Below are 461,373 nucleotides of genomic sequence, written 5' to 3' on the forward strand. Positions count from 1 at the left end.
GTATTTAGCCCACGTATTTCTGGTGTGTTGACTCAAGGAACTTCTAACTTCCGTGCGTCTTTACAAACAGGTTTCCGTATTCCTACAACACAGGATCAATACATTAACTTGTTAACTCCATCTGCTCGTTTATTAGGTGGTTTAGCGGTAGTTCAAGATCGTTACAAATTGTCAGGTAATTCATACACGTTACAGTCGATTTTAGCTAACCAAACAGATCCTACGAAGTGGGTAACTTACAAGGCTAAGGCTTGGAAGCCAGAACAAGTTCAAACAGTTGAATTTGGTTACAAAGGAATGATCACTCCACAAATGTTTGTTGATTTCTATGCTTACCAATCTAACTTCACGAACTTCTCAGCAGGTCAAGTGGTAGCGCAACCTAGCACGACTTTGGCAGGTTCATTAAACTACTTCTCATTCCCATCTAACGTAGATAACGAAGTAGTGACTAACGGTTGGGGCTTAGGCATCGACTATGATTTAGGAAATCGTTGGGCATTAGGAACAAACGTTTCTTACAATGCAGTAAAAGACAACGGTGGATTAGCTGATTACCAATTAGGTTTCAACACACCGAACTACCGTACAAACGTTTCTTTAGGAAACCGTAACATCGGTAATTCAGGTTGGGGCTTCAATGCGACTTGGAGATACCAAGATCAATTTGTTTGGCAATCATCATTCGTGAACCAAGTAGTGAATCAACAACAATTGTCTATGATTCCTGCGTTCTCGACATTCGATATGCAAGTAAGCAAGAAAGTATCTGAGATTAAGTCAATCATCAAAGTAGGTGGTACGAACTTAGGCGGAGTTGCTTATACAACAGGATGGGGTAACCCATTAATCGGAAGCATGTACTATGTGAGCATCACTTTCGACGAATTGTTGAACAAATAAGATTTTTTGAAATTATGTTGAGGCTGCCCCTAAAAGGGCAGCCTCTTTTTTTGTACCTTTGTGGATCGATCGATTCCCAAACTATGGCTTCAAAAGCGTCTGATTCTACCGGATTTTCCCACATTCAAGTGCTGGGTGCACGCGAGCACAATTTGAAGAATATTGACGTTTCCATTCCGCGCAATCAGCTCGTGGTGGTGACGGGTATTTCGGGGTCGGGCAAATCGTCTTTGGCGTTTGATACGATTTATGCAGAGGGCCAAAGAAGGTACATGGAATCGTTCTCCGCCTATGCCCGTTCTTTTCTAGGAAACATGGAACGTCCGGATGTAGACAAGATCGAAGGCCTTTCGCCGGTGATCTCTATCGAACAAAAGACCACCTCTAAAAACCCGCGTTCTACGGTAGGAACTACCACGGAAATCTACGATTTCTTGCGTCTGTTGTACGCCCGCGCAGGAGAGGCGTTTTCTTACCTTTCGGGGGAGAAGATGGTCAAGCAATCAGTGGACCAAATCATCGAAACCTTATTAACCCAATTCAACAAAGGCAAAGTCGTTTTACTTGCGCCCGTAGTCAAAGGTCGTAAAGGACATTACCGCGAATTATTCGTTCAAATCGCGAAGTGGGGATATACGAAGGTGCGTATCGATGGTGAAATCATGGACATCGAGCCTAAGATGCAGGTCGATCGTTTTAAAGTACACGATATCGAAATAGTGGTGGATCGTTTAGTGGTGGCAGAAGACGAACGCTTGCGTTTATCCCAAAGCCTACAAACCGCGATGAACCAAGGCAAAGGGCAAGTCTACGTCCTAGATGCCAAGGATAAATTACATTACTTCTCCCAGACCTTAATGGATCCGGCGACCGGTTTGTCCTACGATGAACCCGCACCGAATACCTTCTCTTTTAACAGTCCGTATGGCGCCTGCCCTTGTTGCAATGGCTTGGGGGTAGTAGAAGAGATTACGGAAGACTCTGTCATTCCAGATCGTTCCTTAAGCATTATCCGCGGAGCTATTGCTCCGATTGGGGAATACCGGGAGCTTTGGATATTCAAGCAATTAGAGGTGCTATTGAAGCCCTTTAAAGTGGGTCTATCTACTCCCATCGCTAAATTCCCAGCGGAGGCCGTGGAATTAATGTTGTATGGTTCGGACGCGCCGGTTGCGGTGCCGTCTAAGAAATACGAAGGAACGGAGTGGAATACGAAATACGATGGTATCGTAAACTTCTTGAAACGCCAACAAGAGTCAGGTTCTGAAAAGACCCAAGACTGGTTGAAGGATTTTATGATCATCAAAAAATGCCCGGATTGTGATGGGTATCGCTTGAAAAAAGAATCCTTGCATTTCCGGATCGCGGACAAGCACATCGGGCAATTAGCTCAAATGGATATCAACGAACTGGAGGCTTGGTTCGCTGATGTAGAAACGCGGATGAGCGAGCGCCAGCAACAAATCGGGGTAGAGGTCTTGAAAGAGATCAGAAAACGCGTAGGTTTTTTAACCCAAATCGGCCTTACCTATTTGACACTCGATCGCCCTATGAAAAGTCTTTCTGGTGGAGAGGCGCAGCGTATTCGTTTAGCGACTCAGATAGGGACTCAACTCGTGGGTGTCTTGTACATCATGGATGAGCCAAGTATCGGTTTGCACCAGCGCGATAATGAGAAGTTAATACAAGCTTTAAAAGATTTAAGGGACTTAGGAAATTCGGTCTTAGTCGTGGAACACGACAAGGATATGATGCTGGAGTCTGATTATATTTTAGACATCGGTCCGGGCGCGGGTCGCCACGGCGGAAATGTGGTGGGTTCCGGTACACCAGCCGAGTTCTTGAAATTGAAGACGCCTACGGCGGCTTATTTGAATGGTGCGCTGGAGATTGCGGTGCCAGCTGTTCGTCGCAAAGGCAATGGTCTGAGTATCGAGTTGAAAGGGGCGACCGGGAATAATTTGAAGAACGTGTCGGTGAAGTTCCCGTTAGGGACTTTGACGGTTGTGACCGGGGTTTCAGGATCCGGTAAATCGACCTTGATTCACGATACCTTGGTGTTGAAATTGAAGCAGCATTTCGATCGTACGAAGCGGGATGCGATGCCGTATAAGTCGATTGTTGGTTTGGAAAATATCGATAAGGTAATCGAAGTGGACCAAAGTCCGATTGGCCGCACGCCTCGTTCTAATCCTGCTACCTATACGAATATGTACAGTGATATTCGTACGCTCTATTGCGAATTACCGGAATCAAAAATCCGTGGATACAAGGCTGGACGATTTAGTTTCAATGTGAAAGGCGGCCGTTGTGAAGGTTGTGAGGGAGGGGGTCGCAAGAAGATTGAGATGGAGTTCTTGCCTGATGTATTAGTGGAATGCGAAACGTGTAAGGGAAAGCGTTTTAACCGCGAGACTCTAGAAGTACGCTTTAAAGGTAAATCGATCTCAGATGTGTTAGATATGACGGTGGAGCAGGCTTTGGAATTCTTCGAAAACCAACCGCGTATCTTCCGCCGCGTGCAGACTTTGGCTGAAGTTGGTTTAGGTTATATCACCTTAGGGCAACATGCGACCACCCTTTCTGGGGGTGAGGCACAACGCGTAAAACTGGCAGAAGAACTTTCGAAAAAGGATACAGGTAAGACGCTTTATGTCTTAGATGAACCTACGACGGGCTTGCACTTTCAAGATGTGCGTCTATTATTAGATGTATTACAGCAACTAGTGGATAAGGGGAATACGGTCTTGATTATCGAACACAATATGGACGTCATCAAGGTGGCCGATTACCTAATCGATATGGGTCCTGAGGGCGGAAACGCAGGAGGACAATTAATAGCCAGCGGAACGCCAGAGCAGATTGCTAAAGAAAAAAATAGTCACACGGGACGCTTTTTGAAAAAGGAATTATCGTAGAAATTTTAGTACATTTATGTACTTTCTACATCAACGATGAACTATTTGCCTCAGATACTATTTATCACCCTTTTAGGGGGAATGTCTTACCTGATTTTTCAGCGTTTTTCGCTCATCATACAGACGATTCGCCTAGCTCGTCCAGTGGAATTATCGGACCATCCGTCTGAACGTTTTAAACGTATGGCGCTTTTGGCTTTCGGTCAAAAGAAAATGTTCAATAAGCCCCTTGTCGGCTTCTTTCACTTCCTGATTTACATCGGATTTGTACTCATTAATATCGAGATTCTCGAAATTATCTTAGATGGTATTTTAGGTACTCATCGCCTTTTTGCGCCGTTTATAGGCTCACTCTACCCCGGATTGATGAACTTTTTCGAGATCCTGGCGGGGGGAGTTTTCGTGGCCTGTGTGTTCTTTTTTCTGCGTCGTGGGGTATTTCGCACCAGTCGTTTACAAGCCTCTAATCACAAAGAGTTAGCTGGTTTTCCGGTAAAGGATGCTTATCAAATACTTCTCATTGAGGTTATTTTAATGCTGGCCTTGTGGACGATGAATGGAGCGGATGCCGTGTTACAAACGCGTGGGGTGGAGCATTATCAAACGGTGGGATCCTTTGTGATTTCGGGACAGTTAGTGGGCATTTTCTCTGCCTTATCTACGGAGGCTCTCCAGGTTTTAGAACGCGCCGCTTGGTGGTTTCATATCGTAGGGATTTTATCATTTGCCTTATATGTGACTTATTCAAAGCACTTACATATCTTTTTTGCATTCCCATCTGCCTATTTTTCGAGTCTAGAATCCTCTGCAAAGATGTCAGAGATGCCTGCGGTGACGCACGAGGTGAAGTTGATGTTAGGGCAACCGGTGGAGGAGCAGCCTGCAACGAATGCAAAGTTTGGTGCCAAAGACGTAATGGATTTAACTTGGAAGAACGCTTTAGATGCCTATTCTTGTACGGAATGTGGCCGTTGCACGGAGCAATGTCCGGCGAACCAAACCGGTCGAGCCTTGTCACCACGCAAAATGATGATGGATACCCGGGATCGATTAGAGGAAGTGGGTGGTATTTTAAAAGCGAATAAAGGAGCTTTTGTGGACGATGGTAAATCATTATTTGATCGAATCTCTGCCGAAGAGTTACGCGCTTGTACGTCTTGCCAGGCCTGCGTGGAAGCTTGTCCGATGGAGCTTTCTCCCTTAAATATTATCTTAGAAATGCGTCGCTTCCAGATTATGGAGCTTTCGGATGCACCGGGGGCATGGAATGCGATGTTTGCTAATGTGGAGACGAACCAAAGTCCGTGGAAATTTAACCCTGCCGATCGTTTGAATTGGGCAAAAGAATAAGCTATGAAAAAAATATTGGTTGTTATAATACTATTAATAGGCGCCTATTTCGTAGGCCCTAAACCAGAGGCGCCGGTACTCACGCCTAGCGCGAGCTGGACAGATGTTCCGGATTCAGTCAATCAAATCGATTGCTACATTGCATTTAAAGAATCGAAGATGGTGCTAAAGCCAGGGAATGAGGCGCGCATTGTTTGGGCGGATTCAGCTCAGCCTAAAAAGACTAAAATTGTCTTTATGTATGTGCACGGTTTCTCTGCATCACCTATGGAAGGAGATCCTTTGCATCGTGAGGTGGCGAAGAAATTCGGAGCGAACTTATTGTTAGCCCGCGTGGCGGGTCACGGGGTGCCAGACTCGGATTCTACTTACGCTACCGTGACAGCAGATGAATATTACCAAAGTGTCGAAAACTACTATGCGATCGCGAAGAAATTAGGGGACGAAGTGGTGGTTTTGGGGACATCCTTCGGTGGCGCGATGTCGCTCGTTTTAGCGGCTAATCATCCAGAAATTAAAGCCTTGATGCTCTATGGGCCTTGCATTGCGATCAAAGATCCCAATGCGACTTTATTAGATAATCCGTGGGGCTTGCAAATGGCCCATTTGATTACGGGTAGTGATTACCGGGATATTCCCGTGATGGCGCCACGACATGCGGAGAATTGGAGTTTGCATTATCGTCTGGAAGGTGTGGTGGCAGTGCAAAATTTCCTGACTCACGCGATGAATAAAGAAGTCTTTGAAAAGGTGAAGATGCCTGTCTTTTTAGGCTATTATTACAAGGATGAAGAACACCAAGACAACGTGGTGTCAGTAGATGCGATGAAAGTGATGTTCGAACAATTAGGTACGCCAGCTAGTTTAAAAAAGTCAGAAGCTTTTCCTAATTCAGGGAACCACGTCATTACGTCGAACCTGCTGGGTAAATTAACGGATAAACCAATTGCGTCGTCGGAGGCTTTCTTGCGCGATGTGGTTAAACTAAACTAAGATGGGTCCTACTTTGATTTTATACGCGGTACCTTTTTTCCTGTTTACCGTTCTTTTAGAATCCTATATCGTCTACAAGATGCATCGCGATTACGTGGAGGCAAAGGATTCGATGACGTCGATCGGTTTGGGTTTAGGGAATTTAGGCATTGGATTTGTGACGAAGGCGATCACATTTGGTGCTTCATTTTATGTCTACAATAATTGGAAATTGTTTGATTTAGGCCAAACCTGGCCCGTTTGGGTGCTCGCTTTTTTTGGGGAGGATTTAACGTATTATTGGGTACACCGCATCTCGCACGAGATCCGTTTTTATTGGGCTTCCCACATGGTGCACCATTCGTCGCCTAAGTACAATTTAGCCGCGGCCTTGCGCCAAACCTGGACGGGTAATCTTTCAGGTGGTTTTGTCTTTTGGCTTTGGTTGCCTTTAATCGGGGTGCATCCATTTATCGTGATGTTTTTCCAGCAAACGAGTTTATTATACCAATACTGGATTCATACGGAATTGATTAACAAGATGCCGCGCTGGTTTGAATATATTTTGAATACCCCGTCACACCATCGGGTTCACCATGGAACAGATTTAGATTATTTAGATACGAATTATGCGGGGGTATTGATCATTTGGGATCGGATGTTTGGTTCTTTTGTGAGCGAAAATCAACGACCACAATATGGTTTAACGAAGCAGATTGAGAGCTATAATCCGGCTAAGATTGCATTTTACGAATGGGTTCAAATCGTCAAAGACGTAGCCAACGCAAAAAGTATGAAAGCGGTGTTTGGGTATATTTTTGGGCCTCCGGGCTGGAGTGAAGATGGAAGTCGATTAACGGTTACGCAAATGCGCGAGCAACAAAAGAAATAATGGAGACGATTAAAACGATGGCTGAATTCGCCGCAGCGGGGGAGCAGCCGGAATTTCTTTTTTGGGTAGGTTGTGCGGGGTCTTTTGATGACCGTCACAAGAAAGTGACCCGGGCCTTTGCGGAGATTTTGCAAAAGGTAGGCATCAGCTTTGCCGTTCTAGGCACGGAAGAATCGTGTACTGGGGATCCAGCTCGTCGCGCAGGGAATGAATTTTTATTTCAAATGCAGGCCATGTCTAACATCGAGGTGTTGAACCTCTATGCCGTAAAGAAAATCGTGACGGCTTGCCCGCATTGTTTTAATACCTTGAAAAACGAATACCCAGTCCTAGGTGGGAATTATGAAGTGATTCACCACAGCCAGCTTTTGGCAGAATTAATCGGCTCAGGTAAAATTAAAGCTTCTGACGGTTCTTCCTTAGAGCAAGTGGCCTACCACGATTCTTGTTATTTAGGCAGAGGAAATGGGGTCTATGAAGCGCCACGCGAGATAATTTCCGGATTAAAAAAGGAACTAATCGAGCTGAAAAGTTGTAGAACAAAAGGACTTTGCTGTGGAGCGGGTGGCGCACAAGTATTCAAAGAGCCGGAAACGGGCAGCGAGGACGTGCAAGTGAAAAGAGTCCAAGAAATGGTCGATTCTGGTGTCAGCAAAGTGGCCTTAGCGTGCCCATTCTGCATGGTGATGGTCCAAGACGGCCTGAATAAAGTAGGAAAAGAAAAACACATCCAAGTAGTAGATTTAGCTGAGTTAGTGCAGCAATCCATGTAATATATGTATTTACCCATTGAACAAATGCCTGATCATTCCCGCGTATGGGTTTATCAGGCGAACCGACCTTTTACTGCGTCAGAGACCCAAGCCATTCAGGACTATTTAGCTCCCGCCTTAACCCAATGGGCGGCGCACGGAGCTGGACTGAACGCTTCTTTCGAGATTCGCTTTCAACAAGTGATTGTCATCGCGGTGGATGAAACGGTGAATGCAGCTTCTGGCTGTTCTATCGATGCGTCCACGCGTTGGTTCAAGGAGATGGGAGCAAACTTAGGAATCGACTTCTTTGATCGCAGCACCGCTGTGGTAGAAGGCGAAGAACTTACGTTGATTCCGTTGACAGCGTTGAAAAACAATCCACTACTGACGCCATCCACGCATATTATTCCACTCCAAACGGAATCATTAGGCGCTTACCGCGCGGGTTGGCTACAACAAGCAAACACCACTTGGTTACAACGTTATTTCGCATAAGATGGCAGAGGATCTAGTAAAAATCGAGGGGACGAGAGCAGAAAAATACGCCTCTTTATATCCCCAAATTCAATCACTCCTAGCCGGAGAAACAGACAAATACGCAAACTTAGCCAATATCGCGGCGGCGGTACACGAGGTATTCGGCTTTTTCTGGGTGGGATTCTACTTAACGAAAGAAAATCAATTAGTCTTAGGGCCATTTCAGGGTCCAGTGGCTTGTACCCGTATTCCATTCCACAAGGGAGTTTGCGGCCATGCGTATACCACAAAAGAAACAGTTTTAGTGCCGGATGTAGAAGCATTTCCAGGACACATTGCCTGTGCTTCTGCTTCGAAGTCAGAGATTGTTTTGCCTGCCATCGTAAATGGCGAAGTCGTCCTCGTATTTGATCTGGATTCAAATCAATTAGCGGACTTCTCTGAAGTGGATCAGCAAGGTCTAGAAAAAATTATTGAACTAATTGAGGAGTCTTGGACTTCTTGGGTCTAGGCTAATCTAGCAATCACCGTTTCTCCACCTACGGGTTTGTCGTCGATGTTTACACAGATCTCTGCGTCTAATGGCAAGTATATATCGATGCGGCTACCGAATTTAATAAAGCCAAACTCCGTTCCTTGAACAACTGCATCCCCTTCTTTCGCATACCAACAAATACGTTTTGCTAAAGCACCTGCAATCTGGCGGAATAAGATTTCTGTACCGTTTTCGTGCTTTACTACGTAGGTAGTGCGCTCGTTTTCGGTGCTAGATTTCGGGTGCCAAGCTACCAGGAATTTACCTGGGTGGTATTTGAAATAAGATACAATGCCCGAAATCGGGTTGAAGTTTACGTGTACGTTGATGGGCGACATAAAGATCGAAACCTGGCGACGTGGACCTTTGAAATATTCTGTTTCGACCGTTTCCTCGATCACCACTACCTTGCCGTCTGCTGGCGCGATGATGTTTTTAGGGTCAAGCACTGTTTGTCGCTTAGGAACACGGAAAAACTGTAGGATAATCAAATAAAACAAGGAGGTGATTACTACGATACTCTCTCTCAAATAAACATTTTCAGGGAAGAAATACGCAAACAGGCCATTAATACCTAATACGATGAGTAATGATGTAAGTAATAGGGTCCGTCCTTCTCTATGTAATGTCATGCGTTGAATGCTAAATAACCTTGTTAATTTACAAAATTAGTTATTTTTGGGGACGCAACCACAATTATATGCTAAAAAAAGCGAGTCTGTTACTTCTGTTTGTTCTCCTAATCGGCTTTACAGCGCAGGCTCAGTTTATTAAATGGCAAGAGGAAAATGCGTCGAGTTTTTTGCGACTGAATGTCAATTCCCACGAAATTTCGCGTTTCCGACCAGAACATGGCTGGAAGCTTTTAGATACCTTACAGACGATTGATGTTGATTTTAGGGATATTAACCCGACATCGGAAGGTGTTAATGAATTCCAAATAAATAAAGGCAATACCTATTACTTAACGATTCATTGTACTGGTCAGGTTTATGAATTGAATAAGTCTACCTGGACGTTAAAGCGCTTGGATCAAACATTTTTCCGTGGTGCGAATTGCAAGAATAGTATGTTCATGCGGGGGGATGAATTGTACTCTTTTGGTGGTTATGGGTTTTATAGGACGACAAATATATTGACCAAATACGATTTTATTGGACGTGAATGGTTGTCTATCGCGGCAGAAGGCGATGTTCCTAGTTCAATTTTTGATGGATTATTTGGTTATTCAGTAAAGAAGGATCGATTTTATGTGCTGAGTACCGTAACCATAAATGATACAGAGCAAAAAAATGCCTTTAATCGAGATTTTGGCATGTATGAATTTGATTTCTTTACTAAAAAATTCACGCGCATAGGAGAGGTTAAGTTGCAAGAAGTACGTGATTATCTGATGACTAAAGCGGTGAAGCACTACTTATTTACCGGGAGGTATTTTATTATTCCTGATAAACCCAATGCAGAATATGCCTATGATACGATGCTGTTGATCGATATAGAGGATAATTTCAAAGTCTACCAATGGACTAATCCACACCGGGTGTATTTAAATTCCCATGGTGGAGATGAAACCGAAAATTACATGCATGTGAAGGGCGATAGCATCTTGTGGGCGAGCCCGATTGAGCGAAAAATGAATAATGAAATGGACTTTTCTCATTTGCTCATTAGTCAAGTGCTGCGCGAATCTTCCTATATAGGGACGTTGGATGAAAGTCCTTGGTATGAAAAGTTTTCGGTCGCCTTGATCTCAATCGTATCCTTGTTGTTTCTTTTGTTAGGCATACAATTCTATCGTCGCTACCAACGTAATAAACTAAAGAAATCGATTCGCTTTATGCTAGGGGCAAACGAACGATTGTTCTTGGATTTCTTGCTTTTGAACTACGAGCAAGGATTTGTCAATGGCCATCAGATTATTGCCTTCTTTGGCAAACACAAAAGTTCTCCAGAATCGCAGCGTCAGTTTAGAGCGAAATTGATAGAGAATTTCACTAAAACGCTTGGATTACTTTTTGTAGATCAAGAAATTTTGGATGTACAACTCGATGAGCGGGATCAACGGATGTTTACCTACCGTCTGCAGCCCGGAATCTACCAAAGGCTGAAATCGCTCTAGTCCTTAAAGATGATGATGGGATCCGTTTCGATGGTATTGCTTTTATTGAAAGCATTGTCTCGGATGAAAATTTTAAACTTCAACGTGTCATTTTTCGCCGTAAACTGCGGGCTGTAGCCTTTATAGAAAGCGTACACGAATTGGGTAGAATAATCAATGCTACCTTCAATGGGCCCAGATTTTTGATTCGGTTTGAAGTTAAAATTCATCAAACCGCCCAGCGCCGGTGTAAAGGTAATAGGAATAAAGACGCCATTCTTTTGCAACATGACCGCCACTTCGAAATTGCGAAAATCCTTATATTTTACATCTGATTTTAATTGAGCTTCCGTTAGCCCTAGGTCCCCTTCGGCATCTTGAAAGTTAATGCTCATAATGACGGAATCGATTTTCGCCGTTCCCCCAAAACCGTCGTTACTCGTTTTCGTGATCTTTTGAATCGACTTAAATGAAATTGCAGGCGTTGAGCTAAAGCTGGGTTCTTGTACACAAGCACCCAAACCTAATAATACGACCGCTACAATTCCGATTAATTTCCGCATTGATTCATTCAATTTTCAACAGTAAAGTTAATGATTTGCGTTAATTTTGCGCTACATCAGTAAAAATCAAATGGATCAAACGATCGCACAGGAAAGGGAGAGTTTAAAAAGTCGGGTCTTGCACATGCAGGCAGCTGATTTTGATGAGCTTGCTTTGGATGTGTTTCGTTTTCAGTCCGCGAATAATCCGCTCTATCAGCAATATGTTCAGCTTTCTGGTATTTTGCCAGAGAAGATAGATCATTGGACTCAGATTCCCTTTTTACCCATTGAGCTATTTAAAAATCACCAGGTATTAACAGGGTCACAACCCGTTTTATTCTCTTTTGAAAGTTCCGGAACAACTGGTCAAATCCCCTCCAAACACCCTGTTTGCGATCCCGGATTCTACCAAGAAATTTCCAAAATTGCCTTTGAACGGGAATATGGCTCACTCGGTGAGTATCATATTTTTGCCTTATTGCCGTCTTATTTAGAGCGCTCTACTTCCTCGTTGGTCTTTATGATGGATCATTTCATCAAAGCATCGGGGTCTGAATTGTCTGGTTTTTATTTGAATCAGTACGAGGAGCTGGTGCAAGCTTTGCGGAAAGCTTTAGCGACGGATAAGAAAGTGTGGCTGATGGGTGTGACTTTTGGTTTGTTGGATTTAGTGGATTCAGGGATTGATTTGTCTTTTTTACGAGAGCACAAGGATCGTTTGATTGTGATGGAGACGGGCGGAATGAAAGGTCGCCGCGAAGAGTGGATTCGGGATAAGGTGCATGCCTATTTACAAGAAAAGATGGGACTGGATTCGATCGCTTCTGAATACGGAATGACGGAGTTATTTTCGCAGGGCTATGCGAAATCTCAGGGTATTTTTACCCCAGCTTATACGATGCGGGTTTGTTTGCGGGAGGTGGGCGATCCGTTTGCTTTAGTGACGCAGCCGCATAAAACGGGGGGGATTAAAGTGGCTGATTTAGGCAATATAGATTCCTGTTCCTTCATCGAAACAAGGGATTTAGGCTCCTTAGAAGACGATGGTATTCAATTTAAAGTATTAGGCCGCTTCGATAATTCCGAAATGCGCGGTTGCAGCCTAATGGTCTCAGGGATGGGGAACTAGCCACGATGAGCCGTCTTCGTAGAATTCATTTTTCCAAATAGGCACTTCCTTTTTCAAGGTATCAATCAACCATTCGCAGGCCTTGAAGGCTTCTGCTCGGTGCACCGAAGTCACTCCGATCAATACGGCAATATCTCCGATTTCCAATGGACCCATTCTGTGGACTAAAGCTATTCGCTCGATGGGCCATTTTTCAGCCGCTTGATCACACAACAATTCGATCTGTTTCAAGGCCATGGGAGGGTAGGCCTCCATCGTCAATGCTTTGACCTCTTTTCCTTGATTCTTATTTCTAATGGTTCCTATAAACAGACAAATGCCACCTGCCACCGGATCCTGCAAGAATTGGTAGTAAGGGTCGATCGAAATCGCCTCAGCGCTCAAGTCGATTTTGTGGATCATTTTCTACTGTAGGTCAAATAACTGTATTGGTAGGTGTTTTTCTCGTCGGTCACCCCGCGTTCTTTTTCGGTGACAGTCCATTGATCTGCCGGAATCTCTGGGAAAAAGGCGTCTCCCTCAAAAATATCGTGCAGTTGAGTGACCAAAATTTGATCCGCTACCGCTAGAGAAAGGGCATAAATTTCTGCACCTCCCACGATGAAAATATCTTCACGACTGAGTGATTTTGCCTTCAAGATGGCCTCTTCGATGGAAGTCGTGCAGATAACGCCCTCGATTTGTAAGCCAGGTGTGCGCGAAATAACAATTGTAGTTCGATTAGGAAGCGGTTTGCCGATGGAGTCATAGGTTTTGCGTCCCATGATAATCACGTGACCCGTGGTTAAGGCCTTGAATCTTTTCAGATCCGCCGGCAAATGCCAAATCAGTTCATTGTTTTTTCCAATGACCCGGTTTTCATCAAAAGCAACGAGTATTTTTATCACGATTTCTACAATTTGTTGTCAAAAATAAGGGAATTTTTGGGTTCTGCCGAACCTTAACGAAAGTCTATTTTTTATTTTGCAAATCGACCTTAAAACGCTAACTTTGCACAATTTTGGAGCTTAACCAAGCAGCCCAAAAAACACATATCCATTCAGAATTTAATTTATACCCCCTGTGCCTAAAGATTCTTCGATTAAATCCGTCCTAATTATTGGTTCTGGTCCTATTGTGATCGGTCAAGCTTGTGAATTCGACTACTCTGGTTCTCAAGCCGCTCGTTCCCTGAGGGAAGAAGGCATCGAGGTGATCTTGATTAACTCGAATCCAGCGACGATTATGACCGATCCGATGAACGCGGATCACGTGTATTTGAAGCCTTTAGAGAAAGCATCGATTATTCACATTTTAGAAAATCACAAAATTGATGCCGTTTTACCTACCATGGGAGGTCAAACAGCCTTGAACTTAGCGATTGATTGTGATGCGGCTGGAATTTGGGCCAAATACGGTGTGCGCATCATCGGGGTGGATATCAAAGCCATCGAAACGACGGAAGATCGCGAGAAATTCCGTTTGAAGATGTTAGAAATCGGGGTGGGTGTGTGTAAAGGACGTACGGCTCGTTCGTTCCTGGAAGGAAAAGAGATTGCACAAGAAACGGGATTTCCGTTGGTTATTCGCCCATCGTTTACCTTAGGAGGAACGGGTGGTGGTTTCGTGCACGATCCTAAAGATTTTGATGCAGCCTTGAACAAAGGTTTGCATGCTTCTCCTACGCACGAAGTGTTAGTGGAGCAATCCATCATGGGTTGGCAAGAATATGAATTAGAACTTTTACGCGATAATTTAGGCAACGTGATCATTATCTGTTCGATCGAAAACTTCGATCCGATGGGTATTCACACAGGTGATTCAATCACCGTAGCGCCAGCGATGACGCTTCCTGACACGATCTACCAACGCATGCGCGATATGGCCATCAAGATGATGAACGCTATCGGTCAGTTTGCGGGTGGATGTAATGTTCAGTTCTCGTTGAATCCGGAAACAGATGAAATTATCGCAATTGAGATTAACCCACGGGTGTCTCGCTCTTCGGCTTTGGCCTCTAAAGCAACGGGATATCCGATTGCCAAGATCGCTGCGAAAATGGCGATTGGTTATAATTTAGATGAATTAACGAATGCGATCACGGGTACAACATCTGCTTATTTCGAGCCGGCATTAGACTATGTGATTGTGAAAGTGCCACGTTGGAATTTTGACAAATTCAAAGGGGCAGATCGCACCCTTGGATTGCAAATGAAATCCGTAGGTGAAACGATGGGTATCGGCCGTAATTTCCAAGAAGCCTTACAAAAAGCGTGTCAATCGCTAGAGATCAAGCGTAACGGTATGGGTGCGGATGGAAAAGAATTACGCGATCAAGATGCAATTATGCATTCGCTTGCGAATCCATCTTGGAACCGTTTATTCCATATCTATGATGCCTTCAAAATGGGCATTTCGTTCAAAACGATTCAGCAATTAACGAAGATCAACAAATGGTTCTTGAACCAAATCGAAGATCTAGTGCGTGTGGAAAAGGAGATGGAGAAATACTCGATCCACAATATCCCTACGATTTTATTAGAGGAAGCGAAGCACAAAGGTTTCGCAGATCGACAAATCGCTCATACACTTCGTTGTTTAGAATCTGAAGTATACGACAAGCGTAACGCGGTAGGCATCAAGCGTATCTACAAATGCGTGGATACCTGTGCGGCAGAATTTGAAGCAAAGACTCCGTACTATTATTCGACTTTCGGTCAAGAAGGAGCATCGGCTGTGTTAGATAACGAATCAGTGTCTTCAGGACGTAAAAAAGTAGTCGTTTTAGGTTCAGGCCCTAATCGTATTGGTCAAGGAATTGAGTTTGACTACTCCTGTGTGCACGGCGTTTTAGCCGCGAAAGAAGCGGGTTACGAGACGATTATGATCAACTCGAATCCAGAGACGGTTTCGACGGACTTTGACATTGCTGATAAATTATACTTTGAACCGGTATTCTGGGAGCACGTATACGATATTATTCAACACGAAAAGCCAGAAGGTGTTATTGTGCAATTAGGAGGCCAAACAGCCTTGAAATTAGCTGAGAAGCTTTCGAAATACGGTATCAAGATCTTAGGAACTTCGTTTGAAGCCTTGGATTTAGCGGAAGATCGCGGTGCGTTCTCAAGCTTGTTGAAAGATTTAGATATTCCATACCCTAAGTTCGGAGTATGTGAAGATGCGGACAATGCGGTGGCATTAGGTCGCGAGTTAGGATACCCATTATTAGTTCGTCCATCGTATGTATTAGGTGGTCAATCGATGAAAATTGTCATCAACGAACAAGAATTAGAGCAACACGTGGTGGATATCTTACGTGATATTCCAGGAAATAAAATTTTATTAGATCACTTCTTAGAGAATGCGATCGAAGCAGAGGCAGATGCGATCTGCGACGGTGAGGATGTATACATCATCGGAATGATGGAGCACATCGAGCCAGCGGGGATTCACTCAGGAGATTCTCACTCGGTCTTGCCTCCATTCGATTTATCGGAGAATGTGATGAAGCAAATCGAAGATCACACGCGTAAAATTGCGGTGGCGTTGAAGACCAAAGGTCTATTAAATATCCAGTTCGCCGTGAAAGACGAAGTGGTGTACATCATCGAAGCGAACCCTCGTGCTTCTCGTACCGTTCCATTCATTTGCAAGGCTTACCAAGAGCCTTACGTGAACTACGCAACGAAAGTAATGTTAGGGGACAAGAAAGTGAAAGATTTCAATTTCAAGCCGGTGAAAAAAGGATTTGCTATCAAAATTCCGGTATTCTCTTTCTCTAAATTCCCGAACGTAAACATGGAATTAGGGCCAGAAATGAAGTCAACAGGTGAGGCAATCTATTTCATCGATGATTTGAAAGACGATTTCTTCCGCAAAGTTTATGGTGAAAGAAACTTATATCTAAGTAGATAAAATGTTAAAACTTATTGCGATCATCTTGGTTATGGTGTATGTGGTGATGCCCTTACTTCGTTTTTTGATGAAAGGCTACGTCATTACACAGGTGCACAAGAAGATGTCAGAGCAAGAAATTCGCTCGAAGCAGGCTGCTTCGAAAGCGCGAAAAGAAGGCAGCATTGATGTGGACTTTGTGCCACCTAAGACGAAAACTAAAACCGATGACGTAGGGGGTGATTATGTTCCCTACGAGGAAATCAAGGATTGAAATGATTAGAGGAATACTGGTTTATTTCTTGCTGGTTTTTTGTTTGTTAACGAAAGATGGCCTTTCTTTAGCACTTGATGTGTTGTGTGAAAAGAGTTCTATTTCAGTAGAGATGTCATTCGAGGATTCTTTGGAAGAAGATGGATCGGATGATTTTTTTGCTAGTGAAGATTTTGGCCTACAACTAAACCAAAATCACAACGATAGTTTAGCTGATAGATCCATTCATGATCACTACAGCCAATCCGCCCTTAATGTGCTCTTAGAGCAAGTGAGTCCCCCTCCCCGCATAGCGTAATACGCGTGCCTTATTGAAACAAAATCATAAAATCTTCTTGTAACGTATGCCTAAACAGCATACAACTGAACGGTATGAAAATATACGCCTATGCGTCTATGTTTGTCTATCTCGTTTTTGTCGGAATGGCTCAAACTAAGCACTATAAAAACCAGATAAACAGGACTTTAAAAGAGAGTGTTAAAATCGAAAAACGCGTGGAAGTTAAGGAACAGACATCGCCTTTTCAAACCCCTAAATACCAAATTAATAAACCCAACATTGACTGGGTGGATACTTTTAAAACGAAACCGTCTTCCTACAAACAACATAAAGGAAGACCAAACTAAGTAGATATGAGAAAATACGTTGTTGGATTACTGCTTTTAACCGCCTGTACGGCTAAAAAAGAGGACTTTGTCGAGGTGCAAACGCTTGAAGTTTCCTCCCCCATTTCATTAGATACGATGATTCATCAAGAATTTGTGGCGGACATTCATGCCGTCCAAAATGTAGAGATTCGCGCCCGAGTGAAGGGTTATTTAGACCGAATTTTAGTGGATGAGGGTAAGCAAGTAAAGGGCGGACAGGTGATGTTTACCATCAATAGCCAGGAATATGTCGCTGATTTAGCCCGGGCGAAAGCCGTATTAAGTCAAGCGTCAGCCGAATTAAAAGCGGAGGAATTAACCCTTGTCAATACGCGCTTACTGGTAGATAAAAATGTGATTTCTAAAAACCAGCTAGCCATTTCACTGGCGAAAGTAGATGGTTTAAAGGCGAAACGCGAAGAGGCTTTAGCCCATGTTCGGGCGGCCGTATTAAAAGTGGAGCACTCGAATATACGGGCTCCTTTTGATGGAATTGTAGACCGATTACCATTCAAGCGCGGAAGTTTAGTGGACGAAGGAACTTTGTTAACAACACTATCAGATAATAGAAACGTGTATGCTTATTTCAATGTATCGGAACAGGAATACCTAGCCTTTAGTGAACAAGATGGGGTGAATAAATCTGCCAGCGTGGATCTCGTTTTAGCCAATGGGGAAACCTATCCGCAAAAGGGTGTGGTGGAAACGATTGAAGGAGAATTTGATAAGAACACGGGAAATATTGCGTTCCGTGCACGCTTTGTAAACCCAGATAAGCTACTTCGACACGGGGCCTCAGGCAAGGTGCAATTGCCTAAAAAAGTGTCTGGCTATTGGGCGATTCCCCAAAAATCCGTTTTTGAGATTCAAGAAAAAAGTTATGTGTTTGTGAAAGACGCTTCTGGTACGGTCAAGATGAAAAGCATTGTGCCGGACTTACGCATTCCTCATTTCTATTTAGTTAAAAATGGATTTTCAGCGAAAGACACCGTCTTGATTGAAGGGATTCAGCTGGTGAAACAAGGTCAGAAAATCAAGTCGACCTTCAAGCCTATGCGTCAATTATTAACGGATTATAAAGCCTTGTAATATGGTACAACAATTCATTACCCGACCGGTATTGTCGATCGTTGTATCGATCTTTATCGTGATTTTAGGGGTCATTGCTATGAAGCAATTGCCCATTACGCAATTCCCTGATATCGTTCCTCCGGCTGTAACGGTGACCACGAAATATACCGGTGCAAATGCAGAGGTTTGTGCCAAAGCCGTAGTGACGCCGCTCGAGCGGGCTATCAACGGGGTAGCCGGAATGACCTATATGACATCTGTTTCAGGAAACGACGGAACCAGTATTATTCAAGTGTATTTTGAGGTAGGAACGGATCCCGATGTGGCCGCAGTGAACGTCCAAACCCGTGTTCAAACCGTGTTAGATGAGTTACCGGAAGAGGTGATTAAAGCCGGGGTAATTACAGAGAAAGAGGTAAACAGTATGTTGCTCTATGTAAACCTCTTGAGTGAGGATTCTGATATCGACGAGAAGTTCATCTACAATTTTGCGGATATCAACGTGCTCCCTGAGTTAAAGCGTATTGACGGAGTCGGTTTTGCGGATATCATGGGACAAAGAGAATATGCGATGCGTATTTGGTTACATCCAGATCGCTTGTTTGCCTATAAACTCTCTGCGGAAGATGTCATTCAGGCTTTGCGCAATCAAAACGTGGAGGCAGCTCCAGGAAAAATAGGGGAAAGTTCAGGAAAGCATCCGCAAGCATTGCAGTATGTGATGCGTTATACGGGAAAGTTTACCCAGGTAGCCGAGTATGAAAACTTAGTGATCAAGGCCACCGAGACAGGTCAGATATTGCGATTAAAAGATGTAGCAGATGTGGAATTTGGGTCATTGGATTACGATGTGCTTTCCAAAGAAAATGGCCGACCGTCCGCTGCGATTTTATTAAAGCAACGACCAGGTTCGAATGCCGCGGAGGTGATTGAGAATGTAAAGAAACGCTTAGCGGAATTGAAAACGACAACCTTTCCTCCGGGCATGGGTTTCACGATTTCCTATGATGTTTCCCGTTTCTTAGACGCTTCGATTCACGAGGTGATTAAGACTTTATTGGAAGCTTTTTTATTAGTAGCCCTTGTGGTATTTATTTTCTTACAAGATTGGCGCGCGACTTTAGTTCCGATTATTGCGGTGCCGGTTTCTTTAGTAGGAACGTTCATGTTTATGTTAGCCTTTGGCTTCTCCATCAACCTATTGACCCTTTTCTCTTTGGTTTTAGCCATCGGTATTGTGGTTGATAATGCGATTGTGGTCGTGGAGGCGGTTCATGCCAAAATGGAGGAGAAAGATATGCCCGTTCTCGCCGCAACGCAGGAGGCAATGCACGAGATTTCAGGCGCAATTTTAGCGATTACGCTCGTGATGGGTGCGGTGTTTGTGCCGGTGGCATTCCTTTCCGGACCTATTGGTGTTTTCTTCCGGCAGTTCTCGGTCACGATGGCCATTTCGATTGCCTTATCCGGCTTAACTGCTTTAACTTTGACTCCGGCGCTATGCGTATTGTTATTGAAAAAGCCAGAGCACAATCAAAACAACGTACTTGGGAAATTCTTCCATGCCTTCAATCACCGCTACGATCAAATCGCTCAAAAATACCTCCTATGGGTGGGAGCTTTGATCAGTAAACGATTGGTCATGTGGTTGATTTTGTTGGGATCAGTAGTGGGAACCGTCGTTCTATCGGGGATTGTTCCCAGTGGATTTATTCCTTCAGAGGATCAAGGAACCCTTTATGTAAACGCAACAACACCCGCCGGAGCTACTTTAGAGCGGACGGAAAGTGTGATGGATCAGGTATTTAAATCCATCAAAGGAGTAGATGCGATTGAGTCCTTTTCTACTTTAGCCGGATTTAGTTTATTGACCGATGGATCAGGTGCCTCGTATGGTACGGGTATTATTACGTTGAAGCCTTGGGAGGAACGCACCGAAACAGTGGATGAATTAACGGAGATTATTCGAAAAAAGACAAACGGAATTAAGGACGCAAGTATCCAGTTTTTTCCTCCGCCGGCCGTTCCTGGTTTCGGTAATGCTTCAGGTTTTGAGTTTAGAATTCAAGATCGCAGTGGCTCCGGGGATCTACAAAAGTTAGCCGCGGTCTCGAATGATTTTGCCAAAAAACTCAACGAAACTCCAGAGATTCAAAACACCTTCTCCAGTTTCGACCCTAGTTTCCCGCAGTATATGTTAGAAGTGGATCAGGAGGCTGCTGCCCAAAAAGGGGTGAATGTTCTCCCCGCCATGGATAATCTGCAAACGCTGCTGGGTAGTTTCTATGCGACGAACTTCATTCGCTTTGGTCAAATGTACAAAGTGATGGTCCAAGTGGATCCGCGTTACCGCGCGCATCCGGATGATGTGCTGAAGTTTTATGCGAAAAACAAAGCGGGCGAAATGGTCCCTTATTCTTCTTTCGTGAAGATGAAGCGCGTATATGGCCCAGAGCAATTCACCCGCTACAACATGTTTACCTCAGCGATGGTGAACGGCGAACCGGCACCTGGATTTAGCTCGGGAGCTGTGTTGGATATTATTCGGGCAGAGGCCATGAAAAGCTTACCGCGCGGCTATACGCTGGAGTGGTCGGGGATGACGCGTGAGGAGGATTTGGCAGGAAATCAGGCTATTTTCATTTTCGCCATTTGCCTACTATTCGTTTATTTATTGCTAGCCGCACAATACGAATCCTTCCTATTGCCGTTCCCTGTTTTACTTTTCTTACCCATGGGTGCGATGGGAACTTATGCGTTCCTGTATCTATTTGGCCTACAAAATAACATCTACGCACAAGTAGCGCTGGTGATGTTAATCGGTTTACTAGGTAAGAACGCCATCCTGATTGTGGAGTTTGCGATTGCCAAACAGAAGGAAGGCGCTTCCATTATTGAGGCCGCGAAAGAGGGGGCCTTCTCTCGCTTGCGTCCCATTTTAATGACCTCCTTTGCTTTTGTGGCCGGATTAATTCCGTTGATGATTGCCTCAGGTGCAGGTGCCATTGGAAACCGGACGATTGGAACCGCATCCGCTGGGGGGATGATTTTAGGTACGGTAGGAGGTTTATTGGTCATTCCGGGATTGTATGTGGTGTTCGCATCCCTCTCGGCTAAATTGTCTAAAAATGAAAAATAGGATATATATCGTCGGTTTATGGCTGGCATTAGCTTCGTGCACGAATGGACTCATGCGTGAGCAGCGTAAGATAAATGCAGAATTAGAGACGTATCGAAGCACTGATTCGCAAACGTCTGTGTCAGATGTACAGGAATGTTGGAAGCGAGATACGCTGTTAGTTCAGTTGATTGATTCCGTTTTAGTTCGCAGCAATGACATTAAAATGGGCTTTTTGCAGGTGGCGATGGCGAAGTCAGAATTTGGCTATCAAAGAGGTCTGCGCAAACCGACTGTCAGCGGATTGATTCAGCCTAGTTTGAGGCGTTTTGGAAAATATACGATGGATGGCGTGGGGAATTACGATACGCAGTTCTCTACCAATATTACCCGGGATCAGATTATTCCAGAGCACTTGCCAGATCTGCAAATAGGCGTGCAAACGGCTTGGGAGTTAGATATTTGGGGTAAGTTAGCCAAACGAAAAAAGGCCAGTGCCCTCCGTTATTTAGCCACCGAGTCGGGTCAGCAATGGCTGATTACTTCGCTAGTCGCAGAAGTGGCTGGTGCTTATGGTCAGTTAATTGCCTTAGATAAAGAGCTCGATATTCTTAAAAATAATATTGAAATCCAGCGTAAAGCCTTCGAATTAGTCCAAGTGCAGAAAGAAGCGGGTGCGGTGAATGAGTCCGCGGTGCAACAACTAGAAGCACAGTGGTTAAATTCGCGGGCTCAGGAAGGAGATGTGTTGCAGCAAATCACAAGCTTGGAGAATGAAATTCGCCTGTTGTTAAATAAACCGAATACCCCCATTCATCGCTCTAAATTCCCTTTCCAATGTGCGCTGGATAGCAGTCTATTTGCCCATATACAAATAGATCAGCTAGAGCGCAGACCAGACATCAAACAAGCTAAATTGAATTTGATGGCGGCGTTTGAGACGAAGGAAAGTGCTTCTTTGGCCTTAAAACCTTCGATTGTATTATCGGGGATTTTAGGGGTACAAGGATTTCAGCCGGCTTATTTATTTCAATTACCTGCTTCGATGGCCTATCAATTGTTAGGCGGAATTACGACGCCTTGGTTAAATCGCTCGGCGATAACGGCAGAGATGCTGCGATCTGAATCCCAATGGAAATGGCAAGATATTGCCTATCAAAATGCGCTAGTGAAAGGCTATTTAGAATGGGATACGCAAGTTCGGTCTTTGGCCTATTTACAAAAACAGCAGCAGCTAAAACAACGGGAGGTGCTCTTAACGAAAGGGGCCATCAATACGGTGGGTACGCTCTTTTTAACCGCAAATGCGAGCTATTTAGAGGTGTTAACAGCACAACAAAATGCCTTGCGCTCGGAGTTAGAGCTCTTGGAAATTTCTCGAAATCAATGGATGCGGGCCATTAATCTATACCGCGTGTTAGGAGGAGGCTGGTAAAACGATTGATTCGATCACCTTAGGGAAATCCCGGTGCTCTAATACCTGGCCTTTTTTAGCGACATCTTCTGGAGTATCACTCGGTAAAACGGGGAACGAACTCTGGAAGATGGTCGCACCTTCATCATAATGCTCATTCACATAGTGAATGGTAATCCCTGATTCTTTTTCACCTGCAGCCACCACCGCCTCGTGTACAAAATGGCCATACATACCTTTCCCGCCAAATTTAGGCAACAAGGCCGGGTGAATATTCACGATTCTTTGTGGGAATGCCTTCACGAAATCACTCGGAATTAGCCACAAGAAGCCGGCTAATATGATCCAATCCGTCCGTAAAGATTGAACTTCTTTTAACACCGTTCCGTTCTTATAGGATTCTCTGTCAAAAACGCGACATGGTACGCCTAATCGCTCCGCTCGCTGAATAATCCCCGCTGTAGGGTTATTGCAGTAAATATGGGTGATGCGAACCTGATCGGATCCATTGAAATGTTCGATGATTTTTTGGGCATTAGAACCCGAACCAGAAGCAAATAAGACGAGATTTTTCAAAGGTTATCGATTGTTTAGGACAAATTTACATTCTTTCAGCTAAATTTAAGGTATGAAAATAGGGATCGTTTGTTATCCGACGTATGGCGGAAGTGGTGTGGTGGCGACCGAATTAGGTAAAGCTTTGGCCTTAGCGGGTCACCAGGTGCACTTTATCACCTACACGCAACCCCCTCGTCTGGATATTTTTTCTGAAAATATCTTCTACCACGAAGTTTCCGTAGCGTCCTATCCTTTATTCGAATACCTTCCTTATGAGTCTGCTTTGGCTAGTAAAATGGTCGATGTGACGATTAACGAGAAATTGGATTTAATCCACGTTCATTATGCGATTCCGCATGCTTCGGCTGCCTATTTAGCTAAGCAAATTCTGAAATACAAAGGTATTCACGTACCGGTTATCACCACTTTGCACGGAACAGATATCACCTTGGTGGGGCGTGATCCGTCTTTTGAGCCAGTGGTTACGTTTTCGATTAACGAGTCAGATGGGGTAACGGCGGTGTCTGAGAGTTTAAAGAATGACACTTACGATGAATTTGAAATATTAAGTAACATCGAAGTGATACCTAATTTCATCGATTTACAGCGTTTCCAAAAACGCCCTCACGAGCACTTCAAAAAGTCCCTTTGTCCTAATGGAGAAAAGCTTTTGATGCATACTTCGAACTTTAGAAAAGTAAAGCGTATCGAAGACATCGTGCGTGTTTTTGCCTTAGTTCGCAAGAAGATTCCTTCTAAATTAGTCCTGATTGGCGACGGTCCAGAACGCTCAGGTATCGAAGCACTTTGCCGTGAGTTAGAAGTCCAATGCGATGTGCGTTTCTTAGGAAAGATGGATGGGATTGAGGAGGCCTTGTCTTTGGCTGATCTGTTTTTGCTAACTTCTGAAAAAGAGAGTTTTGGATTGGCAGCTTTAGAGGCTATGGCCTGTGAGGTGCCTGTCATTTCATCGAATGCGGGTGGTATTCCAGAAGTGAATATCCACGGTGTAACGGGTTATGTGAGTGAGATAGGCGATGTGAAAGACATGGCGGCGAATGCCATTAAGATGCTATCTGATCCTATTTTGCACGACCAGATGAAGGCGAATGCCTTAGCTCGGGCGAGGGAATTTGATATCGTTAAAATTCTTCCTCTGTATGAGCGCTATTATGAGAGAATTACTTCGAAGAGCTGGAAATTTCCTAAACAAAACGATTAACCTGACTGCTATCCGAGCAGTTTTCGAGGAGCGACATCATTGATTTTCCGCTTGCAGGATCTTCAAATAAAGGTGCTATTTCTGCCAAAGGCGTCAAGATAAACTTGCGTTGCGCAATCCGAGGATGTGGGATGCTTAAATCGGATTCAGCAATGATGACATCGCCGTAATACAAAATATCAAGGTCGAGTGTTCGCGGTCCCCAGCGTTCTTTGCGTTCTCTACCAAACTCCCGTTCGATTTCGAGTAATTCCGTTAAACAAGCTTCTGGTTTTAGCACGGTGCTGACAAGTATTACTTGGTTTAGGAAGTCAGATTGCTGGATGGGACCCCAGGCTTCGGTTTGGTAAATGGAAGAGTAAACCGAAATTTTTCCTATTTTTTTTTCAATAAGCGGGTAGGCTCCCTCGAAAATTTCCCGGGTATTTCCTAGATTGCCGCCTAAAGAGAGGAAGAGATGCTGAGTCATTCCCTAAAATTACGAAAAAAGCGCAATGCAATGAGTTATACCGCAGATGATTTACAGCCTGGGATGCTTTTACTGGCGGAGCCTTTTTTAGAGGATCCATCCTTTCACCGCTCGGTGATCTTGCTTTGTGAGCATACAACGGCGCATTCGTTTGGGCTAGTCTTGAATAATAAGCAAGAAATTGTGTTTGATTCTTTTGTGGATGAAAAGGTGCTGGAGGACGTGCCCCTTTTTTCTGGCGGTCCGGTGGATCCCACCATTATGCAGTTTGTGCACCGCAGACCTGATTTAATTCCCGATGGCGTCTTGATAGGGCCGGGTATTTATTGGTCAGGAAGTTTCGAAGTCGCTATTGACAAGGTGGTGGCGGGGGAGATCGGATTCGATGAAATCAAATTCTTTATTGGGTATTCGGGTTGGGGAGCTGGGCAGCTGGAGCGCGAGGTACGTTCGAATGCTTGGATTCTACATCCGGGGAATGATAAATTAGTATTTGATGAACCTCACGAGCGTTTGTGGAGGAAGATTTTGCATGCCAAAGGAGGGGATTTCAGAGTCCTTTCCACTTATCCAGACGACCCTAATTTGAATTAAGAGATGCGCGCCCAGTTAGTCGTGTCTTTGCGCTGGGTTCTGACTTGCTCTCTAATCATCGCGTATTCGGATTTTTCGAGGTTCGGATCTTCTTCTAAGATTTTTTGGGCTGTTTCCCGGGCTACTTTAAGGATTTCACCATCTTTCGCGAGGTCTGCGATCATGAGATCGATGGCGCCACTTTGACGCGTTCCCGTGATGTCGCCCGGACCGCGCAATTGCAAATCCACTTCGGCGATTTCGAACCCGTTATTGGTTTTCACCATGGTTTCGATGCGTTTCTTGGTGTCTGCGCTGATTTTGAAACCAGTCATTAGGATGCAATAACTTTGTTCCGCTCCTCGACCTACGCGACCTCTGAGCTGGTGTAATTGCGATAAACCAAATCTTTCTGCACTTTCAATCACCATAATGGAGGCATTAGGCACGTTTACGCCTACCTCGATCACGGTGGTGGCAACCATAATTTTGGTCCCATTCTTCACGAAGCGAGCCATCTCGATGTCCTTATCAGCGGGTTTCATTTTACCATGTAAGATCCCCAAAGGTACCTCTGGGAAAGCCCGTGAAATACTTTCGTAGCCATCCATCAAGTCCTTGAAGTCCATTTTCTCGGATTCTTCAATTAAAGGATAGACAATATAGATTTGCCGGCCTTTGCTGAGTTCGCTTTGGATGAAAGCAAAGACTTGCAATCGATGCGTATCGTAGCGGTGGGTCGTCTGAATCGGTTTGCGGCCTACGGGTAATTCGTTAATTATCGAAATATCTAAATCTCCATAAAGCGTCATCGCTAAAGTCCTCGGAATCGGCGTCGCCGTCATGACTAAAATGTGCGGATGGAACGTTTTGTTTTTGTCCCAAAGCTTCGCCCGCTGCGCTACCCCGAACCGGTGTTGCTCATCGATGATGCACATTCCCAAATTCTTGAACTGCACGGAATCCTCGAATAAAGCGTGCGTACCCACTAAAATCTGTAATTTCCCAGACTGCAAATCTTCGTGTAAACCCACGCGGTCTTTCTTCTTGACGGAGCCGGTCAGCTTCGCAATCGTGATGCCTAATAAATCCGCAAATTGCTTTAAACCTTGGTAATGTTGATCCGCTAAAATCTCCGTAGGTGCCATCAAACAGGCCTGCGTTCCATTGTCAATGGCTAACAGCATCGAAATAAAAGCCACAATCGTTTTTCCTGACCCCACATCCCCCTGTAAAAGTCGATTCATTTGCTTCCCTGACCGCATATCCGCGAAAATCTCCCGAATCACCTGCTTCTGGGCATTGGTTAATTCGAAGGGTAGATGGTCTTGGTAAAATTTGGTTAATAGCGCCGCGGAAGAAAAAACCTGTCCCGGGAAAGCAACTTTACGAATCAAATTCTGCTTGATCAAGCGTAACTGATTATAAAATAACTCCTCGAATTTCAGGCGGCGCCGGGCTTGGTGAAGCCACGTTTCGCTTTGGGGTAAATGAATATGGTATAAAGCCTCCTGCTTGGAAATTAACTTAAACTGAGAGGTAACATCCCCCGGCAAAGTCTCCCGAATGTAAGGAAAAGCAATTTCTAATAAGTTTTTTTGCAGTGTGGCAATCGCCTTGCTGTCGATGTATTTCTTGCGTAATTTTTCCGTCAAAGGATAAACCGGCTGAAAATACTTGCCCGAGGCTTGTTCTCCTTTGTAGACCTCCATTTCTGGGTGGGTCATCTGAATCGTGCCATTGAAACTAGTAGGCTTGCCATAAAACAGGTAGTCTACTCCGGTATTTAGGGATTTTTCCAGCCATTTCACCCCTTGAAACCAAACGATTTCGATGCACCCCGTTGCATCGCACACTTGTGCAACAATGCGTTGACGGTGTCCTGCGCCTATTTTTTCTTTGAAACGAATCCGGCCCACAAACTGCGCATGGTCCATTTCGTCTGTGATGGAGGCGATGGGATGAACCACGGTGCGGTCCTCGTAACGGAAGGGGAAGTATTGAATCAGGTCACCGTAGGTGAACATCCCTAGCTCGGTCTGAAGCAGCGTTAGCTTCGCTGGGGTCATCCCGCGGAGTTTGGCTAAATCAGTATCGAAAAAAGGTACAAGCGACATGCACGAAAAATTTTGTGAATTTAGGTATATTTACAGAACGATTGCGAAAATTACCCCAAACATGAAGAGTTTTTTAGACCAAGAATTTGAATCCGACGGCTTTGTGCTCAGCAATGTCGAAGATTTATTTAATTGGGCGAGGGCGAGTTCGCTTTGGCCGATGAGTTTTGGTTTAGCGTGTTGCGCAATCGAAATGATGCAAGCCTTTGCTTCTGGGTATGATTTAGACCGTTTTGGGGTGTTTCCGCGGCCTTCCCCGCGTCAATCCGACGTTATGATTGTTGCTGGAACCGTAACTTTTAAAATGGCAGATCGCATCCGTCGTCTCTATGAACAAATGCCAGAACCGCGATACGTTATTTCGATGGGTTCTTGTGCGAATTGTGGCGGTCCCTATTGGGAACATGGCTACCATGTGGTGAAAGGAGTGGACAAAATTATTCCGGTAGACGTGTATGTTCCCGGATGCCCACCGCGTCCTGAAGCACTTTTAGGAGGTATCATTAAGTTACAACAAAAGATAAGTCAGGAGACCCTTGTGGCTCCTACACGCATATTAGAAGCCTTAAACAAATAGGATGGAACTGGCAGCAATTCAAGCATTTTTGCAAGCAGAATTTGGTTTTGAATCCCAGTGGGAGGAGGAATTAAGTCGATTGACTTTGCCTGCGGAGCAGATTTTGCCGGTTTGCGATTTTCTCTGGAAAAACCCAGCCACCTATTTTGATTCCCTTTCTTGTATCACGGCCATCGATCAAGGGCCTGAGGCAGGCAAAATGGAAGTTATTTATACGCTTTATTCAATCCCGAATCATCTTACGTTGCATTTGCGAGTGATTTTAGATCGGGAAAAGCCTATGGTTTCTTCTGTTTCTTCTGTCTGGAGAACAGCAGATTGGCATGAGCGAGAAGCCTTTGATTTCTTTGGCATTCAATTTACCAATCATCCTGATTTACGCAGAATATTGCTTCCAGAAGACTGGGAGGGGCATCCATTGCGCAAAGATTATGTAGAGCAAACGAAATACCACGGTATTCAAGTGAAATACGATCGATGAAAATAGCCGGCTTTACCTTTATTCGGAATGCGGTGAAGAACGATTATGCCATCGTAGAAGCCATTACGTCTATTTTACCCATCTGCGACGAGTTCGTGGTGGCAGTAGGGAAGTCGGAGGATGAGACTTTGGCCTTAATTCAATCAATTCCGTCGGATAAAATCAAAATCGTGGAGACGGTTTGGGATGATTCTAAACGAGAAGGCGGCGCCACGTTTGCTTTAGAAACGGATAAAGCGCTTCAGGCAATTTCCAAAGACATTGATTGGGCTTTCTATATCCAAGGCGACGAATGTGTGCACGAAGTGGATTTGCCCGTGGTGAAAGCAGCGATGGAGGCGAATTTGGCTGATTCAAACGTAGAAGGTTTACTCTTTCATTACCGACATTTTTACGGGTCCTATGGCCATGTGGCAGTGTCACGACGCTGGTATAGAAGAGAAATCAGAGTGGTAAAAATGCATCCGGGTGTTCATTCTTATAAGGATGCGCAGGGTTTTCGAAAAGACGGCAAAAAGCTGAAGGTGAAATTAATTCCGGCTCATATTAACCATTACGGCTGGGTAAAACCGCCCGAAGGCCTGAACAATAAGGTGCGGAACTTCACGCAATTCTACCACGATGACGCTTGGTTAGCCGAAAATGTGCCGGCAGATTACCAGTTTGATTACGGTAATGCGGAACGTTTGTTTCGATTTGAAGGCACGCATCCAGCCGTGATGGCGGGCCGAGTGGCACGTTCAAACTGGCCATTCTATTTTGATCCAATTGAATTAGAGAAGAAAATGACCTTGCGCCGCAAGATTTTGCAGAAGATCGAAGACCTCACGGGGTACCGCGTGGGTGAATACAAAAATTACCGCCTGCTATAATGGAAGAGTCAATTCAATTTTTCCCGGCATCTCAGGCGCCTAAAAACCCCTATTTCTCCATCCTCATTCCGAGCTGGAATAATTTGGCCTATTTGCAATTATGCATCGCGGCCATCCGAAAACACTCAACGACTTCCTTTGAAATCATCTTGCACTTAAATGAGGCCAAAGACGGTTCCAAAGAATGGGTGGAATCACAACCAGATATCGCTTTTTCGTATAGCCCGATCAACGTGGGCGTTTGCTATGCCATGAACGCGATGGTCAAGCTTGCACGCGCGGATTACTTCTTGTATTTGAACGACGATATGTATGTGCTGCCTAATTGGGATGGGTATCTGAAAGAGGAAATTGAACTCATCGGGCACAAGGAATTCTTTTTATCGGCCACGGCCATCGAGCCGAAAGCCCAAAGCGCTTGTTCTATTCAGGCCGATTACGGTCGCTCGCTAGCCACTTTCGAGGAAGCGAGATTACTTGAAACCTATGAATCTTTACCTTTTGCAGACTGGCAAGGTGCGACTTGGCCGCCTAATGTGGTGCACCGGTCGCTATGGGATAAAGTGGGAGGCTATTCGAATGAATTTACGCCGGGAATGTATTCAGATCCCGATTTTTCTATGAAATGCTGGCAGGCGGGCGTTCGCTTGTTCAAGGGGATTTCGCGGAGTAGAGTCTACCATTTTGGGTCCATTTCCGTGAAGCGTGTGAAGCAGAACAAGGGTTACTACCAGTTTATTAGAAAGTGGGGGATGACCTCGTCGACTTTGTCGAAATATTACCTGCGTCGTGGGGATACATTCGATGGGCCTTTAGTGCAACGCCCGATTCCGGTTGTAGTACATTTGAAAAATCTGTACTACCGATTAAGTCTCCCGTTTAGAAAATAGCTTTTAGTAAATTGAAATTATGAGTTTGAAGCTGTAAAGGAAACTGCCTAATTCAGATTTTCCTTTATAGGCTAACATTGCTCGGTGGTGTTTTGCGACGGTGAGAAATCTACGTATACGTGCCGCGATTGTAGTTGACGCAAAATCCAGTGCTAGTGTGAGCAAAATTTTCCGTTCCACGCCCTCTGGGCAGCGATCAGCTAGTAAATTAAGGCGTTTTACAATCCGTGCATTCCGTTCCTCTCGCGTAGTATAGTTCTTCTTCCCTTTGCTTAAATCAGCCCCCATCGTGTTGCTGCTGTGTTGGCGGTAATTCACTAAGGTTTGCGGAAAATAGGCAACGCCGTTTAGGGCCGCTCCCGCAAATCCGAGGATATAATCGTGTCCCACATAATCAGGAAAAGGCAAGGCGATGTCGATGATTTCGCGCTTAAATAGCATTGCGTGTCCCATCGCTTTGGTGCCAAAAACATAGTGCAAAGCTGTTGGATAATCGCACAAATAATTTCTATCGGAGAATTTTCTAGTAACAGTGCCTGTAGCATCGGTTAAAGCAGAATCCGCATAAATCAACGAATGAGAACCAATGGCACTCGCCAACAAACTGATTTTTTCCGGCATCCACACATCGTCCTGATCCGCTAGTGCGATCATTTCGCCTTTTGCGGACCTGATTCCGGTTTCGAAAGTGGCTAATAAGCCTTGGTTTATAGGGTTTGCGACTAATTGAATGCGCTCGTCTTGCGAGGCGTAGAGTCGCAATATCTCTAAAGAAGAATCCGATGAGGCATCGTCCACGAACACAAATTCCAAGGATGGATAGCTTTGAGCTAACAAGCTGTCCACTTGTTCCCGGAGGTATTTTTCCCCGTTATAGGTGGCCATCACAATGGAAATTAAGGGCGACATTCGGATATTGTTTCTGAAAATTGTCGTAATTTGACCAAAATTTCGATAAAAAGCCGCATTGAAAACATATTTTCGCTTATTAAGCTACGCCGTTTCGATCCGCAAGTATGTATTTCCATACTTCGGGTTTTCCTTGCTAGCGAGTTTATTCGGCATTCTTAATTTTACCTTGCTGATCCCCTTGTTGAATGTCTTGTTCAACCAATCAGCTCCGGAGAACATTCAGATTTACCGAGTTTTACCCGCTTTTTCGCTAACGCCATCCTATTTCTCATTCTTGTTTAACCACTATTTCTATGGTGCTTTGGAGAATTTTGGACGGATTGGGGCGCTGAAATATGCTTGTGGGGCCATCATGGTTTCAGTTATTTTATCGAATTTCTTTCGGTATTTTTCCCAAAGAGTCCTCAAAACAGTCGAAGCAGACACGATTGCTTCGTTGCGTCAAGCGGTTTTTGAGCGGGCGATTCGCCTAGATCTTAGTTATTTCACAGAGCAGAAAAAGGGTAACCTGATGTCTCGTTTAACCACGGACGTGCAGGAAGTCGAAAATAGTATCGGCCGCGCCTTCACGGCAACTTTTAAAGAGATTTTTACGCTGGTTTTATTCTTCGTTTTTCTGGCGAGTATGTCAGTGAAACTAACTTTGTTTTCGTTGATCATCTTGCCGCTTTCAGGCTCCGTGATTGCGACGATTACAAGACGTTTACGCCGCGCCGCAGGGGAGGTGCAACAGCATTTGAGTGGAATTATCAGTTTACTGGATGAGACATTCGGAGCGATGCGGGTGGTGAAAGCCTTTCGGGCTGAGAAAATGATGGATGCGCGTTTCCAAGCGGGAAATGATCGCTATCGCAATTCCTTATTGAAGATGGTTTTTCGCCAAGAGTTAACATCCCCCACCTCAGAGAGTTTAGGGGTTTTAGTCGTGACGGGTATCTTATTATACGGAGGTAGTTTAGTCATTAGTGGTGAAGGAGAATTGTCCGCATCGACGTTTATTGCCTTTATCGCGACTTTTTCGCAGGTGATGCGTCCGGCGAAAGCCATTGCGGATGCGTTCAGTGGCATTCAGCGTGGGGTTGCTTCGGCAGATCGCATTATTGAAATTTTGGATACGGAATCTGAAATCGTAGCGGAGGAGCCGATTACGAGAGTAGAAGAATTTACAGATAGAATCAGCTTCCAGAAAGTTGGATTTGAATATGTGAAAGGGCGTTCCGTTTTGAAAGAAGTAAGTTTCGATATTCCCAAAGGAAAGACCATTGCGCTGGTGGGTGCTTCCGGCGGAGGGAAGTCTACGCTGGCGGATTTATTACCGCGTTTTTACGATCCATCGTCAGGTATCATTACCTTGGATGGAATCCCTTTGAAAAACATCCCTTTGGACGACTTAAGAGGCTTGATGGGAATTGTGACCCAGGAATCGGTCTTGTTCAATGATACGATATTTAATAACATCGCCTTCGGGACGGAGGCTACTTTAGCTGAGGTTCAAGCGGCGGCGAAGATTGCGAATGCACACGATTTTATTTCGGCAAATCCGGAAGGTTACGAAACAGTAATTGGTGATAGAGGCTCTAAATTATCTGGGGGCCAAAGACAGCGCATCTCCATTGCCCGCGCCGTTCTCAAAAATCCTCCTATCTTGATTCTAGATGAGGCCACCAGTGCCTTAGACAATGAATCTGAGAAGTTAGTTCAAGAGGCTTTGAGTCATTTGATGGAGAATCGCACGGTTTTAGTCATTGCGCACCGTTTGTCTACGATTCAACACGCTGACCAAATTTTAGTCGTTCAACAAGGCGAAATCATCGAACGTGGGACTCACGAAGAATTGATGAAGATCGCGAAAGGGGCCTACGCGGTTTTGGCACAAGGTATATCAGCCTAATTATTGCAAATTTTATTAGCATATCCGTCTGCAAAAAAGTAATTTTGCACTCGATTTTATATACAAATATTCGTTTCTAAATACCATGTCACAAGCACAATTAGCCCAAAGAATTCAAGCATTAGAAGAATCCTCTACTTTAGGGATGACGAAAAAAGCGCGCGAATTAGCAGCTCAAGGTCACAAAGTAATCAGTCTTTCCGTAGGAGAGCCAGATTTTAAAACACCAGCTCATATCTGTGAGGCAGCGAAAAAGGCAATTGATGACGGTTTTCATGGGTATTCGCCAGTTGCGGGTTATCCAGACTTGCGTATGGCGATCGCTAATAAATTAAAGCGTGATAATAACCTAGAGTGGGGTTCTGAAAATATCGTGGTTAGTACTGGCGCAAAACACTCTTTAGCAAACGCGATTGCAGCTTTAATTAACCCAGGCGACGAAGTGATCATCTTCTCTCCATATTGGGTTTCTTACTCCGAGATGGTGAAATTAGCGGAAGGAACTTCGGTAATTGTTCAAGGTGCTTTTGAAAATAACTTCAAAGTAACACCGGAACAATTCGAAGCTGCCATCACACCTAAAACGAAAATGGTGATGTTCGCATCTCCTAACAATCCAACAGGATCGGTTTACACAGAATCAGAATTACGTGATATCGCAAACGTGGTAGCGCGTCATGAAAATATTTACGTCCTAGCTGATGAAATTTACGAATACATCAACTTTACCCAAGGGGGTCACTTCTCGATCGGATCTATTCCGGAAATCAAGGAACGCGTGATCACGGTGAACGGTGTGGCGAAAGGTCACGCGATGACAGGTTGGAGAATTGGATTTATCGCGGCGGCTAAATGGATCGCAGATGGTATCGAAAAGCTTCAAGGTCAAGTGACTTCAGGTACAAATTCAATCGCTCAAAAAGCGGCAGTAGTAGCCTTTAACGGTAGCTTAGACCACGCTTACGAAATGAAAGCGGCATACGATCGCCGTCGTAAGTTAGTAGTAGAAAAATTACGTGAAATCCCAGGTTTCAAGGTAAATATGCCTGATGGCGCATTCTATGCGTTCCCAGATATTTCTTACTATTTCGGAAAAACAGATGGAACAACGGTAATCAATGATTCAGACGATTTCTGTTCTTGGTTATTAGCGGATGCTTTTGTCGCTACGGTAGCGGGTTCTGGTTTCGGAGCACCCGATTGTATGCGTATTTCCACAGCAGCCGCAGACGAACAATTAGTGGAAGCTTGCGATCGCATTAAAGCTGCCGTTGCTAAATTAAAATAAGATGGGAATCGCGTCCATTATTGTCTTTATTTTAGGGTATTTAGCTATTACATTGGAGCACCCCTTAAAGATTAATAAAACGGCTACAGCCTTAGTTACAGGTGTACTTGTTTGGACAATTTATGCGATTTCTACCGGGGATGCCTCCGAATTAGGTCATCACTTAGCGTCTACTTCGGAGATATTATTCTTCTTGCTAGGTGCGATGACGCTAGTGGAATTAGTCGATGCCCACCAGGGTTTTTACTTCGTCTCTCGATTGATAAAAACTGATAAGGTGATTAAACTGCTATGGATAGTGGGTTTGATCACCTTTTTTATGTCTGCCGTTTTAGACAATTTGACCACGGCGATCGTGATGGTCACCTTGCTACGTAAGTTGATCAGCAATAAAGAAACCCGGAGGTATTTCGTGGGTATTGTTGTGATCGCGGCTAATGCAGGTGGTGCTTGGTCGCCTATCGGTGATGTGACGACGACGATGTTATGGATAGGAGGTCAAGTTTCGGCTACCGGCATTATTCAAAGTTTATTGTTGCCTTCTTTGGTTGCTTTACTTGTGCCATTAGCTGTCGCTTCTTATGTCTTGAAAAACCAAGCAATTGGTCAATCAGCAGCGTCGGTAACCTTGAGTTCGACAGAAGAACGCGATGGAAAAATCATGCTTTTCGCTGGCGCAGGTTCTTTGATTGGTGTTCCAATCTTCAAAACCTTGACACACTTGCCGCCTTATATGGGGATTTTATTGGCCCTAGGTTTGGTATGGATTTTATCCGAAATCTTGCATTCTGAGAAAGATGAGGAGGCGAAGAAACATTTAAGTGTGGGCTATGCCTTGACCAAAATAGATACTTCCAGTATTCTCTTTTTCCTAGGAATTCTATTAGCAATTGGCGGTTTAGAGTCTTTTGGTTACTTGCACGCGCTCTCAGATCAATTAGCGCACGCATTAGGTAACCAAAACTTAATCGTCACCATCATTGGTTTAGCGTCTGCTGTCGTAGATAATGTGCCATTAGTGGCAGCTACGATGGGAATGTATTCGCTGACTGATTTTCCCATGGATCACGAGATGTGGGAATACCTCGCCTTCTGTGCTGGAACAGGTGGCAGTATCCTAATTATTGGATCTGCAGCTGGAGTGGCAGTAATGGGAATGGAGAAAATCGAATTCGGCTGGTACCTAAAAAAAATAGGCTTTCTGGCCTTGCTAGGTTATTTCGCTGGGGCCGGTTTGTATCTGCTATTACACTAAAATCCAATCGACATACTAGCACCATAATACGCTGGTGCCACTTGAGGAGTCAAAGTAAAACGATTCAGTTTTTGCCACTGATGACGAACTTTCGGGTATAAAATATAGGCCAATTCTGCCGAAGCGATTCCAATCGCAGACCCCATCAATACATCCGTAACCCAATGTTTATTATTTGCGATGCGTAATGCTCCAGTAGCCGTAGCTAAGGTATAGCCCGCTATGACAAATTCAGGATGGGAATCACGGTACTCATGCGCTAAAATAGTTGCCCCAAAAAACGCAGTCGCCGTATGTCCGGATGGATAGGTATTTTCGGTGCCATCTGGTCGCGCTTCCGTGATGGCAGCCTTTAGTCCTTGCGTTGCTGCCACATAGATTCCGGTACCTACGATAAATACTCCTGCTTGATCAAAAGCCTCTTCCTTACTCTTAAATTCAGCTATATTTAAGCCCACATACATCGCTGCAGGCCCATATTGAATATAGTCATCTAACGGAGTGACATGACCCTGACCGACGATTTTCGTTTGAATTTGCTTCGCAAAAGGATTATAAGTTAATCCACTAGCTATCCCTAGCGCTAAGGGCGTTTTCCACTTTTTAAAAGAGGGTTTCTCTGCTTGCACAGAAAAGGTAATCAAGCAAATTAGGGCGATGATTCTCATTATTTTTCAGCTAAAAGGCTTTGGATCGTATGTTCAAAATCGGAGATCCAATCGGCATAATATTTTCCTGTTCCGGGACCCGAGAATCCGGTGTGAATTTCTCTCACGATGCCTTTTTTGTCAATGATGAAGGTAGTAGGATAGCCGTTCATTTTACTCAGCATAGGTAAAACTTTCTCGATTGTTTTATCCTCTGCCGTTCCCGCAAAAAGAAGTGGGTAGGTGATGCCGATTTTCTTTTGGAAATTATTGATTTTAGGCCCTGCAACCGCGATGTCAGCTGAATTCTCAAAAGCAATGCCTATAACTTCCACGCCTTTGTCTTTGTATTTTGTATAGAAGGGGGCTAAATAACGAGATTCATCCAGGCAGTTCGGACACCAGGAGCCCATTAATTCGATTACTACCACCTTGTTTTTAAAACGCTCATCTTGTAAGCTAATTTGTTCGCCTGAGGTAGTGGGTAATTTAAAATCGATACGGTCGAACCCCGGTTTCAAAAAGCTTAGTTTCTTTAGATCTGGCAAGGCAGCCGCGGGGTCTAATTTCCCATCAACCGTCCTAACTCCACTCAATCCAGAAGTAAATCGTCCCGTAAATTGTGAGCCATTTACTTTTGCTCGCAACATGTTAACCCCACTTCCATCGAAATAGCTTAGAAATAAACTATCCCCGCTCACATTTCCTTGTAAAAAACGGTAGTCGCCAGATGTCCGAAGGAAGGTGCCGGTCACTTTGTTGCCTTTTTGTTCAAAAACGCCTACACCTGGGCTGTGGTTTGTCGCATCACTATAAAAATCTGACATCCACTTTCCACTGACATTCACGGTAGCTGGTAGTAGGTTCAAAAAGCGGTCTTCAGAACTCGCTAGAGCTGAAACGGGTAGTCGATACGCCGTTTTTCCATTTCTTTTTTTAACGAAGTAGCCCTTCATTTCGGTCGTTTTTGTCACTTGGAAAACGAGCTCAGCTTCGTATAGGTCAAAAGGGACGACTAATGAATCCGCTCTAAAATAGGATTCCCCTAACGTAGATTTCTCTGCGCCATTAATGAGTTTAATATCTAAATTCCCTGCTTTTGAACCAGGATTTATTTCAAATTGAATGGGTAATTCGCCCCCATGAGTGCTGAGAGATGCTCGCCAAATTCCAGCAACAGGCACTTGTGCAAGACTCAATAATGGGGCAAATAACAAGGCAAATAAGGTCTTTTTCATGAGGAAATTCGCTAGGCGTTTGAACAAAGATACGGGTTCGAAACTTGTCACAAAAAAAAGCGTGACAATTTCCTAATTTGGTGGCGTAGGCGAGGGATAATTTGTATTTTTGTTTTCATCCAAAATTATGCCAGAAAACACCTACCATACCTCCGTCATGTTGCACGAATGCATCGATGGTTTACGCATTGATCCTGCGGGAACGTATGTGGATGTGACCTTTGGGGGAGGCGGACATTCGAAGGCGATTTTAGACAAGCTAGGTCCAGAAGGAAGATTATTCTCCTTTGATCAGGATCCAGATGCTTGGGAGCAGGCAGAGAAGATCGATGATGAGCGTTTAACGCTAATTACAGCTAATTTTCGCTACTTAGAGAAGTATTTGCGCTTGCATCGCGTGAAGCAGGTGGATGGGATTTTGGCGGATTTTGGGGTCTCTTCTTTTCAATTAGATGCGCCGGAACGTGGTTTCTCTATTCGATTTGATGGTCCATTAGACATGCGAATGGGTCCATCTGCTTCGATGACAGCGGCGGAATTATTAAATAGTTATTCGGCTGAAGAATTGCAGCGCATTTTAGGGATGTATGGGGAGGTTAAGAATGCCCGGACTTTGGCCCAGGCAATCATTCAGGTCCGTACCCGAAAAGCCTTAGAAACTACGCAAGAATTTAAAGAAATTTTGAAAAAATTAGCTCCTAAACACCGGGAGTTTAAATACTTCGCACAAGTCTTTCAAGCGATTCGAATTGAGGTGAATCAAGAGTTAGCTGTTATAGAGGAATTTTTAGCACAAGCCCCGTCGATTTTGAAGCCAGAAGGAAGGCTAGTGATTATGTCCTTTCATTCGTTAGAAGATCGCCTAGTAAAGAATTTTATTAAGGCAGGAAATGTGCAGGGGAAAGAGGATAAAGATTTGTTTGGGGTAGTGCATCGCCCGCTCGAGTCTGTGATTCGTAAGCCGATTACGGCCTCAGAAGAAGAATTGAAATTGAACCCGCGCTCCCGTAGTGCGAAATTAAGAATAGCGTCTAAATTATAATATGGCAACACCCATCGAACCGACAGAAGCAGGTCCTAAGCGAATCTCTTCGCCCAAGAAGGAAGGGATTTTCGATTCCATTTTCAATATCGATTATTTCACGGGAGGCGAATTGCCGGTGATGTGGGTAAAGCGCATCGCCTTTGTGGCTTTTTTGACCCTTATCAATATTTATTATTCGATGCTGGCTGACGGTAAGTTGCACCAAATTCAGAAAGAAAAAAGTGCTTTAGAGGAAGATCGCGCTGATTATACGACACAAAAAGCGGAATATATGAAGGTGAGCAAGCAAACGAATTTGGAAGAGACATTAAAGCGTTATCAAATCGGGGTGAGTACGCTTCCACCCACTAAAATCATCATTCAAGTCAATAAAGAGCAATAATGGCGAAGGAGAAAAGACCTAATATTCGGGGCTTAATTACGAGACGTTTTTACACGTTTTTTATCATCATTTTGGCTGTATTCTTGTACCTACTGTTCAGTTTGTATAAAGTAGTGGTGCTGAAAGGGCCTAAGTTTCGTTCAGAAGCGATGGCGACTTATGTGAAAAAACGGAAGATCGAAGCTACGCGTGGTAATATCTATTCGGATGATGGAAGTTTGCTTTCTACCACTTTACCTAAATACCGCTTAGGGATGGATCCCTCTGTTTTAACGGGGAATGCGAAGGCAGATGAATTCTATAAACAACATATTGATGGCTTAGCGGCGGCGTTATCTAACTTCTTTAAGGATCGCACGGCGGAAGAATACAAGGAGAAGATTGCGGCAGCCAGACGCAGTGGTCGGACCTATTTGCTATTGAATAATCGCTTGTTAGACTTCCAAGAAAAGAAAAAAGTATTGAGTTTCCCTTTGTTTAAGGATGCTAAAACGTCGAATCAATCGGGAGTCGTTTTTGATAAGATTAATGTGCGTTATGCACCTTTTGGCCAAATGGCTTATCGTACTGTGGGGTATTTGAAGGATCTACGAGATAAGGGACGTGTGGGTATTGAGAATAGTTTTGATAAAGAGTTGCGCGGAGAGTTTGGAGAGGGGATGTATGAGAAAATGGATAATAATACCTGGCGTCCGGAGCCGGGCGATGAGCCTAAGTTACCGGTAGCAGGGGTGGATTTGCACTCGACTTTGGACATTAATATTCAAGAGATTGTGGAATCTGCTCTACTAAATGGGATGAAAATCTTTAAAGGTAATTATGCGGTGGCGATTGTAATGGAGACCAAAACGGGTAAAATTAAAGCCTTGTCGAACATTGCGGCTAATCCACTTTCGCCCACAGGCTATTCAGAAACCTATAATTACGCTTTACTAGAGGCGCGTGATCCAGGTTCCGTTTTTAAATTGCCTTCGATTATGGCGGTGTTGGAAGAGAAAAACTATCCATTGACGAAGATGGTCAATACCGGTGACGGTAAGTTTCGTCTTTACAATGGCGTGATGTCAGATTCTCATCCACTAGGGACCATATCTTTAGAGCAAGTGATTGAAAGCTCTTCCAATGTGGGAACGATGAAATTAGTTCAGGAGGCTTTTGGGACAACGAATAACGAGAAGTTTTACAATTATTTGAAGAAATACCATTTAATTGAATCGCTCGATTTTCAATTAAAACCGAGTAGAAAACCGGTCTTCCCGGTGCCTTCTAAATGGGATGGATTACAATTATTATGGTCGTCTGTAGGATATTCGACGCAGTATACGCCTTTGCAAATTTTGGCTTTCTACAACGCTATCGCGAATAATGGTTACTGGATACAGCCCATTATTGTAAGTAAGGCAACGCGTGGGGATGAAGTGGTGACGGATTATATGGCTTCACAGGTGCGTGATTCGAAGCCATTGTGCTCACCAGAGACTTTACAGAAACTGAAAATTATGTTAGAGGGGGTAGTGACCAAAGGAACCGCGAATAACATCAAAGGTTCTGTCTATGGTATTGCCGGCAAAACGGGTACAGCCCAACGTACCGTAACGGGGGCTAAAGGCTACCGTAAGGGAAATTATTACACGACTTTTGCGGGTTATTTCCCTGTCAAAAATCCAAAATACACCATGATTATTGCGGTTGATGAACCGAAAGGTAGCGCTGAAGGCACCTATGCCCGTCAGGTTACCGCTCCGGTGTTTAAAGAAATTTCGGATCGCATCTATTTGCGCGATATGAAATTACAGCAAACGCTGCGTGGTTATTTACCTGATTCATTGAATAAAAACAAGTTAGCACATACTATTCACCCAGCAGATCAAAATATTTTATTCTCTCATTTAGGATTGCCTAAAGTGGAAGAAAACGGGCAGTGGTTGAATTTTAATTTAGAGAAGAAGACGGTTAGAAATCAGGCCATTACAATGGCTCCTAAAACAGTTCCTAATGTAGTAGGCATGAATTTGCGTGATGCCTTATTTGCATTAGAAAATAAAGGATTAAAAGTGCGGGCGAATGGTTTTGGGACGGTGACGAACCAATCGATTCCGGCTGGATCAGCTGCTGCAAAAAATAGTTTAGTCTTCATTCAATTGCATTAAGATGGCACAAATTACCTTATTTCCAGAAACGGATATTCAGCATTTGTGCTTTGACTCTCGTAAGGCAGACGCAGGTTCGGTCTTTTTTGCCATACCTGGAACGCAGGTAGATGGGCATTCGTTTTTGTCGCAAGTATATGCCCAAGGTTGTAAGCACTGGGTGGTAGAAAAGGTTCCGACTGAACTTCCAGCCGATGTGACTTGTGTCCAGGTGCCAGATTCGAATCAAGCTTTAGCGGAGGCTGCGGCAGAATTTTATGGCCATCCTTCCAAGAAACTGAAATTAGTGGGGATAACAGGTACTAATGGGAAAACAACCACGGTAACCCTGCTATTTGAATTGTTCAAGCGCCTGGGTCATCGCTGCGGATTGATTTCGACGGTAGTGAATAAGATTGAAGATAAAATTATTCCTTCGACCCATACCACCCCTGACGCGTTGAGCTTGAATGCCTTGTTAGCCGATATGGTTGCGGCGGGTTGCAGTCACGCTTTTATGGAGGTGAGTTCCCATGCGGTGGTACAAAAGCGCATTCACGCGGTCCAATTTTCCGGTGCTATTTTCTCAAATATAACCCGTGATCACTTGGACTTTCATGAGACATTTGATGAATACATTAAGGCCAAAAAAGGTTTCTTCGACGCCCTTCCCTCATCTGCTTTCGCGTTAACAAACGTGGATGACAAACGCGGAATGGTGATGTTGCAGAACACGGCGGCAAAGAAATACGGCTTCGGCTTATTGAATGCGGCAGACTTTAAGGCGAAGATTATTAGCAACGGCGTAGGCGGTTTGCAATTAGAGATTGATCACCAGCAAGTACATGCGCAATTGATTGGTACTTTCAATGCCTACAATTTGTTGGGAATATACGCAGCGGCGCTTTTATTAGGCGAGGAATCACATGAAGTATTAGTGCAGATTTCGGCCCTCAAAACGGCTCCGGGTCGATTCGAGCAATTAGCTGGATCCAATAACAAGATGGGAATCGTGGATTATGCGCACACGCCGGATGCTTTGGAAAATGTGCTAAAGACGATTCAAACGATTCGAGATAAATCACAACGCATTATTACAGTAGTGGGCTGTGGTGGAAATCGAGATACAGGGAAACGCCCGATAATGGCTGAATTAGCGGCTAAATACAGTGATTCCGTGGTATTGACTTCGGATAATCCACGCAAGGAAGATCCGGAATTGATTTTGGATCAAATGGAAGCTGGAGTCCCGGCTGAATTAAAATCCAAAGTACATCGCGTTTCGGATCGCAAAGAAGGCATTTTTTATGCGGTAAGGGAATTAGCTGCTGCGGGAGACATTATTTTAGTGGCAGGAAAAGGCCATGAAAATTACCAAGAAATACAAGGCGTTAAACACGACTTTGACGATAAATTAGTGCTAGGGGAGGCATTTAGCTAAGTTTGAATTCCCCTCGATTTTTTGCAATTTTATAAATTAAATCCCATTTAGATGCTTTATTACCTCTTCGAATACTTAGACAAGACCTTGAATATTCCGGGAGCCGGCGTGTTTCAATACATTACGTTCCGTGCATTTGCGGCAATCATTACGTCTTTAGGTATTGCAGCGATTTGGGGTAAGTCGGTGATCTACCGTTTGCAAAGACTGCAAATTGGAGAGGAAATTCGAGATTTAGGTTTAGAAGGCCAAATGGCGAAAAAAGGCACTCCTACCATGGGAGGCTTTATTATTTTGTTGTCATTATTGATCCCTACCCTACTTTTTTCGAAGGTGACGAACGTGTACATTGTTCTATTAGTCACTTCGGCTATTTGGTTAGGCGCGGTGGGTTTTGCAGATGATTACATCAAAGTATTCAAGAAAAACAAAGAAGGTTTATCGGGTAAATTTAAGGTGGTTGGCCAAATCGGCCTTGGAATCATCGTGGGTCTGACGATGTATTTTAACCAGCATATAAAAGTGCGTGAATTTGCGGCGGACGGAACCTTTGTGGATCATAAATCGCTTTTGACGACGGTTCCTTTCATGAAGGATAACCAGTTCGATTACAATATGCTATTGCCTAGCTTCATTCCAGACGAATATGTATGGGTCGTATACGTGTTAGTCGTGATTTTCATTATTACGGCGGTGTCTAACGGAGCCAATATCACAGATGGAATTGATGGCTTAGCGGCAGGAACGTCGGTGATTATCGGTATTGCTTTGGCCATCTTAGCTTATGTATCTGGTAACAAGGTGATTTCCCAATATTTGAATGTAATGTTTATTCCAAATTCTGGAGAGCTCGCCGTCTTTTGTGCGGCCTTCGTAGGAGCTTGTATTGGTTTCCTTTGGTATAACGCGTATCCGGCTCAGGTATTTATGGGCGATACAGGTAGTTTAATGCTAGGTGGAGTTATCGCTACTTTAGCAATTGTGATCCGCAAGGAGATGCTGATTCCCGTTTTATGTGGCATTTTCTTAATCGAGAATTTATCCGTCATCATTCAGGTGGCCTATTTTAAATATACGAAACGCAAGTATGGGGAGGGGCGCCGCGTCTTTTTGATGTCGCCTTTGCATCACCATTTTCAAAAGAAAAATTACCATGAATCGAAGATTGTTATTCGTTTCTTAATCGTGGGAATCATCTTAGCCGTTTTATCATTAGTCACTTTAAAATTGCGTTAATCGCAAACCTGTTTTGAGTCAAATTACTTTATTTCCACGTTCGTCGTCTTTTTCAGAAATTATCCCTTTGCCTGCTTCTAAATCAGAGAGCAATCGGGCTTTAGTGATCAATGCTTTAGCCAATGGAACGATTGATAATCTTTCCAATCTAGCGGAGGCGCGTGATACGCAAACCATGATTCGCTTGTTATCGGAGAATGGTCCGGAGGCTGATGTGTTAGACGCGGGAACAACGATGCGTTTTTTGACTGCTTATTATGCGGTAACAGGTGCGACAAAAAAAATGACGGGAACACCTCGCATGTGCGAGCGGCCGATTGGAATTTTAGTAGATGCATTACGCACCTTGGGGGCAGATATCACCTATTTGAACCAAGAGGGTTATCCTCCAATGCAATTAAATGGTTTTTCATTCCAAGGGAATAAAGAAATTTCCATCCGTGGCGATGTAAGTTCGCAGTTTATTTCTGCGATTTTGATGGTCGCTCCTCTATTACCAGAAGGATTAAAATTGCAAATCACGGGTGCGTTAGGGTCTAAGCCATATATCGAGATGACCTTGGCGCAGATGAAGCATTTTGGGATTCAGGCGAATACGGATTGGTCCAAAGGAAGCATTGAGATCCCTGCCCAAAAATACACATTACAGCCTTTCGCTGTAGAGTCCGATTGGTCCGGAGCCAGCTATTGGTATTCCATGGTGGCTTTGTCCCCATTTGAAGATAGTTCATTGGAGCTGTTAGGCCTAAAAGAAGATTCTTTGCAAGGCGATTCGGCAATTAAGGCTATTATGGAGCCGTTAGGGGTGAAAAGTACCTATACGGGTCGTGGTTATTTATTGACCAAAATCCCAGCGCAAACTTCCCTCGCCTGGGACTTCACTGATTGCCCAGATTTGGCACAAACCATTTGTGTTGTAGCTGCTGTTCAGCACATTCCATTGACTCTTACGGGGTTGGAATCCTTAAAAGTGAAGGAAACAGATCGAGTGTTAGCTCTGCAGAATGAATTAAAGAAATTAGGGGCGAGTTTAGTGGAGAAAGAAGCGAATCACCTGTACGAAGTGACGGGGAATTTTTCGGCTGTTGCTGCTATCGAGCCTATCGAAACCTATGACGATCACCGGATGGCGATGGCCTTTGCGCCAGTGGCCATGCAAAAAGAAATTACCTTATTAGATCCTTCGGTCGTGAATAAAAGCTACCCTAGTTTCTGGAAACACGTTTCAACCTTATTAACCTCTTCACTATGAAAAAAGTATTAACGCTCGGCTTAAGCCTATTGGCTTTCGCTGGTTTTGCCCAAAAAACCATTTTACATTGTGGCTCACTCATCGACGTGAAAACGCAAACGGTCTTAAAAAACCGTTCGATTGTGGTGGAAGGAAAGAAAATTGTGGCTGTTTCGGAAGGATTTTTGAGCCCGGCGAAAGGCGATGTGGTCATTAATTTAAAAGATAGAACGGTGATGCCGGGATTGATCGATTCACACGTACACTTGGAGTCGGAAACGAATCCAGGGGCGTATTTAGATCGCTTTGTGAAAAACCCAGGGGATGTAGCTTACCAAGCTTTAGGCTATGCGAAGAAGAATTTAATGGCTGGATTTACGACGGTCCGTGATTTAGGCGGCACCCATGTGGTGATCAGTCTGCGCAATGCGATCAATAAAGGTGTGGTGGAAGGTCCACGCATTTTTACGGCAGGTGTTACGATAGGGACAACCGGTGGACATGCGGATGATACGAACGGGATTAATGAAGCCTTTAAAAAGGATTTAGGTCCTGAAGATGGGGTCGTAAATGGCGTTGCGGATGCGGCGAAAGCAGTGCGTCAACGTTATAAAGAAGGTTCAGATTTGATTAAAATTACGGCTACGGGCGGTGTTTTAAGTTATGCCAAAGATGGTTCAGGTGCTCAATTCACCGATGAAGAAGTGCGTGCCATCGTTCAAACAGCGAAAGACTATGGTTTTAAAGTGGCTGCTCATGCACACGGTAAAGAAGGAATGAAGCGTGCCGTTTTGGGTGGCGTTTCTTCGATCGAACACGGAACCTATATGGATGAAGAGGTGATGGAATTGATGAAAAAGATGGGAACCTATTACGTACCTACTGTTATTGCGGGTCGTTCTGTAGCGGATTCCTCTAAAATCCCGAACTATTACCCAGAAATGGTAGCTAAGAAAGCAGCTGCGATTGGGCCAATCATTCAAGGAACTTTTGGCAAAGCGTATAAGGCAGGGGTGAAGATTGCCTTTGGTACGGATGCTGGAGTTTTTGGTCACGGAAAAAATGGCAACGAATTCATCTTAATGAATGAAGCTGGAATGCCTGTTTTAGAAGCCATTAAATCAGCGACAGTTAATGCAGCAGATTTACTAGGCCAAAGCGACTTGATCGGATCTATTGAAGTAGGAAAGGCAGCAGATATTATTGCCGTTCCTGGAGATCCAGTTGCTGACGTTAAATTGATGACGAAGGTGAACTTTGTGATGAAAGACGGAAAGGTCTACAAAAACTAGAAATGACTACATAAAAAAGGGTCGGCTCGCATCTGCAAGTCGACCCTTTTTTTATGTTTAAAGTTCTAGCGTAAAGCTGGAACTTGTTTTTTCAATGCTTCAAATGCTCCGAAGAACAATCCTGAGAATAGGAATTGACTTGCAATCGTATTCTTTAAGAAAGGAATACCTGCCGCGTAGCAGTTTACTAATCCTGCGAAATCTCTTGTATACGTATGGTCTGGTGAAACAAATGAATTGAAATTTGAAATAAGGAAGAATCCAATTACAGCTACCACATTCGTACCTACAAAACGAGAGGCGCTTGCGGTTGCGTTTTGGCCTAATAAAGCGATTAAAGCGAAGGTAAGCATATGATAGCCATCAAATCCAAAAGAGAAACCTGGGAAAAAGGCGTCATATAAAGTGTTGTTTAAGATCAAATTCGATCCCCAAACCGCTAATAAAGTCCAAGCCACTGCTTGTTTGCGATTTTGCAAATAGGCGCCTACAAAAAGTGCCATAGAAGCTATTGGAGAGAAGTTAGCCCAACCTGGTCCGGCTAAAATCAACAAACGACTTGCGATGGCAAGTAAGATAAAAGCGATAATCGTGGTATTTCTTTTTGTCATGATCTAAAATCGGATTCCCACAAGAATATTTTTTCTCGAGGTCTAAATAATTTCCAAAGGTAAAACAAAAGCCGTAATTTTACCCATTGAATTCGAATTTATGTCTAAATCACTTCCCAAAATCGGATTATTAGGTGGCGGCCAGCTAGGGCGAATGCTGTTACAAGCAGCGATTGACTTAGACTTGCAGATTGCTTGCCTTGATCCTGATCCAGAAGCCTCTTGTCACACCTTGACGACCCAGTTTACGCAAGGGTCATTCCAGGATTATGATACGGTGTACAACTTTGGGAAACAATTCGATTTAATCAGCATCGAAATTGAGCACGTGAACATCGAAGCGCTGGAGCAATTAGAAGCAGAGGGAATTAAAGTCTATCCGCAACCTCATCTGCTTCGCATGATTCAGGATAAGCGCATTCAAAAGACCTTTTTCCAAACTCACGGCTTCCCAACCGCTGATTTCAGATTAATCGAATCCTCCGCAGAAATTGTAGCAAATGAAGATTTCTTGCCAGCTTTTAACAAGTTAGGTAAAGGTGGCTACGATGGGAAAGGCGTACAATATATAGGTACAGCGGCAGATGCCTCTAAAGGTTTTGACGCACCGGGTTTATTAGAAAAGGCGATTGATTTCGATAAGGAATTAGCTGTCATTGTGGCGCGTAATCCGCAAGGAGAAATAAAAGCGTTTCCAGCGGTGGAGATGGTCTTTCATCCGGTTCAAAACCTAGTCGAATTCCTCGTTTCTCCGGCTGCTATTTCTACTGAAATTGAGAAGGTAGCAAAAGAAATAGCCGTAAGTTTAATTGATAAAATGGGATTAGTGGGTGTTTTAGCGGTAGAGATGTTTTTGACCAAAGACGGTAAAATCCTCATCAACGAAGTCGCCCCTAGACCACACAATTCTGGTCACCAAACCATCCGCGCAAACGATACGTCGCAATACGAACAGCATTTAAGAGCAATTGCAGGCTTGCCTCTAGGAGATACGAAAGCGCATTCCTTCTCGGGAATGTTGAACTTATTAGGAGCAGATGGCTTTACAGGGCCAGCGAAATACGAAGGTTTGGATACCATATTAGGGATATCCGGCGTTCATCCTTTTTTATACGGAAAGAAAATCACGAAGCCTTTTCGCAAGATGGGGCACATCACTTTGCTGGGAGAAACCCGCGAAGAGATTGAACAAAAAGCAGAACAAGTAAAACAAAGCATACGCGTTATCGCATAAATAGCTAGCTATGGTAGGAATTATAATGGGCAGTAGCTCGGATCTTGGAGTAATGCAAGAGGCCATTCAGGTTTGCAAGGATTTTGGAGTGGCTTACGAAGTGGATATCGTATCGGCACACCGTACCCCAGTCAAAATGATGAATTATGCACAGCAAGCAAAGTCTCGCGGCATTCAGGTTATCATCGCAGGGGCAGGTGGAGCAGCGCATTTGCCAGGAATGGTGGCTTCGGCGACTATTTTACCGGTGATTGGCGTTCCCGTAAAGTCATCGAATTCAATGGATGGTTGGGATTCAGTCTTGTCTATTTTACAGATGCCTAATGGGGTTCCCGTTGCGACGGTTGCCCTAAATGCAGCTAAAAATGCAGGTTTGTTAGCGATTCAGATGCTTGCGATTTCAGATGCCGCTTTGGCCACTAAATACACAGCCTACAAAGCGGAATTAGAAGATAAAGTGGCAGAAATGAGCCAAGAAACAAAAGCTAAATTTTCGAAATAATGAGTGAGAACGAAGAAAGCAGCAAATTGCCCGTCATCACCTTGGGCATTCTTTTATTGACTTTAGTTGGCTTAATCGCTGTAGGATTTGAGCACTTTGTCAGTCCTGATAAGGATGAATTAATCAAAGCTGAAAAATTTGTGGAGCCAGAGGAAGAGGTATTGCCAGAGGCGTCTCAAGTAGTGATTGATTCTACGCAAGATCCAGCAGATTCATTGATCGTTCCCAAGGATTCTATAATCAGTAAGTCTGATGAAGAACAATTAGCGGAACAAAAGAAAGAGGCAGAGGCGGAAGTAGTTCCTGAAGTAGCTACACCTGCCGGAAAATCACATGCCATTACGGTCGAAAAAGGGGAGACCTTTTCGGCTGTCGCTCGTAAGTTTGGCTTAAAAGTAGATCAATTAAAAGCTTTAAATCCAGGGGTAAATCCGGATGGTATTAAAAGCGGTTCGACAAAATTGAACGTAAAGATTCAAGCGATTCATACGGTGGGACCTGGCGATATTATGCGCAAAGTAGCGGAAAAATATGGCGTCAGTAAACAGGCGATCATGGATGCGAATCACAAGAAAGATGATATTACGCTTCGAGGCGAAGTACTTATCATTCCCTTGAAAAAATGATTTTAATTGGTTTAATCCCACTTTTGTGGCTCTTTTTTAGTTTTGGTGATGAAGATGCGAAGCCTCGTATTTGTGAGCCTACTAAACTTGAATCGCTCGATTGGGAAGAGTTTAAGTGGTTATATAAACAGCAGGATTCTACTTTTTCTGGTGATTCTGTTGCTCATTATATCTTCATACGCATTAATCCAGATGGTTCTCGCGAAACGCGTGAAGTTACAACATTGCATCAACCCTGGACAGAATTATTGGCTTCAGAAATTGATTCCTTTGAAATAAAGAGGGATAGTTTAATCAAGCGCATTCACCCACCTTACCGTCTAAAATATACCTCGACTACTCGAAACAAGAAGCAGCAATTAGCCTTGCAGAAGAAGGGCTTTTCCAAAGCCTTTATCTCTTTTCATAACTTCGGTTTAGCCGCGGATGGTGCGATCTACCGCAAAGGTAGATACCTAAAAAGGGGGATGATCTATGATCAGTACGGGTACAAAGCGAAAGAAATTGGCATGTATTGGGGTGGTGATTTTGTCGGTTTCCCTGATCCGGGCCATATTCAGGCATTTTTGAATTCGGCGAGTTTGATTCAGAAATATCCTGAGGTTGCTTTGGAATACGAACCTTTTAAAAATGCCTACGAACGTAATTATTTCAAAAAGGTGGATTTAGGCCGAGAAGAGTTAGTGGAGGATTCCCGTGATTTATTAACGGAATTAAATAAGTTGCGTGAAAATAAACCTTGTGCTTGCTCTCAAGCGATTCCTTTTCCTGCGTCTGCTTCGGATCTCCAGTTGAAACCGTATACCATTACCGTATTAGCCAACCTACGAGAAGATTATATTTTCATACAAAAAGGCTCCTATGGCTATTTTTATTCAACGGGTCGTTGGAAACTTGACTAGAAATTGAAATTATATCCGCGTAAAAAGTCCTCGATTTTCAATCGCTTTTTACCCTCCATTTGCCATTCCAGAATATTGATGTAGCCATCTTTGCAGCCTACGCGTAAAAACGTTTTTTGATCCGTATCCCAAACACCCTCTCCTAAATCAGGTATGATTTCTGGGTGAAATTCTACCCCAATTAACTTGCAATTTTTACCTTGAAATTCCGTGTGAGCTCCTGGGAAAGGATGCATTCCACGCACTAAATTCACGATATCGCTTCCAGTACGCGTCCAATGTACCTCACCGGTACTGCGTTGTAATTTAGGGGCTGATTTTAGCGCTGCGATTTCTTGTTGTGGAGTGGGGTGAATATCTCCGGATTCGATTGCCTTAGCTGTTTTGACCACTAATGCACCACCCTTATTCATTAAGCGTTCGTAAAGTTCGCCTGTCGTATCAGTTTCGGAAATCGCTTCTGTTTCTTGGAACAATAAGTCCCCCGTGTCGATTTCGTGTTGTAAAAAGAAGGTTGTAATGCCCGTTTCAGTTTCCCCGTTAATCACTGCCCAGTGAATGGGCGCTGCTCCGCGGTACTGTGGAAGTAAGGAGGCGTGTAAATTAAACGTGCCCATGGGCGGCATATTCCAAACCGCTTCTGGTAGCATTCGGAAGGCTACAATAATCTGTAGATCTGCTTTATATGAGGCTAATTCTTCTAGGAACGCAGGTTCTTTCAGTTTAGCAGGTTGCAGAACAGGAAGATTAACAGATTCTGCGTACACTTTAACAGGTGAGGACTGAATCTGTTGTCCACGGCCAGCGGGCTTGTCAGGTGCAGTCACCACGGCGACCACGTCCATTTTAGCTTCGACTAAGGCTTGTAAACTCGCCACTGCAAACTCCGGGGTTCCAAAAAATATAATCCGCATCCTTGATCTTGATTGTTTGTGGAATCCGTCTGAATTTTTATTATCTTTGTCGTCTACAAAACAACCCTTACGTGCTGTTAGAAAAACAAAAACTTTAGTTACGAATCCGAAACAAAACTACAAATAAATTAGGTAGAACGGTCGGAGGCCGTTCTATTTTGTTTTTAAGCACTGAGGTAAAACCCTAAAAAGAGTATGGCAAAGTTTCAATATTACACGGCAGAGGCGCTAGATAAATTAAAAGCGGAATTACATTATTTGAAGATTACAGGTCGTTCAGATATGGCCAAACAAATCGCAGAAGCGCGCGATAAAGGCGATTTAAGTGAGAACGCAGAGTACGATGCGGCGAAAGATGCACAAGGTTTATTGGAATTGAAGATCTCTAAAATGGAGGAAATTATTTCAGTAGCACGTGTTTTGGATGAATCTACAATCGACTTATCGGTCGTATCTATCTATTCAATCGTTCAAATTAAGAACACAAAAAACGGCGCCACTTTCACTTATACCATCGTTTCAGAAGAAGAGGCAGACTTGAAAGCGGGAAAAATCTCAGTTTCGTCTCCGTTTGGAAAAGGTTTATTAGGTAAGAAAGTAGGTGACTTAGCAGAAATCACAGCTCCAGCTGGAAAGCTAGAATTTGAGATTATGTCCTTAACCCGCTAGTGACGAGGACCATAGATCGCAGAACCCACTCGAACTAAGGTAGCCCCTAGTTCAGCGGCGATCAAATAATCACCAGACATACCCATGGACAATTCAGTCCATTCTACAAGACCGGTCGAAACAGCGGTTTTGTTGTTTTTAAGCTGTTGGAAAAAATCCGCCAGGCTCTTGAATTCGCGTCGAATCTGCTTCTCATCTGCCGTGAAACTCGCCATCCCCATTAAACCCACTATGCGGATGTGTTTCATCTCTGCAAAAGAGGCATCTGCTAACAAGGCTTCGGCTTCCTTGAAATCTAATCCAAACTTACTCTCCTCGGTCGCAATGAAAATTTGCAAGAGGCAGTTGATGATGCGGTTATTTTTCGCCCCTTGCTTATTGATTTCCTTCAATATATTCAGCGAATCTACGGAGTGAATCAGGTGTACGAACGGTGCGATATACTTTACTTTGTTCGTCTGTAAGTGTCCTATTTGATGCCAAAGAATGTCCCCAGGCAACACCGCCTGCTTTTCGACCATCTCTTGCACCCGGTTTTCCCCAAATTCAATTGCCCCTGCCGCATAGGTTTCTTTCAATTCCTCGATGCTTCTAGTCTTAGTTACCACAATAAGTCGAGCGGCGCTGTCGTTTAATTGCTTGTTAATCAAGGAAATTTGTTCTGCGATGGCCATAGGGCGGAAAGGCTAAATTTTGTTTGGACTAAAAAATAATATTAAAATTAATTTATTATTTTTGATTCAAGAGTAAAAGATTAAATAAAGCAAATAAATGGAATCGGATAATTCGAGGGAAAACGAAAGTGGATTGAAGCGTCGAGTGACCTGGTTAACGCTATTGGTTTTCTTTTTGATCGCCTATATTGTAGTAGACAAGTTTGGGTTGCTTGATCGATTCTTTCAGCCTTCTCAAGCAGAATTTGTGGAAAATGCACAAGTGAAGCTAGATTCAGTCGCGGAGCAATTGAATTTACGTTTGGTCCAAATCAAAAAACTAGGCGGTAAGGTAAATGAACTAGAAAAGGCAAAAGCCCAAATCTTAGGCGATCAAAAGCATTTGAGTGATATCGATCCAGCAGAATTCCAAAAGAAATTAAGCTACTATTTACATCTATTAGGCCAGAAGGATGCGGAAATTAAAAAATTAAAGAAAGAGAACGTCGTTCTAATTCTACGAAACGATTCCCTAAGCCGCGAAGCCCAGATTCTAAAAGTAGGATTGGTTAACATCCAAAAGGCGCTTGAGGATTCGAGCAAAACCTTTGGCCTAAAGGAAAGAGAACTAAGTGAAAAGTCCCGCGTACTTGAAATTCGAAATAAGGAATTAACCGAAAAGGTAAGCGCTGCCGCGGCCTTACGTGCTGAAGGGGTGAATGTATATGCCATTTCTTCGCGAGGGAAAGAATCTTCAGTAAATAACCAAAAGGCGCGCAAAGTCGATAAAATTCGCGTGATGTTCCATTTGCAGGAAAATACGCTTGCTAATAAAGAGATCAAAACGGTGTTCCTACGTATCATTGAACCTACAGGGACAACGATTTCGGATTATAATTTAGGCTCCGGCACCTTTGATTTCAAAGGTCGCGAACTAACATTCACCAGTCGCCAGCGTATTTTCTATGAAAACAACCACCAATCGGTGGAGTTTATCTATTCTAGACCAAATGGTTTTAAAGCAGGCAAGCACGAAATTGAGCTTTATGCGGAGGGCTATTTGATCGGGCTAGGAACCTTCGAAGTGCGCTAATCCTAAAATTTTGTTGTTAACGTTTTGATTGTGAAGGAATATTCGTACCTTTGCAGTCCAAATTTTTACCAGTTTTTAAACAACAATTTTTTTATGGAATTAAAAAACTATGAGACGGTGTTCATTTTAACTCCCGTTTTGTCTGAACAACAGACAAAGGACACTGTTGAGAAATTCAAGAATCTGTTGGTAGAAAACGGTGCGCAAATCGTTCATGAAGACGCTTGGGGCTTACGTAAGTTAGCTTACCCGATTCAGAACAAGCACACTGGATACTATCAAATTTTCGAATTTGCAGCAGCTCCTACTTTAGTCGCTAAATTAGAATTAGAATACAAGCGTGATGAGCGCGTTATTCGTTTCTTAACCCTAGCGGTAGATAAGCACGCATTAGCTTATAACGAAAAAAAGAGAAAAGGATTAGTAGGTAGAAAACCAGAAAAAACAGAAGCATAATATGACACTAGTTAACGAACCTGTAGATAAGAACGGAAACCGCAAGAAGTATTGCCGTTTCAAGAAATCTGGTATTCAATACATCGATTTCAAAAACCCTGATTATTTATTGAAGTTAGTGAATGAGCAAGGTAAAATTTTACCTCGTCGTATCACAGGAACTTCTTTGAAATTCCAACGCCGTGTGGCACAAGCTATCAAGCGTGCTCGTCACTTGGCTTTGATGCCTTACGTGGCTGACGGTTTAAAATAGTACCTTATCCAATAAACATTTGATTGTAAACATAAGATGGAAATTATATTAAAAACAGATATTGCTGGATTAGGTTACAAAAACGATATCGTTGCAGTGAAAGCTGGTTACGGTCGTAATTACTTAATTCCACAAGGTTTCGCTATCATGGCGACTCCGTCTAACCGCAAGGTTGTAGCGGAAAACATCAAGCAAGCTGCTCACAAAGTGGAGAAAGTTCGTCAAGATGCATTCGATTTAGCTACAGCTATCGGTGAAATGACATTAACTATTCCTGCGAAGACAGGTGATAGCGGAAAAATCTTTGGTCGCGTGACTAGCCTTCAAATTTCAGAAATGTTGAAAGAAAAAGGTTTCGATATCGATCGTAAGAAGATTTCATTCGATACAGAAGTGAAGACTATTGGCGATTACGCTGCTACGCTTGACTTACACAAAGAAGTAAAACACAAGATTACTTTCTCTGTGGTTTCAGAATAGTATTTGAAACAAAACGATAAGAAGGAATCGCGCTGAGCAATCGGCGCGATTTTTTTTGGGCCCAAGCCCCCAAAAAACAGTGGACAGTGGACAGTAGTCAGTAAACAGTAGTCTGTTGTCAGTAGACAGAAATAGGTATAGGGTAAAATAAAAAGAGTCAGGACCTAGTTCTGACTCTTTTTACTTACTGACTACTGGTTACTAGCTACTGAATACTAGCGTCAGTTTTTGCGAAGCGAAAACTACGCTAACGCAGCCTTCAAATTCGTATCTAAAGCCTCTAAGAACTCTTCTGTGTATAAGTAGTGCTCTCCGTGAGTGACTTTGTTACCGTGAATACAAACCGCTAAGTCTTTAGTCATTTTACCTGACTCCACTGTCGCAACACATACTTTTTCCAATGTTTGGCAGAAATTAATCAAAGCCGCATTGTTATCTAATTTACCACGGAACTCTAAACCACGTGTCCAAGCGAAGATAGATGCGATTGGATTCGTAGAAGTAGGCTTTCCAGCTTGGTGATCGCGGTAGTGACGAGTCACCGTTCCGTGAGCCGCTTCCGCTTCCATTACTTTTCCGTCTGGCGTAATTAATACAGACGTCATTAAACCTAATGAACCGAAACCTTGCGCAACGGTATCAGACTGAACGTCTCCATCATAGTTTTTACAAGCCCAAACAAAGTTACCATTCCACTTTAACGCAGATGCAACCATGTCATCAATCAAACGGTGCTCATAAACGATACCTGCAGCATCGAATTTTGCTTTGTAATCTGCTTGGTAGATTTCTTCGAAGATATCTTTGAAACGACCATCGTATTTCTTCAAGATTGTATTCTTAGTCGATAAATACAAAGGCCAGCCTTTGCTCAATGCCATGTTAAAGCAAGAGTGTGCAAAACCTTTGATCGATTCATCCGTATTGTACATGGTCATTGCAACGCCATCTCCTTTGAAGTTGTATACTTCGAACGTTTGAGCTGCACCACCATCTTCTGGTTGGAATGTAACCGTTAATTTACCTTTTCCTTTGGTTACGAAGTCAGTTGCACGGTATTGATCACCGAACGCGTGACGACCGATCATAATAGGAGCAGTCCAGTTAGGAACTAAACGAGGAACGTTAGCACAAACGATTGGCTCACGGAAAACAGTACCATCTAGGATGTTACGAATCGTTCCGTTAGGTGATTTCCACATTTGCTTCAAATCAAATTCAGCTACACGAGCCTCATCTGGAGTGATGGTAGCACATTTGATACCTACACCGTATTTTTTGATTGCCTCAGCTGCTTCGATGGTTACTTGGTCATTCGTCTCATCGCGGTATTCTACGCCTAAATCATAGTATTTAATGTCTAGATCTAAATAAGGCAAGATTAATTTATCCTTGATGAATTTCCAGATAATTCGAGTCATCTCATCGCCGTCTAATTCAACGACTGGGTTGGCAACTTTAATTTTTTCCATTTTTGTTATATCAATATTTTGATAGGTTGTGTTAATCTTGCAAAGGTAAAGACTAAATCTTTTTTCCTCCATTATTTTGGGGTATTTTTGTCAAAATAGTGGATATTTTTTCTTGCCAAATAGGCACGGAAAGTTCAAGCTCTTTATTTGATTAAAATTTGCCTGAAAAAGCGTAAATTGCAGTCCTTTTTTTAGATACTATGTTTGAGAATTTAAGTTCGAAGTTGACCACTGCTATGCGTACCCTGAAAGGGAACGGTAGAATTACGGATATTAACGTTGCTGCAACGGTGAAGGAAATTCGCCGCGCCTTAATGGATGCGGACGTTAACTATAAGGTAGCGAAAGAAATCACGGATCGAATTAAGGATCAGGCGATGGGCCAAAAAATCCTCATTGCCGTAGAGCCTGGTCAATTATTGATTAAAATTGTTCACGAAGAATTAACCCAGTTAATGGGTGGCCAAAAGCAGGACATTAACCTAAAAGGTGATCCGTCAGTCGTTTTGATTGCTGGTTTACAAGGTTCTGGTAAGACGACTTTCTCAGGTAAATTAGCTCAATACATAAAAAAAGGGGGACGCAATGTACTATTAGTAGCCTGCGATATTTACCGTCCAGCGGCGATTGACCAATTGAAAGTATTGGGAGAGCAGGTAGGGGTGGAAGTTTACGCTGAGCCTGAAAATAAGAATGCAGTAAGCATCGCGGAGAACGCTTTGTCTTATGCCCGTAAGATGGGTAAAAAAGTAGTCATCGTCGATACGGCGGGTCGTTTAGCGGTGGATGAGGCGATGATGAACGAGATCGCAGCTGTCAAGGAGGCGATTAAACCGACGGAGATTTTATTCGTTGTGGATTCGATGACGGGTCAAGATGCGGTGAATACGGCGAAGACCTTTAATGATCGATTAAATTTTGATGGCGTTGTCTTAACGAAATTAGATGGGGATTCTCGCGGTGGTGCGGCCCTCTCTATCCGTCAAATTGTTGATAAACCGATTAAATTCATTTCTACAGGGGAGAAAATGGAGGCCTTGGATCAGTTCTATCCTGATCGTATGGCGAACCGTATCCTAGGAATGGGTGACGTGTTGTCTTTAGTGGAGCGTGCGCAGCAGGCTTTTGACGAAGATGAAGCAGCTCGATTAAATAAGAAGATACGCCAAAACAACTTTACGTTTGAGGATTTCTACGCACAACTACAACAAATCAAGAAGATGGGTAACATCAAGGATTTGATGGGTATGGTGCCGGGAATGAGTCAGGCAGTGAAAGATGTGGATATTTCCAATGATTCCTTCAAGCCGATTGAAGCGATTATCAGTTCGATGACTCCGAAGGAGCGTCAGAATCCAGATATTTTGAACCCATCCCGCAAGAATCGTATTGTAGCAGGTTCAGGAACATCGATTCAAGAGGTGAATAACCTGTTGAAACAGTTCGAAGACATGCGCAAAATGATGAAGATGATGAACAAGGTTCAAGATGGAAAGATGAAGATGCCTAATTTAGGAGGCATGTTCAAGCGCTAATTATTTTCGAATTAGCGCTCCTATTTCCTTCTCGAATCCTTTCATTAAGCGATCCATCGTGGACTCAATCACCTTATCTGTTAAGGTTTGAGACTCATCCTGTAGCGTAAAGCTCACGGAATAGGCCTTCTTGCCTTCGCCTAGGTTTTTACCCTCGTAGACGTCGAATATCGATACGTTTTTCAGTAAATTCTTCTCGTATTGCTCTGCTAGTTTGCGAATCGCTTGGTAGCTAACCGTTTTGTCGACGACAAGTGATAAGTCACGACGCACCTCTGGGAATTTAGAAATTTCTTGGTAGACGAAGTCTGCCTTTTCTTGCTTCACCCAGTAATCCCAGTCGAAATCAGCGAAGAAAACGTCTTGTTTTACCTCCCATTTGCTGGCTAAATTCGGGTGAATCATCCCTACTTCTAGACAAGCTTTCTTATTGATGGAAATGCGCAACCCAAAGGCAAAAACACTCGAATTCTCGATCGTATCGGTCTCGAACTCTGTTACACCTAATGAGCGCATTAACTCAATACTGACTTGGTATAAGTGGTGTAACGCGGTTTTAGTAGGTGCGCTTGACCAGGTTTCTCCGGCCCATAAACCCGTCGTAAATAAAGCTAAATGTTTCTTTTCGATGTATTTAGCGCCTTTTTTATGGTAGGTTTTGCCAAATTCAAAGACTTTCAAATCTTTTTGGCGGCGGTTAATATTGTGTGCTAATACCTCTAATCCGGCGAATGACATGTGCTGTCTCATGACGCCTAGATCTTCGGAAAGACGATTTAGAATCTCTACCGTTTCGAATGATAAATCTTTCGCGATCGATGCGTGCGCATCGGCTTTCGTCAATGAGTTGGTAATGATTTCCTGGAAGCCTTTGGCCGTCAAAATCTGTGAGATATTCAACTGCACGCGCTCTTTGTCTAACAAAGGGAATTCCGAAATAAAATTCGCGCTTAAATGATCCGATAACGGGATGTTGTCCAAACCGTGGATGCGCAAAATTTCCTCGATAATATCAGCCTCTCTGGTCACATCGACGCGGTAAGCTGGAGAGATCGCAACGAAATCGTCGCCTTTATCGGCTTCGATTTTGAAATCTAACAATGTCAAAATTTCCTTGATTCGCTCAGCCGCTAATTCAATGCCGATGTATTGTTGTACGCGGCGAACGCTGACAGGAATGCTTACTAATTCAACCTGAGTAGGGTAATAATCAATCGGTTCTGAAGTTATTTTTCCGCCGGCTACTTCTTGAATTAATTGGGCTGCATATTCTAATGCGAATAATTTGGCCTGAATATCCGTGCCACGCTCGAAACGGAAGGAAGCATCGGTTTTAAGTCCGTGAATTTGGCTTGCTTTACGAATTCGCTCTGGTTTAAAGTGAGCGACTTCTAAAAATACACGTGTGGTACTGTCTTTAATGCCTGAATCTTCTCCACCCATCACGCCGGCCATGCCGATAGCCGCTGAAGCATCACAGATCATTAATTCTTCGCCCGTTAATTTGCGTTCAATTCCGTCTAAGGTTTTGAAGACGGTTCCAGCTGGTAAAGAATCAACGATTAATTTACCGCCTTTAATCTCATTCCAATCGTACGCATGCATCGGTTGGCCTAATCCATGGCAAATAAAATTCGTGATATCCACCACGTTATTAATGGGACGTAAACCGATAGCCGCTAAACGCTCCTGTAACCAAGCTGGAGAAGGGGCTACTTGAATACCATCGATCGTGATGCCACAGAAGCGGTCACAACCGGAGTCTTTTACCTCAACCGTGATGGGATGTGCGTTACTTTCGATCACCAAAGCAGGTGATGGCAATTGAATCGGAAGGCCTGTTACGGCACGAATATCACGAGCTACGCCCCAGTGAGAGGCAGCGTCCGCGCGGTTTGGTGTTAACCCGATTTCTAAAACTAAATCTCCTGCGATGTCAAAAAAGGATGCGGCCGGTGTTCCGTTAGGCACCTGAGTGTCCAACACTAAAATACCATCGTGTGAGGTTCCAATTCCAATTTCATCTTCTGCACAAATCATTCCTTCGGAAGGCTGTCCGTAGACTTTGCGCTTCTCAATTTTGAATAATTCTTTGCCTTCTTTGTCGTATAACTGGGTGCCAGGAGTGGCGACGATCACTTTTTGGCCAGCTGCTACATTCGCAGCGCCACAAACAATGGTAAATATTTCGTCCAAACCTGCGTCTACCGTCGTCAGGCTTAAGGTCTTCTCTTTCACTTCGAATTTTTCGCAGGTTAAAACTTCACCTACTACGAAACCTTTCAATCCACCAGGAATCTTATCATGAGGCTCAATACCTTCCACTTCAAGTCCGGTGTTTGTTAATAAAACGTCTAATTCTTCTGGGCTGCCTTGTGCAGGAAGCTTCGAAATATCAATAAAATCGCGTAACCAATTAAGGGAAATTTTCATCTGTCTAATTAACGAGTAAGCTTCATTTTGTAATCCACGGAAACTTTTCCTCTCGTGATATCACTTAACTTATTTTTGATGAGGCGTTTTTTCACTGGATTCAAATGATCTGTGAATAAAATACCTTCGATATGATCGTATTCATGTTGGATAATGCGAGCTGCTAAGCTTTCGAATACATCCGTTCTTTCTTCGCCTTGCTCAGTCCAATAGTGAATTTTCACGTATTCTGGGCGATAAACTTCGCCGCGAATACCTGGGATTGAAAGACATCCTTCCTCGAATCCCCATTCGTCGCCTGTTTCTTCCAAAATAGTCGGATTCACAAACACTTTCTTAAATCCAATTAATGACTCATCCACATCCTCGTCTTTTTCTCCCTCATTCATGGGACGGCCGTCCACCACAAACAACCGAATGTCCATGCCGATCTGAGGCGCAGCTAAACCAACGCCGCTAGCCGCATACATGGTCTCAAACATATCTTCCGATAATTTGATTAAATCGATGCTCCCTAATTCAATAGGGGATGCGACTTTTCTTAAAACAGGGTCCCCGTAGGGTATAATTGGATAAATCATGTCTATTAGCGCAATGCAAACAACAAATTTAGCAGAATTTATCCTTTGTTTTTCGTAATTTGCAGGGATTTTTAACCTAAGTAAGATTTAATAAAAAGATTATGAATAGAAACTTCTTTAAGGCACATCCTTGGCATGGCGTTCAAATAGGTGACCAAATGCCTGAATTAGTGACCGCGTTTATTGAAATTGTTCCTACGGACACAGTAAAATACGAGATTGACAAGCAAACGGGATATTTAAAGATTGACCGCCCGCAGAAATTCTCGAACATTGTTCCGGCTTTATATGGCTTTTTGCCGCAAACCTATTGTTCTGACGGTATCGCGGAATTAGCGCGTAAGTATTCTGGTAAGGATATTGAAAGAGGGGATGGCGATCCATTGGATATTTTAGTGCTTTCAGAGCGTGCGATTACGCACGGAGATATTTTATGTCAGGCGATTCCGATTGGGGGAATTCGCATGATTGATAAGGGTGAGGCGGATGATAAAATCATTGCGGTGTTAAAGGATGATCCGATTTATGGCAAATGGAAAGACATTGCGGATGCGCCTAAAGATATTGTGGAGCGCTTGAGACATTATTTCTGGACGTACAAAATGTTGCCAGGAGAAACTACCTCAAATGCGGTAGATATTGATGATATTTATGGTCGCGAGGTGGCGTTTGAAGTAATTCGCCAGGCGCGCGAGGATTACCGTAAAAACTTTGGTTAGTAAACCTTAATATAAATAAGCTATGTGGCAATTTGTCAAGTATTCGTTAGCGACTGTTGTAGGACTTTTTCTTTTTGCAATCGTCTCTTTATTGCTTTTGGCTGGTGTAGGTGCCGCCATCGGTAGTTCAGATGAGGTGTATGATTTGAAAGATAACTCCGTTTTAAAACTGGATTTGAATCGCCCGATTGTAGAAAATGCGACGCCGGAGGATAATCCATTTGCGGCACTTACGGATTTGTATTTTGCACCGCCAGAAAATTTGGGATTAATTCAGGTTTTGTCAGCGTTAGAGCGCGCGAAAGTAGATCCTAAAATCAAGGGTATTTATTTAGATGCTAGTTTTCCGATCGCAGGATATGCTCAGCTTTCCGAGATTCGGGAGGCGATTCAGAAGTTCCAAAAGTCTGGCAAATTCGTCTATGCTTATGCGAATTCATATACAGAAAAGGGCTATTACATTTCATCTGTGGCGGATAAGACCTATTTAAATCCAAATGGTTTATTGGATTTTAACGGTATTAGTGTTCAATATACGTTTTACAAGAAAGCGTTAGACAAATTAGAAATAGAACCTTTAGTGTTCCGAGTAGGTACCTATAAGTCAGCGGTTGAGCCATTTATTCGGGAGGACATGAGCGAAGAAAATAAGGCACAGACATCCTCATTCTTACAATCAATTAACACGTATGTGTTTGATAAAATTGCTCGTTCTAAAAATATCCCGGTACGTAAATTAGATCAAATTGCTGATAGTTTACAGGCTTTTGAACCTTCTAATGCAGAGAAATTAGGAATGGTGAAGCAAGGATATTGGGATGAGTTTGAGGCTTTATTAAAGAAAGCCTCTGGCGAGAAAGAGAAAGTGATTTATGTGTCGGTGAATAATTATTTGAAGGCAAAAAATCCGATTGATGAGGTTGAAGGAAAGGATCGAATTGCGGTTTTAGTGGCCGAGGGAGAGATTTCTGGAACGAGAGCTTCAGAGGGAAATATTGGCTCAGATGATTTCGTAAAAGAATTGAAGAAATTACGTGAGAGTAAATCAGTCAAAGCGATCGTGCTTCGCATTGATTCTCCAGGAGGATCTTCTTTAGCGTCTGATATCATGTGGCGCGAGATTGAATTGACTAAGAAGGTAAAACCGATTATCTCGTCTATGTCGAATTATGCAGCTTCTGGCGGCTATTACATGGCAATGGGAACGGATGTGATTGTGGCACAACCTACGACAATTACAGGTTCGATTGGAATCTTTGCGGCCTGGTTTAATGTGGATAATTTCTTGAAAAATACCTTAGGTATCACGCAGGATCACGTGAATACGCATGCAAATTCGAATTTTATGAATTCGGCTGGGGCCTTAACCGATTTCCAAAAGTCAGTTGTCCAAAATTCGGTGAACAAGGGCTATCTGTCGTTTACCACCAAAGCTGCGGCGGGTCGTAAGATGACCCTACAGCGTTTACAATCGTTAGCGGGTGGACGTGTTTGGACGGGTGCACAAGCAAAGCAAGTGGGCTTAGTGGATGAATTAGGTGGTTTGGATAAGGCAATTGAAATTGCGGCTGCTAAGGTGAAATTAAAGCCGGGTACCTATAAGGTGTCGGTCTATCCGAAGGCAAAATCATTCGTAGACGAGTTATTGAATTCAGCGACTTCTGAAACATCGCTTTCAGAGCGTTTGCTAGCTAAAAATATCCCTTGGGCTTCGTCTGTTTTAGAGGTGAACCGTTGGAAAAAGAGAGAAGGCTTCTTAGCAATGATGCCTTATTTAATGGAATTTGAATAGAAATAAAGCTTATATGGTACGTAATAATTGGACTCGTGAAGAGGTAGAAAAAATATACAACCAACCCTTTTTGGATTTGGTCTATCAAGCTGCGACAGTACACCGCGAGAATTTTGATCCGAATGAGGTACAAATCTCGACCTTGCTTTCCATCAAAACGGGTGGTTGCCCAGAGGATTGTTCTTATTGTTCGCAGGCAGCTCGCTACCACACGAACGTGAAAGTGCAAAAATTACTTCCTTACGAGGAGGTTATTCAGGCAGCTAATCGTGCGAAAGATAGCGGAAGTTCTCGCTTCTGCATGGGAGCGGCTTGGCGCGAAGTGCGTGATAACAAGGACTTTGACCGGGTGCTAGACATGGTAAAAGGAGTGAACTCGCTAGGGATGGAAGTTTGCTGTACGTTAGGGATGTTATCTGAAGAGCAAGCGCAGAAATTAAAGGATGCGGGTCTTTATGCCTACAACCACAATATCGATACGAGTGAGGAATATTACGATGATGTTATCTCAACGCGTACCTACGATGATCGTTTAGAGACGCTAGGAAACGTACGTAAAGCAAAATTATCAGTTTGTTCAGGTGGAATCATCGGTATGGGCGAAAGTGCCGGAGATCGCATCGGAATGCTTTTGACGCTAGCGAATTTACCTGAGCACCCTGAATCAGTTCCGGTAAACAATCTAGTTCCAGTAGAGGGAACACCTTTTGAGAATCAAAAGACGGCGTCTGTTTGGGATTTAGTCCGTGTTATCGCCACAGCTAGAATCATGATGCCTAAATCAGCTGTTCGTTTGTCAGCGGGTCGTTTAGAATTGAACTATGAAGGCCAAGCGTTCTGCTTTATGGCAGGTGCGAATTCGATTTTCTCTGGTGATGTCTTATTAACGACGCCTAATCCCGATACGAAATCAGATGCGGAATTATTCCAAATCTTGAGCATCAAGCCGAAGGAAGCCTTCAAAGATGCACGTAAATCAGGGATTGAATTTAATCAGATTCCCAGTGCGCAAGGCTTAGAGCACAAGCACTAGTTTTGCAAACCTAACTGAAGCGCTATTTCGAAAGAGGTAGCGCTTTTTTTATAGGCTTTTCTGCATCCGGTAATGTTGGATTTCTCCGAACAACAGATAGGATTCCGCAACGATCGAATACCCAATCGCCTGGTAAAAGGCTACCGCATTTTCCCTTGCTTCTAATACGATTTCGGTCCAGCCTTTTTGCTTTGCTTTTTCTTCTAAATAAGCCATAATGGCTTTCCCGATTCCCTTGCCCTGAGCTTCGGTAGCTGTTGCGACACAACGCACCTGGCCTTGCTTTTCAGCGGACTCATGCATACGCGCAACTCCCAGAACTTCTTCGTTTTCCACTGCGATGGCATGAATAGCTTTGTCCTCATCTGCCAAAACTTCTGAACCTAAAGGTTGGTTCCAAGGCTCTCTTAATACGCTAAACCGCAAGGCGTAATAGGCTTTCCAGTCAGAGTCGGTTTGGGGGGATTTTATTTCTAGCATGGTTTGTAAAAAAAATGGCGCCACCCGCAGGGTGGCGCCATAAATATACTCGATTTCGATCCTATTTTGCAAAGTTCACGGCGCGCATTTCGCGAATCACCGTTACTTTGATTTGACCAGGATATTGCATCTCTTTCTCGATTTTCTGAGAAATGTCAAATGATAAGTTCGACGCTTTTTCGTCACTTACGTTCTCTGAATCGACCATGATACGAAGCTCACGACCCGCTTGGATCGCATAGCACTTCTGAACACCATCGAATGAGGTAGCTAATGTTTCTAAATCACGAAGACGTTTCATGTACGACTCCATCATCTCGCGACGTGCACCTGGACGTGAACCAGAAATCGCATCACACACCTGAATGATAGGAGAGATCATAGAAGTCATCTCACATTCATCGTGGTGAGCTCCAATCGCATTACATACCTCTGGATGCTCTTTGTATTTCTGAGCCAGTTCCATTCCTAGCAATGCGTGAGGAAGTTCTGGCTCTTCATGCCAAACTTTTCCAATATCATGCAATAGACCTGCACGCTTCGCTAGTTTCGCATTCAATCCTAATTCAGCCGCCATCGTTGCACAAAGCTTCGCGACTTCGCGCGAGTGTTGCAATAGGTTTTGGCCATAAGATGAACGGAAACGCATACGTCCCACCATCTTAATTAATTCTGGGTGTAAGCCGTGAATCCCTAGATCAATTACGGTTTTTTCTCCGATTTCGATGATCTCATCGTCGATGTTCTTACGGGTCTTATTCACAACCTCCTCAATACGAGCTGGGTGGATACGACCATCTTGTACCAAACGGTGCAAAGACAAACGAGCAATCTCACGACGAACTGGATCGAAACCTGAAATAATGATCGCTTCTGGCGTATCATCTACGATGAATTCCACACCTGTTGCCGCTTCAAGCGCACGAATGTTACGACCTTCACGACCAATGATTTTACCCTTGATATCGTCTGATTCAATATTGAAAACAGATACGCAGTTTTCAATCGCATTTTCAGCTGCCGTACGTTGAATTGTTTCAATCACGACTTTCTTCGCTTCTTTCGTAGCTGTTAATTTCGCTTCTTCGATCGCTTGTTTCACTAAAGAACTCGCTTTCGATTCTGCCTCAGCCTTCAAGGCATCCATAATTTGTTGGCGCGCTTCGTCAGCAGAAAGACCTGCAATTTTCTCTAATTGGCTGATCTGGTTCGCCAGCATTGCCTCCGCTTCTTCGCGTTTCTTTTCTACGTCTTCTAGCTTCTTGCGGAAGTTCTCTTCCTTCGCTTGAACGCTTTGTTTCGCGGAATGTAGTTCTTGTTCTGCGGTGCGTTGTTGCTCCGCTTGTTGCGCTAATACGCGCTCTTTTTCGCGTAGTTTTTGCTCGTTTTCTAACAGAATTCCTTTTTTGTTTTGGGACTCTTCTTCGAACTCAGCGCGAAGACGTAGGAAGTTTTCCTTCGCTTCTAGCATACGGTCTTTCTTGATGTTTTCTGCAGTGATTTCTGCATTTTTTAGGATGTCTTCCGCTTTGCGTTGAGCATCCCCTTCGATGTTTTTATTTACCTTTGAGTAGAATACTTTTCCGGCAAATAACCCTCCAGCCGCAGCAATTAGAGGGATAATAAAGGTTAATATCGTGGACATATAGAACGAATGTGTGTTTATACATTAGTCCCCGGAAAAATCGAAAGAAAAGGAAAATTATACTGTGAACTCAGCCGCAAGAGATAACAATTCATTGTTTTCTTCCAAAACGTCGTCCTGGAGTGAATTGTGTTCTGCGTCAAATTTCAAACCACACATGGCTAAATCGAGTGCCACCATCGCCATCACGGCTGCGGGATCTGAACTATTTGTTTCTCGTTCGTAATAACGAACCAGTTTGTTCACTAATGATGCTGCATTTCGTACGTAAGCCTCCTCACTTGGACTAACCTTTAAGGCGATACTTTGTATGCCTACCAGTAGATTACAAGGGATTTTAGGATTCATGGATTGCGTAATTGGTCAATGCAATGATCTATTTTTGTAATATATTCTTCTAACTTTTGTTTCAACTCAGCGGTGGGAACTGCTGTGTTATCTGTACTAGCTACAATTTTAGCGAAATTATCTGATTTTTTAAAGTTTTTCTCCAATTCTTTTAGCCGTCTTTGAGTTTTAACAAGTTCCTCTGATTTCAGGGCTAGCTTTTGCTGGAGATCTTCGAGTTCAGCCTGTTTTTGGACCAATGTGCCTTGAAATTCGTGTAAACGCGCCACCATCCCGCTGATCTTCAGCTTGAGGTTCAGGTATTGCATTTTTAATTCACTTTTCATTTCAGGGCTAAGCTAGGTTTTCCGTTTCTCCAGGAGAATTCTTTGATTAATATAATGGCCAAAATACAAATAAATCCGATGTTCTGACTGATGAATAACGGAATTTGTAAACTGGCTAAGATAGAACCTGACTGAATAGCAATTACTCCTAAACTGATGTATACAATGGCGGCCATCCAGCGGTAGGGTGCTGGGTCGAATTTTTGGCCCCCTACATAACACAATAAAGTCATCACGATGGCTGAAGTTAAGAAAGAATAGGCACAAGCCATATAGCCATAGATGGGGATAAAAATGACATTCCCGATCAGCGTAACGGCTAGACCAGTGACCGTAATGATTGTTCCCATATAGGTTCTATTCGTCTTTTTAAACCAAACAGACTGCGTGTAATACACTCCTAAAAACAAGTTCGCTAACAAAAGAACAGGCACCACTCTAATGCCCTCCCAATAGATGGATTGACGCAAAAATAGTCCCTGAATCCAGAATAAATTTGAACTCACACCTACCCATAAAATCAAGCAAACTATCACAAACCAATGGCTCACGAGTGCTAAATTAGACTGTGAGTTTTCCGCTGATTTAGAGCCTAAGAAGAATGGCTCTGCTGCGTACTTAAAAGCTTGGATCGCTAAACTCATGAACACAGAAAGTTTGTAGCAATTGCCATAAATCCCCAAGGCGTCTTCCGAACTTCTACCCGGATAAAATCCTGCTGGTAAAAACTCCTCCAGTAATAAACGGTCAAACATTAAATTAAACATCGCCGCTAAACTCATGAACATGATGGGGTAGGAGTAGACCCACAATTTCTTCATTTCGGCGCCATCCCAAGTCCATTTGAAATCCGCAAAAGAGGAGCGTAACCAATAAAAGAGACTAGCGTTTGCGAGCAAATTAGCCAGAAAAATATAGCCGGCTCCGATGCTAGGGAAATAGAGATTCTGTAAAAAAGCAGGTCCCCAATGACCTTCATGCATGGGTTTTAACAGAGCCAAAAAGAAGAGATTTAACCCCACATTAATCAGGATGGAAACGATTTTTGCCTTGACAAATAATTGAATTTTACGTTCCAGTCTTAAACGGGCGAAAGGGATCGCCGTCACCGCATCAATGGCTAAAATCAAAGCAAGCCAGCGCATGAATTGACCTTTACCTTCGTATCCGAGTTGCGCCATTAAAGGGTCTGCAAAGACAAATAAACCAAGCGTGAACAAGCCCGATGTTAAGATAATTGCTGTTAAAATGATATTATAATAGCGTTCTGGGGCCTCTTTCGCATAGCGAAAATAAGCCGTTTCCATTCCGTATGTGTAGATGATATTCGCAATGGCCACATACCCGTAGAGTTTCACATTAACGCCCAAGGCAGCCGGCATAAAGGCGGCGGTGTGGATAAAAACCAATAAAAAATTCAGGGAGCGTCCTAGGATTGTACTGAATCCATAGGAAAGTGTTTCGCCAGCTAATTTTTTAAGAATGGACATGCGTAAATGTTCGGTCAATTCTCAAAGTTACAATTTATTGCTTTTGATAGCCGATGATTTGGTAAAAATGCTCAGAATAACTTTCGCTGATCGGAATGTGGTTCTCGCCTATTTTGATTTTTTGGCTGCGAATCGACTCCATTTTGCTGAGTGAAACGATGAACGATTTATGTACTCGAATAAAATCGGTGGACGGTAATTTTTCCTCAATAGATTTCATCGTCATGCGACAAACTACCGGAAATTTTTGGGTTCTTAGGTGGATTTTAATGTAATCTTTCAAGCCCTCGATATAAAGAATATCTTCGAGCATAATCTTCATTAAGGAGTAATCCGCGTGAATGAAAATGAACTCTAATTTAGGAGCTTCGGCAGGTTTATGAAGGAGTTGTTTGCTCTTGTAATAGTCAAGTGCCTTATGGCTAGCCTTTAGGAAACGCTCAAAATTGATTGGTTTTAAGACATAATCGATGACATCTAAATTAAAACCATCTAAGGCATATTGTTGGTAGGCGGTCACGAAAATGACCATGGGTTTAGTGGTTAAACTTTCCAGAAATTGCAATCCAGTCATTCCCGGCATTTGAATGTCTAGGAATAATAAATCAACAGGATTATTCTCTAAGTATTCCACGGCCTCCATCGCGTTTCGGCAGCGTTTCACGAGTTGTAAAAAGGGAACTTTGGAGATATTATCTTCGACTAAGTCCAAAGCTAAACTCTCATCATCTACCGCCATACACTTCAAAATGGTACCCGGGATTTCCACTAGATTTTCTTCTGACATAGCTTAGACGTGTTGAATGGTTAGTGTGATGATAAAATCAGAGCCAGAATCTTTGACTTGCAATTGGTGATTTGTAGGGTATAGCAATTCTAAACGTCTTTTTACATTCGCTAGGCCTATACCCGAACTCTCGTCTTTCGTCTCATTTATCACCGTTCCTTTTTTATTAGCTACTCTAAAATAAAGTTCTGATGAACTGTCTTTTAATTCAATTTCAATCGTCGGATTTTCAATGAATCCCACCCCATGCTTAAAAGCATTTTCAACAAAAGGAATCAATAACATAGGCTCGATATGGCTTGATTTTGGCCCTAATTCGTGTGCAAAGTTAATCTCAATGTCATCTCCAAAGCGAATCTTCTGTAGGTCAATATAGCTTTCTAAATACACTAATTCCTTGCTGATAGGAACGATCGAATCATTCGTCTCGTAAATCATATAGCGCATTAATTCAGACAATTTCACCACCACGGGCTCAACCATTTCCGGTTTTCTGCGTGACAAGGAAACCACGCTATTCAATACATTGAACATGAAATGTGGGCTGATCTGAGAGCGTAAAAAAGAAAGCTCGGATTTCAATCGCTCATTTTCTTGTTCTTTGACCTGCTCATCTTCTTTCATTCGATCCGAAATCAGTCGATAAGAGGTTCCGATGGCTGCATAGAACAATAATTGGAAAATCATTCGCATCAAGGCTCCTCTTCGAGCTCCGCCTCCCGAATGATTTCCAGGGAAGAATTGCGAGTAAGCCCAATGAAACAATTCCTCGTGGATCCAAAGCATAAACACAATGGCGCCGATGAGGGTTAAGAGGTAAATAATGACACCTTTAGCTCTCAATAACTTAGGAAGAAGGATCTCCGTATTTAAATAGAAGAAGGGGATATTGATGACCGTAAAACTGGTCATGTAGAAGATCCAAAAATAGGAACGTCGAATTTCCTCTGGGTTAGTGGAATTCGTATTCGGTCCTAGCAGGATAGGAAGTGCAATCAGGAAAGCCCAAAAAAACAGGTGTAATAACAGATTCCTGAATGTAGACGATTTATTTATCATGGGTTTTATGTTGCTTTTTGTATTCAGCGAATTCAAATTAAGAGAATCTTCCTTATATTTCCAGTATATTTTCTACCACTGTCCTGAATGTGCCGATGAATTGGCTAAATGGTTTTAGGTAGATTTGTCTAAACCTATCTTTTCAAAATGAAAAAATTGCTCTTTTCGTTGCTACTTGCCTCGCCATTAGGTGCTTGGGCTCAGCAATCGATTCCCCTCACAGATTTGTCTGCTTTTGATCAGCCTAGTAAGAACTGGACAATCGAGCAGGCTGTTTTTGCTAAGTATTCGGATACCCTTTTTCAGGTAAGTCCTGGTAGTGGTGTTTTGGTTAATACGTTGAGAGGCGGAAAGTACCATCGTACAGATGATTTGAAGTCCAAAATGCAGCACGGCGACATCCGTTTATTAGTCGACTTTATGTTGCCTAGAGGAATGAATTCAGGCATTTATTTGCAAGGTCGTTACGAGGTACAATTGTACGATTCTTGGGGTAAGAAAACCGTAAAATATGATGACTGCGGTGGTATTTATGAGCGTTGGGATGACGCAAGAGGAAAAGGAAAGGAAGGATATGAGGGCTATGCACCACGCCAAAACGCTAGCAAAGCCCCAGGTTTATGGCAGACTTTAGAAATCGATTTTCAAGCTCCTCGATTCGATGCAAACGGTAAAAAAATTGCCAATGCCATCTTCAAAAAAGTGATCTTGAACGGTTTAGTCGTACAGGAAAATATTGAAGTATCGGGTATGACACGCGGAGCGATTTTCGATAAAGAAGCGCCATTTGGCCCTGTTCTAATCCAAGGCGATCATGGTCCGGTAGCGTTTAGAAACTTGCGTTTTGAGACCTATGAAAAACCAACGGCTTCTCTAGGAGAGGTTTCTTATGACTATTACACGGGTAAATTTACCGACCCAATTGTTCCTACAACAAAGCCAGCTTCTTCAGGTAAATTGCCTGCCTTGACGTACCGCGTTATTCCAGTAAACAATGATTATTTGATTCATTACAAAGCTGAATTGACGATTCCGGAGGATGATAATTACGAGTTTCAAACCTATTGGACAGGTTCTGGTGAATTAAAAATTGACGGAAAGGTGCTTAATCAAGGGGCTCATTGGTTCAATGAGATGGTGCCGGCGTCCACTTTTTTGAAAGCAGGAAAACATCAACTGGAAATTATTCATATCAAGGATTTCCCTTGGGGACCTAAGGCCTTAGGCTTACATGTGAAGCGCATCGGCTCTCGTTTGGTTTCCCTTCACGAAAGAACGTCTTTGTTAGATCCTGATGCGGTAGGTCTTATCGAGGTGAAAGCGAATGCAGAACCTGTGTTGCAGCGTTCATTTGCCTTTCATCAAGGAAAGAAAAAGACGCACGTGATTCACGTAGGTGACCCTGCTGGATTGCATTACAGTTATGACTTAAAACAAGGAGCGATTCTTCAAGTTTGGCGAGGTAAATTCCTAGATGCCACCCAAATGTGGGACAACCGAGGCGAGCCTCAGACTTCAGAGCCTTTGGGTTTAACGGTCATTCAAGACGGGAAATTCCCCTTAGCCTTAGCGCATCAAGCGCAAGCAGATTCAACGGATTTAGTCTATAAAGGATATCGTTTAGAGGCGGGACGTCCCATCTTTATGTACGAATGGACAGCGGCGAAGTTACGTGTAGAAGATCGCATTCAGCCAGCAGGAAATGGGTTAAAGCGTACGCTGACCTTAGTAGGTGCAAGTCCGCAAAAGACCGATGTAGAGGCTGTTTTAGCCACCGGACATCATTTGTCCATCTTACAAAATGGCCTGGCTTCGCAACCAGGTAACTTTATCGAATGGAAAGGGGCCACTGCTGAACTATTGAAAATAGCTTCCGGTGCTCAACAGATTCGTGTGCCATTTTCTGGGGCACAATTCACTTATGACTTGATTTGGTAACGATGAAAAAATATACAGCCTTTGTTTTATTGTTTGCAGTAGCCCTAGGGGCGTTTGCGCAAACAAAACCGGCTCCTAAAAAGGAGCAAGATTATTACGAAATTAAGACACTTCCGATCCCCAAAGAGATCTATCTAGAGGTGGGCGGCTTGGCAACGATGCCGGATGGCCGTTTGGCGGTCAGTACGCGGAGAGGGGAGATTTGGATTGTGGAAAATCCCTACCAAAAAACAAGTCACCAAACCTATTACCGTCGTTTCGCGAGCGGATTGCACGAGGTGTTAGGCTTGGCTTACAAGGATGGCGCATTTTATTGCTCACAACGCGGCGAGTTAACAAAGATTTCGGATACCGATCGCGATGGAGTAGCGGATTTATATGAGCCGATCTATCAATTTGATTTGTCTGGAAACTACCACGAATACACCTATGGCCCTGTGATTGATAAGAACGGAGATATGTGGGTGAGTTTGAATTTAGCGTGGGTAGGTTTTGGCGAGGGGAAGTTTGCCAAATGGCGTGGCTGGTTCGTGAAAATCACCCCAGACGGCAAATTAGAGCCTTTTGCCGGTGGTTTGCGTTCTCCAGCGGGTTACAGTTTTAACGAGGAGGGAGACTTGTTCTACGGCGAAAACCAAGGAGATTGGGTCGGTTCTGGTCGTGTCACGCATTTAGCTAAGGGTGAATTTGCTGGGAATCCAGGCGGTCTTAAATGGGCGAAAGAACCCAATAGCCCCTTGAAACTTAGCTTAGAAGAGATTCAAGATAATGGTTCGCCTATGTTTGAGGCGGCGAAGAAAAATCCTAAGATCAAATTACCAGCTGTTTGGTTTCCTCACGCGATTATGGGGATTTCCACTTCAGACATATTGCAAGACACCACTAAGGGCAAGTTTAGCCCATTTCCCGGCCAGTATTTCGTGGCAGACCAAGGGCAATCCAAGGTAATGCGTATGGGGCTGGAGAAAGTGAATGGGGTGTACCAAGGTTTTGCCATCAACTACCGCGAGGGATTCCAGTCGGGTATTTTGCGCGAACGTTTTGGCTTGGATGGTAGCATGTTCGTAGGTATGACCTCTCGTGGCTGGGGAAGTACTGGGAAAGATGATTTCGGTTTGCAACGATTGTTTTGGAATGGAAATATGCCATTCGAAATCGATATGATCAAAGCGAAGTCAGATGGTTTTGAGTTTAGCTTTACACAGCCAGTGGATGTGAATTCCGTGAAGAAAGCCGCTTCTTATGCGATTCGGTCGTATATATACAAATATCAACACCAGTATGGTAGCCCGATTATCGAATTAAAAGACTTGAAAATCAAAGGGGTGGAAGTGTCAGCAGATCGCAAGAAAGTACGCATTTCCATTGATGGAATTCGCCAGTTCTTTATCCATGAATTCACCTTGAAAGGGGTGTTGAATGAGAAAGGGGAGCCATTATTGCACGAAACGGCTTATTATACCTTGAATGAGATTCCAGCGGGTCCTGCTTTAGTGGCGGCGGCACCTCAAGATCAAATCTTCACGAAGGTGACAGAAATAAGAGTGGTAAAAAATTCGATGGGTTATGAATTAGGGATTGCGGGTCTATTGAAGAAACATACTTGTTCCGCTTGCCACGCGAAAGACAGTAAATTAATAGGACCTGCCTTTACGGAAATCGCCAAACGTAATTATTCGAACCAGAAGATTTTAGAATTAGTATACAAACCTAATCCGCAAAACTGGCCAGACTTTGCTACGGAAATGGCGCCCATGAGTCATGTACCTAAGGCGGACGTTCTAAAGATCGCAGGTTGGATTAATGGTCTGAGAGAAACAGAAGGGCTAAAGAACCGCGACTAAATGAAAAAGCTCTCTGCGATGAACAGAGAGCTTTTTTTATAAGTAATATTATGCTTATTTCTTTGCAGCTACGCTACCTTGAATCGCTAAAACGATTTGAGAAACTTGACCGTTGTTAATCACGGTAACCGTTTTGTTAAAGTTTCCTGGGCGACCTGCAGAATTATAAGAAGCCGTTACTTTACCTGTTTTACCTGGCATAACTGGCTCTCTTGTCCAATCTGGAGTAGTGCATCCGCAAGATGGCTGAACGTTAGAAATAACGACTGGAGTTTTTCCTGTATTCGTGAATTCAAAGCTATAGGTAGCGATTGTTCCCTCCGTGATTGTTCCGAAATCGTGCTTTTCTTGTTTGAATTTTAAAGCACCTTGCGCGTTCGAAGTGAAGGCAAAGCCTAAAACAAGCGCAAATAGGGCGATTAATTTTTTCATATCTAATTTCATTGGTTTTATATACGATTCAAATCTATAAACAATAAAAGATTTCGGCAAGTTTCTTGTCCGGATTCTGTTTGGACGCCGAGGATTTTGTTGTATTTTTACGTGTTTAATAAGACCAAGCATTTGAATTCATTTACTTTTTCTAATCCTTCACTTTCCTTCGATCCTGCCCAGGTGCTCGAGGACTATCGTTTGGCTGCTATTAGCCGTGCTTGTAGTCTTTTGGTGCGTAAAGAAGTATTTTCTGGACGGGCGAAGTTTGGTATTTATGGGGATGGTAAAGAGTTGTGCCAAATTGCTTTAGCGCGTTCCATGCGCCCCGGTGACTATATATCTGGTTATTACAGAGACCAAACCATTGGTGCTGCGATCGGGGATTTAACATGGCCACAGTATTTCGCGCAATTATACGGTCATCCGGACATTCAATTTGATCCGCATTCAGGTGGACGTCAGATGAATAATCACCATGCTACGCGCTGGTTAGATGAGGACGGAAAATGGTTAGACCAAACTTCTCGTTACAATACGGTAGCAGGAATTTCGTCCACGGCAGGTCAAATTCCACGCGCTCTAGGCATTGCCTATGCCTCTAAAATGTACCGCGAAAGAGCGGATTTGAAAGAGCATGAGGCGCTTTTCTCTAAACAAGGTCAAGAAGTTTGTTTCACCACGATTGGGGATGCATCCACGTCTGAAGGAATGTTTTTGGAGTGTATCAATGCCGCTGGAGTATTACAAATTCCCATCGTCTTTTCAGTCTGGGATGATGGTTATGGAATCTCGGTTCCTATTGAGTTTCAAACGACAAAATCATCTATTTCGAAGGCTCTAGCTGGTTATCAGCGTAATGAGCTGGAAAAAGGATTAGAAATCATACAAGTGAAAGCCTGGGATTATCCAGGTTTAGTGGCGGCATATCAAAAGGCAACAGAACTAGCTAGAAAGGACTTTGTTCCTTGCTTAGTTCACGTGGTAGAATGTACGCAACCACAAGGTCACTCCGCGTCCGGATCACATGAACGCTATAAGTCAGCTGAGCGTCTAGCGTGGGAGTTAGAGGCGGATTGTAACGTGTTATTCCGTCAATGGGTATTGTCTCAAAAAATCGCCTCAGAAGAAGAGCTAAAAGCGATCGATGAGGAGGCTGTTATTTTAGCACGTAAATACCAAAAAGAAGCCTTTGCAGCCTATATGGCCTCAGTAGATGTGGATAAAAAAGGGTTTTTACGTATCGCAAAGAACCTGTTAGAGTCCACGAATGAGCCAGGGTTATTGCAGCCCATTATTGATGAATTAAACGCCCTTCCTTATCCTATTTTTAGTGATTTAGTGCGGGCTGGTCGCAAGACTTTGCGTGCTTTTCGTTTCTATCAAGGGCCTGCGGTTAAGTTGCTACGTAAATGGCTAGATGACCTCGAAAAATTGAATCGAAGACGCTTTAGCTCGCATCAAATGAGTGAGTCAGACGAGTCGCCTTTGTTGATTGAAGGGGTTAAGCCAACCTATGAAAAAGAGCCGTCCTTAGTAGACGGAAGAGAGATTTTAAACAAGGCATTTTCGCAGTTCTTGCAAGATCCACGCGTATTTATCTTAGGAGAGGACGTAGGGAAAATAGGGGACGTGAATCAAACATTGGCAGGGTTACAAGATATCTACGGTCCATTGAAAGTAACGGATACGGGTATTCGCGAAGTAAGTATTGTAGGCCAAGGAATTGGTGCCGCGATGCGCGGTCTAAAGCCTATTGTTGAGATTCAATATTTGGATTATATATTTTACCCTTTCCCTATTTTGTCGGATGATTGGGCTTGTTTGCATTATAGAACAGCAGGAGGTCAAAAAGCACCCATGATTCTTCGCACGAGGGGTCACCGTTTGGAGGGGATTTGGCATTCTGGAAGTCCGATGGCCGTTTTAATTAATGGTTTGCGGGGAGTACATTTCTGTGTGCCTCGTAATATGACTCAAGCGGCGGGTATGTACCGCACGCTTTTAAAGGGCGATGATCCGGGTATTGTGATCGAATGTTTGAACGGATACCGTTTGAAAGAGCCCATGCCGTCTAATTTGACAGAAATTGAGGTGCCATTAGGCATTCCTGAAATATTGCGTGAGGGGACTGATATTACCGTGGTGACCTATGGTTCGATGTGCCGGATTGTGATGGAAGCGGCGGAGACGTTGGCGGGATTAGGAATTTCTGTGGAAGTAATTGATGCACAGACTTTATTGCCTTTTGATCGCCATCACAGCATTTTGGCTTCTATTCAAAAGACACACCGCGTTATTTTTGCCGATGAAGATATGCCAGGAGGCGCATCTGCCTATATGATGCAAGAGGTGTTGGACAAACAGGGAGCCTTTACCTGGTTAGAAAGTCCAGCCGTTTGTATCGCAGCGACGGCTCACCGTCCTGCCTATAGTTCGGATGGGGATTATTTCTCCAAACCGAATACAGAAAATATCGTAGATGCCGTCTACGAAATCATGCGCGAATCGGATCCTTCGACCTACCCAGCCATCTATTTTTAAGATGAAAGCCTATTTCAAATCGATATTGGATGGAATTCAAAGCACTCGAAAGGGGATGGCTTTGACGTGGAAGCACGCTTGGGCGGCCCGCAACCAGCGTGGCATTCAAAATGTCCAAGATCCTGATTATTTTAATCAAAAGGCTGGTATTGTAACGCTACAATATCCGCAGCAACAAATACCTACTCCCGTTAACGGACGCTACCAATTACACAATGAGATGGACGATTGCATTGTCTGTGATAAATGTGTGAAAGTATGTCCGGTGGATTGCATCGAAATCGATCCGATCAAAGCGACGGGTTTAGTAGGAACGGCATCGGATGGTTCACCTATTCGATTATATGCCGCGAAATTTGATATTGATATGTCCAAATGCTGCTTCTGCGGCCTTTGTACCACGGTTTGTCCGACAGAATGTTTGACGATGACCTCGGAATATGATTTCTCTGTCTTCGACGTAAAAGAACATAACTTTGAATTCGCGAATTTGACACCCGAGCAAGCGGCTGAAAAACGTGCGCTGTACGAGCAATTTGTAGCAGAGAAGGAAGCGGCGAAAGAGGCAGCGAAAACGGCAGCACCTACCGAAGCGCCAACTGCTGAAACATCAGAAGAAAAACCTGCTACTCCTAAACCAGCCTTCAAACCAGCTTTCAAGCCTAGTTTTAAACCAAAGCCAAAACCAGACACCGAATGAGTCCCTTAGTTGTCGCTTTCTTGGTGTTAGCCTTATTGACGTGCGGAAGCGCATTATCAATGTTGTGGACGAAGAATTTATTGCACGCGGCTTTGGCCATGTTCTTAACCATGCTCGGCTTAGCCGGTTTGTACGTCTTAGCCTATGCGGACGTCTTAGCGGTCGCGCACTTATTAGTGTATGTGGGAGGGGTGTTAATATTGATCTTATTTGGGATTATGTTAACGAATCAAACGGATTCAGCCACCGGGAAGAACCACTTGATGACGCGGGAATCAGGTCGATTGTTGCCTTTTTCGATTGGATTATCTTTTTTCTTAGGCCTTTTCTGGTTATTCACGAAAGGACCTTGGATCAATAATTTGCCGGTGACCGGTGATTCTAAATTACGGGAAGTAGGTCTAGGCTTATTGACCGAGTATGCCTTTCCGTTCGAATTAGCAGGTGTGTTTTTATTGATTGCCTTAATAGGCGCCACTTTTGTCGCGAAGAGCCATGACTGATATTCCAGTAATCTATTTCTTGTGGGTGTCTGCTTTTCTGTTTGCGACGGGATTATCGATTTTGCTATTAAAGAAGAATACGATTTTCGTGTTAATGGGTATCGAATTGATTTTGAATGCGGCGAATTTGAACTTGGTGGCTTTTTCGAAAAATGATCCTTCGCTGCAAGGCCTGTATCTAAGTGTTTTCGTGTTAGTCGTGGGTGTTTGCGAGATGGCGATTGCCTTGGCGATTGTATTGCAAGTGTATCGAAACTACCGCGCGATCGAGGTGGATCAGTTCAAATCCGAATATTAGAGGTTTTCTAATTGCTTTTTGAATTTGAGGGCTTTCATTTTGCCTAGGACTTTGGCCAAATCCTCTTCTGAAGCCTCCTTCAGTTGTGCCACCGTCCCAAAAGCTTTCAACAACTTCGACGCCGTCAACTTCCCAATACCATCCATCGTCTCTAATTGCGAAACGATGAAATTCTTGCTCCGCTTATTTCTGTGTGCCGTAATCCCAAATCGGTGCGCCTCATCCCGCAACTGCTGAATCAGTTTCAGTGACTCGGATTTCTTATCAATATATAAGGGCAAGCTATCCTCAGGGAAATAAATCTCCTCTAAACGCTTCGCAATGCCGATGATGGGGATTTGTCCATACAAACCGATAGCCTTCAATGCATCACAAGCGGAACTTAGCTGGCCTTTTCCTCCATCGACGATGATTAAATCAGGTAATTCAGCTTCTTCTTCTAAAAGTCGTGTATACCGACGGGTAATCACTTCGTACATAGTCGCAAAATCGTCCGGACCTTCGACCGTTTTAGGTGTGAAGGTGCGGTAATCTTTCTTAGATGGTAGCGAATTCTTGAAACACACCATCGCAGAAACTGGATTTGTGCCTTGCAAGTTCGAGTTATCGAAACATTCAATGTGTTTAGGCAAATCGTTCAAGCGCAAATCGTTTTTCAACTTGATCATCACGCGCATCTTGCGATCGCCACCACTTTCTTCCGCCGCCTTGCGATCTGCCTTCTCTTTTCTAAAGTACAAGACGTTCTTCAAAGACATATCCAATAGCTTCCGCTTGTCGCCTTGACTAGGCAGCGTATTTTTTGCGCCCTCAAATTCGATCGACATTGGGATGTTGGTAATAATTTCTTTGGCCTTACTTTGAAATTGATCGCGCTTCTCCCAAATCAACATCGTTAACAACTCCGCCTCATCCTCTTCTAATTTCTTTTTCACCTCCCAGGTCTGTGACTGTAAAATCGTCCCATTGATGACCTTCATGAAGTTAATATAGGCCAAAGACTCATCCGACACCATCGAAAACACATCTACATCGTGGATAGAAGGATTCACGACAGTCGACTTCGCTTGGAAGTTTTCCAATAGCTGCCACTTCTCTTTCCACTCCTGTGCCTGCTCAAAAGCGAGGCGGGTGGAGGCATCCTGCATTTGGCCAATAAAAAAGGTCTTCGCCTTCTGGTAATTCCCCTTCAAAATTTGCGACACTTGATCGATGTATTCCATATAGCGGGACTCTTGCTCCAAACCCTCGCAAGGGCCTTTGCAATTCCCAATATGGTATTCTAAACAGACCTTGTATTTCCCTGTTTCTACGTTCGACTCCTTTAAATTCAACGCGCAAGTCCGCAAAGGATACAGCTGGTGCAACATTTCGAGAAGCGCATTCATTAATTTGGGATTCGCATAGGGGCCAAAAAACGTTCCCAAGGAATGGTTAATTCTCCTTTCTGTAATTAAGCGAGGAAAACGCTCGCGGGTTAAACAAATAAACGGATAGGTCTTGTCGTCTCTTAATAAGATGTTGTACTTCGGTTGAAATTGCTTGATAAGCGTGTTCTCTAAAAGAAGTGCATCAAATTCCGAGTGAACAATCGTGAACTCCAGCTTCCTAATCTGTGAAACCAGTCGCCTCGTCTTATTGTCCTTGCCTTTTGTATTCGTGAAATACGAACTAACCCGGTTTTTTAAATTCTTGGCCTTCCCTATATAGATGATGGTTCCGCTTTCATCAAAATAGCGGTACACCCCCGGATCTTCGGGTAAGGTGGGTAGGATAGATTTAGGGTCAAAAGTAGACATAGGCCAAAAATAAGCAAAAATCTCTTCTTTGTGTTTTTTGTAATTATCTAAGGTGACTACTTCTTTCATTTATTCAGATTACCTCTCTGTTATCAGGTGATTAAGACAAGGTGAAATCACGACAAAAACCGCAATTCTGCCGACCAAAGACGTCTTCTGTATTGTATTCAACAGATCAAATAGGCCTTCTTAGAGCGCATTAAGGGAATACTTCTATTTAAAATAAAAAAAATGAAAAAATATCTTGCGAAAACTTGTGCAGGTTGTAAGAATTGGACATATTTGGCAGTATGTAATAGTGTAGCATAGTTGTGGGCGGTATTCTATTTCCGAATCATTCGCCATCCTACGTTGTACTATTTAAAGATTTGTTTGACAGTTAAACCTATTTAAAGAACGTAAAATTATTTATTAACCATTATCAGAAAGGAGGCCTATCGAACTTTAACACATGAAACCCAAAATTTAATTTAAAAACTAACTTAATCTTTATTATGAAAAACAATTTTTACCAAAGTCTACGAAGCTTTCTTTTGCTAGCGATAGTGATGCTAGGAAGCTTTTCGTCATTTGCCCAAGACCGTAAGGTTACAGGTAAAGTCTCTGGGACAGATTCTCAGGGAATTCCAGGTGTAAGTATCTTAGTAAAAGGAACAAACACAGGAGCTACTACAGATGTTAATGGTACATTCTCTGTAACTGTTAAATCTGGATCAGCTGTTTTAAATATCTCAGCTGTAGGCTATAAGTCTCAATCAATTACAGTGGGTTCACAAACTTCTATCAATGTAACGTTAGCAGAAGATAATTCTCAGTTAGATGAGGTAATCGTAACAGGTTACTCTGTAACGAACAAGAAGGAATCTACAGCTGCTGCTTCTATCGTTAAAGCGAAAGATTTACAAATCTCTCCTTCAGGTAACGTAGAGCAACAATTACAAGGTCGTGTAGCCGGTGTTACTTTGATCACTAACGGACAACCAGGTACGAACAGTATCATCCGTGTACGTGGTTTTGGTGCATTTGGTGGTAACGAACCATTATACGTAGTTGATGGAGTTCCAGTAGGTACAACAGATTTTATCTCTCCAGATGATATCGAGTCAGTTACGGTCCTTAAGGATGCAGCAGCGGCTTCTATCTATGGTGCTCGTGCAGCGAATGGTGTAATCGTTTACACTACGAAGCGTGGTACGCGTAATAAAGGTATTACTGTTACTTATGATGGATTGTATGGTGGTACTGATCCTAACGTAGGTGGTGTAGCTAAAATGTTAACTCCACAGGAGCAAGCAGACTGGACTCACGTAGCTTACCGTAACAATGCGGCGGCTAACGGAACGGCAGTAGGTTATACTCACCCTCAATATGGTACTTCAGCGCAAGCTACTTTACCTACTTACTTGCACTTCAATGGCGCAAATGGTGTAAACTCTGGTGATATGGCAGCAGCTCAAGCAGCTTTTGCTTCTAATCCATTGAACACATTCGTAATCAAAACAAACAAAGCTGGTACTAACTGGTATGATGAAATCACTCGTTTTGGTACTACAATGCGTCACTCATTAGGTATCCAAGGTGGAACTTCAACTGGTCGTTTCTACTTAGGTTTATCTGGACAAGAGCAACAAGGTATCTTGATTCAAAATGATTTCAAACGTTATTCAGCACGTTTCAACTCAGAATTTGATTTAGGTAAAAAAGTACGTGTAGGAGAAAACATCCAAATGACATATCGTTCAGTACGTGGTCAAGCGGGTGGTAACAACGGTTTAGGTGTGGCTGCTGATGAATCAGTAATCTTATCTGCTTACCGTATGCCTACTGCGATTCCAGTTTACGATGAGTTCGGAAGCTTTGCATCTACTAAGGCTGCAGGTTTTAACAACCCACGTAACCCAGTTCGTCAAATCTTACGTAACAACTCAAACGATAACAACTACAATGCGTCTGCATTCGGTAACGTTTACGTTGAGTATGAGCCAATCAAGGATTTAATTATCAAATCTTCAATCGGTGGTCAATATGCAGGTTATGCATACAAAGATTATAACTACAAATATTTAGGTGATTCAGAGCCAGAGGCTTCTAACTCATTCTATGAAGGTTCTGGTTATAACTTCGCTTATACTTTCACAAATACAGCTGCTTACAAATACCAATGGAGAAAACATGGTGTTAAAGCGTTAGTAGGTATGGAAGCATTGAACACAGGTGCTGGTCGTCAGATCTCTGGTTCAGGTATCAATCCATTCTCAATGGATACGGATTTCGTAACTTTATCATCTGTACAATCTCCTGTAGTTAACTCAGGTTTATATTCTGGTGTTAATTTCTACTCTTTATTCTCTAAGTTAGACTATAACTTCAATGAGAAGTATTACTTAACGGGAGTTGTTCGTCGTGACGGATCATCTCGTTTCGGTTCTGAGAATCGTTATGGTATCTTCCCTGCAGTATCTGCTGCTTGGAGAGTAACTTCTGAGGAATTCATGAAAGATCTTCCTGCTATTTCTGATTTAAAAATCCGTGGTGGTTGGGGTTTAATGGGTAACTCGAATAACGTAGACCCTGCTAACCAGTACTCTTTATACGCTGCTAACCGTGGTACTTCATTCTATGCAATTGAAGGTCAATCATCAGGAGCGAACGAAGGATACTTCCGTTCTCGTATTGGTAACCCAGCTGCGAAGTGGGAGACTTCAGAAACAATGAACATTGGTTTTGATGCAACTCTTTACAATGGTAAGTGGGAAGTAGTTTTAGACGTTTGGAGAAAAGATACTCGTGATCTATTATTCAACGTACCTCTTCCAGCGGTAGTAGGTAACTCAGCTTCTGCACCTTCAGTAAACGTTGCTAAGATGCGTAACCAAGGTATTGATTTCCAAATCATCAACCGTGGTAACTTAACTTCAGATTTGAAATATGAATTAACATTCAATAACTCATTCTTGAAGAACGAAATCGTAGCATTTGCTCCAGGTATCACAAACTTAACAGGTGGTGCATTCCGTGGAATCACGCCAGTACGTATGGAAGTAGGTCGTTCTCTATCTTCTTTCTACGGTTACCAAGTGATCGGTTACTTCAACTCAGCTGCTGAAGTAGCTTCTTCTCCAGCGCAAGATGGTAAAGGCTTAGGTCGTTTCCGTTATGCTGATATCAATGGTGATGGTAAAATTACTACTGATGACCGTACGTTCTTAGGTTCTCCAGTTCCTACTTACACAGGTGGTATCAACATTGGATTGACTTACAAAGATTTTGAATTCGCAACGTATTTATATGCATCAGCTGGAAACAAAATTTGGAACCAATCTAAGTGGTTTACAGACTTCTTCGGAACGTTTGAAGGATCAGGTAAAGGTGAGCGTGCGAAGCAATCATGGACTCCAGAATTAGGAAACAGCGCTGCTGCTCCGATTTGGGAATCAAATTCAAACATGTCGACTTCAGGTGCTGCTAACTCATGGTATGTAGAAGATGGTGATTACATTCGTATTCAAAACATCTCTTTAGGATACAATATTCCTAAGAATTATACTTCTAAGTTAGGTATCAAGCGTGCGAAGTTTACTTTGTCAGCTAACAATATCTTCACTATTACTAAATACAAAGGTTTAGATCCTGGTGTTGGTGGTGCTGCTGATACAGGATTTGGTATTGATGTGGGTAACTACCCAGTGACTCGTTCATTCAACGCATCTATCAACTTGAGTTTTTAATTAGCGAAAGCCAAATTTAAAGAATATAAAAATGAAAAATAATCAGATTTTAAAGCGAATAGCTTTAGTGAGTGTGTCAGCTCTTACGTTGACCTTCGCTTGTAAAGATCAGTTCTTAGAAGTTCCGCCAACAGCCTCTTTGGCTCAAGCGCAATTATCTTCTAAAGAAGGTGTAGAAGGTACCTTAATTGGTGCTTACGCTCAGTTAGCTGCAAAAGGATATACTCGTCTTGCTGCAGGTAATAACTGGGTATGGGGTTCTATCCGTGGTGGTGAGAACAACAAAGGTACGGATGCGGGTGACTTTACGTCAATCAACCCTATGCAACGTTATGAAGTTCAACCAACAGATGGTGACTTGAACTCTACATGGCAAGCAAAATACGAGGGTATTGCTCGTTGTAATGCGACGATTAACTTAGCAAATGGTTCGAAAGAATTATCTGCTGCAGATAAGACTCGTATCATCGGGGAAGCACGTTTCTTACGTGGTCACTTCTACTTCGAATTGAAGAAGTTATTCAACTCTGTTCCTTATGTTGATGAGACACAAGATTACGGAAAAGGAATCGAAAAAGTAGCTAACACAGAAGCATTCTGGGATAAGATCGAAGCTGATTTTGCTTTTGCTTATGCTAACTTGCCAGCTACGTCTTCTTCTGCAGGTCGCGCTAACAAATGGGCTGCTCAAGCTTATTTAGGAAAAGCGTTATTGTACCAAGGAAAGTTTGCTGATGCGAAAGCTAAGTTTACTGACGTTATCGCTAACGGTGTAACTACAAATGGTAAGAAATACGGTTTAGTTCCTAAGTTTGCTGAAATCTTCAATGCGGAGAATGACAACAACGAAGAAGCTATTTTCGCTATCCAATCTTCGATGAATACAGGTAACGTGAATAACGCGAACGGTTTCGATGACTTGAACTACCCATACAACACGGGTTCTGATGGTCCAGGTAACTGCTGCGGATTCTTCCAACCTTCGTTCTCTTTAGCGAATGCGTATCGTACAGTTAACGGTTTACCTATCTTAACTGAAACAGCTGGTGCTCCAGATTACAACTCTGATGCAAATGCAGTGAAGAATGACTTTAAAATCGCTTCTTCTGCAGCATTTACTGAAGATGCAGGTCCATTAGATCCTCGTATTGACCACACTATCGGTCGTCGTGGTATCCAATACTTAGACTGGATCGAGCACCCTGGTAAGAACTGGATTCGTGATCAAACGTACGCAGGTCCTTACTCACCTAAGAAATACGTTTACTACAAGCGTCAAGAGAATACATTAACTGATGGTTCTTCTTGGACACGTGGTTATGCTACAATGAACTTCAACATCATTCGTTTCGCAGACGTTTTATTAATGGCTGCTGAGGCTGAAATCGAAGCGGGTACATTAGCGAAAGCATTAGAGTATGTGAACTTAGTTCGTGCTCGTGCAGCTAACCCTGCTGGTTTCGTAATGAAAGGTGGAGTACCTGAGGCTAACTATGTAATCGCACCTTACACAGCATTTGCTGACAAGGCTACTGCTCAAAAAGCAGTTCGTATGGAGCGTATGTTAGAATTAGCTACAGAAGGTCACCGTTTCTTCGACTTAGTTCGTTGGGGTACAGACGTTACTACGTTAAATGCTTATTTATCGTACGAGTCTAAATTCTTAGTAACTAAGTTTGGTGGAGCTTCTTACCAAGCAACGGATAAGTATTTACCTATCCCACAAGCTCAAATCGATATCCAAGGTTCTTCAGTATTGAAGCAAAACGCAGGATATTAATTTGTTCTAATTTTTCTTAAAAAAGGTGGGATATTAATCCCACCTTTTTTATTTTCGCTTAAGTTTAAAAATGCCCTATGAAGCCTATTTACGTCTATTTAGTACTTGCTAGTACCTTGCTAGTTTTCTCTTGTAAAAACGCCACGACTTTCGAGCTTTTATCCGGTGATGATACCGGTATTCATTTTTCAAACAAGATCGTGGAGAACGATTCTTTATCTATTTTGAAGTATGAATACCTCTACAACGGAAGCGGTGTGGGCATGGGAGATTTTAATAATGATGGACTGTTAGATGTGATTTTCTCAGGCTCTCAAGCAAATGCTACGCTGTATTTGAACAAGGGTGAGATGAAGTTTGAGGAGCTAAGTAAGAGCGCTGGTTTGGATACCAAAGACCGTTGGTGTTCTGGTGTTAGTCTAGTGGATATTAATGGTGACGGTTTATTAGATGTCTATGTTTCTGCAACGATGAAGAATGCGGAACGAGATCGGCAGAATATGCTGTTCGTTAACCAAGGGATTAAAGACGGGAAACCAAGCTTTAAAGAAATGGCTACCGAGTATGGAATTAACGACAATGGCCATAGCGAGCACGCGGCTTTCTTTGATTACGATCGGGATGGAGATTTAGATCTCTATGTTTTGACAGATGTTATTGATCAAGTTCCCTCGTTATATCGCCCTAAAGTGACAGATGGATCCTATCCGAATACGGATCGTTTGTACCGTAATGATTGGTCGAAAGAAAAGAATCATCCCGTGTTTACGAATGTGTCGAAAGAGGCTGGAATTACCATTGAGGGATATGGTTTAGGGATTAATATCTGTGATATCAACCAAGATAACTGGCCAGATATCTATGTGACGAATGATTATGTGTCGGATGATATTTTATACATCAATAACCACGATGGGACATTTACGGATCAGGCAAAAGCGTATTTTAAGCATACTAGTTTGTCCGCCATGGGTAACGACGTAGCGGATATCAATAATGATGGACGTCCGGATATCGTGGCTTTGGATATGTTGCCAAAGGACAACGAGCGTAAGAAGCAATTAGCACCACCTAATAGTTACCAATCCTATCAAAACAGTGATTTACACGGGTATACTTACCAGTATATGCGTAATTCCTTGCAACTAAATGCAGGTAAAAAGGCAGATGGTTCTCCAGCACCTTTCCAAGAAATAAGCTTGCTAGCAGGTGTTGCAGAGACAGAGTGGAGCTGGTGCCCATCCTTAGCGGATTTTGATAATGACGGTTTCCGTGATTTGATGATCACGAACGGTTTCCCGCGTGACGTGACGGACCGTGATTTTATGTTATACCGCGCGAACTCTGCGCGATTAGCGTCTGATGCGATTCTTTTAGCGCAAATGCCCGTGATTAAAGTGAATAATTATGCGTTTAAGAATAAGGGCGGAATGCACTTTGACGATGTGAGTGCGGCGTGGGGAATACAGCGTCCGTCTTTTTCGAATGGGGCTTCTTATGGGGATTTAGATAATGATGGTGACCTTGATTACGTCGTGAATAATATCAATGACGAGGCATTTGTTTATAAGAACAATACGGTAGAAACGAATGCAGATAAAGGGCATTATTTACGGGTGAAGTTTGAAGGAAAGGGCCAAAATACGCAAGGAATCGGTACCCGTATCGAAGGTGTTTATGCGGATGGCACTTATTTCTATTACGAGAATTCACCTTATAGAGGCTATTTATCTAGTGTGGAAGCCGTGGCGCATATCGGTTTAGGCGCGAAGCAAAAGATTAAAGAATTGCGGGTTATTTGGCCAAATGATTCCATGCAGGTGATCACAAAGCCGGGTCTGGATCAAATTTTAAAGGTAAAATTAGCCGATGCTAAGCAGCCTTATGTTTCCTTATATCAACAACAGGCACCTTTAATGCAAGACGTGACAAATCAAATGCAATTAACGGATGTGCATAAGGAATACGATTTTATCGATTTTAACTACCAGAGTTTAATTCCATTTAAAATGTCTCAACTAGGCCCAGGAGCCTCAGTGGGGGATGTGAATGGCGATGGTTTAGAGGATTTCTTCGTGGGAGGAGCTAAGTTTTACTCGGGTATATTCTACTTACAGCAGGCAAATGGAAAATTCGTACAGAAATTCCTGGAGGGAACAGCGGAGAAAAAGGAAAAATTAGGGGAGGATTTAGGTTCGCTCCTGATTGATATGGATAAGGATGGGGATTTGGATTTATATATTGCCAGAGGGGGCACAGAGAGTCAAATAGGAGCTTCTAACTTCCAAGATGTGGTCTATGCGAATGATGGAAAAGGAAACTTTAGTTTAGTCACATCAGCCTTGCCTAGTTTCACAGAGAGTAATGCGGCTGTGAGAGCGGTGGACTTTGATAAGGATGGTGATTTAGATCTTTTTGTGAGTGGTCGTAATGTGCCATTCTCTTATCCTCAAGGAACGCCATCTCGTTTATTGCGCAATGATTCGAAAGCAGGAACGATTAAATACACGGATGCGACAGCTAAATGGGCACCTGATTTATTGAAACCGGCGCTGGCTTGTGATGCGATTTGGACGGATCTGAATAACGATGGTTGGTCAGATTTAGTCGTGGCCGGGGAGTTTATGCCGATTCATGTCTACCAAAATGAGAAAGGCCGTTTAGTTAAGGTAGAAAAGACGGGGTTAGAGGAGATGACGGGACTTTGGGGTTCTGTAGCTGCGGCGGATTTTGACCAGGATGGAGATATGGATTTAGTGGCCGGTAATATGGGTAAGAATACCTTATTGCGTGCGAATGCGAAACAGCCGGTGGATGTATTACACGGAGATGTGGATGGAAATGGCGTGTATGATGTGTTCCCTTTCGTGTATTTCCAAAGCGCGTCTGGAGTGCCGGTATCTGCGCCTTTGTTTGGCAAAGATGACGTGCATAAACAATTGAATTCGACTCGTCAGCGCTGGGTATACTACAAAGACTATGGTAAGATTACACAGGATGATTTTCTGACAGAGAAGGAAAAGGTAAAAGCGTCTAAATTATCTTTAACCGAAAATGCCTCGATGTATATCGAGAATTTAGGTGGAGGGCATTTTAAAGCGCAAGCTTTGCCAGATATGGCGCAGCTTTCTTCATTGAATGGGATGCAGATATTGGACGTGAATGCGGATGGTTATCTAGATATCCTATTCGTGGGGAATAACTTTGCGAATGAAGTAGCGATGGGTCGTTATGATGCATCCAATGGTGGTGTATTATTAGGCAATGGCAAAGGCTTTACTTATGCACAGAATTCTGGGATGATGGTGCCTGCAGATGCAAAATCCCTAGTGGGTATTCAAGTTGGCTCAGAATTAGCCTTTATCGCTATGCAGAACAGAGGACCGATGAAAGTGTTTAAGCCTACGGGTTCATTTGTAAAAGCTGCAGTAAAGCCTGGTGCGTCGTTTAAATATACTTTGAACGGTCACAAACAAAAGATGGATTGGAACTATGGCTCTTCTTATTTGAGCCAAAGCGCTAGCGCACAAAGCTTTATTCCTAAGGGAGCAAAACTCAATTAGTGGATTGAATTACGTAAGAGTCTAACTTGAAGGCCAGGTGTTAGTTTAACGCCTGGCTTTGGTTTTCCAAATTGAAAATTGCCTAGCAGTAGGTCTATATCTCCATCTTTGTCAAAGTCCCCAGCATCCATTGACATATAGCGAGCATCATCTGGAAGGTTTAAGTTACTGACTTGAAATTGTAATTTGCCTTGGTTTTGGAAGTATAAAAAAGATTCGTTTTTGCCTTTGTCGTTTTCAGAAAAGAAGGCAATCATCGCTAAATCGACATCCCCATCCCCATCAAAATCGCGTGCAAGTGTTTTAGTAGCACCATAGGCTGGGTAGAAATACCCTTCTTTGAAATTGTTCTTCTGGTCATTCAAAAAGAGGTGAACGCCGTGGTAGGCCTTCTTTATGATGGAGTTATCCGCATTATCGCCATTGGAAATAATGATATCATCGAATCCATCCTTGTTTAGGTCTGCGACTTCCATATAACTACTTCCCCAAACAGCGTCAAATTGAAGCAAAGGCTTCTCCACAAATAGGCCGTTTCCTTTATTAATAAAGAGCGATACGCCTTCATTCGCTTCTGCCATCAACACTAAAATATCAGGCTTCCCATCCTTCGAATAATCCTTTATAATGACGTTTCTGGATCCAGGTTGTGACTTTAATACGTGTCTCTCTTTGCTTTTTCCATCAACCCAAACTAATTGACCTGCTTGGAATCCATATTCGCAGATCAAATAATCCATTGCTCCATCGCCATTAAAATCAGCTACTTGCATATCAACGGGACGCTTCAGGCCATCCACTAATTTGACTAGTTTATTTTTAGGCAGAACTTCATACAAGGCTCCGATTTTTTCATCGTTCGGCAGTATTTTTCCTACACTTAATAGATAATGGTTATTTTGTAGAAAGGCCGTATGAACAGTAGGACTTGGTGTTCTAAGGGTAGCATTAACGTGAAGTTTACTATCTAAAATAAGGGTTTCGTTTGTATTCAGCCCTAACCAAGCTTCCGCTTTATTGGGGTGTATTTTAACGGAGGTGATTCTGCCTGACTGATAGGCAGGAGAAATGAAATCTTCTTGTTTAAAATACAGCGGAGTCGTTAAAATAGGACTTTTTGTTTTTTGAGGAAGCGCATTTTCGGGCGCATTGCTTACATAATAATCGACGATTGCCTGCCAATCTTCCACACTCATGGCCGGCGTTTCTGGATAGATTTTCATCGCTACGGCTGTTTGGAATTGTTCCTCTGGAATTTTAGCGGCTAGTTCAAATTTATTGCGCATACCTAAGCGATAGGACATATCTATCAGAACCTGGTCGTTCCAGGTTTTTTTGTCCAAAAGGCTCGGGTCTGGAAACTTGTGGCAAGAACTACAATTTTCTTTAGCTAACTCTTCTCCTGTTTTTTTAGAACTACAAGCAAAAGTCAATAAAGCAATAAAAATAATAGCTACAATTCTCATTCTGGTAAGGCGGTTGCGGTTGAACTAGTCAGGGTGGAATCTCCTCCGATTCCTCCCACACAACTAAAGTCAAAGGCGATATTTTCAGGTTTGATAAAAGGCATTTTTTGGTAGCCATCTAAAGCGAGAGATCGGTCGCTGTAGACTTTTTCCATAAACTTAGTGAAGGCTGGCATCGCCATTTTAGCACCCTGTCCTAGTTGAATATTTCTAAAGTGAATGCTTCGGTCATCGCCACCTACCCAAACTCCGGTGACTAATTTTTGGGTGACACCCATAAACCAACCGTCAGAGAAGTTCGAAGTAGTACCCGTTTTAGCACCGATTTCATTTCCAGCTGCGATGAAGCTGCGGTTCAGGCCTTCTGCTGTTCCACCTGGTTCGCGTACCGCGCCTTGTAACATGAAGGTCATCAGATAGGCCGTTTCAGGCTTCATAACAGCTTTAGCGGTAGGGGAGAACTCACGAAGCACGACTCCGTTTTTATCCGTAATCTTTAAGATGATAATGGGATCGATTTTTTCCCCTCCATTTGCGAAGGTGCTGTAAGCAGACACTTGTTCGAATACGGAGACTTCGGATGTGCCTAAACAAAGGGATGGGCCTTCGTAAAGGGAGCTGGTTATACCTGCTTTGTGGGCGAAGTCCGCGATTTTGCTAGCCCCAAGCGACTTCATTAGTTTGGCTGAAATCGTGTTGATTGAGCGACCCATCGCGCGGCGAAGGGTTAAACTTTCGTAACTGTATTTGCCGTCGGAGTTTTGGGGAGTCCACGTGTCGTTTGTTAATCCATCCTCTGTCCCAAAAGTCACCGGCTCATCTACGTATTTATCGCACGGTGTCGCGATCTCGTTTTCAATGGCCGCCCCATAAACGAATGGTTTGAAGGTAGAGCCTGGCTGGCGCTTACTTTGGGCGATATGATCATACTTGAAATACTTGTAATTGATGCCACCTATCCAAGCCTTCACGTGGCCATTCGTCGGGTCCATCGACATCATACCCACGTTTAGTATGCGTTTGTAATAACGCATCGAGTCCAAAGGGCTCAAAGTCGTGTCGATATCCCCGTGGTAAGAGAAAACGGTCATTTTGATGGGACGATTCAATTCCTCCCAAACCCGCATCTCATCATTGTTGTAGGCCTCCATTAAATCGCGGTAGCGTTGCGTGCGTTTCATCGCCGTTGAAATGAAGCCTTTAATCTCTTGCATCTTTTCATTTACCCACGGATTTCTGCCCGCCCAATGCTGGTTGAACGCAATTTGCTGGGCCTTCATATGCTCTTGAACTGCATCCTGCGCGTATTTCTGCATACGCGAATCGATGGTCGTATGAATGCGCAAGCCGCTGGTATATAAATTGAGTTGTTGGTCTTCTGGGCGGTCTTTGTTGATCTCTTGAATGATTCCCAAAATTTCTTTTCGGATTGACTCCCGTAAATACGGCGCAGCACCCGTGTTTTGATTCTCTACTTTGTATTTCAAATTCAATGGATCAGCCTGCATCTTTTCCGCATCCTCTTCTGTCAAGTATTCGTATTTCGCTAATTGACCTAGAACCGTATTTCGACGTGCTAACGTGCGTTCTGGACGAATGCGCGGGTCATACAAGGATGGATTTTGCAATAAACCGATCAATGTTGCCGCTTCTGGGTAGGTGACGGTTTGTACGTTTTTCTGGAAATAGGTGCGGCAAGCAACTTGAATGCCATAAGCATTATTACCAAAGCTGACTTCGTTTAAATACATCGCCAAAATCTCTTGCTTCGTATAGCGACGTTCTAATTTGATGGCTAGAATCCATTCTTTGATTTTGGCAATCGCTGTCTTCAACCCTCCTACTTTCATCAGCAAGCCCATATAAATGGGATCGTCTTCCCCGTATTCTAAGGAGCGCGTGTGAAAGAGGTTCTTCGCTAATTGCTGGGAAATCGTACTACCTCCGCCGGATGTTCCAAAAGAAAACAATACGCGCGCCATAGAGCGCACATCAATGCCGGAGTGGCTAATGAAACGCGCATCTTCCGTCGCCATCAAGGTGTTCACTAAGATGGGTGAGAGTTCCTCGAATTCCACCGGATTACGATTTTCTCTAAAGTATTTGCCGATTTCCTCCCCATCTTCTGAAATTAAAAGAGAGGCTTCTTGGCTCTTCGGGTTTTCTAATTCCTGTAAGCTGGGCATTCCCCCAAAAAGCCACAGAAAATTATAGTTCACCGCCGTAATAAACAGGATGGCAAATAGGAGTGTGCCTCCAAAGATCTTGTAGGCTAAGGTAATTTTATTCAATTTAGATTCCTTTATAGGTTCTATCATTTGTTAATCAGCTTTAGCATTTCAGAAGCCTCTTTTACTAGCGGACTTGCGGGGAATAATTGGATAAATTCTTCCAACATTCGTTTCGCATCTGCCGTCTCGTGTAAACCTGCTTTTGAAAGCGCCATTAAAAATACGATTTTATCTTCCAATTTGCTACCCGGGTAGTTTTGTTGGGCAAAAAAGCATGCCTCGTAGCTTTCTGTAAATTGACCAGCTTCAAAACGTTCAAAGGCTGCCTCATATTTCTTTTGGGCTAAAATTTCTTTGTTTTCAGACAAGGTGCCATTCTCTAATTTGAGAATCATGGTCTTAAAATAGCTACTAGGATAGCGTTCAAATAAGTGGGAACGGAAGGTGGTTTTTGCAGCACCCTCGTTGCTTAAATAAAGCACATACAAGGCTTCCGCTTCAAATGCTGTACTCGGATATTCTCCCAATAAGCGTTTAAGAGTCGTGTTCGCTAATTCATTTTCACCTAATTCCAAGCGGGCTAATTTTCCTAGTTTGAACAAGGTTTCTTCAATCGTTTTTGCGGCTTTTAACTTAGCTGCGGGCGTCGAAGGAATGGATTTTAGCCAGTTATCTTCTAGCACTGATTCTGTGCGGACCGTTTTTTCAACAGGTACATTGCTCGCAACAGCTTGCGTCATCGTGGCATTTTTGTTTTTTCGATTCCAAAAATCTTCCAACGTTCGATTCCCCCAGCGGTTACTAAATTCGATTGCCCCCTGAATACGGGCTTGCTCATTGTTGAAATAGAAGTTTTGTTGATCTGCGTTAAAGGGACGTCGGGTAAAAATGGGTGCAGCTGTTTTCTGCACCACGGTTTTAACGGTGTCCTTTTGTTGTTTTAAAAATAACTCATGCAAGGCTGCCGGACTTAGGTTGGCTAAGCGGAGCAAGGAATCTTGCAGGCTAATTTGTTTCGCAAAGCCGCTGTAGGTTCCCCAGGACTTTTTGAGTTTTTGGGCCTTTGCATAATCCGGATGATTCGAAGCGAGATAAGTTGCGGCACTATCATAATAGTGGGCTGCTAGGTCGTAATCCTTCATTTGTTTCGCAAACAAGCCTCCTAATTGAAAGTATAATTCGCCCTTGTTGGGATTGTTTTCTCCACCCTTTTCCCAATTCTCCTTGGCTTTTTTGAAGTCTTTCTTCCCGTAATAGTATTGACCAATTTTGACGTAAATAAGGGATTTACTATCCTCATTCTTTGGGTCCTTTAGCATGTTGAGCAAAGCCGCTAAATTGCCTTCTTGTTGGTTGATGGCCAGATGTGCCTGTAATTGTAAATCGTAACTTGGTTTATTTTTTAGTACTTCTCGGTAGTTATCTAATGCCAAAGCGGGTTGATTATTTTCGCTCAATAACTGCGCCATGATGAAAGAGATGCGGGCTTTTTCTTCGCCCTTTTTCAAATAGCGCTGAGCCTCTTGTAATACGGCAACGGCTTTAATGGGTTCGTTTAACAGCTGAAAAGAATAAGCTTTCAAGAGAAGAAACTGCTTTTTCTCGTTTGTATTCAACGGATTTTCGCTCAAAAATTCTTCTATTTTTTCAGCGGAACTAAATTCCTGTTGTTGCAAGTAGATCTCGTATAAGGCGATTAGAGCCTCAGGTCTGATGTCTAATGAATTAACGTATTTATAGGTTTCGATGGCGTTTTTTAGGTCATTTTGGTATAAACGACCTCGCGCAATGAGCAAATAGGCATCGATGATGTAATGGGAATTTTGGTGCCGATCGATCACTAAAGAAGCTTTGCGAATCAATTCCTTAATGTCCTTTTCATTACCTTGTTTGAAGCTAGAATCGCGTGGGATGACAATGGGTAAAACGGAGTTGTAGCTCTCTTTGCGTTCTGCAAAGTATTTTTTCTGTAGTTCTTTGTCTAATCTAGAAGCCTGCCAAATCGCATTGTATTTCGCATTCACATTGTGAAAAGCAACGGCCATGGGCTTGTTGCTATACTGTGAACAAGACCAAGTGCTGAGGGCTAGAAAAAGAATGACGAGACTCCGGTGCATAAGGTTCTAAAGAACAATTTTCAAATTTACGATTTATCTTCCCGAAAATTGGATAATTTTAGGTGAATATGAATTCTTACCAAAAATTCTTGGGCGCCGCTTTTCAGATGCTTGTTACCATCGTGGCGGGCGTTTTTGCGGGGCGCTATTTAGACGCTTATTTTTTTACAGACAAGCCCTGGTTTACGATTATTTTCTCGCTAGGATCGATTGCCTTTGCGCTTTTGGCACTCATCAAAAGTCTTCCCAAATAGCGTTCGCAGAAGCGCAGGAAATTCGTTATTTTTGTCATTAAAATCTAATTCATTTGTTTAGTCAGCGGCGAAATCTCATCTTCTTGTTCTTCGGCATCGTGGGGCTCCTGTTCATAGGGAAATTATTTTTCCTACAGGTGATCGATGATACCTATGAAAAAGCAGCCGACAATAACGCGATTCGCAAGATTATTCAGATTCCTTTTCGTGGTGAAGTGTATGACCGTTACGGAAAATTAATTGTCTATAACACGCCGGTCTACGATTTGTATATGATTCCCCGCAAAGCGGTGGTGAAGGATACGAATCATTTTTGCCGCGTTTTCAGGGTGACAAAAGAGTATTTTATCAAGACGACTCAGCACGCTCGTGCCTATTCTCGGGTGAAACCAAGTTTATTTTTGAAGCATTTATCTAAAGAGGATTTTGCCAGTGTACAAGATGCGATGGTGGATTTTCCTGGCTTCTTTTTTGAAACGAATGCCTTTCGTACCTATCAATCCCGCTCTTTTTCAAATGCCTTAGGTTATGTGGCTGAAATTAGTCCAAATGCTTTAGAAGACCAGAAGGATGATTATTACCGCCAAGGCGACTATGTGGGTATCTCCGGCATTGAATCATTCTATGAAGAAACTTTACGCGGTCAACGTGGGGTGAAGTACCGCATGGTGAACAGTAATGGGGTGGAAAAAGGGGATTATAAGAATGGTTCATTGAACATTAATCCCGTTTCGGGCAATAATCTTTATACTTCTATCGATCTCGCGATTCAAGAATATGCGGATAGTTTGATGCACCACAAGGTGGGCAGTTTAGTGGCGATTGAGCCTTCGACGGGGGAAATTTTGGCGATGGTTTCTGCGCCTTCGTATGATGCGAGTCAATTGACGGGGAATAATTTTTCCAAATATTATCAGCAACTAGCTTTAGATCCCATGAAGCCTTTGTTGAACCGTCCGCCATCGGCTTATTACCGTCCGGGTTCTACCTTTAAACTAGTACAAGCTCTGGTAGGACAGCAATTAGGATTTATTGGTCCAGGGACAGTGTTTTCACATGCCGGGGCTCCAGTGAAATGCCACGGCCACGGACCAGTGGATTTGCGCGGAGCTATTCGCGTTTCCTGTAATCCGTATTTCTATCACGCATTCCGTAAGATGATTTACGATAATACGAGCGGAGACACTTACGAACGCTCTGCGAAAGGTTTGCAGCGTTGGGCGGACTTAGTGGCTAATTTCGGTTTTGGACGTAAACTAGGGGTCGATTTAGGAAATGAAAAGAAGGGTATTTTGCCCAATGTAGAATATTATAACTCCGTCTACAAAGGCGAAAAAATGTGGAAGTTCTCGAACATCTACTCAATCAGTATAGGGGAGGGCGAAATCGTGGTGAGTCCTCTGAAAATGGCCAATTTAGCCGCGATCATTGCGAATCGGGGTTGGTACATTCCACCTCACGTGGTGAAAGGAGTGGGTCTTCAGAAATCAATTGACCCTTTCTACAAGACGCCGGTGAAGGTAGGGGTAGAGTCTAAATATTTCAATGTCGTCATCGACGGAATGGAAGATGCGGTGACGCACGGAACGGTAGAAGCGGATGGCCGTATTCCTGATATTAAGATGGTGGGTAAGACGGGTACGTCCCAAAACCAAAAAGGCAAAGATCACTCCATCTTCATCGCCTTTGCCCCACGGGATAATCCGAAGATTGCGATTGCGGTATTTGTGGAGAACGCCGGTTTTGGAGGATCTGCCGCTGCACCGATTGCCTCTTTAGTGGTAGAAAAATACTTGAAACGAAAGGTCGACCGCAAGGCGGTAGAAACCAAGTTTATGAATATGAATTACCTGCCTAATGCCTACAGTGTGGTGCGCAAAAAGGCAGCCCCAGATTCCACGAAAAAATGACAGATTCGAATCACATACAAGGCCGGATTGACTGGATCACTGTGGGATTCTACGTCTTGTTCGTAGGCTTAGGCTGGTTGAATATTTATTCGGCTGTCTATAGCCCAGACGCGCCTTTGGCTTTTTCTGATCCCGCATTTTACAATTCCAATGCAGGTAAGCAACTCGTTTGGATCGGTACGAGCTTCGTGTTGATTGTCTGTATATTGGTGATAGATTTTCGATTTTTTGAATCCTTCGCCCTCTTTATTTACCTCGGTTTGTTGCTCTTATTAATCGCAGTGCCCTTTTTAGGAGTAACAATCAACGGATCTCATTCGTGGTTTAAATTTGGGTCTGTAACCATTCAGCCGGCGGAGTTTGCAAAAACTGCCACCGCACTTTTACTCGCCAAATACCTGAATGATCCCTTGGTCAACTTGACGAAATTTCCCTTTCAATGGAAAGCGGCGCTCATTATCGGTATTCCGATGGTATTAATCATTGGTTCCAATGAGACGGGTTCCGCCTTGGTGTTCGCCTCGTTTATGATTTTGTTATACCGGGAAGGATTGCCAGGAGCTTATCCAGCCTTATTCATTGGGGGAATTGTCTTGTTCGTTTCTGCTTTATTAGTCCAAGCATGGATCATCCTAGTCGTTTTAGTTGTATTAGCCGGACTTTTGGTCTTGTTTATGCCCATCTACATGCAACGCGACCCTAAGACCTATTTGCGCCTTTCGGGTGCTATTGCCGGGATTATGACGCTTGCCTTATTAGTGGATTGGGTGGTGAATAATGTGTTGAAAGAACACCAGAGAAATCGAATTCGTGTCTTGATTGACCCTGGTTTTGATCCTCGAGGTTTGGGTTATCAGGTGACGCAATCGAAGATTGCGATTGGTTCAGGAGGATTTTGGGGGAAAGGATTTTTAGGAGGCACGCAGACGAAATTCGATTTCGTACCGGAGCAAAGCACGGATATGGTTTTCTGCACGATAGGGGAAGAGCACGGGTTTGTGGGCGTGATGTTGATGATTATATTCTTCTTGGGATTTTTGTGGCGATTGATGTATTTAGCGGACTTGCAGCGCTCGCGATTTGCGAGGGCCTATGGATTCGGATTAGTAGGAATTCTGTTTTTTCACTTTTTAGTAAATATAGGGATGACGATCGGTTTGATGCCTATTATGGGAATACCATTGCCTTTCTTCAGTTACGGCGGGTCCTCTTTGTGGTCCTTCACTATTTTACTATTTATCTTTTTAAAGTTAGACTCTCACCGGTCTGATATGCTTTCTCGCTAGTATGGAAAACGAAACTATTTCTGCCAAAGCCAAAATGCTCATCGCCGTCGCCGCACTCGGCTACTTCGTAGATGTGTATGATCTTATTTTATTTTCTGTCGTGAGAAATCCTAGCTTGATGAGCCTAGGCCTGAAGGGGGATGACTTGTTGAATCAGGGTTTGAACTTGATGAATGTGCAGATGGGTGGGATGTTGCTGGGTGGAATTTTGTGGGGCATTTATGGCGATAAGAAAGGACGTAAATCGGTTTTGTTCGGTTCCATCTTACTTTATTCTGCTGCAAATGCCTTGAATGGATTAGTCACCGATTTGAATACCTATGCCATCTTACGTTTTATAGCTGGGATAGGTTTAGCGGGGGAATTAGGCGCTGGAATTACGTTAGTGAATGAAACTTTACCTCCCTCTAAGCGAGGAATTGGTACCTTAATCATTGCAGGGGTGGGTGCGGCAGGAGCCGTTTTTGCTCCCATCATTGCAGGCTTAAGCCCGGATCCTGAGTGGTGGAGATCTTGTTATTTTATTGGTGGGGGAATGGGATTAGCCCTTCTATTATTGCGTTTAGGCACCTTTGAATCTTCGATGTATACGGAGATGGATGACAAAGTGGAACGGGGTAATTTCTTTCAATTATTTTCGAATGGAGCCACTTTCAAGAAATACCTGTATTGCATTTTGATGGGTTTACCCATTTGGTACATCATCGGCATTCTCGTTTTCTCGGCGCCAGAAATCGCCAAACTCATCGGTATCGACGGAAAAATTAGCGGAGGCGATGCGATTATGTTTTGCTATCTAGGACTTGCGCTGGGTGACTTTGCCTCGGGAGCCCTGAGTCAGTGGCTGAAAAGCCGAGGAAAGGCGGTTTTAACGTATTTATTTATTGCCGTAGGTATTTGTGTGTATTACCTATTCGGTATGTCGAATATTACCACGACACATGCATACGTGATGATTACGCTCTTAGGCTTTTTTGGGGGCTATTGGGCCGTGTTTTTGACCTATTCGTCTGAGCAGTTTGGGACGAATGTGCGGATGACCGTGACGACGACGGTGCCTAATTTTGTGCGTGGCGCCTTGATTCCGATTTCTTTGCTCTTTAAGTTTTTGATTCCATCAGTGGGCTTGATTCATGCTGCTGCTTATGTGGGTGTTTTATGCTTTACTTTGGCCATCTACTCTGTTATTCAGTTGAAAGAAACGTTTGGTAGATCCCTAGACTACACAGAATAATGGCGCTCATCTCGAAGAAGAAAAATCTGTATCGGATTAATCAGCAGCTGCGGCGGTATTTGCATAAATACAACCGGGAGCACGCGATGAATATTAGTTATGCGGATTTATTGCGCTATGATAATGCGATCGTGCTGTATGATAAGAACGAGGTGGATACGCTTTGGGAGACCGTCTTTTATTCACCAGGAGATCAGGAAGAGGTATATGAGGCGCTAAAGCAGATCTATGCGGATTTAAAAACGGATGGAAATGAGGAGGTTATCAAGCACTTAGTGATTGATCGCGTGGATTATTGTACCTATGGCAATACACACCCTTTCCGGATTCGGATAGTTAACCGGGTGAATGATAACTTTGATTATTTCTACATTAAAATCGCGGATGCCTCTCGCGTGTATGGCCTAGAATTAGAACATATTTTATCTCCAAACCGTATCAATTATGTCACTTGCGACAATACACTTGTCGAGGAGCACATTGCCGGTGTGCCTGGCGATGCCTTTCTAAAGCAAGATTTGGAGACGGATTTAGAGTCGCCTATTCGTCTTGCCAAAGAGTTTGTGAAGTTCAACGAGCGTTGCCTTGTACAACTATTGGGCGATATGCACAGCGCTAACTTTGTCATTATTACGACTCCGGATTTTGAGGAGATTTATTACCGGATTCGCCCGATTGACTTTGATCAGCAGTGTTACGAAGGCAAAAAAACGGTGTACCTTCCGCAGTATTTCAAGCAAAACAATGCCCTGATTGAGCTCGGGATGAAGTATATGACGCCGGAATCGGTTTGGCAATACCAGATTGAAGAACGATCGATGATCTCCTCTCGTCTGAAGTCAGAAAGTCAACGCGTGTACGATTTAATGAACGTGATGGCAAAAGATGAGATTGCGCCGCCTGAAAATGTGGAACAATTGAAAACAGAATTAGCGAAACATTATGAAGATGATCGCTTTTTGAAATGCCAAACGATGGGAGAGATCGTATGGTTAAGCCTTGAATTAGTGATGCGTCACTAATTACTTCTTAAAGATGGACCACATCATCAGTCCATAACCCATGAGGAAGCACAAACCACCAATAGGTGCCACGGCTCCGAAAATTCCCAGATTAGTCAAGCAGATCAAATACAAAGAACCCGGAAAAATAATGCATCCGGCAAAATGAAAATAGGCAGCTGTCTTCAAGTGCTTATTGCTGAAATTCATTTGCCAAACTCCTAAGATCAACAACGTAATTCCTCCATACATTTGGTAGCGTGCTGCTGTCTCAAATGTCTCCAGGCGATTAATCTCGCGTAAATAGTCCTTCCACGCGTGCGCTCCAAAGGCGCCTAAGGCAACTGATAACCCCGCAATCAGTGAACCAGTAAATAACGCAAATTTTTTCATGGGGGAAATGCCGCGTGGCTTTTGGGGTGATAAAAAAAGGCCTTGTTTCCAAGGCCTTTCCATTAAGATGCTAAAGAAACTTTTAAATCGTTCAGCTTCCGCTTGATCGAATCATCAATCTGTTGGTCGCCTACTTTCAAAATGAATCCACCAATCAGGCTTTCATCAATTTGTTCGATCAATTCTACTTCTTTACCGGTGTAGTCTTTAACGATTTTCGCTACCGTAGCTTTTTGATCTGCTGTTAAAGTAGAAGCAGTGGTAACCGTTGCTTTTTGGATTCCTTTGTAATCTGTGTACATCGAGATGAATTCTTTTGCTACAGCAGGAAGAATCTTCTCACGGTTTTTGTTCGTGATAATCACGAAGATACCGTAGGTAACTGGATTGAATTTATCCTTAAATAGCTTCGCTAGGATCGCTAATTTCGTATAATGCTTAATGATTGGGCTCTTTAGCGCTAACACTAATTCGTGACTGGCTTCGCAAGTTTCTGCGAAATCAATCATGTCTTTAGCTACTGCCTCTACCGCGTTCTTTTCGATCGCGAAGTCTAGCAGGGATTTAGCGTAACGGTGAGCTACAATTAATTCTGACATGGTCTATGCGATTAAGATAATTTAACGTCAGCCATCCACTCAGTCACTAATTTTTCCTGAGCTGCTTTGTCTTTTAATTGGCTTTTTAACACTTTCTCCGCTAGGTCTAACGAAAGAGATGCCGCTTCCTTACGGATCGCTGCTACAGCACTTGCTTTCTCTTGTTCGAATGCTACGCGCGCTTTTTCGATTTCTTGGTTAGCTGCTGTTTGTGCATCTAATTTAGCTTGAGAGATCATCGCATCGGATGCTTCTTTCGCTTGTTTGATCAACGCATCACGTTCAGCACGTGCTGATGCGATTAATTGCTCATTACCTGCTTTCAACTCGGCCATTTCAGCGCGTGTTGTTTCAGATAATTTGATAGCCTCGTCGATTGATTGCTCGCGCTCAGCTAACGATTGAATGATCGGTTTCCAAGCAAATTTGGCTAAAAGGAAGAATAGAATTCCAAAGACAATTAGTTGCCAGAAGATAAGTCCAAAGTCTGGGGTGATTAACTCCATAGTATGTTCATTTTTTGTAAATCGTGTCAAAAAACGCAATTTGGCACCTAATGTAAACCAAATTGCGTTTTAAATGGGGTAGAATCGGTTCAAAGGCTAACCCTTTGGAGATTCTGATTGGTTTCTTATTTCAAAGTAACCAATAGACAAATTACAGCAGCGAATAACGCAACCGCCTCAACGAAGGCAGCAACGATTAACATCGCACCTTGAATTTTTCCAGACGCTTCTGGTTGGCGAGCGATAGCTTCCATAGCAGAACCACCGATACGACCGATACCCATTCCAGCTCCTAAAGCAGCTAAACCAGCACCAATACCTGCAAGACCAAGACCTACAGAAACTTCTAATAAAATCGATAAAATAGACATACGATTTGGGTTTATATAAAAAAATAATTTACAAATTAATGGTGATGCTCTTCTACCGCTGCTCCGATGTAGGTCGAAACTAACATCGTAAAGATGAAGGCTTGAATGAAGGCAACAATCAGCTCAATTACGTTCATGAAAAGCGAGAAAGGAACTACTGCTAGACCTAAAGCCGCATTTTCAAAAATGAAAATCAAGGATACTAAACTTAATAAAATGATGTGACCCGCTGTAATGTTCGCAAACAAACGAACCATTAAAGAGAAAGGCTTCATGAAAATACCTACGATCTCTACTGGCGTTAAAATAACTAACATCCACTTAGGAACACCTGGCATCGCGAAAATGTGCGTCCAATACGTAGAACGGCCATTGAAGTTCGTAACAAAGAAGGCAATGATCGCTAAAACCAAGGTTACAGCGATATTTCCAGTTAAGTTAGCTCCACCAGGAATCAAACCTAACATGTTATTAAACCAAATAAAGAAGAAGATCGTCAATAAATACGGCATGAAACGACGGTAGTGTTTCTCGCCAATGTTATTCTTCGCAATTTCATCGCGTACGAAAATGATGATCGGTTCGAACATCGACTGCAAGCCTTTAGGAGCTCTGTGAGGATTTTCTTTGTATTTACGACCGATACCGATGAAGATAGACAATAATAAAACCGCTGAAAGTAATAAAGACGCTACGTTCTTAGTGATAGAGAAGTCATATACTTTCTCGCCATTCTCTGCGTGAATCTTTCCGTGTTCTAAAACGAAACCGTTGTACGGAATTTCTTCGTGGTGTTCGTTTTTGAAATTAGATGACGAGAATACCTGAACACCTGCTGATTCCGTATAAACGATGCAAGGTAAAGGTAAAGTCGCGTGGAAATGGCCAATCGTGAAGAAATGCCAATCGTGCTCATCCGCAATGTGGTGTAGAATTAATTTACCTGGATCAAATTTTTCAGATGGAGCTTCGTGCGCAGACACAGGAGCAGCCGAGTGAGCCGCCGTATCTGCGTGAGCAGAATCGTGCGCTACAACCGGTTCGTTTGCGAACACATTTAGGCTAATAAAGCTTAAGAAAAGCCCTAGTAGTATATTCGAAAAGTACATTTTTTGTGTTGAAGTCTTGACCTGCATCTGAAACATTAATCTTGCTATTTTCTAAAAACGTCGCAAGTTACGAAGCAAACCAAAAATTTCAAAATTTGTACTACATAAATAGAGTACAAAAAAGTTGCTAACGAATAAGACCATATCTGGCGTGTGGATATAGGCGAAAAAACCGATGAAAATCACGCTTAAAATAAAGCGAATCGTCAAGGAAATCATTTGAAATGGAATGAATTTCTCTCCTTCGTTTTTTAAACCAAGTTGGGAGAGGTTGAAGGTTAAGTAGGTTTGGAACAACAGAAAGACAAAGATGAATTTCAAGTCCGGGTGTAAATAGGTTAGGAAAGATGTCTGTGCAAGAGCAAACAGAATACCTCCCAATAGACCATAAAAAATCACCATTTTTAACATGGGGCAAATATCGGTAGAAAGGAATTAATCGGCAAAGTTTTTGGAAAAAAGCGATTTCGGCTGTTAATTGCATCCTCAAATCAAAAAGCCTCGCTTGTTGATTTATAAAGAAGAAGGGAGAGACTAGGCTCAATGAACTTCTGGCAACCCGTCTGCAATTGTAGACCCCGGTGCTAATTCCTACCCCAGGCGGTGCCTGTTTAGGGAAATATAAACCATTTTGTGCATGCAAGCTGAGTTTCACCATTTTCATTCCGCGTCCCCATTTTCCCTTGAATTAGGGGGAGAAATACCTGCTTTGGATTTAGCTTACCAAACCTGGGGCAAACTCAACGCTAAAAAAGACAATGTGGTCTGGATTTGCCACGCCTTCACTGGAAGTCACGATGTGGCAGAATGGTGGCAAGGCCTCGTAGGCCCAGGCAAGCTGTTTAATCCAGAAAATAATTTAATCGTTTGCGTGAATATTTTGGGTTCTCATTACGGTTCCTCTGGTCCCTTAACGGTGGATCCGAGAACTGGAAAGCCTTATTTTCATTCGTTTCCGGACGTGACGATTCGCGATGTGGTTTCGAGTTTCGAAATCCTACGCAAAGAATTAAAGATCAATCGGATCAAAACCTGCATTGGGGGCTCCTTAGGTGGTCAACAGGCAGTAGAATGGGCGATTGTGAATCCTGGTTTGATTGAAAACTTGATTTTAGTGGCCACGAATGCGGTACATTCCCCTTGGGGCATCGCCTTTAATGAGTCCCAAAGAATGGCCATCGAAGTCGACCCCTCGTGGAAAGAATCACAGCCGAAAGCCGGTTTGGAAGGAATGAAGGCTGCTCGTGCGACCGCTTTGATCTCTTACCGGAATTACGAAACCTATCAGATTACTCAAGCTAGAAAGGAAAATTCCTATGGATCTTCTTTGCGCGCCGTTTCTTATCAACGCTACCAGGGCGAGAAATTAGCCCAACGCTTCAATGCCTATTCGTATTTTCAGTTATCGAAAATGATGGATTCGCAGGATGTGGGTAGAAATCGCGGTGGCGCCATTGCTGCATTAAAATTGATTCAATCAAAAACGCTGGTCATTGGTATTAAATCCGATGCCTTGTTCCCGATTGTGGAGCAAGAGTTTTTGGCCAAATACATTCCAGGTGCTTCTTTCCACGTCATCGACTCCCTGTATGGACACGATGGATTCTTAATTGAAAGTGGATTGATGACCAAAGCCGTTCGTTTATGGCAGAAATTACAACGCCTCGAAGTCAACCCGATGGCCGATTTCTTCCAAGCCTTAGAAGCAAAACTCGCATCCCATGAAATTTCACAATAAAGTTGTTTGGATAACGGGGGCTTCCTCTGGAATCGGTGAAGCCTTAGCTTATGCATTTGCAGCGGAAGGTGCACAATTAGTCTTGTCTGCGCGCAGAGAAGAGGAGTTGCAGCGAGTGGCCAAAGCCTGCGGCAATGCCTACGTGCTTCCTTTCGACATGCTCTCCTTGTCAGAACACGCGGATCGCGTGCAGGATGTCATTCAAACCTATGGTCGCATTGATTACTTGGTTTTGAATGCCGGCGTTTCTCAGCGTTCTTTTGTGAAAGACACGGAATTCTACGTCTATCGCCGTCTTTTTGAGGTGAATTTCTTTTCGATAGTCTCTTTGACGAAGGCCGTTTTGCCCGTTTATACTGCCCAAAAATCGGGCGTTTTCGTTCCGATTGCTTCGGTCGCTGGACGAATTTCTACTCCACGCAGAGCCGCTTATGGAGCTACGAAACACGCATTAATCGGATTCTTTGACTCGGTTCGCGCGGAAGTTTTCAACGATGGCATTCGCGTGACCACGATTTTACCGGGTTACATCAAGACGAATATTTCCCTTCACGCGATGAACGAAAAAGGGGAGGCTTATGGAAAGATGGATCCGAATCAGGCCAAAGGCTTAGATCCCAACGTTACCGCTCAGAAAATCTTGCAAGCCGTTTTAGCAGAGAAAAATGAATTCTTTGTAGGAGGTTTCCTTGAAGGATTTGGCCTATTCGTCAAACGTTTCTTTCCTTCAATTATGCCCTTTATGTTGCGGAAGATTAAGAATACGTAGGTTTGCTTTTGCTTTCGCTAAAGAAGAATACGAACAGAAGCAGAACCACCCCAGCAATCGCAGCTGGAACCATCCAAACCGCTTGCCAATCTTTCACCTCATTCACCGTATAGTAATCGAGCACAATGCCTGAAAGCTTTGACCCGATCCCCATTCCGATGCCATAGGTTGCAAAAGTGATGAGGCCTTGTGCGGAATTCTTGATTTTCTCGCCTGCTTTTTGGTCTGTATAAATCTGACCAGTCACAAAGAAGAAATCGTAGCAAACCCCGTGCAGAATAATCCCAATATACAAGATCCATTCGCTCGAAATCCCATCACCGTATCCGAAGCAAAGGAATCGAATTATCCAAGCCAATAAACCCACTACGAGCATTTTTTTAACCCCTAAGCGTGTAAAGGCGATTGGAATCAACAACATGAAAATCACTTCAGAAGCCTGACCTAAGGACATTTTGTTTTCCACATTGCTCATGTGCGAATCCGTTAACGATGGATTTGCCATCGCGTAATAGAATGACAAGGGAATGCAGATCAGAATGGAAGAAATAAAGAAAATTAAGAAAGAGCGGTCTTTGAAAAGCTTCAGTGCATCTAAACCCAAAATTTGTGCCACTGACGCGTTCTTATCGGCTTTAGGAGGCGTATTAGGTAAGGTAAACGAGTAGATTCCTAGAAGGAAGGAAGTGTACATCGCGATCTCAAAAATAGCCACCTTGTCTCCCAGCGCATAGAATCCGATAATGTTGGTCACCACAATCCAGGCGATGGTTCCGGTCACTCGGATGCTAGGGAATTCCTTTTCCGGATTGGACATTTGGTTCATCGCAATCGAGTTCGAAAGGGCTAAATTAGGGGCAAAGCAGAGTGTGTAGGCTAAAATATACCAAAAGAAGGCCTCGGGATCTCTTTCTAAACTCAAGAAGTAGAGGATTATACCGCCTAAAATATTCAAAAATCCCATGACTTTTTGGGCGGCAAAAAAGCGGTCAGAAATCAAGCCCACGAAGAAGGGGGCAAAGATGGAAGCAATTGCAAAAGTGGTATAAGCATTTCCCACTTGATCACCGGTAGCGTGTAAATTATCTAATAAGTATTTACTCATTTGACCATACCAGGCGCCCCATCCGAAGAACATCAGGAACATCATGGACATGAGTTGGAATTTTACGCTACTTTTCATCGTTTTTTAGGTTTAGAGAGACCAAAAATACAAATTTGTGTGATATTTAAAATTTTCTGAAAATATATTTTTCGGGTGTTTTGTCGGTTTTTGAATACCTCTTTTCGGTAATTTTTGACTTTTTTCTACTAAGTAGTCTGTTTTTGAATCGAGTTTTTGCAATTGTTGCAAAAATCTCATTTTATCACCCAAAAACACAACTTAGGGGTAAATTCTGTCGAATAGCTAAATATTTGACAATCAGTATTATTTGTCGTTTTTTTGAGCACTGAATTGTATTCAGACCCCATTATGTTAGGAATCTTATTAATATCAGCTCGGCCAACTGGCGAATTTCACGGATCGATGCCCTTGTTCTTGGGTGCGTTCACGGTGATCTCCTTGGTATTAATTGGATTTGGCATTGTCCTTTTCAAAAAGCGTAAAGAGTGGGTCCACAACTCAAAGATGACCTACGGTAAAATCGTTGAAATCTCGAAGCGCTATTCCCGCGATGACCACAGTGGTCGCTTCCCTATTTATTTCCCTATCGTTTCTTACCATGTGAATGGGTTGGAATTTAGACGCGAGGCGGACAAAGGTTTGGCCAAAACCTGCGAAATAGGGCAAGAAATCCCCGTTCGTTACCTTTCAGAAAATCCTTACGAGGCATCTTTAGCAGAAAACACTGTGCCTGGATTAAATCCATCGATCTTCTTTGCGATGGGCCTATTGATGCTTGCTAGCGCGATCATCTTATTGATCATGAAGTCCTAATTTCATTTTTCGAAGCCTTTTTGTAAATTAGTCCAAAATCTAGGACTATGGAAACCCCTATTAAAGAAAAAGAGCAGTTCAGGAATTACGAGCAAGGTGATATCACCGCTGCCGTAAAAGAACATTACCGCAAAATGCGCTCTCGCCAAACATACGATTATGTTCAGCGCATGAAGGCCAAATACCTCACGTTCGAACGTCCTATGGATCTATGGGAAATGATGGAGCGCCTAAACGTCCTCATCGATGTTTCCGATCCGGATTTAAATCTACCTAATATTATTCACCTTTTGCAATCCGCAGAAGGCATGCGCGCGGACAATCGCCCTGATTGGATGCAGTTAGTAGGCCTAATCCACGATTTAGGTAAAGCCATGTACCTGTTTGGATCTGATGAAGACGGGACCTCGCAAGCCGAGCAATGGGGATTAGTAGGCGATGTATTTGTCGTAGGTTGCAAATTACCAGACTCTTGTGTCTATCCAGAATTCAATGCCTTAAATCCTGATATGCAGGATCCTCGTTACAACACCGAATTAGGTATTTACCAAGCAGGCTGTGGTCTAGATAATGTCCACCTTGCCTGGGGACACGATGAATATTTATTCCAAGTACTACGTAATCACAAAGAAAATAGCATTCCAGAAGCTGGAATGGCCATGATTCGTTATCATTCATTCTATCCTTGGCACTCAGGCGGTAGCTATAAAGCTTTGTTAAGCGAAAAAGACGCTCAATACCTCGAGTGGATCCGCGACTTTAATCAATACGATTTATACACCAAATCCCCGGTGATTCCGGTGTATGAGGAATTGAAGGAATATTATAAGCCGATTGCGGAGAAGTATCTCGGTAAAGGGCCTATATTCTGGTAAATAAAAGACCCGAAGTCTCCTTGTTCCTGGCGAAAAGACTCGACTTCGGGTCTTTTATTTACCAAGAATTACGGCTCTTTCTAAAATTCAACTATGATCAAATTTGCCTATACCATTCTATATGTAGAGGACGTGGTGAAAACCATGGATTTTTACCAGCGCGCATTTGGGTTTTGTGAAAAAATGCTTGCACCCGATAATTCCTATGGCGAAGTTGAATCAGGTAAAACAATCTTATCTTTTGCACACAAATCCTTAGCCAAATCAAACCTCAAAAACGGATTTATTGAAAGCGATTTGTCAAAGCAACCGTTCGGAATCGAAATTGGATTTACAACGGATAATGTAGCAAGGACTCTTGCTGGTGCAGTCGCCGCAGGTGCACTGTTGTTAGAAGAGCCTAAAACGAAGCCTTGGGGGCAAGTGGTAGCTTATGTTAGGGATCTTGATGGCTTTTTGATAGAGATTTGTTCTGAAATGAATTAAAACAAAGTGCCCCTTGAAAATACGGCATTAAAACTAAAATACCCCTTGAAAATGGCGCGAGCACATATTTTCTACGGGGTATTTTAGTTTTAGTCTCTATCTGAAATAAGTTTCTTCCCTTTCAGAGATAAATTTCTTCTCCCTGCTACAAAACATGTGCTTGCGCCGTTTTAGGAATCGAGCTTTATAGATTATTTGTAGTATCGTGGCCAAAAATATTTATGTAATAACATTTTAGGCTACGATACTACAAATGATCACCATCCATCGTCTTTCTTAGCCTTCGGCGCTGGAGCAGTTTGTTTCTTTGCTGCCGGAGTCGTCTTCCCTGCACCCACTTTGGCACCCTGACCCGAAGCCAGATTCACATCCAAAGCAACACGGCTAAATACGCGGCAAACGATTTTCCACTCATCGTTGATTTTCATGAGACTTAAGAGGTCGATGTATTTGAAATCATCGAACTTAAATTCTACGGTCGCCACGGCTGAAGTTCCAGCATAAGAGTAGTTTAACAGAGCTCCCGTTGCCTTCGCCCCACCTACTGGCATACCGGCAATGAATTTACGCAAAGGCATATCTGCGATTTTTCCAGTCGACGTATTTAAATTTCTTAATAGGGCATTGCTAGCGAAGGCACGACCTAAACTCGCTGTGTCCCCTTTTGTGAAGCCTTCTGTGTAAGAGGTGATGGCAGATTTGATGCCCTCGTCTTCTGATTGTGCAAATGCGGTGCTGCCGATAAGGCAAAATAGCGCAATAAATACGTTTTTCATGGTTTGTTTAATTAATTGCCTCCTGAGGATTCGCTTTCTGCTGGGAGATTTTCTCCTTTCAAGAAATATTTAGCCTTCTCAGGGTACAAGATGGATTGAACGATATTGACTTTGGCCAACGAATGATTCGCCATATTACCCAAAATAATAATGGCCGAATTGTCTTTTTGATTGTGTAAATAATAGTTTTTGAATCCGTGCCACCAACCTGTGTGGTAGGTAAGCCATTCGCCATTCTCTAATTGTTTTAGTCGCCAGCCCAAGCCGTAGTTTGTAGTTAACACTTTAGGCTTCGTATGTTGTGGTGTAAATGCCTCAGCTAAAGAGCTAAGTTTAACGACTGTTTCTGAATTCAATGCCTGGTCCCAAAGAAACATATCCTCCACCGTAGAATAAATTCCTTTATCACCCGTCACTCCGTCTAAGTGGTCGAAACCTACAACGGCTAATCCAGATCGCTTGGGTTGGTAACCGGTTGCAGATGTTTTCAATAATTCTGGATGCTGCGGATCGTAGACGAATGATTCAGTCATTCCAGCGGGAGTGAAAATGTTTTCTTTAACATATTCTCTAAAACCTTTGCCGCTGATGCGCTCCACGATATAAGCTAATAAAATGTAATTGGTATTATTGTAATGAAACTGGCGATTCGGGTGGTAGTCGATGCCTGGTTTGATCTTGTTAAATAGTTCCACTACTTTGGCATTCGTCAAAGGGCTTTTCTTGTCGTAGTATTTATCTAAACAATAGGCATAATTAGGAAGGCCTGATTTATGCGTTAATAAACTGCGGATGGTGATGCTGGAGTCGTAGGGGAATCCAGGAATATGCTGTTCCACGCGATCGTCTAACTTTAATTTCCCTTGTTCCATTAATTGCAAAATAGAAACAGCGGTGAATTGCTTGGAAACGGAGGCAAGTTGAAAGGGGGTGCGGGTATTTAATTGAGCTTTAGTGAAGTTATTAGCAATGCCAAAGGCTCTTTTATAAATGATCTTCCCATATTGAGCTACCAGTACTGTTCCATTAAAGCCCGTTTTCTTTTGTAGGGTTTTAAAGAAAGTGTCTAATTTGATGGCTTTTTGGGCGGCTATTTTAGGGTCGAATAAACTCGCAATGCTATCATTTCGCTTTTCTACGGCACTGTTTTTGGTAAATAAATGGCCGGGAATGTTGTTGCAGGAGGCCATGCAAAATAAGGTTGCCAAAATACTGAGTGCTAAAGACCTCCGATTCATATGCGAAATTGCGAATTGTATTTGTTAATTTTAAAGCAATTTAATCAGAAAAGGCTTTAATTCAAACCCTATGCTGCAGCGGATTTTCGTTTTCTTTTTTCTTCTTCTAATCCGTATTTATCAAGGGTTGATTTCTCCCTTTTTACCCCCTGCTTGTCGCTACACGCCTACTTGTTCCGAATATGCAAAACAGGCACTTCAAAAACACGGGTTGATAGAAGGATTACGCCTTACCATTAAGCGTGTTAGCAGTTGTCATCCTTGGGGTGGGAGTGGACATGATCCGGTACCTTGATTGAATGGCAACAGTGTAGCACTGTTTTAATTGTACTATTCTAATTTTATCCTAAATTATTTTTGGCATTAGATTACCGAAAAAAAACTGATTTTTTTTTCAAAAAATTTTCTATTGAAAAAATACAATCGATTAGAAGCTGTTTTGGCGGTTTTGCATCTAATTTGATTTCAAAATAGGGTCTCTATTTAAAATTAGCTAACAATTAGATTATTTTCAGATTCTGTCCTACACTGTGCTAGTTTTCAAGAAAATCTGACTTTTGTACAATTTATGTCCCCATAGTCATCGATTCATTATCTAATTTCATTTTTTTATTCAATTTATTCTTACTTTTTTTGTGTCGGTTTTGAAATTAGTCATATTGTGTAAACGATTACATGGGCATTTCAATAGGCTTCGGCCAGCTAAAACTCATTCTTCTTTATATAAAGGAATAATAACAAGACCAACAAGAATCATTAATCATTTTTAACCCTTAATTTTTCACTTATGATTCATTCTTACAAAAGAGTGGGTCGCCTTGTGCGATCAGGTGTTAGTAACCTAGGCTTCAAGCAAGCTTTTAGTGTTGCTGTAGCACTAGTAATTTCCTTGGGTGCTTTCGCCCAAGATGTGGTTTCAGGGAAAGTAACTGACTCGAAAGACGGTTCAGCTATTCCTGGTGTTTCTGTTACAGTTAAAGGTACTACTAAAGGTGCTCAAACTGATATTAACGGTACTTACAAAGTTAATGCAGGAAGTGGTAGCACTTTGGTATTCTCTTTCGTAGGTTATACTAAAAAAGAAGTTAAGGCTACAGGTTCTGTAGTTAACGTTTCTTTAGCTGCTGACAATCAATCTTTAGAAGAAGTTGTGGTAGTAGGTTACGGTACTCAAAAGAGAAAAGAGATTTCTGGAACTGTTACAAGTTTAGGATCTCGTGATTTCAACGCGGGTGTTGTGACTAACCCATTAGCTGCTGCTCAAGGTAAAGTAGCTGGTTTAGTGATTACTCAGTCTTCTGGTGATCCTAACGCTCGTCCAACTGTACGTTTACGTGGTACAGGTTCATTGAACGCAGGTTCTGAGCCATTATACGTAATTGACGGTGTGATTGGTGCTCCTATCGAAAACGTTGCTCCAGAAGATATCTTATCTATGGACGTGTTACGTGATGCATCTTCTGCAGCTATCTACGGTTCTCGTGGTGCGAACGGTGTTATCTTGATCAACACAAAACGTGGTAAGTCAGGTGCTCCTACAGTTGATTATTCAGCTTACGTAGGTGCTGAGACGATCTCTCAACGTCCAGAATTATTAAATGCTGCTGAATTCCGCGCTGCTGCTGCGAAATACAAGCAATCATTTGACGATAATGGTGCTAACACAGATTGGTTAGACGTAATTACACGTACTGCGGTTTCTCAAAACCACAACGTAGGTGTTTCTGGCGGTTCTGAAAACTTATCATACCGTGCTTCAGTTGGTTATTTAGACCAAACTGGTACGTTGATCGGTTCAGGTAAAGATCGTTTAACAGGTCGTTTGAACTTAGATGCAAAAGCATTAGACGGTAAATTGATGATGAAATTCAACATGTCAGCAATGCAAACTAACGGTACATTCTCTGATAACCGTGCAGTAGGTTTTGCTATGAACATGCGTCCAACTGATCCAGTGTATGCTGCAAACGGAAACTACTTCCAATTACCAGGTACATTTGCGAACTTTAACCCATTAGCGGCTTTAGAGAAGAAATCTAACACTCAACGTTTACAAGATTTCTTATTCAACGCTTCTGCTGCTTATACTATCTTAGATGGTTTAGTATTTAACGTTTCAGGTACATTACGTACTCAAAACGCGAACAACTCTTATTTCGCTGCAACTACTCCAGGTAACTTATTGTCTACTGTAGGTGGTAACTCTGCTTCTCGTTCATTGAACTCAGTAACTGATAAGCAATTAGAAGCTACTTTGAACTGGACTAAGAAATTATCTGATGTTTCTACTTTAACTGTATTAGGTGGTTACACTTACCAAGATGTAGTTAATGATGGTTTCGGTGCTTCTAACAACAACTTCTTAACAGATGCGTTTGGTGCTGATAACATTGGTTCTGGTTTAGGTATTCGTACGAATCCTTCTTTATTGTATTCATACAAAAACGAATACAAATTGGTTTCTTTCTTAGCTCGTGCACAATACTCGTTAATGAACAAGTATTTCGCTACTGTTAACATGCGTCGTGATGGTTCGACTAAATTCGGTGATAACAACAAATGGGGTTTATTCCCATCAGTTTCAGTGGGTTGGTCATTATCTGAAGAAGCATTCTTAAAAGGAAATACAACAATCGACAACTTGAAGCTTCGTGTTTCTTGGGGTAGAACAGGTAACTCGGAAGGTATTCGTCCATTGTTATCTAAATCATTCTACGGTCCATCAGGTTCTTACTATGATGGTTCAGCTGATGACTTCTTGCCTGCATACGCTATCCAATCTAACCCTAACCCTAACTTGAAGTGGGAGGTTAACGAAAACTACGGTGCTGGTATTGACTTCTCTATCTTGAAAGGTAAATTAACTGGTTCATTAGACTGGTATACTCGCCAAACTAAAGATTTATTATACACAGTTAACGCTCCTCAAGAAAAAGGATATGTTTATCCAACTATCTTAGCGAACATTGGTTCGATGCAAAACCGTGGTATTGAAGTTTCGGCTACTTACCAATGGTTAGATACGCAAGATTGGTCTATTAGCTCTACATTCGCTGGTTCATTCAACCAAAACGAATTGATCTCATTGAAAAATGATGAGTTCGCAGCTGCTGACCAAGTATTCTTGTCTACTTCTTTAGGTAGCTACATCCGTGGTACTTCTGCAGTAAACTTCTCTGTATTACAAGCTGGTCAACCAGTAGGTGTATTCTACGGAGCTAAGATTGCTAAAATCGAAAACGGTAAATATGTATTCCAAGACCTTAACGGTGATGGTGTGGTAGACCCTAATGCTAAAGATCGTACTTACTTAGGAAATCCTAACCCTACTTTCGTAGGTGGTTTAACTACTAACGTACGTTACAAAGCATTCGATTTACAATTCCAATTCACAGGAAATGCTGGTGCTAAGATTGTTAACACGAACAACTTATTGTTAGGTCGTCAAGATGGTCGTTTAGCTGAATCTAACGCATTGAAATCTGCTGCAACTTCTATCATCAATGATGAGCGTACAATCCCTATGGACTACTACGTAGAATCAGGAGATCACATCCGTTTAAACAACGCGTCTTTAGGTTATACTTTACCAGTTAAAGGTGTATTCAAAAGAGCTCGTATTTATGTAGCTGGTAACAACTTATTGTTGTTCACTAATTACACTGGTGTTGATCCAGAAGTTAGCCAAAACCTAGCTATTGGTTCAGCTGCTCCGGGTATCGATGTTCGTGAGACATATTACAAAACTCGTGCATTTACTGCGGGTATTAACTTGTCTTTCTAAACATAATAGCCACACTATTAGTTATATAACTTAATTAATAAAATAATTAAAAAAATGAAAAAATATATCTATAAAGTACTTTCAGTAGGTGTTTTCGCTTCGTTAGCCCTATCGTCTTGTACAGATTTAACTGAGCCAGTTTACGATTCGATCCCAGCGGATCAATTCTTGAAAACTGATGCTCAAATTGCTGCGGCATTAGGACCTGCTTATGGTGGTCTTCGTGGTATCACTTGGGATTGGTTCAATCCAAGTGAGGCATCTTCGGATGAGTTGATCGTTCCTACACGTGGTGGTGACTGGTATGATGGTGGTGACTGGTTGGCGTATTCTCGTCACACTTGGACTCCACAACACGGTCCTATCAACGGAATGTGGGGATTCATTTTTGGTAACATCTCTCAGGTGAACCAATTGATCCCAGTGGTTGCTTCTAACCAAAAAGCAGTAGATGAGTTACGTGCAGTACGTGCTATCTACTACTTCATGGCAGTGGATGCATTCGGTAATGTGCCTATCGTAACAGATAACAAATCATCTGCAGCGACTAAGCCTCGTGCTGAAGTGTACAACTTTATCGTTTCTGAATTGACTTCTGCTATCCCTAACTTACCTACAGGTAAAGCTTACTCTCGTATGACGCAAGATGCTGCTAAAGCATTGTTAGCGAAAGTATACTTGAACGCAGGTGTGTATAAAGGCGCAACTGAGTGGCAAAAAGCATATGATACAGCTGATCAAGTAATCAAATCTTCGAACAACTGGTCATTATCTTCTTCTACTTTGTCTAACTTTATCGTTCAAAACCAAGGTTCAAACGAGAACATCTTTGCTATCCCTTACGATTCATTCAAAGCGGGTGGTATGAACTTCCAAATGAGAACGTTACACTATGCTAACCAACAAACGTATGGTTTAGGTAACTCTCCTTGGAATGGTTTCTGTACTTTAGCTGATTTCTACAACTCATTTGAGTCGAATGACTTACGTGGTGCTATGTGGATCAAAGGACAGCAATATGCTGCTTCTGGAGCTAAGTTAAAAGATGCAAAAGGTGCTGATTTAGCATTCGTTGCAGATTGGGAAAAAGATCAAATGACTGATGCTGATGCAGTTTACCAAGTAGCTGGTATCCGTTCTCAGAAATATGAGATCCAAAAGAACAACCCGAACGGTGATCAATCAAATGACTACGTATTCTTACGTTTAGCTGACGTTATCTTAATGCGTGCTGAAGCTGCTTTCCGTTTAGGAAATACTGCTCAAGCGTTAACTGATATCAACGCTATCCGTACGCGTTCAGGTGTTGCTCCTTTAACTGCGGTTACTGCTGACGATATCTTAGCTGAGCGTGGTCGTGAATTAGCTTGGGAAGGATGGAGACGTAATGACTTAATTCGTTTCGGTAAGTTCTCTGTTGAGCGTAAGTTCATGAAGGTTACTGACAAGACTCGTGAATTGTTCCCAATTCCACAACCTCGTCGTGATGCTAACCCATTATTGACTCAAAACCCAGGATATTAATAGCTAGGTTTTTAATAGAAAGGCAGGACCATTTGGTTCTGCCTTTTTGTTTTATAGGGGTTTTATATGCCCCTCGTATTTTGTATTTTTGTAGCGCAAAAATTCGATCATTAAGAATGAAAAATTATTCCTTATTCTTCCTTATTTCCCTTTGTCTTTTCTCTTGTTCTCAGAAAGAAGACACTCTTTTTGAAGAGTTACCTGCTGAACAAACTGGTATCGATTTTGTGAACCGGAGTTTAGAGAAAAAGGAGTTTAATATCTTCAATTACCGCAACTTTTATAATGGAGGTGGCGTGGCGATAGGCGACGTGAACAACGATGGTTTGTCGGATCTTTTTGTGACCTCTAATTTCGAAGACAATAAGTTGTATTTGAATAAAGGGGCGATGAAGTTCGAGGATATTACGGTGAAGTCAGGGATTGTGGGGAAGAAGTTTTGGTCTACAGGTGTCACCTTTGCTGATGTGAATGGGGATGGCTTGATGGACATTTATGTGTGTAATTCAGGTTCGCGTGATCAGCGTGGGAATCAATTGTACATTAATCAGGGGATCAAAGGTGGCGTTCCTACCTATAAGGATCAAGCGAAAGAGGCAGGTCTGGAAGATGGTGGATTTTCGACGCACGCGGCCTTCTTCGATTACGATCGGGATGGCGATTTAGATATGTATTTGTTGAATAACAGTTTTACCCCGATTGATAAATTAGGGTATACGAATTTGCGGGAGGAGCGAGATAAATTAGGGGGTGATAAGTTATTTAGAAATGATAGTAAGGATGGGAAGGAACTTCATTTTACCGATGTGTCGGAGACGGCGGGTATTTATGGAAGTTTGATTGGTTTTGGTTTAGGAATTACGATAGGTGATGTCAACAATGACAACTGGCCTGATATTTATATTTCGAATGACTTTTACGAGCGCGATTATTTGTATATCAACCAAAAGAACGGCACGTTTAAAGAAGATTTAGAGAATGAGATGCCGCATATTTCGTTGAGCTCGATGGGCGCGGATATGGCGGATTTAAACGACGATGGCTATATGGACATCTTCGTGACGGATATGTTGCCGGGGGATGATCGCCGTTTAAAGACGACGTCGGTTTTTGAGGGCTATAACTTAGTGGAGTTGAAGAAGAAACGTGGGTTTTGGCATCAATATATGCGCAATAACTTGCAGCTGAATAATGGCGATGGTTCTTTCTCAGAAGTGGGTCAATTAGCCGGTGTGCATGCGACGGATTGGAGCTGGGGCGCCTTGATCTTTGACATGGACAATGACGGGAAGAAGGATATTTTCGTGGCGAATGGTATTGCGAAAGACTTAACGGATCAAGATTTCGTCGATTTCCTAGGGGATCGCAACACGATGCAGCAAATGCTAGACGGGAAGAAATTCGACTACAAAGAGTTTACAGACAAAATTTCCTCTGTACCTATCCCGAATTACGCCTACAAAAATGAAGGAGATTTGAAGTTCTCGAACCAGGTGAAAGCGTGGGGATTAGAAGGTCCAGGATTCTCGAACGGTTCTGCCTATGGTGACTTAGACAATGATGGGGATTTGGACTTAGTCGTGAACAATGTCAATGCACCTTTGTCAGTGTACAAAAACAAGACAAACGAGAAGTTAAAGAATCATTATTTGACCGTACACCTAAAAGGAACGGATCGCAACTTGAATGGTATCGGTGCACGGGTAACGGTGTACCAGAAAGGTGGATTCAAAGTATTGCAACAAATGCCTAATCGTGGTTTCCAATCTTCGAGTGACCACCAAATGGTGTTCGGCTTAGGAGCGAATGGGGCGATTGATTCAGTACAGGTTTTATGGCCGAATGATAAGATCGAAACGATTAAAACGGTGAAAGCGGATCAGATCATTACTCTTAAGCAGGAGAATGCAAAAGAGATCTTCCATTTCTTCGAGGCAAAACAAACACCGATTTTTGCGGATGTGACGTCTGGTTTATTGGATTATCTACATGTGGAAAGTATGTTCAATGACTATGACCGCGATGTTTTATTAAAGCAAAAGTATTCTACGCAGGGTCCAGCTTTAGCGGTGGGCGATGTAAACGGAGATGGTTTGGAAGATATTTACCTAGGTGGTGCAGCAGGTCAAATCAAGCAATTATTTGTCCAAAAACCTGGAGGTCAGTTCGTCAATTCTCCACAAGCAGATTTTAGCCTAGATCAAACAACGGAAAATACGGATGCGATTTTCTTCGATGCGGATAAAGACGGAGACCAGGATTTATTTGTGGTCACTGGAAGTAATGAGTTCGCGGAGAATGCCCCGGAATTACATGATTTGTTGTATTTGAATGACGGTAAAGGAAATTTGAAGCGTGATGTTCGATTCCCGATGATTTATGAAAATGGGTCGAGCGTTTCGGCGGCGGATTACGATAAAGATGGTGACATCGATTTATTCGTAGGAACACGTATGGTCAATGCGAAATATGGCCAAAGCACACAAAGCAATCTGTTCATTAACGATGGAACGGGGGGATTCAAGAATCAGTCGAAACGCTATATGCCACAAGTGACGGAGCTAGGCATGGTGACGGATTCAGAATGGTCTGATGTGAATGGCGATGGCTATGTGGATCTTTTAGTAACACAAGATTGGGGTCCAGTGGTTGTGTTTAAGAATGAAAGAGGTAGAAAATTAACCAAGCAGGAGCCAGTGGCGGGATCGGAAGGACTCTGGTCGTGTATCAAGCCGGCGGATATTGATGGCGATGGTGATATGGATTTTGTGCTGGGGAACTTTGGCCTAAATTCTAAGATTAAAGCCTCAGCTGAGTCACCGGCCTACTTACATGTAGGGGATTTTGATAAGAATGGGGTTGTAGAACAAATCATCTCTTGTGTAACGGAGGATGGAAATACGTATCCAATGGTCTTGAAAGGGGAGATGCAACGTGCGCTTCCGATGATCAAGAAGAAATTTATTAAGTATAAGGATTATGCGAACAAAACGGTGGACGAATTGTTCAGTGATGAGCAACGTGAGGGGGGTACTGTGCGCCAAATCACGACAACGCAATCATCCTTTATGATCAACGATGGCAAAGGTAATTTCAGCTTGCAAGCACTTCCTTACCAGGCTCAATTCTCTCCTATTAGAGGCATTCAAGCCGCAGATTTCAATAAGGATGGCAAACTAGATATTTTATTAGCCGGTAATTTCTTTGATTCGCTTCCAGAGTGGGGGCGGTTCGATGCGAATTATGGACTTCTATTAGAAGGACAAGGTAAAGGTAAATTCGCGGTCAAATTATCGAAGCAAACTGGATTTAAAACCCTCGGTCAAGTACGTAATATGGCGCTCGTAAAAGGAGGAAAGTCGACGTATGTAGTATTGGCCAAAAATGATGACAAAGCCCAAGTATTTAAATTTTAAAACAATGCGTACCCATTTTTTCTCTATTCTGTTTTTCTCTTTTGTTCTGTTCGGCTGCAATTCAGGCGATGACGTTGTGCTTTTCGAAAAATTAGATGCCGAAAAGACCCACATTGACTTTGCGAATAATATCACGGAGACCAAGGATTTTAACATCTTGGACTACTTGTATTTCTACAATGGTGGTGGTGTTTCTGCTGGGGATATTAATAATGATGGATTAGTGGATTTGTTTTTTGTGTCCAACCAAGGCAAAAACAAATTGTACCTGAACAAGGGCGATATGCAATTTGAAGACATCTCGGTGAAGGCGGGAATCGAAGGATTCTCTGACTGGAAAACAGGGGTGACGATGGCCGACGTAAACGCGGATGGCTTCTTGGATATCTATATTTGCGCGGTGGGGAATTACAAAGGTTTGGAAGGTTCTAACGAATTGTACATCAACAACGGTGACAATACATTCACGGAAAAATCAAATGAATTTGGCTTAGACTTTACGGGATTCTCTACGCAAGCGGCCTTTTTTGATTATGATAAAGATGGCGATTTAGATTGCTATTTATTGAACCATGCTGTACACAACACCCGTTCCTATGATCGCGTGAATACGCGTTCGTTGAAAGATAACGAGGCGGGCGATTATTTATACCGAAATGATGGAGGCAAATTTGTGGATGTGTCGAAAGAGTCTGGTATTTACCAAGCTGCGATGGGTTATGGTCTGGGAATTTCGGTGGCGGACATTAACAATGATGGCTGGTTAGACATCTATGTGAGTAATGACTTTCACGAGGATGATTATTACTACATCAATCAAAAGGACGGTACGTATAAAGAAGGCATTCGCGATCACTTCAAGCACTTGAGTCGTTTCTCGATGGGTTCTGATGTGGCGGACATTAATAACGACGGATTCCAAGATGTGATGACCTTGGATATGTATCCAGATGACGAGAAAGTGGAGAAATCGTCTGTAGGAGAGGATCCATTGGACATTTATATGTACAAATTGCAGTTCGGTTATTTCAATCAATACAGCCGTAACTGCCTTCAATTAAATATGGGTGGCCAAAAATTCTCCGATATCGCTGCCTCTTCCGGAGTGGCTGCGACAGACTGGAGCTGGTCGACGTTGATGAACGATTACGATGGGGATGGAATCAAAGATATCTTCATCTCGAACGGTATTTTACGCCGTCCGAATGACTTGGATTATTTGAAATTCGTGATAGGTGATTCGCTGCATTATGGCTTGCCTACGTCTGAGAAATTGGATCAAGAAGCGATCGATTTGATGCCGGATGGTCGTGTACACAATTACATTTTCAAAGGTGCGAAGGATTTACGCTTCGTAGATAAATCCATTAAATGGGGTTTTGAGGACAAAGGGGTTTCGAACGGATCGACGTATGCGGATTTAGACAACGACGGAGATTTGGATTTAGTAACAAACAACTTGAATGAAAAGGCGAGTGTCTACCAAAATAACAGCCGCCAATTATTGAAGCACAATTTCGTGAAGGTTAAATTCAAAGGAGATGGCGGAAATACGTTTGGTGTAGGGGCGAAGGTCATCTTGAAAACGAAGGACGGGCAGCAATTGCAGCAGATGATGCCCACACGTGGGTTTATGAGTTCAGTAGAGCCTACCTTATTATTTGGGATTGGAGATTTACAGCAGGTGGATGAGATGCTTGTGATTTGGGAAAATGAAAAAATGCAGATCGTTAAGAATCCGAAGATTAATTCGACCTTAACGATGGAGCAAAAGAATGCCAACGTAAACGTGAAGGATTATGTGTTCTCTGCGCCAGTGAAACCTCTTTTTGCTGAAGTGACGGATGGAGTGAATGTTCCGTACCAGCATCAAGAAAATGTCTATTTCGATTTCAACCGCGAATTGTTAATTCCATTTAAGGTTTCTATCGAGGGGCCAAAAATTGCGGTGGGTGATGTGAATGGGGATGGTCTGGAAGACGTGTATTTAAGCGGTGCGAAATACCAGGCAGGTCAATTGTTACTACAGAAAGGTGCCGGCTTTGTGGTATCGAATCAGCCCGTATTTAAAGCGGATTCATTGTATGAAGATGTGGATGCGCTATTCTTTGATGCTGATGGAGATACCGATTTGGACCTTTATGTGGTAACGGGAGGGAATGAATTCTATGATAAAATGCCGGAGCAATTCGATCGTTTGTATACGAATGATGGTAAAGGGAATTTCACTCGTGCCTTGAATGCCTTACCTCCGATGTACGACAATAAATCGGTTGTGCGTCCTTGCGATATCGATCGCGATGGAGACATGGATTTATTCGTAGGTGGTCGCGTGGTAGGTTATTCTTATGGTGCTTCGCCGCGTTCGTATTTATTGGTGAATGATGGCAAGGGACACTTTGCGGACAAGACGGCGGCTCTAGCTCCGGAATTGCGGGAAGCAGGGATGTTGACGGAGGCGATTTGGGCAGATATTGATAAAGATGGAGATCAAGATTTAACCGTGGTGGGCGATTGGATGCCGATTAAGACCTTTGAAAACAACAAGGGTAAATTCAAATTAATAGAGAACGGTCTGGAAGAGAAAACAGGATTCTGGTCGGGTATTACAGCAGCGGATTTTGACAAAGATGGCGATCTAGATTTCATTGTAGGAAATCTAGGTACGAATACGAAATTACGCAAGGACCTAGATGGCCAATTGCGGATGCTGATTAAGGACATTGATAAGAATGATACTAAGGAGCACATCATTGCATATAACCGCGGAAATGATTGGTTCCCAATTAACAGTAAGGATGAAATGGGGAAACAGATTCCAAGTATCATTAATAAGAAATATACGGCGTACCATATGTTTGCGGGTAAGACGGTGGAAGAGATTTTTGGTGATAAGGAATTAGAAGGGGCGGATGAAAAGTGTGTCAATATGTTTGAATCAGTCTACTTAGAAAACCAAGGCAACAAGACCTTCAAAATGGTGGCGCTTCCGGCGTTAGCTCAAGTGTCTAAGATCATGGTATTACGCACGGAAGATGTGGATAAAGATGGAAATCTCGACGTCATCGTAGGAGGTAACTTTAACGGTGCTTCGATGTACCAAGCGCGTTATGACGCATTCTTTGGCCTGATTCTAAAAGGAAATGGCAAAGGCGGATTCAAAACGCTTATCCCGACTGATACCGGATTGATGCTTGAAGGCGACATTCGCGACATAAAGCAGGTGAAGACTACCACAGGAATTTTGTACCTCGTAGCTCGTAATAACGATAAACTGCAGGTATTTAAGAAATTATAGGATGCGGACTCTGCTGGCAATTGCTCTCTTTTCGATTTTTTCTTATGAGTTTCCAAGTTGCTCGAACAAGGCAGCCGAAGGAAAAGAGCTGGCCAAAACGTATTGCGCTTCTTGCCATCTACTTCCAGATCCCGCGAGTTTGCCTAAAAATGTGTGGCAATACAGCACACTACCCTATATGGGTATTATGATGGGCGTGGACAAAGAGATCGGGATGTTAGAGAAACCGCTTTCGGATTACACGATTTTAGGTCCAGGTTCCCAAATGATTCCAGATGAGGATTGGGAAAAGATCAAAGCCTATTATTTAGAGGAGGCGCCCAAGACCTTGGAAATGCCGGCTTATATTCCTTTGCCTACGCAGACCCTATTCGAAGCCGAACCTATTGTGGCCACCTTGCCTGGAACGACTCTCCCTAATATGACGGCGATTCGCATCGATGCACGTCGTCATCAAATCACGGCGGGAGATCAATCGAATCGCGTGATTTGGAAATGGGATGCTGCGGGTAAATTACTGGAGACTAAGAAAGATCAAGATGCCTTAACGGATATTACTTTGTTGGGCTCAGAAACCTTGTATACGTTCATTGGAACAACGACACAGGCGAATCCGGATGTGAATGGATTTGTGAGTCAAGCTTCAACAGGTAAGAAATTATTGCAAGGATTGAATCGCCCGATTGGATTAGTTTCGGCTAATTTAGATAAGGAGGCTGGCGATGAATTAATCACGTCTGAATTCGGATTCAAAGTGGGTGGAATGAGTATTTGGAAGCTGAATAAAGGGTCCTTCAAAAAACAAGTATTGAATCCTCAAACCGGAGCCACAAAAACGATTGTACGCGATTTTACGGGAGACGGTCGACTGGATATTTTAGCGCAATTCGCCCAAGGTGATGAGCGCATTTTGCTGTATGAGAATCTGGGTGGTTTGAAATTTAAAGAAAAACAGTTGCTTCGCTTTCCGTCTATTTATGGATCCTCCTCTTTCGATGTGGTTGATATCGATGGAGACAAGGACTTGGATATCATTTATACGGCAGGGGATAATGCCGATTTTACGACAGTTTTGAAGCCATACCACGGGATGTATATTTTCGAGAATACCGGGGGATTTAATTTTAAGCAGAAGGCTTTCTTCTCTCAAAATGGCGCGACTAAAGTGATGCCTGGCGATTTCGATGGCGATGGTGATGCGGATTTGATATCAATTGCTTTGTTCCCTGATGTGGCGGCTAGACCGGGCGAAGGGGCGATGTATTTTGAAAATAAAAAAGGGACGTTTGTTCCGATGACTTTACCTATTCAACATTTGGGTCGTTGGTCTGTGATGGACGTGGCAGATCTAGATGGGGATGGTGATTTAGATGTAGCCTTTGGCTCACATGCTGTGGCTAAATTCCCACAAGGGGGATTTGACCCTCAATGGAAACAGGCAAAAGGTCTGCTGATTTTACGAAATAAAACAAAATGAAAATAAGCCTAAGGGTAATCCTATTATTGCTACTCTGTGGCCACATGACTTTCGCCCAGCGCAAAGGTTATGTCATATTTAGTGGAAAAATTGTTGATGTGGAGAATAAAGCGCCTATCGCTGGTGCTTCGGTCTTTTTCTCAGGTTCCTCTGCTGGTGGAACCACGGATTCACTAGGGGTATTTACGGTGACGATTGCGGCTAGATCCTATCAGGTCATCGCGAGAAGCCTCGGTTATAAATACAAAACCTTCCGCTTAGATCTCTCTAAAAATACCCAAACCACCATCGAATTAGAACGCTCCGAGCAATTATTAGGCGAGGTGGTGATCACCGCTGAAAAGGCCGATGCGAATGTGAATCGCGCAATGATGGGGGTGGAGAAAATGTCTTCCAAAACCTTGAAAAAACTGCCTACCTTAATGGGAGAGGCCGATGTGATTCGCAGTATTTTGTTGCTACCGGGCGTTTCGACGGTGGGTGAAGGGGCTTCAGGATTCAATGTACGTGGGGGTAATGTGGATCAAAATCTCGTTTTACTCGATGGGGTGCCTCTTTTTAATACCTCCCATTTATTCGGATTCTTCACTGGTTTTAATGCCGATATGGTGCAGGATTTGAGCTTGTACAAAGGTGGTATTCCATCGATGTACGGCGGTCGCGCGTCTTCTGTTTTAGATGTGCGCGTGAAGGAAGGTGACTTTGAGAAGTGGTCATTGCAAGGTGGTGTAGGACCTATTTCGTCTCGCATTTTAGTCGACGGACCCTTAGTCAAAGGGAAGACCTCTTTAATCGTGGGTGCCCGCGGTTCGATCTCCGACTTTTATATGAAGTATTTTCCTAATCCGAGTCTTGCGAAAAGCAAGGCGGATTTCTATGATGTGAACTTTAAGTTAACGCATCGTTTTGGAAAAAATCAGCGTATTTCCTTGTCAGGTTATGCAAGTAATGACGGTTTCAAATTCGCGCAGGATACGCTTTATTCCTGGAATACGAAGGCATTAAGCTTTAAACACAATGCCTTATTGAAAGGGGATTTATCCCATAATTTTACCGCCTTTTATAGCGATTATACCTATGGAATTGAGGGTCAAAAAAGCGGCTTGGAATTCGTTTGGAAACCATCTATCATTCAAACATCCATCAAGGAAGAATTGAGTAAGGACTTAGGTAAATATGGTCGCTTAGATGCTGGTGCGGAATTATCTGCCTTTACGAACGATGCGGGCAGTTTCTTGCCTAACTCGTCCTCTTCTAAGGTAGATAAGTTTGCGATGTCTACGGAACACACACGTGAGATGGCGGCTTATGTGGGACATAGTTTACCCTTGGGTAAGAAATTAAGTTTGGATTACGGTCTTCGCTATGCTTCTTATCAATTACTAGGTCCGGGTGATTTCTACCAATATAAACTAGGCACTCCCCGCGAAATTAATACGATCACGGACACCCTAAGCGCAGCTTCTAACGAGGTCGTGGCGACGTATGGTGGATTCGAACCGCGTCTTTCATTCGCTATTAAATTAGATACGAGTTTCTCGATCAAAATCGGTTTCAACCGCATGCAGCAGTTCCGCCACTTATTGTCGAACACGATGGCCGTTTCACCCTCTGATATTTGGAAGAATTCGAACCAACAAATTCCACCCCAAATCGCGGATCAATATTCCATCGGTTTCTTCAAGAACTTCACGAATGCCTCGAACGCCGTTTTCGAAACCTCAGCGGAGTTCTATTATAAGAACTTAAACAATGTTGTGGATTATGTAGATGGTGCGCAATTATACTTAAATCCTACGGTGGAAACACAGTTATTAGTGGGGAAAGGGATGGCTTACGGGGGAGAATTCTTCTTGAAAAAGTCACGCGGTAAGCGATTGACGGGTTGGATTTCGTATACCTATGCGCGTACGTTTAGGACAATTCAGGCGAATGAGAATCAGAAAGAAGCGAACTTTGGGATTCAATTTCCGGCAAACTTTGATACGCCTCACACCTTTAAATTTGTGTTGAATAATCGCTGGACGAACCGCATCTCCTTCAATGCGAACTTTACGTATACAACGGGTCGCCCGATCACGTATCCGAATGGGCGTTACAAGATTTATTCGTTTAATGATCTGTACGATTATGCCGTGGCGACCGGGATTTTCCCGCGACCAGGTTTGGACCAAACCTCTTACACCTACAACGGGACGAAGTACACCTATCTAACCTCGAAAGAGATCAAGGAACTATTGGACGGCTATTCTACGGCTTCTTTCACCCTAAGAAACGCGGAACGCATTCCAGATTACATCCGATTAGATGTGGGGATTACGATTGATCCAAAACCCGGCAAGCGTTGGCAAGGAAGCTGGAACTTCTCGATCTATAATTTATTAGGTCGCCAAAACGCCTACTCCGTCTATTTCCGTTCTTCGACAGGCGAAATCAACCAAGCGAAAACCTACCAGTTGTCGGTTTTAGGCGCCGCGATTCCATCCATCACTTATAACTTCAAATTCTAATGAGACACTTACTCTTATTTTTCTGTGCCTTGTTTCTTTTGAGTTCTTGCGAGACGGAGATCGAGGATTTTCAAACCCAAAACCTGAGTTCAGCCATCGTTGTCTACGGCGAAATTTCTAACGTAGATGGTCCCTATAATGTTCGCTTGAATTATGTGAGCGGATATTCCCCTTATGACCCTACTCAATTTTCGGGCCAGCCTATCACGGATGCGAATGTGCGCCTGATAGATGGTAATGGCAAGGAAACGGCGTATTATGAGAAGAGTAAGGGCTATTATTTAAGTCCAACAGGATTTAAAGGAGAAATAGGCCAAAAGTATAAATTGCGTATCAAGTTATTGGATGGAAAAACAATCGAATCGAATTTCCAAACCATCAACGCGGCCCCGGCTCTCGCTGAATTTTCGTATTCCTTTAAGGATGCAACGAAGGTAGAGGATATGCGCTTCCCACTCACGGCAAGTATCAAAGATCCCAAGGCTACGGAAGATTTTTATTTCGTGAAGCGCCAGGATTTCCGTCAGTTTTTATTAACCTGCCCTCCACCGCCTGCACCCCCAGCACCAGTGCCACCATGTAATTGCAAATGTTGGCAAGCTCCGCAAAATACGCAACCCTATTTAGTAGATGATTTTCTACTGAACGGTAAGAATTTGTCTTTGGATTTAGGTCAACTACCTTATGAAGATTTCAATGATTGGGTGGTACAACTAGAAGTGTATTCGGTCTCTAAAGAAACACATACGTATTGGAAACGATTAGAGGATCAACGCAAATTAAATGGAGGGATTTTTGATAAGGTGCCTGCTCAGGTAATTGGTAATTTGAAATGCACGAGCGATCCAACGCAGGAGGTTTTAGGCTATTTTATGGTGGGCGGATTAACACAGAAAAGATTAACGGTGGATCGTTTTAATGGCATTCCTACGGAGGCTTATCAGAAACTTTTGTTCTACGTAGACTTCAATAATGTGCGCTATAAAGACATCCCACTTTGGAATTGCAAAGACGCCGCTTTCATCAAATATAACCTCGGATATTCCTTGCCTCCATTATAAATATAGTATGCTTGCATAATAGTTTTTTTCTCTGCAAATTTGTTACAACCTAAACGTTATAACCATGGCAAAAGAATACGACCGTCGCAACCTAGACTTTATTTTAAAAGAGGTTTTTGATACTGCTTCCCTGTGTAACTATCCTCGTTACGCGGATTATACACCCGATATGTTTGATATGGTATTGGATTCTGCTGATGCCATTGCCGAAAAATATTTACGCCCCATTTATGTAGATTCAGATCGCAAAGCGGCTGAATTAGTCGATGGAGTCGTACACGTTCACCCCGGAATTGAGCCTTATATGAAGGAGATGGGGGAGTCTGGAATGATCGGTTGTACGTTTGATTTCGAACACGGTGGTCAGCAAGTTCCCTCCATGATCGGTGGAGCACACGAATTCATTCGTGGTGCGGCGCACAATTCAGCGGTGATGTTCACGGGATTATCCCACGGGGCAGCACATTTAATTGCCTCTTTTGGTTCGAAAGAATTAGCCGATACTTACGTTCCTAACATGCTTTCAGGCAAGTGGGCAGGCACGATGTGTTTGACCGAGCCTCAGGCAGGAAGTTCCTTGAACGATGCGTCTACTTCTGCTAAAGATTTAGGAGACGGAACGTATGCGATTAAAGGTCAAAAAATATTCATTTCAGGAGGAGATAATCACTTCTCAGAAAATATCATTCACTTGGTTTTAGCTCGTTTAGAGGGCGCTCCAGCGGGTACGAAAGGGATTTCCCTTTTCGTAGTGCCTAAGAAGCGCATCGAAAATGGAACATTAGTGAATAACGAAGTGGTCTCTTTAGGCGTCTATCATAAGATGGGCCAAAAAGCTACACCAGCACTTCACCTCTCTTTTGGCGACAAAGGAAACTCGATCGGTTACCTAGTAGGCGAACCGAATAAAGGGTTGTCTTATATGTTCCAAATGATGAACGAAGCGCGTCTAGGCGTGGGAATGGGTGGAGCTTACATTGCTTCCGCTGCATACCATGCTTCGAAGCAATATGCAAATGAGCGCGCACAGGGTCGTTTATTAACGAACAAAGATCCAAACACACCGCCTACATTAATCAAAAACCACCCCGATGTGCAGCGTATGTTGTACTTCCAAAAAGCCATCGTCGAAGGCTCCATGGGCTTATTGTTCCAATGCTTTATGTGGGATGATTTAGCGAAAAGCTTAGACGGGGAAGAGAAAAAAGAAGCTCAAATGATGCTGGACTTGATGACAACCGTAGCTAAAACCTATCCAGCAGAGATGGGAACACAGGCGGTTAATCAAGGCTTGCAAGTATTAGGAGGCTACGGATACACCGAAGATTTCCCATTAGAGCAAATGGCTCGCGACGTGCGGATTATGTCGATCTACGAAGGAACAACCGGTATTCACGGCTTGACTTTATTAGGTCGCGGTATTCCAGCGAACAATGGAGCGGCTTTGCAGACCTTAGGAAAGTTAGTTTACGCAGACATTGCCGTGGCAAAAGGTCACGATAACCTAAGCAAATATGCGGAAATGCTAGAGAAAGAATTAGAAAATCTAACGAAAGTAACGATGCATAAATTAGGTTTCGCGATGAAAGGCGAAATCGAAGTATTCTTAGCGGATTCGACCTTGTATATGGAGTTGTTCGGCTTGATTACTGTCGCTTGGCAATGGTTAAAGCAAGGTCATGTGGCGGCCGCGGCCTTAGCCAAAGGTGGTTTAAGCACGGAAGACGAAGCTTTCTACAAGGATAAGATTCACACGATGAAATTCTTCTACCACTACGAGGTGCCTAAGGCTTTGGGTTTATCAAAGCGTTTGATGGATGAAGAAGTTTTGACTATTTTTGATCACAAATAAGAAGTATTATGTTTAAAAAACACGTATTCCTGGGTTTAGCGTTGTTATTATCAACTGCTGCGTTAGCTCAAAGTAAGTATTCCGCGTACGAATTGTTTCATCCGCTTTGGAATTATGGACCTGTTTCTCCTGCGCGTTCTGCAGCGGGTGTTCCTGGACCAGGCTACTGGCAGAACTCGGCTGATTACAAGATTGCCGTTTCATTAGATGATGTAGCAAATAAAATCACGGGCGATGTAGAAATTACCTACAAGAATAATTCTCCAGATAAGTTGCCGTTTTTGTGGTTGCAATTAGACCAAAATAGCTTCAATACCCAGTCTCGCGGAGGCAAGACGACGCCTATTTCGGGTGGACGTTTTGGGAATTTAGCTTTCCAAGGTGGTTACAAAATCGAAAGTGTAACGATCGATGGTAAGCCGGCAAACTTCATTGTGGAAGATACACGGATGCAGATTCGTTTGGCTTCACCTTTGGCAGAAAAAATAGGCACTGCTAAGATCAAAATTGCTTATTCATTCACTTCTCCGGAGAATGCTTCGGACAGAATGGGTATCCAACAAACTAAAAATGGCGCAATCTACACAGTGGCGCAGTGGTTTCCCCGCGTTTGTGTATACGATGACATCGAGGGATGGAACGTATTGCCTTATTTAGGGGCGGGCGAATTCTATTTAGAATACGGCAATTTCGAATATTCAATCAATGCCCCGGCATCACACATCGTGGTGGGTTCAGGTGAATTGTTGAATCCAACGGAAGTTTATACGGCTGATCAGGTAAAGAAATGGGCTGCGGCTGCGAACTCGGAAACAACGGTCGTAATTCGTTCGGCGGCTGAGGTGACAGATCCAGCTTCTCGTCCGGCGAAAGATCGCTTGACATGGAAATTTAAGTGCAACAATGCGCGGGATGTGGCTTTTGCATCGTCTAAATCATTTATCCTAGATGCTTGTCGAATCAATCTACCTAGCGGCAAGAAATCTCTAGCTGTGTCTGTTTATCCGGTAGAATCAGATGGCAAAGACGCTTGGGGGCGTTCATCAGAATACGTGAAAGCATCGATTGAGCATTATTCGAACTGGTTATACGAGTATACCTATCCGGTAGCGACGAATGTTGCAGGTATCGTTTCAGGTATGGAATATCCAGGTATCATTTTCTGTGGATACAAGGATAAAACGGCTTCTTTATGGGGCGTAACGGACCACGAATTTGGCCATAACTGGTTCCCCATGATCGTAGGATCTAACGAGCGCAAATTTGCTTGGATGGATGAGGGGTTCAATACCTTTATCAATTTCTATTCGACGGATGCTTTCAATAAAGGCGAATACAAGAATCGTAAATTTGATATGCATACGATGGCGAAATCGATGTTCCGCGAAACGGCAGATCCGATTATGTCGATTCCGGATGTGATTCAAACGCGTAATTTAGGCTGGGAGGCGTACAATAAACCTGGTTTTGGATTGCGCATCTTACGTGAGCATATCTTAGGACCAGATCGTTTTGATTATGCTTTTAAAAATTATATTGCCAAATGGGCATTCAAACACCCTACTCCAATGGACTTCTTCCGTGCAATGGAAGATGGCGCTGGTGAGGATTTAGGTTGGTTCTGGAGAGCTTGGTTCTATGAACTTTGGAAACTAGATCAATCCGTAAAAGATGTAGATTACGTAGAACAAGATCCTGCAAAGGGTGCTGTCATTACGATCGAAAACTTAGACAAGATGGCGATGCCAGCAGTGGTGGAAGTGGAATTAACGAGCGGAGAAAAAGAACGCTTTACGTTCCCGGTGGAGATTTGGCAGCGAGGTTCTAGCTGGACGTTCCGCACTTCGACCAAGCTTCCGATTAAATCGGTGGTGATTGATCCAGATCATTCATTCCCGGATATGGATTCGAAGAATAATACGTGGAAGCCGCTGAGTGTTCGCTCAAGGTAAGAATAAAAGACTCTCAGAAATGGGGGTCTTTTTTTTATCAGTAAACTGATAGGTTTGGAGTTGAAATAACATCATCTTAGTGGGAAATAACCCCACTAATCATGAAAATACTATTCCTACAATCCCTTTGGTTCGGAGAGTTAGTCTCTATTTTGATCTATGTGATCCTTATTTTACTCTTAGTGCAGGTCATTCGATGGCTTTACAGAAGACTAAAATAATTATCCCTTAAGAATCCTCCCGATATCATTCGCCTTTCCTAATTCTTCTTTCAACTTTTCGTAGCTGCCAGAAAGCATCAGGCCTTTGTATTTCAACAGGGTGTTGATGTATTCGTCCAAAACGTCGAGCAGATTCTCCTGGTTCTGGTGGAAAATTTGGCTCCAGGTTTCTGGGGAAGATTTCGCTAGACGCACGGTCGATTCGAAACCGGTGGAGGCTAATTCAAAAATGCGGGCTTCGTTCTTTTCTTTCTCCAGTACGGTATTTGCCAAAGCAAAGGAACAGATGTGCGAGATGTGCGAAATATAGGCCGTGTGCATATCGTGTTCGATAGAACCCATATAGATGAGGTTCATCTCTAAGCCACTGCGGTATAAATCTTCGATTAAAGCTACGGCAGTTGGGTCGCTGAGTTCTTTATCGCAAATGACGCCTCTTTTTCCCACAAATAAGCCTTGAACAGCTGCTTCAGGGCCAGAGAATTCGGTTCCTGCCATCGGGTGAGTGGAAACGAATTGAGCTCTTTTCGGGTGATTTTGTAAAGCTTCGAAAACCGGGGTTTTCGTAGAACCTACCTCGATGATCACTTGTCCAGGTTTTAGCGCATCCAACACGGATGGAATTAGCGCCACTAACAGATCAACTGGAATCGCGCAAACGAAGACGTCCACTTGATCGATGGCCTCTTGCCAAGTGGCGATGCGGTCGACTAGTCTTAAAGAGAGAGCCTTTTTCTGGTGTTCTGTATTCGTATCAATACCAATGATTTCGGAAGCCCAGCCACTCTTGCGAAGACCGAGTGCGATGGATCCACCTATTAATCCGATACCGATGATGCCTACTTTAGGAGATGCCATTGCTGTGATTTTTGATGCGATCAATCGCTTGAGAGAAAACGGATTCTTGTGCGCAAAGTGAGATGCGGATATAGCCGTCGCCTTGTGTTCCGAAGATTCCGCCCGGCGTAATGAACACCGCGTTTTCGTCTAATATTTTATCTGAGAGCGCGTAGCCGGAGTCGAATGTAGCTGGGATTTTGGCCCAAACAAACATGCCCGACTGTGCCGGATCATACACGCAATCGAGTAAATCCAATAATTCAAATACGAGTTTTTGGCGCGAACGGTAAATGCGATTCTGATTTGCAAACCACGCGCTGTCTGCAGAAAGAGCTTTAACTGCCGCCTGTTGCAAAGGCAAGAACATTCCAGAATCCATATTAGATTTGAACTTCAAAACTGGTGCTAGAAACTCTGCTTTCCCAAAGGCCGCCCCAATTCTCCAGCCCGCCATATTGTGGGACTTCGAAAGGGAATTTAATTCGATCGCGACATCTTGCATCCCCGATATCGACAGCATACTCATTGGCTTTTCGTTCAGGATGAAGCTATAGGGGTTGTCATTGACTAATAAGATCGAATGGCGAATAGCGAAGTCACGCAACTCCGTGAAGAATTCCACCGTTGCTTGTGCACCGGTAGGCATGTGCGGGTAGTTGACCCACATGATTTTGACTTTGGAAAGATCACGCTTTTCTAAAGCTTTTAAATCAGGTAACCAACCAGTAGTGGCTGATAACTCATAGCTTTCCACCGTTGCACCCGCTAAAGAACAAGCTGCAGAATAAGTCGGGTAGCCTGGATTAGGGATTAAGGTCACATCGCCTTGTTCTAAATAGGCCATGGCGATGTGCATGATACCTTCTTTGGAACCAATCAAGGGTAAAATTTCTGAAGCGGGATTAACCGTTACGCCGTAATGCTTCGCATAAAATGAGGCGAATGCCTCGCGTAAAGCAGGAATACCTTGGTAACCTTGGTAAGCGTGATGTGAAGGGTTAGCCGCGCTTTCTGTCAAGGCCGTGATGGTCTCAGACGATGGGGCTAAGTCAGGAGATCCGATACCTAGGTTAATGATAGGTACGCCGGATTCCTTTAAAGCCGCGATCTGCTTCAGTTTCTTAGAGAAATAGTATTCCTCCACGCTGTTTAAGCGGCTCGCCGCTGTGATGTGTAAGCTCATAAAACAAAAAACCGACGTAAAGTCGGCTGATATAATTGACAAAAAACTATATAACCGATTAGGCAGCGTTGTAATAACCTGCGTAATAATACCCTGTTGTATAGTTGATTGCGTGTGATTTCATATGCCAAAGGTAGGAAAAAATTACTTTTATGCAAATAGAGGCTTCAATAGCTCGCGAACAAGGGAAGATTCATAGCCTTTTGAGAGGCCAAAGTTATAGCACTTCTGATAGCGCTGCGGCGTAGTACCCGTTTTAATCTCGTCCTTTTTCTTCTGTAAAATAGCGCGGGCTTTCTCGATATAATCCGCATCATCGATGCCATCCCAAGCGGAGGCTAAAAGTGAGGCGGAAATGCCTCGCTTGCGCAATTCGTAATTGATTTTTGTGCGACCCCAGCTTTTTTGATTGAATTTTGAACGGACAAAGATCTCGACAAAACGCGCTTCATTCAGGTAGTTATTTTCGCGAAGCCAAGCTAGGTACTCAGAATACTCAGCAGGAGAAACCTCAAAAGTTTTCATCTTCTGCTCCAGTTCTTGCACGCATCTTTCCTGGTAGGCGCAATAGCGGGCCAGCTTTTGGAGAATCTCGCTATTCATAAAGGAAGATTTAAGATTCGATTTCTTCGAAACTCTCTAGGTTGAACAGATCGTTCAGGACATCCACCATTTTGTCCGAATCGCCACGTTTGCAAGCGGCTTTTAGGTGGATGATGGGTTGTTTGATGATTTTTTGGACTAGACCAGCTGTAATTTTCTCCAGCTTCTCGGTCTCTTCCTTCGTCAAACCTTTCATATGGCGGTTCATCTCCTCCTTGCGGATTTGCTCCAGCGCATTTTTCAACTTGTGGATGGTAGGCGAAACCTCCATCTCTTTAGACCAATCATTAAAGCTCACAATACTCTCTTCGATGATCGTGCGCACATCCGGAATAGAGGCTAAACGAGTGGCCAAAGCCTCATCCGCACGCTCTTTCAAGGTGTCAATGTTATATAATAGCACCCCATTAATCTTCTCGATGCCATCCTCGATGCTGCGAGGCACAGAAAGATCGATGAAGTATTTAAAGGATAATAATTGCAATTTCTTAATCTCTGCCTGCGTGATAATTGGACTATCCGTACGAACAGACGAGATAATGATGTCAGCTGCGGCGATTTCTTTCCACAAGTCAGCGATAGGAGCGACCCTGAAAAGTTCTTTTCCAGCGGCAATCTTCTCTGCTTTCTCGATCGTACGGTTCATAATCGTGAACTCCGCAAAATCTTTCTCCTCCATATTCTTGCACACATCTAAACCGATTTCGCCTAATCCAAGGATTAAGACTTTCGGGTTAGGAAGAGCTTGAGAAAGTTCTTCAGCCAAGGCAACGGTCGCATACGAAACGGAAGCTGCTCCATCTCGGAACGAGGTTTCTTGGGCTACACGCTTGTTAGAGTAGAAGATGGTATGCATCAAACGGTGCAAATATGGACCAGCCATATTTAAATCTGCCGCTTGTTGGTAGGCTTTTTTGATTTGGTTCGGGATTTGTAAATCCCCCACTACTTTCGACTGCAAGCCGGTTGCTACCTCGAATAAATGGCGCAGAGAATCCTCTGTTTCGTCCATTTGCTTGAAATAACCTAAGTATTCAGCGGTGTTCGTTAAGCCTTTTTCGATTAAGAAGGCTTTGATTAAATCGGTCGAGATGTCGCGATCTGATGTATAATAGAACTCCGTGCGGTTGCAGGTAGAGACAATTAATAATTCATTTAGCTCGAAAAGATCCTTGCACCTCACATAAAATCCTTTGCTCTCGTCCTCGTTCAACGCTAACATCTCGCGGATGGCGAGTGGCGCTGTACGGTGTGAAAGGCTAACGGATTTAAAAGGTAAAATCATTTCTGTCTTAAGCGTGATTATTAATTCACAAAAGTACAATGCAAAAGTTTAAAATGTATCTGTCTTTGAAAGAAAATCGTAATTTAGATGAAGAAAAAATAAGAACCATATGCACTTCAAAAATAAGACGGTCTTCATCACAGGAGGATCCCGCGGAATTGGATTAGAGATTGCGAAAAAATTAGCTTCAGAGGGCGCAAACATCGTTATTGCGGCTAAAACTTCTGAGCCACATCCTAAATTACCAGGTACGATTCACACGGCAGCGGCTGAAATTGAGGCGGCTGGCGGAAAGGCTTTGGCTTGTATGGTAGACATTCGTGACGAAAATCAGGTTTTAGCGGCGGTAAAATTAGCCGTTGATACTTTTGGAGGTATCGATATATTAATTAATAATGCATCTGCGATTCAGCTCACGGGTACTTTGAGCACGGAGATGAAGAAATACGATTTGATGAATCAGGTGAACACGCGGGGGACGTATTTGTGTGCTCAGGCTTGTTTGCCTTATTTGTTGAAATCAGAAAACCCCCAGGTATTAACGCTTTCCCCTCCCTTAAATGTGGAGGCGCGCTGGTTTGAGAATCACGTGGCGTATTCGATTGCCAAATTTGGGATGTCTCTTTGTACCCTCGGAATGGCGTCTGAATTTAAGGGAAAAGTGGCTTTTAACTCCCTTTGGCCTAAAACGATCATTGCCACGGCTGCGATTGAATTCGCTGTGGGGAATGCGTCGATGATGCAATTAGGACGTAAGGCTACGATTATGGCGGATGCGGCTGCGGCTATTTTACAGAAGGATGCGAAGACGGTCAGTGGGAATTTCTACATCGACGAGGACGTCCTGCGTGCTGAAGGGGTGACGGATTTCACCGAATACCGTGTGAATCCGAATACACCGGAAAATCAATTATTGCCTGACTTTTTCATTTAATGGTAGAAAATTATACCCCGCCACTTTGGTTACCGGACGGGCATACACAAAGTATTTATCCTTCCCTTTTTCGAAAAGTAACTCTTTCGGAAACGCCACGCCGCGAACGGGTGACGACTCCGGATCAGGATTTCTTAGATATCGATTGGTACGGTGGTGAACTTTCAGAGCGTCCTTTATTGATTGTGTCCCATGGTTTGGAGGGATCAAGCGATCGTCAATATGTGACGGGATTAATTCACAAGATGAAAGGGATGAACGCGTTGGCTTGGAATTACCGAAGCTGTTCGGGGGAGCCCAATAAGAATCTGCGGTTTTACCACAGTGGGGCAACGGATGATTTGGACTTTATTATTAAGTTGGCAATTGAACGCGGGGCGAAAGAAATCTATCTCGCTGGATTTAGTTTAGGGGGCAACTTAACCTTAAAATGGTTAGGCGAACAAGGCAAAAATCCTCCCGAAATGATTCGAAAAGCTGTCGCATTTTCCGTACCTTTACACCTTTCATCGAGTAGCAAGCAATTAGCTAAGCGGGAAAACAGACTCTACACTCATCGATTTCTACAAACTCTCATTAAAAAAGTCAAGGAAAAGTCCGCGCGCTATCCTCAGGATATTACCGTGGAGATGATTGATTCGATTAAGAGTTTAGTGGATTTTGACGATGTGATCACAGGGCCTTTACACGGGTTTAAAGACGGGGAAGACTATTACGAAAAGAGTAGCTCCTTGTATTTTTTGGATCAGATTAACGTACCCACTTTAATCGTGAATGCAAAAAATGACCCATTTTTATCGGCGGAATGTATTCCGGAATCTTTTGTGAAGACCTTGGACTTTGTCCAATTAGACGCACAGGAAAAAGGAGGACATTGTGGTTTTTATCCGAAGAATTACCAGGGTTATACTTGGTCGGAAAATCGCGCCGAACATTGGTTTAAGAAAAGCGTTTAGAAAATAATAACATGCCTACAGCTCAAGCAGAACCTTTAAAAATTGTCATTGATTTCGATAGCACATTCACGAAAGTGGAGGGGCTCGATGAATTAGCGAGAATCGCGCTTCAGGGAAATCCGAAGCAAGCGGAGATTGTGGGAAAGATTAAGGATATCACCGACCAAGGAATGGTGGGGGCCTATTCTTTCGCAGATTCCTTACGCGATCGTGTCGCTTTATTGCCGGCGAATCGTTCGCACGTGGATCAATTGATCGTCTTTTTAAAAGGTAAAATCTCGGAGTCATTTAAGCGCAACAAGGATTTTCTAGAAGAAAATGCCGCACAAATCTTAATCGTTTCCTCTGGTTTCAAAGACTTTATCGTTCCGGTTGTGAACGAGATGGGCATCCCAGCAGAGAACGTATATGCGAATACGTTCACGTATGATGCGGAAGGAAATATTACTGGTTACGATGCGGACAATTTATTGTCTCAGGATAAAGGTAAAGTTCGCTTGCTGCAATCATTGCAATTAGAAGGTGAGGTTTACGTGATCGGTGATGGTATCACGGATTACGAATTACGCGAGTCTGGTTTAGCGAATAAGTTCTTTGCGTTCACGGAAAACGTTTCGCGCAAGGCGGTGACGGACAAAGCGGATTTTATCGTACCCTCTTTAGATGAATTCTTGTACATTAACGGTTTAAGCCGCGCACAGTCGTATCCTAAATCGCGTATTAAGGTTCTTTTATTAGAAAACGTGCACCCAGGTGCGGTGAATGCATTCAAGAAAGAAGGTTTCCAAGTGGAACTTTTGAAAGGCGCTTTGGATGAGGATGAATTGATCGAGAAGATCAAAGATGTGTCTATTATCGGTTTGCGTTCGAAAACAAATTTGACGAAAAAAGTATTAGATCATCCGAATGCCTCTCGTTTGATGTGCGTGGGTGCTTTCTGCATCGGTACAAACCAAATCGATTTAGTGGAATGTGAGAAACGCGGAATCGCGGTGTTTAATGCGCCGTATTCGAATACGCGTTCGGTCGTGGAATTGTCGATTGGTTTGATGGTGATGTTAACGCGTAATATCTTCGAGAAATCGACGAAAATGCACGCGGGTGTTTGGGATAAATCAGCGACGAATTCGTACGAGATTAGAGGTAAGAAAATTGGTTTATTGGGATATGGAAGTATCGGTACGCAGATTTCCGTGATTGCGGAGGCGCTGGGTATGGAGGTGTATTTCTATGATATCGTAGATAAATTAGCCTTAGGTAATGCCAAAAAATGCACCAGCTTAAAAGAGTTATTATCTCAGGTGGATTTTGTGAGTTTGCACGTTGATGGTCGTAAGTCAAACACGAACATCATCGGCAAGGAGCAATTCTCTTGGATGAAAGATAATGTCATCTTTTTGAACTTATCGCGTGGTCACGTGGTCGAAATACCGGCTTTAGTGGAGGCGATCAAGTCTGGTAAAGTGTGGGGTGCGGCGATTGACGTATTCCCGCATGAGCCGAAGACGAATGACGAGGAGTTCATGAGTGAATTACGTGGATTGCCTAACGTGATTTTGACGCCGCACATCGGTGGTAGCACGGAGGAGGCACAGCAAAATATTGGTGAATTCGTGCCAGCGAAGTTGTTGCAATTTATGAACAACGGTAGCACGTATGGTTCGGTAAACTTCCCAGAATTGCAATTGCCGCCTTTAGAGGATGCGCACCGTTTGTTGCATATTCACCACAATGTGCCGGGGATTTTGGCCCAAATCAACCAAATCTTTGCGAAATACCACGTAAACATCATTGGGCAATACTTAAAGACCACAGAAAATACGGGTTATGTGATTACGGATGTGGCCAAAGAATACTCGGATGAAATTGTAAGCGAATTGAAGCTGATCGATAACACCATTAAGTTTAGAATGTTATATTAATATGAGCACCTTTTTTACCCCCGGCCCTGCGGCCTTGTTTCCTACGGTTCAGTCCCATTATATGGAGGCGTTTCGATTAAACCTCGGTTCGATTTCCCATCGTTCCGCGGCTTTCCGTAAGATCTACCAGCACGCAGACGAGCAATTGCGCGAGTTATTCGCCTTGCCTAAGAGCCACGCGGTCCTATTTACGGGATCTGCGACGGAGGTGTGGGAGCGTATCATCATGAATACAGTGGAACACGAGAGTTTTCACTTAGTGAATGGCTCGTTCTCGAAGAAGTTTTTCGATTTTTCTAAAGACCTGCACAAGTATGCGAATTCGATGCACAAGCCTTTTGGCGAGGGTTTCGATGCTTCAGAAGTGGAAGTGCCGGAATATGCCGAATTGATTTGCTGCACGGCGAACGAAACGAGTTCGGGCGTTCAGATGAAGGCTTCAGAGATCCATAAGATCAAGAAAGCGAACAAGGATAAGTTTGTGGCGGTGGATATGGTTTCCTCTGCGCCTTACCCTAACCTTGATTTTAGTTTAGTAGACTCAGCCTTTTTTAGTGTCCAAAAATCGTTCGGAATGCCTGCCGGTCTAGGTGTTTGGTTTGCGAATGAGGCGATGCTAGAGAAGTCAGAAAGAATGAAAAAGCACGAAGGAATCGTGGGGACGTATCACTCGTTGCCAAGCCTTTGGGAAAATTACAAGAATTTCGAAACGCCAGAAACACCTAACGTGATGGCGATTTATGTGTTAGGAAAAGTGGCGGAGGATTTTAACCGAATTGGCGTGGAGAATATCCGCAAAGAGACGGATAAAAAAGCGAAGGCTTTGTATGATTTTGCGAAGAAATCGGATAACTTCGAAATATTCGTGGAGAATGAAAATCACCGTTCAGCGACCGTTGTGGTGTTAAACTGCAAGGAAGGTTCGTCTAAAGTGATCAATACAATAAAAGAGAGAAGCGATATGATTATAGGGGCTGGATACGGCAAGTTGAAAGAAACCCAAATCCGTATCGCGAATTTCCCAGCAGTAAATATGGACCAGGTTCAGGCTTTAATTACTGAATTAGGTTCACTTTAATTTAAACCTAGGACTATGAAAAATGGAACACCCATTCGGTGGGGTATATTGGCGTGCGGCGGTATAGCTCGCAAATTTGCAGACGATTTAGCCTTCGTTAAGGACGGTTATTTAGCGGCTGTTTCCTCCAGAGATATTTCCCGTGCAGAAGAGTTTGCATCTCATTATGGACCCGATGTGAAATGTTTTGGTTCGTATGAAGCGATGCTTGCAAGCGGCGAAATCGATGTGGTGTATATCGCCTCTCCACACGGATTACACCATGAGCATACGTTATTGTGTTTGAATGCGGGACTTCCTGTCTTATGTGAAAAAGCCTTTGCCATCAATTCGAAGCAAGTGGCGGAGATGATTCAGACAGCGCGTGATAAGAAAATCTTCTTAATGGAGGCTTTATGGACGCGTTTCCATCCCTCTATCGTGAAACTGCAAGAGATTCTAGCATCGGGTGTGATCGGAGATATCGTTCACCTGGCAGCTGACTTTGGCTTTCACGCACCCTACGATGCGGAGGCGCGTTGGTTTAATCCTTCTTTGACCGGCGGATCATTATTAGACATCGGTATTTATCCTTTATTTATCTCCAAATTCGTGTTAGGAGAGCCTTTAGAAATGAAGGCAACTGGCGTCATGGCGCCTACGGGAGTGGATATGAATACGTCTATCGCCTTGAAATATAGTTCTGGAGCGATAGCCACTTTGTTCTCTACTTTTGCCACAAAGACGGATACGACCTGTGAAATTCACGGTACGAAAGGCAAGATTCACATGCATTCACGTTTCCACGAAACGAAAGGAATTACGGTGACGATTCATGAAACAGAGCAGGAGATGTTCTATGAAACGGAGCGTTTAGGCTGGGGTTATAGTTACGAAGCGGAGGCCGTTCAAGCGGATTTACGTGCGGGTCACACGGAAAATGCCTTGATGACGCACGCTTTCAGTACGGAATTAATGGCTTTATTAGATGAAATTCGTTCTCAAATCGGTTTAAAATATCCTAATGAATAAGATCCTTCTTTTACTATTTTTGTCCTTTGGCGTATTTGCCCAAAATCGTTTCGAAAAAGAAATTGTGGCTTACGAAAAGCAAGATTCTATTGCTTTGCCGGCGAAAGGAATGAAGTTGTTTATCGGCTCTTCGAGTTTCCGTCTGTGGAAAAGTTTCGATGCGGATACGAAAGGAATGAATGCCTTTAACCGCGGTTTTGGTGGAAGTACTTTGAAGGATGCCTTGTATTATTTCGATCGCATGGTCGTGAAATACCAGCCCTCTTGGGTGTTCATGTACGAAGGAGATAATGATTTAACCTCTGGTACAAGTCCGGAAGAAATTGCCTCGCAATTCGAAGAGTTTTCCGCCCGTTTAGCGAAGCAGGTTCCCGGGGCAAAACTTGTTTTCGTATCAGCTCGCCCTAGCTTAGCTCGCGAGGCATTGAAAGGAAAGCAACAAGATTTGAATCAACGCATCGCGGCGATTGCTGCCAAGAAAAAAGGACATTATGTGATTGATATGCACTCGCCTTTCTATAATGCGGACGGGACCTTGATGCAAGATATTTTCGTGGCAGATCGTTTGCACCTGAATGAAAAGGGCTATGTTATCTTTGCGAAACAAATACAAAACTTCATTCGAGCTTATGCCAAATAGGGATGTATTAAAGGGTGATTGGTTGCCGAATATTTCGGTGGACTGCGTTATTTTCGGATTTCAAGAGAATCAATTAAAGGTGCTTTTATTGAAGTTTAGAAATAACGAAGTTTGGTCGTTGCCGGGTGGATTTATTGGCAAAGAAGAAGATGCAGATGATGCGGCAAAACGCATCCTATGGCAGCGTACCGGCTTGGAAAATCTTTATTTGCAACAGTTTCATACGTTTGGCGATCTCAAAAGAAACATCGGTGCCATCGAAAAGCACGAGGAGATTAATCTAGCGATGGGTCGTTCATTAGAGGATATGAAATGGTTGTCACATCGCTACATTACGATTGGGTATTATGCCTTAGTGGAATATTCAAAAGTGAAGGTGACTTTAAATGACGTTTCGGACGATTCAGCCTGGATGGATGTTGATCAGATTCCTTCCTTGTTTTTAGATCACAATGTCATCGTAAAGACAGGTCTTGCTCATTTGCGTGCGTCCATAGATACGAAGTTAGCGGCCTTTAATCTATTGCCGGAGACCTTTACCATGTCCGAATTGCAACAGGTGTATGAGACAATTCTTGGGAAAGAATTAGTGCGTACAAATTTCCAGCGTAAAATGTTAAGTTTGGATATTCTAGAGCGTATCGAGAAGAAATATACAGGAGGCGCACACAAGGCACCTTATTTATACCGTTTGGACAAGAAAAAAGCGGAGGCTTTTTTGTCCTCCGCTTCTTAATATTAATTAGCCCATGTTGTGGTAGACGTTCTGCACATCGTCGTCTTCCTCTAGACGCTCGATGAGTTTCTCCACATCCGCTATTTGCTCCTCTGTTAGTTCTTTTGTCTCATCTGGGATGCGTTCGAAATCGGCTCCCATTAATTCAAATCCTTTTTCTTCTAAGAATTTTTGGATCGCTCCAAAAGCAGTAAACTCCCCATAAATATTTATTTGGTTTGTTTCCTCATCTAAGAATACTTCGTCACCACCTAAGTCAATCAAGTCAAATTCTAATTCTTCTAAATCGATTTCCGGTTTAGCCGCGATTTTAAATACGGATTTACGGGTGAAGATGAAATCCAACATCCCCGTTGTTCCTAGGCTACCGCCACATTTCGTGAAAGAGGAACGGATGTTCGCTACAGTACGGTTGATGTTATCAGTTGTTGTTTCTACCAGGATGGCGATACCATGTTGTGCATATCCTTCGTATACAATCTCTTTGTAATCCTCTTGGTCTTTCGAAGTAGCGCGTTTGATCGCACGTTCCACGTTTTCCTTCGGCATATTCACTGCCTTCGCGTTTTGGATGATGGCACGTAAACGGGAGTTAGATGATGGGTCGCCACCACCTGCTTTCACTGCAATCACAATATCCTTACCTATTTTGGTAAAGGTTTTGGCCATTTGACCCCAACGTTTGAATTTTCTCGCTTTTCTAAATTCGAAGGCTCTTCCCATAGTTCATTATTTTGAAATGCAAAAATAAAACAAGCTGATGGAATTCCGCTATCTGAGCTAAAAAAAATCCCCCCACAGAACCGCCTTTCGCGCTAAGGAAATTTGGCTAAATTGCAGGAATGAAAAAATATATCGTACTCTTTTTTGTCCTTTTTACCACGTCGCTTTTTGCCCAAAAGAAGAATGAAAATTTCAAAATGCATATTCAGAAAAGCACGGGTAACATCAAAATTGATGGGGTGCTTGATGAAAATGCTTGGTTTCAGTCTGCGGCGGTCAGTGATTTTATGATGTGTAATCCCTTCGATTCGCTGTGTGCACAGGTAAGGACTGACGTAAAGATGACCTACGATGATAAATACATTTATATCTCGGCGGAATGTTTCTTGAAAGAACCGGGCGCCTTTGTGGTGGAGTCGATGAAGCGGGATTTTGGTTTTGGGGTGAATGATAATTTTTTAGTCTTCATCGATACGTTTGAAGATAAGACAACCGGCTTTGCATTTGGTGCGAATGCAGCCGGCGCTCAGTGGGATGGCCAAATGTCCGAAGGGTCGAAGGTAAATCTGAACTGGGATAATAAGTGGGAATCTGCCACGACCTACAAGCGGGATTCGTGGATTTTCGAAGCGGCGATTCCGTTTAAGTCGATTCGCTATAAGGGCAATGTAAGTCGCTGGGGGATTAATTTTTCCCGTTATGATTTAAAGGCCAAAGAAAAATCCGCCTGGGCCCCTGTCCCTCGGCAATTTCCCACTGCCTCTTTAGCTTATGCTGGGGTATTAGTTTGGGATACACCGCCGCCCACGCCTAAGAAGAATGTTTCTTTGATTCCCTATGTTTTATCGGGTGTGACGGCTAATTACGAGACGAAAGATCCCTCTTCGATGCGCAATCAAATAGGGGGCGATATCAAGGTCGCTATTAATTCGGGTTTGAACCTAGATATGACATTGAATCCGGATTTCTCTCAGGTGGATGTGGATAGACAACAGACGAATCTGGATCGATTTGAGCTCTTTTATCCAGAAAAACGGCAGTTCTTTATTGAGAACTCGGATTTGTTTGATGGATTTGGGACAGAAAATATCCGTCCCTTCTTCTCTCGCAGAATCGGTTTAGCACTGAATACAAAGACCGGTATATATGAGCAAACGCCTATTACTTATGGCGCGCGTTTGAGTGGTAAATTGAACCAGGACTGGAGAATAGGAGCCTTGAATGTGCAATCAGAAAGAATCGATGCAAAAGGGGTGCCTACCCAAAATTATTCGATGGTTGCGTTGCAGCGAAAGTTATTCGCACGTTCCAATTTTGGAGCCTATATGGTCAATAAACAATCCTTCATCGATACTGATTTGCAACGTTCGAATGGTTTTCAGGCCTATAACCGAGATCTGGGATTTGAGTATAATCTGGCCTCAGCGGATAACTTCTGGACGGGATCGCTCTTTTATGCGAACACGATTAGTCCGGTGCAAAAGGATCGAAGTTTCTCGCAGGCTGCGTCTTTGGCCTACAAAGACAATAACTGGGCATTTGGAATTAAAGAATCGTGGGTGGGCGAGAATTACAATCCAGAAACAGGTTATGTTCCGCGTGTGAATTATTTGCAAACACAGTTTGATGCCGCAAAAAATTTCTATCCGAAAAACAAGTCAACGAATGTGTTTTACACAACACTTTCGGCGATGACAATGAGCTATTGGAATAACCAAGGCACTTTTACAGACAATACCTCCTATGTGGCTTATGAAGGAACGATGAAGGATCGTTCTACTTTTGGGAGTTATTTATCGTATGATTATGTGAAATTATTGTATGATTTCGACGCGACTCGAATGGGGAATACGGCTTTGAAAAAAGGGACGGAGCACGATTGGTATGCCTTGAATGCGCGCTATAGTTCTTCTCCTATCAAGTTGTTTACGTATACTTTATCGTCTCGTTTTGGTGGTTATTATGGCCAAGGCTGGCGCACAGGAATCACCGCGGATGTAGGGTATCGCTTCCAACCCTATGGTAGTTTCTCGGTGGCCATCGATTACAATGATATCGTTGATGTGGCCATCCCAGGAACGGATGTGGCAGCAGCGAAGAAAGTTTCCTCTAATTTCTGGATCATTCGACCTAAAATAGATATCACTTTTTCAAACAAATTGTTCTTTGCCACGTTCTTTCAATTGAATCAACAAACGAAAAATGTGAATTTAAATGCACGCTTACAGTGGCGTTACAAACCTGCTTCGGATTTGTTCTTAGTGTATACGGACAATTATTTTCCGGAGATTATGCAAATTCGTAACCGTGCATTGGTGTTGAAATTGAATTATTGGCTTAATTTGTAATCTAAATAAAAAACATACTATGAAGAAGTTCTTATTACTATTGACTTGTTTAGTTTCTTTCGGTGTTTTAGCACAGAAAGCGGCTCCATCACCAGCTGCAGTGGCTTCACAAAAAGTGGGTAACACAGAAGTGATGATTAAGTACGCTCAACCTTCGGTGAAAGGCCGTTTGGTTTTTGGTACCAAAGAAGCGAAAGCCTTAGTTCCTTATGGCGAAGTTTGGAGAACAGGCGCGAACGAAGCGACTACGATCGAAGTTTCTAATGACATCACGGTTCAAGGTAAAACGTTGGCTAAAGGTGTTTATTCTTTATTCACCATCCCAGGTGCGGCAGAGTGGACAATCATCTTTAACAAAGAAGCTAAAATGTGGGGTGCTTATACCTACAAGGAGGCGAACGACGTTTTACGTGTGAAAGCGCGTGTTAGCGAGCATGCACACACGGAGCAATTCACAATCGGAATCACGGCCGCTGGCCAGGTAACGTTAGATTGGGACAAATCTTCAGTTTCTTTTTACTTGAAATAAAATCAAGATCTTGATAAAAAAGCGGTTCAGCGATGGGCCGCTTTTTTTATTGCCAAAATTCGTTTGAAATCCACATTCCTTTGGCTATTTTTACTCGTAATTGACGATAAAACAAGAATATATGAAAAAGGTATTGATAGCGGAAGATAGCTCAGTGATCCAAAATCTAGCTAAGAAGATTTTAGAATTTCAAAATTTTGAGATCCACGCCGTAAAAAACGGACAACAAGTGTTAGATGAATTAGCTAAGGCTGATTTTGACATTATCTTATTAGATATCAATATGCCAGTAATGGATGGTATGGATTGCGCTCGTGCGGTTCGTGCATTAGCAGACGCGAAAAAAGCAGCCATTCCGATGATCGCCATCACAGGAAACGCGCGCAACTATTCGATGGATGATTTTAAAGCAGCTGGATTCAATGATTTCTTAGCTAAGCCTTTGAACTTCGATTCCTTGGTTTCTCAGGTGAAAGCCTTAACGGAATAAAGATATGTCCCCTTCTAAAGTGACGTTTTTAGGAACGGGAACTTCGCAGGGGATTCCGATGATCGCTTGTGACTGCACGGTTTGTCAGTCCACTGATGAGCGAGATAAGCGGCTTCGTGTTTCGGTACACATCGAAATAGGAGGGAAGAGTTTCATTATCGATACGGGTCCAGATTTTCGCCAGCAGGTTCTTCGGGCTGGAATTAAGCGTTTGGATGCCGTACTTTACACACACGAACACAAAGATCATACGGCCGGAATGGACGATGTTCGGGGATTTAATTTCCACCAGCAATCGTCGATTCCTTTGTATGCCCGCGCTCAGGTCATAGAGCAATTGAAGCGGGAGTTTGCCTATGCTTTTGGCGATAATAAATACCCGGGAGTGCCAGAAATCGATGTCTATGAGATTGATGGAAAGCCCTTCACAGTGCAAGGAATAGATATTCAACCCATCTTCGTAAAGCATTATTACTTAGATGTGTTGGGTTTTCGATTTGGGAATTTTGCCTATGTGACGGACGCGAATTCCATCGCCCAGGAGGAGCAAGATAAGCTACGAAATCTAGACGTTTTAGTCATCAATGCCTTGCGCAAGACAACCCATGTCTCTCATTTTACGCTAGCGGAAGCCCTCGAATTAATCGCGAATTTACAGCCTAAACAAGCGTACATTACGCACATTAGTCACCAAATGGGCTTACACTCAACAGTGCAAAAAGAATTACCCCCTAACGTTTTTCTAGCCTACGACGGGCTTGTCTTAAACTCATAATATGTCCTTCAAAGCGGTTTTATTCGATATGGATGGCGTGATCGTAGATAATCTACCGTATCACGTAGAAGCTTGGTTGCTTTTTTGCGAGCGAAATGGCATTCCATTAACGAAGGAGATTTTTTACAAGGAGTTAAACGGGATGAATTCGAAGGACACCTTCGAATGGTTTTATAAAAAGGAAATGACTCGTGCGGAGGTGGAAGTGCTAGAAGAGGAGAAAGAAGTACTTTACCGGGAGTTTTATGCTGAGCATAGAAAGCCGGCGGAAGGGCTTTTAGCTTTTTTGACCGAGTTGCGTTCTAGAGGAATAAAAACAGCCTTAGCGACCTCTGCGGGTCCAGGTAATATTGATTTTATTGTGGATGGCCTAGGCATTCGCGATCAATTCGATGCGATTATCGGGGGTGCTGAAGTAACAAAAGGCAAACCTGATCCAGAAATTTATCTAAAAGCGGCGGCCCTGGTGGGTGTAGATCCAGCCGATTGTTGGGTGATTGAAGACTCCCTACAAGGCATTGCGTCTGGATTAGCCGCCGGTGCGCGTGTGGTAGGAATCACCACCTCGCATACCGCAGCAGAATTAGCCCACACCCAAGTGATTGCCCCTCATTTTATTGGTTTATACGATCAAATCGCTTCCCTATGAAAAATCTGCTAGTCTTATTATTGTGCATCTGCACCGTCACTTTTGCCCAAAAAGGACGCTTTAAAATGGAGATGGTGCCGGGTAAAATGATCAAAGAATATACGCCCGAGTACATGGGTTTGAAACGGGATTTACCAGAAGGGTATACCGAAAATATGCGGGCCATTTTAGCGCAAGCGGCAGCGATAAAGTTAGATGCCTCTACCCAAACCAAAGCATCAGCAAACATCGTTGTCACTTACGAGACGGTTCCGCCAGCGGATGTGAAGACGGTTTTTGAGAAGGCGGCGGCGACTTGGTCTACCGTGTTTTCGTCTGATGTGCCTATTAATGTCTATGTGAAATGGGCGTCACTCTCTGCGAATGTATTGGGTAGCGCAGGCGCCTCAGTGAATGTTCGAAATTTTGTGGGGGCGAATCGGTTGAATACGTTTTATCCCATTGCTTTGGCAGAGAAAATGTCCCATAAGAACTTAAATGGAACAAATCCGGATATCGTAGCGACCTTTAATTCTGATTTTACCGCTTGGTATATAGGGACTGATGGCGTGCCCACGATAAATCAAATCGATTTGTATTCGGTGGTATTGCACGAGATGGGGCACGGTTTAGGTTTCATTGGTCAGGTGAATGTAGATAATGGAGAGGCTGGTTATGGTTATCCGGGCATTTTTGACCAGTATATGGTGAACGGGGCTAATGTCGCTCTAATGGATACGAACAGCTTTAAGAATCCTTCGGCTGCTTTATATACGCAAATTACCTCAGGTAAAATCAACCTTTCTTCTCCTTCCATTTTACGTGAGAACGGTAGTGCAGGGAAATTGTACACTCCTGCTACTTATTCGGATGGATCCAGTATTTACCACGTGGATCAAGTGAAATATAAGGTAGGTGATGCAAATGCGTTGATGACTCCCCAAATCGCGCGCGGTGAGGTAACCCGCAGCATTGGACCCATTGTGACTTCGGCTTTTAATGATTTTGGCTGGTATTCTTCGAATTTGATCGGAGAGGAATATAGCGATACGGAGGATCAGGCTTCAGATAAAGTGTTTTCAGTGCAGGTATATTCGGATACGCTTTGGGATGAATCCTCCTTAAAACTGTATCTAGCAATCAATTCTACCACTTTTAATCCAATTTCCACTTTTACAAAAACAGGCAATACCTATTCTTATTCGTTGCCTAAAAGTGCGACGTCCAGAAATATCAAGTACTACTGGTATGCGCAGGAGAAGTCTGGAAAGAAATTTGTGACACCGGCGGAGGCACCTGTGATTTCTGGGACACGTTTTGGTAGTTATTTTGAGTTTAATATTGCTCCTGATACGACCAAACCGGAGGTGGTTTATTCCAATCCGTTGAAATATATTTTCACTTCGCAGACCACAGTTCCGCTACCTACTTTGCTAGCGGCGGATAATATCGGGATCGACACGATATATATGGAATATTCCATCAATAGCGGTGCCACAATTCGCAAAGGCTTTAAAAAGGTAGCTGGTTTGAGTTTTAGTTTTACGAATAGTTTTGATTTTGCGTCCGGATTATTGAAGGCAGGGGATGTCATTAAATACCGGATTATCGTAAAGGATAAGGCCAAAACCACGAATACCGTCACCCTTCCGGCTACCGGAAACTACGAGTTTGTTGTGATAGGATTACAGGCAGCTGCGGCGAATTACAAACAGAATTTTGACACACCTCCTAACACAGATTTCTACCTAAAAGGCTTCAGTTTTACCCAGCCTTCTGGGTTTTCTAGCATTGGTTTGCACAGTGCCCACCCGTATGCGGATGGATCTGAGGAGTCCTATAATGGCGCTGGAGGTTCGGACAAGTTTACGAATAATGATGCAGTCTTGTTGAAGCCTATCACGGTTAGAGCAGATACGTCGAGGATTTATTTTGATGAGGTAGTTTTAGTGGAGCCGGGCGAGTCAGGTGCTTCGTTCTTGAATACGGATGGCTCGGTGAATCGTAGTTTTTATGATTATGTGACGGTTCAGGCTTCGAATGATTCCGGAAAAAACTGGTATAATTTAATCAATGGTTGGGATTCGAATTTCTCTACGACTTGGTTAAATGCCTATAATTCGGGATTTGACTCGAAAGGCAATTCAACCGGGGAGGGTACGTCTGCTTTGGTCAAAAAACGAGAAATTGATATTCTATCCTCAGGTAAATTTAAAGCTGGCGATCAATTGATCTTCCGCTTCCGTCTTCACGCGGACGTAGGGGCTCACGGCTGGGGCTGGGCGATAGACAATTTGAATATTCAGGGTTCGGTAGCTCCGCCACCGCCACCGTTGGTTTTAGCGGCAGAACCGTTTACTTTATTGCCAGAATTGAGATTATCTCCTAATCCGTCCTCTCGCCTAGTCCGTGTACAATTAGCTGTAGGATCACAGGAGGAAGATATAAGAGTAGGGATTCTAGGATTTGCTGGCCAATGGGTTCAGCAGGAAATTGTTTCCGTGAAGGGGGGATATTTGGATAAGCAGCTCGACATTTCAACCTTGCCTGCTGGAACGTATTTTGTCCAAGTCATCACGAATAGAAATGTATATAATAAGCGAATTATTGTGGTTCGCTAAGGCCTAGCAAAGCTTTTTACTTATCTTTGTAGACTTAATCATTAAAATTAGCACTATGTCTTGGTTTTCAAGAAAAGAAAAAGGAATTGTCACCCCCACCGCTTCTAAATTAGATGCCCCTGATGGTTTGTGGTACCAATGTCCTTCTTGCAAAAAAGCGATTCATACGCGCGAACACCGTCTGTTTGCCTACACTTGTTCTGGTTGTAATTACCACGAAAAAATCGGTTCTCAAGACTATTTTGAGTTGTTATTTGACAATTCCCTTTACACAGAATTAGATCCAATGATGGGTTCAGGTGACCCATTAGAGTTCACGGACACGAAAAAATACACTGATCGTATTAAAGCTACGGAATACAACACGGGCTTGAAAGATGCGGTTAGAACAGCTTACGGTGATATTAATGGATTGCCTATTTGCATCTCAGCCATGGACTTTAACTTCATTGGAGGATCGATGGGATCCGTGGTGGGAGAGAAGATCACTCGTGGTATGCGCCACTCCTTAGAGACAGGAAAGCCATTCTTAATGATTTCTCGCTCTGGTGGTGCCCGTATGATGGAGGCAGGTTTCTCTTTAATGCAGATGGCCAAAACCTCTTCCTTAATCGCCCTCCTCGCAGAAGCTAAGATTCCTTATATCTCCTTAATGACCAACCCAACAACGGGTGGTGTTACCGCTTCTTTCGCGATGCTAGGAGATTTCAATATCGCAGAGCCCGGTGCTTTAATCGGTTTCGCTGGCCCTCGCGTTATCAAGGAAACCATCGGTAAGGATTTACCTAAAGGATTCCAAAGCGCCGAGTTCGTAGAAGAGCACGGTTTCTTAGACTTTATCGTCGATCGCAAAGATTTGAAAGACAAATTGAGTTCCTTGTTAGGGATGTTGAAATAGAAGTAGTTCAGCAATTTAATGAATAAAAAAAGCCCACTATCTCTAGCGGGCTTTTTCATTGTATTTTATTGAAATTACTCAGCAGCAGCTGCTTCTGCTTTTGGTGCAGCTTTAGCGCGCGATTTCTTTTCTTTCTCTGGTGCTGGAATCACATCTTCCACACCTGCGAATACGCGTCCGCAATGCTCGCAAACTAAGATTTTCTTCTTGTCTTTGATGTCTGTTTGACGTTGTGGTGGAACAGAGCTGAAACAGCCGCCACAAGCACCACGCTTCACTAAAACTACGGCTAAGCCGTTACGTGCGTTGTCGCGTAATTTTGTGTATGATTTGAAAAGACGCTCGTCTACCGTTTTCACCGCTTTCTCACGATCTTTCAATGATTTTTGCTCATCTTCTTCGCTTTCAGCGATGATCACTTGCAATTCATTTTGTTTGATTTCAAGGTCTTTCTTGCGCTCGAATAAATTCGATTCAACGGAAGCGATTTCGTCGTTTTTGTTCAAAACTTTGAAGTCGATTTCTTTGATACGCTTGTCAGCAATTTCCATCTCGATTCCTTGCAATTCAATTTCTTTAGAAATCGCATCGAATTCGCGGTTATTGCGCACATTCATTTGTTGTTCCTTGTACTTTATGATTAAGTTATCAGAGTTTTTCTTTGCGATTCTGTAGTTAGCAATTTGCTCTTCAAAATCAGCTACGTCTTGCTGGAATTTAGCCAAACGAGTCTCTAAACCCATGATCTCATCTTCTAAATCACGAACTTCTTCGGGTAAATCACCACGAACTTTGCGTATAGAATCTAAGTTTGTATCAATTGTTTGAAGCTTTAATAGAGCCTCTAACTTTTGGGCAATCGTTGTTTCGGTAACTGTAGCCATTATTCTATTTTATTTGAATTGTCTAAATTCTATCCTTTATCAGGCGTTGAATACAGGATTTGTATTTGTTTCGCTTTTCAGGAGAACCGCAAAAGTACTAATTTTTTTTGATAAATAGTCATGTATCGCATCAATAATCATGACTTCTGACTCGTAATGCCCCACATCGATGATTAAACATTGATTTTCTGCATCAAAAAATTCGTGGTACTTAATATCAGCCGTTATATAGGCGTCACAACCTTGTTTTACAGCTTCTTTTATTAAGAAACTTCCAGCTCCACCACAAACAGCCACCTTTGAGATAGGCCTTGAGGGTAATGCCGTGTGCTTGAGGGCTTTGAGGCCTAGACGTTTTTTGACAAAAGTAATAAAATCCTCAGGTGTCAAGGGTTTTTCCAAAGTTCCTACATAGCCTGAACCTACATCTTGCCACGAATTATCGAGCGAATGAATGGAATAGGCCACCTCTTCGTATGGATGGGCAGCTTTGAGCGCGCTCAAAATCTGACCGGAGAGATGGGTAGGGAAAATCATCTCCACCTTCACTTCGTTCACCTCAGATAAGCTGCCAGCTGATCCCGTATGCGGATTTGCCTGCGAGGAAGGCTGAAAACGTCCTAAACCCTCCTGTGTAAAGCTACAATTTGAATATTCGCCTATATTTCCTGCTCCAGCGGCATGCAAAGCCTCTCTTACAGCTTTTTCGTGCGAAACAGGAACATAATACTGCAAGGCTTTTAAGGCATCGCGCATCGGTTTCATCACCTGACCTGAAATGCCTAATTTCGACGCTAAATGATAACTTACCCCTTTAGGAGCATGATCTAAATTCGTGTGGGAAGCGTATAAGGCAATATTGTTTTGAATAGCCTTTATGACTGTTCGTTCTACGTAGTTCGCGCCAGTTATTCGCTTCAAACCGGAGAAAACGATGGGGTGGTGGGAGATAATGAGATTGCATCCTTTTTTGATAGCTTCCTCAACCACTTCTTCCGTGCAATCTAGGCTGATTAATACGCCTTTGACTTCCGTAGAAGCATCACCCACTAGTAACCCTGCGTTATCATAGGATTCTTGCCAGGCTACAGGTGCCCAAGCTTCCATCTGCTTACAAATCTCTCTTATTTGCATACCAATACGTTCATTTTGACTGCAATTTAGGAAATCTAATGGTATATTTAACCTTTCAAATTTATCCAATCCTATGCGAATTAGACCAGCTGTGCTCATCATCGAAAATAATCATGTGCTTTTTATGCGCTATGATTATCCCGGGGGCAGCAAATTTGCTTTGCCAGGGGGTAATGTCGATGCAGGAGAAACATTTCCGGTTTGCATTGCTCGCGAGTGCGAAGAAGAACTAGGCATTGAGGTAGAGGTGGGTGATTTGATTGCTGTAGGTCAAGTACACGCAACGGCTGATTTCGCAGCTTGTGCCCACCTGATTTTTGAAGGAGATATTGTGGGCGGAATTCCACAGTTGCATTTAGAAGAAACGACGGCAAATGATTTAGTTTGGGTTCCTGCGGATAAAATAGCGGAATTGAATGTCTATCCTGCACTAAATGACGCCATCCTTGATTTTATTCACACGGGGAAGAAAGGTCAATATGTGGGAACGCTTAAGCAGATTTGGCTTTAATTTGATTTCCCATCAGCAAGCCAATCAATCCGGCCAGTAGACCAAACCATACTGCTGGAATTTCTGACGGGCTGATAAAGTGAAAATAGCCCCAAAAAACCAATCCCAATACCATACTCAAGTGACTTCCCCAAGGTGTCGTTCTCTTCCACCAAAGTCCTGCATTTAGCGGAATAAAGAGGGAAACGAGGCTGAAGGCTGAAGCTTCGCCCACGAGTTCGAAGATGTTTTGGCGTTCTATGGCCATAATGATACAAGCCAAAGTCACTAAAACCACCGATACCCGGATAAATAGTAACACGATTTTGTCAGAAGGACGGCGCATCAAAGGTTTCAAAATGTTTTCACCCAGAACGGAGGCCGGGGCTAGAATCGCACCCGAAGTCGTACTTAATAAGGCTGAAAGTAGCGCCCCTAAAAACAAGACTTGCATCGCCCGTGGAGTAAATTTCATCACTAAAGTAGGGATCAACAAATCGTCTTCAGCCAGTAGCGAAGGGTATAATCGAACCGCAATAAAAGCAATCAATAAGGGTAATAAGGCAACCGTCAGGTACATCGCGCCAGCGGCAATACTCGCTCTCGCGGCTACTTTTTCACTCTTCGCGGACATGACACGCTGAAAAATATCTTGCTGCGGAATGGATCCCAAGCCGATTGTAATCCAGGCCGCGCCGTAGACTAGCCAATCTTTCCACGTGTTTTCTCTGGGGATGGCTCGGAAAAAACCTTTAGGTTGTGAAGAGATGAGTTGGTTGAAATCTGGGACTTTGGCCCATAACAAATAGGCTAAAAATAACAGCCCAGCAATGAGGATAATGTTGTGGAAAAAGTCCGTCACCGAGATCGACCACATACCTCCTAACAGGGTATAGGCCATCACTAAGAGTGCGCCTATGATGATTCCCATTTCCACAGAAATAGGCAATAAAAGGTGCATCGTGAGCCCTAGTGCCACTAATTGTGCAGAAATCCAACCGAAATAGGATGGGATCATAATCACCGCCGAAAGCTTCTCTGAAAAGGCTCCAAAACGCAAACGGAAATAATCACTAAAGGTCAAAACCGGCAATGGATACAGTTTTCGCGCATAAATGGCTCCCACTAAAAACAAGCCGACCGCCGCGCCAAAAGGTTCCTCAATAATAGCTAAAACGCCACCGTGCACGAATTCCTTAGGCGCACCTAAAATTGTTTCAGACCCGAACCAAGTTGCGAAAGTCACCATCGTGGCTAAGGCAAAGGGCAACGAACGACCTGCTAACACGAAATCCTGCGTGGAATTCACCTTTTTACTAGCCCACCAGCCCACGGCCAGGTTCAAAGCGAGGTAAAAAATGACAAAGCCTACGAGCATTCTTTTGATTAAAATGAGCCCAAAAATACGAAAACCTTTTACCTTTATCCTATGAAAAATCTCGCCTTTTTATTCCTGTTCGCTTTAGCAGGTTGCCAAAGCTCCCATTTACAGATCGCCTTTAACGAATCTAGCCTCGCTCAGCGGGCCAGCGGCGTGATGATCAAGGACCTTTCTTCTGGTAAGGTTTTATTCGAAAAGAATGCAGATCAATATTTCATGCCAGCCTCTAATATGAAGCTGCTGACCTTTTTGCAGGCTAATCGAATTCTAGGCAGCCAAATCCCTTCCTTTAAATACCGCGAAACAAAGGATACCCTGTTTTTCTGGGGCACTGGCGATATTTCTAACCTGCATCCTACCATCAAGAATACTGCCATGCGTGATTTCTTAGCGGCTTCATCGAAAGTTTTAGTGTACGGGGCGCCTTTGAAACCACTGCCCATTTTAGGCTCAGGCTGGGCTTGGGATGATTATAATGACCATTATTCGGCAGAAATATCGGATCTGCCATTATATGCGAACTTGGTGAATTTTTCGGCTTCTGCGAAACGCTGGAAGATTTTGCCTGACGCCTTTGAGGCCGTGGCTAAAACAGGATCTACGCTGGAAGTACGTCGAAATCGCTTGAAAAATCAGTTTGAATTACCGGTTTTGACTTCAGAGAAATATGGATCCCAGGACGTACCATTCATTACCTCTCCTGATATGACGACTTTTTTGTTGACGGATACCTTACATAAATCCGTGGAGACGATGCCGCTCGCGGTACATCCGGATGCCCGTATTTTCTATGCCGGTAAAATGGATAGTTTATACCTGCCTATGTTGCACGAAAGTGATAATGCGGTGGCCGAACAGTTATTGGTGATGATCGCCGCTGAGAAAGGCTGGGAGCCTTCGCAGGTGATTGAGAATCTGAAAAAAGAGCCAGGCAATGAATTTTTAAGCGATATTCGCTGGGTAGATGGCTCCGGTTTATCTCGTTATAATTTAATTAGGCCAAAGGATTTCATCCACATACTGGAATTATTAGCGAAAGAAGTGGCTCCAGATCGTTTACATACCTTGTTGCCTGAAGCGAGTAAAACTGGGACGATGCGTAACGTACAAGACCTAAATCCAGGCGTGCGGATGTGGGCAAAGTCAGGTTCTTATGGAAATACCTATGATCTTTCAGGTTATTATCTCACCAAAGACGGAAAGACATTGGCCTTCTCCGTATTATCTAATCTGGGTAATGCGCCTGTTAGAGATATTAAGAAGTCGGTGGTGGAGTTTTTGAGGGCGATACACTAAAATAGAGTAGAGATAAGAGAGTATAGATTATAGAGTAAAGATTCAATATAAACCATCTCTACTCTATTATCTATAATCTATGCTCTATTATCTATGCTCTATTATCTCTACTCTCCATTCTTCGATAAACTAAATAGCTCACCCCCACAAACCCTACCACATACATCACACTCCCTAGATTTGTCACCAAGGTACCTATCAAGAATAGGGAGGAGATAATCACTAAAATCCACGGTAAAACGGGATATCCCCAAGCTAAATAAGGCCGATTTAGGTTAGGCTCAGAGACGCGGAGCTTTAATAGTGACGCGAATCCAGCTAAATAACTAGCTACAAAAAAGAAGGTCGCAATGTCCGAAAGGCGTTCGTTTATTTGTTTGCCGGCTAATAAGAAAATACAGGCAGAGAAAACGGTTAAATGTGTCGCGGTGGTGGGAGAACCTGCTGCATTTACTTTTTCGGCCTGTTTGAAAAACAATCCATCCCGACTCATCGAATAGATCACCCGCGGAGCGAACATCACTTGCGTGTTCAAGATTCCTAAGATACTCAACATTAAAAAGACGGTAATCCAGCGTCCCATATCTGCACCAAACAAGGCTTTCATCGTGTCAGCTGCGGCTAATTTACTGCTTGAAAGGGTGTCGATTGGAAGACTATACAAGATGCCCACATTGATCAGCAAGTAGATAAATGCGACGATGATGACGCCGATGAACATCGATTTTGGCATGGATTTAACAGGATCCTTATTTTCTTCCGTGAAATAACTTGCCGTGTGCCAGCCGTCAAATGCATAAAAGATGGACAACAAAGCTGTCATGATTCCGGTCGTTAAAGGCAATCCCGTAGGTACATGTGTCTGTTCCGCAAAAACTCCTCCACCACCGTACACAAAGCAGATGGCGATGAAAATCAATAAGGCCAAAGCCTTGATGCCACTCAGCCATTCTTGGGATTTACCGGCCATCACCACGCCTAATTGATGGAAAAACCACAATAGGGCAAGGATTCCGATGGCACAATAGACTAAATAAGGGCTTAAAATGGGGAAAACAATGATGAGGTATTCACTAAAGGTATAGGATCCAAAACCGAGTGCAGTAACTGTTCCAAGCCAGCTCGTTAGCCCCACAAGGAAACCGATGTAGCGGCCAAAAGCTCGTTCGGCATAGCCATACCAAGAGCCTGCTTTGGGAATGGATAAACTTAATTCCAACACACAGCTCACCCCTAATAAGGCATAAATAGCCACTAAAACCCATAAACTGAGGATTAATCCGGGGTCTTGTAAGGAGGCTGCAATGGGTCCAGGTTTACGTAAGATGCCTGTTCCTACGGTTCCACCTAACGTGACAGCGATCCCGAAACCGGTGCCTAAAACCTTCCAGAGTTTATTTTCCATTCAAGACGTATTGACCCACGGTAGGGAAGTGGTCGGAATATTTGATGTTGCGCAGGGTTTGGAAATTAATGGCTTTCCATTCCTCGGAGAAGAATTGATCGTCGATGCGCACTAAATAGGGGCTGCGGTTTAAGGTAAAGCCAAAGCCTGACCCAGCTTCTTCGAAGGAGTTTTTCAGACGTTCCCGAATCGTTCCATAGGCCCAGCCAGAAGGAGTTTCGTTTAAATCTCCTACGACTAAGATGGGATAGGGGCTTTTTTGGATGAGACGATTGATCTGGCTCATCTCCTTTTTATGTTCAATAAATCCTTTGCGGAGTGAAGAAATGATGCCTCGGCCTTCTCTTTTGGCATCTTTATATTCTTGAAAGTACAGCTTGGAGGTCATTTTGTTCACTCGAATGCCCATGGACCAAAGTTGAAGATTGATTACTCTAATCGTATCTTGATCCTTTACGATATCAGTTAATAAATAGCCATTCGCTGAGTTATCAAATTGCTCTCCTTCCTCGTGTATGATAGGGTATTTTGAGAAAACGACTAAGCCCATTTTTTCGTGCGAATCAAATAATTGCTTTTTCAGTGGAATGAAGGCGTAATGCGGATATTTTTCTTTTAAGAAAGAGACCGTGTGGTAGGCCTTTCGATCGGAATGTGAATAAAATTCTTGGAAACATTTAATGTCTGCGTCGTAATCACGCATAAATTTCTTCAGGTCTTCTAATGGCTCTTTTTTGGCCTCATAGTCATTCGAATACATCCCAAAAACATTATAGCTCATCACCGTCAGCGGTTTAGCTAAACTCGCTACAGGCTGATTAAAACTGATATGTCTTCCGATAAATCCGTATCCTAGCGCTAGTACAATTAGGGGTAAAAGCGCTCGCTTCGCTCGCTGAAATGTCCAGTAAATCAATGAAAAAAGACAAAGCAATTGGGCATAGGGCATCGTCATCATGATAAACCCTGCAAACCAATGTTCTACGATGAGCGAATAACTCAAAAGGTAAGTCAAAAGCGTGTATAGGCACAATGGCAACGTTCCCAACCAGATCAGGGAAGAGATGATTTTTTTCTTTAGGGGTGCCTTCGTATTGCGCTTAGCCATACCCAAAGATACACATTGTGAACCATTTTATAAATTTTCGAAAGAGGTTTGGGTTATTTCAAATTATTTTCTAATTTTGCAATCCCTTTAGGAAAGAACAATTTTAAATAATAGATACGATGGCAAAGGTTTGTCAAATTACAGGACGCAAAACTCAAGTAGGAAATAACGTTTCTCACGCTAATAACAAGACTAAGCGTAAGTTCTACCCGAACTTACAGACTAAGAAATTTTTCTTAGAGTCAGAAGGTGTTTGGGTTCGTATGAAAGTTTCTGCGAAAGCAATTCGCACGATCAACAAAAACGGATTTGAAAAAACTTTAATCGCTGCAGCTCGTAAGGGTACGTTAAGCGTTTAGTTTTCAAAATATTTATCGAAATTAGCCTTCTTGATTTTTCAAGAAGGCTTTTTTTATTTGTACCTACATGTTAAGCGATTTAGAATTTGAGCGTTACCGTAAACAGCTGAATCTTCCCGAATGGCGGAAGGCGCAACAGATGCGCTTGAAAGAATCGAAGATTCTTGTCGTGGGAGCGGGAGGTTTGGGCTGTGGAGCTTTGCCTTTTCTAGCTGCGGCTGGTGTGGGATCAATCACGATTCTAGATGCGGATGTGATCGAATTATCGAACTTAGCACGTCAGGTGTTGTATAAAACGGAAGACGTAGGTGCCTCAAAAGCCTTGAAATCAGCAGAGGCTTTGCAAGCCTTGAATCCAACCATCGTCATTCAGGGTATTGCAGAGAATTTAACGGCAGATAACGCCTCGAGCTATATAGCGCATCACGATCTGATCATCGATTGTACGGATAATTTCAAAACAAGGTATTTGATTAATGATACCTGCGTCGCTTTAGAAAAGCCTTTCGTCTATGGGGCCATTCATGCCTGGGAGGGACAGTTTGCCGTATTTCATCCTGCAGGGCCTACTTATCGATCGCTTTTTCCAGTTGAACCTAGCTCACAGGAAATTCCCGCCTGCGATGAAGTAGGGGTTTTAGGGGTGTTGCCAGGAATCATTGGATTGTTTCAGGCCAAAGAAGCCATCTTCTACCTTGCTGGCTTCGAATCGCCAGCACAGCAAGGATTGATGACCTTTGATATACGCGATATGCGTCTCAGTTCGTTTAGGCTATAATATCGCCGTACAAGTCGAATTCTTCGGCTTTATTAATCTTCACCGTTACGAAGTCACCTAAACGTGCGTATTGCTCCGCTGGGATCAAGACCTCATTATCCACCTCGGGAGAATCGAATTCCGTACGTCCCACGAAGTAACCGCTTTCTTTGCGGTCGACCATCACTTTCAAGGTTTGGCCTACTTTCGCTTGATTTAACTCTTCTGAAATACCTTGTTGAACCGCCATGATTTCGTCTGAACGGAATTGCTTCACATCTTCAGGCACATCGTCGTTCACTAGGTAGGCGTGTGTATTTTCCTCGTGGCTATAATTAAAGATCCCTAAACGGTCGAAACGCATCCGCTCCACGAAGGAATAGGTCTCCTCGAAGTCCTCTTCCGTCTCACCTGGATAACCCGAAATCAATGTCGTTCTCAAGGCGATACCCGGCACTTTCTCGCGAATCGTATGGATCAATTCCTCCGTTTTCTCACGCGTAATTCCGCGACGCATGTGCTTTAACATCGCGTCAGAACCACTTTGGAGTGGCATATCTAGGTATTTGCAGATATTGTTGCGTTCTGCCATCGTGTCCAAAATTTCCAAAGGAAAACCTGCCGGATAAGCATATTGCAAACGGATCCATTCGATGCCGTTGACATCGGATAGACGCTCTAATAATTCTTTCAATTTGCGCCCTGATTTGCCTTCTCCTTTTAAGTCTAAACCGTAAAAAGTGAGGTCTTGGGCGATTAGAATCAGTTCTTTCGTGCCTTTTTTGGCTAAAGAATTAGCTTCCTTCACTAACTCCTCCATCGGAGTAGAAACGTGTTTCCCCCGCATCAAGGGAATCGCACAAAAGCTACAAGGGCGATCGCAACCCTCAGCAATCTTCAAATAGGCATAGTGTGCTGGCGTTGTCAATAGACGCTCGCCTACTAACTCGTGTTTATAGTCTGCCTTTAAGGCCTTTAATAAGCGGGGTAATTCATTCGTCCCAAAGAACGAGTCTACCATCGGGATTTCTCTTTCTAAATCATCTTTGTAGCGGTGCGATAAACAACCGGTTACGTATAACTTATCGATTTTACCTGCTTCTTTTGCGTCTGCGTAGCGTAAAATGGTGTCGATGGATTCTTGTTTGGCATTATCAATGAAGCCACAGGTATTAATCACGACGATGTTTGCCTTGTCCTTTTTCGCCTCGTGGGTCACCTCTAATCCATTCCCTTTTAATTGGGTGTAGAGTACTTCTGAATCGACTAGATTCTTGGAACAACCGAGGGTAATGATGTTGATGGAGGGCTTTGGGGCTACTTTGGTCTTCATGGATTTTTATATCAGCCTGCAATTTACAAAGATTTGACGCTAAAATTGCCCGCAACAGATACAATTGTTGTAGACTTTTAGTAGTATTGTAAAAATCATAAACCTAATTTAAATGAACAAAATCGTTTTAACCTGCGCGGCGGTCTGCTTCGCATTTGTGTCTTTTGGTCAAGGATTGAACCAGTTAACAAAGGCAGAAAAGAAAAATGGAACTCAATTATTATTTGATGGAAAAACCTTCACGGGCTGGCACAGCTACGGAAAAGGAGATAAAGTAGGATCTTCTTGGACGATCGAAGATGGCGTGATCGGTTTCGACGCAGCGAAAAAAGACGGTGGCGATTTAGTGACTAATGAATCCTTTGATAATTACGATTTCTCGGTAGATTGGAAGATCTCTGTGAATGGAAACTCGGGTATTATCTTCAACGTGACAGATGATCCGAAGAAATATTACGCGACGTATGTGACAGGCCCAGAATTTCAGGTGCTTGATAACGATGGCCATGCGGATGGTAAAATCACGAAACACCGCGCAGGAGATTTATATGACTTAATTAAGTCGTACAAAGAAACGGTTAAGCCCGTGGGCGAGTGGAATACAGGACGCATTGTGAACAATAAAGGTTTGTTGCAATTGTATTTAAACGGTACTTTGGTGGTAGAAACTCGTACAGACGATCAGAATTGGAAAGATTTAATCGCCGGTTCTAAGTTCAAAGGAATGCCGGATTTCGGAAAGGTAATGCAAGGCCACATCGCATTGCAAGATCACGGAAACCAAGTTTGGTTCAGAAACATTAAGATTAGAAAATTATAAAAAAAGAAAGGCCTCGATTTTGCGATCGAGGCCTTTTTTATGTTGCGCTGCGTGGATTTGCACGGATTCGCGCGGATTATTTCAGTCCTTTTGTCTTCGTCTTCACGCGCAATAAATTCATCTTCGAAGTGATAAACAAGGTTGAGCCATCCTCTCCAAAGTTCACATTCGAGTTTGGATTCCCCGTTTCAATGCGTCCTAGTAATTTACCCGCTGGGCTGATGATTAAAATTCCGCCTGGACCTGTTGTCCAAATATTGCCTTTTGAATCTAGCTTCATCCCATCATAACCACCACGAATTCCTTGCTTCGCAAGTTCTGCTGCATCAAAAAATACGCTGGGTTCGCCTAAATTTCCTTTCTTGTCTACCTGGAAGGCTAAAATATGGGATTCTTTCGGCTCTGATGAACCTACATACAAAACGCTTTCGTCTAGGTTCATCGCTAGGCCATTTGGTCGGGCCATCTTGTCGTATTGCAAACTCAATTCGCCTTTTTTCGATATGCGGTACACTCCTTGATACGCTAATTCCTTTGCCGGTTCTTCTTTCCCGCGACCTGGTAAACCGTAGGGAGGATCGGTGAAATAGTAGTCACCATTCTTGGCTTGGATGACGTCGTTCGGGCTATTGAGTTTTTTGCCTTCCCATAATCCAGAGAGGGATTTCTTTAATTCAGGTTTTTCCAAAGGCATTTCAGCAATTCTTCTGTTGCCATGCTCTGCGGAAACAAGGTTTCCTTTTTGGTTAATAATCAAGCCATTTGCTCCGGGTTCGTATGAATAATATTCCTTACCTGAATAGCCTGATGGCGTTAGATAAAGAACGGCACCTTTCTCTGCGGTCCACTGGTAAATCTTATTTTCAGGCACGTCCGAGAACAATAGGTAATTTCCTTTTTTTACCCAAACCGGACCTTCTGACCAAGTATAACCTTCCGCTACAATCTCAATAGGAGTGGAGGGGTCAATTAATGTAGTCACAGATTCATCATAGACGTGAATCTTGCCCATCGTTTTATATTGCGCATTCACTGCTGAGCTTAATCCCAGGATTGTGATGAGCGGTAGTATTAATTTTTTCATAGCGTTTTCATCGGTTTATAATTCGTAAATTTACCCAAATTCTCCACAAATGAAATCGATTGCCAGTCCTATTCTTATCCAGCAAATTACCGAAGCGATTTCGACGCATTATGAGCCCTCAGAAGCGCGTGCGATTGCCTTTCGTTGCCTGGATTTGGGATGGAATTTGAGTTCGATGGATATCATCTTGAAAAAAGAGGTGGACTTGCCGGCGGATTGGGATTTGCGTCTGGGGCGTCTATCTGCTGGAGAACCTCTTCAATACGTGATGGGGAAGACCTATTTCCGGGATCATTTATTTCAAGTGAATACGGATACCCTAATTCCGCGTCCTGAAACGGAAGAATTAGTAGATCTTGTTTTAAGACATGCACCCGAGAATGCCTCCGTATTAGATGTGGGGACGGGTTCTGGTTGTATTCCTATTTCCTTAAAATTAGAACGGCCATCGCTCACAGTGGAGGCTTGGGATATTTCTGCAGGTGCACTTGAAATGGCTCGCCAAAATGCCAATGCATTGAAGGCTGAAGTAGATTTTAAACAACAAGATATTTTCGCCTGGCCTTCTTCTGAAGGTACTTGGGAGGTGATCGTGTCGAATCCGCCCTATGTGACAGAGGAGGAGAAAAAAGAGATGGCGAATCACGTACTGGACTTTGAACCGAATTTGGCCTTATTCGTTCCGAATGACGATGCCCTGAAATATTATGAGGCATTAGCAGACTTTGCGCTGGAACGATTGCACACTGGCGGCTACTTGTGTCTAGAAATTAATCAATACTTTGGAACTCAAACCGTAGAGCTCTTGTTTAGCAAGGGTTTCCAAGACGTCAAGCTAATAAAGGACTTCAAAGGGAATGACCGGATGATTGTGGCCCAAAAATCAGGTCTTTAAAAATTAACTCGTATTTTTGTTTCAACTAAAACCAATTAAAATTTATCAAGATGAATAAGACAGTATGGATTGTTTTGGGAGTGATTGCTCTCGTGATTTTTTGGGGTGTAGGTTCACGTAATAGCATGGCTACATCGGATCAGGACGTAAAAGCGAAATGGGCGAACGTTCAAAGTGCGTACCAACGTCGTGCGGATTTAATTCCCAACTTAGTGAAGACGGTTCAAGGTGTGGCTAATTTCGAGAAATCGACATTAACGGCGGTAATTGAAGCGCGTGCTAGTGCAACACAAATGAAATTAGATTCGAAGGATTTAAGTCCAGAGAATTTGCAAAAATACCAAGCGGCTCAATCTTCTTTAGGGGGTGCTTTATCGCGTTTGATGGTGGTGGCTGAAAACTACCCACAGTTAAAGGCGACGGAAAACTTCTCTGAATTGCAAGCTCAGTTAGAGGGAACAGAAAACCGTATCAAAGAAGAACGTGATAATTTCAACACGGCTGTTCAAGGATACAATACGTTAATCGTCACTTTCCCTAACAACTTAATCGCTTCTTTCTCCGGATTTGCAGAGAAAGGATTCTTCCAAGCGGAAGCGGGCTCAGAGAAAGCACCGGAAGTGAATTTTGACGAAAAGAAATAAGGATGTTGTCAGTAGAACACCAAAACCTGATTTTGCAAGCCATCCAAGACGCTGAATTACAGACGTCTGGAGAGATTCGCGTACACGTAGAAAGCCATTGCGCCGGACACCCGATTGATCGGGCGAAGGAGGTATTCTTTCAATTAGGTATGCAGAAGACGGATTTGCAGAATGGGGTTTTGGTGTATCTGGCCCTCAAAGACCGCAAGTTTAGTATCATCGGGGACAAAGGAATCGATGCGAAAGTGCCGGCGGAGTTTTGGGAAACCATTCGCGATGAAATGCGTGCTTATTTAGCAAAGAATGAATTCGGAGCTGGATTAGCTCACGGCGTGAAGCGTACCGGAGAGGTCTTAGCAGGCTTTTTCCCTTACGAGGCGGGAGATGTAAATGAATTGTCGAACGAGATCTCCTTTGGGCTCTAACTAGTTTCTATGCGCAAGCTTTTATTTCTACTTCTTTTTAGTGTACGACTTTTTGCTCAAGAAGGCATTCCTGCGAAACCGAATGGCTACATTTTAGATGAGGCCGGCCTATTAAATCCGGAGGAGGAAAATGCGCTCGAGCAGAAAATGCGCGGTTATGCGGATTCGACTTCCACTCAGTTCGCCATTGTTCTCGTTAATTCGACGAACGGACGCGATCCTTACGATTATGCCATAGATATTGGTAAAACATGGGGTGTAGGCCAAAAAGGCAAAAACAACGGAGTTGTCATCCTTGCAGCGATGCAGGATCGCAAACTGCGCATTGTAACGGGACGCGGGATCGAAGATGTCTTGCCAGACGCCATTTGCAAACGTATTATCAATCGTATTCTAAAACCAACTTTTAAAGGAGGTGCCTATTACCAAGGTTTAGATCAGGCGACCACCGAAATGATGCAGCGCGCCAGCGGTGAGTTTAAGAACGAGGATAGCGGTGAAGAACCACAAGGTGTTCCTCCATTTATCATCATCTTCCTTATTTTAGTCATTATCTCGATCATCAAAGCCATTCGCAACCGCGGGGGTGGAGGAGGTCCTGGATCTAGAGGAGGCGGAATGTTCTTTCCACCTATCTTTTTAGGCGGTGGAGATTACGGCCGTGGAGGCTCTGGCGGTGGAGGCGGAGGATTTGATTTCGGCGGCTTTGGCGGAGGGGACTTCGGTGGAGGCGGTGCCGGAGGCGATTTTTAATTATCTTTGTAATATGAATAATCTGATCACCCAATCCCTACAAGAGTCTCAGCAAGTATTAGCTGATTTCTTAGCGAATCCTGCAAAGATTGAAGCCATTGAAAAGGCGGCTGACGTATTAGTGGAGGCCTTAAAGAATGGAAATAAGATTTTGTCTTGTGGGAACGGTGGAAGTCATTGCGATGCCATGCATTTCGCAGAGGAATTATCTGGTCGTTACCGAGAGAATCGCCCAGCTTTAGCGGCGATGGCGATTTCAGATCCATCCCACATTTCTTGTGTGAGCAATGACTTTGGGTATAATTACATCTTTTCTCGCTTCATTGAAGGCTTAGGAAATAAAGGCGATGTACTAGTAGGTATTTCTACTTCAGGAAACTCAGCCAATATTATGGAGGCAGTGAAGGCCGCTCAAACAAAAGGAATGGAAGTGATTCTCTTAACGGGTAAAGATGGCGGCCAATTAGCGGCTTATGGTTGCCATGAAATAAGAGTGGACCACTTTGGTTACGCAGATCGCATTCAAGAAATCCACATCAAAGTGATCCACATATTGATTCAGTTAATTGAATCGAAATTATTCTAGCTTAATACGAGGCATCGCCACCATCGTCGTCGCCCATTACCACATCCACCATTTTGCGGAATAAGTCGCCGATACGCGGCGCCGGTTTCGATGACTTTGTTTCCGTATATCCGGATTCTTTCGCCATTTCTTTTACTGGAGCACTCGCCATCGCAGCCTCATCTGCATCAGCCGTTTCTTGCTGATCATAATATACCTGCACTAAACCAATAACAGTGGCATACGAAGGATCTTTGATCTCCGTAGCAATGGCTGGATTAGTTGAAGTGGCATTCGGATCTCCGATGCGGGCATCTAAGCCGGTGAATTTTTGGAACAACTCATCAATGTACGGAAGTTGTGCCCCACCACCGGTTAATACTAAACCTGCTTTTAATTGCTTACTATCTGTGTGCTTCGAAATTTCAGCCACGACGATCGCTGCTAATTCCTTCAAACGCTCTTCGATGATAATCGCTAAGTTCTTCACAGAAACTGGCGTAGCCTTACGTCCTGCGATCCCTGGGATCATCACGACTTCGCTAACCGGAATATCTTTCTGGATCGCTGAACCAAAACGTACCTTCAACGTCTCCGCGTGATCACGGGATATTTCTAATCCAGATTGAATATCATCCGTTAATAAATCGCCGCCCCAATTTAATACAGTGGCGTGCTTTAAACGGTTGTTTTGGAAAATACTAATCTCGGTAGTTCCGCTACCTAAGTCTACTAAAACAACTCCTTCTTGCTTCTCTTCTTTATTCAAGACAGAGCTTGCTGTCGCTAAAGAACTGAAATAAACGTTTCCTTTCTTCAAGTGCTTCGTCTCCGCTGATTTCAAACACTGCGTTAATAAGTCGTTCTTGCTTGGATTCGCCGAAATGAAGACGAAATCCGCTTGAATTTTTTGACCGATTTGGCCGATGGGATCCAAAGTTTCCGGTAAATTACCTACTTTGAAACCGATAGGTAAGGTATGTAAAACACAAGGGTTTTTATCTGCAAACGTGCGCTTCGCTTCCTCAAACAGGCTCATCACCTCGTTGTTAGAAACGGGCTCTCTTTCGTTCTTACGTAGCTTAGATAGGCTAAAGGGTTGTACTTTAATATGCGATCCTGACAAGTTCGATGCGAAGAAATGCTCCGAATTCTTGCCGTCTAAGACGTGAGAAATTTGGTTCATTGCCTCTGAAATGGCAGCGGTCGTTTTATTGATATTAACAATTTCTCCGTTTAAAACATTGTTTGTATTAATGGATGATCCTGTCGCTAAAATCTCTAATCTGCCTCGGTCGTTTTGCTTCCCTGCAATGGCTCTTACATGAGAGCTACCAATATCTAAACCGATAATTAAGTCGTTACGCATTATATTTTTTTTGTAGAACGGATATTAAATTAAAAATTTTGGTCCTTATTCGCAAATAACCTGATTCTTATATTTCAGTTGCACCCAGCTGTACTTGTTCCAGCCTTTATTGGGGATAACTTTTTGGTAGAATATGAACAATTTCTTGAATTTGTTTTCAATATTCATCGGTAGGCCAAAGTCAATCCGAGTAGTTCCTAGCGTCGGAATTAACACGATTCCTCCGTCTTTAGCGACGATGATTTGAGAGATTTGTGCCTTCCAGAATTCATTATTTTCAATGAATTGAAAGAAAGGGATCAAGGTCTTTCCTCTTCTATCTTGCAGGTCTCTTTTACCGTCAAAATATGGTCCGCCCGTGACAATAATCCGCGGAGTAAACAAAGGACTAGTTCCGATGAATTTACCATCTTCCGAAATATACTGATCCGGAAAAGGCGAGGTGCCTATCGTGGAACGAACGATACGAGCAATCGGTTTGTATTCTTTTACAGATACGGAAATGACGCCACTGAAATCATGGTGCGCCTCGCAGGATTTTACTAAAGGAATACGCTTTACGCGTTCTTCGATTTGACGTAATGAGATTTGAGTGATGGGTTTGTCTAAGAAGTAATCCGTGCCCTGCTCTGAGACCATCACCTTGATGTCTTTCTTGCTTAATAAGGCCTTTTCATTCTCTGAATCAAGACTCACTTCCACTCCTTTGCAAACAACTTCGTTAAAGCTAATCTCCGCAAAAACGACAGCAGCTAGGATGAGCGTGAATAAAATCACCATCCCTATTACTTGCTTGATTAACGTTGCGTTTGCCTTCATTTTGAAAAATTATACTAAGATAAGCTCAATTTTAAATCATTCAAAAGAAGATCGATATCTCCTGCCCCCATCGTCACTAAAAGTTTTGGTTTTTTCGTGTCGATCACTTGCAATAGGTCCGCTTTCGAGATAACCTGTTTGTCTTTTAATTCGATCTTACTTAACAACCAATCTGATGTGACGCCTGCCATAGGCAATTCGCGTGCTGGATAAATGTCTAATAAATAGAGTTCGTCGGCGATGGCAAGGCTTTTGGCAAAATCATCAATAAAGTCCCTCGTTCTGGAGAATAAATGCGGTTGGAATACAGCCGTTATTTTTTCGCCTGGATATAACGCTTTCACCGAGTTTAGGCAAGCCGCAATTTCAGTGGGGTGGTGTGCATAATCATCGATCATCACATGCTCATCTGATTCTACGTGGTACTCGAAACGGCGTTTAACTCCTAGGAAAGAAGCAATGCCTATTTTGATCTCTTCACCGGTCACACCTACCTGCATCGCTAAAGCAGCGGCAGCTAAGGCATTTTCGATGTTATGAAAACCGGGAATTCGCATAGGAATATCGGACACTTTACCACCTGGGTAGCTCATATCAAAAATCATTCGGTGATCTTCGATACGGATATTATGTGCCTTAAAATCTCCTGAATCAATTCCAAAAGTCGATCCACCTAAGGCAGATTGTAGACTCAATCCCTTTTTTTGGATGAAGAAACCGCCGGCTTTGATTTGGTTCACAAACAATTGGAAACTCTCTAAAACCGAATCCCCATCGCCATAGATATCTAAGTGATCCGCATCTGTGGAGGTCACCACTGCCGCTTGTGGGTGCAAGGTTAAGAAAGAACGATCGTATTCATCCGCTTCTACCACGCAAACGATGTTTTCTTTCGAATGGTTTGGGATGAAATTAGTCCCATAATTCACGGTAATGCCCCCTAAAAAGGCGGTTACATTTTTCTTAGCGCTAAGTAGCAAATGAGTTAAAAGCGATGAAGTCGTCGTTTTTCCGTGGGTTCCAGCTACGGCAAGGGTAGGGATTTGCTGGGTAATCCAGCCCAAAATTTCTGAACGTTTATAAAGACGAATTCCCTTAGAAAGCAAATAGTTCATTTCTATGTGATCCTTCGGGATGGCTGGCGTATAAATAAATAAGCTGTGTTCTAAGTCTGAAAGGCAAGTCGCTGGAATCAGGTCGATGGAGTCCTCGTAGTGAATCACCATTCCCTCTTCCGCTAATTTCTTTGTTAACGGACTCTCCGTTTTATCGTAACCCGCCACTGGAAAGCCATTGTGCAAGAACCAACGCGCAATGGCCGACATGCCGATGCCTCCTATTCCTAAAAAATAGACTTGTTTCAAATCGCTCAGGCTTAATTCTTTTTTCATCGGCTTAAAATGGATTGGGCTATTTCATGCGCTGCGTTTGGCTTAGCTAAACGAAGGCTATTTTTTTCAAGGGTACTTAAATCAGTTTGAAGCGCTGCTAAAGCTTCTGTGATTAATTTTTCTTTTACATCGGAGTCACGAACAAGAATGGCTGCGTTTTGGGAAACCAAGCTTTTCGCATTCTCTGTTTGGTGATCTTCTGCGGCACTCGGAAGCGGCACTAAGATGCTTGCTTTACCGATGAGACAAATTTCGGAAACGGATGAGGCACCGGCTCTAGAAATCACTAAATCGGCCATGGCATACGCTAAATCCATTTCATAAATGAAAGCAGAAACGAAGGTGCTCGCATTTCCAGCTGCCGCTTGCTTAGCCGTAGCCTCAAAAGCGATACCAGTCTGCCAAATAACTTGTACCCCAGCGTTAGTTAATCGATCTAATCCGCCCAAGATTCCTTGGTTAATGCTGCGTGCTCCTTGACTTCCACCAATGATCAAAATCGTTTTTAGAGCGGGGTCTAAATGGAAATGCGCTGCGGCCTTTGATTTCTTACCCGCCGCATCGATTAAGTCTTTACGGACTGGATTTCCACTCAGGGTGATTTTCTCCGCTGGGAAGAACTTTTCCATTCCAGGATACGCCACAAAAATATGCTCCGCTTTAGCGGCTAAGGCCTTATTTGTAATGCCCGCAAAGGAATTTTGTTCTTGAATATAATAGGGGATGCCTAGGAATCGCGCCGCTAATAAAAGCGGTCCAGACGCATAACCTCCTACACCCACCGCCACATCGGGCTTAAAATTTTTGATGATTTGGACAGATTGCCAAAGACTCTTGATCAATTTGAATGGAAAAAACACATTCTTCCAAACCTGCGTTCTTTGAATACCCACTATGGGAAGTCCAATAATTTCAAAGCCCGCTTTAGGGACTTTTTCCATTTCCATTTTGCCTTCAGCCCCTACAAATAAAAATGCTAAGGAAGGGTCGATTTCCTTCATCGCATTTGCGATTGAAATGGCTGGGTAAATGTGTCCACCGGTTCCTCCTCCAGAAATAATAACGCGTTTAATCGACATTAGGCTACGGTAGGTTGAACAGGTTGATCAGGGAATTTGTCTCTGCTGACTGCTAGAATTAATCCAATACTAATGGCAGTAAAAATCAAGGAAGTACCACCGGCAGATATCATAGGCATGGGTTGTCCGGTTACGGGACCCGCATCCACGGCTACTAGCATATTAATGAATGCCTGGAAGACGATGGAGAAGGTTAAACCTGCTGATAATAATCCACCAAAAGGTTTCGTACTGTATTGTATCGCTTTTGCCCCGCGGTACATGAAAATGAGAAATAGAACCGGTATAGCTAGTCCACCCACTAGGCCGTATTCCTCAATAATAATGGCATATACGAAATCGGATTCTGCTTGAGAAAGGATATACCGCTGTTGACTTTTTCCTGGCCCTTTCGGGTGAATGGCTCCAGTTGCGATGGCGTAGAGGCTTCGTGTAATCTGATAATCCTCATTTTTCGCCTTGTTTATTTTCGTTTCGTTTTTGCCAATACGTTGAACATAATTTTCGATACGTGTTTTAACCGTTTGGGCTCTTTGACCAATCCCTAACGAAACCACGGTAACAGCTAAGACGGCAACGGCCGTTATAATCATAAAAATCTGTTTCGCTGGAACTCGACCAAAAAACATCAGGATAATACTCGTTAAGAAGATCAAGACACTCGTGGAAAAGTTCGATAACATAATCAAGAAACAGGATACCCCGATTTTGAACAACATGCGAATAAACATCACCGTATTATAAGACTCTGGGTCAGCCTGTTTGGAAGAGAAATCCTTCGCAAGGCTCGTAATAAGGCATAATTTCACCATATCCGAAGGCATGAAAGAGATAGGGCCTAGTTGAACCCAGCGATTCGCACCCCCTTTAGTTGCCCCAAAAACATAGGCCACCATCACTAATCCCCAGGATAAAAACAGGGCCAAATCACTAAATTTAGCCACGCGGCTGTAATTGGATTTGGAAAAATAGGACATCAAATAAAACGAGATGCCTAAAATAACTAAGGTTTTGATAAAGCTTGAAAGCGGCTCAAAAGGGCCATCCATTGTCAGCTTTGCTTTCGCAGAGAACTGAATCAGTAATCCGAACGCGTTTAAAATAAACACGATCAACCAAATCTTATAATCCCCTTTCAGGTGTTCTTGAAAGAAGGCTCTGATTTTACTATCCATGAATCAAGCGTTTAACAGTGTTTTTAAATTGATCTCCTCGATCTTCGTAATTCTTAAATAAATCGAAACTAGCACAAGCAGGTGAGAGTAAAATTACATCACCAGAGGCAGCCCATTCCATCCCTTTTTTGACAGCATTTTCTAAAGAGTCTGTCGCAAAAAGTTGCGGTACGATAGTTCCGAAATGCTGCTCTAGTTTCGAGTTATCCGTTCCTAAGCAAATCAATCCCTTTACTTTTCCCTTCACTAAAGGATCTAATACTTCGTATTCATTCCCTTTATCCACTCCGCCCAAGATTAAAATCAACGGTTGCTTGTAACTGTTTAAGGCATAATAGACGGCATCGACATTCGTGGCCTTCGAGTCATTGATAAATTCCACTCCATTCCAAACACCACAAGGTTCTAAACGATGTGGGGCATTTTCAAAGAAGGGTAAGGACTTTAGCATTTGCTCGAATGATACACCTGCCTCGTGTGCCGCTAACATAGCCACCGCCATATTGATGGCATTATGAGGGCCCTTTAGCGGCGCATCAGCTAAAGCTAGTATTGCTCCATCAAATTGTATGGAATCAGCTGTAATATGCGCGTCAGCTTTTGTGTTGAAACTAACCGTTTTTAATTGGGCGCTGGCGGCGATTTTAGTTAGGTTCGCTTTTAGTACCTCGTCATCTGCCCAAAAGACACAGCTCGTAGAGGCATCCGCATTTTGGAAAATGCGAAACTTCGATGCGATGTAATTCTCAAATTTATATTCGTAGCGATCTAAGTGATCTGGAGTGATGTTCAATAATACGGCCACATCAGGTTTAAACTGAAAGCAACGGTCTAATTGAAAGCTGGAAATCTCCAGGACATATATATCGTGTTGATCTTCCATGACCTGCTTAGCAAAGCTTTGGCCTATATTTCCCGCTAAACCCACTTTAAGGCCAGCAGATTTCAAGAAATGATACGTCAGTAGGGTAGTAGTCGTTTTTCCATTTGATCCCGTGATGGCTACGATTTTCGCTTTCGTATAACGAGCCGCAAATTCGATTTCCGATACGAGGGAAATTCCTTTCGCCTTGATGGCTTTTACGATGTCTGTTTTTTCTGGGATTCCTGGACTGATGATGATCTCAGTAGAGCCCAATATGCGCTCTACATTGTGGCCACCCGTTTCAAATTCAATCTCGTTTTCTCGTAAGGTTTGTTGGTAGTTTTCTTTTAGTATACCGGCGTCAGATAAAAACACGGCAAAACCTTTTGATTTAGCCAATAGAGCGGCTCCTACACCACTTTCTCCCCCACCTAAGATGCTGATTACTGCCATTCGTACGTTGAAATTATCGGAAATTGAATTCAACTACAAGTTAGAAAATGTCCCGCATTCTATCAACTGAAAATGAGCATCTGGTTGGAATTTTACTGACAAAAAAAAGACCCACCGTTTCGGGTGGGTCTTTCCTATGCATTCGAGTGGAATTAAACCAAAGCAATACGTTTGAACGAAGAAATCGTTAAACCTTTTTGCGTTTGCTCTAATAGTTGACGAATCGTGATCGATGAGTCTTTTACGAATTGTTGGTTCAATAGAGTAGATTCTTTGTAGAACTTCTCTAATTTACCTACCGCAATTTTCTCTAACATCGCTTCAGGCTTACCTTCTTGACGTGCTTGATCTTTTCCGATTTCGATTTCTCTTTCAATCGTTTCTGCATCTACGCCATCCTTGTCTAAAGCGACAGGTTTCATAGCCGTGATTTGCATCGCGATATCTTTTCCTACTTCTGATACATCTACTCCTTGAACGTTTTCGAATGCTACTAAAACACCGATTTTGTTGTTCGAGTGAATGTAAGAAACCACTTTCTCAGCCGATACGTTTTCGTAAGCTGCTAACGTGATTTTCTCTCCAATTTTACCAGTTAAGTCGATGATGTGACCTTCTACTGAACGTCCATCTGCTAACGGCTCCGCTAATAAATCATGCGCTGAAGGAGCGTGAGACGCTGCTGCTTTGTCAATGATTGATTTCGCTAAGTTATTGAAATCTGCTACTTTAGAAACTGGTTCAGTTTCACAAGCTAAAGCGATCAATTTACCGTTCGAGTGATCTGCATTAAGTGCTACTAATACAACACCTTCATTTGTTTCATTGTCCGCACGTTTCGCTGCTACTTTTTGACCTGCTTTACGAAGGATATCAACTGCTGCTTCGAAGTCACCATTGGCTTCAGTCAAAGCTTTCTTGCAATCCATCATTCCGGCACCTGTCATTTGACGTAACTTGTTAACGTCTGCTGCTGTAATTGACATATGTATGAATATTTATTCTTGTTCTGCTTCTTTTTCGTATTTAGCCGCTACCTTAGCTGCCTCTTGTGAATCGTCGTCTGCTGCTTTTTTAGCTTCTACTTCTTCCGCCTCACGAGCGTCATCCTTATCTTGCTTTCTTTCAGCTAAACCTTCTTCGATTGCTTTAGAAATAGCTGTGATGATGATAGAGATAGACTTGTATGCATCATCATTCGCTGGGATTGGATAGTCAACTAAATCTGGGTTAGAGTTTGTATCACACATAGCGAAAACTGGGATACCTAATTTCTTAGCCTCAGAAACCGCGATGTGCTCACGCTTAACGTCTACTACGAACAAAGCCGCTGGAAGACGAGTTAAGTCAGTGATACCACCTAACACACGCTTTAATTTTTCTTCTTCACGAGTTAACATTAAACGCTCACGCTTAGCGATTGTCTTCACGATAACTTCGTCTTTTAACATTTTATCAATGCTAGACATCTTCTTGATGGACTTACGTACAGTCGCGAAGTTAGTCAACATACCACCTAACCAACGGTCAGTTACGTATGGCATTTTTAATTTATCAGCTTCTGTAGTCACAATTTCTTGTGCTTGTTTCTTTGTTGCAACGAACATTACCTTACGGCCTGAACGTACAATAGAACGAAGAGCTGCTGAAGCTTCTTCTAAAGAAGAGATAGTTTTATTTAGATCAATGATGTGGATACCATTTTTCTCCATAAAGATGTATGGAGCCATTTTAGGATCCCACTTACGAGTCAAGTGACCGAAGTGAACGCCTGCGTCAAGCAAGTCGTTGTAGCTTAATTGTGCCATTTTGGTTGTTTAAAAATGTGAATAATAAAAAGGTGGAAAAGGCATCGGCAACAGACAAGCCTTTTCCACGAACAAATCTTAACGCTTCGAGAACTGGAATCTCTTACGAGCTTTCGCACGTCCTGGTTTCTTACGCTCCACCATACGTGGGTCACGAGTTAAGAAGCCTTCTTTTTTCAAAGGAGAACGTAATTCTGCATCTTGCGTTTGAAGTGCACGTGAAATCGCCATACGAAGCGCTTCAGCTTGCCCTTTGATACCACCGCCATCTACGTTAGCTGTTACATCAAATGAACCTACTGTGTTCGTTAAAGCGAAAGGTTGATTAACAACAATCTGAAGAATTTCAGATGGGAAGTAATCAGCTAATACACGGCCGTTGATTTTAATCTGGCCTTTACCTGGTGTCATCGAAATACGAGCTACTGCCGTCTTTCTTCTACCGATTTTACTTGTTATTTCTGCCATTTTCTTAGTGTCCGTTAAAACTTAATTTCTTTTGGTTGTTGAGCTGCGTGAGGATGTTCTGATCCTGCATAAACGAATAAGTTGTTGAATAATTCACGACCTAAACGATTTTTAGGTAACATACCTTTCACCGCTGATTCTACAACACCTCTTGGGTTTTTTGCTAAAACCTCACGTGGAGTTGCGAAACGTTGACCACCTGGGTAACCCGTGTGACGGATATACACCTTGTCTGTCATTTTCTTACCAGTTAAGCGAATTTTGTCCGCGTTGATAACGATAACTTGATCGCCACAATCAACGTGTGGAGTGTAAGAAGGCTTGTGCTTTCCACGAATGATTTTCGCAATTTCAGAACAAACACGTCCCAAAACTTGATTTTCAGCATCTACAACAAACCAAGCTTTCTGTACAGTAGCTTTGTTTGCGGAGATGGTTTTGTAACTTAAAGTATCCACTTGTTTATAATTTAACTGTTTGAATCGTTTCCACCTAGACCACGGAATTTGTCTAAAGGAATTGATTATGACCTATTTTATCTTTCAAACGGGCATTCAATCGAAAAATGGGAGTGCAAATTTATAAAATCTTGATTTGATATGCAAGTGTCTAAAAGAAAATGTTTTAGAACAAAAAAAGGAGGCCATCGAGCCTCCTTTTTCAAAACCTTTTTAGGTCAAATTATAAATCACTCAAATCGAAACTTTCCATGAAAGCTGTCGTGAATTGACCTGACTTAAACGTCGGATCATCCATCAATTTGATGTGGAAAGGAATCGTGGTTTTGATACCCTCGATGACGAATTCTTGCAAGGCACGCTTCATGCGAAGTAAAACTTCTTCACGGCTTTGGCCTGAAACGATCACTTTCGCAATCATTGAATCGTAATTCGGTGGAATCGTGTAGCCAGAATACACGTGAGAGTCAATACGAACCCCGTGACCACCAGGAAGGTGAAGATTCGTAATCTTACCAGGAGATGGACGGAAACCGTTCGCAGGATCTTCCGCGTTAATACGGCATTCTAAAGCATATAATTTAGGGAAGTAGTTTTGGCCCGAAATTGGAATGCCCGCTGCTACCTTAATTTGTTCCTTAATTAAATCGAAATCAGTTACCTCTTCTGTGATCGGGTGCTCTACCTGGATACGGGTATTCATCTCCATGAAGTAGAAATCCCCGTTTTTATCCACTAAGAACTCGATCGTACCTGCGCCTTCGTACCCGATGGCGGTAGCACCTGCGATCGCTGCTTCACCCATTTTCTTGCGCAATTCTTCCGAAAGGGCAGGAGATGGCGTTTCTTCGCATAATTTTTGGTGACGACGTTGAATCGAGCAATCGCGTTCTGATAAGTGACAAGCTTTGCCAAATTTATCTCCTACGATCTGAATCTCAATGTGTCGAGGCTCTTCCACGAATTTCTCCATGTACATCGCATCATTCCCAAAAGCCGCTGCTGATTCCATCTTCGCATCTTCCCATAATTTGTCAAATTCTGACTCCTCACGGATGATACGCATTCCGCGGCCACCACCACCAGCTGTAGCCTTGATGATTACCGGGTATTTGATGGCTTTCGCTAATTCTTTTGCTTCTTCTACGGTGTCGATTAAGCCGTCAGAACCCGGAATAACCGGAACACCTGCACGCTTCATCGTTTCTTTCGCTGTCGCTTTGTCTCCCATCGAATTAATCATGTCTGCCGAAGCACCGATGAATTTAATCCCATGTTCAGAACAAATACGCGAGAATTCTGCATTCTCAGATAGGAAACCGTAACCCGGGTGAATTGCATCTGCTCCAGTCACTTCTGCAGCCGAAATAATCGCCGGAATACTCAAATAAGATTGTCTGCTGGGCGGAGGTCCGATACAAACGGCCTCATCCGCAAAGCGAACGTGTAAACTGTCGCGATCGGCGGTAGAGAAAACGGCCACCGTTTTGATGCCCATCTCCTTACAAGTCCGAATAATACGCAAGGCAATTTCCCCGCGATTCGCTATTAATATCTTTTTAAACATAGATTACGCTTTTTCAACCAAGAATAAAGGTTGATCAAATTCTACAGGACTTGCATTATCAACTAAGATTTTAACGATCTTTCCAGAAATCTCTGAATCGATTTCGTTAAACAATTTCATCGCTTCGATCACACAAACCGTTTTTCCTGGAGCGATTTCCGTTCCTACTTCTACGAAGTTATCTTTATCTGGACCTGGAGCACGGTAGAATGTACCGATCATAGGGGACTTAACTGTATATAAGTTATCTGCTACGGGGGCCGGTGCAGCTGGCGCCGCAGGTGCTGCCGCTGCCGGAGCTGCTGCTACTGGAGCCGCTGCTGGTGCTGCAGAAACCACACTTACTACCGGTGCTGCTTCTCCGTGTTTCTTAACAGAAACTTTTAAACCTTCTGTTTCGATGCTAACCTCAGCTAATGGAGATTTAGCGATATAATCGAGTAATCGTTGAATTTCTTTAGTATCCATTCTTTTTGTTAATTAAACGCTACAAAGGTAGCTAATTATTTTACACGCTCAGCGTATGAATAGGTTCTTGTATCTACTTTAATCACTTCATCTTGTTCGATGAAAATAGGCACGGTAATCGTTGCTCCTGTTTCTACCGTTGCTGGTTTCTTAGGAGAGTTAGCCGTATCGCCACGAACACCTGGTTCTGTGTAAGTTACCTTCAATTCTACGAATGGAGGCAATTCGCAAGATAAAGCAGCATCGTTTTCTGTATTGATCAAAATCTCTACCTCTTGTCCTTCTTTCATCAAATCTGCCATCACACAAAGGTTTTCACCTAATAGGATTTGCTCAAATGATTCTTGGTCCATGAAGTTGTATCCAAACTCATCTTTGTAGATGAATTGGAATTTTCTACGCTCCACACGAACTGGATAAATCGCCACACCTGAGTTGAACGTGTTATCGATTACTTTTCCTGAAGTCAAAGAACGCAATTTCGTCCGAACGAAAGCCGGGCCTTTTCCTGGTTTTACGTGAAGGAATTCAATGATCGAGTATAAGTCGTCATTGTATTTAATCACCATCCCATTTTTAATGTCTGCTGTAGTTGCCATTTCTAATTATTTAGGGTCGTATGCCCATTTAACGTAAGCTGATCCCCATGTGAAGCCTCCACCGAAGGCCGCTAAGATCAGATTATCTCCTTTTTTTAGTTTGTTTTCGTAATCCCAAAGACAAAGCGGAATCGTCGCCGCCGTCGTATTTCCATATTTCTGGATGTTCAACATCACCTTATCATCGCTCACACCCATCCGATTTGCTGTCGCATCGATGATACGTTTGTTTGCTTGATGTGGAACTAGGTATTTAATATCGTCACCAGTCAAGTGATTGCGTTCCATGATTTCTGCCGAAACATCTGCCATACGTGTCACCGCAAATTTAAATACGGATTGACCTTCTTGGCGAATGTAATGCCATTTTGATTCCACAGATTCTACCGTAGGAGGGTAAGCGCTACCGCCCCCTTTTTGCATTAAGGATTCGCATCCTTCTCCATCCGATTTCAAGATAAAGTCTTGGACTCCTAAACCTTCGAAATTAGGCTCTAACATCACCGCTGCCGCGCCATCCCCAAAAAGAATGCACGTCGTACGATCCGTATAATCCACAATCGAAGACATTTTGTCCGCACCCACTACGATGATTTTCTTGTAACGACCTGATTCGATGAAGGCGGTACCCGCACCTAAGGCGTTTAAGAAACCAGAACAAGCTGCTGCTAAGTCAAAGGAAGCCGTTTCACGGATGCCTACTGCCTTGCAAATCAAGTTAGAAGCAGAGGGGAAAAAGTAATCTGGAGTCACCGTCGCACAGATCAGCATGTCTACTTCTTCTGGCTTGGTATTCGTTTTCTTCAAGAGATCCTCCACCGCTTTAGCCCCCATAAAAGACGTTCCTAGGCCTTCGCCTTTCAAAATACGTCTTTCTTTGATGCCGGTGCGAGAAGTGATCCACTCGTCGTTTGTATCAATGATTTTTTCTAATTCTTGATTCGTCAGCACATAATCCGGTACATATCCTGCGACTCCGGTGATGGCTGCACTTATTTTTTGGCTCATATTAATTATTGGTTCTCGATGGCGGCCTTAATCTTACCGCAAACATCTGATTCTACGACGGATCTACAAAGTTTGATCATGTTTTTGATTGCCAAAGGACTAGAAGCTCCATGTGCAATAATTACATTTCCATTTATCCCGATGATCGGGCTACCGCCGTATTTTTCGTAATTCGTATTCTCGACAAAGTCATTCGTGATGCCTTGGTCCTTCATGATCTTGTAGATAGATTCCCCCATCTTCAAAATAATGTTTCCCGTAAATCCATCTGTCACAATAACGTCTGCTTTGTTCTTGAAGAAGTCTTTCCCCTCGATGTTACCGATGAAGTTGATCTTCTTGTTCTCTTTCAAAAGGGCGTGAGTCGCTAGCGAAAGGATATTTCCTTTTTGTTCTTCTTCGCCTATGTTCATCAAACCTACGCGTGGAGCTTTCTTGCCAGTTGTCGCTTCAAAGTACACAGAGCCTAACACTGCAAATTGATCTAGCATCTCCGGCTTGCAATCCGCATTCGCGCCTATATCCAGCATTAAAGCATAGGTGCCATCCTCTTGTGGAACGAAACCTGCAATTGCTGGGCGAGAAATTCCTTCGATAGTTTTGACAGAAAATAAGGAACCGACCATCATAGCGCCGGTATTTCCTGCTGAAGCAAATACGTCTGCTTTGCCTTCTTTTAAAAGATGAAACCCAACTCCTATGCTGGAATTGGGTTTTTGAGATAGTGCCTTGGTCGGATGTTCACCCATTTCAATTACTTGATCCGCTGGAATGATGGCAATTTGCTTGCCTGCATACCCGTGTTTCGCTAATAATTGCTCGATGGTGTCCTGTGGACCTACGGCTAATATAGTGTCGTCGTTTGAAAGACTAGATAACGCTAAAAGTATTCCTTCAATTACAGCTTCTGGGGCATAATCCCCGCCCATCACATCAACGGCTATTTTCATTTAATTATGTTTAATTACTAAAGCTTTTGGCAAAAATAGCATTAAATTTAGTCAAAAAATAGCATTTTAACGGGATTTTTTCAGTTTTTCTGAAAAAACAGCGTAAAGCTGCAGTCTACCAGGGAATTACTTAACCGAGAATCCTTCTACGATCATTTTTCCTTTGTAGAACAAGTTACCTTCATGTACGTGAGCACGGTGATAAAGGTGAGTTTCGCCTGTTTGTGGATCAACTCCTAAATGTCTTGGAGTTCCGAAATCATGCGCTCTTCTTGTATCACGACGAGTAGTAGAGATTTTTCTTTTAGGATGTGCCATTGTATTGTTATTTATTAATTATTGTCTGTTAATTTTTTTAATGCTGCCCATCTCGGATCCATTTCTGGCTCCTGATCGGCTTTATTTTCGTCTTCTGGGTCTGTTGTATAAATCAACTCGCCATCTACATGCTCTTCTAGAGGTTTCACAAACCTAGGGTGCAACTTCTTCATGGGCACCTGCAAGGCAATGAAATCAAATAAATCTTGCGATAAATCTAATTTAGGCGACTTTCTGTCAAACAAGAATAAATTGTCTCCCATATCTTCATTGTGATCCGAATATTTGTAAATAATCTTCTCGTCAATGTGGATGGGGAATTCAAACTCCTCATTTGATCGATCGCAAATTAATTTCAAATGGCCGTCTATGATTAGTCTTACCTGAATCATGGTAGCCGATTTATCTAACGTCGCTTTTGCGTTAAATTCGCCCTTTTGGACCCATTCCTGCTCGAAAGCAGCGAAAAATTCGTCGTTCCCGGTGAAGGAATACGGGTATACTTTATCTTCTAAAGAAAGTATCGGTATCTGGTATGCTTCTAGGACGTTCATTTTCACTCTTGGGTAAAAAAGAATGCGAAATTACGAAAATATTCGAAAACAGCAATAGTAGCGCTGAACAAATTCGTAATTTCGAGGCATGAAGCATTGGAGTCCGGCTGTAAAAGCGTTTTTAGGGATCTTTATTTTTTACGAAGTAGGAGGCTGGCTTTTTGTCAGCGCCTACCAGCGTCTCGATCAGCTTCAGCTCATCAACGGTAATAACTCCCCTCTAGCAGACATGACCTTTCAGGTGTTAACTGCTACGGCTGAAGTCGTTTTACCCGTTTTGCTTTTGATTTACTTGTTTCGTTTTCAGAAAGTCTACGCTTTGCCTTATGTGTATTCCTATGCCTTATCTACCGGTTTGATTCAGGGATTAAAGCATTTGGTGTTCACTGACGCGCTTCGCCCCTTGGCTTATTTTGCCAGCTCAGGCATTAAATGGCATATCGTTCCAGGGTTATTAATTAGTGAATACAATTCAATGCCCTCTGGCCATACAGGGGCGGCTTTTTTCATGTTTTTTTGGGTGGCGGTGCTGTTGCGTCGCTGGTTTTGGGGGCTATTCGCCGGTTTGCTAGCCGTAGGCGTTGCCTATTCCAGAGTCTATTTATTTCAACATTTTCCGGTGGATACCCTCGTAGGGGCGGCCATCGGAGTAGGCTCATCTGCCTTATTTTATTCGATTCACTATGCTAAAAGCAGTTCAAAATAAACCTTACCTTTTCTGGGCGCTCGTGGGAGCGGCGGTCTACATACCTTTTTTAGGGTCGACCCATTTGTTCGATTGGGATGAGGTAAATTTTGCGGAGTCTGCCAGGGAGATGATTGTGACGGGGGATTTTTTAAGCGTCCAAATCAACTTTCAACCTTTCTGGGAGAAGCCACCTTTGTTCCTTTGGCTGCAGGCATTGAGTTTTATGACCTTTGATTCGTTCTCAGGTCAATCGGATATTTCGATGGAATTTGCCGCGCGTTTTCCCAATGCGATCATTGGGATTGCCACCCTTTGGTCACTATATGCGATAGGGAAGAAGACCTGGGGTGCGAATTTTGGGAACCTATGGGCCTTCTCTTATCTGGTCGCGATTACACCGCATGTGTATGCGAGTTCCGGGATTATCGATCCGCTTTTCAATTTATTGATATTTTTAGGAGTCTATTTCTTTTCGGAGTTCTTTCAAGATTCGACTCGTTTCAGAAATGTCGTATTTGCTGGGATTTCGATTGGCTTGGCCTTATTGACCAAAGGTCCCGCAGCTTTGCTCCTCTGGGCTTTAACCCTTTTGTTCGTAGGAATTTTATACCGTTCACGTATCAATGGCCGTTTGTTTACAGGCGCCATCGTAGCGGGATTGATCTCTGTGTTTTTCTTTGTGGCTTGGTATGGTCTAATAGCCTATAAATTCGGATGGCAGATTATTGAAGACTTCTTTAGCTATCAGGTGCGATTAATGACGACCGGAGATGCGGGACACGGGCAGCCCTTTTACTATCATTTTATTGTTTTGTTGATTGGATGTTTCCCGGTATCGATTTGGGCGGGAGCTCGTTTGTTTCGCTGGAAGCGGGAGGAATTGGACTTTTCGAACTGGATGAAAGTCTTGTTTTGGGTGGTTTTGATTCTGTTCAGCATCGTGAAGACGAAAATTGTACACTATTCGTCCATGTGCTGGATACCGTTGACCTATTTCTCGGCGGAGGTTTTGCAAGAATGGCAGGCAGGAGGATTTCGCTTTAACTGGAAATACAATACGGCGATAGGCTTTGTGGGATTATTATTAGCCACGGTGTTGACGGCGGTTCCATTGATAGGCCAAAACGCGGGCCTCATCGCTCCCTACATACAAGACGTATTCGTGCAAGGTAATTTGCAAGCACCCGTGTATTGGGCTGGTTGGGAGTTTTTGATTGGTTTGGTATTTGCTGTAGCTGTAATTTATTACCTGTTCACAAAGAAGTTACATACCTTAATGGCAGCGTCACTGGTGACGATTATGGCCTATATGGCGATAGTGGTACCTAAAATAGAGGGGTATACTCAGGCAACGGTGATTGATTTTTATATCGCCAAATTGGGCCAAAAAGTCTATATCGAGCCTGTCGGGTTCAAGTCCTACGCGCAGCTCTTGTATTTTCAAAAGCCCGCAGGAAGTCCCGCGGGCGATGAATTATTAGCTGCGAAAAAGCTGGATAGACCGGCTTATTTCATCCTGAAAGCAGATGCAGAAGATAAGTTTAAATACCATCCGAACTTGATCTTCCTAAAAGAAGAGAACGGATTTCTTTTCTACAAGCATCGCTAATTAAACTCCTGGGAAGAAGAATGCGCCTTCGATGGCTGCATTCTCGTCAGAATCCGATCCGTGAATGGCGTTAGCCTCCAAAGATTTGGCAAATTGCTTACGAATTGTGCCTTCCGCTGCTTCAGCCGGATTCGTGGAACCGATGAAGGTACGAAAATCAGCTACCGCGTTTTCTTTCTCCAAAATCATCGGGATAATCTCACTCTTCGACATGTAGTCGCAAAGGCTTTGATAAAAAGGACGCTCGCTGTGAACAGCATAAAATTGACCCGCTTGCTCTGGGCTCATTTTTAATTTCGTGATGGCTACGATTTTGTAACCAGCTTTTTCGATTTGTTGAATGATGGGACCTGTGTGACCGTCTGCGACCGCATCCGGCTTAATCATGGTAAAAGTTCTATTTGTTGACATTGGCATAATTTTGAACAAATTTATCTCTAACTTTGCGTTTGCCCAAATTTATTTCCGGCACACCTATTTTATGACCTCCATTTCTGAGTTAACAGCCCAACTAATTCCAGGCACAAAAGCTGTGATCACTGCCCATTACAATCCGGATTCGGATGCGATTGGTTCGACGCTTGCTTTCCAGGGATATTTGGCAAAAAAAGGGATTCTCGCAACGGTGGCGGTACCCTCTGCAGTATCAGCTAACTTGAAATGGATGCCTGGAGCGGCCGATATTTTAGCCTATGACGACATACTTCACAAGGTGCAAATCGATGCGCTGGTGGAGGAAGCTGATTTTATTTTTTGCCTAGATTTTTCGGGTATTCAAAGGCTGCACAACATGGCGCCTTTAGTACGCAAGTCGCGGGCTAAGAAAGTGGTGATTGATCATCATTTGGATCCGGAAGACTTTGGTGATTATTATTACCACCGAACGATTGCGGCGTCTACCTGTGAATTAATTTATGATTTGATTCTGGAGTGGGGTGATGAAAATCTGCTAGACCCAGCGATTGGATCGTGTTTGTATTCGGGCATTATGACGGATACCGGCTCATTTCGCCATCCGAACACCACGGCTCACGTGCACACTGTTGTCGCTGCTTTGATTGAATTAGGGGTGATTACGAATGAGGTACATCGCAAGGTATTCGACTCGTCTAGTATCGATCGTTTGAAGTTTATTGGTCATGTTTTAGGCCAAAGAATGGACTACTTACCCGAGTTTCACCTCGCATTCATGTGGATTACGGCGGAAGATTTAACAAAATTTAATTCTCAAGCAGGTGACACAGAAGGCATCGTAAATTATGGTTTGCAAATTACCGGTTGTGTGTGGTCTATCTTGATGATTGAGCGCCCAGACGGCGTAAAGCTCTCTTTTAGATCTATCGAACCTTTTGCAGTGAATGAATTTGCCTCGAAATACTTTGAAGGCGGTGGTCATAAAAATGCCTCCGGCGGACGTTTTTCAGGGGGAAGTTTAGAAGATGCGAAGAAAAAACTAATGGAAGTGTTACCTTTGTATCTTTCTGAAATAAATCGAGTTAAAAATTTATAAAATCAAAATCATGCGTAAACAACTAGCAGTAATTTTAGTAGCGGCAATGGCACTAGCTTCGTGTAACAATGTCGAAGTAGTAGACGGAGTTAAAATCCAAAAGCACGAACATGATGATAGCGCCGCTAAATTAAAAGAAGGTGATATCATTACGTTTGATTTAGTGATCAAAAACGATGCCGATTCTACCATCAAAGATTCCCGTAAAGAAGGAAAGCCTTTACAAGATTTAGTTCCTCCAGCTGCACCAGCAGGAGCATTCAAAGGTTCTTTTGAGAACGGTTTACGTTTATTATCCGTAGGAGATAGCGCAACGATTTTCGTTCCTGTAGATAGTTTGTTTAAAGACGCGAATCAACCTGTTCCTCCATTCTTGAAGCGTGGTACAGATGTTCGTTTCATCGTTAAAATCAAGAAATCTCAATCTCGTGCAGAATTCGAAAAAGAGATGACGAAATTATCTGCTGAGCAAACAGGCAAAGACGCTAAATTAATCGAGGCGTATGTAGCTAACTCAGGCAAGCAATTCACTAAGACTTCAACAGGACTTTATGCCTCCATTACAAATCCAGGCGCGGGCGAAGGTCCTCAAATGGGAGAGTCATGGGTAGTTAACTACATCGGTACGTTCTTGGACGGAAAAGAATTTGACAAAGGTGCAGGTGTTGCGATGCCTCCAGTAGGTCAATTGGTTCCAGGCTTTAACGAAGCATTAATGTTATTGAAAAAAGGAGGCAAAGGTACTTTTGTGATCCCATCAGCGTTAGGCTATGGTGCGCAAGGAGCTGCTCCACGTATCCCTGCAAATGCTATTTTAGTATTTGAATTAGAAGTATTGTCTAAGAAATAATTGAATGAAAGTTTTCGGATTCCTATTTATTGCCTTTTTTACGTTTTCATGTCTTTCTGATATTGCATTGGAAGATGATGTGAAGGCGAAAGAAAATAAAACACAAATTCTAGCCTATTTTGCTAGTCAAAATCAAACGCCATCTGCCTTGTCTGATGGTGGCTACTATTTTGTGACTAAATCGAATCCATCGGGGGAATTAGCGACGAAGGGTGATTCACTCTATGTACATTATGAGTTCTCAAACCTGGCAACAGGTAAGGTGCTAGATAGTACAAATCGGGCCACTAATTCTCCTTATTTTTTAAAGTACGGTGGCGGAAATCCTGTATTTGTCAGTTTGTTTACGGCCTTGCGTGAAGGTGAGCAAGCGACTTTGGTCATCCCAGGTACAGCCCAGGCGTTTCCAGATTTGCCAGCTTACACACCCATGAAGGTGAAAATTAAGTCGTATGTGGTTCGTACACAAGATGATTTGATTCGAGAATTCATCACCCGAAATGGATATGCAGTGACGGAAACGCAGACAGATGGACTTCGTTATATTCGTTTAAAGGCCGGAACGGGAGATATCCCTGCCCAAGGTAAGGTGGTGAAAATTAAATATACGGGACGTTTCTTAAGTTCCAAAGCCTTCGATGGTAATATGGCTCGTACGGATAGTTTGAGTGTAACCATCGGTGGAACGCAAACCGTTCCTGGTTTTCAAATGGGAATTGAGAAAATGCGTTTAGGCGAGAAAGCCGTTATTGTTTTCCCTTCAGCGCTTGGTTATGGAGTGAATGGTAATTCAAGCATTCCGGGTTATACTCCTTTGAGTTTTGAAATTTACGTGGCTAAAATTGAATAAGTATGCTTAAGTATTTGGTTTTATTTTTCGCGATAGCGTTAGGTATATCAAGCTGTTCTGTTGAGAATCCTGTTGAACAGGAGGTTTCTAAGAATAATACGGATATACAAAACTATTTAAAGCAACGTAATCTAACCTATCAAAGCACAGCAGATGGAATGTATTATTCGATCGCATCTACTGCTACTACTTCGACTCCTTCCGTGGCAGATTTAGTTACATTGCACTATAAATTAACTTTATTAGATGGCACTTTCGTTGATTCTACATCGAAATCAGCTAACCAGTCTAAGTCCATCGTTTTTGGGGTTTCTCAAAGCTTATTCACCTTACCCGTATCATTAATGAAAGCAGGGGACAAAGGCACTTTTTTGTTGCCTTCCTCTTTGGCTTTTGGGGCTAATACGTTTGGAAACGTACCGGCCTATGCCGTGATTAAAGCGGAAGTAGAAGTAGTTTCTATTAAGAACCAAGCCGATCAAATTACGGCTATGCAGACCACTTATGGATTCACAACACCTGAAAAAACCACTTCAGGCTTAGTTTTTCAAAAGACGGTAGAAAATCCAACGGGAGCAGCCATCGTGACCGGCCAACTAGTGAAAGTGAATTATGTGGGTCGTTTAGGCTATGGGTACATCCAAACGGATGCTTCGAACAAGGTTATATATGATTCTAAATTCGGTTCAGGCACCTTGTCTTTTACTGCAGGTGCAGGACAGTTAATTTCTGGGTTTGAGGAAGCTGCCTTAAAATTAAAAGTGGGTGAAAAAGCCAAAGCTATTCTACCTCATACAAGTGCTTATGGCGCTACTGGTAATTCAACAATCCCAGGCTATTCTCCTTTGTATTTTGAAATCGAAGTAGTTTCAGCTCAATAATGCTCCCCATTCTTTATTTAGCCACCCAAAACAAGCACAAAGTCGAAGAACTTAGCGCCTTGCTACAGGACCACTTTGACGTTCGGGATTTAAGCACATTAGCGCTCACGGAGGAGATTCCAGAAACGGGTTCAACCTTAACAGAGAACTCTCTCCAAAAAGCCCGATACATCGCGGAAAAATTCCAAGTTTCTTGTTTAGCAGATGATTCAGGTTTAGAAGTAGAAGCCTTAGGTGGCGCTCCAGGCGTCTATTCGGCCCGTTACGCAGGTGAACCTAAGGATGATCAAGCAAATCTCCAATTATTGTTACAAAACCTTCAGGGAAAGTCAGATCGCAATGCTCGCTTTGTCACTGTTTTGACTTATTATTCAGAGGGTTCTTACCATTTTTTCGAAGGGGAGATAAAAGGCAACATCGTGGAGGTGCCCAGGGGTACGCAAGGTTTTGGGTATGATCCTATTTTTCAGCCTGAAGGAGAGCGAAGGACTTTCGCTGAAATGACTTTGGCAGAGAAGAATAAAATAGCCCATAGAGCGCGTGCTTTGGAGAAATTCAAAAACTTCTTAGACGAAACACAGAAATGTGCCGACGTATAGCGAAATATTCGCTTAGCTTGCTATTTTTGTAACGTTTGCATCATAAAACCCCCACCATGAAATTGAAATTCAGCATTTTGCTGGCTTTTTTCTTATACTTTGCGGTTTTTCCCTCTCTCGGTCAATTTGTGATTAAGGGACGTGTTACGGATGCAAAGAACGGGGACCCCATTCCATTTGCATCGGTAGGACTTGTAGGCGTAAGTCAAGGTGCTACGACGAACTTTCAAGGGGAGTTTACGTTAAATTCAAAATATTCAGCGGATAGTCTTTTTGCCTCCTTTGTAGGCTATAAAAAGCGTGTAAAGAAAATAACGCGTGGGTCTAAATTACAGGAAGTCGAATTTCAGTTAGAACCTACCGGCCGCGAAATGGCAGAGGTAATTGTGTATTCGGGCGAAAATCCGGCTTTTAAAATCTTACGTGGAGTAATTCGCAACCGGGCGAAGAACGATCGTTCGAAGCTTTCTGCCTACGAGTATGACTCCTATGCAAAGATGGAGCTTGATGTGGATAATATCTCAGAGAAGTTCAAGGAGAAAAAGGTGATGAAAGACATCGCACAGGCGATTAAGAAGTTTGAGAAGATCGCCGGAGAGGATGGGAAACTTGTTATACCTACCTATATCTCGGAGTCCGTGGGTAAGTTTTATTATTTAGAAAGCCCACAACGTAAGAAGGAAACCATCACAAAAACGAATATTAAAGGAGTAGGAGTGAAGGATGGGTCCTTGATTTCGCAGTTAGTGGGCGGTAATTTGGTGGCGAATTATAATTTCTACCAAAACTATGTCGGCTTTTTTGGAAAGGATTTTGCGAGCCCGATCGGTGATAATTGGAAAGGGAATTATAGTTATTTCCTAGGGGATACGGTCAATGTGGATGGCCATGTTTGCTATCAAATGGATTTTGATCCCAAGAATCCAATGGACTTGGTATTTAGGGGCCAAATGTGGATTGACACCACCTCCCTTGCCTTAGTACAAATCGATGCGGCTGTAGATAAAGGGGCTAATTTGAACTTTATCGATAAGATTAAAATCTCTCAGGAATTAGAACAAACCAGTTCGGGCGCTTGGCTTCCGGCTAGAACCCGATTCCTGATTGACTTAGAAGAAATCACGAAAGGTAGTGCCGGGATGTTATTGAAGATGTACATCTCAAATAAAGATTTTGTGGTAAATAAACCGCACGAATTAGGCTTCTATGATTTAACAACGGAAGTGGCAGAGGATGCGATGCAGCCTAATCCCGAGTTTTGGAAATATGCCCGACACGAACCACTAAGTACACAAGATTTGATGGCCTCAGCTTTGATAGATTCGGTTCAAAATCTGCCTGTTGTTCGAACCTATGTGGAAATTGCAGAGATTGTTTTGAGTGGATATAAGAAGTTCAATGACATTGAAGTAGGTCCTTATGTATCCAGTTTTGCAGTCAATAAAATTGAAGGGGCTAGATTTCGTTTAGGTTTTAGAACGAATGCAAACTTTGATAAACATTGGATCTTGCGTGGAAATGTCGGTTTTGGGACGAAAGATTTAGTGCCTAAGTATGCTGCAGAAGTGAATTACCTCTTCTCTAAAAAGAAATGGACCGTGGCTGGTTTACGGCATTCGTATGATATTGAACGTGTAGGTTTAACGCCTGAACTGATAGGAGATAATAAATTATTCTATTCGTTTACGCGGTGGGGCGCCTTCTCTGGAGCCTTCTTTAGACGCGAATCCGAAGCCTTTTTCTCGTCAGAAATACAAAAAGGATTAACGGTCACGACTTCTTTGAATACGCGTTCATTTGATCCTTTATTTCGTTTTCAATTCCGACTAAATCCAGAGTTAGGACGTGCGTCTGCGGTTCAGGATTATTACCAAGAAACATTCGCGACGGTAGAGTTGCGTTTTGCTAAAAACGAGACTTTCATTATGAATGGCAACGAGCGAATTACGTTAGCTACGAAACGTATTCCTGTCATCACGTTGAAATACCAACATGGATTCAAGGGATTTTTAGGCGGTGATTTTACCTACGACCGCGTTACCTTAAAGGCATACCAAACCTTCCGCTTAGGTACTATGGGTCGCTCGGATTATACGTTTACCGCCGGTTATACGCCATCGAATTTACCAGCACCATTGTTGTTTCCTCACTTAGGAAATGAGACGTTCTTCTTTGTTCGTTCAGCCTATTCCACGATGAATTACTTTGAATTCGTGAGTGATCAGTATGCTTCGATTCAGTACAATCATAATTTTGAGGGTTTATTATTTAATCGAATCCCATTGATTAAGAAGTTAAAGTGGCGTTTCATTGCTTCGGGTAATATTTTGATGGGTAGTCAGCGATCTGCAAATCGAGAAATAATGAAAGATGTGAATAGTCCGTTACGGTCTAAATTTTTAGATCAATACTCCTTTGATTCCTTAGATCCGAACAAGCCATTTGCTGAAGTCGGTTATGGTATTGACAATATTTTCAAGATTTTACGCGTGCAAGCCTTCCATCGATTGACCTATTTAGATCATGGTAATCCACAGCGATTTAGGTTGATGGCCTCTGTTAATTTCTCATTTTAGAACATTACAAAGACGAAAGTTTAAACATTTCAAGAATGTTTTTGATGTATTTGATTTCATAAACTCGTCGCCCTATATTTACAAGGTTACAACCAATCAATTATGCTTTTCATACTCGTGGGCCTATCTTTACTAAGCTACCTGTTGGGATCTATCCCGACAGCGATTTGGTATGGCGATCGTTACCATGGTATCGATATTCGCCAGCATGGAAGCGGTAACGCAGGGGCCACTAACACGTTTCGCGTATTAGGAAAAAAAGCGGGCTCCATTGTTTTATTTGTGGATGCTTTAAAGGGCTTTGCAGCAGCGAGTTTAGCGACTGTCTTGTATACGTTTGGATTAGTGGATTGGGAATCGTGCGTAAGCTTGAAGATACTATTTGGTTTCTTGGCCATTATTGGTCATTTATTACCTGTTTTCTGTGATTTCAAAGGAGGAAAAGGGGTCGCAACTACATTAGGAATGGTTATTGCCTTGCATCCGCAAGCGGCCTTCGCTAGTAGTCTGGTCTTTTTGCTCGTTTTCGCGATTTCACATTATGTTTCATTAGGTTCGATGGTAACCTCTTTAGTCTTTCCTTTATTGCTTCAATTGGGGGTGTTTGGGAAAGAATTACCCATTTTGATTTATTTCGGATTTATCATTTCCTTTTTAGTGATCTTTACGCACCGTAAAAATATCGGTCGAATCATTTCAGGAACCGAAAATCGGATGTATCTTATTCCTCGAAAAGGACGTTTATAGCCTTTCTATCTTCATTTATTATGCAATCAACACACGAATTTATTGCCGCTCACAAGGATCGGTTTTTAGCGGAGCTTTTGGACTTATTACGTATTCCTTCGATTTCGGCGGATCCAGCTTATGCAGGAGATGTACGCAAGGCGGCGGAATGGGTTGCTAACAATTTGCGCGCTGCTGGAGCAGACCACGTTCGATTAGAAGAAACACCAGGTTATCCAATTGTATATGGAGAGAAAATGGTGGATCCGTCTGCGCCTACTGTTCTAGTCTATGGTCATTATGATGTGCAGCCAGCAGATCCGTTGGACCTTTGGGATAATCCTCCTTTTGAACCGGTCATTAAAGAGGAGGTCATTTACGCACGTGGTGCTTGTGATGATAAAGGACAGGTTTTTATGCATTTAAAAGCATTTGAAGCGATGCTAGCCTCCGGTAATTTGACTTGTAATGTGAAATTCATGATCGAGGGAGAGGAAGAAGTGGGCTCCGATAATTTAGGCAATTTTGTTGCGGCGAATAAAGAGCTGCTGAAAGCAGATGTCATTTTGATCTCTGATACCGCTATTATTGCGAATGATATTCCGTCTATCGACGTGGGATTACGTGGATTGAGCTATATGGAAGTAGAAGTTCAAGGCCCTAACCGGGATTTACACTCCGGTGTGTATGGCGGTGCAGTGGCGAATCCGATTAATATTTTATGCCAAATGATTTCCTCGATGCACGATGAATTCAATCATATCACTATCCCTGGATTCTATGATGGAGTAATGGAAGTGAGTGCAGCGGATAGAGCAGCAATGGCACAGACACCTTTTGATTTAGAAGCTTACCAAAAAGATTTAGGCATCGACACCGTTTATGGGGAGAAAGGGTTCACGACAATTGAACGTGCCTCGATTCGCCCAACGCTAGATGTCAACGGAATTTGGGGAGGATATACAGGAGAGGGAGCAAAGACGGTATTGCCTTCAAAGGCGTATGCTAAAATCTCGATGCGCCTGGTGCCTAATCAATCTTCGGCTGAAATTACGCGTCTATTTACGGAACACTTTAAAGCGATTGCGCCTAAAGGAGTGAAGGTAAAAGTGACTGCTCACCACGGTGGAGAGGGTTATTTGATGCCTACTGACAGCATTGCTTTCCAAGCAGCCTCAGAGGCAATGACGACCACTTTTGGGAAAGAACCCGTGCCTACAAGAGGTGGCGGTAGTATTCCGATTGTAGCCTTGTTCGAGAAAGAATTAGGGATTAAGTCGATTTTGATGGGCTTTGGTCTAGATTCTGATGCGATTCATTCTCCTAATGAGCATTATGGTCTATTTAATTTTTACAAAGGGATAGAGACGATTCCTCATTTCTTTAAAAACTTCGCGTCATTATCGAAATAATATGTCTGAAAATTTAAGTGCTTTAGCAACAGAATCTAGCTCTACGTATGATAATCTGGAGCAACAAACGGTAGATACGATCTTGCGTCAAATTAACGCAGAGGATAAAACGGTTCCTGTGGCCGTCGAAAAAGTTATTCCAGCGATCGAAGCTTTAGTGCACGAAATCGTTAAGCGAATGAAGCAAGGTGGTCGTCTATTTTATATCGGTGCCGGAACATCAGGTCGATTAGGTGTGGTCGATGCGTCTGAATGCCCACCCACCTATGGTGTACCACACGACTGGGTTATCGGATTAATCGCAGGTGGCGATTCAGCCATTCGCAAGGCAGTAGAGAATGCGGAAGATGATGAGAAACAGGCTTGGCTGGATATGGAAGCTTATGGTATCGACGAACTAGATACGGTGGTAGGTATAGCCGCTTCGGGTAGAACGCCTTACGTAATCGGTGGTTTGCGCGTTGCAAATGCCCGTGGAATCCTAACAGGTTGTATTGTTTGCAACGCCGGGAGTGCAGTGGCTGCTGAAGCTAAATACCCTATCGAAGTGGTAGTGGGTCCTGAGTACGTCACAGGAAGCACCCGAATGAAATCTGGAACGGCCCAAAAACTCGTTTTAAACATGCTGTCGACCGCCGTTATGATCCAATTAGGTCGCGTGAGAGGGAACAAAATGGTGGATATGCAGTTAAGTAATCACAAGTTAGTCTTACGTGCCATTCGCATGGTTCGCGAGGCAACTGGGGTAAGCGATGAGGTGGCAGCAGAACTTTTAGAAAAACACGGTAGCGTACGAAATGCAGTAGATGCAATTCAAGCAAAATAAATTGGGATAATAACGCTTTAATCCCTTAATTTGTAACATAATTAATCAAATACCTCGTATGAAAAACATATCTAAACTTATTTTAACGTTCGTCTTCGGAACGATGGCTTTTGGCTTTCAAGCAAAAGCAGAAGATTTTCCTGCAGATATCAAGCCTTTAATGACTAAATATACTTGCTTCGCTTGTCATAAAGTAGACGCTCGTTTAGTGGGTCCAGCTTACAAAGATGTAGCTAAGAAGAAATATTCAGTGGATAAAATTGTTGCTTTAATCGCAAAGCCACAGCCGTCTAACTGGCCAGGTTACCCTCCAATGGCGCCTATGACTAATGTGCCTAAAGAAGATGCGGTTAAATTAGCGAAGTATATCAACTCGTTGAAATAATTGATCTAACAGCATAAAAAAAGCCCTCAGTCTGATTGAGGGCTTTTTTTTGTTTTATAAGGCTTTGAGCATCCAGATGTCACATCCATCATGACCACTATTTCCCAAAGGATGATCAAGAGGCGCGAATCCTACTTTTTCATAAATGGAAACGGCCTTTTTTAATTCAGGCATTGATTCTAAGTAGACATGCGAATAGCCGTTTGCCTTTGCCCAGCTCATCGATTGCTCCATCAGTTGTTTACCTAATCCGGTTCCTCTTGCTTCTTTAGCTACATAGAGCTTTACAAGTTCGCAGGTTCCATTTGGCAAATTTTCTGTGGGAAAGATTCCGCAACCGCCTATGACTTTTTCGTCATGCGTGGCTACGAAATAAAACGACCCGGGTGTTTGGAATAATTCGTACAAGGCATCCGTGGTCGGATCAAAATAGACCGTACCCGGCTTATTCGCCCCAAATTCCGCCAATGCTGTACGAATTACCTTCGCCAGTGCTTCATTGTCTCTGGATTCAATGGGCCGAATTTCCATGCGGGTTATTTTGCGGCTTTCTTCGCAGCTGGCTTTTTCTCTGCTTTTTCAGCTGGAGCTTTTTCAGCCTTAGGAGCTTTCTCTGCTTTCGCAGCTGCCGGGAATAATTCCGGTGTATTAGCTACCAAAATCAAATACCAACTTAAGATTTTTTTAATGTCTGACGCGAATACGCGGTCTGTATCGTAGTTAGGAACTACAGTTGCTAAGGTGCTAAATAATTCAGCGTCACTTGCTTTTTTTGCTTCGATAGGTAAAACGCCATTGAATTTAGCGTGAATTTGTAAAAACAAATCAGCTAATGGTAAAGTGCTATCTTGGTGATCATCTAAATACAACGAGATGTCTTTTAACACGGAAATGCGTGTTTGGCCACCTACGACTGATTTTTGTTTTGCAGCGTCCAAAGTCTCTACAATCACACCTGTGCGCGTAGGTTTTAACACTTTGTACAATCCACTTTTTCCCGAGATATGGGCAACTTCATTCAATAAATCCATGTTTTTTCGCTTGTTATGGGGGCAAAATTAGTACTATTTCCCTATTCTGTAAGGGGATGTTTGAATTAATTCATCGATAGACTTCAAAATATCTTCGCGACCTACGTGTTTTTCAGCCGAGGTAATAAACAAAGGAGGTAATTCATCCCACATTTCTAGAAGGAAGTTTTTATACACCTCAACACTTTCATTTACCTGTTTTTGGGATAACTTATCCGCTTTTGTAAATACAATATAAAAGGGAATTTCATCCTCTACCATCCGGCTCATAAATTCAATATCCACCGCCTGCGGCTTCAAACGAATGTCCACTAACACAAACAAACAGGTCAAATTCTCTCGGTGGATTAAATAATCAAAGATCATTTTCTCGAATTCCTTACGTTTTTCCTTGCTGACTTTGGCAAAACCATAACCGGGTAAATCCACTAAATACCACTTCTCGTCAATAATGAAGTGATTAATTAACTGCGTTTTTCCGGGAGTTTGGGATGTTTTCGCTAAGCCTTTATGAAAGGTCAACGAATTAATCAGAGACGATTTTCCCACATTCGAACGGCCAATAAAGGCAAATTCAGGAAATCTTGCTGGAGGACAATTCTTAAAGTCGGTGTTACTGGTAACGAATTTAGCGTTAATCTGAGCCATAGGGCGGGTGTTAATGAAGGACAAAGGTAAGGAAAATAGTGGGCAGTAAACAGTAATCAGTAGTCAGTATCCAGTAATCAGTAGTCGGTAAACAGTAATCTGGGTTAAATTGTGAGGGAGATAGAAAGTTTATATAGCATTTTTCCTATTTCGTCAATTTGATAATAATAGTCTTTCATTTCTACATTAGATAAATAGCCTAATCGATTTCCCAAAATCAACATTGATTTAACTTCACTCGAAGAGCCTTTAGCAAAATATAAAAATCGATTAAAATCTTTATTAGAATTTCTTTCAAAACCCTCAGCGATATTGTTTGAAATTGAAATGGACGCCCTTTTTATTTGATTTGTGAATCCGAAATCAGGATGTCTATCAAAGTTTTTATAAAGCTGAACGGCTATCTCTATTGATTTTTGCCAAACAATTAATTCTTCAAATTTTCTAACTTTCATAAATTTAGTGATTAAAGGATCCTCAATAAACCCAAATGGAGTAGAACTATAAACTAGTCAGCTGATAATTATAAATTTTTATCATCTTACCGATTACTGATAACTAGCTACTGTATACTGACTACTGGATACTGACTACTGAATACTGTCTACCCTTGCCTGTACCCGCATTTTGCCTTACCTTTGTACGCTTATGGAAAAACTACAAAACGATCTACTTCTTCGTGCCGCGCAGGGTTTACCTGTGGAGCGAATCCCGGTTTGGGTGATGCGTCAGGCGGGGAGGATTTTACCAGAATATAGAGCGGTGCGCGCGAAAGCGGGTTCATTTATTGGTCTAGCCACGCATCCAGAAATGGCGGCGGAGGTGACAATTCAGCCGGTGACGCGTTTTGGAGTGGATGCGGCGATTATCTTTTCGGATATTTTAGTGGTACCGGAGGCGATGGGTTTGCCGTATGTGATGGAGGAGCAGAAGGGTCCAGTTTTTCCGGAGGTGATCCGTTCGAAGGCGGATTTAGCGAAGATTCGGGAGGCGAATCCGGAAGAGGATTTGAAGTATGTGTTAGATGCGATTAAGATCGTGAAGAAGGAGTTGGCTGGCAAGGTGCCTTTAATTGGTTTTGCCGGTGCGCCTTTCACGATTTTCTGTTATATGGTGGAGGGGAAAGGGTCGAAGACGTTTTCTCAGGCCAAAAAGATGTTATATGCCGATCCTGAACTAGCGCATGCTTTGTTGCAAAAGATTACGGATTCTACGATTTCGTATTTGAAGGCACAGGTAGCGGCTGGGGCTAATTTAGTTCAGATTTTTGATTCGTGGGCGGGAATTTTGTCGCCTGCCCAGTATTCGGTGTTTTCAACTCCTTATTTAAAGCAGATTTGTGATGCGGTGACTGAGGTTCCGGTGACGCTTTTTGCCAAAGGGGCTTTCTTCGCTCGCGAGGAAATGGCCGCCCTTAATTGTGCGACGATTGGTTTGGACTGGAATATGGATATCGCGGAATCGCGTCGATTAGTGGGGCCTAACAAAACATTGCAAGGAAATTTAGATCCTTGTGCTTTGTATGGTGACTTCAAGACGGTGGAAGCAGAGACTAAAAAGATGATTGATCAATTTGGGACGCAGCGTTATATTGCGAACCTAGGTCATGGGGTTTATCCTGACATTGATCCAGACAAGGTACAGTGTTTTGTGGATACGATTCAGAATTATAAAGCATAAAAAAAAGCCTCGCGATGAACGAGGCTTTTTTTATGAAAATTCGAAAAACTTATTTCGCCGAATAGTTAGGCGCTTCTTTCGAAATGCTCACATCGTGTGGGTGACTTTCTTTCACACCGGCTGAAGTGATTTTGACGAATTTCGCTTGTTGCATGGCTTCGATGGAGGAAGCTCCGCAGTAGCCCATTCCGGCTTTTAATCCGCCTACCATTTGGTATAAAATCTCTGTTACTGAACCTTTGAACGGTACGCGACCTACGATTCCTTCCGGAACTAATTTCTTGATATCGTCTTCTGCGTCTTGGAAGTAACGGTCTTTCGATCCGTCTTCCATAGCCTCTAAAGAGCCCATTCCGCGGTATGATTTGAATTTACGTCCTTCCAAAATGATCATCTCACCTGGTGCTTCGTCCGTCCCTGCTAAAAGAGAGCCGATCATGACGGTGCTAGCGCCTCCCGCAATGGCTTTGGCCACATCACCTGAATAGCGAATACCTCCGTCAGCAATGACTGGGACATCATACTTTTGTAAAGCTTTGGCCGCTTCATACACCGCTGTCAATTGTGGCATACCCACACCCGCAATGATACGCGTCGTGCAAATACTTCCAGGACCTACGCCCACTTTCACGGCATCCGCTCCCGCTTCCGCTAAAGCAACTGCTGCTTCGCCTGTGGCAATGTTACCGACGATAACGTCCAACGTAGGGAATGCTTTCTTCACTGATTTCAAGGCATCGATCACCCCTTTCGAGTGACCGTGCGCTGTATCAATACTGATAACGTCGACGCCCACTTGCACTAAGGCTTGAACGCGGTCTAATAAATCAGGCGTTACGCCTACCGCTGCACCTACGCGAAGACGGCCTAGTGAATCTTTAGATGCCAACGGGTGAGACTTGCGCTTCAAAATATCTTTATAAGTAATCAAACCGATCAGTTTGCCATTCTTGTCGATGATTGGTAATTTTTCGATTTTGTATTCTTGCAAAATGCTTTCGGCCTCTTCCATGCTGATTCCTTCTTTGGCCGTAATCAAATTATCCTTCGTCATGATCTCTCTCACGGGACGTGCAGTTTGCTTTTGGAAACGTAAATCACGGTTCGTCAAAATGCCTACTAGTTTTCCGTCATTGTCGATCACCGGGATGCCGCCAATCTTGAATTCCTTCATGATGCGTTGTGCATCTCCTAAAGTAGAGTTGTCTTTCAAGGTTACCGGATCAATGATCATTCCTGATTCAGAACGCTTTACCTTCCGAACTTGTGCCGCTTGCTGCGCAATCGTCATGTTCTTGTGGATGATCCCGATGCCACCTTCTTGAGCTAAAGCGATCGCTAAATCAGCTTCCGTAACGGTGTCCATCGCCGCAGAAACAATAGGAATATTTAACCAAATGTTGCGCGTAAGGCGAGAGGAAGTACTTACTTCACGGGGTAAAACCTCGGAATAAGCAGGAAGCAAAAGTACGTCATCGTACGTTAAGGCTTCGAAAAGAAATTTAGTGGAATCAAGCATAGCAAATAATTTGTACCGGGTGTTGAATGAGTGCCCTTATTTGCAGGACAAAATTACACGAAATTTCTGAAATAATTCAATCCTTTTCTGAAATTTTCTCCCAGATTTAGATTTTTAGCTGTAAATTGCGGCTTGAATTTTTAAGCCTTCGTAATGAACTATCAACCTCAGGATTTCCTTCCTATTTTTGTTCAGCTAGCAGCTGCTTTGGCATTTATCGTCGCTACGATGTTAGCCACTCACGCATTGGGTCCTAAAAGACACTCTAAAAAGAAAGATGATGCTTTCGAATGCGGGATTGAATCCATCGGAGATGCACGTACCCCTATCTCAGTTAAGTATTTTTTAGTAGCCATTCTTTTTGTGCTATTTGATATAGAAATCGTCTTTATGTATCCTTGGGCGGTTAATTTCAAACAATTGTCTTGGAACGGTTTCTATGAAATGCTCGTATTCATGGGCTTACTATTAGTAGGCTTCTTGTACGTATTGAAAAAAGGAATTTTAAAGTGGGAAAAATAAACATATTGGTCTTGCCAAAGTTTATATATTCAACAGATAATTAAGATATGAGTAATTCAACAGTTCAAGTGGCTGAAGCGCCTCCAGGAGTAGAGGGAGCGGGTTTTTTCGCTACGTCTTTAGATAGTTTAGTAGGTTTAGCTCGTGCTAATTCACTTTGGCCCTTACCATTCGCTACTTCCTGCTGCGGTATTGAGTTTATGTCTACGATGGCATCCCATTATGATATCGGTCGTTTTGGTGCAGAACGTTTAAGTTTCTCTGCCCGTCAAGCAGACGTTTTGATGGTGATGGGAACCATCTCTAAGAAGATGGCACCGGTTGTAAAACAGGTATATCTCCAAATGGCTGAGCCACGTTGGGTTTTATCAGTAGGGGCTTGTGCGTGTTCTGGAGGTATTTTTGATACGTATTCTGTTCTACAAGGAATTGACCGTATTATCCCAGTGGACGTATATGTACCAGGTTGCCCGCCACGTCCGGAGCAAATTTTGGATGGCTTTATGCAGATTCAAGAATTAGCGAAAAATGAAACTACGCGTAGAAGAAATGAACCAGAATACAAGGCTTTATTAGCTTCTTACGGAATCGAATAAGTATGAACGATCAGATAATCGAAGCGCTTCAGGCGCAGTTTGGCGAAGAAGGTGTTTATGGAATAGGCGAGTCACACGGCATTTTGCAGGTGACTACGGCGGTAGAAAATATCGTTCCCATGATTCACTTCTTGTATGCACACCCGGTATTTAAGTTTCAATTTTTGACGGATTTAGCTGGAATTCATTTTCCAGACGCGAAAGGGCAAGAGTTGGGAGTGATTTACCACTTACATTCTTTGGAAAACAACGTACGGCTTTGGATTAAGGCTTATGCGCCTATCGAAGCGCCTACTTTCCCTACGATCACTGGCCTTTTTGCTACAGCAAACTGGATGGAGCGCGAGGCGTTTGATTTTTATGGTATCATCTTCGAAGGTCACCCTAATTTGACCCGTATCCTGAATATGGACGAGATGGATTACCACCCGATGCGTAAAGAATATCCGTTAGAGGATGCGACGCGTCACGATAAGATTGATGAATTGTTTGGACGATAATATATAGACATGTCTGAAATAGCTTTAGTAAACAGCCCTAATGTAGGATTAGATAAAACACAAAAAGGGGGACCTTATGTGAATGAATTATCTACGTTAAACTTAGGTCCTACGCACCCAGCGACGCACGGTATCTTCCAAAACATCTTAACGATGGACGGAGAAACCATCGTAGACGCGGAGCAAACGGTAGGTTATATCCACCGGGCCTTTGAGAAAATCGCAGAACGTCGTCCTTTCTATCAAATCACGACTTTAACAGACCGCATGAACTATTGTTCAGCTCCTATTAACAATATGGGCTGGCACATGACGGTAGAGAAATTGTTAGGCATCGAAGTTCCGAAGCGCGCGCAATACATGCGTGTGATCATGATGGAGCTAGCACGTTTAACAGACCACATTGTTTGTAATTCGATCTTAGCGGTAGATACCGGAGCCTTAACGGGTTTCTTATATGTATACCAATGGAGAGAGTTTATCTACGAGATTTATGAGGAGATGTGCGGTGCACGTTTGACGACGAATATGGGTCGTTTTGGCGGTATGGAGCGTGATTTCACGCCGGTAGCGATCGAAAAAATCCAAAAATTATTAAAAGAACTACCAGCGGCTTTGAAGGAATTCGAAGGCATGGTGATGCGTAACCGTATCTTCATGGATCGTACTCAAAACGTGGGTGGGATTTCAGCTGAGCGTGCCTTAAACTACGGATTTACAGGTCCTAACTTACGTGCTGCAGGTGTCGATTATGATGTACGTGCCATGAACCCGTATTCTTCGTACGAAGATTTCGAATTCGATGTGCCAGTAGGCACAAAAGGCGATACATACGATCGTTTCTTAGTTAGGGAAGAGGAGATGTGGCAAAGTTTGCGCATCATCCAACAAGCGATGGATAACCTTCCAGAAGGAGCTTACCACGCGGATGCGCCCCACTATTATTTACCGAAAAAACAAGACGTCTACCACAACATGGAGGCCTTGATCTACCACTTCAAAATTGTGATGGGGGAGATCGATGCACCGGTAGGTGAGGTTTATCACTCAGTAGAAGGCGGAAACGGGGAATTAGGTTTCCATTTAGTTTCTGACGGAGGTCGTACTCCTTATCGTTTGAAATTCCGTCGTCCCGGATTTATATATTACCAGGCTTTCCCAGAGATGATCAAGGGAACCACCCTTTCAGATGCGATCGTAACGATGTCATCGATGAACGTAATTGCAGGAGAGTTAGATACATAAGACATGAGCAAGATTGTTTTCCCAGCAGAAACGCTGGAATTAGTGAAAAAAATTATCGCCCGCTATCCGGATGGAAAGCAAAAATCGGCCTTGTTGCCTATTCTTCACCTAGCGCAAGCGGAGTGGAAGTGGTGCTCGTCAGAGGTGATGGATTATGTAGCGTCCCTACTTTCCATTTCTCCTATTGAGGTGTACGAGGTAGCTTCTTTCTACACCATGTTCCACTTGGAGCCGGTAGGAGAGCATGTGATTGAGTATTGCCGTACGGGCCCTTGTTGCTTAATGGGTGGCGTAGAGGTATATGATCACTTGAAGAAACGGTTGAAAATCAATACCGGCGAAACGACGAAGGATGGCAAGTTTACCATCAAAGAAGTGGAATGTTTAGCCGCTTGCGGTTGGGGTCCTGTATTCCAAATCCGCGAAAAATACTACATGCACTTAACGAAAGAAAAAGTGGATGAAATTATAGATGAACTGAGCAAATAAGGCCTAGGATGAAGATATTAACCGAACATATAGACGTACCTAACATCGACACGATAGACGTGTTTATGAAGCATGGGGGGTATTCAGCGGTCCAAAAAGCGTTAAAGAAAATGACTCCAGATGAAGTCACTGAAGAAGTGAAAAAGTCTGGTTTACGTGGCCGTGGAGGCGCTGGTTTCCCGGTAGGAATGAAGTGGTCATTTTTGGCTAAGCCAGAGGGTGTGCCTCGTTATTTAGTGTGTAACGCAGACGAATCAGAGCCTGGTACGTTCAAGGATCACTATTTGATGTGGAAATCCCCACATACCTTAATCGAAGGAATGATTGTTTCTTCGTTTGCTTTAGGAGCAAACACCTCGTACATCTATGTGCGTGGGGAATTGATGTATGTGATCAATATTCTAGAAAAAGCCATTCAAGAAGCATACGATAAAGGATTATTAGGAAAGAATATTTTAGGTTCTGGATATGATTTAGACCTATTTGTTCAACCGGGTGGTGGAGCTTATATCTGTGGTGAAGAAACCGCTTTATTAGAATCTTTAGAAGGTAAAAGAGGGAATCCTCGTAATAAGCCACCTTTTCCAGCAGTGAAAGGTTTGTGGCAATGTCCTACGGTGGTGAATAACGTAGAATCTATCGCAGCTACTTCGTGGATCGTGAATAACGGTGGCGATGCCTATGCGGCGATTGGAGTAGGACGTAGTACAGGGACAAAATTAATCTCTGCTTCTGGTCACATCAAAAAACCAGGTGTTTACGAGATCCCATTAGGAATTACTGTCGAAGATTTCATCTATTCCGATGAATGGTGCGGCGGTATTCGCGAAGGACATAAATTAAAAGCAGTTGTAGCCGGTGGTTCGTCTGTGCCTATCTTACCAGCCGAGTTAATCTTAACGACAGCGGCCGGGGAGAAGCGTTTGATGACTTATGAATCTTTATCGGATGGTGGTTTTGCTACGGGTACGATGTTAGGTTCAGGAGGTTTTGTGGTCATGGATGAGACAGCTTGTATCGTTCACAACACCTTAACGTTTGCGAAGTTCTACCACCACGAGTCATGTGGACAATGTTCCCCATGCCGTGAAGGAACGGGATGGATGGACAAGGTATTAAACCGCATCGAGCACGGCCAAGGCCGCAAAGAAGACATCGATTTGTTAGTCGATGTAGCGAAGAAAATTGAAGGAAATACGATTTGTCCATTAGGGGATGCGGCGTCTTGGCCAGTGGCTGCGGCGATTCGCCATTTCCGCGATGAGTTCGAGTGGCATATTGAACACCCAGAATTAGCGACAAAACCAGGCGCGGTATTTATGCGCAAGGGGGCTAGTTGGACAAAATAATTTGGCAGAAATTAACGAATATGAAAGTTACGATAGATAATATCACCCTTGAGGTAGAACCAGGAACCACCATCATGCAGGCAGCTCGCATGATCGGGCCTGAGGTTGCTCCGCCAGCTATGTGCTATTATGAGCCTTTGAAGGGTTCAGGTGGAAAATGCCGTGCTTGTTTAGTGAAGGTGACAGCGGGTTCTGAAAAAGATCCTCGTCCGATGCCTAAATTAGTTCCAGCCTGCATTACAGCCGTTCAAGACGGGATGATCGTGGAAAATACGGTGAATGAAGACGTGTTAGAAACACGCAAGGGCATCGTGGAATTCTTGTTATTAAATCACCCATTGGATTGCCCAGTATGTGACCAAGCGGGTGAATGTCACTTGCAGGACTTCTCGTTCGAGCATGGTGTTTCATCGACGCGTACAGTAGAAGAGCGTAATACATTCGAGCCGACGGATTTAGGTCCAAACATTCAGCTGAACATGAACCGTTGCATCTTGTGCTACCGTTGTGTGTATACAGCAGATCAAATTACAGATGGCCGTGTTCACGGGGTGATGCACCGCGGAGATCACGCGGAAATCAGTACTTATATCGAGAAAGCGATTGATAATGACTTCTCTGGTAACGTGATTGATGTGTGTCCGGTGGGCGCTTTGACAGATAAAACCTATCGTTTCAAGAGCCGTGTATGGTTCTCGAAGCCAGTAGATGCGCATTGCGAGTGTGAGAAATGCTCGGGTAAAGCAACAATTTGGTACAAGGGGGACGAGGTTATTCGCGTGACGGGTCGCAAGAACATGTGGGGCGAAGTAACGGATTTCATTTGTAATGGCTGTCGTTTTGACAAGAAAAAGACGGCTGATTGGGTGATCGAAGGGCCGACGAACGTGTCTCGTCATTCGGTGATCTCAGCGAATAAATATGGTGCGAATTTGATTAAGCCAGCGTTCCCAGTGTTACAGGCGGCGCGCGATTACAAGCAAATCAATGACGATCGTGACCGTAGTTTTTTAGGCATTCAACCTGCTTTACCTAAATCTAAAAAGAAATAGATGAACTTATTTGATTCAGTTTTTATTGCCAAAGCTTCCTTCATCGGGGTCATCTTCTTGATCACGTTAGGAGTTGCAGCTTATTCAACGTATTTCGAGCGTAAGATCGCGGCCTTTATGCAAGACCGTATTGGTCCGGATCGTGCGGGTCCTTTTGGGATTTTGCAACCTTTAGCGGATGCGGTGAAGATGTTCATGAAAGAAGATTTCATTCCGGCTAACTCAAACAAGTGGTTGTTCATCATGGGGCCTTGTTTGTCCATGTTGACAGCTTTGATGACTTCAGCGGTGGTTCCTTTTGGAGATACAATCACTATCGGTGATGTAACATTTGACTTACAAGGCATCGATGTGAACATCGGTATTTTATGGGTCTTCGGTATCGTGTCATTGGGTGTTTATGGCATCTTGATTGGTGGTTGGGCATCTAATAACAAATATTCGTTGTTAGGCGCGATTCGCGCTGCTTCCCAAAACATCTCTTACGAGCTAGCGATGGGACTTTCGATCATCGCGATTTTGATGATGACAGGATCTCTTTCAACGAAGGCAATTGTGGAGGCGCAACAAAACGGTCACTGGAATATTTTGTACCAACCGATGGGCTTTATTATCTTCTTGATTTGCGCCTTTGCGGAGTGTAACCGTACGCCTTTTGACTTACCAGAGTGTGAGACTGAATTAATCGGGGGATACCACACGGAATACTCTTCGATGAAATTAGGCTTCTATTTGTTCGCTGAATACATCAATATGTTTATTTCGGGAGCAGTGATGGCGACACTTTATTTTGGTGGATATGATTATCCAGGAGTGGATTTTGTGACGGCTCAATTAGGTGCTACGGCAGCGACATTAATCGGCGCAGGCGCCTTGATTGGAAAGGCTTTGGCCTTCGTATTCATCTTTATGTGGGTACGCTGGACTTTACCTCGTTTCCGCTACGATCAATTAATGGGCTTAGGCTGGTCAGGCTTAATTCCTTTAGCGATGTTTAATGTGGTAGTAACTGGATTAGGCGTTTTATTAGACCAACAGATTCTAGTAGGAATCGGTGGAGTGGTCGTTTTCATCGCGGGAATCGTGGTGTACGACCAATTATTTGTGAAGAAAAAATTAGCATAGCAATATGAAATTAAGTAACCGAACGAAGGTAGTCGAGCAAGGCGAAATGACTTTAGCGGAACGTATGTATCTTCCTGCCATTGTGGGAGGTATGGCGACGACGTTAAAGCACTTTTTCTCTAAACCGGTGACGATTCGTTACCCAGAGCAAACGCGTTATTTAGGACCGATTTACCGCGGTCACCACATCTTGAAGAAGGATGAGCAGGGTGCAGAACGTTGCACGGCTTGTGGTCTTTGTGCTGTGGCTTGTCCAGCAGAGGCCATTTCTATGGTCGCTGAAGAGCGCAAAAAGGGCGAAGAGAAATTGTACCGCGAAGAGAAGTATGCCAAAGTATACGAGATCAACATGCTTCGTTGCATTTTCTGTGGTCTTTGCGAGGAGGCTTGCCCGAAAGAGGCAATCTTCTTACGCCACGATCAAATGGTTCCTGTATTTAATAGCCGCGATGAGGTGATTTACGGGAAAGATAAATTAGTTGAAAAAATGGACCAACGCTACTTGCGTGAGGGCTGGAAATAAATTCTTATGGAGATTTCTAATATTTGGTATTTTCTTTCAGGTTTAACTTTACTAAGCGCCCTAATGGTCGTTTTAGCAAAGAACCCGATTCACTCGGTCTTGTACCTAGTGTTTACTTTCTTTTGCATCTCAGGTCACTACGTCCTGTTAAATGCCCAATTCTTGATGGCGGTGAACATCATCGTTTACGCTGGGGCCATCATGGTTTTATTCCTTTTCGTGATCATGATGTTTGATTTGCGCAAGAACCAACCAGAATCAAAATCGAATTTAACGAAGCTAGCTGGCTCAGTAGTGGCAGGCTCACTATTAGTGGTTTTAATCGCTTTAGTTCGTCAAAATAATTTCCAAACTCCTTTAGCGGAAGGATTTGTGTCTCAAACAGGTATGGTCGAAAACCTTGGTAAGGTCTTGTATTCTGAGTACTTATTGCCTTTTGAGCTTGTGTCTATCTTGTTCTTTGTGGCAATGGTGGGTGCGGTGTTGTTAGGTAAGAGGGAGGCAGGAGAGCGTAATTTTTAAACATTTTAAAAATTGTGCTGCGCAATAATTTTCAAAAATGTTTAAAAGTTTCGCTCTCTACCTAAAAAGAGATTAAAAAAGGGGATCAATTTGATCCCCTTTTTTTAATGAATTTAGTAGCGCATTTCATAAATGTATCCGCGGAGCGGATTCCAACTCTATGCTTTATTCTTTGTGCTTTATATCTATACTCTCTACTCTATTATCTCTACTCTATTTTCCGCGAACGCGTCGATAATCAAAAACTCCCACTTTAATACCCAAAGTTCCCGTAGCTCTCGACATATCACGTGTTTTTTCTTCCCCAAAAGCGAAACGGTAATTCGCACCACCGAATACTTTTACGTATTTGAATAGATTCACTTCAAGGTTAATGCCTGGTTGCACACCTAAAGCACGTGGGCCATTTCTGTATGGATCATTTCTACCCCAGTAGCCTCCATGTCCTGGCCCTGGTTGAGGCATCATGCTACTAGAATAGTTATAAATCATCGGATCTTCTAGCTGTATTCTACCAATCGCTAATGGGAAACTTAAATGAAATACTTTATTTGCCATGGGTGTTGCTTCTAAAGTAATGGCATTAAATCGTTGGCGTGGTTCTGGAGCCATTCCATTGCGATCATCTCTTCTATCCATTGAATTAAAAGAAGCAATACCTAGGGATAATTTGTTGTTCAAATGAACTTGAATTCCCATAGATCGTTCTGGGCCACCCTTGCCGAAAAGCATTTGAGATTGAAGTGATAATCCGACAGACGTCAGTTTATGCGGTTTGAAAAGCGTCTTCATGGAAGAAGATGATGAGTCCTTTCTTATTTTGATTAACGTTTCTTGGCCAAAAGCTTGACCAACGGAATGTAAGCCAATGAACAACAATAAAATTACGCGAATTGAATGTTTCATATTTTGTTATATTTTTTTACGAATGTACAAATTATAACGTTTCAATAAATTCAATTAGATACATAGGCTTAATAAGCAGATTAAAGGACTTATTCTATCGATGAAGGAAGGAGGAGGATTCCGCTTATTTGGCTAGATTTGTAAAAATCATTTTTGCTATGTGGCAGGTTATTAATTCTAGGAAAACGAAGCGCACCTTTCAGGTGTTGTTTAACCTGATTCTTTGGGGAATGTGGGTAGGTTTACCTTTATTAAGTCCAGTGCATCAAACCCACGAAGTGGCTCATCCGCACCCGCATGACAACCCGGAATTCTCAGAGCATATTTGGGTAGAGTTGATCACGGTGATGCCCTTGTTCTATGTGATCACGTTGTTATTGATTCCCTATGTATTTAAGAAGAAAGGGATTTGGGTATTTTTCGCTGTTTTGATTGTGACGAATGTGGCATTCTTTCTATTGCAAACGTTATTTCATCATACTTTTTTAGAATTTGAACATAAGCACGGCACAGCTCCTGAGATTTTAGGGGTGTTTCCGCTGATCATGGTGTCCGCTATAGCCTCTGCTTATGGCTTATTACTAGAGTTTTTGGAGCAAGATGCAAATAAGGAGGAACAGAAAAATGAGCAGTTGAAATCAGAGTTAGCCTTTTTGAGATCTCAGATTAGTCCGCATTTTATCTTTAATATTTTGAATAGTATTGTGTATTTGATACGAACCAAAGCCTCAGAAAAAGCAGAAGATGTAACGATGCGTTTGTCTTCTTTGATGCGTTATATGCTGTACGATTCAGATCAAACGATGGTTCCCTTAACAAATGAATTAGCGTATTTGGAGAATTATATCGATCTCCAAAAAATGCGCTTTGACGGAAATGTCGATTTTATTTTCCAAGTGAAAGGGAATGGAGCTGGTCATATGATCGAGCCCATGTTATTGATTCCCTTTGTGGAAAATGCGGTAAAACATGGAGTGGGTTTAGTTGATAAACCATTTATCTATGTGACCCTAGAGACCACAGAACATGGATTTCATTTTGTAGTAAAGAACAAAAAGGGCAAAGAGGAACAGGTATTTAAGGACCCTAGTTCTGGAATAGGATTGAAGAATGTGAAGCGTCGTTTGGAATTATTATACCCTAACAAGCATACCTTAACGATTGAGGAGGATGATGTAAATTTCTCCGTAGAACTAAACCTAACTTTGAAATAAGATGGTAAAAATGAACTGCATTGTCGTGGACGACGAAGTGATGGGCCGTAAATTACTGGAGGAAAATGTGAAGCAAATTCCTTTTTTGAATCTAGTGGGTTCTTGTTCGAATGCGTTCGAGGCGATGGAGGTGCTGAAAAAGGAGCAGGTTGATTTACTTTTCTTAGATATTCAAATGCCTGGCTTGTTAGGTACGTCGTTCTTGTCTTCTTTGGCTATAAAACCTCTCGTGATTTTTGTGACGGCCTATGCAAATTATGCAGTGGAGAGTTATAATCTCGATGCTGTAGATTACTTAATGAAGCCGGTTAGTTTAGATCGTTTCGTGTTGAGTGCGAATAAGGCGTATCATATTTTTGTGGGTAAAAATGTAGTAGAAAAGGAACCTTTAGCCGATTTCTTTTTCGTTAATGTGGAGTATTCGTTAGTTCGTATTTCAGTACCTACTGTAACTCATATAGAAGGATTAAAAGATTACGTAAAGATCTACGTGGAAGGAGAGAAATATCCCATTTTGACTAAGCAGACGATGAAAAGTGTCGAGGCCAAAGTCATGCCGCACGGTTTTATGCGGGTTCATAAATCATTTATTGTAAATCTTCAGAAGATCGAATCGATCAAGCAGCAGCGCATTAAAATAGGGAACTACGAAATTGCAGTGAGTGATTCACATGTAGGAGAATTAATGGAACGACTTAACGCAAGTAGGCTAAGTTAAGCTGTAACCCGATGTGAAAGTTTCTGCCTGGTGAAGGATTGTAAAAGCGACCACCAGCGGCGTTTAGATCTGGACCTGAGGAATAGTGCTCATCACCTAGATTATCTACGGCAGCCCAGAGTGTCCAGCGTTTTTTTGCATAACTTATTTTTGTATTCCAAAGGCGGTAGGAGCCCATTTGCTCCGTATTAGCATCATTTAAGAATTGGTAATCCACGAATTGGAAGTTTTGCATGATACTCAATCCGGAAGGATGTTTCCAAAGAAGCGTACTTGCTTGCTGATAGGGTGTTGTTCCAGTCAAGAAATTTCCATTGGCAAATCGGAAGTTTTGCCAAGTATGTGATTGTTCAAGAGTTAGCCTAGGAGTAATTAGCCAGGAGGCACTCAATTCCAAACCTTGCTGAGTTGTTGATCCTGCATTCGTGAAATAGTCTGATCCATCAATAGCTCTGCGAACAACAATGGTTTCGTCTAAGTTGAATTGATAAATGCTCAGATCCCAATTGAATTTCGCGTACTTTCCGCGATAAGTAAGCTCGTGGTTCCAGCCATTTTCAGCTTTCAAATCTCGATTAATTTCTCCGTATGATGGTCTTAATTCACTAATGCTGGGAGGAGAATAGCCATGTGCTACTTTGGCGACAATACTCTGATGCTTGCCTAGTTTGCGCAAAATAGCTAGGCGTGGCGAGAAGATGGCCTCATTACCTAGGTACTCCGTCCAATAACTACTTAAACTGCCGGAAAGGGTAAAAATCCAATTTGCTAAACCCGCATATTCATTTTGTAAGAAGAGGCTTCCTTGCTGGACATGCGTGTTTTGGGTGAGTGTCAAGTTCCCTTGAACCCCATAATAATTCCCGTAGGTGGAGCTATTCATCTGTCCATTTTGGTATTCAAATCCCAGATCGCTGTTGATTACTCCCTTTCTATGCAGTACCCCCCGTGTGGAATAATTAGGTTCATGTCGAATTTCATAGTTTCTGATAGTCGGATTTTCTACATCATTCACTTGTACAGCCTGGCTTAAATCCCAAGCCCATACGTTATTCAACACCTGTGAAGCCCGCGCATTTAAACCAAAACTTTTAATTTTAAACGTCGCCTCTTGTTGTTGCGCGCTTCTGAAAAGGCCTGCCGCAGGTCTTGCTTGCTTTGGATCAGCCAGGAATTGAGCCTTAGTTAAGCCTCCTGGGGTTTGATAAGCTAAATCTACATAATAGGCACTCAAGTCAACATTCAAATCATTCGTGAATCGGTGGTGGAATTCGTACGAAATCCATTGTTTTTTTACGGCAGATTGAGCACGATATCCCTCCTGTTGATTAAAGGAGGCAAAAAGTCGGTGATTTTCGGCAGATAAATCGATAGTCGTATTTAATCCGCCCAAGGAATGGTAAACCGTCTCAGTATTCAATGAATGACCCCGTGCCACACTTTCAAATAGTAAAGCTCCCCCCGTTCCCGCCCCATAAATTCCAGCAGCTGGTCCCTTAGTGACCGTTAAGGAAGAAAACAATGCGGGTTCTAATAATGAGATATAGGTGTTATTTCCGGCATCTGTGAAAGGTATCTGATTCCAGTAGACTTTGGTATTTCGAACGCCAAATGGTGCTCTAAGTGAGCTACCTCTTATGGCAATTCGGTAACTGCCTGGAGATCTTTCTTCCATCCGAATACCTGCCATTGAATTAAGCGTGGTTACAAATTGTGTTGAGCTGTAACGCTGAAGATCTGCACTGCGAACAAAGGCATCTGGGGTAGTAAGTGCACTGCGTTTTTGTTCAAATACATAGACCTTTACTTCCTCTAATACTTTAGTGGAATCCGTTTTTGCAAAAGCTGTATAGTAAAAAAGGAGGAGTAGTAATTTCTTCATCTTAGAAGAAATAAGTGAGTAAAGTAGAAGGAATTATGGCTTGCGATGCCTTAATTGACTTTGACTTGGGATTTTCTGCCCCACCTAAATTGAGTGTTTCTAGATTCAAAGTCCAGCCGAATTTACCTTTAACTACCTGAATTTTAGCCTTGAAATTTAAATGTTTATCAGACACTAAGGATTGAAATGGAACACCAACATATCGGCCATATAAGGTTACTTCCTCATATAAAGGTTCAAATACTTGAGCTTGAATTTGGAAGGTCGTTTTTCCTGGGATAACTAGTCCCATTCCTCCACTTATCCCGTGTAGAGAGTATTTTTCTTCCTCGATATATTCAGACCTTAGGGAGCTGATTTTTCTAGCTAATGATCGACTGTAAAAACTCAATAAGGGTGTTAGATGAACGTTTTTTTTGCGTTTATTCGTGTTCCACATCAATCCGGCTTCCGCTTCTCCACCTCGGTAGCTAGCCTGCAATACTTCGTTAGGTTGAATTGGTTGATTGAAATTGTTCATCGGAGGTTCAATGAACGTATAGGTTTGTCTATCGATCGCTGTTCCTGTGAGATTTCCCATCGTTTTTAAGGCGATGAATGTTTTGCGATTTTTTTCCGGGTTTTGGAAAGAGATTTCTGCGGCGAAATCCAAAGTCATTTGTTGTTCGTGCCACGAAATGAGGGAAGTTCCTACACCCGAATTAAATCGGAATTTTTGGCCAAAACTGACAAAGGTAATCGCTAGAAATAGGAGGATTATACGAAATCTCATAGAAACAAATATAGCTGATTTACCAATACTTACCCTGTTTTTTAAAGGCAAAAATCAATCCTCTGGCTATGATTACCAAGTGGTTGATTAAATTTGGTAAAAAGCCAAAATGTGATTTTAACACTTGGTATCTTTCCTTCCAAGATCTTTTAAGATTTTGGACCGATGCCCCGCCCATCAAGTAGTTGCAAATAGGCGCTTCGGATTTCAGAACAAAATGACTTTTTTTCAAAACATGAATCTCCCAATCGATGTCAGAACTTAATCGATATTCCAGATTAAATAAGGGAGCAATACTGCGTTTGGCAATGAAAGCCTGATGACAAACTAACATGCCATTCTTGAAATTTCTCCAGCTTAAATGTGCAGGCAAACGATGAGGCGTCACCTCGCTGCGAAGACCCAAAGACTGTCCCTCATTATTCACGAAAACGGCTTCTCCATAGAGCACATCGGGATTCCCGGCTAGTTCTAGTAGGATGCTTTTTAAGGTAGTTGAAGAAGCAAATGTGTCCCCGGCATTTAAAAAAAGGACATATTCACCTTTGGCCCTATTTAATCCTTTATTCATTGCATCGTAAATCCCTTGGTCTTTTTCAGAAATGAATGATTGAATATGACTTTTATTAGCCTCAATTATAGCCAATGTCCGGTCTTTCGACGCCCCATCCACCACGATATACTCGATTTCCTCCGCACAGCCTTGTTCGAATACACTTTTAAATGTGCGTTCGATGTAGGCCTCAGCCTGGTAGGTGATGGTGATGATACTAAGCTTGGGCATAATAGGCGAGGTGTTGCTGGGCAACGGTGGTTTGATTGTATAATTGTAAGGCGCGTTCTCTGGATTTCAATCCTGAGGAAGTAGATTCTAGGCACCAGTTTATTCCTTTTGCCAACTCTTTTGGGTCAAATGCCTGAGCGACATACCCCGTCACTTCATGTTCAATCATTTCTGGAATTCCCCCCACTTCGAATCCGACGCAGGCCGTGCCACAAGCCATGGCTTCCATGATCGTATTGGGTAGATTTTCTTCCAAAGAAGGCGTGACAAACACATCTGCAGCGGCATAAATATCGCGCATTCGAGCTGGGTCTGAAACCTGCCCGAAATTATGCGCTTTCAAAGGTAATTCTTCCGCCATCTCTCCACCCACAATTAGAAGTTCAGTGGTAGAAGAATCCAAATACGGTAAGGCCTCTTTCAATAGATGAAACCCTTTAGCCGGTGCATTAACACGCATGGCAACGAAAAGAACATATTTCTTGTTCGGATCTAATCCTAATCCAGTAGCGTTTGGCGAAAAGAATTCCGTATCAATCGCGTTCGGGATTGTTTTAATAGAGTGACCTCCCAAAATGCTACTTTGTTTCGCCCTATTTCCTAGCCAATCACTACAGGTTATAATGTGCAGGTTTTTCGAAGCAAACCCTGTTTTCTTCGCCTCCCACATTCTATGCGAAAGATCATTTGGATTCGGATTTATTAAGAATTTGCAATCCCCACAGCTCTGCTGAAAATGTTCGCATGCACTGCTGTGATGACAACCACCTGTAAAGGCCCACATATCGTGCAAGGTCCAGAAAACAGGTTTGTTCAATCGAGTCAACGACGCGATATCGCTAACAGATAAAAAACCAAAATTCACCCAATGCAAATGCACGATATCTGCTTGTTGAATCAGCGGATGTTTCGAAATATCACTCCCAAACACACCAGGGTTAAATAAGAATCGAATTGATTTGTCTTTCTCGAAACGCAAAAAGAACAAGCGCTCTGCAATGAATTTCAACCAAGAAATCAGACCATTGCCGAATTTTAAGGCATTGGATGTATTCCCTTTTTCTCTGACGATAAAGTCCACTCGATGCCCCTCTTTTTCCAAAGCCACTTTTAATCTGCCCGCCGCAATCCCAGCCCCGCCATTGCTGTCGTGGTAGGAGAGGAGGACGATATGTAGCTTTTTAAAAGACATTAAGCAAAAATTTCAGCTAGTTGTGCCGCGATTCTTTCGGCTGCCTTACCATCCCAAAGCGGAGGAATACTTCCTTTCTTTACCTTGCCCGCCAATATCTCTTGCAAGGCAGCATAGGTTTTCTTCGGATCTAAATCAGATAATAATTGATTCGTACCTAAAGTCACCGTGATTGGACGTTCCGTCGAATCACGGAAGGTTAAACAAGGGACTTCTAAATAGGTCGTTTCCTCTTGAATTCCGCCTGAATCCGTTAAGATCGCGGTCGCATTTGACATCAATTGAATGAATTCTAAATAGCCCAAAGGTTCGGTCATAATCAAGTTTTGTGCCCGATCTAATCGCTCCGCTAAGCCAAATTTCTCCATGTGCGCCCGCGTTCTCGGGTGGATAGGGAAGATGATTTTCGTATCCTTACTGCTTAATTCGATTAATTCTAGAATGGATTCAAGCCCCTCTTTTGTGTCCACATTCGCTGGGCGGTGCATGGTCATGACGATATAATCGCCTTTAGAGACTCCAAGGTCCTCTAAGATGGTTGTTGTTTTCGCTTTCTCTTGGTAGCGCACCAGCGAGTCAATCATCACATTGCCAGAGAAGAAAACACGCTCATCTGCTACACCTTCATTTTTCAAGTGTTGCAATCCGCTTTCCTCTGTCACAAACAAATAATCTGCCACACTATCCGTTAAGATACGATTTAATTCTTCTGGCATGGTGCGATCAAAGCTGCGTAACCCTGCCTCAACGTGAGCCACTTTTATCCCCATTTTGATGGCAACTAGGGTACAGGCCAAAGTCGATGTAACATCCCCCACCACAATAATCAAGTCTGGTTTTTCAGCTGCTACGATTTTCTCAAAGGCTACCATAATCTTCGCCGTCACTTCCGTGTGGCTTCCACCACCAATTCCTAGGAAGAAATCAGGTGTCGGTAATTCCAGTTGCGTAAAAAATACATCACTCATTTTCGCGTCAAAATGCTGACCCGTATGAACGATCTTCGATGTCCATCCGGTTAACTTTTGGATCGCACGATGTAACGGTGCCACTTTCATGAAATTAGGGCGAGCGCCTACGACTTGAATTACTTTCATTATTTCTATTTATAAAATCTAATTTACAAAGTTTAGATTAGAGATAAGAGAGTAAAGAGTAGAGATATTGTTCTCTATTATCTATACTCTATAATCTCTGCTCTGCCTTCGGACTAAGCGACGAAGTCGCGACTAAGCCGCAGGCGACTAAGTCACGCAGTGACGACTAGCGCTCGTCGCTTCGCGACATCGCACCCCTAAACGCCTCCATATAATTCCCCAGCACTGAATGTATGTTAATCTCTTTCTCAATAATCTCTCTCGAGCGCTGGCCCATCTTCGTAATCATCGCTGGATTTGAAAATAGCTTTTCAATTACCTCTTGCAAACTTTCCAAAGAACCCGATTCAAAGTAATGTCCATTATATCCTTCCCGTACTAATCGTTTTTCGGTACCATCTGCCACGGAACATATGACGGGTTTGGAGAAACACATCGCCTCGTTAATGGACAATCCGCCCATGCCAGCTAAAACATAGATGCCCGATTCGCAGGTGATTTTGCCTAGTTCTTTGGGGTCATAAATACCTCCGTGAAACTGGATGAAATCGTGTCCTGAAGCCTGCGCTTTTAAAGCTTCCATCTCCGGCCCGTCACCTACAATACTTAATTCGGTCTGCGGGTATTTCGCTCGTAATGCAATGGCCGCTTCGATCAATAAATCGACCTGCTTCCATTTGACCAGTCGTCCGATATGCAAGAGTCGGAATGAATTAGCGGCAACGTCTTTTAGTTCGTTAGCCGTGGCTAATAGCGCATCGGTGTCTGGGGAATTCGCCGTGATAAATACCTTCTCCGCCGGAACGCCATAGCTTCCGTGTAAAGCAACGGCCTCATCTAAATAATTAATGTGGGCGTCTACCAGATTAGAGAAACGCTTTCTTGTTTCGCGCACGATGAAGAATTTTAATCGGGCCAAAAGAGAGGGATTCGACTGGTGCGCTTGGTTGTTTTCGGTTACCCCACCACCTTGTAAATAATAGGAGATGGCATTGTTATAATGGGGAACTTGGAAGGGGATTTCTTTGGAAATAAGCGCCACTTTGTGCTTGCGCAGGAAACGGTACCAGCCCGGATAAAAGACGAAAGAGGCCTGGTAGGGCCAGTTGACCATTAAGACGTCTGGTTTTTCTGCCAATATCAATTCCTCCAACCCGCGGAAAAACTTCTTTCCATAATAGGTCGTGTATTCCTCGCGACGGAAGACCTTGAATTCGATGCCTTTGTCCGATGTATACACCCCAGCGCCCAGTGTAGCCCCTTTTTCTGTGGGCACCACCACGCAAACCTCCACCCCATAATCGCGTTGCAATTTGTTTAGGACTAGGTTATAATAGTGAGGCAGGCCACCGGCCAGGGACATTATTTTCATTTCTTAAACCAATTAGTAACTAGCTCGCTGATGTCAGGAGATAGCTTAAATTTCGTGACAGCTAGGATAAATAATCCACCTATCGCGGCACTTCGAATTCCTACATTTAGTAGCCAAGCAATCAAAGGGCTGCCTTCGATGACCGGGATTTGGGAAACAAAAAGGTAGATTAACACACTAACGATCAGAATTCCCAGGGATCTAACATCAAACGGTTGCAAGTCTAGTTTCCACCAGATAAAGCCAAATTTCAAAACATTATAGCCCGCCAAAGCCAATAGTGATGCTAAGGCTGCCCCATTATAAGAATAAATAGGAATCAGAATTAAATTACCAACGACTAAACCCACCGCGAGAATGATGTAGAAAATGAGGTCGTAGCGGTAGTATTTGGAGTTAATCAATACCTCTGAATTCAGGCCCGTTCCCATATCGATGATCTTGCTTAAGCCCACCATTAGAACTACCCAGCGTCCTGCCTCATAGATTTCGTGGCGAGGAATAATGGTATAGATGAAGTCCAAATTACACCAGATCAACAGGAATAAAACGCAGCCGATGAGGAGGAGATTCAAGGACGATTTTTGGTAAATGTCCTGAATGTTTTCGCGGTCATTTCGGTTCCAAGCCTGCGCTAAAATAGGTGCCGCAATCGCCGCAATCACATTACGAGGGATCGAAATCATAATCGCCATCCGGGAATTAATGTCAAAAATCGCCGTCGTACTCAAACCGCCCATATAGGCTGGCAACATGATCTTTTCGATGTGCTGAATGAGCGTAAAACTCGCCCCCGCTAATATCACCCAGCCGCCATACGATAGCATTTCCTTGAAAACGGGGGTGCGTAAAAACGAAAAATCGACCTTCGTATAAAAGCGTTTCAGCTGCTTAATGTAGGCTAATAAACCCGCAACCGCCACCACATAAGAAAGCGTAATCGCTAAAATTAACTGATTGAATGTCAAATAACCCATGGCAAACGCAATCACTAAAACCCCATTCGAAACCCGCAAATACAATTCTCGGATTATCGCCGGTACCACAATACGTAAATGAACACGTGCATAGGCTTCCAGCACACTCATATAGAGGTAACTGGCCGTCAGCGGAATAATGTAATAGAAATACTGGGGTAATAAGGGTGAATTTGTGCCATAAGCCTCAAAAAAAAGCGGTTTTAAGGCTAGATACCCTAATGTAAATAGGCTAAGGCCAAATAAAGGAGCAATTAATAAAAAAGTAAAGAAACCCTTATGGCCATTCGCCGGATCATCGAAATGCGGAAAAAAACGCACCGCGATATGTGGAATTCCTAGCTGCGTAAAAGAGGCAAAAATAAGGGGAATGCTGACCAAAGCCCCGGCAATTAAGCCCACCTGCTCCTGCGAAAGAAACTTATTGTAGAGGAAGATCACGTTAAAAGTCCCAATCGCCGTACCTAAATAGGTAACGATTGAACCCTTTAAACTTTGTCGAATGACGATCCCCATGCCTTGTTTTGAATGTAATTTACAAAAATACGATTTTGCGGGGCATTCTTTATACGAGAAGACCTTTGATTTTCGCGGATAGCTTTACCACGTCATAAGCCTCCTCCATGTGTTTGCGTGCAGCGACACCAAAGGCACGCGTCAACGCAATATCAGAAGCTAACTCCTTTAAAGCAGAAGCCATCCCTTCCACATCGTGTTCATCCACCAACAATCCTGTTTTCCCCTCGATGACCGCGTCTGGAATACCGGCGTGTCTCGTAGAACAAATGGCTAATCCGCAAGCCGAAGCTTCTAAAATGGCCACTGGAGTTCCCTCGGAATCTCCACTTGGTGTTAAGACCGAATGTTGAATGAATACGTTCGATTCCTGCAATAAAGGCAAGTAATCCGATTGACCCATTGCCCCTAAGAAATGAATATGATCAGAAAGACCGTGCGTAGAAACATACGCTTTCGCTTCTTCCCAAAGAGGTCCATCGCCCACCATCCGTAATTGAGCATTGGGGAAATCGCGCAACAACATTTCAAAGGCTTGAATGCTTTTCAAGGATCCTTTTTTTTCTGCAAAACGGGCTACTGAAATGACGTTGAATCCGTCTTTGGTCATGCCTGGAGTAAATCTCGAGGTATCAACTCCACAAGGAATGACATGTAAATTAGGTAAAGGACCCGCGATTTCTTCCAAATTCGCTCGCATGGACTCGGCCACACAAATGATGGCTTTCGCCTTAGGTAAACTGAGTGCATAACGGGCACCATAAGTCGCTAAAGTCTTTTTCTCTGCTGCATCGAAGCCTAAAAAGACGACGGAATAAGGAATACCTTCTGCCAAACAAGCTTCGTAGATATTCGTCCCCAACGGACCGTAATTCGCTAAGAAGGCGTCTACTTTATGGACGCGTAAAAAGCGTCTAAGGTAATGAGTATAAATCTTTTGATAGAGAGCGGGCACCGCACGCCTTAAAACACCTCTAACAGCAAGTAAAGAAAAGGGAAAAGGATAGATAGATCCGACCGCCTTTAATCGGCTCGGTTGCCAGCCCTCGTATAGAACGTGAATGGGTTCTAATTGATTAATCTGCTCTTCGATAAAGGTCTCGGAGTACGAAAAGAAATTAGAGCGGGCAATGATTAAACGCATTCAGGGCTGATTTTTAATGCAAAACCGAAATTAGCTAAATTTTTCGGCTATTTTTACAGCAAATACGCGTCATGGAGAAAAATTTAGTCGTTGGAGGAAGTGGTTTTTTGGGCTTGAATTGGTTGGCTTATTTGCAGCAACACGGTGCAGAAAGTGAAGTTGTAGTTTTCGCACATGAAAAACCGGCTGGAGTTGAATTTCCTTCATTCGTGACGTTCGTTGAGGGCGATTATGCGGATGCACAAGCTTTGGACGACTTATTTAGTTCCCACCATTTTGATCGTGTATTCCATTTCGCCTCTTCCATTATACCTGCGATATCCTCCGAAAACATACGCCAAGACATCGAGTCTAACTTGTTGCCTACCATTGGATTGATGGAGGTGATGAAGAAGCATCGGGTGTCTAAATTGCTTTATTTGTCTACAGGAGGTGCGGTTTACGGGAATGTGACGGTAGAAAAAGTAAAAGAAGATTACCCCTGCAAGCCTATTTCATCTTACGGAATTATCAAGCTAGCGGTGGAGCATTACATCGAATTGTATGCGAAATTATACCAGATTGATTACTTGATTTTACGCTTGTCTAATCCATTCGGGGAATTTCACCGTTCGCCTAAACAAGGCGTAATTAATATTGCCGTTCGCAAGGCGCTGAAAGGAGAAGTGATGACAGTTTGGGGAGATGGGTCGCAGGCCAAAGATTATATCTACGCTGCTGACATCGGTCAGGCCATCGATGGTTTGATCAAAGCTGGTGTAAAAAACGAAACGATCAATGTGGGTTCTGGCGAATCGCTTAGCTTGAACGAGATAATAAAGCGCATTCAAGTGAAACTGCCCGCATTCGTAGTCGAATACAAAGACGCAAAGTTGACGGATGTGCAGAGAATCTGCTTAGATACATCGAAATTAGCGGCGAAAATGAACTGGAAAATCACCTCCTTCGATCAAGCCTTAGAAGCTACCATCGAATACGAAAAAGCTAGACTTTCTTAGCCACGAGCACAAAAGTGCAGGCATCTTCGTTGCGCGATTTTGCGGTGATGATCTTATCGAAAAAGATGATCAAAGGCTGCAGAATTAAGGACAATAAGAAGCGTAGCGGCTTAGGCAATTTGAACAACAAACCATCTTGGAATAATTGCAATCCCATCGCTGAGCGCCCTAATATTCCTTCGAAATAAACCACTTCGAATCCCGCTTCGGTCACAATCTTTTTCAAGCCTGTCGAAGTCCAACGCCAAAAATCTGTCGGATCCGGGTGGAACATCCAGTATCCGTGAGTGGATAAAATCAATTTTCCCTCTTTTTCTAAGATTCGATGCGCCTCTTTCAGATAGGCCTTGGGGTCCTCCACATGCTCTAATACCTGTGTGGATAAAACAAATCCGACGCTTTCCCCTGGCATATCGATAATGCCAGCTGGGTCCACTACCACATCTGCTTTGGTATTATAGGCTAAATCTAATCCGATATATTGTTCCACAAAAGGAGTGAAAAGTGGCTCGTAGGGTTTGTTGCCGCAGCCATAATCTGCCAGCAATTGATGGGGTGAATTGCGCACATACAAGGCAATTACACGCTCTAATTGCTTACGTAATTGGATGAGGTAGTAGTAGCGCGCGGACATGCGGCCCGTGATTTTGGGATATAGGCGTTCAATTCCAGCTTCTCTACTTTCCATGGGATAGTCGTTTTTGTTCGATTAATGAATTTTTGTATTCAATAAAATCTTCAGAAATACGAAGGTATTTTCTAAATAAATGAGGCTTCTTTTCTCGGTATGCAATGCGAGTTAGACCTAAATAGGCAAGTCCGCGAATGTCTTTTGTCAATCTTTCTTCAAAAGGGAAGGCGATGGATTTTAGATACCAAGACTCTGCTTTGTTCAAATCTTTTCGTTCTACTTCTTCCCGCATGCCACGTAAAGTGTAAGCAGCGCCAGTATAATAGGGCGTTTTTAGCGCTTCCATTTTTTCAATGAAGGGTTCCGCTTCTTCGAATTTTCCGGTTAAAGTAAGTAATTCTGCCCTCTGCAATAAATACCAGTGGTTATTTGGGAAGTTGTCACTGAGGATTTGGTTATAGGCCAAAGCCCGTAATGGATTCCCTTCGTATTTATTCTGAACATAACCCATGTAGAACAAACATTCGTTCTTTACAAAGGTGGTTTTTCGAGTGCCAGCTTCCAGTTGAGTTAATCCGAGACGTTTGTTGCCTTCTTGAAATAAAAACATGAACGGCTTTAGGACAGGATGTAATTCTGGGTAGGCGACGCTGTAATAATTATACATTCCAGTGGAATACAGGAATTCGGGTTGTTTGTCGGTATTCTTAAGTCCTATTTTCAAAAAACTATAGGCCTGTTTAGCATAGGAGACCACACGCATAAAGTTGTGTTGATCAGCCTCATAGGCGGCCAGGAATCCAAGGGAAGCCGTACAAAAAAAAGAGGCTTCTAAATCATTTTCATCTCTGTCAGCCATCTCTTTTCCTAATTCAAATGCTTTTTCAAGATGAGCTAAATAGTTTTTTCCTTGAGCAGGGTGATCTTTTAACGGAAAGTATTGCTGTTCCCATTGCATCGCCAGCAATAAATAGGGGGCTGGATGACGAGGGTATTTGGCTTTTAGGTTGTTAAAAATGATTGTCGATTCTTTGAAATCATATTGGTATAAATTCGTTAGGCCAGCGGTAATCTGGGCTTTGGCCGTAGGATCCTGAAGCAGTTGGGCCTTAAGTGTTGAAGAAAGAAAAAGAAGAAATAGGAGAAGGGCCCGAATCATGTGAAATGTTTACCCCGCAAATTTAGTTAAGCTCTGTGGTTTTTGGGTCGATTTTTTTACTTTTGTTTATAAACCCTAAGACATGATTTCATTCGAAGAATATACCCTCGCTAACGGCCTTAAAGTCATTGTGCACGAAGATCCGGACACGACGATGGCGGTGGTAGATGTGATCTACAATGTAGGTTCCCGGGATGAAGACGAAAACCTGACGGGTTTTGCGCATTTGTTCGAGCATTTGATGTTTGGTGGATCTGAAAACATTCCTTCCTTCGATACGCCCTTGCAAAAAGTAGGCGGCGAGAACAATGCCTTTACCACCCCAGATTTAACGAATTACTATATATCTGTTCCGGCCCAAAACATCGAAACCGCTTTTTGGCTCGAGTCGGATCGGATGAAGCAATTAGCGTTTAATACGCAAAGCCTCGAAACGCAGCGCAAAGTGGTAATAGAGGAATTCAAGCAACGTTATTTGAATCAGCCTTATGGGGATGTATGGTTGAAGTTTAGACCTTTAATATACAACAAGCATCCGTACCGTTGGCCTACGATTGGAGCTGGTATTCAGCACATCGAGGAGGCGCAGATGAGTGATGTGAAGGCTTTTTTCCAAAAGCACTACGTGCCCTCTAATGCCGTGCTTGTTGTCGCTGGAAGAGTGAAAGTCTCCGAGGTGAAAGCTTTGGCCGAAAAATGGTTCGCACCCATTCCAGCTGGCGTTAAACCGCAGCGCAATCTGCCTCAAGAGCCAGTACAAACCGAAAACCGCGCCATGGAAATCGTGGCAGATGTACCGGCGAATCGCTTGTACAAGGCTTATCCGGTGGTTGGTCGCTATGAACCCGGTTACCACGCGATTGATTTGATGGCGGACTTATTAGGTAGAGGCGAGTCTTCTTATTTATATGAACATTTAGTACAAAAGCAGCGTATTTTCGATACGATTGGGACTTACCAGACGAGTTCGATCGATCCTGGCCTCTTAATTATCCAAGGTCAGGTGAGTGATGATGTGACAATCGAGGAGGCTGAAGTAGCCTTAGAAAAGGCGATACAGGATTTTGCGACTTCGAAAATCGCTGAAAAAGACTTGCAGATGGTGAAGAACCAATCGGAGGCGAGTTTGGTTTTTGGGGAAGTGGAAGTGCTGAATCGGGCGATGAATTTAGCGATGGCCGCGAATGCGGGCGACGCGAATTTAGTCAATACGGAGGCGGAAAAGATCGCGGAAGTGCAGACGCAGGATTTGGAAAAATGGGCTCAGCGCTTGTTTATCCAAGGAAAATCGAATACCTTAAAGTATAAAAAAATAGCCAAATGAAAATTCGCGTAGGACAAGGGTACGATGTGCATCGCTGGGTAGAAGGACGTCCTTGTATCCTGGGTGGTGTGGAGATTCCATCAGAGAAAGGGCCTTTAGGTCATTCAGATGCGGATGTTGTTTGTCACGTATTGTGCGACGCCTTGTTAGGCGCCGCGAATATGCGCAATATTGGCTACCATTTTTCAGATAAAGACCCGATGTGGAAGGGAGTTGCCTCGACGCTTTTATTGAAAAAAGTGATGGAGATGATCCGCGAGGCAGGCTGGGAATTAGCGAATGCAGATGTGACGGTGATCTTAGATCAACCGAAACTTAATCCAATTATTCCAGCGATTAAAGATAATTTAGCCTTAGTGATGGGAGTGGATGTGGACCAAATTTCGGTCAAAGCAACCACCTCCGAAGGATTAGGATTTGTAGGAAGAGCAGAAGGAATCTCGGCGATGGCCGTGGCCCTTATTCAGAAAGATTAAGATGCAGATAGATTTAGAAAAGGAACGTTTAGAGATTTTGAAACGCTACCGCAAATTATTGCGGACTGCGAAGCCTTTTTTAAAGGACGATGACGCGAAGCAAATCAAGAAAGCCTTCTTGATTTCTGCGGAAGCACATAAGGAAATGCGCCGCAAATCCGGCGAACCTTACATTTACCATCCGTTAGCTGTCGCCCAAATCTGTGTAGAGGAAATTGGTTTAGGAACTACGTCGATTATTTCCGCTTTATTACATGATGTGGTGGAGGATACGGATACGACTTTGGCCGATATCGAAAAACAATTCAATCCCAAAATCGCTTCGATCATCGATGGCCTGACGAAAATCGCTGGCACCTTCGAATACGGAACTTCGCAACAAGCGGAAAATTTCCGGAAGATGCTATTGACTCTATCGGATGATATTCGGGTGATTTTGATCAAACTCGCGGATCGTCTGCATAACATGCGGACGCTGACGAGTATGGCGAAAGAGAAGCAGATGAAGATTGCTTCGGAGACGATTTATTTATATGCGCCTCTAGCCCACCGCTTAGGTCTGAATGCGATTAAATCCGAATTAGAAGACTTAGGTTTAAAGCATACGGAGCCGGTTGCCTACAAAGAAATCGCGGATAAATTAGCTGAAAATAAGCGAAGCAGAGAAGGTTTCGTGGAAAATTTCATTAAGCCGATTAAGAAAACCTTAGACGAGCGCGGATTAAATTATACGATCAAAGGCCGCCCCAAATCCATCTTTTCCATTTACAATAAAATCAAAAAAGGCAACACACCTTTTGAGAAAATATATGATCTTTTTGCGGTGCGTGTCGTTTTAGACGTCCCCGTTGATAGGGAAAAATCAGACTGTTGGGAAGTGTATTCCGTAGTGACGGATCATTACCGCCCTAATCCGAGTCGCTTGAAGGACTGGGTTTCGACGCCTAAATCGAACGGTTACGAGTCTCTTCACACGACGGTGATGAGTATGCCATTTGCCCAAGATCGAGAGGGCCGATGGGTGGAGGTGCAGATTCGCTCGAAACGCATGGACGAGATTGCAGAGAAAGGGGTAGCTGCTCACTTTAAATACAAAGGAACGGACACGCGGACAAGCGAGGCGTTTGAATCTTGGTTATCCCAGGTGCGGGAGGCCATTGAGGCGAATGATAAGAGTCAGTCTGCGGTGGAATTAGTGGAGGACATCAAGAACTCGCTTTACCACGAGGAGGTTTTTGTCTTTAGTCCGAAAGGGAAGTTGATCGTCTTGCAATCTGGAGCTACGGCTTTGGACTTCGCCTTCGAGATTCACTCGGAGGTAGGTGCCCGTTGTATAGGTGCCAAAGTAGGCGGAAAACTCGTTCCCTTATCCCATAAATTACAGAATGGAGATCAGATCGAAATCCTAACCTCTTCGAAGCAAAAACCATCGGAAGACTGGTTGCGCATCGTGTTTACGACCAAGGCTAAAGCACGCATTAAGGACTTTATTAAAGAAGAGAATAAATCACATATCATCAAGGGGCGCGATTTAATTGAACATCGCTTGAAGCATTTAGGCTTTCCGATGTTAACCCTGGAGATTACGAACCAGTTGCGGGCTTATTTTAATGCCAAAGATGCGAACGATTTGTTTTATCGTTTTGGCAAAACTTACATCAACATCGACCAGCTCAAGCACTGGAAGCTGGACCGTGAATTACACGAGCGGAAGCAGGCTGAGAAATCGATTCAAGCGCCTATCGTAGATAGCAAATCCTTTAGAAAGGAGATGCAGCAATACCACAAGGAGCGCAAGGAATCGGATACGCTGCTGATTGGTGAAGATATGGATAAGGTGGATTATACCTTAGCTAAATGTTGTAACCCCATTTCTGGTGATGAAGTATTCGGTTTTGTGACCATTAATGAGGGGATCAAAATTCACCGTGCGGCTTGCCCTAACTCTCCAGAATTACTTTCACGTCATGGAGATCGGGTCATTAAGGCACAATGGACTTCTCAAATTGCGATGTCATTCGTCGTGGATCTGATCATCCGAGGAATTGACCGCGTGGGTCTTGTAAATGATGTGACTCGTTTGATTTCAGAGAAGCTTCAAGTAAATATAACGGGTCTGAATATTGGGGTGAAAGATGGACTATTTGAGGGTCAAATATCACTTATGGTACAAGACACCGATCACCTCGATAGCTTAAGCGCAGAAATGGAACAAGTTCCGGGCGTAATTGAAGTGGAGCGAAAAGTTTCTTAGTTTTTGTCCGTTATTTTTGCTTATTTTACGTCGTTTTTTTTCCATAAATGTCCCAAGAATTAGATAAACTAGATTCAGTAAAAAAGATCTTCACTGCCTACCTGGAAAACAAGGGTTTGCGGAAGACTCCGGAGCGCTTTGCGATCCTGGAAGAGATCTATTTACGGGACGATCACTTTGATGTGGAGGAGTTATACATCTCCATGAAAAACAAGAAATACCAAGTCTCCAGGGCTACCGTTTACAATACGCTTGATGTGTTAGTGGAATGCGATTTAGTGGTGAAACACCAGTTTGGTCGCAACCAGGCACAATTTGAGAAGTCTTATGGACGTCGTCAACACGATCATTTAATATGTACCGATTGCCACAAAGTCACAGAATTTTGTGATCCTCGAGTACAAACCATCCAAAGTTTAGTAGGCGAAATGCTGCAATTTAATGTGATGCACCATTCCCTTATTTTTTACGGTTCTTGTACGAACAAGAATTGTGAACACAGAGCAAATTACCAAGCAAGAAATCAAGAATAAAACAATATTATGGCAGTTGATGTATTATTAGGCTTACAATGGGGTGATGAGGGAAAAGGAAAGATCGTAGACGTTCTCGCACCCAAGTATCAAGTAGTTGCGCGTTTTCAAGGCGGACCTAACGCAGGTCACACCTTAGAATTCGACGGATTTAAGCACGTTTTGCATCAAATTCCCTCTGGAATTTTCCGCCAAGAAGTTCAGAATATCATCGGTAACGGAGTTGTTTTGGATCCCATTATCTTCAAAAAAGAGATCGACGGTTTAGCACATTTCAATTTAGACTTGCGCAAGAACTTAGAGATTTCGAAGAAGGCATCGATCATCTTGCCTACGCACCGTTTATTGGATGCGGCATACGAAAAGGCAAAAGGGGAGGCAAAAATCGGATCTACATTGAAAGGAATTGGACCTACTTACACGGATAAAATCTCGCGTCAGGGATTACGTGTAGGGGATATGATTTCGCCTGATTTTTCTGCCAAATACAACGCATTAGTCGATCGCCACAAAGCGATTTTGGACGTATATAAATTCGAATACGATTTAGCGGCAGCGGAGAAGGAATTCTTCGAAGCCGTTGCTTTCATGAAAGAATTCCACTTAGTGGATTCAGAATATTCTGTGAACCACGCCATCAACGCAGGGAAAACGATCCTAGCGGAAGGTGCTCAAGGTTCTTTATTGGACGTAGACTTCGGATCATATCCTTTTGTTACTTCATCGAATACGATCACTGCAGGTGCTTGTACGGGATTAGGTGTAGCGCCTAAAAACATCGGTGAGGTTTTCGGTATCTTCAAAGCATACGCGACTCGCGTAGGTTCTGGTCCATTCCCAACCGAATTAGAAGATGAAGTAGGGGAGCGTATGCGCGTAGAAGGTCGTGAGTTTGGTTCTACGACAGGTCGTCCACGCCGTTGTGGTTGGATTGATTTGCCAGCTTTGAAATACGCGATGATGATTAATGGGGTAACTCAATTAATTATGATGAAGGCGGATGTCTTGAATATTTTTGACGAGATTCAAGTGTGTACGGCTTACGAAATGCCAGACGGTTCGATTACAGACCAAATCCCTTTCGAAATCACCGATATCAAAGTGAAGCCAGTGTACGAAACCTTAAAAGGTTGGGCTTGCAGCTTAGAAGGCATGCGCGATTTCAACGAATTGCCAGTGGAGCTAGCGGATTACATCAAATTCTTAGAAAAACACTTGAACCTACCTATTAACTTCATCTCGACAGGTCCAGATCGCGAGGCATGTGTGTTAAGAGGTTCATTAGCATAAATCATCAAAATGGAGGGGATTTCAGTAGCTGATTTATACAAGTTCGACGAGATCTACTGGGTCCCGCAGGATAAGTCGGAGGCACAGCTAGCGGAATCTCCTGCTGTTGAAGTTGTAGCTGACACCATAGCGGAAGTAAAACCGAAGGTATCCACTACTTGGGTCGTAGTAGGCCAAATCGCAGAAGCCGAACTTTCCCGTCTCAAACTTATTTTCTCTGCTCCTCCATTAGTGTTAGGACCCGCCGATTGGTCTGTCTACACTCCAACGGACGAAGAACCAAGCTTCACCGAATTCTTGAAAGAGACGAGCGCAAAACGCTATATTTTTATCGGTCAACAGCCGGCTGTTTGGCAAGGGGAGTTACCTACCACCGAAATCGATACGATTGAATCTAAATTAGTCTATTTCTTCCCGCGTTATATTTCGTCGCTGACAGATGCGGAGAAGACGCTGAAGATGGCGTTTTGGAATGCACTGAAGGAAATGAAAGGGTAGTCACGACTGCGTCCTAGTCATCCTTCGGATTTAGTCATCGCTTCGCGATTTAGTCGGCGCGATGCGCCTTGGTCACGACTAAGCTGAGTAGAAGCGACCCTTTGACTAAGCGACGAAGTCGCGACTCAGCCGTAGGCGACTAAATCGCACAGCGATGACTTTTTGACTAAATCGCGTAGCGATGACTCAGTCACGTAGTGACGACTATACGAGCGGCTTTGCCGCGAGCTCATACCTCGCCAACGGACTCACATCTTGACCACAAAATTCCCCTGCTTCTGCCTTAAAATGTCCTGCCATGGCGATCATGCCCGCGTTATCGGTGCAATAGCTGAAGGCTGGAATGAAAACTTCCCAACCTAGTTCGGTACCTAATTCTTGTAGTCGAGTGCGTAAACCCGAATTAGCGGAGACGCCACCGGCGATGGCGATTTGGGTGCAGTTCATTTCTTTCATCGCCTTTTTCGTTTTACGAAGAAGCATATCGATAAGCGATTTTTGAACGGAGGCGCAGATGTCCGCTTTGTTTTCTTCGATGAAGTTGGGGTTGTTTTTGACTTCTTTTTGGAGGAAGTACAGGATGGCTGTTTTGATGCCGGAGAAGCTAAAGTTGAGGCCGGGCATTTCACCTAATGAGAAGGGGAAGCGGTCCGGGTTACCTTCTTTGGCTAACTTATCAATCAATGGACCACCTGGATAAGGTAGTCCAATCAGTTTTGCTGTTTTGTCAAAAGCCTCGCCCACGGCATCGTCCTGTGTTTCGCCAATAACCTCCATGTCAAGTGCCGATTTTACCCAAACCAATTGCGTATGTCCGCCACTCACGGTCAGGCAAAGGAAGGGAAAAGAGGGCTTGGGATCTTCAATAAAATGTGCCAACACGTGCGCCTGCATATGATTCACCTCGATTAACGGGATGTTCAGACTCAAGGCCAAGGACTTCGCAAATGAGGTGCCGATTAATAAAGCTCCTAAAAGCCCAGGGCCCCTTGTGAAGGCAATGGCATTCAGTTCATTTTTGTTTATATTTGCTTTTTGCAGGGCCTCTGTCACGACAGGGATGATCGATTTTTGATGAGCTCTGCTGGCTAATTCGGGAACGACGCCACCCCATTCCGTGTGGATGAGTTGTGTCGAGATGATGTTAGACTTCAAAACGCCGTCCACCATAACAGCAGCCGAAGTTTCATCGCAAGAAGATTCAATAGCCAGTAGCTTCATAAAAATAGAATTCTGCGCAAAAATACGGCAATATGGTCAAATATCTCAAAATCTTCGTCAAAACAATCCTCTACGGATTGCTGGGGATTTTTTTGTTGATTTTTGCCACTATTCTTCTCCTTAGAGCGCCCGTTAACCAGACCTTATTAGCGAATTACTTAACGCCTAAAGTCGAAAAGGCGATTGGCTACCCCGTGAAAATGCAGGGCATTCAGGTTAAGTTTTTTGACGAAGTCAGCATCAAAGGCTTAGAGGTAAAAGACCCTTGGGGCGCTAAAATGATCCAAATCGATCAGCTCGATGTCAATTTTAGCATCACTAATTTATTCTTACAGCCAGGAAAACCAAGTTTGGATTATGCGCGTTTGACGCGGCCTAATGTGCATTTGATCTTTGAGAAGAAGACCGGAAAAATGAACATTGAGGAGTTTATTTTGCGCTTGGAAAACTGGATTACTGGGGGAGTGAAAACGGTTAAAAAAGGGCCTTCTTCTATTTTTACGATACCGGAAGCGGAGGTTATTGATGGTGCTTTTTCGCTGGATGATAATACGGTGAAGAGCGAGGCCACTCGCCGTCATTTCGATATTTCTCACTTTACATTAGCGAAGGTTTATTCCAAAGTCAAGAATTTTTACATTAAAAACGATACGCTTGGGCTTCAGGCTATTGGTTTGCGTACGAGGGATCCTTTGACAGGTTTTGACGTGAAAAGTCTAAATACGGTGTTTATGATTTCGGATCACCAAATGCGTTTTGATCAATTGGATTTACGCTTTAACGATTCGCGCGTCACACGGAAATTTGTCGTGAATTACCGCGATATGAGCTCGATGACGCGTTGGATTACGGACGTAGATATGCAAGCGGATTTCAATGGAGCGCTAGTGAAAGGGGAGGATTTAGGGCGCTTTGTGGAAGCGATGTATGACTACAAAGGGATGTATCGTTTGAAGGGTGCGCTGAGTGGAACAGTGGCGAAACTGGATTTAAAAAAGTTTGAATTAGGTTTCGGTGCAAAGAGTGTTTTAAGAGGGGATTTTAATTTCAAAGGTTTGCCAGATGTGGACAAAACGGAGATGGATTTTGCAATGAAATCGTCCTTGTTTTACCCGCAAGATTTAGGTCCATATATCACAAAGTCAGCCGCTGAAAATATGGTTATTCTAGGCCCTGTGGCCTTTGATGGTCTCTTTAAAGGGAATAATAGCGTTTTTAGAACGGCTGGAAAATTGAAAACGGGTTTAGGTTATGTGGAGGCGGATGTGAAAATGAATTTGCAAGATTCGATGGCCTTTTCGCGCTATGATGGAAAGATCAAATTGCAGAAATTTAAGCTGGGTAAACTACTAGGTTTGGAACCTGTGTTAGGGACTTTAGACGCCGAAGGAAATTTGAAGGGAAGTGGCTTTGCGAAGAAATCGGCCAATATTGATTTTGATGGCAACGTTTCAGAGATCTTTTTTAATCAATACCTCTACCATAAAATTGCCTTGAAAGGAAACTTTCAGAAGCAATTATTTAAGGGTAATGTAAGCTCGAAAGACACCAATTTAGTCGCAACGATGTCAGGTTTAATCGATTTACGCGGGTCGAAACCAGTGTATCAAATGCAGGGGGAGATTAGCCATTCAAACCTACATAACATTCGTTTATTGGACCCTCAGGTAAGTCTATCGACAGATTTTGAATTAGACTTTAAGGGTAATCGTTTTGATGATTTGGAAGGACGTACGGTATTTTACAATTCTACTTTACGAACACCTAGTAAACCAGATTTACACGTGGAGTTAGTGACGCTAACTTCTGAAAATGGACCAGGCCAAAAACGCCATTACAAATTGACCTCAGACCTAGTTTCGGCAGAGATTAGTGGCGAGTTTACCCCTAGTTTATTGCAATCGCAATTAGGCCAATTAGCGGATGAATATGCGCTTTACTTCCAAAAAGGAGCTGATGAACGCTGGGGTTATTATGCCACCCATCGCCACGAAACAGATACCAAATACAAGGCGGACTTTACGGTCATTTGTCATCGGATTGATCCCATTTTAGCGCGCTTTTTCCCCTCCGTTCAGATTGGTGAAAACACGGTTTTCTCGGGAAATATCTCGAAAGGAAGAACGCTTTCAGTGAGTTTGGAAGCCTATCCAGACACCTTGGCTTTTGGCGGATATCAATTTTATCAGTCGGTATTTTCTTTCCAAAGTTCGAAATTCCTAGGCGCTCCTGAAGTTTCCTCTAGTCTGGTTTTCTCTTCTAGAAAACAGCAATTAAACTTCTTGACGCCTACAGAGAATTTTAAATTGGATGCGCTTTGGGATCAAGATCGCATCAACTTTGGCCTTGATTTTAAACAGCAAGGTGAGGAGAATTCAGCTCATTTAGCGGGGGCTTGGGCTTTCGAAGAAGAGGGTTTGTCTCTGAAATTTAAGGATACCTATTTCCGCATTTTAGGCCAAGACTGGGCGATGGATCCAGCCAATAAAATCACGATTCAAGGGCCGGAATGGAAGGCGGATCGGGTCTTAGTTTCGAACCAAAATCAATCTATTTCGTTGCAAGGTAGCCTTTCGAATGACACAACGGAGACCATTAAATTGCGGGCGAATCACTTCCAATTATCTACCTTGAAACCCCTGTTTGCCACGAAGACGACGGGTGAATTGAATGGAGAAATTGCAATTCAAGATTGGTACCACCATACCCGTTTGGACTCCTGGTTATTAGTGGATTCGTTGCGGTTGAACAAGTTTTATATTGGGAATTTGCAGGGGGTAGGCACCTATTTAGCGGACGAAAAAGCGATGGATTTAAATTTAAACTTAAACCGTTTAGGGGAATCCGTTTTGTCTTTGACTGGGTCCTATATGCCTTTTGAGGAGGACCAAAAATTGAATGTGAAAGCTGAATTGAATCAAACAGATTTACAGATTTTAGAACCCTTTACGGAAGGGGTTTTTTCTGGTTTGAAAGGTTCTGCATCGGGTAATTTGCACATCGGAGGCTTGCCTACGAAGCCGGAGATAACGGGAGATATCGTATTCTCGAAGGCGGGTGCGGTATTTGATTATTTGAAAACATCGATGTCTGTATCGGATACGGTAAACTTTACGCCACGTAAGATTTATGCCAAAAACTGGAAAGTACTTGATGCAGAAGGAAATAAAGCATTAGTCAATACCACGCTGCAGTTTCCAGAGGGTAAGCCCTTTGAGCTGGACATCCTAGCAAACTTAGATCATTATAAATTATTGAATACGAGTCGGGAGCCGAATTCGATTTATTACGGGTTAGGCTATGCCTCAGGTCCGATGCGGGTATCTGGATCGATTGATAATTTAGTCGTTTCGGCTGATTTAAAATCGGAGAAAGGGACACGCTTATTCATTCCCTTAGATAGGGAAGAGGATGCGACAGAAGCGGAGGATTATAGTTTTGTTAGTGAAATTGAGGCGACTAATGTGGAGCAAGCAGTTGCGGCCGTTTCAACAAAACTGCAGGAGGATGGGATTACGCTCGACCTTCGTTTAGCCTTGACCCCTGAGGCCTATGGAGAGGTTCAGTTTGATGCGAAGAAAGGGGATGTGATGCGGATGTATGGTTCAGGTGACATCAAGATGAATTTGGACAAAAAAGGGGCCTTTAAAATGGTGGGTGATTATGCCATCGATCAGGGGGATTATACCTTTACGCTTCAAAATTTGATTAATAAAAAGTTCGCGATTCAACGAGGTTCTAAGATCTCATGGACCGGTGATCCACTTGAAGCAAACGTGAATATCAAGGCAATTTATACGCAATATGCGTCCTTATTCCCCATCTTATTAGATACGACTAATAAGGGTAATTTGCCGGAATTTAAGCGCCGTTATCCAGTCGATGTGACGATTAGTTTACAGGATCGCTTGTTATCACCAAGCGTGAATTTTGATATTGGTATCCGGGATTATCCAAAGGATATGACCTTGAACGGCGCAGTGACTGCCTTTACGAATCGGATCAAAACCGATGACCAGGAGTTAACGCGTCAGGTAAGTAATATCTTGTTGTTTGGCCAGTTAGTTTCTCCATTCGGTGGTAGTGGTTTAGCCCTAGGAAATTTGATGGGTAATTTCACGGAGATGCTCTCGAACCAGTTGAGTAATTTGGCCTCTAAAATCAACAAGGATTTAGATATTTCAGTATCTCTGGGTGGGGGAGCCTTGAATCAAGACATCTTGTCCAATCTACAATTACGGGCCTCTTATAACTTTAATGATCGCTTGCGCATTACGAGAAGTGGTGGATTTACCGATGCTAGAAACCAAACGAGTCCGCAGGTATTACTTGGCGATTGGGCCTTGGAATGGTTTGTGAAGCCAGATGGAAGTTTACGTTTGAAGACCTATAATCGGAACGTGCAGACGACGATCTTAGGTTCCTTTAACTCCTATCAGATTAACCAAACAGTGGGCGCCAGCTTACTCTATAATAAGGGTTTCAATACCTTCTTTTGGCAAAAGAAGAAATAAAAAAGGCCACCCTTTCGGATGGCCCCTTTCAAAAATAATAGGAGGAAATTACTTTACCTCGAATGCACCAGTTCCGATTTGGAAACCTTCTGCATATAATTCTACTGTGTATTTACCTGGCTTGTAAGCAACTCCACCGCGTGGGTAAGTTACCGCTACTGTTTGGCCATCGTTTGAATAGTCAAATGATTGCTTAGCCGTGTAAGTTAATTCTTTTCCGTTGATCGTGATACGGCCAGAACCGATTGCTTCGTCAGATAAAGTAGCGCCTTCACCATCTAATACGCGAACGTAAACCGTCTTGTTTTCTAACTTAGTAATAGGGTTCGTTGCAAGGCTAAATACCACTTTTAATTTCTCGATTTTCTTACCGTTCAAACGAGCTCTCTCTGTTTCTTTTCCTTTTGCATTCACCGCTAAAACTTTCAAGTTTTGAGCTTTTAAAGCAGCTGCGATGCTCACTTTACGCGCTAATTCTTTGTTGCGTTGGCTAACAGAAGAAAGTGTATCGTTTAACGTTTGGTTTTGGTTTTTCAAACCAGAGTTCTCTGTGTTTAACGTTGCGTTTTGCGTTGTTAACGTTTGATTGCTTTCTGTCAAAATACCGTTTTGCTTTTTCAACTCAACGATTTCGCCATCTTTAGTTGTTAAAACCGCGTTGTATTCTTTGATTTTCGCTTCGTAAGAGGCGATCGTTGCGTGGTTTGAGTTCTTTAAAGACGCTTTATCTTGTTCTAGTTGAACTTTCAATGCTTCTAAATCAGCTACTTGACCACCTAGCGATTTAATCTCGGCGATTTTAGCATCTAATTGGGTAGAAATCGAATCCAAAGAAGAGCGCGTATTCGCTAATTCAGTTGCTTTTTGTTCGATTTGCGTTGCTTGGTCTTTCGTCGTTTGGTACGAACGGAAGTACAAAACTCCTAATACTGCCGTTAGCACAGCTAAGACAATAAGGGCAGTTTTGGAATTGTTGTTAGGCGATTGTTCCATTTGGTATAAATTGATTTTTAAGGGTTTATAATTTTTAATGGCGCAAAATTACAAAATAAAGTCCACATTTCAGGGGGTATTTCGGATTGAAGCCTCTTTTTGATTAATTTGCATTACATATTTGTATCCTATGCCTACATACGACTTTATTGTCATCGGTTCTGGAATTGCTGGTTTATCCTATACGGTAAAGGTAGCGGACTATTTTCAGGAACGTCAAATTCCCATCAAAATTGCCTTGATTACGAAGACCGTGGCCGAAGAAACGAACACGAAATACGCGCAAGGAGGGATTGCAACGGTTTGGGATACAGCGGATTCCTTTGAAAAACATATCGATGATACGATGGTGGCCGGCGACTTTGTGAGTGATCGCAAGGTGGTGGAAATTGTAGTGAAAGAGGCGCCTGAGCGTTTGAAAGAATTGATTGCCTACGGAACAGATTTCGATCGCCAGGCTGATGGGTCTTTTGATTTAGTAAAAGAGGGAGGCCACTCGGATAAGCGCATTTTGCACCACAAAGATTCCACGGGAAATGAGATTGAACGGGCTTTATTAGCCAAAGTCAAATCGTATGACTGCGTGGATTTCTTCACCCATTACTTTGCCGTTGACTTAATTACCCAACACCATTTAGGGGAGAAAGTGACAAAAGATACTCCGGGTAAGAAGTGTTTTGGGGTCTATGTTTTGAATCTCAAGACAAATAAAATCGAAACCTTTTTAGGGAAAACCACTTTGTTAGCGACGGGTGGAATCGGTCAAGTCTATCAATCGACGACCAATCCGACGATTGCGACAGGGGACGGAATCGCCATGGCTTATCGCGCCAAAGCCTTTGTTCAAGGAATGGAATTCATTCAATTTCACCCGACGGCCTTATATAATCCAGGAAAGAAACCTTCTTTTTTAATTTCCGAAGCCGTTCGTGGCCACGGAGGTATTTTGAAGAATCAAGACGGTTCTACTTTTATGGAAAAGTACGATTCGCGTCTTTCGTTAGCTCCTCGTGATATTGTGGCGCGGGCGATTGACTCGGAGATGAAAAAGAATGGAACGGACCACGTTTTCTTAGATACGCGTCACATTCCTAAAGAGGAGATTCTACAGCATTTTCCGATGATCTATAACCATTGCCTGAAGGTGTTGGGGATTGATATGTCGCAAGAAATGATTCCGGTTGTTCCCGCACAGCACTATTTATGTGGCGGAATTATCGTGAATGAATATAGCCAAACGAACATTGAAAATCTCTATGCAGCCGGAGAATGTTCGTTTACGGGCTTGCATGGGGCGAATCGTTTGGCCTCTAATTCCCTATTAGAAGCGATCGTTTATGCGCACCGCGCTTTCGAGAAATCGGTATCCGAATATGGAACTCAAATTTTGCCGGAGGGCATTCCATCGTGGAATGATGACGGAACGCGTCATCCGGAAGAAATGGTCTTAGTAACCGAAATGACTCGTGAGTTAGAGTCGATTATGTCGAATTACGTGGGGATTGTTCGGACGGATCGCCGTTTGAAAAGAGCCTATGATCGTTTGGAATTGATCTATTTAGAGCACGAAGAATTGTACCGTCAATCGAAAATTACGGTGCCTTTATGCGAATTAAGAAATATGATAAATGTGGCCTATTTGATCATCAAACACGCAAGGGCCCAACGGGAAAACAAAGGTTTACACTATAACCTAGATCTGATTCTTTAGGTAAGAAACGATTACATCAAGTCCTTTTTCGAAGTGGTGATTGTTCGGGATCACGATATCACAGCTGCGTTTGTGCGGGCGAATGTATTCCTCATAAGTGGGCTTCACGTGGTATTTCCAGCGGTACATCACATCCTGCAAATCATAACCACGCTCTTCATTGTCGCGCTTGATTCTGCGCTTTAATTTGATTTTATCTTGGGCGTCGATGAATATTTTTAGGTCCAAAAGCTGTGCCACCTCCGGAAAGTGAAATACAAAAATCCCCTCTACCACCAAGATTTTACGCGGATGAAAATGCAACATGTCTGGCACCCTCTCCGTGTTGTTGAAGGTATACTCTAAACGACTAACTACTTCGCCATTGCGTAATCGTTCGATATCAGCCGCAAAAGCTTGGTCGTCGATGGCGCCCGGAAGATCGAAGTTTTCGATTCCGTTGTGATCTTTTGTCTGATCTTCAATGGGACGGTAGTAATTATCTTGGGACAAAAGACAGATGTCATCGGTTTTGAACTGTTCCATTAATCGGCTTAAGAAGAGGGTTTTACCTGAGGCGCTACCTCCAGTGATACCGATAATAAAGGGACGTTCGATTGTTGACATATGTGTTTAATTCCGTTGCAAATTTGCGAAAAGGTTTTTATTTAAGCTAAAAAACGACTTTCATTTTCGGAATTTGAGGTAAATGGCTACCTCATCTTTGACCTGCGTCGAAACATGCTGTAGTTCCGCTTGCTCGAATTCGTCGATGATTTCTTGTTCAAAAAAGAGGTCTTTCCCGCATCCATCGTGCTGTAATCGCTCTGTTTTAGATATCTCTTCTTCGATGATGACAATGCCATTTTCGTTTAAGGCACTTTTGATTTTCGCTAGCATTGCTGTGCGATCTTCGAATTCGTGCCAAGCATTAAATACCCAAATTTGATCCAGTTTTTGCAAACTTTCTGGATTCAATGCGACCTCCGTCTGCCAAACTAAACCCGTTTTCTCCGTGAAATAGTCAATACTGTCTTGGATATCCTCCTGCTCTACGAGTGGATCCACCAGCGTTAGGTGTTGTGCAGGATAATGCAAGCATAGGCTTACTTCCCACCAGCCATATCCGCAGCCAATTGATGCGATGCGATCTTCTTTTTGCCATTGCCCAAAATCGTAGAATTCTTTCATAGACTCGCAATTTAAGGTATATTTGACCAATAAAATAAAAACACTATGGCGATTTTTATTGCACCGACGGCCAGCGTCATGGGCCGCGTTTTTGTCTCGAAGGATGTGTCTGTTTGGTATGGCGCAGTGATTCGTGCAGATGTAGAAGAGATTCATTTGGGTGAAGGATGCAATATTCAAGATAATGCAGTTCTGCACGCAGATGAAGGTGATAAAACCATCATTGGACCTCACGTTACGGTCGGTCACGGTGCGATTGTTCATGGCGCAGAAATAGGCGAGGGTAGTTTAGTGGGAATGCAAGCTACGGTGTTGAATAGGGCCAAAGTAGGCAAGTTTTGCCTCATCGGAGCTCATGCCTTAGTCACGGAAGGGATGGAAATTCCTGATTACTCCCTTGTTTTAGGAACGCCAGCAAAGGTCGTTAAGACGCTGAATGAAGATCAAATTAATCGCCTTAAATACGGCCCACCACATTATGTAAAAATGGGTGCCGAACACAAATCAGGCAAATTCCCTTTATTAACCGCAGCAGACTTCGAATAATGGAACTCATACTCATTCGCCACGCGCACGCAGGGCCACATACAGCTGACGATAAAGGTCGCCATCTTTCGGAAAGAGGTATCGAAGAAGCTCTCCTTTTAGGCGAATGGATGCATTTGAAACAATTCCCTGCGGGGTTTTGGCTAATTTCTGATGCTATTCGCACGCGAGAAACGGCAGAATTACTCGGTAAGCCCTTTTCGGAATTTGAGTTATCCGAATTTTGGTATATCTCTAGCGGTCCAGATTATGTGACCGAAATCGCGAAGCGAACGGAACCCATTTTGTACCTGGTTGCGCACAATCCATCTATTTCTTACCTTGCCTCGTATTTAACCGGTGATATGATCCAAATGGAAACTGCGGGTTGTCTATCTTTGCATTTTCCGGGTCTAAGCTCTTGGTCAGAAATCACCAAAGCCTCGGCCACCATCACGCATCAACTATGAACAAGAATCAAAAAATCTTTCGCTGGGTGTTAATATTGTTTACGCTGCTGATGATTGCGTTAGCGGTTCAGATGGCAAGCAATACCACTGCACCCTGGAACAAAAAGAAGCATAGCAGTCGCTAGTCGTCCTTCGGACTTAGTCACGACTATGTCGTTTAGTCGCCGCGTTGCGGCTTAGTCGTCCTTCGGACTTAGTCGACTGAAAATATTTTATGAATGCATCGCCGCAGGCGAATCCAACTCTATGCTTTATTCTTTGTGCTTTATGCTTTAAAAGAATATCTCTACTCTATACTCTCTAATCTATACTCTAAAGTACACTAGCGATGTGACGCAAATGATGCTCACAATGCCACGCATAGATCCCCAACACCTTATCTAAAGGATAGGTGAATCCACGTTCTGGGTGTAAATAGGTTTTCTTCCAATCTGCTTCCGTTAGTGTTTCCATTAAATATACCCAACGCAAGTGGATGTAACGCAAGCCCTCAATAGACCAAGCGATAGGTGCTTGATTGCCGTCTGGCATCGATGCCCAATCGTCTTCGCTGTAGGGTTTGATGGTCGGATTTTCTTCCGTTAAAGCCATCTTGAAACGGATATAGCTGTTCATGTGGCTATCCATTAAATGGTGAATTACTTTGCGAGCAGACCAGCCACCTTCGCGGTAAGGTTTCTCTAATAAGGTTTCATCAACACCCTTTAATAAGGCAGTTAAATCTTCAGCTGTCGTTGCGATGGTTTTGATCCAAGCAGCTCTGATTTCTGGCGTAATAACCTCTGGCTGTTTGTATTTCCCGATAGGGTATTGCAATGGGTTCAGTTCTGTATTAGACATTCGTGTAAAATTTAGTGATGTCGATAGCCGCTTCTCTCGTGTGAGCAATCAAGGGATGAACTCCTGTTTTGATGGCTTCTAACATTTCTTTGGCGGTATCTTTACTTAAATGAGCGACATGTAGAGGAAGCAATGTTTCGCCCTCTTCGATTTCCAAAGGAGTGCAAACGCGGAAATTTTCGGTTCCAAGGGCTGCTAATTCAGCTGCTTTCTGTTTAATAGCTTGGAAGCTGGCTTCTAAGGCCTCATCGTTCGCGCCACTAATTTCCAAAACTTGGATTTCTTGTGCTGCTTTGGCTTGCAAGGAAGCTGCAATGGTTTCGTCTAAGGCTTTTAATTGCTGGCTAATGAAATAGTAGTTTTTGCCCGTTCTTAAGCGCTCCCGGATGGATTGACGGATGAAGTAGGTCAAAGAATCCGTCACATTAAGCCCAATTTCAGCCATTTGCTTGAAGATTAATGAGCTAGGCGACATGCCTGGAATAGTGTTGGGATCGTGTAAAACGACAATGCCATTCGTATCTAAGAAACCATCAATACGGGTACAAACGCCAAAACCTAAGTCCTCAAAAGCTTGTTTTACTTGCGCTTGAATCACTTGTAAGTGAGCCAGGCTCGCGTGCATTGGGATGCGTTTACGCGTTAATTTTGATTTGTATTTGGCATTAAAATCAAACACTTCTACTGATTCGTCGATAACAATCTCGGTAGGAGGGAGAGCCACTGCCTGACCGGCTGGGGTTTGGATGACACCACAACTAAATTCGTTTCCATTCACGAAGGACTCTAATAAGATGGCATCTTCTGAGTGAATGGATTGAATGCTTGCTTTTGTGACCGTGTGGGTGAAGTACTCGCGAAGGGCTTCTAATAAGTTAGCTGGATGATGGTAAACCTGTTTCTGGAACACGACTGGGAAACCGATTCCCTCGTCTAGGTTGACCATTTTTTGTAATAAAGCTACATGTGCCTCTTCGTCTAATTTAATCCACTCCTCGCGGTAAATTTCCTCAATGAAAAGACATTTTTTGATGGCTTTATCGAAAACCTCCAGAGAATCTTCTTTCACGAAGGCAAGGCCTATGGAGGATCCTTGGTGTGGGGCTTTGGCCACAAAAGGGATACCGATTTCTTTCTTTACTTGTTCGAAAAGGGTCTCTCTGCCGTATTTAGTATAGTCGTCCCGTTGTAAAACGAAGAATTTCTTCTCTAAGCCAACGGACTTTTTCAGCCATTCGTTTTGTTTGGCCTTGTCGATACCGATGGCAGATCCTAGCACACTAGGTCCAGAATAAGGAATGTTATACCATTCTAATAGTCCTTGAATACTGCCGTCCTCTGCGCCTGGACCATGCATAGCGATGAAGGCAAAGTCAAAGTGTTTGGCAAAATCAGCCGGCTGAATGATCGTTCCGACTTCTTGTAGAAGAGCAGTCGCATCCGTATCGGGCAATGATTCAATGTAGACGTTGAAGGGAGCGGTTTGGAGTCGTTGTGGGGGATAAAATGAGCGAATCGATTCCTCGAAAATGAGCTCCTCTTTGATCAAGATAAAGTTGCCTAAGCTATCCACGAAAACGGGGATGGGCTGAAACAAAGCCTTGTTTAGGTGAGCCATGGCTGTTTTACCACCTAAAAAACTGATTTCCCGTTCACGCGCGGGGCCGCCAAAAAATATTCCTATCCGCATCATATGCCTTTTAGGGTTTTACTTCTTCTACTGCTATAATTTCTGGGACATCTCTACGGATGGCCTCTTCTACCCCTGCTCTGAAAGTCATAGCAGACATGTTGCAAGATTGACAATTGCCTGTTAGGGCTAATTTAAGCACATTTTCAGGAGTGATTTCGACAATTTCTACATTGCCACCATCGGCTACTAAATAAGGTCTAATGCTGTCTAACGCGGTTTGAATGCGATTATGTAGCGGGTGATTTTCCATATTAAGAGGCTTGATTCGCGTTAGAAATGGCAACTTGCTGGGCTAAATTAGCTGCAATGGATGCAAACGCATCGGCGCTTGGGCCTTCACTCGAGGCGATGGGTTTACCTTCGTCACCTGCTTCGCGAATGGCTTGAATTAACGGAACTTCACCTAAGAAAGGAACCGCATATTTTTCGGCTAATTGCTTTCCGCCATCCTTACCAAACAAATAGTATTTGTTTTCAGGCAATTCAGCTGGAGTGAAATAGGCCATATTTTCAACTAAACCTAATAAAGGAACATTGATGCCCGCTTGTTTAAAGAAGGCTAATCCTTTCGTCGCATCGGATAAAGCGACTTTTTGAGGAGTCGTTACGATTACTGCGCCAGTAAGTTTGATTAGCTGTACTAATGTCAAATGTATGTCCGATGTCCCTGGAGGAAGGTCGATTAATAAATAATCTAATTCATCCCAGTTCGTATCCCCAAAAAACTGACGCAAAGCCTGCGTCATCATAGGTCCTCTCCAAGGCACTGGACTTTCGCTCGGAGCTAAAAAGCCCATGGAAATCATCTTGATGCCATATTGCATGATGGGTTGAATGCGATTCTTGCCATCTACTTCTGTTACAAGCGGCTGTAAATCTTCTGCTCCAAACATCACCGGAATCGAAGGTCCAGAAATGTCTGCATCTAAAATCCCCACTTTCGCTCCAGCATTTTTCAAGGCCATCGCTAAATTCGCCGTTACGGTTGATTTACCTACGCCACCCTTACCGGATGCCACAGCAATCACGTTTTTCACGCCTGGAATGAGGGGGTCTTTTGAGGTCAAAGTGGTTACTTCGGCCGTCATATGAATGACGATTTTGAGGTCTGGATGCACTAAGTTGTGAATCGCGTCTTCGCAATCTTTTCTGATCTTCTCTTTTAGTGGACAGGCTGGTGTCGTTAAAACAACGGTGAAGCGAACTTCGCCCACGCCTAATTCCACGTCTTTAATCATATTCAAGGTCACTAAATCTTTCTTCAGATCTGGCTCTTGAACGGTGCTCAAGGCACCTAATATAATCTCTTTGCTTACGCTTAATTCTCCCATGAATCTCTTTTCCTTTTCAAACCTCAAATATACGTGTTTTTTATTTCATGCGCGACGTATTCGGCGATTTTGCACGTATCAATTTCTTGGTATTTTTCGGTATTTAATTCCGCTAACAACACTTCTAAAACCCGTCTATGGTCGAATAATTTAGCCGGGTGAGGTTTGTGTGCCAAAGTTCGGTAGATCGAATCCCACCTCTTTGCAATGGTCAGCAGTTCTGGGTCGAAATAGGTTGCCATAAACCGTTCCCAAATATAGTCTTGTGCTTGCTCATTCGGATGTATCATATCAGCCTCATAAAAACGGTAATCGCGCAATTCATCCAGCATAATTTCGTAGGCTGGGAAATAGTGCACGTTCTCAAATTGTTTGGAAACGATGTCCGCCGCTACACGCAAGGTTGATTTAGAAACCTGGTTTTCCATCATTCCGTCTTTGGTGTGGCGAACAGGAGAGACGGTTAACACGACTTGAGTCGTAGATGGGAGATTATAGAGAAGAGAGCTGAAATTGGATACGATCTCATCTACCGTCGATAATCGTTTTTCGAAACGATCCGCCGGCATCTTGTGGCAATTAGCGACACTTTTATTTAGATGCTTGTCAAAATAACTAAATGACGTACCCCACGTGAGGATTAAAAAGTCTGACGAAGCGACAAATGTGGAGGCTTCATTAGCCACCGAACGAATTTCTTCTAGCAAGTCAGCCGAAGAAGTCGCTGTAAAAATGGAATGGTAATCGGGGTGCAAAAAATACCCACCGTGCTCATATAAATCCTCCGGTACCTCCCCTGATATAGCCCTAGTAATCGCGAATGGATGAAATAGGGTGCCCAAAGGCTGTGTCATTACCTCCAGTGGCAATTTACTCAAACGCGACCCCATCGAGGCGGCAAAACAAGAACCCATCGTCAGCACCCGGCTCCGATGGTTCATCGAAACGGATGCTGCTGGGATGGAGAAAGTTGTCGTAAGATTCATTATTTCAGGGAAGTCGCCCAGTTGTTCATTTTTGTTTCCAACACGTCTAATGGCATATTTCCATCCTTCAATAATTCGTCGTGGAAATCAGAAAGCTTGAATTTAGGGCCCAATTCTTTTGTTAAACGTTCGCGAATTTCGCGGATTTTCAAGGCTCCTATTTTATAACTTAATGCTTGGGCGGGAATGGCCATGTAGCGTTCGATTTCGGCAATTGTACCTTCTGCACTTAATGGCTCATTGTCCATCATGAATTTAATCGCTTCTTCACGAGTCATGTTTTTTGAGTGCATTCCAGCATCCACTACTAATCTTATCGCGCGGTGCATTTCATCACCTAGAGCGCCCATGTATTGATATGGATCCGTGTAAAGACCTAATTCCTTGCCTAAACTTTCAGTATACAATGCCCAGCCTTCTGCATAAGCAGAGTTGCCTCCAAATCGGCGGAACTTAGGTAAATCAGCGTTTTCTTGTTGTAAGCTGATTTGGTAATGGTGGCCAGGAATTGCTTCGTGCAAGAATAAGCTTTCCATTCCGGAAGTGGTATTGAATTTTTTAGCGTCCAAAATAGGTACATAGAATATACCTGGACGTGTTCCATCTTCTGATCCTTGGAAGTATTCAGCTGAGGCTGATGCGGCGCGGAAGGCTTCGGTTTGGCGAATTTCGAATGGCGTTTTAGGCACGCGACCAAACATCGTCTTTAACGACGGTTCCATCTTCTTATGAATGGCATGGAAAGCGGCTAAAACCTCTTCCGGAGTCTTATATGGGTAGAATTTCGGGTCAGTCTTCATGTGCGTGAAGAATTCCTCCAACGTGCCTTTGAAGCCCACTGCGTTCTTCGTTTTCTCCATTTCCGTGCGGATGCGTTTTACTTCGCTTAAGCCAGTTTGGTAGATTTCATCCGCCGGTTTGTCCGTGGTCGTTAAAACACGGATTAAGTATTGATAATAGGCTGCTCCATTTTTCAAGGCGCTAATCCCAGTACTTGTACGTGCTTTCGGTAAGTATTCATTTTGTAAAAACGCAGATAATCTAGCATAAGCTGGGAGAACTTCGTTTTGGATTGCCGCTGTGTATTCGGCAGTAAAACGCTTTTTGTCTGCTTCTGAGAATGACGCTGGGAATTGCTTTAATGGACCATAGAAAGTGGATTCCTTGATGTCCTTTACGGCGAATGCATTTAATTGAGGGATGATTTTAACTACCAAAGCTCGCGGCAATACATAATTCTCCTTCATTCCTCTACGGAAATAAACGATGGATGAATCTAAATAGGCTACGCCTTTTTTCATTCGCTTCGCCCAGTTTTCGTAATCCTTCACCGTCTTGAAAGGCTGAATTACTTGGCCTGAGCCTAATTGAGCAAAAGTTAGGTGGAAGCCATAGAATTGATTCAATGGAGTCAAATTATCTGGATAAGTCAATCCCTCCAAACCTAATTTGATGTCACGAGTCAATAAATCATAGGTGATTTGATCGTTCGCATTCAAATCTTCGCGATTTAATGCCGCTAAAGATTGCTGGTATTTTTCTAAAACGGATTTAACTAAAGCGCGGTGGCTATCCGTAAAATCGATGTTTAATTGATCATTGTAACGGTTATCTCCGTTTGCTGTCGCTGATCCGGGATTGAGTTTTAATTGCTCTTCATAATAATCGCCTACGATGGTGGCTAATTCGGAAGAGGGTTGGTCTGACTTTTTACAAGCGAAAAAGGTCATAAGAAGACCTAAGTAGAGGAGTTTTTTCATAGTGAATTTGCTGATTTTAGAGGCAATTTACGTAAATTGGTCTTTGCATTTATACCTAAGTTACGAATTTATACATTAAAGATTTACTATGTCAGGATTGGGAGCGGAGCGCGCACGATTACAATTACGAAACGACAATAAAGGTTGGAAGAAATGGGGTCCTTATTTGACAGAACGTCAGTGGGGAACCGTGAGAGAGGATTATTCAGCCCACGGAAATGCCTGGGGAACGATTACGCATGATATGGCCCGCTCGAAGGCCTATCGTTGGGGTGAAGAGGGAATCGGGGGTATTTCAGATAATAAACAACATGTTTGCTTTGCGTTTGCCTTTTGGAATCACCGAGATCATATTTTAAAAGAACGTTTTTTCGGGTTAACAGGAGCGGAATCGAATCACGGGGAGGACGTTAAAGAACTCTATTATTATCAGGATTCGACGCCTACACATTCCTACCAAAAAATGCTGTACAAGTATCCGCAGCAAACTTTTCCCTACCAGAAACTGATCGATGAGTCGCAGAAACGTAACCGGAAAGAGCCGGAGTACGAGCTTTTAGATACAGGGATTTTTGACAATAATGAATACTTCGATATCTCGATCGAATATGCCAAAGCGGACGAACAAGATATTTTGATTAAAGTAACCGTGGAAAACCTCTCGAAAGTGGCGGCGCCCATCACAGTTTTGCCTACCATTTGGTATCGCAATACCTGGTGCTGGGGTTACGAAAAATACAATTACAAACCACTTTTAACGGGTGTGGGGAATTCCTTTATCGAAGTAGATCACCGCGTGGTGGGCCGTTTTAAATTGTATGCAGAAGATGCGGATGAATTCCTTTTCTGCGACAATGAAACTAATTTTCAGCGCTTACATAACTCAGATAATCTGTCGCATTTTACCAAAGATGGGATTAACGAATATATCGTCAACAAGAATAAGCATGCGGTAAATCCGAACCATATCGGGACAAAAGCTTCTGTCAAATACACGGATAAAATTCCGGCAGGGGGTAAGAAAGTCTACCGCTTGCGCCTAAGCAATGTGACGCAGCGCGAACCATTTGCGGATTTTGACCAAATTTTTGAAGACCGAATCATTGATGCGGATCAATTCTATGCAGAATTGCAGAAGGGAATTGAAGACGATAATTTACGTTCTTTGCAGCGCCAGGCCTATGCCGGAATGTTGTGGACGAAGCAATGGTATTACTATAATGTATTCGAGTGGATTAAAGGTGATCCGTCCATGCCTAAGCCGGATCCGAGTCGAAAAAATGGCCGAAATAGCACTTGGAGGCACATGTACGCGGCGAATATTTTGTCTATGCCGGATAAATGGGAATACCCGTGGTTTGCGGCCTGGGATTTAGCGTTCCATACCTTGCCTTTGGCCAGATTAGATCCTGATTTTGCCAAAAGACAGCTAGCCGTTATCCTCCGCGAATATTACATGCATCCGAATGGTCAAATTCCGGCTTACGAATGGTCCTTCTCTGACGTTAATCCGCCGGTACATGCCTGGGCAACTTGGAAGGTCTACGAGATCGACAAGGAAATGAATGGCGGAAAAGGCGACGTGGTCTTCTTAGAGCGTATTTTCCATAAGTTATTATTGAACTTCACTTGGTGGGTGAACTTGAAAGATGAAGGAGGAAACAACATTTTTGGTGGTGGATTCTTAGGAATGGATAACATTGGGGTGTTCGATCGCTCCGCTCAATTACCGACCGGTGGACACCTTGAGCAAGCAGACGGAACGGGTTGGATGGCGATGTATAGCTTAAATATGCTGCGTATTGCCTGCGAAATCGCTCTAGAAAATCCGGTATACCAAGATATGGCCTCGAAGTTCTTCGAACACTTCTTGCACATTGCCGGGGCGATGCAGTCGATCGGTGGGGATAAATTAAATCTTTGGGATGAGGACGACCAATTCTATTATGACATGTTGCACAAAGAAGATGGTTCGGCTGAACTATTGAAGGTGCGCTCCATGGTAGGTTTGATTCCACTTTTTGCCGTGGAAACCTTGACATCTGAAATGCTGGAGAAACTACCAGCTTTCAAACGTCGCGTCGAATGGGTTTTAGCGAATCGTCCAGACTTAGCGAACTTGATTTCACGTTGGTACGAACCCGGAAAAGGGGAGACACGTTTGCTTTCGATTTTACGTGGTCACCGGATGAAGATGATTATGAAAAGGATGTTCGATGAGACCGAATTCTTATCTGATTTTGGCATTCGTTCTTTGTCTAAATACCATAAAGAGAACCCTTATAAATTCAATTACGAAGGAGGCACACTACAAGTCGATTATACGCCGGCAGAGTCAACGGGCGATATGTTTGGAGGGAATTCGAACTGGCGTGGACCTATTTGGTTCCCTATGAACTACTTGATTTTGGACTCCTTATCTAAATTCTCTGACTATTATGGGTCAGATTACGAGGTAGAATTCCCAACGAATTCGGGTGAAATGATGAATATTAAAGACGCTGCGCGTGGAGTTTCTGAGCGTTTGTTAGCGATGTTTGTACCCGGAAAAGACGGAAAAATACCGATGTACGGTGAATACGATAAGTTCAAAGATCCTCATTTTAAAGATTCACACCTCTTCTTCGAATACTTCGATGGAGATACGGGCAAAGGATTAGGCGCGAACCACCAAACCGGTTGGACGGGCTTGATCTCCGAAATAATCAGACAATTACATGGCAAAAACTAGTCCAGAAGAGAATTTTGCGGCCTTAGGCCTGACACTTCCACCAGCTCCTAAACCTTTAGGCGTATACAAGCCGGGTTTACATGTCGATCATTTTTACTATGTTTCAGGCCATGGCACGGTGCAGACGGATGGCTCTTTGATCATCGGTCGCATCGGAAAAGACTTGGATATAGAAGAGGGGAAACTAGCGGCGCGTCAGGTGGGTTTAGCGATTTTGGCCACCTTAAAAGCACAATTAGGATCTCTGAATCGCATTAAACGCGTCATTAAAGTCCTTGGAATGGTCAACGCGACGGAGGATTTCTTGCGTCACCCTTACGTCATCAACGGATGTAGCGAATTATTCGCCCAGGTGTGGGGGGAAGAAAATGGCATAGGTGTTCGTTCCGCAGTGGGAATGGGGACTTTGCCAGATAATATTCCGGTAGAAATCGAAGCAGTTTTTGAACTGAACGATTAAGCGGAAACCTCCAACATAGCTTTCAAAGCCTTGTAGGCAGGAACGCGCGTTGCTTCGGGTAAATTGATTTCAGGCAACTCGTAATACAAGGCGTTATACAATTTCTCCAGCGTATTCATCTTCATATATGGGCATTCGCTGCACGCGCAGGTATTTTGTTCGTTTGCCGGAGCAGGAATCAAGTGCTTGTGCGGAACGGATTGCTTCATCTTGTGTAAGATTCCTGCCTCTGTTGCCACGATGAAAGTGGAATTAGGCGATGTTTCTACGAATTTCAATAGTGCCGTCGTTGATCCTACATAGTCCGCTTCTTTCAAGATCACTTCCTTGCATTCCGGGTGCGCGATCAATAGCGCATCGGGGTATTCTTGCTTTAACACGGCTAATTTCTCTAATGAAATGTCGATGTGAACCATGCAAGCACCTTCCCAAAGAATCAATTCACGTCCCGTCTTGTGAGCGACATAGCGACCTAAGTTTGCGTCTGGAGCAAAGATGATTTCGCGATCAGCGGGAATCGATTCCACGATTTGCACCGCATTCGAAGAAGTACAAATGATGTCCGTCATCGCCTTGATATCGGCTGAACAGTTGATATAAGAAACCACGACTGCGTTTGGATGCTTCGCTTTCAATGCGGCAAATTCAGCCACTGGCACAGAATCCGCTAAGGAACAACCTGCGTTAAAATCCGGAACGACCACTTTTTTCGTGGGATTCAAGATTTTCGCTGTTTCACCCATGAAATGAACACCACAGAAGACGATTAAATCCGCCTCTGTTTTCTCAGCAGCCTGGGATAAACCTAAGCTGTCGCCTACGTAATCCGCTAGTTCTTGGATTTCACCATCTACGTAGTAGTGTGCCAAAATCACCGCATTTTTCTCCTTCTTTAAGCGTTGGATTTCGGTGATTAGTTCGACGCCTTTAGGGGTAGAACGGGCAATGTAGCCCACAGAGGTTGCTTCTTCTAGTAAATTCATTTCGCTTTTAGGCTTAAATCTAAACTCTTCACTTGGTGGGTTAAAGCCCCCACGGAAATATAATCGACTCCAGTTTCGCCATAGGCGCGGAGTGTTTTTTCATTGATACCGCCAGAAGCTTCTGTCGTGAAACGTCCGTTAATCTTGCGAATCGCATCACGGAGGCGATCAGGCGTAAAATTATCTAACATGATGCGCTTTACGCCGCCAATGGCAAGAACCTCGTCTAGTTCAGTCTCGTTTCTCACCTCGATCATCACATCTACCGGTTTGGCTAAGGTCTCATTATAGTTAAACGCTTTTTCCAAAGCTTGCTTAATTCCCCCCGCAAAGTCCACATGATTATCTTTAATCAAGATCATGTCAAATAAGCCGTAACGGTGATTTACCGCTCCACCTATCTGACAAGCCCATTTTTCTGCTAATCGGAAGTTAGGAGTTGTCTTTCTAGTATCTAATAATTTTGCTCTAGTTCCCTCAAGAATGTTTACCAAAGAACGTGTGTAAGTCGCAATCCCTGACATACGTTGCATGCAATTCAATACTAAACGCTCCGCTTTCAATATCGATTGGGAGGATCCACTGACCTCTAAAACTACTTGTCCTGGTTCGATCCAGGTTCCATCCGGAATGAATAACTTCACTTGTAATGCGGAATCTACCTCCTTGAAAATAGCGACAGAAAGTTCTACTCCAGCCAAAACTCCCCGGTCCTTTACTTTTAGTTCCGCAGTTCCTTTCGCATCCGCTGGGATCGTAGAAAGGGAGGTGTGATCGCCATCACCCACATCTTCCTTAAGGGCTGATTGGATGAAGGCTTGTACGTAAGAAGGGTCTTTGTAGTTGAACATGCGTCTATTTTACGCCCCAAAATTACGAAAATTACCCGGAGAATTGATTTCTAAGAAAAATATCCTATTTTTGCTACCTACAATGCAAAAGAAGGTTAAAATATCCCATCTCATCCTGTTTATCCCCGTGCTTTTTTGGCTCGTGGCTAAGCCTATCTCCCTGTTCGCAGTAGAGACAGGTGCAGTAAAGACGGAGAAGACTTCTAAGCAAACGATTGTTAAGGCCGAGCAGAATGTCTATCAATCTGCCACCAACTTACAACTCGATTTTCCACAAGATTGGAACTTTAGTAGCCCTACCGAAATCTTTGTTGCGCGCTCTATGCAAGCCATTAAATTGCCTGCATTCACTCATCGCACGCAATTCTTACGAATTTTATTTACCCAATTTATAGCCACTCTGGCGCCGTGAGAAGCCGTCGCTAGTCGACAGTGGGCAGTGGGCAGTAATCAGTAGCCAGTAGCCAGTAGACAGTAGTCAGTTCTGAGGCACCATTCACCACTCACCATTTACCATTCATTTACCATTTATAATTCACCATTAACAATTTAAGTTATGCGTTACAAAAGTGCCATTATTTGGCTGTCTACGATTATTTCAGCCTTATGTATTTTCTTCCTATCGTTTACGTGGAAGTCTAATCAATTAAAAGAACAAGCTATCAAGTATGCTACGACAGCAGATGGCAAAGTAGATGCGGCGAAGCGTTTACATTTCATTGATTCCCTTTGGAAACAACCCGTATATATCGGATATACGTTACAAGAAGTGACTCAGTATGCTTTGCAAAAAGGTCTTGACTTAGAAGGAGGTTTGCACGCGGTTTTAGAGGTTTCTCCAGCAGAAATCTTACGTGCACTTTCAGGTAAGTCAAACGATCCAGCATTCGAGAAAGCATTAGCAGCGGCAGGTGCAGCGCAAGCAACTTCGACGAAATCGTTTAACGAATTGTTCTACGATGAATTCGCGAAGGCGGCTCCTAACCAAACTTTAGCATCTGTATTCGCTAATTCAGTGAACCGCGGAAAAATCTCTTCTACTTCATCTGATTCACAAGTGAAGAAGGTGATTGATGCAGAAATCGACGGTGCAGTAGATCGCGTTTACAAAATTATTCAAGCGCGTATCGATAAATTCGGTGTAGCTAACCCGAACATCCAACGTCTTCCAGGTACGAACCGTATTCAGGTAGAATTACCAGGTGTGGAGAATCCAGAGCGTGCACGTAAATTATTATCAGGTGCAGCGAAATTAGAATTCGTAGAGTGTTATGAATTGAACGAATATGGTGCTGGCTTGAACGCTTTAGGCGCTTTATTAGACAGAGAAGCGAAGGCTCCAGTAGCAGCAGCTGCACCAGCGGCGGCTCCGGCTACGAAGGATACGGCGGCTAATGCTTTGGCAAACAAATTAGCAGCGGCTCCAGCATCGAAAGATTCAGGAAAAGCAAAAGCAGATACGTCTGCAGGTTCAGCTTTAACAAAATTATTCTTGCCTTTAGGAAACAACATCGGTGTATATGTAAAAGATACGGCTCGTGTGAACGCTTTGTTCGCTCGTGCTGAAGTAAAAGCGATGTTCCCTGCGAACTTAACGTTTGCTTGGGCAGCGAAAGGAATTCCAGCGAAGAATGGCGACGAAATCCTTTCATTAGAGGCTTTGAAAAAAGGTGAGGGTCAATCAGCTCCGTTAGAGGGTGATGTGATTACAGATGCAGCACAAGATTTTGATCAAGCAGGTCGTGCGGAAGTGACGATGGCGATGAACGGAACCGGTGCACGTATTTGGAAAAACTTAACAGGTGCAAACATTGGACGTCGTATCGCGATCGTTTTAGATGGTTATGTATATTCTGCACCAGTTATTAACGGTGAGATTCCAGGTGGTCGTTCTTCGATCTCAGGAAGCTTTACAGTAGAAGAGGCAAAAGATTTAGCGAACGTGTTGAAAGCAGGTAAATTACCTGCTCCTACACGTATTGTAGAAGATGCGTTTATTGGTCCATCTTTAGGGGCTGAGGCGATTAACCAAGGTTATATGTCTATGGGCTTAGGTCTATTATTAGTAATCGTGTTCATGATTGGTTACTATGGTACACCAGGTTGGATGGCAAACTTAGCCTTGTTCTTTAACGTCTTCTTTATCGCAGGTGTTTTAGTCCAAATCCAAGCAGCGTTAACCCTTCCAGGTATCGCAGGTATCGTGTTAACATTAGGTATGGCGGTCGATGCGAATGTATTGATTAACGAGCGTATCCGCGAGGAATTACACAAAGGAAAAGGCTTGTTAGATGCGATTAATGTAGGTTACGAGAAAGCATTAAGCGCGATTTTGGATGGTAACATCACGACAGTATTGATCGGTGTGATCTTGATTATCTTCGGTTCAGGTTCAGTTAAAGGTTTCGGGGTAACACTTTGTATCGGTCTGGTAACGTCTGTATTTACTGCGGTATATATTTCTCACATCTTAATTGATTGGATGGCAAAACGTGCAATCAAAGCAGGTAAGGAGAAAGAAATGACATTCGAAACATTCATCTCACGTGATCTTTTCAAAGGAATGAACTTTGACTTTATCGGGAAGCGTAAGTATTCATATTGGTTCTCTTGGTCATTAATCGTTATCGGAGCTATCGTGTTATTCATGCAAGGCGGTTTCAACTTAGGCGTGGATTTCAAAGGTGGTCGTTCGTACGTGGTTGAGTTTAATCAAGCAGTACCGACTGACAAAGTGAAGGAAGCTTTATCGGATGATTTCGGTGGAAAAGGAGTGGAAGTGAAAACGTTCAATGGTCCTACGAAATTAAAAGTTACGACGTCTTACTTAGTGGAAGATGAGTCGATTACGGCGAATAATACGGTTCGTACAGCGTTAGAAACGGGGTTGAAAGAATTCTCAGCTCAAGGTCCTAAGATTCAATCAGAGTCTAAAGTAGGAGCAACGGTTGCCGATGATATTTTGACACAATCATTCGTATCGATTTTCTATGCCTTGATTGCGATCTTTATCTATATCTTGATCCGTTTCCGTAAATGGCAATATTCATTAGGTGGTATTGTTGCCTTAGTTCACGATACCTTAGTGGTATTAGGTATGGTAGGTATCGTTCGTTTATTCGGTTTCGAATTAGAGGTAGATCAAGTATTTATCGCGGCGGTATTAACGGTGATTGGTTATTCGATTAACGATACCGTGGTAGTATTTGACCGTATCCGTGAGGAAATCGGTTTAGATGCTGATCTAGGAAACAAGGCGTTAATGATCAAAACGATCAACGAATCAATTAACCACACGATGTCTCGTACGGTTATGACTGCGACTACGGTATTCTTAGTAGTAACGGTGTTATTAATCTTCGGTGGTGACGTGTTAAGAGGTTTCTCTTTCGCGATGTTTATCGGGGTTGTGTTTGGTGCTTATTCATCTATCTTCGTAGCGGCGCCAATTGTGATTGACTTCGGAACTTCGAAGAAAGAAAAGAAATAGTTTGTTCTGCTGGTTGCTCGAGAGGGTGACCAGCATTTTTTTATTTCATCCTAAAAACTAGAATTATGAATAACAGTATTTGGAGAAAAAAACCAATGCACATGTTTGAGCAAGACATGCAAAAAAGCGAGCTCAAGCGTGTACTAGGAAAATGGAGTTTAACGGCTATCGGTATCGGTGCGATTATCGGTGGTGGTGTTTTCGTTTTAACAGGTACAGCCGCTCACTATCACGCGGGTCCTGCTTTAGCTATCTCATTTGTTATCGCTGGTATTGGCTGTATTTTTGCAGCTCTTTGCTATGCAGAATTTGCGGCGATGTTACCTGTAGAAGGTAGCGCTTATGCGTATGCTTACGGAACGGTAGGTGAATTATTTGCTTGGATTATTGGTTGGGGATTGATCCTCGAATATGCGATGGGTGCCATGACGGTCGCCGTGAGTTGGTCCGGATACTTTAATAAGCTCCTCCATCTCTTTGGTCTACATTTACCAGCAAATTTAACGAATGACCCGGTGACTTTTGGTGGAGCTGCGGTGAATTTGCCAGCACTAGTGATTGTGTGGTTTGTGACTTGGATATTAGTCAAAGGGATTAAAGAAGCAGCTAGCGCAAACAACTTAATCGTTGTCTTGAAAGTGGCAGTAATTCTATTTGTAATCATTATGGGGGCTTTCTACATCGATGTAGCGAACTGGACTCCATTTATCCCAGAAGAGACTTTAGTGAAACACGAAAGTGGCGAGATGCTTCCAGCTTATGGCTGGGGTGGTATTATCTCGGGTGCATCAGCCATCTTCTTTGCGTATATCGGTTTTGATGCCGTATCTACGCAAGCAGGGGAGGCGATTAATCCGAAGAAAGATATGCCTTTCGCGATCATCGCGTCTTTATTGATTTGTACCGTATTATATATCGCGGTTTCGTTAGTATTAACAGGTATGATCAATTACAATGACATTACGGGTGATGCGTTAAAAGCACCAGTTGCCTTTGCTTTTGATAAAGCGGGACAACCTTGGGCGGTATTTATTATTACTGCAGCGGCAACAGCTGGATTGTTATCGGTAATGCTAGTGATGATGTTAGGTCAAACACGTGTGTTCTTAGGCATGGCGAAAGACGGTTTATTGCCAAAATTCTTCGCAGAAGTTCACCCTACCTTTAAAACACCTTACAAGTCAACGATTTTAGTAGGTGCAGTAGTTTCCGTGGTAGCTGGTTTCACTCCAATTTCTTTATTGGGTGATATGACTAGTTTCGGTACTTTATTTGCCTTCACTATGGTATGTTTAGCGGTATGGATTCTTCGTTTTAGAGATCCAAACCGTGACCGTCCATTCAAAGTGTCAGGCTTAAATATCATTGCTCCATTAGGTATCTTAGTGAACACCTTCTTAATCTTGAACTTAGGCCGTACAGCGCAGATATTTGCGTTAGCTTGGTTATTGTTCGGATTAGTGGTGTACTTCTTATATGGTAGACCAAAGTCTCACTTGAATACGAGAGAGTAATTCTAATATTACTTTTAGGAGAGCCGGGGCGAAAGCCCCGGCTTTTTTTTGCCCTTTTAATTCCCCCATTTTTGGCGTATTTTTGCACCTTGATTTTTTAATAAAGAACGAATGAGTCAGATTGTAACTGAAATTGCGAAACGCAGAACCTTTGGGATTATTTCTCACCCCGATGCTGGTAAAACCACATTGACGGAGAAATTGCTTCTCTTTGGGGGAGCAATCCAAACAGCTGGTGCCGTAAAATCGAACAAGATTAAGAAAGGCGCTACGTCTGACTTTATGGAGATCGAGCGTCAGCGTGGGATCTCGGTCGCGACATCCGTGATGACCTTCGAGTACAATCAATTAAAAATCAATATCCTGGATACACCGGGTCACAAGGACTTTGCAGAAGACACCTACCGTACCTTAACGGCGGTGGATTCGGTGATTTTGGTGATCGACTGTGTGAAGGGGGTAGAGGAGCAAACGGAGCGTCTAATGGAGGTTTGCCGCATGCGCAAGACTCCCGTGATCATCTTCATTAATAAGATGGACCGAGAAGGCCAAAACCCGTTTGATCTTTTGGACGAATTAGAACAAAAATTAGGCATCTCGGTGCGCCCATTAACTTGGCCGATTAATATGGGCCAAAACTTCAAAGGCGTATATAACCTCATGGAAAAATCGCTGAATTTGTTTTCAGCGAATAAGACCAAAATTGAAAAAGAAGTCGTTGCTGTGGACATCGACTCTGCTGAATTAGATACCCGCGTGGGAGAACGTGACGCGAATCAATTGCGCGAAGATGTCGAGCTGATCGACGGCGTTTACGAACCCTTTGACCGCAACGATTATTTGTCTGGTGATATCGCCCCTGTTTTTTTTGGCTCTGCTGTGAATAACTTCGGCGTTCAAGAACTTTTAGATACGTTTACCCGCATCGCACCTTCTACGCAAGCGCGTGGAACGGATGTACGTACGGTGGAACCAGAGGAAAAGAAATTCACTGGATTTATCTTCAAAATCCACGCAAACTTAGACCCGAAACACCGCGACAGAATCGCTTTCTTACGCATCTGTTCCGGTACTTTCAAACGCAACACTTTTTACCAACACATTCGCTTAAAGAAGAACGTTCGTTTCGCGAACCCCTACAACTTTATGGCCCAAGATAAAGAGGTCATCGAAGAAGGTTTTCCAGGCGACGTAGTAGGTCTTTATGATACAGGTAACTTCAAAATCGGTGATACACTCACCGAAGGCGAAGTATTGAACTACCAAGGCATTCCCTCTTTCTCTCCAGAAATCTTTAAGGAGTTAATTAACCTTGATCCGATGAAGGCCAAACAGCTCGAAAAAGGGATCGACCAATTAACAGACGAAGGGGTAGCCCAATTATTCTTGCAACCCCAATTAGGAAATCGCAAAATCGTAGGAACGGTAGGTGAACTTCAATACGAAGTAATCCAATACCGTCTTGAGCACGAATACGGCGCGAAGTGTCGCTTCGACGGCATGTCCGTGACCAAAGCCTGCTGGATCACTTCAGAAGATCCTAAAAAGCTTCAAGAATTCGTTCGCTTAAAGGGCCAAAACATCGCCCAAGATAAAGACGGCAACTACGTCTTCTTAGCCGAATCAGATTGGATTCTGCGTATGAACCAGACGAACAATCCGGAGATTGAATTCCACTTTACGAGTGAGTTTAAGTTAGCATAAAAAAAGGCCTCTAAACAGAGGCCTTTTTTTATGCTAATAGAGTAGAGATAGTAGAGAGTATAGATAATAGTTCTCTATCTCTTCTCTCTAATCTATAATCTCTTATCTACACCAAACCTAAATCCCCCTGAATCACCCCCACCTTCTTCTGCAATTCTGCATACACGGTAAAGAAGTCTGCCGCAGAAGATAAAGGAGCGTTTACAGAAACATAGAACTTAATTTTAGGCTCGGTTCCTGATGGACGCGCGGATACCTTCGATCCGTCAGCCAGGATTAATTGAATCACGTTGGAAGCCTCGATGCCTAAACCTACTTTGATAGGCGTTTTTTCGCCCGTTAATAAGTCGGTAGAAACTAATCCCTCATAATCTAAAACGCGAACTGGTTTCGAACCTGCTACGGTAGCTGGGACGTTCGAGCGCAAGTTGATCATCATTTGTTTGATCTCCTCGGCGCCGGCTTTTCCTTTTTTGGTCAATGAAATTAGACCCTCGTAGTAGAAATTGTTTTCTACGTACATTTCGGCTAGGAAGTCGAAGAGCGATTTGCCTTGATCTTTCGCGTAAGCCGTTAGTTCTGCGATCATCGCGCAAGAGGCCACCGCGTCCTTATCGCGCACTGCATCGCCAATTAAATAGCCGTAAGACTCTTCTCCTCCGCCTAGGAACTTTTCTTTTCCTTCTAGTTCGCGGATTACTTGGGCGATGTATTTGAAGCCCGTTAAGGTGTTATAGCAAGGCACGCCTTTAGAAGCGCACATTTTGTCGATCAAATCGGTCGTTACGATGGTTTTCGCGGCGAACTCGTTGCCCTTTAAATCCGATACTTTTAATAAGTAGTACAGGATTAGGCTGGCCATTTGATTCCCGTTTAACAGGGCCCATTCGCCGTCTGGGCTTTTCACAGCGGCTCCCACGCGGTCTGCGTCGGGGTCTGTGGCGATGACGAGGTCGGCATCGATTTCTTTGGCCTTATTTAATGCCAAAGTTAAGGCTTCCTTCTCCTCCGGATTCGGGTAAATCACCGTAGGGAAATTTCCGTTTGGAATGGCTTGCTCTTCTACAATCGTCACTGCTTCGAATCCTAAGAGGGCCAAAGCAGGCGGTACTAAGGTAATCCCCGTTCCGTGAATAGGGGAGAAGACGATTTTAAGGTCCTTTTGGCGCTTAATCACTTCCGGCTGGCGGCAGTTAACTAAAATAGTTTGTAAGTATGCCTCGTCGATAGCTCCATCTAACAGGTGCAACAAGGCATCGTTTCCTTCGAATTTAATGTCCGCAATACTCGTGATGGCGTTTACCTCTTTCACGATGTTCTTGTCGTGTGGAGCAACTACCTGAGATCCATCAGACCAATAGGCCTTGTAGCCGTTGTATTCTTTTGGGTTGTGCGACGCCGTGATTACTAATCCTGCTTGGCAGCCTAAATGGCGCACCGTGAAAGAAAGTTGTGGCGTAGGACGCAAAGCTGGGAATAGGTAGACTTCGATGCCGTTTGCGGTAAATATGTCCGCTGCGATACGCGTGAATTCAGGTGAATTGTTGCGGGAATCGTGCGCGATGGCAACTTTGATTTTTTGGCCTGGAAATGAGGCATTCAAGTAGTTTGCAAAGCCTTGTGTGGCAGCGCCTACTGTGTATTTGTTCATGCGATTCGAGCCTACACCCATCTCGCCGCGCATTCCACCCGTCCCAAATTCCAGGGATTTATAAAACGAGTCCGTCAACGTCGTCTGGTCGCCTTTCGCGATTAAGTCTTGGATAGTTGCCTTGGTTTCAGCGTCGTATGGGCCTGAAAGCCATTGGTCAATCGTTTGTTGCGTGGTCGAATCTAAAGTCATATTATGCGGAAATTGTGCCAGTGAACACTTGTTTCGCTGGGCCGATCAAGAAAATATTGGTAAATCCGGTAATGGCATCGCCGTCGAAATTGACCGCTAATTCACCACCTAGGGTTTTGATTTTAATAGGAGTTTGTACGTTTTTAAACGTTTTGGCCACTAAAGCCGCTGCCGTTACACCCGTACCACATGAATACGTTTCGTCTTCCACGCCGCGTTCATAGGTGCGAACAAAGAGGGTTTGGTCATCTAATTTTTCAACGAAGTTTGCATTCGTGCCATTAATAGGCTGATATGCCTCGGAATAGCGGATCGCTGCGCCGGTGTTTTTGACGTCATAAAACTGCACCTGATTCGTAAAACGCACGAAATGAGGCGATCCCGTATTCGTAAAATAGTCATCATTGTGCTGCTCAATACCCGGAACATCCATCATTTGCAAGGAGATGGTTTCAGGGTTAATATAGGCCCAATGCGGACCATCTACCGCGATAAAGTGTGCTTTCTCTGTCACGATGCCTAAATCCGCCGCAAAGCGAACTAAACAGCGCCCGCCATTTCCACACATCGTTCCTTCGGTTCCATCGGAATTATAATACACCATTCGGAAATCATAGCCCTCAGCCTCTTGCAAAAGCATAAAGCCATCAGCCCCTATCCCAAAACGGCGGTGGCATAGCAATGCAATCGCCTCTTGATTCAGGCCAAAAGTCTTTGCGCGGTCATCGACCACTACAAAATCATTTCCAGTTCCTTGGTATTTGTAAAAATGCATAGGGCAATTTAAGAAATTTGGCTCAAATATCGCTCCTTAATTATCCTAAGGTGGTGTTTTTCATGACCAGCAATCATCCAGGCCAAAGCTCGTGCACTAATCGACTTCCCATTCGCCTGTCCCATTTGGTTCCAATGCTTGGTTGAAAAGGAACGCAAAAGTAAGGTGGTCGCTTCTCTCGTTGCTTTGTATTGCGCGATGATATCTGCCGCGTCCTGTGTTTCGTATTCCGATGCCGCCTGGTATTCGTTTTCGTCAAATCCGGGTAAGGCCGTTTTTTCTCCTCTGGAAATAGATAAAACGCGGTACGAAAAGATGCGCTCCGAATCGATGATATGCCCTAATAAGCCTTTTAGGCTCCACTTTCCTGCCTCATAAGCATATTCTGCTTGGCCTTTCTGCAACTTTTCAAAAATGTGTAAAATTTCAGCAGACTGATTTTTCAATACTTCAAATAAATTTTCTTCCGCCTCAAAGTTCAGATATTCAGCGAAATACGGCGCATTCGGGTATTCGTAGCTAGCAGGTAAATGCATATTTTCTTATTTTTTTACCCAAAGGTATTGTTTCAAAGGAGAATTTCCCTAATTTTGTGCCACCAATTACAAGACGGTCCGGTAGTTCAGTTGGTTAGAATACATGCCTGTCACGCATGGGGTCGCGGGTTCGAGTCCCGTCCGGACCGCCAACTTTAATTTAAGTCTCTGATTTTCAGGGACTTTTTTTATGCCCGGTGCTAAATGGGGTGCGACAAAAGGGATTTCAACAAAATCACTAGAAGTATAAAATAATGTAGAAGTTAATAGATTTGATAACTCTATCAAACCTATCACCACTAACACAAACAAACATCATTTGATTAACATAGAGCTAATTTGATACCCTTGTTTGGAACTGCCAAAGATCGAACTTCATTTAAAATAAAACGATGTAAATCATAACTCTAATTTACGTCAATGGTATGATGTTTAGGCTGCAAGAATATTTTCATCTTGACCCCAATGAAAATAGAATTATTGAAAGATCACCGAAAGACCTAATGTATCTTATCTCGATATTAGGTATGTTTCATAATTGAATGCTGGAATTTGAGAATGAAGGTAGTTATAAGATAGTTTATTTAATATAGTATAAACTATTTACCCACTCGATTTAACAATTGCTGTGAATATGGTTTCCTAATTTGAATTTCTCATTAAACTGTAGTTATCAAAGCAGAATCCCTTATTGGAGAATGTAAAATGAGGTATTAAGAATTAATTCAATGACCTAAACTCATTGGGCGTTTGACCCACGCGTTGTTTGAACAGGCGCGTGAAATGTTGTGGATATTTGAAGCCCATTTCAAACGCAATTTCATTGATCGTTTTATCCGATTCGAATACGCGGTTTTTCGCCACGTCGATGGTCTTGTTTTGGATGTAATCCTTCGCCGTTAAACCGGTTTCTTTTTTGATTAAATCCCCAAAATAATTGGCCGATAAATGCAGCTCATTCGCGAAATAACTAACGGATGGAATGCCGTAAACTTGCGCCTGATCGGATTCAAAATAGTTGTTCAATAAGGTTTCAAAGCGTTCTAAAATGCCCTTGTTCACATGTTCCCGCGTGATGAATTGACGGTCGTAGAACCTTTGGCAATAACCCAAAAACAATTCGATAGTAGAAACAATTAATTTCTTGCTATGCTTGTCAATGGGTTGTTTAAGTTCATAAGCGATTTTAGCGAAAGAATCGACCATCATTTGGCGCTCATCGTCTGATAAGTGTAATGCCTCGTGAGTTTCGTAATGGAAGAATTTGAATTGTGAAATACTTTTGGCCAGGCTAGTTCCGATTAATAAGTCAGGATGAAAAACTAAACCGAAGCCCATTGGTTGATAAGGAATTTTCGTATTCTCGATTTCCACGACTTGGCCAGGTGCAAAAAAGACTAATGTTCCCGCTTGGTAGTCATAGGTATGTTTACCATAACGTAGATCACCACAATTTACATCCTTTAGTAAGATGCTATAAAGGCCATATTGAAGTCTAATAGTATCAGCATCGCCCCAATTACGCAGGTCTGCTTTGGAAAAATCAACAACAGACACTAACGGATGTAACGTTTTATGATTATTATCTGCATTGTATTTATCAATACTATTGACTGGGTAGTTCAGTTCCATGGGCCGTAAGATTTGAAAACGAATTTACCACTTATCGAATAGATGCAAATGGCCTAAATTCTAAATAAGTAAAAATGGTAGAAAATCCCGGAATTTATCTACTTGGTTGTGCGAAGGAAGTTTGAAATTTGTAGCTTAAACAATAAATCTATGAAATCATTCGCATTATTCTTGAGTATTATGCTCTTGACACTCAAAAGCGCTTTCGCGCAAACAAATTCGGACGAAACGATCAAACAATTATCGAAAGATAAGTGGCAGTGGATGGCCAACAAAGATGCCGATAAGTTGGCGGATTTGTTTGATGAAAAGTGCGAGTTTGTGCACATGGGAGGAACTTGGGGGAAAGCGCGCGAAGTTGATATCATCAAAGCCGGTTTTATTTGGTATAAACAAGCAGAGGTCTATTCTACTAATGTGAAATTCTACCGGAATACCGCCATTTTATTAAGCGATATCGATTTAGTCGCGCAGGTAGGTGGCAACGTGGTTACGAATCCATTTATGGTAACTGAAGTATATGTATTGGATAATAATACATGGAAAATGGCCCAATTAACATTTTCTCATTTATCTCGACCGGTTAAATTAAAACAATAAAACACATGAAAAAGTTAGTATTTTTATTGAGCATCTTGCTCGTTTCTATTTCATCTTCCTTTGCGCAGACTGCTGCAGAAAAAGAATTGATCCAATTGTCGATGGACAAGTGGCAATGGATGTCAGACAAGGACGTCGATAAACTAGAAAAACTGTTCGATGCTAAAGCCAAATTCGTTCACATGAGCGGAACATGGAAGAAAGACGAAGAATTGGACATCATTAAAACGGGGCGCATTTGGTATAAAAAAGCGACAGTGAAAGATACCGCGATAGAGATTGTAGGGAATACAGCGATCGTTTGGAATCGCATTACATTAGATGCTATCGTCCGGGAACAAGTGGCGGTTACGGAGTTTACGGTGACCGAAGTCTACCAGAAGCAAGAGAACGATTGGAAGATGCTCGCATTGACATTTAGTAGCGTGCGTGATACGCACCAGATTAAACACTAAGATTAATTGAATATCTTTACCACAAACCTGCTAATTCACCACGACTATGATCAAGAAATATTCCGTTAAGATTAACAAGAAAGTCCACCAGGTAGAGGCGGATGAAAATATGCCCCTTTTGTGGGTGCTACGTGACATCCTAGGCATGGAAGGTACGAAATACGGTTGTGGTGTCGGCTCTTGCGGCGCTTGCACAGTACACTTAAATGGCGACGCTGTTCGCTCCTGCCAATTGCCCATTTCAGCTTTAGCGGGTATGGAAATTACCACTATCGAAGGTTTGTCAGCGAAAGGCGATCACCCCGTTCAAAAAGCGTGGGTGGATGTGGACGTCGCGCAATGCGGTTATTGTCAGTCTGGCCAAATCATGAGCGCCGCGGCTCTCTTGAAAAACACACCTAATCCAACGGAAGAAGATATTGAAAACTTCATGACGGGCAATATTTGCCGTTGTGGAACCTATACGCGTATCAAAAAAGCCATTCAACAAGCCGCTTCGAAATGATGAAAAAGACAGACTCAACTTACAGCAGACGCTCGTTCTTGAAAGTAACGTCGCTCTCCGGGGGAGGCATGATGTTAGGTATTTCTTGGTTCGCAAGTGCGAAACCAGAAGACAGCTTAGCGGAATTAAATATCGAACCCGTATGGCAAGAGGTGACTAGTTTCATCAAAATTGCGACAGATAATTCGATCAAAATATTCTCTCCTAATCCGGAGTTTGGCCAAAACGTGATGACCTCCTTACCGATGTTAATCGCAGAGGAATTAGATGTGGATTGGAAACAAGTGGAGGTGGAACAAGGGAATTACGATCCCAAAGCTTTCCCGCGTCAGTTTACCGGCGGGAGTCAAGGCATTCGCATGGCTTGGAAGCAATTAAGGACGGTGGGTTCGGCAGCGCGTCAGATGATTTTGACGGCGGCAAGCCAGGCTTGGAATTTACCTGTTTCGGAATTGACCACGGCGAACGGAATGATCACGCACGCGTTCAGTGGGAAGTCAGAAACCTACGGGACTTTTGCGGCGGCAGCTGCGAAATTACCGGTCCCGAAAGATATCGTCTTGAAAGGAAATCAATCGTTCCGCTTAATTGGTACCCCACAAAAAAATGTGGTTGCACCTAAAATTGCACAAGGAAAACCCTTGTTCGGGATGGACTACCGCGAGGCGGGGATGTTAATTGCGATGACCGAACGTCCTCCGGCTTTTGGTATGCGATTAAAATCCTTCGATGCAACCTCAGCGAAGAAGATGCCGGGAATCGTGGATATTTTCCCGATCAAAGTCTTTAATGATGATCACAAATTTGCCGGTTTTGATACGCGTTCATTCAATGAGGTGATTGCCGTCGTGGGCAAGTCTACTTGGGATGTGATGAACGCACGTAAGAAAATCAAAGCCGTGTGGGAAGTGGCGCCAGAAAGAAAGGAGATGGGCGTGAATAACCGCGAAACGACGGTGCCATCCGGACTAGAAAGTACGACAAAACATTATGCTCAAATGCTTGAAATGAGCAAAAAGCCAGGTGTCGTCGAGCGAAAAGACGGGGATCCAGAAAAGGCTTTTGCGGAGGCGAAACACGTGATTGAGCGAACTTATACCGCACCGTTTTTGGCACATAATATCATGGAACCTACGAACACGTTTGCACATTATGTGGGCGATAAAGTTAGGTTTGTTGCACCTATCCAAATCCCAGATTGGATTATGCCCTCTATCGTGGCTCGTTTAGGTATCCCAAAAGAAAATATATCGATTGAATTAGTACGGATGGGCGGCGGTTTCGGTCGTCGTGCGTATGGCCACTATATGATCGAGGCGGCCTTGATTTCTAAGCAAGCGAATGCACCCGTTAAATTAATTTACTCGCGGGAGGATGATGTGAGTGCGGGTATTTACCGTCCGTCCTACCAGTTGACCTACCGCGCAGCTTTCGATGAAAACAAGAAGCTGATTGCTTTTCATGCCAAAGGTGGAGGCGTTCCTGAATCCCCTTTACATGCGAATCGTTTTCCGGCAGGAGCGATTGATAATTACCTAGCGGAGAGTTTTGTGATTCCATCGAACATTACGATCGGCGCTTTCCGTGCCCCTCGTTCGAATTTTAACGCCGCGGCGGAACAGTCGTTCTTGGATGAGATTTCAGAGTACATGGGCAAGGATCCGATTGCGTTCCGTTTGGAATTATTGCAGCGGGCTAAAGATAACCCGGTAGGCAAAACCAACGATTACGACGCGAGCCGCTACATGGGTGTGTTGGAATTAGTGCGCGAAAAATCGGGCTGGGGAAAACCGGAAAACGCAGGTAAAAAGCGCGGGGTTTCGGCGTATTTCTGCCACAATTCCTATGCGGCACAGGTTATCGATTTACAGGTAAAAGGCGACCAAGTGACGGTTGACCAAGTAACGACAGCTTTGGATTGCGGTGTGGTCGTGAATCCGGAAGGAGCGAAAAACATGGCCGAGGGTGCGGCGATTGACGGGATTGGAAATGCCTTGTTTGGTCAGTTAACTTTAACAGACGGTCGCACCGATCAACGCAATTTTGACACCTACCGCATGATTCGTCACAATGAGGCACCGAAGAAAATCGATGTGCATTTTGTGAAGAATGAGATTGACCCGACGGGATTAGGCGAGCCGCCGTTCCCACCGATTTTTGGTGCGATGGCGAATGCACTTTATAAGGCGACGGGGAAACGTTTTTACCAACAACCTTTTCAGCCACATTTAAATGGTTAGATGATATATGAAAAATGTCGTTATTATAATTCATTTGGTGATTTCAATTTTAGTATCATTTCAAACTACCGCTCAAAGTTCAGAAAAACCTTTGCAAGGTAATTGGTCAAAAGGTCCCTCTGAAAGGTTCTTTGGCGATGTTTGGGTAGAATATTTCATTAACGATTCGGAAAGTGACTTCCTTGCTTCTAGGGTTTTATTTGAACCTAAAGCTCGAAGCAATTGGCATAAACATACTGGCAAACAAATTATTTTTGGAGTGGATGGAGAAGGATATTTTAAAGAAAAGGGTAAGCCAATGATTCAACTAAAAAAGGGGGATTTAGTAGAAATTCTTCCTGGTGTCATTCATTCTCATGGTTCTTTAAATAAACAATTTATTCAAGGTGTCATGATGAATGGTATTTCAAAAAAAGAATCTACTGTGTGGCTGAATCCTGTTATAGAGGAAGAGTTGTACGAAAAATAATGGTTGAACATATCACTTATTAAGAGGAGCAGTAATCAAAAAGAGGTAATAAACTTCTTACAATTAAAAGGGTGATTAATTCTTTTAAAACCTAATCAACCAGAATGGACTTATATTTTTTGGAAGTATAGGGGTGGTGCTAAAACCGAAGCAGAACGACCTGATTTGATACAATTTCGATACAATTAGATTATCCAATATAATACCTGTACTATTATATTTTGACGTTTTTGTCCGTTTTGAGTTCAGTCAGATTTGTTTCATTCCCACCGTCCGGACCGCCAACTAAGAAAAAAGCTTCAAAGAAATTTGAGGCTTTTTTGTTTTTAGCCTAGTGCTATATTACCAACAGCCCCATCTCTCTTAACTCCTTTACTGTTTCACTATCCCAGAAGTTTTCGAAATCACCTAAAGCTGCCTTTGAAAATGACGCTTCGAATTCAGCAAAGGTTCCTGTTTTTTCTGAGCCTAAAGTGAATTTTGGCAATGTTTCCATAAGCCAGCCACCAAGTTTTCCTGAGACCTCTAATTCCACCTCTTCTTTCCCTAAGCTGAACAAAAGGTATTTTTTAGTCCTTGTAGATTCAGGTCCCAGCCAAACAATTTTAGCATTGGGCTTAGGCATTTTTTCAGCCGAAGGAGCTAAAATCCTTTTAATGTAGTTTTTGGGTATTTGTGTTCGGGGAATTTTGAATTCAAACCATTCTTGCAACGGCATGTCTAAGCCGATTCCATGCATATAATTGAACAAGGATTTCTTTAGGCCTTCGCTAAATTGGGCGTGATCTGTACCAATAGGATCGGCATGCTCTAAATCGTTATTAGCGAAGGTACCTGGTTCAGGATTCAGGATTTGAATTTGGTAAGCATCTGGATTAAGGCCAACAGGACTATGCGCGGTTAACGCAAATTGATGCCAAAATCCCGAATGCATCACCCCATTTTCCACCAGCTGTCGTACCACTTCCAGGGAATCCACTGTCTCTTGCGCGGTTTGGGTGGGGAATCCATACATCAAATAGGCGTGTACTAAAATGCCGGCTTGTGTAAAATTATCCGCTACTTGGGCCACCTGCGCGACAGAAACACCTTTATCAATTAAATCCAACAAACGATCAGAGGCCACTTCTAAACCACCAGAAACGGCGATACATCCCGATCGAACGAGTAATTGGCATAAATCTTTGGTAAAACTCTTCTCAAAACGAATATTCGTCCACCAAACAACTGTTAGGTCTCTTCGGATAATTTCTAATGCTACATCGCGCATTAAAGCTGGCGGAGCGGCTTCATCCACAAAATGAAAACCATTGTTTCCCGTTTGCTGAATCATCGCCTCGATGCGGTCGACTAACATTGGTGCCGTGGTGGCCTCGTAATCTTTAATGTACGACAAAGAGATGTCGCAGAACGTACATTTGCCCCAATAACATCCGTGTGCCAGGGTCAATTTATTCCATCTGCCATCGCTCCATAAGCGGTGCATCGGATTCGCGATCTCGATGACGGATAGGTATTTGTCCAGAGGTAAATCGGTGTAATCTGGAATACCCACATCTTTCTGCTTGACGTCCGAATCCTTAGACCCATTCAGGTAGGTGACAGTTCCATCAATACAACAAAAAGTGCGTTTCAGCTCTTTTAAATCACGTGTACCTTTTAAATATTCCAAAAGATTCATCAAAGGTGTTTCCCCATCATCTAGCGTGATAAAGTCCACGAATTCAAACACGCGCGGCTCTTGTAAGGAACGTAATTCCGTATTCGCATACCCGCCGCCAAAGGCGACTTTGATTTCTGGATGGTGTTTTTTAATCCACTGTCCACAGCGCAAAGCGCTATATAAATTACCTGGGAATGGCGCGGTGATGGCGACTAGATCGGGTTTTTCTTGCTGGATTTTGGCCTCCAACATTTTCACTAACAACTCATCAATATAGGTCAGCGGGGCGTTCAACGCTTGGTTTAACTCTTGAAAACTCGAAGCTGATCTGCCTAACCTCTCCGCATAACGACTAAACCCAAAATGCGGATCCACCGCATCAATAATTAAATCAGAAATATCTTCTAAATAAAGCGTCGCTAAATGCCTCGCTTTATCCCGCACACCCATACTCCCAAAGGCCCATTCTAAATCACTTACTTGCTGAAAACGAGACGCTTCTGGCAAATAATTTTGCTCTGCTATGACGTGCGCAAGGGTGGGGTTTTTATCGTGTAAAAAAGAAATAACCGGGTCAATGGTGCGAATGTAGGACTGTTTCAATCGAAGCATACGCTGACCATTTTCATTCAATTTTTTGCCTGAATTTTCAATGTGCGCAAATAAATTCTTAAGCCCATTGGCGGAAAAAAGCTGAAGAATGACTTCCAGCCCTAAGTCAGCCTGATAAGCGGCAATACCTTTGGTATTCAAAAACCCTTTCAAATAAGCCGTCGCTGGGTAGGGCGTATTTAACTGGGTAAAAGGAGGGGTAATGAAAAATACCTTGGGGTCTTTTGTGCTCATGCGCATCAAAAGTACCAAAAAAAACAGGCCATCTATTGATAGCCTGCTTTCTTTTTTTCTCTCTTTTCTTCTTTTTTCTCCTTCGGAGTTTTAGCGGGTTCTTTCTTTGCCGCCTTTTGGGAATTCATGCCTTTGGCCATGTTATCGGGGTTTAGAGTAGCAAGGTCGGGAAAATTGTTGATTATTTTTCTTCCAACCAGTTTTTTATCGCTTCTGTGGTCTGTAAGTAGTCATCATCGAGCATCAAATCATGCGACCCGCCTTCAATAATCTCTAGTTTAGCGCCATATCGTTTAGCGGTTTGAGCAAACTCGTTTACGGTAATCAATTGATCTTTCGATCCACCCACTACGAGTAGGGGTGTAGAGATTTTATGAAAAATCGGTAGAACTAAAGTAACAAAGGCTTGAAAGGATTCGGCGCACATTTTAGAGGCATATTTCTCCGCGATTTTGGCCTTATTAAACATCAGAAGAGGGTACTTTCGGAATACACCCAAAAGATTTCTGGTAAACAAATAGGGGAGTGTCCCAAGGTTATTTCCTATGACTCTTGTGCTAGCCATCAAAGCGCCAGAAGGAGGAACTGCCGAGAGTAAAATGGCCTTTTTACAGGTCCCCGTTTTTAGAAAACGTTGCAGAATCATGCCGCCCATTGAGTGGCCGACGATGATGGGAGGTTGATCTAATTTTGCTACGGCCTGATGCAGCGCCTGAACATAGTCGTTTAAGGAATACGAAATGCGTTGTGTACTTCCTGGCGTTTCATGGCCGGGGAGATTCAATGCGATGCATTCGTAACCTAGGTTCTGGAAAAAGGGGATGAATTTTTCTTCCCAACACCAGGCTCCGTGGCAAACTCCGTGAACAAAGACGATCGTTTCTTTCATCAAATAGCTGATTTGCTCACATAGTTGTTAGGAAGATGCTTCTTGAGTTGTTTTACGAACAAATGGAAATCCACTGTGATCGTATGTCGTGGAGTTTTGATTTGGTTGAGGTGGGGATGGGTGACCTCTCTTTGGCATAATTCAGCGATGTTTTCAGGTCTTTTCCAAAGTCCCTTAATGGCTCTCGCTGCTATTTTACTCTGTAATTCTGACCCTGGCCAAATACATCCTAGTGGCTGAAACATACCCACGAAAAATAAGTTTTCATACTTTTCGTGCAGCATTTTCAAATACAAAGGCACATCTCCTTCGCTGTAATTCAGGAAGTCTTTTCGAAAGAATGGATGTTCGAGAATATAGCCTGTGCAAGCGATAATCGTATCAAATTCTTCCACCGACCCATCTTTAAAGTGTACATATTTTCCGTCGAAATGACTGATATCGACTTTAGGAAATACTTTTCCATGCCTTACTTTGTATAAAAGCTCTTCGTTGATAGTTGGATGGGTTGCAGTGATGGCATGTTTGGGTTCTTGAAGTCCGTAGATTTCATTGGACCCAGAGAATATTTTGACAGATAATTCCGACAAGAAAAATTTCAATTTGGTAGGTAGCCAAGCTAAACGAGAGGCAACCACATCACTCGGTTTTCCAAATAAAAACTTAGGTACTATCCGATACCCTCTTCTCCAGCTAATACTCGTTTTTGTGCTCACACGACTTGTCTCCACTGCTACGTCGCAGGCTGAATTTCCTCCGCCTATCACTAAGATGCGTTGATCGCGAAATGGTTCAGCTTTTTTGAATTCGTGCGAATGCATTAATTTTCCAGTAAATTCTCCTGGATAGTGGGGCATTCTAGGTAGCCAATGGTGCCCGTTGCAAACGACTAAATGGGTAAATATTTCTGTTTTTTCGACGCCGTCTTTCTCTGTTTTTACCACCCAGTTCTTAGCATCATCCAGTTCACATGATTTCACTAAGGTATTGAATTCAATGTGTGGATATAGATTGAAATGAGCAGCATAGCCTTGGAAGTAACGTCTCAATTGATCGTGAGAAGGATAGTCAGGCATCCCTTTTTCGAAGTCATCAAACGTAAAGTCCTCGTACTGCGATAAGGTTTTGGAACTAATAATGTGCGTCGTCTCAAAAACACTGGAGTGCCCCGTTTTCTCATTATAGACCCAATTACCGCCTACTTGGGAATTGAAATCATAACAAACTGCCTCGAGGCCTTGATCTACTAGGTTTTTTAAGGCGGTGATTCCGGAAGGTCCGGCACCGATTACGCACACTTTTTGCATGGTTTAGAGAGTCTTTTTTCAAATATAGTAAAAAGACTATTTAATCCTTGATTAAGCTAAACGTACTTATTCTTGTTTTGCTATCCGTAAACCTCAGTATGTATTTTCCACTCGTCAGTGAAGAAATATCTAAAATGTCTCCAGAATTAACCGAACTGAACCTTTTTACGGATATGCCTATTGCATTAATGATTTCAATATCCCCTTTACTCTCAGTAGCTATCGTGATCCTATCCCTAATCGGATTTGGGTAAATGGAGATAATCGGTGCTTCTAAAATTCCTGTTATAGCAATTGTTATTGCTGCGGATGGAGAACTGGCACACCCTTGCGCATTTGTGACCACTAATGTATATGCACCAGAAGCGGTAGCCACATAATTATTTTGTGTTGCTCCTGTAATTGCCTTATTGTCAATATACCATTGATAGGTTCCCACAGCAGCTGTACTCAAGTTTTGAATATTCGCAACGCTAATGGTAGGTAAACTAGGTTTTTGAATATCCAATAAACTGGTCGCTGTTGCCTGGTTTTTATTACCCACCGTATCTAATAATTTACCGGCTAATACACTTAGAGTTAAGCTATCCGAACATGTCCTATTGATTGAAATTTCAAAATTGCGATTATCTAGTTTTTTAATCTCTGTAATAGACCCATTCTTTATGGACATGTCAGCGTTTGATAAACTATTGCTGATATATTCATTTGAACGAATAGTTAAAACTAATTTGCCATTTGCAGAGCTAGTCTTCGAGATATTTAATACAGGTTCTCTGGTATCCTTGTAAATTTTGGAGATCACAGGTTCACTTTCATTATCTACTGAGTCTTTTACGATGCACGTAATTTCGATAAGCCCATCTTCAAATCCTTTTAATAAAGAATCTTTCAGGCTAATAGTAGCATTTGAGAAGGTACCAGAGATTGTTTTTTCTACAAACTCCGTTTTGAATAATACAGGCAATTGGGTATTTTGTTTTGCAGGTGTTATGGAGGCTTGTTTAATCTTTAAAATATAAGATCCCTTTTGTTCAGAGGCTTTAATTTGGTAGATTAATGAATCGATATTGCTCTTTCCAAAGTTTGCCAAATTCGTTTTTAGGATCGCCGATTTAGGTGCAAGAACATCCTTAGCATAGATGGATTTACCTATTCCAAGTAGTGTTTTTGAGGAATCCAACATAAAGACTGTAGCATATAAAATACCATCATTCACACCGGTTAATTTGATGTTTTCAACCACAATCGAGTCCTTGCTCATCTTTCCTTCACTCACAACAGAATTACCACCCATGCTGCTGTAAAAACGCGCGCGGTAATTTTTGTTTTTACAGTCTTTGCAGCTAATGGACAGGCTCAAAGCCTCTGCATTTTTGGCATTCACTTTTTTGCCTAGAATTTCTACCTTAGGCTGTACCAATTTAGTCGTATCTGCTTTTTCAAGATCGAACCGAACAATCTCGGTGAAATTATAATATTTTTTATTTCCAGCTCGGTCAATAAGCGTTATTCCTTCAACCCCCCATAATCCAGGAGCAGAACCTTTAGGAAGTAAAGTGGATACTTTGTATTTCCTCCAATTGCCCGGAGGCCCGACAATATCCTTTAGCGAAAAGAAGAAATCCTGACCAAATGATTTCGTGAAATCGCCCTGCATTCCATAATTAAAGACTTTTCCTTGCGGGTCTCTTAAAGTGTAACCACCGTTTTGTAATCCAGCCTCATTGCCCAAAAATGCTGAACTATCTCTTGAAAAAAACTCCATTTCAAAAAGTGTTTCTCCATCAGGCGCTACAGGATTACTAGGTGTTGCCTTAATTGAAATTTGATTAACATCGAGAATAGGAGGGATGAAATCCGGGTATTTTGTTTTGACATAAACACTGTCCCTTAGGTGTTTTGTAGTGTTTTTCTCCACACGAAAAGCTGTTGTGTCCCGCATAAAATAAGCTCTGCCTTCATTTCTTGCTTCATCAATTAAAAACATACTCGTCGTAACGTAGTATCCTGTAGGATAATATTCAGGTATTGGATGTTGATATTTTACACGGTTGATATTTTTATTTTGATTGTCTTTCTGTATATAGATGGGATTATCCCCTAAAACGCCGAATTGAAAATCTTGACGAACGCCCTTTTCATCATTTTTAGGAATCGCAAAATTCAAACCAGTATAAACCATTTTGTTTGTCTCCAATAAATCAAAGTTTGCTTGAATACTTTGATACGTGTCGCCGTCCGGTTGTTCTTCGGTTGAAAAGTATTTGTACTTACCCGTACTCATACTTAGTTTGATTGTTTTGTCAATATAAGCAGGGTTAATAATGTCTTCTCTAGGATTATTTATGAATATTTTTAGGCCAAAGGTGCTATTGTTTTCATAGCGTTGATTACCCACTTGATCTGTAAGAACTATTTGATTCACGCTCCAATATCCAGCTTTTGAAAATTTAGAAATACTAATTTTTCCTTCTAGAACAAACCCTTTTCCATTATCGATTGGATTTAAATACATGTCATAAGAAGTTCCTATAGAACTACTAATTCTAGTAAATGCGTACTTGGCACCATCTTGTTTTTCGTCTATTTTATTTAACTCAATTCGGATAACTAATTCTTTGTCTTCCTCAGGTAAACCATTGACTTCTACATCGACTTTTTTAATTTTTCCGGGGTAATTATAGTCAGGGAATAGATTGTAAACTTGGAAGGTTAAATCCTTTCGAATGATCGTTACATAGCGGGTTCCTTGCATGACGCGGTCTCGAATGAATTCAAATTTTTTCATCGATCTAGAGCGAAGAATTTCAGGATTGACTACATAGGCAGCAATAGATTCCGCCATGTCTTCATTCGGATTTTTTGCATGTGCATAGGCGGATACAAATTCAGTGGTGTTACTTGTGCTCCACCCCGTTGCTCCTGTGGGGTCGAGGAACCATCCCCCTGTCGTAGCCCAATCATCTCTTAATTTCTGATCAAATAATCCTTCCCACATAAAATGGGCTTTTTCATGTAGAATTAACCGTTGTACATCGGAATATTGGGTGCCTCCAAATGCTTTTTGCATAAACTCGATGGTTTTCCTACCTACCCAAGCGATGGCCGCTGCTGATGGATAGGTAGGGTTATCTTGTCCTGCAATTCTTCTAGCTAAGTATTTTAAGTTACTTTGAACATGCATTCCATCCGGTAGTTCCTCAAACATGGATAATATCGAGATTTTTTCTGAAGCCGAGAACTCTTGGAAATTAGAGAAGTCTTCGCCCATAATTTGCTTTAATTCCGCATTGGGAATTAAAAATCGAATGCCGAAACGGGAGTTCGCTAATTGATCTACGGCATTTCTATCGTAGCCATAATTAGTCGCAAAATTGACCAAAGCCCCATAAAGTCGTTTGGAATAAAAACGCCCTTTTACTCCATCTAAGGTTACCACTAAAGGGGAAGCGTATGTGAATGCTTTTCTAGATATAGTGACAAATTTGATATTGTTGCGTTCTACAATTTGGATGTCATCGATTACTTCCTGATCTGTAATATACCAAACAGATTTAACCTCTGATTTAAACGTAGCTAAGGCATCGTCATTAATGATAAGTGAAGGAATTCTTTTGACAGTTTGAAATAATCGAAAGGCGTCTTCAGGGGTCCAAGGACTTACTTTGTCCGATAAAGCAATACCATGTTTGTTCAGAAGATTAATGGAATTAAAATCTTCTGGAATCTTGATTGTTTGGTCTAAAATCTGAATATCATTAGGCTCATTAATATAGCTTTGCTGAGCATGCCCCACATAACTAGAATCATCTTGCCACTTATAAACGTAATTCGTTTTGTTAGCAAGGGTAATGGGGTTTAGCTTTATTTCGAGCAGTTTAGGTGACCCATTTAATTCAAATACCTCTGTCGATGGAAAATAATACCCAGTTGCATCAAGTTTCAGAGCCCATTTGCCATTGCTTAAGTTTGAAAACGTATGTTCTGGTGTACCTGATGAGATACCTCCTATTTTTTTGAAGAAGAATAGTTCTGCACTTTTTTGAATTTGAACCGTACACGTGTCACCTACTTTTAAGCCAGTGATCTTAACCGTGATTGAATTTTGAGCAAGTAATGAAGCGCATATAAACAATAGTAGACAGACCGTGATACCAATTCTTACAAATTTCGTTTTCTTCAATACGTTAGCCATATAGTAATCTATGTTTGATTTAATTCAAATAATTCCAAAATAAAGATAAAAAAGAGCTGGTTAAAAGACAAAAATGGATATGTCCAAATGAGTACAATAAAATTTGGTCAATTTACTTGTTCCCATTTCCGCAAAGGGAACAAGTTCGCGGGACTTCGAAAGATATTCTGGATCTAATTGCTGTTCTTTGGCCTATGAAAATAACACTTCTCCTTCTGTTTGTTTGCTTTTTCGCTAATGCCCAAAAGCCTAACCTCACCCTCTCCCTAATGCCGGATACCTATGCGGTTTGCCGTTTAACTCCTGACTCGAAAGTGCCCGACTGGGCTTATCAAGGTTCGTTCTATTCCATCTCGAAAACAAGTGATGAATTATCCATCGTGGTAGATCAACGTTTTGCTCCTGCTGGAATTAAGAAGGCAGAGAATTGGAAGGGCTTTAAGATCGAGGGTCCATTGGACTTTTCGATAACCGGTATATTAGCGGCTTTGTCGAAGACTTTGGCAGATAATAAAATCCCCTTATTCTGTGTGAGTACATTCGATACAGATTATATCCTGGTCGAAAGTAAATACTATGAACAAGCAAAAAAAGTGCTGGCGATAGAAAATACGATTAAATAAAAAAGGCTCACCTGTTGCTGGTGAGCCTTTTAATTTATTTGTCTGCCTTGTGGCCTTTTCCTAGTGTTCGATCGACGGGGAGACCATAAAAGAAATAGAGAATTTTGCCGGTTAGGGCACCTATTTCTGATACATGACTTTCATCTTGGAATACTTGGTGTTTCACCGTTAGCCCTGGGTAGTTTCTGCTTTTCAGGGCATTAGCTAAATTCAAAGCTCTTTTCTCGAAAAGGTTTTTGCCTTCCAAAGACGATGCGGAGATGAATACCTTCCCTTGTAACGTTTTTTTCGAAGCATAAAATTCTTTCTCTAAACGCATCGTTTCATCGTCATTGACGAATAGAGGAGCGCTGTTAATACCTATTTTGGAGAAATAACCTGGATCTTTAAATAAGACATGGCTAGCAAACAAGGAACTTAACGAGTGCCCCGTTAAACCGCGGTCAGTAGAAGTTTTGTAATTCGCCTCGATGAAAGGGATGACCTCTTTTTTAATCGCATCGTAGTACAAAGCGCCATCTCCAGAATGTAATTTCACCGGAGCGCCACGTAATGCCATGGCCACTTGGAAAGAATCTTCATAGGCCACATTGTCAAAACTCAAGATCGGGTAGCGTTGAATAATCCATTCGGGCAGACTTATGCGATCGTCACCAATCCCTACGATAATGGCTGGTTCGATTTCTCCAGCCATCATCTTGTGCATTTCGTGCATCAAGGGGAAAGAATAAAAGCCATCTAAAACATACAGCACTGGGTATTTTGTGTCTGCTTTCGGGTCATATCCCATCGGAACAGAAACGGAAACCCGAATGTTACTTTTGATGATTTTCGAAGGAATATCATAGGCCACAGCACCGTGAAGCGTTGCGGGTTGTGCTGTTTGGGCAGTTGCCTGTAGAGCAACGAGAGCGAATAAAAGAGTGACTAGATTTTTCATGATTTTGTTTTATTTAGCAATACTTCCCCATACAAGGTGTCTGAATTTTTCATTAAAATCAGTAGGCTCCGGAGCGAGCTGGAAGAATAGTAAGGCAAACATATCTTCCTTTCTATCGATCCAATATTGGGTCCCAAAATAGCCTTTCCAAAAATACGAACCCGCTGAAATGGTTTCAAATTTCGCTTGCTCTTCTGGATAGACGTAAACCGTTACACCTGCTTTAAATTGAGAGCGCCCGGTTACACTCATGGCGACACCGTCTTTAGTAGCTACATCGAATAGTGGCTTTTCGATCATTTCGACTGTCTTCTTGCTCAAAAGCTGTGTGCCGTCTAATTGTCCATAATTCAATAACATTTGGAAGAAACGGGCATAATCATCCACATTGCTAATGATGTCAGTTCCGCCCATGGCTAAAGGAGTATTGGTGTTTCTGTAGTAGTCCATCGTCATTTCGGTCGAAAAACCCAAGAGCTTCTTGCCTACCTCGTCAGTGTATACACTCTTTTTGCCAGTTTTATCTTGTGTGTATACCTGGGCCATATTTTTCCATTCAGCTGGAGGTACACCCACATACGTACGGTTCATTTTTAAAGGGACGAAAATCTCTTGACGTAAAAAGTCTGAAAAAGTACGGCCATCCAGCACCTCGATGACGCGACCGAGTACCTCAAGGTTCATTCCATAGTTCCAGCTTTCCCCGGGTTCGTGCACTAAAGGTAATTTGGCGGTAGTTTGAGCGATATCTGCTAAGGTTAATTTCGTATTTGCTTTAGGGAAGGCAATGGTCACATTCGCGCTTAAATATCCTTCGCGTCCTAAATTTGAGAAGGGAGGATAAGCAATCCCAGAAGTATGCGTGAACAGGTGCTTCATCAGGATCTTGTTTTTCGCAGGACGCGTGATGAATTTGTGTGCCAAGGTGTCGTATCCCACTAAAATCTGCATGTTGGCGAATTCAGGAAGGATGGTTTCCAAAGGCGTATCCATCGTAAACAGCCCGCGCTCGAATAATTTCAAGCCAGCTACTCCGGTGATGATTTTAGTCATGCTGGCCATTCTGAACAAATGATCCGTGCGCATTGCCTCGCCTGTTTCTAGGTTTGCTTTGCCAAAGGCTTTTTTATACACCACTTTCCCATAGCGAACCACCATGCCGATGGACCCGGGGATGATTTGTTTTTCGCTTTGGGATGCTAAAAAAGTCTCTATACGTTGTAATCCTTCTTTCGATAATCCGGCTTGAATCGGATCGCCAGTGGGTAAGTTTTGTGCGAAGGCATTTAGCGCGATGAATAATAATAGAATCAGTTTTTTCATGGTTATTTGACTAAGAAATGGCCTAATTGTTGATTATAAGATAAGTTGTCATCGAAATCTTGTTCTTCAATGATTTTGCCATCTTTCATTTTGACTAAGGTAACACCTGATAAGTCCATCGGCTTTCCAGTTGCCGTATGTGTGCCTTTAAAATTCCAGTGTTTCACGAGTTTATCCCCGTGTCCCCAAACATCGATGAAGGTAAATTTGATATTAGAAAAAGTGGTTAGATAGTAATTGAAAGATTTTTTAAAACCCTCAATACCTTTTGATCTGATATTTTCTTTTTGACCTAATAAAACAACATCCGTAGAGAAATTTTGATCATTTACTTGGTCGATATCGCGTTGATTAAAGATTTTATCCCAGGTCGCTGTATACATTTTAATGTTGTTTGCCACGTGTTTTTCTGCGTTAACTAGGTCTTCGCATTCTTTTTTGTTTTGGGCATTAGCTGTCATTGCAAGGCAGGTGACGAAAAGTAAGAGTAATTTTTTCATTTTGGGGGAGTTTTGGTTAAAACCAAAAATACCCGTTTAGAATTGCTATTGCTGTAATACCCTGATTTACTTTGTTCCCTTTTGCGCAAATGGGAACAAGTGCGTCAGCTGTCAATTGTCCAAATGAGTCCAAATAGATTCATTTTAGCGTTCGCTGAAATTCCAAATTTGGCCTGAATGAATTTAATCGTATATTTCGTGGTATCTGTTCTAAAATATGCCTGCATCTATACCCATTAGCGTACACGAAAAAAAGTGGCTCATTAAAATCATCCAAGAAGTCTATGGTATACAGGTAGTGGATGCCTATTCCTGCCAAAAACTAAGTGAGGAACTAGTGCGAAAAGCTAAAATTTCCATTTCGTATAATACGTTGAGGAGACTTTTTGGCATTATTAAGGGACCCACGAATGCCTCTCGATTTACACTAGATAGCCTTTGTAAAGGAATGGGCTATACGGATTTTACCGCCTTTCAACAAGCCGTAAGTCAATTCGAAAAAGATTTTTTCAACGAAATGCTCATTTTGAATCGATTGGGAAATCGAAAAGATGATCAAATTATCTTGGGAATTGTTCAGCAATTTCAAATGAAGACTTGGGATGAGGTTTACCAGTTTAAATCGATCATTGACCTTTGTTTAGAAGTCAAAAATTTCGATCTATTAACTCAAATATTCGAACTCCCGTTTGATACGAATAGCGAGGATGTGACTTGGCGGCTCTACGTGTCCTTCCAATCCATCTACGTACAAAGTTGTCAAAACAATAAAGCGGTCATCGACTATATTGCTCAATTATTGAAAACCAATGAACTTGCGCAGCGAATCCTATTGCAGCTATTTGTTGAAGAGGATTGCTTACAGGGTTACTATGGCAAATGGCTCTTAGCGACTTCAGAAGATCTAGTGGAAGATATGCCTGTATTTAGGAATCTGATGTTGTGCCAACGAGCTTTCGAATTACAGGATATATCGGGAGCTAAACGCCATTTAGTACTGAGTAAAAAGGCTTTTCAAAATGGAATGCATCCTAATTTAAAAGGTCGAATTGCTGCCTGGGATTATATCTTGGAATCTACATCAGAAACGGCTCATCAATTTTTTGAAGGATTGCAGGACTTCTCGTCCAAACTTTCCTTTTTGGTCTTTTTCTATCGACTATTGGAAGTTTATCAACAGGATTTAAGTGTTTTTGAATTTATTGAGAGGTTTGAAGTGGACGATTTACTGATTAATTTTTCGTTTCCAGAGAAACATAATCTCAATAAAATGTATTTGTTAAAAGCCCGGTATTTTATCCAAAAAGGTAACAAAGTGGAGGCGCGCAGCGCTATGAGTCAAATCAACCTGCTCTATATTTACAGTTGTGATAAAGTATGGGTAAATAAGCAAGTAGCCATTATAGAGGCAGGATGTTAGGGTTTTTGTATATTCTTTTCAGTTCGGCTTTTTATGGCTTTAGTAATGCCTATTGGAAAAAAGCAATTCAGGACGCCCCCTTTTTGCAAGTCATTTTTAGTAGAGGCTTGTATACCACCTCGTTTTTTGGTCTTTGTTATTTGATGGATTATCAATGGGGAATTTTCACCCCTTGGTTAGGTGAGCGCCCGGTATTTACGGCTGCGGAACTGGCAATGAGTATCGGTTTGTGCGTTTTTAGTTTTTTTGGTTTGTATTTTTTTGTCCGTTCCTTGAAAACAGAGGCGGTCTCTCTGGTATCTCCCGTTTCATCGATTAACTTATTCGGCTTGCTAACGGCTGTCTTATTTTTAGGGGAAACTTGGGGATTTGCTTATTCAATGGCAACCCTTTGCGTGGTGGGAGGTGTTTTTTTACTCTTCCAAAGTGATTGGCACTTTAGCTCGATAAGCTCTTTTTTGAAGGCATTAGGAGGGAGTATATTGGCTTCCTTCTTCTGGGGCATATCCTATTCCCTTTTTAAGTATCCTGTAGCTTGGCTTGGCGTAATCCCGTTTTCCTTTTTGTTAGAATTGTGTGTGACGCTATGTGTGGGAGTTTTCCTCCTTTTCCAAAAGCAAAAATGGCAACAAATCCCTCAGGCACCTATCCGCATTTTGGCCTTATGCATCATTTTAGGCTCGGTATTTTTGAATATAGCCTATAAAACAGCTTCAATTACACAAATCATCTTTGTGAGTAAATCTCAACTCGTTCTAACCTTGATTTTTGGCCAAATCCTTTACCGCGAAAAATTAAAGGCCTTACAATTACTGGGGATTGCTTTGTTGCTTTTATCGATTTATATAGTGGTTTAAAGCATCATCGCCAAATAACTCTTAAACCCAAAGGCCTCCTTAGGTCGCAAATGACGGAGCGAACAAAAACGATTTTTAGTCAACGCGATGAAGGTGTCAGCTAGTACCAGATTTTCGATTGTCCTCACTTGAACCACGTCATTTACTGGGAAGGTATTTACAAGTTTTTTCCATCGGAATAAACGAAGCGAATACACCTCGATCATTCCATTACGAATGCTAACTTCGCGGCCTTCTTTTCCCATTAATAAAACGTAAAAAGGACTTTTGCAGAGATAGTGTTTTGTTTCCATAGCGTTTTAATTTCTATGGAATAAAACTACGCTAACCGCAGGATACATCCTTTGGCCAAATGGGGCCAAATGTGTTCAAAAGAGTACAGCCTATTCATAACAATCCATCCCAATAGGAGCACCATCTGGAATCACCGGCGTCTGCATCGGTTTCCAATCCGCGGGATTCGCTTTGAATTGATCAATGGTCTGTACAAGATAGGCCGCAAAAGCACCGGTCTTTTTGCTATACACCTCTCTAATTCCTTTCACTGACGCATTGACTTCTGATGCCGCTAAAGGAGAAATAGAAGGCGCGTTCAATACGTTGAGTAAAGAGGAAACTACTTTGAAATTGATGGTCTCTTGCGTCGCTTGTAAATAGGGATCCGAATGTGCCGTGTAAAGGGTTGCGTTTAATAAGGAGCTTAATGTCTCTGAAACCCCTAATTGCTGAGCATTCACCGCTTTATTGCCCGCTAAACGAGATAAGCGATCAGGGTGCAATAAAAAGTCTAAGGTGAAATCGGCAGCGGATTCTACTGCGCCCATCGGATCGAAGGTGATTCCTGTCTTGCCTTTAAACGATTCGCGTGTCCGTTCATTGTTGAAAGCGCGCGGAGGGAATAAGGCTAACTTGTCTTCAGGAATCGCTAGGTTACGCGCGTCCAAGGTCTGGGTCACCGCTTTCAAAGCTTGTGTTTGTAACGCAACTGAGGCTGGTTCTAAGACTAATTCCTTACCACCTCTCACCGCATAATTGTATTCAGATCCACCGATGATTTTGGTGGTTGCTTCTGTTTGGTAACGATGTAAGAAATACAAGGGTACGAAGACGTCTTCTAGGTGAGAATAGGTTTCGTTCGGGCGTATGTTGTGAACAGAGAAGTTTGTGATCGCTTTTTTACGTACGGCTAAAATGTGTTCTAGTTCGTCCACGATGGTTTTTCCATTGTCCCAAAGGTGGGCATATATATGCGCTCCACCCGGGTTGCGGGCGTCGGAGTCGGTGATGAAGCGAAGCCCTTTGGCATAGGCATTATCAATCACTTGATTTAATTCAGCTTTCGATTTGTGATCTCCATAGGCATAGTCAACCGATACTTTGTCCCAATCCCCGATTTTGGTATCATAGGCATGGCTGAAATCCATTTGATCTCCTTTAAAGTCAATTTGTGGATGAGGATAATCCATCACGCTCGAATTCTCCCGAGCGCTCGCCGCATAATTATGCGCAAAACCTAGTGTATGACCTATTTCGTGTGCTGCTAGTTGTCTGATACGGGCCAAAGACATCGCCATCATCGGCCCATTCGCCGAGCCATCAACTGCAAAAGGAGCATTCATCAACGCCTGCGCGATCAAGAAATCTTGGCGGATTCTTAAACTACCTAAACTTACATGGCCCTTCATAATTTCGCCCGTTCTTGGGTCTGTAATCGAAGCGCCGTAACTCCATCCTCGTGTGGAACGGTGCACCCATTGGATGACATGGTAGCGCACATCCATCGGATCAGCGTCTTCCGGCAATAATTTAACCTGAAATGCATCTTTGTATCCGATCGCCTCGAAGGCCTGGTTCCACCAGCGACCACCTACCATTAAGGCTGTGCGAACGGGTTCTGGGGTACCATTGTCTAAGTAATAAATGATGGGTTTGATTGCCTCGCTGACTGCCGCTTTAGGGTCTTTTTTTTCCAAACGGTGGCGTGTAATCCACTGCTTCAATACCACCTCATTGACCGGGGAAGAATAATCTTGGAAAGAGATCGCGTTTGCTCCAGAACGTGGATCAAACAAGCGTGGCTCGTATTTATTATCCGGTAATTCGATGAACGAATGATGTTCCACCACTGTCACATAATCTGCATTAGGCACTACAGAACGCACTTCTGCCCCTGTACCATTGCCTGCAAAAGTCAGACGTGCCTCGAATTCGCTATTTTTAGGAAAGGATTTGGTGTGTTCTAAAGCCAATGAACTTCTACTTTTGTCTAAACTATAAGACCCTTGCTTAGCCTGCGTTAAGCGCTTTAAAACCCCGTGTGCATCCTGCATGAGGAAATCAGTGATGTCGATAATGTAAACACCATCAGAAGAGCTTTCAATTTTGAATCCGAATAAGACTGATTTTGCGAAGGCCTGTTGCACGGATAATTTCTCCAAAGCATTGCTCGTATTCGCCCGGTATTGGGTATTGGGTTGCACTAAGAAGATTTTGTTTCCTTGCTTCTCGAAGAATACAACTTGCTCATTTCCTAATTGACCGCGGTCTAAACCTAGGTCGTTGTTTCCTACGCCTTGCGCTAGGGAATAGGTATATAAAAACTCCTCATTTAGCTTTTTGACCTCTAAAAAGATCTTGTCATTCGACTCATCGTAGTAGAAGTTGAAATAACCCGTTTGGGCTTTCATCGATTTGAATTTATCAGCGATTTGAGCGGAAGCGCTAAGGCTGATTAGGGCGAAAAGGAGGAGCATTTTTTTCATAACCCAATTTAGGAATTTACGTTGGTAAAAGAAAAAGCCCGAATAATTTCGGGCTTTTATCATTACCAGCGATCTAATCCTAGAATCTTTCTGCCTAGTTCGTTCAATTGAGCCGTTTCGTATTTTGTTTGTTCCCATTTGCGTGGATCCCCTGGGAAGGCATAGCCTTCTGGAGCGATGCGATCTTGCCACGAGTTTACCCGCCATTCACGCAAAGAATCATTATCTTCCTCCGCCGGCATCATTGAAATGTATTGGGCACAACGTACTTGGTCACTATTATTTGCCCGAATTCCGTGTGGCTGTAAACTATTAAAAATTAATAAATCGCCAGCTTCTAGTGTCACTTTGGTCGGGGTAAAATCGGATGTGTCAGGTAAGAAACGATTGCGATCCTCCGGTTGAGTCAATTTCCAAGTATCATAATTGCGGAATAGTTCCGGAATGCATTGGAATCCACCCATATTCTCGTCTAACTGATCTGCTAAGGCCAAAACTCCTTGGACGTTTACTGGCTTCGTCTCCGGATCGTAATCCCAGTGAATAAAGGCTTTGTATTCGTGACCTGGACGAATGGGGAAATTCAAATTCGCTCGATCAATCGTCACCCACAATTTCTCTGTCCCCCAAATATCCGCAAAAGCATCATATACACGCTGGGTCGAGCGATTATCCCATTGCAATTGGCTATTGTAACATTCCACCATTCCCGTATTTGCGAGCTCTTTCATCTTCATTTCAGCACGTGGCGCGGTATACCAAGTCGATGAATCATTCGGATCTTTCTCTTCAAACTCGTACAAGAATGCCGCCGTCTTTAAAGCTTGTTCGCGTGATACCGCCTGCTTAATAATCACGTATCCATTGTGTTTCCAAAACGCCCAATCCTCCTCGCTTAATACGCGAAGTGGCTCGCCGTTTGAACGGTCGTTTAATTTTACCGCACTACTTTTAGCGGTGGAGGGATTGCCGGGAATGTCGTAGTGGCCGTTGTTAGGGATGTCAGTTTTCATATGGGATAAATTTATATGCCAAAGGTAGAGTTCATGAAGTACCTTTTTTTCTGCTCTATTGATAATTATTTGTACTGTATTGATATGTTATTTCCGTATTTAACTATTTTAGGCAAATGAAATTGAATTTAGAGCAAATCCTACCGGATAGTGATAGTTCGTTTAGGTTTCTTTTAACCCCTAAATTGAACGAAGTTTTCTATTGGCATTTCCACCCCGAAATCGAATTGGTGTATGTAGAGGCAGATAAAGGAATTCGCCACATCGGAGAACATATTTCGACTTATGAGGGATGTGATTTAGCCTTAATTGGATCCTATATTCCCCACTTGAATTTTGATTATGGCGTAAAGGCTACGGTGGAGACAGTCGTGATTCAGTTTCCGGAGACCTATTTCGAGAATGGATTGGTCCGGATTCCGGAATTAAAAAAGGTCGTAGATCTGATGGAACGCGCGAAAACGGGCCTGGCTTTTACGGGTGAAACGAAGCGGATTGCCGGTGTGCGTTTGAAAAAATTGCAACATTTGGATCGTTTTCATCAGTTTATGGAGCTAATGAGCATTTTCCAGTTTTTGGCAGAATCAGACGAATATGTGGACCTCGATGTTCGTCCCATCTCCAGCCAAACCATCCTCAAACAACAAGAACGGATGCATCGCATCCATCAATTCGTCGAAGCAAATTTTCAAAAGCCCATTGACACCCAGCAAATCGCGGACGAAGTCAACCTCTCGCTTCCGGCCTTCTGCCGCTATTTTAAGAAAACAACGAAATTCACCTACACGGACTTTGTCAATCAATACCGCGTGCAATACGCGAAGAAAATCTTGATTCAAGACAAGAATGTGACCGAGACTTGCTTCGAATCAGGCTTCGAAAGTCTTTCCTATTTCAACCGGATCTTCAAGAAATGGACTGGGGAGTCTCCGTCTAGTTTTAGGAAACAGCGGTTAAAATAAAAGGCCGAAGAACAATGTCCTTCGGCCTATTTAGAAATTTTCAGCAAGGATTATTTTCTCCCTTGAGAATACTGATCAATGCCGGAGATTTTTCCGTTTAAATCAAATTGGAAAATTTCAACTAACGATTTGTTCCAAACAGAACCATCCTTAGAAACACGCTTCTCTGTAGACGTTACAAATACACCTGAAACAGGATCCGTATAGGCGATCTTAATAGGAAGAATGCTTGTAAATTTCCAGTCTAGTGAAGTATAACCATCCATCATTTGGCTAAGGTCTTTTTTTGTTAACTCTAATTTGTTGCCATCAAAGTCAGTGATTTTTACCTTTTCAGCAAAGAAAGTTAATACAGTAGCTACATCCATCGCATTATAGGCTTTATTGAATTTCTCCATAGCTTCAATCTCACCGCGATTTGAGAATTGGAATGCTCTGCCATTTACTTCATTTTTAGGATCCTCCGTAATATATTTTCCGCCTGAAGTTTGACCATATTCATTGGTTTTGGGAATTGAACCATATTGTGTGAAACTCGAAATTTTTCCGTCTTTGTTAAATCTGAATAACTCAAACAAGTTAAGTGTTTCCTTAGAACCATTGTTAGCTACCCGTGTTTCTACCGATTGCAACATCACGATTTCTTCGTTTGAACCAGGTACCTTAACCGGTAAAATAGCCATAGGCACATCCTCTACGGTTTTAATGTAAGCAATGGATTTTTTCGTCATTTCTTCTCTTTTCTTTGCCATTTCTGGGGTGTAAAAAGAAAGTTCTTTTTCTCCATCTTTTGAATTGTAAGCTTTGACGAAGTCTAACAAAATTTGGCTGTTTTTCTCAGAACCAAATTGGAAACTCTTGCCAGCATCTGGACCAGAGAAGATTTTACCTGCTGTCGTTTGTGCCGAGACACTGAATGTCGATGCGATGATCGCACCTGCTAGAACAAATTTTTTCATTGATATTAATTTTTTGATTAGGTCAGCAAGTACGGCGGAAAAAAGGGTCTGTGGAAAGAAAAGGAGAATGTATTTGTTCCCAAATGCGCAAAAGGGAACAAATTCGCTCATCCTAAATGAGCATTAGCGGGGGAGATGTACTAGGTTTGGCAAACATTAAAAAACTAATAACAATGAAAAAAATTATTCTATCTCTTTGTGTGGCGGCAGGATTATTCTCTTGCACGTCAGAGGCGGATCAAAATGCCATTGTAGGCAAGGCTAACGTAGCTTATTACGGGCGTGTTTGGGAAGTGGCGATCAATGAAGGTCGCACCAATATCTTGGACTCAGCTTATGTAGAGGATGCGGTATTGCATACTGTACCTGAAGTAAAAGGCAAAGCGAATTGCAAAGCCTATTACGAAAACTTTGTAACTGGTTTCACGGAGCGTCAATTTATCGTGAAAGAAATCTTTGCGGATGGCGACAAATTAGTGAAGTACTGGCAGTTCAAAGGAAAGCACACGGGTAACTTCTTTGGCATTCCTGCAACAGGAAAATCGGTAGACGTTATCGGTTGTACCATCGTGAAAATGAAGGACGGAAAAATTGCTGAAGAGCAAGATTTCATGGACAACATGGTATTGATGACTCAATTAGGTCTATTGCCGGCAAGTAAATAAGTGGATAAAGGCGGGGGCTTAGGCTTCTGCCTTTTCTTTGATATACACAGAAGGGGTCACCCCTTTGCGGGCCTTGAAGGCATCGATGAATTTCGAACGCGAGACGAAACCAGCATCAGTTGAAATTGCTTCGATGGTTATTTTCTTCGCATTTCCCTCCTCTATTAATTGACACGCATATTCAATGCGCAAGTCATTCTTCCATTCGCCAAACGTTTTTTCCATCTCCTTATTGAAGTAATTCGACAGGAATCGCTCGGGCATTTTTAGGTCAAAGGACATTTGTGACAAGGAGAAATCTTTTTTCACAAAGGGGTGTGAGTCTAAATAACCCTCTAATTCCCTTTCAAAGGCATAAAAGCTACTCGATTTCTTAGGTAAGCTAGATTTGATCTCTTGTAAGATTGTGCCTGCATTTAGCTCCACTTCGTAGGAAACGTTACCGTAGAGGATTTTGGGGAATAAAAACAAAATGAAGTTTTGTACAAAAAAACCTCCTCCACAGATCGCAAAGAAACGAGCCTCACTGAAAATGATATTTGAAGGGATGCCAAAAATCGCATAGTTATGAGCATAAACTGTTAACATATGCCCCAGACTATTGCCTGCAATGACCAGTTGTAATAATATTAGAGAGAAGATCCACTTTTGAATTAAGCGATGATTCGAGGGTAAAGCACCATATTTCAGCAGGAGATGACGCTTATTCACAAGAAAGTAGATCGCAGAGGCTACACAATAGAGAATTAAATGGATAGAACGGCCATATAAAATCTGTTCAAAAGTGACCCACTGAAAATTCAAATTATAATCTTCCGTAATGTTCACAATCTCGTGAGCCATCGCCGTCTTGGTCGCTAACGATAAAGTCGTGAAAGGTAAGGTCGCAAAAAAAGTGAAAACCGCTGGAATCAGATGTGCTAAATCATATAGGTGAAGTCGCTTGTCTTCCGAAACGGTTTGCTTTACATAGAAGAACAAAGCTGGACCGAGCAGGAAGGAGAGGGGTAAAAAGTGTACAAAACAGATACCTTCCCAAAATTCGATTTTGCTATAATGTAATCCAAAATACACCATCAACACCGCATTGCAGCACAAGAAAAACAAGGCTAAAAACGTGTTGGATCTATTCAATGAACTGAGGTAGTACAAGAGAATAAACGAGGTAAATATTCCGAATAGTGGTGCTAGTATTGCCAAAACCTGATATTAATCAGCTACAAGATAAGAATATCTGTTTAATTTAACTAGATGAACAAGGTTTACGCAACTGCTTTTGATGCCATTAATGATATTAAATCGGGCTCCTCGATGTTTTTTGGCGGTTTTGGATTAACAGGGATACCAGAAAATGCGATCGATGCGTTGCTGGCATCCGGTATAAAAGAGATCTTGTGTATCTCGAATGAGGCGGGAATCGAAGGTTTTGGCTTAGGTAAATTAGTGGCGTCTCGGGCCATCAAAAAACTCATCTGTTCCTATGTGGGCGAGAATTACCTCTTAGAGGATTTGATTTTAGAAGGTCATTTAACTGTGGAATTAGTTCCTCAGGGAACCTTAGCGGAACGCATCCGTTGCGGTGGTGCAGGGATTCCCGCCTTTTTCACGCCGGCAGGAGTGGGAACGGAAGTGGCAGAAGGGAAGGAGGTTCGGGCGTTTGATGGGAAGCAGTACCTGCTAGAAAAGGCCATATCTGCTGATTATGCTTTTATCAAAGCCTGGAAAGGAGACACCGAGGGTAACTTGATTTATAAAGGGACCTCTCGCAACTTCAATCCGGTGATGGCTCCAGCTGGTCGTATTACGATTGCCGAAGTAGAAGAATTAGTTCCAGTAGGTTCACTAAATCCGGACGAAATCCATACCCCAGGCATCTACGTGCAGCGCATTTTCCAAGGATCAAACTATATCAAACCCATCGAACATTTTGCAGCCTTAGCTCATTCAGAAGATGAACAGAAAGAAGTTATTGCGCGCCGTTTAGCGAAAGAAATCAAAGATGGAGATTACGTCAATCTAGGCATCGGTATTCCCACGCGGGTCTCGAATCATATTCCTGCTGGAATGAAAGTGATTTTGCAATCGGAAAATGGTCTGTTAGGGATAGGACCTTTAGCTGAACCTGGTCACGAAGATCCCGATTTAATCAATGCGAGCAAGCGTCCGATTACGATTTTAAAGGGTGGTTCAATATTTAGTTCCGCCGAAAGCTTCGCCATGATCCGTGGCGACCATATTGATGTGACGATTTTAGGAGGTATGCAGGTTTCTGAAAACGGGGATTTAGCGAACTGGAAAGTGCCAGGTAAAATGGTCAAAGGGATGGGTGGGGCTATGGACCTCGTCGCTTCCGCAGATAGAGTCATTGTTGCGATGTTACATTTGACCTCCGATGGAAAATCGAAATTAGTCACTGCTTGTGATTTGCCTTTAACCGGGGAACGCTGCGTGACGCGAATCATTTCCGATTTAGCCGTATTAGACATAAACCCCGAAGGCGGCTTTCTGTTAAAAGAGCGTGCCCACGGGGTTTCAGTTGAACAAATCAAAGCGGCCACAGCTGGTAGATTAATCATCCCAGACGTGGTACCTGAATTTTAGATTTTATAGTATTGCTCCCAACCTTTTCTTGGCGGCGCTCCTACTAAAAGAGAATTAGCCAGTGAGTTGTTGGTAATTTGTTTCGTCTTGCGATCGAATTGAAGCTTGGTATTCAGTTTTTGTGCCATAACACCTAGAGAGAACACTTGGCTCAATGGACCCGCGATTTCGAACGGAGAACGAGTTTTTTCTTGTCCCATACACGCTTTCAAGAAGTTTGCGTAGTGGTTTGAAGGACTAGCTTGAACTTCTGGTAATTTCAAATCCTTACCCGCATCGCCTAAAATTGAAAGCGTGCTTCCGTGTGATCCACCTTTGAACGTTAAATCCTTGCTGTAGATAATCTTGCCTGGATTCAATTTAGCTGGTTGGATTTTACCATTGCCTGCCGGTGGGATGTTCGGATCCAATTCATTGGTTCCATAATTCGCAGGAACCGGAGGAATATTGTTTACGCCATCATACCACGTGATATCCATCGCAGGCATATTCTTGCGCTCAGGGAATTTAAACTGAATGGTTGAAGACATCGGGTAGAAGAAATTGTTGTGTCCATCAGCCCTAAGCATATTGATTTCTGTAGGCAAGCCTAAGTCTAAAAACTCGTGTGCCGTATCCATGATATGAGCACCCCAGTCACCTAGCGCGCCTAAACCATAGTCAAACCAGCAGCGCCATTGTCCGTTCACAAAATCCTTTTGGTAGTCGTGTGGCGAAACCACACCTTGCCAAATATCCCAGTCTAAAGTAGAAGGAACCGCTTCCGCTGCCGGGAACTTCGTGATCTTCGGATCCCAACTGTGCCATCTACGTGGCGAATTCATGTGTGCCGTCATGGACGTCACATCTTTAATAATGCCAGCTTCTTTCCAAGCCTTGAATTGGAAATAATTTCCTTCTGAGTGGCCTTGGTTACCCATTTGTGTGACTACTTTCGGGTGCTTACGCGCCGCGGCCATCATCAATTCGATTTCATTAAAGGTACGCGCCATGGGTTTCTCCACAAACACGTGTTTGCCTAAACCTAGTGCCATCATCGTGATAGGGAAGTGGGAATGATCCGGAACACCGATAGAAACAGCTTCTATTTTCGATCCCATTTTATCAAACATCTGACGGAAATCTTGGAAGCGAGGAACATCTGGGAATTTCTCTAAAACTTTTAAAGTCTGCGGAGCGCCCATATCGACATCGCAAAGTGCGACAATATTAGCAAGGCCCGTGTTGTACAATGACATCACATCTAAGCCGCCTTGGTTACCGATACCAATACAAGCTAGATTGACTTTTTCACCAGGTAATTTCGAAAGTATATTGGGGAAAGCTGCAGCAGCTCCTAGTAGGCCGGCATTCTTGAGAAAGTCGCGGCGCGAATTATGGTGTTGATTCATAGTTAATTAGAATAGGTTTATTTCTAAAGTCAATGACTGGCCTAAACTACTAAGCTTTTAAATCAAAAAAAAGATGAAAGAAAAGTTCTTTCATCTTGATGCACACCAAACCACTAATTGATTTTGTAATAAGCGAAGGTAGGTTTATTTCTTGGTTATCAAACACCGGCCTATCAGATTATCAGTTTATTGATAATGAGAAAGGGCAGTCTCTAATTTTTTACGAACCTTCTCGCGTAATAAGGGAGGGTCAATTACTTGTAATTCAGTGGAATAGCGTAGTAGAAAATTTTCAAGTTCCTCGTTAATTTCTACTGATAATTCATAATGAAAGGCATCCATTGTTTTTTGCGATGGGTGAACGGGATATTTAGCGATATATTCTTTGATCCAGGAATCTTCCCGTACTCGAATTAGGATGCGCTCAGCAGCACTAGTACCCCGGAATAAACCTAAGCTGTTTTTGAAAAAATCAGCCGGCTGAAAATCGGGATGAATCCGCGTTTTAATAGTCGTTTGACTTAGTCGAATGGATTCGATTCGATCCAAAGCAAAGAGTCGAAGTTTATCTAGCGAAATGTGTGTTTGTATTTCTGTAACCTCTTGAAATAACAAATACCAGCCAGTGTACCAGCCATTATTGTATTCCTTGATCAGCAAGGGCAGTCCATAGACTGTTTTCACTTTCGATGTGGCCGCTAATCCTTTGTGTGAAATTTCGATGCACTTCTTTCCTGCTACGGCATCCACTAAGAATTTGACGTGTTCGGAACCGGAGCGATCGCCCTCATTGATTAATTCGATAGCTGGCCAGTTTGCTAGTTCTTCGTGTTTTGTGAGGTTGTTTTCCAAAGAGATCGCCCGCAACTTATTCACAATCCCATTTCCATTGCCCCCTGTGAATAAATGTTTGTTGAAATCGATGATGGACGCGATTTGGTCTAATTCCTTTTCGGAGAAAGAGGGGAAGGCGCTGATATCATCGCGGATATAATAGAAGCAGTTCTCCGATTTCGAATAGCGGATTAAATCGCCTTCCGTCTCTTCCAGGCTAGGGTAGCGTTCCGCCAATTTTTCCTTCAATGCTTTCAGGTCGCGGCTGAAACTACGTTCGCTATAGCTGATTTGGTCAAAATGTTCCGTGAAATAATCACTCACCGTTGCCGCACGCAAGGGAAAAGTCTTTCGCAGAAATAGGTTATTCAGCTCTTTGAGTCGATCTGTCGTGTTCATGTTCGAATCTAGTAAATTCTCACTAGTACGCCAACTTTTGGCGAACTATAAATGAAAATTTGTATCAACAAAACAATAACAATATGAAAAACATCAAATCATTACTCGTATTACCCTTCTTTTTCTACGCGACAGAAGGTTATTTAAAGGCATTCAAAGTGGCTAAAGTAACAGGACCTATCAAACTTTTTGTGATCAGCAATTTCTTACTTTGCTTGGGATTAATCTTGGCTGACTTTCAGTTTTTCGGAAATTCTGATGTAGATGGATTGTATACACAAGCGGTGTTAGCGGAAGTACTTTACTTAGCTGGAGGTGCGGGGTTGAACTTGTTCTCGGAATTAGAGACGCGTTAGTTACCGCGCTCGAATTGGAACTTTAACACGAATTCGTGCGTCTGATTGGTGATTCTAGAGATGGTATTCGTAGGCATCTCGTATTGGTAACCTAAATATACGGTGGGACTAAATTGAACACCTAAGTTAACGCCAATCGCGTTGTCGTTTCGGTAGCCAAAACCCACATCAAGTAATTCGTAGAAAGATCCGGTTAGGTTAATATCATAACTTAAGGGCAAATCGGCTGCGGCACGCACAATGGCATTCGTGTGAATACTAACCGCTTTACTTACTACTTGCTTCTTGCCTATCATCCCGTAATAGAAGGAGGCGTCTTTGTATTTCCCGTTTTGGAGGCCAAAATCATTCCAAAGCATCCTCGGTTGTGAAATACTCACATAGAACTTGTCCTCTTTCGCTAGGCGAATTCCCCAACCTGAATTGATCTGTAATCCAGTCGAATAGTTCTGAGTAAATAGCTCGTCCGTTTGATCTAATAAACTCAAACCAGCAAAGTCCAAAGCTAAATTAGTCACCCCCACACGAATACCTCCTGAGAGGGCCCATTTGTCATTGATGAGCGAGTGATAGGCAAAATCGCTGTTCACCGAAGTCGCTTTTACGGGGCCTAATTGATCTAGAAAAGCAGTGAAACCCACGCCCATTTTCTCTCCCCAATTGAAGTTACCCATCAAGGCAGTTGTGACTGGTGTTCCAGGCATGTTCGTCCATTGGTTTCTATTCACCAGAATGATCTCGTTTTTATCACTAGCGCCCACAAAGGTTGGGTTAATCACTTGCGGATATAATCGAAATAAAGAGAATACGGGGTCAGTCTGGGCCTTTATTTGGCCAGCTAAAACTAACAAACACCCTAAAATCACAACTCGTAATTTCATTTATTTCTTCAAACGATTGATGTAAATATAAGTAGAAACCCGAGGTCTCACGCCATTATAGTCTAAAATATAGAAATATACGCCGTCAGGTAATAGTCCATCTCCTGCTAAAAGTGGGTTTCCAAGGTTTGTTTCCCCTCCCCAATTATTGCCATAATCCTTGGTTTCAAACACGATATTGCCAACTCGGTCATACACCGTTAAGGTATTAGGCGTAGTACGCATCACGCCTGGAATGACTAAATAATCGTTTTTTCCATCTCCATTAGGTGAAATCCCCTGGAAGGCAACCGGGTCACAAGCATCTGGATCGATTCGGTTATCCACCCCATCGTGATCGCAATCTGGAAGACCGCCATAATTCAAATCATTTTCCCATTCGTCTTTGATTTCATCCCCATCGGAATCCAAATCATTGTAATCAGGAAGTCCATCCTTATCCGTATCCACTGGATTATTTCGATCACCACCAATCTCCACGATATCCGTGTAGCCATCTTTATCCGTGTCATAATTCACGTCTTCTAATACGGTGATGGTCGTGCTATCTATGCCCGGACCAGTAGAATTGGTAGCCGTGATTATATAAGTTCTCGGTTTGGCTGGCCACGTAGGCGTGCCAGAAATGAGACCCGTTTTCGCGTCAAAATTGAGCCCAGCCGGCAATAACGAATCAATGGTAAAGACATCTGCAATCCCCACCAATGTAGGCTTGAAATTCACCGGTACTCCTTGTCTGAATACACCTGGTAAGGGGTATTTAATTTCTGGAAAAGCAATGAGGACTTTAATGGAAATAGTAAATGTGTCGTATCCCGTTGAATTCGTGGCCGTAATCACATAATCCGTAAAATCTTGTGCTTTCGTAGGTGTTCCCGTAATGGATCCAGTGCTAGGATTCAATGTTAAGCCTGCCGGCAATGGTTTGTCCACCGTATACAGAGTAGGAATTCCTTGAACACTTGGGTTTAAAGGACTGATTTTAATCTTCTCAATATAGGTCTGAGGAGTCGTATAACTCAAGCTGCTCGGACGAGGAACCACCGCAGCAATTCGAATCGTATCGGTCGTGGAGGCTGTGCTATTGGTAATAGTGACTACATAGGTAGTAGGCGGTCTTAAAGCTGTAGGAGTCCCTGATATGATTCCGGTTACCGGATCGAATACTAATCCAGCAGGAAGAGGTTTGTTGACACTAATGCTAGCGATAACTCCTTTTGTAACTGGGATTAATGGCGGATTTGTTTGCCCTGCAATAAATAAATCGACCCCCGTATAAACTGGGTTAATTTGCGATCCTAGCACAGGCTCCGGATAGCTAATACGTGGTCTTGCGATCAAAACGGTGATGATGAAGCGGGCTCTCGCCGTACCTGTCGTATTCGTAGCCGTCACCCAATAAATGGTTAAAGGAACGGCTTTTGTAGGGGTGCCTGAAATGACTCCTGTGATTGGATTAAGTGTCAAACCATCCGGCAATGCTTTGTCGATGGTATATAAATCTACTTTTCCTGTTACCCTCGGGTTTAATGGAGTGATAGGCACTTCTTCCTCATAAATGACAGGAGTGGCGTAGGAAAGATTTTTAGGTTGAGCTATTAATACTTCTAAGTCCAAAGGTGCAGAGGTAGACCCCGTCGAATTGGAGGCCGTTACGATATAGCGTATAAGTCCCGTGAAGACGCTCGGTTTACCCGTAACTTCTCCCGTCGCATTGTTGAATGTGAGCCCTAAAGGCAAAGGTTTGTCTATCGTAAAGGCAGTCGCTAAACCGGAATAGGTCGGTCTAACCGGTGCTAACGTACTATCTTGTATTAATCGAGTGGGACTGAAGTAGGCCAAATTAGAAGGAGGAGCAATCACCACCGAAATGTCAATACTCGCCGTCGCCGAACCCGTGCTATTTCTAGCCGTGATTACATAGGTCTGCATCGAACTTAAAGCCGTAGGCGTTCCACTGATAATGCCTGTAGTTGAACTAAAGGCGAGTCCAGCCGGCAGAGTTCGGTCGATGGAATAGGTCGTCACTGTTCCTGAAACCGATGGAGCGATATCTGGGATAAGAAAGTTTTGGTACAAGACCTTAGGCGTAGCATATACCAGATTTCGAGGCCGCGCAATTAGTACCGTTATCACTACATTCGTTGAGGTAGATCCCGTTGTATTCGTCGCGGTAATCACATAGGTTGAGGTCGGTTTGGCTAAAGTAGGTATCCCAAAAATCCGTCCCGTCGTAGCATCTAAAATCAAACCGGCAGGCAGCGCCGGAGATACGATATAAGACGCAACATAACCTGTTACGGTAGGATTCAGCGGTGCGATATCAACCCCTTCTTCGTAAACATTAGGAGAATTATAGGATAGGCCGGACGGAGCTGGAATCAATACCGTGATAGGAAGAGCATATGAGCTTGATCCTGCTACGTTTGTAGCGGTTATTGTAAAAATGGTAGTAGGGATGGCCTGCGTAGGTGTTCCGGAAATTATTCCCGTACTCGTATCAAAATTGAGTCCATCAGGAAGTTGTTTATCGATCGAATAAGAAGCTACAAACCCCGTCACCGTAGGACTTAAGGTACTAATAGCTGTACCGGTAAAATAGGTAGGCGGGTTCACGTACGTTAGATTCGTAGGCGGCGGAATGGTTACCGTAATATCTACAGTAGTTGAGCCTGTATTCGTCGAATTCGTTCCCGTAATGGTGAATGTAGTTCTAGGGATTTGGACGGTAGATGCCCCTGAAATAATACCAGTGCTGGTGTCAAAATTCAATCCAGTAGGTAAGCCCGGACTGATCGCAAATGAATTAACAACCGTTCCGTTTTTGTTAGGAACTAATGGAGTAATCGCCACTGTCTCATAATACACATTAGGTGTGGTATAGGAAATTTGTGGCCGGGCGATGAGGACGGTGATGTTCGTGGTGGCCCCAGTGCTTCCGGTGGAATTAGAAGCAGTAATCGTATAATTTGTGGCCGGATTTGCCAAAGAAGGTGTGCCCGAGATTCTCCCCGTGGCAGGATCGATGCCTAATCCCGCAGGTAAAGTGGGGTTTACCGTATAGTTTGCCACCACACCACTGACCGTCGGTAATAAATCTGGAATAGGAACTCGCTCTTCAAAAATATTTGGAGTAAAATAAGACAATCCAGACGGTGCAGCTATTCGAACAGTTATGTCGATGTCAAAGGTGGTAAATCCGGTACTGTTCTCAGCTGTAACGGTATAAATCGCTTGTGGCATAGCTGCTGTAGGTGTGCCATTGATTAAACCTGTTGTCGCATTGATACTCAACCCTGGTGGTAAAGTAGTGATTGTGTAACGTGATACAGCTCCGGTCACCGTAGGCGACAAAGTAGGAATGGCTGCCCCCTCTGTAAAGATCCAAGGTGTTTGGTAAGATAAATTAGTAGGAGGAGGAATGACGACAGAAAAACTCGTCGTGGCGACTACTTGTCCTGTGGTATTGATGGCCGTAATGGTATACAGTGTAGGATCGCTTAAAGCCGTAGGTGTCCCACTTATGACTCCTGTAGTTGTATTGAATGTTAAACCAGTAGGTAAATTGACGGGTACGATGGTATAGGAATCTACCTGTCCTGTTACCGTGGGTACCATAGGAGTAATAGGTACAAATTGATAAAATTGGAAAGGACCGGGATAACTTAAATTAGATGGAGGAGGTATAACCACATCAAAGTTAATGGTTGTACTGGTGGAACTCGTTGAATTTGTCCCCGTAATTACGTAAGCAGTAGCAGCAGTGATGGCAGTGGGAGTCCCTGAAATTACTCCTGTGTTCGGATTTAAAGTTAATCCGGTAGGTAAAGGTCGGTCAATCGTGTACGTTGAAATGACTCCACCTGAATTAGTAGGTGTAATAGGCGTTATGGTAGTTCCTGTGTAAAAACGAGAGGGAACAACATAGGCTAAATTCGTAGGAGCAGCGATACGAACCGTTATAAAAATTTCTGATTGAGCAGGTCCCGTTGAGTTAGTTGCTATGATGACATACCTAGTTCGTGGCATAGGCACCTGTGGGTTGCCACTGATAGTTCCATTGCTGTAATCAAAAGAAAGACCTGCTGGCAATGTACCCTGTAAATCATAGGTTACACCACTACCTGTAACCGATGGGGAAATAGGAGAAATGGCAGTGTATTGTGTAAATACATATTCAGAGCCAGTGGTTATTGAAATGGTGGGTGGCGGAATAACTATTTGAATAGTAAATGTAGCCGTAGTTGGAGTTCCAGTGCTATTGCTTCCTGAAACGGTGTAGGTCTGGGTGCTGGTTGTTTGTGTAGGGGTGCCTGTGATTTGTCCGGTTAAATTATTAAAAATCAACCCGGGAGGAAGGGAGGTAGGATTGATAGTAAAATTATCAATGCGGCCTATGAAGGTAGGAGTTAATGTAACAGGACGATTCACCACAAATTTATTAGGGGTGCTATAATTTAAGCCGGTAGGAGGGGCTAAATAAATCGTAACGGTAAAGGGGATCTGTGCAGAGATGCAATTCGCTTGGGAGTTTTTTACAACTAAATTAAAATCAAATGTACCCACCTGCCCATAAGGTATAGTGATAGCCATAGGTGAAGTTGTAATAGGGGCATTCAGTACTTCATCAAACCCATTTAATGCATTAGCCCCTGCATAAATGGAGTAGGTGTCTGTTCCTTGGACTTTATTAGTATAGGGTAATGCAAAGCTTTCGGCATTAGAAGAAATATCTGCAACCGCACTTAGAGTAACAGAAGGGTCTGGAAGAAATCGTACTTCAATGGGATTACTAGCCGGACTTGTACATCCTCCAATAGTCGTTTTAGAGGTATAAATTCCCGGTGTTGTGACGGTAATACTTTGCGTTGATTGGTTAATACTAACGCCATCTTTAAACCATTCAATCGTTCCTGAGGTGGCGGCTGTAGTTAAGATGGCTGATCCACCTGTGCATATTTGAGCTAAACCTGAATTATAAGAAAGCGTAAATTCTAGTGAACCGCTGTTGTCACCTGGGTTTGGGTCTGCATAGGAGTAGTAATATTTAGCTGAACCATCTCCTACGCCGAGATAATATTCATAAATATGATCACTTCGGTAATCGGAATTGTTGCTTGGAGCAGGTGGGACTGCATTATTTAATAACCATTTATTGCTTCCGTTCGTAATCAGCGAAGGCGTTCCAGTACCTATTACTTGTGTTGAAAGGGGACTTTGGTAGGCAGCATCAAGGTGATTGATGCTATTTTCTATGCCATAGGTCCCTTTTACCTCTAATTTGTATTGTCTTGTAGTTTGGGTAAGGGTAGCGGGTGATTGAATCCAAGAATTAGCATTAAATGTCTTTACTTCGCTACCTATTACGCGCCATCTGGAATTCGCAGTGTTACCCGAAATGATCGGAGCAGGACAACTAGACTGAGCTAGTGCCGCGAATTGAATAAACAGAAACAAGTAGAGAAATAATTTTCTCATGTATGATGAAGAACAGATGGATACTAAAATTACGGAAAATAACTGGTTTACGATTTATTTCCCCTTCCAATAATTCGCCAGCGCGGAACCATTGATATTCATGACTGGGCCAAAAATTGCTGCCGGCAATCCCAGCGTTCCCACTTTTCCCATCGCCATGGCAAGGCCTGAGGCTAATCCGGCGTTTTGGAGTCCTACTTCGATGGCAATGGTACGACAATCTTTTTCGGGCAACTGACTTAAACGTCCGCCCCAGTAACCTAAAATAAACCCGAAGAGGTTATGCAGTAAACAAACCAAAACTAATAAGGGGCCCACCGCCACCAAGGCGTTTCTACCATTTGCCGTAATAATAACTACTATCGCTCCTACACTCCACATCGAAATGGTGGGTAATGCTTTTTCAAACCATTGAAAGCGAGATCCCAGTAATCGATTATACAGGACACCTACTGTAATGGGGATGATGATTAGTTTGCTGATTTCCCAAACCATCGCCCATAAATCGATCTCAATTAATTGCCCTGCAAGATTTTTCATTAGCAAAGGTGTAAGTAATGGTGCTAAGATGGTGGCAATGGATGTTAAGGTGAGGGAGAGAGCTACATTGGCTTTGGCAAGATAAGACATCACGTTAGAGGCTAAACCACAAGGCATGCAACCCACTAAAATAATACCTGCCGCGATTTCTGACGGGAATTGAAATACCTTTGTGAGGCCCCAGCCCACGAAGGGCATAATGGTAAATTGAAAAAAGACACCTAAAACTACTGCCTTAGGTGAGCGTAATACCTCGGCAAAGTCACTCATCTTCATCGTTGAACCCATGCCAAACATGATGAGTTGTAAGAGTGGAATAATAAAGATTTTGAATTTCAGCTCACCAAAACCAAGGAAGGGTTCAGGGAAAATAAGGGTTAAAATGACAGCGGCAATGATGCTGAAGGTGAATAATAAGCCTTTCATCTTTTGGTTTTTGCTGTCAATTTACGAAAAATTAATTGTTCAACGTACCCTCTTTCACCCAGGCCTTTATCTGGCTAATTTCGCAGTTACTTAAATAGGCTGTTCTGGAAGGCATGGGTATATATCCAATTGTATGGGTAATGGAGCCCACAAGGCTACTATTAGCTGCCTGAACCTTAACTGCGGCATATGAATTCAAATCGATACCTGCTGAAGGGCTGGTTCCACTATGGCAACCGGTACAATTTGTTTTCAAAATAGGAAAAACGGTAGCACTGAATGAAACAACTGTCGTATCACAATTAGCTGCCGATGCCACACAAGAATTGTTTTTTGCCCCTTGCTGCATCCATTTTAGAAGAGTCGCTTTTTGGGTGGCAAGCCAAGGTGCTTTAGGTGGCATATAGCCATTAACCACACTTCGATAAAGACTACTCGCGGTCGGATTAGTGGCAGAGCTATAGGCTCTAATGTGTGCATAATCGGTTAGAATCACTCCTTCTTTGTGAGAAATAGCATCATGGCAGCCACTCATGGCACAATTTGAAGTGATCAGCGGAAGAATGGTTTGTTGGAAATAAACGGTATCTGGACTGCAGTTAGCAGCTGGCGTACTGGGATTCAGAACAGTTCCTGCATTCGTATCTCCCCCTGTTGTAACAGGGTTTGGTTGGTTTTTGTCATTTAAACAAGACAATGCCAAAAGTAAGACCGCGAATATCCCTACTCTTTTCATTTCTTCGTGTAGTTCATTCTAGAAGAGATTTTGATGACCTCTGCGATTTTGGCAAACACAATCTTAGGGATATCTACTTTGTAATCCACTAATTTCACCTCAAACTGACAAGTTAAGGCAAGTGTTGTCCCCGTAGAAACAATCGTTCCTTTCAATTCGATGGGACGTGTAATCCCGTGAATGGTAGCTGATCCAGATGCGGTGATAGGGTAGGTTCCGGCTACAGTTAGGTCTACTGATTCCTTGATTTTTCCTTTAAAGGTCGCTGATGGGAATTTTTCACTTTCCAAATAATTCTCGTTAAAGTGCTCCTGCATCAATTTATTAGGGAAGACGAAATTCGTGATGCGCATTTGAACTGCTACTTCGTTCGTCGCCGTATTGATGATGCTGGAAACGGATTTATTGACGGCATCGATATCCTCCATCGGAGTTTTGGAGAAAAAGGAGACCTCCCCATTCGTAGTCATAAATAATTGCGCTTTGGATTGGAATGCAATAAATAGCAAGGCTAAAAGAAATATTTTTTTCATTTTTTCTTAGGTTCTAAACTGAAAGTACGGGCCATATTAAAGCCATAAAAGATATCGCCTGCGCCCCAGGTGCCTAGGGTTTGGCCTATAAAATGTTTCTCGGTCATTCCGCGAGAGTTCGTCAAATGCAATTGAAAAACGTGTCCGCCTGTCTCGATATCAAAACCGACAGAAAAGGAATCTTGGTAAGGATAAGCTACGCCTGAGCCTTCCTCATAATCCTCTTTGTCCACGATATTTTTATAATATTCTGCCGAAACGCTCAGGCGATTTGTGAGTTTATATCGACCCCCAAAACCCATCGATAACAAATTATTATCTAAGTAGATGGATTCTGATTTGTTGTTATGCAAAACTGTGGGCATCAATTGCAGCGAAAGTTTGTCGCTAAATTTGCGGGCAATGAGTAGTTGGCCAAAGTAGGACTGGCGTTGCAAATTATTTTGGTAGCGCATCACATTTCCGCTAGAAGTTGTGTAGCCGCTAGGCATCGTATTAGTCGTCATCCCTCCATATAGGGTAACGGTAACAGGCATTTTATTCGATTGAGCTAACACCTTGTACTTGGAATAGATGTCGTAAGTCTTCTCGATAGTCGAGCGCCCAGCTCCTAAAAGCCATTTGTCAGTTAACGAATATTCTAGGCCTAAACGGATTTTGGCCTCATCTAAACCTAAAAAATTATCAATGAATCCAGAGTTAATAGATCCAAAACGGTGAGAGATCCAAAAATTCAGATGTTGCTTCGCAAGTGTTTCCACCGTTTGACCATTAATCAGACGTGTACCTTTGAAAGTGGCCTGGGTGAAGGTCGTTTTCTTCGCATCCTCTTTCTCCAGCATATCGAGAAGATCATCCTGGGCAAAAAGTGGACTGCTACAAAAAAGAAGTAAGAGTAGTTTTTTCATTAGGAGAATACGCGAAGGTTAGTTCCAGATAAGGTCGTTTGGTAGGCTTTGATTCCTTTGCTACCATTGGCATTTGTTCCAGCGCCTGTAGTAGAAAAAGTGGCTCCATGTTGCGTGCAATAAAATCCTCCGCCGCTATAAATAACATTTGCTTTGTTTTCGTGTGAACAAACTTGGGTTACTGCTGCGAAAGTGGTGCTTGAAACGCGCGCTACGACTATGCCATTCGCAATCACATAATTCCCTACGGTATTTAATTTACTGTAGGTTGTATTCGTTAAATCTAAAGTGAAGTCCACGCTACTGGCTGGTGAAACAGATTCATTTGTGCAAGAAGAAAGGGCGGATGCACCGCAATAAACAGCTAAAAGAGAGGCACCTTTTAAGCCTAATGATTTTAAGAATTCGTGGCGTTTGATTTTATTTTCCATGGTGTTGAGGGCTTTTACATTTGAAATTTAGGAATATTTAAGCGTTTAATAAATGATTATTATCAGTAGTCGATGAAAGATCAGAATGAAATGATGAATAGGCAAATAGGGCAGATAAAGGGAAATGGTTATATTTGAAGATAAATAAGAACAAATGCTAGAAACCTTTTTGATTCGTTACGCCCTAAATTTATTGTTTACATTCATCGTGGTGCGTTTTATTTATTATCCTAAATACCGGAATAACGACTTCGTTTTCACCTTTTTCTTGTTTAATACCATTCTTTTTGTGCTGTGTTATCTTTTAGCGGAGGCTGATTTGAAGTTTGGTTTTGCCTTTGGGTTATTTGCTCTTTTTTCGATGTTTCGCTACCGCACAGTGACGGTGCCTATCGGTGAAATGGGCTATTTTTTCTTAGTGGTGACGCTGGGAATTATTAACTCTTTGGCCTCTTTAGTGAACATTGAGATGCTTTTAGTAGCGAATTCGGTGTTAGTGGCGATGACTTTTTTATTAGGTCGTACTTTGTCTCTGACGCATGAGAATTACCAAACTTTGAATTACGATAACCTGGGTTTAATTAAACCAGCGGAACGCACTGAATTATTAAAAGATTTAACGGAGCGCACGGGATATCCCATTCACAAAGTACAGGTTGTTAAGGTTGATTATCAACGTGGAATCGCGCAATTAAGGGTGTTTTATTTCTCCAAAGAAAATGAGTCCGGATCCCTTGATTTAGATGCATAAGTTTCTTTTTCTTCTTTTCCCATTCTTTGCCTTTGCGCAGAAAGATACTTTGCAAGAGGTTCGAGTTAACGGTATTCGCTCAGAGATAACGAGTGACCCCGGGAAAAAAGTATTTCAGGTGGGGGCGAATTTGACGAATTTAGGAGGTAATCTGTACGATGTGTTGAGTAACATTCCTTCCATTTATGTGACCAGCGATGGGAATGTGAATTACCGGGGGAATCAAAATCTAATCATTTATTTCGATGGAAAACCTGCTGGAATTTTAAGTTCCTCTCGTGCGAATGCCTTGAGTTTGTATCCCGCAGATCAGATCGATCGAATCGAAATTATCTCGAATCCTGGTGCTAAATATTCCGCGGAAGGTAGTTCAGGAATTTTAAATATCATTTTGAAGAAAGGGTCGAAAACGGAGTCCTTGCGTCTGAATTCAAACCTCGGAACAAATGACAAATATGCGCTTTCGGCTACCTATGCAAAAGGTTACAAACGGTGGACGCATTTAGTTGATCTGAATCTACGCCAAAATACGCGTAACAACTACCAATTCCTCTACCGCGAAAATCCGAGCCGTTTTGGCTTTTCACAAATTGCCCAAACCACCAATGAAATCAACCGCGATTTCAACCAATCTCTTCGCCTACATTCGATCTACACTTTCAACAAGGACCGGACTTTCGGGATTTCATTTATTGGCCGTTTATCGTCTGATCACAATTCGGAGGTGCGCTACAATAAAAGTGAATTCAGCTATGCTGCAGACCGCTTTTATGCTCGCGATGCGGATAAGAATGGGCGTGATGTAGGCTTTGATTTGAACCTATCCTATAGTCCTAGTGCGAACGGTAAGATCGATTTTTTGTGGATCCAAAACCAAGGTTCCGACGCCAATCAATTCTTTCAGCACTACTATTACGGGGATTTTGACACCCCTAATCCCAACATTCCTGTGCGCTACGAGCGTTCATCTGCCTTCAGTGCAAACTCCACCTTGTTATTGCAGGGCGATTGGACTAAGTCCTTTTCAAAAAAGCTTTCGCTCGACTATGGGTTCAAATTGAACTCGCGCTTTTTTGAAAATTCATTCTTGTATGAAAAACAGAAAGAGGGGATTTATGTCAAAGATGGCGTTCGTTCTAATGGGTTTAGGTATGAGGAACACATTCAAGCGGCCTATGTTTCGATATCTCAAAAAGCGCGTTTCGCTCAGCTAGATGGAGGTCTTCGCGTCGAGGCCACTGAAATTGGGGGTGATGTGTTACAAAACTATGTGAATCTGTTCCCATCACTTTCCATTTTACACCCCATTTCTACTTCACAGTTGATTTCGTTTGCACTTTCTTCTCGGATTACCAGACCGAGTTATAAGTCCCTGAATCCGTTCATCTCCTTTGCTGACCCTTTGAATTTGAATGCGGGCAATCCTTCTTTGAATCCTGAAAAGGCCCTATTGCTCGAACTATCACATGTGAAAGATTTTAAATCTCTTTCTGTTTCTAACTCGGTTTTTTATCGTGAAATCACTGGATTAGTCGGCCGTGTGAGAACTTTTTTAGATGGAGATACTACCTTGACGCGGTATGAGAATATTTCCAAATCCCGTGCCTGGGGTTTCGAGAATCTCAGCACTTGGTCTGTTTCAAAGGCTTTTAAAATAACCCTTAGTTCCTCCGTCTACCAGACTGATTTACAAGGTTTAATTAATGGGACGCAAGTTTCTGAGAACCGCTGGAGCTGGAACTCTCGTTTGAACCAGCAATTCAAATGGAAAAACAATTGGTCAGCCCAGCTTTCGGGAATATACCAGTCTGTTCAAATAAACCCTTTGGGAATTATCAATCCTTATTATACCGTTGATTTGGGTTTGAAAAAAGACTTAGGAAGGCTCACCATTAATGCTCGGATTAACGATTTATTTAACACACAAAAAATGATCTACGACTCCCGTCCTTTCGGTTTTGTCAGCGACCTTGAACGCAAGAAAGAAACCCGCATTTATTACATCGGTTTCAGCTACAAGTTTGAGAGCAAGAAGATGAAAGAGGCTCGGGAGAGGAAGAGGATTAACGAAGACGAGATAGATATCGAAGATTAAAACGAATGCTAAAAATGCGCTGCGCGATATTTTTACGCATTTCGTTTTAAGCTTCTCTCTTTGAGTTAGAGAGTTTGTTTAAATGTAAATCACAAAATTATCGCGCAGCGCAATTTTAGATTTACATTTAAATAAACGAGGCAATTTTAGTAGCCATATCCTCAGCGCATTATTATTTCGATTTCACTCTCGATTTCTCCGCCTCTAACCCCGTCGCTCTTTCCCTCGCTCCCTTAATCGCCATATTTCCGAATCGATACGTAAAGTTCAAACGAACTACGCGGGAATCTTGACGAGGGCGAACCACGATATCTAAATCGCCGTATTTGATAAATACATCTGGGTTAGACGTGTAAAGTACATCTTGCGCATTGAGGCGGATAACACCGCGTTTGTTCATCACCGTTTTTTGGACACCTAAATTAAGCGCACCACCTGCCCCAAAAATAAAGGCGCTCTCTAAACCTCCAGTAAAGTAATTGCCGCCGATTTCTAAGCGGAATGCCTTGGGTAAAGTGAAGATGTGGTTTGAGCTGATGTAAAATTGATTATTGACAGGACTAAGACTGGCATTCTCTACTTTTCCGACTAATTCCGCGCGGTTAAAGTAGATATCGTTATTCGTAGACCACCATTTCGCAATGGGGATAGGCAAGGAGAATCCAAGGCTATAATTAGTCCTCTCGGCCATATTAGCCGATGTTTGGTAAGATTTTCTGGCTTGCGTGTCTTGCTTTAATATTTCCGTGATCACATTTGTGGTGTGGCTATAGCCCAAAATCGTACTGAAAGCGCCCATATACGTGTGGCTTAATTCTAATGAGTTAGTCAGCTGAGGGGTCAGCATTGGATTTCCCACTTTGAACGTGTAGTTGTCCAAAAAGAACACAAATGGATTCAAATCTCCATAACTAGGTCGGTCGATGCGACGGGAATAATTCAAACCAAGGCTGTGGTTTTTGGAAAGGTCATACTGCAAAAAAGCGCTCGGAAATAACTGCGCGTAGTCGCGGTGGAAAGTGGAGTCCTTCGAGTTCGCTGTGTAAGCCTGAGATAATCCATCCGCTAATGTCCATTCGCCACGTAAACCGATTTGGTAGCTAAATTTCCCGATGGCACGTTCCGTGTTTAAATAGGCGGCGTGTATTTGTTCTTCATAGACGAAGTGATTACTTTGGCCCGTTAAAAAAGTATAGGATGAAGCCCCATCGTTCTTGCCCTGGAAGCGTAAATCGTTATCTGTTTTCACATAAGAGGATTTCAAACCTGTGCCCCATTTCGATTTCAAGAAGGAGGGTAGAACGTAATCTAATTTGAAGGAATATTGGTCTACCAGGGAGTTTGCATTATTTAACAAAAGGGAGTCTGCACGCAAAGTGCTAAAGTCCCCTCGCTGGAACTGTGAACGCAAATTAGAGCCACTATTATCCACAAATCGCGCATAGTCTAGGTCAATCGTTAATTCACGACCCGTGCTATCATAGCTATGCTTGAAGTTGAAATTAGCTGCGTAATTATGGCTCGGATTTCCCACATTATTGTAGGTATTTAACCGAGTCAAAGCCGTACCCCCACTCGTATATTGAATCGTCTGATTTAAGCCATTGTTCAACGTATATTGGTTGATATTTCCAGAGACCAAAATACCCACAGTCGTTTTCTTCGAGTAATACCAGTCCACGCCACCTTTCAATTGCGTCGTTTGGTTCTCATTTTTAAAACCATATCCATTCTCCCAAACTTCGTTTTGGGTTCTAAAGTAACGTGTTAAATAATTACGTTCTAATGTTGATCGGTTCACCACTGATCCATTTCCAAACCAGTTCCAACCATTCTTCCGGTAATTCAAATTCACCCCGGTACTTTGACGAGAATAAACTCCTTGTGCTACAGTTGCGTTAGCAGACCCATTCAGTCCGATATTGGAATTCTTTTTAAGTTTGATATTGATGATACCACCCGTTCCTGCCGCATCATATCGAGAGGATGGATTAGCCATAATCTCTAGTTGAGAGACTTGGTCAGCCGGTAAATTCTTTAAATAATTCGCTAAGTCTGCCCCACTTAAGTAGGAGATTTTCCCATCAATCATGATGGCTGCACCCGATTTTCCTCTAAGGGAAATGTTGCCATCTTTGTCCACGATCACACCTGGAGAACGCTCCAATAATTCCATTGTCGTATTTCCAGCCGCCATGGCAGAATTCTCCACATTAACGATCGTTTTATCTAGCTTTTTTTCGATAAACGGTTTCGTTGCCGTCACTTTCACTTCCGCTAATTCGGTGCTTAATGGCAGTAATGTGATGACCCCTATTTCGATTTGAGTATCCGTTGATATCTCATCTAAGGCGATTTTCGTTGGTTTGAAACCAGTCGATTGAAGGGTTAAAGTAAATTTACCCAGGGGTAATTTAGTAACCCGTAATTCTCCATTTTCGTCTGTATTCATCCCTTTTACGAGGCTGGAATCAGTCGTTTTTTTCAAAAGAACCGTTGCAAATGGTAGTGCTTCTTTATTGGAATCTTGGAGGCGGAGGTGTAAGGAATTTTGGCCAAAAGCCGTAATCGAACAAACAAGTAGTAATGCTAATAATTTCATGGGGACAAAGTTCCCACAAAAACGTTAATCAAAGAAAGGGTTTTTGATGAGCGGTAATTTTAACGAAGATAAGAGAGGATAGAGTAAAGAGTATAGATAAAACCTCCGGACTCATTTCCTTCGGACTATCTTTACTCTCTACTCTACCATCTTTACTCTATTGCGGACGCAAACGGAATATCATCCCCGGACTCTCAACCCCCACATACAAATACCCATCGCGGCCTTGCTTCACATTGCGCATACGCCCAACGTTTAACAATACCTTTTCTTGCTTCACTACTTTGTTGTTCTTAACCTCCACCCGGTTCAAATAATTGAAACGTAGTGAGCCGATCATCAAATTGCCTTTCCAAGCCGGGTATTTATCACCCGTTACAAAAGTCAATCCAGATGGAGCAATCGATGGGATGAAATAGGAGATAGGTTGCTCCATTCCGTCTTTTTTGGAGATAGCCGAAATCGGTTTTCCATCATAATTAATACCATACGTAATGACCGGCCAGCCGTAGTTTTTACCTGCTTTGATGATGTTAATCTCATCACCACCACGAGGACCATGCTCCGTCTCCCAAATATCGTCCGTCCAAGGATTCGTCGTCAACCCTTGTGGGTTACGTTGTCCGTAAGAATAGATGCTCGGGTGTGCTGAATTCTTGAATGGATTATCTGATGGAACTGTTCCATCGTCATTTAAGCGGTGAATCTTACCGTTATCGTTATCTAAACTCTGAGGGAACACTTTTTCCATTCCACGTTCTCCTACAGAGAAGAATAGATGACCTTTTTTGTCAAATGTAATGCGAGATCCGTAGTGGAAAGAAGTTTTCGTATAAGGTTTCGCTTCGAATATCTCCTGTGCTTCTACCCAATTATTGTCTTTGATTTTTCCACGAACGATAGCTGTTGTGTTTACTTTGGCCCCATCCTCCATTTTAAACTTAGAGTAGGATAAGTAGATCCAGCCATTTTGCTCGTATTGAGGGTGAAGCGTTACATCTAATAAACCGCCTTGTCCTTGCGCATACACTTCTGGAGTTCCTTTGATCGCCGTTTTGTTGCGTTTTTGATCCACTAAATACAACACTCCTGCGCGATCTGTAATTAAATAGTCGTTCGATGGTAGTTGCGTGAAACCCCAAGGGCTATCGAAACCAGTGGCGATCGTGTCTAACACGATGGTCATTCCGTCTGACTTGAAAATGTTTGACGTTGGTTTATTGGCAAATTTATATTGCTCAACACCAGCTAAATTTTCCACGATTAAATCTGCCAGTTTTTCAATTTCTTTAGGTGTCAAAACCTCTTTCCATGTAGGCATTCCGGCGTCCGGGTAGCCATGTGTGATACTGTTTAAGATGTCTAATTTTTTGTCTCCGTGCTTCCACTTGCGGTCCACAAAAGCTTCCACTTTTTCGCCGTGGCAGGATGCGCAATATTTGGTATAATTAACCTCTGCAGGTTCTTCAGTGACTGCCGGCGCCTTTGTGAGGGACATCGTGCTCAAAGCGGCCATCGCAATCAGGCCAATAAAGGATATTTTTTTAAACATAGCTTGGTATTTTTCTGCCACGAAGCTAAATATTAATTTCTATATTTCTATCTTTAAAGCTTACCTGATTCAACATATGAAAAAAATCTTACTTGCTCTATTATTCGCCTCGCTGTCAGTGAGTGCGCAAGTTCCTAGTCCTAAATCGCATTTTGGCTTTAACATTGGCGATAATTACCATTTAGCTACGTTTACGCAGACCGAAGGCTACCTGAAAAAGTTGGCTGCGGCGTCTAATCGCGTGAAATTGCAGTCGATTGGAAAGACGGAAGAGGGCCGAAATCAATATATGGTCATCGTTTCTGACCCCTCGAACATTCGCAATCTAGCAAAGTATAAGGCCATTTCGCAGCGTTTGGCACGGGCGGAAGGTTTGTCTGAGCAGGAGGCGAAGGCTTTGGCCAAAGAAGGAAAGGCCATCGTTTGGATCGACGGCGGTTTGCACGCCACAGAAACGGTGGGGATTCACCAGTGGATCGAGTCGATCTACCAGTTTACAACTCGTAACGATGAGGAAACGAAGCGTATCCTACAAAACACCATCATCCTATTTGTTCACGCGAATCCTGATGGTCAAGAACTCGTTTCCAATTGGTACATGCGCAAGGCGGATACGCTGAAACGCTCGACAGATAATTTGCCTCGTCTGTATGAAAAATACATCGGACACGATAATAACCGTGATTTCTATATGATGAATATGAGCGAGTCCACAAACATGGCCCGCCAACAATACATCGAATGGATGCCGCAAATCCTATATAACCATCACCAAACGGGTCCAGACGGTACAGTCGTAGCAGGTCCTCCTTACCGTGATCCATTCAATTACGTGTACGATCCGCTTCTAATTACAGGAATCGACGCCTTAGGCGCGGCTATGAGTTCACGCTTAAACGCGGAAGGGAAACCGGGTTATACCATGAAATCGGGTTCGGTTTATTCGACTTGGTGGAATGGTGGATTACGTACTACGGCCTACTACCACAATATCATCGGTTTATTAACGGAGATCATCGGAGACCCAACTCCTGAAAACATTCCATTAGTACCTAATCGTTTGATTCCAAATTCGGCGACGCCATTCCCCATCACGCCGCGCAAATGGTTCTTCAAGAATTCGATTGATTACTCACTTTCGTTGAACTATGCCGTATTGAATTACGCGACCAGGTACCGCGAAGAGGTCTTGATGAACATCTACAAGATGGGTAAGAAATCGATCGATTTAGGATCTCAAGATTACTGGACAATGTCACCTAACAAGGTGGAAAAATTAACAGAGATTTCGGGTGGAAATTACAAGAAGAAAGCTGACAGTTTATTTACGGTGGTTTACAAGAACCCACAAACGCGTGATGCGCGTGCATACATTGTGACGGCAGATCAATCGACTTCTGGAATCGCCTTTATCAATATCTTGATCAAAAGCGGAATCCGGGTAGAGAGGGCTACAAAAGCTTTTGAGGTTAAAGGAAAAGCCTATCCAGCGGGTTCTTACGTGGTGAAGACAAATCAAGCTTTCCGCCCGCACGTGATCGATATGTTTGAACCGCAAGATCACCCGAATGACTTCCAATACCCAGGAGGACCTCCGGTTCGTCCGTATGACGCCGCTGGCTGGACGCCTGCTTATACGATGGGGATTCAGTTTGACCGCATTTTGGAAGACGTAAACGGTCCATTCGAAACGGTTCCTTACGGCGAACTTCAAAAGGCTAAACCAGTGTTTGCTACGGGCGCTTATTATTCATTCTCCACTTCGGATAACGCCTCATTCACTTTGTTGAATGATTTATTAAAAGCGGGTGTCGAAGTGTCGAAAAACGCTTCAGCGTTTTATGTGAAACATAGTGCGGCGGCAGCGGACATTCTAGCGAAGGCGACCGTGAAAACACAAGCACTAAGTACTTTGCCAGCTGATGTTTCTCGTAAAGTAGGCACGAAGCGTGTGGGTCTTTGGGATACCTATGGTGGTTCGATGCCATCAGGTTGGTTGCGTTGGATTTTAGAGCAACACCATTTTGACTTCAAATTAGTGTTCGCTAAGGAGATCGATAAAGGTGGATTACGTTCGAAATTTGATGTGTTGATTTTTGTCAAAGGAGCTATTCCAGGCTTGAGAGCTGAGCCGGCAAACGAGTGGGATGAGAAAGAACCTGTAGAGGCTGATATTCCAGCGGAATACCAAGAGACAATGGGTAAAATTACGGCAGCAAAATCCATACCTTCACTTCGCGCTTTCTTAGAAGAGGGCGGGGATATCATCACGATTGGTTCGAGTGCGAACTTGGCCTATCATTTGAATCTTCCTGTAAAGAACGCCTTAGTGGAGATGGTGGCTGGAAAAGAGCGCAATTTGCCGGGAGAGAAATTCTATATTCCGGGTAGTGTGATACAAGTGACGGTAGATCAAAATTCACCAGCAAACTGGGGAATGGCGCCTAAAGCGGATGTCATCTTTGCAGCAAGCCCAGTGTTTAAGTTAGCACCGGAGTCTATCTCTCGTGGTGTATTAACTCCATTAGCTTGGTTCGCTACAGAGAAGACGTTGCGCAGTGGCTGGGCTTTTGGTCAAGCTTATTTGCAAGATGGGGTCGCTGCTTTCCAAGCGAAAGTGGGAAAAGGAAATTTATATGTGTATGGTCCAGAAGTAACGTTTAGAGGCCAAACACATAGTACATTTAAAATGGTATTCAATCAATTGTATGAAAACAATCGCTAAGATTTTAGGGGGCTTTGTAGGCCTAATCGTTATTTTACTGTTGATTATCTGTGAGCGAGACAGACCCGTAGAAGAGTTGATTCCTTTGTACGCGAACAAGGATTCTAAATTCATGCCTATTATGGGGATGAAAGTGCATTACCGGGACGAGGGTGTCGCTACCGATACCTTGCCACTGATTTTATTGCACGGGATGTCTTCGTCTTTGAATACTTGGGATAGTGTGGTGATTGATTTGAAGCAGCATAGGCGGGTGATTAGCCTTGACTTACCGGGATTTGGACTTACGGGACCATCCCCTGAAATGGCCTATAATTTCCCTTACTATGCTAAGTTCATTGATTCTTTTACGACTAGATTGAAAATTAAACGATTCATCTTAGCGGGGAATTCGATGGGTGGAGCGATATCTTGGAATTATGCGCTTCATAATCCATCGCGCTTAGCTAAGATGATCTTAATCGATGCAGCTGGGTACCCTAAGAAAGGGGAGAGTGGTTCCTTAGGATTTAAGCTGGCATCCACTCCAGTAATTAATAATTTATTGTTGTATGCCACTCCCAAAGCCCTAGTGCGTAAGAGTTTAGAAACGGTCTATTATGATCCAGCTCGTGTGACAGATGAGCAAGTAGAGCGTTTCCACGATGTAGCGATTAGAGAAGGAAACCGGGGAGCGGCCTTATTGATTTTTAAAGGTTCTTTCCAAGGGGATTCAAAACGCTTTTTGAATTCAAATGTGAGTAGAATTAAAGAAATCAAGACGCCTACCTTGATTTTGTGGGGTGATAAGGACAACCTAATTGGGGTGAATAACGTCGATAACTTCTTGAAAGATATCAAAGGAAGTAAAGCGGAGGTCTATAATAACGTAGGACATGTGCCTATGGAAGAGGTGCCTGGAAAGGTGGCGGCTTCGATATTAGCTTTTGTGCAGTAAATGAAGAAAATTGTCTGGCTATTACTTTGGTGTTATTCCTTATCTGCCCAAGACTTAGGCAAAGGGATAAACCTAGGTAATATGTTTGAGGCTCCCTCAGAAAATGCCTGGGGTAATCCATTCAAAGAAGAGTACATTGCGAAGATTGCCGAACAAGGTTTCAATCATATTCGAGTGCCTATTCGCTGGGATGTGGCTGAAAGGACGCAGCTTACTGCACCCTATACAGTCAACCCTGCTTTTCTAGCTAGGATTAAATCGGTTGTGGATCTGGCAATTGCTAAGAACCTCTACGTGATCATCAATATGCATCACCATGAGGAGATTTTTACTAATCCAGCTGGGGTAAAGCCGAGGTTCATTAGCCAGTGGACTCAGATAGCGAATTATTTCAAAGGCTATGATCAACACCTGCTTTTTGAAGTACTAAATGAACCGCATGATGCCCTGACGCCTGATTTGTGGAATGTGTATTTTGCGGAGGCTTTGGCAGAAATCAGGAAAACAAATCCTACCAGAAAAGTACTGTTGGGAACGGCTTTGTACGGAGGTTTAGAGGGGGTGAAAAATCTAAATCCGCCATCAGATCCGAACTTAATTCTGAGCATACATTATTATAATCCATTTAATTTTACGCATCAGGGAGCTGATTGGGCAGGAAATAAGGATAAATACCTAGGCACGAAATGGGAAGATTTGCAAATGGAGCGGGATCAAGTGGTGGCTGATTTTAGCTATGCCATTCAATGGGCTCGTTCGAAGAATATTCCACTCCATGTGGGCGAATTTGGGGCCTATGAAAAAGCCGATATGGCATCTCGTGCCAGGTGGACTACTTTTTTAGCTAGGTGGTTTGAGTCGCAGGGCTTGAGTTGGGCGTATTGGGAGTTCTCTGCTGGTTTTGGCATATATGATCCTGTCTCTGGCACATACAAAACAGAATTAGTCAATGCCTTATTGAAAAATCCATTGCCTGCTGCTAAAGTGCTCCCCACTAAACAATTGTTTGATTTAAATGGTACTGCAGGTTGGAATTTGAATCTGAATTCAGGCGCATCAGCTACGATGAATGCGGAGGGATTAGGGCTTAAAGTGGCAATTTCATCGGTGACGGGTACGGGTTGGCATGTTCAACTGGCTAGATCTGGATTCCCTCTTTCGTATAAAAGAAGGTATTTAGTGAAGTTTAAGGCCAAAGCAGACAAAGCCATTTCCTTTACCGGCTATATGGGTCGAGCTTCAAATCCCTATAATGCCTACAGCAATTACAACTCATTTACCGTAGGTACGTCAGAATCTGAATACACGTTTTTGTTCACGATGAATGACCCTTTTGACGCTAATGCGCGCATATCATTTGATCTTGGGAATTCTACAGGAGTTTTGCAAATAACCGCTTTGCGTGTGGAGGAAATAGTGGACGAAATCCCATTAGAGGCACGTTTTGAGCAGAATGTTCCACTAGTCTACCCTAATCCGTTTGATCAATATGTGCGGGTTAGTGGAGTGGGGCCTCAGGAAGTTCGATTTGTGGATTTGACAGGACGAATTCATCAAAGTTCAATGATGGAAACTGGAGGAATTCTTGAAACTAAAGGGTTGATGCCTGGACCTTATATTTTGCAAGTTATTACCGGTAAATCAAATGAATTTCAAACAGTGAGCGTATACAAGCAATAGGACTTCCCAAAAGAATGTTTTATTATTGTATCAATTATTGACAATAAACCTATTTAACAATGAAAAGAATCTGGCAATTAACCTGCCTGCTAGGCCTATTTGCGTCTAGCGTGTTCGCACAGACTGATTTTAAGATGCCTGTTCAGGCGAAAATCGAATCAGGAATCATCGAAGGAGATTACAATACCCAAACGGGAATTCAGACGTATTTCGGCGTGCCTTTTGCTAAACCTCCGGTAGGGGATTTGCGCTGGAAAGCACCCGTTCCGGCTGAACCTTGGTCAGGAGTGAAGAAGACAAAAGCCTTTGGACCACGTCCTATTCAGGCGATTGTATTCGGAGACATGGGATCTCGTTCTGCGGGTCTCAGCGAAGACTGTTTATACCTGAACGTATGGTCTCCAGCTAAGCGTAACACGAAAAATTTACCGGTCTTAGTTTACTTCTATGGAGGTGGATTATTCGCGGGGGATGCATCGGAGCCACGTTATGATGGCGAGGCGATGTCTAAACAAGGAATCGTAGTGGTAACGGTGAACTACCGTTTAGGCCTTTTTGGTTTCTTCTCCCATCCGGAATTATCAGCGGAGGCTTCTTACAAGGCGTCTGGAAATTATGGTTATTTAGACCAAAACTTAGCCTTGCAATGGGTGAAGAGAAACATTGCTGCTTTTGGTGGAGATGCGTCTAAAGTGACGATCGCTGGGGAATCAGCTGGTTCTGCTTCAGTTTCTGTCCAAATGGCTTCTCCGCTATCGAAAGGCTTAATCGCCGGAGCGATCGGAGAAAGTGGTGCGGGAATTAATCCGACGATGTCCCCTGTCCCTTTAGCGCAAGCAGAGAAAGCGGGCGTAGCTTTTGCGGAAAAAGCAGGAGCGAAGTCTTTGAAAGATTTACGTGCTATGTCTACGCGCGAATTGTTTGAGATTGCGCAAGAAACGCGTTCGGTTAGTTTCTCTACGGTGCTTGATGGCTATTTCTTGCCTAAAAGTTTACCAGAAATTTTCAATGCAAGGCAGCAATCGATGGTTCCGCTTTTATTAGGTTGGAACTCAGCGGAAATTCCGGGTGGAGCCTTTATGCAAGGCAAACCGTATACACATGATAATTATGTGGCGAAGGTAAAAGAAGCGTATCCGGCAGATCACGAGACCGTTTTGAAATTATATCCATCAGGTTCAGAGGATGTGATCGAGCGTTCGGCAACGGCTTTAGCGGCAGATCGTTTCATTTCGTACAGCACTTGGAAATGGTTTGATTTACATCGCAAGAATTCAACGCAACCGGTATACCGTTATTTATATTCACGCCACCGTGCTCCTTTGGTAGACAAGTCAGTCGCTTCGGGATTAGCCGGAGGGACGGTAAAAGCAGATCCCAATGCACCTAAACCTCGTCCTGCAGTAGGCGCTCCTCACGCTTGTGAGATCGAATATTGCATGGGTAACTTGCACTTGATTAAAGATTACGCCTTCACGGCTGATGATTATACAGTATCCAAAACGATGTTCGGCTTTTTTGCGAACTTCATTAAGACGGGAAATCCGAACGGAGGAACTTTGGCAAACTGGCCTGCAGCTGCTCCACAAGATAAGGAACCAGGTGTAATGGTGATTGATGTAGAGTCCAAAGCAATCAAGGCAACGGACGATGCACGTTATGAGTTCTTAGACAAATTCTATAAAAACTAATCTTATGAAAAAATTATTAATGGCTAGTGCGCTAATTATGGCCTCCATGGGCTTGAAAGCGCAAATTACAACGGGTAAAGACGTGGCTATTGTGGCGACGGATGCCGGTAAAGTACGTGGATATATTCACAGTGGAATCTATACCTACAAGGGGATTCCGTATGCGGAGGCGGCTCGTTTTGAGGCACCTCACAAGCCTAAACCTTGGGCTGGCGTTCGTTCGTCTATGTCTTATGGGCCGGTTTCGCCTTTAATTGATGAAACAACGCAGATTCAAGACGAATCAGAATTCGTATTTAACCACAACTGGGGTTTTACAAATGAGGATTGTATGCGTATTAACGTTTGGACGCCTGGTATCAATGATGGCAAGAAGCGTCCGGTGATGTTCTGGATTCACGGTGGTGGATTTACCGCTGGATCGGCGATTGAATTGCCGTCTTATGATGGAGAGAATTTGGCCAAAAAAGGGGACGTCGTAGTCGTTTCCATTTCGCACCGGTTAAACATTACGGGTTATTTAGATTTGTCGGCTTACGGCGAAAAATACAAATACTCGGCAAACAATAGCGTATTGGATATGCGTTCGGCTTTGGAATGGGTAAAAGAAAACATCGGCTCTTTCGGTGGGGATGCGAAAAACGTAACCATCTTCGGACAATCGGGCGGAGGCGCGAAAGTAAATACCTTGATGGCGATGCCTTCTTCGAAAGGTTTATTCAGCAAAGCAATCAACCAAAGTGGTTCATTCCGCGCAAACATGTTAGACAAAGCAACGACTCAAAGCATCACAGCCGAAGTCTTGAAAGCGCTTAACATCCCAGCAGCGAAAGTAGATAGCTTGCAAATGATCCCATATCCTGTTTTAGCTTCAGCAGGAAAGAAAGCCTTAGCAACCATCGCTGCTCAGATGAAAGCGGCAGGAAAGCCGGTGGTTGGTTTTGGCCTTAGCTGGGGTCCATCAGTGGATGGCGACTTATTGCCTTACCAATTGTTCTCCAAAGAGGCATTCGAATTATCGAAAGACGTGCCTTTGTTAATCGGAACAGTGAAGAACGAATTCATGCCATCCATCATGACTGGAATGTCGGATGCAACCGCAGAACAAGTAGATGCCTATATCAAAAGAACTTATGGCGAGAAAGCGGAGGCATTCAAGGCAGCAGTAAAGAAAGCCTATCCGAATGACACGAAGCCATCTGATTTAATGGATGTAGACGTGATGTTCCGTCCAGGTGCTGTGGTTCAGGCGAAGGAGAAATCAGCTCTGAAAGCGGCACCCGTTTACATGTACTTAATGACGTGGCAATCGCCAGTAATGGATGGCAAATACAAAGCTTTCCACTGCATGGAATTACCGTTCTGTTTTAACAACATCGCACGTTGCGAGGAAATGACAGGAGGCGGAAAAGAAGCGTATGTGTTAGCAGACCGTATGAGTTCGTCTTGGATTAACTTTGCTAAAACGGGTAACCCGGGTCACAAAGGTATCCCTGCTTGGCCTACGTTCGACACAGCGAATACAGCAACCATGCATTTTGATAATAAATGCGAGGTGAAACCGCAGCAAGATGCGGAATTGTATAGCTTGATTGCTAGATAAATCATTACTTTGTGATAGAAAAGGCCCTTTGCGAGAAGGGCCTTTTTTGTATACTTTAAGAAAGATTAACTCATTTTACCTATCGCACAACTGACGTAGGACTTAGCTTGTTTGAACACGGAGTTTTCTCCTTTTTGTGGGTAACAACACTTACTGTTTTCAACGAAAATCTCTTGCGTTTTCATGGTGTTATTATTTGTTTAGTCAAATGTAGCCTATCTTTAAGCCTTTAAAAGTGATAAAAGTCACTTCTCCCTTTATGAGCAAACATTTTTCTCTTTCTGAACTCCAAACCTTGGACCGTTTCACACGCGCTAATTTCATTAACTCATTGAGTGGTTTTAAAAGCTTATCGCTCATCGGAACGGTGAACGGTAATGGCGTTTCAAACCTCGCTGTTTTTAGTAACATCGTTCATTTAGGTGCCGATCCAGCTTTGATTGGGTTTATTAATCGTCCTTTATCTGCGGCTCCTCATACCTTGCAAAATATCCAGGAAACTGGTATTTATACCGTGAATTTAGTGACGGAATCGATGTACAAACAAGCGCATCAGACGAGTGCGAAGTACCCGGATGGCGTTTCGGAGTTTGAGATGACGGGCTTGACAGAGGAATTCAAAGAGGGATGTATTGCGCCTTTCGTGGCGGAGTCTCCGGTACAATATGTGTTGAAATTCGAGCAGGTGATGCCCATAGAATTGAATAATACTTTTTTAGTTATTGGGTCATTGCAGGAAGCCTATGTGCCAGTAGGAATACAGGAGGAGGATGGCTTTTTGGATTTGGCCAAAGCCGGAATCTTAAGTTCCCTAGGCACCAACGGGTATTACAAAACCGAGAAAATCGCTACCTTGCCGTATGCAAAAGTTAATTAATCTCGTAGACGAATTAGCGTCTTATATTCCGCAGTTAGAAGTTCGTAATGAAACGGTTTCTTCGTCATCTGTAGGCTGGCAAATCGAACATAGCTTATTAGTGATTTCTTCTGTGATTGAAGGAGTTAAGCGATCGGATCCATCGAAATATAAATGGAGTTTTCGCCCTATTAAGTATTTGATTTTTTGGCGTGGTAAAATACCGAGAGGTAAATCGAGGGCACCTAAGTTCGTTACGCCAGATACTTTTACGGCAGAATCACTTCAAAAGCATATTGATCAATGTCGTGCTAAAGTGATGGAATTAGATTCGATAGGAGCGGGTCATTATTTTTCTCATCCTTATTTTGGAGATACGAAAAAGAAAGATGTCATTCCGTTTTTAGTGATGCATACAGATCACCACGTTAAGATTATTCAGGATATTTTAAAGTAGTCCCGCACTCTTTCCCGCAATAAATCCCGTCGTCCAAGCGGCTTGAAAATTGAATCCACCGGTGATGCCATCGATGTCCATTACTTCTCCTGCAAAGAAGAGTCCTGGGCACTTTTTGCTTTCCATGGTTTGGACATTAATGTCTTGTAAGTCTACGCCGCCCGCAGTTACAAATTCCTCCTTGAAGGTCGTTTTTCCCTGGACCACATAGCGATCATTAATCAAGGTATTAATCAGTTTGTTAAGTGCTTTACCCCCTAATTCATTCCAGCGGAGGCTAGTCTTGATTTCATTTTTTTCTAGTAAGTAGACCCAAAGTCGATTCGGCATCGCAAAAGGGTTCAAATTCGCCATCATTTTAGCTCCGTGCTCTTTGATGACTTGCGTGATTTGCGCACGTAACTCTTCTTCCTTCGTCTCGTCTAGCCAATTCACTAGGATGGCACATCGGTATTCTTTTTCTGCTAAAATCCGGGCTCCCCAGGCAGAAAGTTGTAGAATGGCTGGGCCGCTCATTCCCCAATGGGTAACTAGCAAGGGACCTTGGCCTACAAGTTTTTGGCCCTCAATCCGTACACGAGCTTTCTCCACCACGATACCCATCAAATCCCGAATAGGCTCTTGTGGCATGTTAAAGGTAAATAAGGAGGGAACTGGTGGAATGATCTGATGACCTATATCTTCGAGCCAAAGCAAACCCGACATCTTAGGCTGACCACCTGTCGTCACAATGACGCGATCCGCGTCGTATTCCGTGTCCCGGCAATGAATGCGAAAGCCTTTTGCCGTAGTTTTAATCTCCTCCACCGATTGACTGCTATGCAGGTTGATGTGCAAGCGTCGAGCCTCGGACATAAAGCAGTCGATGATGGTTTGGGAATCGTTTGAAAGGGGGAAAATACAATTGTCGTGGTAGGTCTTCAATGCTACACCTCGAGTTTCTAGCCATTCGATCATAGAGGATGCATTAAAGACCTCAAAAGCCTTGCGGAGGAATTTCTCACCACGGGGATAATTTTCTGAAAGTAAACGGGAATTAAACGTGGCGTTTGTGACGTTACATCGACCTCCGCCAGATATTTTGACCTTTCCTAAAAACTTGGAGGTTTTCTCTAAGATGGTTACTTCGGCCTCAGGGTTATGCTCTTTGGCAGAAATAGCAGCAAAAAATCCAGCGGCACCACCACCTATGACGATTATTTTCATTGGATAAAATCTGCGCGCATGGGATTGAATGAATCCACTAACACTCCTTCTTCAAGAGCGACTACACCATGGTCGATGGAGGGAGGAATAAAGAATACGTCGCCTTGTCTCAGGATCTTCTTTTCGTCACCAATTATCACCTCAAAAACTCCACTTTCTACATACGAGCCTTGGGTATGGATATGTTGGTGAATCGCACCGATGCCTCCTTTTTTGAAATGCACTTTTACGATCATTAGACCATCATTGTAGGCCATTATTTTGCGTTTGCAATACTCGTCTAGGATTTCCCATTCGATGTCAGCATCTGCGATCCAATGCGTCCTGTTCAAAGGTGTTATACTCATACACAAAAATAGAAAAAAAGCCGGGACGATGCCCGGCTTTCTATATTAATCTGCCAATGTCTGGTAAACCATCTGGCGTAAACTGTTGTGGTATTCCCAGGTGAAATTGCTTTCCTGGGTCATAAATAGAGCAATAAGTTTCTCTTTCGGGTCGATAAAGAAGTGAGTATTGTTCGCACCTCCCCAATAGAATAATCCTTTTGACGCCGGAGTTTTCGTCGCTGGCCCGTCGGTTACCACGGCAAAGCCTAGCCCCCATTCTGTTCCTGGAGTTGGGAATAAGTCTCCCGTGTGATTGGAGGTCATTAATTCTACCGTCTTGCGGCTCAAGTATTGCTTCCCTTTATAGGTTCCGCCGGCCAGCATCATTTGGCAGAAAGTCGCATAATCTGCAGCCGTCGAAAACAAGCCATTGACCCCACTCCAAACCGTCACGTTTTCAAAAGGAGGCTGGTTCGCCGCAACAGAAATCGTTCCATTTTTACCCTTAGTATGCAAGGCAACAATTTTAGCTTGTTCCTCTTTAGGCACATTATACCCCGTATGTTTCATCTCCAAAGGCTCAAATAAGCGAGACTTCAAAAACTCATTTACACTCATTCCGGAGAATTTTTCGATCAAAACACAAAGCACATCAGGTCCAGCGCTATAATTCCATTCCGTACCCGGTTGAGCCAATAAGGGGAACTTCGTCATATTGGCCACACGCTCTTGAATCGTTTTAATTCCGGGTTTGAAATAGCCATTTCTGAATCGAATCTGAACAGGGTTTTGGTCCAAACCATGCGTTAATCCACCACTATGACTTAATAATTGTGTCATCGTGATCTGCGACTTTAACGAATCAGTAGGAGCATCCGGGCCATCATTTACACTTCTTGCTACGCGCAAGTTTTTAAACTCGGGTAAGTACTTCGAAACAGGATCATTTAACTTAAAATACCCTTCTTCATACAGCATCATGAATGCCGTGGAGATGATGGGTTTCGTCATGGATTGAATATAAAATAAATCGTCCGTCGTCATGGGTGCTTTCGTGGCTACGTTTTTGTATCCCAAAGCCCCTTGGTGAACCACCTGGCCATTGTGAATGATCATCGTCACAGCTCCAGGGATGTTTCCCTTATCCATTTCGGACTGAACAAATTTTTCTAATCGTTTTACCCGGTCGACATTGATGCCGGCCACAATTTTGGGTGCTTGTGCACTGATTTCGCCTACGAAAAGGAGGCTAATTAGAAGGAGGAGGTGTTTAGTGAATTTCATTGTTTTGATTTTATGAGAGGTATTAACGTAAAGGTGCTAGAATTTGTCTAGATTACAAAACACAATTTTAACCACTACATACAATGGAAAACACCTTAAGCCTTTACCTGAAAAAGTACGGCATTGCAATTTGCTTAGTCATTAACCAGGCTATTTGCATTTACCTCTTATCTTATGAAAGTGATTTTAAAAGTCCTAGAATTTACCTTCACCTTGTAACGTTAGGGATGATGGCCTTCATTGCCATCAAATACCCCGAATACCAACGCATTCATTGGAAAGCAATGTTAGCAATCCTAATTCTCTTATTGATCTTTTATTTTCTAGTTGCACGATAAAAAAAAGGACAGCCGCAAAGCTGTCCTTTTTACTTATTTCCCTTTTTTCTGTGCGGCCATCCATTCCATGATGGTAACCGGCTTGCCATTCACTCGAACGGCTGAACCGTCTAAATCCGTTCTAGGAAGGTTTTCGTGCAAGTAAACCCACGACCAGTGGCCGTTGTATTCGAATCCTTTTCCGCCGTAGAAATTAGTGATATCAGTTACGTGATCATAATAGGTGAAGTGGACGTTTTTCGCACCCGCCTTGCGTAAACGATCGAACACAGGTACCACTGTAATGTCAGGGATGGTGGTTCTGTCGTCTTTGGAGTGAACAAACCAAATAGGCACGTTTTTAATCTTCTGAATATCGCTATCTGAGATGTATTCTGATTTATAGGCCAAAGCACTAATGTAGCCCGCCGCGAAATAATCTGGATTTAAAATGATTAATTTCAAGGCCATATAGCCTCCATTCGAGCAGCCGCCCACATAAATGCGACTAGGGTCGATACCAGGATTTGCTTTGACATAATCCTTAATTAAAGCCATCAAACCCTCGTTGTAGATGTCATTGTCTTTGCCTTGCGTTCCCACTCCTTGTGCATTATGCATCCAAGCGCCAGGGCATTGCGGAGATAGTACGTAGGCTCCTTCGAAAATGGATTGTATGCCTTCTGCAGCATAGTTTGCGGCTTTGTTTCCTAACAAAGGAATAGTTGGATCCGTTCCACCTTCGCCACCGCCATGAAGCCAAATGATTAAAGGTGCTTTGTCCTTCTTCACTTTGGGAGTAAAAGTCGCGTAGGACATCGTCAATTTATCGTTGAAAACGTATTTGCCCGTTAGGTCAAATTGATCAATCAAAGGCATGATTTTGCCAGTAGAGGTATCCCAAACTTGCCCTGTTTTAGGCTGCACGATGGTTAAGGAATAATCCACCCACACATTCCCCTTGCTTCGTAGGTATTGAAAAGGGGAGCTTATAGGCAGCTGAGGTCCGACGGATAAAACGAGGGTAATGTTTTTGCCGGTACGCACACGCGCGCCATTTTCATCTGAAACGTAAGCAGTAACAATTTCGCGTTTAGTATCTTGGTCTGCGATGGGACCTGTGCTTAATTTTCGGCTGGCATAAACGGTATAGTCTGCTGCATTCACTTTAGAAGTGGTATCATTCAAGGCTAGAATGACTTTGTTAACTCCAGCGCCCCAGTCGAAGCCTTCGACGACGATTTTGTAAGTACCAGTAGGTTTTGCTGCCGCACTAAAAACAAGCAGCGAAAGAAATAAGAGAATTTTTTTCATGGATGATAGGTTTAGTTAATTACCAACAAATAAACGTAAAATATTCTAAAATGCTGTCCCGAATTTTGAATCAAAAATGATGGTCATAATCGAGGATGCAGGAATTGGGAGGCGATTATTTTGAACGGAGTGATAGCTTAGATTTTGTGTGGCTGATGTGGTATAGGTTTTCATTTCTTGTTTGCTACCAAGGTGAAGTTCAAAAGCATTACCGGAATTAATGAGTACCAAAACAATTGATTTCTGGTCTGTAAATCCAGTTATTAGGCAATCAGGCTGTTGAATACTTGCTTCGATTCGCTTCATGCCGGGTCTTACAAACCTTGCATAATTGCCTAATGCCCAAAGTGTTTTGGAATCATAGAGGTCTGCATCAAATTTATTGTGGTCGTTCTCCCCTTTATGGGTACCGTTGAATGTATAAATTAAGCCATCTTTGTAATCGTTAGCACTCACTGCAAGCCACCAGCTCCAAGAGGAAGCATTGCCATCATTAAGGTCTGAATGGATGACTTTGGCCACATATAAAGCAGTTTTCATGCCTAGGTCCACACCATTACCCGTTATTTCTCCTGCATTGTCACCTAGAATACAATATTCTGATTGCCAAAAGTCGATATTGGCAGCCTTTGCTTTTTTATGTAATTCTTGTCTGGTCGATACCAGTTTACTGCTAGGAGAGGTCGTAAAGTAGCTATGGCCGCTGATAACCCGTTCTACGGTCGAAAGATTGCCCACGTAATTAGGCGATTCAAGCTGAAAGAAGTTCTCAATTTGGCCATCTTGACCAGGTCGGTTGCTTTTAGGGTCATATAAATAATTCAGTTGACCGGCTTCTGGAATGACTATCCGCGTTTTCGCATTTGTTCGCTGGAAATGCTCAGCCAGTTTTTTGGTGGCCCAGGCTATATCTGAATTAGTAATAGGGGTGCCTTCTTGAGATGCCTCGCCGGATTTATTAGGTCCCCAATCCCATTGTGGTTCATTGAATGGGCTTATATAATTGAAATTAAAATGCTGAGAAACCTTGGTTATAAAATTCGTCCAAGCGTCAATTTTAGTGGAGTCAAAATTCCATTCGCCTAAACGGCCACTGCCGATGGCTAATCCATTTTTGGTCATTTGGATGGGTGAGGAATTTAAAAATCCTAGCGTGTAGGGTACTTGATATTGCTTTGCAGCGGCTAAAAAATACTGTTGCCCTTTTTGTTTTTCCCAGTCGTAACCTTCGCTATTCAAAAAACTTTCTGATCGTCTCCATTCGTTTGTAATCTTACTTGATTTTCCTTGTTCTGTACTTCCTGCTCCAATATTAAATCGCCACATGGAAAGGCCAATCCCTTTTGGATTTCCTTGAGGGTCTGAATCCTGACTGAATAGCCACTCGGCAATTTGCTTTTTTTTGCTCTCTGGGTAGTATTTACCTATCATGGCCATGGACCAGCAGTCCGATGCGCCAAAACTATGCATTGTTTGGAAAGTTTTCTGAGTATCAAATGTGATTTGTTGGCCATACAATTCCAACCCCACTAAAGTCAAAAAAATCCAAAAACATTGTTTCATACCTAGTAAGTCAATTCACATTTCTCCCCATCACACATCTTGCGGATGTCGCCGGAGTAGATATTTTTTAGGTCAGATTTTAATAATTCACGCTTTTCAAGCGATAGTTTTCGAAGTAATTTACCTTCTGCGAAGCGGCGTGTTTGTGTTTCGTTTTCCAAAATCAATCCTGGAACTTCTGTCAATTCGCCATCGTCGTTCTTTGCGGCCATGGTAAAGTAGCAGGAATTTGTGTGGGTGACTACACCTGTTTTTGGCTTTAAGGATTCGATTCTCATTCCGATGATCATCGTGGTTTTACCCACGTAATTTACCGAGGCTTTAATCGAAACTAAATCGCCCACTTCTACAGGATTAAAGAATTCCACTCCTTCTACCGCCACAGTTACGCAATAATTACCACTGTGTTTTGCTGCGCAAACATAGGCTACTTTGTCCATCAAAGAAAGCAAAGTGCCTCCATGAATTTTGCCACTGAAGTTAGCAAACGCTGGAATCATTAATTCAGTAATCGTGGTTTCAGAATCGGTAACTCGCTTAGGAATTAGCATATAAATGGATTTAGTAGGCTCTAAGCTAGCTAAATTTTGGCCGTAAAAAAAGGGGACGATCGATGACCGCCCCCCTCTTATTGCCGAGACAACTATTATTTCGCTTCTGCTGCTGTAGCACCTTTTGCGATGTTCCAAACAACTAGGCCAAAACCAATTTTGTTGATAGCATCTGCAATGTTGTAAGCTAAATCAATGTTTCCGGAGAATCCTGATAACAAGTTACCTGGTAACATCATGTAACCGATTGGATAGATTGCCCAACCTACTAATGTGAACCAACGCATAACTTTGAAACCTGTTTTCACATCTTCGTTAGAAGAAGCTGCTGCTAATTTAGAAGCTTCACCCATGTAGATTTCATAAATGATTAATGCCCATCCTAAGGTAGAGATGATTCCCCACATCACGTTTTGAGCAGGAACTACTGCCTCTCCGATGTAACCTGCTACTAGCATTACTACAGATCCGAAGATTAAGCGTGATAACATTCCTGTTTTAGCACCTGCTGGCTTTAAAATCAAGAAGTATTCAATACACATTAACGGCACAGTTAATGTCCAGTCAATGTAACGGAATTGTGTAGGAGACTCGTGAGTGTCTAACCATACACCGCGCATGTAGAAATAATGCACTGCCGCAATAAAGGTGATCAAAGCAGAAATCAAAAGAGATGTTTTCCACTTATCGTTTACAGTACCTCTCTCTACAATGAAGAAGATCGAAGCAGCAAGCATCGACATGTAACCTGTAAAGAAGGTGAAGCCGATGTAATCTCCGGCAGCTAGAGTGCCGTTCAATAAAATGTTTAATGTTTCCATAAATGTTAATGATTTAAAGTGATACTAATTAAACTAGGGTAGTCGGCAATTGTTTCAAATATTGTAAAAAAAATTTAAAAAAAAATTAAAATTGTACAAATTGTTCAATTTGGGTGTTTTATTAATTTATGCATAAGCAAAAAATGTGGTAGCGTCAGTAAAGAAAGAAAGATGAAAATGGGGTACACTTCTAAGTCATTGGCTACCAATTTCATATAAACCATTCCAAGTAAAAGGGCGCCTGCAGAGAATGGAACAAGTTTTTTGTACAATTCCAATATTTCCATTTTCAAGTGCTTTCGCATGCCTTCAAAACTGGTGATGGCATGGCAACAAGAAAAATAACAGATAAAGGCGGGAATTAGCGGCAGAAAAAAACCGATAACTAAAGCAAAAAAAGTATTGAAAAAAGGGTGAAAGTTTTTCTTTTGGAAACCTAAAATCAAAAACAAAAGGCTAATAAATAAGGAAAACTCAGGCAAGTTTGGTGGCACTTTAACTTGCATCGATGAGATGATTTCAAAAGCCTCTGACCAATGGCCAATCAGGATGAAAGACAAAATTCCAGAACCAAGGCAAACGGTCTTTACCAGATTGATCCACGTTTTTGTGGATTCCACCGGTTGCGTATCTTCCATATCACCAAAGTGGAACACACTAATAGCTATAAAAATAATAAAGGAAAGGAGAGGGCTAACGAACCAAAGCACCGCATAGGCCAGCATTATACCTAGGTAATACACGATAAATGGTCGTAAATGAAAAGTGAGATTTTCTCGTTGGGCGATTTTTGCCGCGATTAAGTGGTCGCCTGCTCCATGTGGAATCCCGATGGCAAGCAGTAAAAAGCCGTTTATATATAAATCAATGGAGCTAGACCATGGTCCTATCAGGAAATATGCCGCTACATAAAGCGAGGTAATAACGGCGCCTATGTAGTTTTTCATCTCAGCAAATGTTTAATAAACAGAGGGATGTCTAATTGAGATAACAGGCCTACCTCTTCACTTAACGTTGTTTTGTTGTCTAAAAATCGAAGTATTAATGGAGTGGAAACCCGATCAAATAAGCGATCCATTACCTCAGGAATTTTGTTCATTTCCTTTTGCATGATTTTCAACAGCATTGTATCATAGAAATGAAATCTTTTCGGAGATACTAATGTGCGATTTTGTGCACGATGAATGGCATCTTGGTGCATTCTCGTAAAGGCATATCCGGTCGATGACTTCATTTTTCCGCCAGCCGCACCTATAGAAAAAATGGCGCTATCCTTTTTTCTAACAGGCTTTCCCATGGGGATTGTACCGTTTTCATTGGAAAGAAGGGTGTATTTTTGATTTGCATAAGTAAGAGACATATATTCCTGCCAAATCCGTTCATAAGTCTCCTTGTCATAATCTAAACGCGTAAAGACGGTCGTTTCAATTAATGCTATGGTTTTGCTAAAAGGTAAAATATAATGGAATACAGCCATTTGGTCAGTGGATGCTGGTAAACTGAAATCCATTAAGGTCATACAAGTATCATCTAGGATAGGCTTTTCAAACTCGATGAATTTGCCGCTGAAATGTTGGAAGATTAGGTCCGGCTCTGTTGATTTTGCTGGTCTGGAGTCTGCTACTTTTTTTGCAAAAAATGAATCTCCGTTTTTACAGCTAATTTTCACGCCCGTAGGTAGTTCTTGCAAATCAGAAACCCACGTGTTTAGGTGTGTAATGTTTGTATTCGCTGGTATGAAATCCTTGAAAAAGTAGGTGAAAAATTTACTTGAAGAAATGTAATGGTAGGCAAGTGGGTTAATTTCTGATGTGATGCTTTCCCCTTTAGAGGTTTTAAAGAGCATTGAATCCCACGATTTTTCGATTAAAAAGGGGAAACAAGATGCGTCTTTATTTTCCCAAAAACACCAACTCTTTGCCGATCGATCTCCTGAATCAAGGAGTAAGATTTTTTGTTCAGGATTCGCCTGTGTCAATTCATACAAAAGCTGCAATCCTGACGCTCCAGCACCTATAATCGCAATATCGTATACAAGTGTTGGCATCAATATAATTATTGAAATAAAAAATTGTACTATCTAAACCATAAAGTTGAATTATTGTTTTAATTATTTAAATCGCGCGGCATCAATAACTAGACAGAGCCCTGCATTGAAAATGACCAATGCGCCAGTTCCATAAAAGAACCAATCGCCACCTTGGAGTTTAGCGAGGCCGGCATCTATCGCAAGAGAGAGTCCACTACCTGTGAGGATAAGACCTGAAGTTGCCTGTATAATCCACCGAGTTTTATTTTGCATAACGTAAATTGTTTTATCTAATTTAGGTAAATTGACTTTCAAATCTAAACCATTGAATATGAAAAAGTTAATGCTATTCGTGTTTCTGCTATTATCGCAGTTAATTATAGCTCAAATCCCTTTCAGCAAATCCCTACAAGACACCCCCGGCGTAGTTTCCTTTACGTTCAGAAATGAGTTCAGCAAAGATGTTCCGGGTACTTTGGACTTCATTAAAGAGATGGGGATTCGGAATATTGAGTTTTCAAATCTGTTCGGTAAAACGGCGGCTGAAATGAGGGCATTATTGGATGCGCGTGGGATGGTTTGTACCAGTTATGGCGTTTATTATGATGCTTTGTCCAATAAAACGGAAGAGGTAATTCAAAATGCGAAAACTCTAGGTGCTGAATTTGTACGAGTAGGCATGATTCCGCACAAAGGAGAATTTACCATTCAGCAGGCAGCCGTTGCGGTGAAGGATTTCAATAGGGTAGGCCAAAAACTAAAGGAAAATGGAATTGAATTCAGTTACCACAACCACGGCTATGATTTCACTCCCTATCAAAATGAAACAATGTATGACTATTTGATCCAACAGACGAACCCCGCCTATGTTTCTTTCGAACTAGACATCCTTTGGGTACATCAATTTGGACAAGATCCGCTGGCTTATCTAAAGAAATACCCGAATCGTTTCAGGTTAATGCACGTGAAAGATTTAAAGAAAGGGATTCCAGTGGGCCTCGACGTGAAGACTTCCTCAGAAAATGATGTGCCATTAGGAACGGGCCAAATTGCCGTTCAGAAAATCCTGAAACAAGCTCGCAAATCAGCTATCAAGTATTATTATTTAGAAGACGAAAATTCGAATTCCCGCGCACAGGTTCCACTTAGTTTGGCGTTTTTAAAGAATTTATAAGGCTGATGTAGCCGGATTTTTTGGCATAATTATCGTCAAACAGTAGGGGGTATTCTTTCGGTCTTTTGAAGTAGCCTCGGAGCCAAGTGTCCTTGTCTGAAACATTCCAAAAGGTTATGCCATATTTTTGCTTAGCCGGAATGGCACGATAGGCCTTGAAAATGAAAGTGAATAATTCATTCTGAGCACTTGCTTCATAGATATACTCCGGATTATTCTTCGGATTAACAGCGATGTCTAACTCCGAAAAATGAATCGCTAACCCTGTCTGAGCGGATTGCTCAATTACCCTTGCGATTTCAGTGTGTTTCGAATCCACATTAATATGCATCTGCAAGCCTAATCCGTGAATGGGAATTTTACGCTTTTTTAGGTCAGCCACCAGATCAAGAATGGCTTGCATCTTTTTAGGGTGGCCATCCTGGCCGTAATCATTGTAAAATAGAATGGCATTGGGATCTGCCTCATGTGCCCATTGGAAGCTTTTGGCGATATAATCTGGGATATGATCTGCCCAAAGTGACGGCCGCAAACTACCATCATCTAAGAAGGATTCATTTACGACATCCCAACCGGAAACCTGGCCTTTATAATGCGTAGCGACCGTCTGAATATGGTTTTTTAAAAGCTCTTCCCAGGCTTTTTGGTCGCCCTGAAAATCCTTCATCCACTGCGGAACTTGATTATGCCAAACCAAGGTATGCCCATGCATTCTCTTGCCCGTCTTCGCTGCGAAAGCCACAATTTCATCGCCTTTGGAAAAATCAAAGCGATCCGCTGCTGGATGAATCAGCATCATTTTCATGTGATTTTCCGCGGTCATGCTCGTGAATTCGTTGCTGGCGATATTTCTATAGGCTTCGTTTTCTACCAATAATCTGGGATTTACAGAGGCACCTAAAGGAAAGGTAATGACATCCTTTAATAAATTTTGTGCATTTACTAAAGTCGAAAGGCTTAAGAGTAAGACAATTAGTTTCATATTATTCCCCATTTACTTTCTTAATGAATGAAATAACGCCGTTCATGTAGATTTTTTGGTCATCCCACATCGCTAAATGGCTACCGTTGGGACAGTATAAATAGGATCCTTTTTGGACTAATTTACTTTGTTCTTCCATCGCTTTCGGATCCATCGTGTCGTATTTTGCACCGATCATCAGGGTAGGAACGAAGATTTCTTTTAAGCGATTTTTGATATCCCATTTTTCCAAAAGTCCGCTAATCCCGAATTCACTCGGCCCTTGCATTCTGACATATATCGAACTATTACCGTGCTTTAACGAGCGATTCAAGGCATCTGGCCATTCTTGTAAGCGGCAAATATGTTCATGGTAGAAGTTAGGAATCAATAATTCCATGTAGCGCGGATTGTTAAAATCCTTTTTTGCTTCGATCGCTCTTACTTCCGCCAGGACTTTAGGATCCATCTGTTTGGCTAAAACCTCCTCCGCATATTTTCCATATTCTGGAGCACTCGCTACCATGTTCGAGACCAAAAGTCCCTTCATATTCTTTTGGTATTTCAGCGCATATTCCATGCCTAAAATGCCTCCCCACGAATTTCCGATGATATAAAAGTTAGACGAGTCAGCACCGATGGCCTTGCGTACTTGTTCTACTTCTTCAACGAATCGCTCCGTTTTCCAAAGCGTCGAATCCGTCGGTTGATCACTGTAATACGAACCTAGTTGATCGTATTCGTAGAATTCGAAGCCTTCTCTTTGGAAGAAAGTCTCAAAACATTCCATGTATTCATGCGTCATCGCAGGTCCACCATGTAATAGGAGAATTTTAATTTTAGGGTTAGTGCCAAAACGTTTGGTCCATACCTTGAAATTTCCCGCAGGTGTGGAGATTGGAATCATTTTCACTCCACCAGCTTCTAAGCTGTCAGGGTAGGAGAAGTAGTTAGCTACTGTTTCTCCACTTTTTGTGCAGGAAGTAAGGGCGAAAATCGACAAGAAAATTAGTAATAGTTTGTTCATCGTTTTTTTTCTTAAACTTAAGTGTATTACCTGAAATATCCACTTTGAATTTGTTCCTAAAACGGAAAAGGGAACAAAAAAGGCCCCGTTATCGGGGCCTTTGGAAGAATTATTTAGAAGACAAATCCGGCTGCAGAGTCATATAGGACGTCTCGTTTTCGACCACGTATGTTCGCATAATAGCCATATCTTTTTCATAGGCCCCTTTTCCATAGACCTCATCATAGGCTGTTTTTAAGGTAGAAAGTTCGTCTAATTCTTTCCAACCATTCGGGAATCGGCGAGAGAAAACTAGTCGGTTTTGGCCAGAGGTTGTGTAAGTGGCGATTTTCATGCCTGCTTTATCCCAAACTTTAGGTAAGCGCTTGATAACATCCCAAAATTCTTGCGCCGGTGCATACCGTATGGTAAGAAAATTGGAACGTACTTTATCCGTCACCTCTTTCATGGGACTATTGCTGTATTCAGCTCTGTAAGTGATGATTTCTCCACCAGTAACTCCCTCTAAAAAGGGGGAAACTTTAAGATAGAAGTCGCTTGCTGCTTCAGAATTCGCCATAGTAGTGTTTAAGGCATCGCGCTGTTCCCAAGAAAGTCCGCGATTATAGATAGCAAGGACTTCGTTGTGGTGGCTTCCTCCAGTTAAATTATATACATTCCAAGCGAGGGGAGTTCCTGCTTTACGGAATTTAGCCACGTGGTTTTTTAGCGCCTCATTGAAGGCAGCTCGTTGTCCAGTCTTTACTTTGTAGTACTGGAAATTTGCCGTGGAGGCTTGAGCAAAAGCAGCTAATGTGAATAAACAACAGGCTGAGAATAGAACTAGTTTTTTCATGGTTTAATCATGTTAAAGGTGAAGTCCAAATTTTCAACTTTTGCGTGACTTGGAATGTCTAATTAGCTTGTATTTTGTCCATTTTTAACTAATTTTTGTCTACTATTTAGAAGTTAACCAAAAGGCTATGTTTGATTTCGTGCCCTATTTATCCTTTTTAACGAGTGGTATTGGGGTTTTATTTATTTGTTATTTACTAGTTCGCTTTCCACGAATACCTCAAGTGTATATGTTGGGATGGATCATATTCTCGTTGGTTTTTCTGGAATTTTACATCTATGCGTTAACCTCAAAGCATATTTATCAAATGCTTTTTATTCTAAGGACACCTAATATCATTCGGATTTTCTTACCGGTGGTTCTTTACTGGTATGTACGTCAGATGCTTTTGCCTTCTATGAATGCCAAGGTAATGCACTATTGGCATTTCGTTTTTCCGGTATTACTAACTATCGGAGTGATGCCTGATTTATTTTTATCGGCAGTAGAAAAAACAGCAATTTTAGATCATTATTATGCCCAAAACAAATACTTTATTTCCACTCCTATGGGTTGGCTTCCTTCCGGATTTGTACAACCAGCTTCTATTTTGTTTGGTATTGTTTATGGGGTGATTACTTTGTTTTTGATTTGGCAGACGAAACATAAAATGGGAACATCATATGTGCATATAAATAAGCAATCGTTAATCTGGTTGAATTTATTGAGTGGTGCAATAACTATTTATTTTTTGCTTCAATTGTATCAATACATCAATTTGTTTCTGAATAATTCATTTGATCCGCCCTCTCAATTGATTAAATGCGCCATCGGGATATCGCTTTTTACCTATTTCATTACGACGCCTAATGTGCAGGAAAACATGGACGGTTGTATTTTGCCCAAAGAAAAGGGGACACCTACTATCCCAGAAATACAGCCTGATCTCATTTTAGCCGTGGCGTCAGATATGGAAGCCATCGCATTTGATAAAAAAATGAAAACAGATCAAGCGTATTTATCACCTGATTTTGACCTTGCTGTCATGGCGAAATTAGTGGATATGCCACCGGCAAAATTGTCTAAGCAGATAAAAATGTATTACGGCATTTCCTTTGCAGAATATATCAATCGCTTGCGTATTCATCATTTTCTTCAACAACGTTCGTCTTTTGATCAGTACACATTAGAAACCTATATGTACCAAAGTGGATTCACGAATCGCTCCACTTTCTATGTAGCTTTTAAAAAATACGTGGGGGTGAATCCGAGTTTTTATTTGAAGGAAATAAGCCAATCGAGCTAAAGCACACGTTACATCCCATTAATTGACTACATTTGCCTCCGTTAAAGCCTATATTGGTGGAACTTATAAGCAGATAATGCCTAAGAATGTTAAGATATCGGTATTGATGGCCGTCTATAATACGGACTTTCAATTAACCAAAAGAGCCATTGATTCTGTTTTACAGCAAGATTTTCAGGATTTCGAGTTGATCATCATTGATGATGGCAGTACGGAAAATGACCGTAAGGCATTGCTTGAATATGTGGAAGCCTACGAGGAGAAAATCGTGTACATCAGGCACCGCAATCGCGGACAGGCTGAATCCATTAATCGCGGTGTGTTAAATAGTGTGGGGGAATTTATCACCATTTTAGATAGTGATGATGAGTACAAGCCCTATCATTTGAGCACCTGTTTGAAAGAGATTGAAAATGTCGATTTGATCTGTTCTACCGCAGAAACCGTGGTGGACACGGTGGAAGATTATTATGTTCCGGATAAAAACGACCTGAGTAAACCGATACATTTGGATGATGCGGTTCTTTTTGGGACCTTATTTGGCCATCAAAAAGTGTTCAAAAGCATCGACTTCAAGGGTGGTTTTGCAGCAGATTCAGCCTTCTATGAACGTGCTGAGATCGAATTTAAAACGAAGAAGGTATTCCAAAGATCTTACATCTATTACCGCAATAATCCGAACTCCACCTGCGCCTTATTGAAGCAAGAACTCCTGTTGAACGCGAATTAATCATGCAACATCTTGTTTTAGCTTGCCACATAACGGGAGTGTATGATGTGAATCGGAATATGACGTTAGCGGATGATTCTTACGAACTCGTTCGAGAATGGGCGGAATCGGTGGCTGCAGCTAAACTTCATGGGGTCATTTTTCATAACAACTTTTCAGATGAAACGTGTGCAACATATTCGACTGAGCACGTTTCCTTTGAGCGCATTACTTACAACCCTCAGTTTAATCCGAATGTCTTTCGTTATTTTGTCTACCGCGATTATCTAGCTAAGATTACGCAGGTTCAGGGTGTTTTTGTGACGGATGTTTCGGATGTGACGTTAGCCCAAAACCCTTTTATTCATCCGCTTTTTACAGCTAATCCAGATTGGCTTTTCTGCGGGGATGAGCCTAAAACATTGAACAATGAGTGGATGCTGGCACATGCAGAGCATTTGCGTGGGCAAATTGCAGATTATGCCGCCTATGAGGAACGTTTTGCTTCCGAGGCCCTGTTAAATTGCGGCGTTTTCGGAGGACATTTTCCTTTGTTTTTTGATTTTTTGCAGCAGCTGTGTGCCTTGCATTCAACCTATAATCACACTAATAAAACGGCTTATACGGGCGATATGGGCGCCTTTAATTACCTCGCCAGAACGCGATTTGATGACAATTTACACCACGGAGCTCCCGTAAATACGGTTTTCAAAGCCTACGAAAATGACCGAATGGATTGCTGGTTTAGGCACAAATAAATCTAGTTATTTGCCAAATAAACACGTAAGAAATTACCCCCTAAAACCTTGCTGATATCCTTGTTTGAATATCCTCTAGCGATTAATGCCTGAGTGAAAAGTGGGTAATCTAACACTGTTTTCAATTGCTTCGGTGCAGAATTAATCCCGTCAAAATCAGAGCCCAAACCCACGTGATCTACTCCGATTAGTTTCACGATGTGGTCGAAATGCTTCATCAATTGTTCTAGATCAGGCTTGATGGCATCGCTTTCAAGTGGGTATTTGTCAGATATAGCAGTGAAAGCATATTCCGTTTGCATTCCTGACTTGATTAAGGAGTCGATTTCAGCGGCATGGTTTTTACGGAAAGCGGCATCTTTTTTGAAGAAATCTACATCCACAAATCCAGAAAAGAAGTTTAGATGGATCACTCCGCCATTCTTACCGATAGCGATAATCTGATCATCTTTTAGATTTCTAGACACAGGGCAAATACTGTAAGCATTGCTGTGTGAAGCAATAATTGGTTTTGTCGTCGTTTTAATCACATCCCAAAACGTCGTTTCCCCTACATGTGACACGTCGACAATCATACCCAGCTGGTTCATTTTTTTAACCACCGTTTTGCCAAAATCCGTCAAGCCTTTAGGACCCTTGTAATCCGGATTCTTCTCATCCGCATGCGAACTAGCCCAGCCTGGTGAATTGTTCCAAGTCAATGTCATATACCGCACTCCGCGATTATAAAAGGTCTCTAATTTCTGTAGATCACTATCAATCATGTGGCCACCCTCAACCCCGAATTGCGCTACTAATTTTTGCTCTTTTAAGGCGCGCTGGATGTCTTTCCAGGATTTGGCAATCACCACCTTATCTGGATTTCTCGCTGCCACCGCATACAAACTATCCATCTCCCGCATCGCCCACGCATACGGATTCACTTTCTCCCCATCACACCAAATCGAAAACAATTGGTAATCCACCCCGCCCTTTTTAAATCGCGCTAAATCTGAGTGATTAATCCCCGTCAAATCCTGATCAAGTGACACTTTCTTCTCGATACAAGCTGTTAAGCAGTCATTGTGCGTGTCGACTAAAATGGATTTAAAATGGATGTCTTGGGCGAAGGCGGAGAAGGATAGGAGGAGTAGGAGTAAAAGGTGTTTCATAAGGTTAAGGTTTTATTGAAATTATCAGTTTTTTACGATTAAACCAATAAGACGCTATAAATCAGGAATTACTAATTTGTTTCGTATATATTTGCCAATGGTAGATGAGTGGTTTCTATATGATAATTCTAACATCGGAACGGAGTTAATTGCTGAGAAAACAAGAGAAAAATTTGTAATCATTTACAACTTAGAAAAATGGCAACAGCTAAATCAAGTCAATTGAAAAAAAATATGTCTATTGCAGAAAAGCTGGAGATAGGCATGAAACTCGTGAAAGCCGACCTAATCGCCTACAAAAAAGCCAAAAACTCAGAAATAGTAGTCATGCAAGGCGATAAAATTGTCTATTTAAAACCAGATGAAATCCCTGAATAAATCCATGACCAGCTGGAAAACAACCAATCAATCCCTTGAGAAAACCTTCGAATTTGCAACCTTCGAAGAGGCGATGCAATTCATGCAGGAAGCCACTCCTTTTATCAGCCAAACGGATCATCATCCCACTTGGTCAAATACTTATAATCGGGTTCAAGTGACCATTACAACACACGATGCAGGTAATCAGGTGACTGAGAAGGACTATACATTAGCGAACTATTTAGACGAATTATTTAAGCGATGAAAAAAATACTATTACTCCTATTATTGTGCCCTTTGCTGGCGATGAGTCAACAAAAAACATCCGATGAGGATCAAATCAAAGCCGTCATTTTAAAGACCTTTTCTGCGATGAAATCCGTGGATTCTGTTGCCTTGAAGTCTTGTTTTATGAGCAATGCTATGTTGCATATTAGTCAGGTTAAGCCGGAGGGGAATACGCTGAGAGAAGTGCCGGCTGCTAAATTCATCCAAAATGTGATGACCAGAAAGCCGGGTGACATGGATGAGCGCGTGCTTTCGTGGGGACCTATTTTAATCGACGAAGAAATTGCGACGGCTTGGGTTCCTTATGAGTTTTACTTCAATGGAAAGTTTACGCACAAAGGGGTAGATGTATTTATATTCGTTAAATCGGGTAATGAATTCAAAATCAAGACGCTCTTGTATAATATGCATCAATAGGTTCTATGAGAAAATATCTACTCGGATTATTTGCGCTGTTTTTGTTGAATGCTTGCACATCTTCTACATCTCCTAAGGAAGGTTTTATTGAGGTAGAGGGAGGTAAAATATGGTACCGGATAGATGGAGATGGAGATAAAACGCCATTGCTTTTATTGCATGGGGGGCCTGGTTCCTCGAGTTATTATTTAGAGCCCTTGAAGGAACTAAGTAAGGATAGGCCGGTTATATTTATTGATCAATTGGGCTGTGGTCGTTCTACGCGCATTACGGATACCACTTTGATGACCATTGAGAAAAATGTGGAGCAATTAGAGCAGGTCAGAAAGGCACTCAAGTTAGAACGCTTTTATTTGTATGGACATTCTTGGGGCACCATGTTGGGGATGGATTATTATTTGAAATACCCTAAAGGAATAAAGGCGCTTATTTTTGCGAGTCCTTTATTTAGTACCAAAATTTGGACAAAAGATGCAGATACCTTGATTGCTGCCTTACCTGAAGCAACTCAAAAAGCCATCAGAGAAAGTGATGAGCAAAAAAACTATACATCGGAATCCTATAAACAGGCGATGAAAGTATATTATAAAGCTCATTTAAGACGCGGAAACGATACAAAATCGCGGAAGGATACACTTGATCGGTATTTTGGAGAAAAGGTCTACACCTTTATGTGGGGGCCTAGTGAATTTAAGGCTACGGGAAATTTGCTTCACTATGATCGATTAAAAGAGTTGGCTACCATAAAGGTTCCTACGCTTTTAACAGCTGGGGAATTTGATGAAGCTAGGCCAGTAAGCGTCCGCTATTTTACAAGTTTAATCCCAGGAGCTCAATTTCAAGTCATTTCCGATGCTGCTCATGTAACGATGGGGGATAATCCTAGAGAAAATAATCGCGTTCTGCGTCAGTTTTTACAGAAGATGGATAAATAATAGTTTCCCTTTTACTATTTTTTAGACAATTTTTTCTTTGTTAAAATATATTTGGTATTATTGGTATATAAAAGATACCAAATCTAATCTATACCTTATAATACAATGAAAAAAGCAGTACTTCTGTTTTCCGCAGCTGTCCTTTTTCTAGGCAGCATCGCATTTATCACGAAATCAATTCCAGGATCACCATTGCACATTGCTAAAGTAGTGGGTGCCGTTCAGGACCAACAAATTGCGAGTGTTGATGACAACACGGGTGATTGGTTGACCTATGGTCGCAATTATGGCGAGGAACGTTTTAGCCCTTTGGGACAAATTACTAAAGATAATGTCAGCCAATTAGGTTTAGCTTGGAGCTTGAATTTAGGTACAAAACGGGGTATTGAAGGAACACCTTTAGTGGTGGACGGTATCATGTTTTTAAGTGGGCCTTGGAGCGTGGTGTATGCTATTGATACGCGAAAAGGTAAAATATTGTGGACCTATGATCCTCAGGTGCCTAAAGGTTTTGCTGAGAAGGCATGCTGCGATGTAGTAAATCGTGGTCTAGCGATGTACAAAGGGAATATTTTTGTAGGAACCTTGGATGGACGTTTGGTGTCCATTAATGCGGCTACAGGTAAAAAGAAATGGGAGGTATTATCTGTTTCGCACGATCGTTCTTATACGATTACAGGAGCGCCCCGCGTGATGGATGGTAAAGTAATTATCGGAAATAGCGGTGCTGAATATGGTGTGAGAGGGTATGTGACGGCATATGATGCGATGACTGGCAAGAAAATTTGGCGATTCTTCACTGTTCCAGGGAATCCTGCGAATGGATTTGAGCATCCCGAGATGAAAGAAGCGGCTAAAACGTGGAATGGTGAATGGTGGAAATACGGTGGTGGTGGAACGGCTTGGGATGCCTTTGCCTATGATCCTAAGTTGAAACTTATTTATGTGGGTACCGGAAATGGATCCCCTTGGAATCGAGAAATCAGAAGCCCAGGCGGTGGAGATAACCTATACCTTTCCTCCATTTTAGCGATTCATGCGGAGACAGGAAAATTGAAATGGCATTACCAAACTACTCCAGGTGATTCATGGGATTTTACAGCGGTACAACAAATCATTTTGACCCAATTAGAAATCAAAGGCAAAAAGCGCGAAGTGTTGATGCAGGCACCTAAAAACGGGTTCTTCTATGTATTGGATCGTAACACAGGGGAGTTATTGTCAGCTGAACCTTATGTGTATGTGAACTGGGCTTCTAAAGTGGATTTGAAAACGGGAAGACCGGTGGAGAATCCGAATGCTCGTTATGTAACAAGTAATGAACAGATTTATCCGAGTGTTTTTGGAGGACACAATTGGCAAGCAATGGCCTTTAATCCGAAAACGAATTTAGTGTATATTCCCGCTAGAGAACGTTCATCATCACATGGTAACCAGCAGGATTTTGTTTATGATAAGGACCATTGGAGCACTGGAAATAAAAGTAATCCGGCTAATCCAACAAACAAGGATTCCTATGTGGTAAAGTCTCTGGGTAAATTAATTGCGTGGGATCCAGTTTTAAACAAAGAAGTTTGGCATAAAACGGAGAAAACCGGTTGGAATTCGGGTGTACTTACAACCTCAGAATTAGTTTTCCAAGGCAATGCAGAAGGCGATTTTAACGCCTTAGATGCCAGGACGGGAAAAGTGCTTTGGACTAAAAACTTGGGTACAGGCATCGTTGCGCCTCCTATTACCTATTTAGTGGATGGAGTTCAATATGTTACCATTGCTGTGGGTTGGGGCGGAGTTGTAGGGCTTTCAAACAGAAGTACGGAACAGATAAATCCAGGGACGGTTTACACGTTTGCTATAGGCAAAAATGTAGCGATGCCCGTATATGAAAAGGAGCCAAAGAAGGAATATTTGACTTTACCTGTTGAAATTTCAGACGAGCAAGTCGCGAAAGGGGCTAGTTTATTTGGGAAATATTGCGGGCCATGTCATAACCTAAATGCAGGTAATCCTGGTGGAACAATCCCTAACTTGACTTATTCTCATCCAGACATCATGGGTGCTTTCCATCAAATCGTGAGAGATGGTATTTTCTTGCCAAAGGGCATGCCGAAGTTTGGCGGAAGACTAAATGACACGGACATTTCGAACATCAAAGGGTATATCCTTGCGACTGCGAAGAAAAATAGAGAGACTAAATAAACGTAAATTATCATATGAAAAAGATCTTATTAGTTGCCCTTTTAGTAAGTAGTTCGGTGCTTGTTTTTGGACAAAGCAGCCCTAAAAAAGTGGATGAAGCTACAACTCTAGCTGTATTTCAGCACCACAGTAAAGCGCTAGGAGAAAATAACCTAGATGAAATTATGGCTGACTATACCGAGGAATCTGTTGTCATTACGCCTGATGGTACTTTCAGTGGATTAGCTGAAATTAGAAAAGCCTTTGTGGAATTAGTAAAAGCTTTCCCCACGAAGGGATCTACTTTTAATGTGATTAAAACTGCTGTAAAAAATGATTTATTCTATATCGTTTGGTCAGCAAAAACACCTGTGGTAGAATTCAACTATGCAACGGATACGTTTATCATTCAAGGGGGTAAAATCTTGCGCCAAACTTTTGCAGGCAAATAGATTAAATGCATGAATATCAATGATTTTTTATAATACCATATTAACCCGTGGAGCCCAGAACCCACGCTAAAAAACGGAATTTTAAATTTTAATAACCTTACGACTATGAAAAAAATCTTTCTTTTATTGATTGCTTCGGCAACCTTGTTCTCTTGCTCAAAACCAGCGGAAACAAATGCGGATGACGCTAATCTAGCTACTTTTAAAGAAAATAGTAAAATCGTTAAAATCCTGTTTGACGGATATTCTAATGATGATTTTAGTCAATATGAAACTCTGGTAGCGGATTCTGTGAAATTTGTACCTCCTTCTGTTAATGCAGATACGATAAACAAAGCGGATAACCTAAAAGGGCTTAAAATGCTTCGTAGTTTACAAGCCAAAATAACGTACAGTGATCTTGAATTCTTACCTACGGTAGATTCGGTTACTTATAAGCCTGATGGAAACGTTCGTGTTTTTGCAAAATGGACAAGCGAGGGTAAAAATGGAGCTCATATTTACAATAATTATTTTGCAATATTTCAATTTAATTCAGATCACAAATTAGTATTTGGCGCTGAATACCAAGATATTAAGGGTGCTGTAGATGCACTTACTGCACCTAAAAAATAAGTTCTTTTATTAGTAGAAAGCCCCTTCGATTTTGAGGGGGCTTTTTTTTATTGTTTAGACAAATCGAGAATCTCAATATTCCTAAAGTCAATTTCCTGACCCTCGCTTTGGAGTGCAATGAAACCACTTTTTAATAATTGTCCATCTAACTTAAGTGCGGGGTTATAGCGATTGGCTACCCCACCACCTATCTGAGGTTGGCTATATTCTAATACTGTTTTTCCATTGATTTTATGGGTGACCAAAGAATCGCCGCGAACAATTAATTCAGCTGTAATCCAGCGTTCGTTTTCATACGTTTCAGAGCTTGAATTGATGCAATGACGTGGATCGATTCTACCCTGATAGACGACGTCTGTTCCCGGCGAACACATATTTCCCGTGGGTCTGGGTTTTCCATCTGCTAACATGCCTAAGAATTGCATTTCCACCGAGATAGGCCAATCTTGTTCTTTTGGCATAGTGCGAGGGTCTTGCGAATGAAACATCACACCGGAATTTCTCTCTGTATAGATAGGCGCATCATTTCGCCAAAGCCCCGTAAATCGGTATTGCAATCGAAGGATGTAATTCGAGAATGGTTTGTTGAAATATAGGTGCCCGTAGCGTTCATTGAAATGATCATATTGATCGTAACGCACTTTAATCATCCCGTCCTCTGCCCGGAATGTATTGCCGTAATTATCGCCCACTTCATGGTGGTGGATTTTGACTGTCCAGTTCTTTAGGTTTTTGCCATTAAACAGTTGAATCCATTTTTCTTTTTTGGGCTTTGCATCTGAAAGGAATGCTAAACAACAAAGTGCGGCAATTACGAACGTTTTCATAGGAGAGGTAGAGCTTAATATCAGCATTAAAGTAAGCGAAATACGAGCAAAAATGAAATTAAGTTGCTGGTTTTCTGAACTATATACTGCTTGAGTTAGTTTAGAGGAAATATGTGCTAAACTAAGTTGATATGAAAGCTTTTTACCTCGTTGCCGGCATTGCGTTTGTTTTCTTGATGATACAATCCTATAAAGTGGTGAGTAGCAGTCTGAAAACGGAGAACCAAAAATATAGGGTAGTTCGTACAGAAGCTCAATTCGAAATACGGTTTTATCCGTCTGCGACCTTTGCGAAAATTTATAGCAATGGAACGAATTATAAGTCGGTCGCTAATAGTGGATTCAGGAAATTAGCGGGCTATATTTTTGGAGGTAATGAACAGAAACAAAGTATTGCTATGACGGCGCCAGTTCGAATGGAAATGACAGATAAAGGCTCTACTATGAGTTTTGTGATGCCTGATAAATACAAAGAATCGGATTTGCCTAAACCCAATGATTCCAGTGTTCAAATCGTGAAATCAAGTCCGCAATATGTTGCCTCTATCACTTTTGGCGGCTATGCGGATGATGAGAAAATCAAAGAGAAGCGGGATCAATTACTAAAACTAATCCAAGAAAAAGGAATTGAAGTAGCTGGTGAATATACCTTTTTAGGCTACAATGCACCCTTTCAATTTTGGAGTAGGAAGAATGAAGTAATTATTCCGATTGAGTGGAAAGAGTAAATTAATGCTCTAGTTCCTCCTCTAAAAGCTTGATTAACTCCTTGGCTTTTTGCTGCTGTGTTTTGGACATCAGAACATAATAGGAAATGTACCCTTTCATGGTACCCGTAGTGTTCGCATATTCATGAAATGCATTTTTATCAGTAGAAAGAAATGCACTACCCGTTTGCTTTTTGATTTTGTCTAGACCGACTTTATCATAACCCACTTTTCCAATGGTTTCTTTAGTAGAAAAAACGGTCGTTTGAAGTAAGGCATTTTGAATTCGATGGACATTTGCGCCACGTTCTAATAATTGTTCTAATTGGACCATCATGGTCACTTTTCCTTTTTCGTATTCTGAAATTTTGCGAACAATTTCTTCATTTTGAATCAATCGGAAACCACCGGCATTGCGTAATTGATCGATTGTTCCGGATGAAAAATCAATGTTATACACTCTGGATACCATGATGAGACTATTTAAATAAATAGAATCAATATCTGCCTCATTCCAAGTAGGTTTAAAGATTATTTCATTGAGTTTATTGGCAGCATTAATCATTTCTCCCATTCTGAATTCTTTCGAATCCATTTCACCTAAATCTGCTTTCAAATCCTCTTTCATGCTCACTAAATAATCATGCTCCTTATGTCTCTCTGCTCTGTATTCGAGGTAATACTCAGCCATGAAGCCTAAAAATACAGCAAAAAAAAGCATTAAGAATTCTTGAACGTATTCTTTCCAAGATTTTGGATGATGAGAATGATGGTGTACTTCCATTGATTAGTTAAGGAATTATCGTTTAATAGAATGGAAATTAGTGAAATTATATTTTACTTGAAAAATACGGAGACTTAGATTTTCGTATTGGATTCGTTTTTAGTTAAAAAAAGATACTTATATTTGGACTTAACTTAATCCTAATCTTAACCAAATAACTATGAAAAAAGTAGCCTTATCTATTTTAGCTGCTGCGGCATTATTTGCGTGTTCTGAAGCGAAAAAAGAAGAAACAGCAAGCTCTATCGAGCACATTTACAAACCTACCTATACTGATAATTTCAAAATAGGGGATCAAAAGAACGTATTATTAGCTGAGAAATTCCACCAAGATCTTTTTGCCCAAGATTATAAGAAGGCTGGTGAAATTTTATCTGATACAGCAGAATTTCACAATGAAGATGGAACGACGCTTAAAGGGAAAGCTGCCATCATTGATTTTATGGAAAAAGGTTTTTCTCAAGTAAAGTTCAAGAATTATGAAATCGTTGCTATTATTCCTACGGTAGGAGAGAATGGTCACCAGTGGGTAAATATTTGGGACAAAGCAGATGTGGAAACACCAGATGGAAAAACTCAAAAAGTAATTTGGATGGATTCCTTTAGATTTGAAAATGGAAAAGTAGTTGCGTTTGAAGGCTTTGTGAAGTCTTTAAAAGACTAATCTTCTTTTACTATTAATATAGAGACCCCTTTTTAGGGGTCTTTTTTTGATTAATTTAATTCCCTATATGATGTTAAAAAAACTAATCGGATTTCTGCTCTTTATTTCCTCTTTTCATGCCATTGCGCAAGAGGGGTATTTTCTCAAAAGTAAAGATCAGACGGATATTTTTATTGAAGAAAAGGGTACGGGAACACCTGTAATTATATTATCAGGTGGTCCTGGTTTAAATCCTGGATATGTTTATCCCATTCATGAGCAATTAAGCAAGCAATTTAGATCTATCATTTTGCATCAAAGAGGTACGGGTAAAACGGTGATGGCCAAAATTGATTCAACCACGCTCTCTTTGGAAAAATACATCGAGGATTTAGAAGCGCTTCGGAATCATTTACACGTGAAAAAGCTCATCTTAATTGGGCAATCTTGGGGAGGTATGCTATCGATGGAATATTGCTCTCGTTTTCCTGATAAAGTAGAGAAATTAGTATTAGTTGGATCAGGAAGTCCCAGCTTGAATTTTATCAATTATTTTTCAGATAATATTCAAATGCGACTTCGCCCAGAAGATTTAACTGAAAAGGCTGGATTAAAACGTATTTGGACAGGCTATTTTTTTGATCGTGAGTCGGCATTGGCCTCTAAAGCTGCAATTGATTTTACGAAAGTAAACGGTCAGCCTGGAATCAATTCAATTATGGTAGACGATTATGCGGCCAAAGAATCACAACGGTTAGTTAATCTGAAGAAGTACAAAGGCCCAGCCATTGTTATTCAAGGCTATCAAGATCCAGTTGGATTTGCCGCTTTTGAAATAAAATCAGCCATTCCTCAGGCAGAGCTTTTGTTCGTAAAGCAAAGCGGTCACTTCCCTTGGCTTGAAAAGGAAACTACTCAGAAACAGTTTTTTGAATATTTGAATAAAGCGTTAAAATAAGCAGACGATAAAAAAAGCCACCTCATTCAAGGTGGCTTTTTTATTAATGTTCTAGCTCTTCTTCTATTACCTTGATTAACTCTTTGGCCTGTTGTTGTTCCATTTTTACCATGATTTCATAGTAAGCAACATAACCTCTTTGGACCCAAATATAATTCGCGTATTCATATAAGGTTTTTTTGTCCGAAGTAAGAAATTTGCTACCAGTCGATTTTTGAATTCTTTGTAGTTCAGCTTTATCTAATCTAATGTCATTCAGTTTTTCAGGTAAACCTAAAGTGGTTACATGTAATAGTTTATTTTGCAACAGGTGAATGTTTCTCCAATTGTGTGAATTGGACTCTTCTTGTAGTAAAATAGTTTGCTTCCATTTTTCGTAAGCAGAAATTTTATGGACTATTTCTTGATTTTTAATTAGTCGAAACCCTCCCGCATTTTTTAATTGATCTATTGTGCCAGTAGCAAAATTAGGTTTAATTAAGGTAGCGCTAAGATTAAGACTTAAAATGTAAATAGAATCAATTTCATTATCACTCCATGCTGGTTTATATAATAGTTTCTCAAGTCGTTGACCCACAGATTTGATTTTTTCCATCCCCATTATTCCCCTATCTATTTCCACTAAATCCGCTTTCAAATCCTCTTTCATGCTCACTAAGTAATCGTGTTCCTTATGTCTCTCCGCTCTGTATTCGAGGTAATATTCAGCCATGAAGCCTAAGAAGACGGCGAAGAATAACATTAAGAATTCTTGAACGTATTCTTTCCAAGATTTAGGGTGGTGGCTATGGTGGTGTACTTCCATGAGGAATGTGATGGGGTTAAGGTTTCTTGAAATTATCAGTTTTAATTGGTTATGCCAAAGCATGGGAGGCAACTGTTGCATTTTTTGCAACAGTTCAATTATAAATTTCCTGTTTTTATTTATGCTTATTATTGTCTAGTATTGTATCCAAATGAATACACTTTGAATTAACAATTGAGAATTATGGAAACTTCGAAATTTGATATAGCAGACTATTTAGATAGTAATGAAATGGTTACGGAATATCTCAATGCCGTATTAGCTGAAGGGAATGAATCAGACTTTATTGTAGCAATTGGAAATGTTGCAAAATCGATAGGAATGTCAAAAATCGCTAGCGAAACAGGTTTAAGCAGACCTAGTCTATATAAAGCACTTTCCGATGGATCTAAGCCTCAATTTGAGACGATTATGAAAGTATTAAGGGCGATTGGCTATCGAATTCAAATTAATCCTGTCGTTGAGGTAGGTTACTCTAATCGAATTGATAAAACTCAATACAATAAAGAAATTGATGCAGCTGTCGCAAGAATGGATGCAGGTGATTTTATTTCGCATGAAGAAGCTTTAGGAGAATTAGCCTAGTGCAAATTTTTCGATTTAAACCAAAACTATAAAAACTAGGTAGTTGTTGTAAAATTTGCAACAACTGAATTTAAGAGCAATTTGCAGATCATTCAAATTGCTCTCTCACTTCCTCTTTTACTTCAACACGTGAAACGCCAGCACATTCTGCACGTCATATACATTCACTGATTTGTTGAATTGCTTAACGATGCTAGGTTGAGCTTCGCCAGAGATCCAAATCTTCAGTTCCGCATCTAGGTCAAAAGTCCCAGCCGTTTCGATACTGAAGCGCGAAATGCTTTTATAGTTAATGGATTTGTATTCCGTCTTCGAGCCCGTCAGCCCTTGTTTGTCTACTAAAATAAGGCGCTTTGAAGTAAATATGAAGGTATCTCTGATGAGCTTGAAGCCTAGTTCGATGTCTTCGCCTTCAATCAGAAGTTTGCCAAAATCTTTCAATAAATCTTCCTTACTAACGGTTCCTGCGTTACCTAAAATGGCTGAAAATAGTCCCATGGTATTTTGATTGTGTGTTTTAGTGTAGAGGTGAAATTAAGTGTTTTAAACGAAATAAACCGATATGTGTAGTGATTATTGGTGCGAATTGCCGTTAAATAAGTTTTTCGATTCCATAGGTTATTAGTTAGTAATTTCAATTTTTAAAATGAATCGATATGAAGAAACTAATACTAATTCAACTTGTGCTATTGTTTTCGATTAAAATATCCGCACAAACAAATAGTGATTTTAAAATTGACTTTTCTAAATACTCTACAAGAGTTTTCTCATATAAAACGAACGCTAATGGTCCAGGTTGGAGGATAACAGTACCCATTGACCTAAATGGTGACGGGCATATTGATTTTGTGTCAACAGGTGATGATATGGCACCTGTGGCTAAGCAAGAGTTCACTTATCTTAATTTTTATGAAAATGATGGCAAGAATAACTTTATAGATAAAACTAAAAAATACTCAAAAGATACATTGTGGAGTATTAGACCGACATGGCCATTAATTGATGATTTTAATTATGATGGAAAGCCTGATATTTATTTTACTGGAGAGCATGTTCATTGCCAAATGGATGTCAATTCCCTTAAGAAATACCCATTTTTAAAGACAGGAATTGATATTGACACTTCTAATAATTTTAGTTTTATAACAAGGCGCCATCATTTGTATTTATCTCAGCCAGATGGAACCTACAAAGATGATGTTTCCTTTATGCAAGGAATGACGCCAGTTTCAACATTTGGAACAGTAGCAGTAGACTTTGACAAAGATGGATATGTAGATATTTTAAATAGTGTTTCTACTGGAAGCGGATGGAATATTGAATTGTTCAAAAACAATGCTGGGAAATCAATGACTAAGTCGTCACCATTCTCAATTTATGGAGGAATTAATCAAAATAACGTTGTTTATTATCGAAATAAAATTGACTCAATAGGGGGTGGAGCTGAAGGACCTGAAAACTTTAAGTTTTATGATGTTAACAATGACAGTTTTTTAGATTTAATCATGCAAGACAGAGAAGGTAATTCTTTGGTAATGTTGTCACAAAACAAGCAATTAGATTTTTATTCACCAGTTAGAAAATTTGATGATTTGGCATCAAACGATTTAGTTAATGGAATGCCAGGTTCAAAACTAGCAGTACGCGGCTTTTACGTTGCCGATTTAAAAAAGAATGGAGAAAAGCAATTGATTGCACATTGGTCAAATGGTGGTGGTGATTACCAGCCAGGTAAAAAGCTATATCAATTGATAAAAGTGTTTGAGTTTAAAAATAATTTTCTTGTCGATGCGACTTCATCCTATTTTTATCCTAACGAAAATAAGGGAAAAAATTATGGAGTTGCTACTTTGTCTTTAATCGATTTAGATCAAAATGGGTATACCGATTTATATCCTAATGGTTTCGATCAAGACGGACAAGGATATCAGGGATATAATGGTAATGACTCAACAATGTACTATAGAAATATAAATGGGAAGTTTAAATTAAGTTCGTTGGGTAAAAAATATAATTTTCCTGAATTTCAACAAATGGAGAAGATTATGAAGCAAAATCAACTTGACACGCTTCGGAAATTTACAATTGCAAATTCAATGATGCCCGTATTTTCTGGACCCAATAAGTCCTTAATTTTTTACTCTCAACAAACTGAGCCTGGTATTGATCGTTCTGCTCTTCCAACAAATGAATTAAGAGATTTGGCGAGGAAGGTTTATTCCGATAGTTTAAATAATCATTATAAAGGATTCGTTCTAAAAATTAACCTATGTGATCCTACAAAAGACTTAGATTTGGATGGTATCGGAGACGGTTGCGATTTGGATATAGATGGCGATGGTGTTAATAATGATAAAGATAATTGTACATTAATGTATAATCCTGATCAGGCAGATACCGATAAAGATGGAAAAGGAAATGCATGTGATGACCCTATCATAATTGATGTGGCACCCACGAAGATTTTGACTAAAAATGGGTATGATATTTTTAGAATCCCTCTTCCCACTAAAGAATTTGGAATTTCTAAATCTGCATTGCCTGTACCGTTTGATAGAGCAATTGTTCCCATTGATATCAATAATGATGGATTAATGGACTTTATTACAAATTATGGCCCTACAGAAAATGGCGAAGAAATAGGTCTAGGCCATATGTCATTACCGTTATATTATATCAATCAAGGAAACTTAAGGTTTAAAAGTTATGTGAATCCTAATTTTCAAGATTATTCTATTTTTCACGCTCTTCAAAATTATGAATTGGCAGACGTGAATGGAGATAAAAAACAAGATATCCTTTTAGGAGGAGAGCACTATCATTTAGAAAATGTGATAACAGGTATGGAGCAGAAAGCCATTAATTGGTTAGCCAATGCTGCAAATCATAGAATTTCTAGAGACTATAGTAAATACCAATTTAAACTGAATAGGTATTACTCATTTAATGACGCTGGATTAATGATTGACAATGTCAAGAAAATAGATAATTCAACGACCATAAATGATTGCGAAGGGCAGTTTAACTCTATTCAATCCATTGGGGTAGGGGATTACGATAATGATAACGATATGGATTATGTTACAATGGCAACTACGCATTGCCAGGGTAATATCGTGAACTATATGCAAAATGATGGTAAAGGGAACTTTACTCTATTTAGAAAGGCTTCACTTTATGTCTTAAGTGAAGGTAGGATGATTAGTTATGATGTGAATGGGGATGGTAAACTTGATATTATTGGAATTGGAAATAGAAGTATGCCAAATAGTCCTATGGAAAAAACTAGTGATATCGTTTATTTTTTAAATCAAGGAGGCGGCACATTTGATTTTGGAAGCCCACAAGTGATAGAGAAAATTACTAATGAGAATAATTTGAGTCAATGTTTAAGATCCTTTAAAATTATTGACTTAAATGGGGATGGTAAAAAAGAGATTATAATTTATTCGACTAATTTATATGCTACGATAGGTGGTGATATTTATAATGATCCTGTTAAGAAAGCAAAACTAGAGCCATTAAATAGAGTATACGTTTTGACACCAAATAACTCAACTTTGTCGAATGTTACTTCACAATATATTGATGATTTAGGTGGATTTGATAAAATCTATTTCAATCACAGTGGAATGCAATTTGAAGATATAAATGGCGATGGATTTATGGATTTATATCCTTACACTACTCAGCATACTTCAGTGAGTTGGAATCAAAAGGATGATATCAATTATTTTGAATGGAATAATACGTCCAAGAAATTTGCTTTCAAGAGTTTAAATGGATTTAATTCTTACTTCAACAGTGGACCATATCAAGGGATGTTTCAAAAAAACAGCTTTGATTTAGTTGATTTAGATAATGATGGCAAGGTTGAATTTATTAGAAGTCATGGAGATAGTTTGACAGTAGTCCGCATATCCAAGCCTGACTGTTTTAAAGCAATTAAGCCCATTTTAAATACTTCCAAATTCACTTTTTGCGCTAGTGATACATTAAAATTATCTATTACGAACAGTGTGAAAAAAGATAAGTACAAATGGTATTTCGGAAGTCAGGTGGATTCTTCTAATGTGACATCTAGGAATTTTATCGATTCGTATAAGGTAATTATAGTTAAAAAGGACAGTTTAGGTTGTGAAACTAGGTCGGACACTTTAGCTGTCACTAAACTAGCTGCTGTTCCATCTCCCACCATCACCGCCACCACACCGCTCACCTTCTGCGCCGGACAAAATGTAGTGCTGACCAGTAATGGGACGAGTAATCAGTGGTATTTGAATGACAAATTGATTGCAAACGCGACAGCTGCAACTTACACTGCAAACGTTGCTGGAACGTATAAAGTGAAGGCGATTAGCGGTGATTGCAGTAGTCCGTTGAGTGCAGCCTCTAATGTCGTAGTAAATCCTATTCCTGCCATTCCTACGATTACGATGGAAGCGAATGGTGGTTTAACTTCGAGTGCTTCGGATGGTAATCAGTGGTATTTAAATGATGTTAAAATTGATAATGCTACCCAAAAAACAATTAATCCTACGAAGAGCGGTAATTATACTGTGAAGGTGGTTACGCCTTGTGCGAGTGAGATTAGTAAGCCTTATAATTTGGTTGTAACTTCGACGGAAGAGACCATTTTAGGTCAGGTATCGGTTTCTCCTAATCCGGTTGGTGGCGAATTTAAGGTGAGCTTCCCTGTCGAATTTGGTAAGACAGCGATGGTTAAAATTGTCGATATGTCTGGAAATGTTCAGTTTAAAAAGGCATCGGTGAATGATGGAGAGCGCATCGATGTGAGGAATTTAAATGGAGGTAATTATATTTTACATTTGCAATCAAATGATAACGCAAATGTGAAAGCGATTAAGGTTAGTAAAGTTGATTAGACGTAGATAGTTAGAAATAAATCAGTTCTATTAAATATACATAACGATTTGAATCTAAGGATTGGTTTTAAGTTAAATAAGTGTCAATTAATACGATATAAAAAACCGTTATGAATAAATACGTATACATAGTATTGATGTGTTTCTTAGCGAATAATCTTTATTCTCTAGAATTATCTACAATCAATTCAGACTTCAAAAAAGGGAAATCAGTATTATTCCAATCTAAGGGTAATGTACTGGAAGAATTATATCGCAATAAACAAAATCATGAAGCTGCAGACTTTTTGAAGACAATAAATAATAAAGGGCTATTTGTTGCAAATAACGATGTCGATAATGATGGAATTGCTGATAATTTAGACAATTGTAAATATTTATATAATCCCTCTCAGCTCGATATTAATAGTGATGGAATAGGAGATATTTGTACATTGGGTAAAGGAATTTTGAAATCTTCAATCTCCGAACTAGCAGATAAGAAAATAGGGGATTCTATTTCATTGAAGGACATTATTCCAGATAGTGTTTTTCAAAAATATAGCGTTGATTTAAGTTTAACTAAATCATTATTTAAACTTAAAGGTAAATCACTTGTCTATTTAAAATCATTTTCAGAATTAGATTCTGATCTAGTACAAATTCCAATTACGTTAAAAATTTCAGAATCTGTAAAAACAATAGATACATTAACAATTCGGAGAATAGATTATGTCAATTGGCCTAAAAACACAGCGAAAATCCAAAATGGATACATCCCTTATTATTACAATTCCTTAACTCAGCAAGTATTAAGTCCATTTAATAAACAGAGGGTAGGGGTATCTCAATTTTTTCCTATGAGGAATTCGAATGACTTCCTGTATTTAGATTTAAATAAAGACGGTAATTTAGATATCGTGGGTAATACGCAACAATTTAACCTACCTCTGCAAAATAAAAATGTTTTTATGGGAGGTTTATTGATTCCCATTTACCTATTAATTGACAAGGAATTTAATATCAAATCTTACTCTGAAAATAGTGCTCATCCTGATATACTATTTCATAATACCGATTATTATTCAGTTGAGGATTTGGATGGTGATGGTTGGAAAGAATTTATTCCTTTTGGTGAGCATTATCATGCACCCGTGATAGACGGAGATTCGGCATCAAAAAAACAACAAGAAGACATTCTTAAGAAATTGGGATTTCTTAAGAATCGAGATTTCAATAGTTGGGGTGCTAAAATTCAAAGATCTTATAAAGTTGTTAATGGTAGATTAGTTGATAACTATAAAAAAATAGTTACGACCCCTGCAACAAATAAATTCTTTTCCTTCATGGGGCATGCATCTGGAGATATTGATAATGATGGAGATGTTGATTTCTTGTTTTCAGGAGGAAGTGAAAATGGTGAAGTATTAGGTGTCTCCTTAAATACAGGGAATGATTCATTGAAAACGAAAACAGTTCAAACGAATGGATATAGTACAAGTCCTGAAGGTCCTAATTTATTGATTGATATGGATAATGATGGATATAAGGATTATTTTTTCAGCGGACAAATATATGATCAAGCTACTAATAAATTTAAAACTGGATATTTAGGCTATATCAAAAATAGGGGAAATGGAGAATTTGATGTTCAAAATCCTGTCTTTTATAATCAATTTGCCAATATTGAACTTTCCTCGAAAAATATATTTGAATTAGATTTAAATAAAGATGGGAAAAAGGAAATTGTCGTTTTTAGATCAAGAGGTTTGGGTAGTATAAACCCGGGATTAGATACATCAAAAATCAGTTCTCAAATTTTAGTATTAGAGGTAAAGGGAGATGGAACAATTATAGATAAGACCACAACATATTTTGATAAAAACACAACATCAAAGACCTTATCTGGTTCAAATTGGTTGTTTTATGAGGATATAGATGGAGATAAAATCAAAGATTTTTTTCCTTATTATTTTGCTGATACCACATTTGCAAATTATTTCAAGGAATATACTTTGTTTAACGGCTATTGGGAAAAGGCAAATGCAAATACTGTTTACTTCAAGGGCGATGCATTGGGTAATTTTAAATTTACCAACCTTGGCAATTTTAAGTTTACAGATGAGATGCCTTATTTTGGGAGGGAGAATTCAGAGAGAATTGGTAACAGAATGTTTCCTAAAGATTTAAATGGGGATGGAACGGCTGAATTATTAGTAGCACCTCATATAGGGATTAATTTGATAATATTTAAGTTAGCAACAGCTAAAGAAAAACTTTGCTCTAACGCCACAAAGCCAATTATAAACACATCGAAATTCACTTTTTGCGCCAGTGATACATTAAAATTATCGATTACGAACAGTGTAAAAAAAGATAAATACAAATGGTATTTTGGATCTCAAGTGGATTCCACTAATGTTACTTCTAAGGGTTTTGTTGATTCCTATAAGGTGTTAATAGTTAAAACAGATAGCTTGGGTTGTGAGTCAAAATCTGACACTTTGGTTTTAACGAAGTTAGCAACAATCACTACCCCCACCATCACCGCCACCACACCACTCATATTCTGCGCAGGACAAAATGTGGTGCTGACCAGTAATGGGGCTAATAATCAATGGTATATAAATGGTAGTGCTATAGCTAACGCAACTATGGCTACGTATTCAGCCAATGTTTCAGGTACATATAAAGTGAAATCAATAAGCGGTGAATGTAGTAGCCTATTAAGTTCAGCTGTAAATGTTGTTGTTAATCCAACTCCCAATGTGCCATTGATTTCTAATTCAACATCATTGGCTTTTTGTTCAGGTCAAAATGTTGTTTTAACGAGTAATGGGCCTAATAATCAGTGGTATCAAGATGGGAATATTATAAGTAATGCTAATTCAAGCACATTCACAGCCACTGGTTCTGGAGTATATAAAGTTCGAGCATCTTTAGGAGATTGTGTAAGCGAATTAAGCGCTGGCGTCAGTGTATTAGTGACCACTACACCAGCCACCCCCACTATCACCGCCACCACACCACTCACCTTCTGCGCCGGACAAAATGTAGTGCTGACCAGTAATGGGGCGAGCAATCAGTGGTATTTGAATGACAAATTGATTACAAATGCGACTGCGGCGACTTACACCGCAAATGCTGCTGGAACGTATAAAGTGAAGGCGATTAGTGGTGATTGCAGCAGTCCGTTGAGTGCGGCTTCTAATGTTGTAGTAAATCCTATTCCTGCCATTCCTACGATTACGATGGAAGCGAATGGTGGTTTAACTTCGAGTGCTTCGGATGGGAATCAGTGGTATTTTAATGATGTCAAAATTGATAATGCCACGCAAAAGACTATTAACCCAACGAAGAGCGGTAATTATACAGTGAAGGTGGTTACGCCTTGCGCAAGCGAGATAAGTAAACCTTATAACCTTGTGGTTACTTCGACAGAGGAAACCATTTTAGGTCAGGTGTCAGTTTCTCCTAATCCAGTAACTGGAGAATTTAAAGTAAGCTTCCCTGTCGAATTTGGTAAGACAGCGATGGTTAAAATTGTCGATATGTCTGGAAATGTTCAGTTTAAAAAGGCATCGGTGAATGATGGAGAGCGCATCGATGTGAGGAATTTAAATGGAGGTAATTATATTTTACATTTGCAATCAAATGATAACGCAAATGTGAAAGCGATTAAGGTTAGTAAAATACTATAAGCATTTATGTCCACCAGCACCACCCTAAAAAGAATCGATTCCATCGACGTATTACGTGGCATTGTCATGGTCATCATGGCCATTGATCATGTGCGGGATTTTGTACACGATCAGGCCTATACGGGTGACCCGCTGAATGTGTTGACGACGACCCCTGTATTGTATTTTACGCGGTGGATCACGCATCTGTGTGCGCCTACGTTTGTTTTTCTGTCGGGGCTTTCTATTTATTTGCAAAGTATTCGAAAGTCAAAAGCGGAATTGATTTCGTTCCTGTTTAAGCGGGGGATTTGGTTGATTTTCGTGGAATTGGTCTTGATATCTTTAGCCATTACGTTTAATCCATTTTATAATTTAGTCTTACTGCAGGTTATTTGGGCGATTGGGATTAGCATGATTATTTTAGCTTTTCTGAGTCGTCTGCCGTTTAAAGTGGTTTTGGCCATTGGGTTGGTGATTGTTTTGGGGCATAATGTGTTGGACTTTTGGGAGGCTGAGCCTGGGTTTAAGGCAGGGTTTTGGTGGGATTTGTTTCACCATGGTTTATTTGCGGTTTATCCTATCGTAGGTGATCATTACCTGGCCATTATGTACCCTTTTGTCCCTTGGACGGGTTTGATGATTTTAGGTTATTGTTTTGGAGTTTTCTTTACTGCCAAATTCACAGCGACTGAAAGACAAAAAATCTTAACAAGGATCGGGTCATTCTTATTGGTCTTTTTTGTGGTTCTGAGAGCGATTAATGTCTATGGCGATCCGCACCCGTGGTCGACTCAGGCAAATGGGTTCGATACCTTTTTGTCCTTTATCAATGTAAACAAATACCCGCCTTCTTTGGCTTACATGTCCGTGATGATTGGGATAGCTATTTTAGCTCTGGCTTTTTTAGAAAATATTCATAATAAACTGACGAACGTATTCCAGACATTCGGTAGAACTGCTTTTTTCTATTATATCGTGCATTTTTACCTAGCGCACCTAATAACGGCGGCGTTATTTTTTTACAGGGGACATTCGCTTGATGATGCTATGAAAGCGCTTCAAAAAATCCCTTTTCTTTTTCAAATTGCGGGAGAAGGGTATAGTCTAGAAATCGTGTACTTGATTTGGATTCTGCTAATTGCCGGCCTGTATCCCTTGTGTAAGTGGTATGATTCCTACAAGACGGCACACAAGGAAAAGTGGTGGTTGAGTTATTTGTAGTTTGTTAAAGCCCATAAAAAAAGCCACCTGCTATCAGGTGGCTTTTTTATTACGTAAACCGCTAATTACTTAGTCGCAGGTGCCGCAGGAGCCGCAGGTGCTAAATCTGAATTCCAGATATCTCTAATAGCTATTAATTTGCCATCTACACGTTTGAAAACACCCATGTATTTTCCTTTATCTAAAGAAGTTCCATCCGGTGTGAAATGCTCGTATGTACCATAAGTAGTAATCGTATTTTCATCTCCCATAGCATCTCCTAAAGTAAGATTAGTGGTGCCAATAAATTTAAATGGTTCGACTACACTTTTTTGGATATTGGCTCTTCCTTCAGTTGAAACTGCATTTGGGGCCATCCGCACTGCATCTTCAGCGAATAAATTAGCAAAGCCGACCGAGTCTTTATTTTTTACAATAGTTTCGAAATTTACCTGCCAATCTTCTACATCTTTTTTGACAGCCTCGATGTCGAAAGCAGCAGCTTTTTCGGCTTTTTGTTCACATGAAGTGAAAATCATTGTCCCTAATACAAGGGGTAGAATTAGTTTTTTCATTGTTTGATATGTTTAAGGTTTCCAAAAGATAGTTAAATAAAATCACATTTTAAACATATTCTGTCTTTGCACATTTTATCCGTTTAGATTTAATACCTTTAGCTAAATTATCAACAACCTATGAAACACATTCTTCTCGCATTCTGCACGTTAGCTTTTTTATTCTCGTGCAGTAAAGAAGAACAGGTGCCGGTTCAAACGACACCTACTCTTGATTTTTCAAACGCTGAATTCTACCTCAGCCTTCCTAAACAGAAATCCTTTTTTCAGAAAATTGATAAGCCTGGAGCGAATGGTTCAGGCGATCTGTTGGTTGTAAATCCTGATTTAACATTTCAAACTATCGATGGTTTTGGATTGGCCTTGACGGGAGGGAGTGCGCAAGTGATGTATCGCTTGGAACCGGTGAAGAGGGCTGCGTTGTTGCAGGAGTTGTTTGGGAAAAATGGGATGACCGTGTTGCGCATTAGTGTGGGGGCGTCTGATTTAGATTCAGCGGTATTTTCTTATGAGGATGAGCCAGGAACATTTAGTTTGGCCAAATCGAAACCGGACTTAATTCCCCTGTTGAAGGAAATTATAGCGATTAATCCGGCCATTAAAATTATGGCGTCACCCTGGTCTGCGCCTATTTGGATGAAGGACAATTATTCTAGCAGGGGCGGCTCGTTGATGGAAAAATACTATGTCACCTACGCGGAATATTTAGCGAAGTATATACAGGAGATGGCCAAAGAAGGTATTCCGATTTGGTCCTTAACTCCGCAGAATGAACCCTTGAATCCAGGCAATAATCCGAGTATGTACATGAGTGCATTGATGCAGGGTACTTTTGTTGCCAAAGCTTTGGGACCTGTATTTGAAAAACAAGGTATTCAGACGAAAATTGTCATTTATGATCACAATTGCGATCACCCAGAATATGCGATTGAATTATTAAATGTGCCGGAGGTTCGAAAGTATGTGAACGGTTCTGCCTTTCACTTGTATGGTGGGGATATATCGGCCATGAGTCAAGTACAAAGGGCACATCCTGATAAAGATTTGTATTTTACAGAGCAGTGGACCGGTGCGAAGGGAGATTTTGCAAGTGAGTTTATGTGGCACATGAAAAATGTCATTATAGGTTCAGTTAATAATCATGCCAAAGCAGTCATTGAATGGAATCTAGCCACCGATCCTACCTATGGCCCTCACACGCCTGGCGGATGTTCGGAATGTCTAGGCGCCTTAACTATTGGTGGCCAGGAAATCACTCGAAATCAATCGTATTACATCGTCATGCAAGCGGCTAAATTTATCCCTCCAGGATCTGTTCGCATAGGCATTTCTGCTCCATTGGGTATTCAGGCGGCGGCTTTCAAGCGACCTGATGGAAAAATAGTCGTGCTGGTTCAAAATGAGGGAGCTAAAAAGAGTATATCCCTAGGCAAGCAGAATATAGAATTAGCAGCGGATTCGGTTTTGACGATTGTGCTATAAACTATTCCACGCCTCCTTCACTCAGCGCCTTTCTTTGAAGTTTCCGTATAGCCGTTTCGATCGATTTTTCGGGTTCAATGATATTGTATTTACCCCAAAAATCTGGATCCCCTAAACTCTTCACCTTGTCGGACATGATGACATTGGAACTTAGTTTTTGGGTATCTGGATTCTCTTTGTTTTCTTGTTTTTTCCAGTCGGTCACCGCCATTTCGATGGAGGTGGTGTAGACGGTGTTGAAGATACGTTTGGCCCAATTCAATTTAAACGTCAAATCCGCGCGAGAATAGGCATAAATCCACTTGTCTTTTTGTTGTCTATAGTTAATCTGGTAGCGGACTTCAGTAGGGTAGATGTCAAGGCCGGCTGGCTTTTTGCGGGTGAACATGAGTCCGGCTTTGACTTTATTTTCGACATTTAGGGCGAAAGTAGCACTAACGACGGCCAAACTCTTCGCATCGATGTATAATTTCCCGTAATAAAGCGGGGTTTCGATGCCTTGTTTTTGTTTGAAGGCTAATACCAAAACCTGGTTGTCATTTATCTGGGTGTTTTCTTCTAGGTTGAAATCGTACAGGTCGAAGGCCTCGTTTGAAAAGATAAAGTCAGGATACTTCACTAAATCGATGAACAGGGCGGAAAATGGACCACCTTGGAGTTTGAAATTGACTGTGTCTAACTTCGAGTAATCGGCATTTTTTCTGCCCTTGTATAGACTGATTTGATCTTGTGAACCACTTTGGAAGGGTTGCTTTAGCACATTAATGATGGACTCAGAAAGGGAGACGTATGTGCGGCGTTTGCGAATGGTTTCGCGGTAGAAAGCCGTCATTTGGATGGGATCGTCGCCATAGTTTTGTAGACGATTTGCCAAAACCCCAGCATAGATATTTTTTGCATCACCACCTTTTACTACCACCTCTTCCAGAAAGGTTGTGCTGGGTTCTAAATACAACACATTCTTTTCGGGCTTTAAATCTTGGATGGAAACGACTTTGTTTCTATAGCCTAGGAAGGAAATGAGGAGGGTTGCATGCTGATTTTCGGCAGGAACTTTGATGGAAAATTTACCCTCGCTATTACTGATGGTGGAGATGGTGGTTCCGGAAACGGTGATGCTCGCGTAGATGAGTTCGTTTCTTGTTTTGCTGTCCAAAACCGATCCTTTAAACTGCTTGAACAAACTCGAATCTTCCTTAGCATAAACAGAAAAACGTGCCTCTGAGGGCATCGAAGCAAACAGCAGGAAGAACAATCCCATTATTCCTCGCACAAAAAATAGTAGGTTAGGTTTCATTCGGTTATTACGATTAGTTGGATGAATAAATATATAACAAAGTAAAAAACAAAAGTGTTTTAAACTACGATTTTATTGGTAATGTGATGAGAGGTAAATGTGAGTAAGAAGGTAAATAGGGTAAGTATTTGATTTTGTTTTTAGAGATTAAATCTTTTTCCCTAATAAATAAACCTCTCGTGCTACCCACTGTGATATTCCTGCCGTAAAATAAAAAAAAGCCACCCGTACAGGGTGGCTTTTTTTATGATGTGTTTAATGTTTTTAGTTAACTGCCATATTTACGTGGAACTTCCACTCATCATTGGTTTTCTTTAGGAAGTAAAGACCTCTTCCCTTGGCTATTATTTCATTTGCAGAATTATATCTGCTGAAATATGCGTCTAAGTAACAAGCACTTTCAGATAGTTTTACTAGTTCAATTGCATCTGTTTTAGAGTATGCATAACCTGGTTCAACTCCTTTTTCTCTAAACCTTTTAATAACCTCTAAAAAGCTGGACTTGTCTTGTAAAATCATTGGACTTCCAACCATCAACGTTACTGGATATTGAAATTGATTTCCTAGAGTCTCATAATCAGCCTTTGTAAATGCGCTGATATAATTTTCCCATTTTTGGACAAAAAACTCTTTTGATGGGAAGGAAGATGTTGAACTCTGTGCTTGATTTACAAAAGGTAACATCAAGAATAATAATAGGATGCTTCGTTTCATGTTAGATTATTTAATAACTAAATTAATGAAACGACCAAATTATTCAAACATCATCTTTTATAATGAATGGAGTACTAAAATTTACTTTTTTTAAGTAATGACTGTTTAGATTTAAACAAACTGTCATCTGAAATCCCCGCTCGTGCTACCCACTCTGCTACCGCTGCCGTAAAATAAAAAAACCACCTCGTTTGAGGTGGTTTCTGTGGTCCCACTAGTTGACTCGGTTCGTACACTAACGAATCTTAATCGTATCAAAACCGAATCGGTTAAATCTATTTGATATTTTTGGATTTTCTGAACTCATTAGTGTTCGTTGAAATCAGTGTATCGTGCTCTCTTATTTGCTGCTCGATTTGAGTCATTCTACTTCCTGAAAATACGGCTTTGTTTAATTTAAAACAAAGATGAAGACCTTCGTTTACCGTTAAATAAGATTTTTCATATTAGAACTTTGAATTAGTTAATTTGGTTGAAATATCTATTCAAATTATGCTAAATCGAATCTCTGTTCTTTTTTTATCAATTGCTGTTTTTTCTTGTTCTAAAGAGATTATCCAACAAAAACTTACCGTTGATTGGACTCCTTTAAATGGTGGTACTGTTTCCCCTCCAACTAATGCTTTTGAAAAAGGAACGGTGGTTTCAATGATTGCTACACCTGCAGGTGAATATACATTTAAACAATGGAGTGGTAGTTTATCTGGAACGAATAATCCTTCTCCACTTACAATCGATGCGGATAAACAAGTAACTGGTGTATTTGAAAAACGTCAGTATCCATTATCATTAACGATTGAAGGTAGTGGAACGGTGAAAGAAGAGGTAATTGCAGTAGCAACACAGTCTCAATACCCGTCAGGTACCACTGTGAGATTAACTCCTCAACCAGCCGATAAATATGAATTTGGAGGATGGTCAGGTGATTTAACAAGTACATCTAACCCATTAGACCTAAAGATTGATAAACCGATTAGTCTTAAAGCATTATTTCAGCAGATTAAGTTTCCTGGTTACAAAGTAGACCCGAATGCCAGACAATTAGGATTCAATTATTGGCATCGTGGAACAGGGGTTATGGCTGATTTATATATTGCTCTCTTTCAGAAGCCATTAGGGACTAGAAGTAAATATGGAACATTTTTTAATGGGGTAACTACTGGAGATTTTAATAATGATGGTTGGGTTGATATTTTTAATGCCGGTGCAAATTATATTATTCCACAAGCCAATTTTACTTTTTTAATTTGGAACCCAATTCTAAAGACATTTGAAGAAAAAAATCTATTCAACGATAAAAGCTTTTCAACTTTCGGTGGAAATAAGCATACTATCAAACCTTATTACATCAATGAGGATAATTATGTCGATCTAATAATTTTTGATAATGGGGATGAAGGTCTGTCAAATTCTAAAGACGAACCTGTTAGAATAGTATTGAGTGATTCTAAAGGCGGATATGATCTAAAAGAAATTCCTACTTCTGAAGCGGAGTCGCCGGTTTGGAAAAAGGAGAAAGGGGCATTAGGGGATTTGAATGGGGATGGGATTTTAGATTTAGTGCTTCCTGAAAATCTATTTCTTTATATCTATTGGGGCCAAAAAGATTTCCCATACTTTACACAAACAAATAGAGCAAAATTTGTAGGGGACTTTACAAATTTTGGAAATACAAGTGATAATGGTTTTGGTGAAAAAGTTCCAAATATTGCTGGAAATTCATTTACTACTCACATATATGATGTTAATAAGGATGGTAAAAATGACATTTTTATAGGTGTTGGTGAAGAACACAAAAATGATGGTTATAATAGGCAGGCACGAATTTTAATTAATCAAGGAAGCGGTCGTTTCAATTCCAATGGAGTGATTTACTTGCCCTATTTTTATCCTAATGACGAAATAAGTAATGGAGTTCAAGACGTTGTTATGGAAGATCTGAATGGAGATGGATTAAATGATTTTATTGCAGTTAATGATCAAATGTATTTCAATCCGAATAGATGGGCTCCTTGGGAAATATTTGCTTATATACAGCAGAAAGATGGGTCTTTCGTAATAGATAAAAATCTTGTTCAATATAACTCATCAACAAGAAATGGTTCTTGGAAAGTACATTTAAATTATTTCGATTATAACGGTGATGGCAAAAAGGATCTTGGATATTTAGATTCTGCAGATAACGGTGAATTAGCTACAAAAACTGTATTCATTAGAACTGGTGATAAATTTATTGAAACTGATTTTTATCAATATGATGACTATGCAAAGAGTCTATTGCCAACATTGAGGAAATAAAATAATGACAATTGAAGTCACTAACTAAGTGTCAAATACAGTTTTTTGTATTTTTCTGAAAAATATAGAATATATGAAATTCGGTATCAGAAAAGTATCTATATCAAAGAGTATTGCCGCACGGACATCTTTGACTCGTATTGCTAAAAACAGTCTGGGTTTAAAAGCTCCAAGGGGGTTTGGCTGGTTGACTAATCCAAAGAAAGCGTTGTATAATAAAGTTTACAATAAGACCTCAGTAAGTGTTTTTAGTTCGAAATTTTGGAATTGGTTTAAGTAATGTGTGATGTAAACGGTCCTTTCAAGTTATGTACGTGTGAATCTAGTGTAGATGAATCGAAACCTCATTGGGTGTTACATCGTCATTTGCAAAACAAGGAGGAGATTCAAATTATGGGGCTGTATAATCAACCAGATCCCTATACTACGCTTTCTGAGCGAAGTCTTCAGCGTAGGTTGAATTCGGTAAATGTGTTTGATTTTGAATATTCTCCTGAAGAGGGTGATTATTTAGAACTGTTTTTGAATCCAACGTTAGAGTACGATGAGGATGGTGAGGCGTACGTAGATGAGTTTTATCCTGAATATACTTTAGAGTTCCGGAAGGCTAAGTGGCATTTGTTAGTAACTTTTGAAAAATACATTTTCGAACATAAGCGGGTTCAATCGGGAGAAATAAGGGGGGCAAAATCGCAGTTAACCATCGCCTTCGAACATTTTAAAAAAAATGCGAGTGAGGATCAGCAACATAAATTTATGTTCTTTAGTAATCATTACATTGACCCGTTAGTAAGACGTTCAAAGAAAGGTTTGATTGAGTATTTTATGAATTTTGAGGAAGTGAAAAATTGACAATTCCAACTCTTTTTAAAAATTATCAGTTTCTTGATAATTTTCATCTTGAAGGATTGTTTTTAATGCTTAATGGTATCTTGCACTCAGAACGGCAACCCCGTTCACATTAGTGGTTAGGTATTATAAAAGGGGAGTTGGATTTAATCCTCTCCTTTTTTTGTGTATTTTTAATCATATGAAAAAACTTCTATTCATCACCTTGGTGCACATATTTCTTATTGGATGTGATACTAAACCCATAGATTATTCTAAACATACTCGCAAATCGTCATACGTTCGAGCTGGTTCAACGCAGACAGGTCGTCTAAGTAAATCACACGCAAGGAGAGGAGTAAGTCTCTCCAGTCGAGCGTTTAAGAATCGATTGAATTCTCGTAGTTATTATAACCGGAATAAAAATAGGAGGAAGTTAATGAGGGCTAATTGATTAAAGATTAGGCATACAGTAATCAACAAACTCTTCAAATTCTGCATCATCAATAAAATATTGATCATACTCTTCGTCTTTACCAGGATCTACCTCTTTTGTTTTTGCTAAATCAATACAGGCACCTTCGTAATCCTTCAATTTTGCTTTTAGGATGCTTCTGATATAGTATATTCTGCCTTCTCCACCTGTTGGATCTAGTTTTAAACTCTCGTTATAGCTTTGAAGAGCGTCTTCATAATATAGAGCTGCCTCTTGAGCAAAACCCAACAAAGCAAATGATAAAGCTTTAGCTTCCTTGCTTCCACCAGATTTTAAAAGTATTTCTATTTCTCTTTTCCGTAATTCAATTTCCTCATCGTGGTAACCTAATTCATAGAGACACTTTAAAGCTTTGTTCAATACTTCTGTGTCTTCTGGAAGAATTGCCAATGCTCTGGTATAATCATTTAGTGCATCTTCAATCTTTCCTTTTTGTTTTTTTAAGTCTCCTCGAAGTATAATCATTTCGACATCGAAACGGTGATCTGCAAAGAAGCTATCCACAACAGCAGATGCGTTTTCGAAAAGTTTAGATTTAACTAAGCATCGTGTTTTCGAAATAAGACTTGGAGTATGTTTGGGAGATATTACCAATGCCTCATCATAGTAAATGACGGCCTCTTCAAAGTTTTCTTCATATTGATATGTTAAAGCTAGGTTGTATCTATAGACAACCTTTTCTGGGAGTAGTTCTATTGCTTGATTTAAGTATTTTCGAGACTCTTCGTATTTATCAAGCCATAGATAATCATATCCTATTGAACCCAATGTCTCTCCTGATTGATTGTATTTGAGTAATTCAAGGTTGTCTTTAAGAGCTAAGTCAAATTTTTGGAGTTTTTCATAACATAAAGCTCTATTTCCTATAGCCTTTTCATCCTTTGGATTGATTTTTAATGCTAAAGTTAAATTAGTTGCAGCCTTTGTGTAGTCTCCTTTGTCAAAATAGTTAGCCGCTTTGCTTTTATAAATTGTTGATGTTTGCGCAAACGTTGCGAATGTGAGTAGAATAAAGATAATAAGTGCTAATTTTTTCATATCAAAGTTTTAGTTTTTTAAAGGAACCGGAACCAATTTGGGTTTAGGTTTTAAAATTATTTCAATCCACTCAACTAGATTCATCTTGTGTTTATTGCGTTAATAATCGAAAGCTCTCGATAGTTTTTGACAATTAGGGTCAAGACCTCTTTTTTTGACTTTATTTGTCAAGATATTTGTCCTTAAATCTTTTGTTTTATTAAATGGTAAATTCTCTGCCATTTGAAGTCAATCGCTTGCAGTTTAGTATCTTAAAGTGCTAAGTTTAGATTTTAATAATCTAATCTATGTTTAATCAGAATCGTATACTTCGTGTTTTCAAGTTGATTACTCTGTTGAAGACTTTCCCAGCGAAGTCTATTAAAAGATTGGCCTCAACTTTAGAAATATCTGAACGCAGTTGCTATCGTTATATGGATTTGTTGGATGAATTGGGCTTCGAAGTGAGTAAGGATGAAAACAATAAATTCTCATTAAAAGCTGATCAGATTGTAGATCCATTCACTAAAGAAGAGTCCCATTTAATCCAGGAGGTATTAACCATTTCGGTGAAGAATAATCCACTAGTGAAATCGATAAAGGCTAAACTACCTTCTCTTGAGGAAACTAATATTCTCGCTAATAATATAGTAAATGGCCATTTATCTAAATTAGTTTCTCAAATCAACGAAGCCATTTTAAATAAAACACAAATCATTATTCATAAGTACCAATCTGCTAATACGGAAAGTATTACAGATAGACTAGTTGAGCCGGTGGGGTTTACAGATAACTATGGATTTCTATGTGCATATGAAATTGAATCAAATCAAAATAAGTATTTCAAAGTAGAGAGAATGGGAAGTGTAGAATTATTAGATGTTAAGTGCAAGTTCGAATCCCTTCATAAATTATATAAACCTGATGTATTTGGATTTAATGATTCAGGAGAAAAATTTAATATTAAACTGAGATTGTCGATGCGTGCTCAATTATGGATAAAAGATGATTATCCTGAAACGAGCACTTATTTAAAGGATTTAGGGAATGGTTCTTGGTTATTAGAGGTTGAGGTGTTCAATATGGAGCCAGTAAATCGTATCCTAAGAAGTATGCCAAATGATATTGAGGCCGTTTAAATATTGTTTTGCCAAGCCGCTTAAAAAAAATTATATTTAAGTTGAATTTCTAATTTATATATGGTTAACATCTTAGAGGAACTAAAATACCTTGACAATGCTGCGACTACAAAACTCGACAATAGAGTTTTGGAGGGAATGATGCCATATTTTACGGATCTTTATGGTAATGCTTCAAGTACTCACAAGCTTGGCGAGAAATCTAAGTCGGCCATCGAAAATGCAAGAAAGGAAATTAGTTCGGCGATAAATTGTAATACTTCAGAAATTATTTTCACTAGTGGTTCAACTGAGTCAATAAATCTTGCTATTAAGGGATTTGTTGAAAGTAATTCACATAAGGGCAATCACATAATTACATTAAAGACAGAACATAAGGCTGTACTTGAAACATTGAGGTACCTTGAAACTAAGGGTATCGAGGTTACTTATTTGGATGTTGATTCAAGCGGCATAATTTCTTTAGAGGAATTATTGCAAAGCATTAAAGAAACTACTTTAATGATTGCAATTATGTACGTGAATAATGAAACGGGTGTTATTCAAGAAATTAGCAAGATAGGTGAGATAGCAAAAGAAAGAGGAATTTGTTTTTTTTCTGATTCTACCCAAGCAATTGGTAAAATTGAAGTTGATGTTGACGCATTAAATGTAGATATGCTTTGCTTTTCTGGACATAAAATTAGTGGACCTAAAGGAATCGGTGTTTTATATATACGAGATGGTATCGAGATAACTCCTCAAATTCACGGAGGTAGTCAGGAGTTTGGACTTAGATCTGGGACTTACAATACACCACTAATTGTTGGAATCGGTATTGCTGTAAAAATCGCATCTAATGAGTATAAAAAGAACTTTGAAAAAGCTATTCAGCTTAGGGAAGATATTCTTGAATATTTCACTAAGAACAATATTGGTAAAATGGCTTTTCAGCGTGACAATACTGTTCCTAATATTATTAGTATCGAGTTGAATGATATTGATGCAGAAGAATTTTTAATGTTTAATTCTTCTAAGTTTTTTGCTTCAACTGGTAGCGCGTGCAATTCAGGTTTGCAGATTAGTTCTTATGTTATTGACGCTATCTTTAAAAATGAAAGAAAACAAATTATAAGAATATCAATTTAAATGGGAGAAAATTATCACTTAATAAGAATTTCAAAATTAAAAAAATTAGGGGTCCCTTATGAAGAAATTATTAGTAAGATTTTTTATGAATATGGAATAAAGTTGACTGTAGGTGAAATTATCAATTTGGAAAGCCTTGATTCCAACGAAGGCTTAGAATCTGAAAAAAGTAAGACTGAAATGATCTTAAGTGTCTGTAAGCTTAACAAAAACCCATTATCATCAATTGAAATTTCATCAGAAATTGAAAACATTTTCGGTTATTATATTCACAAATCCGAGGTTAACAGACTAATTCATAAAAATTTAAGAGGAAAGATAAAATATGATCGATTAAGCTTCAAATATTTCATTAATGAAATATCGAATTCAGATATTAATAAAGTCATCTCTGAAATCGAAAAAGAATTAACAAAAAAAACGTTTGACCTGCTACGTTATTCAGTTAATTATAGTTTGCTGGGGATAGTAAAAGAATATTTTAAACTAAAATACATTCAAGTTAACACTGGTAATCCTAATATTGATTATTTGATCAAAACGGTTGTTAAAGACAATATTATTACAGAATGTGAAGAAGAGTTTTTGAGATTAAAGGCTAGTGAACTGAATTATGACAAGAACATTATAGAGAGAGCCAAGCTTAACTTAGAGTCCAATAATCCTTACTTAGATGATCTGATTCATATCATTTTTAATGATGGGGAAATAAAAACAAATGAATTAGATTTTTTAAAAGAAAAAACTTTAGAGAACCGTTTTAGTGAAAAATTCGTTTGTGAAAGATTTTGGATTATTGGTATTTCCGAGTACTCAAGTCATTTATTGAGGATTAAAGACTTCAAATTATTTATAATATGCTTATTCGCAGTAATTCGTTTGAATAGGGAAGACCTAATCGAATCAATATTTGTGAATGAATTGAATGTTCTGAAAAATAATAATATTGAGAGTTTAATTCATCAATCTTTTGTAAAGTTAAACTCAATTGTCAATGAATTGTTGTCAGAAGAATTTGATTTTCAGTTCGATTATACAAGAAAAATTTTATTTGAAAATTGTAAATCTTTTGATTCTGAAGATTCCACTAATGATCTAATTTCAACAAGTTTCAACGAAAACTCGTTTGATCGATTTATTAAAATTTTAAATCAAGAAAAGTTAAGAATTGGGACTCCTGATGTCAATTTATTAGTAGAAAATATTAAATATAGAATTGAAAATCAATTATGGGACTAATAGATTTATTAAAATATGTATCTCCGAATCAGAAAAATAAAATTCTAGGTAAGGAGACTACAAAAATAATCCGTTTCAGTTTTGTTAGGTTTGACTATGAAGCATTGCCCATTGATATTCTAAATGAGGCCGTAGCATTATACGCAGGTATTGAGTTGGTCAACACATCAAAGGGGCGAGAGATGTTGGTTGAAGCATTGCCAATTAATATCCTTGAAAATATGGGGATAAATGGTGCCAATCCAAATGAAATTTTTGATAAGGCGGTTCAATTATACAAAAGAGACGTAGTAAAATTTTTTACGGATTTTGAGATTGAGGATGATTATAGAAAAATCACAGAAATTGATGAGAGAGCAAATTTTGAATATACAATACCAGTTTATGGAGAATCAAATGGTGTAAGTGCATTTCCTCATTTATATCAATTAAGGGTTAAAAAAGAATTAATGGGTCATTTAAGAGCCCCTATTAATTATAATACAAATAAATCATTAGTTACAATGCCTACGGGAGCTGGTAAAACAGTCTTGGCAATGGAGACAATTGTAGATTTATTTAGAGGGCATTTTGATGAAAAACCGCTGAACATTCTTTGGCTTGTTAACTCTCAAGAATTATGTGAACAGAGTCTAATAGCTTTTCAAAAATTATGGAAACAAAAGGGGGATAGGAAAATTATGGCCCAACGATATTATGATAAGTTTAATTCTTTGAACTTTGAAAATGTTGATAAAATTACTTTTGCTTCATTTACATTATTGACACCAAGGATAGTAAACAAAACATCTGAAGATTTGAAGCTATTGAAAATGGCGGATTATTTGTTTATCGATGAAGCTCATTTCGCTAATGCAGATGAGTATCAAAATGTTTTTAGATCTTATGTCGAACAAAATAGTAATCCTAAAATTGTTGGTTTAACTGCTACTCCAATTAGATCAGATGATGATCAATTTGTAACTTTAAAATCAATGTTTAATTACTATTTGAAAATCAAAAATGATGAAGGTATGGATATTGATAGTCCAATTGAATATCTTCAAAATCTTGAATATTTGTCCAAAATTGATTTTCAGGTAATTAATAATGCTTCTGAAAGAATTGGTCAAAATCTAGTAGATTATTCAGGGTATTATAATGAGCTTCATTCAAATATTGAAAGAGTTTGTAATACCTTAATCAAGAATGGACAGAATACAATCATTTTTGCAGAATCCCGATCTCACGCAATTGCTTTAAGTTTATTTTTAAAATCGCGAAATGTTGAAAATGAACTGATTGTTGGAGCTACTCCAACTTTGAATAGAAAAAAATACTTGGAACGTTTAGAGGATAAAAGTGATTCGCTATCAATAATTGTAAATGAAAAGATTTTATCAACAGGTATCGATATAAAAGGATTAAACTCTATAATAGTATTATGTAAAATAGAATCAGTAACAACTGCACTTCAAATTTTAGGTCGCGCTATGAGAGGTCCTAAAAATGGAGGGAATCAATCAAATACAATTTATTTAACAAGAGATAATAGAACAAAACTTGAAAACTTGAGATTGCTCGAGGCTAGAGTTATAAATAACTGATAATATGGCTAATAATCTCTACGGTAGTAGATTCATTGAAAAATTAGTGAGTTCTGGGTACAAAAACCCAACTTACGCAATGGCAGAAATTATAGATAATTCTGTTGATGCAAAGGCAAAAAACATCGATATCATTTTAGTAGAGGATCAAAAAATTGATGGTGGCAGAAATTCTAGATATGTTTCGGATGTCTTTTTTATAGATGACGGTTCAGGAATGAATTATGAGCAAATAAATGGGTGTCTCAAGTTTTCGGAAGGTGATGGGACATCAAATAGTAGAATTGGGACATTCGGAGTTGGACTGCCTAATTCATCAATTTATGTTGGGAGAAGAGTTGAAGTTTATTCTAAAGATATTAATACGGGTAATTGGAACTATGTTTTTCTAGATTTAGATAATCAATTAGAGAGATCTGAACCAGGTTATGATGAGTCCGTTGAAAAATTTCCAAGTTTCGATAATATTCATTTGAAAATTAATTTTGATGAGGTAAAAACTGTAATTAGATGGAGTAAAATCACAAGGTTAAGTGCTAGGAAACCTGAAACCATTATAAAGAAAACATCAACTCTGGTTGGTAGAATTTATAGATATGTTTTAAATGAGATAAACATAACTTTTAGCTCAATACTAAAAGGAAACAAGGAATATGATATCTATAAAGAGAAGGCACTTCCTTATGATCCATTGTTTGTTTTATCAGAAAGAAGTCAAATTACTGATTTAGTTTGGACGCTAGCAACAGATAGTTCTAAAAATCATCAAAACCCCAAAATTCCTCATAATGAAGAGTTTAATACTCAATTTCATTATAAAAAATTTATTGATGGTTGTATTCCCAATCAGACAATTTTGCCACTCTTTCAGAAAATTGATGAATATTGGGACGAATTGCAAAGAGTTTCAATCAGCGGCCGAGAATATTCATATCGCATCAAAGCATCTGTCGCCAATAAAAGTATAGTACATCCAGGGATTAGTTCAGGAGGAGGGACACCACTTGGGATGGAAATTGGAAATAAAATGACAGGTGGAAACGATCTAAATGGAGGAAATATTTACTTTATTAGGACAAAAAGAGAAATTACTTGTGGGAGTTTTGGATTATATAGGACTACAAATGAAAAAGAGCGCTTTTGGACAATTGAAATTGAGTTTGACAGTGATTTAGATAAATTAATGGGTCTTGATTATCAAAAGCAACAAGTTGATTTCAGGAAAGTTAATCAAGACGAGGTTAATGAAATCGAAAATGCTTTAAATCTCGAGATAAATGAACAGCAACAAATATTATTTCAACACATTACATACAATATCCAAAGCTGTATAAAAAAAATCAAAGAGATTCTTAAAGGATATTATAAAGACTTCCAATTAAATGAAAATGAAGCAATTGCTGTTGGTGGAGGTGACGATGTTAGTATAATACCTACAGTTGAGCCAGCCGTAATACAAGCTTTTCCAACTGGTCCAAGATGGTCAGATGAAAATAAGCAAGAGATGGTCAAATTTTTAAAAGGAAAATTTATGGCGATCAAGGAAGAGTCAATCGCACGCCAAGTTGATAATTTTGCGAATGGTCTAACCAACACCATAGTATTATATGACAATACTGCTGATGGCAATTTATTCAGTTTAAATAGTGTTAGAGGTACAAGAATTACTTCTATTAATACAGAACATCCTTTCTACAAGAAAGTAATTGAGAAATTGAAAGAGAATAGGGCTTTGGGGGTATTTACAATTGCAATTGAAATGATTATTTGCTCATTTGCGTACGAGATGGATAGTTTAATTCGTGATGAAGAGAAGTTGGAACTTATTTTGAACAGATACCTTAGATTAACTAGTGATAGATTATCTAAATTTATAACAGAGGGTAATATTGAAGTAGATACATCTTATTGGGAGAATAATTTAAATGAGGATTCTGATTTTTAAATAATTTGAATTTTGTATTAATTCATATTTTATGCTTTTATTGAGTGGTTTCAATTTATTTGATCGGTTTTATGAATTCATTGGACAAAATGAAGAGATAACTATATTCTCTCCCTACATTAAAACCGATCAAATAAGAAAGCTTAATGAATCAAAATCAATTAAAAGAATTATTGTAAGGTGGGAAATCAGAGATTTATGTCTAGGGGTTTCTGATTTAAATCTATACGATTATTGTAGAGAAAACAATATCGCATTATATAGAAATACGCGCATTCACTTAAAGGTGCTATGGAATAATAAATCGGATTTGATATTTGGTTCTGCAAATATTACAAACAGAGGTGTTGGAGAAATAGGGGAGTTTAATTACGAATTAGCAGGGGCAAATACTTTCAATAATATTGAGACATATAATTACTTTAATAAAATTATATTTGATAGCGAGTATGTTGATCAGGGTTTATATGATGAAATAAATAAACTTGTTTCAATGACTGAATTACCCATATTGAACTATCCAATATTAGATACAAATAAGAAGTTAGTAGATTCCTTTTTGATCTCTCAGTTGCCGATGACTGAATCACCTACTCTTTTATTGGAAAATATAAATGAACTTACTGATCTGAATGAAGAGGAGTATAGAACGATTTCTCACGATATGGTTTTATTTAATTTAAAATCAGATATTACTGAAGAGGAGTTCTATGTTCATTTGAGTAATGAATTTAATAATCACCCATTTGTAATTAAATTCAAAGATTTTGTAAAATCTCGACCTAATAGTTCAATTCACTATGGAGGTTGTGTAACCTGGATTCAGGAAAATACCACAACAGTACCCACTCCAAGAAGTTGGGAAATGAAGAAACAATTCATTGTCAATAATTTGTATAGATGGGTATGCTTCTTCGACTTAGAGTTTTCTTTTGAAGTGCCCGATGGCGGTCATTCTCAAATATTGACATTTAACGGTTTTAAATAAAACAACTTGCACAGCCTTCTCCTTCTGCATTTAAAATTTCATCTTGCCAATTAGTACCTGTCTTACTTTTAGCCCTCATTGTCTTCAAATAATGATCCTTTTTAATTGCTTTAACTCTTTCTGCTTGCTTTAGTTGAACCAAGGACTCTTCCATCCACGTATATCCATCTTTCTCATATGATATAGCCATTTCAAATAAATTAGGATGTTGCTCTAACAACCACACCCATTCAATTTTTTGTTGATAGAAGCAAAAAAAACAGCCTGATCTACTTCTCGAGTAGTGCCCAGTTTTTACCTCTCCATCAATCTCAACTTGATATTCAACAGGTTTATAATATGCTGGGATTCCAACGCCTGAATTTTCTAAAATCTCAAATACATCATTTATTTTAATGATATCCTGATTGTCAATCAATGGGAAACTATCAAGTTTACCAACAGGGTAGTCTGTGGTTTTTAAGAAACGAAAAATTACATAATTGAAAAGCTTTAGATTTAAATCTAATAATGCGTTTAGCTTTTGAGATTGAGTGAATTTGAAACTTATAGGTTGACTAATAACTTGATTGATTTTAGATAAATCTGCGTCAAATTCCTTCCCTATTTCATCGTAGAGTGATTGGATAATATTCAAATTTTCATTTGACAATACCTTTTTAATGACATCTTCACTCCAGATATTTTTTCTAAATGGAAAAATGGTTTGGATATTTTCCCTCTTAGAGATGTATCCTTCTCTATTCTCATCACCACGAATCCCTACATATGAAATTGTTGGCTCATCTTTTATATGAGCCTCAAAAGGCTGTAATTTTAACTTGTTTGTGCACCATCTTGAATTTGGTGATGGTAAATATCCTCCATAAACTGCAAGAAAGTGATCAAATGGGTTATTCAATGGTGAGTTCTCTAAATCCATTGAATTGTATACTGTTATTTTCTTACCCAACACAGAATTCAGTCGATCAATAAGTTCGTAAGTTTCTGTTAGTTCCTTCCCTGTATCACAGGTATAATAGTTGATATCTAATTCAGGATAGTACTTACTCATATAAATTGCAAGTGCTGCACTGTCCTTGCCGCCTGAAATTCCTAAAACGTGGTTAACTTTACTCATCTTTGGTGATTAATTGATTTAATATTTCAACTAATAGTTCTTTTTTGAATTCTAATGTGAAAGGTTCTAATTCTTTGATTAATTGTTCTCTCAATATATTTACTTTACTATCGTACTTTTTGTTGATTACTACCTTTAGTTGCTGATTTATCCCATTTTCGTCAATTAGATTTAATTCGACCATTTTACCCTCTTTTGAAGATTTGTTAAACTGGTGAATCTCAACGGCGCTTAGTAAACCATTAGAATATAGTTTGATGTTTGAATTAAGTATTATCTTTTCTTCATCTAATAAATCCTCAATCCTTTTGTTTATTGCGTGATCAGCTATTGATTTAATATAACTAAGTCTATCATCTAATGGGGAGGTAAGACGTTCAAAATATACTCGTTGAACTTTTGTTAGTCTATTCAAATCAATCTGAGATAACTTGTCTTTAATTTCTATTTTATAATTCGGGAAATTAGTATCAACACAATTAAAACTATCTATTATACTTTGTTCTATTTCATCTATTAGGTCAGAATAGGATTTTCTAATTTCTGAAATGGCATTTTGTAAATGCTCAACATAAGAAGATACAACCTTTGAATCCGTTTCATTATTCAAAGCATAAAAACCCAATGCATCTGGAAATTTATTAAATAATGCGTCCTCCGGATCTTTTGAAAGTTTTATGGAATCTCTTAGTCTAATTGCCTGAGGGCTAAGATTTCTTGTATTTAAAGAATAGTTAGTTAGGCTTCTGTGAAATCTTAAGAAATTGCCGTAAATGGCCAAAAAAGTTGTGTTAAGGCCATTTGCAGAATTATTTATTTGTGTAATCTCTTTATAGCCTTCTAATAAATTGATTTTAAATCCTGATACCTGGTAACTTTTGATTGAAAAGTCACTTGGTTTTTTATGAATCAAATCTAAAGTTTCTGTTGAAAGATATGGCGTAAATCCTCCAGTGATGTGGAATATAGCGAATTCTTCTCTTTTAGAAATCAGGAAAATTGGAATCCAAAACTCTATAAAGCCTTTTTTTAATTTGAATGGTGCTTTTCGCAATATCGAATAGAGTTCATTAAGGTTTCTATTTTTAGAAAAGCAAGAATCTAAGAACTTTTCACATTCTTCCCATATATCCACTAAAGAATCCTCAAAAATATTCGCAATGGAATTTCGGTGTCTTTGAGGTGCATATATTTGGTATTGTTTGCTGTCTTCACTATAACGGTGAATTCCAGTTTTCTTCAATAACGTTAAATAAATTGCCTTCTCTGGAGGGAATTTAGATGAATCAAATCCTAAATCTTCTATTGTCTCATTTTCAAGTAATCTCGTAATTAAAGCTTTTCTTGCGGAATTGATGGGAGTACTTAAGAATTCCTTATTTATTAATTCATTGAAAAAATATGGAGTTTTAGGGTAAATATTGAAGCAAATTTTAGTTATAAGCTCATTCAAGTCTTTTTTACTTTTAATATTTTTTTGTTCTTCTCCATTATAAATCCAAGAGTTTGAATTTCCGATGAATAAAGAATTAGTCACTAGGTCTTTTAGTTTACCCGTGTAGAAATCTTTCTCATCCTTTAATAATTTTTTGGCGTTTATATCATCAAAATATTTAGAGATTATTTTTTCTAACTGTAATATTTTGAAAATGGTGCTTCTGATTTCATTTGAGTTGAAGTATTGAACGAAAATATTAGTTGGGTGATTTAATGAGCATTGCTTAATTTCTTCTTTATCCTCAAAGTCAAAAATTAAATTAATGTAACCATCAATAGCCCCTTCAGCATCATTGATATTTTCCAGTGATTCATTTACTCTAAATTCGAAAAATCTTGATGTACCTGTTATTGAGGAATACTTTTTTGCGAGGATGATTGGAAAATCTGTAAGGTTTAATATTTCATTTTTAATCGAAAAATCGGGGTTTATCTCTTTTGAGACGGCAATTAACTCTCTCTCTAAGTCAATATCTGTTCCTTCAAGAAAGTTTAATTTATTACTGTGCTTGTAATATCTTATTATACCAGCCTTCTCTAATTTGGTTAGTATGTCTGAAATGTCGACTCCTCTCGTAAATTGAAAATATTTTGATAAAAATACTTCATCAAACGTCCCTCCAGCCTTTGTGAAAATATTTGATAAGCCGATTGTTTTAATGACTTCTACAGCTTGTTTGTAGTCCTCATCAAAAATAAGTTCAGCTCTTTCAATTGCCTTAAAGGTTGAGCTCCATTGGGGTTTGTGGGGATTTTCAGGACTTAGAATTTCTGATGGCAACGTGTATACCAAATAATCAAATACATTGGAAACTGAGTAAAACTCATTCTTCCGTTTATGTATTGAAACTTCAGATTTATCATTCAGAAACGAAAACAATGAACGTTCATTTTGGCCGTAACGCTGTAATGAATTGACTAATACTGTTGCAGAAATCCAATCTAATGGGAATAGTGCTAAAGAAAGTTCTTCGGTAATTAAATTATTATAGCTAATTAGATTGGACTCTTTAATTAATGACAATAGGTCGTTGTAATTGTCTTTATCACAATCTTTAAGATTAAAATCTTTTAGCTTATTACTTGCAAAGAATATTAGTTGTTCAACAGGTTCGTTGAATAACAAATCTGTAAATCGTCCTTTAACTTTTTCCCATTCAAGTTGATCCTGACTATTTAAATTTTTTCCATAAGTAGCAAAGTTTTGATGTAAGGTAATGATGAAATAACTTTCAGTTTCATCATTGTTAGCCCATTCTGCTATTTTTTGTAGAAGAAAAAGTTCTTCAAGTTGATTATTTTTAGCGGCGAATTCTAAAAATTTACCAAATTCATCAACCAGAATAACTAATCCTTTAGATTTATTCTTAGCTTTTAATAATCTCTTTTGTAATGCCTCAATTATTGCGCTATTGCTAATTTCTCCATCAATTTTTAGCTCATTCGCTAGGGTTTGGGTAAAAGATACGGAGTCCCCAATAATTTTTATAAATTCAAATGCCTTGAATCCTTTTTTGTCGTCAAGAGTATTGAAGAAAAGTTGTTCGCCATTTAAATTTCTTTCAAGAGCCCATAAAAAAGTAGATTTTCCGGTTCCGTAATTTCCAATTAAATTGAATGATTTAGAGGAACTATTGGGTCTCAGGAATATTCTTTCGAATATTTCTTTAGTGTTTTCAGTTACTATATATTCAAGAGTTTTACCGCTATCTCTTAAAATATTTGTCGAAATATTGTTACTAATTCTCATATATAGAAGATAATAAATCTTGCTTGAAATCTGGTGTATTAGTTTTTATCTGCAATTGCTTGATACCAGCATCGTCTTTATATACAAATCTGTTGTCAAGGGTACATATTTGTGAAATCAAATTCTCAAGTGAATCTAAGGTAAGACACAAATATGAACCAAGAATTTTTCTGATTGAATCGAGATTTATTACCGTTTCATTTTCAAATGAGTCGCAGATAAAGTACATAAATAAGTAAGGTGAAATAGAGCTTTGCTCACCTAAATTAATCTTATAAACTAATTCACCTGATTCGTTTCTTCTATTTGTTTTAGAAATCAAGTTTAGTTGTAATAATGGAGCATTAAAGTCATCTTCGACTGTTTTAATGTTTTTTATTGGAGCAACATAAGTTTTTAAAAATACATTGAAATCTGAAGAAAGGGTATTTTCTGAAACGGACTTAGTTCCATTTTGCTGAAGTCTTCTATTAATGTAGTTAATGACTGACTTTTCGGAGAACTCTTGAGTTACCTTGTCCGCAAAGTAGTCTAAAAAAATAATTTTGAAGATTGAAGCATATTCATCCTTGCAAAGATGATATTGCAAAAGCCATACTGAGCTTTCGTTCTCTAAAAAAATATCGTTTTCGATGATTTTTCGAGCAATGGGTGTTATTGCTCCGTCTGAATTAATCCACCCAAATGCCTTTAACCAATGGTGTATTGACTTTACCATATTTTTGCCGACACCAAGTTCGGTTATAGCAAATATGTCATCATTAAATGCATCAACTTCCTTTATATCAAATAGTTGCACTCCTTTTGTCAGCCACTGTTCTTTACAATGAAATGTCTCGTGTCCTGAAAATCTTAAAAATTCTTTCACTTTAATTAATTCATTTTTTATTAAACGAAGATAATCAAAATGGAGAAGTTTATCCATTTGCTTAAGTCAATTAAAGAGGATTATCAGTACAATTATTTTTTTTAAAGGTTAACTATTTGATTTATAGACGATTATTTGTTTTAGGTTGCGACTATTTAATTTGCCAAATGAGGTCAATTTAGTAATCGATGTACTCATCATTAATTTCAAAATTGTTGGTAGATGTATTATTCAACTCTCCTAAATAATGAAATGAGTCAATATTTTCATATTCTTTTGTAGAAATAGATCCATTTTGAAGACCGATCATCAGACCTATTATATATGAAAGGTGATTAATGTCCGACCCAGCGATAATGATAGGTTGATCTCTGGGTAGATCAAATCCGTCACACATCTTTTCTAACATTCCTTTAATAAAGTTGATTTCAGGTATAATACCTAATTCAACGATTGCTGGTACAAGGGCGTTTGGATCTTGTACTTTAAAATAAACAACTCTGTGGCCATTTCCATTGATAACTTCGTCGCTTAATTCTATTGAACCAGGTAGTTTCATTTTTTTAACTGATTTAATGGTTGTTCGTTTAGTTTGGAGATTAGGTTCTTGAATTGAATTTCTGAAATGATCAATTTCATTGGCTTTTCAACCTTGTTTTTGGGATTTAGCACTTTTAACATTTTCATATATTTCATTTTATTATAAATATTCCCAAACTCAATATTTTCGGATTTTTTGGAAAATTTTCTGCCGGATTTTTTGAAGAGTATTGACCCCCTAAATTCTCTTAACAGGTATTCCATATATAAGGCGGAATACGGGAGCACTTCCTGCACCTCCTTCCGGGGGGAGATCCCTGCCAAAGAACATTTGAAAAATATCCCTGATCAGTGCCAATCAGGAATGATCCTTAGCTAAAGTTGTGTGGCAAAATCCATATGGTTTCGTCATCTTTTGTATCAATCAAATTAGTGTATCAAACTAATCTTACTAGAATGCTGCGCCATATTAAATATTGATCTACATTAGCCTTAGAACAATTCAAAGGATTTAAATGATACAGTTATGGTAAATGCAGTGATTTACAGCCGAGTGTCAAGCGTAGGAAATCGACAAGATACTGTGCGACAAACAAATGAACTTACCGAGTATGCGGCTCGAATGGGGTACAACCTTGTGGGAATTTATGAAGAGAAAATCAGTGGATTCAAAAAGAATGAGGATCGACCCATACTGTCACAGATGTTGAAGGATATTGATAGGGGTAAGATTGATAAGGTCCTTACTTGGGAGCTCTCGCGTATAGGCCGTAATGTCATTCAGGGGCTTTCCTTTGTTGAAGAGCTAAACACGAGAAAGGTCTCACTTTTTATAAAGAACTACAACCTTGAAACCTTATATGAGGATAAGTCAATTAATCCATTGACAATGTTTTTGGTTCAGATATTAGCAAGTATAGCCGCGATGGAGTCTGATGCAACCAAGTCCAGATTCCAGTCCGGCTACCGTAACTACATAAACAATGGAGGGAAAGTTGGGAGAAAACCTGGTCATACAATCTCTGACGAAGATCTATTGAAGAAGTATTCGGAGGTTGTGAAGCTGTTAAAGCGTGGGTTAAGTTTAAGACAAGTCTCCAAACTGACAGAGAATACATCAACTACAACGGTGATGAAAGTGAAAGCAACTATCAAAAGATTACAGGAAATTTCATAATTAAGGTCTCGCTTCATAAAAGGGTCAATACTAATGATAAAATCTCAAACTTTCTACACACTAATTTTACGATAAAAAGAATGGTTTAAATAGTTTAGAGGTTGTTTGTTCCACTTAATTATGTAATACATTTAGTTACTTTATTTAGTCTTCGATTACGGCAAAAAATGCTCAAATCTTAAGTATTTAGCAATTCCTTAGCATTGAACTCTTCCCATTTTAATTCCTTTTTCATATATTTTAACTGTACATAGTTGGAGAGTAACGGATTCAATTCAAGTACATAAGATATTGATTACCCCCCTTATTGTTATTGTTGTCTGTTACCAACTAGCGATAGGGATTTTAAAATAAATGTTTTCATTTTTTAATGGTGGAATCACAGTGATCTACCCAAAAAGACACATCGACTTACCAGCATTGGTAAGGTTGATTAAGAATAATCCTGATAAATCCAAAATCGAAAAGGTTCGAGAACTTAGAAGACATAATAAGGATTATGGTCCACTAAAGAGATCCCTTTCTTATATCACTCCCAATTGTTTAGTAAAGATCCGAAACCTGAAAGAATCAGATTACAATTTATTCACACTATCATCATATATATACTTTGATATTGACGATTATAGAAATGCTGAACAATTGAAAGAACGGTTTATTAAAGACTATGGACATATGGCCTCTCTTATATGTTTTTCCTGTAGTAAAGGAGGAATTTCTATTTTATTCAAGGTGTCAAATTGTATAAAGAATGAGAATGAATTCTTTATTGCTCGGCAATATATTATTGATAACATTATGGTAAATGAGGATTACGATAAAAATACTAGTGATATTGCTCGTCCTTTGTTTATTTCTTTAGACCCTGAAGTATTTTTTAATTATGAGAATGAAATCGAGATTCCTGAATACTATTTTAAGAACAAAAATTTAATTAATAAAAAGTGCACAACTGGAGTATATAAAACACCTCTAACAATGGTACGTTCCAATTGCGCACTTTTAGAAGACTTTAATCCTACTCCAATCAAGGAGGTATTAGAACAATTAATCTTTGAAACTCCTGTTACTCTTATCAATTCAATTGTTGAATTTAAAGAAATTGAATATGTTGAAATACGATATGGATATATCATAAAAGATGGATTTAAACATAAAACCTTCACGAATATCATTCATAAGTTGGTTTACTTGAATCCAAATTCAGAAAGACAAATCTTATTATCTTACCTCTATTATATAAACCAATCCAATACGGGTGATACACAAATGAATGAAAAAGAACTGATCCGATTGTTCGATTTTGTTTATAATGGGATAAAAGATCGAGGAAGATCGAATGTTAAGCCCAAATTAAAAAGGGTACACTACAATAAAGATTTAAGGTCAGAAATTGATAAACGAAAGATATCTGGTTTAATCATTGGAGCTTTAAAACAAAATGCCAGCAAACTTAAAATTGAGAAAGCAATTAATGAAATTGAAAGCAAGGGTGCAAAGATATCCAACTCAAGTATTGCTAAACAATCTGGTTTAAATAGAGGTACAATAATAAAACACCGAAACACAGAGCTTATTGATTTAGATAAATTGATTCAAGAATTAAATCATTCAATATAAAACGATTTTAGTATTACATTTTGCTTTTCAACTTGTTTGAATTCGAATTTGCTTCAAGATTTTCTTCTTGCTAATTTAAACTCCAAATACAACTATTATGGAGGTTTTTATTACTGGAACACCAGAAATCAATAACGATGAAATTGGTAGAGTCGTTGATTTTCTGAATTGTCAAAAAGGGCCTATAAATTTTATCGATTTAGAAGTTCTTTCAAAGGAATCATTAGAAAGTATAATTGAAGATTATAATCCTGATTATGGATTTCAGGTAGAATCTTTAAATAAAATAAGCAAGAGTTATCGATTTAAAAATGATTTGCACTTTAGTCAATACCTTGTTGTTCTCACCAGTTATAAGTTGGATTTTGAATACTACAACACTGAAAAAAAGTGGTTTAGTTATTTTAGAGACAAGGATTTTTTCATAAGAACGAACGATTGGGAAACCTTTTCAAGAAATCTCCCTCATATAGCTATTGCTCATCAAACAGTTGAATGTCTATTTCAATCATTACAAGGTTATCCTTTGGGTCATTTTGATAACTATCATCTGAAGCCTATTGGATGTATTAATGATTTTTGTTCAAATGAAAATGATATTAGCATAAAATTTAACAGTGGTAGAATTTGCGATCAATGTGTTGAGTTGGCTTCTCAAAATGCTTCAATTGACGTCTTAATACAAATTAAAGAGATAATTGACCTAGTAAGAAATGAATTGTCTGATTTTAAATCGATATTATTAAGTCGTCAGATTCCAAGTCTGCGAGTAACTGAAAATCTAGAAATATTTATTGGTGATACGTTAATTCCTTTTGACCCTAAAAGAAAGATGTTTTATCTGTATATGCTTCTTCATAAAGATGAATATATCTCAATCGAGTCTTTAAGGTCAAACTTAGATGGTTTAAAAACCTTATTTAATTTGTTGAAGCGAGGAACATCACTGAAACCAATTTTCACTCTTCTAAATTTGATAACAGAAGATGATGGAAGACATTTTACTAAAGGCGACAAATCCAAAGCAGTAAAGAATGTTAAAGACCTAAGAAATGAAATTAGTAATATTTTGAGAGAAAATGTAAATGCTGAAATTGCCAGACTTTATTCAATCGATTCTATAGTGTTAAAAGGGCCTGTAGATAATTATTGCAGTATTTTTCACTCAAAGGAAGGTGTTGTAATTGATTTGCCAGGTCAATTATTAAATTATATCTGAAGAAATAAGGCGCCTGTAAATTTATAATAAGGCGCCTTTATAGCCCCTAATAGGCATTTTTCATCAATAATATTTGTATCGAACTTAAACGAACAAATATGAAAAATGTAGAAAAGTGCTCAATTGCCGGAAAATTTCAAACATTGAAAATTTCTGAAGTTTTCATCCCTCAAGAGATGAAAAATCTTTACGACTACACAAATCGTGAAATCGAAATTGAAACGATTAAAACGAGTATCGAAGAATTCGGACAATTACAACCTGTCTTGTGTGTTAAAGAAAATGATAAATTATTTATCATCAATGGTGTTTTAAGATTTGAAGCATTAATTCGTTTAGAAAAAAATGAAATCGATGTAATACTAGTTGATTTCAATTTTGAAGAGGAGTCTTTCTCTTTAGAAGATCTTATCATTCACTCACAGATTCAAAAGGTTAAAACTGCCAAAGAAAAATTGCGTGAATTTATCTCCATTCTTCGTATTGAATCTGGTGATTCTAACCCTTTACGTGATCGCAATCAACGATATAATTTCTTGTCTGATTCTTTAGGTAAAGGCTGGTCTCGCAGTAATGTGATCTTGATGATGAATGTAATCAAATGGACTATGGATAATGGTGATGGATTAAATATTGTAGATCAAGTGTTTGAAGAGAAAATTTTGGTATCTCAGGCAGCCTTTGTTGTAGAATCATTAGCACGTGAGGATTACAATTATGAGAAAGAGGGAGAATCAAAAATTCTTGCAAAATATTTACAAGGAGCTTTCAATAAGGATAAAGCACTTTCACTAATTGATACGTTTAATTATAAGCGCAACGAAGGATATACAGAAATTGATATTTACCCTATCAAATCAGAAAACTATGAAATTATTCACGGTAGTATTGAGGATGTAGAATTGTCTGAGGATATGGAAATTGACGTCGTATTCTCTAGTCCAATTTATTACAAACTTCGTAGATATGGCGATGATCCCAACGAAATGGGTTGGGAGGCAACTCCTAAGTTGTACGCAAAAAGACTTGTTGATACGTTAATGAAGCCTTATGCTCGACTTAAGGAGTCAGGTAGTATGTTCATTAATTTAGGCGAAACATATGATAAAGGTCAATGTCTAGCTGTAATTGAACACGTTGTTTTGGAAATGGTTGAACGTGGAATGTTTTATGTTGATCGTGTAATATGGAAGAAAGACTCAAATAAACCTATTTCAAATCAAAATCATCGTTTTCAACCTAGCTATGAAGTAGTGCTTCATTTTGCTAAATCCAAGAACTTCTATTTTAATCGTTTCAAAATTAAAAAGGATATTACGAATTTCAATATCGCGCGAGGATGTAAAGATTATGGATGGGACGGAGTGAATTATTATGTTCCAAACTTTTACAAACAACTTCGCAATATTTTGAGCGAAAATGAATTACACGATATTGTCACCGTTCAAACCAATTCCTCTAGAATTAAACACATTGAAGGCGAAGAATGGCACCCAGCTACATTTTCTCAAATGTTACCCGCAATCTTTTTGTCTACATTCTGTCCTAAACCAACAAAAGATTATACTCCATTGGTTTTCGATCCGTACAGTGGAATTGCAAGCACTGGTTCCACGTCATTGATGATGGGATATCGTTACTGCGGAGTTGAGCTTTATCAAAATAATGTTAATACTTCAAAGCGAGTTTTGGCAGAAAGCCTTAGTGAATATCATCCATTAGCGTTAGAGTATTTAGAATCTCAAAAAGAATATGAATTAGTCGCATAAAAGTCACAACATCACCGTGATTTAGATATTCAAAAGTACTTATGGAATATTGAAATCCTCATCAAAACGATGGGTAGGGGAAATTGTGTGTCAAAATATTAAAAACCTGTGGGTGTATAGGATATCGAACCTTCAAATTTTTATTTAAACTTTTTGGTGGAGAGTAACCATTTAAATTAAAATGAAAAAGTTAATGTTTAAAAATGTTGTGTCAAAAAACAAGTTAGAATTGTTTTTAATTTCTAATAAGGAGTATGAATTTCAAAAAGTAATGGATTCTGAATCTCCGTTAATAACATATCTAATTGAGAGAAAATTTAATAGTGATGCCAGAAAACTAACTATTTTGAATTTTAATTACAACCCTAATAAGGATAGATATCATTTAACAACATTGAAGGATTTTATTGAATTACAGGAGAATATTAATTGTCCTTCTAGATTGAAATTAAATGGTTCCAAACCTTATGGTTTGTGTTTATCGACCAATAAACTAATAAAATGGTTAAATGATCCCAACAATGAATCCTTATGGTTTCCAGTAAATAACACCATCTAATTTGATAATTATATCAAAAGGGCGTATCCTAGCGCTACGTCCTTCTAAATCAGTTTTAATATGAAAATTCAAGAAAGACCAATCTACCAGTTAGATTCAGATCAACTAGAGTGGGTGTTGACGACTATGTTGGATAAAAAGTTTGATGAACTACTTCAACGAATCAATATGCCAGAGGTGATTTACACCCGTGATGAAGCAGCAAAGACTCTCGGTGTAAGACCAAATACAGTTAGCTCTTATATTGACCAAGGGTTATTAATTAATAAAGGTGTAGGTCGTAAGATTTTGATTTCCTCAAAGGAGATTGACCGTCTTTTAAACAAAAAACAAGTATCATTTAATCAAGCAGCATAATGGCAGTTACATTTTTTATTAAATCAAAAACTAAAGAAAAATCATCAGTTGGGGTATCAATCAACTTCGATGGAATGGATCGTATCGTCTTAACCTTACCAAATCTACAGGTCAGCCCTAAAGAATGGGATAATGGAGGTATGAAGTTGACGAGAGGTAAACAAGAGAACTCATACATTCAGAGTGACCTCAATGAGTTCCAAAACAAGGTTGACAGATTCTATCGTGAATTCAGACGTGTAAATGAATCTAATCCAACCAAGGAGGATATCGTTACCTATTTGAAGTCTGATACAAAGTTGGAGGATTACTTCAAACCCAAGAACACCATTTTGATGATACCATTGATTTTGAAGACAATTAAGGAACGTGAGACTGGAGTAGAATTAAACAATGGGAAACGTTTCGAACGTGGAACTATTGATAACTATGAGTCGTTGATTCGTGAATTCGAGCGTTTCCAAAAGTATCGCAAGAAGGGTATTACAAATGTTGAAATCGTGACACGCGAATTCATTTTAAGTTTTGAGAATTACCTTACAAATGTGATGAATTTGAAATTGAACACAGTTGGTGACCGTTTGAAGAATTTGAAGACATTCCTCTCATTATATTCCAAACGTGGATTTTTGCCACACAATCCATTTATTAAGTACAGTATCAAGATACCCAAAGAACCATCTACAAGTATTGCTTTGGACAATGATGAGTTGAAAGATATGTATGAGTTAAATCTTTCTGATAACCCTCACCGTGAACTTATTCGTGACCAGTTTTTAGTTCTCTGTTGGACAGGTCTTCGTATCTCAGACTTCTCACAGTTTAATTCATTTGAAAGAGGGGATGATGAAATTATTACCCTACATAATAAGAAGACTGGGTCAGAAATTCATATTCCTATCTTTCCAATGGCTAAGCGTATTTTGGACAAGTACAATGGTCGTTTCCCTAAGATGGTCAACGAGCAGACTATGAACGAGGAAATTAAGGAGATTGGAAAGTTGGTCCCTGGTCTTAATCGTTCAATTCAGATTAAGTATACAAAGGGTGGGATCGAGATTAAAGAGACTTTAAAACGTTACCAATTGTTAGTTCTTCATTGTGCTAGACGCACTTTGGCTACTAAATTGGTTATGGAATTAGGAATCGATTTGAAGACTGTGTGTTTGATTACAGGGCATAAGTCAATTGTTACTTTAGAGATATACCTGAAACACAATAATAAGAATGCGTTGACTGGGGTGATTGAAAAAGTGAGAGAGCTTGAGCAAAGATTGATTTCTGTTTAGTTATTGTTTATGTTTATTTTTAGTATATGTGTATTAAACCCTTCTGGTTCTAATGGAAGGGTTTATTGTTAATTAATTCTTTTATCTCCCTAATCTCATTAAGTAATTCATATTGCATATACCTAAATTTCCTTGCCTCACTAAGAGGCTCATCTTCAAATTCTTTATTATTTATATTGGTGATTGAGTTTTCTGTTCTTTTTTTTGATGAATTCATTATTTTAGAATCTATCAATGTGATGATTTCATCTACAAGCTGAATCGATTCTGAGGAGATGAAATGTCTTTTTCTAAATAATATTGTTTTCTTGAATCTGTTTAATTCTTTTTCCAGTATACTTTTATCATCACTTTTCTCAAATTTATATGTTCTTGAAAAACGTAATAGATTTGCGATTGAGCGACTTAAATTATCTTCTGGGAAAGAGTCACAATGGTTATCAAATGCCAAAAATATTTGGTCGCTTAATTCACCCATTTTTAGGAGTTTATAAAAGAAACTTTTTTGCCAGCCAAATATGTTTTTACCAATTTTTTCATTTGTCCATTTTTTATTTTGGGAATTCATCCATTCCTTACCTTCATCTGACTTGAACCATTCAACTGTTTTTGCTACAATTTTTGACAGAATTATGGAGTTGTAATATTTCCGTTTTTGTGCATTTGGAGCATTGATAGAATTAACCAAACCACTTATTTCGGAAAAGTCATTATTCAAGGTTATACTATCTTGAATTTCTTCAAAATTGAAATTTTCACCAGACTTTATTTTATCTAAAATCAGGTTAATAATCTGGTCTTTTTTCATTGCTCTTAATCGGAACTAGTAAGTTTAATTGAAAATTAATGAAATTGATCGAGAATGTGGTTTTGTTTATTATAAAATGAAATTGAAAACTCATCACTAGCTACCCACTCTGCTACTCCTGCCCTAAAATAAAATAAACCACCTCGTTTGAGGTGGTTTATTAAGTAAAAGTTCGGGCTAAAACTCACTCCCATATTTTTGAATAAGTAATTTATTTAATTGCACACACTCCTTCCGTAATTCGATTAATTGCGCATTTATGTATTTGGTTGTGTTCACAGGGGCAATGCCTAAATTAACCAATTCGTTTATATCATCCACTGATTTTAAATGAAGAGGTCGAACACTGTCAGGTACCTCAAATCTTCTAAAATTGAAGGTTTTAGTGTTCTTTAATTTTTGATTCATATTCATTTCCTGAACCGTAACGGCATCCAATACGGAATTCGTTTTCATCCGAAAGTAAGTTAAATTCAGGTCCATACTTTCTTGTAGTGTTTCGGTATTTGCCACTCGAATTTCAATTACTTGAAGTTGTTGGATGATTTCATCATCTTCTACTAGGCGTAATCCTCCAGCATTTTTTAATTGCTCTAAACCATTTTTGGAATGTTGAAAAAAGGTTCTCAATGCTAAGGTTTTTACTAAAAAATAGAATTTTGGTAAGTCATTTGATACTCCCGTATCATATAATTTCGCCAATTCATCGCCATATTGTTGTTTTTGAACATTGAATGATATGACATTATCAATTTCTTTAATATCTCTTTCTAAATCTAAATGGATATTTTTCAAAAACTGAATCTCTCTATGTTTTTCAATTTGATGCTCTCTTAAATTCTCTGCAAAGAATCCTAAAGTTACCGCTGCAAAGAGCATCAAAAATTCTGATATATATTCCTTCCACTTTTTAGGGTGATGCGAATGATGATGTACTTCCATAGGTAATAAGTTAATGTTAAGTTGAATAGCTCGAAAATTAGTAAAAATATATGAGTTGGAGGAATTATATTAATTTTAGATTCAGAAACTTAAATTAGAATGGATATGAAAATGAGCGTAGGTTTAATCTGCTTATTATTTCTACAAATGAGTTGTTCGACAATTAAAAATGGAGAAAGCTGGAAAATGCGACCAGAAGATAAAACCATCGGATTGACACTTCTTTGGAATCTTCCTGAAGCAAAGATTCGGGAAATAGTACCTCCTAATCAAATTCCTCGAATTCAAAATGGTACTGGAGTCCTGATGCTTTTTTTGTGTAGTACAGACACTTATTATATCGGGAAGAAGGAATACGGTCATTTGGGTGTCGCACATCTTATTGTCCCTTTAGAAAATGAGATTTCAATTCCAGAAACGATTGGGTTGAAAAATCAAGCTATTATAAGAGGTTTAGATCAAAAAGGTTTTGGAGTACAATTTGGTGATGTTAGACTTCGGTTAGAAGAAAAGGGTGATTGGGTTGATGTGGAAGGCGATATTATTTTAGAGAAAGGTGAAATGCACTTTTCTGGTCGAGCCGAAAATAAGAAAGGGAATCAAGTTTCTTTAGCGAATACTACGTTAGTTGGAAAGAATTTGCAAGAAGACGTTTTGAGTGGGCCAGAGTTTTATCAACCCATTAGCTTTAAATCAATCACAGTAAATCAAAAAGGCGAGAATTGGATTCAAAAATATGATTTAACTAGTGTACCCAATCGTATCTGGGTGAATGTGTATTTTGGAGTGGATTTTAAATACTTAAATCTTCGACCGAGTCGTATGAAATCTCATACGCATTAGACTTTGTTTAATTTAAAACAATCTGTCATCTGAAATCCCCTCTCGTGCTACCCACTTTGCTACTCCTGCCGTAAAATAAAAAAAACCACCTCGTTTGAGGTGGTTTCTGTGGTCCCACTAGGATTCGAACCTAGGACCCCCTGCTTGTAAGGCAGGTGCTCTGAACCAGCTGAGCTATAGGACCATTTCGTTGAATTGGTTTGCAAATATCTTATTTTATTTTAAAATATGCAAGTCTGGGTTTGAAAAAAGTTGATAAATTTTGTCTCAGAGGCCCTTTTCTTTGATTATCTGCCTGAAACACACCATCTTTGCGGCAGAAAAATATTTTTATGGAATCATTGCTTTCGGTAGATAGTATTGTCAGTTTATTGACATTGACGTTTTTGGAGATCGTATTAGGGATCGATAATATCATCTTTATTTCGATTACGGCCTCCCGCTTACCTAAAGAGGAGCAGGGCAAGGCGCGCAATATCGGTCTTTTGCTGGCGATGGTTTTCCGCATTATCCTGTTGTTCGGGATCTCGGTCTTGATTTCGCTGCAGCAACCCTTCACGCACATCGACTATCCGTGGCTGAAGGCCGCACCGTCTGGCCAGGCGATCATCCTCTTTGTGGGTGGCTTGTTCCTACTCTATAAAGCGACGAATGAAATCTTCCAAAAGCTAGAAGGCGAGGAGCACGAAGTCTCCACCACAAAGAAAGCCGTTAATTCAGTGGCCAAAGTCGTAACCCAAATCGCCCTCATCAACCTCGTCTTCTCCATAGACTCCATCTTAACGGCCATAGGACTAACCGATTACATGCCGGTGATGATCATCGCCGTCGTCGTATCTGCCTTAATCATGATGGGATTCTCAGGCCCTGTAGGCCGCTTTGTGAACAATCACCCGTCCTTACAGGTTTTGGGGCTATCCTTCTTAATCATGATCGGTTTCATGCTGATCGCAGAAGCGAGCCACGATTCTGAACTAACCATCCTAGGCAACTCCATAGGCCAGATCCCTAAGGGCTACCTCTACTTCTCTATCGCATTCTCCCTATTCGTAGAATTCATCAACATCCAGATGCGCAAGCGCAGCACGAAGAAGGTGGAAATAAACGATATGAAGAACCAGGCGGAACGCGAGGGTATCATATAATTAAAAAGCCCCAGAAGGGGCTTTTTAATTATATATAGTTTATTCACCTGATAAGTCTTGAACCTCTTTTTGAAGAATGGGAAGGTGGTTGATAACAATCCCCCAGACAATTTCGTCAGAGACAGAATCGTAGCCATGAATGATTCTATTTCTCGTGTCTACTATTTTGCGAGCATTGGTGATTTCAATAGTAGGATCTTTGGCCATAATTCTACTTAAAGCTTCTCCTATGATCTCAATATTTCTTTCAACCGCTCTTCTAGTGCGAATATCATTTCTGTAACTGGAATATTCTTTGGGGATATCAGTAAAAAAACTATCAATTTCCATGATAGAACTTAATATATCGTATAGCCACGCCTTTATCTCAATATCCATAAACAAGTTGCTTAGTTTGATTAACAACTTGTTTAAAATAAGGATTCTTGATGGCTTGCGCTTCTAGTAAATCAATGGGACGATTGAATATTTCTTGTAAGGAGAACTTGAAATCAAAATAATTGTCAGCGTATTCATTGACATCTACATTATCAAAATCGACGAGTAGATCAATGTCACTATGAGAGTTGAATTGAGGCGTTAGAACAGAGCCAAAAGCATACAAGCTCTTTACCTTGTGATTCGCACAAAGGGCATTGATTTCATTTTTGTATGCTGTAAGCGTGTTCATAATTGGAATTAGAACGTAAACTTAACCTAAATCAATGCCGAAGCAAACTATTTAATACTTTTCGCAATTGCTAGCAGCTCTTTTGCGCCACCCTGCGGCAGGCCTAAGACTTTCTTCTTCACCTTGCCTGAGGCATCTAAAAAGAAGACCGTAGGATAACCCTCTAATGGATACATATTCGCTAAGGCTGGGCCTTCTCCCGCTTCCATGTCCACCCCGATAGATACGAAGTGTTCGTTAATGTAAGCGCCTAATTCTGGGTTAGGGAATACCTTTGACTTTAATACCTTACAAGGACCACACCAAGTCGTATACGCATCGAACATGATGCCTTTGTTCTCTTTCTTGGCTTTGGCCATCGCCTGTCTGAAAGTTCCTTCGAAGAAACGTACACCAGCTGGCTCGTCTTGCGCAGTTGTGGTTAACGAGATGGCTAATAGGGCAATTAGTAGGTATTTCATAACATTATTGTTTTAAAGAATAAAGCACAAAGCATAAAGAATAAAGATGGTTAAAAATGAGCCTTCGGCATCATTTTTAGACTTTAGTTATAAAAACACTTCTGAATTTATCCCCGTAGGGGATTCCAACTCTATGCTTTATTCTTTGTGCTTTATGCTTTAATTAAGTGCTTTATGCTTTAATTAATCCTACGGATTAATTGTATGAGTTCAACATCACCGGCATCACTAACAACAAAATATCCTCATTCTCATCTTGATCCGATGGAATAATCAAACCAGCCTTGTTAGGCTCACTTAATTTGATGTCTACGAATTTCGCAGATAAGTTGCTCAATAATTCAGAAACTAATTTCGCGTTGAAACCGATCTCCATGTCTTTTCCTGCGTAGTCGCAAGCAAGTACCTCGTTCGCTTCGTTTGAGTAATCCAAGTCCTCTGCTGAAAGCGTTAGCTTGTTAGCGGATAGCTTTAAGCGGATTTGGTGGGTTGTTTTGTTTGAGTAGATCGAGATACGTTTTACGGAGCTCAAGAACTCTAAACGGTTGATCGTTAAGATCTCGTTGTTTTCTTTCGGGATCGCGTTCTCGTATTCTGGGAAGCGCTCGTCGATGATGCGGCAGATAAGCGAGAAGCTTTGGAAGCTGAAGAAAGCGTTTGATGCGCTGAATTCAACCGTTACGTTCGTGTCGTCTGCAGGAAGAGTGGATTTCAATAGGGCCAAAGCCTTCTTTGGCAAAATCAAACTACTCTGTGCATCCGGGCGAATGTCATTACGACGGTAACGCACAAGACGGTGACCATCAGTGGCTACGAAGTTCGTGTGATCGCCCATCATTTGGATTAAAACACCGGTCATCGCTGGACGCATATCGTCGTTTGAAACCGCTAATAAAGTATTTGCGATCGCTTCTCCTAAAACCATAGAGGTCAAAGAAATCGTTTGATTCTTCGCTACTTCTGGGATACGTGGGAAGTCGATTGGGTTTTCACCTGATAATTTGAAACGACCGTTTTGAGTCGAGATCTCTGCGCCAAAAGTCGCTTGATCCGCCGAAATCGTCACCGGTTGCTCTGGTAAGCTACGTAAAGTCTCTAACAATAATCGCGCTGGTAAAGCGATCGATCCGTTTTCGAATCCTTCCACTTCTAAACGCGTCGTCATCACCGTTTGTAAGTCTGATGCCGTTAAGATCAAGGTATTACCCTCTAATTCCACTAAGATGTTCTCTAAGATAGGAATGATAGGATTGCTAGCAACCACACCATTGATGGCTGATAATTGCTTTAAAAGGACATTAGAGGCTACAAGAAACTTCATTATATATTAGCTTTATGATACGTGTAAAAGGGTTTTCGACAGGATGCCGTTCAAACCTTGAAGTTAAAATAATTTAAGCTTTCTACCAAAGCTTTTGGCATATGTATTTAGCGATTGTATTTGCGCTTTCGGTAAAAGACCACACCTAAACTTAATAGTGTGGCAAAAAGAAGCGGCACCGCAATGTTAATCACTTGGTAGAAGGTGCCGTCTGCTTGGATTTTGGCCTTATCTAAAGGTCGAAGCTGGATCGATTTAGACCGCGCTAACAGCGGCGAATTCTCCTCGATTAAATACGTAAACGCGTTCAACAGAAAGTCCTTGTTCGCGAAGGTATTCTTCATAAACGGGTCAAAACCCAGCGGCAGCGCCTGCTGCGACTGATAATCCACCCCATTCAAGGCCACATCGCCATCGCCCACGACTAGAATCGCGGATTCTATATCGCTGGAAGCCACGAAGTTCGTGTCTTGCGTTAAGTTGGTATAAGCAGACTCGAATTTGCCCTCCACTAGATACGCCGCCGTCTGAACCCCTGCATTATAAGCCGCTGGGTCAAAATCCTTGCCCGCAGAACTAAACGACAGCAGGGAAGGGGCTTTCGCCACCTGCGTATACTGACTGGTGCGCAATAAAGGCGTCTTGCGCAATGCAACGCCTGAAATCGTATCGATCGTGGAAACGAAACGACCATAGACCGCATCCAGATTTTTCGTGATCAAGTTCTTGGGATTTCCATTCAACAACGGGAAAGATGGCCAAGGCATCAGCTGGATGTTTGGCTTATTGCCCATATTTCCCACCTTCAGAGGAATCATCCCAGAAAGCTGCGCGTCCTTCACCAGGTTCGCGTTGATGCGAAGACCATAATGGAATAGGATGTTTTCTAAACCGGTTTTGCGCGGGCTAATGGCTAAACCTTGATTTTCCAGCGTATCGATTTTCACGCCATCCACCAGGAACAAGGCCTTACCGCCTTTGACGATAAACTGATCGATTTTATAGGCGTCTGATTCGCTGAATTCACGGGTCGGATTCAAGACGCAGATCGCATCCAAGCCGTCCAAGGTAGGAGAGGCCGCTAAGTCCACTGGAAATAGGTCATATTTGCGTTTTAAGCTATTCACCAGATCAATCTGTGCAATCGCCGGGGTAGATGAATATTCAACGAAGAAGCCGATCTTCTTGCGCTCTTGGGGTAACAAAGTTTGGATCGCCTGAACGATCTCAAATTCTAATCCCTCAATCGACTGATTGATGATCTCCTCAGGCCCCGCTAATTTATTTCCTTTTAATAAAAGCACCCCCGTTTTTAACGCCCCTTTCGAGATAACAAGTCCTGGAAACACGAGTTGTTGCACCTGCTTGCCATTGTCCTTATGGACTAAATTAGTAGGAGGGATGCCTAAGGAATCCAGCTGACGTGTCAAAGAAGCCCGCGCCTCTTCCGTAGGGTATTCATCGTAGACATCGATCACTTCCACTTCCATCTTCGCGCTGGCGCTAGACTGCATATCGGCGAGCAGGTCCAACGTTTCTTTTTGGAGACGTTTAAAACCTCCCGGCAAATCATCCCCACCTAAATACAGCTGAATGCGGATGGGCGCATCGATGCTATTCAAAACGATCTCACTCGACTCACTCAGCGTGTACTTGCCGTCCTCGCTCAGGTCAAAACGTCCGCGCACAAAAGGGCTCAATGCCATCAGAAGGACTCCAATGCCGATGAGGTAATAAGCGCTAAAACGTTTTAGGTGCGTCTTCATGTAGGGGGTAAACAAGAAAAGCATCCCTTGCAGAATGCTTTTCTAATCGAAATTTCTAAATCCTAGTAGAACTTGTAGCGCTTGTCTACGATGTTCGCATTTTCTTTAATGGCTTCGTTAATGTAGAATGAAGAACGTTGTGTGTTCATCATTTGGATTTGGTTCTTGTAAGAAGAGTAATCCGCTAAAGCTGGAGCAGGAGCACCGCCTAATTTCTCAGCGATAAACACCCCATTATCTCCTACGAATACCTTCGAACGCTTACCGTTTTTCAAACCAGCGATACGACCTAAAGCAATCGCATCAGGACCCGCCGTGTTTAACATACCGCTAGCTAACGTAATATCTTGAACCGTTTCTACTAAAGCACCCGCGCCATACGCTTGTGCGATTTGCTCTAATGAACCTTTCTTGTTCTCTAATTTCTTAGCGATCATTTCGCCTTTCAATTGATTGCGAACTAAAGCCGTTAATTCTAAACGGAAGTCTTCTACTTTCACATTCTCTTTTTCAGACTTGCCTGTCACATAAGCCACGATGTATTGAGAATCTTGCTCAAATACTTTCTTAGAACCATCGCCTACCGCTGTGTTATCATCAAATGCCCAACGTACGATTTCGCGTGCATTCGACAAGTTATTCACCGCAGAAGCATTTTCTGTCAAACGCTCAGCACGCATCATAATCAAGTTGCGTTCTTTTTTCAATGCCACTTCGAACGAAGCTAAGTTGCCATTTGCATTCGCAAACGCATCAGCCGTCGTGAACACTTTGTCCATCGTCGCTTGAGAAGGGGCAATCGTTTTGTTGATCGCTGCTAACTTGTAGCTCGTGTTTGTTTTTGCATCCGTTACTTTCACCACGTGGAAACCGAATTCTGTTTCTACAATACCTGGCATTAAACCAGCACCATTGAAACCGAATAACGCTTTCTCGAATGACTTCGCCATTCCGCCGTTGTTTTTGAAGTATCCTAAGTCACCACCTTGTTGTGCAGTGCCGTCCATGCCGTTCATTTGGGCCAAAGTCTCGAAGCTCGCGCCTCCTTTGATTTGTGCCAAAATTCCTTCCGCACGTGTTCTCGCTTGCGCCTTCGCTGAATCCGACTTGTTCGCTGGTGCGATCAAGATGTGGCTAGCACGCATCGTGAATAAGGTATCTTTCTTCACACCACCGTATTTGTAGATCGAATACGATAAGCCGTTTTTGAAAGGACCATAGATACCACCTACTTGGAAGGTACCTAATTGCTCTTTCACACCTTCCGGAATTTCTGAATAAGAAACTAAATACGGAGTACGCACATCCGAGTTTAACATCGCGAACGCTGAATCGTTTTGCGCTACCGCTAAATCCTTCGCTAACTTCTTGATTTGGTTGTAAAACTCTACGGTATCTTGTTTCGTAGGAATCACTGGGAACGTCACGTATTGGATAGAACGCGTGTTCGTTCCTTTGAACTCATCTTTGTGCTTCGCTAAATACTCCTCTAATTGAGAATCTTGCACCTTAATGCTTGAATCTGGGATAGAGAAGAAAGGAACGAATAAGAATTTCGAATTGAACTTCGCTGTTTGCGCTTGGTATTCTTTCGCTGCATCAGCTTGAGTCACGTAGTTAGACATACGCATCAAGTTCTCGTATTTTGCACGGATACGATCTTGAGAGATAGATTTCTCAAAACGATCCCACGCTTGTTGTTGCTCTACTGGCAATGTTTTCAAGTTCTTTAAGAACTGAACCACGAAAGTCTTGTCGAATTGACCCGTTTGAGGGTTAGTGAATTGCTGACGAACAGATGGGTGGATGTTATTTCCTTGCACCATGTCGATTAATTCTTCATCAGAAACCTTAATTCCTAACGCATCGAATTCCTTCTTGTAAGCGATGTCTAAGATTAATTGGTTCCAAACTTGATCGCGAATCATGCTCGCCTCTTGCTCAGATGGACCTTTACCCGTTTGGGCTGTGTAATTCTGAGTAGCTTCTTCTACTTTCTTTTGGAAATCTTGGATCATGATGCTCTCTCCAGCGATTACACCTACTTCTTGCGAGTTAGACCCGAACAAAGAGGATTTACCTTGGAAAATATCACTTCCTACTAGGAACAACACTAAACTGATAGCAATCGCCGCCGCCGCTACTCCAGACTTCTCTCTAATTTTTGTAATTAATGCCATTATAAGGATAAATAATTGTTTTTACTCTTTATTTTGCTCTTGTGTTTTGAACAAAGAAACGCAAAATAATCACATTTCTAGTTCAAAAGCAAGGGTTAATTTGCTAAAACCGTTTTTAAACTTTGTAAAAATTGATCCGCAATTTTTTGATCGATCGCTAAGCTCGGCAAAAGACGCAAGGTATGTTTCCCAGAATAACCGCAGAAGATGTGTTCTTTAAATAATAAAGCATCTCTCACGGTCCCCACAGGCTGCTCCACCTCAATCCCAATCATCAATCCGCGACCTCTCACCTCGGTAATTCCATTAATGCCTTTTAGCTCTTTTTGAATATAGTCACCCACTTTCGAAGCATTCTCGATCAACTTTTCTTCTTGAATCACATCCAGCACCACATTCGCCGCCGTACAAGCCAGGTGATTCCCTCCAAAAGTCGTCCCCAACAATCCATAACTCGCCTGAATATGCGGCGCGATTAACACCCCACCGATAGGGAAGCCGTTGCCCATACCTTTGGCAGTCGTCATCATATCCGGATGAATCCCCGCAAACTGGTGCGAGAAAAACTGCCCAGAACGGCCATAGCCACACTGCACCGAGTCCAAAATCAATTGCGCTCCCGTCTCATCACAACGCTTTCTCAACGCCTGCAAGAACGCATCGCTCGCCACCTGAATACCTCCCACACCTTGAATTCCTTCCACAATCACCGCCGCCGTTTCTTCCGTAATCCCCGCTTCCAATCCCTCAATGCCATTAAAGGGCAAGAAGCTCACATGCGACGTATCATTTACAGGCGCCACAATGCTCGGATTATCCGTCACCGCCACAGCCCCAGCCGTTCTCCCGTGGAAAGCCTTCGAAAACGCCACCACCTTCTTACGACCCGTATGAAACGACGCTAATTTCAAGGCGTTCTCATTCGATTCCGCCCCTGAATTCGTTAAAAACAAAGTATAATTTTCGTATCCAGACACGCGACCCAGCTTCTCCGCCAGCTCTTGCTGTCCTGAAATGATGATCGAATTCGAGTAAAAGCCAATGTTGTTTAGCTGCTCCGTCATTCGCTTCACGTAAGTTGGATGCGAGTGTCCAATGGAAATCACCGCGTGACCACCATATAAATCCAGGTATTCCTGGCCGTTTTTGTCCCACACCGTACTTCCTTTGGCTTTTACAAGCTCGATGTCGTAGAGGGGGTATACGTTGAATAAGTTCATAATATTAGTCGCTGCTTCGCAGCTTTAGTCGTCACTTTGTGACTTAGTCGACTTCGTCTTAGTCCGGAGGGAACATTTACCATTCACCACTTACCATTTAACATTCATTTACCATTCACCATTTTTTAAAAGCCCACAGCTTTTAATTTCAATCCAGCATCTTCCTGCCACCCCAGCATCAAGTTCATATTCTGAACTGCTTGGCCGGAGGCTCCTTTAATCAAGTTGTCGATCACGGAGCTGATGAGGATTTGGCCCTCATGGACCTGTAAATGAAGAAAACACTTGTTCGTATTCACCACTTGTTTCACATCGACCGCTTGTGGGCTGAGGAAAACGAAGGGAGAATTCGCGTAGAATTCTTCGTATAGTTTTTCGGCCTGTTCCTGCGTCCCGCTATAAGGCGTGTACATATTCGCCATGATCCCGCGCGAAAAATTGCCGCGGTAAGGGATAAAATGGATGGCCTTCTTTGTACCCAAAGTCTGTTTAATTTCTGCCAAATGCTGGTGCGTAAACGTCTTGTACACACTCACATTGTTATTTCTCCAGGAGAAATGGCTAGTAGGTGAAAGCGATTGACCCGCGCCTGTCGAACCGGTGATGGCTGAAACGTGCACGTCTTCGGTAATTAATCCAGCGGCCGCTAGAGGCAAAAGGGCTAATTCGATGGAAGTGGCGAAGCAACCAGGGTTTGCGATTTTGGTCGCGGACTTGATCTTTTCTTTTTGGAATTCGGCTAAACCATAGACGAAGCCTTCGGATTCATCGCGGAAGTCGGTGCTTAAATCGATGATTTTCGTGTGCCAAGGAATGTCGTTCGCGGCTAGGAATTTCTTCGATTCGCCGTGCCCGGAACATAAAAAGAGGACGTCTACAGGTGTAAGGTCTTTGGAAAAGCGTAAATGCGTAGAGCCCAATAAATCCGTGTGCACATCCGAGATCAATTTTCCCGCTTGTGAATTCGATAAAATACAGGTCAAATGCACATCTGGGTGATTCACTAAGATTCTTAGTAATTCGCCTCCAGTGTAGCCTGCGGCCCCTACGATTCCGATCTTTGCCATCTTATTGTTCGTTAACTTTCCGGTGGATCATCGTTTGGTTCGATGCGATTTTAGAGAATCCTCTCACATCGTCACCCGTCCACGCTTTGTTCATTTCTCCGTACGCCCCAAAAACAGACGACATCAAATCATATTTCGATTCCATTCCCGTCACCATAAATTGGTAGGGAGATAGAGTCACATACACCGTTCCCGTCACATTGCCTTGCGTATCCGCTAAGAAGGTTTCGAAATTACGCATCACAGGCTCTAGGAATTGACCTTCGTGCAATAGCGTTCCGTACATATCACCGATGTTTTGTTTCCAATACAATTGGTGCTTCGTTAACACGTGTTTCTCTAATAAATGGTGTGCTTTAATAATGATCAAAGGCGCCGGAGCCTCAAAGCCCACACGTCCCTTAATCCCAATGATCGTGTCACCCACGTGGATGTCACGACCGATCGCGAAAGCACCTGCTCTTTCCGTCAACTCACGGATCGCAGCCACAGTCGATGGGAATTTCTTACCATCTAAACCGACTAATTGACCCGCTTCGAATTGCAAGCTGATTTTCTCAGGAGCAGTCTTGGTTAATTGCGTAGGCCAAGCCTCTTCTGGTAAATAACCGTCTGAAGTCAAGGTCTCTTTTCCACCCACGGATGTGCCCCAAAGGCCTTTATTGATTGAATAGGTCGACTTGTGCCACTCTTGCACCACGCCTTTCGATTTTAAGAATTCGATTTCTGCCTCTCTTGATAATTGCAAGTCGCGGATGGGCGTGATCACCTCGCACTCCGGTGCTAGGATTCTGAACACCACATCGAAACGAACTTGGTCGTTACCCGCGCCTGTACTTCCGTGCGCGATGGCTTTGGCTCCTATTTTGGCAGCATATTTAGCGACAGCCGTAGCTTGAAAAACGCGTTCAGCAGATACTGAAAGGGGATACGTATTGTTTTTTAAGACGTTTCCGTACACTAAATACTTCAAACAATCCTGGTAGTATTCCTCCACCACGTCTAACGTCACGTGCGAAGTCACACCCAGCGAATAGGCTTTCTCCTCAATCGTTTTCAACTCCGCTGGAGAGAATCCACCCGTGTCCACCAGGGCCGAGTGCACTTCCATGCCGCGCTCTTCCGTTAAATATTTCACACAAAAGGAGGTGTCTAAACCACCACTAAACGCTAGAATTACTTTAGGCTTGCTCATACTTGATCTATTTCGCCTTCTTTTTAAAAGGCATTAATAATTTTTCTTTAAACTTCTTAAGACGCGTGAAATCGGCGATATTCTTCAAGAATAACCATTTTTCGTCTTTCTCTTCTGTTGTTTTCTTATCCGGATTCTCTGGATCATAAATCATTCCAGTGCACAAACAGATCTTACGTTCTGTTCTCGTCAGGATGTCAAAATTCACACAAGACTCACAACCTTTCCAGAAATTATCATCCACTGGCAACTCCGCAAAAGTCGTAGGCTCATAGCCTAAGTCAGAGTTAATCTTCATCACTGCTAGGGACGTCGTAATACCGATGATTTTAGCGTCTGGATACCGGGTACGCGATAACTCAAAGGCGCGTTCCTTTACGGCTTTTGCTACCCCAAACTGGCGGTAACTCGGTTTTACAATCAAGCCAGAGTTCGCGACAAACTTCCCGTGTTGCCAGGTTTCGATGTAACAAAAACCCACAAAAGAGCCATCTACATCATCGGTTGCGATGATCGCTTTGCCTTCTGACATTTTTTCTTGAAGGTATTCTGGGGTACGCTTGGCAATTCCGGTTCCGCGGGCTTTGGCTGATTCAGCCATCTCGTGGCAGATGGATTCGGCTAGGGCGAAATGTTGTTCGCTAGCCACTTGAACGGTATATTTATTCATTTAAGAACGTAAAAAAGAATGAAACAAATTATACAAACACCTGCAGGGTATCAGACCCGGAAGATGAATCGTCTCCTTCGTCGAAGAGGAGAGGTAGAGTAATAATTTGAATTAGTAAACGTCATTCTTTAGTTTTGCCAAAGCTTTGTCAAGTGACAAATGCATTTAAGGGTCGAATTTCGTGAAATCTTCGTTTAAATCCCAATAATCAAGTAATTATTTCATGGAAGCCTCTACACCACTCACCGCCGAAACCCTAGTCTATGCCTACGCATCGGGTATGTTTCCCATGGCGGAAGAGACCGGAGAGATTTTTTGGTATAGCCCAGACCCCAGAGCGATCATTCCCATCCAAAGTTATAAGCCTGCCAAATCACTGAGGCCCATCATCAACCAAAAGCGCTTCGAAATCCGCATAGACACCTGTTTCGAGCAAGTCATGCGCAATTGTGCCTTGCCCCGTCCCACGGAGGAAGAAACCTGGATTTCCGAAGAATTAATCGCAGCCTACACGGAATTACACCAAATGGGATTAGCCCATTCAGTGGAGGCCTGGCAAGAAGATAAACTAGTGGGAGGTCTGTATGGCGTTTCTTTAGGAGCCGTATTTTTTGGCGAATCCATGTTCTCCTTTGTCTCTAATTCCTCTAAAGTAGCCTTTCATTATTTGATCCAAATCCTGCGCGAACAAAACTACCAATTGCTGGATTCGCAATTCATGAACGACAATGTCTTGCGTTACGGCGCCATCAATATTCCTCGCTCAGCCTATATAAAAAGACTCGCCAAAGCGCTAAAAAGCACCTGCGACTTTCAGAAACCCACAATTTAACGTAAATTGCGGCATGTCTAGGCCCATTCTTGTCATCAAATTCGGTTCATCATCTATCACCCATAAAAATGGGGAGGTGAATGAGCAGACTTTGGAAAAGATCGCAGCCCAGGTTTCTAGCCTCGCAAAGGACTACCACATCGTCCTCGTCTCCTCCGGAGCCGTAGCCGCAGGAAAAGCCTTTTTGACGAATTACAAAGGCACGCTTTCAGAACGAAAAGCAGCCGCAGCGATCGGAAACCCGATCCTCATTGCAAAATACAACCAGTATTTCTCAAAATACGGCATCGCCATCGCCCAATCGCTTTGCGAACGCCACCACTTTTCAAACCGCGAATCTTTCCTGCAATTAAAGGAAACCTACACGGAACTTTGGAAAAGCAACGTCATTCCCATCGCAAACGAAAATGACGTCGTCTCTAACACCGAACTTAAATTCTCCGACAACGACGAACTCGCGACCTTGATTGCGACCGGATTTGGCGCAGAAAAACTCTTAATATCTACTTCCGTAGGCGGACTCTTAGACGCGAATGGCGAAATCATCCGCCATGTCCCTAAGATCGACGCCTCCACTTTATCCGTCGTTTCATCCGACACCTCATCCACCGGTTTAGGCGGCATGATCTCGAAACTCACCTTCACTCGCCTTGCCATGCGCTTAGGTATCAAGGTCGTGATCTTCGGACTAGAAAATGCAGGCGGAATCGTAGACGCATTACACGAAAAAATAGGCACGGTCTTCGAAGCAGGTAAAGCCAGCTTAACCGCCCGCCAAAAATGGCTCGCCGCCGGCAGCCTCATCACCGGCAAAGTCGTCCTCGACAAAGGCGCCGTTAAAGCCATCACCTCCCGCAAAAGCCTTCTATCCGTGGGCATCACTGAAATCCTCGGCGATTTCATGAAAGGCGAGGTCATCGAGTTATTGGATTCCACTAAAACTCCATTTGCCATTGCCCGGGCTAGATGCTCGAAGGCGGAGCTGGAGGAGGCTGGAAAAGGGGTGGAGGTGGCTAACGCGGACGATATAGTTTTGATTTAGTCACGACTTCGTCGTTTAGTCACCACTTCGTGGCTTAGTCATCGCGATGCGATTCAGTCACGACTTCGTCGTTTAGTCGTCCTGCGGACTTAGTCATTGCATGTTATAAAATAAAAAAGTCCGAAAAGATTGATTTCTCTCCGGACCCTTTGACTAAGGCGCTTTGCGCCGACTAAATCGCGTAGCGATGACTAAGACGAAGTCGCCAAAGGCGCTTTGCGCCGACTAAGCTATAACCACCGCTCTACCGCTCTCCACATCCTGTTCTACCGTCTTGTACTTCACATCTTCTTTGATGCTTCCGTCAGCGTATTGAACAGTCACGCGTTGATTGCGGTCTGCTATTTTGATGGCTTGGCGAGGTGCCGCACGTTCTACTGAAGGAGTAGACGGATCGTGGTATTCCTCTTGTGCGCCAGCTAGGCCACCTAATAAAGAGGAGATTGCATCGTCTTTGCTCATTTGCAATTTAGGTGCTTTCTCTTTCGGTGCTTTGGCAGTCGATTGATTCGTTTGTTGAACCGCTGGAATTTCTGCTTTGATCACAAAGCTGATGGTATCCATGTTCACGCGGGCTACGAAACGCTGGAACAAGTTCACCGATTCGAATTTGTAGATCAATAAAGGATCTTTTTGTTCGAATACGGCATTTTGAACGGATTGTTTCAAATCATCCATCTCGCGTAAATGCTCTTTCCACTCTTGATCGATCAGCGATAAAGTGATGAATTTCTCCATCTCTTTCACCACCTCTTTACCTTGAGTTGAAATCGTTTTGTCTGCATCTACGACGATGCCTGTCGTCATTTGGCCATTGCTAATCGGCACTTGAATGCCAGAATAACCGTGTTGTTTCGCTTCTTGCGCGACCTGAATGACTTGAGAGGCGATGACCTCGTTTTTCGACTTATAATGTTGCTCTGCCGCTAGGAATAATTGTTCCGTTCTTTGGTCATTATTCAATTTATTGAACGCTGATGCATCGAATGGAGGCTCCATTCCTAATAGTTCGATCGTTTTCAATTCGAAATCATCGTAGCTTGTAAACTGCGTCGAAATATCGCGGCAAACGTCGAACAAGATGTTGACGATATCCAATGATAGTCGCTCGCCTAAAAGGGCGTTTTGACGACGTTTGTAGATGGCGTTACGTTGGTAGTTCATCACGTCATCATATTCTAATAGACGTTTACGAATGCCAAAGTTATTCTCTTCCACCTTCTTCTGCGCTCTTTCAATCGACGACGTAATCATCGAGTGTTGAATCACTTCGCCTTCTTCCATTCCCAGACGGTCCATCACTTTCGCGATACGGTCTGATCCGAAAAGACGCATCAAGTTATCCTCTAAGGAAACAAAGAACTGTGACGAACCCACATCCCCTTGACGACCCGCACGACCACGTAACTGTCGATCGACGCGACGTGATTCGTGGCGTTCCGTACCGATGATCGCAAGACCACCAGCGGCTTTAGATTCTACACTTAATTTAATATCGGTACCACGACCCGCCATGTTCGTAGCGATCGTAACCTTGCCTGACTGACCTGCTTCTGCGACGATTTCCGCCTCGCGAGCGTGTTGTTTGGCATTCAATACATTGTGTTGAATCTTGCGAATCGTTAACAAACGGCTTAATAATTCTGAGTTCTCCACCGAAGTCGTACCTACGAGGACTGGTCGTCCGCTCGCTACTAATTCTTGAATCTCTTCCGCCACCGCGTTATATTTCTCGCGCACCGTACGGTACACTTTATCCTCATGATCCTTACGTTGAATCACGCGATTAGTAGGAATCGAAACGACATCTAGTTTGTAAATGGTCCAAAACTCGCCCGCTTCCGTCTCCGCCGTTCCCGTCATACCCCCTAATTTGTGGTACATACGGAAATAGTTTTGGAGGGTAACCGTGGCATAGGTTTGGGACGCATCCTCTACATTCACGCCTTCTTTCGCCTCAATCGCCTGATGCAAACCGTCCGAATAACGGCGGCCTTCCATCACACGACCCGTCTGCTCATCCACGATCTTCACCTTGCCATCTACTAAGATGTATTCCGTATCCTTCTCGAATAGGGTATAGGCCTTTAATAATTGGCTCACGGTGTGAATACGGGATGCTTTTTCGTTGTATTCTTGGATCAATTGCTCCTTCGCGCCTAAACGGTCAGCGTCAGACAGCTCCTTGTTTTGCTCTATCTTGTTTAAGTCGATAGACAAATCTGGTAGTACGAAGAAGTTCGGATTCTCGGTGTTGCCACTCATGAATTCCAAACCCTTTTCGGTCATCTCCACCTGGTTGTTCTTCTCCTCGATTGTGAACAATAACGGTGCTACCGCCTCTGGCATCAATTTTTGGTTGTCTGCTAGGAACGTGCTTTCCGTCTCGTTCATCAATTGCTTCATTCCGTTTTCAGAAAGGAACTTGATCAATGGCTTCGACTTAGGTAAACCTTTGTAGGCACGGTATAGGGCTAAACCACCCTCTTTCTTATCACCAGCGGCAATCAATTTCTTCGCTTCCACTAAGAAGTTTTGAACGATCTGCTTCTGCGCTTCTACTAATTTGTGAATACGTGGTTGGAAGGTTTCGAACTCTTGTTCGTCACCTCTTGGAATCGGTCCTGAAATAATCAATGGCGTTCTCGCGTCATCGATTAACACGGAATCGACCTCATCGACCATTGCGAAATGATGTGGTCTTTGGACTTGATCTTCTAAACTACGCGCCATGTTATCGCGCAAATAATCAAAGCCAAATTCATTATTCGTACCATAGGTAATGTCCGCCATATAAGCGGCACGACGCTCTTCCGTATTCGGTTCGTGTTTATCGATGCAATCCACTTTTAAGCCGTGGAATTCAAACAATGGCGCGTTCCATTCGGAGTCACGTTTCGCTAAGTAATCATTCACCGTTACTAAGTGAACCCCGCGACCCGCTAAGGCATTTAAATAGGTAGGAAGGGTAGAAACGAGTGTTTTTCCTTCACCCGTACCCATTTCAGAAATCTTTCCTTGGTGTAATACGATACCCCCGATTAGCTGCACATCGTAGTGCACCATATCCCAGGTAATCTCATTTCCAGCGGCTAACCATTGATTTTTCCAAATCGCTATCTCGCCTTCAATCACCACATTCTTCTTCTTAGAAGCGATGAATTTATCTTCTACCGTAGCAGCAACCACTAATTGCTTATTCTCTGTGAAACGACGCGCCGTTTCCTTCACCACCGCGAAGGCTTCTGGCAAGATTTCCATCAATACCACCTCTAAACGTGAATTACGCTCTAGTTGAAGGGCATCGATTTCTTGGAAAAAACGGTCTTTCGCATCCACATCCTCCGTTTCTTCAGCAGAGGTATGTAGGGAAGTAATTTGATTATCTATATCGGATAAGAAAGCGGCGATGCGCGATTTGAACTCCGCCGTTTTACCGCGTAATTCGTCATCGGACAAGCTGGCTAACTTAGCGTACTCGTTTTTTATATTCTCAACGATAGGCATCAACGCTTTAATGTCGCGCTCTGATTTCGTGCCAAAAATTTTCGTTACCGATTTACTGATGAATGAAATCATTATAATATTCTGTGCTTGTTAGGCGTTTGGAAAAATGAAAAGGCAATTTACCAATTTGAATTTTTATCCTTACTATAATCGATAAATTAATCCGAAAAAATGTTAGAATCCAATCAAAATTAGTTGATTTGTAAATTAATCTCCTCAACAAAATGTCAGACGTTCCAGTTCCATCGCGCAGAGCTCCCCGCAAAAAATTAAAAATGCCCCTTTTCGGAGGAATGGGTGGTGGCACATCGGCAAATAAGGATGATTTTTTTGGCAAAAACTTTGGCTCTATTCTCATCGCTATGACGGGAATGGCCTTCGCGGCACAGATTTTCTTGCCTAATATTTGGTCCGAAAAAGTATACAACGAAGCGGACGAAATCACCGAAATGGCCTGGAACGGAACAATCCGCAAGAAATATACCGACGCAAAACACAAAAGCGAGATACATTATTACCTAGTAATCAAAGGGGAAAAAGGTAAAAAGCAAATCGTGGACCTAGTCGAAGCGGATCCCGTTTTCTTTGATCAAATCGCCGTTCCTCAGCGCGTGACCAAAGCCGCGAATTCATTGGATGTCCTCGTCCAACGTTTTACTAAACCGGATACCACTTTACGAATTAAATTTATCGAATAAGATGCCAGTGTGGAACGCAACCAATGTGGGTCATTTACTGAATAGAACACTCTTTGGGTATTCTAAGAATGACCTGTCTGTAGCCCAGGGCTATGGTTCATTGGCTGATTTAGTGGATTTAGCCCTTTTATATGATAATCCAGTGCCAGCTGCTCCTAATACGTGGGTGAATACGACGCCGGCAGCCTCCCAAACCACGTCAGGCGAAACAGGTACTTGGTACCGTGAATTCAATTATTGGTGGTTTAAATTGATGTTCAAAGAAGGTTTGAATATGCAGGAGAAAATGGTACTTTTCTTGCACAATCACTTCGCAAATGAGCGCGATAAGGTCGTGTATTCTCAAAACATGTATGCCCAAAATGCCCTGTTCAGAAAATATGCCTTTGGGAATTTCAAGCAACTGGTAAAAGAGATCTCCATCGATCCTGCCATGCTCATTTATTTAGATGGTCATAACTCCCGAGGTTCAGCGCCTAATGAAAACTATGCGAGAGAGCTCCTCGAGCTATTCACCATGGGCATTGGAAACTATACCGAGACGGATATTAAACAGGCTGCTAAAGTCTTGTCTGGATGGCAAGTAAGTGGTTTGAAAGCGAATTTTGTGTCCACTCGCTGGTACACTGAAGCCTCGGTCACCGTTCTAGGAAAGACCGTTAAATTCGATGTGAACTCATTAATTGATCATATTTTTGACCAAAAAGCCACGGCGGAATTTATCTGTAGAAAACTTTACAAGGAATTCGTTTACTACAAACCGAACGAGACGTTCATCTCTCAAATGGCTACCGTTTTACGAGCGGCTAATTATGAAATAAAGCCCCTGCTTAAGTTTTTATTAACCTCTGAGGAGTTTTACAAGACTGCCTATATTGGAAGCAAGATCAAGAATCCGACGGAATTGATGGTGGGTGCCTCGAAGTTGTTGGAATTACCTACACCGGACTATATTAATATGTATGAGATGTCCAAAGTCCTACAAATGCAGCTCTTCCAACCACCCGATGTGGCAGGTTGGCCGGGACAGCGGGAATGGATTTCCACTACGACGTATTCCTACCGCGGTGGTTTTACGGATTCATTGCTTACAGGAAAGCGCTATAATGGCGTGGCCGTTACAGGTAAACTAGTGCCGGTGACCTATGCTCAATCCTTTACAAATTCAGAAAAGGCAGTAGAATTCGTAGATGACGTCTGTTTCTTATTTTTAGCTTTTCCGCCTACCATAAAAAAGAAGGCATTTTTATTAGAAACCCTATTAGCTGGAACGATCGTGAAAAATTACTCCACCTACACACCTGGGGTGAATGTAAATTTGCAGCAATTTTTCAAAGCAGTGATGCGATTACCTGAATTTCAACTGTGCTAAAAATGAAGAAGGAACTAACACGGTCTGAGTTTTTACGGCAAATGGCGCTTCTTTCGGGAGGCGTCGGATTAGGTATTGCTGGAATTCCAGGTCAAGCCTACGCACAATTGCCTGCCAGTTTAATGGCTTCAGTTCCGGAGGGAAACGTGTTAGTTATTATTCAGCTGGCTGGGGGAAATGATGGATTAAATACAGTGATTCCGGCAGAGAATGACACGTATTTTGCTAAACGACCGGACATCGCCATTAAAAAAGTCGATGCCCTTGCCCTTAAAAATGGGATGTATTTACATCCATCCATGACGGGAATAAAATCCTTATATGATCAAGGGAATGTAGCTATCGTCCAAAGCGTCGGCTACGCTAACCCTAATCGCTCCCACTTCCGAGCTACCGACATCTGGAATACTGGATCGGACGCGAATGTGGTTTGGGAGGAAGGATGGGCCGCTCGTTATTTGGCAGAAAAATACCCTTCTTATCCGATTTCGATGCCATCTCAACCGATGGCCATCCAATTAGGTTCGGTAGAATCCCTCTTATTTCAGTCCGATATAGGAAGGTATGGTACTGTTTTTGAAGACCCCAACCTGTTTTATCAACTCGTCTCAGGCACCTTGTCTGATGATGAAATTCCACCAGCTACCTTAGCCGGTGATGAATTAGCCTTTTTAAAGCAAGTTTCAAGTGCCTCGCTCCAATATTCCACCGTTATTCGGGATCGAGCCCTTAAAGGAGCTAATTCGGTCACCTATCCAGCCACTAACCTGGCTAAACAATTAGGTATCGTAGCGAAATTGATCTCAGGCGGATTAGAAACCCCAGTGTATTTGTGTACAATAGGAGGATTTGACACACACGCGAATCAATTGAATCAACACGCGAATCTGTGGAAACAGATATCGGATGCGGTAACCGCCTTTCAGAAAGATTTAAAAACGCAGAACAAGGCAGACAAGGTGACTCTGATGACCTTCTCGGAATTTGGTCGGAGAGTAAACCAAAACGGCACTACCGGAACCGACCACGGAACGGCGGCGCCGCTATTTGTGATCGGGAATACGGTGCGCGGAGGCTTGATTGGCGATAATCCAAATCTGGTGAATCTGGATTCCAACGGCGATTTAAAAGCAAATTTTGATTACCGTCAGGTCTATTCTACCATCTTGTCAGATCATTTAGGCTTATCCACCACGAGTAGCGCTGGTATATTTAAAAAGTCTTTTGATCGCTTACCTATCTTCTTGAATTCGCCGCTTATCGCTGAGGCAGGTGTTAAAGTTACCTTACTCGATCCTGCACCTAATCCGGCCTCCGGACAGGTTCGCATTCAATTTGCGGCCTTCGAAGCAATGCGCGTGGAACTTGCCTTGTTTGATATGCAAGGTCAAAAAATAGGATCGATTTATGCCGGTGAAGTGCAAAGTGGAACCTACACGTACCCTATTGATGTAACGCATTTCCCAGCAGGCACGTATTTAGTCAGCTTAGCTGCCTCTACGGGTGCAAGAATTACCAAGCGATTAATCATAGTAAATTAGATTCAGATGCTTATCTTTGTAGATTGATGAAAAAGAACCTCTATTTATTGCTTTTATTATCGTTGTTTAGCTTGTCCGCAAGCGCGCAACGCTGGTCATACGGTGCTGGTTTAGGAGGCTCCCTCTATCACGGAACTTGGGCGAACTGGCATACCTTACCTAATGACAAGGAGATTGCCATGACGCGTCCAGCCTTGAATCTACAGGTGCGCTATCAAAATAGTCCCACTTTCGCTTACCGTCTTCAAGCCGTGTTTACGGATTTGAAAGGAGGCACAGGGAACCGCGTTTCGCCGGTAACGGTGGCGCTTCCGGTGACTAATTTTGCGACCTCTATCTTTGGTTTAGATGGTTTAGTGGAATATAATTTCTTGAATTACCAAAACTCGGTTAGACGTGTAAACAACTGGACTCCGTATTTCTATGCGGGTGTTTCAACGGTTTTTGCCAAAGTAGCCGGTACCCAAGATGGGGTAGGTTTTAAGACCAATACGAAAATGAATTATGCCTTGCCTTTTGGGGTAGGGGTGAAATACCAATTATCACCTAGCTGGGGCATTCAGTTTGATTTAGGTGCAAGAAAGACGTTTACGGATGCACTGGATAGACCTTTGTCTGACGGGGAAGCGTCGTTTAACCTGACGAAAGGAGATCAGTTTTTGAATTCTTCTTTGACCGTTACCTACACGATTCAATCTGTTTTTTGTCCCACCTATTAACAAGTTTTAATTGGATAGGGTGGCCAATATGACTACATTTGCCCCTTATTGATTACAAATCCATCGTTGAAATTGAAAGAGTTAATTGATCTACATAATGTTCCTGTACATATCGCCGTTATTATGGATGGTAATGGACGATGGGCTAAGCAGCAAGGGATAATGGATCGGGTTTTTGGACATCGATCTGCTCTGAAAGCGGTACGGGAGACCATTGAAGGATGTGGAGAATTAGGAGTAAAGTTTTTAACCTTGTATGCCTTCTCTACAGAGAATTGGAACCGTCCTAAAGCTGAAGTAACGGCGCTAATGGCGCTTTTAGTGAGTGCGATTAAGGACGAATTACCTGGAATGATCCAGAAGGATATTCGCTTAAAGGCGATCGGGGATTTAAGTAAATTACCGGCCTCATCTCGCGCTGAACTAGAAATGGCGATGGAGAAAACGGCAAATAATAAGGGTTTGACCCTGAATTTAGCACTTTCCTATTCTGGTAAATGGGATATCGTGCAAGCGACGCAGCAAATAGCGGAGAAAGTGAAAAGTGGCGAATTAAACGCAGCTTCGATTGATGCTGATACGATAAATGAGTACTTGTCTACGGCGGGAATGCCTGATCCTGATTTAATGATCAGAACGGGAGGGGACCACCGGATTAGTAATTTTATGCTGTGGCAATTAGCCTATGCAGAGTTGTATATTTTTGAAGATTTGTTTTGGCCTGATTTTAGAAAAGAACATCTAAATGAAGCGATTATAGACTTTCAAATGCGTGAGAGACGTTTTGGAAAGATAAGTGAACAATTAAATTAAGGGCTGAGGCCCCCGTATGAAAAAATCAATTGCCATCCGATTAAAGAATAACCGTAGCGCCTTTTTTGGCCTACTCATATGTATCCTAGGAGCCTATTCTGCTTCTGCCCAAATTCTGGGTGGAACGCGTTCCATCAGCTCCGCACTTCCTTCTACTACCTTTTCGTATGCAGATCCGAAGGAATACACCATTGCAGATATTCAAGTAACGGGTTCTCAGTTTTACGATGGAACCTCCATGATTAACATCTCGGGCCTTCAGGTAGGGGATAAAATCAAGGTGCCAGGGGATGCAATCGGTGCGGCGATTCGTAAGATTATGAACCAAGGAATTTTAGATGAGGTGCAAATCTATGCCACGAAAGCGGAAGAAGAAAAGATCTGGTTAACCATCGAATTAAAGGAACGTCCTCGTTTATTCTCTATTCAATATACGGGAATCAGAAAGGGAGAGCAAGAAGCGTTGAATGAGAAAATGAAGACTTACAAAGGGAAGATCATCACGGAAACCCTGCGTAAAAATCTAGAGTTAACGATTCGTAAATACTACCAAGAGAAAGGTCGCTTAAATGCAAAAACGAAGTCCACGATCAAGACGGATACAATGCGCGGTAACAACGCTATTTTGCAAATCGTAGTAGATAAAGGGGAGAAAGTTAAAGTCAATAAAATCATCATCAATGGGATCGACGAAAGTCAACGTTCGTTGATTTTGCGCAAGATTAAAAATACAAAGCAGAAGCGTTTTGGCCGTGTTTTCAAGCCTTCTAAGTTTGTACCTAAGAAATGGGATGAGGATAAAGAAAAGCTGTTAGCTGCGATGAATAAATTAGGCTTCCGTGATTTTCAATTGAAATCTGATTCCATCGGTAACTTCAATAAGGAGTCGATTAACCTGGTTTTGAACATTGAACAAGGACGCAAATACTATTACAGAAGCATTCGATTTGAAGGTAACTTCATTTATCCTGACTCCGTTTTACATGACGTGTTAGGAGTTAAGAAAGGGGATGTCTACAATACGGAAGAATTAGACAAGAAAATGAACTCTAATCCAGGTGAGGATTTAAGTTCGGTGTATATGGATAATGGTTATTTGTACTATCGTGCAGAGCCTGTTGAAACAGCGATTGAAGGAGATTCGATTGATTTGACCATTCGTATTTCAGAAGGAAAACAAGCCACGATTAACAAGGTGACCTTGAATGGTAATACAAAGACATCTGATCACGTGGTGATGCGGGAGATTCGTACCTTACCTGGTCAGAAATTTAATAAGTCTGCCATTATTCGTACGGTACGTGAACTTTCCACTATCGGTTATTTCAATCCAGAAAAGATTAGCCCTAATCCAGTTCCTCGTCCAGACGGTACGGTAGATATCGAATACAATGTGGAAGAAAAAGCGTCCGATCAGATTGAGCTATCTGGAGGTTGGGGCGGTTACATTGGTTTTGTGGGTACGCTAGGTGTTGTCTTCAATAACTTCTCTGCTAAGAATATTTTCAATACAAAATCGTATCATCCATTGCCTGCAGGTGACGGCCAAAAACTAGCTGTTCGTTTCCAAGCAAACGGTGCGTCTTTCCAAAACTACTCTTTAACCTTTACAGAACCTTGGTTAGGAGGAAAGAAACCTAATTCCCTATCCATCTCCTTGAATAGCAGTATTTCTTATCCATATAAATTCCGTCAAACAGGCTATAACGGCTATGGAGGTGGTGGTCTAGGTGGCTATGGTGGTGGCTACGGTGGATATGGCAGTGGTTTTGGTGGCTACGGTGGCGGCCTAGGTGGCTATGGTGGTTACGGAAGTTACTCCGTGCCTGATTCCCTTGTCGATGCTCACTTTAACGTAACGAGTTTGTCTATTAGTTTAGGAAAACGATTGAAATGGCCTGATGATTACTTCTCATTAAGTCACTCGTTAGCTTTCTCTCGTTTTGATGTGGATCGTTACTATACTTGGGCCTATCCTCAAGGTATTTCAACGTCAGTGACGTTTATGACGAACTTCTCCCGAAATAGTATTGATAATCCTACGTTCCCTCGTTCTGGATCAAGCTTTTCGTTATCAGGTACCTTAACGCCACCTTTCAGTATGTTAGGCCTAAATAAAGATAATCTCTTGATTGAGTACCATAAGTGGATGATGGATGCGAGTTGGTTTAGTCCTTTAGTGGGTAAATTTATCTTGCATACACGTGCTCACTTAGGATTCTTAGGTTCGTACGGAGGAAAAGAGACGACGCGTTTTGAACGCTTTGACTTAGGTGGTTCAGGTATGGTGCAAGGATTCTCCTTTAACCGTGATATCGTAGGATTAAGAGGCTATAAAGACCGTGTCATTGGACCATCTGGTTCTTATGGAAATGGTGGGGTTGCCTACAATAAATTTGTGATGGAAGTGCGTTACCCTGTATCGTTGAATCCATCGGCTACGATCTTCTTGTTAGGTTTTGCGGAGGGTGGAAATAACTTCTCTTCTTTAGGAGAATACAATCCATTTAATCTGTACAAATCTGCTGGTTTTGGCGCACGTATCTTTATGCCTGCTTTCGGTATGATTGGAATTGACTATGGTATGGGCTTTGATAAGCCACGTCCAGGTGATTCGGATTTTGGTCGTCAGGCCTTTACTTTCTCGATTGGTCAACAACTTAGATAGGACGATGCGTTTTTGGATGGCATTTCTGGGAATTCTGTTGTTTGCAAGCACTAGCTTCGCACAGAAGTTCGGTTATGTAGATACGGAATTTATCACGTCGAAGATGCCGGAGTATGCCAAAGCGCAGCAGCAAATTGACCAGAATACAAGGACTTGGTTAGCGGAGGTTGAAAAGAAAAAAGAAGAAGTAGAAAAGTTAGAGAAAGAATATAAACTGGAAGAGCTATTGTTAACAGAAGACCTGAAGCAACAGCGATTGTCAGCGATTCAAGCGAAGAGCAAAGAAGCGAAGGCTTTTGAGAACCAAGTATTCGGAGCAGAAGGTGAGTTGTTTAAGTTAAAACAAGCGGCTTACAAATCGATATTAGATCAAATATCAAAAGCGATAGAGAAGGTAGTAAGAGCAAAACGTTTGGATTTCATTTTTGATAAGGCAAACGACGGATTGGTTTTATTGTACACAAATCCGGTTCATGACTATTCTGACTATGTTTTAGAGGAATTAGGTCTAGAGTTAGACCCTAATTTGGTAGAAAAAACAAAGAAAGAGGAGGCCCAAGAGCCGAAAAGTCCTAAAAAGAATTAATTTTACCCTATAATAATACAGAGAACACAAACAAATTATTAATACACATGAAAAACAAGTTTATTTTGGCCGCAGGCCTACTTTTCGGATTAGCTGCTTTGCCTGCTACGGCTCAAGTAAAAATCGGATTCATCTACCAAGAGAAAATCTATAGCCAAATGCCTGAGGCTAAGCAAGTAGAGGAAGATTTGAAGAACACAGAGAAGCAATACCAAACATTGATTCAAGCGAAAATCAAAGATTTCCAAGATAAGGCTGCTGTTTACGAGAAAATGCCAGCAAATACGTCTGACATCATCAAGCAAGACAAAGAAAAGGAATTACAGAACTTGCAAACTTCGATCCAAGAGTTCCAACAAAATGCGCAAACTTCTATCCAAAAGAAGCAAGCGCAATTGTTACAACCGATCGTTAAGAAGATTGAAGAGAACATGCACGCAGTAGCGAATGAGAATGCTTATACATTCGTATTCAATAATTACGAGCCAGGAACAGGTGCTAACCCAGTGTTATTGCACTTCCCAGCGGAGGCAGATATTTCTGACTTAGTATTAAAGAAAATGGGAATTACTCCACGTCCAGCAGGTGCACCAGCTCCAGCGGCAGCGGCTCCAGTAGCAGCTCCAGCAGCGAAGCCAGCAGCTCCTAAGAAGTAATTCTTTACGTTATTGAAGAAAGCCTGATCGGAAACGATTGGGCTTTTTTTATGCCCTAAAATAGTGGATTGTTTGCAGGATCGAAATAGCGCCGATCACACCTAAGACAACATAGTGGAAATATTTCTCCGGTATAAAGTCCAAAATCTTTTTGCCCAGATAAGAGCCTACAATAGCAATGACGATTAAAAATGGGATGAGAATGAGGTGTTCTTGTGTAAAATAACCTTGCAAAATATAGACAATAGCTCTACTCGAATCCACCCCTAAATCAATGAGGGCTGAAGTAGCAATGAAGATATCTTTTTCTAGGCCAAAAGCCGCCAGTGTAATTCCTCTGATCGCTCCCCCTGTGCCTATCAAACCCGCCATAAAGCCAGAAATTACTCCACCTGTATAGAGATTAAAATTCGTTTGCTTGATCTTTTTTCCGGCACCCGAAATCAGGAACAGCGTCAATGCGAGGATAATCAGGTTCATACTCAGTTCGATTTCCTTCTGGGGTATGATGGAGGTAAGGTAGGCTCCTAGTACGACGAATGCCACAGCGGGTATGCCCAGTTTAAGGGCGATGTTTTTATGGATCCCTTTTTGGAACAGAAAAATCTTCGATAAGTTACTGAACACATGGAAGACCGCTGTGATGCCTAAGACTAGCTTAAAATCAATAAAAACGGAGGCTAACGGCACGAATAGGATAGAGGAGCCAAATCCACTGATGGTTCCAATAATCTCCGCTAACAAGGCTAATAAAAAGAAGAGATAGAAGCCTTGGTTCATTTTGTTATTCCTTGATTAGAAACTTGTTTTGGAAAAACAAGATAGCCATTACCCCACAAAATATGGCCGCATCTGCGAAATTAAAGATGGGTGTGGAATAATAAGATCCTCCCCAAAGTGGAATCCAAGAAGGTAACGTTCCCTCATAAAAGTCAGCAAAGAACATATCAATCACTTGGCCATGGAACCAGCTCATCGGTGCTCCGGCAGGCGCATTATTAAACCAAACTCCGTAGAAAACAGAATCAATTAAGTTGCCAATAGCGCCTCCTAAAATCAAGGCGACAGAAATCAATAAGCCCGTAGGACTGTTTTTGACAGTCAAAGAATGCAGGTAATAACCAATTCCGAACATAGCCACAATGCGGAAGCTAGTCAGCATAAGCTTACCCCAGATAGAGCCTATCTGAATCCCAAATGCCATCCCTGGATTTAAGGTATAATGTAATTTGAAGAAATCTCCGATAAGTGCTATTTGGCCAAAATATCCTGGCTCCATCCAAGTGTGAACGGCTATTTTAATCCCCTGATCGAGGGCAATAATCAAGATGCTTAATAAGAAATAGCGGTAGTTTTTCATGCGTTGTTTCGGCGGTTTACTTCTTTTTGTAATAGGGCAAATTCACGGGAAGTTTGACCTGCAATCGAACTGTTTTCCTCTGCACGTCTAAATAAGTAAGGCATAACGGCGTCCACAGGTCCATAAGGCACGTATTTAGCCACATTATATCCTGAGGCTGCTAAATTATAGGAGATGTTGTCTGACATCCCCAGTAATTGGGCAAAATAGATATTCGGATGATTGCTCGGGATTTGTAAGGCATTCATGGCATCACACAAACGCAGACAGCTCGCCTCATTGTGAGTTCCCATGCAGAAATGTACGCGCTCCACGTGTTTTAAGCATAATTCAACGCCTAAATCATAATCGCGATCCGTATCTTCCTTGCACACGTGAAGCGGCTCAGAATACTCATCCTCGTGTGCTTTTTGGCGTTCTTTTTCTAGATAAGCTCCGCGCACTAATTTCACTCCTAAATAATACTTCTTTTCCTCTGCCGTCGCAATGGCCTCCGTTAAATTCGCAAGCATATCGTGGCGGTACATTTGGAAAGTATTGTAGATGATGGCTGTTTTATGATTGTATTTCGCCATCATTTCATAGGTCAGCTGGTCGATGGTTGTTTGGATCCAGCTCTCCTCTGCATCGATGAAAAGGCGAACGTTTAGCTCATAAGCTAACGCACAAATTTCGTTTAATATTTCTTTACTGTGATCAAATAATTCTTGCTCCTCTTCGGTGAATTCTGATTCGGTTTGTGCTTTTTCCAAAAGCTCTGATTGGAAGATTCCTGTCACTTTGAAAACAGCGAAGGGAATAGCCGGATTTTGAGCAGATTTACGGATGGTTTTTAGGATTTCTTCTTTCGTTTTTTGGAAGGATTTTTCGCTTTCTTCTCCTTCTACCGAGTAATCCAAAATAGTCCCAATTTTAGCTTTTTCTAACTCTTGAATCGTTGATTCACAGCCATCTATGGTTTCTCCACCACAAAATTGCGCGAAAATCGTGCTTTTTATGACTTTTTTAATCGGAAAATGTAAGAAAAGGAATAATTTGATGAAAAAAGTGCCTAAATTTACAAGCCAATTTTGGTTCATTGTGGCGAAAATCCAATAGGACTTCTTCAACTGAAAATTGTCTTTCGAAGCGAAGGCTATTTTAGTATCCTCAAAAGATAAACTAGTAGAGGATGGTGTTGATGATTTTTTTGTCATTTGTGCGAAAAATTGTTGCAAATATAAGTGAATTATTATCGATTGCTTAAGAAATAAATAAACAAATCAATAGGGGGCGCAAGTCCTCGTTAACCGTCAGATTATTATGAATGCCAATTTAGACATTGTACCGATGCAGGACTGGATTCAGACGAACGGCAAACCCTTGATCATCGCGGGTCCCTGTTCAGCTGAGACAGAAGAGCAAGTATTAGAAACCGCTCGCCGTATCAAAGCGGAGGGTTATGCTCACATTATGAGAGCGGGTGTTTGGAAACCTCGTACACGTCCAGGCAGTTTTGAAGGGATGGGAGAACCAGCTTTGAAATGGTTAGTAGAAGCAAAGAAAGAAACAGGATTACCTTTAGCGATTGAAGTAGCTACACCAGAGCACATCGAATTAGCCTTGAAATACGGCGTTGATGTTTTATGGATCGGTGCTCGTACAACGGTTAACCCTTTTAACGTACAAGATTTAGCGGATGCTTTGAAAGGAGTAGACGTTCCTGTATTAGTAAAGAATCCAGTGAATCCAGATTTAGCTCTTTGGGTAGGTGCTTTTGAGCGTCTTCAAGGATCAGGCATCAAGAAATTAGGTGCTATTCACCGTGGTTTCTCGAATGCACAAGAAACAAAGTACCGTAACTCACCTATGTGGGCGATGGCAGTAGAATTAAAGCGTTTGTTCCCTCAAATGCCTTTAATCGGTGATCCATCTCACATGGCTGGAAAGCGTGCTTTATTGATGGAATTGTCTCAACGTATTTTGGATTTGAACTACGATGGTATGATCATCGAAACGCACCGCGATCCAGATGCAGCTTGGTCAGATGCTTCACAACAAGTGACTCCTGAGAAATTAGGCGAAATGTTACGTGACCTAGAAGTTCGCAACGCGAGCTACGGCGCTGACTTCTCTGATGAATTAGCAGGTCTTCGTGAGAAAATCGACAACATCGACCGCGAATTGTTAGAAGTTCTTGCTGCTCGTATGTCAGTTGTAGAGAAATTAGGTGAATACAAGCGTGATAACAACGTAGCGGTATTGCAATTAGATCGTTGGAAGCAATTACACAACGACCGTGCAAACCAAGCGAAAGGTTTAGCTTTATATCCAGAATTCGTAGAAGAACTATTCAAATTAGTTCACTTGGAGTCTATCCGTAAGCAAACGGAAGTGATGAATAATGCAGCGGTTTAATCGCGGAGCGATTAAATAGTCGTCACTTTGTGACGTAGTCATCGCTACGCGATTTAGTCGCGACTGCGTCGCTTAGTCCTAAGAAATATTTTGAGAATAGCCCTGGTTCATCTGGGGCTATTTTTATTTAAAGTCATTAGGTCGCCGCAAGCGGCTTAGTCGTCATTGCATGACTTAGTCATCGCTACGCGATTTAGTCAAAAAATATTTTGAAATTTGAACACGGACAAAGACGAAGTCGACTAAGTTGCGAAGAAACGACTAAGCGACAACGTCGCGACTGAGTCACGCGGTGACGACTAAGTCCGTAGGACGACTCAACTACGGCGACTAACAGCGTACCCCGCCCAAACAATCAGCCCCATTCCTAGAAACGTCAACACGTCCGGTAACCCGTGGCCTAATACTACTTCGATGATGATGGAGAAGATAACCGCGCTGTTCCCCACTACGCCTACAATACTGGCTTTTTCGTTCAATAGCGCCTGCGTGGTAAAGTATTGAACGCCTAAGGCTAAAAGTCCCATCACTAAAGCCCAGATCCATTCCGCTAGAGAAGGCTGCACCCAAACACCCGTCACAAAACTATTTTCAAAACCACCTAGCGTTCCCGTTAGAAGGGAAATAGTCGAAGCGATTAATCCTGCCCCCATAAAAGAAACAACGACCCAGCGGGAATCGTAATATTTTTGTGCCTCTTTGATTGCTAAATAGCCAAGGGCCGTTCCCATCGCATAGATGATTCCGGTACTATGATGCCAAAGCGATCCCCCACTGCCGGGTTGAAAAATGAGCAAGATGCCGAAGAAGCCGATCAATAGAAATAATACTTGTTTGCTGGAAAGTCCTTCATTTGGCAATAAAAAGAAGCTAAAAACAGCGATGAAGAGCGGGAATGCCTGTCCATAAGTGTTCGTTAAGGACAAGCCGAGGTGTTCCAGCGTGTAGAAGAGGCAATACAAGGTGAAGGCCCCCAAAAGTCCGCGTAGGATAATGAAATAGAGTTTACCACCCGCTTGAACGGCCGGTTTTCGGTATAGGCTCGTTAATAAGAAGGGTAATCCTACAGCGCTTCGGAAAAAGACAAGTTGAATGGAGCTGAAAGTGTGGCTCATTTCTTTGGCGATCGCAGACATAATCGCGAAGCAAAGCGAGGAGAGCAACATGAAAAAGACTCCTTTATTGGAGTAAATTCGTTTCAACATCTAGATATAAATTTCGAGGATTAGCTCAAATTTTGGTAACTTGCATTTCATTTCAAAGGTATGACAAAAAAAATAATTTTATCTCCTGAAGCACCTGCTCCCATCGGACCTTATTCCCAGGCAGTTGAGGTGAACAACACCCTTTATGTGTCTGGTCAGATCGCATTGTCCGTTTTTGAGGCAGGTGGATCGATCGAAGAAGAGACGAATCAAGTGATGTTGAATTTGCAACATATTTTGACGGCGGCGGGCTATACGTTCGATCACGTGGTGAAATGTTCCATTTTCGTGAAGGATATGGGTCATTTTGGCCAAATCAATGAAGTCTACGGTCGTTATTTCGTTCAAAATCCTCCCGCTAGAGAGACGGTAGAGGTGGCACGCTTGCCCAAGGATGTGCGTGTGGAGATTTCGTGTATTGCCTATAAATAATAACTATGTCTGATTCAGTACGTGTTCGCTTTGCGCCCAGTCCTACGGGACCACTCCACATTGGAGGGGTAAGAACCGCTTTATATAATTACCTGTTTGCCCGCAAAATGGGGGGTAAATTCTTGTTGCGTATCGAAGATACCGACCAAGCACGTTTTGTGCCTGGAGCGGAAAACTATATTTTAGAGAGCTTAGCTTGGTTAGGCATCAGCCCAGACGAAGGAGTAGGGGTGGGTGGACCACACGAACCCTACCGCCAAAGCGAACGCAAAGACCTCTACAAGGCCTATGCAGATCAATTATTAGCAGATGGAAAAGCATATTATGCTTTTGACACCTCTGAAGATTTAGATGCGATGCGCGCTAGTTTTGAGAGTCAAGGTTCTGCCTTTCAATACAATTCATTAACCCGTGTGAAGTTGAAAAATTCGATTGCGTTGGCTCCGGCTGAGGTGGAGGAATTGATTGCTTCTGGGACCCCTTACGTGATTCGCTTGAAAGTTCCAGCGAAAGGCGAGGTGCGTTTCCAAGACAGTATTCGCGATTGGGTGCACGTGCACACGTCTAGCATCGATGACAAAGTCTTGATGAAGTCGGACGGAATGCCTACCTACCACTTAGCGAACGTGGTGGATGATCACATTATGGAAATAACCCACGTGATTCGGGGTGAAGAATGGCTGCCATCAGCGCCATTGCATATTTTATTGTACCAAGCTTTTGGCTGGAAAGCGCCTCAGTTTGCCCATTTGCCTCTTTTATTAAAGCCAGAGGGAAATGGTAAGCTGTCCAAAAGAGACGCGGATTTAGGTGGTTTCCCGGTATTCCCCATGGAATGGACGGATCCAGCGACAGGTGCGGTATCTAAAGGATTTAAGCAAGAAGGCTACCTAAAAGAAGCAACCTTGAACTTTTTAGCTTTCTTAGGTTGGAATCCAGGGACTGAGCAAGAGATGTTTAGTTTGACAGAACTAGCGGATGCCTTTTCTTTAGAACGAATCAACAAAGCAGGTGCGAAGTTTGATGTGAAAAAAGCTCAATGGTTCAATGAGCAATATATTAAGCAACAGGATCCAGCAGCTTTAGCGGCAGATTATTTGCCTAACTTACCTGCAGACCAAGGTTTGGCCTTTGTACAGCTGTTCTTAGATCGCATTACGTTCCCACAAGAATTAGCGGTAAAAGTGGCAGAGTTTCAAGCTCGTCCAGCGATTTACGATGAAGCGGTTTTAGCTTCGAAGTGGAATGCAGACGCGTTGAGCGGATTGCAATTTATTGCACAAGCTTTACCAGGTGTGGATTCGTGGGAGCCAGAAGGTATCAAGCACGCGATTCACGAGGTTTTAGAGGCGAATGGCATTAAGATGGGTAAAGTGATGCAGATTTTGCGCGTGGCTTTGAGTGGAAATGGAGCAGGTCCAGATTTGATGATTTCGATGCAATTATGGGGTAAAGCGGAGGTGATCGAGCGATTGTCCAAAGCTTTGGCGAAATTCCCTGCACTATAAAAGAACATGGCCAAAAAGGACAAAAAAAAGGAATTACCCACTGTTCATCCTGAATTAGCGGGATTTGAAATGAATATCGATTCATTAGGGACCATTACGTCCACTTTAGATCGAGATCGTTTAAACGCCTTTTTGGACAAGCATATGCCCGAGGATAAAAAATTAAAACCGAAAGAAAATGAAGGTTAGTCAAGAGGATGTGAAGAAAATCGCGCATTTGGCTCGATTAGAGATGCCCGAATCCAAGCTAGGGGAGATGCAAGATTCGATTAATAAGGTGTTAGTCTGGATGGAAGCCCTTAATTCGGTGGATACGTCTTCTGTGGAGCCTTTGGTCCATATGACATCTGCTTTAAACCATTTCCGCGAAGATGAGGGTAAAGTGACTTTGGATCGTGCCAAAGCCCTTGCCTTAGGTCCTGACACTAATGATACCTATTTCAAGGTGCCCCAAGTTATCGAATAGCAATCGAATAATTAGCCTATATAGTATTCAATGGCCTTTTTCATTTCTGATTTGCTCACCGGAATGTCATAGCCACAATCGCCAATACCCGTTAACAACGAGAAGCGAACTTCTCCGCCTTTGTTCTTCTTATCCTGTAGCGTTAAGGCAATAATAGCAGGAATTTCAGAGGCCTTCAATTCCACTTTACCATAGGTTTCAAATAAGTATACTTCGATATCCCCTAGTTCCTCCGCGCTGATCAATCCGCGTTGAAAGGCCACAAAGGCCTCCATAATCATTCCCACAGCAATGGCCTCACCATGCAAAATCTTGCGCTTCCCTTGATCTAACAAGAATGTTTCCACGGCATGACCTAAGGTATGTCCCCAATTCAAGATTTTTCGTAATCCTTTTTCGGTCGGGTCTTCAGCCACCACTGCCTTTTTAATTTCAACGGAATGTTCTATGAGATTGGCAAAATCAACTTCCGAGAAATCGATATGGCTTATTTGCTCCCATTTCTCCGCATCGCGAATCAAGCAATGTTTGATGATTTCGGCATAACCTGAAAGCTTTTGCTTTTGTGGAAGACTCTTGATGAAGTCTGGGTCAATTAACACCGTTTTAGGTAAATTGAACACCCCAATATGGTTCTTCAAACCTTGAAAATCTACTCCTAATTTTCCGCCCACACTCGCATCTACTTGTGCTAATAGCGTCGTAGGAATCTGAATAAAGTCGATTCCTCGTTTATAAGTAGAAGCACAGAATCCTCCCAAATCACCGATTACCCCACCACCTAAATTAATCAATAGGCCGTGGCGATCCATATTCGCCTTTGTCATCGCTTCCCATACTTTTTCGCAGGTAGCTAAATGCTTGTTATTCTCTCCAGACTTAATCTGAATCTTGATAAAGCCCTTGGGTAAATACGCTTGAATGAGCGGAAGGCAATGCTTCGATGTTTGCTCGTCCACGAGAACCGCTATTTGCAAATAGGCATTTTGGCTTAAAAAAGCCGGCAAAGAATTTGAAATAGCTGCGATTTCTACTGACATAGGATTTTTTCTTCAATGGATTCCTCAAAATTACCATGATTTTGTGAAAATGGACTATTTTTTGCCTAATTTTGTACCCGCTTGTTAATCCCACAAGATTTACATTTTTTTATGAGAGAAATTCAGTTTAGAGAAGCCTTACGTGAGGCGATGTCAGAGGAAATGCGTCGTGATGCATCTGTTTTTTTAATGGGTGAGGAAGTGGCGGAATACAATGGAGCCTACAAAGTTTCCCAAGGAATGTTAGACGAATTCGGTCCTGAACGCGTTATTGATACGCCGATTGCTGAATTAGGTTTTGGTGGTATTGCTGTTGGTGCTTCTGCGAATGGCCTTCGTCCTATCGTTGAATTTATGACCTTTAACTTCTCTTTAGTAGCGATTGACCAAATCATCAACTCAGCTGCTAAATTGATGTCTATGTCCGGTGGACAATATTCTTGCCCTATCGTTTTCCGTGGACCTACGGGAAATGCAGGCCAATTATCCTCTCAACACTCCTCTAACTTTGAGAACTGGTATGCAAACACACCAGGCTTAAAAGTAGTGGTTCCTTCGAATCCTGCAGACGCAAAAGGTTTAATGAAATCAGCGATTCGTGATAACGACCCGGTGATCTTCATGGAATCGGAAGTAATGTACGGTGACAAAGGTCTAGTACCAGATGGAGAATATTTAATCCCAATCGGTAAAGCAAACATTGTAAAGCCAGGTTCAGCAGTAACTGTCGTAACTTTTGGTAAAATGCTTTCTCGTGTGGTGATGCCAGCAGTTGAGGAATTAGAGAAGCAAGGAATCTCTTGCGAAGTAATCGACTTACGTTCGGTTCGCCCTATTGATTATATCACCGTGGTAGAATCAGTGAAGAAAACGAATCGTTGCGTTGTCGTAGAAGAAGCGAATCCATTATCGGCTATCTCATCTGAGATCGCTTACCACTTACAACGTTGGGCATTTGATTACTTAGATGCACCAGTAGTTCGTGTGAACTCACGTGACTTGCCACTTCCATACGCACCTACCTTGATCGAAGAAATTCTACCAAGCATCGAGCGTACAATCCAAGCGGTTAAAACAGTAACCTATAAGAAGTAATCTTATTCACAGTGCATAAAAAAAGCCAGCGTTTCGTAAGAAGCGCTGGCTTTTTTATGCAGTAGTCAGTAATCAGTATCCAGTGGTCGCTGGTAGCGACTGATAAAAGTTCAAAGTTGGTATCGCCGGTGGCGATTCTTTTGTGAAGTATTTTTCTAGAATTCATCCGCGAAGCGGATGCCATCTCTATGCTTTATTCTTTGTGCTTTATGCTCTACTCTCTACTCTCTACTCTACTGACTACTGTTTACTGGTTACTGGTTACAACACGTAGATAAACCTCGATCCATCCACATCCACGCCTTCTAGCTTGATGCGGCCTTTTCTAGATTCTAAAGCCTCCACCGCCTCTTTAGGAGAATTGATTACCTTATCATTGATCTTAGTGATGACAGAACCTTTCGCAAGGCCATACATTTCAAGACGACCATCTGGCAATACTTCGGCGATTTTTACACCTGAACTTACCCCAAATTTCTTCATTTCAGCAGGAGTCAAGCTCGCAAACTTAGCACCTAAGAATTCTGATTTCGCTGATTCAGGAGAATTGTCGCCTTTTACGATTTCGGTGTTACCGTCTTTGTTCTTCAACGTTACCTTGAATTCTTTTGTAGCACCATCGCGGTTAACCGTTACTTGAATAGCCTCACCTGGACGCTTGCGGCTAACGATCTCCATTAATTTCGCAGATGATTTAGTCTCTACTCCGTCGATCTTCACGATTACGTCGTTGATTTTGATTCCTGCATCTTTCGCAGCTGAGTTTTCAGAGAAACCGCCTACGTACACGCCAGCACTTGTTTTAAGGTCTTTTTCGTCCGCTAATTTGGCATTCACTTCTGAAATTTGAACTCCTAAGAAACCGCGTTGAACGTTACCGTATTTGATTAAGTCGCCTGACACTTTCTTCACGATGCTCACAGGAACGGCGAAAGAGTAGCCGGCAAATTGACCTGTACGAGAGTAGATCGCGGTGTTGATACCGATTAATTCACCTTTTAAGTTCACCAAAGCCCCTCCTGAGTTACCTGGGTTAACCGCCGCATCCGTTTGGATGAAGGACTCTAATGGATTCACGTCTGGGCTATCACGGTCGATGATGTTTTGGCGACCTTTGGCAGAAACGATTCCTGCCGTAACCGTTGACTCTAAATTAAAGGGATTACCCACGGCTAATACCCACTCACCCACACGTAGCGCGTCAGAATCGCCAAAAGTCAAGAAGGGCAAATTCGTTTCCTTGATTTGGATAACCGCTAAATCCGACGATGGGTCAGTAGAAATAACTTTCGCTTTATATTCGCGCTTATCATTTAAGATAACTGTTACCTCAGAAGCTTCCGCCACCACGTGGTTGTTCGTTACAATGTAGCCGTCTGCTGAGATGATTACCCCAGAACCAGACGCTTCTTGCGGTTGTTGCTGTTGTCTACGGCCACCACCACCGAATGGATCTCCAAATCCGAAGAAATCATCGAAAGGGCTCGAGAATTGTTGTTGTCTTTGACGCGTTTCCATTTTCGTCTTGATATGCACCACTGCCGGAGTCGTTTTCTCTGCAGCATAGGTGAATTCCCCCGGATTTCCAGGTACGTTTTGATTGGATACGGAAGTAGTGAAAGCGGAGGGTGCATCCGAGAATCCGGACGAGTTTCCTAAATTAAAAAGAGAATAGGCACCTAAAGTGACTCCACTGGACATTAATGCAATGATCGCATACGACTTAAGCTGATTATTCATTTCCATTTGGCTTTTATAAATTTAAAATTTGTAGTGCGAATTTAAATGAAAATTAGGCTCGAACAACTCCATTAACAAGTTTTAAGAGTTTTAAATCCCAAAGGAAATGGCTAATTTTGTGGTTCATTCGTAAAAACACGTTCAAATGATTTTAAGTGAGCAAGAATTATTGAGGAGACAAAAGCGCCAAGAATTATTGGCGATGGGAATTGATCCTTATCCTGCACAGGAATACCCGGTGAATGTTTATTCTGATCAGATTTTGGCAGAATTCAAGCCGGAGTCTGGAAATTTCCAAGACGTCGTATTAGCAGGTCGCTTGATGGGCTTCCGTATTATGGGCAATGCCTCTTTTGCGGAACTTCAGGACGCGAATGGCCGTATTCAATTGTACTTCCGCCGCGACGACCTTTGTCCAGGCGAGGATAAAACCTTGTACAATACGGTATTTAAAAAGTTACTAGACATCGGTGACATCATCGGTGTAAAAGGATATGTGTTTACGACGCAGATGGGCGAAATCTCTGTTCACGTGCGTGAGTTTACGATTCTCTCCAAAGCCTTAAAGCCACTTCCTGTCGTTAAAGAAGCAGATGGCCAAACCTACGACGCCTTTTCTGACCCAGAAATGCGCTACAGACAGCGTTACGTAGATTTGATCGTTAATCCATCCGTAAAAGACATCTTCATCAAGCGTGCCAAGATTATCTCTACGATGCGTGCGATGTTTGACGAACGTGGTTGGTTAGAGGTGGAAACACCGGTATTGCAAGCGGTACACGGCGGAGCCTCGGCTCGTCCGTTCAAGACGCACCACAATACCTTAGATATGCCTCTTTATTTGCGTATCGCGAATGAATTGTATTTAAAGCGTCTGATTGTAGGTGGTTTTGATGGCGTATATGAGTTCGGTAAAATGTTCCGTAATGAAGGAATGGACCGCACGCACAACCCAGAATTTACCTCCTTGGAATTCTATGTAGCTTACAAGGATTACAATTGGATGATGAACTTAACGGAGTTAATCTTCGAAACAGTGGCGAATCGCCTGCACGGTAAAACCAAAATCGCAGTAGGGGAGAACGAAATCGAATTTGCGGGACCTTATCCTCGTTTAACGATCTCTGGTGCTATCTTGCAGTATTCAGGAGTAGATGTGGATGCCTTGTCAGAAGACGAATTGCGCGCGAAGTGTGTCGAGTTCGGAATGGAAGTAGATAAAGGAATGGGCAAAGGAAAGCTAATCGACGAGTTATTCGGCGAGAAAGTAGAAGCAAACTTGATTCAGCCTACCTTCATCACCGATTACCCTGTGGAGATGTCGCCATTAACGAAGAAGCACCGTTCGAAAGAAGGTTTAGTAGAGCGTTTTGAGTTATTCGTCAACGGAAAAGAAATCGCGAATGCCTACTCTGAATTAAATGACCCAATCGATCAAAAAGAACGTTTCGAAGATCAATTAGCTTTAGCGGAGCGCGGAGACGACGAAGCGATGGCGATGGATCACGATTTCATTCGGTCCCTTGAATACGCTATGCCTCCTACCTCTGGTATAGGTATCGGTATTGACCGCTTAACGATGTTGATGACAAATCAATCGTCTATTCAGGAAGTGTTATTCTTCCCTCAAATGCGTCCAGAAGTAATGAAGGAAGTTGATTCGGAATCAGCTTTCGCGGAAAGAGGTATTTCAGAAGTGTGGATCCCAGCTTTACAAAAGATGGGTATCTTGACTTTAGAAGCCTTAGATGCAGCAAATCCTAACAAAGTATTTAATGACCTAGGTGGAATGCGTAAGAAATTGAAGATTGATGCGGCAATGCCGACGAAGGACGAAGTGACAGCTTGGATTCAAGGATAATCACTTCACCTATATGCATAAAAAAAGCCTTCTGTTAAGAAGGCTTTTTTTATTTCTCTTTAACTAGAGATCAATGTTGCAATTTTATAGGTAAACCTACATATATATTGTAAAATACTGATTTGCTCTAATCAAAAAAACGAAAGAAAAATTAGATTTTCTTTACGTTGATAGCGTTTGCGCCACGCTTTCCGTCAGTAACTTCATAAGATACTGAATCATTTTCGCGGATAGTAACACCTGAAAGGCCAGTTACGTGTACGAAAATGTCTTCACCTGTTTGATCGTCAACGATGAATCCGAAACCTTTCGTCTCGTTGAAAAATTTTACTTTACCAGTTTGCATAAAAAAAATGTTAAAAATATTAATGCCATCCAGACGAAAGTCTTTCAAGCTCTCAAATGTAGAAAGAAAACAATTGCATGCAAGACTTTTTAAATAAATATTCGATTATTTTAAAATATAATTATAATATTCAAATATTATATATAACTATTCTAATTAAGGGTCAATTGCATTTATTTTTGACTAAATTTGTCTGTTCAATTAGTAACCTATGGAAAAGCTTAAATTTTTTGTTGAGAATCAGGCATTTGGCGTTTGTACTCGCTTAGGAGAGAAGTTGAATATTTCCACGAGTAGCATTCGATTGTACTTTATCTACACCTCGTTTATCACGATGGGATCCCCGGTGATTATTTATTTGATTTTAGCTTTTTGGATGAATATCCGTCGCTATTTACGTCAACGTAATAACCCAAGTGTCTGGGATATCTAAAATTTGATTTGATTGAATTTCTTTTTGCCTCGAATGAAATAGTCTGCTAGAATGTTTCCAGTATAACTGTTGATCCAGTTTTTCTGAACAGTGGACGATTTTGGTTCGAAGAATAAATAGCGATAAAAGCCATAATGGGCCTTTAATATGGCTAAAAAGGAGCCTAGCTTTCCTTCTGTTAGAAATTTTATACCCGCAATTCCATCCAAAATCATCCGAATGAAAATAGTCGAGAAGCGTTTAGAAGGCTCTAAATTTTTATAGAGTAAAATTAAGTTGTTGCGGAAATTCAGGTAGGTTTTGAAAGGGTTCTCTTTATGCAATGTTCCGCCTCCTACATGCAATACTTCACTTTCTGCTATAGCTGCTACCTTATAACCAGCTCTTTGCATTCTCCAGCAAAGATCAATTTCCTCCATGTGGGCAAACAAATAGGCGTCTAATCCTCCTACTAAATTAAAAACGGAAGCGCGAACCATCAAACAAGCACCAGTGGCCCAGTTTACAATAGATGTTTTATATTGTCCTTCGTTTTTTTCAAGCGTATCGAATAGGCGCCCGCGGCAGAAAGGGTATCCATAAGCATCCCAAAATCCACCCGCGGCTCCTGCGTATTCAAAATACTCCGGTTTTTGATAGTCTAGTAGAAATGGCTGTGCCGCAGCAACTAAAGGATTGGCTTCGAAGTAGGCCACTAAAGGTTGTAACCAATTCTTGCGTGGCGCAATATCAGAATTCATCAGCACGAAATAGTCCGCTTTTATTTGGCCTAATGCAAAATTATAGCCGCCCGCATAGCCGAGATTTTCAGCCCAAGAAAGCACGGAAACACTGGGAAAATCAGAGGCTAATAAGGCCAAAGAATCGTCTGAAGAGCCATTGTCTGCTACATAAATCGCCGCATCCTGGGTATTCTCAAGGACAATAGGCAAGAAGTCGGCTAAGAATTTCCGACCATTGTAATTTAAAATAACGACGGCGACAGACATAGTGCAAAGGTAATCGAAATCAATCAAATTAGAATTTCTTTCAGAAAGATGTATTTTTGTCACTTCATTAACAATCCAATACCGTATGTGGTCAAGTTTTTTTCGCAAGAAATCCATCGATAAAATTATTTCAGATCAATTAGAGATTGAAAGCATTGAGGGGAACTCGATGGATCGAAATCTGGGAGTGCGCGATTTGACCTTTATGGGTGTGGCAGCTATCATTGGCGCCAGTATCTTCTCAGCTATTGGTCAGGCTTCTGCGAATGGCGGTCCAGCGGTATCGATGTTATTCGTGTTTACGGCGATGGCCTGTATGTTTACGGCCTTCTGTTATGCGCGTTTTGCGGCTACCGTACCTATTTCTGGTAGCGCCTATACCTATGCTTATACGAGTTTGGGGGAGATTGTAGCCTGGATTTTGGGTTGGAATTTGCTGTTAGAATATGCCATTTCGAACGTTGCAGTGGCCATTTCGTGGTCTAAATATTTTGTAGATTTGTTAGAAGGCTTGGGAGTGCATGTGCCAGAGTTTATGACGATGGATTATTTGTCTGCAAAAAGAGCTTTTACTGAAACGACTTCAGTCTTAGCATCCGGCGAGAAATTTGAAACTTTATCTGTTAATCTCCGAGAAGGTTATACGGCCTACCAATCGGCTCCTACCATATTCGGCTGGCATTTTGTGGCTAACATTCCGGCACTTTTGATCACGGTAGCCATTACTTATTTGGTCTACATTGGAATTAAAGAATCAAAAAATACGAACAATATCCTCGTGATATTGAAGCTATTGGTCATCATGATCGTAGTGGGAGTGGGTGCTTTTTATGTGCAGGTAGAGAACTGGACGCCTTTTGCGCCTAATGGAATTTCAGGGGTATTGAAAAGTGTGGCGGCCGTTTGTTTTGCCTATATCGGGTTTGATTCTATTTCTACCACCGCAGAAGAGTGCAAGAACCCGCAACGGGATATTCCCAAAGCGATGATGTATGCCTTAATCATTTGTACAGTCCTATACGTTTTAGTTACTTTGGTCTTAACGGGTATTGTGCCATCTGAAAATTTAGCTGGAATTGAGGATCCTTTGGCCTTTATGTTTATGCAAGTCGGCTTGCCAGGAGTCGCCGGAATCGTAGCGGCGAGTGCGGTCATTGCCTTAACCTCTGCTTTGCTTGTCTATCAATTAGGTCAGCCACGTATTTGGATGACGATGTCACGTGATGGGTTATTGCCAAAAGCCTTTTCTCGCATTCACCCCAAATACCGAACCCCATCTTTTTCCACGATTATGACGGGTGTTTTAGTAGGTGTTCCTGCCTTGTTCGCAAACTTAGAGGAGGTGATCAATTTAAGTAGTATCGGAACGCTGTTCGCTTTCGTATTAGTTTGTGGAGGGGTTTTAGTGTTAGATCTTGATCCAGAAAATCAAAAGAAGTCTAAATTCAAAATCCCTTACATCAACTCAAGTTATTATGTGGGTTTATCACTTATTATAGCGATTGGGCTTATTTCGTATTCAGGCGTAAATCTAGGTGAATGGTTACAAGGATTGTATACTGGTGAAGCAAAGGCGGATCACTTTATTATGTTCGGGTTCTTCCTCATCTGGTCTGTGATGGCCTTCTTTAGTGTGACCCAAAAGTTGTCTTTAATTCCTGTCTTGGGATTATTAGTTAACCTGTATCTGATGACTCAAATGGGTTCGACGAACTGGGAGCGTTTTATGTACTGGTGCTTGGCGGGGGTGTTGATTTATTTTGGGTATAGTTATCGGAAGTCGAAGTTGAATGTTAATAATAGAGCATAGATTATAGAGTAGAGAGTATAGACGGTTTTACTTCGGACTCTTTTCCTTCGGACTTAAACAAAAAAGGGAGCATTTGCTCCCTTTTTTGTTACCATATCTCTGCTCTATACTCTCTTATCTCTAATCTCGATTTCTTCCACCCAACAAATTCAAATAATAAAGCAACTGCGCTAACATACCTAACGCGGCGACTACATAGGTCATCGCGGCCCACCAAAGCGCATCTTTCGACATCGCATATTCGGTAGGTGTTACGATTCCTTTTTCTTTGATCCAATTCAAGGCTCTATTCGAAGCATCGAATTCAACCGGTAGCGTAACGAAGCTAAATAGGGTAGCCATCGCAAATAGGGCCACTCCAACAGCTAGCAGGGTGCTATTTCCAGTCGAGTACAAGACCATCATTCCAATCATCAATAAGATGGGCATGAATCCATTGGCGATACTAAGCATGGGAACCATCGAGCTGCGGAATTGTAAGAAAGCGTAGGCTCTCGCATGTTGAACCGCATGACCGCATTCGTGGGCAGCCACAGCCGCTGCGGCCGCATTTCTACCATGGTACACATCCGCACTCAAATTAACCGTTCTATCTGCCGGATTATAGTGATCTGTTAATTGGCCTTCTACTGAAATGATGCGGACATCTGAGATGCCGTGGTCAGCGAGCATTTGCTGAGCGATTTCTTGGCCGGACAAATTACTCTGTAATGGGGTTTGAGAATAGGTTTTAAACTTTGATTTTAGTCGCCATGAAATAAGCATACCTGCGACTCCGAAAATGATGGCAATGAAATACATAGTTTTATTGTTTAAGTTTTTGAATGATTTTAGTAGTGGAATAATCGGGCACTAACGCAATGGTTTTTACTTCGCCGCCGGCTGCCATCACTTCTTTGGCCCCCACAATCGTCTCAATGGTATAATCATTACCCTTTACGAGCACGTCTGGACTGAGGGATTGAATGAGTTCTAAAGGCGTGGGCTCCCCAAAAATAATGACCATCGAAACAAAGCCCAACGCAGCGATCAATCGGGCTCTAGCATATTCAGCATTCACCGGTCTTTCGACTCCTTTCTCTAGGGTACGAACCGAGGCATCTGAGTTAACGGCTACGATCATTTGAGTGCCAAATTCACTAGACTTTTCCAAATAATCCACGTGGCCTAAATGCAAAATATCGAAACATCCGTTCGTAAAAACGACTTTATCTCCGTTTGCTTTCCATTTTTTGCGGAGTTCGATTCCTTGGGCTAATGTGACAATTTTATGTTCAGATCTGTTTGACACGTGCGCTAATTTTGGGTAAAAATAAGGTTAAAATAAAACTAAATCCACCCAATAACAACAGGGTAATCATTTGAGTTCCGTGAAAAAAGGTAGCTAACATAAAGCCATCTTTATAAGCAAGTGAATAGAATACAAAAGCTGAGGCCACTAAACTGTGGTAAGCGCCAATTCCCCCTTGCGTAGGTGTGGCCATTCCAAAGGTGCCCATCACTAAAACGGTTAATGCCGCACTTATGCCTAGGTTTTCGCTGATGGGAAATGCTAGAAACAAGGTGTAGGTACTTAAATAATAGCACAACCAAATGCCTACACTGTAAACGATAAATTTGCCAGGTTGAGCTAAGTGGCGAATACTTCCAATGCCAGCGACCCATCCTAAAATCATTTTGCCCACTTTGGAATCTGCTCCTGCTTTTTGGAGAAAATCTTTAAACTTCCATAACACTCCTAAGCCGATTAAGCCTAGAATAGATGCCGTGATAATTAAGGTGCCGGATGGTAAATGCAAGGTAGGGAACAAGCTGTTTTGTAAGGGTTCCCACTCCACTAGAAAGGTGATCCCCACTAACACAATTAGGCTCAATAGATCCACAATTCTTTCAGTGATTACGGTGCCAAAAGATTCTTCAAAGGGGATTTCTGCCGTTTTTTGCAAAGACCCGCAACGAGAAACTTCACCTAAGCGGGGTACTAGAAAATTCGCAAAATAACCGATTAATACGGCTGAAAATGTGCGTAAAGTACCCGGCTGATAGTTCATGGCGCCCAATAATTGCTCCCAACGCAGAGCACGCAAAAGGTGCGACAGGATCGATATGACCACGGAAACGGCCACCCAATTGTAGTCGGCTTGCTGGAAGGCAGTTAGGATGTCATTCCAGTGCAACTGGCTTTTGGAAAAGGCCCAATACAGTAATCCTACAGCCAATAAACTAGAAATAAGGTATTTTATAATGGATTTCAGCATCTGGTTCTTCTTTCAACAGGCAATTTAAAGACCTTTCATTGTATATTGATGGTGGTAATCCGATTATTTTTTTGTACTTTTGTAATGTTTTTTGGGGTAATTTTCCCCTAAGTAATCAATTTAGAATGGCCAAATTACGTATTCTTTACGTTTCAAGTGAGGTAGATCCTTTTCAAAACACGTCAAAAATTGCTGATTTCGTACGCGCTCTTCCTACTGCTATGCAGGAGAGAGGGATGGAAATTAGAATTTTAGTGCCACGATTCGGTTCGATCAATGAGCGTAAAAACCGATTGCACGAAGTGGTTCGTCTTTCAGGTATTACCATTCCAATGGGTGAGGAAGAAAAGCCTTTGACCATTAAAGTAGCGAGTATTCCGGCTGCGAAATTACAAGTATACTTCATCGATAACGAAGATTATTACCAACGTAAATATGTGTTAACTGACAAGGAAGGCGCATTTTATCCAGACAATCACGAGCGTGCTATTTTCTTCTGCAAAGGGGCTTTAGAGACGGTTGTGAAGTTAGGTTGGGCTCCAGATATCATTCACTGTAATGATTGGATGTCTAGTTTAGTGCCTTTGTATATCTCGACTCATTACCAAAATCACCCGATCTACAAGGATTCGAAAACTATTTTCTCTCCACACAATTCTGCCTTTGATTTTACGTTTGAATCAGACGATTTGATCGAAAAAGTGAAGATCGGAGATTTAGACGAAGCACATTTAGGTAGCTTAGCAGGTGGAAATTACGAAGCATTTATCAAGATAGGTGCAGAGTATGCAGACAAAATAGTTTCTTTAGTAAATGCGGATAACAGCCGTATTCAAACGATTATTGATGAATATCAACATAAAACCTCTCAAAACATTGCCGACAATGACCTCGATTTCTTCGAAAAAACGTACTTGGAAATGTCCGGCAATTAAATGGGTAGGAATTCTTTCCTTATTCCTTGCTTCTTGTGATACACCTAAAGAAATTGGAGACGATTTATTTAGTGTGGAAGTAGGTTTGAATTACTCAGATACAATCACGATTAAATCGTCGACTGTACTGATTGATTCGATCTATACAGGGTCGCCTAATACGTTATTAGTTGGGTCTTACAATCATCCGGTGCTAGGTTTATCGGAATCAGCTGTTTATACCCAGGTATCTAGTATCGATACTCTTTTTGCAAAAGCTACGTCAGTTTACGATTCATTAACCTTGCGTTTGGCTTATTCTGGCTACCAAGGAGATACAACAAAAACGCAAACACTAAGCATATACCGTTTATTAGATAGCTTAAATAGGGGGACGGATTATTTTGCGAGTTCTTCTGTTCGTTCAGATGCAGCTTTGTTAGGTAGACATACCTTTGCCCCTCGTCCTATTCGAACGAAAGCGATGAATGGTGATTCTGTTCGCTATGACACCTTGCGTTTTCGGATGTCGGATACCTTTGGTCGTGAATTATTGAGTAAATATGCAGAAACAACGGTTGCTGCGGGTGGTAAAGGGTTTAGAGATTATTTTCCGGGTATGTTGTTTAAATCTTCTGGTTCCACTTCTGGAGCTATGATTGGTTTCAACCCAGGCTATTCTCGTATGACCTTGTATTTCCATAATCCGGGTGATACGACTAAGTATTATATGGATTATTATTTCAGCTTATCGAATGCGCTTTACCCTGAATTATTAGCTCGTTTTAACCAGATTAAGTCGACCAAAACAGGAGCTTTAGCCGCCCTTCAAAACCCAGGAAATATCGTTTCTTCAACCGCAACTAGTGGTATCACCTATATCCAGGCGGGTACAGGAGTAGCCACTAAGGTAGAATTTCCGTATTTGCTTAATTTAAAAGGTAATCGAAATGTGGCTGTGAATAAGGCTGAATTAGTGTTAACTGCTGCTGATAATATCGATCTTCAACAAACAATTGGGCAATTGTCTATCGTAGAAACAAATTCGACTAATCGAACGCTTCGGAATAGTTATGGTTTGAAGTATTTGCTTTCTGAAGGTGGTACGAGTGTGATTACCTCAGCAATCGATCCTAGTTCGAAGTCGTATACTTTTAATGTGACTACAGCCATTCAATCGCTATTAGTGGGTAAACAAGCCAATACAGGCTGGCTGATTACTCCAGCATTAACTGCTAACTCCGCTGGTAATACGAGAATCATCAATGAAAGTACGCGTTTTGTACCTCTTCAGGCGATGAAAGCTCGTTTGAAGATCTATTATTCTTATATTGCCAAATAAACTCCGGCAAATATGGCGAATCTACGGGTAAGCTTAGTTCAAACCGATTTAGTTTGGGATGATCCTGCCGCTAATTGTGCGCAGATAGAGGAGAAATTATCCGACTTAGCCGGTAAAACAGACGTAATTGTTCTACCTGAAATGTTTGCCACCGGCTTTTCAATGACGCCTACTGGCGCTGAAATAGGCAAGGGTCCCGCACTTCAGTGGATGCAATTGCAAGCAAATCGCTTAGGGGCTTTGGTCATAGGTTCCCTTAAGGTAAAACAACAAAATGCTTTCTTTAATCGGCTTTATGCCGTTCAGCCTGATGGTGCTTTCACCTCGTATGACAAGCGCCATTTGTTTCGAATGGGAGCAGAGCACGAGTTTTATCAATCAGGTGACAAGCAGGTAATTGTTTCCTACAAGGGTTGGAACTTAGCCTTATTTATTTGCTATGATCTTCGGTTTCCTGTTTGGTCACGCAATGTGGGAATGGCCTATGATGCGGCCATTTATGTAGCGAATTGGCCTGCTCCGCGTGCTAATGCTTGGAGAACGTTGTTGCAAGCAAGAGCCATTGAGAACCTGTCTTATGTGATAGGAGTGAACCGGGTTGGAATAGATGCGAATGCCCTAGATTATGTGGGGGATTCTTTGCTAGTTGATTTTAAAGGAGCTCTTCAGCTCGATTTAGCATCGCAGGATCAAATTTTGACGTGTGAATTATCGGCAACTGAATTAGTAGAATTTAGGGCGAAATTCCCTGCGCATTTAGATGCAGATTCGTTTAACTTGTCTTCTCTTTAAAGAATTGCTCTAAATCCTTGATTTCCTTCATAGAGCTATCGCTCACTAGTTTACCTTGGTTAATTAATAAAACACGGTCACAAATAGCTTCTACCTCAGATAGAATATGGCTGGAGAATAAAATGATGCGGTCTTTTTGCAGACTTTTGATTAAGTCGCGAATTTCATCGCGTTGGTTCGGATCTAAGCCACTTGTCGGTTCATCTAAGATTAGTAATTTCGGGTCATGTAAGATGGCTAGAGCAATGCCTACGCGTTGTTGATATCCTTTAGAAAGTTCTTGTATTTTCTTATGTGCCTCTTTTTCAAGTCCAACCCACTCGATGACTTCTTGAATTCGCTTGTCCAGATGCTGGAGTTGGTGGATGTTTCCGATAAAGGCCAAAAACTCCCGCACATACATTTCTGGATACAGTGGGTTGTTTTCAGCTAAATAACCAATCTGCTTTTTGAGGGCAATTTCTTGTTCTTGCGGATCATTTCCGTCGATGGTAACGGAACCTGATGATGGCTGGATAAGTCCTAAAAGCATTTTCAAGGTCGTCGATTTTCCTGCGCCGTTGGGTCCTAGAAATCCCACGATTTGGCCTACTTCTAAACGGAAATTTAGGTCTTGGACGGCGGGTTGATTTCCGTAGCTTTTAGAAAGATTTTTTACCTCGATGAACATATTAACAAAGGTAGTCAAAAAGGGAATTATTTCGTGTAACTTTGTGTTTCTGATTCAAATGCCTACAAAATGCTAGATAAAATTCGCTTAGATCGTATAGAAGATGCCTTGGAAGATATTCGTCAAGGTAAAATAATTATAGTCGCAGACGATGAAGATCGGGAGAACGAAGGCGATATGATTTGTGCCTCAGAAGCGATCACGCCTGAAATAGTCAATTTTATGATCAAGGAGGCGCGCGGTTTGATGTGTGTTTCTTTAACAGATGAGCGTTGCCAGGCATTGGGTCTAGAGATGATGGTGAATCAGAATACGACCTCCCATGAGACGCCGTTCACCGTTTCAGTCGATTTACTAGGCAATGGTTGCACCACAGGTATTTCAGCTCAGGATCGGGCCAAAACCATACAAGCACTAGTGGATCCCGCTACTCAGCCAACCGACTTAGGAAGACCTGGCCATATTTTTCCTTTAAAATCGCGTTCAGAAGGCGTTTTACGTCGCACAGGACATACGGAAGCTTCGATGGATTTTGCTCGTCTAGCGGGCTTTAAACCCTCAGGTGTATTGATCGAAATCTTGAACGAAGATGGCAGTATGGCGCGTTTGCCTGACTTAAGGGTCATCGCTGATAAGTTTGATTTGAAATTAGTGACGATTAAAGATTTGATCGAATACCGTTTGGCGAAAGAGTCTCTGATTAAAAGAGAAATCGGTGTGAATATGCCTACGGAATGGGGATCTTTTGAATTAGTGGCTTTCAAACAAATCAATACAGGAGATACCCATTTAGCCTTGATTAAAGGAAGTTGGGAGAAAAACGAACCTGTAATGGTGCGTGTACATAGTTCTTGTGTGACGGGAGATATTTTTGGTTCTTGCCGCTGCGATTGCGGAGAACAATTGCACGCTGCGATGGAAATGGTGGAAAAAGAAGGGAAAGGCGTGATTTTATATATGTTCCAAGAAGGCCGCGGAATCGGTCTAATCAATAAGTTGAAAGCGTATAAATTGCAGGAGCAAGGCCGAGATACAGTAGAAGCGAATCTAGAACTTGGCTTTGCAATGGATGAGCGTGACTACGGCGTAGGTGCCCAAATTTTACGCGACCTAGGCGTCCAAAAGATTCGATTAATCTCTAATAATCCGAAGAAAAGAGCGGGCCTAATGGGCTACGGATTAGAAATCGTTGATTCGATCGGAATTGAGATTCCTGCAAATCCACATAATAAGAAGTACTTGGAAACGAAAAGAGATAAAATGGGGCACGCGATTCGCTAGAATCACGTGCCTATTATTTTATTGATTCCCTAGGATGATCGGGGCACTTTTGCCACCCATAATGATCACTTTTGCGTTAGGGGATTTTGCTAATTCTTTCTGGGCAATAATCGACTCATATTGCAATTGCTTGTCGCTTAGACCTGTCGATAAAATCTTCTGGTAATCCGCGATACCCTGCGCTTCTACGCGCTTTCTCTCTGCTTCTTGCTTCTCTTTCTGTAACACGAATTGCATCTTTTGCGCATCTTGTTCCGCATTGATTTTTGACTCAATAGTGGTCTTAACTGAGGTAGGAAGGTTGATGTTGCGAATCAACAATTGCTCTAATACTAAACCTCTTTTCTTGAAATTCTTCTCAATGTCTGAGTATATGCGTTGTTGGAATTCATTGCGCTTCAAAGAGTAAAGGGCCACTGCATCGTAATAAACCGCATTGTCGCGAATCATCGTACGCGTAATAGGACGAACTACTTTGTCTTTGTAATCTTCACCTATCTCCCGTAACACGCGTGGTGCTTCCGATGGAATGATGCGAAATAGAACCGTCAAATCGACCACCACTTCTAATCCGTCTGCTGTTAATACCCGGATGGCATCATCACCGGCTTTGTCTCCTTCGTCGTGGACGCTGGACATGGTGTAGTTTTGGGTTTTGGCATCAAATACCACCACTTTTGCTAAGGGATTTACCACATTAAGTCCGCTATTTAAGGTGGAGGTTTGTACTTTACCAAAGACACTTTGGACCCCTACTTCGCCTGCGTCTACTTGTACAACAGCTGAACTGGTTAGTCCCAGAATGGCAAAAACGGCTCCTACGACTTTTAAGGTTTTACTGTATTTCGAAAATACTAAATTGGGGTTAGAGATCGCATTTCCGGCGATAAATAACAAAATACCTAGGAAGATGAAAAACATAGTTTTTTGATTTAAATGTCATCAAATTTATCATAAAGTATTCAATAATCCCTAATTTTGAATATGATTGAAATCAAGGGTTTATCTAAATCTTTTAACGGTCGTGTAGTGCTCGATGACATTAATGCGAATTTCCAACCTGGAAAGACGAATATGGTGATCGGGGGAAGTGGTACGGGTAAATCTGTTCTACTAAAATGCATGATTGGGATTTTGGTTCCAGAACAGGGTCAAGTGCTGTATGATGGACGTGATTTTTTAACGGCTCATCAAGATGTAGTGAAGGAAATTCGCCGCGAAATGGGCGTTCTTTTTCAAGGAGGAGCCCTTTTTGATTCCAAATCTGTTTTAGAAAACGTTCGTTTCCCACTAGATACCCTTACTTCCCAAACGCTCGAAGAGAAAAACGCGCAGGCGATGCTTTGTTTGCAACGCGTGGGTTTGGAGAATGCGGCGCTTTTAATGCCATCAGAGATTTCTGGCGGGATGAAAAAGCGGGTAGGTATTGCGCGTGCCATTGTTATGAATCCGAAATATTTGTTCTGTGATGAGCCTAATTCAGGATTAGATCCATTAACGGCAGTGAAAATTGATTATTTAATCCAGGAAATCACGCAGGAATACAATATGACCACCGTAGTCATATCGCATGATATGAATTCGGTGATGCGGATGGGGGAATCGATTATCTTTTTGAAGGAGGGTAAGAAAATTTGGGAGGGGAATTCGGAGACATTTCACCATTCAGGCGTGCCTGCTTTAGAGGAGTTTTTATCTACTAAATTATTTTAATATGTTTTCTCTACGTGGGTATAATACGTTTGGGATTGAGGCGGAAGCTCGTCAATTCGTAGAGATTAGTTCGATTGATCAATACGTTTCTATTCGTAAATCAGGGGAATACGCGCATTTGCCTCATCTTTTTTTAGGGGGTGGGAGTAATGTGTTGTTGACCAAAGCTCAGGAGGCGCTTGTCGTTAAAATTTCTATTCCCGGTATTTCCGTTTTGAAGGAAGATGCTGATTATGTATGGTTGAAAGGTGGTGCAGGGGTAGTTTGGGATGAATTTGTTCAATATGCTGTGAATCAAGGCTGGTCTGGATTGGAGAATTTATCCCTGATTCCAGGTACAGTGGGTGCGGCTCCGATGCAAAATATCGGCGCTTACGGCGCGGAAATTAAAGATACATTTGAGTCATTAGAAGCCTTGAATCTTCAAACTTTAGAACTCGAAGTGTTTGATGCCAAAGCGTGTGCTTTTGGCTACCGTGAAAGCTTCTTTAAGCGCGCAGGGAAAGGCCAATACCTCATTAGCTCTGTGACGTTTAAGTTATCGAAGAAACCTTCAGTTAAAACGTCTTATGGAGCAATTCAGGAGGTTTTAGCGGCAAAAGGAATTGCACAGCCAACTATCCGGGAGGTAGCTGATGCTGTTATTGAAATTCGCAAAAGTAAATTACCTGATCCGAAAGAAATTGGTAACTCCGGTAGTTTCTTTAAGAATCCGACCGTTTCAGCCTCTGAGGCTTCACGCTTATTGGTTCAATTTCCGGGTATCCCGAATTATCCTGTAGAGGGTAGTACGGATGTTAAGTTTCCTGCTGGTTGGTTCATCGAAAAGGCTGGTTGGAAAGGCTTTAGAAGAGGGGATGCAGGGGTGCATGCGAAGCAAGCACTCGTTTTAGTGAATTATGGAGAGGCGACTGGTGGAGAGATTTTGGCCCTATCAGAAGAAATTAAGCAATCAATTAAAGACACCTTCGGCGTTTCATTAGAGACCGAAGTAAATATTTTATAATATGACATTACCTACTTTAGATAATTTAGGCAAAGGCCCCTTCTTTTTGATGGCAGGATCTTGTGCGATTGAAAGCAACGATTTAGCTTTTGAGATTGCGGAAAAAATCGATGGAATCACCAAGTCGATGGGCATTCCCTATATTTTCAAAGGTTCGTATCGCAAAGCTAATCGTACCAAAATCGATTCTTTTACTGGTATTGGTGATATAAAGGCATTGGAGATTCTACAAGCGGTAGGTAAACATTATTCCTTACCGACGGTGACGGATATTCACGAAAGTGCAGAAGCAGCCATGGCAGCGGCTTATGTTGATGTTTTGCAAATTCCCGCTTTCCTTTGCCGTCAAACTGATTTATTAGCCGCTGCTGCCCAAACAGGCAAAGCCGTGAATATCAAAAAAGGTCAGTTCATGTCTGGTGCATCGATGCGTTTTGCCGTGGAGAAAGTATTACACGAGAATCCAGAGGCGGTTGTTTACTTGACGGATCGTGGGAACTCGTTTGGTTATGGAGATCTAGTAGTGGATTACCGTAATCTTCCGGAGATGTCAGCGATGAATGTCCCAGTTATCATGGATTGCACACACTCCTTGCAACGTCCGAATCAAACGACGGGTGTAACAGGTGGACAACCTGCTTTGATTGAAACCATTGCAAAAGCAGCCATCGCTGTAGGTGCAGATGGAATCTTCATCGAAACACACCCGAATCCTTCGGTAGCAAAATCAGATGGCGCGAATATGCTTCCATTAGATCAATTAGAAGGTCTTTTGGAGAAACTATTGCGCGTTCGCGAAGCGATCGTTTAATGCATTTTATAGCTGATTTGGAGGGTGATATCGGTTTTGGTATTCCCTTCAATGGCATCTAAGCCAGATCCTACTTCCGTGCGATCTTGGTATTGAATCCTTGCATATTTAGCGGCTATGGCTATTTCTCTGTTCCATTGATAGGCCATCACCACTGTTGTCTTGATGGCTTTACCCGCATAGGCCGGTAAAAGGAAAGAATAGGGGACGCCAGGTTCATAAGCATAATTTCGCGTGTCATAACTGGGCGTATTGATAAAGGCGAAACGTCCTTGTACATTCCATTTGCCCTGATCCCATTTCACATCTTGTAAAAGTAAATATCCGATTTCAGAGCCTAAAGCAGAGGCCATCGCGCGTACGTGAAAGTCCCAGGATTTGATGGCGATGAAATGCCCATCCAAGCTGATTTGAATTAGGTCTTTCTCCTCTTTTCGCGTCCATTTGCCTTGAATGAATCCGCGGGCGCTATGCCTTTTTTCCCACTGCAAGCGGCTAAGGAATTCCCAGCCAAAGGTATTAGAGGCTACAACTTGGTATTTAGGCCCTGGGAAGCAAAAATAATCGACATACGAGCTTAACTTCATTCGCTTGTTAATTTGGTAACCTAGGCCTAGGAATAGGCCCCATTCGTTTAGATTTTCTGAGTTTTCAGAAAGCCCATTCGATTTTGGACTAAAATAGCCCGCCGAATAGTGTCTGAATAGATAAGAGGCATCTAATTTCTTCGATAGGGAGGTGGCTGCGGATTGAATGAGGGAATATTGTCTATTGCCTGAAGTCGCAAATTCTCCTACCATTCTGATGTTTCTAAAGGGGTATTGAAAGCTAATTGAATAGTTCTGTAATTTGTTTCCAGACCACTCGGGTTGTTTGTATCCAATGCCGATAGGTTTAGGCAAGGACCATAGTGTATAAACCCCGTTTAACTGGAGGACGAGTGGAATACTCAAAGGAGAATAGGTAATGTTTGCGCCAGTGGTTTTCTCTTGCATCGCGTCTTTATGACTGATTTCTGAGCTCGTTCGATGGAAGCCATCTTCGACCCTCGTTCGCAAATAGGTTTTACCTATTGAGTCGATTCCGGTGGTGGCATCCAAGTTTCGGTATGACGCAAAAGTTTGAATTCGAAGAAATTCCGTGAGTTTTAGGGTGAAATTGATTCCTTGGTAATAACCATATTCTACGCTGGAACTGTAGGCTAAACCGCCTAGATTGAATTTTTGGGTAGCTTTTATGCTTTCAAAACTCTTGCCTAAGGAGAAACCTCCAGACTGAACAAGCCCTTGACCCCATTGGTTAATGAAGTCGCCTAGGATGACTTTCTCCAAAATCCCTTTGGATTTAAACTCGACAAAACCACTACTAAAGTCGCTAAGGTCTTTCTCTCCCGCATCCTTTTGCAACAGAAACCCCATCCGAAGGTTCGCATTTAATTGCCCCCTGTAGCGTAGTGTTTGATTCGTTCGATCACCCACATAACGGGTCTTGCTTCGGAGATCAGGATCTGTAAAACCTTTTTTTGTCTCAGCGGTCCAATCCGTTTTAAATAAGATCTGATGGGTCGATGAGTTTGGTTTCCACCAGCGGGGATTCATCGGATGGCAAATGACATAGTCGTGAATTCGGCGCAAAAATGCTAGATCCCAAGCCGGAATGGTTTGTAATTCCAAGATGGATTGAAAAGTGCCTATTTGTTTGCGGAAGGCAATAAACGCAGCGATTTGATCTGAGCTGAATAAGAGAGAGGATTGAAGCTCTGTTTCAGAAACTACATTAATGTTCAGCGGATTCGCAAGGTAATAGTCGAAGCTAGATTGCTTTTCCTCTTCCTCTTGTGTGGAAATTTGGGCGAAACAGGCCAAGGATATCAGCAAAAGTAAGAGTGTTTTCAAGGGATTAATTTTCCTTGAAATTACCTGTTGCTTGAGGTTTAATGCGGTTTAAAACTGATAATGAAAATCAGTTAGTTGAACTTTCGTTCGATGAGTTGGTGCAGTTCTTCCCAGATAGCTTCGTTTTCTGCTTGACGATAGTCTGAATAACGTTCTAAGAGCGCTTGAGACCATGTTTCAGCTTCGGCTTCATTATCAATAAATTGAATCAAAGATTCTAATTGTGCTATATCACCACGGAAAATCTCTTGAAGGTATTTGATACGTTGGTGAAGGCTGATCGTGTCAGCGATGCGTTGAGTCATTTGCGATTCGACTTTGGACTTCAAAGAATCCGATGAACCGCTTAATAAATCCTTTAGTCGAGTGAATTCTTCTTCTGAGGAATCTTCTAGGCTTTCTGGTGCTTCAAAATAAACCTCTGTACTCAATAAATCGAAGGGCTCTGCTGGCATTTCTGCTGCGGTATAATCAGTTGAAGCGGATGTTTCTGCTGCGGTATAGGAGGCAACTGGTGCCTCATAAGTCGGCGCATCCGACACAGGTGCCTCGTAAACGGGAGCATCCGGCGCCTCATATGAGTTCAATAAATCCGCAAAACTAGGCTGTGGCACATCCTCGACAGGAACTGCCAGGCTTTCAATCCATGAGCCCCAAATGAATTCAGGCAATGCAACTTGGTACAATAAGGTTTGAGCAATGCCTTCCCATTTCTCTAAAAAGCGTGGGCTAGACCACGGGAAATTAGGGAAATTTTCTTGTGCGCGGGCTGAGTTTAGTTGAGTTAACAGTTCCGCTTGAATGACTTCAATGATAGGAGTGGGAACCTCCCAGGCTAATACCTCTTGAAATGTGATTGATTCAGGTGAATCATTCCAGTATTGCAAGAATATATTAGGTGCCATAGGTGTTGATTATTTAATGTCTAATTGTTCGGAAGCCATTCTAGCGGCTGTTTGTTCTGCTTTCTTCTTCGAATAGCCTTTGCCCTCTGCTATTTTTTCGCCGTCTAAGATGACCAAAGCCGTAAATTCACGGTTGTGGTGTTCTCCCTCTTGATCTAGCTCAAAAGAGACCTTTTTGCCTTCTTTTTGAGCCCATTCAATCAGCATTGACTTGAAGTTCGGGTTGTTTTGTACAACGGCGTCTAGGTCAAAGTATTGCGTGAGAATCTTTTTAATGATGAAGTTTTGGGTGAAGGCAAAGCCTTTGTCTAAATATACCGCACCTACAAAAGCTTCTAAGGCATCTCCGTACATCGATGTGCGGGACATCGCGTTTTTGCGCTGTGTTTCGTACTCGATTACTTTCTCTAAGCCTAATTTGCGGCCAATTACGTTCAAAGATTCACGGCTGACCATACGAGAGCGTATTTCAGTCAAAAAGCCTTCGTCTTTGAAAGGGAATTTTTGGAACAAATACGTCGCCGTAATCATCCCAAGCACAGAATCACCTAAGAATTCTAGGCGTTCATTTGACTCTTTGTAGTTTTCTGCCACACTCTCTTTCGAAGCAGAGGAGTGTAAAAAGGCTAGTCTATATAACGTTAAATTATTTGGACTAGCCCCAATAAGATGTGTAACCGATTTCTTTAAGAATTTCTCTCGTTCGTCTAGTCGAATCGGATCTAACCAGTTTAGGAGAGATTTTACGGCCATATTTGTCTTAGATTTTTCTGAAAATAACCGTTGCGTTGTGACCACCGAAACCAAATCCGTTGCTCAATGCCACGTCAATTTTGCGTGCTTTACCTACGTTTTCCGTCAAGTCGATGCGTTGATCGATTTCTGGATCGCGGTTAAATACGTTGATGGTAGGAGGGACAAATTGATGTTGAATCGCTAATACAGACGCTACCGCCTCTACCGCACCTGCACCACCTAATAAGTGACCAGTCATCGATTTCGTCGAAGAGATAGCTATTTTATAAGCGTGCTCACCGAAACAATCCACGATTGCTTTAATCTCTTGTGGATCACCAATCGGAGTGGATGTTCCGTGTGTATTCACGTAATCAACTTCTTCTGGCTTGATGTTCGCATCTTCTAAGGCATCAATCATTGACAATAAAGCGCCATAACCCTCTGGGTGTGGGGCTGTAATGTGGTGTGCATCAGAAGAGAAACCTCCACCGATTAATTCAGCGTATATTTTTGCGCCACGCGCTTTAGCGTGCTCGTATTCTTCTAAAATCAAGGCACCTGCACCTTCACCTACCACGAAACCATCGCGATCCACGTCATATGGACGAGAAGCTGTTGCTGGATCGTCATTACGAGTAGACATGGCGTGCATTGCGGTGAAGCCACCAACGGATGCAATCGTCACTGGAGCTTCAGAACCACCCGTAACACACACGTTGATACGTCCTGTGCGGATATAGTTGAAAGCATCAATGATCGCGTTGTTCGCTGAAGAACAAGCCGAAACAGTCACGTAGTTAGGACCACGGAATCCGTTGCGGATCGAGATTTGGCCTGAAGATGAATCTGCAATCATCTTAGGGATAAAGAAGGGATTGATTTTCGGGGTTCCGTCTCCTTGTCCGAAATAGATCATCTCGTCTTCAAAAGTCTTCAAACCTCCGATACCTGATCCCCAGATAACGCCTACTTTGTTTTTATTCAAGGTCTCCATGTCAAAATTCGCATCAGCGATAGCCTCATCAGCCGCCACTACTGCGTATTGTGTGAATGGATCCATTTTACGTGCTTCTTTGGCATTGATAAAATCTTCTACCTTGAAGTTCTTTAATTCACAAGCAAAACGAGTTCTGAATTTTTCCGCATCGAATTTCGTGATGGGGCCACAACCGCTAACGCCGTTCTTTAATCCATCCCAATATTCACTAACTGTGTTCCCGATGGGGGTTAGGGCGCCTAAGCCCGTGACAACTACTCGTTTTAACTCCATATTCTTGTTATTTATGAATCTGCTTAAAATAAAAAATGTCAATCAGTCCGAGAAATCCCATGGAAAAATCCACCTGATTACTGTTAACTAATTGACATAATTTTTATGGTTGCTTCGATTACTTTGCGTTCTCTTCCAAATAAGTAATAGCTTGGCCTACTGTTTGGATGTTCTCCGCTTGATCATCTGGAATAGAAACAGAGAATTCTTTTTCGAATTCCATGATTAACTCAACTGTATCTAGAGAGTCAGCTCCCAAATCGTTTGTGAAAGATGCCTCAGGAGTAACTTCTGATGCTTCTACACCTAATTTTTCAACGATGATGCTTTTTACTTTTTCTGCAATATCTGACATTTTAATATTATTTTGGGGTTCAAAAACGATGCAAAGATTAGAATTAAAGTTGAATTTATCAAACAAATTCAATTCTAATTAGCCTGTTCTAGGCTGTTTCCTCTAAAAACAAAGCGATGCAGCCCCTAAAAGGCCTGCGTCGTTGCCTAATAAGGCTTTTTTAATGGTTAATTTTTCCAAATAAGCTGGCGTTAACCAGTAATTTAGCTGCTTCTCCATACTAGGTAAAATAAAGTCGTAAGAGGCTGATAATCCGCCACCTATGAAGATATTTTTGATATCTAGGATACGAATTAAGGAAACTAACATATCTCCTAATAAGGATCCCACTTCATTCCAAATAGCTAAAGCTAATTCATCTCCTTCTTCAGCTCCTACCACTAAGGCTGTCGTTGAAATAGTTCCATCAGCAGGAAGAGACGTTTTTCCAGTGTAGGCAGCACGCATGGCGGTAGCCATTTGTAATAACTCTTTCTTGCCCACATTGCGTTCTAATACTTTACCATCGCGTGAAGGAACGTGACCTGGTTCCATCGCATTGCCATCCCCACCTAAGAAGATTTTACGATCGATGACAGCAGCGCCACCTACTCCTGTTCCCAAGGTAATGAAAACGAAGTCTTCTGGCATGGTAGCCTTCTCTGGAGAGAAATAGAATTCACCTAAAGCAGCTGCATTAGCATCGTTTTCCATAAAGAAAGCGTGCTCTGGAAAGCGCTTCTCCAACATATCAATCATAGGAGATCCATCAATTTCTGGGATAGCTGTGATCTCGATTAAAGTGCGGCGATCCTTCGTTAGGATGCCTGGTAAACCGATTCCCACTTTCTTTACATTCTTGTGTTGGTACAATTGCAAAGCAATCGCATCCGCCAAACGCTCTAAAAAGTGATGAGATTCTCTCCAGGTAGCAGTATCGTAACTTTGAAAATTGTTGATTTGACCTGTGTCTGCGTGGACGATTCCCATTTTAACGCCGGTTCCACCTACATCGATTCCTAAGTATTCTGCTGCTGCCATAAGTTTGATTTATTGAATTACGAAATTGTCGAATTTTGACGTGAATTTCAAATCAAAAGTGGCTCAAGGGTAAATTTGCTCGATTTTTTCAAGGATTTGGGTCACAGCCGGGCAGATTACCGCGTTTTTTGAGGTTAATCCCAAAATCCCCATGATGTTCTTACGGTCGGTATGCGGGTATTCGCGGCAGGCTTTGGGGCGGTGATCGTAGATGCCACATTTGTTGTCCTCTAGATCTAAAAAGGGGCAAGGGGCCTTAGGATAGACCCAATCACCGTCAGAATCTTGTACTAAATAAGCATCCAAGAAAGCAGACGTCTTCATTTTGAACAAATGAGAAACACGTTGGATATCGGTATCATTCCACATCGGACTAGTCGTGCGACAGCAATTGCCGCAGGTCAAGCAATCGGTTTTCTTGAAAACTTCGGTGTGAGCTTGGAAAAATTGCTGATCCAAGTTCTTAGGCTTACGAGCCACTAATCGTTGGATTAGTTTTCTGAAGGAGGGGTCTTTAGTTTTGGCCATGGAAGCAAGAACGGCAGCGAGCCTCGTAAGACTCTGTTTCGCCTAATAAGACGGTTTGTTGTTGCTCCACCTTGCGGTAGGAATAATGAGCGGCTGCTCCGCAGTTCACACATACAGCGTGCACTTTCGTGACGAACTCGGCGATGGCCATAAGTCCAGGCATAGGCCCAAAAGGTTGCCCTTTAAAGTCCATATCTAATCCCGCCACGATGATTCGCTTACCTTGATTCGCTAGGGAATTACATACCTCTACGATGTTATCATCAAAGAATTGTACCTCATCTAAACCAATCACATCGCAATCTCCAGCTAGCAAAAGGATTTCTCCTGAGTTGTTAACCGGTGTAGAACGGATGGAATTTTGATTGTGAGAAACGATATCTTCGTCATGGTAGCGGGTATCTGCCATCGGTTTGAAGATTTCGACCCGCATTTGGGCGATTTTTGCGCGTTTTAAGCGGCGAATCAGTTCTTCTGTTTTACCAGAGAACATGGAACCGCATATCACTTCAATCCAACCAGCAGGTGGATTGCGTTCAGCAGATTTGGAATGGGTAGGTTCTAAAAACAAGGGCGTAAAAAGCCCCTGAAATTGCATCCAGGGGCTATAAATTGAAAATTATTTAGACGAGAATGTCGATGAGAAATATTCGCGGTTCATACGCGCGATGTTCTCAATAGAGATACCTTTAGGGCATTCAGCCTCGCAAGCACCGGTGTTTGAACAAGCGCCGAATCCTTCTTCGTCCATCTGAGCAACCATCGCTTGCGCGCGAGTCGCTGCTTCCACTTTACCTTGAGGTAATAAAGCTAACTGTGAAACTTTAGCAGACGTAAACAACATCGCCGAAGCATTCTTACAAGCCGCTACACAAGCTCCACAACCGATACAAGCCGCTGCTGCGAAAGCCTCGTCTGCGTCATCTTTTGGAATAGGTAGGTTGTTTGCATCTTGCGCATTACCTGTGTTCACTGAAACGAAACCTCCTGCTGCAATAATACGGTCAAAAGAAGAACGGTTCACTACTAAGTCCTTAATCACTGGGAACGCACTCGCTCTCCAAGGCTCTACCGTAATTGTTTCGCCATCTTGGAACGAACGCATGTGAAGCTGGCAAGTTGTCACACCACGGTTTGGTCCGTGTGGACGACCGTTAATGTACATCGAGCACATACCGCAAATACCTTCGCGGCAATCGTGGTCAAATGCTACCGGATCATCTCCTTCTTCGATCAAACGGTTGTTTAACACGTCAATCATTTCCAAAAATGACATATCTGTGGAGATGCCGCTCACCTGATAAGTTTCGAACTTACCAGCTACGCTTGCATTTTTTTGTCTCCAAATTTTGAGTGTCAGGTTTAAATGTCCTTCCATTGTATCGAATTATTTATAAGATCTTTGAGCAATTTTGATGTTTTCGTATTTCAATTCTTCTTTGTGAAGTTTGAAAGTCGATTGTTTTTCGTATTCCCAAGCCGCTACATAAGCATACTTTTCGTCATCACGAAGGGCTTCCCCGTCTTCTGTTTGGTATTCTGTACGGAAGTGACCTCCACAACTTTCGTTGCGATCTAAGGCATCAATACACATTAACTCGCCTAATTCAAGGAAGTCAGCCACACGGCCCGCTTTCTCTAATTCAGGGTTAAGATTATCGATCTCACCTGGGATCTTCACATCTGACCAGAATTCTTTCTGTAAGGCTTGGATCTCCTTGATAGAAGCTTTCAAACCTTCTGCGCTACGTGCCATACCGCACTCGTCCCACATGATCTTACCTAAACGCTTGTGGAAGTAATCGACTGGCTTAGATCCTTTAATGTTCATCAGAGTCTCTAAACGATCACGTACCGCTTTCTCTGCCGCTACGAAATCTTCTGAATCCGTTGACATCGATGGTGTGCGAATTTCGGCTGCTAAGTAAGCACCGATTGTGTAAGGAATCACGAAATAACCATCCGCTAAACCTTGCATTAAGGCTGAAGCTCCTAAACGATTCGCGCCGTGATCAGAGAAGTTAGCTTCTCCTAAAGCGTATAAACCAGGAACTGTAGTCATTAAGTTGTAATCTACCCAAAGTCCACCCATCGTGTAGTGAACCGCTGGATATATACGCATTGGCACCTCGTATGGATCTTCACCCGTAATTTGCTTGTACATATCAAACAAGTTACCGTATTTCTCTTTTACGACTGCCTTACCCATCGCTTGAATCTCTTCGTCTGATGGATTGTGCATATTGTTTTTGTTTGCTTCTCCTTTTCCGTAACGGATGATCGCCGCAGCATAGTCTAAGTAAACCGCCATTTTAGACGTTCCTACACCATAACCTGCATCGCAACGCTCCTTAGCTGCACGAGAAGCAATATCACGTGGTACTAAGTTACCGAATGCAGGGTAACGACGCTCTAAGTAGTAATCTCTTTCGTCTTCTGGAATCTCGTTCGCTTTGCGATTATCGTTTTGTTTCTTAGGAACCCAAATACGACCATCGTTACGAAGGGACTCAGACATCAAGGTTAATTTCGATTGGTGATCACCTGATACCGGGATACACGTCGGGTGAATTTGTGTGTAACAAGGGTTAGCGAAGAAAGCCCCTTTTTTGTGCGCTTTCCAAGCTGCTGTTACGTTCGATCCCATCGCGTTAGTAGACAAGTAGAATACGTTTCCGTAACCACCCGTACACAATAAAACCGCGTGTCCGAAGTGGCGCTCTAAAGCTCCAGTTACTGAATCACGAGCGATGATACCACGTGCTTTTCCGTCGATCGTTACGACATCTAGCATTTCGTGGCGAGTATACATTTTCACGTTACCCATTCCCACCTGGCGTTGCAAAGCAGAATAAGCACCTAATAATAATTGCTGACCAGTTTGACCTGCCGCGTAGAACGTACGTTGCACTTGCGTTCCACCGAATGAACGGTTAGAAAGCAATCCACCGTATTCACGAGCGAAAGGAACCCCTTGCGCTACGCATTGGTCAATAATGCTTCCAGATACTTCCGCTAGACGGTGTACGTTCGCTTCACGCGCACGGTAGTCACCACCTTTGATGGTATCGTAGAATAAACGGTAAACGGAGTCACCATCGTTTTGGTAGTTCTTCGCTGCGTTGATACCTCCTTGAGCGGCAATTGAGTGCGCACGACGTGGAGAATCTTGGAAACAGAATACTTTTACTTTATATCCTAATTCAGCTAACGATGCAGCGGCAGACGCACCTGCTAGGCCTGAACCTACCACGATGATTTCTAAGCTACGTTTGTTCGCAGGGTTTACTAGAGAAACGCTGGAACGATATTTGGTCCATTTGTCGGCTAACGCGCCTTCTGGAATTTTGGCATCTAATTTTGTCATATCAATCGTATCGCTGAAATATTAATGAATCAAATGGAAATAAAAGGCAATCGGCATCGCAGCAAAAGCCGCAGGAATAACGATAGAGAAGATCGCTCCGATCGTTTTGATCGTAGGCGTATACTTAGGGTGATTCCAACCGATCGACTGGAATGCACTAGAGAAACCATGTAAAAGGTGATATCCTAAAGAAATACATCCTAAAACATAGACTACAACCACTACAGGGTTCATAAATACCGCTTGCATCTCTGCATATAACGTATGGTCCTCTAAGCCCTCTGTTAAACGAGAGAAGTACCAAAAATGCTTTAAGTGAAGAATTAAGAATAATAATAATAAAGTTCCTAAAAGACCCATGGAACGTGAATACCACTTGCTGTTCGCAGCGCCATCCACCTTCGCGTAAGCGACTGGGCGTTTTGATTTGTTTTCTAACCAAAGACGAAGACCGTCATAAATGTGTAATAATAACCCAGCGAACAACACAATCTCCATCGTGCGGATAACCGGATTCGTTCCCATAAACTCTGCACCCTCATTAAAGGCCACTCCGCCATCATTTAGGAAGATTAGAGCGTTCAAACTGCAGTGAACTAACAGGAAGCTAATTAAAAAGAGGCCCGTAATGGCCATCAGGAGCTTTTTCCCGAGAGATGAATTAAGTGATTTTGCTAACCAAGCCATAAATAAATGTATTTGTTAAAAGGAAATAAAAATAAACGAACAGGTTCGATTTTATTTAGCTACCAAAACTACAATCGAATTGCCGCTCTATCAAATTTAAAACGTAAAAAATCCATTTTTTTTGAAAAAAGGAATTGCCTTCTTAACTTACAGCTAATCAAAAATGTTTTATGCTCTTGAAAAGAATTAGCCTTTATTTCTTGTTTCTGTGCGCGCTTAGTTTTGCGGCTCAAGCGACCCATTTAAAGGGAGGGGAGATCACGGTAAAACGGATGTCGGATAAAACATTGACTTTCGAATTTACGCTAACCACCTACACGGAAAATAATCGGGCGAATGTGGAGCAGAATACGGTGAATTTCTGTTTTGGGGATGGTTCTTCTATTTTATCAGCTCGTCGTTCTGCTGGTTATCCTATTAATCTAGGGAACGGGACGTTGAAAAACGTATACAAAATCCAATATACCTATCCAGCTGCTTCCTTGTTTTATAAAGTATCCGTGGCTGTTCCTAATCGAAATGATGGCGTATTGAATATTACACGTTCAGTGGATGTGGCATTTTATGTAGAAACTATCTTTTCGATTAATGCAGGATTGGGATTAAATTCCACGCCTGTGTTACTGAATCCAGCGGTGGATTTGACTGCCGTGGTCGGACAGCCCTTTATTCATAATTCGAATGCGGTAGATGCGGAAGGTGATTCTTTGGCCTACCGCCTATCTGTATCTAGAACTGGGGCAGAATTAACCTGCGATCCAGCAGGAAGAGGTTTATTAGCCCCTAATTTTAAGCAGCCTAATGAGGTTTCTGCAACTCCCTCTTCGTTTACGATTAATGCCAAAACAGGGGATTTAATCTGGAGATCCCCTCAAGAAGTAGGTTTGTACAACTGTGCATTTATTATTGAAGAGTGGAGAAACGGCGTCAAGATTTCGGAGACCGTTCGGGATATGCAGATCGAAGTGAAGGATTTAGATAACAGAGGTCCCTTGTTAAGTGTACCTGCAGATGTTTGTATTCAAGCTGGAACGCGTATAAATCAAACCATTACGGCCATTGATCAGGTTTCTAAAACGGGACGGGTGGATCCGATATCCATTACGAGTAGTGGAAATGTGTATGCGATAGATACATCTTATGCTGTCAAACCTCCTAATGCGACCTTTACGGCTGCTGCGCGCCAAACGGCTCTTACGGCTGTAGGTACCTTCAACTGGCAAACAGATTGTGTTCACATTCGAAAAGAGGGATATGATGTCTTTTTCAAGGCAGAGGACTTTCCGCCTGTGACAAACGCAGGGGTGAGTAATTTAGTAGATAGTAAGATTTGGAATATACGGGTGCTCGCGCCAGCAGTGAAAAATGTGACAGCTACAGCAGGAGTGGGTACTTCCATCGCGCTTAAATGGTCTACGTACGCCTGTTCTTTACCTAATGCTACGTTGATTTTGTACCGAAAACAAGGTGCCTGCGATGCCATCGTCAATGCGAATTGTGCTACTGGTATGTCGGCATCTGGCTACACGGAACTAGCTCGTTTACCTATTACGGCCACAGCTTACACGGATAATGCCATCGTAAAAAATACGAATTACTCTTATGTGCTAGTGGTGGCCTTTACGAATTCGAAAGGAGTAGACGATTTCAGTCCGATGTCAAATTCGGCTTGTTATTTGATTGCCAGCGCTTCGCCTATTATGACAAATGTATCTGTGCTTAAAACGAGTACCACGGCAGGGGAGAACTTAGTGCGCTGGACGCGTCCAGTGAAATTAGATACGCTGCAATACCCTGGGCCTTATACATATCAATTGATGCGGGCTATTGGAACTGGGACTTATGGAGCCATAGGTTCACCTATTCCGGCTACTATTCGCACTGCAGTAAACGATACGACCTATACGGATACCGGTTTAAATACCTCCGCGTTGACTTACCGCTATCGCACGGATTTCTATTATACGTTAAATGGTGTGCGAACTTTATTAGAGTCGCCTACACCGGCTTCTAATGTGCGTTTAAGTACGCAAGTGGCCATTGCTTCTGTGAAGTTAGCATGGTCTGCTACTGTACCTTGGTCCAATGAGAACAAAGTTCACCGTGTTTACCGTGAGACGCCTCGTGGGTCAGGTATTTTTAATCGTATTGCCGATGTGCCTGTGACGACGGCTGGCACTTTTAAATATGTGGACTCAGGAGCAGATACGTATGCCGCTGACGGGACGTTTTCTGTGGCGATGAAGACCGATTCGTCGTACTGTTATTATGTGGAGACCTTGGGTTCGTATGGGCCAGGATTGCCAGCGATGGAATTGATTAATAAGTCGCAAATCATTTGTGGTATTCCACAGACAGACATTTTCCCTTGTCCTCCAGCGCTGCAGTTGTACACTGTGGATTGCGCGTCTTTAGATACAAAGGCGGATTGTTCATTCAGTAGCTTTACAAATCAACTTACGTGGACGCCTACGGTCTCCGGTATTTGCGATCCGGATATTGTGAGTTATAAGATTTATTATGCTAAAGACCCTCCGTCTGCCTATACCTTATTAGCCACTTCTTCTACGTTGAACTTCTCGCATATACTCCAAAACTCCTACCGTGGTTGTTATTACGTGACCGCTGTAAGTGCCTTAGGTAAAGAAAGTACGCCTAGCAACAAGATTTGCGTAGAGAACTGTGCGTCATTTGACTTGCCTAACTTATTTAGTCCAAACGGAGATGGCCTGAATGATTCCTTTAAGCCGATGCGCTGTCCACGCTTTGTGAGTTTAGTGACCTGTAAAATTGTAGATCGCAATGGTCAGCTAATTTACCAATATTCCGGTCCTTTGGCTGGTTTTGGTTGGAATGGAACGGATTCAAACGGCGTTCAAATGTCAGCCTCCTCTTATTTCTACACTTGCGATGTGGTCTTTGATCTGTTTGATAAATCGGCACAAAACAAGAGTCTTAAAGGCTGGGTAGAACTAGTTCGCTAACATGGACGGAATCGTTTTAATCGATGGAGGTTGTCGCTTTTGTCGCTTCTCCTCGAAGCTACTGAAACGGATGGTAAAAGGCAATTTGCCCATCATTCCCGAAACATCATTTACGGAATTTACGCTTCCTGACATTGATAGCATCAAATGGGTGGTAGGGAAGAAGGTCTATGTGAAATCGGATGCCATAGCACGTATTTTAGTCCATGCTCATTGGTATTTTCAACCCCTGCGTATCATGTTTTTATTACCTACCCGCC

General features: G+C 42.0%; 411 protein-coding genes, 2 tRNA genes and 1 riboswitch (2 of these 414 only partly in view). Of the genes, 227 read left to right on the forward strand and 186 right to left on the reverse strand.

Going from position 1 to position 461,373, the window contains the following annotated elements:
- From G9X62_RS01575 to G9X62_RS01610, 8 genes are all read left to right on the forward strand, one after another.
- Positions 1–903, forward strand: partial view of a TonB-dependent receptor gene (locus G9X62_RS01575; RefSeq protein ID WP_223131067.1) — the final stretch only. 1,980 nt of this gene lie to the left of the window's left edge; the window shows 903 of its 2,883 coding nt (coding positions 1,981–2,883); its start codon lies off the left edge, out of view; it ends in the stop codon at positions 901–903.
- Between the two features lie 83 nt (positions 904–986).
- A complete protein-coding gene (gene uvrA, locus G9X62_RS01580) occupies positions 987–3,821 on the forward strand; it encodes an excinuclease ABC subunit UvrA (RefSeq protein ID WP_223131068.1) in 2,835 nt (944 codons plus the stop codon).
- Positions 3,822–3,902: 81 nt separating this feature from the next.
- A complete protein-coding gene (locus G9X62_RS01585; protein ID WP_315857625.1) occupies positions 3,903–5,171 on the forward strand; it encodes a (Fe-S)-binding protein in 1,269 nt (422 codons plus the stop codon).
- A 3-nt stretch (positions 5,172–5,174) separates the two neighbouring features.
- Entirely contained in the window at positions 5,175–6,164 is a 990-nt protein-coding gene (locus G9X62_RS01590; RefSeq protein ID WP_223131070.1) for an alpha/beta hydrolase, read from the forward strand.
- 1 nt (position 6,165) lies between these two features.
- Complete coding sequence (locus tag G9X62_RS01595; protein WP_223131071.1) at positions 6,166–7,035, forward strand: sterol desaturase family protein; 870 nt, start codon at positions 6,166–6,168, stop codon at positions 7,033–7,035.
- On the forward strand, positions 7,035–7,808 hold the full coding sequence (locus G9X62_RS01600) for a (Fe-S)-binding protein (protein WP_223131072.1): 774 nt from the start codon (positions 7,035–7,037) through the stop codon (positions 7,806–7,808). Before G9X62_RS01595 ends, G9X62_RS01600 begins: the two co-directional genes overlap by 1 nt.
- 3 nt (positions 7,809–7,811) lie before the next feature.
- Positions 7,812–8,285 carry a hypothetical protein gene (locus G9X62_RS01605; protein ID WP_223131073.1) on the forward strand — a complete coding sequence of 158 codons (474 nt, stop codon included), beginning with the start codon at positions 7,812–7,814 and terminating at the stop codon, positions 8,283–8,285.
- A 1-nt stretch (position 8,286) separates the two neighbouring features.
- Complete coding sequence (locus tag G9X62_RS01610) at positions 8,287–8,778, forward strand: GAF domain-containing protein (RefSeq protein ID WP_223131074.1); 492 nt, start codon at positions 8,287–8,289, stop codon at positions 8,776–8,778.
- Here G9X62_RS01610 and G9X62_RS01615 read toward each other — a convergent pair.
- Positions 8,775–9,434, reverse strand: a complete 660-nt coding sequence (locus G9X62_RS01615) for a phosphatidylserine decarboxylase family protein (RefSeq protein ID WP_223131075.1) — start codon at positions 9,432–9,434, stop codon at positions 8,775–8,777. The two genes, G9X62_RS01610 and G9X62_RS01615, sit on opposite strands and share 4 nt — an antisense overlap.
- A gap of 68 nt (positions 9,435–9,502) precedes the next feature.
- Between G9X62_RS01615 and G9X62_RS01620 the strand changes: the two genes are divergently transcribed.
- A complete protein-coding gene (locus G9X62_RS01620) occupies positions 9,503–10,921 on the forward strand; it encodes a hypothetical protein (protein ID WP_223131076.1) in 1,419 nt (472 codons plus the stop codon).
- Here G9X62_RS01620 and G9X62_RS01625 read toward each other — a convergent pair.
- Entirely contained in the window at positions 10,918–11,463 is a 546-nt protein-coding gene (locus tag G9X62_RS01625; RefSeq protein WP_223131077.1) for a hypothetical protein, read from the reverse strand. The genes G9X62_RS01620 and G9X62_RS01625 overlap by 4 nt on opposite strands.
- Before the next feature lie 70 nt (positions 11,464–11,533).
- Between G9X62_RS01625 and G9X62_RS01630 the strand changes: the two genes are divergently transcribed.
- On the forward strand, positions 11,534–12,574 hold the full coding sequence (locus tag G9X62_RS01630) for an acyl transferase (protein WP_223131078.1): 1,041 nt from the start codon (positions 11,534–11,536) through the stop codon (positions 12,572–12,574).
- On the opposite strand, the gene G9X62_RS01635 is transcribed toward G9X62_RS01630, so the two are convergent.
- Positions 12,557–12,976, reverse strand: coding sequence for a molybdenum cofactor biosynthesis protein MoaE (locus G9X62_RS01635; RefSeq protein ID WP_223131079.1), 420 nt, complete (start codon positions 12,974–12,976; stop codon positions 12,557–12,559). The genes G9X62_RS01630 and G9X62_RS01635 overlap by 18 nt on opposite strands.
- The gene (locus G9X62_RS01640) at positions 12,973–13,461 is read right to left on the reverse strand and encodes a dihydrofolate reductase (RefSeq protein WP_261345533.1); all 489 of its coding nucleotides are present in this window, start codon (positions 13,459–13,461) and stop codon (positions 12,973–12,975) included. Before G9X62_RS01640 ends, G9X62_RS01635 begins: the two co-directional genes overlap by 4 nt.
- 175 nt (positions 13,462–13,636) lie before the next feature.
- Here G9X62_RS01640 and carB point away from each other — a divergent pair, with 175 nt between their 5' ends.
- The 7 genes from carB to G9X62_RS01675 all read left to right on the forward strand — a co-directional run bounded on the left by carB (position 13,637) and on the right by G9X62_RS01675 (position 22,996).
- Positions 13,637–16,471, forward strand: a complete 2,835-nt coding sequence (gene carB / locus G9X62_RS01645; protein WP_223131080.1) for a carbamoyl-phosphate synthase large subunit — start codon at positions 13,637–13,639, stop codon at positions 16,469–16,471.
- 1 nt (position 16,472) lies between these two features.
- A complete protein-coding gene (locus G9X62_RS01650; protein ID WP_223131081.1) occupies positions 16,473–16,724 on the forward strand; it encodes a hypothetical protein in 252 nt (83 codons plus the stop codon).
- A 1-nt stretch (position 16,725) separates the two neighbouring features.
- The gene (locus G9X62_RS01655; protein ID WP_223131082.1) at positions 16,726–17,022 is read left to right on the forward strand and encodes a hypothetical protein; all 297 of its coding nucleotides are present in this window, start codon (positions 16,726–16,728) and stop codon (positions 17,020–17,022) included.
- Between the two features lie 74 nt (positions 17,023–17,096).
- On the forward strand, positions 17,097–17,351 hold the full coding sequence (locus G9X62_RS01660) for a hypothetical protein (protein ID WP_223131083.1): 255 nt from the start codon (positions 17,097–17,099) through the stop codon (positions 17,349–17,351).
- A gap of 6 nt (positions 17,352–17,357) precedes the next feature.
- Positions 17,358–18,461 carry an efflux RND transporter periplasmic adaptor subunit gene (locus tag G9X62_RS01665; RefSeq protein ID WP_223131084.1) on the forward strand — a complete coding sequence of 368 codons (1,104 nt, stop codon included), beginning with the start codon at positions 17,358–17,360 and terminating at the stop codon, positions 18,459–18,461.
- A gap of 1 nt (position 18,462) precedes the next feature.
- On the forward strand, positions 18,463–21,582 hold the full coding sequence (locus G9X62_RS01670) for an efflux RND transporter permease subunit (protein ID WP_223131085.1): 3,120 nt from the start codon (positions 18,463–18,465) through the stop codon (positions 21,580–21,582).
- A complete protein-coding gene (locus G9X62_RS01675) occupies positions 21,572–22,996 on the forward strand; it encodes a TolC family protein (protein WP_223131086.1) in 1,425 nt (474 codons plus the stop codon). The genes G9X62_RS01670 and G9X62_RS01675 overlap by 11 nt, the downstream gene beginning before the upstream one ends.
- Here the strand turns inward: G9X62_RS01675 and purN are convergent.
- Entirely contained in the window at positions 22,979–23,551 is a 573-nt protein-coding gene (gene purN, locus G9X62_RS01680; protein ID WP_223131087.1) for a phosphoribosylglycinamide formyltransferase, read from the reverse strand. The genes G9X62_RS01675 and purN overlap by 18 nt on opposite strands.
- Before the next feature lie 52 nt (positions 23,552–23,603).
- Between purN and bshA the strand changes: the two genes are divergently transcribed.
- Entirely contained in the window at positions 23,604–24,755 is a 1,152-nt protein-coding gene (gene bshA / locus G9X62_RS01685; RefSeq protein WP_223131088.1) for an N-acetyl-alpha-D-glucosaminyl L-malate synthase BshA, read from the forward strand.
- Here bshA and folK read toward each other — a convergent pair.
- A complete protein-coding gene (gene folK, locus G9X62_RS01690) occupies positions 24,739–25,224 on the reverse strand; it encodes a 2-amino-4-hydroxy-6-hydroxymethyldihydropteridine diphosphokinase (protein ID WP_223131089.1) in 486 nt (161 codons plus the stop codon). The genes bshA and folK overlap by 17 nt on opposite strands.
- 30 nt (positions 25,225–25,254) lie before the next feature.
- Here folK and G9X62_RS01695 point away from each other — a divergent pair, with 30 nt between their 5' ends.
- Positions 25,255–25,818: a YqgE/AlgH family protein gene (locus G9X62_RS01695; RefSeq protein WP_130894883.1), complete on the forward strand. Its 564-nt coding sequence runs from the start codon at positions 25,255–25,257 to the stop codon at positions 25,816–25,818.
- Here the strand turns inward: G9X62_RS01695 and recG are convergent.
- Positions 25,815–27,914 carry an ATP-dependent DNA helicase RecG gene (recG, locus tag G9X62_RS01700; RefSeq protein WP_223131090.1) on the reverse strand — a complete coding sequence of 700 codons (2,100 nt, stop codon included), beginning with the start codon at positions 27,912–27,914 and terminating at the stop codon, positions 25,815–25,817. The genes G9X62_RS01695 and recG overlap by 4 nt on opposite strands.
- A 61-nt stretch (positions 27,915–27,975) precedes the next feature.
- Here recG and G9X62_RS01705 point away from each other — a divergent pair, with 61 nt between their 5' ends.
- The 4 genes from G9X62_RS01705 to G9X62_RS01720 are packed head-to-tail and all read left to right on the forward strand — an operon-like array spanning position 27,976 to position 30,734.
- Complete coding sequence (locus G9X62_RS01705; RefSeq protein WP_130922779.1) at positions 27,976–28,491, forward strand: NADH-quinone oxidoreductase subunit B; 516 nt, start codon at positions 27,976–27,978, stop codon at positions 28,489–28,491.
- Position 28,492: 1 nt separating this feature from the next.
- Entirely contained in the window at positions 28,493–28,972 is a 480-nt protein-coding gene (locus G9X62_RS01710; protein ID WP_223131091.1) for an NADH-quinone oxidoreductase subunit C, read from the forward strand.
- Positions 28,969–29,844, forward strand: a complete 876-nt coding sequence (locus tag G9X62_RS01715) for a glycosyltransferase family 2 protein (RefSeq protein WP_223131092.1) — start codon at positions 28,969–28,971, stop codon at positions 29,842–29,844. The genes G9X62_RS01710 and G9X62_RS01715 overlap by 4 nt, the downstream gene beginning before the upstream one ends.
- Positions 29,844–30,734 (forward strand): glycosyltransferase family 2 protein, encoded by an 891-nt coding sequence (locus G9X62_RS01720; protein ID WP_223131093.1) that lies wholly within the window; start codon positions 29,844–29,846, stop codon positions 30,732–30,734. The genes G9X62_RS01715 and G9X62_RS01720 overlap by 1 nt, the downstream gene beginning before the upstream one ends.
- Before the next feature lie 3 nt (positions 30,735–30,737).
- On the opposite strand, the gene G9X62_RS01725 is transcribed toward G9X62_RS01720, so the two are convergent.
- Positions 30,738–31,643, reverse strand: a complete 906-nt coding sequence (locus G9X62_RS01725) for a glycosyltransferase (protein WP_223131094.1) — start codon at positions 31,641–31,643, stop codon at positions 30,738–30,740.
- A 58-nt stretch (positions 31,644–31,701) separates the two neighbouring features.
- Here G9X62_RS01725 and G9X62_RS01730 point away from each other — a divergent pair, with 58 nt between their 5' ends.
- The 3 genes from G9X62_RS01730 to nhaD all read left to right on the forward strand — a co-directional run bounded on the left by G9X62_RS01730 (position 31,702) and on the right by nhaD (position 36,080).
- Positions 31,702–33,537 carry an ABC transporter ATP-binding protein gene (locus tag G9X62_RS01730; protein WP_223131095.1) on the forward strand — a complete coding sequence of 612 codons (1,836 nt, stop codon included), beginning with the start codon at positions 31,702–31,704 and terminating at the stop codon, positions 33,535–33,537.
- Between the two features lie 85 nt (positions 33,538–33,622).
- A complete protein-coding gene (locus G9X62_RS01735; RefSeq protein ID WP_223131096.1) occupies positions 33,623–34,825 on the forward strand; it encodes a pyridoxal phosphate-dependent aminotransferase in 1,203 nt (400 codons plus the stop codon).
- 1 nt (position 34,826) lies between these two features.
- Positions 34,827–36,080, forward strand: a complete 1,254-nt coding sequence (gene nhaD, locus G9X62_RS01740) for a sodium:proton antiporter NhaD (protein WP_223131097.1) — start codon at positions 34,827–34,829, stop codon at positions 36,078–36,080.
- On the opposite strand, the gene G9X62_RS01745 is transcribed toward nhaD, so the two are convergent.
- Both G9X62_RS01745 and G9X62_RS01750 read right to left on the reverse strand, forming a co-directional pair.
- Positions 36,077–36,748 carry a phosphatase PAP2 family protein gene (locus G9X62_RS01745; RefSeq protein ID WP_223131098.1) on the reverse strand — a complete coding sequence of 224 codons (672 nt, stop codon included), beginning with the start codon at positions 36,746–36,748 and terminating at the stop codon, positions 36,077–36,079. The two genes, nhaD and G9X62_RS01745, sit on opposite strands and share 4 nt — an antisense overlap.
- Positions 36,748–37,965 carry a peroxiredoxin family protein gene (locus tag G9X62_RS01750; protein ID WP_223131099.1) on the reverse strand — a complete coding sequence of 406 codons (1,218 nt, stop codon included), beginning with the start codon at positions 37,963–37,965 and terminating at the stop codon, positions 36,748–36,750. Before G9X62_RS01750 ends, G9X62_RS01745 begins: the two co-directional genes overlap by 1 nt.
- A 127-nt stretch (positions 37,966–38,092) precedes the next feature.
- On the opposite strand from G9X62_RS01750, the gene rsmH reads away from it, so the two are divergent.
- Genes rsmH through G9X62_RS01785 form a run of 7 tightly spaced genes read left to right on the forward strand, consistent with a single transcriptional unit; the run spans position 38,093 to position 46,721 of the window.
- On the forward strand, positions 38,093–39,007 hold the full coding sequence (gene rsmH / locus G9X62_RS01755) for a 16S rRNA (cytosine(1402)-N(4))-methyltransferase RsmH (RefSeq protein WP_223131100.1): 915 nt from the start codon (positions 38,093–38,095) through the stop codon (positions 39,005–39,007).
- A 1-nt stretch (position 39,008) separates the two neighbouring features.
- On the forward strand, positions 39,009–39,392 hold the full coding sequence (locus tag G9X62_RS01760) for an FtsL-like putative cell division protein (RefSeq protein WP_223131101.1): 384 nt from the start codon (positions 39,009–39,011) through the stop codon (positions 39,390–39,392).
- Entirely contained in the window at positions 39,392–41,542 is a 2,151-nt protein-coding gene (locus G9X62_RS01765; protein ID WP_223131102.1) for a penicillin-binding protein, read from the forward strand. The genes G9X62_RS01760 and G9X62_RS01765 overlap by 1 nt, the downstream gene beginning before the upstream one ends.
- 1 nt (position 41,543) lies before the next feature.
- Positions 41,544–42,962, forward strand: coding sequence for a UDP-N-acetylmuramoyl-L-alanyl-D-glutamate--2,6-diaminopimelate ligase (locus tag G9X62_RS01770; RefSeq protein WP_223131103.1), 1,419 nt, complete (start codon positions 41,544–41,546; stop codon positions 42,960–42,962).
- 51 nt (positions 42,963–43,013) lie between these two features.
- Positions 43,014–44,198: a phospho-N-acetylmuramoyl-pentapeptide-transferase gene (gene mraY / locus G9X62_RS01775; RefSeq protein WP_223131104.1), complete on the forward strand. Its 1,185-nt coding sequence runs from the start codon at positions 43,014–43,016 to the stop codon at positions 44,196–44,198.
- Positions 44,199–44,211: 13 nt separating this feature from the next.
- Positions 44,212–45,450 (forward strand): 3-phosphoshikimate 1-carboxyvinyltransferase, encoded by a 1,239-nt coding sequence (locus tag G9X62_RS01780; protein WP_223131105.1) that lies wholly within the window; start codon positions 44,212–44,214, stop codon positions 45,448–45,450.
- Entirely contained in the window at positions 45,447–46,721 is a 1,275-nt protein-coding gene (locus tag G9X62_RS01785; protein WP_223131106.1) for a metal-dependent hydrolase family protein, read from the forward strand. Before G9X62_RS01780 ends, G9X62_RS01785 begins: the two co-directional genes overlap by 4 nt.
- 65 nt (positions 46,722–46,786) lie before the next feature.
- Here G9X62_RS01785 and G9X62_RS01790 read toward each other — a convergent pair whose 3' ends face one another.
- A complete protein-coding gene (locus G9X62_RS01790) occupies positions 46,787–47,332 on the reverse strand; it encodes a DUF6580 family putative transport protein (protein ID WP_223131107.1) in 546 nt (181 codons plus the stop codon).
- A 100-nt stretch (positions 47,333–47,432) separates the two neighbouring features.
- Here G9X62_RS01790 and G9X62_RS01795 point away from each other — a divergent pair, with 100 nt between their 5' ends.
- From G9X62_RS01795 to G9X62_RS01810, 4 genes are read left to right on the forward strand one after another with little or no spacing between them, the layout of a single operon-like run.
- A complete protein-coding gene (locus tag G9X62_RS01795) occupies positions 47,433–48,566 on the forward strand; it encodes a 5-(carboxyamino)imidazole ribonucleotide synthase (RefSeq protein WP_223131108.1) in 1,134 nt (377 codons plus the stop codon).
- A gap of 10 nt (positions 48,567–48,576) precedes the next feature.
- Entirely contained in the window at positions 48,577–49,068 is a 492-nt protein-coding gene (gene purE / locus G9X62_RS01800) for a 5-(carboxyamino)imidazole ribonucleotide mutase (protein WP_223131109.1), read from the forward strand.
- Positions 49,068–49,694 carry a LysM peptidoglycan-binding domain-containing protein gene (locus G9X62_RS01805; protein ID WP_223131110.1) on the forward strand — a complete coding sequence of 209 codons (627 nt, stop codon included), beginning with the start codon at positions 49,068–49,070 and terminating at the stop codon, positions 49,692–49,694. Before purE ends, G9X62_RS01805 begins: the two co-directional genes overlap by 1 nt.
- Positions 49,691–50,596: a M15 family metallopeptidase gene (locus G9X62_RS01810; RefSeq protein WP_223131111.1), complete on the forward strand. Its 906-nt coding sequence runs from the start codon at positions 49,691–49,693 to the stop codon at positions 50,594–50,596. The genes G9X62_RS01805 and G9X62_RS01810 overlap by 4 nt, the downstream gene beginning before the upstream one ends.
- Here G9X62_RS01810 and fmt read toward each other — a convergent pair.
- Positions 50,593–51,510, reverse strand: coding sequence for a methionyl-tRNA formyltransferase (gene fmt, locus G9X62_RS01815; RefSeq protein ID WP_223131112.1), 918 nt, complete (start codon positions 51,508–51,510; stop codon positions 50,593–50,595). The two genes, G9X62_RS01810 and fmt, sit on opposite strands and share 4 nt — an antisense overlap.
- 195 nt (positions 51,511–51,705) lie before the next feature.
- On the opposite strand from fmt, the gene greA reads away from it, so the two are divergent.
- On the forward strand, positions 51,706–52,179 hold the full coding sequence (gene greA, locus G9X62_RS01820; RefSeq protein ID WP_223131113.1) for a transcription elongation factor GreA: 474 nt from the start codon (positions 51,706–51,708) through the stop codon (positions 52,177–52,179).
- Here the strand turns inward: greA and G9X62_RS01825 are convergent.
- The gene (locus G9X62_RS01825) at positions 52,176–52,853 is read right to left on the reverse strand and encodes a YggS family pyridoxal phosphate-dependent enzyme (protein WP_223131114.1); all 678 of its coding nucleotides are present in this window, start codon (positions 52,851–52,853) and stop codon (positions 52,176–52,178) included. The two genes, greA and G9X62_RS01825, sit on opposite strands and share 4 nt — an antisense overlap.
- Before the next feature lie 97 nt (positions 52,854–52,950).
- Here G9X62_RS01825 and G9X62_RS01830 point away from each other — a divergent pair, with 97 nt between their 5' ends.
- The 4 genes from G9X62_RS01830 (at position 52,951) to rplI (ending at position 55,114) form a co-directional block, all read left to right on the forward strand.
- The gene (locus tag G9X62_RS01830; RefSeq protein WP_223131115.1) at positions 52,951–53,925 is read left to right on the forward strand and encodes a hypothetical protein; all 975 of its coding nucleotides are present in this window, start codon (positions 52,951–52,953) and stop codon (positions 53,923–53,925) included.
- A gap of 93 nt (positions 53,926–54,018) precedes the next feature.
- A complete protein-coding gene (gene rpsF, locus G9X62_RS01835; protein ID WP_130894911.1) occupies positions 54,019–54,381 on the forward strand; it encodes a 30S ribosomal protein S6 in 363 nt (120 codons plus the stop codon).
- 1 nt (position 54,382) lies between these two features.
- Positions 54,383–54,634, forward strand: a complete 252-nt coding sequence (gene rpsR / locus G9X62_RS01840; RefSeq protein WP_130894912.1) for a 30S ribosomal protein S18 — start codon at positions 54,383–54,385, stop codon at positions 54,632–54,634.
- A 36-nt stretch (positions 54,635–54,670) separates the two neighbouring features.
- Complete coding sequence (rplI, locus tag G9X62_RS01845) at positions 54,671–55,114, forward strand: 50S ribosomal protein L9 (RefSeq protein WP_223131116.1); 444 nt, start codon at positions 54,671–54,673, stop codon at positions 55,112–55,114.
- A 242-nt stretch (positions 55,115–55,356) separates the two neighbouring features.
- Here the strand turns inward: rplI and G9X62_RS01850 are convergent, their stop codons facing one another.
- Positions 55,357–56,586, reverse strand: coding sequence for an isocitrate dehydrogenase (NADP(+)) (locus G9X62_RS01850; RefSeq protein ID WP_223131117.1), 1,230 nt, complete (start codon positions 56,584–56,586; stop codon positions 55,357–55,359).
- Positions 56,587–56,786: 200 nt separating this feature from the next.
- Here G9X62_RS01850 and ffh point away from each other — a divergent pair, with 200 nt between their 5' ends.
- A complete protein-coding gene (ffh, locus tag G9X62_RS01855) occupies positions 56,787–58,121 on the forward strand; it encodes a signal recognition particle protein (protein WP_223131118.1) in 1,335 nt (444 codons plus the stop codon).
- Here ffh and pheT read toward each other — a convergent pair whose 3' ends face one another.
- Positions 58,122–60,554 (reverse strand): phenylalanine--tRNA ligase subunit beta, encoded by a 2,433-nt coding sequence (gene pheT, locus G9X62_RS01860; protein WP_223131119.1) that lies wholly within the window; start codon positions 60,552–60,554, stop codon positions 58,122–58,124.
- An 8-nt stretch (positions 60,555–60,562) separates the two neighbouring features.
- Positions 60,563–61,135, reverse strand: coding sequence for a peptide deformylase (gene def, locus G9X62_RS01865; RefSeq protein ID WP_223131120.1), 573 nt, complete (start codon positions 61,133–61,135; stop codon positions 60,563–60,565).
- Between the two features lie 101 nt (positions 61,136–61,236).
- Between def and G9X62_RS01870 the strand changes: the two genes are divergently transcribed.
- From G9X62_RS01870 to bioB, 3 genes are read left to right on the forward strand one after another with little or no spacing between them, the layout of a single operon-like run.
- Entirely contained in the window at positions 61,237–61,854 is a 618-nt protein-coding gene (locus G9X62_RS01870; RefSeq protein WP_223131121.1) for an inorganic pyrophosphatase, read from the forward strand.
- Between the two features lie 22 nt (positions 61,855–61,876).
- On the forward strand, positions 61,877–63,646 hold the full coding sequence (gene sppA / locus G9X62_RS01875; RefSeq protein ID WP_223131122.1) for a signal peptide peptidase SppA: 1,770 nt from the start codon (positions 61,877–61,879) through the stop codon (positions 63,644–63,646).
- Positions 63,647–63,659: 13 nt separating this feature from the next.
- Positions 63,660–64,679: a biotin synthase BioB gene (bioB, locus tag G9X62_RS01880; protein ID WP_223131123.1), complete on the forward strand. Its 1,020-nt coding sequence runs from the start codon at positions 63,660–63,662 to the stop codon at positions 64,677–64,679.
- Positions 64,680–64,727: 48 nt separating this feature from the next.
- Here bioB and G9X62_RS01885 read toward each other — a convergent pair whose 3' ends face one another.
- The 7 genes from G9X62_RS01885 to G9X62_RS01915 form a co-directional block, all read right to left on the reverse strand.
- On the reverse strand, positions 64,728–65,159 hold the full coding sequence (locus tag G9X62_RS01885; RefSeq protein WP_223131124.1) for a GNAT family N-acetyltransferase: 432 nt from the start codon (positions 65,157–65,159) through the stop codon (positions 64,728–64,730).
- 61 nt (positions 65,160–65,220) lie between these two features.
- Positions 65,221–66,804 carry a ribonuclease Y gene (gene rny / locus G9X62_RS01890; RefSeq protein ID WP_223131125.1) on the reverse strand — a complete coding sequence of 528 codons (1,584 nt, stop codon included), beginning with the start codon at positions 66,802–66,804 and terminating at the stop codon, positions 65,221–65,223.
- A 57-nt stretch (positions 66,805–66,861) separates the two neighbouring features.
- Positions 66,862–67,152, reverse strand: coding sequence for a cell division protein ZapA (locus tag G9X62_RS01895; protein WP_223131126.1), 291 nt, complete (start codon positions 67,150–67,152; stop codon positions 66,862–66,864).
- Positions 67,149–67,478, reverse strand: coding sequence for a hypothetical protein (locus G9X62_RS01900; RefSeq protein ID WP_223131127.1), 330 nt, complete (start codon positions 67,476–67,478; stop codon positions 67,149–67,151). The genes G9X62_RS01895 and G9X62_RS01900 overlap by 4 nt, the downstream gene beginning before the upstream one ends.
- The gene (locus tag G9X62_RS01905) at positions 67,475–68,968 is read right to left on the reverse strand and encodes a lipopolysaccharide biosynthesis protein (protein ID WP_223131128.1); all 1,494 of its coding nucleotides are present in this window, start codon (positions 68,966–68,968) and stop codon (positions 67,475–67,477) included. Before G9X62_RS01905 ends, G9X62_RS01900 begins: the two co-directional genes overlap by 4 nt.
- A gap of 34 nt (positions 68,969–69,002) precedes the next feature.
- Complete coding sequence (locus G9X62_RS01910; protein WP_223131129.1) at positions 69,003–69,755, reverse strand: LytR/AlgR family response regulator transcription factor; 753 nt, start codon at positions 69,753–69,755, stop codon at positions 69,003–69,005.
- Positions 69,756–69,758: 3 nt separating this feature from the next.
- A complete protein-coding gene (locus G9X62_RS01915; protein ID WP_223131130.1) occupies positions 69,759–70,814 on the reverse strand; it encodes a sensor histidine kinase in 1,056 nt (351 codons plus the stop codon).
- Between the two features lie 147 nt (positions 70,815–70,961).
- Between G9X62_RS01915 and G9X62_RS01920 the strand changes: the two genes are divergently transcribed.
- Both G9X62_RS01920 and G9X62_RS01925 read left to right on the forward strand, forming a co-directional pair.
- The gene (locus G9X62_RS01920; RefSeq protein ID WP_223131131.1) at positions 70,962–72,752 is read left to right on the forward strand and encodes a family 16 glycoside hydrolase; all 1,791 of its coding nucleotides are present in this window, start codon (positions 70,962–70,964) and stop codon (positions 72,750–72,752) included.
- A gap of 2 nt (positions 72,753–72,754) precedes the next feature.
- Positions 72,755–74,596 carry a hypothetical protein gene (locus G9X62_RS01925; RefSeq protein WP_223131132.1) on the forward strand — a complete coding sequence of 614 codons (1,842 nt, stop codon included), beginning with the start codon at positions 72,755–72,757 and terminating at the stop codon, positions 74,594–74,596.
- Positions 74,597–74,650: 54 nt separating this feature from the next.
- On the opposite strand, the gene G9X62_RS01930 is transcribed toward G9X62_RS01925, so the two are convergent.
- The gene (locus G9X62_RS01930) at positions 74,651–75,028 is read right to left on the reverse strand and encodes a DUF1573 domain-containing protein (protein WP_223131133.1); all 378 of its coding nucleotides are present in this window, start codon (positions 75,026–75,028) and stop codon (positions 74,651–74,653) included.
- A gap of 132 nt (positions 75,029–75,160) precedes the next feature.
- On the opposite strand from G9X62_RS01930, the gene G9X62_RS01935 reads away from it, so the two are divergent.
- Genes G9X62_RS01935 through nuoK form a run of 4 tightly spaced genes read left to right on the forward strand, consistent with a single transcriptional unit; the run spans position 75,161 to position 79,073 of the window.
- Positions 75,161–77,572 (forward strand): alpha-ketoacid dehydrogenase subunit alpha/beta, encoded by a 2,412-nt coding sequence (locus tag G9X62_RS01935; protein WP_223131134.1) that lies wholly within the window; start codon positions 75,161–75,163, stop codon positions 77,570–77,572.
- 1 nt (position 77,573) lies between these two features.
- Positions 77,574–78,272 (forward strand): 4Fe-4S binding protein, encoded by a 699-nt coding sequence (locus tag G9X62_RS01940; RefSeq protein ID WP_223131135.1) that lies wholly within the window; start codon positions 77,574–77,576, stop codon positions 78,270–78,272.
- Positions 78,269–78,775, forward strand: coding sequence for an NADH-quinone oxidoreductase subunit J family protein (locus tag G9X62_RS01945; protein ID WP_223131136.1), 507 nt, complete (start codon positions 78,269–78,271; stop codon positions 78,773–78,775). Before G9X62_RS01940 ends, G9X62_RS01945 begins: the two co-directional genes overlap by 4 nt.
- Positions 78,768–79,073, forward strand: a complete 306-nt coding sequence (gene nuoK, locus G9X62_RS01950) for an NADH-quinone oxidoreductase subunit NuoK (protein ID WP_223131137.1) — start codon at positions 78,768–78,770, stop codon at positions 79,071–79,073. Before G9X62_RS01945 ends, nuoK begins: the two co-directional genes overlap by 8 nt.
- Here nuoK and uvrC read toward each other — a convergent pair.
- Positions 79,070–80,872, reverse strand: a complete 1,803-nt coding sequence (uvrC, locus tag G9X62_RS01955) for an excinuclease ABC subunit UvrC (RefSeq protein ID WP_223131795.1) — start codon at positions 80,870–80,872, stop codon at positions 79,070–79,072. The genes nuoK and uvrC overlap by 4 nt on opposite strands.
- Before the next feature lie 494 nt (positions 80,873–81,366).
- Here uvrC and G9X62_RS01960 point away from each other — a divergent pair, with 494 nt between their 5' ends.
- The 3 genes from G9X62_RS01960 to G9X62_RS01970 all read left to right on the forward strand — a co-directional run bounded on the left by G9X62_RS01960 (position 81,367) and on the right by G9X62_RS01970 (position 89,943).
- Positions 81,367–84,600 (forward strand): SusC/RagA family TonB-linked outer membrane protein, encoded by a 3,234-nt coding sequence (locus tag G9X62_RS01960; RefSeq protein ID WP_223131138.1) that lies wholly within the window; start codon positions 81,367–81,369, stop codon positions 84,598–84,600.
- Positions 84,601–84,631: 31 nt separating this feature from the next.
- Complete coding sequence (locus G9X62_RS01965; RefSeq protein WP_223131139.1) at positions 84,632–86,380, forward strand: RagB/SusD family nutrient uptake outer membrane protein; 1,749 nt, start codon at positions 84,632–84,634, stop codon at positions 86,378–86,380.
- Positions 86,381–86,457: 77 nt separating this feature from the next.
- Positions 86,458–89,943, forward strand: a complete 3,486-nt coding sequence (locus G9X62_RS01970) for a VCBS repeat-containing protein (RefSeq protein ID WP_223131140.1) — start codon at positions 86,458–86,460, stop codon at positions 89,941–89,943.
- On the opposite strand, the gene G9X62_RS01975 is transcribed toward G9X62_RS01970, so the two are convergent.
- Genes G9X62_RS01975 through porW form a run of 3 tightly spaced genes read right to left on the reverse strand, consistent with a single transcriptional unit; the run spans position 89,940 to position 95,757 of the window.
- A complete protein-coding gene (locus G9X62_RS01975) occupies positions 89,940–91,409 on the reverse strand; it encodes an FG-GAP repeat domain-containing protein (RefSeq protein WP_223131141.1) in 1,470 nt (489 codons plus the stop codon). The two genes, G9X62_RS01970 and G9X62_RS01975, sit on opposite strands and share 4 nt — an antisense overlap.
- Positions 91,406–93,727, reverse strand: a complete 2,322-nt coding sequence (locus tag G9X62_RS01980) for a penicillin-binding protein 1A (RefSeq protein WP_223131142.1) — start codon at positions 93,725–93,727, stop codon at positions 91,406–91,408. The genes G9X62_RS01975 and G9X62_RS01980 overlap by 4 nt, the downstream gene beginning before the upstream one ends.
- A complete protein-coding gene (gene porW, locus G9X62_RS01985; protein ID WP_223131143.1) occupies positions 93,724–95,757 on the reverse strand; it encodes a type IX secretion system periplasmic lipoprotein PorW/SprE in 2,034 nt (677 codons plus the stop codon). Before porW ends, G9X62_RS01980 begins: the two co-directional genes overlap by 4 nt.
- 68 nt (positions 95,758–95,825) lie before the next feature.
- Between porW and G9X62_RS01990 the strand changes: the two genes are divergently transcribed.
- The 5 genes from G9X62_RS01990 to G9X62_RS02010 all read left to right on the forward strand — a co-directional run bounded on the left by G9X62_RS01990 (position 95,826) and on the right by G9X62_RS02010 (position 101,463).
- Positions 95,826–96,011 (forward strand): AtpZ/AtpI family protein, encoded by a 186-nt coding sequence (locus tag G9X62_RS01990; RefSeq protein ID WP_130894941.1) that lies wholly within the window; start codon positions 95,826–95,828, stop codon positions 96,009–96,011.
- 83 nt (positions 96,012–96,094) lie between these two features.
- A complete protein-coding gene (locus G9X62_RS01995; RefSeq protein ID WP_261345534.1) occupies positions 96,095–97,921 on the forward strand; it encodes a penicillin-binding transpeptidase domain-containing protein in 1,827 nt (608 codons plus the stop codon).
- Positions 97,918–99,207: a rod shape-determining protein RodA gene (gene rodA, locus G9X62_RS02000; protein ID WP_223131145.1), complete on the forward strand. Its 1,290-nt coding sequence runs from the start codon at positions 97,918–97,920 to the stop codon at positions 99,205–99,207. Before G9X62_RS01995 ends, rodA begins: the two co-directional genes overlap by 4 nt.
- A 1-nt stretch (position 99,208) precedes the next feature.
- Complete coding sequence (locus tag G9X62_RS02005) at positions 99,209–100,441, forward strand: MFS transporter (RefSeq protein ID WP_223131146.1); 1,233 nt, start codon at positions 99,209–99,211, stop codon at positions 100,439–100,441.
- A complete protein-coding gene (locus G9X62_RS02010) occupies positions 100,441–101,463 on the forward strand; it encodes a hypothetical protein (RefSeq protein ID WP_223131147.1) in 1,023 nt (340 codons plus the stop codon). The genes G9X62_RS02005 and G9X62_RS02010 overlap by 1 nt, the downstream gene beginning before the upstream one ends.
- On the opposite strand, the gene G9X62_RS02015 is transcribed toward G9X62_RS02010, so the two are convergent.
- The 6 genes from G9X62_RS02015 to G9X62_RS02040 form a co-directional block, all read right to left on the reverse strand.
- The gene (locus tag G9X62_RS02015; protein WP_223131148.1) at positions 101,464–101,835 is read right to left on the reverse strand and encodes a DUF423 domain-containing protein; all 372 of its coding nucleotides are present in this window, start codon (positions 101,833–101,835) and stop codon (positions 101,464–101,466) included.
- A gap of 62 nt (positions 101,836–101,897) precedes the next feature.
- Positions 101,898–102,434, reverse strand: coding sequence for an ATP synthase F1 subunit delta (gene atpH, locus G9X62_RS02020; protein ID WP_223131149.1), 537 nt, complete (start codon positions 102,432–102,434; stop codon positions 101,898–101,900).
- 11 nt (positions 102,435–102,445) lie between these two features.
- Positions 102,446–102,940: a F0F1 ATP synthase subunit B gene (gene atpF, locus G9X62_RS02025; RefSeq protein WP_223131150.1), complete on the reverse strand. Its 495-nt coding sequence runs from the start codon at positions 102,938–102,940 to the stop codon at positions 102,446–102,448.
- A 125-nt stretch (positions 102,941–103,065) separates the two neighbouring features.
- Positions 103,066–103,311, reverse strand: coding sequence for an ATP synthase F0 subunit C (atpE, locus tag G9X62_RS02030; RefSeq protein WP_130894949.1), 246 nt, complete (start codon positions 103,309–103,311; stop codon positions 103,066–103,068).
- Between the two features lie 35 nt (positions 103,312–103,346).
- Positions 103,347–104,420 (reverse strand): F0F1 ATP synthase subunit A, encoded by a 1,074-nt coding sequence (gene atpB / locus G9X62_RS02035; protein ID WP_223131151.1) that lies wholly within the window; start codon positions 104,418–104,420, stop codon positions 103,347–103,349.
- 51 nt (positions 104,421–104,471) lie between these two features.
- Positions 104,472–104,822, reverse strand: coding sequence for a hypothetical protein (locus tag G9X62_RS02040; RefSeq protein WP_223131152.1), 351 nt, complete (start codon positions 104,820–104,822; stop codon positions 104,472–104,474).
- 108 nt (positions 104,823–104,930) lie between these two features.
- A riboswitch (SAM riboswitch) is annotated at positions 104,931–105,048 on the forward strand.
- A 9-nt stretch (positions 105,049–105,057) separates the two neighbouring features.
- Between G9X62_RS02040 and G9X62_RS02045 the strand changes: the two genes are divergently transcribed.
- Both G9X62_RS02045 and G9X62_RS02050 read left to right on the forward strand, forming a co-directional pair.
- Positions 105,058–106,158 (forward strand): homoserine O-acetyltransferase family protein, encoded by a 1,101-nt coding sequence (locus G9X62_RS02045; RefSeq protein WP_223131153.1) that lies wholly within the window; start codon positions 105,058–105,060, stop codon positions 106,156–106,158.
- Positions 106,142–106,927: an SDR family oxidoreductase gene (locus tag G9X62_RS02050; protein ID WP_223131154.1), complete on the forward strand. Its 786-nt coding sequence runs from the start codon at positions 106,142–106,144 to the stop codon at positions 106,925–106,927. The genes G9X62_RS02045 and G9X62_RS02050 overlap by 17 nt, the downstream gene beginning before the upstream one ends.
- Here the strand turns inward: G9X62_RS02050 and G9X62_RS02055 are convergent.
- Positions 106,914–108,110 (reverse strand): nucleoside permease, encoded by a 1,197-nt coding sequence (locus G9X62_RS02055; RefSeq protein ID WP_223131155.1) that lies wholly within the window; start codon positions 108,108–108,110, stop codon positions 106,914–106,916. The two genes, G9X62_RS02050 and G9X62_RS02055, sit on opposite strands and share 14 nt — an antisense overlap.
- A gap of 291 nt (positions 108,111–108,401) precedes the next feature.
- On the opposite strand from G9X62_RS02055, the gene G9X62_RS02060 reads away from it, so the two are divergent.
- From G9X62_RS02060 to G9X62_RS02070, 3 genes are all read left to right on the forward strand, one after another.
- A complete protein-coding gene (locus tag G9X62_RS02060) occupies positions 108,402–108,866 on the forward strand; it encodes a DUF3592 domain-containing protein (protein WP_223131156.1) in 465 nt (154 codons plus the stop codon).
- A gap of 47 nt (positions 108,867–108,913) precedes the next feature.
- On the forward strand, positions 108,914–109,741 hold the full coding sequence (locus G9X62_RS02065; protein ID WP_223131157.1) for an inositol oxygenase: 828 nt from the start codon (positions 108,914–108,916) through the stop codon (positions 109,739–109,741).
- Positions 109,742–109,834: 93 nt separating this feature from the next.
- Complete coding sequence (locus tag G9X62_RS02070; protein ID WP_223131158.1) at positions 109,835–110,227, forward strand: VOC family protein; 393 nt, start codon at positions 109,835–109,837, stop codon at positions 110,225–110,227.
- Between the two features lie 257 nt (positions 110,228–110,484).
- On the opposite strand, the gene G9X62_RS02075 is transcribed toward G9X62_RS02070, so the two are convergent.
- Positions 110,485–111,003: a nuclear transport factor 2 family protein gene (locus tag G9X62_RS02075; RefSeq protein ID WP_223131159.1), complete on the reverse strand. Its 519-nt coding sequence runs from the start codon at positions 111,001–111,003 to the stop codon at positions 110,485–110,487.
- Between the two features lie 11 nt (positions 111,004–111,014).
- Complete coding sequence (locus tag G9X62_RS02080) at positions 111,015–112,241, reverse strand: serine hydrolase domain-containing protein (RefSeq protein WP_223131160.1); 1,227 nt, start codon at positions 112,239–112,241, stop codon at positions 111,015–111,017.
- A gap of 70 nt (positions 112,242–112,311) precedes the next feature.
- Between G9X62_RS02080 and yidD the strand changes: the two genes are divergently transcribed.
- From yidD to G9X62_RS02130, 10 genes are all read left to right on the forward strand, one after another.
- Positions 112,312–112,536, forward strand: coding sequence for a membrane protein insertion efficiency factor YidD (gene yidD, locus G9X62_RS02085; protein ID WP_223131161.1), 225 nt, complete (start codon positions 112,312–112,314; stop codon positions 112,534–112,536).
- Between the two features lie 492 nt (positions 112,537–113,028).
- Positions 113,029–116,025 (forward strand): SusC/RagA family TonB-linked outer membrane protein, encoded by a 2,997-nt coding sequence (locus G9X62_RS02090; protein WP_223131162.1) that lies wholly within the window; start codon positions 113,029–113,031, stop codon positions 116,023–116,025.
- Positions 116,026–116,079: 54 nt separating this feature from the next.
- A complete protein-coding gene (locus tag G9X62_RS02095) occupies positions 116,080–117,549 on the forward strand; it encodes a RagB/SusD family nutrient uptake outer membrane protein (protein WP_223131163.1) in 1,470 nt (489 codons plus the stop codon).
- Between the two features lie 116 nt (positions 117,550–117,665).
- Positions 117,666–120,965, forward strand: coding sequence for a VCBS repeat-containing protein (locus G9X62_RS02100; protein WP_223131164.1), 3,300 nt, complete (start codon positions 117,666–117,668; stop codon positions 120,963–120,965).
- A gap of 4 nt (positions 120,966–120,969) precedes the next feature.
- The gene (locus G9X62_RS02105) at positions 120,970–124,263 is read left to right on the forward strand and encodes a VCBS repeat-containing protein (protein WP_223131165.1); all 3,294 of its coding nucleotides are present in this window, start codon (positions 120,970–120,972) and stop codon (positions 124,261–124,263) included.
- Between the two features lies 1 nt (position 124,264).
- Positions 124,265–125,740 (forward strand): FG-GAP repeat domain-containing protein, encoded by a 1,476-nt coding sequence (locus tag G9X62_RS02110; RefSeq protein WP_223131166.1) that lies wholly within the window; start codon positions 124,265–124,267, stop codon positions 125,738–125,740.
- On the forward strand, positions 125,737–128,250 hold the full coding sequence (locus G9X62_RS02115; protein WP_223131167.1) for a TonB-dependent receptor: 2,514 nt from the start codon (positions 125,737–125,739) through the stop codon (positions 128,248–128,250). The genes G9X62_RS02110 and G9X62_RS02115 overlap by 4 nt, the downstream gene beginning before the upstream one ends.
- Entirely contained in the window at positions 128,250–129,311 is a 1,062-nt protein-coding gene (locus G9X62_RS02120) for a DUF4249 domain-containing protein (protein WP_223131168.1), read from the forward strand. The genes G9X62_RS02115 and G9X62_RS02120 overlap by 1 nt, the downstream gene beginning before the upstream one ends.
- Positions 129,312–129,375: 64 nt before the next feature.
- Positions 129,376–131,163 carry an acyl-CoA dehydrogenase gene (locus tag G9X62_RS02125; RefSeq protein ID WP_223131169.1) on the forward strand — a complete coding sequence of 596 codons (1,788 nt, stop codon included), beginning with the start codon at positions 129,376–129,378 and terminating at the stop codon, positions 131,161–131,163.
- 8 nt (positions 131,164–131,171) lie between these two features.
- The gene (locus G9X62_RS02130) at positions 131,172–133,115 is read left to right on the forward strand and encodes a M1 family metallopeptidase (protein ID WP_223131170.1); all 1,944 of its coding nucleotides are present in this window, start codon (positions 131,172–131,174) and stop codon (positions 133,113–133,115) included.
- A 221-nt stretch (positions 133,116–133,336) separates the two neighbouring features.
- Here the strand turns inward: G9X62_RS02130 and G9X62_RS02135 are convergent, their stop codons facing one another.
- From G9X62_RS02135 to hemA, 4 genes are all read right to left on the reverse strand, one after another.
- Complete coding sequence (locus G9X62_RS02135) at positions 133,337–134,194, reverse strand: prephenate dehydrogenase (protein ID WP_223131171.1); 858 nt, start codon at positions 134,192–134,194, stop codon at positions 133,337–133,339.
- Entirely contained in the window at positions 134,181–135,359 is a 1,179-nt protein-coding gene (locus G9X62_RS02140; RefSeq protein WP_223131172.1) for a pyridoxal phosphate-dependent aminotransferase, read from the reverse strand. The genes G9X62_RS02135 and G9X62_RS02140 overlap by 14 nt, the downstream gene beginning before the upstream one ends.
- Positions 135,360–135,509: 150 nt before the next feature.
- Entirely contained in the window at positions 135,510–135,962 is a 453-nt protein-coding gene (locus G9X62_RS02145; protein ID WP_223131173.1) for a regulatory protein RecX, read from the reverse strand.
- A gap of 10 nt (positions 135,963–135,972) precedes the next feature.
- Positions 135,973–137,247, reverse strand: a complete 1,275-nt coding sequence (hemA, locus tag G9X62_RS02150; RefSeq protein WP_223131174.1) for a glutamyl-tRNA reductase — start codon at positions 137,245–137,247, stop codon at positions 135,973–135,975.
- Between the two features lie 109 nt (positions 137,248–137,356).
- Between hemA and G9X62_RS02155 the strand changes: the two genes are divergently transcribed.
- From G9X62_RS02155 to G9X62_RS02185, 7 genes are read left to right on the forward strand one after another with little or no spacing between them, the layout of a single operon-like run.
- Entirely contained in the window at positions 137,357–138,181 is an 825-nt protein-coding gene (locus G9X62_RS02155; RefSeq protein WP_223131175.1) for an SDR family oxidoreductase, read from the forward strand.
- Entirely contained in the window at positions 138,181–139,137 is a 957-nt protein-coding gene (locus G9X62_RS02160) for a YheT family hydrolase (RefSeq protein ID WP_223131176.1), read from the forward strand. The genes G9X62_RS02155 and G9X62_RS02160 overlap by 1 nt, the downstream gene beginning before the upstream one ends.
- A gap of 11 nt (positions 139,138–139,148) precedes the next feature.
- A complete protein-coding gene (gene serA / locus G9X62_RS02165) occupies positions 139,149–141,059 on the forward strand; it encodes a phosphoglycerate dehydrogenase (RefSeq protein ID WP_223131177.1) in 1,911 nt (636 codons plus the stop codon).
- A 1-nt stretch (position 141,060) separates the two neighbouring features.
- The gene (locus G9X62_RS02170) at positions 141,061–142,137 is read left to right on the forward strand and encodes an aminotransferase class V-fold PLP-dependent enzyme (RefSeq protein WP_223131178.1); all 1,077 of its coding nucleotides are present in this window, start codon (positions 141,061–141,063) and stop codon (positions 142,135–142,137) included.
- Positions 142,138–142,152: 15 nt separating this feature from the next.
- Positions 142,153–143,148: a Gfo/Idh/MocA family protein gene (locus tag G9X62_RS02175; RefSeq protein WP_223131179.1), complete on the forward strand. Its 996-nt coding sequence runs from the start codon at positions 142,153–142,155 to the stop codon at positions 143,146–143,148.
- Positions 143,141–143,788, forward strand: a complete 648-nt coding sequence (locus tag G9X62_RS02180) for a GDSL-type esterase/lipase family protein (RefSeq protein ID WP_223131180.1) — start codon at positions 143,141–143,143, stop codon at positions 143,786–143,788. Before G9X62_RS02175 ends, G9X62_RS02180 begins: the two co-directional genes overlap by 8 nt.
- Positions 143,778–144,524 (forward strand): NUDIX hydrolase, encoded by a 747-nt coding sequence (locus G9X62_RS02185; protein WP_261345535.1) that lies wholly within the window; start codon positions 143,778–143,780, stop codon positions 144,522–144,524. Before G9X62_RS02180 ends, G9X62_RS02185 begins: the two co-directional genes overlap by 11 nt.
- A gap of 6 nt (positions 144,525–144,530) precedes the next feature.
- On the opposite strand, the gene G9X62_RS02190 is transcribed toward G9X62_RS02185, so the two are convergent.
- Positions 144,531–145,247 (reverse strand): YebC/PmpR family DNA-binding transcriptional regulator, encoded by a 717-nt coding sequence (locus tag G9X62_RS02190; RefSeq protein ID WP_223131182.1) that lies wholly within the window; start codon positions 145,245–145,247, stop codon positions 144,531–144,533.
- A 119-nt stretch (positions 145,248–145,366) separates the two neighbouring features.
- On the opposite strand from G9X62_RS02190, the gene G9X62_RS02195 reads away from it, so the two are divergent.
- From G9X62_RS02195 to accD, 7 genes are all read left to right on the forward strand, one after another.
- Positions 145,367–147,595, forward strand: coding sequence for a DUF5916 domain-containing protein (locus G9X62_RS02195; RefSeq protein ID WP_223131183.1), 2,229 nt, complete (start codon positions 145,367–145,369; stop codon positions 147,593–147,595).
- Between the two features lie 19 nt (positions 147,596–147,614).
- Positions 147,615–148,124, forward strand: a complete 510-nt coding sequence (locus G9X62_RS02200) for a DUF2911 domain-containing protein (RefSeq protein ID WP_223131184.1) — start codon at positions 147,615–147,617, stop codon at positions 148,122–148,124.
- A 121-nt stretch (positions 148,125–148,245) separates the two neighbouring features.
- Positions 148,246–148,614, forward strand: a complete 369-nt coding sequence (locus G9X62_RS02205) for a response regulator (protein WP_223131185.1) — start codon at positions 148,246–148,248, stop codon at positions 148,612–148,614.
- A gap of 4 nt (positions 148,615–148,618) precedes the next feature.
- The gene (locus tag G9X62_RS02210; protein ID WP_223131186.1) at positions 148,619–149,389 is read left to right on the forward strand and encodes an MBL fold metallo-hydrolase; all 771 of its coding nucleotides are present in this window, start codon (positions 148,619–148,621) and stop codon (positions 149,387–149,389) included.
- Position 149,390: 1 nt separating this feature from the next.
- Positions 149,391–150,038, forward strand: coding sequence for an HAD family hydrolase (locus G9X62_RS02215; protein ID WP_223131187.1), 648 nt, complete (start codon positions 149,391–149,393; stop codon positions 150,036–150,038).
- Positions 150,035–152,638: a T9SS type A sorting domain-containing protein gene (locus G9X62_RS02220; protein ID WP_223131188.1), complete on the forward strand. Its 2,604-nt coding sequence runs from the start codon at positions 150,035–150,037 to the stop codon at positions 152,636–152,638. Before G9X62_RS02215 ends, G9X62_RS02220 begins: the two co-directional genes overlap by 4 nt.
- Before the next feature lie 55 nt (positions 152,639–152,693).
- Positions 152,694–153,536: an acetyl-CoA carboxylase, carboxyltransferase subunit beta gene (gene accD, locus G9X62_RS02225; RefSeq protein WP_223131189.1), complete on the forward strand. Its 843-nt coding sequence runs from the start codon at positions 152,694–152,696 to the stop codon at positions 153,534–153,536.
- Between the two features lie 74 nt (positions 153,537–153,610).
- Here the strand turns inward: accD and G9X62_RS02230 are convergent, their stop codons facing one another.
- On the reverse strand, positions 153,611–154,420 hold the full coding sequence (locus G9X62_RS02230) for a zinc ribbon domain-containing protein (RefSeq protein ID WP_223131190.1): 810 nt from the start codon (positions 154,418–154,420) through the stop codon (positions 153,611–153,613).
- Between the two features lie 39 nt (positions 154,421–154,459).
- Positions 154,460–155,554 carry a Nif3-like dinuclear metal center hexameric protein gene (locus G9X62_RS02235; protein WP_223131191.1) on the reverse strand — a complete coding sequence of 365 codons (1,095 nt, stop codon included), beginning with the start codon at positions 155,552–155,554 and terminating at the stop codon, positions 154,460–154,462.
- A 73-nt stretch (positions 155,555–155,627) separates the two neighbouring features.
- Between G9X62_RS02235 and G9X62_RS02240 the strand changes: the two genes are divergently transcribed.
- Complete coding sequence (locus G9X62_RS02240; protein ID WP_223131192.1) at positions 155,628–156,065, forward strand: NUDIX domain-containing protein; 438 nt, start codon at positions 155,628–155,630, stop codon at positions 156,063–156,065.
- Here G9X62_RS02240 and G9X62_RS02245 read toward each other — a convergent pair.
- A complete protein-coding gene (locus G9X62_RS02245) occupies positions 156,046–157,422 on the reverse strand; it encodes a sodium:solute symporter family protein (RefSeq protein WP_223131193.1) in 1,377 nt (458 codons plus the stop codon). The genes G9X62_RS02240 and G9X62_RS02245 overlap by 20 nt on opposite strands.
- A gap of 51 nt (positions 157,423–157,473) precedes the next feature.
- Here G9X62_RS02245 and G9X62_RS02250 point away from each other — a divergent pair, with 51 nt between their 5' ends.
- Positions 157,474–158,721 (forward strand): D-alanyl-D-alanine carboxypeptidase, encoded by a 1,248-nt coding sequence (locus tag G9X62_RS02250; protein ID WP_223131194.1) that lies wholly within the window; start codon positions 157,474–157,476, stop codon positions 158,719–158,721.
- Positions 158,722–158,812: 91 nt separating this feature from the next.
- Here the strand turns inward: G9X62_RS02250 and G9X62_RS02255 are convergent, their stop codons facing one another.
- The gene (locus tag G9X62_RS02255; RefSeq protein WP_223131195.1) at positions 158,813–160,126 is read right to left on the reverse strand and encodes an APC family permease; all 1,314 of its coding nucleotides are present in this window, start codon (positions 160,124–160,126) and stop codon (positions 158,813–158,815) included.
- The gene (locus G9X62_RS02260; protein WP_223131196.1) at positions 160,116–161,234 is read right to left on the reverse strand and encodes an endonuclease/exonuclease/phosphatase family protein; all 1,119 of its coding nucleotides are present in this window, start codon (positions 161,232–161,234) and stop codon (positions 160,116–160,118) included. Before G9X62_RS02260 ends, G9X62_RS02255 begins: the two co-directional genes overlap by 11 nt.
- 119 nt (positions 161,235–161,353) lie before the next feature.
- Here G9X62_RS02260 and rpmB point away from each other — a divergent pair, with 119 nt between their 5' ends.
- The gene (gene rpmB, locus G9X62_RS02265; protein WP_130894998.1) at positions 161,354–161,593 is read left to right on the forward strand and encodes a 50S ribosomal protein L28; all 240 of its coding nucleotides are present in this window, start codon (positions 161,354–161,356) and stop codon (positions 161,591–161,593) included.
- Between the two features lie 67 nt (positions 161,594–161,660).
- A complete protein-coding gene (locus G9X62_RS02270) occupies positions 161,661–162,371 on the forward strand; it encodes a HesA/MoeB/ThiF family protein (protein WP_223131197.1) in 711 nt (236 codons plus the stop codon).
- Here G9X62_RS02270 and rimO read toward each other — a convergent pair.
- Complete coding sequence (gene rimO / locus G9X62_RS02275) at positions 162,361–163,683, reverse strand: 30S ribosomal protein S12 methylthiotransferase RimO (RefSeq protein ID WP_223131198.1); 1,323 nt, start codon at positions 163,681–163,683, stop codon at positions 162,361–162,363. The genes G9X62_RS02270 and rimO overlap by 11 nt on opposite strands.
- Positions 163,684–163,795: 112 nt before the next feature.
- Here rimO and G9X62_RS02280 point away from each other — a divergent pair, with 112 nt between their 5' ends.
- Complete coding sequence (locus G9X62_RS02280) at positions 163,796–164,503, forward strand: 3-keto-disaccharide hydrolase (RefSeq protein WP_223131199.1); 708 nt, start codon at positions 163,796–163,798, stop codon at positions 164,501–164,503.
- A gap of 76 nt (positions 164,504–164,579) precedes the next feature.
- On the opposite strand, the gene G9X62_RS02285 is transcribed toward G9X62_RS02280, so the two are convergent.
- On the reverse strand, positions 164,580–165,587 hold the full coding sequence (locus G9X62_RS02285; protein ID WP_223131200.1) for an SMP-30/gluconolactonase/LRE family protein: 1,008 nt from the start codon (positions 165,585–165,587) through the stop codon (positions 164,580–164,582).
- A 49-nt stretch (positions 165,588–165,636) separates the two neighbouring features.
- On the opposite strand from G9X62_RS02285, the gene prmC reads away from it, so the two are divergent.
- From prmC to lpcA, 5 genes are read left to right on the forward strand one after another with little or no spacing between them, the layout of a single operon-like run.
- Positions 165,637–166,482 (forward strand): peptide chain release factor N(5)-glutamine methyltransferase, encoded by an 846-nt coding sequence (prmC, locus tag G9X62_RS02290; RefSeq protein ID WP_223131201.1) that lies wholly within the window; start codon positions 165,637–165,639, stop codon positions 166,480–166,482.
- A gap of 50 nt (positions 166,483–166,532) precedes the next feature.
- Complete coding sequence (locus tag G9X62_RS02295) at positions 166,533–167,126, forward strand: LemA family protein (protein WP_223131202.1); 594 nt, start codon at positions 166,533–166,535, stop codon at positions 167,124–167,126.
- Between the two features lie 2 nt (positions 167,127–167,128).
- A complete protein-coding gene (locus G9X62_RS02300) occupies positions 167,129–167,551 on the forward strand; it encodes a TPM domain-containing protein (protein WP_223131203.1) in 423 nt (140 codons plus the stop codon).
- 9 nt (positions 167,552–167,560) lie between these two features.
- Complete coding sequence (locus G9X62_RS02305) at positions 167,561–168,304, forward strand: TPM domain-containing protein (protein WP_223131204.1); 744 nt, start codon at positions 167,561–167,563, stop codon at positions 168,302–168,304.
- A gap of 13 nt (positions 168,305–168,317) precedes the next feature.
- Positions 168,318–168,890 carry a D-sedoheptulose 7-phosphate isomerase gene (lpcA, locus tag G9X62_RS02310; RefSeq protein ID WP_223131205.1) on the forward strand — a complete coding sequence of 191 codons (573 nt, stop codon included), beginning with the start codon at positions 168,318–168,320 and terminating at the stop codon, positions 168,888–168,890.
- Position 168,891: 1 nt separating this feature from the next.
- On the opposite strand, the gene ftsA is transcribed toward lpcA, so the two are convergent.
- The 17 genes from ftsA to G9X62_RS02395 form a co-directional block, all read right to left on the reverse strand.
- Positions 168,892–170,238 carry a cell division protein FtsA gene (gene ftsA / locus G9X62_RS02315; RefSeq protein ID WP_223131206.1) on the reverse strand — a complete coding sequence of 449 codons (1,347 nt, stop codon included), beginning with the start codon at positions 170,236–170,238 and terminating at the stop codon, positions 168,892–168,894.
- A gap of 45 nt (positions 170,239–170,283) precedes the next feature.
- Positions 170,284–171,057 carry a cell division protein FtsQ/DivIB gene (locus tag G9X62_RS02320; protein WP_223131207.1) on the reverse strand — a complete coding sequence of 258 codons (774 nt, stop codon included), beginning with the start codon at positions 171,055–171,057 and terminating at the stop codon, positions 170,284–170,286.
- A gap of 14 nt (positions 171,058–171,071) precedes the next feature.
- Entirely contained in the window at positions 171,072–172,448 is a 1,377-nt protein-coding gene (gene murC, locus G9X62_RS02325) for a UDP-N-acetylmuramate--L-alanine ligase (protein WP_223131208.1), read from the reverse strand.
- Positions 172,445–173,527, reverse strand: a complete 1,083-nt coding sequence (gene murG, locus G9X62_RS02330; protein WP_223131209.1) for an undecaprenyldiphospho-muramoylpentapeptide beta-N-acetylglucosaminyltransferase — start codon at positions 173,525–173,527, stop codon at positions 172,445–172,447. Before murG ends, murC begins: the two co-directional genes overlap by 4 nt.
- On the reverse strand, positions 173,527–174,702 hold the full coding sequence (locus tag G9X62_RS02335; RefSeq protein WP_223131210.1) for an FtsW/RodA/SpoVE family cell cycle protein: 1,176 nt from the start codon (positions 174,700–174,702) through the stop codon (positions 173,527–173,529). The genes murG and G9X62_RS02335 overlap by 1 nt, the downstream gene beginning before the upstream one ends.
- Positions 174,695–176,020, reverse strand: a complete 1,326-nt coding sequence (murD, locus tag G9X62_RS02340) for a UDP-N-acetylmuramoyl-L-alanine--D-glutamate ligase (RefSeq protein WP_223131211.1) — start codon at positions 176,018–176,020, stop codon at positions 174,695–174,697. Before murD ends, G9X62_RS02335 begins: the two co-directional genes overlap by 8 nt.
- A gap of 152 nt (positions 176,021–176,172) precedes the next feature.
- The gene (tsf, locus tag G9X62_RS02345; RefSeq protein ID WP_223131212.1) at positions 176,173–177,006 is read right to left on the reverse strand and encodes a translation elongation factor Ts; all 834 of its coding nucleotides are present in this window, start codon (positions 177,004–177,006) and stop codon (positions 176,173–176,175) included.
- 12 nt (positions 177,007–177,018) lie between these two features.
- The gene (gene rpsB / locus G9X62_RS02350; RefSeq protein ID WP_130895015.1) at positions 177,019–177,828 is read right to left on the reverse strand and encodes a 30S ribosomal protein S2; all 810 of its coding nucleotides are present in this window, start codon (positions 177,826–177,828) and stop codon (positions 177,019–177,021) included.
- Between the two features lie 78 nt (positions 177,829–177,906).
- Complete coding sequence (gene rpsI / locus G9X62_RS02355; RefSeq protein ID WP_130895016.1) at positions 177,907–178,296, reverse strand: 30S ribosomal protein S9; 390 nt, start codon at positions 178,294–178,296, stop codon at positions 177,907–177,909.
- Positions 178,297–178,310: 14 nt separating this feature from the next.
- A complete protein-coding gene (rplM, locus tag G9X62_RS02360; protein WP_223131213.1) occupies positions 178,311–178,754 on the reverse strand; it encodes a 50S ribosomal protein L13 in 444 nt (147 codons plus the stop codon).
- A 223-nt stretch (positions 178,755–178,977) separates the two neighbouring features.
- A complete protein-coding gene (accC, locus tag G9X62_RS02365; RefSeq protein WP_223131214.1) occupies positions 178,978–180,321 on the reverse strand; it encodes an acetyl-CoA carboxylase biotin carboxylase subunit in 1,344 nt (447 codons plus the stop codon).
- Positions 180,322–180,324: 3 nt separating this feature from the next.
- Complete coding sequence (gene accB / locus G9X62_RS02370) at positions 180,325–180,789, reverse strand: acetyl-CoA carboxylase biotin carboxyl carrier protein (protein ID WP_223131215.1); 465 nt, start codon at positions 180,787–180,789, stop codon at positions 180,325–180,327.
- A gap of 35 nt (positions 180,790–180,824) precedes the next feature.
- Positions 180,825–181,388, reverse strand: coding sequence for an elongation factor P (gene efp, locus G9X62_RS02375; RefSeq protein ID WP_223131216.1), 564 nt, complete (start codon positions 181,386–181,388; stop codon positions 180,825–180,827).
- A 6-nt stretch (positions 181,389–181,394) separates the two neighbouring features.
- Positions 181,395–182,396: a beta-ketoacyl-ACP synthase III gene (locus G9X62_RS02380; protein WP_223131217.1), complete on the reverse strand. Its 1,002-nt coding sequence runs from the start codon at positions 182,394–182,396 to the stop codon at positions 181,395–181,397.
- A 5-nt stretch (positions 182,397–182,401) separates the two neighbouring features.
- The gene (plsX, locus tag G9X62_RS02385; RefSeq protein WP_223131218.1) at positions 182,402–183,346 is read right to left on the reverse strand and encodes a phosphate acyltransferase PlsX; all 945 of its coding nucleotides are present in this window, start codon (positions 183,344–183,346) and stop codon (positions 182,402–182,404) included.
- Positions 183,347–183,472: 126 nt separating this feature from the next.
- Positions 183,473–183,664: a 50S ribosomal protein L32 gene (gene rpmF / locus G9X62_RS02390; RefSeq protein ID WP_223131219.1), complete on the reverse strand. Its 192-nt coding sequence runs from the start codon at positions 183,662–183,664 to the stop codon at positions 183,473–183,475.
- A 14-nt stretch (positions 183,665–183,678) separates the two neighbouring features.
- Positions 183,679–184,218 (reverse strand): YceD family protein, encoded by a 540-nt coding sequence (locus G9X62_RS02395; RefSeq protein WP_223131220.1) that lies wholly within the window; start codon positions 184,216–184,218, stop codon positions 183,679–183,681.
- Between the two features lie 88 nt (positions 184,219–184,306).
- Between G9X62_RS02395 and G9X62_RS02400 the strand changes: the two genes are divergently transcribed.
- Both G9X62_RS02400 and G9X62_RS02405 read left to right on the forward strand, forming a co-directional pair.
- Positions 184,307–184,924: a phosphatase PAP2 family protein gene (locus G9X62_RS02400; RefSeq protein ID WP_223131221.1), complete on the forward strand. Its 618-nt coding sequence runs from the start codon at positions 184,307–184,309 to the stop codon at positions 184,922–184,924.
- Positions 184,902–186,515 carry an ArnT family glycosyltransferase gene (locus G9X62_RS02405; protein ID WP_223131222.1) on the forward strand — a complete coding sequence of 538 codons (1,614 nt, stop codon included), beginning with the start codon at positions 184,902–184,904 and terminating at the stop codon, positions 186,513–186,515. The genes G9X62_RS02400 and G9X62_RS02405 overlap by 23 nt, the downstream gene beginning before the upstream one ends.
- Here G9X62_RS02405 and G9X62_RS02410 read toward each other — a convergent pair whose 3' ends face one another.
- Positions 186,516–186,926 carry a nucleoside-diphosphate kinase gene (locus G9X62_RS02410; RefSeq protein WP_130922878.1) on the reverse strand — a complete coding sequence of 137 codons (411 nt, stop codon included), beginning with the start codon at positions 186,924–186,926 and terminating at the stop codon, positions 186,516–186,518.
- A 10-nt stretch (positions 186,927–186,936) separates the two neighbouring features.
- Here G9X62_RS02410 and G9X62_RS02415 point away from each other — a divergent pair, with 10 nt between their 5' ends.
- From G9X62_RS02415 to G9X62_RS02460, 10 genes are all read left to right on the forward strand, one after another.
- Positions 186,937–188,025: a DHH family phosphoesterase gene (locus tag G9X62_RS02415; RefSeq protein WP_261345536.1), complete on the forward strand. Its 1,089-nt coding sequence runs from the start codon at positions 186,937–186,939 to the stop codon at positions 188,023–188,025.
- A gap of 10 nt (positions 188,026–188,035) precedes the next feature.
- Positions 188,036–188,875, forward strand: a complete 840-nt coding sequence (locus G9X62_RS02420; RefSeq protein WP_223131223.1) for an FKBP-type peptidyl-prolyl cis-trans isomerase — start codon at positions 188,036–188,038, stop codon at positions 188,873–188,875.
- 4 nt (positions 188,876–188,879) lie between these two features.
- The gene (locus G9X62_RS02425; protein ID WP_223131224.1) at positions 188,880–189,725 is read left to right on the forward strand and encodes an FKBP-type peptidyl-prolyl cis-trans isomerase; all 846 of its coding nucleotides are present in this window, start codon (positions 188,880–188,882) and stop codon (positions 189,723–189,725) included.
- A 2-nt stretch (positions 189,726–189,727) separates the two neighbouring features.
- Positions 189,728–190,606 carry an FKBP-type peptidyl-prolyl cis-trans isomerase gene (locus tag G9X62_RS02430; protein ID WP_223131225.1) on the forward strand — a complete coding sequence of 293 codons (879 nt, stop codon included), beginning with the start codon at positions 189,728–189,730 and terminating at the stop codon, positions 190,604–190,606.
- Positions 190,606–191,205 (forward strand): RdgB/HAM1 family non-canonical purine NTP pyrophosphatase, encoded by a 600-nt coding sequence (gene rdgB, locus G9X62_RS02435; RefSeq protein ID WP_223131226.1) that lies wholly within the window; start codon positions 190,606–190,608, stop codon positions 191,203–191,205. The genes G9X62_RS02430 and rdgB overlap by 1 nt, the downstream gene beginning before the upstream one ends.
- A 56-nt stretch (positions 191,206–191,261) precedes the next feature.
- Entirely contained in the window at positions 191,262–193,781 is a 2,520-nt protein-coding gene (locus G9X62_RS02440) for a DUF5686 and carboxypeptidase-like regulatory domain-containing protein (RefSeq protein WP_223131227.1), read from the forward strand.
- Between the two features lie 102 nt (positions 193,782–193,883).
- Positions 193,884–194,528: a glycerol-3-phosphate 1-O-acyltransferase PlsY gene (gene plsY / locus G9X62_RS02445; RefSeq protein ID WP_223131228.1), complete on the forward strand. Its 645-nt coding sequence runs from the start codon at positions 193,884–193,886 to the stop codon at positions 194,526–194,528.
- A gap of 20 nt (positions 194,529–194,548) precedes the next feature.
- Entirely contained in the window at positions 194,549–195,919 is a 1,371-nt protein-coding gene (locus G9X62_RS02450; protein WP_223131229.1) for a dipeptidase, read from the forward strand.
- Between the two features lies 1 nt (position 195,920).
- Positions 195,921–196,745 (forward strand): N-acetylmuramic acid 6-phosphate etherase, encoded by an 825-nt coding sequence (gene murQ / locus G9X62_RS02455; protein ID WP_223131230.1) that lies wholly within the window; start codon positions 195,921–195,923, stop codon positions 196,743–196,745.
- Positions 196,746–196,803: 58 nt separating this feature from the next.
- Positions 196,804–197,130, forward strand: a complete 327-nt coding sequence (locus G9X62_RS02460; RefSeq protein WP_315857627.1) for a c-type cytochrome — start codon at positions 196,804–196,806, stop codon at positions 197,128–197,130.
- Between the two features lie 54 nt (positions 197,131–197,184).
- On the opposite strand, the gene G9X62_RS02465 is transcribed toward G9X62_RS02460, so the two are convergent.
- From G9X62_RS02465 to G9X62_RS02480, 4 genes are all read right to left on the reverse strand, one after another.
- On the reverse strand, positions 197,185–197,661 hold the full coding sequence (locus G9X62_RS02465) for a GNAT family N-acetyltransferase (RefSeq protein WP_223131231.1): 477 nt from the start codon (positions 197,659–197,661) through the stop codon (positions 197,185–197,187).
- A gap of 5 nt (positions 197,662–197,666) precedes the next feature.
- The gene (locus G9X62_RS02470) at positions 197,667–198,161 is read right to left on the reverse strand and encodes a DUF5606 family protein (RefSeq protein WP_223131232.1); all 495 of its coding nucleotides are present in this window, start codon (positions 198,159–198,161) and stop codon (positions 197,667–197,669) included.
- 33 nt (positions 198,162–198,194) lie between these two features.
- Positions 198,195–198,809 carry a ribosome biogenesis GTP-binding protein YihA/YsxC gene (gene yihA, locus G9X62_RS02475; RefSeq protein WP_223131233.1) on the reverse strand — a complete coding sequence of 205 codons (615 nt, stop codon included), beginning with the start codon at positions 198,807–198,809 and terminating at the stop codon, positions 198,195–198,197.
- Positions 198,810–198,913: 104 nt separating this feature from the next.
- Positions 198,914–199,264: a four helix bundle protein gene (locus tag G9X62_RS02480; RefSeq protein WP_223131234.1), complete on the reverse strand. Its 351-nt coding sequence runs from the start codon at positions 199,262–199,264 to the stop codon at positions 198,914–198,916.
- A 193-nt stretch (positions 199,265–199,457) separates the two neighbouring features.
- Here G9X62_RS02480 and hemE point away from each other — a divergent pair, with 193 nt between their 5' ends.
- A complete protein-coding gene (hemE, locus tag G9X62_RS02485) occupies positions 199,458–200,489 on the forward strand; it encodes a uroporphyrinogen decarboxylase (RefSeq protein WP_223131235.1) in 1,032 nt (343 codons plus the stop codon).
- Positions 200,490–200,538: 49 nt separating this feature from the next.
- Here hemE and guaB read toward each other — a convergent pair whose 3' ends face one another.
- Positions 200,539–202,008 carry an IMP dehydrogenase gene (guaB, locus tag G9X62_RS02490; RefSeq protein ID WP_223131236.1) on the reverse strand — a complete coding sequence of 490 codons (1,470 nt, stop codon included), beginning with the start codon at positions 202,006–202,008 and terminating at the stop codon, positions 200,539–200,541.
- Between the two features lie 153 nt (positions 202,009–202,161).
- Between guaB and G9X62_RS02495 the strand changes: the two genes are divergently transcribed.
- The 10 genes from G9X62_RS02495 to G9X62_RS02540 are packed head-to-tail and all read left to right on the forward strand — an operon-like array spanning position 202,162 to position 209,931.
- Positions 202,162–202,530: an NADH-quinone oxidoreductase subunit A gene (locus G9X62_RS02495; RefSeq protein ID WP_223131237.1), complete on the forward strand. Its 369-nt coding sequence runs from the start codon at positions 202,162–202,164 to the stop codon at positions 202,528–202,530.
- Between the two features lie 47 nt (positions 202,531–202,577).
- Positions 202,578–203,126 carry an NADH-quinone oxidoreductase subunit B gene (locus tag G9X62_RS02500; protein ID WP_130895043.1) on the forward strand — a complete coding sequence of 183 codons (549 nt, stop codon included), beginning with the start codon at positions 202,578–202,580 and terminating at the stop codon, positions 203,124–203,126.
- Between the two features lie 2 nt (positions 203,127–203,128).
- A complete protein-coding gene (locus tag G9X62_RS02505; protein WP_223131238.1) occupies positions 203,129–203,626 on the forward strand; it encodes an NADH-quinone oxidoreductase subunit C in 498 nt (165 codons plus the stop codon).
- 9 nt (positions 203,627–203,635) lie between these two features.
- Positions 203,636–204,871: an NADH-quinone oxidoreductase subunit D gene (locus tag G9X62_RS02510; protein WP_223131239.1), complete on the forward strand. Its 1,236-nt coding sequence runs from the start codon at positions 203,636–203,638 to the stop codon at positions 204,869–204,871.
- Positions 204,872–204,874: 3 nt separating this feature from the next.
- A complete protein-coding gene (locus tag G9X62_RS02515) occupies positions 204,875–205,360 on the forward strand; it encodes an NADH-quinone oxidoreductase subunit NuoE family protein (protein WP_223131240.1) in 486 nt (161 codons plus the stop codon).
- An 8-nt stretch (positions 205,361–205,368) separates the two neighbouring features.
- Positions 205,369–206,709, forward strand: coding sequence for an NADH-quinone oxidoreductase subunit NuoF (nuoF, locus tag G9X62_RS02520; protein ID WP_223131241.1), 1,341 nt, complete (start codon positions 205,369–205,371; stop codon positions 206,707–206,709).
- Positions 206,710–206,729: 20 nt separating this feature from the next.
- The gene (locus G9X62_RS02525; protein ID WP_223131242.1) at positions 206,730–207,761 is read left to right on the forward strand and encodes a 2Fe-2S iron-sulfur cluster-binding protein; all 1,032 of its coding nucleotides are present in this window, start codon (positions 206,730–206,732) and stop codon (positions 207,759–207,761) included.
- Positions 207,762–208,886: an NADH-quinone oxidoreductase subunit NuoH gene (gene nuoH, locus G9X62_RS02530; protein WP_223131243.1), complete on the forward strand. Its 1,125-nt coding sequence runs from the start codon at positions 207,762–207,764 to the stop codon at positions 208,884–208,886.
- Positions 208,887–208,890: 4 nt separating this feature from the next.
- Positions 208,891–209,409: a NuoI/complex I 23 kDa subunit family protein gene (locus tag G9X62_RS02535; protein WP_130895050.1), complete on the forward strand. Its 519-nt coding sequence runs from the start codon at positions 208,891–208,893 to the stop codon at positions 209,407–209,409.
- Positions 209,410–209,415: 6 nt separating this feature from the next.
- On the forward strand, positions 209,416–209,931 hold the full coding sequence (locus G9X62_RS02540) for an NADH-quinone oxidoreductase subunit J family protein (RefSeq protein WP_223131244.1): 516 nt from the start codon (positions 209,416–209,418) through the stop codon (positions 209,929–209,931).
- A 213-nt stretch (positions 209,932–210,144) separates the two neighbouring features.
- Here the strand turns inward: G9X62_RS02540 and G9X62_RS02545 are convergent, their stop codons facing one another.
- Positions 210,145–210,837, reverse strand: coding sequence for a hypothetical protein (locus tag G9X62_RS02545; RefSeq protein ID WP_223131245.1), 693 nt, complete (start codon positions 210,835–210,837; stop codon positions 210,145–210,147).
- Positions 210,838–210,995: 158 nt separating this feature from the next.
- Between G9X62_RS02545 and G9X62_RS02550 the strand changes: the two genes are divergently transcribed.
- Complete coding sequence (locus tag G9X62_RS02550) at positions 210,996–212,051, forward strand: sensor histidine kinase (RefSeq protein WP_223131246.1); 1,056 nt, start codon at positions 210,996–210,998, stop codon at positions 212,049–212,051.
- A gap of 10 nt (positions 212,052–212,061) precedes the next feature.
- A complete protein-coding gene (locus G9X62_RS02555; protein WP_261345537.1) occupies positions 212,062–212,769 on the forward strand; it encodes a LytR/AlgR family response regulator transcription factor in 708 nt (235 codons plus the stop codon).
- Here G9X62_RS02555 and G9X62_RS02560 read toward each other — a convergent pair.
- The 8 genes from G9X62_RS02560 to G9X62_RS02595 form a co-directional block, all read right to left on the reverse strand.
- Positions 212,747–214,651: a TonB-dependent receptor gene (locus tag G9X62_RS02560; protein ID WP_223131248.1), complete on the reverse strand. Its 1,905-nt coding sequence runs from the start codon at positions 214,649–214,651 to the stop codon at positions 212,747–212,749. The genes G9X62_RS02555 and G9X62_RS02560 overlap by 23 nt on opposite strands.
- Position 214,652: 1 nt before the next feature.
- Positions 214,653–215,423, reverse strand: a complete 771-nt coding sequence (locus G9X62_RS02565) for a hypothetical protein (protein WP_223131249.1) — start codon at positions 215,421–215,423, stop codon at positions 214,653–214,655.
- A gap of 19 nt (positions 215,424–215,442) precedes the next feature.
- Positions 215,443–216,207, reverse strand: coding sequence for a glycosyltransferase family 2 protein (locus G9X62_RS02570; RefSeq protein WP_223131250.1), 765 nt, complete (start codon positions 216,205–216,207; stop codon positions 215,443–215,445).
- Positions 216,194–217,399, reverse strand: coding sequence for a glycosyltransferase (locus G9X62_RS02575; RefSeq protein WP_223131251.1), 1,206 nt, complete (start codon positions 217,397–217,399; stop codon positions 216,194–216,196). Before G9X62_RS02575 ends, G9X62_RS02570 begins: the two co-directional genes overlap by 14 nt.
- Positions 217,399–218,496 carry a non-hydrolyzing UDP-N-acetylglucosamine 2-epimerase gene (gene wecB / locus G9X62_RS02580; protein WP_223131252.1) on the reverse strand — a complete coding sequence of 366 codons (1,098 nt, stop codon included), beginning with the start codon at positions 218,494–218,496 and terminating at the stop codon, positions 217,399–217,401. The genes G9X62_RS02575 and wecB overlap by 1 nt, the downstream gene beginning before the upstream one ends.
- Positions 218,497–218,662: 166 nt before the next feature.
- Complete coding sequence (locus G9X62_RS02585; protein WP_223131253.1) at positions 218,663–219,868, reverse strand: glycosyltransferase family 4 protein; 1,206 nt, start codon at positions 219,866–219,868, stop codon at positions 218,663–218,665.
- Positions 219,865–221,361: a lipopolysaccharide biosynthesis protein gene (locus G9X62_RS02590; RefSeq protein WP_223131254.1), complete on the reverse strand. Its 1,497-nt coding sequence runs from the start codon at positions 221,359–221,361 to the stop codon at positions 219,865–219,867. The genes G9X62_RS02585 and G9X62_RS02590 overlap by 4 nt, the downstream gene beginning before the upstream one ends.
- A 49-nt stretch (positions 221,362–221,410) precedes the next feature.
- Positions 221,411–222,505 carry a glycosyltransferase gene (locus tag G9X62_RS02595; RefSeq protein WP_223131255.1) on the reverse strand — a complete coding sequence of 365 codons (1,095 nt, stop codon included), beginning with the start codon at positions 222,503–222,505 and terminating at the stop codon, positions 221,411–221,413.
- A gap of 71 nt (positions 222,506–222,576) precedes the next feature.
- Between G9X62_RS02595 and G9X62_RS02600 the strand changes: the two genes are divergently transcribed.
- Positions 222,577–223,503 carry an NAD-dependent epimerase/dehydratase family protein gene (locus G9X62_RS02600; protein ID WP_223131256.1) on the forward strand — a complete coding sequence of 309 codons (927 nt, stop codon included), beginning with the start codon at positions 222,577–222,579 and terminating at the stop codon, positions 223,501–223,503.
- On the opposite strand, the gene G9X62_RS02605 is transcribed toward G9X62_RS02600, so the two are convergent.
- Positions 223,490–224,191, reverse strand: a complete 702-nt coding sequence (locus tag G9X62_RS02605) for a class I SAM-dependent methyltransferase (RefSeq protein ID WP_223131257.1) — start codon at positions 224,189–224,191, stop codon at positions 223,490–223,492. The genes G9X62_RS02600 and G9X62_RS02605 overlap by 14 nt on opposite strands.
- Positions 224,181–225,293, reverse strand: coding sequence for a hypothetical protein (locus G9X62_RS02610; RefSeq protein ID WP_223131258.1), 1,113 nt, complete (start codon positions 225,291–225,293; stop codon positions 224,181–224,183). Before G9X62_RS02610 ends, G9X62_RS02605 begins: the two co-directional genes overlap by 11 nt.
- A gap of 82 nt (positions 225,294–225,375) precedes the next feature.
- On the opposite strand from G9X62_RS02610, the gene G9X62_RS02615 reads away from it, so the two are divergent.
- From G9X62_RS02615 to G9X62_RS02640, 6 genes are read left to right on the forward strand one after another with little or no spacing between them, the layout of a single operon-like run.
- Positions 225,376–226,617, forward strand: coding sequence for a M16 family metallopeptidase (locus G9X62_RS02615; protein ID WP_223131259.1), 1,242 nt, complete (start codon positions 225,376–225,378; stop codon positions 226,615–226,617).
- Positions 226,614–227,093, forward strand: coding sequence for a 2-C-methyl-D-erythritol 2,4-cyclodiphosphate synthase (gene ispF / locus G9X62_RS02620; protein ID WP_223131260.1), 480 nt, complete (start codon positions 226,614–226,616; stop codon positions 227,091–227,093). Before G9X62_RS02615 ends, ispF begins: the two co-directional genes overlap by 4 nt.
- Position 227,094: 1 nt before the next feature.
- Positions 227,095–229,347, forward strand: a complete 2,253-nt coding sequence (locus G9X62_RS02625; protein ID WP_223131261.1) for a RelA/SpoT family protein — start codon at positions 227,095–227,097, stop codon at positions 229,345–229,347.
- Between the two features lie 47 nt (positions 229,348–229,394).
- Positions 229,395–229,880, forward strand: a complete 486-nt coding sequence (locus tag G9X62_RS02630) for a Fur family transcriptional regulator (RefSeq protein ID WP_130895069.1) — start codon at positions 229,395–229,397, stop codon at positions 229,878–229,880.
- Positions 229,881–229,889: 9 nt separating this feature from the next.
- Complete coding sequence (locus G9X62_RS02635; protein WP_223131262.1) at positions 229,890–231,170, forward strand: adenylosuccinate synthase; 1,281 nt, start codon at positions 229,890–229,892, stop codon at positions 231,168–231,170.
- Positions 231,171–231,179: 9 nt separating this feature from the next.
- On the forward strand, positions 231,180–231,668 hold the full coding sequence (locus G9X62_RS02640) for a hypothetical protein (RefSeq protein WP_223131263.1): 489 nt from the start codon (positions 231,180–231,182) through the stop codon (positions 231,666–231,668).
- A gap of 204 nt (positions 231,669–231,872) precedes the next feature.
- Here G9X62_RS02640 and tsaD read toward each other — a convergent pair whose 3' ends face one another.
- Positions 231,873–232,889, reverse strand: a complete 1,017-nt coding sequence (tsaD, locus tag G9X62_RS02645) for a tRNA (adenosine(37)-N6)-threonylcarbamoyltransferase complex transferase subunit TsaD (protein WP_223131264.1) — start codon at positions 232,887–232,889, stop codon at positions 231,873–231,875.
- A gap of 32 nt (positions 232,890–232,921) precedes the next feature.
- Here tsaD and G9X62_RS02650 point away from each other — a divergent pair, with 32 nt between their 5' ends.
- Positions 232,922–237,403, forward strand: coding sequence for a translocation/assembly module TamB domain-containing protein (locus G9X62_RS02650; RefSeq protein ID WP_223131265.1), 4,482 nt, complete (start codon positions 232,922–232,924; stop codon positions 237,401–237,403).
- Between the two features lie 48 nt (positions 237,404–237,451).
- Here G9X62_RS02650 and G9X62_RS02655 read toward each other — a convergent pair whose 3' ends face one another.
- Positions 237,452–238,396 carry a hypothetical protein gene (locus G9X62_RS02655; RefSeq protein WP_223131266.1) on the reverse strand — a complete coding sequence of 315 codons (945 nt, stop codon included), beginning with the start codon at positions 238,394–238,396 and terminating at the stop codon, positions 237,452–237,454.
- A 130-nt stretch (positions 238,397–238,526) separates the two neighbouring features.
- On the opposite strand from G9X62_RS02655, the gene nadB reads away from it, so the two are divergent.
- The gene (gene nadB, locus G9X62_RS02660) at positions 238,527–240,107 is read left to right on the forward strand and encodes an L-aspartate oxidase (RefSeq protein ID WP_223131267.1); all 1,581 of its coding nucleotides are present in this window, start codon (positions 238,527–238,529) and stop codon (positions 240,105–240,107) included.
- Here the strand turns inward: nadB and udk are convergent.
- Together udk and G9X62_RS02670 are read right to left on the reverse strand one after the other, a co-directional pair.
- On the reverse strand, positions 240,090–240,713 hold the full coding sequence (gene udk / locus G9X62_RS02665; RefSeq protein ID WP_223131268.1) for a uridine kinase: 624 nt from the start codon (positions 240,711–240,713) through the stop codon (positions 240,090–240,092). The two genes, nadB and udk, sit on opposite strands and share 18 nt — an antisense overlap.
- Positions 240,714–240,773: 60 nt before the next feature.
- Complete coding sequence (locus tag G9X62_RS02670; protein WP_223131269.1) at positions 240,774–241,277, reverse strand: methyltransferase domain-containing protein; 504 nt, start codon at positions 241,275–241,277, stop codon at positions 240,774–240,776.
- Positions 241,278–241,322: 45 nt separating this feature from the next.
- On the opposite strand from G9X62_RS02670, the gene G9X62_RS02675 reads away from it, so the two are divergent.
- On the forward strand, positions 241,323–241,823 hold the full coding sequence (locus tag G9X62_RS02675; RefSeq protein ID WP_223131270.1) for a gamma carbonic anhydrase family protein: 501 nt from the start codon (positions 241,323–241,325) through the stop codon (positions 241,821–241,823).
- Positions 241,823–242,272 (forward strand): SixA phosphatase family protein, encoded by a 450-nt coding sequence (locus G9X62_RS02680; protein WP_223131271.1) that lies wholly within the window; start codon positions 241,823–241,825, stop codon positions 242,270–242,272. Before G9X62_RS02675 ends, G9X62_RS02680 begins: the two co-directional genes overlap by 1 nt.
- A gap of 312 nt (positions 242,273–242,584) precedes the next feature.
- Here G9X62_RS02680 and G9X62_RS02685 read toward each other — a convergent pair whose 3' ends face one another.
- Genes G9X62_RS02685 through G9X62_RS02710 form a run of 6 tightly spaced genes read right to left on the reverse strand, consistent with a single transcriptional unit; the run spans position 242,585 to position 248,882 of the window.
- Complete coding sequence (locus G9X62_RS02685; RefSeq protein ID WP_223131272.1) at positions 242,585–243,112, reverse strand: YfiT family bacillithiol transferase; 528 nt, start codon at positions 243,110–243,112, stop codon at positions 242,585–242,587.
- Positions 243,105–244,805, reverse strand: coding sequence for a D-alanine--D-alanine ligase family protein (locus G9X62_RS02690; protein ID WP_261345538.1), 1,701 nt, complete (start codon positions 244,803–244,805; stop codon positions 243,105–243,107). The genes G9X62_RS02685 and G9X62_RS02690 overlap by 8 nt, the downstream gene beginning before the upstream one ends.
- Before the next feature lie 7 nt (positions 244,806–244,812).
- Positions 244,813–245,055 (reverse strand): NifU family protein, encoded by a 243-nt coding sequence (locus tag G9X62_RS02695; RefSeq protein WP_223131273.1) that lies wholly within the window; start codon positions 245,053–245,055, stop codon positions 244,813–244,815.
- 1 nt (position 245,056) lies between these two features.
- A complete protein-coding gene (locus tag G9X62_RS02700; protein WP_223131274.1) occupies positions 245,057–246,136 on the reverse strand; it encodes an Mrp/NBP35 family ATP-binding protein in 1,080 nt (359 codons plus the stop codon).
- Positions 246,137–246,159: 23 nt separating this feature from the next.
- Positions 246,160–247,122 carry a GSCFA domain-containing protein gene (locus tag G9X62_RS02705; RefSeq protein ID WP_223131275.1) on the reverse strand — a complete coding sequence of 321 codons (963 nt, stop codon included), beginning with the start codon at positions 247,120–247,122 and terminating at the stop codon, positions 246,160–246,162.
- Entirely contained in the window at positions 247,122–248,882 is a 1,761-nt protein-coding gene (locus G9X62_RS02710; protein ID WP_223131276.1) for a DUF885 domain-containing protein, read from the reverse strand. The genes G9X62_RS02705 and G9X62_RS02710 overlap by 1 nt, the downstream gene beginning before the upstream one ends.
- Before the next feature lie 88 nt (positions 248,883–248,970).
- On the opposite strand from G9X62_RS02710, the gene G9X62_RS02715 reads away from it, so the two are divergent.
- Together G9X62_RS02715 and G9X62_RS02720 are read left to right on the forward strand one after the other, a co-directional pair.
- Positions 248,971–251,613, forward strand: a complete 2,643-nt coding sequence (locus G9X62_RS02715; RefSeq protein WP_223131277.1) for an MGH1-like glycoside hydrolase domain-containing protein — start codon at positions 248,971–248,973, stop codon at positions 251,611–251,613.
- On the forward strand, positions 251,600–252,073 hold the full coding sequence (locus tag G9X62_RS02720; RefSeq protein ID WP_223131278.1) for a RidA family protein: 474 nt from the start codon (positions 251,600–251,602) through the stop codon (positions 252,071–252,073). Before G9X62_RS02715 ends, G9X62_RS02720 begins: the two co-directional genes overlap by 14 nt.
- Here G9X62_RS02720 and nadA read toward each other — a convergent pair.
- Positions 252,070–253,056, reverse strand: coding sequence for a quinolinate synthase NadA (gene nadA, locus G9X62_RS02725; RefSeq protein WP_223131279.1), 987 nt, complete (start codon positions 253,054–253,056; stop codon positions 252,070–252,072). The two genes, G9X62_RS02720 and nadA, sit on opposite strands and share 4 nt — an antisense overlap.
- Complete coding sequence (nadC, locus tag G9X62_RS02730) at positions 253,053–253,907, reverse strand: carboxylating nicotinate-nucleotide diphosphorylase (protein ID WP_223131280.1); 855 nt, start codon at positions 253,905–253,907, stop codon at positions 253,053–253,055. The genes nadA and nadC overlap by 4 nt, the downstream gene beginning before the upstream one ends.
- Between nadC and G9X62_RS02735 the strand changes: the two genes are divergently transcribed.
- The 4 genes from G9X62_RS02735 to G9X62_RS02750 all read left to right on the forward strand — a co-directional run bounded on the left by G9X62_RS02735 (position 253,906) and on the right by G9X62_RS02750 (position 260,615).
- Positions 253,906–254,319 carry a hypothetical protein gene (locus G9X62_RS02735; protein WP_223131281.1) on the forward strand — a complete coding sequence of 138 codons (414 nt, stop codon included), beginning with the start codon at positions 253,906–253,908 and terminating at the stop codon, positions 254,317–254,319. The genes nadC and G9X62_RS02735 overlap by 2 nt on opposite strands.
- A 144-nt stretch (positions 254,320–254,463) precedes the next feature.
- Entirely contained in the window at positions 254,464–257,397 is a 2,934-nt protein-coding gene (gene secDF / locus G9X62_RS02740; RefSeq protein WP_223131282.1) for a protein translocase subunit SecDF, read from the forward strand.
- A 65-nt stretch (positions 257,398–257,462) separates the two neighbouring features.
- Positions 257,463–258,911 carry an amino acid permease gene (locus G9X62_RS02745; RefSeq protein ID WP_223131283.1) on the forward strand — a complete coding sequence of 483 codons (1,449 nt, stop codon included), beginning with the start codon at positions 257,463–257,465 and terminating at the stop codon, positions 258,909–258,911.
- Positions 258,912–259,022: 111 nt separating this feature from the next.
- The gene (locus tag G9X62_RS02750; RefSeq protein WP_130895092.1) at positions 259,023–260,615 is read left to right on the forward strand and encodes a peptide chain release factor 3; all 1,593 of its coding nucleotides are present in this window, start codon (positions 259,023–259,025) and stop codon (positions 260,613–260,615) included.
- 106 nt (positions 260,616–260,721) lie between these two features.
- Here G9X62_RS02750 and G9X62_RS02755 read toward each other — a convergent pair whose 3' ends face one another.
- The 3 genes from G9X62_RS02755 to G9X62_RS02765 are packed head-to-tail and all read right to left on the reverse strand — an operon-like array spanning position 260,722 to position 263,769.
- Complete coding sequence (locus G9X62_RS02755) at positions 260,722–262,458, reverse strand: phospho-sugar mutase (protein WP_223131284.1); 1,737 nt, start codon at positions 262,456–262,458, stop codon at positions 260,722–260,724.
- Between the two features lies 1 nt (position 262,459).
- On the reverse strand, positions 262,460–263,233 hold the full coding sequence (gene dapF, locus G9X62_RS02760; RefSeq protein WP_223131285.1) for a diaminopimelate epimerase: 774 nt from the start codon (positions 263,231–263,233) through the stop codon (positions 262,460–262,462).
- 8 nt (positions 263,234–263,241) lie between these two features.
- Entirely contained in the window at positions 263,242–263,769 is a 528-nt protein-coding gene (locus G9X62_RS02765; protein ID WP_223131286.1) for a DinB family protein, read from the reverse strand.
- A gap of 75 nt (positions 263,770–263,844) precedes the next feature.
- Here G9X62_RS02765 and G9X62_RS02770 point away from each other — a divergent pair.
- A tRNA-Asp gene (locus tag G9X62_RS02770) sits at positions 263,845–263,921 on the forward strand.
- A gap of 568 nt (positions 263,922–264,489) precedes the next feature.
- Here G9X62_RS02770 and G9X62_RS02775 read toward each other — a convergent pair.
- Positions 264,490–265,401 carry a helix-turn-helix domain-containing protein gene (locus tag G9X62_RS02775; protein WP_223131287.1) on the reverse strand — a complete coding sequence of 304 codons (912 nt, stop codon included), beginning with the start codon at positions 265,399–265,401 and terminating at the stop codon, positions 264,490–264,492.
- Between the two features lie 150 nt (positions 265,402–265,551).
- Here G9X62_RS02775 and G9X62_RS02780 point away from each other — a divergent pair, with 150 nt between their 5' ends.
- From G9X62_RS02780 to G9X62_RS02800, 5 genes are read left to right on the forward strand one after another with little or no spacing between them, the layout of a single operon-like run.
- Positions 265,552–266,001 carry a nuclear transport factor 2 family protein gene (locus G9X62_RS02780; RefSeq protein ID WP_223131288.1) on the forward strand — a complete coding sequence of 150 codons (450 nt, stop codon included), beginning with the start codon at positions 265,552–265,554 and terminating at the stop codon, positions 265,999–266,001.
- Between the two features lie 5 nt (positions 266,002–266,006).
- Positions 266,007–266,456: a nuclear transport factor 2 family protein gene (locus tag G9X62_RS02785; protein ID WP_223131289.1), complete on the forward strand. Its 450-nt coding sequence runs from the start codon at positions 266,007–266,009 to the stop codon at positions 266,454–266,456.
- 49 nt (positions 266,457–266,505) lie between these two features.
- Positions 266,506–266,961 carry a (2Fe-2S)-binding protein gene (locus G9X62_RS02790; protein ID WP_315857635.1) on the forward strand — a complete coding sequence of 152 codons (456 nt, stop codon included), beginning with the start codon at positions 266,506–266,508 and terminating at the stop codon, positions 266,959–266,961.
- The gene (locus G9X62_RS02795; RefSeq protein ID WP_223131291.1) at positions 266,961–269,201 is read left to right on the forward strand and encodes a xanthine dehydrogenase family protein molybdopterin-binding subunit; all 2,241 of its coding nucleotides are present in this window, start codon (positions 266,961–266,963) and stop codon (positions 269,199–269,201) included. Before G9X62_RS02790 ends, G9X62_RS02795 begins: the two co-directional genes overlap by 1 nt.
- 7 nt (positions 269,202–269,208) lie before the next feature.
- Positions 269,209–269,670 carry a cupin domain-containing protein gene (locus G9X62_RS02800; RefSeq protein WP_223131292.1) on the forward strand — a complete coding sequence of 154 codons (462 nt, stop codon included), beginning with the start codon at positions 269,209–269,211 and terminating at the stop codon, positions 269,668–269,670.
- Between the two features lie 337 nt (positions 269,671–270,007).
- Here the strand turns inward: G9X62_RS02800 and G9X62_RS02805 are convergent, their stop codons facing one another.
- The 4 genes from G9X62_RS02805 to G9X62_RS02820 all read right to left on the reverse strand — a co-directional run bounded on the left by G9X62_RS02805 (position 270,008) and on the right by G9X62_RS02820 (position 278,573).
- Positions 270,008–272,185 (reverse strand): B12-binding domain-containing radical SAM protein, encoded by a 2,178-nt coding sequence (locus tag G9X62_RS02805; RefSeq protein WP_223131293.1) that lies wholly within the window; start codon positions 272,183–272,185, stop codon positions 270,008–270,010.
- 175 nt (positions 272,186–272,360) lie between these two features.
- Positions 272,361–273,068: an alpha/beta hydrolase gene (locus G9X62_RS02810; protein ID WP_223131294.1), complete on the reverse strand. Its 708-nt coding sequence runs from the start codon at positions 273,066–273,068 to the stop codon at positions 272,361–272,363.
- Positions 273,068–274,375, reverse strand: a complete 1,308-nt coding sequence (locus G9X62_RS02815; protein ID WP_223131295.1) for a flavin-containing monooxygenase — start codon at positions 274,373–274,375, stop codon at positions 273,068–273,070. Before G9X62_RS02815 ends, G9X62_RS02810 begins: the two co-directional genes overlap by 1 nt.
- Positions 274,376–274,415: 40 nt before the next feature.
- A complete protein-coding gene (locus G9X62_RS02820) occupies positions 274,416–278,573 on the reverse strand; it encodes a T9SS type A sorting domain-containing protein (protein WP_223131296.1) in 4,158 nt (1,385 codons plus the stop codon).
- Positions 278,574–278,767: 194 nt separating this feature from the next.
- Here G9X62_RS02820 and G9X62_RS02825 point away from each other — a divergent pair, with 194 nt between their 5' ends.
- Positions 278,768–279,196, forward strand: coding sequence for an ACT domain-containing protein (locus tag G9X62_RS02825; RefSeq protein ID WP_223131297.1), 429 nt, complete (start codon positions 278,768–278,770; stop codon positions 279,194–279,196).
- Between the two features lie 34 nt (positions 279,197–279,230).
- On the opposite strand, the gene G9X62_RS02830 is transcribed toward G9X62_RS02825, so the two are convergent.
- Genes G9X62_RS02830 through G9X62_RS02840 form a run of 3 tightly spaced genes read right to left on the reverse strand, consistent with a single transcriptional unit; the run spans position 279,231 to position 281,959 of the window.
- The gene (locus G9X62_RS02830; RefSeq protein ID WP_223131298.1) at positions 279,231–280,136 is read right to left on the reverse strand and encodes an alpha/beta hydrolase; all 906 of its coding nucleotides are present in this window, start codon (positions 280,134–280,136) and stop codon (positions 279,231–279,233) included.
- A gap of 9 nt (positions 280,137–280,145) precedes the next feature.
- Entirely contained in the window at positions 280,146–281,459 is a 1,314-nt protein-coding gene (locus G9X62_RS02835) for a serine hydrolase domain-containing protein (protein ID WP_223131299.1), read from the reverse strand.
- A 2-nt stretch (positions 281,460–281,461) separates the two neighbouring features.
- Entirely contained in the window at positions 281,462–281,959 is a 498-nt protein-coding gene (locus G9X62_RS02840) for an ester cyclase (RefSeq protein WP_223131300.1), read from the reverse strand.
- A 217-nt stretch (positions 281,960–282,176) separates the two neighbouring features.
- Between G9X62_RS02840 and G9X62_RS02845 the strand changes: the two genes are divergently transcribed.
- Together G9X62_RS02845 and G9X62_RS02850 are read left to right on the forward strand one after the other, a co-directional pair.
- Positions 282,177–283,379: a hypothetical protein gene (locus G9X62_RS02845; RefSeq protein WP_223131301.1), complete on the forward strand. Its 1,203-nt coding sequence runs from the start codon at positions 282,177–282,179 to the stop codon at positions 283,377–283,379.
- Positions 283,373–284,236: an EamA family transporter gene (locus G9X62_RS02850; RefSeq protein ID WP_223131302.1), complete on the forward strand. Its 864-nt coding sequence runs from the start codon at positions 283,373–283,375 to the stop codon at positions 284,234–284,236. The genes G9X62_RS02845 and G9X62_RS02850 overlap by 7 nt, the downstream gene beginning before the upstream one ends.
- Here the strand turns inward: G9X62_RS02850 and G9X62_RS02855 are convergent.
- The 3 genes from G9X62_RS02855 to G9X62_RS02865 form a co-directional block, all read right to left on the reverse strand.
- On the reverse strand, positions 284,233–284,529 hold the full coding sequence (locus G9X62_RS02855; RefSeq protein WP_223131303.1) for a hypothetical protein: 297 nt from the start codon (positions 284,527–284,529) through the stop codon (positions 284,233–284,235). The genes G9X62_RS02850 and G9X62_RS02855 overlap by 4 nt on opposite strands.
- A 90-nt stretch (positions 284,530–284,619) precedes the next feature.
- A complete protein-coding gene (locus tag G9X62_RS02860) occupies positions 284,620–286,998 on the reverse strand; it encodes a zinc-dependent metalloprotease (protein ID WP_261345540.1) in 2,379 nt (792 codons plus the stop codon).
- Positions 286,999–287,060: 62 nt separating this feature from the next.
- A complete protein-coding gene (locus tag G9X62_RS02865; RefSeq protein WP_223131304.1) occupies positions 287,061–288,011 on the reverse strand; it encodes a phytanoyl-CoA dioxygenase family protein in 951 nt (316 codons plus the stop codon).
- Positions 288,012–288,127: 116 nt separating this feature from the next.
- On the opposite strand from G9X62_RS02865, the gene G9X62_RS02870 reads away from it, so the two are divergent.
- Entirely contained in the window at positions 288,128–288,973 is an 846-nt protein-coding gene (locus G9X62_RS02870; RefSeq protein WP_223131305.1) for an AraC family transcriptional regulator, read from the forward strand.
- A gap of 50 nt (positions 288,974–289,023) precedes the next feature.
- Here the strand turns inward: G9X62_RS02870 and G9X62_RS02875 are convergent, their stop codons facing one another.
- Positions 289,024–289,932 carry a nuclear transport factor 2-like protein gene (locus G9X62_RS02875; RefSeq protein ID WP_223131306.1) on the reverse strand — a complete coding sequence of 303 codons (909 nt, stop codon included), beginning with the start codon at positions 289,930–289,932 and terminating at the stop codon, positions 289,024–289,026.
- A 173-nt stretch (positions 289,933–290,105) separates the two neighbouring features.
- Here G9X62_RS02875 and G9X62_RS02880 point away from each other — a divergent pair, with 173 nt between their 5' ends.
- Positions 290,106–290,597 carry an ester cyclase gene (locus G9X62_RS02880; protein WP_223131307.1) on the forward strand — a complete coding sequence of 164 codons (492 nt, stop codon included), beginning with the start codon at positions 290,106–290,108 and terminating at the stop codon, positions 290,595–290,597.
- A gap of 18 nt (positions 290,598–290,615) precedes the next feature.
- On the opposite strand, the gene G9X62_RS02885 is transcribed toward G9X62_RS02880, so the two are convergent.
- Positions 290,616–291,797, reverse strand: coding sequence for a helix-turn-helix domain-containing protein (locus G9X62_RS02885; protein WP_223131308.1), 1,182 nt, complete (start codon positions 291,795–291,797; stop codon positions 290,616–290,618).
- Positions 291,798–291,848: 51 nt separating this feature from the next.
- On the opposite strand from G9X62_RS02885, the gene G9X62_RS02890 reads away from it, so the two are divergent.
- The gene (locus G9X62_RS02890) at positions 291,849–293,198 is read left to right on the forward strand and encodes a 3-oxoacid CoA-transferase (protein WP_223131309.1); all 1,350 of its coding nucleotides are present in this window, start codon (positions 291,849–291,851) and stop codon (positions 293,196–293,198) included.
- Here the strand turns inward: G9X62_RS02890 and G9X62_RS02895 are convergent.
- Together G9X62_RS02895 and G9X62_RS02900 are read right to left on the reverse strand one after the other, a co-directional pair.
- Complete coding sequence (locus tag G9X62_RS02895) at positions 293,195–294,589, reverse strand: Gfo/Idh/MocA family protein (RefSeq protein ID WP_223131310.1); 1,395 nt, start codon at positions 294,587–294,589, stop codon at positions 293,195–293,197. The genes G9X62_RS02890 and G9X62_RS02895 overlap by 4 nt on opposite strands.
- Before the next feature lie 186 nt (positions 294,590–294,775).
- The gene (locus G9X62_RS02900) at positions 294,776–295,822 is read right to left on the reverse strand and encodes a helix-turn-helix transcriptional regulator (RefSeq protein WP_223131311.1); all 1,047 of its coding nucleotides are present in this window, start codon (positions 295,820–295,822) and stop codon (positions 294,776–294,778) included.
- A gap of 83 nt (positions 295,823–295,905) precedes the next feature.
- Here G9X62_RS02900 and G9X62_RS02905 point away from each other — a divergent pair, with 83 nt between their 5' ends.
- Positions 295,906–296,178 carry a hypothetical protein gene (locus G9X62_RS02905; protein ID WP_223131312.1) on the forward strand — a complete coding sequence of 91 codons (273 nt, stop codon included), beginning with the start codon at positions 295,906–295,908 and terminating at the stop codon, positions 296,176–296,178.
- Here G9X62_RS02905 and G9X62_RS02910 read toward each other — a convergent pair.
- The 7 genes from G9X62_RS02910 to G9X62_RS02940 are packed head-to-tail and all read right to left on the reverse strand — an operon-like array spanning position 296,175 to position 306,111.
- Positions 296,175–297,059 carry a PorP/SprF family type IX secretion system membrane protein gene (locus G9X62_RS02910; RefSeq protein WP_223131313.1) on the reverse strand — a complete coding sequence of 295 codons (885 nt, stop codon included), beginning with the start codon at positions 297,057–297,059 and terminating at the stop codon, positions 296,175–296,177. The two genes, G9X62_RS02905 and G9X62_RS02910, sit on opposite strands and share 4 nt — an antisense overlap.
- Positions 297,060–302,537, reverse strand: coding sequence for a gliding motility-associated C-terminal domain-containing protein (locus tag G9X62_RS02915; protein WP_223131314.1), 5,478 nt, complete (start codon positions 302,535–302,537; stop codon positions 297,060–297,062). It lies immediately after the preceding gene.
- Positions 302,538–302,591: 54 nt separating this feature from the next.
- Positions 302,592–303,503 (reverse strand): bile acid:sodium symporter family protein, encoded by a 912-nt coding sequence (locus G9X62_RS02920; protein ID WP_223131315.1) that lies wholly within the window; start codon positions 303,501–303,503, stop codon positions 302,592–302,594.
- Positions 303,504–303,534: 31 nt separating this feature from the next.
- Positions 303,535–304,239, reverse strand: a complete 705-nt coding sequence (locus G9X62_RS02925) for a c-type cytochrome (protein ID WP_223131316.1) — start codon at positions 304,237–304,239, stop codon at positions 303,535–303,537.
- The gene (locus G9X62_RS02930) at positions 304,236–304,772 is read right to left on the reverse strand and encodes a YceI family protein (RefSeq protein WP_223131317.1); all 537 of its coding nucleotides are present in this window, start codon (positions 304,770–304,772) and stop codon (positions 304,236–304,238) included. The genes G9X62_RS02925 and G9X62_RS02930 overlap by 4 nt, the downstream gene beginning before the upstream one ends.
- The gene (locus G9X62_RS02935) at positions 304,769–305,680 is read right to left on the reverse strand and encodes a DUF5777 family beta-barrel protein (RefSeq protein ID WP_223131318.1); all 912 of its coding nucleotides are present in this window, start codon (positions 305,678–305,680) and stop codon (positions 304,769–304,771) included. The genes G9X62_RS02930 and G9X62_RS02935 overlap by 4 nt, the downstream gene beginning before the upstream one ends.
- Positions 305,680–306,111, reverse strand: a complete 432-nt coding sequence (locus tag G9X62_RS02940) for a Rieske (2Fe-2S) protein (RefSeq protein WP_261345541.1) — start codon at positions 306,109–306,111, stop codon at positions 305,680–305,682. The genes G9X62_RS02935 and G9X62_RS02940 overlap by 1 nt, the downstream gene beginning before the upstream one ends.
- A 154-nt stretch (positions 306,112–306,265) precedes the next feature.
- Here G9X62_RS02940 and G9X62_RS02945 point away from each other — a divergent pair, with 154 nt between their 5' ends.
- Positions 306,266–306,862 carry a DUF4956 domain-containing protein gene (locus tag G9X62_RS02945; protein ID WP_223131319.1) on the forward strand — a complete coding sequence of 199 codons (597 nt, stop codon included), beginning with the start codon at positions 306,266–306,268 and terminating at the stop codon, positions 306,860–306,862.
- Positions 306,855–308,957: a TonB-dependent receptor domain-containing protein gene (locus tag G9X62_RS02950; protein ID WP_223131320.1), complete on the forward strand. Its 2,103-nt coding sequence runs from the start codon at positions 306,855–306,857 to the stop codon at positions 308,955–308,957. The genes G9X62_RS02945 and G9X62_RS02950 overlap by 8 nt, the downstream gene beginning before the upstream one ends.
- A 172-nt stretch (positions 308,958–309,129) precedes the next feature.
- On the opposite strand, the gene G9X62_RS02955 is transcribed toward G9X62_RS02950, so the two are convergent.
- Both G9X62_RS02955 and G9X62_RS02960 read right to left on the reverse strand, forming a co-directional pair.
- Positions 309,130–311,559, reverse strand: a complete 2,430-nt coding sequence (locus G9X62_RS02955; protein WP_223131321.1) for a TonB-dependent receptor domain-containing protein — start codon at positions 311,557–311,559, stop codon at positions 309,130–309,132.
- 157 nt (positions 311,560–311,716) lie between these two features.
- Positions 311,717–313,111 carry a PQQ-dependent sugar dehydrogenase gene (locus tag G9X62_RS02960; protein ID WP_261345542.1) on the reverse strand — a complete coding sequence of 465 codons (1,395 nt, stop codon included), beginning with the start codon at positions 313,109–313,111 and terminating at the stop codon, positions 311,717–311,719.
- 76 nt (positions 313,112–313,187) lie between these two features.
- Between G9X62_RS02960 and G9X62_RS02965 the strand changes: the two genes are divergently transcribed.
- From G9X62_RS02965 to G9X62_RS02995, 7 genes are all read left to right on the forward strand, one after another.
- Positions 313,188–315,836 carry a M14 family metallopeptidase gene (locus G9X62_RS02965; RefSeq protein WP_223131322.1) on the forward strand — a complete coding sequence of 883 codons (2,649 nt, stop codon included), beginning with the start codon at positions 313,188–313,190 and terminating at the stop codon, positions 315,834–315,836.
- Entirely contained in the window at positions 315,820–316,773 is a 954-nt protein-coding gene (locus tag G9X62_RS02970) for an alpha/beta hydrolase (RefSeq protein WP_223131323.1), read from the forward strand. The genes G9X62_RS02965 and G9X62_RS02970 overlap by 17 nt, the downstream gene beginning before the upstream one ends.
- Complete coding sequence (locus G9X62_RS02975; protein ID WP_223131324.1) at positions 316,774–318,453, forward strand: cellulase family glycosylhydrolase; 1,680 nt, start codon at positions 316,774–316,776, stop codon at positions 318,451–318,453.
- A gap of 59 nt (positions 318,454–318,512) precedes the next feature.
- The gene (locus G9X62_RS02980; protein ID WP_223131325.1) at positions 318,513–320,144 is read left to right on the forward strand and encodes a carboxylesterase/lipase family protein; all 1,632 of its coding nucleotides are present in this window, start codon (positions 318,513–318,515) and stop codon (positions 320,142–320,144) included.
- A 4-nt stretch (positions 320,145–320,148) separates the two neighbouring features.
- Positions 320,149–321,747: a carboxylesterase/lipase family protein gene (locus G9X62_RS02985; RefSeq protein WP_223131326.1), complete on the forward strand. Its 1,599-nt coding sequence runs from the start codon at positions 320,149–320,151 to the stop codon at positions 321,745–321,747.
- Between the two features lie 259 nt (positions 321,748–322,006).
- On the forward strand, positions 322,007–322,624 hold the full coding sequence (locus G9X62_RS02990; RefSeq protein WP_223131327.1) for a flavin reductase family protein: 618 nt from the start codon (positions 322,007–322,009) through the stop codon (positions 322,622–322,624).
- Positions 322,608–323,060 carry a hypothetical protein gene (locus G9X62_RS02995; RefSeq protein WP_223131328.1) on the forward strand — a complete coding sequence of 151 codons (453 nt, stop codon included), beginning with the start codon at positions 322,608–322,610 and terminating at the stop codon, positions 323,058–323,060. The genes G9X62_RS02990 and G9X62_RS02995 overlap by 17 nt, the downstream gene beginning before the upstream one ends.
- Here the strand turns inward: G9X62_RS02995 and G9X62_RS03000 are convergent.
- From G9X62_RS03000 to G9X62_RS03045, 10 genes are all read right to left on the reverse strand, one after another.
- Positions 323,052–324,266 carry a BaiN/RdsA family NAD(P)/FAD-dependent oxidoreductase gene (locus G9X62_RS03000; protein WP_223131329.1) on the reverse strand — a complete coding sequence of 405 codons (1,215 nt, stop codon included), beginning with the start codon at positions 324,264–324,266 and terminating at the stop codon, positions 323,052–323,054. The two genes, G9X62_RS02995 and G9X62_RS03000, sit on opposite strands and share 9 nt — an antisense overlap.
- Positions 324,263–324,613, reverse strand: coding sequence for a cupin domain-containing protein (locus G9X62_RS03005; protein ID WP_223131330.1), 351 nt, complete (start codon positions 324,611–324,613; stop codon positions 324,263–324,265). Before G9X62_RS03005 ends, G9X62_RS03000 begins: the two co-directional genes overlap by 4 nt.
- Positions 324,614–324,658: 45 nt before the next feature.
- Positions 324,659–325,879 carry a serine hydrolase domain-containing protein gene (locus G9X62_RS03010; protein ID WP_223131331.1) on the reverse strand — a complete coding sequence of 407 codons (1,221 nt, stop codon included), beginning with the start codon at positions 325,877–325,879 and terminating at the stop codon, positions 324,659–324,661.
- Between the two features lie 371 nt (positions 325,880–326,250).
- Positions 326,251–327,510 (reverse strand): prolyl oligopeptidase family serine peptidase, encoded by a 1,260-nt coding sequence (locus tag G9X62_RS03015; RefSeq protein ID WP_223131332.1) that lies wholly within the window; start codon positions 327,508–327,510, stop codon positions 326,251–326,253.
- A 45-nt stretch (positions 327,511–327,555) separates the two neighbouring features.
- Positions 327,556–329,073: a glycoside hydrolase gene (locus G9X62_RS03020; RefSeq protein ID WP_223131333.1), complete on the reverse strand. Its 1,518-nt coding sequence runs from the start codon at positions 329,071–329,073 to the stop codon at positions 327,556–327,558.
- Between the two features lie 2 nt (positions 329,074–329,075).
- Positions 329,076–329,624: an acyl-CoA thioesterase gene (locus G9X62_RS03025; protein WP_223131334.1), complete on the reverse strand. Its 549-nt coding sequence runs from the start codon at positions 329,622–329,624 to the stop codon at positions 329,076–329,078.
- Between the two features lie 95 nt (positions 329,625–329,719).
- A complete protein-coding gene (locus G9X62_RS03030) occupies positions 329,720–330,445 on the reverse strand; it encodes a bacteriorhodopsin-like (protein WP_223131335.1) in 726 nt (241 codons plus the stop codon).
- Positions 330,446–330,549: 104 nt separating this feature from the next.
- Complete coding sequence (locus G9X62_RS03035; protein WP_223131336.1) at positions 330,550–331,392, reverse strand: Brp/Blh family beta-carotene 15,15'-dioxygenase; 843 nt, start codon at positions 331,390–331,392, stop codon at positions 330,550–330,552.
- Complete coding sequence (locus tag G9X62_RS03040) at positions 331,389–332,492, reverse strand: lycopene cyclase family protein (protein WP_223131337.1); 1,104 nt, start codon at positions 332,490–332,492, stop codon at positions 331,389–331,391. Before G9X62_RS03040 ends, G9X62_RS03035 begins: the two co-directional genes overlap by 4 nt.
- A 63-nt stretch (positions 332,493–332,555) precedes the next feature.
- Positions 332,556–332,789, reverse strand: coding sequence for a hypothetical protein (locus G9X62_RS03045; protein ID WP_223131338.1), 234 nt, complete (start codon positions 332,787–332,789; stop codon positions 332,556–332,558).
- A gap of 16 nt (positions 332,790–332,805) precedes the next feature.
- Between G9X62_RS03045 and G9X62_RS03050 the strand changes: the two genes are divergently transcribed.
- Positions 332,806–333,648, forward strand: a complete 843-nt coding sequence (locus G9X62_RS03050) for a sugar phosphate isomerase/epimerase family protein (RefSeq protein WP_223131339.1) — start codon at positions 332,806–332,808, stop codon at positions 333,646–333,648.
- Here G9X62_RS03050 and G9X62_RS03055 read toward each other — a convergent pair.
- The 3 genes from G9X62_RS03055 to G9X62_RS03065 all read right to left on the reverse strand — a co-directional run bounded on the left by G9X62_RS03055 (position 333,620) and on the right by G9X62_RS03065 (position 336,471).
- Positions 333,620–334,630, reverse strand: a complete 1,011-nt coding sequence (locus tag G9X62_RS03055; RefSeq protein WP_223131340.1) for an endo-1,4-beta-xylanase — start codon at positions 334,628–334,630, stop codon at positions 333,620–333,622. The two genes, G9X62_RS03050 and G9X62_RS03055, sit on opposite strands and share 29 nt — an antisense overlap.
- A gap of 1 nt (position 334,631) precedes the next feature.
- A complete protein-coding gene (locus tag G9X62_RS03060) occupies positions 334,632–335,636 on the reverse strand; it encodes a proline iminopeptidase-family hydrolase (RefSeq protein WP_223131341.1) in 1,005 nt (334 codons plus the stop codon).
- Between the two features lie 109 nt (positions 335,637–335,745).
- Positions 335,746–336,471: a hypothetical protein gene (locus G9X62_RS03065; RefSeq protein WP_223131342.1), complete on the reverse strand. Its 726-nt coding sequence runs from the start codon at positions 336,469–336,471 to the stop codon at positions 335,746–335,748.
- Between the two features lie 127 nt (positions 336,472–336,598).
- Between G9X62_RS03065 and G9X62_RS03070 the strand changes: the two genes are divergently transcribed.
- From G9X62_RS03070 to G9X62_RS03080, 3 genes are read left to right on the forward strand one after another with little or no spacing between them, the layout of a single operon-like run.
- Positions 336,599–337,756, forward strand: a complete 1,158-nt coding sequence (locus tag G9X62_RS03070) for a helix-turn-helix domain-containing protein (RefSeq protein ID WP_223131343.1) — start codon at positions 336,599–336,601, stop codon at positions 337,754–337,756.
- Positions 337,757–337,778: 22 nt separating this feature from the next.
- Positions 337,779–338,486: a glycosyltransferase family 2 protein gene (locus G9X62_RS03075; RefSeq protein WP_261345543.1), complete on the forward strand. Its 708-nt coding sequence runs from the start codon at positions 337,779–337,781 to the stop codon at positions 338,484–338,486.
- 2 nt (positions 338,487–338,488) lie between these two features.
- Complete coding sequence (locus G9X62_RS03080; protein ID WP_223131344.1) at positions 338,489–339,223, forward strand: hypothetical protein; 735 nt, start codon at positions 338,489–338,491, stop codon at positions 339,221–339,223.
- Between the two features lie 2 nt (positions 339,224–339,225).
- Here G9X62_RS03080 and G9X62_RS03085 read toward each other — a convergent pair whose 3' ends face one another.
- Positions 339,226–340,374, reverse strand: a complete 1,149-nt coding sequence (locus tag G9X62_RS03085; protein WP_223131345.1) for a dipeptidase — start codon at positions 340,372–340,374, stop codon at positions 339,226–339,228.
- A gap of 198 nt (positions 340,375–340,572) precedes the next feature.
- Here G9X62_RS03085 and G9X62_RS03090 point away from each other — a divergent pair, with 198 nt between their 5' ends.
- The 7 genes from G9X62_RS03090 (at position 340,573) to G9X62_RS03120 (ending at position 345,619) form a co-directional block, all read left to right on the forward strand.
- Positions 340,573–340,752 carry a hypothetical protein gene (locus tag G9X62_RS03090; protein ID WP_223131346.1) on the forward strand — a complete coding sequence of 60 codons (180 nt, stop codon included), beginning with the start codon at positions 340,573–340,575 and terminating at the stop codon, positions 340,750–340,752.
- Positions 340,736–340,999, forward strand: a complete 264-nt coding sequence (locus G9X62_RS03095) for a 4a-hydroxytetrahydrobiopterin dehydratase (RefSeq protein WP_261345544.1) — start codon at positions 340,736–340,738, stop codon at positions 340,997–340,999. Before G9X62_RS03090 ends, G9X62_RS03095 begins: the two co-directional genes overlap by 17 nt.
- On the forward strand, positions 340,996–341,439 hold the full coding sequence (locus G9X62_RS03100; RefSeq protein WP_223131347.1) for a hypothetical protein: 444 nt from the start codon (positions 340,996–340,998) through the stop codon (positions 341,437–341,439). Before G9X62_RS03095 ends, G9X62_RS03100 begins: the two co-directional genes overlap by 4 nt.
- Before the next feature lie 5 nt (positions 341,440–341,444).
- Entirely contained in the window at positions 341,445–342,374 is a 930-nt protein-coding gene (locus tag G9X62_RS03105) for a proline iminopeptidase-family hydrolase (protein WP_223131348.1), read from the forward strand.
- 105 nt (positions 342,375–342,479) lie between these two features.
- A complete protein-coding gene (locus G9X62_RS03110; protein WP_223131349.1) occupies positions 342,480–344,573 on the forward strand; it encodes a PQQ-dependent dehydrogenase, methanol/ethanol family in 2,094 nt (697 codons plus the stop codon).
- A gap of 14 nt (positions 344,574–344,587) precedes the next feature.
- Entirely contained in the window at positions 344,588–345,004 is a 417-nt protein-coding gene (locus G9X62_RS03115; protein WP_223131350.1) for a nuclear transport factor 2 family protein, read from the forward strand.
- Positions 345,005–345,109: 105 nt separating this feature from the next.
- On the forward strand, positions 345,110–345,619 hold the full coding sequence (locus G9X62_RS03120; protein WP_223131351.1) for a nuclear transport factor 2-like protein: 510 nt from the start codon (positions 345,110–345,112) through the stop codon (positions 345,617–345,619).
- Positions 345,620–345,666: 47 nt separating this feature from the next.
- Here the strand turns inward: G9X62_RS03120 and G9X62_RS03125 are convergent, their stop codons facing one another.
- Positions 345,667–346,446 (reverse strand): 3-keto-disaccharide hydrolase, encoded by a 780-nt coding sequence (locus tag G9X62_RS03125; RefSeq protein WP_261345545.1) that lies wholly within the window; start codon positions 346,444–346,446, stop codon positions 345,667–345,669.
- 131 nt (positions 346,447–346,577) lie between these two features.
- On the opposite strand from G9X62_RS03125, the gene G9X62_RS03130 reads away from it, so the two are divergent.
- A complete protein-coding gene (locus tag G9X62_RS03130) occupies positions 346,578–347,174 on the forward strand; it encodes an SOUL family heme-binding protein (RefSeq protein ID WP_223131353.1) in 597 nt (198 codons plus the stop codon).
- 1 nt (position 347,175) lies between these two features.
- Here G9X62_RS03130 and G9X62_RS03135 read toward each other — a convergent pair whose 3' ends face one another.
- Positions 347,176–347,937: a hypothetical protein gene (locus G9X62_RS03135; RefSeq protein WP_223131354.1), complete on the reverse strand. Its 762-nt coding sequence runs from the start codon at positions 347,935–347,937 to the stop codon at positions 347,176–347,178.
- A 160-nt stretch (positions 347,938–348,097) separates the two neighbouring features.
- Here G9X62_RS03135 and G9X62_RS03140 point away from each other — a divergent pair, with 160 nt between their 5' ends.
- Positions 348,098–348,601, forward strand: coding sequence for a nuclear transport factor 2 family protein (locus tag G9X62_RS03140; RefSeq protein WP_223131355.1), 504 nt, complete (start codon positions 348,098–348,100; stop codon positions 348,599–348,601).
- 70 nt (positions 348,602–348,671) lie between these two features.
- The gene (locus G9X62_RS03145; protein WP_223131356.1) at positions 348,672–349,538 is read left to right on the forward strand and encodes an alpha/beta fold hydrolase; all 867 of its coding nucleotides are present in this window, start codon (positions 348,672–348,674) and stop codon (positions 349,536–349,538) included.
- A gap of 43 nt (positions 349,539–349,581) precedes the next feature.
- On the opposite strand, the gene G9X62_RS03150 is transcribed toward G9X62_RS03145, so the two are convergent.
- Complete coding sequence (locus tag G9X62_RS03150; protein ID WP_223131357.1) at positions 349,582–350,424, reverse strand: hypothetical protein; 843 nt, start codon at positions 350,422–350,424, stop codon at positions 349,582–349,584.
- Positions 350,425–350,526: 102 nt separating this feature from the next.
- Between G9X62_RS03150 and G9X62_RS03155 the strand changes: the two genes are divergently transcribed.
- Entirely contained in the window at positions 350,527–350,928 is a 402-nt protein-coding gene (locus G9X62_RS03155) for an addiction module antidote protein (protein WP_223131358.1), read from the forward strand.
- A gap of 117 nt (positions 350,929–351,045) precedes the next feature.
- Here G9X62_RS03155 and G9X62_RS03160 read toward each other — a convergent pair whose 3' ends face one another.
- Positions 351,046–351,426, reverse strand: coding sequence for a PH domain-containing protein (locus tag G9X62_RS03160; protein WP_223131359.1), 381 nt, complete (start codon positions 351,424–351,426; stop codon positions 351,046–351,048).
- Positions 351,427–351,584: 158 nt separating this feature from the next.
- Here G9X62_RS03160 and G9X62_RS03165 point away from each other — a divergent pair, with 158 nt between their 5' ends.
- The 3 genes from G9X62_RS03165 to G9X62_RS03175 all read left to right on the forward strand — a co-directional run bounded on the left by G9X62_RS03165 (position 351,585) and on the right by G9X62_RS03175 (position 360,697).
- Complete coding sequence (locus tag G9X62_RS03165; RefSeq protein WP_223131360.1) at positions 351,585–355,814, forward strand: FG-GAP-like repeat-containing protein; 4,230 nt, start codon at positions 351,585–351,587, stop codon at positions 355,812–355,814.
- Between the two features lie 110 nt (positions 355,815–355,924).
- Entirely contained in the window at positions 355,925–359,494 is a 3,570-nt protein-coding gene (locus tag G9X62_RS03170; protein ID WP_223131361.1) for a T9SS type A sorting domain-containing protein, read from the forward strand.
- Positions 359,495–359,500: 6 nt separating this feature from the next.
- A complete protein-coding gene (locus G9X62_RS03175) occupies positions 359,501–360,697 on the forward strand; it encodes a DUF1624 domain-containing protein (RefSeq protein WP_223131362.1) in 1,197 nt (398 codons plus the stop codon).
- Between the two features lie 65 nt (positions 360,698–360,762).
- Here the strand turns inward: G9X62_RS03175 and G9X62_RS03180 are convergent, their stop codons facing one another.
- Positions 360,763–361,251: a YybH family protein gene (locus G9X62_RS03180; RefSeq protein ID WP_223131363.1), complete on the reverse strand. Its 489-nt coding sequence runs from the start codon at positions 361,249–361,251 to the stop codon at positions 360,763–360,765.
- A gap of 120 nt (positions 361,252–361,371) precedes the next feature.
- Here G9X62_RS03180 and G9X62_RS03185 point away from each other — a divergent pair, with 120 nt between their 5' ends.
- Positions 361,372–362,733, forward strand: coding sequence for a glycoside hydrolase family 30 protein (locus G9X62_RS03185; protein WP_223131364.1), 1,362 nt, complete (start codon positions 361,372–361,374; stop codon positions 362,731–362,733).
- Position 362,734: 1 nt separating this feature from the next.
- Here the strand turns inward: G9X62_RS03185 and G9X62_RS03190 are convergent, their stop codons facing one another.
- Positions 362,735–364,030, reverse strand: a complete 1,296-nt coding sequence (locus tag G9X62_RS03190; protein ID WP_223131365.1) for a carboxypeptidase-like regulatory domain-containing protein — start codon at positions 364,028–364,030, stop codon at positions 362,735–362,737.
- Positions 364,031–364,294: 264 nt separating this feature from the next.
- On the reverse strand, positions 364,295–364,744 hold the full coding sequence (locus G9X62_RS03195) for a hypothetical protein (RefSeq protein ID WP_223131366.1): 450 nt from the start codon (positions 364,742–364,744) through the stop codon (positions 364,295–364,297).
- 492 nt (positions 364,745–365,236) lie between these two features.
- Between G9X62_RS03195 and G9X62_RS03200 the strand changes: the two genes are divergently transcribed.
- Entirely contained in the window at positions 365,237–367,042 is a 1,806-nt protein-coding gene (locus G9X62_RS03200) for a VCBS repeat-containing protein (RefSeq protein WP_223131367.1), read from the forward strand.
- Positions 367,043–367,321: 279 nt separating this feature from the next.
- A complete protein-coding gene (locus tag G9X62_RS03205; RefSeq protein ID WP_223131368.1) occupies positions 367,322–367,894 on the forward strand; it encodes a hypothetical protein in 573 nt (190 codons plus the stop codon).
- Between the two features lie 430 nt (positions 367,895–368,324).
- Here G9X62_RS03205 and G9X62_RS03210 read toward each other — a convergent pair whose 3' ends face one another.
- The gene (locus tag G9X62_RS03210; protein WP_223131369.1) at positions 368,325–369,404 is read right to left on the reverse strand and encodes a tetratricopeptide repeat protein; all 1,080 of its coding nucleotides are present in this window, start codon (positions 369,402–369,404) and stop codon (positions 368,325–368,327) included.
- A gap of 287 nt (positions 369,405–369,691) precedes the next feature.
- Here G9X62_RS03210 and G9X62_RS03215 point away from each other — a divergent pair, with 287 nt between their 5' ends.
- The 6 genes from G9X62_RS03215 to G9X62_RS03240 are packed head-to-tail and all read left to right on the forward strand — an operon-like array spanning position 369,692 to position 377,408.
- Entirely contained in the window at positions 369,692–370,522 is an 831-nt protein-coding gene (locus tag G9X62_RS03215) for a helix-turn-helix transcriptional regulator (RefSeq protein WP_223131370.1), read from the forward strand.
- A 60-nt stretch (positions 370,523–370,582) separates the two neighbouring features.
- Positions 370,583–371,650, forward strand: coding sequence for a cysteine desulfurase family protein (locus G9X62_RS03220; RefSeq protein ID WP_223131371.1), 1,068 nt, complete (start codon positions 370,583–370,585; stop codon positions 371,648–371,650).
- On the forward strand, positions 371,651–372,889 hold the full coding sequence (locus tag G9X62_RS03225; protein ID WP_223131372.1) for a hypothetical protein: 1,239 nt from the start codon (positions 371,651–371,653) through the stop codon (positions 372,887–372,889).
- Positions 372,880–374,475 carry a DEAD/DEAH box helicase gene (locus tag G9X62_RS03230; RefSeq protein ID WP_223131373.1) on the forward strand — a complete coding sequence of 532 codons (1,596 nt, stop codon included), beginning with the start codon at positions 372,880–372,882 and terminating at the stop codon, positions 374,473–374,475. The genes G9X62_RS03225 and G9X62_RS03230 overlap by 10 nt, the downstream gene beginning before the upstream one ends.
- 4 nt (positions 374,476–374,479) lie before the next feature.
- On the forward strand, positions 374,480–376,420 hold the full coding sequence (locus G9X62_RS03235) for an ATP-binding protein (RefSeq protein WP_223131374.1): 1,941 nt from the start codon (positions 374,480–374,482) through the stop codon (positions 376,418–376,420).
- 31 nt (positions 376,421–376,451) lie between these two features.
- Complete coding sequence (locus G9X62_RS03240; RefSeq protein WP_223131375.1) at positions 376,452–377,408, forward strand: phospholipase D-like domain-containing protein; 957 nt, start codon at positions 376,452–376,454, stop codon at positions 377,406–377,408.
- Here the strand turns inward: G9X62_RS03240 and G9X62_RS03245 are convergent.
- The 4 genes from G9X62_RS03245 to G9X62_RS03260 form a co-directional block, all read right to left on the reverse strand.
- Positions 377,401–378,528, reverse strand: a complete 1,128-nt coding sequence (locus G9X62_RS03245; RefSeq protein ID WP_223131376.1) for a phosphoadenosine phosphosulfate reductase family protein — start codon at positions 378,526–378,528, stop codon at positions 377,401–377,403. The two genes, G9X62_RS03240 and G9X62_RS03245, sit on opposite strands and share 8 nt — an antisense overlap.
- A complete protein-coding gene (locus G9X62_RS03250) occupies positions 378,521–381,775 on the reverse strand; it encodes an ATP-binding protein (protein ID WP_223131377.1) in 3,255 nt (1,084 codons plus the stop codon). The genes G9X62_RS03245 and G9X62_RS03250 overlap by 8 nt, the downstream gene beginning before the upstream one ends.
- Positions 381,765–382,700 (reverse strand): DUF4007 family protein, encoded by a 936-nt coding sequence (locus tag G9X62_RS03255; protein ID WP_223131378.1) that lies wholly within the window; start codon positions 382,698–382,700, stop codon positions 381,765–381,767. The genes G9X62_RS03250 and G9X62_RS03255 overlap by 11 nt, the downstream gene beginning before the upstream one ends.
- 121 nt (positions 382,701–382,821) lie before the next feature.
- Positions 382,822–383,202, reverse strand: a complete 381-nt coding sequence (locus tag G9X62_RS03260; protein ID WP_223131379.1) for a hypothetical protein — start codon at positions 383,200–383,202, stop codon at positions 382,822–382,824.
- A gap of 507 nt (positions 383,203–383,709) precedes the next feature.
- Between G9X62_RS03260 and G9X62_RS03265 the strand changes: the two genes are divergently transcribed.
- The 7 genes from G9X62_RS03265 (at position 383,710) to G9X62_RS03295 (ending at position 391,173) form a co-directional block, all read left to right on the forward strand.
- The gene (locus G9X62_RS03265) at positions 383,710–384,360 is read left to right on the forward strand and encodes a recombinase family protein (RefSeq protein ID WP_223131380.1); all 651 of its coding nucleotides are present in this window, start codon (positions 383,710–383,712) and stop codon (positions 384,358–384,360) included.
- A 354-nt stretch (positions 384,361–384,714) separates the two neighbouring features.
- Positions 384,715–385,980, forward strand: coding sequence for a BT4734/BF3469 family protein (locus G9X62_RS03270; RefSeq protein WP_223131381.1), 1,266 nt, complete (start codon positions 384,715–384,717; stop codon positions 385,978–385,980).
- 97 nt (positions 385,981–386,077) lie between these two features.
- Complete coding sequence (locus tag G9X62_RS03275; protein ID WP_223131382.1) at positions 386,078–387,199, forward strand: hypothetical protein; 1,122 nt, start codon at positions 386,078–386,080, stop codon at positions 387,197–387,199.
- A gap of 98 nt (positions 387,200–387,297) precedes the next feature.
- Positions 387,298–388,968, forward strand: coding sequence for a DNA methyltransferase (locus G9X62_RS03280; RefSeq protein ID WP_223131383.1), 1,671 nt, complete (start codon positions 387,298–387,300; stop codon positions 388,966–388,968).
- A 181-nt stretch (positions 388,969–389,149) separates the two neighbouring features.
- A complete protein-coding gene (locus G9X62_RS03285; RefSeq protein ID WP_223131384.1) occupies positions 389,150–389,527 on the forward strand; it encodes a hypothetical protein in 378 nt (125 codons plus the stop codon).
- Positions 389,528–389,587: 60 nt separating this feature from the next.
- The gene (locus G9X62_RS03290) at positions 389,588–389,884 is read left to right on the forward strand and encodes a helix-turn-helix domain-containing protein (RefSeq protein ID WP_223131385.1); all 297 of its coding nucleotides are present in this window, start codon (positions 389,588–389,590) and stop codon (positions 389,882–389,884) included.
- 74 nt (positions 389,885–389,958) lie between these two features.
- Complete coding sequence (locus G9X62_RS03295) at positions 389,959–391,173, forward strand: tyrosine-type recombinase/integrase (RefSeq protein WP_223131386.1); 1,215 nt, start codon at positions 389,959–389,961, stop codon at positions 391,171–391,173.
- A 49-nt stretch (positions 391,174–391,222) separates the two neighbouring features.
- On the opposite strand, the gene G9X62_RS03300 is transcribed toward G9X62_RS03295, so the two are convergent.
- Together G9X62_RS03300 and G9X62_RS03305 are read right to left on the reverse strand one after the other, a co-directional pair.
- Complete coding sequence (locus G9X62_RS03300; RefSeq protein WP_223131387.1) at positions 391,223–391,981, reverse strand: hypothetical protein; 759 nt, start codon at positions 391,979–391,981, stop codon at positions 391,223–391,225.
- 177 nt (positions 391,982–392,158) lie between these two features.
- Complete coding sequence (locus G9X62_RS03305) at positions 392,159–392,923, reverse strand: hypothetical protein (protein WP_223131388.1); 765 nt, start codon at positions 392,921–392,923, stop codon at positions 392,159–392,161.
- 105 nt (positions 392,924–393,028) lie between these two features.
- Between G9X62_RS03305 and G9X62_RS03310 the strand changes: the two genes are divergently transcribed.
- Positions 393,029–393,766 carry a hypothetical protein gene (locus G9X62_RS03310; RefSeq protein ID WP_223131389.1) on the forward strand — a complete coding sequence of 246 codons (738 nt, stop codon included), beginning with the start codon at positions 393,029–393,031 and terminating at the stop codon, positions 393,764–393,766.
- A gap of 109 nt (positions 393,767–393,875) precedes the next feature.
- Here the strand turns inward: G9X62_RS03310 and G9X62_RS03315 are convergent.
- Positions 393,876–393,950, reverse strand: a tRNA-Val gene (locus G9X62_RS03315).
- A 148-nt stretch (positions 393,951–394,098) separates the two neighbouring features.
- On the opposite strand from G9X62_RS03315, the gene G9X62_RS03320 reads away from it, so the two are divergent.
- Positions 394,099–394,911: a TerC family protein gene (locus G9X62_RS03320; RefSeq protein WP_223131390.1), complete on the forward strand. Its 813-nt coding sequence runs from the start codon at positions 394,099–394,101 to the stop codon at positions 394,909–394,911.
- Between the two features lie 39 nt (positions 394,912–394,950).
- Here the strand turns inward: G9X62_RS03320 and G9X62_RS03325 are convergent, their stop codons facing one another.
- From G9X62_RS03325 to G9X62_RS03370, 10 genes are all read right to left on the reverse strand, one after another.
- The gene (locus G9X62_RS03325) at positions 394,951–395,289 is read right to left on the reverse strand and encodes a HepT-like ribonuclease domain-containing protein (protein WP_223131391.1); all 339 of its coding nucleotides are present in this window, start codon (positions 395,287–395,289) and stop codon (positions 394,951–394,953) included.
- Positions 395,279–395,581 (reverse strand): nucleotidyltransferase family protein, encoded by a 303-nt coding sequence (locus G9X62_RS03330; RefSeq protein ID WP_223131392.1) that lies wholly within the window; start codon positions 395,579–395,581, stop codon positions 395,279–395,281. Before G9X62_RS03330 ends, G9X62_RS03325 begins: the two co-directional genes overlap by 11 nt.
- 47 nt (positions 395,582–395,628) lie before the next feature.
- Positions 395,629–396,042, reverse strand: a complete 414-nt coding sequence (locus G9X62_RS03335; protein ID WP_130895189.1) for a thioredoxin family protein — start codon at positions 396,040–396,042, stop codon at positions 395,629–395,631.
- A gap of 196 nt (positions 396,043–396,238) precedes the next feature.
- The gene (dnaN, locus tag G9X62_RS03340) at positions 396,239–397,363 is read right to left on the reverse strand and encodes a DNA polymerase III subunit beta (protein ID WP_130895190.1); all 1,125 of its coding nucleotides are present in this window, start codon (positions 397,361–397,363) and stop codon (positions 396,239–396,241) included.
- A 107-nt stretch (positions 397,364–397,470) separates the two neighbouring features.
- Positions 397,471–399,129 carry a gliding motility-associated ABC transporter substrate-binding protein GldG gene (gldG, locus tag G9X62_RS03345; protein ID WP_223131393.1) on the reverse strand — a complete coding sequence of 553 codons (1,659 nt, stop codon included), beginning with the start codon at positions 399,127–399,129 and terminating at the stop codon, positions 397,471–397,473.
- A 62-nt stretch (positions 399,130–399,191) separates the two neighbouring features.
- Positions 399,192–401,309, reverse strand: coding sequence for a peptidylprolyl isomerase (locus tag G9X62_RS03350; protein ID WP_223131394.1), 2,118 nt, complete (start codon positions 401,307–401,309; stop codon positions 399,192–399,194).
- 95 nt (positions 401,310–401,404) lie between these two features.
- A complete protein-coding gene (locus G9X62_RS03355) occupies positions 401,405–402,532 on the reverse strand; it encodes an aspartate aminotransferase family protein (RefSeq protein WP_223131804.1) in 1,128 nt (375 codons plus the stop codon).
- Positions 402,533–402,654: 122 nt separating this feature from the next.
- Positions 402,655–403,596 (reverse strand): N-acetyl-gamma-glutamyl-phosphate reductase, encoded by a 942-nt coding sequence (argC, locus tag G9X62_RS03360; RefSeq protein WP_223131395.1) that lies wholly within the window; start codon positions 403,594–403,596, stop codon positions 402,655–402,657.
- Between the two features lies 1 nt (position 403,597).
- On the reverse strand, positions 403,598–404,791 hold the full coding sequence (gene argG, locus G9X62_RS03365) for an argininosuccinate synthase (RefSeq protein ID WP_223131396.1): 1,194 nt from the start codon (positions 404,789–404,791) through the stop codon (positions 403,598–403,600).
- Positions 404,792–404,798: 7 nt separating this feature from the next.
- The gene (locus tag G9X62_RS03370; RefSeq protein WP_223131397.1) at positions 404,799–405,461 is read right to left on the reverse strand and encodes a GNAT family N-acetyltransferase; all 663 of its coding nucleotides are present in this window, start codon (positions 405,459–405,461) and stop codon (positions 404,799–404,801) included.
- A 223-nt stretch (positions 405,462–405,684) separates the two neighbouring features.
- Here G9X62_RS03370 and aat point away from each other — a divergent pair, with 223 nt between their 5' ends.
- Positions 405,685–406,293 (forward strand): leucyl/phenylalanyl-tRNA--protein transferase, encoded by a 609-nt coding sequence (aat, locus tag G9X62_RS03375; protein WP_223131398.1) that lies wholly within the window; start codon positions 405,685–405,687, stop codon positions 406,291–406,293.
- Positions 406,294–406,306: 13 nt separating this feature from the next.
- Positions 406,307–407,335 (forward strand): glutamate 5-kinase, encoded by a 1,029-nt coding sequence (gene proB, locus G9X62_RS03380; protein WP_223131399.1) that lies wholly within the window; start codon positions 406,307–406,309, stop codon positions 407,333–407,335.
- 225 nt (positions 407,336–407,560) lie between these two features.
- On the opposite strand, the gene secA is transcribed toward proB, so the two are convergent.
- Entirely contained in the window at positions 407,561–410,914 is a 3,354-nt protein-coding gene (secA, locus tag G9X62_RS03385; RefSeq protein ID WP_223131400.1) for a preprotein translocase subunit SecA, read from the reverse strand.
- 152 nt (positions 410,915–411,066) lie between these two features.
- Between secA and G9X62_RS03390 the strand changes: the two genes are divergently transcribed.
- The 8 genes from G9X62_RS03390 (at position 411,067) to G9X62_RS03425 (ending at position 419,895) form a co-directional block, all read left to right on the forward strand.
- Positions 411,067–411,540, forward strand: coding sequence for a hypothetical protein (locus G9X62_RS03390; protein WP_223131401.1), 474 nt, complete (start codon positions 411,067–411,069; stop codon positions 411,538–411,540).
- A 1-nt stretch (position 411,541) separates the two neighbouring features.
- Positions 411,542–412,912: a DUF1800 domain-containing protein gene (locus G9X62_RS03395; protein WP_223131402.1), complete on the forward strand. Its 1,371-nt coding sequence runs from the start codon at positions 411,542–411,544 to the stop codon at positions 412,910–412,912.
- A gap of 2 nt (positions 412,913–412,914) precedes the next feature.
- Positions 412,915–414,453, forward strand: a complete 1,539-nt coding sequence (locus tag G9X62_RS03400) for a DUF1501 domain-containing protein (RefSeq protein WP_223131403.1) — start codon at positions 412,915–412,917, stop codon at positions 414,451–414,453.
- Positions 414,454–414,479: 26 nt separating this feature from the next.
- A complete protein-coding gene (locus G9X62_RS03405; RefSeq protein ID WP_223131404.1) occupies positions 414,480–415,172 on the forward strand; it encodes a DUF6089 family protein in 693 nt (230 codons plus the stop codon).
- A gap of 72 nt (positions 415,173–415,244) precedes the next feature.
- Positions 415,245–415,985 carry an isoprenyl transferase gene (locus G9X62_RS03410; protein ID WP_223131405.1) on the forward strand — a complete coding sequence of 247 codons (741 nt, stop codon included), beginning with the start codon at positions 415,245–415,247 and terminating at the stop codon, positions 415,983–415,985.
- A 16-nt stretch (positions 415,986–416,001) separates the two neighbouring features.
- Positions 416,002–418,653 (forward strand): outer membrane protein assembly factor BamA, encoded by a 2,652-nt coding sequence (gene bamA / locus G9X62_RS03415; RefSeq protein WP_223131406.1) that lies wholly within the window; start codon positions 416,002–416,004, stop codon positions 418,651–418,653.
- Positions 418,654–418,657: 4 nt separating this feature from the next.
- A complete protein-coding gene (locus tag G9X62_RS03420; RefSeq protein ID WP_223131407.1) occupies positions 418,658–419,239 on the forward strand; it encodes an OmpH family outer membrane protein in 582 nt (193 codons plus the stop codon).
- 47 nt (positions 419,240–419,286) lie between these two features.
- The gene (locus tag G9X62_RS03425; protein ID WP_223131408.1) at positions 419,287–419,895 is read left to right on the forward strand and encodes an OmpH family outer membrane protein; all 609 of its coding nucleotides are present in this window, start codon (positions 419,287–419,289) and stop codon (positions 419,893–419,895) included.
- A gap of 48 nt (positions 419,896–419,943) precedes the next feature.
- Here the strand turns inward: G9X62_RS03425 and G9X62_RS03430 are convergent, their stop codons facing one another.
- The 3 genes from G9X62_RS03430 to G9X62_RS03440 are packed head-to-tail and all read right to left on the reverse strand — an operon-like array spanning position 419,944 to position 422,451.
- Complete coding sequence (locus tag G9X62_RS03430; protein WP_223131409.1) at positions 419,944–420,675, reverse strand: sulfite exporter TauE/SafE family protein; 732 nt, start codon at positions 420,673–420,675, stop codon at positions 419,944–419,946.
- Between the two features lie 4 nt (positions 420,676–420,679).
- Positions 420,680–421,255, reverse strand: a complete 576-nt coding sequence (locus tag G9X62_RS03435) for a lipoprotein signal peptidase (RefSeq protein ID WP_223131410.1) — start codon at positions 421,253–421,255, stop codon at positions 420,680–420,682.
- Complete coding sequence (locus G9X62_RS03440) at positions 421,252–422,451, reverse strand: proline dehydrogenase family protein (protein ID WP_223131411.1); 1,200 nt, start codon at positions 422,449–422,451, stop codon at positions 421,252–421,254. Before G9X62_RS03440 ends, G9X62_RS03435 begins: the two co-directional genes overlap by 4 nt.
- 106 nt (positions 422,452–422,557) lie before the next feature.
- Here G9X62_RS03440 and G9X62_RS03445 point away from each other — a divergent pair, with 106 nt between their 5' ends.
- Positions 422,558–423,652: a chorismate mutase gene (locus G9X62_RS03445; RefSeq protein WP_130923009.1), complete on the forward strand. Its 1,095-nt coding sequence runs from the start codon at positions 422,558–422,560 to the stop codon at positions 423,650–423,652.
- A 317-nt stretch (positions 423,653–423,969) separates the two neighbouring features.
- On the opposite strand, the gene G9X62_RS03450 is transcribed toward G9X62_RS03445, so the two are convergent.
- Positions 423,970–424,857, reverse strand: a complete 888-nt coding sequence (locus G9X62_RS03450; RefSeq protein ID WP_223131412.1) for a DMT family transporter — start codon at positions 424,855–424,857, stop codon at positions 423,970–423,972.
- A gap of 60 nt (positions 424,858–424,917) precedes the next feature.
- On the opposite strand from G9X62_RS03450, the gene G9X62_RS03455 reads away from it, so the two are divergent.
- Genes G9X62_RS03455 through gatC form a run of 4 tightly spaced genes read left to right on the forward strand, consistent with a single transcriptional unit; the run spans position 424,918 to position 427,263 of the window.
- Entirely contained in the window at positions 424,918–425,289 is a 372-nt protein-coding gene (locus G9X62_RS03455; RefSeq protein ID WP_223131413.1) for a RidA family protein, read from the forward strand.
- A 5-nt stretch (positions 425,290–425,294) separates the two neighbouring features.
- Positions 425,295–426,797, forward strand: a complete 1,503-nt coding sequence (gene gltX, locus G9X62_RS03460) for a glutamate--tRNA ligase (RefSeq protein ID WP_223131414.1) — start codon at positions 425,295–425,297, stop codon at positions 426,795–426,797.
- Positions 426,798–426,803: 6 nt separating this feature from the next.
- Positions 426,804–426,986: a hypothetical protein gene (locus G9X62_RS03465; protein ID WP_223131415.1), complete on the forward strand. Its 183-nt coding sequence runs from the start codon at positions 426,804–426,806 to the stop codon at positions 426,984–426,986.
- Positions 426,976–427,263 (forward strand): Asp-tRNA(Asn)/Glu-tRNA(Gln) amidotransferase subunit GatC, encoded by a 288-nt coding sequence (gene gatC, locus G9X62_RS03470; protein ID WP_223131416.1) that lies wholly within the window; start codon positions 426,976–426,978, stop codon positions 427,261–427,263. The genes G9X62_RS03465 and gatC overlap by 11 nt, the downstream gene beginning before the upstream one ends.
- Positions 427,264–427,274: 11 nt before the next feature.
- On the opposite strand, the gene aroB is transcribed toward gatC, so the two are convergent.
- Entirely contained in the window at positions 427,275–428,303 is a 1,029-nt protein-coding gene (gene aroB, locus G9X62_RS03475; protein ID WP_223131417.1) for a 3-dehydroquinate synthase, read from the reverse strand.
- A 111-nt stretch (positions 428,304–428,414) separates the two neighbouring features.
- On the opposite strand from aroB, the gene G9X62_RS03480 reads away from it, so the two are divergent.
- Positions 428,415–429,398, forward strand: coding sequence for a pyruvate dehydrogenase complex E1 component subunit beta (locus G9X62_RS03480; protein WP_223131418.1), 984 nt, complete (start codon positions 428,415–428,417; stop codon positions 429,396–429,398).
- Between the two features lie 261 nt (positions 429,399–429,659).
- On the opposite strand, the gene G9X62_RS03485 is transcribed toward G9X62_RS03480, so the two are convergent.
- On the reverse strand, positions 429,660–431,138 hold the full coding sequence (locus tag G9X62_RS03485) for a Do family serine endopeptidase (RefSeq protein WP_223131419.1): 1,479 nt from the start codon (positions 431,136–431,138) through the stop codon (positions 429,660–429,662).
- 145 nt (positions 431,139–431,283) lie between these two features.
- On the opposite strand from G9X62_RS03485, the gene lysS reads away from it, so the two are divergent.
- Positions 431,284–432,999, forward strand: a complete 1,716-nt coding sequence (gene lysS / locus G9X62_RS03490) for a lysine--tRNA ligase (RefSeq protein WP_223131420.1) — start codon at positions 431,284–431,286, stop codon at positions 432,997–432,999.
- A gap of 151 nt (positions 433,000–433,150) precedes the next feature.
- Here the strand turns inward: lysS and G9X62_RS03495 are convergent, their stop codons facing one another.
- Positions 433,151–433,345, reverse strand: coding sequence for a cold-shock protein (locus G9X62_RS03495; protein WP_130895221.1), 195 nt, complete (start codon positions 433,343–433,345; stop codon positions 433,151–433,153).
- A 211-nt stretch (positions 433,346–433,556) separates the two neighbouring features.
- Here G9X62_RS03495 and G9X62_RS03500 point away from each other — a divergent pair, with 211 nt between their 5' ends.
- The gene (locus G9X62_RS03500; protein WP_223131421.1) at positions 433,557–433,778 is read left to right on the forward strand and encodes a PspC domain-containing protein; all 222 of its coding nucleotides are present in this window, start codon (positions 433,557–433,559) and stop codon (positions 433,776–433,778) included.
- On the opposite strand, the gene G9X62_RS03505 is transcribed toward G9X62_RS03500, so the two are convergent.
- A complete protein-coding gene (locus G9X62_RS03505) occupies positions 433,775–434,767 on the reverse strand; it encodes a glycosyltransferase family 2 protein (protein WP_223131422.1) in 993 nt (330 codons plus the stop codon). The two genes, G9X62_RS03500 and G9X62_RS03505, sit on opposite strands and share 4 nt — an antisense overlap.
- A gap of 85 nt (positions 434,768–434,852) precedes the next feature.
- Between G9X62_RS03505 and G9X62_RS03510 the strand changes: the two genes are divergently transcribed.
- Positions 434,853–436,577 (forward strand): amino acid permease, encoded by a 1,725-nt coding sequence (locus G9X62_RS03510; protein ID WP_223131423.1) that lies wholly within the window; start codon positions 434,853–434,855, stop codon positions 436,575–436,577.
- Between the two features lie 120 nt (positions 436,578–436,697).
- Here G9X62_RS03510 and G9X62_RS03515 read toward each other — a convergent pair whose 3' ends face one another.
- Genes G9X62_RS03515 through G9X62_RS03525 form a run of 3 tightly spaced genes read right to left on the reverse strand, consistent with a single transcriptional unit; the run spans position 436,698 to position 438,835 of the window.
- Positions 436,698–437,378: a zinc metallopeptidase gene (locus G9X62_RS03515; RefSeq protein ID WP_223131424.1), complete on the reverse strand. Its 681-nt coding sequence runs from the start codon at positions 437,376–437,378 to the stop codon at positions 436,698–436,700.
- A 4-nt stretch (positions 437,379–437,382) separates the two neighbouring features.
- On the reverse strand, positions 437,383–437,868 hold the full coding sequence (rfaE2, locus tag G9X62_RS03520; RefSeq protein WP_223131425.1) for a D-glycero-beta-D-manno-heptose 1-phosphate adenylyltransferase: 486 nt from the start codon (positions 437,866–437,868) through the stop codon (positions 437,383–437,385).
- Positions 437,852–438,835, reverse strand: a complete 984-nt coding sequence (locus tag G9X62_RS03525) for a lysylphosphatidylglycerol synthase transmembrane domain-containing protein (protein ID WP_223131426.1) — start codon at positions 438,833–438,835, stop codon at positions 437,852–437,854. The genes rfaE2 and G9X62_RS03525 overlap by 17 nt, the downstream gene beginning before the upstream one ends.
- A gap of 125 nt (positions 438,836–438,960) precedes the next feature.
- On the opposite strand from G9X62_RS03525, the gene G9X62_RS03530 reads away from it, so the two are divergent.
- The 3 genes from G9X62_RS03530 to G9X62_RS03540 are packed head-to-tail and all read left to right on the forward strand — an operon-like array spanning position 438,961 to position 441,883.
- Complete coding sequence (locus G9X62_RS03530) at positions 438,961–439,770, forward strand: glycogen/starch synthase (RefSeq protein ID WP_223131427.1); 810 nt, start codon at positions 438,961–438,963, stop codon at positions 439,768–439,770.
- Positions 439,721–441,091, forward strand: a complete 1,371-nt coding sequence (locus tag G9X62_RS03535) for a DUF4270 family protein (RefSeq protein WP_223131428.1) — start codon at positions 439,721–439,723, stop codon at positions 441,089–441,091. The genes G9X62_RS03530 and G9X62_RS03535 overlap by 50 nt, the downstream gene beginning before the upstream one ends.
- 12 nt (positions 441,092–441,103) lie before the next feature.
- Positions 441,104–441,883 (forward strand): amidohydrolase, encoded by a 780-nt coding sequence (locus G9X62_RS03540; RefSeq protein ID WP_223131429.1) that lies wholly within the window; start codon positions 441,104–441,106, stop codon positions 441,881–441,883.
- Here the strand turns inward: G9X62_RS03540 and G9X62_RS03545 are convergent.
- The gene (locus G9X62_RS03545) at positions 441,864–442,571 is read right to left on the reverse strand and encodes an ABC transporter ATP-binding protein (protein ID WP_261345546.1); all 708 of its coding nucleotides are present in this window, start codon (positions 442,569–442,571) and stop codon (positions 441,864–441,866) included. The genes G9X62_RS03540 and G9X62_RS03545 overlap by 20 nt on opposite strands.
- Positions 442,572–442,622: 51 nt before the next feature.
- Between G9X62_RS03545 and G9X62_RS03550 the strand changes: the two genes are divergently transcribed.
- Positions 442,623–443,834 (forward strand): bifunctional 3,4-dihydroxy-2-butanone-4-phosphate synthase/GTP cyclohydrolase II, encoded by a 1,212-nt coding sequence (locus G9X62_RS03550; RefSeq protein WP_223131430.1) that lies wholly within the window; start codon positions 442,623–442,625, stop codon positions 443,832–443,834.
- An 18-nt stretch (positions 443,835–443,852) separates the two neighbouring features.
- Here the strand turns inward: G9X62_RS03550 and G9X62_RS03555 are convergent, their stop codons facing one another.
- Positions 443,853–444,755: a prohibitin family protein gene (locus tag G9X62_RS03555; protein WP_223131431.1), complete on the reverse strand. Its 903-nt coding sequence runs from the start codon at positions 444,753–444,755 to the stop codon at positions 443,853–443,855.
- Between the two features lie 63 nt (positions 444,756–444,818).
- Here G9X62_RS03555 and G9X62_RS03560 point away from each other — a divergent pair, with 63 nt between their 5' ends.
- Genes G9X62_RS03560 through kdsA form a run of 3 tightly spaced genes read left to right on the forward strand, consistent with a single transcriptional unit; the run spans position 444,819 to position 447,364 of the window.
- Positions 444,819–445,547, forward strand: a complete 729-nt coding sequence (locus tag G9X62_RS03560; RefSeq protein WP_223131432.1) for an ABC transporter ATP-binding protein — start codon at positions 444,819–444,821, stop codon at positions 445,545–445,547.
- Between the two features lies 1 nt (position 445,548).
- Positions 445,549–446,553: a UDP-N-acetylmuramate dehydrogenase gene (gene murB / locus G9X62_RS03565; RefSeq protein WP_223131433.1), complete on the forward strand. Its 1,005-nt coding sequence runs from the start codon at positions 445,549–445,551 to the stop codon at positions 446,551–446,553.
- A 1-nt stretch (position 446,554) separates the two neighbouring features.
- A complete protein-coding gene (gene kdsA, locus G9X62_RS03570) occupies positions 446,555–447,364 on the forward strand; it encodes a 3-deoxy-8-phosphooctulonate synthase (protein ID WP_223131434.1) in 810 nt (269 codons plus the stop codon).
- Here kdsA and G9X62_RS03575 read toward each other — a convergent pair.
- The 11 genes from G9X62_RS03575 to G9X62_RS03625 form a co-directional block, all read right to left on the reverse strand.
- Positions 447,361–449,259, reverse strand: a complete 1,899-nt coding sequence (locus G9X62_RS03575; RefSeq protein ID WP_223131435.1) for a hypothetical protein — start codon at positions 449,257–449,259, stop codon at positions 447,361–447,363. The two genes, kdsA and G9X62_RS03575, sit on opposite strands and share 4 nt — an antisense overlap.
- A 71-nt stretch (positions 449,260–449,330) precedes the next feature.
- Positions 449,331–450,164: a hypothetical protein gene (locus G9X62_RS03580; RefSeq protein ID WP_223131436.1), complete on the reverse strand. Its 834-nt coding sequence runs from the start codon at positions 450,162–450,164 to the stop codon at positions 449,331–449,333.
- Positions 450,165–450,173: 9 nt separating this feature from the next.
- On the reverse strand, positions 450,174–450,917 hold the full coding sequence (rnc, locus tag G9X62_RS03585) for a ribonuclease III (protein ID WP_223131437.1): 744 nt from the start codon (positions 450,915–450,917) through the stop codon (positions 450,174–450,176).
- A 7-nt stretch (positions 450,918–450,924) separates the two neighbouring features.
- Complete coding sequence (fabF, locus tag G9X62_RS03590) at positions 450,925–452,172, reverse strand: beta-ketoacyl-ACP synthase II (RefSeq protein WP_223131438.1); 1,248 nt, start codon at positions 452,170–452,172, stop codon at positions 450,925–450,927.
- 118 nt (positions 452,173–452,290) lie between these two features.
- Positions 452,291–452,527, reverse strand: a complete 237-nt coding sequence (locus G9X62_RS03595) for an acyl carrier protein (RefSeq protein WP_130895240.1) — start codon at positions 452,525–452,527, stop codon at positions 452,291–452,293.
- Between the two features lie 102 nt (positions 452,528–452,629).
- Positions 452,630–453,547, reverse strand: coding sequence for an ROK family protein (locus G9X62_RS03600; RefSeq protein WP_223131439.1), 918 nt, complete (start codon positions 453,545–453,547; stop codon positions 452,630–452,632).
- 63 nt (positions 453,548–453,610) lie between these two features.
- Complete coding sequence (locus G9X62_RS03605; RefSeq protein ID WP_223131440.1) at positions 453,611–454,075, reverse strand: YkgJ family cysteine cluster protein; 465 nt, start codon at positions 454,073–454,075, stop codon at positions 453,611–453,613.
- Positions 454,062–454,646, reverse strand: coding sequence for a thymidine kinase (locus tag G9X62_RS03610; RefSeq protein ID WP_261345562.1), 585 nt, complete (start codon positions 454,644–454,646; stop codon positions 454,062–454,064). Before G9X62_RS03610 ends, G9X62_RS03605 begins: the two co-directional genes overlap by 14 nt.
- A 48-nt stretch (positions 454,647–454,694) precedes the next feature.
- Positions 454,695–455,453: a succinate dehydrogenase/fumarate reductase iron-sulfur subunit gene (locus tag G9X62_RS03615; protein ID WP_223131442.1), complete on the reverse strand. Its 759-nt coding sequence runs from the start codon at positions 455,451–455,453 to the stop codon at positions 454,695–454,697.
- Between the two features lie 9 nt (positions 455,454–455,462).
- The gene (locus G9X62_RS03620; protein ID WP_223131443.1) at positions 455,463–457,442 is read right to left on the reverse strand and encodes a fumarate reductase/succinate dehydrogenase flavoprotein subunit; all 1,980 of its coding nucleotides are present in this window, start codon (positions 457,440–457,442) and stop codon (positions 455,463–455,465) included.
- A gap of 21 nt (positions 457,443–457,463) precedes the next feature.
- A complete protein-coding gene (locus tag G9X62_RS03625) occupies positions 457,464–458,129 on the reverse strand; it encodes a succinate dehydrogenase cytochrome b subunit (protein WP_223131444.1) in 666 nt (221 codons plus the stop codon).
- 170 nt (positions 458,130–458,299) lie between these two features.
- Here G9X62_RS03625 and G9X62_RS03630 point away from each other — a divergent pair, with 170 nt between their 5' ends.
- Together G9X62_RS03630 and G9X62_RS03635 are read left to right on the forward strand one after the other, a co-directional pair.
- Positions 458,300–461,113 (forward strand): T9SS type B sorting domain-containing protein, encoded by a 2,814-nt coding sequence (locus tag G9X62_RS03630; RefSeq protein ID WP_223131445.1) that lies wholly within the window; start codon positions 458,300–458,302, stop codon positions 461,111–461,113.
- A 1-nt stretch (position 461,114) separates the two neighbouring features.
- On the forward strand, positions 461,115–461,373 hold the 5' portion of the coding sequence (locus tag G9X62_RS03635) for a thiol-disulfide oxidoreductase DCC family protein (protein ID WP_223131446.1). It continues 77 nt past the right edge of the window; the window shows 259 of its 336 coding nt (coding positions 1–259); it begins with the start codon at positions 461,115–461,117; its stop codon lies beyond the right edge, outside the window.

It is taken from the genome of Aquirufa lenticrescens (assembly GCF_019916085.1).
In the GTDB taxonomy this organism is placed as follows: Bacteria; Bacteroidota; Bacteroidia; order Cytophagales; family Spirosomataceae; genus Aquirufa; species Aquirufa lenticrescens.

Bases quoted from the DNA above. Each gene is read 5' to 3' on its own strand.
- uvrA (WP_223131068.1), top strand. From the start codon at position 987: ATGGCTTCAAAAGCGTCTGATTCTACCGGATTTTCCCACATTCAAGTG.
- G9X62_RS01585 (WP_315857625.1), top strand. From the start codon at position 3,903: ATGTCTTACCTGATTTTTCAGCGTTTTTCGCTCATCATACAGACGATT.
- G9X62_RS01590 (WP_223131070.1), top strand. From the start codon at position 5,175: ATGAAAAAAATATTGGTTGTTATAATACTATTAATAGGCGCCTATTTC.
- G9X62_RS01595 (WP_223131071.1), top strand. From the start codon at position 6,166: ATGGGTCCTACTTTGATTTTATACGCGGTACCTTTTTTCCTGTTTACC.
- G9X62_RS01600 (WP_223131072.1), top strand. From the start codon at position 7,035: ATGGAGACGATTAAAACGATGGCTGAATTCGCCGCAGCGGGGGAGCAG.
- G9X62_RS01605 (WP_223131073.1), top strand. From the start codon at position 7,812: ATGTATTTACCCATTGAACAAATGCCTGATCATTCCCGCGTATGGGTT.
- G9X62_RS01610 (WP_223131074.1), top strand. From the start codon at position 8,287: ATGGCAGAGGATCTAGTAAAAATCGAGGGGACGAGAGCAGAAAAATAC.
- G9X62_RS01615 (WP_223131075.1), bottom strand. From the start codon at position 9,434: ATGACATTACATAGAGAAGGACGGACCCTATTACTTACATCATTACTC.
- G9X62_RS01620 (WP_223131076.1), top strand. From the start codon at position 9,503: ATGCTAAAAAAAGCGAGTCTGTTACTTCTGTTTGTTCTCCTAATCGGC.
- G9X62_RS01625 (WP_223131077.1), bottom strand. From the start codon at position 11,463: ATGCGGAAATTAATCGGAATTGTAGCGGTCGTATTATTAGGTTTGGGT.
- G9X62_RS01630 (WP_223131078.1), top strand. From the start codon at position 11,534: ATGGATCAAACGATCGCACAGGAAAGGGAGAGTTTAAAAAGTCGGGTC.
- G9X62_RS01635 (WP_223131079.1), bottom strand. From the start codon at position 12,976: ATGATCCACAAAATCGACTTGAGCGCTGAGGCGATTTCGATCGACCCT.
- G9X62_RS01650 (WP_223131081.1), top strand. From the start codon at position 16,473: ATGTTAAAACTTATTGCGATCATCTTGGTTATGGTGTATGTGGTGATG.
- G9X62_RS01655 (WP_223131082.1), top strand. From the start codon at position 16,726: ATGATTAGAGGAATACTGGTTTATTTCTTGCTGGTTTTTTGTTTGTTA.
- G9X62_RS01660 (WP_223131083.1), top strand. From the start codon at position 17,097: ATGAAAATATACGCCTATGCGTCTATGTTTGTCTATCTCGTTTTTGTC.
- G9X62_RS01665 (WP_223131084.1), top strand. From the start codon at position 17,358: ATGAGAAAATACGTTGTTGGATTACTGCTTTTAACCGCCTGTACGGCT.
- G9X62_RS01670 (WP_223131085.1), top strand. From the start codon at position 18,463: ATGGTACAACAATTCATTACCCGACCGGTATTGTCGATCGTTGTATCG.
- G9X62_RS01675 (WP_223131086.1), top strand. From the start codon at position 21,572: ATGAAAAATAGGATATATATCGTCGGTTTATGGCTGGCATTAGCTTCG.
- bshA (WP_223131088.1), top strand. From the start codon at position 23,604: ATGAAAATAGGGATCGTTTGTTATCCGACGTATGGCGGAAGTGGTGTG.
- folK (WP_223131089.1), bottom strand. From the start codon at position 25,224: ATGACTCAGCATCTCTTCCTCTCTTTAGGCGGCAATCTAGGAAATACC.
- G9X62_RS01695 (WP_130894883.1), top strand. From the start codon at position 25,255: ATGAGTTATACCGCAGATGATTTACAGCCTGGGATGCTTTTACTGGCG.
- recG (WP_223131090.1), bottom strand. From the start codon at position 27,914: ATGTCGCTTGTACCTTTTTTCGATACTGATTTAGCCAAACTCCGCGGG.
- G9X62_RS01705 (WP_130922779.1), top strand. From the start codon at position 27,976: ATGAAGAGTTTTTTAGACCAAGAATTTGAATCCGACGGCTTTGTGCTC.
- G9X62_RS01710 (WP_223131091.1), top strand. From the start codon at position 28,493: ATGGAACTGGCAGCAATTCAAGCATTTTTGCAAGCAGAATTTGGTTTT.
- G9X62_RS01715 (WP_223131092.1), top strand. From the start codon at position 28,969: ATGAAAATAGCCGGCTTTACCTTTATTCGGAATGCGGTGAAGAACGAT.
- G9X62_RS01720 (WP_223131093.1), top strand. From the start codon at position 29,844: ATGGAAGAGTCAATTCAATTTTTCCCGGCATCTCAGGCGCCTAAAAAC.
- G9X62_RS01725 (WP_223131094.1), bottom strand. From the start codon at position 31,643: ATGTCGCCCTTAATTTCCATTGTGATGGCCACCTATAACGGGGAAAAA.
- G9X62_RS01735 (WP_223131096.1), top strand. From the start codon at position 33,623: ATGTCACAAGCACAATTAGCCCAAAGAATTCAAGCATTAGAAGAATCC.
- nhaD (WP_223131097.1), top strand. From the start codon at position 34,827: ATGGGAATCGCGTCCATTATTGTCTTTATTTTAGGGTATTTAGCTATT.
- G9X62_RS01745 (WP_223131098.1), bottom strand. From the start codon at position 36,748: ATGAGAATCATCGCCCTAATTTGCTTGATTACCTTTTCTGTGCAAGCA.
- G9X62_RS01750 (WP_223131099.1), bottom strand. From the start codon at position 37,965: ATGAAAAAGACCTTATTTGCCTTGTTATTTGCCCCATTATTGAGTCTT.
- rsmH (WP_223131100.1), top strand. From the start codon at position 38,093: ATGCCAGAAAACACCTACCATACCTCCGTCATGTTGCACGAATGCATC.
- G9X62_RS01760 (WP_223131101.1), top strand. From the start codon at position 39,009: ATGGCAACACCCATCGAACCGACAGAAGCAGGTCCTAAGCGAATCTCT.
- G9X62_RS01765 (WP_223131102.1), top strand. From the start codon at position 39,392: ATGGCGAAGGAGAAAAGACCTAATATTCGGGGCTTAATTACGAGACGT.
- G9X62_RS01770 (WP_223131103.1), top strand. From the start codon at position 41,544: ATGGCACAAATTACCTTATTTCCAGAAACGGATATTCAGCATTTGTGC.
- mraY (WP_223131104.1), top strand. From the start codon at position 43,014: ATGCTTTATTACCTCTTCGAATACTTAGACAAGACCTTGAATATTCCG.
- G9X62_RS01785 (WP_223131106.1), top strand. From the start codon at position 45,447: ATGAAAAAAGTATTAACGCTCGGCTTAAGCCTATTGGCTTTCGCTGGT.
- G9X62_RS01790 (WP_223131107.1), bottom strand. From the start codon at position 47,332: ATGACAAAAAGAAATACCACGATTATCGCTTTTATCTTACTTGCCATC.
- G9X62_RS01795 (WP_223131108.1), top strand. From the start codon at position 47,433: ATGTCTAAATCACTTCCCAAAATCGGATTATTAGGTGGCGGCCAGCTA.
- purE (WP_223131109.1), top strand. From the start codon at position 48,577: ATGGTAGGAATTATAATGGGCAGTAGCTCGGATCTTGGAGTAATGCAA.
- G9X62_RS01805 (WP_223131110.1), top strand. From the start codon at position 49,068: ATGAGTGAGAACGAAGAAAGCAGCAAATTGCCCGTCATCACCTTGGGC.
- G9X62_RS01810 (WP_223131111.1), top strand. From the start codon at position 49,691: ATGATTTTAATTGGTTTAATCCCACTTTTGTGGCTCTTTTTTAGTTTT.
- fmt (WP_223131112.1), bottom strand. From the start codon at position 51,510: ATGCGGATTATATTTTTTGGAACCCCGGAGTTTGCAGTGGCGAGTTTA.
- greA (WP_223131113.1), top strand. From the start codon at position 51,706: ATGGCAAAGTTTCAATATTACACGGCAGAGGCGCTAGATAAATTAAAA.
- G9X62_RS01825 (WP_223131114.1), bottom strand. From the start codon at position 52,853: ATGGCCATCGCAGAACAAATTTCCTTGATTAACAAGCAATTAAACGAC.
- G9X62_RS01830 (WP_223131115.1), top strand. From the start codon at position 52,951: ATGGAATCGGATAATTCGAGGGAAAACGAAAGTGGATTGAAGCGTCGA.
- rpsF (WP_130894911.1), top strand. From the start codon at position 54,019: ATGGAATTAAAAAACTATGAGACGGTGTTCATTTTAACTCCCGTTTTG.
- rpsR (WP_130894912.1), top strand. From the start codon at position 54,383: ATGACACTAGTTAACGAACCTGTAGATAAGAACGGAAACCGCAAGAAG.
- rplI (WP_223131116.1), top strand. From the start codon at position 54,671: ATGGAAATTATATTAAAAACAGATATTGCTGGATTAGGTTACAAAAAC.
- G9X62_RS01850 (WP_223131117.1), bottom strand. From the start codon at position 56,586: ATGGAAAAAATTAAAGTTGCCAACCCAGTCGTTGAATTAGACGGCGAT.
- ffh (WP_223131118.1), top strand. From the start codon at position 56,787: ATGTTTGAGAATTTAAGTTCGAAGTTGACCACTGCTATGCGTACCCTG.
- pheT (WP_223131119.1), bottom strand. From the start codon at position 60,554: ATGAAAATTTCCCTTAATTGGTTACGCGATTTTATTGATATTTCGAAG.
- def (WP_223131120.1), bottom strand. From the start codon at position 61,135: ATGATTTATCCAATTATACCCTACGGGGACCCTGTTTTAAGAAAAGTC.
- G9X62_RS01870 (WP_223131121.1), top strand. From the start codon at position 61,237: ATGAATAGAAACTTCTTTAAGGCACATCCTTGGCATGGCGTTCAAATA.
- sppA (WP_223131122.1), top strand. From the start codon at position 61,877: ATGTGGCAATTTGTCAAGTATTCGTTAGCGACTGTTGTAGGACTTTTT.
- bioB (WP_223131123.1), top strand. From the start codon at position 63,660: ATGGTACGTAATAATTGGACTCGTGAAGAGGTAGAAAAAATATACAAC.
- G9X62_RS01885 (WP_223131124.1), bottom strand. From the start codon at position 65,159: ATGCTAGAAATAAAATCCCCCCAAACCGACTCTGACTGGAAAGCCTAT.
- rny (WP_223131125.1), bottom strand. From the start codon at position 66,804: ATGTCCACGATATTAACCTTTATTATCCCTCTAATTGCTGCGGCTGGA.
- G9X62_RS01895 (WP_223131126.1), bottom strand. From the start codon at position 67,152: ATGAATCCTAAAATCCCTTGTAATCTACTGGTAGGCATACAAAGTATC.
- G9X62_RS01900 (WP_223131127.1), bottom strand. From the start codon at position 67,478: ATGAAAAGTGAATTAAAAATGCAATACCTGAACCTCAAGCTGAAGATC.
- G9X62_RS01905 (WP_223131128.1), bottom strand. From the start codon at position 68,968: ATGTCCATTCTTAAAAAATTAGCTGGCGAAACACTTTCCTATGGATTC.
- G9X62_RS01910 (WP_223131129.1), bottom strand. From the start codon at position 69,755: ATGTCAGAAGAAAATCTAGTGGAAATCCCGGGTACCATTTTGAAGTGT.
- G9X62_RS01915 (WP_223131130.1), bottom strand. From the start codon at position 70,814: ATGATAAATAAATCGTCTACATTCAGGAATCTGTTATTACACCTGTTT.
- G9X62_RS01920 (WP_223131131.1), top strand. From the start codon at position 70,962: ATGAAAAAATTGCTCTTTTCGTTGCTACTTGCCTCGCCATTAGGTGCT.
- G9X62_RS01925 (WP_223131132.1), top strand. From the start codon at position 72,755: ATGAAAAAATATACAGCCTTTGTTTTATTGTTTGCAGTAGCCCTAGGG.
- G9X62_RS01930 (WP_223131133.1), bottom strand. From the start codon at position 75,028: ATGAAAAAATTAATCGCCCTATTTGCGCTTGTTTTAGGCTTTGCCTTC.
- G9X62_RS01940 (WP_223131135.1), top strand. From the start codon at position 77,574: ATGAAAGCCTATTTCAAATCGATATTGGATGGAATTCAAAGCACTCGA.
- G9X62_RS01945 (WP_223131136.1), top strand. From the start codon at position 78,269: ATGAGTCCCTTAGTTGTCGCTTTCTTGGTGTTAGCCTTATTGACGTGC.
- nuoK (WP_223131137.1), top strand. From the start codon at position 78,768: ATGACTGATATTCCAGTAATCTATTTCTTGTGGGTGTCTGCTTTTCTG.
- uvrC (WP_223131795.1), bottom strand. From the start codon at position 80,872: ATGTCTACTTTTGACCCTAAATCTATCCTACCCACCTTACCCGAAGAT.
- G9X62_RS01960 (WP_223131138.1), top strand. From the start codon at position 81,367: ATGAAAAACAATTTTTACCAAAGTCTACGAAGCTTTCTTTTGCTAGCG.
- G9X62_RS01965 (WP_223131139.1), top strand. From the start codon at position 84,632: ATGAAAAATAATCAGATTTTAAAGCGAATAGCTTTAGTGAGTGTGTCA.
- G9X62_RS01970 (WP_223131140.1), top strand. From the start codon at position 86,458: ATGAAGCCTATTTACGTCTATTTAGTACTTGCTAGTACCTTGCTAGTT.
- G9X62_RS01975 (WP_223131141.1), bottom strand. From the start codon at position 91,409: ATGAGAATTGTAGCTATTATTTTTATTGCTTTATTGACTTTTGCTTGT.
- G9X62_RS01980 (WP_223131142.1), bottom strand. From the start codon at position 93,727: ATGATAGAACCTATAAAGGAATCTAAATTGAATAAAATTACCTTAGCC.
- porW (WP_223131143.1), bottom strand. From the start codon at position 95,757: ATGCACCGGAGTCTCGTCATTCTTTTTCTAGCCCTCAGCACTTGGTCT.
- G9X62_RS01990 (WP_130894941.1), top strand. From the start codon at position 95,826: ATGAATTCTTACCAAAAATTCTTGGGCGCCGCTTTTCAGATGCTTGTT.
- rodA (WP_223131145.1), top strand. From the start codon at position 97,918: ATGACAGATTCGAATCACATACAAGGCCGGATTGACTGGATCACTGTG.
- G9X62_RS02005 (WP_223131146.1), top strand. From the start codon at position 99,209: ATGGAAAACGAAACTATTTCTGCCAAAGCCAAAATGCTCATCGCCGTC.
- G9X62_RS02010 (WP_223131147.1), top strand. From the start codon at position 100,441: ATGGCGCTCATCTCGAAGAAGAAAAATCTGTATCGGATTAATCAGCAG.
- G9X62_RS02015 (WP_223131148.1), bottom strand. From the start codon at position 101,835: ATGAAAAAATTTGCGTTATTTACTGGTTCACTGATTGCGGGGTTATCA.
- atpH (WP_223131149.1), bottom strand. From the start codon at position 102,434: ATGTCAGAATTAATTGTAGCTCACCGTTACGCTAAATCCCTGCTAGAC.
- atpF (WP_223131150.1), bottom strand. From the start codon at position 102,940: ATGGAGTTAATCACCCCAGACTTTGGACTTATCTTCTGGCAACTAATT.
- atpE (WP_130894949.1), bottom strand. From the start codon at position 103,311: ATGTCTATTTTATCGATTTTATTAGAAGTTTCTGTAGGTCTTGGTCTT.
- atpB (WP_223131151.1), bottom strand. From the start codon at position 104,420: ATGTACTTTTCGAATATACTACTAGGGCTTTTCTTAAGCTTTATTAGC.
- G9X62_RS02040 (WP_223131152.1), bottom strand. From the start codon at position 104,822: ATGGTGATTTTTTATGGTCTATTGGGAGGTATTCTGTTTGCTCTTGCA.
- G9X62_RS02045 (WP_223131153.1), top strand. From the start codon at position 105,058: ATGCAAGCTGAGTTTCACCATTTTCATTCCGCGTCCCCATTTTCCCTT.
- G9X62_RS02050 (WP_223131154.1), top strand. From the start codon at position 106,142: ATGAAATTTCACAATAAAGTTGTTTGGATAACGGGGGCTTCCTCTGGA.
- G9X62_RS02055 (WP_223131155.1), bottom strand. From the start codon at position 108,110: ATGAAAAGTAGCGTAAAATTCCAACTCATGTCCATGATGTTCCTGATG.
- G9X62_RS02060 (WP_223131156.1), top strand. From the start codon at position 108,402: ATGTTAGGAATCTTATTAATATCAGCTCGGCCAACTGGCGAATTTCAC.
- G9X62_RS02065 (WP_223131157.1), top strand. From the start codon at position 108,914: ATGGAAACCCCTATTAAAGAAAAAGAGCAGTTCAGGAATTACGAGCAA.
- G9X62_RS02070 (WP_223131158.1), top strand. From the start codon at position 109,835: ATGATCAAATTTGCCTATACCATTCTATATGTAGAGGACGTGGTGAAA.
- G9X62_RS02075 (WP_223131159.1), bottom strand. From the start codon at position 111,003: ATGAAAAACGTATTTATTGCGCTATTTTGCCTTATCGGCAGCACCGCA.
- G9X62_RS02080 (WP_223131160.1), bottom strand. From the start codon at position 112,241: ATGAATCGGAGGTCTTTAGCACTCAGTATTTTGGCAACCTTATTTTGC.
- yidD (WP_223131161.1), top strand. From the start codon at position 112,312: ATGCTGCAGCGGATTTTCGTTTTCTTTTTTCTTCTTCTAATCCGTATT.
- G9X62_RS02090 (WP_223131162.1), top strand. From the start codon at position 113,029: ATGATTCATTCTTACAAAAGAGTGGGTCGCCTTGTGCGATCAGGTGTT.
- G9X62_RS02095 (WP_223131163.1), top strand. From the start codon at position 116,080: ATGAAAAAATATATCTATAAAGTACTTTCAGTAGGTGTTTTCGCTTCG.
- G9X62_RS02100 (WP_223131164.1), top strand. From the start codon at position 117,666: ATGAAAAATTATTCCTTATTCTTCCTTATTTCCCTTTGTCTTTTCTCT.
- G9X62_RS02105 (WP_223131165.1), top strand. From the start codon at position 120,970: ATGCGTACCCATTTTTTCTCTATTCTGTTTTTCTCTTTTGTTCTGTTC.
- G9X62_RS02110 (WP_223131166.1), top strand. From the start codon at position 124,265: ATGCGGACTCTGCTGGCAATTGCTCTCTTTTCGATTTTTTCTTATGAG.
- G9X62_RS02115 (WP_223131167.1), top strand. From the start codon at position 125,737: ATGAAAATAAGCCTAAGGGTAATCCTATTATTGCTACTCTGTGGCCAC.
- G9X62_RS02120 (WP_223131168.1), top strand. From the start codon at position 128,250: ATGAGACACTTACTCTTATTTTTCTGTGCCTTGTTTCTTTTGAGTTCT.
- G9X62_RS02125 (WP_223131169.1), top strand. From the start codon at position 129,376: ATGGCAAAAGAATACGACCGTCGCAACCTAGACTTTATTTTAAAAGAG.
- G9X62_RS02130 (WP_223131170.1), top strand. From the start codon at position 131,172: ATGTTTAAAAAACACGTATTCCTGGGTTTAGCGTTGTTATTATCAACT.
- G9X62_RS02135 (WP_223131171.1), bottom strand. From the start codon at position 134,194: ATGGCATCTCCTAAAGTAGGCATCATCGGTATCGGATTAATAGGTGGA.
- G9X62_RS02140 (WP_223131172.1), bottom strand. From the start codon at position 135,359: ATGAGCTTACACATCACAGCGGCGAGCCGCTTAAACAGCGTGGAGGAA.
- G9X62_RS02145 (WP_223131173.1), bottom strand. From the start codon at position 135,962: ATGAATAGCGAGATTCTCCAAAAGCTGGCCCGCTATTGCGCCTACCAG.
- hemA (WP_223131174.1), bottom strand. From the start codon at position 137,247: ATGATTTTACCTTTTAAATCCGTTAGCCTTTCACACCGTACAGCGCCA.
- G9X62_RS02155 (WP_223131175.1), top strand. From the start codon at position 137,357: ATGCACTTCAAAAATAAGACGGTCTTCATCACAGGAGGATCCCGCGGA.
- G9X62_RS02160 (WP_223131176.1), top strand. From the start codon at position 138,181: ATGGTAGAAAATTATACCCCGCCACTTTGGTTACCGGACGGGCATACA.
- serA (WP_223131177.1), top strand. From the start codon at position 139,149: ATGCCTACAGCTCAAGCAGAACCTTTAAAAATTGTCATTGATTTCGAT.
- G9X62_RS02170 (WP_223131178.1), top strand. From the start codon at position 141,061: ATGAGCACCTTTTTTACCCCCGGCCCTGCGGCCTTGTTTCCTACGGTT.
- G9X62_RS02175 (WP_223131179.1), top strand. From the start codon at position 142,153: ATGAAAAATGGAACACCCATTCGGTGGGGTATATTGGCGTGCGGCGGT.
- G9X62_RS02180 (WP_223131180.1), top strand. From the start codon at position 143,141: ATGAATAAGATCCTTCTTTTACTATTTTTGTCCTTTGGCGTATTTGCC.
- G9X62_RS02185 (WP_261345535.1), top strand. From the start codon at position 143,778: ATGCCAAATAGGGATGTATTAAAGGGTGATTGGTTGCCGAATATTTCG.
- G9X62_RS02190 (WP_223131182.1), bottom strand. From the start codon at position 145,247: ATGGGAAGAGCCTTCGAATTTAGAAAAGCGAGAAAATTCAAACGTTGG.
- G9X62_RS02195 (WP_223131183.1), top strand. From the start codon at position 145,367: ATGAAAAAATATATCGTACTCTTTTTTGTCCTTTTTACCACGTCGCTT.
- G9X62_RS02200 (WP_223131184.1), top strand. From the start codon at position 147,615: ATGAAGAAGTTCTTATTACTATTGACTTGTTTAGTTTCTTTCGGTGTT.
- G9X62_RS02205 (WP_223131185.1), top strand. From the start codon at position 148,246: ATGAAAAAGGTATTGATAGCGGAAGATAGCTCAGTGATCCAAAATCTA.
- G9X62_RS02210 (WP_223131186.1), top strand. From the start codon at position 148,619: ATGTCCCCTTCTAAAGTGACGTTTTTAGGAACGGGAACTTCGCAGGGG.
- G9X62_RS02215 (WP_223131187.1), top strand. From the start codon at position 149,391: ATGTCCTTCAAAGCGGTTTTATTCGATATGGATGGCGTGATCGTAGAT.
- G9X62_RS02220 (WP_223131188.1), top strand. From the start codon at position 150,035: ATGAAAAATCTGCTAGTCTTATTATTGTGCATCTGCACCGTCACTTTT.
- accD (WP_223131189.1), top strand. From the start codon at position 152,694: ATGTCTTGGTTTTCAAGAAAAGAAAAAGGAATTGTCACCCCCACCGCT.
- G9X62_RS02230 (WP_223131190.1), bottom strand. From the start codon at position 154,420: ATGGCTACAGTTACCGAAACAACGATTGCCCAAAAGTTAGAGGCTCTA.
- G9X62_RS02235 (WP_223131191.1), bottom strand. From the start codon at position 155,554: ATGCAAATAAGAGAGATTTGTAAGCAGATGGAAGCTTGGGCACCTGTA.
- G9X62_RS02240 (WP_223131192.1), top strand. From the start codon at position 155,628: ATGCGAATTAGACCAGCTGTGCTCATCATCGAAAATAATCATGTGCTT.
- G9X62_RS02245 (WP_223131193.1), bottom strand. From the start codon at position 157,422: ATGCTCGTAGGCTTTGTCATTTTTTACCTCGCTTTGAACCTGGCCGTG.
- G9X62_RS02250 (WP_223131194.1), top strand. From the start codon at position 157,474: ATGAAAAATCTCGCCTTTTTATTCCTGTTCGCTTTAGCAGGTTGCCAA.
- G9X62_RS02255 (WP_223131195.1), bottom strand. From the start codon at position 160,126: ATGGAAAATAAACTCTGGAAGGTTTTAGGCACCGGTTTCGGGATCGCT.
- G9X62_RS02260 (WP_223131196.1), bottom strand. From the start codon at position 161,234: ATGGCTAAGCGCAATACGAAGGCACCCCTAAAGAAAAAAATCATCTCT.
- rpmB (WP_130894998.1), top strand. From the start codon at position 161,354: ATGGCAAAGGTTTGTCAAATTACAGGACGCAAAACTCAAGTAGGAAAT.
- G9X62_RS02270 (WP_223131197.1), top strand. From the start codon at position 161,661: ATGTTAAGCGATTTAGAATTTGAGCGTTACCGTAAACAGCTGAATCTT.
- rimO (WP_223131198.1), bottom strand. From the start codon at position 163,683: ATGAAGACCAAAGTAGCCCCAAAGCCCTCCATCAACATCATTACCCTC.
- G9X62_RS02280 (WP_223131199.1), top strand. From the start codon at position 163,796: ATGAACAAAATCGTTTTAACCTGCGCGGCGGTCTGCTTCGCATTTGTG.
- G9X62_RS02285 (WP_223131200.1), bottom strand. From the start codon at position 165,587: ATGAAAAAATTAATACTACCGCTCATCACAATCCTGGGATTAAGCTCA.
- prmC (WP_223131201.1), top strand. From the start codon at position 165,637: ATGAAATCGATTGCCAGTCCTATTCTTATCCAGCAAATTACCGAAGCG.
- G9X62_RS02295 (WP_223131202.1), top strand. From the start codon at position 166,533: ATGAATAAGACAGTATGGATTGTTTTGGGAGTGATTGCTCTCGTGATT.
- G9X62_RS02300 (WP_223131203.1), top strand. From the start codon at position 167,129: ATGTTGTCAGTAGAACACCAAAACCTGATTTTGCAAGCCATCCAAGAC.
- G9X62_RS02305 (WP_223131204.1), top strand. From the start codon at position 167,561: ATGCGCAAGCTTTTATTTCTACTTCTTTTTAGTGTACGACTTTTTGCT.
- lpcA (WP_223131205.1), top strand. From the start codon at position 168,318: ATGAATAATCTGATCACCCAATCCCTACAAGAGTCTCAGCAAGTATTA.
- ftsA (WP_223131206.1), bottom strand. From the start codon at position 170,238: ATGCGTAACGACTTAATTATCGGTTTAGATATTGGTAGCTCTCATGTA.
- G9X62_RS02320 (WP_223131207.1), bottom strand. From the start codon at position 171,057: ATGAAGGCAAACGCAACGTTAATCAAGCAAGTAATAGGGATGGTGATT.
- murC (WP_223131208.1), bottom strand. From the start codon at position 172,448: ATGAAAAAAGAATTAAGCCTGAGCGATTTGAAACAAGTCTATTTTTTA.
- murG (WP_223131209.1), bottom strand. From the start codon at position 173,527: ATGTCGATTAAACGCGTTATTATTTCTGGAGGAGGAACCGGTGGACAC.
- G9X62_RS02335 (WP_223131210.1), bottom strand. From the start codon at position 174,702: ATGGATAGTAAAATCAGAGCCTTCTTTCAAGAACACCTGAAAGGGGAT.
- murD (WP_223131211.1), bottom strand. From the start codon at position 176,020: ATGGCAGTAATCAGCATCTTAGGTGGGGGAGAAAGTGGTGTAGGAGCC.
- tsf (WP_223131212.1), bottom strand. From the start codon at position 177,006: ATGTCAATTACAGCAGCAGACGTTAACAAGTTACGTCAAATGACAGGT.
- rpsB (WP_130895015.1), bottom strand. From the start codon at position 177,828: ATGGCACAATTAAGCTACAACGACTTGCTTGACGCAGGCGTTCACTTC.
- rpsI (WP_130895016.1), bottom strand. From the start codon at position 178,296: ATGGCAGAAATAACAAGTAAAATCGGTAGAAGAAAGACGGCAGTAGCT.
- accC (WP_223131214.1), bottom strand. From the start codon at position 180,321: ATGTTTAAAAAGATATTAATAGCGAATCGCGGGGAAATTGCCTTGCGT.
- accB (WP_223131215.1), bottom strand. From the start codon at position 180,789: ATGGATACTAAAGAAATTCAACGATTACTCGATTATATCGCTAAATCT.
- efp (WP_223131216.1), bottom strand. From the start codon at position 181,388: ATGGCAACTACAGCAGACATTAAAAATGGGATGGTGATTAAATACAAT.
- G9X62_RS02380 (WP_223131217.1), bottom strand. From the start codon at position 182,396: ATGAGCCAAAAAATAAGTGCAGCCATCACCGGAGTCGCAGGATATGTA.
- plsX (WP_223131218.1), bottom strand. From the start codon at position 183,346: ATGAAAATAGCCGTTGATGTGATGGGCGGGGATTATGCCCCAGAAGCT.
- rpmF (WP_223131219.1), bottom strand. From the start codon at position 183,664: ATGGCACATCCTAAAAGAAAAATCTCTACTACTCGTCGTGATACAAGA.
- G9X62_RS02395 (WP_223131220.1), bottom strand. From the start codon at position 184,218: ATGAACGTCCTAGAAGCATACCAGATACCGATACTTTCTTTAGAAGAT.
- G9X62_RS02400 (WP_223131221.1), top strand. From the start codon at position 184,307: ATGAAGCATTGGAGTCCGGCTGTAAAAGCGTTTTTAGGGATCTTTATT.
- G9X62_RS02405 (WP_223131222.1), top strand. From the start codon at position 184,902: ATGCTAAAAGCAGTTCAAAATAAACCTTACCTTTTCTGGGCGCTCGTG.
- G9X62_RS02410 (WP_130922878.1), bottom strand. From the start codon at position 186,926: ATGTCAACAAATAGAACTTTTACCATGATTAAGCCGGATGCGGTCGCA.
- G9X62_RS02420 (WP_223131223.1), top strand. From the start codon at position 188,036: ATGCGTAAACAACTAGCAGTAATTTTAGTAGCGGCAATGGCACTAGCT.
- G9X62_RS02425 (WP_223131224.1), top strand. From the start codon at position 188,880: ATGAAAGTTTTCGGATTCCTATTTATTGCCTTTTTTACGTTTTCATGT.
- G9X62_RS02430 (WP_223131225.1), top strand. From the start codon at position 189,728: ATGCTTAAGTATTTGGTTTTATTTTTCGCGATAGCGTTAGGTATATCA.
- rdgB (WP_223131226.1), top strand. From the start codon at position 190,606: ATGCTCCCCATTCTTTATTTAGCCACCCAAAACAAGCACAAAGTCGAA.
- G9X62_RS02440 (WP_223131227.1), top strand. From the start codon at position 191,262: ATGAAATTGAAATTCAGCATTTTGCTGGCTTTTTTCTTATACTTTGCG.
- plsY (WP_223131228.1), top strand. From the start codon at position 193,884: ATGCTTTTCATACTCGTGGGCCTATCTTTACTAAGCTACCTGTTGGGA.
- G9X62_RS02450 (WP_223131229.1), top strand. From the start codon at position 194,549: ATGCAATCAACACACGAATTTATTGCCGCTCACAAGGATCGGTTTTTA.
- murQ (WP_223131230.1), top strand. From the start codon at position 195,921: ATGTCTGAAAATTTAAGTGCTTTAGCAACAGAATCTAGCTCTACGTAT.
- G9X62_RS02460 (WP_315857627.1), top strand. From the start codon at position 196,804: ATGAAAAACATATCTAAACTTATTTTAACGTTCGTCTTCGGAACGATG.
- G9X62_RS02465 (WP_223131231.1), bottom strand. From the start codon at position 197,661: ATGGAAATTCGGCCCATTGAATCCAGAGACAATGAAGCACTGGCGAAG.
- G9X62_RS02470 (WP_223131232.1), bottom strand. From the start codon at position 198,161: ATGGATTTATTGAATGAAGTTGCCCATATCTCGGGAAAAAGTGGATTG.
- yihA (WP_223131233.1), bottom strand. From the start codon at position 198,809: ATGGCTCAGATTAACGCTAAATTCGTTACCAGTAACACCGACTTTAAG.
- G9X62_RS02480 (WP_223131234.1), bottom strand. From the start codon at position 199,264: ATGAAAGTTAGAAAATTTGAAGAATTAATTGTTTGGCAAAAATCAATA.
- hemE (WP_223131235.1), top strand. From the start codon at position 199,458: ATGGAAAAACTACAAAACGATCTACTTCTTCGTGCCGCGCAGGGTTTA.
- guaB (WP_223131236.1), bottom strand. From the start codon at position 202,008: ATGCTTGATTCCACTAAATTTCTTTTCGAAGCCTTAACGTACGATGAC.
- G9X62_RS02495 (WP_223131237.1), top strand. From the start codon at position 202,162: ATGAACTATCAACCTCAGGATTTCCTTCCTATTTTTGTTCAGCTAGCA.
- G9X62_RS02500 (WP_130895043.1), top strand. From the start codon at position 202,578: ATGAGTAATTCAACAGTTCAAGTGGCTGAAGCGCCTCCAGGAGTAGAG.
- G9X62_RS02505 (WP_223131238.1), top strand. From the start codon at position 203,129: ATGAACGATCAGATAATCGAAGCGCTTCAGGCGCAGTTTGGCGAAGAA.
- G9X62_RS02510 (WP_223131239.1), top strand. From the start codon at position 203,636: ATGTCTGAAATAGCTTTAGTAAACAGCCCTAATGTAGGATTAGATAAA.
- G9X62_RS02515 (WP_223131240.1), top strand. From the start codon at position 204,875: ATGAGCAAGATTGTTTTCCCAGCAGAAACGCTGGAATTAGTGAAAAAA.
- nuoF (WP_223131241.1), top strand. From the start codon at position 205,369: ATGAAGATATTAACCGAACATATAGACGTACCTAACATCGACACGATA.
- G9X62_RS02525 (WP_223131242.1), top strand. From the start codon at position 206,730: ATGAAAGTTACGATAGATAATATCACCCTTGAGGTAGAACCAGGAACC.
- nuoH (WP_223131243.1), top strand. From the start codon at position 207,762: ATGAACTTATTTGATTCAGTTTTTATTGCCAAAGCTTCCTTCATCGGG.
- G9X62_RS02535 (WP_130895050.1), top strand. From the start codon at position 208,891: ATGAAATTAAGTAACCGAACGAAGGTAGTCGAGCAAGGCGAAATGACT.
- G9X62_RS02540 (WP_223131244.1), top strand. From the start codon at position 209,416: ATGGAGATTTCTAATATTTGGTATTTTCTTTCAGGTTTAACTTTACTA.
- G9X62_RS02545 (WP_223131245.1), bottom strand. From the start codon at position 210,837: ATGAAACATTCAATTCGCGTAATTTTATTGTTGTTCATTGGCTTACAT.
- G9X62_RS02550 (WP_223131246.1), top strand. From the start codon at position 210,996: ATGTGGCAGGTTATTAATTCTAGGAAAACGAAGCGCACCTTTCAGGTG.
- G9X62_RS02555 (WP_261345537.1), top strand. From the start codon at position 212,062: ATGAACTGCATTGTCGTGGACGACGAAGTGATGGGCCGTAAATTACTG.
- G9X62_RS02560 (WP_223131248.1), bottom strand. From the start codon at position 214,651: ATGAAGAAATTACTACTCCTCCTTTTTTACTATACAGCTTTTGCAAAA.
- G9X62_RS02565 (WP_223131249.1), bottom strand. From the start codon at position 215,423: ATGAGATTTCGTATAATCCTCCTATTTCTAGCGATTACCTTTGTCAGT.
- G9X62_RS02570 (WP_223131250.1), bottom strand. From the start codon at position 216,207: ATGCCCAAGCTTAGTATCATCACCATCACCTACCAGGCTGAGGCCTAC.
- G9X62_RS02575 (WP_223131251.1), bottom strand. From the start codon at position 217,399: ATGTCTTTTAAAAAGCTACATATCGTCCTCCTCTCCTACCACGACAGC.
- wecB (WP_223131252.1), bottom strand. From the start codon at position 218,496: ATGAAAGTAATTCAAGTCGTAGGCGCTCGCCCTAATTTCATGAAAGTG.
- G9X62_RS02585 (WP_223131253.1), bottom strand. From the start codon at position 219,868: ATGAAAATAATGTCCCTGGCCGGTGGCCTGCCTCACTATTATAACCTA.
- G9X62_RS02590 (WP_223131254.1), bottom strand. From the start codon at position 221,361: ATGGGGATCGTCATTCGACAAAGTTTAAAGGGTTCAATCGTTACCTAT.
- G9X62_RS02595 (WP_223131255.1), bottom strand. From the start codon at position 222,505: ATGCGTTTAATCATTGCCCGCTCTAATTTCTTTTCGTACTCCGAGACC.
- G9X62_RS02600 (WP_223131256.1), top strand. From the start codon at position 222,577: ATGGAGAAAAATTTAGTCGTTGGAGGAAGTGGTTTTTTGGGCTTGAAT.
- G9X62_RS02605 (WP_223131257.1), bottom strand. From the start codon at position 224,191: ATGGAAAGTAGAGAAGCTGGAATTGAACGCCTATATCCCAAAATCACG.
- G9X62_RS02610 (WP_223131258.1), bottom strand. From the start codon at position 225,293: ATGATTCGGGCCCTTCTCCTATTTCTTCTTTTTCTTTCTTCAACACTT.
- G9X62_RS02615 (WP_223131259.1), top strand. From the start codon at position 225,376: ATGATTTCATTCGAAGAATATACCCTCGCTAACGGCCTTAAAGTCATT.
- ispF (WP_223131260.1), top strand. From the start codon at position 226,614: ATGAAAATTCGCGTAGGACAAGGGTACGATGTGCATCGCTGGGTAGAA.
- G9X62_RS02625 (WP_223131261.1), top strand. From the start codon at position 227,095: ATGCAGATAGATTTAGAAAAGGAACGTTTAGAGATTTTGAAACGCTAC.
- G9X62_RS02630 (WP_130895069.1), top strand. From the start codon at position 229,395: ATGTCCCAAGAATTAGATAAACTAGATTCAGTAAAAAAGATCTTCACT.
- G9X62_RS02635 (WP_223131262.1), top strand. From the start codon at position 229,890: ATGGCAGTTGATGTATTATTAGGCTTACAATGGGGTGATGAGGGAAAA.
- G9X62_RS02640 (WP_223131263.1), top strand. From the start codon at position 231,180: ATGGAGGGGATTTCAGTAGCTGATTTATACAAGTTCGACGAGATCTAC.
- tsaD (WP_223131264.1), bottom strand. From the start codon at position 232,889: ATGAAGCTACTGGCTATTGAATCTTCTTGCGATGAAACTTCGGCTGCT.
- G9X62_RS02650 (WP_223131265.1), top strand. From the start codon at position 232,922: ATGGTCAAATATCTCAAAATCTTCGTCAAAACAATCCTCTACGGATTG.
- G9X62_RS02655 (WP_223131266.1), bottom strand. From the start codon at position 238,396: ATGGAACAATCGCCTAACAACAATTCCAAAACTGCCCTTATTGTCTTA.
- nadB (WP_223131267.1), top strand. From the start codon at position 238,527: ATGCCTACATACGACTTTATTGTCATCGGTTCTGGAATTGCTGGTTTA.
- udk (WP_223131268.1), bottom strand. From the start codon at position 240,713: ATGTCAACAATCGAACGTCCCTTTATTATCGGTATCACTGGAGGTAGC.
- G9X62_RS02670 (WP_223131269.1), bottom strand. From the start codon at position 241,277: ATGAAAGAATTCTACGATTTTGGGCAATGGCAAAAAGAAGATCGCATC.
- G9X62_RS02675 (WP_223131270.1), top strand. From the start codon at position 241,323: ATGGCGATTTTTATTGCACCGACGGCCAGCGTCATGGGCCGCGTTTTT.
- G9X62_RS02680 (WP_223131271.1), top strand. From the start codon at position 241,823: ATGGAACTCATACTCATTCGCCACGCGCACGCAGGGCCACATACAGCT.
- G9X62_RS02685 (WP_223131272.1), bottom strand. From the start codon at position 243,112: ATGTCTAATACAGAACTGAACCCATTGCAATACCCTATCGGGAAATAC.
- G9X62_RS02690 (WP_261345538.1), bottom strand. From the start codon at position 244,805: ATGATGCGGATAGGAATATTTTTTGGCGGCCCCGCGCGTGAACGGGAA.
- G9X62_RS02695 (WP_223131273.1), bottom strand. From the start codon at position 245,055: ATGGAAAATCACCCGCTACATAATCGCATTCAAACCGCGTTAGACAGC.
- G9X62_RS02700 (WP_223131274.1), bottom strand. From the start codon at position 246,136: ATGGGAGAATTAAGCGTAAGCAAAGAGATTATATTAGGTGCCTTGAGC.
- G9X62_RS02705 (WP_223131275.1), bottom strand. From the start codon at position 247,122: ATGAATCTTACGACAACTTTCTCCATCCCAGCAGCATCCGTTTCGATG.
- G9X62_RS02710 (WP_223131276.1), bottom strand. From the start codon at position 248,882: ATGAAAAAACTCCTCTACTTAGGTCTTCTTATGACCTTTTTCGCTTGT.
- G9X62_RS02715 (WP_223131277.1), top strand. From the start codon at position 248,971: ATGTCAGGATTGGGAGCGGAGCGCGCACGATTACAATTACGAAACGAC.
- G9X62_RS02720 (WP_223131278.1), top strand. From the start codon at position 251,600: ATGGCAAAAACTAGTCCAGAAGAGAATTTTGCGGCCTTAGGCCTGACA.
- nadA (WP_223131279.1), bottom strand. From the start codon at position 253,056: ATGAATTTACTAGAAGAAGCAACCTCTGTGGGCTACATTGCCCGTTCT.
- G9X62_RS02735 (WP_223131281.1), top strand. From the start codon at position 253,906: ATGCGTCTATTTTACGCCCCAAAATTACGAAAATTACCCGGAGAATTG.
- nadC (WP_223131280.1), bottom strand. From the start codon at position 253,907: ATGTTCAACTACAAAGACCCTTCTTACGTACAAGCCTTCATCCAATCA.
- secDF (WP_223131282.1), top strand. From the start codon at position 254,464: ATGCGTTACAAAAGTGCCATTATTTGGCTGTCTACGATTATTTCAGCC.
- G9X62_RS02745 (WP_223131283.1), top strand. From the start codon at position 257,463: ATGAATAACAGTATTTGGAGAAAAAAACCAATGCACATGTTTGAGCAA.
- G9X62_RS02750 (WP_130895092.1), top strand. From the start codon at position 259,023: ATGAGTCAGATTGTAACTGAAATTGCGAAACGCAGAACCTTTGGGATT.
- G9X62_RS02755 (WP_223131284.1), bottom strand. From the start codon at position 262,458: ATGACTTTAGATTCGACCACGCAACAAACGATTGACCAATGGCTTTCA.
- dapF (WP_223131285.1), bottom strand. From the start codon at position 263,233: ATGCATTTTTACAAATACCAAGGAACTGGAAATGATTTTGTAGTGGTC.
- G9X62_RS02765 (WP_223131286.1), bottom strand. From the start codon at position 263,769: ATGCATTTACCTGCTAGCTACGAATACCCGAATGCGCCGTATTTCGCT.
- G9X62_RS02775 (WP_223131287.1), bottom strand. From the start codon at position 265,401: ATGGAACTGAACTACCCAGTCAATAGTATTGATAAATACAATGCAGAT.
- G9X62_RS02780 (WP_223131288.1), top strand. From the start codon at position 265,552: ATGAAATCATTCGCATTATTCTTGAGTATTATGCTCTTGACACTCAAA.
- G9X62_RS02785 (WP_223131289.1), top strand. From the start codon at position 266,007: ATGAAAAAGTTAGTATTTTTATTGAGCATCTTGCTCGTTTCTATTTCA.
- G9X62_RS02795 (WP_223131291.1), top strand. From the start codon at position 266,961: ATGAAAAAGACAGACTCAACTTACAGCAGACGCTCGTTCTTGAAAGTA.
- G9X62_RS02800 (WP_223131292.1), top strand. From the start codon at position 269,209: ATGAAAAATGTCGTTATTATAATTCATTTGGTGATTTCAATTTTAGTA.
- G9X62_RS02805 (WP_223131293.1), bottom strand. From the start codon at position 272,185: ATGCGCATGAGCACAAAAGACCCCAAGGTATTTTTCATTACCCCTCCT.
- G9X62_RS02810 (WP_223131294.1), bottom strand. From the start codon at position 273,068: ATGAAAGAAACGATCGTCTTTGTTCACGGAGTTTGCCACGGAGCCTGG.
- G9X62_RS02815 (WP_223131295.1), bottom strand. From the start codon at position 274,375: ATGCAAAAAGTGTGCGTAATCGGTGCCGGACCTTCCGGAATCACCGCC.
- G9X62_RS02820 (WP_223131296.1), bottom strand. From the start codon at position 278,573: ATGGCTAACGTATTGAAGAAAACGAAATTTGTAAGAATTGGTATCACG.
- G9X62_RS02825 (WP_223131297.1), top strand. From the start codon at position 278,768: ATGAAAATAACACTTCTCCTTCTGTTTGTTTGCTTTTTCGCTAATGCC.
- G9X62_RS02830 (WP_223131298.1), bottom strand. From the start codon at position 280,136: ATGAAAAATCTAGTCACTCTTTTATTCGCTCTCGTTGCTCTACAGGCA.
- G9X62_RS02835 (WP_223131299.1), bottom strand. From the start codon at position 281,459: ATGAAAAAACTGATTCTATTATTATTCATCGCGCTAAATGCCTTCGCA.
- G9X62_RS02840 (WP_223131300.1), bottom strand. From the start codon at position 281,959: ATGAAAAAATTACTCTTACTTTTCGTCACCTGCCTTGCAATGACAGCT.
- G9X62_RS02845 (WP_223131301.1), top strand. From the start codon at position 282,177: ATGCCTGCATCTATACCCATTAGCGTACACGAAAAAAAGTGGCTCATT.
- G9X62_RS02850 (WP_223131302.1), top strand. From the start codon at position 283,373: ATGTTAGGGTTTTTGTATATTCTTTTCAGTTCGGCTTTTTATGGCTTT.
- G9X62_RS02855 (WP_223131303.1), bottom strand. From the start codon at position 284,529: ATGGAAACAAAACACTATCTCTGCAAAAGTCCTTTTTACGTTTTATTA.
- G9X62_RS02860 (WP_261345540.1), bottom strand. From the start codon at position 286,998: ATGAAAAAAATGCTCCTCCTTTTCGCCCTAATCAGCCTTAGCGCTTCC.
- G9X62_RS02865 (WP_223131304.1), bottom strand. From the start codon at position 288,011: ATGAAAACTGACATCCCTAACAACGGCCACTACGACATTCCCGGCAAT.
- G9X62_RS02870 (WP_223131305.1), top strand. From the start codon at position 288,128: ATGAAATTGAATTTAGAGCAAATCCTACCGGATAGTGATAGTTCGTTT.
- G9X62_RS02875 (WP_223131306.1), bottom strand. From the start codon at position 289,932: ATGAAAAAATTTGTTCTAGCAGGTGCGATCATCGCATCGACATTCAGT.
- G9X62_RS02880 (WP_223131307.1), top strand. From the start codon at position 290,106: ATGAAAAAAATTATTCTATCTCTTTGTGTGGCGGCAGGATTATTCTCT.
- G9X62_RS02890 (WP_223131309.1), top strand. From the start codon at position 291,849: ATGAACAAGGTTTACGCAACTGCTTTTGATGCCATTAATGATATTAAA.
- G9X62_RS02895 (WP_223131310.1), bottom strand. From the start codon at position 294,589: ATGAATCAACACCATAATTCGCGCCGCGACTTTCTCAAGAATGCCGGC.
- G9X62_RS02900 (WP_223131311.1), bottom strand. From the start codon at position 295,822: ATGAACACGACAGATCGACTCAAAGAGCTGAATAACCTATTTCTGCGA.
- G9X62_RS02905 (WP_223131312.1), top strand. From the start codon at position 295,906: ATGAAAAACATCAAATCATTACTCGTATTACCCTTCTTTTTCTACGCG.
- G9X62_RS02910 (WP_223131313.1), bottom strand. From the start codon at position 297,059: ATGAAATTACGAGTTGTGATTTTAGGGTGTTTGTTAGTTTTAGCTGGC.
- G9X62_RS02915 (WP_223131314.1), bottom strand. From the start codon at position 302,537: ATGAGAAAATTATTTCTCTACTTGTTTCTGTTTATTCAATTCGCGGCA.
- G9X62_RS02920 (WP_223131315.1), bottom strand. From the start codon at position 303,503: ATGAAAGGCTTATTATTCACCTTCAGCATCATTGCCGCTGTCATTTTA.
- G9X62_RS02925 (WP_223131316.1), bottom strand. From the start codon at position 304,239: ATGAAAAGAGTAGGGATATTCGCGGTCTTACTTTTGGCATTGTCTTGT.
- G9X62_RS02930 (WP_223131317.1), bottom strand. From the start codon at position 304,772: ATGAAAAAAATATTTCTTTTAGCCTTGCTATTTATTGCATTCCAATCC.
- G9X62_RS02935 (WP_223131318.1), bottom strand. From the start codon at position 305,680: ATGAAAAAACTACTCTTACTTCTTTTTTGTAGCAGTCCACTTTTTGCC.
- G9X62_RS02940 (WP_261345541.1), bottom strand. From the start codon at position 306,111: ATGGAAAATAAAATCAAACGCCACGAATTCTTAAAATCATTAGGCTTA.
- G9X62_RS02945 (WP_223131319.1), top strand. From the start codon at position 306,266: ATGCTAGAAACCTTTTTGATTCGTTACGCCCTAAATTTATTGTTTACA.
- G9X62_RS02950 (WP_223131320.1), top strand. From the start codon at position 306,855: ATGCATAAGTTTCTTTTTCTTCTTTTCCCATTCTTTGCCTTTGCGCAG.
- G9X62_RS02955 (WP_223131321.1), bottom strand. From the start codon at position 311,559: ATGAAATTATTAGCATTACTACTTGTTTGTTCGATTACGGCTTTTGGC.
- G9X62_RS02960 (WP_261345542.1), bottom strand. From the start codon at position 313,111: ATGTTTAAAAAAATATCCTTTATTGGCCTGATTGCGATGGCCGCTTTG.
- G9X62_RS02965 (WP_223131322.1), top strand. From the start codon at position 313,188: ATGAAAAAAATCTTACTTGCTCTATTATTCGCCTCGCTGTCAGTGAGT.
- G9X62_RS02970 (WP_223131323.1), top strand. From the start codon at position 315,820: ATGAAAACAATCGCTAAGATTTTAGGGGGCTTTGTAGGCCTAATCGTT.
- G9X62_RS02975 (WP_223131324.1), top strand. From the start codon at position 316,774: ATGAAGAAAATTGTCTGGCTATTACTTTGGTGTTATTCCTTATCTGCC.
- G9X62_RS02980 (WP_223131325.1), top strand. From the start codon at position 318,513: ATGAAAAGAATCTGGCAATTAACCTGCCTGCTAGGCCTATTTGCGTCT.
- G9X62_RS02985 (WP_223131326.1), top strand. From the start codon at position 320,149: ATGAAAAAATTATTAATGGCTAGTGCGCTAATTATGGCCTCCATGGGC.
- G9X62_RS02990 (WP_223131327.1), top strand. From the start codon at position 322,007: ATGAGCAAACATTTTTCTCTTTCTGAACTCCAAACCTTGGACCGTTTC.
- G9X62_RS02995 (WP_223131328.1), top strand. From the start codon at position 322,608: ATGCAAAAGTTAATTAATCTCGTAGACGAATTAGCGTCTTATATTCCG.
- G9X62_RS03000 (WP_223131329.1), bottom strand. From the start codon at position 324,266: ATGAAAATAATCGTCATAGGTGGTGGTGCCGCTGGATTTTTTGCTGCT.
- G9X62_RS03005 (WP_223131330.1), bottom strand. From the start codon at position 324,613: ATGAGTATAACACCTTTGAACAGGACGCATTGGATCGCAGATGCTGAC.
- G9X62_RS03010 (WP_223131331.1), bottom strand. From the start codon at position 325,879: ATGAAATTCACTAAACACCTCCTCCTTCTAATTAGCCTCCTTTTCGTA.
- G9X62_RS03015 (WP_223131332.1), bottom strand. From the start codon at position 327,510: ATGAAAAAAATTCTCTTATTTCTTTCGCTGCTTGTTTTTAGTGCGGCA.
- G9X62_RS03020 (WP_223131333.1), bottom strand. From the start codon at position 329,073: ATGAAACAATGTTTTTGGATTTTTTTGACTTTAGTGGGGTTGGAATTG.
- G9X62_RS03025 (WP_223131334.1), bottom strand. From the start codon at position 329,624: ATGCTAATTCCTAAGCGAGTTACCGATTCTGAAACCACGATTACTGAA.
- G9X62_RS03030 (WP_223131335.1), bottom strand. From the start codon at position 330,445: ATGGAAACATTAAACATTTTATTGAACGGCACTCTAGCTGCCGGAGAT.
- G9X62_RS03035 (WP_223131336.1), bottom strand. From the start codon at position 331,392: ATGAAAAACTACATAGGCGCCGTTATTACCTCGCTTTATGTAGCGGCA.
- G9X62_RS03040 (WP_223131337.1), bottom strand. From the start codon at position 332,492: ATGCCAACACTTGTATACGATATTGCGATTATAGGTGCTGGAGCGTCA.
- G9X62_RS03050 (WP_223131339.1), top strand. From the start codon at position 332,806: ATGAAAAAGTTAATGCTATTCGTGTTTCTGCTATTATCGCAGTTAATT.
- G9X62_RS03055 (WP_223131340.1), bottom strand. From the start codon at position 334,630: ATGAAACTAATTGTCTTACTCTTAAGCCTTTCGACTTTAGTAAATGCA.
- G9X62_RS03060 (WP_223131341.1), bottom strand. From the start codon at position 335,636: ATGAACAAACTATTACTAATTTTCTTGTCGATTTTCGCCCTTACTTCC.
- G9X62_RS03065 (WP_223131342.1), bottom strand. From the start codon at position 336,471: ATGAAAAAACTAGTTCTATTCTCAGCCTGTTGTTTATTCACATTAGCT.
- G9X62_RS03070 (WP_223131343.1), top strand. From the start codon at position 336,599: ATGTTTGATTTCGTGCCCTATTTATCCTTTTTAACGAGTGGTATTGGG.
- G9X62_RS03080 (WP_223131344.1), top strand. From the start codon at position 338,489: ATGCAACATCTTGTTTTAGCTTGCCACATAACGGGAGTGTATGATGTG.
- G9X62_RS03085 (WP_223131345.1), bottom strand. From the start codon at position 340,374: ATGAAACACCTTTTACTCCTACTCCTCCTATCCTTCTCCGCCTTCGCC.
- G9X62_RS03090 (WP_223131346.1), top strand. From the start codon at position 340,573: ATGGCAACAGCTAAATCAAGTCAATTGAAAAAAAATATGTCTATTGCA.
- G9X62_RS03095 (WP_261345544.1), top strand. From the start codon at position 340,736: ATGAAATCCCTGAATAAATCCATGACCAGCTGGAAAACAACCAATCAA.
- G9X62_RS03100 (WP_223131347.1), top strand. From the start codon at position 340,996: ATGAAAAAAATACTATTACTCCTATTATTGTGCCCTTTGCTGGCGATG.
- G9X62_RS03105 (WP_223131348.1), top strand. From the start codon at position 341,445: ATGAGAAAATATCTACTCGGATTATTTGCGCTGTTTTTGTTGAATGCT.
- G9X62_RS03110 (WP_223131349.1), top strand. From the start codon at position 342,480: ATGAAAAAAGCAGTACTTCTGTTTTCCGCAGCTGTCCTTTTTCTAGGC.
- G9X62_RS03115 (WP_223131350.1), top strand. From the start codon at position 344,588: ATGAAAAAGATCTTATTAGTTGCCCTTTTAGTAAGTAGTTCGGTGCTT.
- G9X62_RS03120 (WP_223131351.1), top strand. From the start codon at position 345,110: ATGAAAAAAATCTTTCTTTTATTGATTGCTTCGGCAACCTTGTTCTCT.
- G9X62_RS03125 (WP_261345545.1), bottom strand. From the start codon at position 346,446: ATGAAAACGTTCGTAATTGCCGCACTTTGTTGTTTAGCATTCCTTTCA.
- G9X62_RS03130 (WP_223131353.1), top strand. From the start codon at position 346,578: ATGAAAGCTTTTTACCTCGTTGCCGGCATTGCGTTTGTTTTCTTGATG.
- G9X62_RS03135 (WP_223131354.1), bottom strand. From the start codon at position 347,937: ATGGAAGTACACCATCATTCTCATCATCCAAAATCTTGGAAAGAATAC.
- G9X62_RS03140 (WP_223131355.1), top strand. From the start codon at position 348,098: ATGAAAAAAGTAGCCTTATCTATTTTAGCTGCTGCGGCATTATTTGCG.
- G9X62_RS03145 (WP_223131356.1), top strand. From the start codon at position 348,672: ATGTTAAAAAAACTAATCGGATTTCTGCTCTTTATTTCCTCTTTTCAT.
- G9X62_RS03150 (WP_223131357.1), bottom strand. From the start codon at position 350,424: ATGCAACAGTTGCCTCCCATGCTTTGGCATAACCAATTAAAACTGATA.
- G9X62_RS03155 (WP_223131358.1), top strand. From the start codon at position 350,527: ATGGAAACTTCGAAATTTGATATAGCAGACTATTTAGATAGTAATGAA.
- G9X62_RS03160 (WP_223131359.1), bottom strand. From the start codon at position 351,426: ATGGGACTATTTTCAGCCATTTTAGGTAACGCAGGAACCGTTAGTAAG.
- G9X62_RS03165 (WP_223131360.1), top strand. From the start codon at position 351,585: ATGAAGAAACTAATACTAATTCAACTTGTGCTATTGTTTTCGATTAAA.
- G9X62_RS03170 (WP_223131361.1), top strand. From the start codon at position 355,925: ATGAATAAATACGTATACATAGTATTGATGTGTTTCTTAGCGAATAAT.
- G9X62_RS03175 (WP_223131362.1), top strand. From the start codon at position 359,501: ATGTCCACCAGCACCACCCTAAAAAGAATCGATTCCATCGACGTATTA.
- G9X62_RS03180 (WP_223131363.1), bottom strand. From the start codon at position 361,251: ATGAAAAAACTAATTCTACCCCTTGTATTAGGGACAATGATTTTCACT.
- G9X62_RS03185 (WP_223131364.1), top strand. From the start codon at position 361,372: ATGAAACACATTCTTCTCGCATTCTGCACGTTAGCTTTTTTATTCTCG.
- G9X62_RS03190 (WP_223131365.1), bottom strand. From the start codon at position 364,030: ATGAAACCTAACCTACTATTTTTTGTGCGAGGAATAATGGGATTGTTC.
- G9X62_RS03195 (WP_223131366.1), bottom strand. From the start codon at position 364,744: ATGAAACGAAGCATCCTATTATTATTCTTGATGTTACCTTTTGTAAAT.
- G9X62_RS03200 (WP_223131367.1), top strand. From the start codon at position 365,237: ATGCTAAATCGAATCTCTGTTCTTTTTTTATCAATTGCTGTTTTTTCT.
- G9X62_RS03205 (WP_223131368.1), top strand. From the start codon at position 367,322: ATGTGTGATGTAAACGGTCCTTTCAAGTTATGTACGTGTGAATCTAGT.
- G9X62_RS03210 (WP_223131369.1), bottom strand. From the start codon at position 369,404: ATGAAAAAATTAGCACTTATTATCTTTATTCTACTCACATTCGCAACG.
- G9X62_RS03215 (WP_223131370.1), top strand. From the start codon at position 369,692: ATGTTTAATCAGAATCGTATACTTCGTGTTTTCAAGTTGATTACTCTG.
- G9X62_RS03220 (WP_223131371.1), top strand. From the start codon at position 370,583: ATGGTTAACATCTTAGAGGAACTAAAATACCTTGACAATGCTGCGACT.
- G9X62_RS03225 (WP_223131372.1), top strand. From the start codon at position 371,651: ATGGGAGAAAATTATCACTTAATAAGAATTTCAAAATTAAAAAAATTA.
- G9X62_RS03230 (WP_223131373.1), top strand. From the start codon at position 372,880: ATGGGACTAATAGATTTATTAAAATATGTATCTCCGAATCAGAAAAAT.
- G9X62_RS03235 (WP_223131374.1), top strand. From the start codon at position 374,480: ATGGCTAATAATCTCTACGGTAGTAGATTCATTGAAAAATTAGTGAGT.
- G9X62_RS03240 (WP_223131375.1), top strand. From the start codon at position 376,452: ATGCTTTTATTGAGTGGTTTCAATTTATTTGATCGGTTTTATGAATTC.
- G9X62_RS03245 (WP_223131376.1), bottom strand. From the start codon at position 378,528: ATGAGTAAAGTTAACCACGTTTTAGGAATTTCAGGCGGCAAGGACAGT.
- G9X62_RS03250 (WP_223131377.1), bottom strand. From the start codon at position 381,775: ATGAGAATTAGTAACAATATTTCGACAAATATTTTAAGAGATAGCGGT.
- G9X62_RS03255 (WP_223131378.1), bottom strand. From the start codon at position 382,700: ATGGATAAACTTCTCCATTTTGATTATCTTCGTTTAATAAAAAATGAA.
- G9X62_RS03260 (WP_223131379.1), bottom strand. From the start codon at position 383,202: ATGAAACTACCTGGTTCAATAGAATTAAGCGACGAAGTTATCAATGGA.
- G9X62_RS03265 (WP_223131380.1), top strand. From the start codon at position 383,710: ATGGTAAATGCAGTGATTTACAGCCGAGTGTCAAGCGTAGGAAATCGA.
- G9X62_RS03270 (WP_223131381.1), top strand. From the start codon at position 384,715: ATGTTTTCATTTTTTAATGGTGGAATCACAGTGATCTACCCAAAAAGA.
- G9X62_RS03275 (WP_223131382.1), top strand. From the start codon at position 386,078: ATGGAGGTTTTTATTACTGGAACACCAGAAATCAATAACGATGAAATT.
- G9X62_RS03280 (WP_223131383.1), top strand. From the start codon at position 387,298: ATGAAAAATGTAGAAAAGTGCTCAATTGCCGGAAAATTTCAAACATTG.
- G9X62_RS03285 (WP_223131384.1), top strand. From the start codon at position 389,150: ATGAAAAAGTTAATGTTTAAAAATGTTGTGTCAAAAAACAAGTTAGAA.
- G9X62_RS03290 (WP_223131385.1), top strand. From the start codon at position 389,588: ATGAAAATTCAAGAAAGACCAATCTACCAGTTAGATTCAGATCAACTA.
- G9X62_RS03295 (WP_223131386.1), top strand. From the start codon at position 389,959: ATGGATCGTATCGTCTTAACCTTACCAAATCTACAGGTCAGCCCTAAA.
- G9X62_RS03300 (WP_223131387.1), bottom strand. From the start codon at position 391,981: ATGAAAAAAGACCAGATTATTAACCTGATTTTAGATAAAATAAAGTCT.
- G9X62_RS03305 (WP_223131388.1), bottom strand. From the start codon at position 392,923: ATGGAAGTACATCATCATTCGCATCACCCTAAAAAGTGGAAGGAATAT.
- G9X62_RS03310 (WP_223131389.1), top strand. From the start codon at position 393,029: ATGAAAATGAGCGTAGGTTTAATCTGCTTATTATTTCTACAAATGAGT.
- G9X62_RS03320 (WP_223131390.1), top strand. From the start codon at position 394,099: ATGGAATCATTGCTTTCGGTAGATAGTATTGTCAGTTTATTGACATTG.
- G9X62_RS03325 (WP_223131391.1), bottom strand. From the start codon at position 395,289: ATGGATATTGAGATAAAGGCGTGGCTATACGATATATTAAGTTCTATC.
- G9X62_RS03330 (WP_223131392.1), bottom strand. From the start codon at position 395,581: ATGAACACGCTTACAGCATACAAAAATGAAATCAATGCCCTTTGTGCG.
- G9X62_RS03335 (WP_130895189.1), bottom strand. From the start codon at position 396,042: ATGAAATACCTACTAATTGCCCTATTAGCCATCTCGTTAACCACAACT.
- dnaN (WP_130895190.1), bottom strand. From the start codon at position 397,363: ATGAAGTTTCTTGTAGCCTCTAATGTCCTTTTAAAGCAATTATCAGCC.
- gldG (WP_223131393.1), bottom strand. From the start codon at position 399,129: ATGAAGACGCACCTAAAACGTTTTAGCGCTTATTACCTCATCGGCATT.
- G9X62_RS03350 (WP_223131394.1), bottom strand. From the start codon at position 401,309: ATGGCATTAATTACAAAAATTAGAGAGAAGTCTGGAGTAGCGGCGGCG.
- argC (WP_223131395.1), bottom strand. From the start codon at position 403,596: ATGGCAAAGATCGGAATCGTAGGGGCCGCAGGCTACACTGGAGGCGAA.
- argG (WP_223131396.1), bottom strand. From the start codon at position 404,791: ATGAGCAAGCCTAAAGTAATTCTAGCGTTTAGTGGTGGTTTAGACACC.
- G9X62_RS03370 (WP_223131397.1), bottom strand. From the start codon at position 405,461: ATGAATAAATATACCGTTCAAGTGGCTAGCGAACAACATTTCGCCCTA.
- aat (WP_223131398.1), top strand. From the start codon at position 405,685: ATGGAAGCCTCTACACCACTCACCGCCGAAACCCTAGTCTATGCCTAC.
- proB (WP_223131399.1), top strand. From the start codon at position 406,307: ATGTCTAGGCCCATTCTTGTCATCAAATTCGGTTCATCATCTATCACC.
- secA (WP_223131400.1), bottom strand. From the start codon at position 410,914: ATGATTTCATTCATCAGTAAATCGGTAACGAAAATTTTTGGCACGAAA.
- G9X62_RS03390 (WP_223131401.1), top strand. From the start codon at position 411,067: ATGTCAGACGTTCCAGTTCCATCGCGCAGAGCTCCCCGCAAAAAATTA.
- G9X62_RS03395 (WP_223131402.1), top strand. From the start codon at position 411,542: ATGCCAGTGTGGAACGCAACCAATGTGGGTCATTTACTGAATAGAACA.
- G9X62_RS03400 (WP_223131403.1), top strand. From the start codon at position 412,915: ATGAAGAAGGAACTAACACGGTCTGAGTTTTTACGGCAAATGGCGCTT.
- G9X62_RS03405 (WP_223131404.1), top strand. From the start codon at position 414,480: ATGAAAAAGAACCTCTATTTATTGCTTTTATTATCGTTGTTTAGCTTG.
- bamA (WP_223131406.1), top strand. From the start codon at position 416,002: ATGAAAAAATCAATTGCCATCCGATTAAAGAATAACCGTAGCGCCTTT.
- G9X62_RS03420 (WP_223131407.1), top strand. From the start codon at position 418,658: ATGCGTTTTTGGATGGCATTTCTGGGAATTCTGTTGTTTGCAAGCACT.
- G9X62_RS03425 (WP_223131408.1), top strand. From the start codon at position 419,287: ATGAAAAACAAGTTTATTTTGGCCGCAGGCCTACTTTTCGGATTAGCT.
- G9X62_RS03430 (WP_223131409.1), bottom strand. From the start codon at position 420,675: ATGAACCAAGGCTTCTATCTCTTCTTTTTATTAGCCTTGTTAGCGGAG.
- G9X62_RS03435 (WP_223131410.1), bottom strand. From the start codon at position 421,255: ATGAAAAACTACCGCTATTTCTTATTAAGCATCTTGATTATTGCCCTC.
- G9X62_RS03440 (WP_223131411.1), bottom strand. From the start codon at position 422,451: ATGACAAAAAAATCATCAACACCATCCTCTACTAGTTTATCTTTTGAG.
- G9X62_RS03445 (WP_130923009.1), top strand. From the start codon at position 422,558: ATGAATGCCAATTTAGACATTGTACCGATGCAGGACTGGATTCAGACG.
- G9X62_RS03450 (WP_223131412.1), bottom strand. From the start codon at position 424,857: ATGTTGAAACGAATTTACTCCAATAAAGGAGTCTTTTTCATGTTGCTC.
- G9X62_RS03455 (WP_223131413.1), top strand. From the start codon at position 424,918: ATGACAAAAAAAATAATTTTATCTCCTGAAGCACCTGCTCCCATCGGA.
- gltX (WP_223131414.1), top strand. From the start codon at position 425,295: ATGTCTGATTCAGTACGTGTTCGCTTTGCGCCCAGTCCTACGGGACCA.
- G9X62_RS03465 (WP_223131415.1), top strand. From the start codon at position 426,804: ATGGCCAAAAAGGACAAAAAAAAGGAATTACCCACTGTTCATCCTGAA.
- gatC (WP_223131416.1), top strand. From the start codon at position 426,976: ATGAAGGTTAGTCAAGAGGATGTGAAGAAAATCGCGCATTTGGCTCGA.
- aroB (WP_223131417.1), bottom strand. From the start codon at position 428,303: ATGTCAGTAGAAATCGCAGCTATTTCAAATTCTTTGCCGGCTTTTTTA.
- G9X62_RS03480 (WP_223131418.1), top strand. From the start codon at position 428,415: ATGAGAGAAATTCAGTTTAGAGAAGCCTTACGTGAGGCGATGTCAGAG.
- G9X62_RS03485 (WP_223131419.1), bottom strand. From the start codon at position 431,138: ATGAATAATCAGCTTAAGTCGTATGCGATCATTGCATTAATGTCCAGT.
- lysS (WP_223131420.1), top strand. From the start codon at position 431,284: ATGATTTTAAGTGAGCAAGAATTATTGAGGAGACAAAAGCGCCAAGAA.
- G9X62_RS03495 (WP_130895221.1), bottom strand. From the start codon at position 433,345: ATGCAAACTGGTAAAGTAAAATTTTTCAACGAGACGAAAGGTTTCGGA.
- G9X62_RS03500 (WP_223131421.1), top strand. From the start codon at position 433,557: ATGGAAAAGCTTAAATTTTTTGTTGAGAATCAGGCATTTGGCGTTTGT.
- G9X62_RS03505 (WP_223131422.1), bottom strand. From the start codon at position 434,767: ATGTCTGTCGCCGTCGTTATTTTAAATTACAATGGTCGGAAATTCTTA.
- G9X62_RS03510 (WP_223131423.1), top strand. From the start codon at position 434,853: ATGTGGTCAAGTTTTTTTCGCAAGAAATCCATCGATAAAATTATTTCA.
- G9X62_RS03515 (WP_223131424.1), bottom strand. From the start codon at position 437,378: ATGTATTTCATTGCCATCATTTTCGGAGTCGCAGGTATGCTTATTTCA.
- G9X62_RS03525 (WP_223131426.1), bottom strand. From the start codon at position 438,835: ATGCTGAAATCCATTATAAAATACCTTATTTCTAGTTTATTGGCTGTA.
- G9X62_RS03530 (WP_223131427.1), top strand. From the start codon at position 438,961: ATGGCCAAATTACGTATTCTTTACGTTTCAAGTGAGGTAGATCCTTTT.
- G9X62_RS03535 (WP_223131428.1), top strand. From the start codon at position 439,721: ATGACCTCGATTTCTTCGAAAAAACGTACTTGGAAATGTCCGGCAATT.
- G9X62_RS03540 (WP_223131429.1), top strand. From the start codon at position 441,104: ATGGCGAATCTACGGGTAAGCTTAGTTCAAACCGATTTAGTTTGGGAT.
- G9X62_RS03550 (WP_223131430.1), top strand. From the start codon at position 442,623: ATGCTAGATAAAATTCGCTTAGATCGTATAGAAGATGCCTTGGAAGAT.
- G9X62_RS03555 (WP_223131431.1), bottom strand. From the start codon at position 444,755: ATGTTTTTCATCTTCCTAGGTATTTTGTTATTTATCGCCGGAAATGCG.
- G9X62_RS03560 (WP_223131432.1), top strand. From the start codon at position 444,819: ATGATTGAAATCAAGGGTTTATCTAAATCTTTTAACGGTCGTGTAGTG.
- murB (WP_223131433.1), top strand. From the start codon at position 445,549: ATGTTTTCTCTACGTGGGTATAATACGTTTGGGATTGAGGCGGAAGCT.
- kdsA (WP_223131434.1), top strand. From the start codon at position 446,555: ATGACATTACCTACTTTAGATAATTTAGGCAAAGGCCCCTTCTTTTTG.
- G9X62_RS03580 (WP_223131436.1), bottom strand. From the start codon at position 450,164: ATGGCACCTAATATATTCTTGCAATACTGGAATGATTCACCTGAATCA.
- rnc (WP_223131437.1), bottom strand. From the start codon at position 450,917: ATGGCCGTAAAATCTCTCCTAAACTGGTTAGATCCGATTCGACTAGAC.
- fabF (WP_223131438.1), bottom strand. From the start codon at position 452,172: ATGGAGTTAAAACGAGTAGTTGTCACGGGCTTAGGCGCCCTAACCCCC.
- G9X62_RS03595 (WP_130895240.1), bottom strand. From the start codon at position 452,527: ATGTCAGATATTGCAGAAAAAGTAAAAAGCATCATCGTTGAAAAATTA.
- G9X62_RS03600 (WP_223131439.1), bottom strand. From the start codon at position 453,547: ATGGCAGCAGCAGAATACTTAGGAATCGATGTAGGTGGAACCGGCGTT.
- G9X62_RS03605 (WP_223131440.1), bottom strand. From the start codon at position 454,075: ATGGCCAAAACTAAAGACCCCTCCTTCAGAAAACTAATCCAACGATTA.
- G9X62_RS03615 (WP_223131442.1), bottom strand. From the start codon at position 455,453: ATGGAAGGACATTTAAACCTGACACTCAAAATTTGGAGACAAAAAAAT.
- G9X62_RS03620 (WP_223131443.1), bottom strand. From the start codon at position 457,442: ATGACAAAATTAGATGCCAAAATTCCAGAAGGCGCGTTAGCCGACAAA.
- G9X62_RS03625 (WP_223131444.1), bottom strand. From the start codon at position 458,129: ATGGCTTGGTTAGCAAAATCACTTAATTCATCTCTCGGGAAAAAGCTC.
- G9X62_RS03630 (WP_223131445.1), top strand. From the start codon at position 458,300: ATGCTCTTGAAAAGAATTAGCCTTTATTTCTTGTTTCTGTGCGCGCTT.